The following is a 456400-nucleotide window of genomic DNA, read 5'->3' on the forward strand; positions in this document are numbered from 1 at the left end:
GCGAGCTGACCCCGTCGCTGAAGGTCAAACGGCAGGTCGTGCACAAGACGTACGCCACGGAGATCGCGGAGATCTACCGGCGCTGACTACCATCCGTCAGGTGCCCGCCTCCACATCCGGACAGCCGCAGACGCAACTCCTCGCGGCTGCGGCCCGCGCGGTCCTCCTCGCGCTCGTCGCCGCCCTGACCCTGTTCGCCACCCGCGAACCCGCCCAACTCTGGTGGATCGCCCTGCTCGGCGTCGCCGGGCTGCCCGGCGTACTGGCCCCGCAGCACCGGCTGCTGGCCCCGATCAGCCGCTTCGCCGAGGTGGTGGTGCTCGGGCTGGCCGCCAGCCAGGTCGCCGCCGACACCCAGCTCACCGGCGTGACCGGCGGGCTGGGCGCGTCGGCGGTCCTGCCGTACCTCGCCGTGCCGGTCACCGTCACCGCGCTGCGCCGCCGGTTCCGCGAGGGCGCCGCGCTGCTCGTGGTGGCCGCGGCGACGCTGCTCGCGAGCGCCGCGTTCACCGAGGTCGGCGGCGAGCCGCAGCTCGGCCAGGTCGGCTACCTCGCGGTCTGCGCCCAGTGGCTGATCCTCGCCGCCCTCGGCCTCTACACCGCCGGCACGCTCCAGCGGGTGATGCGGGTCCGCGGCGAGAGCAAACCCCAGCCGTACGCCGAGGCGACCCGCCTGCTGACCCAGCTGCGCACGGTCGCCCGCCAGCTGCCCGGCGCCACGCTCGACCCGGGGGGCATCTCCGAGCACCTGCTGGAGGAGCTGCGGATGGTGGCGAAGACCGACCGCGGCGCGGTGCTGTCCGCCAGCGGCGGCGGCCGGCTGGTGGTGCTCGCGCAGATCGGCGCGGACCGGGTCGACTGGGAGACCACGCTCGACGCCGACTCGGCCATCGCCGACGCCTGGGCCAGCCAGCAACCGACCGTCTCGGCCCGCTCGCAGGCCCGGTCCCGGCGCTCCGGCGAGGTGTCCGCCCTGATCGTGCCGCTCGTCGCCGGCGTGCGCACGGTCGGGCTGGTGGTCATCGAGGCGGACGCCGGCGCCGCGTACCCGCCGCCCGTGGTGTCCCGGGTGACGGCGCTCACCGGCCCGGCCGCGCTGCGGCTGGAGGCCGCCCTGCTCTTCGACGAGGTGCGCTCGCTCGCCACCAACGAGGAGCGGCAGCGGCTGGCCCGGGAGATCCACGACGGGGTCGCCCAGGAGCTGGTCATGGTCGGCTACGGCATCGACAACGCCCTGGCCACCGTGCACGACGACGCCGAGGAGACCGCCGACTCGCTGCGCACGCTGCGCCAGGAGGTCACCCGGGTGATCCAGGAGCTGCGGCTCAGCCTGTTCGAGCTGCGCAGCGAGGTGGACCGGCACGGCGGCCTGGCCGCCGCCATCGCCGAGTACGCCCGCACCGTCGGCGCCTCCGGCGGACTGCGGGTGAACCTCTCCCTGGACGAGTCGACCGCCCGGCTGCCGGCCGCCACCGAGGCCGAGTTGCTGCGCATCGCGCAGGAGGCGGTGACGAACGCGCGAAAGCACGCCGGCGCCTCGAACCTCTGGGTCACGTGTGAGGTTGATCCCCCGTACGCCCGGATCGAAGTGTCGGATGACGGTCACGGCATCGGTGACCAGCGGCCCGAGGGGCACTATGGTCTTGCGATCATGGCGGAGAGGGCGGAACGTATCCGAGGCCGGTTGGAGATCAGGCCGCGGCAACCCAGCGGCACAACCGTGGCGGTGCTACTCGGTTCGTCGCCCCGGCGCGATAAGGTGCGCGGCAGCGCCGCAGCAGCAGAAGGGGAGTAACCCGAGGATGACCACTAGCCCGACACCGGCCACCCGTACCAAGGTCCTCCTTGTCGACGATCACGACCTCATCCGCAAGGGTCTGCGGCACGCCTTCGAGCGGGACCGGCAGTTCGAAGTCGTGGGCGAGGCCGCCACGGCCGCGGAAGGCGTGCGCCAGGCCGGCGCGCTCCAGCCGGACGTGGTGATCATGGACCTGCGCCTGCCCGACGGCAGCGGCCTGGAGGCCACCCGTGCGCTGCGCAAGTCCAGCGCGTCGATGGGCATCGTCGTGCTCACCATGTATGCCGGTGACGACCAGCTCTTCGGCGCCCTGGAGGCGGGCGCGAGCGCGTTCGTGCCGAAGACCGCCCCGGCCGACGAGGTGGTGGCCGCCGCCCGGCACGCCGCCTCCTCCCCCAGCGCGTTCACCGCGGCCGACCTGGCCGAGGCGATGAAGCGCCGGCTGGCGCCGTCCGGCCCGCAGCTCTCCCCCCGGGAGGGCCAGGTGCTGCGGCTGCTCGCCGACGGCATGAGCGTGGCCGGCATCGCCAAGCAGCTCTTCGTCAGCGAGTCGACCGCCAAGACCCACATCTCCAAGCTCTACGAGAAGCTGGGCGCCGCAAACCGGGCCCAGGCGCTGATGACCGCGCTGCGGCTGGGGCTGCTGGAGGCCCCGGACGCGCCGAAGTTCTGACGTCCGTCGCCGCGGGGCCCCGTCCGTACGCCGGACGCGGGCCCCGCCGCACGTCCGGGCGGGGCGACCGCGTACGGTGAGCGGCCGGACGCGGAGCGACTGTGGTCTTTGCACCGCGACGGTGGGCGGGCAGAATACCCGGTGATCCGCGCGGCGGTGACGCCGCGCGTCGCCGACACCCAAGGGGCAGGGACATGCAGCGGCCGGACTGGGCACCGGAGACGATCGACATCGAGCGCCCGAGCGTGGCCCGCATGTACGACTACTACCTGGGCGGCTCGCACAACTTCGCGGCCGACCGGGCCGCCGCCCGGGCGATGGTGGAGGCGGTGCCCGAGGCCCCGCTGATGGCCCAGGCCAACCGCGCCTTCCTGCGCCGTGCCGTGCACCACCTGCTCGACGCCGGGGTGCGCCAGTTCCTGGACATCGGCTCCGGCATCCCGACCGTGGGCAACGTGCACGAGATCGCCCAACGGGTTGATCCGGAGTCCCGGGTGGTCTACGTCGACGTGGACCCGGTCGCGGTGGCGCACAGCCAGGAGATCCTGGCCGGCAACGAGCGGGCCGTCGTGGTGCGGGAGGACCTGCGCCGCCCGGCCGCGATCCTCGACCACCCGGACGTCACCCGGCTGCTCGACCTCTCCCAGCCGGTCGCGGTGCTGATCGTGGCGGTGCTGCACTTCATCCCCGACTCCGACCGCCCGGAGGAGATCCTGCGGACGCTGCGCGCGGCGCTGGCGCCCGGCAGCCACCTGGTGCTCTCCCAGGCCAGCGACGACGGCCGGGCCGGCACCGGCGAGCGGGCCGAGGCGGAGCGGGTCTACCGGCGCACCGACAGCCAACTGTTCATCCGGGGCCGGGCCGAGCTGACCGCGCTCTTCGCCGGCTTCGAGCTGGTCGACCCGGGTGTGGTGTGGGTGCCGCAGTGGCGGCCGGACGCCCCCGACCAGGCGGAGAACGCCGAGCGGGCGGTCTTCATGGGCGGGGTCGGGCGGCTCGGTGGCTGAGGACGTGACAGGGGCCGCCGGGCGCCGCCCCGGCGTGTTCGCCCGGGCCTGGGCCAAAGCGGTCTCCGGGACCAGCTACCTGCCGATGACCCAGGCCCAGCTGGAGGAGGTGCTGCAACGGCTCACCGAGCGGCTGGCGGAGGCGATGCGCGCCGACCCGTTCGACCTGCGGATCGGCCATCAGGTGGGCGCGGAGCTGGTGCAGTCGCACATCACCTCCGCCGAAGGACTCGGCCGCACCGTCGAGGTGATCCAGCTCCGGCTGGTCCGCGACCTCGACCTGGACATCGACGACGCCGAGGACCGGATGGCCCGGTTGCTCGCCACCGTCGCCACCGGGTACGCCCGGGCGCTGCGCGACCGCACGCTCGACGAGCAGGAGTCCATCCGGCGGGCCGCCATGATGGCCCGGGCGCAGGCCGAACGGGCGCTGCGGGACAGCGAGGCCCGGTTCCGGCACCAGGCCACCCACGACCCGCTTACCGACCTGCCGAACCGCACCCTGTTCACCGAGCGGCTGACCGCCGCGATCGCCACGCCCGGCCGGGGCGCCGACCGGGTCGGCGTCTGCTTCCTCGACCTGGACCGGTTCAAAGTGGTGAACGACTCCCTCGGCCATCAGGTCGGCGACTCGCTGCTGGTCACGGTGGCGCACCGGTTACGCGGGGCGCTCGGCGGGCATCTGGTGGCCCGCCTCGGCGGCGACGAGTTCGTGATCCTGGTGGAGCGCACCGCCGGCACCGACGACGCGGTGAAGGTCGCCGAGGCGGCGCTGGACGCGATCCGTGAGCCGGCGCTCGTCGACGGGCACGAGCTGACCGTGTCGGCGAGCGTCGGCATCGTGGAGCGCCCGGTGGCCGGCACCTCGCCGATGGAGCTGATGCGCGCGGCGGACAGCACGCTGCACTGGGCCAAGGCCGCCGGTGGGGCCCGCTGGGCGCTGTTCGACGCCGACCGCAACCGCCGCGAGCTGGCCCGGTACGCGCTGTCCGCGGCGATTCCCGCCGCCCTCGACCGGGGCGAGTTCTACCTGGACTACCAGCCGCTGACCTCGTTGCGTGACGGCCGGGTCCTCGGCATGGAGGCGCTGGTGCGCTGGCGCCACCCGGAGCTGGGGATCCTCCGGCCGGACAGCTTCATCCCGCTGGCCGAGGAGACCGGCCTGATCGTCCGGTTGGGGAGCTGGGTGCTGGCCGAGGCGTGCCGCGAGGCCGGCACCTGGTCGACTGCGGGGGCGGACGCCCCGTTCGTCAGCGTCAACCTGGCCGTGCGTCAGCTCCACCGGCCCGACCTCGTGCCCGAGGTGCAGGGCGTGCTCGGCCGCACCGGCCTGCCCCCGGAACGGCTGCAACTGGAGATCACCGAAAGCACCATGATGAGCACCGTGGTCGAGCCGGTCCGGGCCCTGCGGGTGCTCGGTGACCTCGGCGTCCGGGTGGCCATCGACGACTTCGGCACCGGCTACTGCAACCTCGCCTACCTGCGGGACCTGCCGGTGAACGAGCTCAAGGTGGCCGGCGAGTTCGTGACCGGGCTGCGGGCACCGGCCGGTGACCCGGGCCGGGGCACCGACGAGCGGATCCTCGCTTCGCTGGTCTCGCTGGCGCACGCCCTCGACCTCACCGTCACCGCCGAGGGGGTGGAGACGGCCGACCAGGCGGACCGGTTGCGCGACATCGGCTGCGACGCCGGACAGGGCTGGCACTTCGGCCGCCCCGGCCCCGCCCCCCGGAGGTAAGGAGGGGCCCCCGCTTAACGCCTCCGGTATAGCAGGGTCCCCCGCTTAACACCGCGCACCGCGCCACCGCGCACCGCGCACCGCGCGGTGGGCAGCGCAGCGGGCGGCGGGCAGCGGGCAGCGGGCGGCGGGCAGCGCAGCGGGCGGCGGGCGGTGTGGTCAGCCGGCTGGGCGGCGGGTGTCGGAACCGTCCAGGTAGGCCAGCACGGCCAGCACCCGCCGGTTGTCGTCCCCGGACTGCGGCATCCGCAACTTGCTGAAGATGTTGTTGATGTGCTTGTCGACGGCCTTCGCGGTAACGAAGAGCCGGGCGGCGATGGCCGCGTTCGACCGACCCTCGGCCATCAGCCCGAGCACCTCCCGCTCGCGCGCGGTCAGCTCACCGAGCGGCTCGGCGCCGGCCCGGCGGGCCAGCAGTTGGGCGACCACCTCCGGGTCCATCACGGTGCCGCCGGCCGCGACCCGGCGCACCGCATCGACGAACTGATCCACGTGCGACACCCGGTCCTTGAGCAGGTAGCCCACCCCGCCCCGCCGGTCGGCGAGCAGCTCCCGCGCATAGAGCTGCTCGACGTGCTGGGACAGCACGAGCACCGGCAGCCCGGGCAACTCGGCGCGGGCCCGCACGGCCGCCTGCAACCCCTCGTCGGTGAACGTCGGCGGCAGTCGTACGTCGATCACCGCGACGTCCGGCCGGTGCGTGGTCAACGCGGGCAGCACCGACGGTCCGTTGTCGACGGCCGCCACCACCTGGCAGCCGAACGCCTCCAGGATCCGGGTCAGCCCGTCCCGGAGGAGGGCGAGGTCCTCGGCGATGACAACTCGCACGGCAACTCCATGCTGATGACGGTGGGCCCACCTGCCGGACTGGTCACCGCCATCGTGCCATCGAAGGCGGCCAGCCGTCGGCCCGTACCGGCCAACCCTCCGCCCGCCCCCGACGTCGCCCCGCCGCGGCCGTCGTCACCGACCACCATGGTCAGCCGCCCGGCGGTGTACCGCAGCTCCACCCACGCCCGGGTCGCCCCGCTGTGCTTGCCCACGTTCGCCAGCGCCTCGGCGACCGCGAAGTATGCCGCCGACTCGACCGGGGCCGCCGGCCGGCCCGGCAGGTCGACGGTGACCTCCACCGGCAGCGGCACGGCGAGCGCCAGTGCCCGTACCGCGCCGGGAAGGCCGCGTTCGGCGAGCACCGGCGGGTGGATGCCGCGGACCAGGCCGCGCAGCTCGGCCAGGGCCTGGCCACTTGTCTCCCGGGCCTCGGCGAGCAACCGGCGGACCGCCGCCGGGTCGTCGCCCACCAGCTGCTCGGCCAGGCCGATGCTCATGCTCAACGCGACCAGCCGGGCCTGCGCGCCGTCGTGCAGGTCCCGTTCGATCCGGCGCAGCTCGGCGGCCTGCGCGTCCACCGCCTCGGCCCGGGTGACGGTGAGCTGCCGCACCCGCAGCGCCAACTCGGCGCCGCGGGTCGGCGGCAGGAAGAGGCCCGCGAACCGGACGTGCAACCAGACCAGCCACCGCCCGGCGGCCACGCCGGCGATCAGCAGCAGCGCGCCGGTCGGGAAACAGAGCAGAGCCTGGACGGTGTTGTCGATCGGCCAGAACGGACCGTAGCCGTACCAGAGGCCGGCGGTGTGCAACACCATCGGCAGACCGACCAGCCCTTCCAGGCCGTACGCCGGCAGGGCGAACGCGACCAGGCAGACCGCGCCGGTGATCGCGCCCGGCAGTAGCCAGGCCAGGTCCCGCCAGGTCGCCGGGTCGGACACCACCCAGCGGAACCGCCGCCAGGTGCCGAATCGCGCGCCGTCCGGCGCCGGGAGGTAGGGCGTGGCCAGCTCCATGCCACCCCAGCGGGCCAGCCGGCGGTGCAACCCGGCGCAGAGCCGGACCCCGGCGGTGACCACCGGGAAGAGCGCGAAACCGACGCCGAAGACCGGGATCAGGCCCAGCGCGACCACGGACAGCACGAACAGCGCCACGTGCGTGCCCAACGACAGCAGCGCGATCAGCAGCCCCTGGACGACGGTGATCACGCCGGGCCGCAACCAGACCCGGAGTCGTACGCGTGCCGAAGCGTCCACGAACGTCATTCTCCGGCACGGCCGCCCGGATTCCGGTGGTGCTGGCACCACCCGAGGAGGCGGGTCGGCACCCCTGACCGCGGGCCCGCCGGTTCACAGGATCTAGGGAGCCCGGCGGTACACCCGGGCGACGAACGAGAGGAAACCCGATGTTCCCGCACCGAACGGCCGGCCCACCGGCCGGACGCCGTGGCAAGTATGCCGTCCTCGTCCTCTGGTTGGTGCTGCTCTCGGTCGCCGGCCCACTCGCCGTGAAGCTGGGCGAGGCACAGGACAACTCGACGCTCGGCGCGCTGCCGGCCGGCGTCGAGAGCAGCCGGGCCGCACAGCGGGTCGAGGCCGCGTTCCCCGACTCCCGGCGGCAACTGGCCATCGCCGTGTACGTCCGCGACGGCGGCCTCACCGCCGCCGACCGGGCCCGGGCCGACGCCGACCGGGCCGCCTTCGCCGGGTACGCCGAGGGGGGCGTGGTGTCCCCGCCGGTGCCGAGCGCGGACGGCCGGGCACTGCTGTTCTCGCTCCCGGTGAGCGTCGACGAGGATCGGCGCGCCGAGGTGGTGAGCGCCATGAAGGAGCGACTGGCCGAGGACGTGCCGTCGGGTCTACGGACCGCGCTGACCGGCGACGCCGCCGCCGAGAGCGACGTCTTCGACGCGTTCGGGGGGATGGACGGCGCGCTGTTGCTGGCCACCGCGGTCACCGTCGCCCTCCTCCTGCTGGTCACCTATCGCAGTCCGGTGCTGTGGCTGGTGCCGTTGATCGCGGTGGGGGTCGCCAACCAGCTCGCCGCCGGCACCGTCTACCTGCTGGCGCGGCACGCCGGGCTGGCCGTGGACTTCCAGAGCCAGACCATCCTGACCGTGCTCGTCTTCGGCGTCGGGGTGGACTACGCCCTGCTGCTCATCGCCCGCTACCGGGAGGAGTTGCGCCGGCACGCCGACCGGCACGCCGCGATGGCGACGGCGCTGCGCCGCTCGTACAGCGCGATCTGCGCCTCCGCGGCGACGGTCGCGCTGGGTCTGCTCTGCCTGCTCGCGGCGGACCTGCCGGCGACCCGTGGGCTGGGCCCGGTCGGCGCGGTGGGCATCGTCGCCGCGCTGCTCGCGATGACCACGCTCCTGCCGGCGCTCCTGGTGCTGCTCGGCCGGTGGGTGTTCTGGCCGTTCGTGCCCCGGTACGCCCCCGGCGCGGACGCCGACGACCGCGCCGCCGACCACGGGGTGTGGCGGCGGATCGCCGGTCCGGTCGGCCGCCGGCCACGGCTGGTCTGGGTAGGCACCACCGCCGCCCTGCTCGTGCTGACGCTCGGCATCGGCAACCTCAGCCTCGGCCTGCCCGACGACGAGTCCTTCACCACCGAGGTCGGCTCGGTCACCGGGCAGCGGCTGATCGCCGACCACTATCCGGGCGGGTCGGCCGCGCCGGTCGAGGTGGTGGCCGCCGCCGACGCGGCGGACCGGGTGGTGGCCGCCGTCGGCAGGGTGCCGGGCGTCTCCGACGTCAACGAGCCACAGCGGTCCGCCGACGGGCGCTGGGTCCGGGTCACCACGGTCCTCACCGACGCGCCGGACAGCGCCGCGGCCCGGGACACGGTGACCCGGCTGCGGGACGCCGTGCACGCCGTACCCGGCGCGGAGGCGCTCGTCGGCGGGCGCACCGCAATGCTGATCGACGAGCGACGCACGGTGGACCGGGACAACCGGGTGGTCATCCCGCTGGTGCTCGCCGTGGTCCTGGTGATCCTGGTGCTCCTGCTCCGGGCGCTTGTCGCCCCGCTGCTGCTGATGGCGAGCGTGATCCTGACGTACGCGGCGGCCATGGGCGCGGCCGGGCTGCTGCTCGGGGCACTGGGCCACCCGCACCTGTTCGTCGGGATTCCCCTCCAGGCGTTCCTGTTCCTGGTCGCCCTCGGCGTGGACTACACGATCTTCCTGATGACCCGGGCCCGGGAGGAGACCGCGCTGATCGGGCACCGGGCCGGCGTGCTGCGGGCGCTCACCGTCACCGGCGGTGTGATCACCAGCGCCGGCGTCGTGCTGGCGGCCACCTTCGGCGCACTGCTGGTGCTGCCGCTGGTGCCGTCGGTGCAGACGGGGGTGATCGTGGGGGTCGGCATCCTGCTCGACACGTTCCTGGTGCGCAGCCTGCTGATCCCGGCGCTGACCCTGGACCTGGGCGTCCGCACCTGGTGGCCGGGCCGGCTCGCCCACCGCCCTGCCGGGCGTGAGCAGGGGGCCCCGCTTAACGCCTCCGGTAGAGAAAGGGCCCCCGTTTAACACGTCGCTGTCGGTACACATGCGCCGTCCGCCCGGAGCGCCACGACCTCGTCCTAGGAACGAGGGACGGCGCGCTCGGGGGCGGGCGGACGGCGCGTCCGGGCGTGGGCGGGCGGACGCGCCCGGACGTGAGCAGGCGGACGCGTCCGGACGTGGGCAGGCGGACGCGCCCGGACGTGAGCAGGCGGACGCGGCCCGCCCGGGGGTGGTCCGGACATCAGGCTTGGGCGGGTGGCTCGCTCGGCGTCGTCAGCCGGCGAGCAGGGCGGCCATCCGCTCGGCCTGGGTCTCCCAGCGCCACTCCCGCTCGACCCAGGCGCGGCCGGCCGCGCCGAACTGACGAGCCAGGTCCCGGTCGGCGAGCAGGGTGGCCACCCGGTCGGTGAGCTGGGCGACGTCCCGGCCGGGGACGACGTACCCGGTCTCGCCCTCGCGGACGGCGTCCGGCGCCCCGCCGGAGTCGCCCGCCACCACCGGTAGCCCGGTCGCGCTGGCCTCCAGGTAGACGATGCCGAGGCCCTCCACGTCCAGGCCTCGGTTGCGGGTGCGGCAGGGCATCGCATAGACGTCGCCGGCCGCGTAGTGCGCGGGCAGGTCGGCCGCCGGCACCGAGCCGGTGAACACGACGTCCCGTTCCACCCCGGTCTGCCGGGCCAGCTTCGCGAGCGCCGCCCGGTAGGGTCCGCCGCCGACCACCAGCAGCGCGGCGTCCGGCACCCGGCGGCGGATCTCGGGAAACGCCCGGATCAGCGTGTCCTGACCTTTGCGCGGCACCAGCCGCGACACGCACACCACCACCGGCCGGTCGGCGAGCCCGAGACGCGCCCGGACCGCGCCGCCGTCGACGTCGGGGTGATAGGTCTCCACGTCGACACCGGGCGCGAGCCGACGCAGCTCGGTCAACCCGTCCAGGGCACGGGCCAGCCGGACCCGGGTGTATTCACCGAGGTAGGTGGTGACGTCGACGCCCCGGCCGATCCGGCGCAGCGCCGTCCGCGCCCCGGGCAGCGCGGCCCACCCGACCTCGTGGCCATGGGTGAGGGCCACGGCCCGTCGGATCCCCGCCCGCCGGCGCAGCCCCGGCGCCAGCAACCCCAGCGGGGCCGCCGCGCCGAACCACACCGTGTCGCAGTCGTACGCCCGGGCCAGCCGGGCCGCCCGGTGCGCCACCAACGGCGTGGGCAGCAGCACCCTGGTGCGTTCCCGGACCACCTCGAACGGCTGGTCGGCGTCGAACTTCTCCGCCCCCCGCCAGCTCGACGCGTAGACCACCACCGACCCGGAAGGCTGGCGCACCGCGAGGTTGTGCACGAAGGACTGGATGCCGCCCGGGCGGGGCGGGAAGTCGTTGGTGATCAGCAGGGTGCGGCTCATCGAGCGTGCTCCCGGGCGTACGCGCGGGCGGCGGCCATCCGCTCCACGGTGGACGGGTGGGAGGCCGACCACAGGTGTTCCCAGCGCGGCGGATCGGGGTCGCCCAGGTTGACCCCGGCCAGCCGGCGCTGCATCGCCTCGAAGGTCGCCGGGTCGCCGGTGAGCGCCAGCGCGTGCGCGTCGGCCCGGGCCTCGACCCGGCGGGAGACAAGCGCCTGCACCGGGGTGGCGAGCAGGCCGGCGACCGTGACCAGCGCGATCAGCAGCGGGAACGCCCGCGGTTGGGCGATCGAGTCGACGCCGGCCAGGCGCAGCAGCGGCGTCCAGGAGCCGACCAGGTAGAGCGCCACCACGGCGGCGGCGGCGCCGAGCGCGCCGATCAGGGTGCCGGTCCACACGTCCCGGTCCTTGGCGTGCCCCAGCTCGTGCGCGACCACGCTCGTCACCTCCGCCGGCTCGGCCTCGCGCAGCAGGGTGTCGTAGACCACCACCCGTCGGGTCGGCCCGAGCCCGGAGACGTAGGCGTTCACCGCCCGCGTCCGCCGGGAGGCGTCGGCGACAAGCACGTCGCGGACCGGGACGCCGTCCCGGGCGGCCAGGGCGGTCAGCTCCGTGCGCAGCGGGCCGGGCTCCATCGGGGTGAACTTGTTGAATACCGGCTCGACCAGCACCGGCAGCACGAACGACAGGACCACCACCAGGGCGGCGGCTCCGGCCGCGCCGAACGCCCACCACCAGCGGGGGGCGAGCCGGACCACCGAGTAGAAGCCGAGCAGCACGAGCGCGCCGATGACCGCGCTGACCGCGTACGACTTGAGCAGGTCGACCGTCCAGCCGCCCCAGCCCTGGGTGCTCAGCCCGTAGCGCACCAGCACGGTGTGCCGCCAGGCCGAGAACGGGAGCGTGAGCAGGTCGGCGAGGAACACGACGCCCAGCCCGCCGAGCACCGCCTGGGCGACCCAGTGCCCGCCGAAGGGCCGGCCGGCCAGCTCGACCAGGCGCCCGCCCAGCGGGGTGAGCCCGAGCAGCAGCGCCACTACCAGCCCGAGCGCGAGGGCCGACCAGCCGGCGGGGCGCAGCGCGCCGTGGAACGCCCGGCCGCGGGCCACCTGCTCGACGGGGAGCGCCCGCAACGCGGCGAGCTGGTCGGCGCGGGGTGCCGGCGGGCGGCTCCACGGCACCAGCAGCGCCACGGCCACGACCAGCGCCACCGCCAGGCCGGCCAGGGTCAGCAGCGCCCAGCCGCGCGGGGTCACCACCCCACACCGCCGTCGCGACCCGTCCGCGTCATGCCGCTCCCCTCCCGCTGTGACCGCCCATCCTATTGCCCGCTCCCGGCGGAGGGCCGCGGTGCCCGAGCGGACCCGACAGCGGGCGGGACGACGGGCGCGAGCGGCTCGGACGACCCGGCGGCGGGAGCCCGACACGCCGGGCGAACGCCGCCCCGGGCGAACGCTGCCCCGGGCGACCCGACGGTAGGAGCCCGACACGCCGGGCCAGCGCGGCCCCGGGCGACCCGACGACGACGCGCGCACGAGCCCGGACGACCCGGCGGTGCGCACGTGGGCGGGCCTAGGCCACCCGGCGGCGGGCGGCGCGGCGGGGCGCGGGTGCTGGTGCGGGTGCGGGTGCGGCCGTCAGTGGCAGCACCTCGACGTCGAAGCCGGCACGGGCGAAGACCTCGATCGCGCGGTGCTCGGCCGGACCCAGGTCGGCCGTCGGCGAGTCGGGGTCGAGCAGCGCGGTGACCAGGCAGCCGGAGCAGCCGGCTCCGCGGATGCCGCAGCCGTCGCAGTCGATGAGCATGAACGCCTCCTGACGCGGTCGCCGGTGGCGGTCGGGGAAGAGACCACCACCGTCGGTCACCGAAAGGCTAAGCGGAGGGTACGACAGAACCGGACAACGAGGCAGCAGCCACCAGGAAAACGATCATCCAGTCACCACTGCGCCGAAGTGGCGCGATCAGACCGCCCTCGACCCCGCCACTTCGCCGAGATGGAGTCGATCACGGGCCACGCGACAACCCAGCCACGCGACGCGCACCGACCCGAAGTCGAACACGCGCCACACGTCAACCCAGGGCTCCCCGTTTGCGGCCGGGTCGCCGTCTGAATCTTGGTCGGAGCGGCCCTCAGAGGGGCGATCTCGTACCAAGATCCAAGGCGCGTGAGAACGCGAGCGTGCGACGGCCCGGTGAGGCGACGTGGGTCAGGACCGGGCTAGCCGCCGCACCAGGGAGTCGGCGCCGAGCGGGTACGCGCCGTGCCGGCGTACCCCGTCGGCGACCTCGCGGTCGGACGAGACCACCACCACCGGCCGGCCGGCCGGCTCGGCGCGGACCAGCCGGCGGATCAGCTCGTCGGCGGTCTCGCCCTTGCGGGAGAAGAGCACCCGTACGCCGCGCGGCGCCGGCGGCAGCCCGTGGATCCGCTCGGCGCCGTCGAAGACCACGGTCACCTCGTCCCCGGTCTGCGCGGCGATCCCGCCCAGCCCGGTGATCAACCGCTTGCGCTGCTGTTCCAGCGACATCTCGCCGAAGCCACGTTTGGTGACGTTGTAGCCGTCCACCACCAGGTGCGCCCGGGGCAGGGCGAGGAGCTGGTCCAGCCGGGCCGGGTCGTCGGTGTCGCGGGCCCGCGTCGACGCGCCGGCCGGCGCGACCCCCGGCTGGTCGGCGTAGGCGTCGGCGACGAAGTCCGCCGGGAGCGTGTCCACCGGGTCCAGGGCCAGCTCCCGGCGCAGCCCGACGGCCGCCTGGCCGATCGTCTCCAGCAGCAGCCACAGCCGGGCGTCGTCGACCGAACGGGCCTCCTTGGCGCTGGCCCGGGCCACCCCGGCCGCGGCCTCCGCCTCGGCCAGCCGGGCCCGGGCGCGGCGCAGCTCGGCGTCCGCGTCGGCCGCCGCGCGGGCCGCCCGGCCCCGCTCGGTGGCAAGCATCTCGGTGGCCTTGCGCTCCCGGGCCTGGGTCTCCCGCAGGGTACGGGCCAACTGGCGGGCCTCCTCGCGGAGCTGCCCCAACTCCTCGCGGACCCGGGCCAGCTCGTCGCGGAGTTTCTCGGCCTCGACCCGGGCCACCGCCCGGTCGTGCTCGGCCCGGCCGGCCCGCTGTTCGGCCTCCCGGACCAGCTCGGCCACGACCGCGCTGTCCGCCTCGGCCCGCACCGCCGCGCCGCTGGCCTCGATCAGCTCCCGCCAGCCCCGCGGCCGGGCCAGGTAGGCGAGGGCGGCCACCTCGACCGGGTCGGCGGCGGCCGGCGCGGTGCCCTCCACCACCGCCGCCCCGAGGTCGCCGGCGTCGGCGAGCACCCGGGCGGTGACCCGCTGCCGAAACAGCGGATCGGCGGTGAGCTGGGCGGCGATCACCGGGGCGCCGAGCCGGGCGCGACGGTTCGGCGCGAACTTGGCGATCCGCCGCAGCGGCACCGGCACCTCGTCGGCGGGCAGCCCGGGCAGCACGGCCGCGGTCAGTGCGACGATCCGCTGCCGGACCGGCTCGGGGAGGGTGGGCTCGGGCTCGGGCTCGGGCTCGACCGTCGACGCATCCGCACCGGCCTCGGGCACGCCGGCCACCGGCTCCGCCACGGAGGAGCGGTCGTCGTGCGGCTCGGCGAGGGGCATGTGGCAAGTCTCCCACCCCGAACGGGCCCACCGCCCGGTGAGTGAGCCGATCTCTCATCGTACCCCCGTGGTAACGGTGGGGCGGCAGTGACGGGAGTGTCGGACCGTGCCGTTACCGTCCCGCGGGTGACGGGTGCGGAGTACGTCCAGGAGGCGCTGGCCGGGCTGGACCGGGAGGCGGGCGGCGGGGTCGATCCCGCGCTGCCGCTCTACGCGACCACCTTCGTGGTGGTCGACCTGGAGACCACGGGCGGCGCGCCGGACGGCGGCGGGATCACCGAGATCGGCGCCGTGAAGGTCCGCGGCGGCGAGGAGCTGGGCGTGCTCGCCACGCTCGTCAACCCGGGCGTGCCGATCCCGCCGTTCATCACCGTGCTGACCGGGATCACCCAGGCCATGCTGCTGCCGGCCCCGCCGATCGAGCAGGTGCTGCCGAGCTTCCTGGAGTTCCTCACCGACGCCGTGCTCGTCGCCCACAACGCCCCCTACGACGTGGGTTTCCTCAAGGCCGCCTGCGCCCGGCACGGCTACCGCTGGCCCAGTCCGCGGGTGCTGGACACCGCCGCGCTGGCCCGGCGGGTGCTCACCCGCGACGAGGTGCCCAACCGCAAGCTGGGCACGCTCGCCGCCTACTTCCGCACCGCCGTCCAGCCCACCCACCGGGCGCTCGACGATGCCAAGGCCACCGTCGACGTGCTGCACGGGTTGATCGGCCGGCTGGGCGGGCACCGGGTCGACACCGTCGGCGAGGCGATCGAGTTCGCCCGCGCGGTCACCCCGACCCAGCGCCGCAAGCGGCACCTCGCCGACGGGCTGCCGAAGGTTCCGGGCGTCTACATCTTCCGGGCCGCCGACGACCGTCCGCTCTACGTCGGCACGTCCGTCGACATCGCCACCCGGGTACGCAGCTACTTCACCGCCGCCGAGAAGCGGGCCCGGATCTCCGAGATGCTCGCCGCCGCCGAGCGGGTGGAGGCGGTCGAGTGCGCCCACTCGTTGGAGGCCGAGGTCCGCGAGCTGCGGCTGATCGCCGCGCACGCCCCGCCGTACAATCGCCGGTCGAAATATCCGGAGCGCCAGGTCTGGCTGAAGCTCACCGACGAGGCGTACCCCCGGTTGTCGGTCGTGCGTGACCTCGGGCCCACCGACGCGGCCTACCTCGGCCCGTTCCGCTCGAAGCAGGCCGCCGAGCTGGCCGCCGCCGGCTTCCACGACGCGGTGCCGCTGCGGCAGTGCACCCACCGGCTCTCCCGCCGCACCACCATGCCGGCCTGCGCGCTGGCCGAGCTGGGTCGCTGCCCGGCGCCCTGCGAGCACCGGATCACCCCGGAGGAGTACGACCGCCGGGCCGCCGCCCCGTTCCGCACCGCCACCCGGGACGATCCCGCGGTGGTGGTCGACGCCCTGCTCGCCCGGATCGAGGTGCTCGCCACCGCCCACCGCTACGAGGAGGCGGCGGTGGTCCGCGCCCGGCTGGCCGCGGTGCTGCGGGCGGCGGTCCGCATGCAGCGCCTGGCCGCGCTGACCGGGATCGCCGAGCTGGCCGCCGCCCGGCCGGCTGCCCGGGGCGGCTGGGAGCTGGCCCTGGTCCGGCACGGTCGGCTGGCCGGGGCCGGGGTGTCCCCGCCCGGTGTCCACCCGCGACCGACCATCACGGCGATCCGGGCCACCGCCGAGACCGTGCTGCCCGGGCACGGTCCGGTGCCGGCCGCCACCGCCGAGGAGACCGAACGGATCCTGTCCTGGTTGGAGCGCCCGGAGACCCGGTTGGTCGAGACGACCGCCGGCTGGGCCTCGCCGGTGGCCGGCGCGGGGCGTTTCCGCGACCTGCTGGCCAAGGCCGAGAACGGCGGATCCCACAAACTCTCGACCGAACGCTCATGACCAAGTGACCGATCGGACTACGTCCGCTCCCTTAGTCTGTTAAAGAAGTGCAGACCTGCCCGATTTCGCGGGCCTGCTCCCGGTCGCCGGCCCCGGCGACCGAGGGCCGGGGTGAGGAGGTGTCCCAGGTGGACGTCGACGCCGGACACGGCGCCGCCCTGGGCGGCTCCCTTCCGACCCAGGGAGAGCTGCCGCTCACCCGCCGGTTGCGCTCGCTGCTCACCTGGCCCACCGCCGACGGCGACCCGGTCACCGCCCTGGTCCGCGCGCACCGCGGCATCCACCCCAGCGCCGACGCCTCGGTGCTGCGCCGGGCGTACACGATCGCCGACAACATGCACCGTGGTCAGTTCCGCAAGAGCGGCGAGCCCTACATCACCCACCCGTTCGCGGTGGCACAGATCTGCGCCGACCTCGGCATGGACACCACCACCCTGGTCGCGGCGCTGCTGCACGACACGGTGGAGGACACCCGCTACACCCTCCAGGCGCTCCAGGAGGACTTCGGCCGCGAGGTGGCCCACCTGGTCGACGGGGTGACCAAGTTCGACAAGGCGTTCTACGGCACGGCCGCCGAGGCGGAGACCGTCCGCAAGATGATCGTGGCGGCGGGCAAGGACGTACGGGTGCTCGTCATCAAGCTCGCCGACCGGCTGCACAACATGCGCACGCTCGGGGTTCGCTCCGCCGCCTCCCGCGAGCGGATCGCCCGCAAGACGCTTGAGGTGCTGGTCCCGCTCTGCGACCGGCTGGGCATCCAGACCCTCAAACGCGAGCTGGACGACGTGGTGCTGCTGCACCTGCGGCCCGAGGAGCACGCGCGGATCGCCCGGTTCGTGCACGACCGGCCGGGCTGGGACGCCTACCTGGCCGACGTGGTGGCCCGCACCCGGGTGGCGCTACGCCGCAGCCGGGTGGACGCCGAGGTCTCCCCCCGCCCCCGGCACCTCTACTCGATCTGGAAGGACACCGTCGCCGGCGACCACACCGCCCCCTTCGACCTGCCTCGCATCGCCATCGTGGTGGACGGCCCGCCGACCGACTGCTATGCCGCGCTCGGCGCCGTGCACGGGCTCTGGCGTCCGGTGCCGGGCCGCTTCAAGGACTTCATCGCCTCCCCGAAGAACAACCTCTACCGGTCGTTGCACACGAGCGTCTGCGGCCCGCAGGACCGTACGGTGGAGGTGCTGATCCGCACCACCGAGATGCACCGCTCCGCGGAGTACGGCGTGGCCGCGCACTACCGCTTCCCGGCGGCGGCGGACCGGGCCGCCGCCCGGGCGGACGAGTTGGCCTGGCTGCGCCGGGTGCTCGACTGGGAGCAGGGGACCGTCGACCCGACCCAGTTCATGGCGTCGCTGCGCTGCGACCTGGCCGAGGCGCAGATCCAGGTGGTCGCCGACGGCCGGCAGGTCGTGCTGCCGGCCGGCGCCACCCCGGTCGACCTCGCGTACGAGCTGGGCACCGAACGCGGCGACCATTGCCTCGCCGCCCGGATCAACGGCCGGTTGGCCCCGCTCTCCTCCGAGCTGGAGGAGGGCGACGTGGTGGAGATCTTCACCGAGAGCGACGCCGAGAGCGGCTTCGAGGCCGACGTGGCCCCGCGCGGGCCGCGCCGGGAGTGGCTGGGCTTCGTCAAGTCGCCGCACGCGCAGATGCAGATCAACAGGTGGTTCGCCGAGCACACCGAGCCGGGCATCTCGATCGCCGACAAGGTCCGCCTCGGCCGGGCCTCGATCGGCCTGGCGCTGCGTACGCACAACCGGGGCCTCGCCAGCGACCTGCCGCTGCTGCGGCTCTCCGAGGAGCTGGGTTATCCCGACCTGGAGACGCTGCTGGTGGCCGTCTTCGACCGCTCGGTCGAGCCCGACACGGTGGTCCGACAGTTGATCGACCTGGTCGACCATCGGCAGTGACACGAGGGGCATTCGCCCGCCCCGACCCGCCGGCCACTAGCCTGGACGGCATGATCCCCCGCGCGCGTGCCACCGGACGGGCCCTCGGCTACCGGGTTTTCTACCGGCTCCCGGTCCCGTTGCGGCGGCGGCTGGTCCGGCTGGCCGTCCCGAAGTACATCGTGGGCGCGGTCACGCTGGTCCGGGACACCGAGGCTGACGGCGCGGGTCGGATCCTGCTGCTGCGCCAGCCGCCCGGCTACAGCTGGACCCTGCCGGCCGGCCTGCTGCAACGCGGTGAGGCGCCGGTGGCCGGCGCCGCCCGGGAGTTGCACGAGGAGTCCGGCGTCCGGCTCTCCCCCGACCTGCTCCGGCCGGCCGTGCCGAACGCGGTGGTGCACGCCAAGGGCTGGGTCGACATGGTCTTCGAGGCGGAGGTGCCGGCGTCGCGCACCGAGCTGACGGTGGACGGGGCGGAGGTCCTCGAGGCCGCCTGGCACCCGCTGGACGACCTGCCCCGGCTCAGCCGCGCCACCGCCAACCTGCTCGCCCACTACGGCATCGGCCCGCGCGCCGGCGAGGTCCCGCCGACGCCGCCCGCCTCGTGACCACCCCGGCTGCGGACGACCGCGCGTCGAACGACCGCGCGTCGGACGGCCGGGCCTCGAACGACCGCGCGTCGGACGGCCCGGCGCTGGACAGCCGGACGGCTGGTGGCCCCACAGCGGACGGCGGCGTGACCGAAGGCCCGGTGAGCAGCGGACCGTTGGCGGGCGTCGAGGTGTGCGCGGTGGTGCTGGCGGCCGGCGCGGGCACCCGGCTGCGCCCGCTGACCGAGCGGGTGCCGAAGGCGCTCTGCCCGGTCGCGAACGTGCCGCTGCTCGACCGGGCGCTGGCCCGACTGGCCGGGCTCGGGCTGACCGGCCCGGACCGAGTCGCGGTGAACGCCTGCCACCTGGGCGGTCAGGTGGTCGCCCGGGTCGGCGACCGGGCGCACCTGTCGGTCGAGCCCGGCGATCCGCTGGGCACCGCGGGCGGCGTGGGCCGGTTACGGGACTGGATCGCGGGGCGGGGCGTGCTTGTCGGCAACGCCGACGCGTACCTCGCCGATCCGGCGGCCCCGCCCGGTGCGGACGTGGCCGCGCTGCTCGACGGCTGGGACGGGCGGAGCGTACGCCTGCTCGGTCAGCCGGCGGACGACCCGGACGCCCCCGGCACCTTCGCCGGCCACCGCTTCGTCGGGTTCTCGCTGTTGCCCTGGCGGCTGGTCCGCGACCTGCCGCCGGAGTTCGGTGATCTGGTCCGGGCGGTGTGGCGGCCGGCGGAGGCGGCCGGCGCGCTGACCGTGGTCCCCTACCGGGGGACGTTCTACGACACCGGCACGCCGGCCGACTACCTGGCCGCGAACCTGCATGCCGCCGGGCCGGACGGGCTGGTCGACCCGGCCGCGACGGTGGACGGGCCGGTCACCCGCTCGGTGGTCGGCGCGGGCGCGCGGGTGCACGGCACGGTGGACCGGTCGGTGATCTGGCCGGGTGCGACGGTCGCCGCCGGGGAACGCCTCGACGGCGTGATCCGGGCCGGTGCCGACCTGACCGTCCCGGCCGCGCGGTGACCGCACCGCACTAGCATGGGCCTCGTCGCCGACGAACGGAGAAACGTCCCGTGATCACCGCGATCGTGCTGATCGACTGCGCCACCGACTCCATCCCCGAGGTGGCCGAGAACCTGGCCAACCTGCCCGGCGTCAGCGAGGTCTACTCGGTGGCCGGGCACGTCGACCTGATCGCCATGGTCCGGGTCCGCGAGTTCGAGCAGATCGCCCAGGTCATCGCCGGCAGCATCTCCAAGGTGCCCGGCGTGCTGAACACCGAGTCGCACATCGCGTTCCGCGCCTACTCGCAGCACGACCTGGAGGCGGCGTTCGCGATCGGGCTCGAAAACACCGACTGACGCGCGGGTGGCCGGCCCGCCCGGGTGCGGGCGGACCGGCCACCGTCGGCCGTCGCGGCTGGTCAGCTCTGCGCGGGCGCCGGGGTCTCCGTGGTGCCCGGAGCGGGCTCCTCGGTCCCGGTGCCGCCCGGAGCCGGCGACTCGGTGCCGCCCGTTCCCGGCGACTCGGTGCCGCCCGGGCTGGGCGTGCCGCTGCCGCTGGTCTGCGGCACCGGGACGCCCAGGGTCTGGGCCAGGGCCACCAGCGCGTCGTAGTGCGCCTGGAGGACCGGCAGCGCATCCTGGGCGATCTGCACCACGGACTGCTCGGAGCCCTGTGAGATCTCGGTCTGGGTGGCCTGGATCGCCTGGACGTGGCCGGCGAGCTGGGCGGTCACCCACGCCTTGTCGAACTGGGCCCCGTTGAGGCCGTTCAGCTTGTCGAGGACCTTCTGCTGGTCGGCCGTCGGGTCCGCCGGCAACTGCACGTTGAGCTGCTGGGCGGTCGACTTCACGGTCTGGTCCAGCTGGGTGTGGTCCGTGACGAACATCTTGCCCAGGTCCTTGACCTGCTGGTTGTGGCCCTTCTGCTGGGCCAGGTTACCGGCGGTGATCTCGAACAGGTTGACCTGGTGCAACGCCTGCAGATACTGGGTGTCCTGCGTCGACGGCTGCGCCGCCGCCTGCGTCGCCGCGGCCGGCGCCAGTCCCACCACCACCAGCGCGGCCAGCAGGCCCAGGCGTTTGATTCCCCACATGCGTTCCTCCCCCATGAGACGTCGGACCGCACGGATACCCGGCTGACCGGGGTTATTCCTGCGATTCCACCCGTCTGGGTCGGGGGCGGTGACTGTTAAGCGGGGGCCCCGCCACCTCCGAAAGCGTTAAGCGGGGCCCCCGCCTTAACGGCTGGGCGGAAATGAGCGTGGCGCCCACCGGATCCCCCGGCGGGCGCCACGTCCGTTTCCGCGTGCGTCAGCGACGGCCCTCGCCGCTGCTGATCTGCTCCCGCTCTCCGCGGGGCTCCACCGGGGGGTGACCCGGCGAGACGGGCGCCTCGGCCGGCTTCTCGATCGGGTAGAAGAAGCCCCGGATCGCCGGCCCGAGGGCACCGAGCCGGTTCATCTTCTTCGGCACCACCCAGCCGGCGTAGTCGAGCGCCGGCGCGTGGCCGTCGTGCCCGTCGGCCGACGTGAGCGGCTGGTGGACCTCGACGAACCGGCCGTCGGGCAGCCGCTTGATGATGCCGGTCTCCACGCCGTGGGCCAGCACCTCCCGGTCGTGCTGCTGGAGACCCAGGCAGAGCCGGTAGGTGACGTAGTAGGCAAGCGGCGGGATCACCAGCAGGCCCACCCGCCCGGCCCACGTCATCGCGTTCAAACTGATGTGGAACTTGTCGGCGATCACGTCGTTGGCGCCGGAGAGCGTCAACACCACGTAGAAGGCGACCGCCATGGCGCCGACCGCGGTCCGTGCCGGCACGTCCCGGGGCCGCTGGAGCAGGTTGTGGTGCCGGTAGTCCTTGAGGCGGCGTGCCTCCAGGAACGGGTACATCGTCGACAGGCCCACCAGGATGCCCGGGAGCACGACCGTCGGCCAGAACAACGGCGGGATGACGTACCCGTCGCCGATCGGAATGCTGATCTCCCAACCCGGCATGAGTCGGGTCGAGCCGTCGAGGAACATGACGTACCAGTCGGGCTGGCTGGCCGCCGAGACCACCCACGCCTCGTACGGGCCGAAGTACCAGATCGGGTTGATCTGGAAGAGACCGCCCATCAGCGCGACCACGCCGAAGACGACCATGAAGAAGCCGCCCTGCTTGAGCGCGTAGCGCGGGAACATCCGCTCGCCGACCACGTTGTCGTTGGTCCGGCCGGGGCCGGGCCACTGGGTGTGCTTCTGCTTGAACACCAGGCCCAGGTGCACGCTGATCAGCGCCACCAGCAGACCCGGGATGAGCAGCACGTGGGCGATGAAGAAGCGGCTGATGATGATCGTGCCGGGGAACTCCCCGCCGAAGATCGACGAGCTGACCCAGGAGCCGATCACCGGGATCGACAGGATGATGCCGGAGGCGATCCGCAGACCGGTGCCGGACAGGCCGTCGTCCGGCAGCGAGTAGCCGGTGAAGCCGGCCAGGAAGCCCACCCAGAACAGCAGCGAGCCGATGATCCAGTTGGCCTCACGCGGCTTGCGGAAGGCGCCGGTGAAGAAGATCCGGAGCATGTGCACCACGATCGCGGCCATGAACAGCAGCGCCGACCAGTGGTGCATCTGCCGCATGATCAGGCCACCCCGGACATCGAACGAGATGTCCAGGCTGGAGGCGTACGCGGCGGACATCGGGGTGCCCCGCAACGGCGCGTAGCTGCCGTCGTAGGTCACCTCGGTCATCGCCGGCTCGTAGAAGAAGGTCAGGAACACACCGGTCAGCAGCAGGATCACGAACGAGAAGAGCGCGATCTCGCCGAGCAGGAAGGACCAGTGGTCGGGGAAGACCTTGTTCAGCAGCCGGCGCAGCGGCGTGGCGACCTGGAACCGGTCGTCCACCGCCCCGGCGGTCTTGGCCGGCAGCGCGGCCGCATCGAACTTTCGGCGCTTCATGGCCGCTCCCAGAAGTCGGGACCGATGGTCTCGGTGTAGTCGGACCTCGCCACGAAGAAGCCCTCCTCGTCCACCTCGATCGGCAGCTGCGGCAGCGGCCGGTTCGCCGGGCCGAAGATCGGCTTGGCGTTGTCGGTGATGAGGAACTGGGACTGGTGGCAGGGGCAGAGCAGGCGGTTGGTCTGCTGCTCGTAGAGGCTCGCCGGGCATCCGGCGTGGGTGCAGATCTTGGAGTATGCGACGAAGTTGCCCCACATGAAGTCGCCGCGACCCTTGCGCTCGTTGGCGGCGCGCGACTTCTGCGCGTCGTCCTCGCGCAGGTGGATCAGCAGGGTCGGCGAGTCGGCGTGCTTGTTGCTGACCCCGCCCTCGATGCCCGGGAACACGGTGAGCTGGCCGCCGACGCTGACGTCCGCCGGGCGGATCGGCCGGCCGTCCTCGCGGATCAGCCGGATCTTCTCGCCGCCCTCGGCCGGCGCGAAGCCGGTGGTGAACATCTGGTTGTCCTTGTGCGGCTGCTCGATCAGACCGCCGATGAGCGGCGCCGCGGCGACCGCGCCGACCGGCGCGAGGCCGGCGAGCAGCGAGATGCCGAGCAGCGGACGACGCTTCACGCCGAGCTCGTCGGCCAGGTAGAGCATCGTCTCGCCGGTGATCTTGCGATCCTGCGGGTTGGCGGCCTGGTCGTGCCGGTCCTGGATCGAGACCTCCTTGGGCAGCAGCTTCTTGCCCCAGGTGAGGATGCCGAAGCCGATGCCGAGGAGAGCCAGGCCGAGGGTCAGGCCGAGCAGCGGGGTGTAGAGCTTGTCGCCGCCCCGGCCGGCCTCCCACTGCCACGGCCACCAGATGTAGATCACCAGGAAGGCGGTGGCGGCGACGCCGGTCAGCAGGAACATCAGGGCGACCGTACGGGTCAGCCGGCGCTCCGCCCGGCTGCCCGGGACCACCTGCTCCTCGTAGTGGACGATCTCGATGTCGTCCCGACGGGCGCCCTCCAGGACGACGTCGAACCGGGAGAGCCGGGGGTCGTTCACGTCGACCGGCTCCCGGCCCTGCGGGGCCTGGTGCTCGGTGTGGGTGCTCATGCCGTCACCTCGCTACGCGTGGCGCCGGTGGCCGGCACCAGGGCAATGATACAGATGTTCGGCCGGGTCACGACTTGCCCGCGATCCACAGGCTGGTGAAGACCAGCGCGACGATGCCGACCAGGAAGATCGCCAGGCCCTCGGTCGACGGGCCGTACCGGCCCAGGTTGAACCCGCCCTGGTCCTGGTCGCTCTTCAGCGTCTCCTGGATGTAGGCGATGATGTCCGCCTTCTCCTCCGGCGTGATCTGGTTGTCGCCGAACACCGGCATGTTCTGCGGGCCGCTCAGCATGGCGGCGTAGATCTGCCGGTCGCTGGCCGGCTTCAGGCTCGGCGCGTACTTGCCCGAGGAAAGGGCGCCGCCGCCGCCGCCGAACGCGTGGCACTGCGAGCAGTTGATCCGGAACAGCTCGCCGCCGGTGGACATGTTGGCGCCGTCACGCAGGTTGCCCGACGGCACCTGCGGGCCGCCGCCGAGCTCCTGGATGTACTGGCCGAGCTGGCGCACCTGCTCGTCGGTGAACTGCGGAGGCTTGCGCATGGCCTGGGCCTCCTGCCGGGCCATCGGCATGCGACCGCTGCCGACCTGGAACTCGACCGACGCCGACCCGACGCCGATCAGGCTCGGCCCCCGACCCTCGACGCCCTGGGCGTTGCGACCGTGACAGGTCACACAGCTCACGTCGAACAGCGCCTTGCCCTCGTTGGCGGCGGCGGTCAGGGGCGGGTTGTCCTGCGCCTGCACGCCCGGGGCGAAAACGGTGTAGGCGCCGCCGGCAAGCATCAGCGCGGCGGCCAGCCGGACCGCGGCACCCAGCCGGCGGCGGCCCCTGCTGCGCGCTACGGGCCGCCCGCGCAGTCGCGCGAGCAGACCGCGTCGGCGGTCGTTGTCAGAAGTCATGACCTGTGTCCTTAACCGGTTGGACCTTGTCTCAGGGGACGGAGCAGCGGCGCGGTTCGTGACGCGCCAAGATCACTGAAGCCAGTAGATCATGGCGTACAGCCCGATCCACACGACGTCGACGAAGTGCCAGTAGTAGGACACGACGATCGCCGAGGTGGCCTGGGCCGGGGTGAACCGGCCCATGGTGGTCCGGACCATGAAGATGATGAAGGCGATCAGACCGCCGGTCACGTGCAGACCGTGGAAGCCCGTGGTCAGGTAGAACATCGAGCCGTAACCGTCTTCGTTGATCTTGACGCCCTCGTGCACCAGGGTCCGGTACTCGTTCGCCTGGCCGAGCACGAAGATCAGACCCATCACGAAGGTGATCGTGAACCACCGGCGCAGGGCGTGGACGTCGCCCTTCTCGGCCGCGAAGACACCGAGCTGGCAGGTCACCGAGGAAAGCACGAGGATCACCGTGAAGGTGGTCGCGTACGGGATGTTCAGCACCTCGGTGTGCTTCTCCCACTGCTCCGGCGCCGCCGCGCGGATCGAGAAGTACATCGCGAACAGCGCCGCGAAGAACATGAGTTCGCTGGAGAGCCAGACGATCGTCCCGACGCTGACCATGTTGGGCCGCGTCAGAGAATGGATCCGGCTCTTGTCAATGGCTGGGGCCGCAGTCACGCGGTCATTATTGCCCTTGACCGGGACCGACGATCAGCGGGGTGGCAAACCCGCACCCACGGTGGCCCGATCGTGGTCGTCCGCTTCGCCTGACCTACGCTGAAAAGCGTGCTGCACGTCGATCAGATCCCGGCCGCCACCTCGGCGACCCTGGCCGCCGGAGGCGAGGCCGCCCCGCCGCCGTTCACCGTGGCCCGGGTGCTCACCGAGACGCGGCTGGAGAGCTGGCTCACCCTCGGCCTGGTGCTCGCCGCCGGGCTCTACCTCTACGGGGTGCACCGGCTGCGGCTGCGCGGCGACCGCTGGCCGGTGCTCCGCACGGTGGCGTTCCTCGGCCCTGGGCTGGGCGGCATCGCCCTGGTCACGGTCAGCGGGCTCGGCGCGTACGACACCGCACTGCTCTCCGTGCACATGGTGCAGCACATGGTGCTGGCCATGGTCGCGCCGATCTTCCTGGCCCTCGGCGCCCCGGTGACGCTGGCGCTGCGCACGCTGCCGGTGCGACCCCGCAAGCGGCTGCTCGCGGTCGTGCACAGCCGGGTGGCCCGGATCTACACCTTCCCGCTCGTGGCGTTCGCCATCTTCGTGGCGAACCCGTTCGTGCTCTACTTCACCAACCTCTACGAGTTCACCCTGCGGCACGAGTGGGCGCACGAGCTGGTGCACGCCCACTTCATCCTGACCGGCTGCGTCTTCTTCTGGCCGCTGCTCGGCCTGGACCCGCTACCCGGCCGCTGGCCCTACCCGGCCCGCGCGCTGCTCATGCTGCTGTCCGTGCCGTTCCACACCGTTCTCGGGCTCACCATCATGCAGAGCGCCACGCTGCTCGGCGGCGACTGGTACCCGTCGCTGAACCTGGCCTGGTCCGACCCCCGCAACGACCAGGTGGTCGCCGGTGGCATCCTCTGGGCCGGCGGCGAGTTCGTCAGCGTCACCATGCTCGCCGTGCTGGTGGTGCAGTGGATCAAGCAGTCCGAGCGCGAGGCCCGCCGGCTCGACCGCGAGCTCGACCGCCAGGAGGCCCGCGAACGCGCTGCCGAGGCGAGCGCCGGGGCCGGGCCCACGGGCTGACTGTGACGACCGCTACGATCAGCGGGCAGCTACGAGGTGGGAGCCACGTCACGATGAGCGATCGTCTTTGCACCGTCCTGCTCTACAGCGACGACCCGAAGGTCCGGGACCGGATGCGGCTCGCCGTCGGCACCCGCCCGGCACCCGGCATCGAGATCGAGTTCGTCGAGGCCGCCGACTACGCCGGCTGCGTCCGGCTGGTCGACGACTACGAGATCGACCTGCTCCTGCTCGACGGTGAGGCGAGCCCCGGCGGCGGCATCGGCATCGCCCGGCAGATCAAGGACGACCGGGACGACGCGCCGCCGACCTGCGTCGTGCTGGCCCGCGCCGCCGACCGGTGGCTGGCCGCGTACGCCGAGGTCGACGCCACGCTGACCCACCCGCTGGACCCGGTGACCGCCGGCAGCACCGTGGCCGAGCTGCTGGGCCGCACCCACGCCGCGGCCTGATCCACCCCCGCGGCACCAATCCCCTCGACGCCACGGCGACGCGGCCGTGGCGCGCCCCACTGCTTCACTCACGCCGCTCGGGAGGCCCGCCATGGGCGAACGGACCTGGCCGCTTCTGCTCAACGCGCTGCTGCGCGGCGAGGAGCTCTCCACCGCCGACACCGCCTGGGCGATGGGCGAGATCATGGCCGGCTCGGCCACCCCGGCCCAGATCGCCGGCTTCGTCGTGGCGTTGCGCACCAAGGGCGAGACACCGTCCGAGTTGGGCGGCCTGGTCGAGACGATGCTGACCCGCGCGGTGCCGGTGCGCCTGCCCGAGGACGTCCGCGCCACCGCGCTCGACGTGGTGGGCACCGGCGGGGACCTCGCCCACACGGTCAACATCTCCACCATGGCGGCGCTCGTGGCCGCCGGCGCCGGGGTACGCGTGGTCAAGCACGGCAACCGGGCCGCCTCCTCCTCCTGCGGCACCGCGGACGTGCTGGAGCAGCTCGGGGTGCCCCTCGACCTGACGCCGGAGCAGGTGGCCCGCTGCGTCACCGAGGCCGGCATCGGTTTCTGCTTCGCCGCCCGGTTCCACCCGGGCATGCGGCACACCGGCCCGGTACGGCGGGAGATCGGCATCCCCACGGCGTTCAACTTTCTCGGTCCGCTGACCAACCCGGCACGGCCCCGCGCGGCTGCGGTCGGCTGCTTCGACCGGCGGATGGCACCTGTGATGGCGGCCGTCTTCGCGGCCCGCGGCGACTCGGCGGTCGTGCTGCGCGGCGAGGACGGGCTGGACGAGTTCAGCACCGGCGCCCCGACCCGCGTCTGGGTCGCCCAGCAGGGCGCCGTCCGGGAGGTGCTGCTGGACGCGACGGAGCTCGGGGTGCCCCGGGCGACCCTGGCGGACCTGCGGGGCGGAGACGCGGTCCACAACGCCGACGTGGTCCGGCGGCTGCTGGCCGGCGAGACCGGCCCGGTGCGGGACGCCGTGCTGGTGAACGCCGCGGCGGCACTGGCGACCCAGGGTCCGCTCGACGGTGACCTGCACGAGGCGCTGCGCGCCAACCTCGGCCGGGCCGCCGAGTCGGTCGACTCGGGTGCCGCCGCGGCCGTGCTGGACCGCTGGCTGGACGTCGCGCGCGCCGCCTGAACGGGTCCCTGTCATACCCGCGTGCCAAACTACAGGGGAGTAATTTTCCGCTTTCGGTCGATGGTTCTGTTGGGGCGATGGCTCCCCGCCTCGGCCGGCCGGAGCGAGAGGAGACGCCCGTGTCGGACCGCGAACTCTACTGCGACAGCTGTGAGGGCGTCGTGCTGTTCGAGACGCCGTTCTGCGGCGACGGGCACGGCGCCGACTGCCCCGAGCTGGTGTGCACGGGCTGCGGGGCGGCCATGCTGGTCGCCATGATCGCGTTCCGCCCGACCCGCCGGCGCGCGCCACGCCCCTCTCACCGCCACGCCGCCTGACCCACCCCGCCACCCCGCCCCACCCGCCGGTCGACGCCGCAGCCTGGCCCTCCCCCACCGCCACGCCGCCGGACCGGCGACCGACCGCCGGGCAGGGCGAGCGACCGCAATCCGGGCAGGTCCGTCCGGAGGCGGGCGCTCCCTCTCCCCGAGCGGACGGCCGACAAGCGCAGACAGCGGGCTGACGCCGCCGAGCAGAGCGCGGTCTCCACCGGCGCAGCACAGGCTCCGCCCGCGCTCACTCCCCACCCGGGACCACTCTCCAAGATGCACGTCCCGCCTACCAAGATCTCTGATCGACGCCGACCCCTCGCGTCGAATCCGATCCGTCCACCCGGTGCATCGCCCCACCGTTGTCGACCCCGCGCCACCCCTGGTGGCTCCAGGCCGACGGCCAAGAGGTCGCGCCGCTACCGACGACCGACCTCGCAGTCGGCAACCCATGACCAGGCGACGGGCGCCGAGCAGAGGACGGTAGGCCGCGGATCGATGACCAGGCCCGTTGATCATGAGGTTGGCGGCATCGGTTGTCCGGATTGTCGCCGCCAACCTCATGATCAACGGGGGCAGGCGCGCCCGGGGAAGGACAGGGGCTGGGGAGGCAGCCCCGCGTGGGCGGGGGGGGTGGGGCAAGAGGAGGGAGGGGAAGCGGCAGGCCCGCGGCCCCCGGTGGGGGACGCGGGCCTGCGACGGTCGGAGAGGGGTCAGTGCTCGGCGGTGCGGCGGGTGCCGGAGTAGTACTCGAAGAGGAGCCCGCACGCGGCGAAGACCACCGCCACCAGGCCCAGCCCCAGCAGCCAGAACTGCCAGAACACGAGCCCCAGGCCGGCGATCGCGGCGGCCAGGGCCAGGCCGAACGGCCAGTAGCTGCCCGGGCTGAAGAAGCCGATCTCACCGGCGCCGTCGGCGATCTCGCCGTCCGGCCGGTCTTCCGGACGCAGGTCGATCCGGCGGGAGACGAACCAGAAGAAGCCGCCGCACATCGCGCACAGCAGGAAGGACAGCAGCAGGGCGACGGTGCCGACCCACTCGACGTTGCCGCCCTCGCCGTGCGTCCACGCGCCGTAGAGGATGGTGGCGCCGAGGAGGAACCCGGCGATGGTCAGAAAGATCTTCCACTCGGTCTTCATGCCGGACCCCTCAGCTTCCCGCGCCGGCCGTCGCGTCGGACGGGTTGAAGTTGGCGGTGTTGCGCCGCGTGTCGAAGGGCTTCGTGGTGGTGGCGTACTCGTCCACGCCGATCGCCTTGAGCGCGTCCTGGGTCGAGCTGCCGCCCTTCTTGGCGGCCAGGAACTGCTCGTACTTGTCCGGCGAGACGACCCGCAGCTCGAAGTTCATGAACGCGTGGTAGCTGCCGCACAGCTCGGCGCAGCGGCCGACGAACGCGCCCTCCTGGTCGATGCTGGAGACCTCGAAGGAGTTCCGGATGTTGCCCGGCATCACGTCGCGCTTGAACAGCAGCTCCGGCACCCAGAACGAGTGGATGACGTCGCGGCTCTGCTCCTCGAACCGGATCGACCGGCCGCTCGGCAGCACCAGCACCGGGATGACCTCGCTGGTGCCCAGCACCGAGGCGACGGTGTTGGCGTCGCGGCCCTGTCCGTCGCGGTAGTTGAACTGCCAGTTCCACTTGAAGGCGACGACCTCGACGGTGACGTCGGGGTTCTTCGACTCGTTCACCACATCGGTCTGCACGACCGCCGTGTAGTAGAAGAGCACGGAGACCACGAGGATCGGCGCGATGGTGTAGAGAAACTCCATCGGCAGGTTGTAGCGGGTCTGCACCGGCAGCTCGTTGCCGCGCTTGCGGTAGCGGATCACGCACCAGAAGATCAGGCCCCAGACGAACACGCCGACCGCGAGCGCCGCGATGCAGGAGGCGATCCACAGGTCGTACATCCGGTTCGACTCGGGCGTGATGCCACCCTGCGGCCAGCCGAAGCCGCCGAAGGTCTTGCCGACGTCACAGCCGGTGAGCGCGACAAGCAGCGCCGCTCCGCCGAGACCGAGCCCGGCGATCCGCCCAGCACCACGCCGACGCCCACCGGCCCCCGGGGAAGCGCTGTGCCGTACGGCCGACGGCCGTACCTCCGAACTCCTTGCGACCACCTGGTCCTGCCTCCCTAGCGCGCCGCGGCGGTTGTTTCCCTGACACCGACGGCAAAGGCGTCACCGACGGTCGCAGATTACTCGACCATGACCGGCCTGACCGTGTTGGGGTCACTGTCCGCCCCCATCGGGGGGATCTTGGGCGTACCCGGGCGATAGCGTGGAGCGTCATGAGTGACTCGCCGGTCTACCTGGACGCCGCCACCGCCGCACCGCTCCACCCGGTCGCGCGGCAGGCGATGCTGGCCGCCCTGGACGACGGCTGGGCGGACCCGGCCCGGCTCTACGCGCCGGCCCGCCGGGCCCGCCAGCTCCTCGACGCCGCCCGGGAGGCCGCCGCGCAGACCCTCGGCGTCCGCGCCGACGAGCTGTCCTTCACCCCCAGCGGTACGGCCGCCGCGCACGCCGCCGTGCTGGGTGGCCTGGCCGGGCGACGCCGGGCCGGTACGACGCTCGCGCACTCGGCGATCGAACACTCGGCGGTGTTGCACGCCGCGGCGCGGCACGTCGCCGGCGGCGGCGCGGCGGTCTCCGTACCGGTGGACCGGTCCGGACGGCTGGACCTGGACGCCTGGGCGGCGGCGGTGGCCGCGCCCGGGGTGGCCCTCGCGGCGCTGATCGGGGCCAGCCACGAGGTGGGCACGGTGCAGCCGGTGCCGGCCGCGGCGGAACTCTGCGCCGAGGCGGGGGTGCCGCTGTACGTGGACGCGGCGCAGCTCGTCGGCCGGGCGCCGCTGCCGTCGGGCTGGTCGGTGCTCACCGGCAGCGCGCACAAGTGGGGTGGGCCGCCCGGCGTCGGCCTGCTCGTGGTGCGCAAGGGCACCCGGTGGGAGTCGCCGTACCCGGCCGACGAGCGGGAGTCGGGGCGTACCCCGGGGGTGGTGAACCTGCCGGCGGTGGTGGCCGCGGCGGCGAGCCTGCGCGCGGCGGCGGCCGACGCCGCCACCGAGGCGGCTCGGTTGACGCCGTTGGTGGACCGGATCCGGGCCCGGGTGGCGGCGGAGGTGCCGGACGTGGAGGTGGTCGGCGACCCGGTGGACCGGCTCCCGCACCTGGTGACGTTCTCCTGCCTGTACGTGGACGGTGAGGCGCTGCTGCACGCGCTGGACCGGCGCGGCTTCGCGGTCTCCTCCGGCTCGTCCTGCACCTCGTCGACGCTGCGCCCGTCGCACGTGCTGGAGGCGATGGGGGTGCTGTCACACGGCAACGTGCGGGTGTCGCTGCACCGGGAGACCACCGAGGCGGACGTGGAGCGGTTCCTGGCCGAGCTGCCCGGGATCGTCGCGGACCTGCGGGCCGAGGCGGGGGTGACGAACCTGTGAGCGCGGTGAGCGAGCCGGACGAGGTGCTCGACTGCCGTGGCCAGCGCTGCCCGCTGCCCGTGGTCAACCTCGCCCGGCGGCTGCCCGGCCTGCCAACCGGGTCGGTGGTCCGGGTGCTGGCCGACGACCCGGCCGCGGCGGTGGACATCCCGGCCTTCTGCCGGATGCGCGGCCACGAGTTCCTCGCCGCCCACCCGAACGCCGGCCCCGCCTACGACGTGCGGGTGCAAGGCGGGGCCCCCGCTTAACGCCTGCGGTAGAGGAAGGGGCCCCGGTTAACACGGCGGCGGTCAGGTGAGGTACGCGAGGATGCCGGGGAGGGGGTCGGTCGCCACGGCGGTGTCGACCACCAGACGTGGGCCGATCAGCGGCTCGTATTCGGCCCGGCGCACAAGCGTCTGCTCCCAGGTCACGGTCCCGTGCTCGGCGGGCGGGCGGGCCTCGATCCGGCGCCGGTGCTCCGCCTCGTCCCCGCAGTGCACCTCGATCAACCGCAGCGGCACGCCGGCCCGCTCGGCCAGGTCGTGCCAGAGGCCACGGGCACCGGCCACCGGGTTCACCGCATCGATCACCACACTCAACCCCAGGCCGAGCTGCACCTCGGCGAGCCCGGCGACCGCGTCGTACGCGGCCATCCCGAGCCCGTCACCGACCGGGCCGTGCCGGGCCAGGGCCCGCTCGACCGGGTCGACCGGCAGGACCGGGGCGCGCAGCGCGACGCCGACCTGGGCGGCCAGCGTGCTCTTGCCCACACCGGGCAGCCCGGCGAAGACGACGAGCACCGGCCCGACCGCCTCGCTCACCGCAGGTGCGGCCGGACGTCCTCGGCGGCCGCGTCCCCGTACGACTCGGCGAGCCGCTTCACGAACAGGTCCCGGCGGACCTCGTACTCCTGACCGCCGAAGTTCTCCAGCACCAGGGTGGCGAGCAGGCAACCGACCTGGGCCGCGCGCTCCAGCCCGACCCCCCAGCCGAGCGCGGCGAAGAAACCGGCGCGGAAGCCGTCGCCCACGCCGGTCGGGTCGACCGCCTGGATCTCCCGCGCGATCGGCACCCGGACGACGCCGATCTCCCGGCCGGCGATCTCCACGCCCTGCTTGCCGAGCGTGGTGACCCGCACCTTCACCCGGTCCAGCAGTTGCTCGTCGGTCAGGCCGGCCTTGCTCAGCAGCAGCGACTTCTCGTACTCGTTGGTCATCAGGTATTCCGCGCCGTCGACCAGACCGAGCACGTCCGCGCCGTCCATCCGGGCGAGCTGCTGCGACGGGTCGGCGACGAACGGGTAACCCCGGTCCCGGCACTCGCCGGAGTGCCGGATCATGGCCGCCGGGTCGTTGGCGCTCACCAGCACCAGGTCGAGACCGCCGAGGCGCTGCGCCACCGGGCGCAGCTCGATGTTGCGGGCCTCGCTCATCGCCCCGGCGTAGAAGGAGGCGATCTGGCACATGTCGGTGTCGGTGGTGCAGACGAAGCGGGCCGTGTGCGCCACGTCGCTGACGTGCACCGAGTCGCAGTCGACGCCGTGCCGCTCCAGCCAGGAGCGGTAGTCGGCGAAGTCCGCGCCGACGGCGCCGAGCAGCACCGGCCGCAGCCCGAGCTGGGCCATGCCGAACGCGATGTTGGCGGCCGTGCCACCGCGCCGCAGCACCAACTCGTCGACGAGGAAGGACAGCGAGACCTTGTCGAGCTGGTCGGCGATGAGCTGGTCGGCGAAGCGGCCGGGGAAGCTCATGAGGTGGTCGGTCGCGATCGAGCCGGTTACGGCGATCTTCATGTCAACCCTCGTGGTCGGGAGCACGGCGCGGTCAGCCTACCGGGCGCTCCGAACGTCCGAACGGCGGTCGGTCGCCGGGTGCACAACCGGACGACACCGTCCGGACACCGGCCGGCCATGACAAAACGGCGGGGCCGTCCCCGGGAGGACGGCCCCGCCGTCAGGTCAGGCGTCGGCGGTGTCGACTCAGCTGAACGAGTCGCCGCAGGCGCAGGAGTTGCCGGCGTTCGGGTTGTCGATGGTGAAGCCCTGGGCGTCGATCCGGTCGGCGAAGTCGATGGTGGCGCCGGTCAGGTAGGGGGCGCTCATCCGGTCGACGACGACCTCGACACCGCCGAAGTCGGTGACGACGTCACCGTCGAGCGACCGCTCGTCGAAGAAGAGCTGGTACCGCAGGCCGGAGCAGCCACCCGGCTGCACGGCGACCCGGAGCCGCAGGTCGTCGCGGCCCTCCTGCTCGATCAGGGCCTTGACCTTCTGCGCCGCGACGTCGGTCAGGACGACGGTGCTGGGGGCCGGCGTGGCCTCGGTCGACTCGGTCTGCGCTGGCGTGGTCACGTGGAAGTCTCCCTGCGCGGTATGAGGTCCGGACGTACTGGCCAACGCCGCACGTCCGCCAGTATTCCCGGTGGTCCGTCTCCGATCGTACGCCGCGGCCGGCGCGCCCACCCGGTGGCGTGACCAGCGGAACCGGTCAGCGGCTCCACTGGCCGGCCAGGCGGGCGCCGAGCGCCCGCAGCCCCTCGGCGGGCCGTTCCATCGCCGCCGCCACTCCCCCGCGTTCCTCGCCGCCGAAGTGCTCGACCAGGCTGTACGCCTCGGTGACGCCGGCCGCGGCAGCCTCCCGCCGGCCGGTGCTCACCCGTCCCGCCAGCACCACACAGGGCACGCCGCGGTCGCGGGCGGACCCGGCCACCCCGGCGACCACCTTGCCGCGCAGCGACTGGTGATCGAAGGAACCCTCCCCGGTGACCACCAGGTCGGCGGCGTCAAGCGCGGCGTCCAGGCCGACCGCCCGGGTGACCAGCCCGATGCCCGATTCACACCGGCCGCCGAGCGCCAGCACCGCCGCGCCGAGACCGCCGGCCGCGCCACCGCCGGGCAGCGCGCCGAGCCCCGGCGGGCAGTCGGGCAGCTCGGCGAGAACGTCCGCCCACCGTTCCAGCGCGGCGTCCAGCAGCAGCACGTCCGCCCGGTCGGCGCCCTTCTGCGGCCCGAAGACGTTGCTGGCGCCGTGCAGGCCGAGCAGCGGGTTGTCCACGTCGGTGGCGGCGACGAGCGCCGCGCCACGCAACCGGGGTACGCCGTCGAGCGCGGCCACCCCGGCCAGCGCCGCCCCGCCGTACGGCAGCGCCCGGCCGGCGGCGTCGAGGCCGGTGACGCCGAGCGGGACGAGCATCCCGGCGCCGCCGTCGTTGGTGGCGGAGCCGCCCAGCCCGATCACCACGGTCCGCGCGCCCGCCTCGACCGCGGCGGTGACCAGCAGCCCCAGCCCGTACGAGGTGGTCGCCTTCGGGTCGCGTTCCGTTGCGGACAGCAGGTGCAGGCCGCACGCCTGCGCGCTCTCCACGTACCCCACCCCGTCGTCGGTGAGGAGGATCTCACCGGCGGCGGGCCGGCCGAGCGGGTCGACCGTGGGCACCGGGATCCGCCGCCCGCCGAGCGCCCCGGCGAGCACCGCGACGAAGCCGGGGCCGCCGTCGGCGAGTGGCTTCACCAGCAGTTCGTCACCGGGTGCGACGCTTCGCCAGCCCTCGGCCACCGAGGCGGCCACCTCGGGGGCCGACAGCGTGCCGGCGAACTTGTCCGGGCAGAGCAGCACGCGCATGCCGAGCAGTGTGGCAGGCCACATCGCGGGCGGCTGCGCGGCGGCCGGGCTGTGGGACCATGGGGGCGTGACGTCGACCTGGGTTGAGCCCTCCAACACCGCCACTGCGCTGCTGCTCCTCGGCCGCGGCAGCGACCCCGCCACCGAGCGTGGCGTGGAGTGTCCGGGTGACCTCCCCGCGCCGAGCGACCCCGACCTGGTGGCCCGCGCGGCGGCGGCGAAGGCCGCGCTCGGCACGAAGGTGTTCGTGCTGGGCCACCACTACCAGCGCGACGAGGTGATCCAGTTCGCCGACGTGACGGGCGACTCGTTCAAGCTGGCCCGGGAGGCGGCGGCCCGCCCGGACGCGGAATACATCGTCTTCTGCGGCGTGCACTTCATGGCCGAGAGCGCGGACATCCTCACCTCGGACGCGCAGAAGGTGATCCTGCCCGACCTGGCCGCCGGCTGCTCGATGGCCGACATGGCGGTCCTGTCGCAGGTCGAGACCGCCTGGGACACGTTGACCGACCTAGGCGTCGCGGCGGACACCGTCCCGGTGACGTACATGAACTCCTCCGCCGACATCAAGGGCTTCGTCGGCCGGCACGGCGGGGTGGTCTGCACCTCGTCCAACGCCAAGCGGGCCCTGGACTGGGCGTTCGAGCAGGGCCGCAAGGTGCTGTTCCTGCCCGACCAGCACCTGGGCCGCAACACGGCGGTGCTGGAGATGGGCTTCTCGCTCGACGACTGTGTGCTCTACGACCCGCACAAGCCGGGCGGCGGGCTCACCCCGGAGCAGGTGCGCGACGCGAAGATGATCCTGTGGCGGGGGCACTGCTCGGTGCACGGCCGCTTCACCCTCGACAGCGTGAACGACGTGCGGGCGCGGGTGCCCGGCGTCAACGTCCTGGTGCACCCGGAGTGCCGGCACGAGGTCGTCACCGCCGCCGATCTGGTGGGGTCGACCGAGTTCATCATCAAGACCATCGAGGCGGCCCCGGCCGGCTCGGCGTGGGCCGTGGGCACCGAGCTGAACCTGGTCCGCCGGCTGGCGCTGGCCCACCCGGACAAGCAGGTCATGTTTCTCGACCGGGCGGTCTGCTACTGCTCGACCATGAACCGGATCGACCTGCCGCACCTGGTCTGGGCGCTTGAGGAACTGGTCGCCGGCCGGGTGGCCAACCAGATCACGGTCGATCCCGACACCGCCGGACACGCCCGGGCGGCGCTGGACCAGATGCTCGCCCTGCCGGGCGCTTGATCACCGTCGGTAACCTGACTGGCACGTATGTGCACCGGAAGCCCCGGTTCGTGCCCCCGCTGGTGATGTGACCGATTCCATTTTCGTCACGGAGGGCTATGCTGCCGGGGCGACGACACACGCGGGCCAGTTTTTCGACGGCCGCGATCCGGGTAGCGAGAAACATTGCAGACCCTCACCTACACGGCAGTACCCAACGCGCTGGAGGTTGCGTTGACCGACGACGTCCTGGTCGTACACGGAGGCACTCCGCTCGAAGGGCGGATCCGCGTGCGCGGCGCGAAGAACCTCGTGTCCAAGGCGATGGTCGCCGCCCTGCTCGGCGACACACCCAGCCGGCTGTTCGACGTGCCGCGGATCCGCGACGTCGAGGTGGTCCGCGGGCTGCTCGGCCTGCACGGGGTGAAGGTGACCGACGGCACGGAGGACGGCGAGCTGGTCTTCGACCCGTCGAACGTCGAGAGCGCCAGCACCGATCAGATCAACGTGCACGCCGGGTCCAGCCGGATCCCGATCCTGTTCTGCGGCCCGCTGCTGCACCGCCTCGGCCACGCCTTCATCCCCGACCTGGGCGGCTGCCACATCGGCCCCCGCCCGATCGACTTCCACCTCCAGGCGCTGCGCGAGTTCGGCGCGACTGTCGACAAGACCCCCGAGGGCCTGCACCTGTCCGCGCCGAACGGGCTGCACGGCACCAAGTTCGCGCTGCCGTACCCGAGCGTGGGTGCCACCGAGCAGGTGCTGCTCACCGCCGTGATGGCCGAGGGCGTCACCGAGCTGCGCAACGCGGCCGTCGAGCCGGAGATCATCGACCTGATCTGCATCCTGCAGAAGATGGGCGCGATCATCAAGGTCCACACCGACCGGGTGATCGAGATCCAGGGCGTCAAGCAGTTGCACGGCTACACCCACCGGCCGATCCCGGACCGGATCGAGGCGGCGAGCTGGGCGGCGGCGGCGCTGGCGACCCGCGGCCACGTCGAGGTGCTCGGCGCGCAGCAGGCCGACATGATGACCTTCCTGAACATCTTCCGGTCGGTCGGCGGCGAGTACGAGGTCACCGACGCCCGGCCGCCGAAGCTCGGCGATCCGGGCCAGGAGGGCGGCATCCGGTTCTGGCACCCGGGCGGTGAGCTGAACGCGGTGGCCCTGGAGACCGACGTGCACCCCGGGTTCATGACCGACTGGCAGCAGCCGCTCGTGGTCGCGCTCACCCAGGCCCGGGGCCTGTCGATCGTCCACGAGACGGTCTACGAGCAGCGGCTCGGCTACACCGAGGCGTTGAACACGATGGGCGCCAACATCCAGGTCTACCGGGACTGCCTCGGCGGCACCCCGTGCCGCTTCGGCCGGCGCAACTTCAAGCACTCCGCGGTGATCGCCGGCCCGAGCAAGCTGCACGCCGCCGACCTGATCATCCCGGACCTGCGGGCCGGGTTCAGCCACCTCATCGCGGCCCTGGCCGCCGAGGGCACCTCCCGGGTGTACGGCGTGGACCTGATCAACCGGGGCTACGAGGACTTCGAGGCGAAACTGGCCGACCTCGGCGCGCACGTCGAGCGCCCCTGACCGCGTCTTCCCGGGCCCGGCGCACCGCGATGTGCGCCGGGCCCGACCGTTTGGCTACCCTTGCCGGCGTGCCGTCGCTGTTTCGTCGCAAGCCCGCCGACCTCGTCGAGGAGTCCGTCACCCCGGTGACGACCGACGAGGAGTCCGCCGCCGCCCGTCCTCGGGGCTACACGCCGAGCAAGAAGGAGCTCGGGGTGACCACCCCGAAGCGCCCGGCCGCCGGCCGCCGGCCGACCGCCCCGGCCCGCCCGCTGACCAAGGAGGAGGCCCGGGAGCAGCGCCGCACGGCACGCGCCGAGTCCGCCGCCGAGTTCCGGCGCGAGGGCGGCCCGCGTGACCGGGGCCCGGAGCGCCTGCTGGCCCGCAACGTGGTCGACTCCCGGCGTACGGTCGGCACCTGGTTCTTCGGCGGCGCGCTGATCGTGCTGGTCGGGTCCAACCAGGCCATGCCGCCGATCGTGCGGCTGCTGTCCAACCTGCTGTGGGGCGCGCTGGCCCTCGGCGTGCTGATCGACTCGGTGCTGATCACCCGGAAGATCAAGAAGCTGGTCCGCGAGCGCTTCCCCAGAAGCACCGAGAAGCTGGGCTCGCTCTACTTCTACGCGATCATGCGGTCGATCACGTTCCGCAAGATGCGCGCTCCCGCCCCCCGGGTCGCCATCGGCGACCAGGTCTGAGCGGAGTGTTAAGAAGGGCCCCCTCCTATACGCCAGGCGTTAACAGGGGCCCCCTCCTTTCACTGCGGTAGAGGCGGGCGACGACCTCCTCGATGTCCGGCTCGACGATGGAGATGTCGCGCAACGTGGTCAGGCCGGCGAGCGCCGCCACCACCTCGGCGACGCTCGCCTGTTCCAGCGCGAAGACCAGCCGCCGCCCGTCCGCCTCCGTCCGCAGCAGCGGCGCGCCGGGCAGCACCGGCGGCTCGGGCAACGCGGACTCCAACTCGGCGACGACCATCCGGCGCGAGCCGTGCCGGTGGTGCAGCTCGGCGATCGAGCCGTCGTGCACCACCCGCCCGTGGTCGATGACCACCAGCCGCCGGCAGAGCCGTTCGATGTCGGCCAGGTCGTGCGTGGTGAGCACGAGGGTGGTGTCACCGACCCCGCCCAGGTCGGCCAGGAAACCGCGGACCGCCTGTTTGCTGACCACGTCCAGCCCGATCGTCGGCTCGTCCAGGAAGAGCACCTCCGGGCCGTGCAGCAGCGCGGCGGTCAACTCGCCGCGCATTCGCTGGCCGAGGGAGAGCTGCCGGACCGGGATGTCCAGGAACTCGTCCAGGTCGAGCAGGCTCCGGCAGCGGGTCAGCCGGGCGGCGTGCTCGCCGGCCGGCACCCGGTAGATGTGCCGCAGCAGGTCGAACGAGTCCCGCAGCGGCAGGTCCCACCAGAGCTGGGACCGCTGCCCGAAGACCACCCCGATGCGCAGCGCCAGCCGGGTCCGGTCAGCCACCGGCCGCAGCCCGCAGACCCGCGCCCGCCCGGCCGACGGCGTCAGCACGCCGGTGAGCATCTTCAGCGTGGTCGACTTCCCGGCGCCGTTCGGGCCGATGTAGCCGAGCATCTCGCCGCGCTCCACCCGCAGGTCGACGCCGTCGACGGCGGTCACCGTCCGCTTCTCGCGGCGCAGCCGCCCGGCCCGGACCCGGACCGTGAACTCCTTGCGCAGCCCGTCCATCTCGATGACGCTCATGACCCCGTACTCCGGTAGTGACGGATCCCGACGCGCCAGGCCAGGGCGGCGACCGCCGCCGCGACCACCGCGACGCCCGGCGAGGCCCAGCCCACCCAGGGCGGCAGGCCGAGCGGGTCGGCGCGACCGAGCAGCGCCAGCGCCGGGTGGTAACTGACGAACGCGAACCCCATCCCGTACGCGAACAGCGCGCGGAACCAACCGCCGTAGACGGTGATCGGGTACGAGGTGAAGTCTCGCCCGCCGTAGGTCACCGAGTTGGCCAGCTCGCCGGAGTCGACCCAGTAGAACGACACCGTGGCGGTGGTGACGAAGACCGAGGCGAAGAAGACCACCGCGGCCGGCGGGGCGACCACGGCCAACGCGACCCGACCCGGGGTCCAGTCGATCCCGGCCGAGGCGAGCGCGAACACCAGCACGGCCAGCCCGAACACCGCCCGGGACGCCTTCCGCAGCGGCAGGTCCATCAGCAGCAGTTGGGGCAGCGCGGCGAGCGGGCGGACCAGCACCGCGTCGAAGAGGCCCGTGCGGACGTAGGTGGGTAGCCGCTCGATGTTGCCGACCAGCAGGTCGGCGGCGGCGAACCCGCACGACGAGAGCCCGACCACGACGAGCGTCTCGCGCAGCGTGAAGCCGCCCAGCTCGCGGGTCACCCCGAAGATGACCAGGACGGTGACCACGTCGAACACGGTCGCGCCCACGTTGCCGACCAGGTCGACCACGAACGACGTCCGGTATGCCGCCTGCGAACGCGCCTGCGCGCCGAGCAACACCCGGTACGCCCGCAGCACCCCCCGGCGCCCGGCCACCCTGGACGCACCGGCGTGCTCAGCCACCCTGGACCACCAGGCGGCGCTCGGCGCGCCGCTGGACCAGCCGGCAGAGCGCCAGCAGCAGCACCGCCCAGCCGAGTTGCACCCCGACCAGGCCGAGGCCGGTCGACAGCGGCTCCCGCTCGACGAGCACGTCCAGGGGGACCTGGAGGAGGCTGGGGAACGGGGTGGCGTACCGCAGGGTCGCCTCCAACCCGCCGGGCAGGAAACCGAGCGGGAAGTAGAGGCCGGCGAGCGCGCCCGAACCAAGCGTCCAGAGGATCATCGGGCCCCGCACGTCCTGCAACCAGTAGGCGGTGGCGTTGACCAGGTAGCGGCAGCCGAAGCAGACCACCACCGCGAGCAGGACGGAGACCAGGAACAGCGGCACCGTCGCCAAGTGTCGGGGCACGTGGACCGCGAAGAAGAACGGGCCGATCACCAGCGGGGGCACCAGCCGGGCGAGCGCGGCGAACCCGGCCCGCCCCAGGTCGATGGCGAGGTAGCTGGTGACCGGGTGCACCGGCCGCAACAGGTCGGCGGCCACCTCGCCGGAGCGGATCCGGTCGGCCAGCTCGGTCCAGCCCCAGATGGCGATGACCGCCAGCAGCCCCTGCCCGGCCCAGACGAACGTGCCGAGTTGGGCCCGGTCGTAGCCGGCCACGGTGCCGGTCGCGCCGGCGGCGGCGAGGAAGATGTAGCAGCGCAGGAAGCCGAACACGGTGTTGGTGACGAGGCCGGCCACGGCCACTTGGCGGTAGGTGGCGTGCCGACGGAAACCAGCCGCCACTATCGCGCCGAATGTCCGAAACCATGGGGTAACGTGTGCGGCCGGGGGAGCTGGCACAGTGGCGGTGACCGAGCCCACGCCGTTACCCTCCTTCCGCAGCCAGGACATGCCGGACCGAGCGACTCTACCGGCACGTCCGCCGCCCGAGCGCGACAATTTCCAACGAGGTGACACCGCCGTGAGCGAGCGACGCGAGCCGGTTCCGGGGCCGCGCCGCGCGAGCCGCGGGAGGGGCTGCCGATGAGTGGCTGGGGCAGCTGGCGCGAGCCGGCGGAACCGGCCTGGGCGCTCGAGCCCACCCACGAGTGGGAGCCGCAGTTTCCCGGGCAGCGCTACCCGGGCGACATCGGCCTCGAACACCTGACTCCCCCACCTCGCCGCCAGGCCGTGGTCGGGCGGGCCGAGGTACGCCCGGTCAGCCCTGCTCCCGACGACACCTATCCGGTCAGCCCGGCGAGCCCGCACCCGATCAGCCCGGCGTCGGACGTCGGCACCTATCCGGTCAGCCCGGCCGATTCGCGCGAGACGTACCCGATCAGCCCCGCCGGCCCGGATCGTCGGAGGCCCCGGCCCGACGACCGGCATCCGCACGGCCGGCAGGCCCCGCCCGAGCGTCTCGACCAGCATTGGGCGCGCCCGGCGGCGGCGTCGTACCGGTCCGGTTCGATCGAGCCGGGCTGGGCGCCGGAACCGAACGAGACCTCACGATCCGCCCCGGGCTGGTCCGAGCGCCGCCGGGCGGCGGACGACCGCCACGCCCCGACGAGCGGGCGCGAGTCCGCCTCCCGCGTCCAGTGGAGCCCGTCGCCCGACCCGCGTCGCACCCCCGCCGCCGACTGGCGGCACGAGCGTGGCTCGGACGGGCCGCGCGAACTCACCCCGGACGAGCCGCACGGGCCGTACGTCGACAGCTGGCAGGACCCCGCTCCCGACGACCGCCCGGAGCGGCGGGCCTTCGGTCGGCCGACCGACCGGCTCGATCACGACGGGGCCCCGGCGGAACGCGGCGGGGCCCCCCGCGGCGAGCCCCGCCGGGACGGCTGGCGCGACCCGGGCCCGCGTCCCCACACCGATCGGCGCGAGCCGGCCACCGGCCGCCGGGAGGACGGCCGGCCGGGCCGGGAGCCGGCCGCGCACACCGACACCCCGCGTCCGGCCGCCGGGCACGGCCGTGCCCCGCAACGCGCCGAGAGCGACCGGTACGCCGCACCGCGCCCGGTCGACCAGCGGCGGGACGGCCCGCACGACCGGACCTGGCCGCCGCAGGGCGAGTGGCCGGTGATCGAGCGGCGGCGACCCGCCGAGCCGGCCGCGTACCGGCCCGACGAGCGCCGCCGTCCAATCGAGGACGGCCGCCCGACCCAGCCGGCCGATGTTCCACGCCTCGACGGTCACCGCCCGGACGGTCACCGCGCCGACGGTCACCGCCCCGACCGGGACGGCATCGGCCGAGACGGCGTCGGCCGAGACGGCATCGGCCGAGACGGCATCGGCCGAGACGGCGTCGGCCGGACCCGTCCGGATTCGCGCGACGCCCGGCCAGCCGCCGCCCGCCCCGAACACGCCGGCCCACGCCCCGAACACCTCAGCCCACGCCCCGAACACGCCGGCCCACGCGCCGAGTCGGAAGTCGTTCGGCCGCCCACGACCGACGTACGTCCCGAACCCCGCCGGCGGCAGCCGGAGCCGGACGGGCGACGGTCGGACTCCGCCGCGCCCCCCGCTCACCGGCTCCGCCCGGAGCAGTGGCGGGCCCGACCCGACGAGCCCCAGCGCGCCCGTGGCGGCGACGCGCCTGCCCCTCCCGTACCGCCGGCCCGACCGGACGAGCCGCGACGGCCGGTCCCCCCGGTGCCGGGTCGACACGACGAGGTCCGCCGCCCCGCGCCGCCCGCCTACCCCGGCCTTCCGGCCCGGACACCCGGGACGGACCCGGTCCGGCCCGCCGTTGCGGGCTCCGCGGAGGTCCGGACCCCGCATGTCGCGCCGCCCCCACAGGCCACGTCCGCCGCACCGGTTCGGTCCGCACCGCGGGACACACCGGTCACATCGACACCGCCGGTCGCGTCGACCCCGCCGGTCGCGTCGACCCCGCCGGTCACGCCGACCCCGCCGGTCACGCCGACACCGCCGGTCACACCGGTCGGTACCGGCACCCCGCCGGCCGTGGACGAGTCACGCCGGACATCGCGGGCGGCGGACGGCGGCCTGGAGGCGTGGTTCCGGCCGAGCCAACCGGCGGCGGCCGAGGAAAGGGACACCGCCGCCACGGCTCCGGGCGACGACGCGCCCGCCGTCGTGTCCCCGCCGACCCGATCGGACGACCTGGACCGCCCGCCGACCCGATCGGACGAGCTGGACCGCCTCGACGCCGGCCAGCCGGGCGAGCAGTGGGACGAGACCGGCCAGCCGGGCGACCGGTCCGACCGGGACGACGCCCGGTCGACCGACGTGGTCGAGCCGGCCACGTCGGCCCGTCCGGTCACTTCCGACGACCAACTCGGTCAGACAGCGGCTGAACCGGGCGCAGCCGGCCCGGGCGCAGCCGCCGAGCCGGGACGGTCCGACGACCGTCGCCACGAACTCGGTTACGGGGACGACTCAGCGGACACGACCGGCCGCCACGTCACCGCCACGGATCCCGCCGGCCACCCCGCCACCCCAGAGTTGTCCGGGCCCGCCGCACGCACGGGGGCAACAGGGGTCGTCGTGCCGAGTGCGCGCCAGCCGGCCGAGCCCCGGACGCCCGAACCGTCCGCACCCTCGGACGGGACACCGTCGCCACCACCGCCCGCCACCACGGCATCCCAGCCCTCCGCCGTCGCCATGACGCCTCCGGACGGCTCGGCAGCCCGCGCGGCCCGCACGGTGAGCGACGACGAGCCGTCCGCGGATTCCGCACCGCCGGCCACGGCGGACGCGTCCGTCACGGCGAACACGGCGAACACGACGGCCACGGCGGACGCGACGGACGCGACGGACGCGACGGATGCGACGGATGCGACGGATGCGACACCGTGTCCCACCACGCCCCCGGCAGCACCCTCCGTCCCCCGCCCCGAGTTCGACGGGCCCGTACCAACGCCGGGCGGTGACGTCCGGGCCGCCGCCGCCGCCGCGCCGCCGCCGACGCCTGCCGACGGCGGGCCCGCCGGTTCGGCACCGGCGGCGGGCCACCGCGGTGAGGTCCGGTCCGGGGCGGATCCGGGCGGCCCGATCCCGAGCACGACGGAGTCGACCAGCAGCACAGCCCTCACCGAAAGCGCTCCCGCCGCTCCGAGCGGGACAGATCCCGCTGGTGCGGCACGAACGGAGAACGGCCCGGCCGGCACCTCCCCGCCGAATGGGGGCCCGGGTGGCGTCGATGACGGTGACACGGGCGGGGCCAACGACGCGAGGCCCGAAGCAAGCTCGACCAGCGCCGACGTACCCGAAGATCATTCGGGCGCCAGCGAGCCGGCCGAATCGGATGCGAAGGACGGGCCGCCGCGCCCACGTACCCCGGAATCGGGGCCTCCGGCCGAAGCCCGGACGGACGACGAACCGGCCCCGGCGCCTCCGGTGGATCCGGAGCAGGCCCTGGCCGCCGTCGACTGGCGGCTGCACCCGGAGACGCTGCGCGAGGAGGCGCCCGACCCGGCGGAGCTGAGCCGGATCCGGGACGGCCTCACCGGCAAGCTCGGCACCGCGCTCGACAATCGCAGCCGGGCCCGGCTGCTGGGTCTGCGCTCGGTGGCGTCCCGGATCCTCGGCGACCACGACGACGCGGTCGCCGACGCGCGGCTGGCCCTGACGTACGCGGAGGCCACCGGCGAGTTGCGGCGGACCTCGCTGGCCCGCGCGCGCCTCGCCGAGGTGCTGCGTTGGCGGGGCGAGCACGCGGAGGCCGACCGGCTCTTCGCCGAGGCGAACTCACCGGAACTGCCCGACCGGTTGCGCGCGTTGCTACACGAGCACGCCGCGCGTTCCTGCTATGACCAGGGCCGGCTGACCGAGGCGTGCCTGCACTTCGAGCGGGCGCTGGACCTGCGCCAGGGCGAGGACACGGCGATGAACGCGCGGACCGAGGTGGCGCTGGACGCGGTCGCGGCGCGGGCCGCCGGCGACGGCTTCGGGCCGCCGCCGCGCGGCCGGGCGGAGGTGCTCGGCACCCCGCGGTACCCGGTGGCGACGTTCGACGACTCCGAGCGGCTCTGGGGGTACGCGGACGCCGACGGCGAGATGGTGATCGCGCACCGGTACGCCGAGGTGCAGCCGTTCCAGGAGGGGCTGGCCTGGGTGCGTCGCCCGGAGGCGTCCCGCTGGGCGTTGATCGACACCACCGGGGCAGCGCTGATCGAGGCGAACAACGGCTACCGGGCGGCGGGCGGCTTCGCCGAGGGCCTGTCGTGGGTCTCCATGGACGGCAAGGGTCGGTGGATGGCCGTCGACCGGATGAACATCGTCAAGGTCCCGCCCGGGTACGAGGAGGTCCGGCCATTCCGCAACGGCCTGGCCGCGGTGCGGCGCAACGGCGGATGGGGCGCGGTCAACCGGGACGGCGAGGTCGTGCTGCCGACCCGCTACCACGGCCTCGGCACGCCGCTGGCCGACGGCCGGCTGCTTGACGGTTTCACCGCCGACGGACTGGCCGTGGTCGAGGTGTCCGGCCGCCGGGGTGTGGTGGACCGCGCCGGCCGGATGCTTGTGGCGCCCGCGTATCCGGCGCTCGTGGTGCACCCGGTGGCGTTCCTGGTCACCACCGGCTCGGGCCGCTGGGGCGCGCTGGACCGGCGTGGCGAGCCGCTGATCGACCCGGTGCACCCGGGCCGCGCCGCGGTGGCCGCGGAGATCGACCGGCTGCTCGCCGACACCTCGCCGGTGCTCTGAGCCCGGTTCACGCCGACCGGGCAGGCGCACGTCGTGCGCTGTCGCGGCGGCAGGGCGCTGAGCGCCGCACGGCGCCGGCGTCCGCGCGGGGCTAGGGTCGAGGGATGGAATTCCGACACCTGGGCCGCTCCGGCCTGATGGTCAGCGAGATCTCGTACGGCAACTGGATCACCCACGGCTCACAGGTCGAGGAGGAGGCCGCGGTCGCCTGCGTGCGGGCCGCCCTCGACAGCGGCATCACCACCTTCGACACCGCCGACGTCTACGCCGGCACCCGGGCCGAGTCGGTGCTCGGCCGGGCACTCAAGGGCGAGCGCCGTGACGGGCTGGAGATCTTCACCAAGGTCTACTGGCCGACCGGCCCGGGCCGCAACGACCGCGGCCTGTCCCGCAAGCACATCATGGAGTCGATCGACGGCTCGCTGCGCCGCCTCCAGACCGACCACGTCGACCTCTACCAGGCCCACCGTTACGACGTCAGCACGCCGCTGGAGGAGACGATGGAGGCGTTCGCCGACGTGGTGCGCGCCGGCAAGGCGCACTACATCGGCGTCTCCGAGTGGACCGCGTCGCAGCTGCGCGAGGCGCACGCGCTCGCCCGCGAGCTGCGCATCCCGCTGATCTCCAACCAGCCACAATATTCGATGCTGTGGCGGGTCATCGAGACCGAGGTGATCCCGGCCAGCGAGGAGCTGGGCGTCGGCCAGATCGTCTGGTCGCCGATGGCCCAGGGCGTGCTCTCCGGGAAATACCTGCCCGGCCAGCCGCCGCCGGCCGGCTCCCGGGCCACCGACGAGAAGTCCGGCGCGGACTTCATCGCCAAATGGCTCACCGACGACGTGCTCACCCGGGTGCAGCAGCTCAAGCCGATCGCCGAGCAGGCCGGGCTGACCATGCCGCAGCTCGCCGTCGCCTGGGTGCTCCAGAACCCGAACGTCGCCTCGGCGATCATCGGCGCGTCCCGGCCCGAGCAGGTGCACGACAACGTGAAGGCGGCCGGTGTGAAGCTCGACGCCGGCCTACTCAAGGCGATCGACGAGATCGTCGAGCCGGTCACCGAGCGGGACCCGGCGAAGACCGTGAGCCCGGCGCAGCGTCCCTGACGCCCGGCGTCCCCGGGCCGGCGTGCGCCGGCCCGGGGACGACCACGGTCAGCCCTGCCAGAAGCGGATCAGGTAGAACCCGATCTGATAGAAGTCACGCGGCAGGCCGAGCGCGTCGCCGACCGCGAAGACCCCGGTGAAGAACGCGCCGCCGATCCGCGGGCTCCAGAGCAGCGCGAAGAGCAGGATGAATCCGTACGGGGCGAACAGGTCGTACATCCGCCGGTAGGCGGGACTGAGCCAGGGCTGGATCATGTTGCCGCCGTCCAGGCCCGGCACCGGCAGCAGGTTGAGCACGCTCGCCATGAGCTGGAGGAACGCCAGCAGCCCGACGCCGGCCCAGAACTCCAGCGGCCCGCCCAGCGACGGCCCCCAGTTCACGGCCGCGATCAACAGCAGCGTGAACAGCACGTTCGTGGCCGGCCCGGCCAGGCTGACCAGGGTGTGCCGCAGCCGGCCGGGAATGGCGTGCCGGTCCACCCAGACCGCGCCGCCGGGCAGGCCGATGCCGCCGAGCAGCAGCACCACCACCGGCAACACGATCGACAGCAGTGGGCTGGTGTATTTCAGCGGGTTGAGCGTCAGGTAGCCCCGGTGCGCGATGTCCCGGTCGCCGGACCGGTACGCGATCACGGCGTGCGCGTACTCGTGCAGGCAGAGCGAGACCAGCCAGCCGGCGACCACGAAGAGGAAGACGTCGAACCGGACGTTGCCGTACCCGTTCCAGGTCATCACCCCGCCGGCCACGAAGAGCGCGACCAGGGCCAGGAAGATCGGGCTCGGCCGGAACGCCGCCCGGGGCACGCCGAGGACCAGCGGGTCGCCCGGGCGGTCGTAGCCGGTCATTCGGCCGGGGGCTGCAGGCTCATCCGGTATTCCACCCGGTCGTCCTCGACCAGGGCGACGGAGGTGACGCCGGACGTCGCGAGCTCCCGCCAGGTCTGACCGATCCACGACTCGGCGTCCGCCTGACTCGTGAACGACTCACCCGGCCCGTCGACCGTCTCGCCGTTCGTGCCCTCGTACCGCCAGCTCCACGCCATGCCGCGTCTCCCCTCGCCGCCGTCGTCCCGTGGGACGCCAAACCCCCGCAAGCCTAGTCGGCCGTCCGCGCGACGGCCCGCCGCCATATCGACGGGGCCGGTACGGTGACGCGGTGCTGACTTCAGGAGTGGTGCTCAGCGACCGCTACCGACTGGACGAGCGCATCGCCACCGGCGGCATGGGCACCGTGTGGAAGTGCACGGACACGCTGCTCGGTCGCGTCGTCGCGGTGAAGGTGATGCTGCCCTCGCTGCTCGCCGATCCGGAGTTCACCACCCGCTTCCACGCCGAGGCCCGGATGCTCGCCGCGCTGCGCCACCCCGGCATCGTGCAGGTCCACGACTTCGGCTCCGCCACGCTCGCCGACGACAGCCGGGTCAGCTACCTGGTGATGGAGTACGTGGACGGGCGCCCGCTGACGAGTTGGGTGCGGCAGGCCGGCCGGCTCGACCCGGCGTCCACCATGTCGGTGGTGGCACAGGCCGCGCAGGCGCTGCACGCCGCCCACCTCGCCGGCATCGTGCACCGCGACGTGAAGCCGGGAAACCTGCTGGTCAAGCGGGACGGCACGGTGGTGCTCGTCGACTTCGGCCTGGCCCGGGCCCACACCATGGCCGGCCTCACCGCCGCCCACATGGTGCTCGGCACCGCCTCGTACATGTCCCCGGAGCAGGCGTCCGGCCAGCCCGTCTCGCCCGCCACCGACGTCTACGCGCTCGGCGCGGTCGCGTACTACTGCCTGGCCGGCCGGCCGCCCTTCCACGGTGACCACCCGATCCAGGTGGCGATGCGGCACGTGCAGGACGAGCCGGCGCCGCTGCCGCCGGCCACACCCCCGGCGGTGGTCGAGGTGATCGCGCGGGCGCTGGCGAAGAGCCCGCGCGACCGCTTCCCGACCGCGGTGACCCTGGCCGAGGGCGCGCGGGACGCCCGGGACGCCACCCTCGCGGGCGTACCGGCCCCGCCGCGCCCGCCGTGGGCGGTGAGCGGCCCGGGACCGTCGACGTCCGAGGCGGACGACCGTACGGCGGCCGGGGCCGGCGAAGCGGCGCTCGGCACGAATGTCCCGCCCGGGCCGGACGGCGGACCCGGGACGCGGAGGGAGCCGGCGCGACCCGGGCGGCGGTCGATGGCGCTTGTCGGGGCCGGCGGCCTGGTGGTGGTCGCGGTGCTGACGGCCGTGGTCGTGGCGGCGCTCCGCTCCCCCGACGACCCGTCGCCGGGGGCGGAGCCGACCGTGCTCGCGGGTGAGTCCGCGGTCCCCGGCTCCGTGACGCCGGTGTCCCCGAGCGGCGCCGGACCGGCGACTCCGGGCGCGAGCCGCACCGGGCGGCCCAGCCGGTCGCCGTCGGCCACCCCGGGCCGTTCCGCGCCGCCGGCCGGCGAACCGGCCGGAGGCGAGCCGAGCACCGGTGCGCCCACGCCGACCGGGGACCCGACGGCGGCCCCGCAGCCGAACCCGTACACCGCCGTCCAGGTGTGCGGCGGCGGCTACCGGGTGATCGACTCGGCCACCCTGACCAGGGACGGGGTCCGGCAGGGGCGGGTCTACCTGCTCTACAGCACCGAGGCCGGGGCCAACTGCGTGGTGACGCTCAAGGACGCCGGCGTCGGGCAGGTCACCACCGTCAGCACGTACCTGCAGGTCAAGGGCAAGGGCCGGCAGACCGAGAGCGGCGGGTACAGCTACTACGCCGGCCCGGTGCGCGCCACCGCCGCCGGCGTCTGCGTGAAGTGGGGCGGCTCGACCGGCGGCGCGTCCTACGGCAGCGCCTTCGAGCACTGCGGCTGAGGTTCCGGCCGAACGACCGCGGTCGCACGATGGCCCGCCAATCGCAAGATCCACTCCACTCCGTCGACGTGGCGGGGTCAACGGCACACCGATGCCCCCACCTCGCCGACCTGGAGTGGATCTTGCGGCGTCGCGAGCCCTGGGGCGAGGTGCCCGGACCCGGAGCGGGCGAACTAAGGTACGGGCATGTCCGTTGACGGGTGGCACACCCTCCTGGTGCTCGGCGGTATCCGCTCCGGCAAGTCCGGGTTCGCCGAGTCCCTGGTCGCCGACGCGCCCATGGTCCGCTACGTGGCGACCGCCCCCGCCGGGGAGCCCGACGACACCGAGTGGGCGGCCCGCCTCGCGACGCACCGGGCCCGGCGGCCGGGGAGCTGGACCACCGAGGAGACCGCGGCGGACCCGGGCCGGCTGGTCGAGGTGATCGCCGCCGCCGGCCCGAACGACACGCTGCTCGTGGACGACCTGGGCGGCTGGGTCACCGTGCTGCTCGACCCGGCGCACCAGCCGGCCGACGACACCGCCACCATCGCCGAGCTGGCCGCGGCGGTGCGGGCGAGCGAGGCGCGGCTGGTGCTGGTCAGCCCGGAGGTGGGCCTGTCCCTGGTGCCCACCACCCCGCTGGGCCGGGCATTCACCGACGCGCTGGGCGCGACCAACCGGGCGGTGGCCGACGCCTGCGACGCGGTCGCGCTCGTGGTGGCCGGGCAGACCGCCTGGCTCAAGCCCGCCGCCGCACCGGCACCGCCGGTCCAGGCCAAGCCGACACAGCACGCCCACGCCGCACCGGCACAGCCCGTACCGACCCCGCCGGCACAGCACGCTCCGCCGGACCAGGGCGCACCGGACCAGGGCCAGGGCGCACCGGACCAGGTCGTCCTCGGCGTCCCAGCCGGACCCGCTGGGGCGGACGTCCCGGCGTGGCCCGGGCTTGACCAGCCAACCGCGTCCACCGAGCATCGACCGGAGGGCGACGTAGCGGACGCGCCGCTGCCAGAGGTGCTCACCCCCACCGCGAGCCCGACGCCGGCCCCGGCGCAGGCCGGCACGGCCGACGCCGGCGACTGGGCGGCGCCCACCATGGCGCTGCCGATGATCGCCACCGGCCTGGTCATCCAGCCGGGCATGGAACTGCCGATGCCCGACGACTACACCGGCCCGCAGGCGGTCGACCGGCTGGCCACCCTGGACCTGCCCGGCGCCGGTCTCGGCGTGCTGGAGCAGGTGGTCGGCTTCGCCGCCGCCACCCAGGGCACCTCGACCCCGCGCCCGTGGGACAGCGTGCGGGTGCTGCTGCTGCACGGCGACCACTCCGGTGGGGCGTCGGCCGGCACGGTGGCCGGCGAGTCGGCCCGCCGCGCCCGGCAGGCCCGCGCCGGCCGGGGCGCGCTGGCCCGGCTGGCCGCCGAGAACGGCGCGAGCCTCCAGGTCGTCGAGGCGCCCACGTCGGCGCCGTTCGAGGACGGGCCGGCGCTTCCCGAGGACCAGGTCGAGGCGGCACTGCGCTACGGCTGGCGGCTGGCCGAGCAGGCCGCCGACGCGGGCGTACAACTGCTGGTGCTGGCGGCCTGCGGGGCCGGCGCCGAGGCAGCCGCCGCGGCGGTGCTGGCGGCCACCGCCGGCGCGGAGCCGCCGGCGGTGCTCGGCCGCGTGGTGACCGAGCAGGGCGAGATCGACGACAACGCCTGGATGGTCCGCTGCGCGGCCGTCCGGGACGCGCTGCACCGCACCCGGCGCTCCCCCCGGGAGGCCAAGGACGTCCTGGCCGAGTTGGGCGGCGGCGACATCGCGATGGCCACCGGCGTGCTGCTCGGCGCGACCGCCCGGCGGGTTCCGGTGCTGCTCGACGGTCCGGTCGGCACCGCCGCCGGCATGGTCAGCCGGGACCTCGCCGGGCAGGCGCGGCACTGGTGCCTGCTGCCCGACCACGGCGGCCGTCCCGGCGTGCGGCTCGCCGCCGACGTGCTCGGCCTAACGCCGTTGCTGGATCTGCGCCTCGACCTGGGCGAGGGGGCGGGCGCGCTGGCCGCCCTGCCGCTGCTGCGCGCGGCGCTCACGCTCGCCGCCACCCTGCCGGTGCACCCGTCGCTGGGCGGCGCCGAGGACGAGAGCTACGCCGAGCCCGAGCCGTCCACCCCGGCGTACGCGCCGGAGCCCGCCGAACCGGCGTTCGGCCAGCCCGAGTCCGGCGAACCCGAGTCCGGCGAGCCGGCGTTCGGCGAGCCGGCGCCGGCCGGGCCGGGTCCGACCACGATCGGGTCCGACGAGCCGGTCACGCCCGGCCGACGTGCCGACTGAGCCCCGGCTCGCCGACGGCGTCCGGCTGGCGCTCACCACGTTCACCACCGCGCCGGTCCGCGCCGGCCGGGTCGACCGGGTCACGGCCGGCACCGCGATGGCGCTGGCCCCGGCCGTCGGCGCGCTGCTCGGCGCGGCGCTCGGCGGGGCGCTGCTGCTGGCCGGGGCGCTGGCGCCGCCCCTGGTCGCCGCCGGGGTCACGGTCGGGCTGGGCGCGCTGCTGACCCGCGGCCTGCACCTGGACGGGCTGGCCGACGCCGTGGACGCGCTCGGCTCGTACCGGCGGGGGCCGGCCGCGCTGGCGATCATGAAGCAGCCGGACGTCGGGCCGTTCGGGGTGGTCGCGCTCGTCGTCGTACTCCTGCTCCAGACCGCCGTGCTGGCGGAGTTGGTCGGGCGGGACGCGCCGGCGGCGCTCGCCGGGGTGGTCGCGGCCACCGCGGCCGGGCGGCTCGCCGCCGGCCTGGCGTGCCGCCGCGGGGTGCCGGCGGCCCGGCCGGACGGGCTGGGCGCGCTGGTGGCCGGCACGGTCGGGTGGGGCGCCCTGGCGGTCGGCGCGCTCGCCGTGACGCTGCTTGCCGCGCCCGCGGTGCCGGGCCGCCCGTGGCAGGGGCCGCTCGCCGTGCTCGGCGCGCTCGCCGTCGCGGCCGGGCTCCTGCGGCACCTGGTACGCCGCTTCGGCGGCATCACCGGCGACGTCCTCGGCGCCCTGGTCGAGGTCGTCACCACGCTGTCCTACCTGGGACTGGTGCTGACCGCCTGAACCGTGCCCGGTCGGGCGGGTAGCGTTCGGGTGAGTGCACCGGCGGGTCGAGGGAGACGGCATGCTCATCACGGACGACTTCCTGCCCGTACCGGTGCCGGAGTCGCTCGACGCGACCTACCTGGTGCCGATCGACGGGCTGCCCCGGGTGAGTCCGAAGACGGCGGTGGAGGGGCTGGCCGGCCGGCTCGCCGCCCCGGTGTACGGGCTGGCCCGGCAGATGCTCGACAGCCCCCTGATGAGCGTGGACACGCGCACCGTCGACGAGTTCCCCGAGCTGCCGCCGGACCTGCTCGCCGCGTTCGGCGCCACCGAGGAGCAACTCGCCCGGCTGGCCGCCGCCACCCACCTGGTGGTGGTGCAGGCCGAATACCGGCCGGGCTGGCCGCCGGCGCACGAGTGGGCGGCCCGGGCGGTCGCCGCGGCGGTCGCCGAGACGGTCGGCGGGGACGTGGTGGACGTGTTCGGGCTCCAGTTCCTCGACCCGGCGACCGCGCTGCGCTCCCTCCCGGACGAGCACGGCCGGATCCGGCTCGTCGACTGGGTGCTGGTGCCCTACTCCTCCGACGCCGACGGGCTCTGGTTCACCACCAAGGGGCTGCGCCGCTTCGGGCTGCTGGAGTTGCAGGCCCAGGGCGTGCCGGACCACCTCACCCGGGCCTGGGGCGCGGTGATGACCGGGGCGGCCCGGCGGCTGCTGCGGGACTGGACCGACGGGCTGACCGGCGAGGAGGTGCCGGCGTTCGTGCAGCTCCCGGTGCTGGCCACGGTGACCGGGCACGACATCGCGGTGGCGTACGGCAACCCGGAGCAGCACGGCGCGACGGCGCCGGTGCTGCTGCGCCTGGAGCTGGACCCGGCCACCGACCCGGACGCCGACTCGTTCCTCAGCCTCAACCCGCCGCCCGGGCATCCCGGGCCGCCGGGCCGCTACTTCGCCGCCGCCTGCGCGACGCTGTTCGACGGCATCCAGCCCGACGTCCGGTACGCCCGCACCGGTGACGCGATGAGCCGGGCGGTCGCGACCGCCCGGGCCGCGCTCGGCGACATCCGGGCCCGGTTCCTCGCCGGCGGGCTGCCTTCGGAGAGCCAGCTCGTGGTCAAGTACGGTCTGCCCGGCGACGACGGCCCGGAGTACGTCTGGGCCGGCGTCACCTCGTGGGACGCCCCGGAACGGATCGTCGGCGCGAGCGCCACCGACGCCAACAGCGACCCGAGCGTACGGATCGGCTCGCCGGTCGTGGTCGAGGCGTCCGACGTGGTCGACTGGGCCGTCCTGGACGGCACCGGCGTGCTGGAGGGCGGCTGGACCCAGGCCGTCCTGGACGCCGGCGAACGCCTGCGCGAGGACTGACCCGGGCGTCTCAGCCCGAGCGCCTGCGCGAGGACTGACCCGGGCGTCTCAGCCCGAGCGCCTGCGCGAGGACTGACCCGGGCGTCTCAGCGGACCGAGGGCTTGACGAACGGCGGCCTGGTCAGGCACATCCGGGCGCGGCGACCGCGGATGTCCACCGCCAGTTCCTCGCCGTCGGGCAGCTTCGGGTCGGTGTCGACCAGGGCGAGCGCGATGCCGTGCTTGAGCGTCGGGCTGAACGTGCCGCTGGTGACCACGCCGACCTGCCGGTCACCGGCGTACACGGTCATGCCGGGGCGCGGGATGGCCCGATCCACCGCGGCGAGGCCGCGCAGCGTACGGGCCGGGCCGGCGGCCTTCTCGGCGCGCAGCACGTCCCGGCCCCAGAAGGCCGGCTTGTCCCAGCCCACCGCCCAGCCGGAGCGGCCCTGCACCGGGGTGATCTCCGGGGAGAGATCCTGCCCGTGCAGCGGGTATCCCATCTCGGTGCGCAGCGTGTCCCGCGCGGCCAGGCCGCAGGCGCGCACGTCGGGCCCAGCGGCGAAGAGCGCGTCCCAGACCGCGACCGCGTGTTCGGCGGGTACGACCAGCTCGTAGCCCAGCTCGCCGGTGTAGCCGGTGCGGCAGACGGTCAGCTCGACGCCGGCCAGCGTGGCGGCGGAGAAGCTCATGTAGTCGTGCCCGGTGGGCAGGCCGAGCGCGGTGAGCAGGTCCGCCGAGCCGGGCCCCTGGACGGCGAGCACCGCGTACGCCTCGTGCTCGTCGGTGACGGTCACGCCGGCCGGCGCGGCGGCGCGCAACCGGCGGGCCACCTCGGCGGTGTTCGCCGCGTTCGGCACCAGGAAGACGTCGTCGTCGGCGTGCAGGTAGGCGATGATGTCGTCCACCACGCCGCCGGTGGCGTCGTCGCAGCAGAGCGTGTACTGGGCCTGGCCGGGCGCGATCCGGCCGAGGTCGTTGGTCAGGCAGGCGTTGACGAAGTCCGCCGCGCCGGGCCCGGCGACCCGGATCTTGCCCAGGTGCGAGACGTCGAAGACACCCACCCCGGTACGCACGGCCGTGTGCTCCTTGAGCACGCCGCCACCGGCGTACTCGAGCGGCATCTGCCAGCCGCCGAAGGGGGCGAGTTTCGCGCCGAGCGCGGTGTGTCGCTCGTGCAGCGGGGAACGGCGCAGCCGGGTCTCGGCGGCGGCGGGGGTCACCTCGGTCATGGGTGGCAACTTACCGGCCGGGCCCCTGGTGGTTAGCATCGGCGGGATCCCGTCGGAGCGCATCGGCGGGACAGCCACGCTTCCGGCGGGTAGGTTGCCGCCGGAGAGACCTTCATCGCCGGTACGCGACGACGCGGCCGGCCCGGCCCGCCCGGAGTAGCTTTCGTGACATCGCCCCGTACCACCCTCAGCCTGGTCGACACCGACCCCGCCGAACTCGCCGTCGACGCGATCGTGATCGGCGTGCACAGCCAGACCACCGAACCGGGCGACGGCTCACCCGCCGCCGCCCTGCTGCTGGCCAGCGGCGCGGAGAGCATCGCCGCCGCGTTCGACGGAAAGCTGACCGAGACGCTGGCCCTGCTCGGCGCGACAGGTGGCCCGGGCGAGGTGATCAAGCTGGCCACGCTCGGCACGGTGACCGCCCCGGTGGTCGTCGCCGTCGGGCTCGGCCCGGAGCCCGCCGGCGCCGCGCCCGCCCCCGAGTCCCTGCGCCGGGCCGCCGGCGCGGCGGTGCGGGCGCTGGCCGGCTCGCCGCGGGTCGCCCTCGCCCTGCCGTTGCCCGACGACGCCGACGCCCCGGCCGCGCTGCGCGCGGTCGCCGAGGGCGCGCTGCTCGGCGGTTACCGGTTCGCCGGTTACAAGACCAAGCCGCAGCCGACCCGCCGGGAGCCGGTGGCGGAGGTGCTGGTCGCGGTGCCGGACGCCGCCGACGCGACCGCCCAGGCCGAGGTGGCCCGGGCGCAGGCGGTGGCCGGCGCGGTGCGGACCAGCCGGGACTGGGTCAACACCGCCCCGAACGAGTTGCGCCCGCCGGCGTTCGCCGACGCGGTGGCGACCGCCGCCCGGGAGGCCGGGCTCGACGTCGAGGTGCTGGACGAGGCGGCGCTGGCCGCCGGTGGCTACGGCGGCATCATCGCCGTCGGCCAGGGCTCGGAGGCGCCGCCGCGGCTGGTGAAGCTCACGTACACGCCGGCCGGAGGCGGCAACGGCAAGCGGGTCGCGCTTGTCGGCAAGGGCATCACGTTCGACACCGGCGGCATCTCGATCAAGCCGGCGCAGGGCATGTGGGAGATGAAGTCGGACATGGCCGGCGCGGCGGCGGTCGGCGCGGCCATGCTGGCGGTGGCGGCGCTCAAGCCGTCCGTGACGGTCACCGGCTACCTCCCGATGGCGGAGAACATGCCGTCGGGCACCAGCTACCGGCCGGGCGACGTGATCACCATGTTCAACGGCAAGAAGGTCGAGGTGCTCAACACCGACGCCGAGGGCCGGATGGTCCTGGCCGACGCCATCGCCCGGGCCTGCTCCGACGGCACCGACTACCTGTTCGAGACGTCGACGCTCACCGGCGGCCAGGTGATCTCGCTGGGCAAGCGGATCGCCGGCGTGATGGGCAGCCCGGAGCTGTGCGAGCGGGTGCGGCTGGCCGGCGACGCGACCGGCGAGCCGGCCTGGCCGATGCCGCTGCCGGACGACGTGCGCAAGGGCATGGAGTCCGACGTGGCCGACATCTCCCAGGTCAACGCCGGCATGGACCGGGCCGGGCACATGCTCCAGGGCGGGGTCTTCCTGCGCGAGTTCGTCGCCGACGAGGTGGCCTGGGCGCACATCGACATCGCCGGCCCCGGCTACCACTCGGGCGAGCCCACCGGCTACCTGACGAAGGGCGGCACCGGCGTGCCGGTGCGAACCCTGCTAGCGCTGGTGGACGACGTCGCCGCCAACGGCTGAGGGGTAAGGAGGGGCCCCCGCTTAACGCATTCCGCATAGGCGGGGGCCCCTTTTAACACCTGGCGGCCGGCGGCGCTCAGAAGAGCTCGGGGCGGCGCTTGCGGCGCTCGTTGTAGTCGCGCATCCGCTGGGGGTAGCCCATCAGGCGGACGTCGTAGATCGGGATGGCGGTCTTGTGCGCCCAGCGACGGGCGTCCTCCGGGCTGCCGACCCGCCGCCGCGTCCACTCGCCGTCGTCGGCGATCAGGATGACTGTGGTCTCGGTGACAGTGGTCCGCGGTTCGAGGAATGCCTCGACGCCCCGCCGGGTGCGGACGAAGTTCTCAAGGTGGTCCAGATCGGCGCGTTCGGCAGCGCGGTCGCGGCTCACCGCGGCCACCCGCTTGCGTCGTCGGAACAGCGCCACCGGACTCACTCCTCCCCCGGAACGTCATCGAAGACGGTGCCAAGCGTACGTGTCGCCGACGTGTCGTTGGGCACCTCGGTACGCGCTCGGCCGTCGGTGGTGACAAGATGACCGAGGTGGGGTGTGCCTGTTACCCCGCCGTAACCCCCGATGCAGTGACGCGACCTGGGAGTTGGATGTGAGCGAGCCGAACGACACGACCTTCGACATCGTCATCCTCGGAGGTGGTAGCGGCGGCTACGCGGCGGCGCTGCGTGCCGCCCAGCTGGATCTCTCCGTCGCGCTCATCGAGAAGGGCAAGCTCGGCGGCACCTGCCTGCACAACGGCTGCATCCCCACCAAGGCGCTGCTGCACGCCGCCGAGGTCGCCGACCAGACCCGCGAGTCCGAGCAGTTCGGCGTGAAGGCCGAGCTGGTGGGCATCGACATGGCGGCGGTCAACTCGTACAAGGACGGCGTCGTCGCCCGCCTGTTCAAGGGCCTGCAGGGGATGCTCAAGAGCAACAAGGCGATCACCATCGTCGAGGGCCACGGCAAGCTGGTCGGCAAGAACGTGGTCGAGGTCGACGGCAAGCGTTACACCGGTCGCAACATCGTGCTGGCCTCCGGCTCGTACGCGAAGAGCCTGCCCGGCCTGGAGGTCGACGGCGAGCGGATCATCACCAGCGACCACGCGCTGACCCTGGACCGGGTCCCGTCGTCGGCGATCGTGCTCGGCGGCGGCGTGATCGGCGTCGAGTTCGCGAGCGTCTGGAAGTCCTTCGGGGTCGACGTGACAATCGTCGAGGCGCTGCCCCGGTTGGTCGCGGCCGAGGACGAGGAGTCGTCGAAGGCGCTGGAGCGGGCGTTCCGCAAGCGGAAGATCAACTTCAAGGTCGGCAAGCCGTTCGAGAAGGTCGAGAAGACCGACAAGGGCGTCAAGCTGACCATCCAGGGTGGCGACGCGGTCGAGGCCGAGCTGCTGCTGGTCGCCGTCGGTCGCGGCCCGAACACCGCCGACCTCGGCTACGAGGAGCAGGGCGTCAAGATGGACCGCGGCTACGTGCTGACCGACGAGCGGCTGCGCACAAGTGTGCCGAACGTCTACGCGGTCGGTGACATCGTGCCCGGCCTCCAGCTCGCGCACCGCGGCTTCCAGCAGGGCATCTTCGTCGCCGAGGAGATCGCCGGGAAGACCCCCGCCGTGATCGACGAGGCCGGCATCCCGCGCGTCACCTACTGCGACCCGGAGCTCGCCTCGGTCGGCCTGACCGAGGCGAAGGCCAAGGAGCAGTACGGTGCCGACAAGGTCAAGACCTACAACTACAACCTCGGCGGCAACGGCAAGAGCCAGATCCTCAAGACCGCCGGCCACGTGAAGCTGGTCCGGGTGGACGACGGCCCGGTCGTCGGTGTGCACATGGTCGGCGCCCGGGTCGGTGAGCTGATCGGCGAGGCCCAGCTCATCTACAACTGGGAGGCGTACCCGGCCGAGGTGGCGCAGCTGGTGCACGCCCACCCGACCCAGAACGAGGCCCTGGGCGAGGCGCACCTGGCCCTGGCCGGCAAGCCGCTGCACGCGCACGCCTGACACGACAACCGCGGCGTCCGGCGACGGGCGATGATCCCACCAGGGGAATGAAGGAGTCTGGAGAACATGCCGGTATCGGTCACCATGCCCCGGCTCGGCGAGAGCGTCACCGAGGGCACCGTCACGCGCTGGCTCAAGCAGGAGGGTGACACCGTCGAGGTCGACGAGCCCCTGCTGGAGGTGTCGACCGACAAGGTCGACACCGAGATCCCGTCGCCCGCGGCGGGCGTGCTGAGCCGGATCGTCGTCGGTGAGGACGAGACCGCCGAGGTCGGCAGCGAGCTGGCGGTCATCGCCGGCGAGGGCGAGGACGCGGGCGCCGCCCCGAAGGAGGAGGCCGAGCCGGCCACCGAGCCGACGGCCGCCGCCGAGGGCACCGGCCCGGAGCCGGAGCAGGCCGCGCAGGCCGCGCAGGCCGCCGCGGAGCCCGGGGCCGAGGCGGAGCAGCCGGCCGTCGAGGAGCCGGCCCAGCCCGCCGCGTCGTCCGGCGAGGGTACGCCGGTGACCATGCCGGCGCTCGGCGAGAGCGTCACCGAGGGTACGGTCACCCGCTGGCTCAAGCAGGTCGGCGAGACCGTCGAGGTGGACGAGCCGCTGCTGGAGGTCTCCACCGACAAGGTGGACACCGAGATCCCGTCCCCGGTCGCCGGCACCGTGCTGGAGATCAAGGTCCCCGAGGACGAGACCGCCGAGGTCGGCGGCGTACTGGCGATCGTCGGCGCGGCCGGCGCGGCGCCCGCCGAGGCGAAGCCCGAGCCGAAGCCCGAGCCCAAGGCGGAGGCGAAGCCCAAGGCGGAGCCGAAGCCCGAGCCGAAGGTCCAGGAGCCGACCCCGGGCATGTCCTACAACGAGCCGTCCGCCGAGGCGGAGCAGGCCGCCGAGCCGGCCAAGGCCGAGCAGGCGGCCCAGCCGTCCGCGCCGGCCGCCGCGCCGCAGCGGCCGACCGCCCCGGCTCAGGGTGGCGGCGACGAAGCCGCCGGCTACGTGACGCCGCTGGTCCGCAAGCTCGCCGTCGAGCACGGCGTGAACCTGGGCTCGGTCAACGGCACCGGCGTGGGTGGCCGGATCCGCAAGCAGGACGTGCTGGAGGCGGCCGAGAAGGCGAAGGCCGCCAAGGCCGAGCCGGCGGCGCCCGCCGCCCAGGCGCAGGCACCGGCCCAGCCGGCCGCCAAGCCGCAGCCGAGCAGCAAGCGGGGCACCACGGAGAAGCTGCCGCGGATCCGGGCGACCATCGCCAAGCGGATGCAGCAGTCGCTGCACGAGACGGCGCAGCTGACCACCGTCGTCGAGGTCGACGTCACGAAGGTCGCCAAGCTGCGCACCCGGGCCAAGGACTCGTTCCAGGCCAAGCACGGCGTGAAGCTGTCCTTCCTGCCGTTCTTCGCGCTCGCCGCCGTCGAGGCGCTCCAGACCCACCCGATCATCCAGGCCAGCATGGACCTGGACGGCGGCACGATCACCTACCCGGCGGCCGAGCACCTCGGCATCGCGGTGGACACCGAGCGCGGGCTGCTCGTGCCGGTCATCCACAACGCCGGTGACCTCAACATGGGCGGCATCGCCAAGCGGATCGCCGACCTGGCCGAGCGCACCCGGGCCAACAAGATCACGCCGGACGAGATGGCCGGCGCGACCTTCACGCTCACCAACACCGGCAGCCGGGGCGCGCTCTTCGACACCCCGATCGTGCCGTCGCCGCAGTCGGCGATGCTCGGCACGGGCGCGGTGGTGAAGCGGCCGGTCGTGGTCAACGACCCGGATCTGGGTGAGGTCATCGCGGTCCGGTCGATGGTCTACCTGGCCATGTCGTACGACCACCGGCTGATCGACGGCGCCGACGCCGCCCGCTTCCTGACCGCGGTCAAGGAGCGGCTGGAGGGCGGCACCTTCGAGGCCGAGCTCGGCCTCTGACGCACGACACGCGAAGGGGTACGCGGCGACCGCCGCGTACCCCTTCGTTGTTTCCGGCCCGCCGCCGGCCGCGCGCTGACAGACTCGGCCGGTGGGCGGGTACGGGTGGCGGGGGCGCCTCGGGCCGGCGGTGCCGGTGGCCCCGGGCGCCCGGGTCGACCGGTTCGAGATCTTCTTCGACCTGGTCTTCGTCTTCTCGTTCTTCATCATCACCCGGGCCACCGCGCTCCAGGTGAGCGGCGGCGCCCTGCTGCACGCCCTGCTGGTCCTCGCCGTGCTCTGGTGGTCGTGGGTGGTGCACAGCGTGGTGGCCACCCGGGTCCGGCTCGGCGAGGGTTTCGTCCCGGTGCTCATGACGGTCGGCATGGCCGCGTTGTTCACGTTCGCGCTGTCGCTGCCGAACGCGTTCCGGGACCCGCGCGGCAACGACGCCGGGCCGATCGTCGCCGCGATCAGCTACACCGTGCTGCGGCTGGTGCACCTGCTGCTCTACCGGCACGCCGTGCGGGACAGCCCGGACGAGCACCGGCAACTGATCCGGTTCGGCCCGGAGGTGGTCGGCAGCACCGTACTCCTGCTGGTCGCCGCGCTGGTGCCGCCGAAGATCGACGGTCTCACGTCGGCGGCCGTGGTCCGTGACGGGTTGTGGGCGACCGTCGTCCTGCTCCAGTACGGCACCGGGCTCCTCGCCGGCACCTGGGGCTGGGGCGTCGCCTCCGCCGAACACTGGACGGAGCGGTACGACCTCATCCTGATCATCGCGCTGGGTGAGTCGGTCATCTCGGTCGGCGTCGGCAGCAACCTGCTCGGCCAGCCGCCCACCTGGCCGGCCGTGGTGGCGGCGGTGCTCGGCATCTTCTTCACCGCCGCGCTCTGGTGGGCGCACTACGACATGGTCGGGCCGGCCGCCCGGATCGCGCTGCACGCCGCCCGGGACGGGCCACGGGTGGCGATGGCCCGGGACGCGTACGCGTACCTGTTCCTGCCGATGATCGCGGGCATCATCCTGTTCGCGCTCGGCGCCGAGATGATCGTGCACGACATCGCCAGTCCCGACGTACCCCCGAGCGAGCCCGCGCACGGACCGGCCGTGCCGCTGCTCTTCGGCGGGGTGGCCGGCTACATCTGCGGCAACATGCTGTTCCAGGCGCGGACGCTACGCACGCTGAGCTGGACCCGGGTCGTGACGGTGCTGCTGCTCGGCGCGGCCGTCCCCGTCGCGCAGCGGGTGCCGGGCCTGGTCGCGATGGGGCTGCTGACCGTCATCGCGGTGGGTATGGTGGCGGCCGAGGTGATCGTCTTCGATGAGGGCCGGCGTGCGCTGCGCAAGCTGGTCTTCGAGGAACGGGCCAGCCACGAGGCGCACGAAGCGGCCTGGCGCGCCCGCTGGCACGAGCAGCCCGACGACCGTGATGAAGGCGAGTGACCGCCGCGGCGTTGAACCGGCTGCCCGGGTGCCGCGTGTGACCTCCCGGCCCCACCGTGGGGCTTTCGCGAGGAACGGGGACCCGCATGACCATCGACACCGTTTCCGCCGGCGCGGCCGGCACCTGGCAGCTCGGCGACCGGACCGTCAACCGGATGGGCCTCGGCGCGATGCGACTGACCGCGAACGCCGACGGCGGCCCCAGCGACCGGGACCGGGCCGTCGCCGTGCTGCGCCGCGCGGTCGAGCTGGGCGTCAACCACATCGACACGGCCGCGTTCTACTTCTCGCCGCTGCGCTCGGCCAACGAGTTGGTCAACCGGGCGCTGTCGCCGTACCCGGAGGATCTGGTCATCGTCACCAAGGTCGGGCCGGGCCGGGACCCGTCCGGCGAGTGGCTGCCGATGGCGCGGCCGGAGCAACTGCGCGGCCAGGTCGAGGAGAACCTGCGCCAGCTCGGCCGGGACCATCTCGACGTGGTGAACCTCCGGGTGTACGGGCCGGAGCCGCTGGCCGAGCACTTCGGCGCGCTCGCCGAGCTGGTCGACGCCGGGCTGATCCGGCACCTCGGCGTCTCCGCGGTGCGCGCGCACCAGGTCGCCGAGGCGCGGACCATCGCGCCGGTGGTGTGCGTGCAGAACTCGTACGGTCTCGGCTACCGCCGGAGCCACGACGAGCTGATCCGGGACTGCGCCGCGCACGGCACCGCGTTCGTGCCGTTCTTCTCCATCGTCACCAGCGGGCGGGAGGCCGGGGCGACCGGCGAGGAGCACCCGGAGGTGCTGGCGGTGGCGCGGGAGCACGGCGTCAGCGCGGCCCAGGTCCGGCTGGCCTGGGTGCTGAGCCGCGGCCCGAACGTGCTGGCCATCCCCGGCACCGGCGACCCGGCGCACCTGGAGCAGAACGTCGCCGCCGCCGCGCTCCGCCTCTCCCCCGAGGCCCTGGCGCGCCTCGACGCGGTCTGACGTTGTTAAGCGGGGCCCCCGCCTCTACCACATGCGTTAAGCGGGGGCCCCTCCTTACGTTCGCCGGAAACGACTGGACTTCGAGCGCACTCTAGATAGGACACTGGGATCATGACGACGACACGACGGTTGGGCCGCAGCGGCATCGAGGTCAGCGCCATCGGCATGGGCTGCTGGGCGATCGGCGGCCCGCTCTGGGCCGGTGAGCAGCCGCTCGGCTGGGGCGAGGTGGACGACGACGAGTCGGTCCGCACCGTCCACCGGGCGCTCGACCTGGGCGCGACCCTCTTCGACACCTCCAGCAACTACGGGGCGGGGCACAGCGAGCGGGTGCTCGGCCGCGCGCTCGCCGGTCGCCGGGAGCAGGCGGTGATCGCCACCAAGTTCGGCTACCCCACGGACGAGGAGACCCGGCAGGCCGCCGGTGAGGACGGCACTCCCGACTACGCGCGTCGCAGCGTGGAAGGTTCGCTGCGCCGGCTCGGCACCGACCACGTCGACCTCTACCAGCTGCACCTGGGCGGCCTGCCGGTGCCGCAGGCGTTGGACCTGGTGGAGACGCTTGAGGGCCTGGTCACCGAGGGCAAGATCCGGGCGTACGGCTGGAGCACCGACGACCCGGCGTCGGCGCGGGCGTTCGCGGAGGCGGCTCCGCACTGCACGGCGATCCAGCACGACCAGTCGGTGCTGCGGGACAACGCGGCGATGCTCGCGGTCTGCGAGGAGTTCGACCTGGCCAGCCTCAACCGGGGGCCGCTGGCGATGGGCCTGCTCACCGCCAAGTACCAGGACGCGCCGGCCGCCCGGGGCGGCGACGACGTGCGCGGGGTGGCGCCCGAGTGGCTGACCTGGTTCGCCGGTGGGGTGCCGCGCGCCGAGTGGGCCGACCGGGTGGCCCGGGTCCGCGAGACGCTCACCGCCGACGGCCGCACCCTCGCCCAGGGCGCGCTGGGTTGGCTTCTCGCCCGCAGCCCGCAGACCCTGCCCATCCCCGGCTGCCGCACCGTCGGCCAGGCCGAGGAGAACCTGGGCGCGCTTGCGTACGGGCCTCTGCCGCAGGCGGCGTTCGCCGAGGTGGAGCGCCTCCTCGCGGACCTGCGCACCGCTCCGGCGACCGCGTGAGTGTCGCGCCGGAGACGTCCGACCGGCGCTTCGCCCTGCCGCCGACGGCAGACGAACGGACCCTGCTCGACGCGTTCCTGGACTTCCAGCGGGATGCCCTGGTGCGCAAGTGCGACGGCCTGTCCGACGAGCAGTTGCGGTCGCGGCCGGTGCCGTCGTCCGCGTTGTCGCTGCTCGGCCTGGTCCGGCACCTGGCGACTGTCGAACGCTGGTACTTCCAGGCCGTAATCGCCGGCACCTCCCCCGGTGACCTGTTCGACCTGACCGACGACTTCGACGCGCCGTTCCACGACGTCGCCGACGCCACCGGCCCGGGCACGTTCGCGCTCTGGCGGGAGGAGGTGGCCGCGTCCCGGCGGATCGCGGCCACCCGCTCGCTGGACACGGTCGGCCGTACCCCGGGCACCGGAGCCGAACGATCGCTGCGGTGGGTGCTCACCCACATGATCGACGAGTACGCCCGGCACCTGGGCCAGGCCGACATCATGCGCGAGGCCATCGACGGCCGCACCGGGGAATGAGGACGACCGGCCTCGCGTACGCCTACTGGCCGAAGGTGTAGCGCAGCTCGGCGTTGATCAGCCGGTTGAGCCGCTTGCGCAGGTGGCCGAGGAGCGAGCCGTCGGGCAGCGGTTCGGCCACCAGCAGCCGCCAACGCACGAGGCTGCCGGCCCGGCCGTCGGACGCAAGCTCGAACCGCACCCGGGCGTCCGGCCGGCGGGGCCAGAGCGACGACCAGACGACCAACTCCGGGTACGCGGCCTCCAGCACCCGGGGCCGCTGCTCGTCGTCGAGTAGCACCAGCCAGGGGCGGGCGGGATCCCGGTCGGGGTCGGTGAGCGCGTCGAACACGATCGCGGGCGGCGGCGGTTGTGTGCGTGCGCGGCTGCCGACCTCGTGCAGCGCGGGATCAGATCGGGTGTTCACACGGCGCAGCACGTAGCACACCGTAGCACTTTTCATTACGCTGACGACATGCCTGAGCATGCCCATCGGGAGATCACCCAACGCGAGCTGCGAAACGACTCCGGCGCCATCATGCGCGGAGTTGAGCGCGGCGAGTCCTTCACGATCACCCGCAACGGAACGCCGATCGGGCGGCTGATCCCGATCCGACGGCGCACCTTCGTGCCTCGCGCCGAGGTGCTTGCGGCCTTCGCCAGCGCCCCCCGGCTTGACGAGGCTCGTCTCCGCGCTGACCTCGATGCCACGTTCGACCAGGATCTGTTGAATCGTGACTGGTGACAGTGTCCAGCGCGGCTTGATCGACACGAACATCGTCATCCATCTGAGCAGGTTGGGCGCGGCGGAGCTACCCGACGAAATGGTGATCACGGCAGTCACCTTGGCGGAACTCTCAGCCGGCCCGCATCACACTGACGATCCCCGCGAACGGGCCCGTCGCATGAGCGTGTTGCAGCACGTGGAGTCGACGTTCGAGCCGCTTCCGTTCGACGCGGAGGCGGCACGAGCCTTCGGCCTGGTCTCCGCCGCCGTGCGGGCTGCCGGACGGGGCACCCGACGCCGGGTCGCTGACCTCATGATTGCCTCCGTCGCGCACACCACTGCCCTACCCCTTTACACCACCAACCCGGCCGACTTCGTCGGGCTCGACGACCTGATCACCGTTCGCACGGTCGCCAGACCGATCGACTGACCTCCCGCCGGCGGGAGAGAGCCGTGCGTGCGTGACGAGTGAGTGATTTCGCTCCACGCATCCGGATCGCGCCGCGTACCCGAAGATGTGAGCATGCGGATCCTCATGGCCGGCGCGTCCGGTTTCCTCGGCACCCGACTGGTCGACCGGCTCACCGCGGACGGCCATCAGGTCACCCGTCTGGTCCGCCGCGCGCCGCGCACCCCGGACGAACGGCGGTGGAATCCGTCCGCCGCGCAGCTTGACCCGCAGGTGGTCGCGGACGCGGACGCGGTGGTGAACCTGGCCGGCGCGGGGGTGGGCGACAAGCGTTGGAACGACGACTACCGGAAGCTGATCCGGACCAGCCGGGTGGACAGCACCACCACGCTCGCCATCACGGTCGCCGGCCTGCCGGCCGCGGATCGGCCGGCGGCACTGCTCAACTCGTCCGCGGTCGGCTGGTACGGCAACACCGGTGACCGCGTCGTGGAGGAGGACGCGCCGGCGGGTGAGGGGTTCCTGGCCGACGTCTGCCGGGTCTGGGAGGCCGCGACCCGACCGGCCGAGGACGCCGGGGTACGTGTGGTGCGGCTGCGCACCGGGCTGCCGCTGCACCGCGACGGCGGCCTGCTCAAGCCGCAACTGCTGCCGTTCCGGCTGGGTGTCGGCGGCAAGCTGGGCAACGGCCGGCAGTGGCTGCCGTGGATCTCGATGCCGGACTGGCTGGACGCGGTGGCGTTCCTGCTGGCCCGCGACGACGTGGCCGGTCCGGTCAACGTGGTCGGGCCGGCGCCTGTCACGAACGCCGAGTTCACCCGCGAACTGGCCCGTCTGCTGCACCGGCCGGCGATCATGCCGATTCCGGCGTTGGCGTTGAAGGTGGCGCTCGGCGGGTTCGCGCACGAGGCGCTCACCAGCACCCGGGTGCTGCCCGGGGTGCTCGGCAAGGCCGGTTTCACCTGGACGCACCCGGACCTGCCGGGCGCGCTGCGCGTCGCCCTCGCCGGCTGAGCCGGTGGGCGTTAAGCGGGGGCCCCGCCTATGCAGAATGCGTTAAGCGGGGGCCCCTCCTTGCATCTGTCAGCAGTTGATGACCCAGTAGCTGGGGGCGGTCTGCTTCAGCGTGGTGGTGTAGAAGACGTTGTAGAGGCCCATCCGCTGGCCGCTCCCCAGCGCGTAGGCGTACCCGCCGGACTGGTAGGCCCGACCGGCCGCGACGTGCGCGTAGTTGCTGGCGGTGACGCAGACCGGCGCGGTGGTCGGGGACGTGCTGGGCGACGCGGTCGGGGTGGGTGAGGCGGTCGCGGTCGCCGTCGGGGTCGGGCTCGGCGTGACGCCGCCGCCTCCGAGACCGAAGAAGATCGCGTCCCGGTACGTCGAGCAGATGGTGTCCAGGAAGTACGCCCCGGCGGTGCCGCACTGGTCGGCGGCCGAGCCCGGGTCGACCGGGGTGCCGTGGCCCATGCCGGCGACCCGGTAGAGGCGGACCCGGTCGTTGCCGTAGACCTCCAGGCTGGTGCCGCCCGGCAGCGAGGACGTGCTGGTCGGGGTCGCCGACACGCCTAGCACGTTCGTCCACTGGTCCCGTGACTCGGTCGCGTTCGCCGTCGCCACCGTGTAGTCGCTGGTGCCGTGCCAGATGGCCACCCGGGGGCGCGCTCCGGAATATCCGGCGTACGCACCGCGGACCAGGTCCCCCCACTGGGCGGGGGTCTTGTCCACGCCCGGGTTCATGCAGCTGAACGCGTTGACCATGCTGGTGGCGCAGCGGTACGGGATGCCGGCGATGATCGAGCCGGCGGCGAACACGTCGGGGTAGGTGGCGAGCATGACGGCGCTCATCGCGCCCCCGGCGGAGAGGCCGCTGACGTAGACCCGGCCGGCGTCGGTGCCGTAGTTCGACTTCGCGTAGTCGACCATCTGCTTGATCGACAGCGCCTCGCCCTGGCCGCGGGCGGTGTCCCCGGTCTCGAAGAAGTTGAAGCAGGAGTTGGCGTTGTTGCCTGCTGGTTGCTGCGCCACGATCAGCGCGAACTTCCACTGGTCGGCGTACTTCTGCCAGCCGGAGTTGGCGAAGTAGGTGGCGGCGTTCTGGGTGCAGCCGTGCAGCAGGACCACGGCGGGCGCGTTGCCGGGCAGGCCGTCCGGACGGTAGGCGTACATGGTCAGGTTGCCGGGGTTGGAGCCGAATCCGCCGACCTGGGTCAGCGAGGCGGCCTGCGCGGGCAGCGCGGCGACCAGGACGCCGGCGGCGGCGAGGACGACCCCGGCCGCCGCCCCGGCGAGGCGGGCGATGAGGGATGAGGAGCGGGACACGGGACCTCCCGATCATGGAATGTGAACTGAGTCACTCTCCGAGTTGCCGCGACGTTACGTCCGTGTTTCATCCACCGGAATGGCTGTCGGTCACACATTCACCGTCCGGGCGGTGTGCCCGGGTCCGGTTGGTAACGTCCGCTGCGTGCCGTCCTCCCCGTCCCCGGTCACCGCCCCGCCGCCCGCCCGCACCGCCCGCGACCGGCGCGCCGACCTGCTGGTGACGCTCGCGGCGCTGGCGCTGGCGCTCTGGGTGACGAGCGGGATGTGGCGGGACCCGAACACCCGCACGATCACGGTCAACTCCAGCGACCAGGCGCTGTTCGAGTGGCTGCTCGCGTTCGGCGGGCACGCGCTCACCCACGGCGAGAATCCGTTCTTCACCCACCTGATCAACGTCCCGGACGGGGTGAACCTCGCGGTCAACACCTCGATCACCGTGTACGCGGCGGTCTTCGCGCCGCTGACGTACCTGGTCGGACCGCCCGTGACGTTCCTGGTCATCCTCACGCTCAACCTGGCCGCCACGGCGGTGGCCTGGTACTGGCTGCTCAGCCGGCACCTGGTCGGCAGCCGGCTGGCCGCCGGCGTGGGCGCGTTGTTCATCGGCTACTGCCCGGCCATGGTGTCGCACGCCAACGCGCACCTGAACTGGACCGCCGGCTGGCTGGTGCCGCTGCTCATCTGGGGCGTGTTCCGGCTGCGCCGGCCCGGCCGCGCGGTCACCGGCGGGATCGTGCTCGGCCTCCTGGTGGCGGTCGCCTTCTCGATCGCCGCCGAGGGGCTGTTCTTCACCGCCCTGGCGCTCGCCCTGTTCCTGCTGGTCCGGGCGGCGCACCCGGCCCGGTGGGCGGAGGCGCGGGCCGTGCTGCCCCGGATGCTGGCCGGGCTCGGGGTGACCGCGCTCGTGGCCGGCGTGCTGCTCGCGTACCCCCTCTGGTTGCACTTCGCCGGGCCGCAACGGTTCCACGGCACCGGCTTCGACCCGCTGATCCACTCCGAGGACGTCGCCGCGTACCTGTCGTACCCGCGCCGGTCGCTCGCCGGCTGGGCCGGGTTCGGCACCTCGCTGGCGCCCAACCCGACCGAGGAGAACTCGTTCTTCGGGGTGCCGCTGCTGCTGCTCGCGGTCGCCTGCTTCGTCCTGTTGTGGCGGCGCGCGGACCGGGCGTTCCGGGCCACCCTGCTCGCGCTCGGCGTGACGGCGGTGGTCTTCGCGGTGCTGTCCTGGGGGCCGACGGTCAAGTGGAACGGCCGACGCACCGACCAGTTGCTGCCGTTCGGGGTGCTGGACAACCTGCCGGTGGTCAACGCGGCGTTGCCGTCCCGACTGGCCCTGGTCGTCGCGCCGGTGATCGGCCTGCTGCTGGCGTACGCGATCGACACGCTGCGCGCCCCGACGCCCCGTCCGGACGAGCGTGCCCGGCCGGCCCGGCGGCGGGTGAGCGGCGCGGCCTGGGTGGTCGGCTTCGCCGTCGCGCTGCTGCCGTTGCTGCCCACCCCGCTGCTCACGAGCGTCCGCGAGCCCGTCCCTGAGTTCATCACCGGCGGGGCCTGGAAGCGCTACGTCCCGCCCGACGGGGTCCTCACCCCGCTGCCACTGACCGTCGACGTCTATCCGGACGGGCAGCGCTGGCAGGCGTACGCGCTGGCCCACCGGCAGGGTGAGTTCCGCATCCCGGCCGGCTTCTTCCTCGGCCCGGGCGGGCCGGACGGCCGGGGCCGGATCGGTCCGGTGCCGCGCACCTTCGACAGCCTGATGGACCAGGCCGGAAGCACCGGGCTGGTGCCGATCATCACCGCGGGCAGCATCGCGGAGTCCCGGGCCGACCTGCGCTACTGGGGGGTGCGGGCGGTGGTACTGGCCGACCGGGTGCACGGCGCCAAGTACGACGTCGACGAGGAGGCGTTGCGGCGCACCGCCACCGCCCTGCTCGGCCCGCCCGAACGGGTCGAGGACGTCTGGTTGTGGCGGGTGCCGGCGGCGTGACCGGCGCCGTGGCGGGCGCGACGAGTGTCACGGGTCGGTGGGCCGGGCGGCGGGACTACGCTTGCCGGGTGAGCGTGACGACTTCCGGGTTGACCACCGTCCGTGCCGGCCGGCTCGATTACCAGGCCGCCTGGGACGAGCAACGCCGGCTGCACGAGGCCGTGGTAACCGGCGAGCAGGGCGACACGGTGCTGCTGCTGGAGCACCCGAGCGTCTACACCGCCGGCAAGCGGACCGAGCCGTGGGACCGGCCGGTGGACGGCACCCCGGTGGTGGACGTGGACCGCGGCGGCAAGATCACCTGGCACGGTCCGGGGCAGCTCGTCGGCTACCCGATCGTGCGCCTGCCCGACCCGGTCGACGTGGTGGCGTACGTGCGCCGCACCGAGCAGTTGCTGATCGACGTCTGCGCCGAGTTCGGGCTGGCCGCCGGCCGGGTCGAGGGGCGCAGCGGCGTGTGGGTGCCGGAGGACGACCGGGGGCCGGCGCGCAAGGTGGCCGCCATCGGCATCCGGGTCGCCCGCGGTGTCACGCTGCACGGATTCTCTGTCAACTGCGACTGCGACCTGGGCTTCTTCGACCGGATCGTGCCATGCGGCATCCGCGACGCCGGGGTCACCTCGCTCACCGCCGAGTTGGGCCGGCCGGTCACCGTCGCCGACGTGCTGCCGGTCGTCGAGCGGCACCTGCCGACCCTGACCCGGATCTGACCCGCCTGACCTGCGCGAATCCACCTCAGTTCGGACAAAGACATAGACAATCATTGATATTTGGTGTCGCAAATGCGACGCTGGGTATGGAAGCGCTCCCACTCCCATCCTATGCGCCGAAGGAGGACGTAACCGTGCGTTCCCACCACCAATCCGGACGACCGCGATCAACCGTCCGCGCGCTGATCGTGGCGCTCGCCCTGCTGGCCGGCATCCTCGCCGTGCCCGGCGCGGCCCAGGCCCACGGCACGATCGTCAGCCCGGCCACCCGCGCCTACAAGTGCTGGCAGACCTGGGGCAGTCACCACACCGACCCGGCCATGCAGCAGCAGGACCCGATGTGTTGGCAGGCGTTCCAGGCCAACGCCGACACCATGTGGAACTGGATGAGCGCCCTACGCGACGGCCTCGGCGGGCAGTTCCAGGCCCGCACCCCCGACGGCCAACTGTGCAGCAACGCCCTGTCCCGCAACGACAGCCTGAACCGGCCCGGGGCGTGGAAGACCAGCAACATCGGCCGCAACTTCACCGTGCAGCTGTACGACCAGGCCAGCCACGGCGCCGACTACTTCAAGGTCTACGTGAGCAAGCAGGGGTTCAACCCGACCACCCAGACGCTGGGCTGGGGCAACCTCGACTACATCACGCAGACCGGTCGGTACGCGCCGTCGCAGAACATCAGCTTCAACGTCTCCACCTCCGGCTACACCGGACACCACATCCTCTTCGTCATCTGGCAGGCATCCCACCTCGACCAGGCGTACATGTGGTGCAGTGACGTGAACTTCACCTGATCCGACCGCGCGACTCCGGCCCGGGACACGCGTGTCCCGGGCCGGACCGCTTCAAGGGGTGAGGCGGTGCAGGTCGCGCGGGAACGCGGTCACCTCCCGGACGTTCGCCGCGCCGGTCAACCGGGCCACGAACCGCTCCAGGCCGATCGCGAACCCGCCGTGCGGCGGCATCCCGTGCCGGAACGCATCCACATACCCGGCGTACGGCTCCACCGCCTCACCCCGCGCCGCCAGGGCCGCCAGGTAGTCGGCGTACCGGTGCAGCCGCTGCCCGCCGGTGACCAGCTCCATTCCCCGGAACAGCAGGTCAAAGCCGTTGGAGTACGCCGGGCGAGCCGGGTCCGGGTGGGTGTAGAAGGGCCGTTTCGTCATCGGGTACCCGGTGACGAACAGGAAGTCGCTGCCGTGCTCGGCTCGGGCCCACTCCCCCAGCGCCCGCTCGTGCGCCGGCGCCAGGTCGGGTTCGTCGGCCGGCGCCCCGGCGATCGTCAGCGCGTCGATGAAGTGCACCGCCGGGATCTCGGCCGGCACCTCCGGCACGGTCACGCCGAGCGTGTCGAGCGCGCCGCCGGCCCGGTCCACGACGCTCGCGAGCATCCCGGCGAGGGTGTCCCGCAGCACCGCCATCACCTCCCGGTGGTCGGTCACGAAGCCCAGTTCGACGTCGAGCGAGGTGTACTGGGCCAGGTGCCGGACCGTGTCGTGCGGCTCGGCGCGGAACACCGGCCCCACCTCGTACACCCGCTCGAAGACCCCCACCATGAGCTGCTTGTAGAACTGCGGCGACTGGGCCAGGAAGGCGGGGCGGCCGAACCAGTCCAGCGCGAAGACGTTCGCGCCGCTCTCGGTGGACGAGCCGACCACCTTCGGCGTGTGCACCTCGACGAAACGCTGCCGGTCGAGCGTGGCGCGGAACCCGGCCACGGCCGCCGCCGAGATCCGCAGCGCGGCGGACCGGGTCGGGTGGCGCAACGCGGTCGGCGCGTGGTCGAGCTGGGTGGGCAGGCTCGCGGTGAGCACCGGCCGGTACAGGTCGAACGGCGGCGGTACGGCGGGCGGGCCGAGCGGTCGTACCGTCGGCTCGACGACCTCGACCCCGGCGGGCGCGGTGGGGTTCGCGACCACCGTGCCGACCACCTCGACGACGGTCTCCTCGGTGAGCGCCTCGACCTGCGCGCGCACGTCGGGCGCGGCGACCACCACCTGGGCGAGCCCGGCGGCGTCCCGGACGATCAGGAACGCCACCGCCTTGAGCAGCCGGCGGCGGTGGACCCAGCCGGCGAGTTGGACGGTCGCGCCGACGTGGGCGGGGAGCTGGGAGGACAGGATGCGTTGCATGGTGGTTACCTCCTTGGTCAATCGCAACGCCTTCGCCGCCCTCGGGCGGCGAAGCATCGCCTCAGCCCCGGGAGGTGTGGGCGAGCGGGTCCTCGCGGTGCCACCACACCTTCGCCCCCGCCGGAGCGGGAGCCTCTTTCGTCGCCTTTTCACCGGGGCCAGCCGGGCGGGCTCTACTGGGCGCGGGTGTTAATAGGGGGCCCCGCCTCTACCAAAGGCGTTAAGAAGGGGCCCCGCCTTACCCACACGCGCTGTTCTTCCCGCAGCTCGGGAGGGTCTTCGCGGGCCGGCGCCAGACCGCCTCGCAGCAACCGGCGGCTCTCTGCGCTGGCGGGTCGGTCCGCTACTCGGCTCCGTCGCAGCTCTGCCGGGCACGCTAGCACCGCGACCGCCGCGTGTGACGCCGGTTTTTTGGCTGGTCGTGTCCGGTGTCACAACGTTTCCGGGGTGACGGCGGTCGCCCGACGTTCATCGACCGCCGCCGACCGGCGTAGGCTCGATTTTGTGACGATCGAGCATTCCGCGCCGACGACTCAGCAGCCGGCGCCCACCGCGACAGTCGCTCCGGAGGGGCGGCGCATGCTGCGGATCGAGGCGCGCAACGCCGAGACGCCGATCGAGCGCAAACCGCCGTGGATCAAGGTCAAGGCCAAGATGGGCCCGGAATACACCGAGTTGCGCGGGCTGGTCTCGCGCGAGGGCCTGCACACGGTCTGCCAGGAGGCCGGCTGCCCCAACATCTACGAGTGTTGGGAGGACCGCGAGGCCACCTTCCTCATCGGCGGTGACCAGTGCACCCGGCGTTGTGACTTCTGCCAGATCGACACCGGCAAGCCGGCCGAGTTCGACGCCGACGAGCCGCGCCGGGTCGCCGAGTCGGTGGCCGCGATGGGCCTGCGCTACGCGACCATCACCGGCGTGGCCCGCGACGACCTGCCCGACGGCGGCGCCTGGCTCTACGCCGAGACGGTCCGGCAGATCCACGCCCTGCGCTCCGGTTGCGGCGTCGAGCTGCTGATCCCCGACTTCAACGCGGTGCCCGAGCAGCTCGCCGAGGTCTTCGGCGCGCGACCCGAGGTACTGGCGCACAACGTGGAGACCGTGCCGCGCATCTTCAAGCGGATCCGCCCGGCGTTCCGCTACGAGCGGTCCCTCGACGTGATCCGCCAGGCCCGCGCCGACGGCCTGGTCACCAAGAGCAACCTCATCCTCGGCATGGGCGAGGAGCGCGCCGAGGTTTCCCAGGCGCTGCGCGACCTGCACTCCGCCGGCTGCGAGCTGATCACCATCACGCAGTACCTGCGCCCCTCCCCCCGGCACCACCCGGTCACCCGCTGGGTCAAGCCGGAGGAGTTCGTCGAGCTGCGCGAGGAGGCCGAGGAGATCGGCTTCGCCGGCGTGATGAGCGGCCCGCTGGTCCGCTCGTCCTACCGCGCCGGCCGTCTCTACCAGGCGGCGCTCACCGCCCGCGAGCAGGTCGCCGTCGCCGGCTGAGGCCGGCGTCCGACCGCGTCGCCCGCCGCCGGCCACCCGCCGGATGCCATGATCCCAGGCATGACCGCCGGGGTACGCGAGGAGCCACGCGAGGCCGAGCGCCCGCGTACGCCCCGGCGTCCCCGGCTGCCGACGCTGCTGGCCCTGCTCGTCGGGTCCGCCGGGATCGCCTACCGGCTGGCGCTGCTGCTCGCCGACGCGCCGCCGAGCAACAGCGACGAGGCAACCATGGGGCTGGCCGCCCTGCACATCGCCCGGGGTGTCGACTTCCCGGTCTGGTTCTACGGCCAGGCCTACATGGGCACGCTCGAGGCGTACCTGGCCGCGCCGTTGATCGCGGTCACCGGGCCGTCCGTGCTCGCGCTGCGGCTGCCCACCCTGGCCCTGTACGCGCTCTTCCTGCTGCTGTCCTGGCGGCTCACCCGCCGGCTCGGCGGCGACCGCTGGTACGCCCTGCTCGTCGTCGCCGTGCTCGCGCTGGGCGCGGACCGGGTGGTGAAGAACCAGCTCATCGCCGGCGGCGGCTATCCCGAGCTGAACCCGGCCGGGGCGGCGCTGTCGCTGCTCACGGTCGGGCTGTGCACCGGCGGACCGGGCGCGCGGCTGCCCCGCTGGGCGGCGTGGGGGCTGGTCGCCGGCGTGCTGCTCTGGGTGGACCCGCTGATCCTGCCGTACGTGCTGACGCTCGGCGCGCTGCTGGTGGCGTGGCGGCGGCGGGAGCTGGCCGGGCGGGCCGGGGCGGTGCTGGCCGGCGCGCTGCTGCTGGGCATGGCCCCGATGGTGCTCGACAATCTCCGGCACGGCCGCAACCCGCTCACCGCGGTGCTCGCGGCGAGCGGCTCGGGGGCGGCGGCGGGGTGGGCCGATCGGTTGCACGGCGGTCTGGTCATCGGCCCGCCGCTGGCCATGGGCTTCTGCTCGCCGGGGCACTGCGCCCCGTGGCAACTGTGGTGGGCGCTCGCCTTCCCCGTCCTGCTGCTGCTCGCCGGGCTGGCCGCGTGGCGGGTGCTGCGTCGGGTCGGTCCGCCTGCCTTGCCCGCGAACCGTCGGGCCGGTCCGGCGGCCGACCGGGTGTCGGCGGGGGTGCGGTTGGCGCTGCTCGTCGGCGCGGCGACGGTGCTGGCGGCGTACGCGTCGAGCAACGCGGCCGGGCGCACGCCGGCCGAGAGTGGCCGCTACCTGTCCTGCCTCGCGGTCGCCGTCCCCGCCCTGCTCTGGCCGCTGTGGCAGGCCGCCCGCCCGCTCGCCGCCCGACTCGCCCTCCGGCCCGGCAGGCGACGCCAGCTCGGCGAGGTGGCGGTATCGGACCAGTCGGGACACCGCCACTTCGCCGAACCGGAGTCGATCAAGGCGACGGCAGTCGGGGTGGGGGCGGCCCTGGTGCTGGCGGGGGTGCTCGGGACCGGGACGGCCGCCACGGTGGACGTGATCCGGGCGGCGCCGGCCGTGCACGCCGAGGCCGACCGGCACCGGGCGCTCGTCGACACGCTCGGCGCGCTCGGCGTCCAGCACGTGCGGGGCGGCTACTGGACGTGCAACCGGCTCACGTTCGCCACCGGTGAGGACGTGGTCTGCGCGGTGGTGGACGACCACCTGCGCCCCGGTTTCGACCGGCTGCCGGCGTACCGGCAAGAGGTGGCCGCGGACCCGGACGCGGCCTGGGTGGCCCCGGACGGCTCACCGCTGGCCGCGACGCTGGATCGGCGGCTCGGCCCCGAACCGGGCGCGCTCGACGTGGTCACGGTGGCCGGCTGGCGGATCTACCTGCCCCGCCGCTGAGCGGGCCGGAACGCCGGGCGCGGGTGCGGCGCGGGAGGAGCGGGCCGGGTGCGGCGCGGGAAGAGGCAGCCACGGATCAACGGGTTGAGCGCCGACCACTAGACTCTGCGGCATGGCAAAGCCCCAGGAGAAGGTCTCGTTCGGCCAGCGGCTGAAGCAGATCGGGATGGTGTTCAAGTTCACCGCCAAGCAGGACAAGTGGTTCGCGCCGCTGGCCGCGGCGGCGGTGCTGATCCCGCTCGCGCTCACCGTGGTCGCGGTGATCGCCTGGGGCTGGATCTGGCTGCCGGTCGGCATCCTGCTCGCGCTGCTCGCCCTGCTGGTCGTGCTCAACCTACGGTCCAACAAGGCGATGATGAACGCCGCCGAGGGGCAGCCGGGCGCGGCGGCGCAGATCATGGAGAGCATGCGCGGCGACTGGCGGGTCACCCCGGCGGTCAGCTCCACCACCCAGATGGACATGATCCACCTGGTGCTGGGCCGCGCCGGCGTGATCCTGCTGGCCGAGGGCAACCCGCAGCGGGTGCGGGGCCTGCTCGGGCAGGAGAAGCGCCGGCTGGCCAAGGTGATCGGCTCGGCCCCGCTGCACGACTACGTGATCGGCCAGGGCGAGGGTGAGCTGCCGGTCCGCAAGCTGCGGATGACCGTGATGCGGCTGCCCCGCACGCTCTCCCCGAAGGACGTGAACGCCCTCGACAAGCGGCTCAAGGCGTTGACCGCGCGACCGCAGATGCCCAAGGGCGCGGTGCCGAAGAACATGCGGCCACCGCGCGGCGCGTTCCGGCAGACGCGGGGGCGCTGACTCTCGGCGTACGCGGAAGAAGGAGCCGGTCCCCCGCGGAGCCGGCTCCTTTGCCGTCGGGTGGATCAGCGGCGGGGCGCGTCGGTGACGACCGCGCCGGTGAGCCGGTCGTGCAGGCCGCGCCGGTGCTGGTCCATGATCAGGGCGGGTACGACGAGGGCGAGCAGGAGCCCGCGCAGCAGTGCCCGGGCGAGCCCGATCCGGCCGCCGTCGGCCCAGGCCACGCAGCGCAGCCGGGTCAGGTACATGCCGGGGGTCTGGGCGAAGAGGCCGAGGAAGAAGCCGTACTCCAGGATCAGCACCAGGACCGGCGGCCAGCCGTCGCGGGCCGGGTCGGCGAAGGACCCAGCGACCAGCAGGCAGAGCACCCAGTCGATGACGAGCGCGCCGAAGCGGCGGCCGAGGCCGGGAGGCGTGAAGGCGGGATCGGTGGCGGGCGGCACCGGTGCGGCGGCGGTATCGGTCACAGCGGCCAGGGTAACGCCGCCTCCGCACTCACCGAAAAATCCGACAATACACCCGAATGCCATTAGACGGTACGGGCGCTGACGCTCCGCGAGCGACGTAACACGGCGGAAACAGGGGGGACACCCCCGGGCAACCGGCCGGCCATAGCGTCGCCAAAAGTCAGCCACCGGAGTGGACCTGCCAGGAGGACGTGTGTTCGCCAATCCCGAGGAACTCCTGCGATACCTCAAGAACGAGGACGTGAAGTTCGTCGACGTACGTTTCTGTGACCTGCCCGGCGTGATGCAGCACTTCAACCTGCCGGTCGAGTCCTTCGACGACAGCGTCTTCACCGACGGCCTCGCGTTCGACGGCTCGTCGATCCGCGGCTTCCAGGCCATCCACGAGTCGGACATGCTCCTGCTCCCGGACGTGGCCACCGCCTTCATCGACCCGTTCCGCGCGCAGAAGACCCTCGCGCTGAACTTCTTCATCCACGACCCGTTCACCCGCGAGGCATACTCGCGCGACCCCCGCAACGTGGCGAAGAAGGCCGAGGCGTACCTCGCCGCCAGCGGCATCGCGGACACCGCCTACTTCGGCGCGGAGGCGGAGTTCTACATCTTCGACTCCATCCGCCACGAGACCTCGGCCAACCAGTCGTTCTACTACATCGACTCGATCGAGGGCGCCTGGAACACCGGCCGCGAGGAAGAGGGCGGCAACCGCGGCTACAAGACCGCGTACAAGGGCGGCTACTTCCCGGTCCCGCCGGTCGACCACTACGCCGACCTGCGCGACTCGATCGTGCGCCGGCTCGTCGACTCCGGCTTCACGGTGGAGCGCTCGCACCACGAGGTCGGCACCGCCGGCCAGGCGGAGATCAACTACAAGTTCTCCACCCTGCTGCACGCCGGCGACCAGCTCCAGCTCTTCAAGTACATCGTGAAGAACGAGGCGTGGGCCAACGGCAAGACCGCCACGTTCATGCCCAAGCCGCTCTTCGGTGACAACGGCTCCGGCATGCACACCCACCAGAGCCTCTGGCTGAACGGCGAGCCGCTGTTCTACGACGAGACCGGCTACGCCGGCCTCTCCGACACCGCCCGCTGGTACATCGGCGGCCTCCTGCACCACGCCCCGTCACTGCTCGCCTTCACCAACCCCACGATCAACTCCTACCGGCGACTCGTGCCGGGCTTCGAGGCGCCGGTCAACCTGGTCTACTCCCAGCGCAACCGCTCCGCCTGCACCCGCATCCCGGTCACCGGCAGCAACCCCAAGGCCAAGCGCGTCGAGTTCCGCGTCCCGGACCCGTCGGCCAACGTCTACCTCGCCTTCTCCGCGATGATGATGGCCGGCCTCGACGGCATCAAGAGCAAGATCGAGCCCCCGGCCCCGATCGACAAGGACCTCTACGACCTGCCCCCGGAGGAGTGGGGCGACGTCAAGCAGGTCCCCGGCTCGCTGCCGGCCGTGCTCGACTCGCTCGAGGCCGACCACGACTACCTGCTCGACGGCGGCGTGTTCACGCCGGACCTGATCTCCACCTGGATCGACTGGAAGCGGGCCAACGAGGTCGACCCGGTGCGCCTGCGCCCGACCCCGCACGAGTTCGCCATGTACTACGACTGCTGAGCACGCTCGTCAGCACCGGCCGGGCCGGCTCCGCGATGGCGGGGCCGGCCCGGCCGTTTCCCCGGGCGTTCGTCGCCCGCCGATTCGCCCGCCGGGTCGGGCGGGTCAGCGGGTGGCGGGCCGGCGGCGCAGCCCGGCCCGGACGCCGGCCGCCAGGACGGTCACCACAAGCACGGTCATCAGCACCGCGCCGGGCGCCTTGGTGAACCGGGCCAGGTTGGTGCCGTCCGGCAACGTGAGCCCCGACGCCACCGCGCAGGGCGCCACGAACCAGACCGTCCGGGCCAACGACGCCACCGCCACCGCGAGCAGGGCGAGCGGCCAGATCGCGTACCAGGGATGGAAGACCGGGGCGAGCAGCACGGTGGCGGCGAGCGCCAGGCCGGCGCCGAGCAGCGCCACCCGGGTCCGGGCCGTCTCCTCCAGCCGGGCCGCCTCCAGCCGGGCCGCCTCCGGACCGGGGTCGTCGCGCCGGCGCAGCGCCGTCCACGCCCGCCACCAGAGCACGACGAGCGCCCCCGCCAGCAGCACCAGCCCGACCGCCCGGGTCACCGGCACCGCGTGCGGGTGGCGGCCGGCCAGCCCACCGGCGTAGTCCACCACGAAGCCGACAGCGGTCGGCGGCGACGTCCACTGCTGGGAGTCGGCGCTGTGGCCGAGGCCGCCCACCCAGCCCAACCCGAGACCGGTGGCGAGCGAGACGACGAGCAACGTGCCGAGCACCACCACGGCCAGCCGGCCACCGTCGCGCACCAGGGCCCGCCAGGTGTGGCGGCCGGACACGGCGGCGAGCGCCGCGAACGGGAGCACCACCACGGCGGTCGCCTTCACCGCGACCGCCAGGCCCAGCAGCACCCCGGCCACCAGCAGCGCGCGGAGCCGGCCCGGCCGCCCGCACAGGACCAGCAGCCCGGCCAGGATCAGGCCGAGCGCCAGCGCGTCGTTGTGCGCGCCGGCCACCAGGTGCACGCCGACAAGCGGGCACGCAAGCACCAGCCACACCGCCCGCCGGGCCGGCACCCCGGCGGCCCGGGCCAGGCCGGGCAGGCAGTACGCGACGAGCAGCACCCCGGCCACCGCGACCACCCGGAGCAGCACGATCGCCCCGACCAGGCCACCACCGGCGAGCACCGCCAAGCCGGCCAGCAGGACGAAGAACGGCCCGTACGGCGCCGGGGTGTCCCGCCAGATCGGCGACACCGAGTCGGTCCACGGGCAGCCGGCCGCGGCGACCCCCACCCGGTACGGGCTGGCACCCTCCGTCCAGGTCCAGCCCTGGCAGACGTACGAGTAGACGTCGCGGCTGCCAAGCGGCGGCGCGGCCAGCAGCGGCAGCACCCAGAGCCCGGCGGTCAGGTACGCCCACCGGCTCGACGGGGCGCCCCAGCGCAGCGACCACCAGGCGCCCACCAGCAGCACCGTCCCCACCAGCCAGCAGCCGAACGTCGCCGGCCCGTGCGGGGCCTGCCAGAGACCGGCGAGCGTGGTCCGGGGCGGGGCGCCGGGCCGTGCCCCGCCAAGCCAGCCGGCGGCGGTGAGCAGCGCGGCCCCGGCGAGACCGGCATACCGGGCGAGGTCGGCGGCGACCGGTCGGACCGGTGCGTCGGGCTCGCCCACCGGCACACTCCTCAGTCCGCCCCCACCGGCTCCCGCACCTTGCGAGCCGACCGTACCAACCGGACGACCAGCACGATCACGAACAGCGTCATCAGCGGCGCGCCGGGCATCTTGGTGAAGCGGGGCAGACCGGTCCCGTCGGCGAGCACCAGGAACGCCGACACCAGGGTGACGATCGAGAACCAGCCGGTCCGGCGGGCGGTCGCGGCGAGCACGGCCAGCGGCCAGAGCCAGTACCACGGGTGGAACAGCGGCGCGAGCGCGACCGTGGCGACAAGCGCCAGCGCCGCGTGCCAGAACGGCTCGCCCCGACGCCACGCCCGGAACCAGAGCCAGACCAGCAGCACGACAAGCACCACCATGCCGATCGCCCGGGTCGCCGGCAGCGCGTCGACGTGCACCCCGAACGGCGCCAGCAGATAGCCGACGGTCTGCCCGACCGCGGTCGGCGGCGAGGTCCAGGCCACCACCAGCCCGCCCTGCTCCAGCCCGCTGATGAAGCCGAGGCCCAGACCAGCGGCCAGGGTGACGGCGGCAAGCGCGGCCAACGCGCCGCCGACCACCCACCCGCCGTCGCGGACCAGCGCCCGGATCCGGTACGGCCCGACGACCGCGGCCAGCGCCGCGAACGGCACCACCACAAGCGCGGTGACCTTGATGCCGGCGGCCAGGCCGAGCAGCAGCCCACCGGCGAGCAGCGGACCCGGCCGGCCCGGTCGGGACGCCACCACGGCCAGCCCGGCGACGAGCAGGCCGACCATCATCGCGTCGTTGTGCGCCCCGGAGGCCAGGTGCACCGGCACCAGCGGGCTGGCCAGCGCCAGCCAGAGCGCCCGCTGCGGCGGCACCCCGCAGCGGCGGGCCAGCGCCGGCAGCGCCCAGGCGGTCAGCGCCACCCCGGCCAGGGCGAGCACCCGGAACAGCGCGACAGCGCCCCACAGCGACCCGGTGGCCTTGACCACCGCGCCGGCGAGCAGCACGAACAACGGCCCGTACGGCGCCGGGGTGTCCCGCCAGATGTACGAGATGGTGTCCAGCCACGGGCAGGGCAGCGCGGACACGCCCTGCTCGTACGGGTTGATCCCGCCCGAGAAGCTGGCACCCTGACAGGCGTACGCGTACACGTCCCGGCTACCGAGCGGCGGGGCGACGAGCATCGGCAGCAGCCAGATCGCGACCGTGACGAGCACCCACCGGCTGGACGGGATCCGGTCCCGCAGCGACCACCACGCCCAGGCCAGCAGCGCTGTGCCGACCAGCCACAACGCGATGATCAGCGGCCCGTCCGGGCCCTGCCAGATACTGACCGGGGTGGGGCGCAGCTCGGCGTCGGGCAGGGCGCCGCCGAGGTACGCGGCCACGGCGAGCAGCACCGAGCCCGCCAGGCCGGTCCAGCGCGAGAGGTGGTGAGACACATTCGCCATGCTGCCAGTACGGTGGTCCGCGATCAGGAGGTGGGCATGCGGGGCGGTCGGGTGGTGGCGATCTCCGCCGCGTCGGCGCTCGTCCTCGCCGCGCTGTACCTGATCTTGCCGGCCACCGGCTCGGACCTGTCCGCCCAGGTCGCCCGCGCCGGTTTCTTCGCCGCGCACGGGCCGGCGCTGGTCGACCTGCGCTGGTACGGCGGGGTGCACCCGTGGGGCTACAGCCTCGTCTCCCCGCCGCTGATGGCGCTGCTCGGGGTACGCCCCACCGGCGCGCTCGCGCTGCTCGCCTCGGCCACCGCGTTCGCGGCGCTGCTGGTCCGCGTACGGGTGCCCCGGCCCCTGCTCGGCAGCCTGGTCGGGGCGGTCACGATCGCCGGCAACCTGGTCTCCGGTCGGGTCACCTACGCCCTCGGCGTCGCGTTCGGCCTGGCCGCGCTGCTCGCCCTCACCCTGCGCGCCCGCACGACGCGGGCCGGGGCGGTCGGCGCGACCGATCCACTGTCCGCCGGCGCGACCGATCCACTGTCCGCCGGCCCGACCGGCCCGACCGGCCCGACCGGTCCGAGGGGCCCGCTGTCCGCCGGCCCGACCGGCCCGCTGTCCGCCGGCCCGACCGGCCCGCTGTCCGCCGGCCCGACCGGCCCGCTGTCCGCCGGCCCGACCGGCCCGCTGCGGGCCGGGGCGGTCGGCGTGGCCGCGCTGCTCGCCTCGGCGGCCAGTCCGGTGGCCGGGCTGTTCGTCGGGCTCGTCGGCGTCGCGCTGCTGCTCACCCGCCGATGGGCCGACGGCCTGCTGCTCGCCGTGCCGGCCGCCGCGCCCCTCGCCGTGACCGGACTGCTGTTCGGCGAGGGCGGTTGGATGAACATCAGCCGGGCCGACACGGTCCACGCCGTGGTGACGAGCCTGCTGGTGGCGGCGCTCGTGGCGTACCGGTCGGTGCGGGTGGGCGCGCTGCTCTCGGCGGTCGGCGTGCTGGCGGCGGCGCTGCTGCCCACCCCGGTCGGCTTGAACGCCACCCGCCTGGTGGTGATGTTCGCGCTGCCGGTGCTGGCCGCCGCCGCGACGCCTCCCGCATGGCTGGACGCCGCCCGACTCCGCGCCGCCCGGCTCGCGGGTGCCCGGACCGCGGATGGCCGGACCGGCGCTGACCGGACCGTAGATGGCCGGGCGGATTCCCGGATCGGCGCTGGCCAGACCGCGAATGGCCGGATCGCGGGACGGTTTCCGCGGGGCCTCGGGGTGGTCACGCTGGCCGCGCTGCTGGCGGTGGTGTGCTGGTGGCAGCCGCCGGTGGTCACGGCGGACGTGCGCAGCGCCGGCGATCCGACGGCCGACCCGGCGTACTTCGCGCCGCTGCGCGCGGAGCTGGGCCGGCGCGGGCTCACCGGGCGGGTGGAGGTGCCGCCGACCCGTAACTACTGGGAGGCGGCCCGCCTCGGCGAGGTGCCGCTGGCCCGGGGCTGGCTGCGGCAGGCCGACATCGACCGCAATCCGCTGTTCTTCACCACCGTGCCCGGCGCGCCCGGCACCGGCGTCCCGCTGACGGCCGACAGCTACCGGGCCTGGCTGTCCGACAACGCGGTGCAGTACGTCGCCGTACCCGACGCCGAGCTGTCCTGGGTGGGGCGACCGGAGGCGGAGCTGGTGGCCGCCGGTCAGCCGTACCTGACCGAGGTCTGGTCGGACCGGCACTGGCGGCTGTACGCGGTCGCCGCGCCCACCCCGCTTGTCGGCGCCCCCGGCGAGCTGGTCCGGCAGGACGGCGCCTCGGTGACGTTCCGCGCGTCCGCCCCCGGCCGGGTCCCGATCCGGGTCCGCCACGACCGCTGGCTGACCGTCACCGGCGACGCCACACTCTCCCCCGACGGCGACTGGCTCACCGTCACGGTCCCCCGCCCCGGCACCTACACCCTCTCCAGCTGACCGCCCCGGCGGTGTTAAGCGGGGGCCCCTGCTATACGGCAGGCGTTAAGCGGGGCCCCCGCCTTACAGGGGGGCTTCGAGGATGCGCTGGACGACGGTGCGGGAGTGGCGGGCGGTGCGCAGATAGTCGTCGAGGAACTCGCCCGGGTCCTCGTGGCCGAGCAGGCGCACCACGCCGGCCAGCTCCACCCCGTGCCGGGGCAGTTGGTCACCGGCCCGGCCCCGCACCAGCATCAGCGCGTCGCGGACCTGGGCGGCGAGCGTCCAGCCGGCGGCCAGCTCGGCCGCGTCCTCCGGGTCGAGCAGGCCGGCGGCCCGGGCGGCGGCCAGGACGTCGAGGGTACGGGTGCCGCGCAGCGCGGGCAGCCGGCCGGCGTGCCGGAGCTGGAGGAGCTGCACCGCCCACTCCACGTCGGCGAGCCCGCCCCGGCCCAGCTTGGTGTGGGTGGCCGGGTCGGCGCCCCGGGGCAGCCGCTCGGTCTCCACCCGCGCCTTGATCCGGCGGATCTCCACCACCTGCTCGCGGGTCAGCCCGTCGGCCGGGTAGCGCACCGGGGCGATCATCTCCTCGAACTCGGCGCCCAGCTCGGCGTCGCCGCAGACGAACCGGGCCCGCAGCAGCGCCTGCGCCTCCCACACCCGCGACCAGCGCGCGTAGTACTGGGCGTACGCGGCCAGGCTGCGGACGAGCGGCCCCTGCCGGCCCTCCGGTCGCAGGTCGGCGTCGACGCCGAGCGGCGGGTCGGGGGCGGGCGCGGAGAGCAGCCGGCGCAACTCCTCGGCGATCGCGTGCGCGGCGGCACTCGCCGCGCTCTCCTCCACCCCGGGCGGCGGGTCGTAGACGAAGAGCACGTCGGCGTCGGAGAGGTAGTTCGACTCGTACCCGCCGAGGCGGCCCATGCCGATCACGGCGAAGCGCAGCCCCGGCGGGCCGGGCTGGGCGGCCCGGGCGGCGCGCAGCGCGGCGGTCAGGGTGGCGTCGGTGACGTGGGAGAGGGCGGTGCCGACCGCGCTCACGTCCACCATGGTGGGCCGGCGTTCCCCGCCGCCGGTCGGGCGCGGGGTGAGCGGGGCGAGCGACCCGGCCCGGCTGAGCACGTCGGCGGCGGCGATCCGGACCAGTTCCCGGCGGCGCAGCGCGCGGACCGCGCGGGTGGCCTCGACCGGGTCGTCGTGCCGGGCCGCGGCGGCGACGAACCCCTCGACGAGCGTCTCCCGGGGGCGAGGGGTCAGCTCGCTGTCCTCGGCCAGCAGCCGCAGCGCCTCGGGCTCGCGGGCCAGCAGGTCGGCGGCGTAGCGGGAGGAGGAGAGCACCCGGGCCAACCGGCGGGCCACCGGGCCGGAGTCGCGCAGCAGGCGCAGGTACCACGGGGTGCTGCCGAGCTTGTCGGAGACCTGCCGGTAGTTGAGCAGCCCGCGGTCCGGCTCGGGGGCGTCGGCGAACTCGTCGAGCAGCACCGGCAGCAGCGTGCGCTGGATCGCGGCGGTGCGGCTGACGCCGCCGGTGAGCGCCTGGAGGTGGCGCAGCGCCCCGGCCGGGTCGGCGAAGCCGAGCACCTCCAGGCGGTGCCGGGCGGCCTGCGGGGTGAGCCGCAGCCCTTCGGCCGGCACCCGGGCCACCGATTCCAGCAGCGGCCGGTAGAGCAGTTTGGCGTGCAGCCGGCGTACCTCGGCGGCGTGGGTGACCCACTCGGCGCGGAACTCCTCCACGGCGCTGCGGCCCGGGGTGGCCACGTAGCCGAGCGCGGCGGCGAGCCACCGCAGCGCGGCCGGCTCGGTCGGCACGGTGTGGGTGCGGCGCAGGGCCTGGAGCTGGAGCCGGTGCTCGACGGCGCGCAGGAAGCGGTAGCCGCGCAGGAGCGCCTCGCCGTCGGCCCGGCCGACGTAGCCGCCGGCGACCAGGGCGCGCAGCGCCGGCACGGTGCCCGCTACGCGCAGCGACTCGTCGCCGCGGCCGTGCACGAGCTGGAGCAGTTGGACGGCGAACTCGATGTCGCGCAGCCCGCCCGGCCCGCGTTTGATCTCGCGTTCCAGCTCCTTCGGCGGGACGTTGTCGAGGATCTTGCGGCGCATGGACCGGACGTCCTCGACCGCCTCCGGCCGCTCGGCCGCGGTCCAGACCAGCGGGGCGAGCGCGTCGACCCACTCCCGGGCCACCTCCGGGTCGCCGGCGGCCGGGCGGGCCTTGAGCAGCGCCTGGAACTCCCAGGTGCGGGCCCAGCGTCGGTAGTAGGCGAGGTGGCTGGCGAGCGTCCGGACCAGCGGGCCCCGGTTGCCCTCCGGACGCAGCGCGGCGTCGACCGGCCAGGCGACCAGCCCGCAGACACCGATCAGCCGGGTGGCGACCTGGGTGGCGGCGGTCAGGTCGTCGTCACCGGCGGCGACGAAGATGACGTCCACGTCGGATACGTAGTTGAGTTCGTCGCCACCGCACTTGCCCATCGCCACCACCGCCAGCCGGGGCGGCACCGTCCCCTCGGGCAGTTCGTCGACGGCGATGTCGTAGGCGGTGGCCATGGTGGCGTCGGCGAGCCGGGACAGCGCCGCCATGGTCTGCTCCAGGCCACGCCCGCCGGTCAGGTCGGCCGCCGCGATCCGCAGCAACGCCAAGCGGTACGCGTGTCGCAGCAGCGGGACCGCGCCGGTGAGCGTGGTCAGCTTGGCGGCGGCGGTCAGGTCGAGCCGGCCGTCCGCGGTCGGGGCGAGCCCGTCCGGTTCGGTGGCCAGCACCGCCCACTGCCCGGGGTTCGCCACCAGGTGGTCGCCGAGCGCCGAGGAGGCGCCGAGCACCGCGATCAGGCGGCGGCGCAGGCCGGGGTCGCCGGCCAGGGCGTCGCGGACCGCGGTCTCGTCACCGAACCGCCGCTCGGCCTCGACGAGCCGGTGCAGCTGGCGCAGCGCCAGGTCCGGGTCGGCGGCCCGGGACAGCGCGGTGAGCAGCTCGGCGGCCCGGTCGTCGGCCGGTTCCTGGGTGTCCGGCCGCCACAGGCCGAGCCCGTCCGGGCCGAGCAGGTCGACCGCGCGCGCCCCGCCGGCACCCTCGGCGAAACCGTAGCGGGCCAGGCGCCCGCGGGCCGGCCGGGTCACCTCAGGCCCCGAGCAGCGGCAGGCTGCGGCGCGGGTTGTCGTCGCCGAGTTCGCCGAGCGCGAGCGCGGCGAACCGGATCGCGAACGGTTGCCATGCCTCCTCGACGTCGGCCATCGCCCGGTCGCACGCGGCCACCACCAGCTCCGGGTCGTAGCCCAGCTCGGCCAGCATCGTCGAGTCGCGGGACCAGTCGGCGACCATCGCGGTGTCGCACTCGATGTGGAACTGGAGCCCCCACGCCCGGTCGCCGAGGCGGAACGCCTGGTGCGGGTGGCGGGTGGACGCGGCCAGCAGCGTCGCGCCGTGCGGCAACTCGGTGATCTCGTCGGCGTGCCACTGGAGCACGTCGGGCATCAGCGGCACGTAGCGGAACAGCGGGTCGGTCTCGGCGGCGTCGCGCCGGCCCACCACGGTCGGCCCGACCTCCGGCCCGGACGGGCTGCGTTCGACCTGGCCGGCGTGCGCGGTGGCGAGCAGCTGCGCGCCCAGGCAGATGGCCAGCGTGGGCACCCGCCGGCGGACCGCCTTGCGCAGCAGCCCCTCCACCGCCGGGAACCAGGGCGCGCCGGGGCTGCCGTCGGCCAGCGGGTGGGCCTGCTGTTCGCCGCCGAGCACCACGAGCGCGGCGTACCCCTCCAGGTCGGCAGGGAGCGCGTCACCCGCGTGCGGGCGCAGGACGCGCAGCTCCAGACCCCCCTCGGTGAGCCACTCCCCCAGGCGGCGGAGGTCGTCGGTCGGGTCGTTCTCGATCACCAGCGCGGTCGCCACGACGTCGAGGCTAGCCGGTACGCCCGAACGCGGGCGGCGCGGCTCGACGGCACTAGGCTCGCGGACGTGCCCACCGACGACTGCCTGCGCCCACCGGCCCTGCGTCCCGGGGACGCGGTGATGCTGGTGTCGCCCTCCGGGCCGACCCGTCCCGAGCGGGTGGCCCGCGGCATGGAGCTGCTCACCGGTTGGGGCTTGCGCCCGGTGCCCGCGCCGAACGCGTACGCCCGGCGGGGTTTTCTGGCCGGCGACGACGCGCAGCGGGCCGACGACCTGAACCTCGCGTTCGCCGACCCGGAGATCCGCGGCGTGATCTGCACCCGGGGCGGGTACGGCGCGCAGCGGGTGGTCGACGCGATCGACATGACGGCGGTACGCCGTGACCCGAAGGTGGTGGCCGGCTTCTCCGACATCACCGCGTTGCAGTTCGCGCTCTGGCGGGGCGCACGGCTGGCCGGGGTGCACGGTCCGGGCGCCGCCTGGCGGGACGAGCGCACCCCGCTCCGCTCGGCGGAGTCGCTGCACGCCGCGCTGACGACCACCGCGCCGGTGACGGTGGCGGCGGTCGAGGCGGAGGAGACGTACCCGGTACGGGTGCCCGGCCGGGCCGAGGGCCGGCTGCTCGGCGGCAACCTGTGCCTGATCACCGCGTCGATCGGCACCTCGGACATGCCCGACCTGACCGGGGCGATCCTGCTGGTGGAGGAGGTGCAGGAGCCGCCCTACAAGGTCGACCGGATGCTGACCCACATGCGTCGCTGCGGCGCCCTGGCCGGCGTGGCCGGGGTGGCGGTCGGCCAGTTCACCGAGTGCGCCGACGGCTGGGACACCACGGTGGTCGACGTGCTCACCGACCGCTTGGGCGACCTCGGCGTCCCGGTCCTGGGCGGCCTCCCGATCGGCCACGGCCCATCTCAGCTCACCGTCCCGGTGAACACCCCCGCCGTCCTGGACACCACCGCAGCCACCCTGACGGTAACCCCCGCCGTCCGCTGACACCCCTGCTTCCGCCGGCCGTCGATCATGAAGTTAGCGGCGGTTGTGGATCTCTACGCCGCCGCCAACTTCATGATCACCGAGGTCAGGCGGGTGGGGTGAGGTGGGCTACCGCGCCGGTTTCCAGGGCGGTCCAGATTGCGCCGTCCGGGGTGACCGTGAGGCCGTGGGGTTCGGACGCGGGGGTGGGCAGGGGGTGGTGGGTGAACGTGCCGTCCGGGGTGACGTGGGCGATGCGGTTCGCGGCCCACTCGGTGAACCAGCAGCCGCCGGCCGGGTCGGCGACGATGGCGTGCGGGCGGGCCGTCCGGTCCGGCAGTGGGAACTCGTCGACGCGCCCGTCCGGGGTGATCCGGCCGACCTGTCCGGCGGCGATCTCGACGAACCAGAGCGCCCCGTCGCCGCCGCGCGTGATACCGACCGGCCCGGCGGCCTCGGTCGGCAGCGGATGCAGCGTCACGGAGCCGTCCAGGTCGACCCGGGCGATCGCGTTCGCCTGGTTGAGCGTGAGCCAGAGCGCGTCGTCCGGCCCGGCGGTCAGCATCGACGGGAAGCCCTTGGCGACCGGCAGCGGGAACGTGCGGACCTCCCCGTCCACGGTGACCCGGCCGACCGTGTCGTCGCCCATGCCGGCGTACCAGAGCGCGCCGTCCGGGCCGGCGACCAGGCCGCACGGGGCGCAGCCGGGCAGGAGCGCCACCGAGTCGGCCCGGCCGTCGACGGTGATCCGGCCGAGCCGGTGGTCGCCGGAGCGGGTGTACCAGAGCGCGCCGTCCGGGCCGGTGGTGATGATCAGAGGCCGGCTCTCCGGCGGGTCGGTGCGGTAGGTCCGCACCTCACCGTCGAGCCCCAGTCGGGCGACGCCGCCGGAGCCGGCCAACGTCAGCCAGAGCGCGCCGTCCGGACCGACCGTGATCGAGTACGGGCCGGAGCCCGGCCCGGTGAGCGCGACCTCGCGGATGACGGGCTGTGTCATGGAGTGACCTCTCGTCGGGAATCCGCCCAGCCTTCCCACCGTCGCGGTGAGCGCGCAACCACATTTGTCCCGGTCCCGGGCGCCAACTGCCAGCTCGCTGACAGGTTCACCACGGGTTCCCTCCAGCTCCGGCGGTCACTGTCGGTGACGTCATCGCACCACCACCGCGAAGGAGACCCGCATGATCCGCACGACACGGAAGCGCCTGCTGGTCGGCCTGGCCGCCGCCGGAGTGCTCGGCGTCGGGATCGCCGCCCCGACGGTGGCGCTCGCCGACGACAACAGCCCGAGCCCCGCTCCGAGCGCCAGCACCGACAACCGCGCCGACCACCGCGCCGACCGGCAGTCCGAGTTCGCCGACGCGCTCGCCAAGGAGTTGGGCGTGCCGGCCGACAAGGTCACCGCCGCGCTGGAGAAGCTGCGCGAGCAGCGCCAGGCCGACCGCCCGGAGCGGCAGGCCGACCGTCCGGAGCGGCCGAAGCCGCCGTCGACGGAGGACCGGCAGGCCGCCCTGAAGGAGCGGCTGGACCAGGCCGTCAAGGACGGCAAGCTGACCCAGGAGCAGGCCGACGCCGTGCTGAAGGCCGCCGAGGCCGGCGTGTTCCCCGGCCCGGCCGGGATGCCGGGCGGTCCCGGCGGGAAGCCCGGCGCCGGCCACCGCGGCTGGCACGGTCAGGACGGCGAGACCGGCCAGAACGGCACGAGCGGCTCGGACGGGGAGGCCGGCACGGCCGGCGCGTGACCTGGGTGGCCCCGCCACCCCTCGCCGGCCTCATTCCCTCCTGGCCGGCCCGGCGGGGCCACCCTCGCTGGTAAGGCGGGGCCCCCGCTTAACGCATTCGGTATAGGCGGGGCCCCCGCTTAACAACCCGGCGCGCGACGGATCAGCGGGGCTGGGGTTCGGGTGCGGTTGTTATCGTCTGGGCGACCACAACCGCACCCGAAGCGCGCTCAGCCCCCGGCCGGCGGGGTGAAGACGCCGAGCAGGTTGCCGGACGGGTCACGCAGCCGGGCATGGGTCAGACCGGTCGGGGTGGTCACCGGCGACGCCACCACCGTGCCGCCGGCCTTCTCCGCCTGCCGGCAGCTCTCCGCCACGTCCACCACCTGGGCGTAGAAGATCGCGTAGTTGTCGGCGCCGGAGTCGGTACCCCGGATCGCGCCGCCGATCCCCCGCGCACCGCCGGCGTCGGTCTGCCGGTACGACCCGCCCGGGCCGGCCTGCTCCTCGAAGCTCCAGCCGAACAGCTCGGCGTAGAAGCGCTGCGCCTCGTCCGGCCGGTCGGAGCCGATCTCGAACCAGGTCACGGGGGTGCTGGACATGCTGCCTCCTCGCTGCGCCGGCCGGTCGGCCGACGTCGTCAGGATCCAGCGTCGGGCCGGTCCGCGACAGCGTCCTGTCGGCGTTTCGGCGTCAGATTCCCCGAATCCTCCACTAGCGGAACGAGCCGGCGCACCAGGTCGGGTCGCCTGCCGTGTCGTCCGGCGAAAGCGTCGAAAAACGACGCCCCAATCGGTACCGTCGCCACGCCGGTCTCGTGCAGCCGAACGACCACCTCCATGAGGATGTCCTCCGTCGTGGAGTAACTCGGCGGCGAAAGCGACCCCGCCACCGCCTGGACGACCGCGGCGAGCCGCTTGTCGACCCGCCGATCCGCGCCGAGTCCCCGGTACACACAGCGCACGATCGCCGCCGACATCTCGGGGGTGGCCGGAAGCTCCTGCCGATGGACGGCCTCCACCACCTCGGCCACCACCTCGGCGGACGCACCGTCGTCACAGGCCACCCGGTCGAGCAGTAGGCGCAGGAAGGCGCTGCGGTCCCATTCGGAAAGCACGTTCGCGCCGCGCTCTGCCAGGAGCACACACCGCTGGTACACCCGCCGCCGCTCCTCCCACGTCGCCGCGCGCAACGGCAGCAGCCATGCCTCAAGCAACGCGTGTGCGGCAGACGAGGCACCGTCCGCATCTGGACGGACCACCAGGGCCAGCGCCGTGGCGAGCTTGTCGAACATCGGCTCCAGCGCGCTGACGAGCACCGCCCCGTCGACGTCACAGGCGAGGTGGGCGGCGCGGCGGACCCGGGTCAGCAGGTCGGCCGGCAGGCCGAGTCCACCGCCGTACAGCACGTATGGCACGCCGAGCGCCCAGAGCGGGTCGGCGTTCGGCGGCACCGCGAGCCGGTCCCCCAGTCGCAACCGGACGTCCCGGTCGGGCCACGTTCCGAGCCGGTCCAGTGCCAGCACGTCGCTGAGGCTCTGCCACTCCTCCGGCGCGAGCTGGGAGCGCCACAACCCCACCTGGGCCCCCCACCCGTCCACCGGTTCCTCCGGGAACAGCGTCCGTCCGACGGTCTCCCCCGATGCCACCAGGATCAGCAGCAGCAGGTTGGCGGTGTAGGCGGCGCACCGGGCGGGCTCCCGTAGGCGACGGGGACGGTAGTCGTCGAAGCGACGGCCGCCGGTCGCGTACGGCGCTGCCCGGAACAACCGCACCAGCAGGTCGGCCCACGCGAGACCGTCGCGCAGCCTCTCCCCGATGAAGCCGAGCACGGTGAGCCGGCCGCTGAGCACGGCGTACGAAAGCAGGGCGTGCAGCAGGTCGTCCTCGACCGGTTCGCCGGCCAGCGTGAGGCTGGCCGCCTGCTGCCGGGCGACCAGGTCGTCGACCACCTGCGCGGTGAGCCGGGCCACCAGGTACTCGCCGAACGTGGCGTGCAGGAACTCGTACGTCTCGCGGTGTCGCTCCTCGTCACCGGCGCGGGCGCGGTGGATGAAGAAGAACCGGCCCAGCACCACCTCGGCTGCGGCCAGCGGCGCGCGCAGCCCGTCCGGCCGAGCCGGCGCCGACCCGCCGAACGGCAGCGCGGCCAGGTCGGCGTCCAGTTCGGCGGCGCTCACCCACTGCACGCCCCGGTTGAACATCGCGAAGGCCACCACGGCCAGCCGGCACAGCTCCGCCTCGACCGCCCGGTCCAGGTCCGGCTCGGGCAGGCCGGCGCGCTGCTTGACCACCTCCCGCCGGGCGAAGCGGCGCAGCAGCCGCTCGTACAGCTCGCCGCGGCGCAGCTCGCCGGCCTGGCGCAGGTCGTGACCCTCGGCGTCGTAGAGGGCAAGCATCAACAACAGCAGCGGCTGCCCCGCGAGTTCCCGGTGCGACAGCACCGTGGCCGGGTCGAGCGGCCGGGCTCCCGGCGCCCGGAACGCCACGGCGTTGACCCGGTTCCAGGTGCGCACCCAGGCGTCGACGCGGGCTTCGTCGAACGGTTCGAGCCGCACCGCGACCGTGCCGGATGGCGGCTGGGCGCGGTCGGCCACGGTGGTCCGGCTGGTCACCACCACCGCGACCGGCCGTCCCTGGTCGGTCTCCCGCCGTTGGAAGGCGGCCACCCGCCGCAGGTAGTCGGTCTGGCTGACGCCGGTGGCCTGCAACAGTTCGTCGAAGCCGTCGAGCAGCACCACCGGCAGCGCGTCGCCGGCCGAGCGGGCCAGCGCCGGCCACTCGACGCGTTCGCCGGTGCCCTGCCGCACCGCCTCCTCGATCTGCTCCTGGATGTCGCCGGCCGCGTGCACGTCGCGGAGCACCACCCGGACGACCAGGAAGTCGGCGGCGGGCAGCCGGGCGGCGAGGATCCGGGTGAGCACCGACTTGCCCGAGCCGGGCTGCCCGAGCACCAGCAGCGGGGCCCGGACGGCCCCGGGCGAGGTGAAGTGGACGACGAGCGCCTGCCAGAGGTCGTCGCGCTCCGGCTGGTCGTCCCACCAGCTCTCGTCGCTGGGCTTCGCGGACCCGCCCAGGTCGGCGATCCGGCACAGCGGCGGCACGTACGCCTCGCCGAGCGTCGGCACGGTCAGCCCGGCCGGCACGTCGCCGGAGGCGATGATCGGTCGGTTCAGGTCGGCGGTGTAGGTCGCGGCGAGGCCGGCCCGCCGCCCGTCCGGAGCCGACCCGGTGGACATCTCGGCCAGTGCCCGGTGCAGGTCGGCCAGGCCCAACGACAGCCGGCGCACCTCGACCCGGGTGGCCTCGTGCTCGTGCAGGTCGATCCAGAAGGACACCTCGGGGAACTCCCCGGCGAGCCGGGCGAGCAGCTCACGATGCCGTTCCACCGCGCCGAGGCAGGCATCCGACAGCACCGACGCGGTCGCCTCCCACTGCCATGCGCTGAGCCTGTCCCCGACGGCCAGACCGCGCAGGAAGGCCAGCAGGCGGGCCGCGATCACGCTGTAGTAGCCGGTCAACTTACCGGCGAGAACCGGATAGGGCAGGTGCGGGCCGGGCACCGGCACCGCGGTGGCGAACAACGCGTCGGTGAAGTCGTGGTGGGCGCCCGCGCCGGCCAGGGTGAGCTGCTCAGCTCGGGTGATCTCGAGTTGGCCGATGTCGAACGGTAGATCGACCTCGTTCAACGTCTCGAAGAAGGCGGTCACCGCGATCACCGCGTGGGCCGCCTCCAGTCGCTGCGTCCGCCCGTACCGGGACAGCCCGGAGCGCTTCTCGGATGCGGCACGCATCAACTCGTGGCCGAGCCGGACGAACTGCGCCCTGGCGTCGAGGACGCCGAGCATGGCCGACACCGGCGCCGGCGCGGCCAGCAGCACCCCGCCGGTCAGCTTGTCGAACCAGTCGACGACGCGGCTCCTCTCGCCGCCGAGCAGGCGTACGGCGTCGGCGTAGCTGAGCGTGTCGGGCACCGGCGTTCCTCCCCAGGGACGGCAGACCCACCAGGATCGCCGACGGCGGCAACCCGCGCTGTCGGGTTTCAGACCAGGGTCAGCGGGCGCACCCGGTCGACCGGGATGTCGATGTCGTCGGGACGCAGCTCCCGGGTCACCGGCTCGGCCAGCGGGTGCACCGCGCGGATCCGGTCGGTGCGGAAGCAGCGCACCCCGTCGCGCAGCCGGCACCAGCCGACCAGATACCAGTGCGTCGAGTTGCCCAGGTAGGCCAGCGGCTCCACGTCGCGTAGCGAATCCGTTCCGCCCCGGTCGGCGTACCGCAGGCGCAGCACGCGCCCGGCGGCGACCGCGTCGGCGACGGCGGCCGGGACCGGCGTGCCCGGCCCGTCGCCGACCAGATGCACGCGGCCGGCGAGCCGGTGCGCCTCGGCCACCGCGGCCGGCGGCATCACCGCGACCAGCTTGCGCAGCGCGGCGCCGGCGGCCGGGGCGAACGGGGAGCCGCCCAGCCGGTGCAGCGCCACCGCCATCGCCACCGCCTCGGTCGGGGTCAGGTTGACCGGCGGCAGCGTGCGGGCCCGGTCGACGGCGTAGCCGCCGGTGCGGCCCGGCTCGGCCCAGATCGGCACTCCGGCGCCCTGGAGCGCGGCGATGTCGCGCTCGACGGTGCGGGTGCTGACCTCGAACCGCCGGGCCAGCCAGCGGGCGCTGCGCGGGCGCGGCGACACCGCGCGCAGCTCCTCCACCAAAGCGTAGAGACGGTCGGTGCGGTTCACCCCCGGGACGCTAGCCCGGGGGTACGACACCGTGACCTAGAGCGACAGGTAGCGCTGCCGCTCGTAGGGGGTGACCTCGCGGCGGTACTGCTCCCACTCGGCCCGCTTGTTGCGCAGGAAGAAGTCGAAGACGTGCTCGCCGAGCACCTCGGCGACCAGCTCCGAGCCGGCCATCACGTCGATCGCCTCGGACAGGTTCTCCGGCAGTGCCTCGTAGCCCATGGCACGCCGCTCGGCGCTGCTCAGCGACCAGACGTCGTCCTCGGCGCCCGGGGGCAGCTCGTAGCCCTCCTCGATGCCCTTCAGGCCGGCGCCGAGCAGGACCGCGAACGCCAGGTAGGGGTTGGTCGCCGAGTCCAGCGACCGGACCTCGACCCGGGCCGAGTTCGGCTTGCCGTAGGCGGGGACGCGGACCAGCGCGGACCGGTTGAGGTGACCCCAGCAGACGTACGCCGGGCTTTCGGTGATCCGGTCCGGCAGCGCCTGCGGGAACAGCCGCTTGTACGAGTTGACCCACTGGTTGGTGACCGCGGTGTATTCGCGGGCGTGGGTGAGCAGCCCGGCGATGAACGACTTGGCGACCTTGGACAGCTTCATCGGGTCACCGCCGTCGTGGAAGGCGTTGCGCTCCCCCTCGAACAGCGACAGGTGGGTGTGCATACCGCTGCCCGGCTGGTCGGTGAACGGCTTCGGCATGAAGCTGGCCTGCACGCCGGTGGAGAGCGCGACCTCCTTCACCACGTGCCGGAACGTCATGATGTTGTCGGCGGTGGTGAGGGCGTCGGCGTAGCGCAGGTCGATCTCCTGCTGGCCGGGGGCGACCTCGTGGTGGCTGAACTCCACCGAGATGCCGATCCGTTCCAGCGCCAGCACCCCCTGGCGGCGGAAGTCACGCGCCACCGCGTGGGTGGTGTGCTCGAAGTAGCCGCCGGTGTCGACCGGGGTGGGCACCGAACCGTCCTGCGGGCCGTTCTCCAGCAGGAAGAACTCGATCTCCGGGTGGGTGTAGAAGGTGAAGCCCTTGTCGGCCGCCCGGGAGAGCATCCGGCGCAGCACGTGCCGCGGGTCGGCCCAGGAGGGGCTGCCGTCGGGCAGCAGGATGTCGCAGAACATCCGGGCGCTCTCGCCGCTGACCCCACCCTCGAACGGGAACACCTGGAACGTGGTCGGATCGGGCATGGCCACCATGTCCGACTCGAAGACCCGGGCGAAGCCCTCGATCGCGGAGCCGTCGAAGCCGATGCCCTCTTCGAAGGCTGCCTCCAGCTCCGCCGGGGCCACCGAGACGCTCTTCAGCGTACCGAGCACGTCGGTGAACCACAGCCGGACGAAACGGATGTCCCGCTCCTCCAGCGTACGGAGGACGAACTCCTGCTGACGGTCCACAGCCACCCCTCTGACATGTACGTCTTCCACCGGTCGGGTCGGCCCGGCTGACCGCTCAGTCTTCCCCGGGCTCGTTACGCAGACGTTACGCCCTTCCCCGCCGGGTCGTCCTGCCGTGTCCCGCCCCCAGAGACGCCGGCAGGTCAGCCGGCCGGTCGGCCGACCGTGAGCGGCCGGGGTCTCCCGCGACCGGCCGGATTCGACCGGGACGACTGGGGGAAGATGGGGACATGCCCACCCTGCGTCTCGCTCTGTGCCAGGTCAACCCGACGGTCGGCGACCTCACCGGCAACGCCGACCGGGTCCGCGCGTGGACCCGCAAGGCCGCCGACGCCGGCGCCCAGCTCGTCCTCTTCCCCGAGCTGATGGTGACCGGTTACCCGGTCGAGGACCTGGTCTTCCGCCGGTCCTTCGTCGCCGCGTCCCGGGCGACGCTGCACCGGCTCGCCGCCGACCTGGCCGGCGACGGCCTCGGTGACCTGCCGGTGCTTGTCGGCTACCTGGACGCGGACGGTCCGCCGCAGGTCAGCGCCGACGCCGAGCCGGGCCGGGGGGCCCGCAACGCCGCCGCGCTGCTGCACCGCGGCGAGGTGGTGGCCACCTACTTCAAGCACCACCTGCCCAACTACGGGGTGTTCGACGAGGACCGCTACTTCGTCCCCGGTGACACCCTGACCGTGGTGCGTCTCGGCGGGGTCGACGTGGCGCTGACCATCTGCGAGGACCTGTGGCAGGCCGGTGGCCCGTTCGCGGTGGCCCGGCAGGCCGGCGTCGGGCTGGTGCTCAGCATCAACGGCTCGCCGTACGAGCTGAACAAGGACGACGCCCGGCTGCCGCTGGTGCGCCGGCGCGCCGCCGAGGCGGGCGCCGCCGTCGCGTACGTGAACATGGTCGGCGGCCAGGACGAGCTGGTCTACGACGGCGACTCGCTGATCGTCGAGGCGGACGGCACGCTGCTGGCCCGCGCGCCGCAGTTCGTGGAGCACCTGCTGGTGCACGACGTGACGCTGCCGGCGGCGCCGGAGGCGACCGGCGGCGCGTCCGACCTGGCCGACGGGATGCGGCTGGTCCGCCGCGAGGTGCCGGCGATCCCGCCCGCGCCAGCCGGACCGGCGGCCACCGGCGGGATCATCGAGCCGGTCGCCGACGAGGCCGAGGTGTGGCAGGCGCTGGTGCTGGGCCTGCGCGACTACGTCGACAAGAACCGCTTCCCCTCGGTGGTGCTCGGCCTCTCCGGCGGCATCGACTCGGCGGTGGCGGCGGCCCTCGCGGTGGACGCGCTCGGCCCGCAGCGGGTGGTCGGGGTCTCGATGCCCAGCCAGCACTCCTCCGAGCACTCCCGCACCGACGCCGAGGAGCTGGCCAAGCGCACCGGCCTGGACTACCGGATCGAGCCGATCCAGCCGATGGTCGACACGTTCCTGTCCAACATGTCGCTGTCCGGCGTGGCGGTGGAGAACCTCCAGGCCCGGGTACGCGGCGTGATCCTCATGGCGCTGTCGAACCAGGAGGGCCACCTGGTGCTCACCACCGGCAACAAGAGCGAGCTGGCGGTGGGCTACTCGACGCTCTACGGCGACTCGGTGGGCGGCTACAACCCGGTCAAGGACGTGTGGAAGACGCTCGTCTGGCGGCTGGCGAAGTGGCGCAACGCGGACGCGGCGCGGCGCGGTGAGACGCCGCCGATCCCGGAGAACTCGATCGGCAAGCCGCCGTCGGCCGAGCTGAGCCCCGGCCAGCTCGACAGCGACACGCTGCCCGACTACGACGTGCTCGACCCGATCCTGATCGGCTACGTCGACGGCGACCTGGGCCGCGACGGCCTGATCGAGTCCGGCCACGACCCGGCGGTCGTCGACAAGGTGCTGCGGATGGTGGATACCGCCGAGTACAAGCGGCGGCAGTCCGCGCCCGGCACCAAGATCTCCATGAAGGCGTTCGGGCGGGACCGGCGGCTGCCGATCACCAATCGCTGGCGCGAGGACGGCTGAGCACTCCTCGGCCGGGAGTGAATTCCTCCACTCCGACCTGCCCGCGGCCGGTCGGCCGGTGCGACGATCGCGGGGAACCCGGGGACCGCGTGCGCGGCCTCGAGGAAGGAGATTGTCATGGTGGAGTCCACCCCGACCGAGGTGACCGCCCTCTACGGCGGGCCGGCCACCCGGCGGATCCGCACCCGCGACCTGCTCGCCGCCAAGGAGCGCGGCGAGCGGTGGGCGATGCTCACCTCGTACGACCAGTACACCGCCTCGATCTTCGACCAGGCGGGCATCCCGGTGCTGCTGGTCGGCGACTCGGCGGCGAACAACGTCTTCGGCTACGAGACCACGCTGCCGGTGACCGTCGAGGAGCTGCTGCCGCTGGTCCGCGCCGTGGTACGGGCCACGAAGCACTCGCTGATCGTCGGCGACCTGCCGTTCGGCTCGTACGAGGAGGGGCCGGCGCAGGCGCTGCGTACCGCCGTGCGGTTCATGAAGGACGGCGGCTGCCACGCGGTGAAGCTGGAGGGCGGCCGGCGCTGCGCCGCCCAGATCGAGGCGATCGTCGGCGCCGGCATCCCGGTGATGGCGCACATCGGTTTCACCCCGCAGAGCGAGCACACCCTCGGCGGCTACCGGGTGCAGGGCCGGGGCGACACCGCCGAGGAGGTGCTCGCCGACGCCCGGGCGGTGACCGAGGCGGGCGCGTTCGCGGTGGTGCTGGAGATGGTGCCCGGCGAGGTGGCCAAGCGGGTCACCGGTGAGCTGCCCATCCCCACCGTCGGCATCGGCGCCGGCCCGGACACCGACGGCCAGGTGCTGGTCTGGCAGGACATGGCCGGGTTGCGCGCCGGCCGGGCGCCGCGCTTCGTCAAGCGCTACGCCGACCTGGCCGGCACGCTCACGGACGCCACCCGGCGCTTCGCCGACGAGGTACGCGGCGGCGACTTCCCCGCCCCCGAGCACACCTTCTGAGGTGTAAGGCGGGGGCCCCGCTTAACGCTTTCGGTAGAGGCGGGGCCCCCGCTTAACACCCGACGTTAAGCGGGGCCCCCGCCTAACCGCGGGGCGGGGGCGCTCAGAGATCCGTCACCCGGATGCCGGCGTGCGCCTTGTACCGCTTGTTGATCGCGATCAGGTTCGCGGTGAACGCCTCGATCTGGTGGGCGTTGCGCAGCCGTCCGGCGTAGATGCCCCGCATGCCGGGGATCCGGGCGGCCAGCGCGGCGACCACGCCGACCAGATCCCGGTCCTCGGTGCAGATCAGCACGTCCAGGTCGATCCGGTCGACCTCCGGGTCGGCCAGCAACGGCGCGCTGACGTGGTTGAACGCGGCGCACACCCGGGAGTCGGGCAGCAGCGCGGCGGCCTGCTGCACGGCGCTGCCCTCGGCCACGGCCAGCGCGTACGGGCCCTGCTTGTCGAAGCCGAGCGGGTTGACGCAGTCCACGACGATCTTGCCGGCCAGCGGCCCGGCGAGCGCGGCGACGGTGGCGGCGTGCCCGTCCCACGGCACCGCGACGATCACCACGTCGCTGCGCCGAGCGACCTCGTCGTTGTCGGCGCCGGAGACCGAGGCACCGGAGACCGAGGCACCGGCCGGAACGCCGGGCCACGCGGCGATCTCGGCGGCGGCCTGGGCGGCCCGGTCGGCGGCACGGGAGCCGATCAGGACGGTCTGCCCGGCCCGGGCGAACCGGTAGGCGAGACCCCGCCCCTGGTCGCCGGTGCCACCGATGATGCCGATGGTCAGCCCGGATACGTCGGGCAGCGTGGTCACGTCGTAAGCCATGCGGTCATCCTCGCAAAACGCGGCCGGCGTGGCGCGTCGAGGCGCTGTGAGAATCCCCGCGCCGGGCCACCCGGTCGACGCCCCGGGCCGGGGCGTCCGGACGCCAACGCCCGGCGCAGCCAGGCGCGAGCGCGAGCCAACGCCCGGCGCAGCCAGGCGCGAGCGCGAGCCGATGCCCCGGTCAGGCCAGGCAAGCCCGCTCAGGCCAGGCCCGGTCAGGCCCGCTCGAAGGCGACCCGGCGTTCGGCCGGGTCGGCGACGGTCAGCCGGACCCGCACGCGCTCGCCGAGCGGCAGCTCGCCCGTGCAGCGGGCCCGCACCGGCGGCTCGTCCACCGCGACCGTGCCACCGGGCGGCCGACCGGGGCGGCCGTTGCCCGCCGGGCGCGGCTCGTCCACGTCCAGCACCGCCGCGTCGAACGTCTCCCCCACCCGGTGCGCCAGCAGCACCGCCTCGGCCAGTTCCACCGCGCCCCGGGTGGCCGCGCCGGCCACCCGGTCGGTCGTCGCCATCACCTCCGGCAGCTTCGGCAACGCCTCCCGGAGGTACGCGGGCACCTCGCGGCCGTCGTGCAGGGCCAGGCAGACCTCGGTGGCGTACCTGTCGGCGAGCCGGCGCAGCGGCGCCGTGACGTGCGCGTACGCGGCCGCTACGCCGCCGTGCTCCGGCTGCTCGGGCGCCGCGCCGTCGAAGGCGGTGTACGCGGCGCCGCGCATCAGCTCGGCGGCCTGGTCGATGAAGGCGGCGGCCCGGGGTTGCGACGCGTCCAGCCCGGCGAGCACCCGGCCGACCGGGGTGCCCTCCGGCCAGGGCACGCCGAGCGGGTCGGCGGCCAGGCGCAGCCGCCGCACCGCCTCCGGCTTGGGCCCGGGCATCGTCCGCAGCAGGCCGATCCGGCCGGCGAGCATGATGTCGGCGGCGGCCATGCCGGTCAGCAGCGAGATCTGGGCGTTGTGTTCCTCCATCGCGGCGGGGCCGCGCAGCACCAGCCGCCATCCGTCGCCGTCGGGTTCGACGTCCTGCTCGGGCAGCGGCAGGTTGATCGCGCCCCGGTCCAGCCCGCGGGCGGTGAGCAGCGCGCCGATCTCGGGCAGCAGGGCGATCGGTTCGGTTAGGCGGCCGGCGTCGGCGTCGCGTTGCACGCCGTCGTAGTCGAGCTTGGCGCGGCTGCGTACCCGCGCTCGTTCGAGGCTGACCGCGACGGTGCCGCCGTCGGGGTCCAGGTCGATGGTCCAGAGTACGGCGGCCCGGTCGACGTCGGGCAGCAGGCTGGCCGCGCCCTCGCTGAGCGTGTGCGGGTGCAGCGGCACGTTGCCGTCGGGCAGGTAGACGGTCTGCCCGCGCCGCCAGGTCTCCGCCTCCAGTTCCCCGCCGGGGCGTACGTGGGTGAGCACGTCGGCTATCGCGTACCGCACCCGGTAGCCGCCACCGGGACGGCGGGTGAGGTGCATGGCCTGGTCGAGGTCGCGGGAGGTCGCCGGGTCGACGGTGACGAACGGGATGTCGGTCCGGTCGGCGACGGCCGGCAGCGGCGCGGTGGCCGCCGTGTCGGCCTCGCGCTGCGCCGCGGCCGGGAAGCTCTCGGGCAGTCCCAGCTCGCGGCGCAGCGCGCCGAAGTCGATGCGGGGGGCCAGTACGCGTCGGATCACCACGCGGTCAATCCTGACAGCGCTCGGCACGTTCCGCTCATCGGCACGGCGGCCCCGTGCATGGCGGGTTCCCGACGCCCGCCGGGCGACGCCGCATACGGGGGTCGTCGCCGCGCAGGCGGCGACGGCGGTCGGGCCGGAGGCGACCGTGTTAGGAAGGGGCCCCTCCTCTACCAAATGCGTTAACCGGGGCCCCTTCCTAACGCTCAGGCCCGGCGGGCCGGCGCCTTGCGCGCGGTGGTTTTGCGCGCGGTGGTGGTCTTGCGGGCGGGCGCCTTCTTGGCCGCGGTGGTCTTCTTCGCGGCGCTGGTGGTCTTGCGCGCCGTCGTGGTCTTGCGCGCGGGCGCCTTCTTGGCCGCCGCCTTACGCGCCGTGGGACGCGTCGAGGCCGTGGTCTTCTTCGCCGGTGCCTTCTTCGCCGCGGTGGTCTTCTTGGCGGTCGTCTTCTTCGCCGCCGAGGTGACCTTCCGGGCCCCGGTGGTCTTCTTCGCCGGTGCCTTCTTCGCCGCCGTGGTCCTCTTCGCCGCGGTGCTCTTCCTGGCCGCGGTGGTCTTCTTCGCCGTGGCCTTCTTCGCGGGCGCCTTCTTCGCGGCCGTGGTCTTCTTCGCCGCCGTCTTCTTCGCAGCCGTGGACTTCTTGGCGGGTGCGCTCTTGGCGGTGGTCTTCGACGCCGGCGCCTTGCGCGCCGCCGACACGACCTTCTTGGTGGCCGCCTTCTTCGCGGCCGCCTTTCTGGCCGGCGTCCGTCCGGCGCCGGCGCCCGAGGCGTTCGGCGACGCCTTGGTGACCGTCGTCGTCCTACCCGCGGTGGTCTTCTTCGCGGTCGTCCGTTTCGCGGCCGGGCGGGTGGCCTGCTGTGCTACGGCCATCTCGGTTCCCTTTCCTGGGGACGTGCTCTCGCCCTCGCGGAGCACGGATCACCTCGACGCGGTCCGTCCCGCGCCGTCTATCGGCCCTCCCCGGCCCAACGGGCGTCCTCGGCCTCCCACGCTTCGTTCCGCTCCTGCACCTTCTGCAGGGCGTTCTCCGCGTCGGCGGCTGAGGCGTACGGTCCGAGAACGTGCTTCGCGGGGCACACGTCGGCATCGGTCTCGACCCGGTGGTGTCGTGTGCACCAGTAGTAGTGCCCACCACTTCCGTCGTCGCTCATGCGATCACTGTGCACCGGGAAACGCCCGGCCGCCACCGGAACGCCACAAATAGTCGCCGCGTTCTCCACATTAGACCTGGTCGGGGCCGTTTCACCGGGGAACGGCGGAACGACCCCGCGACGCCGGTCAGGTGGTGACCGGGACGGGCGCCGGACCGGGTACGGCGGCCCGCGCCGGACGCGCCACCGCGACCGCGTAGGCCACCGCGTAGGGCGTGCAGGCCAGGTAGAACATCGGCTCGACGAGCACCCGGTCGGTGATGAGGAACCGTTCCCACTCGGTCGGGCGGGGCAGCCCGAACGACGAGTCGGTCCAGCAGGTGAAGAGCCACAGCGGCGCGGAGATCCGGTCGACGGCGTCCGGCGGCAGGTCGGCGGTGGGCGCGGTCGCCGGGATGGTGGACATCACCGTGAGGACCACCGCCGCGTCGGCCGCGACAAGCGCGCCCAGCAGGCCGACCAGCCAGGCCGACCGCGTCCGCCCGCGGCGGGCCAACGCTCCGGCGGCCCAGAGGGCCGGCACCAGCAGCGCCAGCCAGAGGAGCAGCCCGGGCGCCATCTCCGCCAGGCCGCTCTCGGCCCGGCTGGCGAACCAGCCGAGCACCACGGCAAGCGTCGCGGCGATCGGCACCACCACGCCGAGTGCCGTGGGCAGCGCCCCGACGCGTACGGTCCGGCGTGCGGTCCGGGTGACGACGAGCGCGAGCAGCATCCCGAGCCCGGCCACGACGGCGGACCAGATCGGCATCTGCGCCGCGGTGGGCCACACCGCGGCGAAGGACAACCACCCGTAGGTCGCGTTCATCACCACCGCGGCGAGCACGAGGACCGCGACGCAGGCCGGCGGCGCGAGCAGCAGGACCCCGGCGGTACGCCACAGGCGCGCCGGCACCGCGGTCCGGTCGACGATCGGCGTGGCGGCCCGACTGGTCGCCAGGCTGGCGGCGAAGCGGAGCATCGTCCACCGCCGGCCCGTGCGGGCCAGTTCGTGCAGCTCGGCGGCCCACTCCCGGCCAAGCTCGGCCCGCAGTTCGGCGGGCCAGCGGCGTGCCGCCGCGCGCAGCAGGAGAGCGGCGAGTCGCCCGGTCACCACGCCGGCGCCCCGGCCGGGCCGGCGCCCTCGTGGGGGCGTTCGGCGGGGGCGAGGGCGCGCAGCTCGGCCAGGGCCAGCCGGGCGGATCGGATGCCCTCGCCGGTGAGGCGGTAGTAGCGGCGGGCGGGCCGGCCGGCGGCGATCGGGTCGACGTCCTCCCAGTCGGCGGCGAGCCAGTCGGCCGCCTGGAGGCGGTGCAGCACCGGATAGAGCGTCCCGCTGGGCAGGCCGGTGAGCCGCATCAGGTCGAGGCCGTAGCGGGGCGCGTCGGGCTCGGCGAGCAGCGCCGAGAGCACTTTGATCACGGGTATCGTCAGCCGCATCACCGCACTATATCGTATCTCTACATAGGGTCCCAGGGCGTACCCGTTTAGCAGGAAGCTCCACGATCGACCATCGGCCGGCGAGTCCCACTTATGGGACCGGCGGCCGGTGGGACGGGACCGCACAGGTGGATCACCAGCCGGCCGGATGCGGCCCGGACCTCGGTGTGCAAGCCTCTACGCAGCATATTCACGGGAGGCGCCGGCTGTCAGCCCGCACGACAACCCGCGCGGCGACCGGCCCACCCGGACGACACCTGGGGGAGAAACCGTGGGCAACCTCGACGTCGCGTTGAAGAACGCGATGAGCATCGACGGCGCGATCGGCGTCGCGCTCGTCGACTACACAAGTGGCATGACGCTCGGCGTCGCCGGTGGCAACGGCGAGGTCGACCTGACCGTCGCCGCCGCCGGCAACACCGACGTGGTACGCGCCAAGATGCGCACCATCGAGATGCTGAAGCTCAACGACGAGATCGAGGACATCCTGATCACGCTCGGCAGCCAGTACCACCTGATCCGGCCGCTGAGCGACCGCACCGGCAAGGGGCTGTTCCTCTACCTCATGGTGAGCAAGAGCCGGGCCAACCTGGCGATGGCCCGGCACCAACTGCGCGCGATCGAGGAGAGCCTGGAGCTGTGACCCGGGTGGAAGACCTCCCACGCCGCACCCCGGGCCGCACGGGCACCCTGCCCCCGCCGCGCACCCTGCCACCCTCACTGGCCGGCAACCCGGCGCTGCCGTACCCGGCCATCGGGCAGGAGCTGTCCGCGCTGCGGCTCCAGATCCCCGGTGTGCACGGCTGCGTCCTCGGCGGCGTCGACGGCCTGCTCATCACGCACAACCTCCAGAACGACGCCAGCCCCGACGACCTGGCGGCGCTCGCCGCCACCATGTTCGGGCTGGGCCGCCAGGTCGGGTCCCGGCTGGGCCAGGGCGACTTCCAGCAGTCCACGGTCCGCAACGAGAGCGGCTACCTCAGCGTCTACGCGGTGAGCAAGCAGGCGCTGCTCGCCGTGGTCGGCACGGACAGCATCAACGTGGCCCGCCTGCACCTGCACGCACCGACCACCGCGGCCCGCCTGGCCGAACTCCTCGACGGCGTCACCCCGACCGCGCCCTGACGCGCCGCCGGTCGCGCCGGCCCCCGAGGGGGTACGGCGTGACCGGCGCGTCACCTCGTCCCAGTGCCTTGCGGGAAGCCCCGCGCCACCACGGGGCCGAAGCCGGGCCCGGAATCCCCCACGCCAGGCGCCCGTCGACCCTACGAGATCGTCTCCACGATCCGCTCGATGAGCAGCGCCGCTCCCATCAGGACCATGGCCGCGCCGGCGACGCCGGTCGTGATCCGAGCGATGCGGGGCCGGGCGCCGAGCACCCGATCGGCGGCATGACCGAGAGGAAGATAGAACAGGGCGACGATGAGGACGAAGATGCCGCCCAGGGTCGCGAGCTGCGCCGGCGCCGGCCACCCGCCGGCGGTCCTGGTGAACTGCGGCAGGATCGACAGGAAGATCAGGAGTCCCTTGGGGTTCAAGGCGCTCACGCCGACCCCCCGCACGAAGTGACGGCCGGGGGACGACGCCGCTGCGGCGTACGCGTCGACGGGATCGATGCGCCCGCTTCCCCGCAAGGTGCGGACGCCGAGGTGGACCAGGTAGCCGGCCCCGGCCACGGTGAGCCCGGTCAGGGCGACGGGCAGGGTGGCGACGAGCGGACCGACGCCGACCACGACCAGGATCGTGATGAGCGCGTAGCCGGTCATGAGGCCACCCACGGCAGGCGCGACGACATGGTCGCGTGCTCCGGCGGCGAGCACGAACGCCCAGTCGGGACCCGGGACGACGACGAGCGTGAACGCGATGGCCGAGAAGGCCAGCACGGCGGCGAGTTCCACGATTCCTCCCTTTGACGGGGGAAACCTATCTGCCCGTCGACAGAATGTGTTTCTCTCTTTTGCGGTGCACACCACCGCGCGTGGAAGAATCTCGATCATGGACGCGCTGGATCGGAAGATTATTGCTGAGCTGCAGCGAGATGGGCGGCTGAGCCTGACCGACCTGGCCACCCGAATCGGGTTGACGGTGTCTCCGACCCATCGCCGGGTGCGCGACCTGGAAGCGTCCGGGGCGATCGTGGGCTACCGGGCGATCGTGGACCCGAAGCAGTTGGGGCTGGGCTTCGAGGCCCTGGTGTTCGTCACCATGAGGCAGGAGGACCGCGCCACCCTGCTCGCCTTCGAGGAGGGTGTCGCGGCCGTCCCGAACGTCCTGTTGGCCCAGCGCCTGTTCGGCGACCCGGACTACCTGCTGCGCGTGCGGACAGCCGACCTGGATGCGTACGCGCGGCTCGAAGACGACGTGTTGTCGGCGCTTCCCGGCGTCCAGCGGTTGAACTCCACTCTCGTCATGAAAAGCTTCGTGCTCGACCGGCCCTACCCGACCCATCTCGGCTAGGGCGACGGCGCGCGGCATCCCGATTACCGGACCGGGTCAGGTGGGGCGGCCTGCCTTCAGCGCGGCTGCCGTGTCGACCACGCGCCGAGCCTGGTGGCGGGCCGCCTGGAGGGTGATGTCGCCGGGCGGCCCGTCGCCGGCCACGTGGGACGTGCCGTAGGGATTGCCCGACCGGAACTGGATCGGGTCGGTGTAGCCGGGGGGCACGATGATCCCGCCCCAGTGGTAGAAGACGTTCGACAACGACAGGATGGTCGACTCCTGCCCGCCGTGGAGCGTGTTGGAGGCGGTGAAGGCCGAATAGACCTTGTCGGCGAGCTTGCCGTGGAACCACAGCGGACCGAGCGTGTCGATGAACGCCTTGAGCTGGCTCGACACGTTGCCGAAGCGGGTGGGGGTGCCGAACAGGACCGCGTCGGCCCAGTCCAGGTCGTCGCCTTCGGCCACGTCGACGTCGGCGGTGTCCCGGACGTGCTGCGCCCACTCCGCCCTGGCGTTGATCGCCTCGGCCGGGGCCGTCTCGGCCACCCTGCGCAGGCGTACGTCCGCGCCGGCCCTCTCCGCGCCCTCGACGGCGGCCCTGGCCAGGGTGTGGACGGTGCCGGTGGCGCTGTAGTAGATGATCGCGAGACGCACTGCTTCCATGATCGCTCTCCCCCGTCGGCGTTCTGTCAAGCGATAGTGTTCGGTTCACCGATACGACGGAACAGCCCCGCCGAACGTCAGGCGGCGCGTCGATGTCGCAGCCCGACGCCTCGGTCGGAGCGGCGGGACGAGGGAGCCGGCGGCAGCATGACCAAACCCACCGGGCCAGGGCTCGATCCGGCCCTGAGCGAGCGGCGTCAGCTCATCAATCTCGCGTACCGGATGCTCGGGTCCCTCACCGACGCCGAGGACGTCGTGCAGGAGACGTACGCCCGCTGGTTTGCCCTGACGCCCGGGCGGCGGGAAGCGATCGAGGCGCCCGGCGCCTGGCTGACCACGGTCGCCGGCCGGATCTGCCTCGACCTGCTCCGCTCGGCGCGTGCCCGGCGGGAACGCTACGTGGGGCAATGGATCCCGGAGCCGCTGCCCGACCGCGCGGAGTGGACAAGCGGCCGGGCGGACGGTGACCCGGTCGACCGGGTCACCCTCGACGAGTCGATCGGCATGGCCTTCCTGGTGGTGCTCGAATCGACGACCCCCGCCGAACGCGTCGCGTTCGTCCTGCACGACGTGTTCCGTTACTCCTTCGCCGAGGTGGCCGAGGTCGTCGGCCGTACGCCGGGGGCGTGCCGCCAGTTGGCCTCGTCCGCCCGCCGCCGCGTCCGCGAGGCCCAGACCCCCGGGGTGCCGGACGCCACGCAGGTCGGCATCGTCCGGGCCTTCAAGCAGGCGTGGGAGGCAAGCGACATCGACGCGCTCATCGGCCTGCTGGCGCCCGACGCCACCGCGACCGGCGACGGCGGCGGACGCGTCCGAGCCGAACTCCGCCCGGTCGAGGGGGCCGAGCAGATCGCCCGGTTCTTCGCCGGTCGCGCCCGCACGGCAGCCGGCGTCACGATCCTGGAGCGTACGGTCAACGCCCAGCCCGGCCTGGTGGCGCAGGTGGACGGCGTCGTCGGGGCGGTGCTGGCGTTCGACATCGCGGGTGACCGGATCAGGAGCATCTGGACGATCCTCAACCCCGACAAGCTCCGCGCCTGGACGACCGCCTGACCCTGACGAGCGTCACGAGACGCCGCCGGCCTGGTCCACCCATGTCAGACGCCGAGGCGCCCTGTCCACGCCGCCACGTCGGCGACCGTCGCATTGCCGCCGCAGAGCACCAGGCCCAGCCGGGCGCCGTCACCCACGCGGTCGCGGACAAGGCGTGCCGCCGGCAGCAGGCATCCGGCGGCCGGCTCGGCCCACACCTTCGCGTGCTCGGCCAACTCCACCGTCCCCCGCACCGCCTCCGCGTCGGAGACCACGAGGACGTCACTCACCAGCGCCGTCACATGGTCGTAGGTGAGCTGCGAGACGGTAGGCGCGCTGAGCGTGGTGACGATCGACGACAGCGGCACCTCGACCGGCCCACCCTTGGCCAGGGCCTGCGACATCGCCTGCGCACCCTCGGTCTCCACACCCCAGACCCGTACCCCCGGCCGGCGTGCCCGCAGCGCCGCCGCCACCCCGGAGATCAACGCCCCGCCGCCGATGCTGACCAGCACGTCGGTCAACTCACCGGCGTCGTCGGCGAACTCCAACCCGACCGTGCCCTGCCCGGCGAGCACCACCGGGTCGTCGAACGGGTGCAGCAGGGTCAGGCCGTCCTCCCGCAGCCGGTTCATCAGCGCGAACGCCTCCGACATGCCGTCGGTCAACCGGACATCCGCGCCGGCCGCGCGGGCCACCTCGACGGCACGCGCCGGCGCCGTCGAAGGCATCACCACGGTCGCCGCCACGCCCAGGGCACCGGCCATCACCGCGACCGCGATGCCGTGGTTGCCGCCGCTGACCGCCACCACACCCGCCGCCCGCTCGGCGTCGTCCAGGACGAGCAGCTTCGCCGCCGCGCCCCGAGCTTTGAACGATCCGGTACGTTGCAGCAGCTCCAGCTTGGCGGTGACGGGTACGCCGAGCAGCTCGGACAGGCCGGGGCTGGGCACGGTGGGCGTGTGGACCACATGACCGGCGATCCGGTCGGCTGCCGCCTCGATGTCCGCAAGCTCGATCATCAGCGAAGCGTAGCCACACCGCAGGTCGAGCGACCATCGGCACGCGCCTTGATCACGACGCTGAGCTGGCAGGCTGAGCGGGTGGCGGGGGTGGTGGCCGTGAGCGGCGGCTTTGGGTGCGTTTCTGGTTGCCCTGGCGACAACAAGTGCACCCAAAGCCTCGCGTTCCCGAGGCGCACCCGCCCCGTCGTCCCAGGCCAGCTTCTCCGGAAGTGCGTCTGCGGGCCCTGCCGCGACGGTGGCGGCTGATTTTTGCGGCGGCTCATGCCCAGGTGTTGCACGAGATCGAACAGCTTCCGCCCGGGAGCGCGCGGCTTTCTATCGCCGTGCTCCGACGGCCGGACAGCGAATTTTCGCAGCCGACGCGGGCTGCTGCCTACCACTTGGGCGGCCGTGATCAAAGCGCTGAGCTGGTGGGCGACGGACGAGTCGACCTGTACGCCGGATTGTGAAGGGTACACGCACCCTGAGCAGGCGTTTTGCCTTTCTGACACCTTCGCAGGGCGTCGTCAGGGCGTCTGACTTTCCGACTGGACACTGGCACCCCTCGACGGGAGGGCAGGCCAAGACGGATCGCCAGTCAGGCGCCGCACTCGCGTCGCAGCACTCTCATCGCCGTTGGTGGCAGCCCCGACCAGCCTTTCAAGCTCGACGAACCGAACGTAGGCATCGCGCAACAGCTTCGCCTTGAAGGGTGGGTTGGGAAAGCCAGCGCTTGCTCCGAACGCTCCATCGGTATACATCTGCCACCAGCAGTTCTTACGAACACCCTCGGAGACGTAGGAGATCGCAGCCTGCCTGCAAGAGAATTCGGGCATGATGTCATGGCATTGCCGGCAGAGGGGAACCAGGTTCTCAGGTTCGTTCGAGCCGCCGAGCGCCCAGTCGTGCAGATGCGCTCTCTCCAACCACCCGCTTGCCGACCTCCACACCGCAGCAAGACTTCCGTGTGTGTCGTCAACTGGCGCCAGCCAACTGCACCTGAAGCAGAACGGCTCGCCCCAGCCGATGTAATGAGCATAGAGATTGGGGAAAATCGCCTCATAACGATGCATCCAGTACTCCGCTACCCGGTACAGGCTGGGCATCGCTCCGCGACTTTGAGCCATCCGATCCTCCCGTGCGGATTCGTCACCTTGCGAGACGTTAACGCGGACGTACGACAGAGGTAGGAGCGGAGAAGGCGGATGAGGCCAGGAGAAGGCCACTGCTTACGTCGCTATTCGGTACAGGTTGTCGATGGCCTGCCGGGTGCGTTCCTCGCTGGCCGGCATCAGGTGCGTGTAGACCCGGAGCGTGAAGCCCGGATCGGCGTGGCCGAGGTACGACGCCAGGGCCTTGATGCTCTCCCCCGCGTCGAGCAGCGACGAGGCGTAGAAGTGGCGTAGCGCGTGCATGCCGGTGGCCCGGGTTGGCGTGATGCCGGCCGCCCGTACGGCGGGGCGCCAGCTCTTGTCGTCGAAGGTGTGCCGGTTGATCGCACCGCGCCGGGTGGTGGTGAACAGCAGCGGCACCGTCACCCGCTCGTCGTCGGCCGGGTTCTCCCACGGCAGGGTAAGCGACACCGGCGGGAAGTCGTCGATGTGCTGGCGCAGCACCAGGGCGACGGAGTCGGGTAGCGGTATCCGGCGGTCCCGGTCGTTCTTGGGCAGGCCGAAGACGAGCCGGGAGCGGACGAGCTTGACCTGTCGCGTGATGTGCACCCATCCGGCGTCGAGGTCGATGTCGTCGACGCCGAGCCCGAGGATTTCGCCCTGACGCAGACCGCAGCCGGCGCCCAGGTCGACCATCGCCCGGTACCGCTGGGCGAGGCCACCGCGGATTGCCGAAACCTGGTCGTAGCGCAGCGGAACTATCCGGCGCTGCACCGGTCGCGGCGGGGTGACCGACTTTGCCGAACATGGGTTCTTCGCGATTCGTTCGTCGTCGACGGCCGCGCCGAGGATGGTCCGCAGGTGCGCGAAGATGACGGCCCGGGTCGCCGGGGCCAGCTTGCCGACCAACGCGGCGTCCCACTCCCGGATGTGGCCCGGCTTGATCGCCGCCAGTTGCCGAGAGCCGAAGAACGGCAGCAGGTGCTTGCGTACCCGATGCTCGGTGACCTCCCGCGTCGACTCGTCGAAGGACCGGGTGCGCAGCCAGGTTTCGGCGTACTCGGCGAAGGTCATCCGGCCTGCCAGCGGATCGACGTAGGAGCCACGCAGCTTGTCCGTCTCGGTCGAGACCATGAACGCCTCAGCCTCGCGCTTGGCCCGGTCCGGGAAGGACTTCTTGCATTCCTTGCCGTCCGGGCCGATGTACCGCACCCGGTAGCGCAGCCCCTTGCCGAACAGTTGCGTCTTGACCCGCTCCTTCCGCCCGCCCTCGTGACGCAGCGTCTTGTACCAGCGATCCTCGACGTGTCCCATCAGGCCGCCGCCTGCTCGCGTACCCAGGCCCGGACCGTTTCCGGCTCGTAGCGCAGGTGTCGACCGACCCGGGCCGCCGGCGGACCGTACTTGACCTTGCGCCAGCGGTACAGCGTTTCCTGCGGCACCCGGAGGTACGCCGACACGTCCCGAACCGTCCACAGCTTGTCGTTGGCCGTCATCACAGCCCCTCCCCCGTCTTGTCGTCCGCTTCCGTCGTCGAGGCGTCCTCAGGCAGCTGGGCCGCGCGGTCCCTGGCGGCGAGCAGTTCCGAGCGCCAGCGGGCGCGTTCGCTGATCGACCGCAGCAGCCGGTGCGCCATCGCCGGCACGTCGGGGTCATCGGGCCGGGCAAGTTCCCAGGCGTGCCGGACCGGTTCGACGGCGGCGCCCTGGTCGTCGACGCCATCGAGGCCGACGGTTACGCCGAGCAGCGCCCGCACCCAGGCCCGCACGTCGTGCTTGTGGTCGGAGAGGGTCTTGCCGGACCAGTCGCGGGAGATGAGGATGCGCCGGCCGCCGATGCCGAGGGTGTCGCGCTGGTGGACCTTGCCCTTGCAGCGGCCGGGCTTGAGTTTCGCGTGTGCCTTCTTCGGCTGGACGCCGTAGAGCAGCCAGTTCGCGCACCGGTCGGTGCAGGGGGTCACGCGCAGTTCCCGCCACAGCCGGTCCAGGTGCGCCCGCTGCCGGTCGGTGGTCGCCTTGTGGACGTCGCCGGTGTGCTTGGTGATGTACTTCGTGACGTACCGGATGGTCCGCTCGGCGTCGGCGGTGCCGGGCATGACGCCGCGGGCGTCGACCTGGGAGCCGAAGCGGACCACGTGCACCGGTTCCGCGTCCGGGTCGGCGTCGATGGCGTCGAGCGCTTCCGTCCAGGTGGTCAACGGGCGGCGGGTGTCCGGGTCGACCCACGCCGAGGCGTCCTCGTCCCACACCGGAGGCCGGTCGACCGTGTACCGCTGGACGTCGACCGCCGGCCACCACACCTGGTGATAGGTCGCCGCCGCGACGGTGCGCAGGATGTCCCGGGGAATCGTGCCCCGGATGGCAAAGTGCGCGTGCGGAGCGAGGCGGCGTTGCGGCTCGACGCAGCCGGCGTACTGGACGTTCCAGCCCTCACACCGGCGCAGGTTCTGCCAGAACCGATCCAGCAGCCGAGGGAAGTGCACCGCATCCCACGCGGCCCGGCGGTAGTCGTACCGGTCGGGGTTGAGCGGCGTGCCGTCGGGACGGACCGGGCCGTACGAGTCGAGGGTGAGCGTCAGCCACATCGACGGCCGGTAGGTGGCCCCGTCCGCAGCGGTGTACGTCCTGCCGACCGTGCGCGGCTCGACCTTGCGGCGAGGCAGTTCCGGGGCGTCCTGCCGCCGCCGGGTGGAGCGCTTGCGGCGCGGGCCGGTGTCGTCGTCGCCCTGGTCCTCGTCGCCGGTCGGGTGCGGAGGGGCGACCCGTCCCCGGAGCCCTTCGGCCGCGATCGCCTCTTCTACTTCCCGAATCGCCTCGTCGAGGTCTTCCACCTGGTCCCACTGGCACGCTCGGGACGCCTCGTCGTGGGAGAACTCCAGGTGTGCGCGAAAGAGGATCAGGGACGCCTGTTCCTCGGTCGCCGGCTCCGGAGGCGGTAGCGGCTCGTCGTCGCGATGCCAGCCCTCCCGGATCTGGGCCTGACGCAGCCGGCGGTTCTTCTTCGCGCAGGGCGCGCACTTGTCCTCCCGGGTCGCGCCGCAGGGCAGGTCGATGACCTCGGTCCGGCCGGTGTCGAGATCCGTGCGGCGCATCGCCAGGGGACGCACGCACACGCCGTACTCGGCGGCGATCTCCTTGAGCACGTCGACCGAGCGAGGGAGCGCCATGCGGGCCGCCCGCGACCCCGGCCGGGGAGCAGCAGCCGGGGTCGGGGCGACCGGCGCGAGGCCGGGCAGCGTCGGAGCGGTCATCGGATGATCCCGACGACGTGCGGCCGGTTGGGCTGAACGGCGCGCGGAGGCAGCACCGCCGGAACGACAGCCGGCGCCGGCACGGTCGGGCGGACCGGTTCAACCTCGGTGGCTTCCGCCGGCTCTTCGTACCGGTACGCGTCCGGCTGGTCCGGCTCGACAGCCGGCGGCGTGATCGGGGCGTTGGAGAGGACGACCTTGACCAGGGCGAGGAAGGCAAGCGACGGCACCGCCGCCACGGTCCAGCCCCACACCGACGATTCGGCTTCCGCGACCTGGGCGGCGAGGGACAGCAGCGCGAACGCCACCAACAGCGAGCCGACCAGGCCGACCGGTCGACCGGCGCGACGGCGGGCGCGCAGTTCCAGACCGAGGTAGATCGTCATCAGCTCGACCGCCACCGCGTTGGCCCAGCCGATCCAGTTCGGTTGGCCGTGGGCGACGGACAGGTCATGGACGTGGGTGAAGGCGGCAGCGCCAGCCATCGCGCCGATGGCGAGCAGGATCACCAGACGTACCGCGGATTCGGTGCGCTCGGTCATCGCCACTCCCGCATGGGCTTGTCGCGGATGGTCAGGTCGATGCGGATGCGCCGGTCGGCCATGTCGGGGCGGCGGTTGACCATGTGCGCCAGGCCGTGCAGGGCGGCGGCGGTCTGGTCGGCCGGACCGACCAGGCGGATGCGCAGCGGGCGACGGAGCCGGTTGACGATGCGGGTGAGGGTGGTCATCGCGGTTACCTCCTGGCCGGTCGGATGTCGGTGCGGATGTAGTCGGGCGGGGCGCCGAGGGTGGCGACGGCTTCGGAGAGGCAGCGCCACAGCGCCCACGCCTCGTCGGGGGTCAGGGACATCCGTCGCCGGCCCGCACCGACCGCGAGATACACCGGGTACGGGTCGGGCCGCTCGTCGTCGACGCGGACGGACACGGCGGTGACCGGTTCGGGGGTGCGCAGCCGGTAGAACCGGCGACCGTTCGGGAGGGTAGTCACCGCGGCTCACCCCCGCCGTCGGAGTCGAGCAGGTTGCGCAGCGCGTCGGGCAGCAGCCGCCCGGATGGCTTACGGGGCAACGGAAGGCGTACCGGTTCGGTGGCGGTTTCCCGGCCGACCTGGGCGAGGATGTCCGAGGCGTCAGCCGGCGCCGGGAACCGCTGGGCCATGTCGCGGATGTCGTCGTCGCTGACGTACGAGAACCGGACCCGCATCGGGTCGGGGGTGCCGTCGAGGATCACGTACCCGACGCCCTTGGCCCACCGGGGCATCTGGTCCGCGAGCGCGCCCCGGTTGCGGGCACCGTCGCCGAGGACCATGTCGACCTGTGACGCCTCGGTCAGGCCGAGCGCGATGCGGGTCGGGAACAGATCCCGGAACGGCAGCACCTCCTTACGCGGATCCTGCAACGCCGCCACCACCAGCACACCGACGCCGGCACCCTGCGACAGCAACACCCCCAGCGACGACGCGATGCGCTTACGCAGCTCGACATCCTGCAAATACGCGGTCAGCGCCGCCATCTCGTCGACGACCACCACGACCAGCGGGTCCACCTCGGTCGGCGTGTGCACCCGAACGACTCCGGCCAGGCGGGTCTGACGCTCCCGCAAAACGGTCACGGCCTCGTCGAGCAGGTCCGCCATCGCCTCGAACGACTTGCACGCGAACCGGGCGAACATCGGACGGCCAAGCGCGAACTCCATCCCGCCCTTCGGGTCGACCACCCACAGACGCACCAGCCCGGAGGCGACACCGCCGCCGAGGATCCGGACCAGCGACCACAGCACCGAGCCCTTCCCCGACCGGGTGGCGCCGCCCACCAGGACGTGAGTCGCCAGCAGATGCAGTACCCAGGGCCGCAGATCCTCCCGCCGGGCCAACGGCAGCGCGGTGAAGTCCGGCACCGACGGCACCGGGAACGGCGGCACGACCGTGCGCAGCGCATCGGTACGCACCAACGCCAGATAGACCACCGTCGGCCGGTCCCGATACCGCACCCGATCCACCAGCCGCAGCACCCACGCCCATCGGCCGGCACGGGTCGGCGGGTCGCCGGGGCGTTCCGCGTAGACCCGGGCGTGGCGCCGGCCGAAGGCGTAGGCCAGGTTCGCGCTCATCCGCTGGAACTGCTCCGGCGTCTGACCCCGCACCATCCGCACCGTCAACACGTCCAGCGCCTGATCCGAGCGGACCCGCAGCAGATCAGGGAGGACGTGCCGACGGTCGAACGTCTCCGCGAGCCCGCACAGGGTCATGGCCTCACGCCACACCCGCCGGTAGACGAAGATTCGCCGGAACGCCCCCAGCAGCGGACCCGCCAGCCACGCCCACCACGACGACTCATCCCGCCAGCGCCACAACGCCGACACCATCGATGCCAGCACCAGCGGCACCACCAGGCCCAGCCAGTCGAACTCGACGTAGAGCCACAGTGCGAGGACCACCGAGGCGGTTGCCACTGGGTGTCGCAGGCACCACCACAGGAGGCGCCCGGACCAGCGCAGCACCAGGCCGAGTACCACCGCCCACATCGGCAGCTCGAATCGCTTCGGACGGAACACGATCAGGTCACCGGCCGAGGTCGTCACCACCTCACCGCGAGGCCGCCCGATCACTTGGCACCCCGCAGCGACACGAACCGACCCGACGCATCCCGGACCGGAGGAAACGGAAGCACGAGCTGCCCCACGCAGCCCTCACACCGACCGTCGGCACCGGTGGCCGGATCGAACCGCGACTGACACACGCCACACCGAGGCCAGCCACGGCCAGCCGGACGCATACCCTTGGACACGTCACTACCTCTCTCGACAGAGCAGGGGAAAGAGACACAGGGGCGGGGCTGCCGTCCGCCAAGACCTGACAGCCCCGCCCCCACCAGATGCGGCTACGCCGCCGCCTTCTTGTTGCTGGCCATACCGGCCGGCGCGCGCATCGCAGTAGCCCGCAGCGAGTACGCCATCCGGCCGTTGTTCGCCACGTACGGCGTCACCGTCATGCCCTCGAACTCCACCGCCTCGAACGGCGCACCCGTCGGCGGCACCGGCTGGTAGTCGGCGGAAATCTTCACCGTCGTCTCCCGGGAGCGCTTGCCAAGCTCCGGGTCCAGGTCCATCACCCGCACCTGCCACACCCGCTGGCCGGTCAGCTTGTCCTTGGCCGGGCTACGCCGGCCCGTCTTCTCGTCGTAGTCCTCGACCTCACCCATCGACTCGGGCACCAACGCGCACCCAGCCGGGAACACGTCCTCACAACGCACGGCGAACCTCGTACCGCCACGCAGAGCCATCGCTCAACCTCCTGATCCCACCTGGCCATCCTGACTAGCCAGGCGACGTGGATCAAAGGTAGGCCGGCTTGGCTAGTCATGTCAACGACAGTGTCGGAACTTTCCTAGCCTGGCTAGTCAGCGGTACCGTCCGTCCATGGCTCTTGACCCAGACGACCCGCGCACACCGTCGCAGCAGATTGCGGCCACTCTCCGCGCAGAGATCAAGACCGGGAAGTTCGCGCCCGGTGAGAAGCTGCCGTCGCAACACGACCTCGTCGAACGGTTCAGCGTCGCCCGCGAGACGATCAAGGCCGCCTTGCGGAAGCTGCAAGACGAGCGGCTGATCGTCACCCGTCAGGGCAGCGGCACCTTCGTCCGCGCCAACACCGAACGCCCGGTGGGACTACGGCCCCACATCGAGCGAGCGTTCGAGGCTACGAACGTCACGATCGACTTCGCCGGCTTCTCCGGAGAGACGCTGTACAACGCGATCCAAGAGACCTTGGACAAGGTCCGCATCGGTCGCCTTACGCCGGAGTCCATCCGGGTACGCGTGCTGATCTCCGACATGACCGCCCCGATGGCGATCCCTTGCCGCGCCGAGGACCAGGCCGACGACCCCGGCATCCGCGCCCGAGCCCGCCGGATCACTGACCGGTCCATCCACGCCGTCACTGACGCTGTCCAGGAGCTTGCCGACCTCGGATTGGTCAAGACCGCCACCACTGAGGTACGCGTCCACAACGCGGCGCCCCTGTTCAAGCTGTTCATCATCAACGAGCAGGAAGCCTTCTTCGGCTTCTATCCCGTCGTCGAGCACACCGTCTTCGTGGACGGCAAGCCGATGGCGATCTACGACGCGATGGGCAAGGACGCGATCCTCTTCCCGTTCACGCCCAGCGACGAGGACACCAGCAACGACGCCCTCTACGTCGAGCAGGCCCGCGCCTGGTTTGACAGCCTGTGGGGCACCATCGCCCGTGAGTACGCCTCGTGACCGCCGCCGATCTGGCCAAGGTGATCGACCGCGCCCGAGTGATCCTGCTCGACTTCGACGGCCCCGTGTGCAGCATCTTCGCCCAGCGTCCCGCGCCGACCGTCGCCCACGAGCTGCGCCGGCTGCTCGTCGACCAGGGCGTGACCCTGCCGCCCGAGATCCTGGCCGAACGCGACCCGCTCGTCGTGCTCCGCTTCACCGCAACGCTTGGGCGCCCGGCCGTCGTCCGCCTGATCGACCAGGCCATGACCCGCGAGGAAGTCACCGCGGCCCGCACCGCCACGCCTACGCCGTACGGCCGAGAGGTCATCGTCGCCGCCCAGCAGACCGGCCGTCGGGTCGCCGTCGTCTCGAACAACTCGGCCAAGTCCGTCCACGCCTACCTGAGTGCCCGCCGACTGAGCGGCTACGTACACCCGGTCATCGGACGGCCCGAGGCGGCACCGGAGCGCATGAAGCCGGACCCGTTCCCCGTACTGGAAGCCGTCCGGGAGTTGGGCGCCGAGCCTGCGGAATGCGTCCTCGTCGGCGACTCGGAGACCGACATTGAGGCCGCTCATGCCGCCGGGATCGCCGCCATCGGGTACGCCAACAAGCCCGGCAAGCGCGAGCGGTTCGCCGCCGCCGACGCCGTCATCGACAGCATGGCCGAGCTGGTGTCGGCGTTCGCCGTCGACGAGCTGTAGCACCCACCGCACACGAGCGCCCCGGGGATCATCACCGGGGCGTTTCTCGTTGTCTCGGTTCGAAGCTGGCGCCCTCCGCGAGGGACGACTACGAGCTAGTCCAGATCCCCGCGCCTGGCAGCGATCCACGCCTCAACATCCTCGGCAAGCCAGACGTTGCCCATCTGAAGCGTGGCCACAGGCTCAGGGAAGTCGCGCCGGTTAGTGATCTGATAGACGCGCTGTCGGGAGACGCCACCGAGCATGGTTCGGATCTCGCCCGAACCGACCAGCCGCAGCTTCTTGCCCATGACGCTGACGCTAGGCATCCGTCGACTAGGCATGTATCAACTTGGCGGAGACCTAGTTAATGGCCGCTCTAGTCGTTTACTCTTTACGCATGACTAGGTTCAAGTGGTTCCAGCGCCCTGATCATCCAGTCGACTACGTAGCCGGCGAGCCGGCTTCATCCACAAGCACGAGGCAGGCACACAAGTGGATCGGCCGGGCCGCCGTTCCTGCCCCAGAGAAGCCGTTGATGACCAGAGCCGGCGCTCTGCGTTCGTCAGCCGCCCTCAAACGCCTCAACCAGAGGTGAGCCGTGCTGGTCCCCGAGCAACAGCAAGAACCCCCGTTCCCAGTCCTGATGGCAGGCTACGTCGTCGACTTCCATCACCGGTCGGTCTGCTCGAAGTGCTCCGACGACGGGTGCCCCCGGCTAACTGCGGCTGGCGAGACCATACGTGACTGGAGAAACAGGAAGAGCCGCCGTGAAAGCCGGTGACGTCCTATATCTGACCAGTTCAGCGAGCCCACAATTCACACAGCCGATCCGCTGTCGCCTAATCAAGATTCGCACAGACCTTCAGACATATGATGGATGGACATGGCTTGACGGTTACCAACTCAACGAAAAAGGCGAAGCCATAGCTCGCAGAGAGTTATTCGTCTTTAAAAAAGGAGTACGGGTCGTTTTGATAAACGGGAAACCCTATCCAGGGCAATAGAAGGGTTGCGGAAACAAATTACTTTACGGGGCCTCAAAATAGCCTCATACTTTCGCTGCGATCATCACCATGGCCACGCTTCGCCCCACCCTCACTCTTCCCTCGGCGGGAGGCTGTAACAACCCCAGGCTTAATTAGATTAATTTTCGCAACCGCGATGCCCAATCCAGCGCCACGAATAGCGCGCTCAGCAAGGTCGAGGTTGACTTTGCTGAAAAAGAACAATGAGTCCACGAGCCTTCCAGGCTTGTCGGTCGCTATTGCGAAAACGACCTTCCAGCTTCCCAGGTCTCCCATCCTAGGGGCCGGCACCAACTTGCCGAAGTGCTGCATGACAGCACTCTGGTACTGCCTATTATCCCTAAATAGCCGCGCAGACACCGAGCCTTGCGCAAAAAGGTGAGAAAGGGTAGGCGAAGAACGGGTCATCTTCTTGACGCAAATCAGTTCTTTGCGCCGTGTGAGCAGATCGCAAATTTCTACCTTCAGATTCCTTCCCCCCTTGTTGTAGAAGAGTGACTGATCCAAAACAACATGATCAATGTCGCCTTCCAACGCTTCGAGGTTGTAGTCTTCTTCATCCTCCGCCCCGGCGAACCAAGAGCGCAGCGATAACTCATCCGTCAAGTCAGGAATTCGACGAATCCGTTCCTGCAAATCCACGAGGTGGTCTCTATCAATTCGGTACCATGCACCAGCGCATGGCGCGTACATACCTGCGCCCACTTCAACCTCAGCCACGGCGTACGGCATGAGTGAAGTCTTGATAGGATTCTCGACGCCCTCGTAGTAAGCATAAACTTGAAGTGACGTCATCGGATCAGGAACGTCCCACTGAGAAACGACCTTCAAGACAGCATCCTTGCTTATCTGACCCTGAACTTGATAGGACTTTCGACCCCACTTAAGAAGAACACGATCAGGGCTAGGCATCCGATCCGAATCGGGGTTCATGAACTCTATATCCTCGCCACCCGACAGGATTTTCGCGTCCAGCTTTGCTCTAAGCTTCGAGTGGAGTTCGCCTATCGTGCGGGGGACGCGAGTAAAGTAATCCAAGAACGGAAATTTGTCTTTATACTCTCGCGAATCATACGCCGCGACTACTTCATCAAGCTTTTCCGGCAATGATCTATAACTGAAAGATTTCATCGTAAGCCGCAGGGAATCGCCTCCCGCTATCCCTGTGCCGATTTCTTCCGGCGGCTTTCCTTCCAAATACCGCACGAGATCAGCGGTAGGCTCGATGCCAAGTTTGTGCAGGGAGCCAGCCGACGGCATCGAGATCACTTGACTCCGGCCCGAGCCGACAATCGCTCGCGTATCCACACCTTTCAGCGATTCAGGGTCAATCACATTTGCCGCTACCCTCAGGCCGAATCCAGCCTCAATTGAACTTGAATCAACCGCGTGGCGACCCGTGCCGTAGACGAGCAAGAAGCGGTGACCGCCTCGCTCTATTAGGACTAATGCCCCCGTGCTCTGATTTTTGAGCCCAATGATCTCTTCCGCAGCTTGGTCAAGCGCCAGCAGCATCAAGTCCTTCTGCCACTTTGGAACGTTCACCTTGGCAGTCTTGACATAAAGCCGGATTTCCAGACCGGCTATCTCCTTGACAGGAACCTGCTTATATTCCTCATCGACCACAGCCCTTAGGCCCCAGTCGCCCTCGTCGAGATCATCGCGAAGCTTGAACAGGACTAGATCCACTCTTCCTCCCAACGACAAGGAATAGGTCAGGCTAACGGACCAGCCGCCGTCGGAATTTCCAAGATAGCCGTCTTGAGCCCCCTGTGGGGCATCTTCCAGATTTGATGAAGCACGCAGTCGCCGTTCAGTCGGAATAGTGACGGCACGCTTGACGATCGGCCAGCGCGTCAGGCCCATAACGGCACTGCAACGATGGGACCAACTTAGATAGGTCTGTCGCGCCAATCCGCCCTGATCGACTGCCCGGTCGACAGAGTGCCTGGTCGAGGAATTGCCGAATAGATCTTTTGTAGATCAAGGCACCGCGCTCCGCGCGGTGCGGGCGGCAAGCCCGGCCGGCGGCAATCCGCCCCGGCCGCCTACGGCGCCGGGGCGGTGAGCCGCCGACAGCCGCCGGGACACCGCCCCACGGGAAGAGGAACCAGCCTCAGCGAGGCCGTGACGGAAGCCAGCGGGGCCGCTCTGGTCGGGTGTCGGGGCTTCCGTCTGCCGCGCCAGTCCAACCCCGGGACTGGCTTGCCACCGGATCACCGGGTCGCCGGCACCAGCTCCACCGCCAGGACGTGCCCGACATCCGCGACAGCCGGCGGCAGCGGCAGAGGTCCGGCGCCGGCCGGCAGACGCTCAGGACGAGGCAGGGCGTAGGCCGGATCCGAGGTTGGCTGACCCAGCACTCAGGCCGTCTCCAGGCCGTCTCAGGCCGTGGCCAGGCCGTCAAGCGTCACCCAACGATGACCAAGGTCAACCAACAGCACCGGATAAACGACCAGCTCAGAGCCTTGATCAGGTCTCTGAGCTGGTGGGCGACGGACGAGTCGACCTGTACGCCGGATTTTGTGCCCGGCACGCCCGTAGGCGCGCCGGCGGCGGCCATCCATCTCGGCCTGCCGTTGCCGGCAGGCTCCAGCGGCCTACCCGCAGACATCGGACGGGCAGCCCTCAAGCGTCTGCGCGGGTCGTCATCTTGCGGTGACGGCCCTTTCTTGGCCTTGCTCCGGGTGGGGTTTACCGAGCCACCCCGGTCACCCGGGGTGCTGGTGGGCTCTTACCCCACCGTTTCACCCTTACCGTCCCGTGTATGGGCCGGCGGTTTGTTTTCTGTGGCACTGTCCCGCGGGTCGCCCCGGGTTGCCGTTAGCAACCACCCTGCCCTGTGGAGTCCGGACGTTCCTCGGCGACGGGCCGCAGGGCCCGCCGACGCGACCGCCCGGTCGACTCGTCCGTCGCGCCCTCATCCTAACGACGCGCCCACCGTCCCCATTTCCGCCCCGGCGGGCAGGAACCCAACGCCAGTTCGGCGAGGTGGCGGTATCCGACGGTCGGGGATGCCGCCACCTCGCCGACCTGGCGAAGTAGGCCGCGAGCGAGGGCGGCACCGAGGCCATCGTCGTACTAGCCTCGGGGGATCATGGATCTCTCGGACGTCGCGCTGCTGCTCGTCGCCGGCGTGGCCGCGGGCACGGTGAACGCGGTCGCCGGCGGCGGCTCCCTGATCACGTTCCCGGCGTTGATCGCGACCGGCCTGCCGCCGGTGGCGGCCAACGTCTCGAACTCGGTTGCGGTCTTCCCGGGGTACGCGGCGAGCGTTGCCGGCAGCCGGGCGGATCTGCCGCGCGGGCGGGCGCTGTGGTCGCTGCTGCCGACCGCGGCGGTGGGCACGGTGCTCGGATGCGTGCTGCTGCTGGCCACGCCGGCCCGCGCGTTCGAGCTGGTGGTGCCGTTCCTGGTGCTCGGCGCGACGGCGGTGCTGGCGTTCCAGGATCCACTGCGCCGGCTGGTCGGCCATCCGGCGCGGATGAGCCCGCGCCGCCGTACCGTCACCGTGCAGACCATGGTCCTGGTCGGCACGGTGTACGGCGGCTATTTCGGCGCGGCGCTCGGGGTGATGCTGGTGGCCGGGCTGGCCCTGGTGCTGGATGCCACGCTGGCCCGGGTCACGGCGGTGAAGAACCTGCTCTCGGCCGTGGTGGGGCTGACCACGCTCGTGGTGTTCGCCCTGTTCGGCCCGGTGCAGTGGGTGGCCGTCGCGGTGGTCGCGCCGGCCACCCTGATCGGTGGGTACGCGGGCGCCCGGCTGGCCCGCCGGCTGCCGGCGGTGGTGTTGAAGACGGTCATCGTGGTGTTCGGTACGACGATCGGCCTCTACCTGCTGTGGCGCGCGCTGACCTGAGTCAGTACGCCTCCCCCACCGGCTCCTCCGGGGCGTGTTCGGCGGTGCGGGCGGCCCGGTTCCAGATCAGCCGTTCGCCGTAGCCGGCCGCCATCAGGTGGCCGAAGGCGAGGTAGACGAGCACGCCCACGGCGAGCACTCCGAAGCCGACCCAGAACGGCAGCGCGAGGCCGTGTTCGGCGAGCTTGCCGGAGATGATCGGCGCGGGCGCGGCGGCGCCCCAGCGGACCAGGTTGAACGCGCCGGTGGCGACGCGGCGGTCGGCGGAGCCGAGGCCGAGCGCCAGGTCGGTGAGGTTGGCGTTGGCCAGGCCCATGAACAGGCCGGCGACGACCAGGACGACGAGCGCCATGGCGGTGCCTGTGGAGGTGGCGAACAGGACCATGCAGAGCAGCAGGCCGAGGATGGCCACGCCGACGGTCTGTACGGCGCCGATGCGGTGCGCGAGCCGGTGGCCGATCAGCAGGATGCCGGCGGCCAGGCCGAGGCCCCAGCCGGTGAACGCCAGGCCCAGCGGGATGACGTCGAGGTGCAGGAACAGCGGCGTGTAGCCGAGGACCACGAAGAAGACGAAGTTGTAGGCGGCGGTGACCACGCAGAGCGTGATGAACGCGGGTTTGCGGTAGGTGGCGAAGATCTGGCCGACGCGTACCGGTGCCTGCTTGTTCGTGGGTTCGCGGAGCTTGCGGGAGGCGACGGCGAGCGCGAGCACCATGAACACGCCGCAGACGAAGAACGGCAGCCGCCAGCTCACCTCGCCGAGCAGGCCGCCGATCAGCGGGCCGACGGCGAAGCCGAGGCCGAGCGCGGTCTCGAAGAGGCCGACCACCCATTCCCGGTCGTTGGCGAGGTTGACGAGCACGACCATGGCGGTGGCGAAGAACATCGCGTTGCCGAGTCCCCAGACGCCGCGCAGCACGGAGAGTTGAACGATGTCGTTGCTGAACGAGGCGAGGATGGCGGCGAGGCCGACCACCGAGACGCCGGTGATGAGGACCGGTTTGAAGCCGAACTTCCCGCTGGCCAGGGTGGCCGGGATCATGCCGACGGCCATCACCGCGATGTACGCGGTGAAGAGCAGTTCGACCTGCCAGGCGGTGACGCCGATGGCCTCGCCGATGGCGGGCAGGATGGGGTCCACCACGGCGATGCCGGCGATGGCGAGGAACGCCACGAGCGTGGTGGCGTAGATGGCACTGCGGTTGGGCTCGGATCGCCGATCCACTCCGCAACCTCCCAGATAGCTGTATCGTACAGGTAATTTCCTTGTATCATACAGCTATGAGCGATGACGCCGACGTTGGCGCGAAAGAGATCACACTCGGTCGGATCGAGACCGAGGTGGCGTTGTTGATGCGGCTGGGCGAGGCCACCCGGCGCGGCACCGGCTCCGTCGAGCACCGGCTGCTCGACCGCGCCGCGTACGTGATCCTGCGGCACCTCGACGACGCCGGCCCGCAGAACGTCTCCGCGCTCGCCGCCCGGCTGAACCTGGACGGGTCCACGGTCACCCGGCAGGTCTCCGCGCTTCAGCGGGACGGGCTGATCGCGCGTACCCCCGACCCGGTCGACGGACGCGGCACGGTGATCTCCGCGACGCCGGCCGGGCTCCAGCGGATGGCGGCCGTGCAGGCCGCCCGCACCCGGCTCTACGGCGAGATGCTCGCCGCCTGGTCCGACGCCGACCGCGACACCCTGGCGGAGTTGCTGCACCGCCTGAACGAGGCGCTCGACGCCCGCAACCGCCGCCGCTGAGGCGGTTGTTAAGCGGGGCCCCCGCCTATGCAGAATGCGTTAAGCGGGGGCCCCTCCTTCTACGCCACCGGTTCCGGCGCGGAGTCCGCGCGCTCGGCGGAGGCCCGCGGCGTCCCCTCATCGGCGAAGTAGTCGTCAGGCGTGGTGCCGTCCGGGCCGTCCGCCACCTTCGCCGCCCGCAACGCAAGCGTGCCGAGCGCGGCCACCACCAGGTTCACCAGCACCGCCACGATCCCCACGTAGATCGTCTTCTTGGTGTCGAAGCCGAAGTCGGAGAGCGGGAACGCCGAGCCGGCGAAGTGCTTCTTGCCGGTCGCCGGGTTGCCGACCTGGTAGAGCATCCACATGCCCAGGCCCATGCCGGCCACCCAGCCGGCGATCAGCGCGTCCCGGTGGAACCAGCGGGTGTAGAGACCCAGCGCCACCGCCGGCAGCGTCTGCAGGATGATCACGCCGCCGATGAGCTGGAGGTCGATGGAGAACTGCGGATCGAGGAAGACGATGCACGCCACCGCGCCGACCTTCACCACGAGCGAGGTGATCTTCGAGACGTTCGCCTCCTGCGCCGGGGTGGCGTCCCGCTTCAGGTACTCCTTGTAGATGTTGCGGGTGAACAGGTTCGCCGCCGCGATCGACATGATCGCCGCCGGCACCAGCGCGCCGATGCCGATCGCCGCGTACGCCACGCCCGCGAACCAGTCCGGGAACTGGTTGTCGAACAGCAGCGGCACCACCGTGTTGCCGTCCACGCTGCCGGCCTTCGCGCCGGGCAGCGGCTTCACGTCCGCCGCGATCGCCATGTAGCCGAGCAGCGCGATCAACCCCAACAGCAGGCTGTACGCCGGCAGCGCCGACATGTTCCGCTTGATCACGTCGCGGTTCCGGCTGGCGAGCACGCCGGTGATGCTGTGCGGGTACAGGAACAGCGCCAGCGCCGAGCCGAACGCCAGCGTCACGTACTGGAGCTGGTTGTTGGCGTTGAGCAGGATGCCGTCGCCCGGCGCCGGACTGGCCTGGAACTTCGCGTCGGCGGCGTCGAAGATGCTGCCCCATCCGCCCAGCTTGTAGGGCAGATAGACGACCGCCACCAGGATCACGACGTAGATCAGCGAGTCCTTGACGAACGCGATGAGCGCCGGCGCGCGCAACCCGGACTGGTAGGTGTAGGCCGCCAGGATCGCGAACGCGATGATGATCGGCAGGTGCCGGGCCACCGCGCTGTCGCCGGTGACGCCCATGGTCTTGAGCACCGCCTCGATGCCCACCAGCTGCAACGCGATGTACGGCATGGTCGCGACGATGCCGGTGATCGCGACCAGCAGCGCCAGGACCGGCGAGCCGAACCGGTGGCGGACGAAGTCGGCCGGGGTGACGAAGCCGTGCCGGTGCGACACCGACCAGAGCCGGCACAGCACCAGGAACACCATCGGGTAGATGACGATCGTGTACGGCACGGCGAAGAACCCGGCCGCGCCGGCCCCGAAGATCAACGCCGGCACCGCCACGAACGTGTACGCGGTGTAGAGGTCACCGCCGACCAGGAACCAGGTGATCCAGCCGCCGAAGCTGCGCCCGCCCAACCCCCACTCGTCGAGGTGGCCCATGTCCTGCGGCCGGCGCCACCGGGCCGCCACGAAACCCATGGCGCTCACCAGCAGGAACAGCACGGAGAAGACGATGATCTCGGTGAGGTGGTCACGCCACATCAGTGGTCACCCCGCTTCTTCTTCGTCATCTGGTAGACGAGCGTCGTGGTGCCGACGCCGAGCAGGATCCAGGCCAGTTGCAGCCAGTAGAAGCGCGGGAACCCGAACAGCCGGGGCGAGTCGGCGTTGAAGAGCGCCGGGATGAGCGGCACCACGATCGGGATGAGGAGCAACCAGTTCCAGGGACTCTTGTCCTTCGCCCGGGAACGCGCCGTGTCAAGCGCCTCCGGTTCCGGTGCGGCCATGTGACACCCTCCGGCAAGTCGTAGCCATGTGACGGCCGGAGGCTACGACCCTGTGACCGCGGTCACGTTCAAGACATCGATGTCGATGCGCCGAACGGTGGCCCGGATGCGCCGAACGGCGGCGTACCGTCAGAGATCGCCGAGGTGGGAGGTGTCGTTGACCGAGCGGACCGCGACGCCGCCGTCCGGATACAGGTCGAGCACCGAGACGCCCGCGGTGTCCAGGTAGAGCCGGTGCAGGAACGCGTCGCCGGCGGCGAGCGCGTCGCGCAACACCAGCTTGATCGGCGAGACGTGCGAGACGACCACGACAGTCTCCCCCGGGTACGCCGACCGCAGCCGGTCCACCGCCCGGCCGGTGCGTTCGGCGACCGCCGTGAACGACTCGCCCTCCGGCGGCGAAACCCGGGTGGAGGCGAGCCAGGCGTCCAACTCGCCCGCCCAGCCCTCGCGTACCTCGGCGAAGGTGTGCCCCTCCCAGACGCCGAAGTCACACTCGATCAGGTCGTCGTCGGTGCGTACCGGCGGGTTGCCGACCCGCGCGGCGACGGCTTCCGCGGTCGCCGTACACCGGCACAGCGGCGAGCTGACCACGGCCGCGACGGACGGCGCCAGCTCGGCCACCCGGGCGGCGGTGGCCTCGGCCTGGGCCCGGCCCCGCTCGGTGAGCGGCACGTCGCCCCGGCCGGAGTAGCGCTTCTGCACGGTGCGCTCGGTCTCGCCGTGCCGCACCAGGATCAGCCGGGTGCCCTCCTCGGTCGGGCGCGGCTCCCAGGAGGCGGGGGTGGTGGCCGGGTCGGTGCCGGTGGCCTTCGCGACGGCCGCCTGCTGGCCGCTCGGCGCAGTCCCGACGGTGGCGGTCCCGGTCGGCGCGGTCCCGGCGGTCGGCGCGCCACCGAGAGTCGCGGTCCCGGTCCGCGCGGTTCCGGTCGGCGCGGCGGCGCCGGCCGCGGCGGCGTCCATGGCGGCGTTCGCCAGGGCGTCGGCGTGCCGGTTGCGTTCCCGGGGGATCCAGGTGAAGCGGACCGCGGCGAACCGGCCGACCAGCCCGGCGGCCTGGGCAGCGAGCGGGCGCAGCCCGGGGTGCTTGATCTGCCACCGGCCGCACATCTGCTCGACCACCAGCTTGGAGTCCATCCGCGCCTCGACCTCGGCCGCGCCCAGCTCGGCGGCGGCCTCCAGCCCGGCGATCAGGCCGCGGTACTCCGCCACGTTGTTGGTGGCCGTACCGATCCCCGCCGAGCGTTCGGCGAGCACCTCACCGGTCTCCGGGTCCCGGACCACCGCGCCGTAGCCGGCCGGGCCCGGATTGCCCCGGGAGCCGCCGTCGGCCTCGATCACGACCGCGCGCACCGCCACGACGGCTACAGTCCCGACTCGTTGGTCCGGACCATGATCCGCCGGCATTCCTCGCAGCGGACCACGTCGTCCGGGTCCGCCTTGCGGATCCGGGCCAGGTCGGCGCCGGAGAGCTCCAGCCGGCAGCCGCCGCAGCGACCGGCGGTGAGCAGCGCGGCGCCCAGCCCGGTGTCCTCGCGGATCTTGTCGTAGAGGGTGACCAGGTCCGCCGGCAGGTCACCGGCGAGCGGCTGGCGGGAGGTCCGTTTGAACTCCTCCTCCTTGGCGATCTCGGCGAGCGCGTCGTCGCGGCGCTGCTCGGCCGCCGTCCGGCGCTCCCGGGCCTCGGCGATCCGTCCCTCGATGCCGTCGAGTACGCCCTGCGCGGTCTCCCGCTGCTCCATCAGCTCCAGCTCGGCGTCCTCCAGGTCGCTCTGCCGGCGGTTGAGCGAGACCAGCTCGTGCTGGAGCGCCTCCAGCTCCCGGGCCGGGCCGCTGCCCGAGGCGAGCCGGGCCTCGTCCTTGCTCTTGCGTGCCCGCACCTGGTCGACGTCCTTCTCCAGCCGGGCGATGTCCCGGTCCAGGTCGTCGACGGCCACCTGAGCGCGGACCCGCTCGTCCTCCAGCGCCGACAGCTCGCGCGCGAGCGCCTCCAGCTCGGCCCGTTCCGGCAGGCTCCGGCGGCGGTGCGCGAGCTGGGCCAGCGTGGTGTCGATGGCCTGCAGGTCGAGCAGGCGACGCTGCACCTTCGGGTCAGCCTTCACGGTCGGGGCTCCTTGTCGTCCGGTCGGGGCGCGGCGGCGTGCACGGTCCACGGGTCGGTGTCCAGGTCGGACACCACGGTCTCGACGCCCAGCTCGTCGGCCAGGTGGGCGGCCAGGTCGTCCAGCCACGGCCGTTCGGTCGCCCAGTGGGCGGCGTCCAGCAGGGCCGGGCCGCCGGCGGCGAGGTGTTCGCCGGCCGGGTGGTGGCGCAGGTCCGAGGTGAGGAACGCGTCCACCCCGGCCGCAGCCGCCTCGGCGAGGAAGCCGTCCCCCGAGCCGCCGCTGACGGCGAGGGTACGAACCATACGCCCGGGATCCCCCGCGGCGCGAACACCCCAGGCGGTGACGGGGAGCACGGCGGCGGCCAGCCGGGTCAACTCGGCCAGGGTCATCGGCGTGGGCAGCTCGCCGATCCGGCCGATGCCCCGACCCGACCCGTCGGCGGTGTCCTGGCCCGGCCCGTCGGCGGGTGAGGCGGGGCGGGGTGGGTGCAGTGGGCGCAGCCCGGTCAGCCCGAACCGGGCGGCCAGCGCGTCGGACACGCCTGGGGCGGCCACGTCGGCGTTCGTGTGCGCCACGTACAGCGCGACGTCCGCCTTGATCAGCCGGTGCACGATCCGCCCCTTGTACGTGGTGGCGGCCACCGAGGAGACGCCACGCAGCAGCAGCGGGTGGTGCGCGACGATCAGGTCGGCGCCGGCGGCGAGCGCCTCCTCCACCGTCTCCGGGACCACGTCGATCACGCAGGCGACCCGCCGCACCGGGCGGTCGGGCTCGCCCAGCACCAGACCGACCCGGTCCCATTCCTCGGCCCAGGCGGGCGGATAGCGGCGGTCCAGGGCGGCCACCACGTCGGCGACCGTGGGCGGCGATCCGGTTGTGCTCACGGCCGGCCAGCTTACCGGCGTCCGGCGGTCGGCACGTCCACGGCGGTTAAGCGGGGGCCCCGGCACAACCGAATGCGTTAACAAGGGGCCCCGGCTTACACCTCAGGCGACCGGCGCGACGGGCGCGACCGCTTCGCGCAGGGCGTCCAGGCCGGCCGCCCAGGGGAAGGCGTCCAGGTGCCGCTCGCCGGTCCCGGGCGGATGCAGGCGTACGACGTCGTCGCCGAAGACCACCCGGACGCCCCACTCGGCGAGCCGGGCCAGGCTGGCCCGGAACGCCGGGTGCGCGGCCATCGCCGAGTTCGTGAACGGGACGGCCGCGATCGGCACCCCGAGCCCCTGCGCCTCGACCAGCAATCCGAGCGCGAGGGTGTCGGTGATGCCGGCCGCCCACTTGTTGACCGTGTTGACCGTCGCCGGGCAGACCAGCATGGCGTCCGCCGGGGGCAGCACGTCCAGGTCACCCGGGTTCTTGTAGTGCGTACGGACCGGGTTGCCGGTCTGCCGGGCCAACGCCGTACGGTCGACGAACTTCGCGCCGTCCGGCGTGGTGACCACGCAGACCATCCAGCCGTCCGACTGGGCGAGGTCGACCAGCCGGCCGACGTGACGGGCCAGCGGCGAACCGCAGGCGATGACGTAGAGCACCCCGCGGTGCCCGTTGCTGGTGTACGGACCGCTCATCGGACCCGACCCGCGCTCATACTCCGACTCCCATGTGCTCAGCCAACTCCGCGATCGGCAGAGGGGGCGCACCCCGTGTGCGACGCAGCACGTCCGACATCAACTCGTGGGCGATGGGCCGGCAGCGGATCTCCGAGGGCGCGAGCCGGTCGCCCTGCAACAGCATGTCGCCGGCGCTGGCGACGTCACCGATCTGGGCGTACCCCCGGGCCAGGTCGAGCAGGTGGTGCGCGCGCCGCTCGGGCAGCAGCGCGTTGAACGCGTGCTCGTTGAGCTGCTGGTGCGTCTCCACCGCCCGCCCGCCGTCACCCAGCTCGACCGCCGCGGCGGCCCGGTGCAGCTCCAGGTTGGTCGGGCCGAACGACGTCCAGTAGTGGTTGTGGTCGCCGCCGACCAGGACGGCCGCCTCCGCGGCGCCGCTGAGCAGGTCGTCCACGGTCGCCGAGTCACCGATCCGGGCGGCGGCCATCGCGCCCTGGAGCAGCAGCATGCCGTAGACCGAGAGGCGCTTGGGATCGTCGGCCTGGTCGCCGCCGGACGCGAGCCGGTCGGCGATCCGCACGTTGAGTTCCAGCGCCGGGCGGGGGCGGCCCATCGCGACCAGGGCGTTGCAGACCCGGGTGGTGGCGATGCCGGCGAGCAGGGGGTCGTCGGCCCGCTGGGCCACCGCCATCGAGCGGTCGGCGGCCAGCCAGGCCAGGTTGCACTCGCCCAGCTTGCGCAGCACCGAGGAGGCGATCTGGTAGACCTGCGCGAGCAGGTGCGCGGCCTCGCGGCCCTGGTCGTCACCGCCGTACACGGCGTCGGCGGCCTGCGCGTCACGCAGCAGCTTGGGCAGCGCCCGGGTGAGCATGCCGTAGCGGCCGTACTGGTAGGTGAGCCAGGCGTGGTTGACCGCCTTGCGCATGTCGGCGAGCGGCGGCGGGAAGGGCGCCGCGTCGAAGTAGGCGCTCAACGAGTCGTAGCGCTCCAGGGCGGCGCGGATCTCCTCCACCTCGACCTGGTCGATGCAGTTGAGCGCGTCGGTGCGCCGCTCCGGGTCCTTGCCGTGCAGCAGTTGCACGTCGATCCGGAGGATGTCGGCGATCTCGTAGAGCACGGAGAACTTGTCCAGCCGGCGGACGCCGCGCTCCACCTTGTCCACCCAACTCTTCGACTTGCCGAGCCGGTCCGCGAAGACCTGCTGGGACATCTTGCGGCGGCTCCGCCAGTAGGCCACGCGCCGGCCTATGGGTAGTTCGTCCATCCGTGCTTCCTCCCCCGGTCGGCGCCGGCAGCCAACCCGATGTCCACCAGGTTTTCCCTGGTCGCACAGGTTGTACGTCAGCCGTCCGGCCAGTCCTCATAGTTTTCGTGCAAGTTGCACCAGCCGTTCGCCAACTCAACGACCGTGGGTTACGGCAGTGACGGTTTTCGACGTATTGCGGTTCTCGACGATGTGGCGGTGGACGGTTCGGTGGGACGAGAGGGGATGGCACACATGTGGGGGAACGTCCGACCGCGCGTCGCTCACCTGACACCGCTGGAGCGGGTGCGACTGCGCCGGGTCGCCGTCCGGTACGCGCTGCACGGCTGGCCGGTCACGCCCGGCGCCTGCCTGGCCAACCGCCGCTTCGTCTGCGGCCGGGCCGGCTGTCCCACCGTCGGCTGCCATCCGGCGCTTGAGGACTGGGACCACGGGGCGAGCGCCGACCCGGCCCGGGTGGCCACCTGGTGGCGCAACCGTCCGCACGGGGTGCTGCTGCCCACCGGACGCGCGTTCGACGTGCTGGAGGTCGCCGCCCACCTGGGCCGGCGGGTGCTGGCGACGGTCGCCACCCACCCGGCGGGCTTCGGCGTACGCGGGCCGGTGCTTGTCACCCCGACCGGGAGGTGGATGTTCCTGGTCCGCCCCGGCGACCCGCTGCGGCCGGAGCTGGAGCACTGCTTCCACGTGGTGCGGCACGGCACCGGGTCGTGGATCCCGGCCCCGCCGACCCGGCTGCCGGAGGGGACGGTGCGCTGGGCGGTCGCCCCGGAGCAGGCCCGCTGGCAGCTCCCCGACTCCTACCTGGTGCAGAACGCGCTGATCGAGGCGTTGCGGGCGGCCGGGGTCACGCTCACTCCGGAACTGCTCCCCGGCCACCTGCCACTGCCCCGGCGCGGTCGCTGACCCACGCCGGTCGCCGGCTCGCGGCCGGTCACTGACCCGCAGCCGGTCGCCGGCTCGCGGCCGGTCGCCGGCTCGCGGCCGGTCGCCGGCTCGCGGCCGGTCGCCGCCGGAGACGGTTGCCCGACAGCGACCTCCCCGGCACCGGCCTCGTTGTGTCTGGCGAGGCGCGTACGCGCCAGAGCGGGGGTTTGAGGATGTCCAAGGACGACGCGGCCCGCCACACCGGCGGCACCGAACCACCACGGCACCGCCGCCGCCCGCACCCCTGGGGCTTCACCCGCCCCCGGGGCGCCCGCCCCCCAGGCGGCTCCCGCCCGCCAGGCCCCCGCCCCGCCATCCTCCACCGCCCCCTCCGCTGACTGCACCCCGCTCCCGCCCCGCCCCGCTGATCAAGGAGTTTGCGTCACCCATACCGACCACACCCGACACAAACTCCTTGATCACCGCCGGGAAGGGTGGGGTGGGTGGGTGAGGGGTTACGGGGTTACGGGGAGGGTGCGGGAGTGGTGGAGGCGGGAGTCGTCCGTGATCGCGGCGTGCTGCCACGGGGCGGGCAAGCCGTCCAGGTAGGTGAGGCCGGTGGGGGCGCCCATCGCGACGGCGGCCGTCGCGTACGCGTCCGCCTCGCCCAGGTCGGGACCGACCACGGTGACCGAACGCAGGCCGACCGCGGGCGTACCCCGGCGCGGGTCGAGCACGTGGTGCCCGCGCTCGTACACCCCGGAGGTGGCGACCGCGAGGTCGGTGCCGGTCAGCACCAGGCAGGTGGCCGCCGGCTCCCAGGGATGGCGCACGCCGATCCGCCAGGGCGCACCGGCGGCCGAGTGGCCGCGTACCCGGACGTCGCCGCCGGCGTTCACGCAGTGGTTCGGGGCACCGGCTGCCACCAGCCGGTCCGAGGCGACCTGCGCCGCCCAGCCCTTCACGTAACCGGACGGGTCCAGCCGGCCGGTCGCGTACGCGTCGAAGTAGCCGTCGGTGGCCGTCCACAGGTCGGCGCAGCGTTCCAGCACGGCCCGCAGGTCGGCGGACGCCTCGGCCAGCGGCAGCTCGCCCCGGTCCAGCCGGCACACCTCGCTGTCGTCCCGGTAGGTGCTGAACCGCGCGTCGACCTCGCTCATCCAGTCGAACGTGTGCGCGGCCAGCTCGCGCAGGGTGGCGGCGGGCAGGTCGTCGGCCAGGTCGAGGCTGATCGCCGTACCCATGATGTGCTCGACCCGGCGCAGGCCGGGCCGGGCAGCGGCAGCGCCACCGCCGCCGTCGGCAGCGGCGTCGGCAGCAGCGGCGGCGGCGGCGGCGGTCAAACCGTCACGCCTTGTCGATCGCGGCCTGGAGCGACTGCTTGTAGGCGGTGCTGGTGTAGGTGGCGCCGGAGACGGTGCTCAGGTTGGCGCTCTGCTTGGCCACCACCTCGCCGGAGCTGCCGCTGTAGCGGGCCTGCACGTCGTCGCTGCGCTGACCGGACTGCCCGCCGAGCGGCATGCCCGTCGCGGTGGCGTCGACGATCCGGCTGCCGCTGAGCGTGATCCGGACCTGGAGCGAGCCGTACTCGTAGCTGACCGACGACCCGGTGACCGTGCGCGTGGTGGGCTTCGGGGCCTTGGTGGTGGTTTTCGGCGCGGCCGGCGCGGTGCTGGTCCGGGTGCCGCCTCGGCTGGCCGGCTTCCGTTCGGCCGAGGGGGTGGCGCTCGGCTTCGCGGACGGCTTCGTCGACGAGCCGGGCGACGCGGAGACGCTGGGCACGGCGGTGGCGCCGCCGGGCGCGGGCGTACCGCCCGGGGTGGCCGGGGCAAGCGCGGCCGGCACGTCACCGGCGGTGGCCGGCCCGGCGCCCGGGCCGCCCTTGAGCACCACCAGCGCGGTGGTGCCGGCGGCCAGTCCGGTGATCGCGAGGAGCGCGCGACGCATGGTGGATGCCTTCCTACAGCTCGAACGCGGTGAGGTGGATCTGGCGGCGGGGCACGCCCGCCGCCCGCAACACCCTGACGGACTCGTCGACCAGGCCGCTCGGCCCGCACAGGTAGACGTCGCGGCGGGTCAGGTCCGGGACCAGCCGGCGCAGCCCCTCCGGGTTCATCACCTGGCGCGGCCCTGGGTCGTCGCGGCGGCCGATGACGTACCAGACCGAGGTCTGCCGGGCCTGGGCGAGCCAGTCCAGCTCCCGGTGCAGCAGCACGTCGGCGGGCTGGCGTGCGCGGTAGATGAGCGCCGCGCCCGGCGGCAGTTCCTCAAGCATCGCCCGCAACGGCGCGATGCCGCTGCCACCGGCGATGAGCAGGGCCCGCTCGCGGGTGCGGTGCGCGGCGGTGACCGTGCCGAACGGGCCCTCGGCCCAGGCCCGGGTGCCCGGGGTGAGGTCCCGCAGCTCGGCGGTGTGCTTGCCGACGACCTTCACGGTGAGCCGCAGCCACCGGCCGTTGGCCGCCGCGGAGACCGAGAACGGGTGCGACTCCATCCAGCAGCCGGGGTTGAGGAAACGCCAGCGGAAGTACTGGCCGCCGAGCAGGTCGATCTGGTTGAGCCGGTGCCCGGTCAGGTAGATCGAGATGGTGTCCGGGCTCTCCGCCACCACGTCCGCCACCCGCAGCCGGTGCCGCAGGTTGAACGCAAGCGGCGCGATCACCCGGCCCCACAGCAGCGCGGCCACCACCAGCAGGTACGCGCCGATCCAGCCGAGGCGCACCGGGCCGGGCTCGTAGAGCTGGGCGCCGTTGCTGAACTGGTGCGCGTAGCCGAGCAGCAGCGCGAGATAGCTGGTCAGGTGCAGGACGTACCAGAGTTCGTAGGGCAGCCGGCGGCGCACGCCGCGGACCGCGGTGAACCCGACGAGCACCAGGACGCCTGCTGCCGCGAACGCGGAGAGCATGTCCTCGTAGTCGGTCAGCAGCGCGCCGACCTCGCCGAACACGGAGTTGCGTTCCTGCCGGGCGTAGCCCACCACCAGCAGGGACATGTGGGTGAGCACCGCCACCAGCAGCGTCGCGCCGACGTCCCGGTGCAGTCGGGAGATCCGCTCGCCGCCGAGCGTGCGTTCCAGCACGCCGAGCCGGCTCATCGCCAGCACCTGCACCAGCAGCAGGTAGCCGGCGATCAGGCCGGTGATCCGGCCGCCGGCGGTGAGCAGGTCGGCGGTGTCGGCGAGCGAGCCGGCCGGGGTGTCCAGCCACCACGGCAGCACGGCGGCGACCAGGCCGAGCCAGAAGGCCGCCGTCAGGACCCGCCGGCCGCCGGGTCCGCGGCGCGGCCGGCCCGGTGGTACGGGAGCAGCCGGACGGCCGCCGTACGGGGCGGGATGCCCGGTACGACGGCCGGCGGCGTGGGTGTCCTGGTATGTCACGCGTACATCTTGATCGGGGTGAACTTCTGCCGGGGGAAGACCTTGTCCACCTGGGCGGCGGTGAGGCCGAAGCGGCCCTGGGCCACCGATCCGTAGACGTTGAACATGTTGTTGTACTCCGGCACGTCGCCGCTGTCCAACTTGTCCAACCCGTTCCAGGTGCCGAGCAGCGAGCCGGTGAGCTTGCGCCCGGACAGCACGGTGACCACACCGCCGTGCCCGTGGTCGGTGCCGCCGCTGTTCGAGGCGACCCGCCGGCCGAACTCGCTGGACACCATGATCGTCACGTCGGACGCCTGGTCGCCCAGGTCGGTGAAGAACGCCGCCATGGCGTTGGCCAGCTCGTTGAGCCGCCGCCAGAGCTGGCCGCCCTGGGCGGTGCCCTGGTTTTCGTGGGTGTCGTAGCCGCCCATGCCGACGGTCGCCACCCGCACGTTCGCCCCGCCCTTGATGAGCTGGGCGAGCTGCTTGAACGCGTTGCCGACGCCCTCGTACTTGACGCCGGCCGCGGCGGCGTACGGCTTCGCGGCGAGCTTCTGCGCGGTGGCGAGCGCGCCCATGCCCTCGATGACCGCGTCCTCCACCGGGTGGTTGATCCCGGTGAACAGGCCGCGGATGGCCTTCTCGGTGGCCGCGCGGTACTTGTCGGCGCCGTTGAGCCGCAGCTCGCCGACGCTGTTGAGGGCGAGCGCGCCGTTCACGCCGACGAGCGACCGGGGCAGCGTGCTGCCGATGCCGACGCTGCGGAACGCGGTGCCCTTGCCGAGCGCGTCGACCAGGCTGTCCAGCCAGCCCCGGCCGCCGGTCTCGCCGGGCAGGCCGCCCAGGTTGCAGGCGTCGGCGGCCTGGAAGTGGCTGCGGGACAGCCGCGGGTCGGACACCGCCGGCACGAAGCCGAGCTGCCCGGCCTTGAGCCACTTCTCCAGCGGGGCGAACGCGCTCGTCAGCTTGAACCCACGGTCCAGGGCCAGCGAATCGTTGCCGAGCAGCAGGTCCGGGCGGGCTTTGCCGAGCACCGGGTCGCTGGCCGGCGCGACCAGGCTCAACCCGTCCAGCCCGCCGTAGAGGAAGACGTGGATCAGGGTGCCGGTCTTGGTCGCCGCGAACGACGCCGAGGTGGTGACGAACTGCGCGGTGGCGAGCGCGGTCGCGGTGGCCGCGGCGCCGGCCACGAAGGTACGCCGGGTGACGCCCCGGCCGTCCTGCTGGGCCTCCTCGACCTCCTCCAGCCGGCGGTACCGGTCAGTCTCGGCCGCGCTCTCGGCCGCGACGATGTCCGCCTCCGCGCGCAGCAGCGCTTCGGCCGGGTGGTCGGCCAGCCGCCGCAGGTCGGGGCATTCGGGGTGCAGGGGGTACGGGTTCACGGTCATCTCCATCGAATGCCTCACCGGAGGTGGTGCTGGGGGGACGCGAGGATCGTCCGCGCGACCGCGGCGATGGCCCCGTCGAAGGTGGCGTCGACCTTGGCGCCCTCGGACACCCCGGCCACGGCGAGCACGAGCTTCTTCTCCTTGGCGCTGAGCTTCTGGTGCACGAGCTTCTGGGCCAGCGCGTCCACGTACGCCCCGGCGGTCGTCGGCGGCTTCGCCACCAGCTTCTCCGGCTTGACGTAGGTGAACTGCTTGCGCCAGCCGCCGAGCAGGTCGCCTGCTTCGTTCCAGCCGTCGACCATGGTGCCGGCCGAGGTCCACGCCAGGTAGACGTCGGCGTAGCCGTCCGGGGTGGGCTTGCCCATCGGGTAGTGGCCCAGCTCGCGCAGCTTGTCCTGGATCTGCCGCAGGCCCTGGGCGAACGGCGTGCGCCGCTTGTCGCCCTCGAAGCCGGCGGTCGCGTCCGGCCCGACACCGAGCGACCGGTACGTGGCCACCAGGTACTCCATCGGGCGGCGCACCTTCTGGCCGACCGCGGCCCAGAACTCCGAGGAGCTGAACAGCGTCGCCAGCACCGGCCGGATGTTGCCCTTGTTCGTGGTGTACGCCTTGGCCAGCCGGTCCACGATCGACTTCGGCGGGGTGTCGGAGACGAACCGGGTGGCCAGGTTCTGCGCCACGTACTTCGCGGTGGACGGGTGCAGCGCGATGTACCTGATGTAGGAGTCGATCACCTTGTCGGCGACCTTCGGGTCGTTCGAGTTGTTGGCGTGGGTGAACCCGAGGATCTTCACCTTGCCCACGTAGTGCCGGTCGCCGAAGAACATGTACTTGCCGTCGGCGACGCCGCGCCCGGTCTGGAGCATGGCGGCCTGCCGCACGTCCTTCTCGGTGTAGCCGCCGTCGACGCCGACCGAGTACAGCTCCAGGTTCTCCCGGGCCAGGTTCTCGTTGATCGCGTCCTTGCGCGAGTCGACCTGGTTCAGATAGAGCAGCAGCGCCGGGTGCTTGTTCGCGGCGACCAGCATGTCCGGGTAGCTGCCGAGCGCGTGCTTGCGGATGACGTCCCGGTCGAACGCGTTGCGGTAGACCTCGCCGCCGTCGAAGTCGGCCGCCACGTGCAGGAAGTCGTTCCAGAAGTCGACCATCACCTCGAAGAGCTGGCGGTCGGACCAGATCTGCCGGGCGATGGTGGCGTCCACCGTCTCCCGCGCCGGGTCGACGCCGCGCTCGTTGAGCTGGTCCCGCTGGTCGCGGAGCTGCGTCGGGCTGAGCTTGAGCGAGGGCAGCTCGGACAGCTTCAGCTCGCCCTTCGTCGGGGCGATCTTCTCCGGCTCCAACTGCTGACGCAGCCAGTCGTCGATGCCGAGCTTCTTGATGTCGGCGATCACCTTCGGCGTCGGGCCGAACGTGGCCCGGCTGGCGAGGTGCCGGATCGGGTCCTTCGCGAGCACCGTCTTCACGGTCACCTCGGTCGCCGCGGCGGCTGCCGCCGGGCCGCCGAAGAGCCGGCCGCCGGTCGGGGCGTTGCGCTTGAGCGCCGCGCCCGCCCGGGAGCCCATGTAGCTCTCGTTCTGCTCGGTGTAGGTGCGCACCGTGCTGGGCTGCTGGCCGCTGGGCCGGGCCTGGGTGCCGTCGGTGGTCACCGTGCCGGTGGCGTCACCGGCCGCCGCGCCGTCGGTGAACAGGCCACGAAGCTGCGGGGACAGGGCCAGGGCCGCGCCACCGGCGACCACCGCCGCACCGCCGAGCGTGGCGAGGGCACGACGCCGGCCGCGACGCGGGGCGTCGTCCTCGTCGTCGTCGAAGTGGGGCAGTCCCGGGCCGGCCGGCGGCACGTACCCGCCCGCGGGCTGGGTGTAGCCGGGCCCGCCGGCCGCCGGCACGTACCCGCCGGCGGGCTGGGCGAAGCCGTTCGGTCCGACCCACTGCGGACCCGGGGCGGGCTGCGGCGCGGGGGCGGGGTGACCGCCGGCGTACGGCGCGGCAGGGTGCAGGTCGCGGTACCCGTCCGGGTGGGGGTGCTGGTATCCGTCCCAGCCGCGGTCGTCCCGGGGTCGACGCGGTGGCACGTTCAGGTCGGCCATGTACCTATCCCGTTTTCTTCGAGCGCCGGCACGCCTGCCACCCGGGGGTTGGGTGGGAGGGGCGGCGACGGTTGCCGGAGAGTTGTTACGGGAAAGTAGCCACGCCTCCGCCGCAGCTCAAGGCGACCCCGACCGGCTCGTGGGCGCACTTAAGACGGTGCTCAGGCCCCGGGGCGGCCCATCCCGGGCCCACACTCCGGCCGGCACCCCCCGGAGCAGGGCCAACCTGCCCGCCGACCGCCCGAACGCGCGGTTCAGCCCCGCATCGCCCATCCCACCCACGTTCAAGCCCTCAGGCAAACTTAAGACGCCGCTAAGCCCCTCCTACCCCTCCGCCCCGCACTCCCCCTCCCCGGCCATTCACGGAAAGAGTGCCTGTCCGCGCGCAAATGGCCACTCTTTCCGTGAAAGAGGGCGCATGCCGCGCGGGGCGGGGGGGCGTGAGAGGGCGGGAATTCGGGTATGCCGCCGAACCGCTGAAGCCGTGAGGGGAAGGCATCGCCATGCTCAGCCAAGAGGATCAGCGCAGGTTCGCACAGATCACCCGCCAGCTACGGGAGAGCGATCCGCGGTTCTTCGCCCGGTTGGACAACCGGGTCCGGGGCCGCCGCGGCCGGTACATGATGCTGCTGACAATCGTGCTGTGGGCCTCGCTGCCGGCGATGACCGTGCTTGCCGGGCGGTTGGCCGGGGCGATCTGCGCCATGGTGCTGGTCGCCAACGCCGCCGTGATGTGGCGCTTCCGCCGCCGCCTGATGTGAGCGTAAGGAGGGGCCCCCGCTTAACGCCTCCGGTATAGGAAGGGCCCCCGCTTAACCGTTCGGCAGGCGCCCGAACTCCCGGTACGCCCGGCGCAGCCGCTCGGTCAGGCCCGGACCGCCGATCTCCGGACCGGGCGGGGGCAACTGCCGCAGCAGCAACTCCGAGCCGGTGTCCAGAGTGGGCGGCCGGTCGGGCAGCGGCACCGGGGCGAGCCAGAACCGGTCCACCTCCGCCGCCGGGTCGACCGCCGGCAGCCCGGCCAGCACCCGCCCGGCGCCGGCCACCGGCGACGCCGCGACCGGCGGCCCACCAACCGAAGCCAGCTCCGCCGCGTCGCCGGCCGCCGCCGCAGTCCCGGCCGGCGCGACACCGGCCGCCGCAGTCCCGGCCGCCGCGGTACCGGCCGCCGCGACACCGGCCGGCGCGGCCAGGTCCGCCGAGGTCCCGGGCGGCGCGGCCGGAACCGTGCCGCCGGGGCGGACACCGCGCAGCGTACGCAGCCGGTCGAGCAGGTCGCCGCGGGACCGGCCGCGCCAGTGCAGCAACTGGAACGGGTCGGCGTCGAACGCCTCGGCCAACAGGTAGAAGGTCGCCGCCAGATGCTTGCACGGCACCGCGAAGTCGGGACAACCGCACCGCTGCGCCAGCTCGTCGACGTCGGCCGGGAACAGCGGCGCGCCCGCCTCGTCGAACAGCTCCTCCAACTCCGCCGGCAGGTCACCGGCGAGCAGCCGGGCGCTGAAGAACGCCTGCCCCGCCAGCTCCGCCTCCACCCGCCGCCAGACCTTCTCCGGGTACGCCGGAAGCCCGATCCGCACCGGGTACGGGCGCGGCCGGGACCCCTGCACCTCGGCGGTGACCAGCCCCGGCGAGACGTCCAGCCGGAGCACCTGGCCCCGGCGCGCGTACGCCCGGCCACGGGTCAGCCGGGAGCCGAGCGCGAACGACTCCAGCACCTCCAGGAAACGCCGGGACCACCAGGACTGCCCGATCGCGCCCCGGGTGCTGCGCGCCCGCAGTCCACCTTCGACCCGCCGCGGCGGCCCGAAGTCCTCGAAGCGTCCCGTGGTCACTCGACCACCGCCCCCGACTCCAACGTGAACAGTTCGCGCAGCGTGTCGGTGGACAGCTCGGTCACCCACTGCTCACCGCTGCCCACCACCGACCGGGCCAGGCTCCGCTTCTCGGCGATCATGGCGGCCACCTTCTCCTCCACCGTGCCGGCGCAGACGAACTTGCGTACCTGCACCCGCCGGCGCTGGCCGATGCGGAACGCCCGGTCGGTGGCCTGGTCCTCGACCGCCGGGTTCCACCAGCGGTCCACGTGCACCACGTGGTTGGCCGCGGTCAGGGTGAGCCCGGTGCCGCCGGCCTTCAGCGAGAGCACGAACAGCGGCGGCCCGTCCGGGGACTGGAACCGCGCCACCATGGCGTCCCGCTCGGCCTTGCCGACGCCGCCGTGCAAGAACACCACCTCCCTTCCGGTACGCGCCGAGAGGTGCCCGCGCAGCATCCCGCCGAATTCGGCGTACTGGCTGAACAGCAGCGCCTTCTCGCCCGCCGCGAGCACCTCGTCGACGATCTCGTCGAGGCGTTCCAGCTTGCCCGAGCGCCCGGCCAGGGCGGAGCCGTCGTGCAGCAGTTGGGCCGGGTGGTTGCAGACCTGCTTGAGCCGGGTCATGGTGGCCAGCACCAGCCCCCGGCGCTCGATCCCGTCACTGGACTCGATCTTCGCCATCATGTCGTCGACCACGGCCCGGTAGAGAGCGGCCTGCTCGGCGGTGAGGTTGCAGAGCACCTCCATTTCCAGCTTCTCCGGCAGGTCGGTGATGATCGACGGGTCGGTCTTGAGCCGGCGCAGCACGAACGGGCCGGTGACCCGGCGCAGCCGTTCGGCGACCTCGGCGTCGCCGTGCCGCTCGATCGGTTCGGCGAACCGCTTGCGGAACGTGGCGGCCGGGCCGAGCAGCCCCGGGTTGGCGAACTGCATGATGGACCAGAGGTCGGCGAGGCGGTTCTCCACCGGCGTACCCGTGACTGCGACCCGGTGCCGCGCGGGCAGTGACCGGACCGCCTCGGCCTGGCGGGTCGCGGCGTTCTTGATCGCCTGTGCCTCGTCCACCACCACCCGGTGCCAGTCGACGCCGGCCAGGTCGACGGCGTCCCGGGCGGCCACCGAGTAGGTGGTGAGCACCAGGTTCGCCGCTGCGACGGCGGCGGTGAACTCGTCGCCCCGGGCGCGCTCGGCGCCGTGGTGCACGTGCAGCCGCAGCTCCGGCGCGAACGTCGCGGCCTCCCGCTGCCAGTTGCCGACGAGCGACATCGGGCACACCAGCAGCGTGGGCCCGGCTTCCGGCGGGTCACCGGCGAGCAGCGCGAGCAGCTGCACGGTCTTGCCCAGCCCCATGTCGTCGGCGAGGATCCCGCCCAGGCCGAGCGACTGGAGGAAGGCCAGCCAGGCCAGCCCGCGCCGCTGGTACGGCCGCAGCGTCCCGACGAAGCCCGGCGGCGGGTCGGCCGGGGTGAGCCGCCGCTCCGCCTCCCCGGCGAGCAGCTCACCGAGCGCCCCGTCGGCGACCACGTCGAGCACCGGCAGCTCACCGCCGCGTTCCGCGCCGTCACGCTCCTCGCCGGAGAGTCCCATCCGCAGCAGGTCCGCCACGGTCAGCTCGCCCGACGAGCGGAGCAGCCGCAGCCCGGCCTCCAGCCGCTGCGGATCCAGCTCGACCCACCGGCCGCGCAGCCGCACCAGCGGCGACTTCAGGTCGGCGAGCGAGGCCAGCTCCTCGGCGGTAAGCGGCTGGTCGCCGAGGGCCACCTCCCAGCGGTAGTCGACGAGCGCGTCCAGCCCCAACGTGCCTGCGGTCGCGGCGACCGCGCCCGGGGCGCTGCGGCTGCGCGCCCGCAGCCGCGCGCCCAGGCGCGACGACGAGCGCCGCCACCAGGACGGCAGCAGCACCCCGAAACCGGCCGCGTGCAACACCGGCGCGCCCTCGCGCAGGAACCGGTGCGCGCCGTCGGCGTCCAGCTCCATTCCTTCAGGCGCGGCGGTACGCAGGGCGGCGTCCACCTCCGGCCACAGTCGGCTGGCGCGGCCCAGCTCGGCCAGGAGCGTCTCCTGCGGATCCACCCCGCGGGCGGCGAGCGCCGGTGCGGGCCGCTGCCAGATGTGCCCGGCGTCGACCACGAGCCCCGGCTCGTCGGCCGGGTGCAGGCCGAACTCCACCTGCCAGGCGCCGCCCTCGACCAGTTCGGCGACCGGGTCGGCGGCCGGCTCGACCAGGCGGAACGTGGCCCGTACCGCACCACCTGCGGCATCGCGCTGCCAGGCGTCCAACTCGGCGCCAAGCGTCGCCAGCGCGGCCGGGTCGGCGGTGACGACACGCTGCGGGCCGGTGAGCGCGGCCAACCAGCCCGGCACCGCGCCGACGGGGCGCATCCCCCGGGACAGCCGGGTGTCGGCCAGGGCCACCCGGGCGGCGGCGTCGACAAGCGCGTCGAGCGCCTCCGCCACCAGCTCACCCGCCCCGACGCCGTCCGCCCGCCCGGTCGCCCCTAGCAGATGCGTGGCACCCGCGCTGCCCGGCGGTTTGGGTGCGTCTGTTGTCGCCTGGGCAACAACAGATGCACCCGAAGCCGCCGGCTGCCACTCGCGGGCGGCGCGGGCCGCCGGGGGCAGGGCCAGCGCCAGGTCGCGGGCCCAGGCCGCGTCCGTGCCGGTGAGCAACGGCCGCCAGAGCGCCAGCGCGGTGGCCTCGTCCACCGTCCGCCGCCTCCGCCGGGAGGCAGGCGAGTGAGCGGCCACCGCGCCGGCCTCGCCCGCCGCCCGCCGCCCTCGCCCGTCCGCCGCCGAGTGATAAGCGGGGCCCCCTCCTATACCGGAGGCGTTAAGCGGGGCCCCCGCCTTACCGAGCAGGGTGGGGAGCAGGCGGCCACGGGTCACCAGGTCGGCGGCGAAGTCGGCTAACTCGGCCAGGTGCCGCAGGCTCGCCCCGATCGGGTCCGGGCGGGGCGCGCGCAGCAGCGCGTAGGCGTCGTCCGGGGCGTACGCCAGGGCGGGGACCCGCCAACCGGCGCGGGTGACCGGACCGCGGGCCGGGTCCGCGACGGCGGTCCGGACCAGCTCCGGCGAGTCCACCGGCGAGCCGGCGCGGGTGGGCAGGCCGAGCAGTACGGAGACCGGCTGACCGGACGTCGCGTCGAGCGCGGCGGCCAGCGTGGCGTGGTCGGCGGCGAAGGGGTGCGGCCGTTCGCGCGGGGCGCGGCCGGGCCGGCGGGGCGCCCGGGGCGGCAGCGTGCTGTCCTCGGCCCACAGGGCGAGCCCGGCGCCGGGCAGCCACAGCCCGTGGATGACCAGCACGTGCTCTCCCCCTCGACGACGCCCGGGGCAAGGATAGGCGGCCGGGCGTGGATATCGTCGGCGCCATGGTCGACCTTCTCGTGCTCGGCGGGCTGGGCGTGGACGTCCGCGCCCGGGTGCCCGCGCTGCCGCTGCCCGCCGCCGACTCGCTGACCGTGCCCCCGGTCGAGCTGCGGATCGGCAACACCGGCGCCGGGGTGGCGTTGGCCGCGCACGCGCTCGGCCTGCGGGTGACGCTCGTCGACGTGCTGGGCGCCGACCCGGCCGGCGACGTGGTGCGGGCGGCGCTGGCGCGTACCTCGGTGCGGACCGTGCTCGTGGACGCGCCGGCCGGCACCCGACGGTCGGTGAGCCTGGTCGACCCGGACGGCCGCCGGATGTCGCTCTACGACCCGCGGCCCTGGTCCGGTTCGGCGCCGTTCACCGACCGGGAGTTGGCCGCGCTCGTCGCCGAGGCGGCCCACGTCCACGTATCGATCATGGATTGGGCCCGGGACGCGCTGCCGGTGCTGCGCGGCGGGGCGTCGGTCTCCACCGACCTGCACGACTGGGACGGCGAGAACGACTACCATCGGCCGTTCGCCGAGGCCGCCGACCTGGTCTTCGTCAGCGGCGTCACGCTGGGTGAGCGGGCCGGCGCGGTGGTGGCCGGGCTGGCGCCGCGCACGGTGCTGGTCACCGGCGGGGCTGCCGGCGCCACGCTGTACGCCCCGGACACGCCGCCGGCGCACGTGCCGGCCGCCGCCCCGCCCGCGCCGGTCGTGGACACCAACGGCGCCGGGGACGCCTTCGCCGCCGGGCTGATCGCCGCCCGGCTGCGCGGCGCCGGCACGCGGGACGCGGCCCGGTACGCCGCCCGGGTGGCCGCCGCCGCGTGCGCCCACGACGGGATGGAATATCCGGACGGGCTGCTGCCCCGCGACTGACTCTCAGATCGCGCCGGTCTCGCCGTCGGTCAGCTCGCGCAGGATGTCGGCGTGCCCGGCGTGCCGGGCGGTCTCCTCGATCAGGTGCACGAGCACCCAGCGCAGCGACACCTCGCCGAGCTGCGGGTGCGGCACCACGTGGTCGAGGTCGAAGCGGGCGGCGATGGCCCGGGACCGGGCGCAGGCCGCTTCGTACGCCGCGGCGAGCGCCTCGACGGTGTCGTCGGGACCGAGCGTGTAGCTGGCGTCGGCGTCGGCCTGGGAGGTGAGGTAGACGTCGCCCGGCTCCGGCGCGAACAGCCGGGCGAACCAGTTGCCCTCGACCAGGGCGAGGTGTTTGAGCAGCCCGGCCAGGGTGGTCAGCGAGGGCACCAGCCGCCGGGCGGCGTCGGCGTCGGTGAGACCGCGCGCCTTGCGCAGCACGGTGGCGCGGTGGAAGTCGAGGAACGCGTCGAGGATCGCCCGTTCGTCGCCCGTGCGGGCGAGGACCGGGCCGAGCGTCGGATCGATCGTCGGGGTCGTCATCTCCGGACCCTAGTCGCCGGACCGGGCCGCCCGCTGCCCGCTATCCGCTGCGCGTGCCCTCCGCCCGGGGCAGGATGGTCGTATGGCTTCCTCGGTGCACATCCCACTGGTCGGCGGCGCGGCCGACGGCGAAACCGTCACGGTCGAGCTGGACGCCAACGGCCGCCCGCCGCTGACCCACCACCACCTGGGGCCGGGTGGGCTGGCCGAGGCGCAGATCTACGAGTTGGAGTCCGGGGACCGGCCGGAGCACGAGTGGGTCTACAGCTGGCGCGGCCCGGCGGCCTGACCGCGCCGGGCCACCGAGCCGCCTCGGCCGCTGGGTCGCCCGGGCCGCTGGGCGGTCGGAAGGCTCAGGCGGTTGGGGTCAGCGTGCGGGCCCGGATGCTGTCCAGCACGCTCCGCGTCACCTGCGAGGTGCCGCGCGCCTGGTCGCACACCTCCGCCACCCGGCGGGCGGTCTCGCCGGCCCGGGCCGCCCGCTCGTCCCAGAGCCGGTCCACCTCGGCCAGCAGCGGGCCCTCCACCTCCCGCTCCATGCCGCGCAGCGCCGGCACGCCGAGCCGCTGGGCCAGGTCGAAGACCTTTCCGGCGTACGGCAGCGGCAGGAACGGCGTGTTCATCATCGCCGCGAAGATCAGGAAGTGCAGCCGCATACCGACCGCGAGGTCGAAGTGGCGCATCAGGCCGAGGATCTGCGCCGGACGGTAGTCGCCGTGCAGGATCCGCCCCCGGTCCGCGGCGATCATGTGGGACAACACCCCGTGCGAGTGTCGGATGTCGTCGCGTTCCATCGGGACGAACAGCACATGCGCGTCGATGCGGTGCACCAGGAAGTCGCCGATCTGGGCGAGCAGCCGGTGGTAGCCGTCGACGTCGAGGCGTTCCGCGGCCCGCCCCGGCTCCCGCACGCTCAACCCGACCAGCCGGGAGCCCGCCGGCACGCCCTCCTCGCGCAGCCACTGCGCGGGGAACTCCTCCGGCGTGAGCAGGAACGCCGGGTCACCGGTGACGGTGATCGGGTTGACCAGACCGGCCTCCTCCAGCACCATCCGCGACTCCTGGTCGCGGACGGTCACCTCGACCGCCTGCGCCAGGGTCTCGCGCACCATGCCGGTGTCCACCCCGTCGGTGAGCGGGCCGACCCCGACCGCGTACGTGAGCAGCGGCAGACCCCGCTCCTGGGCGACCCGGACCACCCGCAGGTAGCGCCGGGCCTCCTTGTCGTAGAGGATCCCGCCACCGCCGAGGATGAGCAGGTCGAGCTGGTGGAGCACCTGCGAGGAGTCGACCCGGCTGACGCCCTCCCACGGCACCGCCTCGACGTCGGGGTGCGCCAGCGCGGTGTGCGCCGGGTTGCGGGAGAACACGATGATCCGCGCGTTCGGCTCGTGTTGGCGCAGATCGGCCAGGAGACCCGTGAGGATCGCCTCGTCGCCGAGGTTGCGTCCGCCGTACGAGCCGAGCACGCCGATGGTCAGTCCGGTGCGTTCCCGCATCCGTGGCTCCTTCCCCGGGGCGTCGCGGTGGCGTTCCCGCGTTCCCGGTCAGGTAACCCCGCCAAAGCACCCTTCAACCCCCAAAGTGCGCGGGTTAGGCGGGGGCCCTTGTTAACGCCTCCGGTAGAGAAGGGGCCCCCTCTCACCGCGAGGCGTTAATAGGGGCCCCCGCCTAACCCGGTTGCCCGGTGGGCGCGCGACACGCACGGTGGGACGGTGAGCAGTCAGTCGAAGATCCGCGTCCGCTGGCACGAGTTGCCGGCACACGTCCGTACCGCGGTCGAGGCCATCCTCGACGACCGGGTGGTGGCGGCGGAGTCGCAGCCGGGCGGCTTCTCCCCCGGCACCGCCGACCGGGTCCGCACCGCGCGCGGCGGGCGGGCCTTCGTGAAGGCGGTCAGCCCGGCGCAGAACGACCGCAGCCCGACCATGCACCGGGCCGAGGCCCGGATCGCCGCCGCGCTGCCCGCGCACGCGCCGACGCCCCGGCTGCTCGGCAGCCACGACGACGGCGACTGGATCGCGCTCGTCTACGCCGACGTCGAGGGCCGGCACCCGGTCACCCCGTGGGACGCCGGCGAGCTGGCCGCCGTACTGTCCACCCTGGAGTCGATGGCCGCGACGCTCACCCCGGCCCCCGCCGTCGCCACCGCCACCGCGACCGAGTCGCTCGCCCACGACTTCGCCGGCTGGCGCCGGATCGCCGCCGACCCGCCGGCCGACCTCGACCCGTGGGCCCGGGCGCACCTGCCCGAGCTGTGCGCCGCCGCCGACCGGGGCCTGGCCGCCCTGGCCGGCGACACCCTCTGCCACCTCGACGTCCGCGCGGACAACCTGCTGCTCGGCCCGGACGGCCGGGTCACCGTGGTCGACTGGCCCTGGGCCTGCCGCGGGCCGGCCTGGTTGGACACCCTGCTCGCCGTCGTCAACGTCCAGGTGCACGGCGGCCACGACCCGGACGCCCTACTGGCCACCCGGCCACTCACCGCGCGCGTCGACCCGGCCGACCTGACCGGGGCGCTGGCCGGCTTCACCGGCTTCTTCCTCGACGGCGCCCGGCAGCCGCCGCCGCCGGGCATCCCGACCGTCCGGGCGTTCCAGCGCCTACAGGCCGACGCGCTGCTGCCGTGGCTCGCCCGCCGACTGGGTCGATGAGGTCAAACCCGCTTCGGGTACGCGACGAAAGCGCGCCAGGACGCGAAGGTGAGCGTCGCGCCGCTTCGGGTGCGCGACGCGTCAGGACGCCGGCCCGAAGCTCAGCGCCGGGCGCTTTCGTATACGCGACGTCAGGACACCGGGCCGAAGGTCAGCGCCGGGCGCTTTCGTATACGCGACGTCAGGACACCGGGCCGAAGCTCAGCGTCCGGCCGCTTTCGTATACGCGACGAAGACGCGCCAGGACGCCGGAGCGAAGGTGAGCGCCGGGCCGGACGGGTCCTTGCTGTCCCGCACGCCGACGACCCCGGGCAGGTTGTCGGCCACCTCGACGCAGGCACCGCCGTTGGACCCCGAGCGGGTCGACGTGCGCCAGCGCGCACCGATCAGATCCATGAGCTTGCCGCCTCCTTGATCAGGTCGAGGGACCGCCTTCGGGACAGCGCTTCCCCTCGCACCGCCTCCCAGTGCGCTTCCAACGTGCCGATGTCCTCGCTCTGGTGCATCATCTGCGCCCGGATCTGATGATCCAGGTATGCGGCCACCGAACCGTCGGTCAGGCTGGCCATGATGAAGCCGCCCTGAAGCGCAGGATAGAGCCCTGCTTCCTCCGGGATCACCAGGATCTGCACGTCCGGCAGCACGGCCATCTTCACCATGTGCGCCAACTGTTGGCCCATCAGTCCCGCGTGTGCGGCGAGAGGCCGACGAAGCACCATCACGTCGATGACGGCCACGAGACGACAGGGATGCTCCCGGGTGATGATCGCCTGTCGTCCCAGCCGGGAGGTGACGCACTGGTCGATCTCCTCCGCGCTCATCAGGCTGTCCGCAAGCGTCATCCGCGCGTACGCCTCGGTCTGGAGGATGCCCGGCACGTAGGCCGGCTCATACCAGCGAAGCATGTTGGCCGCCCGCTCGTCGTCCACCCAGGCACGCATCCACGGCGGAGCCCCGTCGGTCAGCGCGGCGTGGCGGAGCATGCGGAGGAACAGGCCGCCCGTCTCCAGCGCCTGATCCATCGCGGTCAGGTAATCGATCTTCGGCGGGCGCTGACCGGTCTCCACTCCCGACACGTGCGACGGGGAGTAGTTGATCCGCCGGGCCAGTTCCTCCTGGCTGAGCCCGGCCCGCACGCGCGCCTGGCGCAGCTCGCCGGCGATGAAGTCCCACCACGACCCACCCACGCTTTCCCCTTTCGCGTCGAAAACTCCCACGCCCGCCCGGGCCCAGCCCCGAGCCCACCCAGCCGCTACCAGGAACGACGTGGCGGCTTCCCACCGTAGTGCCGTCCTCTACAGACTGTCATCCGGTGGTCCGATTCCCGCTCGGCCGCCACCGGGCCGCCCCGATGTCCCCCCGATGCCGGGGCGGCCCACCCTCCGCCTCGAAGGAAGGTCGTGATGAACGTGGCCGCGTTTCCCGTACCCCGGCTCGGGCCGCACCCGGACCGGCCTCGCGCCTGCCCGCCGGGCCAACCGGCGCACCTGCCGATCCGACCGCTCTGGCTCTGCCGCGCCTGCGGCTCGCCGTGGCCCTGCGCTCAGGCGCGGCTGCTGCTCGCGGCCGAGTACGCCGACCGCCCCGTCGACCTGGCCGTCTATCTGTCCGGGCTCTATCACGAGGCCACCCACGACCTGTTCCGGCTCGACCCGCACGAGGGGCCCACGCCCCGCGAGCTGTTCGACAGGTTCGTCGGTTGGGGCCCGTACCGCCGGGGTGTGGTCGGACCGGCCTAGGCTCGACCACCGTGCCCGCCGAGCTGACGGTGCGTCCGGCGACGCCGGACGACGACCCCGACCGGATCTTCGACCTGCTGTGGCAGTTGGCCCCTTCGGACGACCGCCCCGACCCGGACGCCCTGGCCGGCGCGTGGCGGGATCTGCACGCCCAACCGGGCCGGACGCTGCTGCTGGCCTTCCTCGGTCCGCGACTGGTCGGCACGGTGGACACCCTGGTCGTGCCGAACCTGACCCACGGGGCGCGGCCGTTCATGCTGGTGGAGAACGTGGTCGTCGACGAGGCGGCCCGGCGTCGGGGGTGGCCGGCGCGCTGATGCGGTCCGCCGTCGACAGTGCCCGGTCCGCCAACTGTTACAAGGTCCAACTGGTCTCGAACCGACGCCGCGTCGAGGCGCACCGCTTCTACGAGAGCGCCGGCTTCACGCCGTCCGCCACCGGCTACCGCCGCTACCTCTGAACTCCCCCCGCCCCGCCCGCCCCTCCTCGGCGATCACGTCGATCTCGCCGATCATGGAGTTGTGGTGCCAGGGGATGCCACCTTCGACCGTTTCGTCCACGATCACACCTCCATGATCGACGCAGCTCGCGGATGCAGGTCGGAGATCTTGGTACGGAACGGCCCCCATAGGGGCACTTTGCTACCAAGATCTATACGCTCTCACCTATCGAGAGATCTATCCCGACAGGCGAGAGGGAAGCGGGCGGAGGGGCACGGAGCACGAGCGGGTGGGGGACGCGAGCGGGTGTGGGCTACCGGCGGGGCGGTGCCAGGGCCGGGATGCCGAGCGGGTCGGTCAGCAGCGGGGAGAAGCCCAGTTCGGCCGCCCCGATCAGGGTGGCGTCGTAGCCGAGTGCCGAGACGGCAAGCCGGGCCTTGTCCCGCGAGACAGGCAGCACGTTCGCCGCGATCCGGCTGCGCACCTGGGTGGCCGCGCCGGGGAACACCTCGCACAGCGTGCCCCCGAAGATCACCACGCCGGGGTTGAACAGGTTGATCAGGTTGGCCACCCCGATGCCCAGCCAGTCACCGATGTGCCGCAGGGCAGCCTGGGCGGCGGCGTCGCCCTGCTCGGCGGCGGCGACCACGGCCCGGACCGCGTCGCGTCCCCGGTGGTCGGCCGGGCGGCCGGCTTCGTCGAGCAGCGCCCGCTCGCCGACCTCAGCCTCCAGGCAGCCCCGGGAGCCGCAGCCGCAGGGCCGACCCTGGTACGGGTTGACGAGCATGTGCCCCACCTCGGAGCCGTACCCGCCGTCGCCGTCGAGCAGGTCCCCGCCGACGATGATCCCGCCGCCGACGCCGACGTCGCCGTGCAGGTAGATCAGGTTCTGCGCACCGACGCCGGCGCCGCGCTGGTGTTCCGCCATCGCGCCGAGGTGGGCCTCGTTGCCGACCAGCACCGGCAGGCCCAGGTCGAGCCGCCGGGCCAGCTCGGCGCCGAACGCCTGATCCACCCAGCCCAGGTCCGGCCCGAACCGGACCATCCCGTCGCCCGGCCGGATCATCCCGCAGTAGGACGCCCCGATGCCCACGCACACCGCCCCCGGCGGCGCGTCCCGGTGCAGCTCCCGCCCGAAGCCGGCGAGCACGGAAACCACCGAGTCGAGGTCGACGCCCGCCCGCGGCCGGGTCGCCTCCAGCCGGGCCGACACCGTCCCGCCGAGGGCGACGCGGGCGGCCACGAGCCGGTCGACCGCGATGTCGAAGGCCAGGACGTAGACGGTGTCCGACTCCGGCCGGACCACGAAGGACGGACGCCCCGCCCGGCCGCTCGCCGTGGCGGGCACCTCCCGGACCAGGCCGGCCGCCGCGAGTTCGGAGGTGAGGGCCAGGACCGTGCTGCGGTTGACGCCCATCCGGTCGGCCAGCTCGACGCGGGAGGCCGGGCCGCCGAGGTGGACCCGGCGGAGCAGCGCGCCGAGGTTGCGGCGACGGGTGTCCCCCTGCGCCTGCCGGTCCGCGGCCAGATCCTTCAGCATCGACCACCTCGTCAGCGGACACGTCTCGTGTCATCCGAGGATAGACCGCACCGTTCCGACGGCACGCACGGTCGATCCGGCGCGGGTGGCGGCTCAGCCGGGGGCGCGTGCGGTGTGGGTGAGGAAGGGCAGGACCGCCGCCGGCAGGGCGGGTGACGTGATCACGTCGGCGTGGGTCAGACCGGGCAGTACGGCCAGCCGGGACGCTGGGCGGTCGTCCGTGTCCCGCCGGCCGCCGCCGAGCAGGGCGAAGAAGTCGGCCATGTGGCGCACCGGGATCGCGTCGGCGTCGGCGAAGACCAGCAGCACCGGCATCGGCAGCGCCGCCACCTCGGCCGACCAGTCGTAGTCGCGGCGCAGCAGCTCACCGCTGCGCGCCCAGAGCGTGGGCCAGTCCTGCGGCCGGGGCGCGGCCCGCGCGTACCGCTCGTGGGCCGGGGTGCCGCGCATCCGTTCGGCGGCGCGCTCGTCGTGGGCGGACATCGCGGTCAGCGGCTCCGGGTGCCAGCCCCGCCGCCGGAACGGCGTGGAGACCAGGACCAGGCGGCGGACAAGCGTGGGGTGCTGGATGGCGGTACGCAGGGCCACCCCGCCGCCGAGCGAGTAGCCGAGCAGGTCGACCTCGGGCAGGTCGAGGTGGTCCAGCAGCGCGGCCAGGTCGTCGGCCATCGACTCGTGGCGCAGCGGCCGGGCCACGTCGGCGGTGCGGCCGTGGCCCTCGAGGTCGACCGCGATCAGCCGGCGGCGGGTGGCGAGCGCGGGCCGGACCGCCGCGAACGTCTCCGTCGAGCCGTAGGAGCCGTGCAGCAGCACCAGCGGCTTGCCGGCGCCGTGCTCCTCGTACCAGATCCGCAGCCCGCGTACGTCCGCATAGCTCACCGCCTGATCGTGCCGCCGCGGGCCGCGTCGGCGGGTGCGTTCGCTCAGCCGCGGGGGCGGGCGCGCAGGTGGGCGCGCTCGCCCTGGCTGCCGAAGAGGCTGAGGAACTCCACCCCCTGGTCGTCGGCGCGGCCGAACCAGTGCGGCACCCGGGTGTCGAACTCGGCCGCCTCGCCGGGGGCGAGCACCAGGTCGTGTTCGCCGAGCACCAGGCGCAGCCGTCCGTTGAGCACGTAGACCCACTCGTACCCCTCGTGGGTCTTCGGCTCGGGTTCGGCCCGGCCGCCGGCCGGGATGATCAGCTTGTACGCCTGGATGCCGCCGGGCCGTCGGGTGAGCGGCAGCATGGTCATCCCGAACGCGGCGACCGGCCGCAGGTGGATGCGCGGATCGCCGGTGGGTGGCGCGCCGACCAGCTCGTCGAGGGTGACGCCGTGCGCCTTGGCCAGCGGGAGGAGCAGCTCGAGCGTGGGCCGGCGGCCACCGGACTCCAGCCGGGACAGCGTGCTGACCGAGATGCCGGTGGCGGCGGAGAGGTCGGCGAGCGTGGTTTCCCGCTCGTGGCGCAGGGCACGCAGCCGGGGGCCGACCGCGTCGAGGGCCTGGTCGAGGTCGTCATCCATGCCCCCAGTTTGCCACAACGGCAACAAGGCTTGCGGTTTTGCCAGGGGCCGTCGCACGCTTGGCGCGGAGGTGGTCACGATGACCGAACTGAGGGAAGACGGCTACGAGGTGTTGGTGATCGGCGGCGGCGCGGCCGGACTGAGCGGCGCGCTGATGCTGGCCCGGGCCCGCCGGTCAGTGCTTGTGGTCGACGGGGGCAACCCGCGCAACGCGCCGGCCGACGGGGTGCACGCGCTGCTGGCCCTCGACGGCGTGCCGCCGGCCGAGCTGCTGGCGCGCGGGCGGGACGAGGTCCGCCGCTACGGCGGGCACCTGCTCACCGGCGAGGTCGAGGCGGTACGCCGCGACGGCGATGGGTTCGACGTGACGCTCGCCGACGGCCGCCGGGTGCGCGCCGGCCAGGTGTTGGTGGCCACCGGTCTGGTGGACGAGCTGCCGGAGGTGCCCGGCCTGCGCGAGCGCTGGGGCCGGGACCTGGTGCACTGCCCGTACTGCCACGGGTGGGAGGTGCGCGACCGGCCGATCGGGGTGATCGGCAGCGGCCCGATGTCGGTGCACCAGACGCTGCTGTTCCGGCAGTGGAGCGACGACGTGGTCCTCTTCCGCCACGCCGCGCCGCCGCTCACCGACGAGCAGGCCGAGCAGCTCGCCGCGCGCGGCGTGCCGGTGGTCGAGGGCGAGGTCGCGGCCGTCGAGGTGGTCGGGGACCGGGTGACCGGGGTACGCCTGCGCGACGGTCGCACGGTCGCCCGCGAGGTGCTGACCGTCGCGCCCCGGATGGTGGCGCGGGCCGGGTTCCTGGCGGCGCTGGGGCTGCGCGCGGTGCCGCACGAGAGCGGATCGGGCGAGTACGTGCCGGCCGACCCGGCGGGGCGTACCGAGGTTCCCGGGGTGTGGGCGGCGGGGAACGTGACCGACCTGTCCGCGCAGGTCGGAGCCGCGGCTGCGGCCGGCGCCCGGACGGCCGCGATGATCAACGCGGACCTGGTGGCCGCGGAGACGCGCGCGGCGGTCGAGGCACGTCGCCGGGGTGACCAACCGCGCGAAACGGCCCTAACCTGACAATTATTCCCCTAGGTTGGAGTGCGCAGGAGGCAGTCGAGCGCGGGGGGCGACGTGGAGAGCTATCCGGCGATCGAGGACCACGGGCTCATCGGCGACCTGCAGACCGCCGCGCTTGTGACCTGCGACGGCACGATCGACTGGTTCTGTGCGCCGCGCTTCGACTCGCCGAGCATCTTCGCCGCGCTGCTGGACAAGGAGAAGGGCGGCTTTTTCCGGATCGCCCCGCACGACGTCAGGTACGTCACCAAGCAGCTCTACCTGCCCGGCACCCCGATCCTGATCACGCGCTTCATCAGCGCGGACGGCGTCGCCGAGGTGATGGACTTCATGCCGGTCACCGGCGAGCGGATCACCGACGCGCACCGCCTGGTCCGCATGGTCAACATGGTCCGGGGCAGCATGCGCTTCAAAGTCGAGTGCCGGCCCCGGTTCGACTACGCCCGACAGAAGCACCAGCTCGAACGCCACCGCAACGGGTACGTCTTCCGCAGCCCGTCGGCGACGCTCACGTTCAACCCGGTCGACCCGGTACGGCAGCTCATCGCCCAGGGCGGCGACATCCGCCTGGACGACGACGACCTGGTCGCGTACGGCACGCTCAACGAGGGCGACACCGGCGGGGTGGTCCTGGAGACGGCCGGCACGGAACCCCGGATCATCTCCCCGGGAGAGGTCCAGGGGATGTTCGAGTGGACCCGGGACTACTGGCGGCGCTGGGTCGAACGCTCCCGCTACACCGGCCGGTGGCGGGAGATGGTCGAACGCTCCGCCATCACGCTGAAGCTCATGACGTACGCGCCGACCGGCGCGATGATCGCCGCGCCCACCGCCGCGCTGCCCGAGCTGGTCGGCGGCACGCGCAACTGGGACTACCGCTACACCTGGGTACGCGACACCTCGTTCTCCGTGCACGCGCTGCTCGGCCTCGGCTTCACCGACGAGGTCAGCAGCTACATGAACTGGCTCGACGAGCGGATCCGCGAGGCCGGCGACCACCAGGACCCGTTGAAGATCATGTATCGGGTGGACGGCTCCTCCGACCTGCACGAGGAGGTGCTCGACCACCTGGAGGGCTACCGCGGCTCCCGCCCGGTGCGGATCGGCAACGGCGCGGCCGACCAACTCCAGCTCGACATCCACGGCGAGGCGCTCTACGCCATGCACCTCGCCGACGAGCAGGGCATCCGGGTGTCCCACCAGGTGTGGAAGAGCACCGTCCGGATGGTCGACTGGCTCTGCCACAACTGGGACCAGCGCGACGCCGGCATCTGGGAGAGCCGGCACCACCCCCGCAACTACACCTTCGGCCGGGTGATGTCCTGGGTGGCGCTGGACCGGGCCATCCGGCTGGCCACCCGCACCGGCCGCCCCGGAGACATGAGCTGCTGGATCGAGCAGCGGAACCGGATCTACAACCAGGTCATGGCCCGCGGCTACCACCGGGAACGCGAAAGCTTCGTGCAGGCGTACGACGAGAACGTGCTCGACGCCGCGCTGCTGGCCATGCCGTCGGTCGGCTTCGTCACGCCGAGCGACCCGCTGTGGCGCTCCACCCTGGCGTCGATCGAACGGGACCTGGTCTCGGACAGCCTGGTCCACCGCTACGACCCGGTGCACTCCCCCGACGGCCTCCCCGGCCACGAGGGCACCTTCAACATGTGCACCTTCTGGTACGTCGAGGCGCTGGCCCGCACCGGACGCCTCGACGACGCGCGCCTCACCTTCGAGAAGATGATCACGTTCAGCAACCACCTCGGTCTGTACGCCGAGGAGATCGCCGCGACGGGTGAGCAGATCGGCAACTACCCGCAGGCGTTCAGCCACCTCTCCCTGATCAACTCGGCGCTGGCGCTGAACGACCTGATCGACGCCGAGGCCGACGCCCGCCGCCGCCAGTAGCCCGGCTCGCCTCGGGCTCGGGCTCCGGCTCGGGCTCGGGCGCTTGATCGACTCCATTCCGGTGAGGTGGCGGGGTCCCGGTCGGTCCGATGCCGCCATGTCGGCGTAGTGGTGTCGATCACCGCCGATGTGGGCACCAGAGCGTTGTGGCGGAGGAACGGGGGGCCGGCGCGGAGCCGGTGGTGTTGTTCGCGTCCCGGTGGTGGCCGGCGGTGCTCGTACCGCTCGGCCTGCTCGCCGTGGCGGTCGCGATCGGCTTCCGGCTGCACGCCGCTTCCCTCATCGTCTTCATCGGGACGACCGCCGCCACCGTCGTCTCGGCCTGGCTGCACCGGGACGGCGCGCTGCTCGCCGACGCCACCGGGCTGCTGGTCCGACATCGGGGCACGGTCACCCGGAGCTACCGGTGGTCCGAGATCCACCAGGCCGGGCTCGCCCGTCCCGGCTTCGGCCGGCTCGCGCTCGCCGTGTACCCGGACGGCGGCCGGTGGGACGTACCCGGCCCGAACAGCGCGGTCATGGTCGGGCAGGTGTGGCTGTGGCGGCAGCCCGACCCGGAGAGCCGCGAACGGATCGAGGCAGCGCTGCGCGACCACGGCGTCCGCGTCGTCGACCCGCTCGCCTGATGCCTTGCCGAAGAAGCCATGACCTGGGACGCTCCGGCAATGATCGACAAGCCGGGCGTGGACGAGCGGCTCCTCGCGGCCGAGGTGGCCGACGCCTGGGCCGTGAACGTCGCCGACCTCGTGTTCCTCCCGGTCGGGCTGGACGGGCAGGCATGGGCCTACCGGGTGGACACGTCCGACGGCGGGCGCTGGTTCCTGAAACTGCGCCGCGGCGAGTTCACCTCCGCCGCCGTCCGGCTGCCCGGCTTCCTCCGCGCCCGCGGCGTCCGGCAGGTCGTGGCGCCGGTGGACCTGGCCGGCGGCGGAACCGCCCACCGGTTCGGCGACTACCAGCTCCTGCTCTACCCGTACCGCGACGGCGGCAGCCTCTGGGGTCGCGGTCTCACCGACCGCCAGTGGATCGAGTACGGCGAGTTCCTCGCCCACCTGCACGCGGTCCCGCCCAGCCCCGAGATCGCCGCCATCCTGCCGGTCGAGACCTACCGGTCGCGGGCCGGGCAGCGGCTGCGGACACTGAGCGGGCAGGCCGCGACGAGCGCGACCCTCGGCGCGTTCTGGCACCGGTACGGCGATCCGCTGCACCGGCTGGCGGAGACGGTCGACGAGCTGGCCGCGAGCGTGCCGCCGGCCCCGCACGTCATCTGCCACGCCGACATCCACCCCGGCAACCTGATCGCCGACGGCGACGGCCCGCTGCACGTGGTGGACTGGGACGCGCCGATCCGCGCGCCGCGCGAGCGGGACCTGATGTTCGTGCACAGCCGGGATTTCGGCGACCACCCGATCGACGCGCGCCGCGCGGCGCTCTTCCGCCAGGGGTACGGGCCGGTGGAGTCGGAGCCGACGTTGCTGAGCTACTACCGCGCCGAGCGGCACCTCGACGACGTCGCCGCGTTCCTCGCCGGCATCCTCGACCCCGGTGCCAGTGCGGAGTCCCGATCGAACGACATGCACTGGCTCACCCGCATCGCCGAGACCGTCGCCGATCCGGGCTACACGCCCTGAACTGTGCTGGTGGGTGGTGGGCGCGGCAGGTTTCGAACCTGCGACCCCTCGCTTGTAAGGCGAGTGCTCTCCCGCTGAGCTACGCGCCCGGTACGCCCGTACGGCGGGCCGGAGCGGCAAGCTTACCTGCCGGCCTCCGGCCCGGTCGAACGTGTCTGGGGGTGGGATCAGGCGGCGACGGCCTCCGCCAGCGCCTTGCGCCAGCCCTGCTGGTCGCGCGCCTCGCCGGGCATGTTCATCTCGGCGAAGCGGACCACGCCGGCCTTGTCGATGACGAAGGTGCCCCGGTTGGCGATGCCGGCGACGTCGTTGAAGACGCCGTACGCCTGGGCCACCGCGCCGTGCGGCCAGAAGTCGGCGAGCATCGGGAACTGGTAGCCCTCCCGGTCGGCCCAGATCTTGTGGGCGTAGACCGAGTCGACGCTGACGGTCAGCACCTGGACGTCGTCGTTGGCGTAGTCGTCGAGGTTGTCCCGCACCTCGCACAGCTCGCCCTGGCAGATGCCGGTGAAGGCCAGCGGGTAGAAGACCAGCAGCACGGTCTTGCGCCCCCGGAGGTCCGAGAGCCGGACCTCCTGGTTGTTCTGGTCCTTGAGCAGGAAGTCGGGTGCCTCGGCGCCAACCTCGATGGGCATGCGTGCTCCTACTTCTTGCTCTTGGAGCCGCGCCGCAGCACCAGGCGGGCGCCGTTCCAGTCGCGGCCGGCGTTGATGGTGGAGGTCTGCTGGAGGCCGGCGCTCTGCGCGCTCTCGGCGACCTCACTCGGCTCGACGTGGCCGTCCCGGCCGGCCTTGGGCGTCAGGAGCCAGACCACGCCGTTGTCCGCCAGCGGCCCCAGGGCGTCGACGAGGAGCTCGAAGAGGTCACCGTCGCCGTCCCGGTGCCAGACCAGTACCGCGTCGACCACCTCGTCGGTGTCCTCGTCGACAAGTTCTCCACAGCGGTCGGTCAGGGCGTCCCGGAGATCGGAATCGACGTCGTCGTCGTAGCCCATCTCCATGACGACCATGCCCGGTTCGATGCCGAACCGGTCCGCCAGGCTGCGTACCCCGTCGGCGGCCTGACCAGCGGTCGCGCTCACTGTCGCGTGCCTCCTCATCTCGTCCCTGCTCGTGGTGCCCCGTGACACCGTCCGGCCCAGTCCACACAGTTGCGGCTCGCTGCGCAAGTGGCGCACCGGTTGGAAGGGAATTTACCGTGCCAGCAGCGTACGGGCACCCTGGGTGATGGCTTCCTCGGAGACGAGCACCTGGTGAGCAGCCGGACCTAATGGTACAAACGAGTCAAGTGCGGCCACTCGTCGCGCCGCGCCCACGTAGCCGGTGTCGACGAGCGCGGCCAGCACCCCCTCGCCCACCCCGCCGGAGCGCCGCGTCTCGTCCACCACCAGCACCCGGCCGGTCGCCGACGCCTCCCGGATGATGTCCGCCACCGGCAGCGGGGCGAGCCAGCGCAGGTCCACCACCCGACTGCCGACGCCCTCGTCGGCGAGCGTCGCCGCCGCCCGCAACGACATCCGCACCCCGTTACCGAAGGTGATGATGGTGAGGTCCTCGGCCGAGCCGATCCCGTACACCCGGGCCCGGCCGACCGGCACGTGCCGGTCCGCCCAGGCGCCCGGCTCGGCATATTCGGCCAGCCACTCGCCGTCACCGTCGGCGTAGAGGTCGCGGGCGTGGTAGAGCGCGATCGGCTCCAGGAACACACAGACGGCGCCGTCCACCCGGGCCGAGGCCAGGCAGGTACGCAGCATCGACGCGGCGTCGTCGGGCCGGGCCGGCACCGCGATCACCAGCCCCGGCACGTCACGCAGCACCGCCACCGAGTTGTCGTTGTGGAAGTGCCCGCCGAAGCCCTCCTGGTACGCCAGCCCGGCCACCCGCACCACCATCGGGTTGCGGAACGCGCCCCGGGAGAAGAAGCGCATGGTGGCCGCCTCGCCCCGCAACTGGTCCTCGGCGTTGTGCAGGTACGCCAGATACTGGATCTCCGGCACCGGCAGCATGCCGGCCAGCCCGGCGCCGAGCCCGAGCCCGAGGATCGACGTCTCGTCCAGCAGCGTGTCGAACACCCGCGCCGCCCCGAACCGGTCCCGCAGCCCCTTCGTCACCCCGTACACCCCGCCCTTGGCAGCCACGTCCTCACCGAACACGGCCATCCGGGGATGGTCGAGCATGCCGTCGGCGAGCGCCGCGTTGATGCTCTGCGCCAGCGTCAGCGGCCCGGTCAACTCCGGCGGCTTGCCGCCGAACGCCTCCGCCCGCGCGCCCGCGCCCGGCCCCGCCGCGTACGCCGCCGACCCGGCGATCGCCCGGGACACCCGCGCCGGGCGGCGCGGCGCCAGCTCCGCCACCACCTCGACCGGGGACGTCAGCTTCGGCTCGTCCAGCACCTCCTCGGCGATCCGGCGTAGCTGCCAGCCCCGCTCGTCGTACCGGGCCAGCAGTTCCTCGCCGCTCGCGAAGCCGGCCGCGACCAGCCGGCGGGCGGTGACCAGCAGCGGATCCCGCGCCACGTCCGCGGCGATCTCCGCCGGACTCCGGTACGCCGACTCCGCGTCCGCGCCGGCGTGCCCCATCAGCCGTACCGTGCTCAGGTGCAGCACGGCGGGCCGGCGGTGCCGGCGTACCCAGGCCGCCGCCTCCGCCGCCACCCGGTGGGTCTCCACCACGTCCGTGCCGTCGGCGGCAAAATAGCGGAGGCCGGGCCGCGACCGCAGCGTGGCGGCCACCCACCCCTGCGGTGAGCGCACACTGATCCCGAACCCGTTGTCCTCGCAGACGAACAGGACCGGGATGCGCAGGCCGGTGTGGTCGTACCACCCGGCGGTGTTGAGCGCGGCGGTGGCCGTGGCATGGTTGACCGAGGCGTCGCCGAACGAGCAGACCACCACCGCGTCCGGCGGCCAGGACACGACCTCCGGTTCGCCGTCGACGCGCCGCCCGTCCCGGCGCAGCCGCTCCAGGGCCAGGCCCAGGCCGACGGCCCGGGGCAGGTGCGAGCCGATGGTCGAGGTGGTCGGCACGACCGCGAGGTCCGCCCGGCCGAAGACCTTGTGCCGGCCGCCGGCGAGCGGCTCCGCCGCCGAGGCGACCATGCCCCGCAGCACGTCACGCGCCGCCGACGCGTAGGCGTCGTCGAGGGCCGGCGGCGGCAATCCGGGTACGCCGACAGTGGCGTCGCCGTCCGCGTCCACGGCGACGCCCGCTCCCGCCGGCAGGCTGGCCGCCTCCACCTCCGCCCCCGCCGCAGGGCGACCCGCTTCCGCACCCGTACCGGCAGCCGTCCCGCCCGCGCCGGCAACCGCCGCGAGGCGGCCCGCACCGGCGTCCGTTCCCGCCGCGAGGTCGCCCGCACCGGTGTCCGTTCCCGCCGCGAGGTCGCCCGCACCGGTGTCCGTTCCCGCCGCGAGGCCGCCCGCCTCGGCGTCCGTTCCCGCCGCGAGGCCGCCCGCCTCGGCGTCCGCTCCCGCCGCGAGGCGACCCGCCTCGGCACTGTCCTCGCCCGAAGCGGCGACCTCACCCGAATCGGCCCCACCGGAGGCGGCATCTCCACCCGAGCCGGTAACCCCGCCCGAGATGGCGGCTTCATCCGTTTCCAGCCGCCCAACCCGAGCGCTAACCGCCGCAGAACCAGGCACAGGTTCGAGATCTTGGTACGAAATGGCCCCCATAGGGGCACTTTCCTTCCAAGATCTACTCGCATCCCGCACTTCAGAAGATCCATCTCGGAAAGCGGGATCGGTGCGGGCGCCCGGGCCGGGCGTCGGCGAGTCGGGCGAAGCGGGCACCGGCGAGTCGGGCGAAGCGGGCGCGGGTGGAGCGGGCGCCGGCGAGTCGAGTGGGGCGGGCGCCGGTGGCGCGCTGGCTGGGAAGGCACCGGCGGCCTGGGCGGCGCGGAGGCAGTAGAAGGCGCCGGAGCGGTAGTGCAACAACGCCGGATCGGTGGGACGGAGCGCGGCAGCCACCCCGGCGTTGCCCTCGTGGCCGGCCGACCCGATCGTGTAGTAGCCCTCACCAAAGCCGCGCAGCCAGCGCCCGGCCAGGTCGAGCAGCCGGCTGGTGACCTGCGCGTCGAACAGCGCCAGTGCCTGCGCCCCGGTCAGCCCCCGACCATCGGGCCGCGCCGCACCGTCCCGCGCCAGCCCGCCATCACTCGGCAGTCCACCAGAACGCGGCGGCTCACCGTCACGGGACGGATTACGGTCGCGCGGCAGCGACTCACCGTCGCGCGGCAGCGGCTCGTCGAGGTCGCGCCGCTGGTCCGGCGCGCCGAGCGCGGCCAGGTCGGCGCGGAGCTGGTCGTCGAGATCGTGCGGGGTGGTCACGTCGGACAGCATTACCGACTGATGCCCACCTCGCCCAGTCGGACACGTTCCACGCGGCGTGGCTCAGTTCTCGCCGCACTCCGCCGGGCACCCACCGTCGGACACCTTCCAGACCAGCTCGCGCAGCGTGGTCAGCTCGGTGACGCTCAAGCCGTCGAGCAGTCGGGAGTCCGACATCACCCGCCCGACCTGCTCGCGCACCTGCCGGCCCCGGGCGGTGACCACGAGCGCCTTCTGCCGCCGGTCGGTCGGGTCGGTACGCCGCTGCACCAGACCGGCCTGCTCCAGCTTGTCGGCCAGGCCGGTGACGTTGGACCGGTCACAGCCCAGTTGCTCGGCGAGTTCACGGGCCGGCAGCGGATGATCCGGGTCCAGCGCGTACAGCGCCCGGGCGGCGGCCGGGGTGAGTCCCAGCGCGGCGATCCCCTCGTCCTGGTGGTGCCGCATGGCGGCGGCGACGTGCACGAGCCGACGCACGGTGTCTCCGGCCAGGCCGGCCCGTTCGCCGTCGGTGGGCACGGTGGGTGGCGCCATCAGGCCAGCATACGTGATTCATCAACAATTGAGCTGATCTACTATGCGGTCCGGGCACCGACGTCCGCGCCGACCACTGCCGGCCGGACCGCCCGGCGGGCGGCGAACGCGCCGGCCAGCAGCAGCGCGGCGGTGGCGAGCGCCGGTGGCAGCGCGAGCGCGCTCCCGTCCGCCCCGGCGGCCGTCAGGCCCAGGTGCAGGCCGCCCACCACGGTCACGCCGAGCACGGCGGCGAGCAGCGTGCCGGTGGAGACGAACGCGGAGAGAGCAGCCGCCGCGCTCGCCGGGACGACGTCGGCGAGCCGGGTGACGAGCGGGCTGAACGCCGCCGCGTGCGCCGCCCCACCGAGCAGCAGCAACGCGCTGCCGGCCGCCCACGGCCAGCCCCGCGCCGACAGCCCGGCGACGGCCACCGTCGCCGCGGCCAGCACCAACGGCCCGGCCACCGGCAGGATCACCCGGACCGGTCCGGGAAGTCGGGCCACCGCCAGGCCGCACAGGGCGAAACCTGTGGCGTACGGGAGGAAGGCCAGCCCGGCGGCGAGCGCGCTGAGTCCCAGCACGTCCTGCGCCCGCAGGGTGAACACGAACAGGAAGCCGGCGTAACAGCCCATCACCACGCAGCAGGCGAACAGTCCGGCCGGCACGACAGGGTGGCGCAGCACCGTCACGTCCAGCAGGGGCGCCTGGTCCCGCCGGGCCCGCCGCTGCTCGTACCGGAGGAACAGCCGTAGCCCGACGGCGCCGGTGGCGACCGCGACCACGCGGATCCACGTGGCGGCGTCGAGGACCAGCGGCAGCACGAGCGTGAGCATCGCCGCTGCCAGCAGCGCGGCGCCGGGCAGGTCGAGTGGCTCCCGCCGGAGCGGTACGGCCGGCGGGTCGGCCAGGACCCGCCGGCCGACGAGGTGCAGGACCACCCCGACCGGCACATTGACCAGGAACGCCAACCGCCAGGTGAGCCCGCCGAGGTCGAGCGTCACCAACAGCCCGCCGAGGATCTGGCCGGCGGCCACGCCGAGGGCGAGAACCATCGAGTACGCCCCGATCGCCCGCGCGCGGGTCGCGTCCGGCAGCGCGCTGCGGATCAGCGCCAGCACCTGCGGCACCATGAGCGCGCCGGCCGCGCCCTGGGCCACCCGGGCGAACACCAGCGCGACAGGTGTCGGAGCGAGTCCGCAGGCGGCCGAGGCGAGTGTGAAGCCGGCCAGGCCGAGCAGGAAGACCCGGGGGCCGCCGTGTCGGGCGCCGAGCCGCGCACCGACCACCACGAGCACGGCGAAGGTGAGCGTGTAGCCGGCGAGCACGAGTTGCTGGACGGCGGCCGGGCCGCCCAGGTCGGCGCGGATCGCGGGGGCGGCGACGGCCGCGATCGAGGTGTCCATCGAGGCCATCGCCTGGCCGGTGAGCAGGACGACGAGCAGTGCGGCGGGACGTGGGGGCGATGCGGTCACGCCGGCCACCCTGCCGGCCGCGCGCCGCCCGGGTCTTGTCAATCCTTGCGGGCCGCCGCGGGTCGGCCGGGCCGCCTACGCTGATCCGCGTGCGCACCGCGAGTCGACTGCTGGCCCACCCGGACTTCCGGGTCAGCGTGGTGCGCTGCCGCGACGACCACACCGGCTGGTCCGCGCCGGAGCCGGCCGGCGCGTACGGTCTGGTGCTCACCCGGCGCGGCGCGTTCCGGCGGGCCGGGCGCGGCGGCGAGACGTGGGTCGGGCCGACGGTCGCCTACCTCAGTGTGCCGGGCGAGGAGGAGCGGTTCGCCCATCCGGCGGGCGGCGACGAGTGCACCTCCGTGCACCTGTCGCAGCGGCTGTGGCGGGAGCTGTTCGACGACCGGCCGGTGCCGGGCACGGTGCACGTGGACGGCCACGTGGATCTCGCCCACCGGCTGCTGCTGCGCGACGTCGCCGACCCCGACCACGCGGCGGCCGAGCGGTTGGTCCGTCTGGTCGGCCACGCCGCCGCACCGGTGACGAGCGGCGGCGGGCCGGGTCGCCGGCTGGTGGAACGGGCCCGGGCCGCGCTGCACGACGACGCCCCGGAGGCCGCCGGGCTGCTGCCGCTGGCCCGGGCGCTCGGCGTCTCGCCCTACCGGCTCAGCCGCGAGTTCCAGGCCCGGGTGGGGGTGCCGCTGACCCGATACCGCAACGGCCTGCGCGTGGCGCGGCTGCTGGACCGGATCGAGCAGGGTCAGGTGCGCCTGGCCGAGCTGGCCGGTGAGCTGGGCTTCGCCGACCAGGCGCACCTGACCCGCACGGTCCGCGCCCACCTCGGCCACACCCCGGGTGAGCTTCGCCGGCTGCTCGGCTGACGTCGCCCGCACTCCTCCGCAGGCCACGTGTTCGGCGAGGGGCACCGCCCCCGGGGGATCAGGCGGGGAGGAAGGAGAGGCGGACCTGGCGGTCGGGGTTGTCGCCGTTCGGGTCGACCAGGCAGATCGACTGCCAGGTGCCGAGCTGGATCCGGCCGCCGAGCACCGGAAGCGTCGCGTACGGCGGCACGAACGCCGGCAGCACGTGGTCCCGGCCGTGCCCGGGTGAGCCGTGCCGGTGCCGCCACCTGTCGTCGGTGGGAAGCAGGTCGTCGAGCGCGCGGAGCAGGTCGTCGTCCGACCCGGCGCCGGTCTCGATGATCGCCAGCCCGGCCGTGGCGTGCGGGACGAAGACGTGCAGCAGCCCGTCGCCGGCCCCGGCGACGAAGCGTTCCGCCTCGGCCGTGATGTCCCGGACCGTGGGCCGGGAACCGGTCCGGACGTTGATCACCTCACTGCGCATAGGGCGCATTCTGCCGCAGCGGCCCGGTCCCCCGCCGGTGCGGTCGGCGTACCCGCCGGTCGCACAAAGTTACCGGCGGGTATCTGTGTTCAGCGTCGCGTCTGGGGGAGCCAGACGTGACGACGAGCGCCACGAGGGGGCAGGATGGCGCTAGAGACCTATCCCACTCAGAACCGAGGGAACGCCTGTGGCTACGGAACGCAAGCGCCCGGTGATCACCGCTGGTCTGCCGAGCCAGCTTCCGGACATCGACCCTGAAGAGACAAGCGAATGGGTCGAGTCGCTCGACGGTGTCATCGACGAGCGCGGAACCAAACGCGCCCGGTACGTCATGTTGAGCCTGCTGGAGCGGGCCCGCGAGCGCCAGGTCGGGGTGCCCTCCCTGACCACCACCGACTACATCAACACCATCCCGCCGGAGAGCGAGCCGTGGTTCCCCGGTGACGAGCACATCGAGCGGCGGCTGCGGGCCTACATCAGGTGGAACGCCGCCATGCTCGTGCACCGGGCGCAGCGCCCGGAGATCGGCGTGGGCGGCCACATCTCCACGTACGCCAGCTCCGCGTCCCTCTACGAGGTGGGCTTCAACCATTTCTTCCGGGGCAAGGACCACCCCGGCGGCGGCGACCACATCTACTACCAGGGTCACGCCTCCCCCGGCATGTACGCGCGGGCGTTCCTGGAGGGCCGGCTCAGCTCCGAGCAGCTCGACGGCTTCCGGCAGGAGCTGTCGCACCCCGGGGGCGCGCTGCCGTCGTATCCGCACCCGCGGCTGATGCCGGACTTCTGGGAGTTCCCCACCGTTTCCATGGGCCTCGGCCCGTTGAACGCGATCTACCAGGCCCGGTTCAACCGCTACCTGCACCACCGCGGCATCAAGGACACCTCCCAGCAGCACGTCTGGGCGTTCCTCGGCGACGGCGAGATGGACGAGGTCGAGTCGCTCGGCGCGATCGGCGTGGCCGCGCGCGAGGAGCTGGACAACCTCACCTTCGTGATCAACTGCAACCTCCAGCGGCTGGACGGCCCGGTCCGCGGCAACGGCAAGGTCATGCAGGAGCTGGAGGCGTTCTTCCGGGGCGCCGGCTGGAACGTCATCAAGGTGGTCTGGGGCCGGGAGTGGGACCCGCTGCTCGCGGCGGACACCGACGGCGCGCTGGTCAACCTGATGAACACCACGCCCGACGGTGACTACCAGACCTACAAGGCGGAGTCCGGGGCGTACGTCCGGGAGCATTTCTTCGGTCGGGACGCGCGGACCCGCAAGATGGTCGAGCACCTCTCCGACGACGAGATCTGGAACCTCAAGCGGGGTGGCCACGACTACCGCAAGCTCTACGCGGCCTACAAGGCGGCGACGGAGCACACCGGCCAGCCGACGGTGATCCTCGCCAAGACCATCAAGGGCTGGACGCTCGGCTCGCACTTCGAGGGCCGCAACGCCACGCACCAGATGAAGAAGCTGACGCTGGACGACTTGAAGCTGTTCCGCGACCGGCTCTACCTCGACATCCCGGACAAGCAGTTGGAGGAGAACCCCTACCTCCCGCCGTACTTCACGCCGGACGAGAAGTCGGACGAGATGGAATACCTGCGGGAGCGACGTCGCCAGCTCGGCGGCTACCTCCCGTCGCGCACCACCGCGCCCAAGACGCTCGCCATCCCGGGCAGCGAGCGGTTCGCCGACGTCAAGCGCGGGTCGGGCAAGCAGAAGGTGGCCACCACGATGGCCTTCGTCCGCCTGCTCAAGGACGTGATGAAGGACAAGGAGTTCGGCAAGCGCTGGGTGCCGATCATCCCGGACGAGGCCCGCACCTTCGGCATGGACTCGCTCTTCCCGACCCAGAAGATCTACTCGCCGCACGGCCAGCGCTACACCTCGGTCGACCGGGAGCTGTTCCTGTCGTACAAGGAGTCGACGACCGGGCAGATCCTGCACGAGGGGATCAACGAGGCCGGTTCGGTCGCCTCGTTCACCGCCGCCGGCACGTCGTACGCCACGCACGGCGAGCCGATGATCCCGATGTACATCTTCTACTCGATGTTCGGGTTCCAGCGCACCGGCGACGGGTTCTGGGCGGCGGCCGACCAGATGGCGCGGGGCTTCGTGCTCGGCGCCACCGCCGGCCGGACCACGCTCAACGGCGAGGGGCTCCAGCACGAGGACGGCCACTCGCTGCTGCTCGCCGCCACCAACCCGGCGGTGGTCGCGTACGACGCGGCGTTCGCCTTCGAGCTGGCGCACATCCTGGAGAACGGCCTGCACCGGATGTACGGCGAGGCGCAGGAGAACGTCTTCTACTACCTCACCGTCTACAACGAGCCGATCTTCCAGCCGGCCGAGCCGGAGGGTGTGGACGCCGAGGGCATCGTCAAGGGCATCTACCGCTACTCGCCGGCGCCGCAGGTCGGCGACGACGCGCCGAAGGCGAACATCCTCGCCTCCGGCACCGGCATGCAGTGGGCGCTCAAGGCGCAGCAGCTCCTCGCCGAGGACTGGGGCGTGGCCGCCGACGTGTGGTCGGTGACGTCCTGGACCGAGTTGCGCCGCGACGCGGTGGAGTGCGAGGAGCACAACCTGCTCAACCTCGGCGAGGAGCAGCGGGTGCCGTACATCCAGCGGAAGCTGGCCGACGCCGACGGGCCGAAGATCGCGGTGAGCGACTGGATGCGCGCGGTGCCGGACCTGATCGCACGCTGGGTACCGGGCGACTACACCTCGCTCGGCACCGACGGCTTCGGCATGTCGGACACCCGGCACGCGCTGCGTCGCCACTTCCACGTCGACGCCGAGTCGATCGCGGTCGCCACGCTGCGGCAGCTCGCGCTGCGCGGCGCCGTCCCGGCCCACGTGCCGGCCGACGCCGCCCGCAAGTACGCGCTCGACGACGTGACGGCCGCCCCGGTGGGCGAGACCGGCGGCGACAGCTAGATGTAAGGAGGGGCCCCTTCTTAACGCCTCCGGTAGAGAAGGGGCCCCTTCTCACAGGCGACGACGATGGTCCGGCGATCCCTGGTGGGGATGCCGGACCATCGTCGTTGCGGGCGACGCCGGGACTGCGACCCGATCAGCCGACGGCGGCCAGGTCGGTCAGCCGGGCCAGCGAGTCCTCCAGGTCGGCGCCGACCCGGCGCAGGCCGAGCCGCAGCATGGCGGCCTTGACCGGCCCCGCGGGCCACCGCACGACGATCAACCGGACCACGGTGCCGCCGACCTCCTCGTCCGAGGTCAGCTGGACGTAGATCTCGGTACGCGCCTCGGCCCGGGCACCGGCGCCCTTGGCCCGCTCGCGCCAGCCGATCAGGGTCGGCTCCTGATAGGCGATCACCTCGGCCTCGTGGGCGGCACCGCGTCCGGCCTGGACCAACTGCCGTCGGCCGAACCCCTCCCCGGACAGAACCTCGGCCGCGCGGACCCCCGCCAGCCAGGCCGGCAGCTGCTCGGCCCGCTGCACGACGTCCCAGACCTCTTCCACAGGCGCCACCACGTGTGCGCTACGTTCCACGAGGATCATTAGTGTCTTTCCCCCACTTAAATCACATCCGCGATATTTGGCACTCTATGTGTAAATCGGACTTAAGCGGACGGGATTGGAGAAGACACGCCGAACCCCCTTGCGTCGGGCCGCCTTCCCGGCCTATAGCGCGTCGCTCACCGGAGCCCTAGAGTCGCGAATACACTTCACGTCTCGGGAGGGCGAATTGACGACCGTGCCGATGCCCGACTTCCCCGCCGGCTTCCGCTGGGGGGTGTCCACCTCCGCGTACCAGATCGAGGGGGCGACCACAGTCGACGGCCGCGGGCCCTCCATCTGGGACACGTTCGCCCACGAGGCCGGCCGGATCGTCGACGGCAGCACCGGTGACCAGGCGTGCGACCACTACCACCGGCACGCCGAGGACACCGCGCTGCTGGCCGGGCTGGGCGTGTCCGCGTACCGGTTCTCGATCGCCTGGCCGCGCGTGCAGCCGACCGGCACCGGCCCGGCGAACGCGGCCGGGCTGGACTTCTACGACCGGTTGGTGGACGGCCTGCTCGCCGCCGGCATCGACCCGGTCGCCACGCTCTTCCACTGGGACCTGCCGCAACCCCTTGAGGACGCCGGCGGCTGGCTCCAGCGGGACACCGCCGCCCGCTTCGCCGAGTACGCCGACCTGACCGCAACCCGCCTCGGCGACCGGGTCAAGCTCTGGATCACGCTCAACGAGCCGTTCATCCACATGACCCTCGGCTACGGCATCGGCACCCACGCGCCCGGCCGGATGCTGCTCTTCGACGCCTTCCCGGCCGCACACCACCAACTCCTCGGGCACGGTCTCGCGGTCGCCGCGCTGCGCGCCCGCACCGCGAGCCCGGTCGCGATCGCCAACAACTACTCGCCGGTGCGGCAGGTCGGGGACACCGACGCGGACCGGGCCGCCGCGCAGGCGTACGACGCGCTGCACAATCGGCTCTTCACCGATCCGCTGCTCGGCCGCGGCTACCCCGACGCGCCGGGCCTCGACCCGGCCGTGATCCGCGACGGCGACCTGGACGTGCTGGCCGCGCCGATCGACGTGCTCGGGGTGAACTACTACAACCCGACCGGCGTCCGGGCGCCCGAGGAGGGTTCGCCACTACCGTTCGAGATGGTGCCGCTCGACGGTTACCCGCGTACCGCCTTCGACTGGCCGGTCGCCCCGGACGGGCTGCGCGAGCTGCTGCGCCAACTCCACCACCGGTACGGCGACGCGCTGCCGCCCGTCCAGGTCACCGAGAGCGGCTGCGCGTACGACGACGCGCCGGACGCGCAGGGCCGGGTGGACGACCCGGAGCGGATCGCCTACCTGGACGGGCACGTGCGCGCGATGCGCGAGGCGATGGCCGAGGGCGTGCCGGTGACCGGGTACTTCGTCTGGTCCCTGCTGGACAACTGGGAGTGGGCGGAGGGGTTCACCAAGCGGTTCGGCCTGGTGCACGTCGACTACCCGACGCAGCGGCGTACCCCCAAGTCGTCGTACGCCTGGTTCCGGGACCTGGTCCGGCGATGACCACGGTCAGCCCGACGCCGGCCTCGCTGCCGGCGGCGCTCGCCGAACCGACCGTGCCGGTGCGGCGGAGCTGGATCGCGCTGATCTTCGCGGCGAACCTGGGCGTCTGGATGGCGTTCTTCACCCCGATCCAGGTGCTGCTGCCGCAGCAGGTGGAACGCATCGCACCGGCCGACAAGGAGGCCATGCTGGCGGTGGTGACCGGCCTCGGCGCGCTCGCCGCGGTGCTGGCCAACCCGCTCGCCGGCGCGCTGTCGGACCGTACCTCCCTGCGGTTGGCCAACCGGCACTTCGGCCGCCGGCACGTCTGGACCGCGACCGGCGCGGTGGTCGGCGCGCTCGCTTTGGTGCTGCTGGCCCGGCAGGACAGCATCGCCGGGGTGGCGGTCGCCTGGGTGGCCGCGCAGGTCTGCTTCAACGCCATGCTGGCCAGCCTCACCGCCGCGATCCCGGACCGGGTCCCGGTGGCCCAGCGCGGCGGCGTCTCCGGCTGGGTGGGCATCCCGCAGGCGCTCGGCCTGGTCGTCGGCGCGGTGCTGGTCACCGCCGTGGTCACCGGCAACGCCGCCGGGTACGCGGCGATCGCACTCGCCGTGCTGCTGCTGTCGCTGCCGTTCGCGCTGCTCACCCAGGACGACCCGCTGCCCCGGGAGCACCGGTCGCCGCTGCGGGGGCGCGCCCTGCTCGCCTCGATGTGGATCAGCCCGCGTCGCCACCCCGACTTCGCCTGGGCCTGGTTCACCCGGTTCCTGGTGCAGACCGGCAACGCGCTCGGCACGCTCTACCTGCTCTATTTCCTCACCGACGGGGTGCGGGTGGCCGATCCCGAGGGATCGTTGCTGGTGCTGATCCTGCTCTACACGCTCGGCATGATGCTCACCGCCGTGGTCGCCGGACGGATCTCCGACCGGTCCGGACGACGCAAGGTCTTCGTGATCGTCTCCGGGCTGATCATGGCGGTGGCGGCGACGCTGCTCGCGGTGGCGCCGGTCTGGTCGATGGCGATCGTCGCCGCGCTGCTGCTCGGCGCCGGCTACGGGGTCTACCTGGCGGTGGACGCCGCGTTGATCACGCAGGTGCTGCCCGCCGCCACCGACCGGGCCAAGGACCTCGGGGTGATCAACATCGCGAACTCCGCGCCGCAGGTGCTGGGGCCGGCGCTCTCCGCCCCGATCGTGGTCCACCTGGGCGGATACCCGACCCTGTACGCGGTCACCGCGGCCGTCACGCTGCTCGGCAGCGCGCTGGTCGTGAAGATCCGCTCCGTACCGTGAGCGCCGCGTCCTTCGCCGCGTGTTAGGCGGGGGCCCCGCCACATCCGAATGCGTTAAGAAGGGCCCCCTCCTTAACCGCTGGCCGGCGGACGTAGGCTGGGGAACGTGACGGTACGTGTACGCTTCGCCCCCTCCCCGACCGGAATGTTCCACGTCGGCGGCGCCCGCTCGGCCCTGCAGAACTGGATCTTCGCCAAGCAGCAGGGCGGGGTGTTCGTGCTGCGCGTCGAGGACACCGACGCGGCCCGCAACCGGCCCGAGTGGACCGAGGGCATCCTCTCCGCGCTCGACTGGATCGGCATCGCGCGCGGCAGCTACGAGGGCCCCTACTTCCAGTCCGCGTACGCGGGCGAGCACCGCGCCGCCGCGCAGCGGCTGTACGAGGGCGGCCGGGCGTACTACTGCGACTGCACCCGAGAGGCCGTGCAGGCGCGTACCGGCTCTCAGCACCGCGGCTACGACGGCTTCTGCCGCGACCGGGGCCTGTCGGCCGGCGAGGGCCGGGCGCTGCGCTTCCGCACCCCGGACGAGGGCGAGACCGTGGTGGTCGACCTGATCCGCGGCGAGCCGACGTTCGAGAACAAGCTGATCGAGGACTTCGTCATCGCCCGCGGCGACGGCTCCCCGGTGTTCCTGCTGGCGAACGTGGTCGACGACATGACCATGGGGATCACCCACGTGATCCGGGCCGAGGAGCACCTGCCCAACACCCCGAAGCAGCAGCTGCTGTGGGACGCGCTCGGGGTCAAACCGCCGATCTGGGCGCACGTGCCGGTGGTGGTCAACGAGAAGCGGCAGAAGCTGTCCAAGCGGCGGGACAAGGTCGCCCTGGAGGCGTACCGGGACGAGGGCTACCTCGCCAACGCGATGCGCAACTATCTGATGCTGCTCGGCTGGGCGCCGTCGGGCGACCGGGAGATCGTGCCCTGGTCGGTGATCGAGGACGAGTTCCGGCTCGACGAGGTCAACCCGTCCCCGGCCTTCTTCGACGAGAAGAAGCTGCGCGCCTTCAACGGGGAGTACATCCGGGCGCTGCCGGTCGACGAGTTCGTCGCCGCCTGCCAGCCGTGGCTCACCGGCACCGACACCATCGTCCCGCCGCCGTGGCAGCCGGACGAATTCGACCCGGCCGCGTTCGCGGCGGTGGCCCCGCTGGCGCAGACCCGGATCGCGGTGCTCAGCGAGATCGTGCCGAACGTCGACTTCCTCTTCCTGGCCGACCCGCTGATCGACGAGGCGGCCTGGGCGAAGGCGATGAAGGAGGGCGCGGCAGAGCTGCTGGACGCGGCGATCACCGCGTTCGAGGCGTTGGAGCGCTGGGACGCCGAGTCGTTGAAGGCGACGCTGGAGGCGGTCGGCGCGGAGCGCGGGCTGAAGCTCGGCAAGGCGCAGGCGCCGGTGCGGGTCGCGGTCACCGGGCGCACCGTCGGGTTGCCGCTGTTCGAGTCGCTCGAGGTGCTCGGCCGCGACCGCACGCTCACCCGCCTACGCGCCGCCCGGATCCGCCTGGTCTGACCCGTCCGTCGACCGCGGTCGCGCCGCCGCACGGGGGCACGCCGGGGATCTTGGTACGGGTTCGCCCTCGGGAGGGCGGCTGCGTACCAAGATCCGGGTACGGGTCCCCGCGCGGCGGGCGGGCGGTCAGCCGCGGGCGGCGTGGCGGGCGGGCGGTCAGCGGCGGGCGGCGCGGCGGCGCAGCAGCAGCGCTCCAGCGGCAAGCGCGGCGAGCACCACCACCGGGGCGGCCACCCACAGCCAGCCCGTACCCCCGTCTTCGTCCGCCGCCGCGGCGGGCGTCGGGCTCACCGGCGACGGCGACGCGGCGGTGCTGGTGGGAGGGGCGCTGGTGGGCGCGGCGCTGGTGGACGCCGTGCTCGGCGACGACGCCTCCGCCGGGGTGGTCAGGGTGAACCGGATCTCCCCCTTGATCGGGTGTCCGTCGTCGGAGCCGAGCTGGTAGGCCACGGTGTAGAGCCCGGCCGCACCCGGGGTGAACGGCACGCTCACCCGCTTGCCGGAGAACGTCGGCGCGCCACCCGCGGCGGACACGTCGTCCGGCCCGGTAACGGTGACCTTCGTCGTGGCCTCCTTCGGCGTGGCGAGGAACCGCAGCTCGATCCGCTTCGGCGCGGTGGCCACCCGGGCCCCGTTCCGCGGATCGCTGCCGGTCAGCGAGTTGTGCGCGGCGGCCGGCGCAGCCGGCAGCAACAGCGGCACCACCGCCGCCACCCCGAGCACCGCAAGCCAGGTACGTGCCCTACGGGCGACCCTGCCCCCCATGAACTCCTCCGTCCGGGTAAGATCCGGCCACTGATCATCGGCCACTCGTTTGTCGGTCTCAGCTCGCAGATAGTTCCAAATACTCTTCCACCAGCTGCAACCACGCGACGTTCTGCGGAGTCTTTGAGGTGGAGCAGGTCCAGTGTGACCGGCAGCGGAAGCCAGCCATCGAACGGGGCGAGGAGGCGGCGATGGTCCGTAAGGTGAGACGGCTGACGGCGGTCGTGGCCGGAGCGGCGTTGGCACTCACGTGCTCGCTGGCCCTCACCGGCGCCACGGCGGCACAGGCCGCGCCGAAGCCCAAGCTCGCCCCGACCGGGGTGGACATCACCGGCGACCAGCTCGACCAGCCGCTGCAGCTCCGGGCCGACACCCGCCCGGCCGACGTCAGCCTGGTCATCGACCAGGTCAAGTGGCTGGGTACGACCGGGCAGCTGCGCGGCCCCGCAGCCAAGGACCTCGGTCCGAAGTACACGGTGGTGGTGCTCAGCGCCGGCAGCCCGCAGCACACCTACGACTTGTTCCCGCTGGCCAAGGGCGGCCCCCGGGTCTACCGGCCGGCGAAGCAGCCCGACCTGAGCCACCCCCGGGCGGGTTGGTTCTTCGGGCGTCTCAACATGTCCGAGACGCTGCGCTCCGTCGGGGTGCCGCTGGCGCCCCGGTTCGACACCATCTCCGGCGGCATCGGCGGCGGCGAGCGCGTGCTGCCGGAGGACGCGCTCGATCCGGTGGGCAACCTGGACACCGCGCTCGGCGACCTGCAGCGGCTGCTGCTGCTCAACGTCGGGGTGGTGCTTGTCATCACCGTCGGGCTGGCCGGAATCGCGCTCCTGGTGCGCCGCCGCACCCGCTGAGCCTCGGCTCAGGGCCGGCCGTCAACGCCGCCCGCACCCGCCAGGCGCGTGGTCAGCACCAGCGGCGCGGCGGACGCTCCCGGCGGACGGTGCGGTTCCGCGGGCGCACCGCGCCGTGCTGGTGACCGCCCGCCCAGCCGCCCTGGTCGCTCAGGCAGCTCCGGTCCGACGCCGGCTCGACGGCCGGGTGCGCCGGCTCGCCGGACCGCTGGCGCGGCACTGCCGCGTCCTCGTCGGCACGCTCGGGCGTCCACCCGGCGGCCGGCTCGCCCGGGTGGGTCAGGCCCACCCGGCGCGGCTGGTCGTGGCCCATCCGGCACGGCTCGTCCTGGGCGCAGCCGTGCTCGGCCTCCCCGTGCGCCATCCCGGTCTCCTCACCTTCGCCTTCGCCCGTCGGGCGGAACTCCCCGACGCGCCCTGACACCGTACTGGCCCGACCCGACGAGATCGTCAGCGCGTACCGGTGGAGATCGTCCGTCCGCGGCGACGCCGTGGGATCGGAGTGGATCCGCTGGTCAGGGCGTGCCAGGCTGATGCGGTGAGCGAACCGGGCGGAACGGAGACGTCGGCGACGCTGCGCCGGATCGAGCGGGCCGCGGGCACCCTGGCCACCGCAAGCGTGGCCCGGATGGACGAGAGCCTGCCGTGGTTCCGGGAGCTGCCGGCCGACCAGCGTTCCTGGGTGATGCTCGTCGCACAGGCCGGCGTGCGGTCGCTCGTGCAGTGGCTGCGTCAGGGCGGCGGCGCGACCGACCGCACCCAGGAGGTGTCGGACGAGGTTTTCGACGCCGCGCCGCAGGCGCTCGCCCGCTCGATCAGCCTCCAACAGACCGTGGCGCTGATCAAGGTGACCATCGAGGTGGTCGAGGAGCAGGTGTCGGAGCTGGCCGTGCCGGGCGAGGAGCAGTCGCTGCGGGAGGCGGTGCTGCGCTTCTCCCGGGAGATCGCGTTCGCCGCCGCCCGGGTCTACGCCCGGGCCGCCGAGACCCGCGGCTCCTGGGACGCCCGGTTGCAGGCGTTGCTCGTCGACGCGCTGCTGCGCGGCGACTCGCCGGACGTGCTCGCCAGCCGGGCCGCGGCGCTTGGTTGGTCGGACGCGCCGCCGGTGGCGGTGGCGGTGGGCCGCTCGCCCGGCGGCGAGGTGGCGGCCGTGCTGCACACCGTCTACCGGCAGGCCCGGCGGATCGGCGTCGAGGTGATCGGCGGGGTGCACGGCGACCGCCTGGTGATAGTGCTCGGTGGGGCGGCCGATCCGCTGGCCGCCGCCGACAAGCTGCGACCGGCGTTCGGCGACGGGCCGGTGGTGGTCGGTCCCGCCGTGCCCAGCCTGGACGAGGCGACCGAGTCCGCGCGGGCCGCGCTCGCCGGCTTCCGGGCCGCGCCGGCCTGGCCGACCGCGCCGTGCCCGGTCGCCGCCGCCGAGCTGCTGCCCGAACGGGCGCTCGCCGGCGACGCCGAGGCCCGTCGCCGGCTGCGCCACGACGTGTACGCGGCGCTGGCCCGCGCCGGCGGCGAACTGCTGGAGACGCTCGACGCGTTCTTCGCCGCCGGCGGCACGCTGGAGAGCGCCGCGCGGGCGCTGTTCGTGCACCCGAACACGGTGCGCTACCGGCTGAAGCGGATCGCCGAGGTGACCGGCTTCTCGCCGCTCGCCCCGCGGGACGCCTTCGCGCTCCAGCTCGCGCTGACGGTCGGCCGGCTGGACCCGGTGTCACCCGTGGTCACGCCCGTCCCGAACCAGACAGCGAGCGCGTCGGGGCGCAAAGCCACCCGAAGCGGCGATGATCGCCGCCGATCTTTGTAGGATTCCTCTAAAGCTTCTAGTGCGGTTTCGTGCCGTGCGTTACAGCGCGACCCGCGAATATCCGTCAGAGTCGTACACGTGCTCGCCGTACTCTCCCCCGGACAGGGTTCACAGAAGCCCGGTTTCCTGAACCCCTGGCTCGACCTCGCCGGCGTCGAGGCGCGCCTGCGCTGGTGGTCGGCGCTGGCCGGGGCCGACCTGGTCCACCTCGGCACCCGGGCGGACGCGGACGAGATCAAGGACACCGCCCGCACCCAGCCGCTGCTGGTCGCCGCCGCGCTGCTCGCCGCCGAGCACCTGCCGATGCACGACGTCGCGCTGGTCGCCGGGCACAGCGTGGGTGAGCTGGCCGCCGCCGCGCTGGCCGGAGTGCTGCCCGCCGAAGCGGCCGTGACGCTCGCCGGGGTACGCGGCCGGGAGATGGCCGCCGCCTGCGCGCTGGAGCCGACCGGGATGGCCGCCGTGCTCGGCGGCGACCCGGACGAGGTGCTCGCCGCGCTCGACACGTACGGGCTGCACCCGGCCAACCGCAACGGCGCCGGCCAGATCGTCGCCGCCGGAGCGGTCGCCGGGCTGGAAAAGCTCGCCGCCGAGCCGCCGGGCCGGGTCCGGATCATCCGGCTCCAGGTGGCCGGCGCGTTCCACACCCCCTACATGGCGCCGGCCGAGGCCGCGCTGGCCGGCGTGGCCGCCGGGGTCACCGTGGCCGACCCGACCCGCATCCTCCTGTCCAACCTCGACGGCACCCCGGTCGGGCACGGCCGGGAGACGGTCCAGCGGCTGGTCCGCCAGGTCACCGCCCCGGTCCGCTGGGACCTGTGCATGCGCGCCCTGGCCGACCTGGGCGTCACCGGCGTGATCGAGCTGCCGCCGGCCGGCACCCTGGCCGGCCTGGTCAAGCGGGAGCTCAAGGGCGAGGGCGCGCCGGAGATCGTCACCCTGAACACCCCCGACGACCTGCCCGCCGCACGGAACCTCATCGCCCGGCACGGCGGTCCCGCCGTCCGCCCGCCGGCGTCCCGCTTCCGGGTGGTGGTCTCCCCCGCCGCCGGCGTCTTCACGCCGGCGGCCGACCTGGCCGAGGGCGCCGAGTTGGGCGCCGGCCAGGTCGTCGGCCACGTCACCGGCCGGCAGGGGCCGGTCGAGGTGACCGCCCATCACACCGGGCCGCTCACCGCATGGCTCGCGCACCACGACGACCCGGTCGCACCGGGCCAGCCCCTCGTCCGCATCGGAGGATCGCACTAAATGGCCGGCAGCCGGATCGCCGCGATGGGGCACTACCAGCCCTCCCGCGTAGTCACCAACGACGAACTCGCGCAGATGGTCGACACCAACGACGAGTGGATCCGGGACCGGGTCGGCATCGTCTCCCGCCGGATCGCCGGTGACGAGACGGTGGCCGACATGGCCACCGCCGCGGCCGGCAAGGCGCTCGCCAACTCGGGCCTCACCGCCGCCGACATCGACCTCGTCGTGGTGGCGACCTGCACGTCCGTGGACCGCAGCCCGAACGTGGCCTGCCGGGTCGCGGCCAAGCTCGGCATCAACGCCCCCGCGGCGTACGACATCAACACCGCCTGCTCCGGTTTCGCGTACGCGTTGGGCACGGCGGACCACGCGGTCCGGGCCGGCGCGGCGCGCAACGCGATCGTCGTCGGCGCGGAGAAGCTCTCCGACTTCACCGACTGGACCGACCGGTCGACGTGCATCATCTTCGGCGACGGCGCCGGTGCGGCCGTGGTCACCGCGACCGCCGACGACGAGCCGGCCGGCATCGGCCCGGTGGTGTGGGGTTCGGCGCCGGAGAAGAGCGACGCGGTCCGGATCGAGGGCTGGCAGCCGTACGTCGCGCAGGAGGGCCAGTCGGTCTTCCGCTGGGCCACCACCGCGCTGGCCCCGCTCGCGCTCCAGGCCTGCGAGCGGGCCGGAGTGGACCCGTCGGAGCTGGCCGCGTTCGTGCCGCACCAGGCGAACGGCCGGATCATCGACGGCATCGCCAAGCGGCTGAACATCCCGGACGCGATCATCGCCAAGGACATCGTCGAGTCCGGCAACACGTCGGCGGCGAGCATCCCGCTGGCCCTGTCGAAGCTGGTCGAGCGGCGTGAGGTGCCCTCGGGCGCCCCGGTGCTGCTGTTCGGTTTCGGTGGCGGCCTGACCTACGCCGGTCAGGTCGTCCGCTGCCCCTGAAGACCCCCTCGGGCGCGAACGCGCTCCAGGCGCGGTGGTCGGCGTCGCCGGCCACCGGAAAACCCGATGAGAGGAACCAACCGCAATGACCCGTGACGAGATCACCGCCGGCCTCGCCGAGATCCTCGAAGAGGTTGCCGGCGTGAACCCGGACGACGTGGCCGAGGGGAAGTCCTTCACCGACGACCTCGACGTCGACTCGCTCTCGATGGTGGAGGTCGTGGTGGCGGCCGAGGAGAAGTTCGGCGTCAAGATCCCGGACAACGAGGTGCAGAACCTCAAGACCGTCGGGGACGCGGTCAGCTACATCGAGGCGCAGTCCTGATCATGAGTCGCCCCGACGTCGTCGTCACCGGGCTCGGCGCGACGACCCCGCTCGGCGGGGACGTCGCGTCGACCTGGGACGCCATGCTCGCCGGCCGCTCCGGGGTGGGTCCGCTCACCCAGGAGTGGGCCGGGCAACTGCCCGTCCGGATCGCCGCCCAACTGGCGGTGGATCCGTCCGAGGTGCTCGACCGGGTGAAGCTGCGCCGGCTGGACCGGTCCGAGGCGATCGCCCTCATCGCCGCACGGCAGGCGTGGGCGGACGCCGGGCTGGCCGACGCCGGGCCGGACCCGGAACGGCTCGCGGTCAGCGTCGGCTCGGGCATCGGCGGCGCCACCACCCTGCTCGCCCAGGACGACATCCTGGAGGCGTCCGGCCCGCGGCGTGTCTCACCGCACACGGTGCCGATGCTGATGCCGAACGGTCCGGCCGCCTGGGTCGGGCTGGAGCTCGGCGCCAAGGCCGGGGTGCACGCGGTCGCCAGCGCCTGCGCGACCGGCGCGGAGGCGATCTCGCTGGGGCTGGACCTCATCCGCGCCGGCCGGGCCGACGTGGTGGTGGCCGGCGGCACCGAGGCGGTCATCCACCCGCTGCCGATCGCCGGCTTCGCCTCGATGCGGGCCATGTCGACCCGCAACGACGACCCGGAGCGGGCCTCCCGGCCGTGGGACAAGGGTCGGGACGGATTCGTGCTCGGTGAGGGCGCGGGCGTGGTGGTCCTGGAGCGGGCCGACCACGCCGCCGCCCGCGGCGCCCGGATCTACGCGCGCCTGGCCGGCGCCGGGATCACCTCGGACGCGTACGACATCGTGCAGCCGCACGCCGAGGGTGAGGGCGCGGTGCGGGCCATCGCCCGGGCGCTCGCCGACGCCGACCTGCCCGGCCGGGACATCGTGCACGTCAACGCGCACGCCACCTCCACCCCGGTCGGCGACATGCTGGAGATCGGCGCGCTGCGCCAGGCGGTCGGCGACCACGTGCTGCTCACCGCCACCAAGTCGATGACCGGACACCTGCTCGGCGCGGCCGGCGCGCTGGAGTCGATCGCCACCATCCTGTCCATCCGGGACGGCGTGGTGCCGCCCACGATCAACCTGGACGACCCGGACGACGGGTTGAACCTGGACGTGGCCGCGCACAAGGCCCGGCACCTGGAGATCCCCGCCGCGCTGAACAACGCGTTCGGTTTCGGCGGCCACAACGTGGCGCTGGTCTTCACCCGCCCCTGAGCCGCTGCCGCGGCGTTAGGCGGGGCCCCTTCTTAACACACGTGTGTTAAGAAGGGGCCCCGCCTCACATCCGGTTGCGGGGATGCTGGCGGGCGGTCCGCTCGTTGCCGCGCCGGTAGTTGCCGGTCCACCGCGCCATCACCAGTTGCGGGTCGTCCTCAACCTCGGCCAGGAACTGCGCGGCCCGACCGCCACGTAGCGTGCCGGCGACCCGCCCGTGATGCGTGATCACCACGGTGCCGTCGGCGCGTTCGACGTAGCGGAAACCGTGCGCTGCCTCTCCCATGGGCGCACCCTGCCACCCGGACGCCCCGTGCCGCATCCGGTTTCGTCGCGCCGGGGGTGTTAAGCGGGGCCCCCGCCTATACCGCAGGCGTTAAGCGGGGCCCCCTCCTTAACCCCCGCAGGTGGTGGCGGGGAGGCCTGGGACCGGCACCGGGGAGCGGCCCGTCGGGCGGGCCTTGCCGGCGAGCACCGCGGCCAGCGCGTCCATCGACGCCCGGGTGGACGAGTAGGTGGCCAGCACCGTCGGCGACTTCGCCCCGGACAGCACGTACGGGGTGTCCATCGCCACCGTCACGGCCGCGTCGGCGCGCAGGTCCTTCGCGCCGTCGCCGTACCCGACCAGGTGCACCACGGTCCCGCCGGAAGACACCACCTTCACCCCGGCGGCGGTGAGCGCCTCGGTCAGCGCGGCCCGGGTGCGGTCCCGGCCACCGGAGGAGGTGACCCGGATCGGGCCCTTCACCGCGCCCCCGCACTTGCCGCGCAGCACGGTCACCGCGGCGGCGGCCAGGTCGGTGGCGGCCTTGCGGTGGTCGGCGCCGGCAAGCGTGGACAGGGCCGGCTGCGGGCGCCCGGCCAGCTTGAACTTCATGGTCAGCACCCGGGTGACCGCCTCGACCAGGCGGGCGCGCGGCAGCGAGCCGTCCGTCAGCGCGGCGCGCAGCCCGTCGTACGCCTGGCTCACGTTCGGGGTCATCAGGATGAGGTCGTTGCCGGCCTTGAGCGCGCGGACCGCCGCCTCGCCCGGTGACCACTTCTTCGCCGGCGCCATGTTCATCCCGTCGGTGATCACCACGCCCTGGAAGCCGAGCTGGCCGCGGAGCACGTCGGTGAGCACCTTGTGGGAGAACGTGGCCGGGGTGCCCGGGTCGATCGCCTTGACGTCCAGGTGGGCCGACATCACCGCCATGGCGCCGGCGTCGATCCCGGCGCGGAAGGGCGGGAACGCGGTGCGGTCCAGCACGGCCCGGGACTGCCCGACCACCGGCAGCTCGGAGTGCGAGTCGGCGGCGGTGAGGCCGTGGCCGGGGAAGTGTTTGACCGCGGCGCCGACGCCCTCGGCCTGGAGCCCGCGGACCGCGCCGGCCACCTGGGGGGAGGCGGTCGCCGGGGTGGCGCCGAAGGAGCGGGAGCCGATCACCGTGCTGCGGGTGACAAGCACGTCGGCGACCGGGGCGAAGTCCAGGTTGATCCCCATCGCCGCCAGTTCGGATCCGGCGGCCCGCCAGGCGGCCTCGGTCAGCGCCGGGTCGCCGGCCGCGCCGGCGGCGAGCGGGCTGGGCAGTTGGGTCACCCCGTCGGTGATCCGGGTGACCACGCCGTACTCCTGGTCGGTGCCGATCAGGAACGGCGCGGCGCCGGCGGGCAGCTTGCCGGCGGCGGCGCGCAGCCCGTCGGTGAGCCCGCGGACCTGCTTCGGGTTGTCGACGTTCGTGGTCTCCTGGTTGCCCGAGGTGGGGTCGTCGGCGCTGAAGCCGACCAGGATCACCCCGCCGAGGCGATATTTCGCCACCATCTCGGCGGGTGTGTCGACGCCGGCCAAGGCGCGGTTCCCGGCGGCCGAGCCGGCCGAGACCTCGGTGGCCGAGCTGCCGTAGGCGTACGGCATCAGCACCTGCCCGACCAGGTCCTCGTCGGCGAGCGTGGCGACCAGGGCGGCGGCCCGGGCGGCCGGGTCGGCGGGGGCCGGATCGGTCGGAGCCGGTGTGCTCGACGACGACGCCGGGGTCGACGGGGCCGGTCGGGGCCGGTCCGGCCCGTCCGAGCACCCGGAGGCGAGCAGCGCGGTCAGTGCGGCGAGCGCGACGGCGGAGCGACGCGGGGATATCGACACGGGCCCCACCGTATCGGGGCAACTCGCTCCACCGTCATCCCACCCGCGTGAGCAGCGTCACCGGCGCGCCGTCGCCGGCGTACCGGTAGGGCTCCAACTCGGCGTCCCAGGCGGTGCCGAGCGCCTTGTCCAGGGCGTGCGCGAGCGCCTCCGGGGCCCGGGCGGCGGCCATCAGGCTGCGCAGCCGGTCCTCGCCGAGCTGGATGTCGCCGGCCGCGCCGACGGTGGCCCGGAACAGGCCCCGGCCCGGGACGTACATGAAGCGTTCGCCGTCGACGCCGGGACTGGGCTCCTCGGTCACCTCGAAACGGATCATGGGCCACTGCCGGAGGGCAGCAGCCAGCTCGGCGCCCGTCCCCGGGCTGCCGGTCCAGCCGCACTCGGCGCGGCGGGCGCCGGGGTCGACGGGTTGACCCGTCCAGTGCAGGTTGACCGGCGCGGCAAGGACGCGCGCGATCGCCCACTCGACGTGCGAGCACACGGCGAGCGGGGTCGAGTGGACGTATACGACGCCACGCGTTGGCACGGTGACCTCCCGGTGAGCCGAGGTGCGTCTTCCCCTACGACCTCGTCACCCGAGTGGTCTCTGGCACACATGATGACCGCTGTGGCAGGTGGTGCGCCAGCGAATCGGAAAATTCGCCGGGGTCGGGCGGCGGGAAATAGCCGGGCGGCCGACCCGGTTGTGTCCGGTGAACGGCGCGACCACCAGCCGGGTGTCGCGTTCGTGTACAGTTCTCTGGGCGGTTCTGTGCCGCCGCACGTCTTCGCGGGCCGGCGCTCACCCCGGGCGTCACTCGCACAGCCCCCGGACGGCCTTGCCGTCCCCACCGTACGTCTGCAAGGAGTACCTCCGTGGCGAGCAACACCTCTAAGACCGCGCGCGCGTCAGTCCGGGCCGGCCAGGCTGGCCAGGGTGGCGCCCTCAGCGTGCTGGGCGAGTTCAAGTACCTGATCCCGCTCAACGGCGGCAAGCACGCCTACGTGCGCAACCTGACCAACGGCAAGACCGCGCACCTGCGCACCGACTCCGACGCCTTCGTCGAGGAGATCCGGGTGCTGGCCGCCGCCGGCCACGCCGCCAAGATCCGTGCCGAGCTGAACGGCCTGGCCGCGGCCCACCCGGACCACGGCTGGGACGCCACCGAGAAGCGTCTCGTCGAGGCCGGCGTCTTCGAGGGCTGAGCCCCCTCACCCGCACCATCACGACCGCCCGTCGGGGATCACCCCGGCGGGCGGTCGCGCGTCTCCTCCTCCGGCAGCACCGTGACCGCACCGGTGGCCAGGTCGTAGAGCGCGCCCACCACGGCCACGTCCCCGGCCGCCACCGGGCCGGCGAGCCGGTCGTCGGCGCGCAGCGCGGCCACCGTCCGCCGCACGTGCCGGCGGATCGCCAGCGGGTGGACGGCCGGGTCGTCGACGCCGACCTCGACCACCGCCGGAGCGATCCGGTCCACCACGTAGGCCAGCGCGCCACCGGGGCGCCGCCCGGTGCGCACCGCGTCGACCGCCGAACCGACCGCGCCGCAGCGCTCGTGGCCGAGCACCATCACCAGCCGTACGCCGAGCTGCCCCACCACGTACTCGATCGAGCCGCACACCGCCCGGTCCAGCACGTGCGCGCCGGTGCGGATCACGCAGATCGAGCCGAACGTCTGGTCGAAGATCGCCTCCAGCGGCACCCGGGAGTCGATACAGCCCAGCACCACCGCGTACGGCTGCTGGTCGCCGGAGGCCACCGCGGCGGCGGCGCTGACGTCGTGCCCGTGCAGGGGCTGGCCGCTGACGAAGCGGCGGTTGCCGGTGAGCAGCTCGGCCAGGGCGGCGCGGGGGCTGCGGGCGGCGGGGGTGGACGGCATGCCCCCAGCCTGGTCACCGGTCCGACCCGGCGCGGGCGGACGGTGAATCTTCTCCCGCCCCGATTGCCGTGGTGTGATGGCGGGTAACGCCGATGTTACCGCCGGGTCGCCCCGGTGACGCACCCGACGGCCCGGGAGGTGGACCATGGAACTGCGACTTCCCGACGACGTACGCCTGCACGTCACGGCGACCGGGCCGGTCGACGCCGAGGTCACCGTGGTCCTGCTGCACGGCTGGACGCTCGACGGGCGGAGCTGGCACCGCCAGGTCGCCGACCTGCGGGAACGCTTCGGTGACCGGGTGCGGGTGATCGCCTACGACGCGCGCGGGCACGGCCGGTCGAGCTGCCTGACGCTGCGCGACGCCACCCTGGCCCAGCTCGGCGACGACCTGGCCGCGGTGGTCGACGAGTTCGCCCCGTCCGGCCCGGTGGTGCTGGTGGGGCACTCGATGGGCGGGATGACCGTGATGGAATACGCGCACCGCCACCCCGACCGGTTCGCCGCCCGCACCGCCGGCCTGGTCTTCGTCGCGACCACCGCCGAGGGGCACACGCACACCGTCTACGGGCTCTCGCCCCGGATCGCGCGGCTGATCCGGCTCGCCGAGACCACCGGCGCCGGCGTGCTGGCCCGCTGCGGCGGCTGGCGACCGCCGCACGCGTTGCTGCGCGCGTTGCGCCCCAGCATCCGCTGGATGCTCTTCGGCGACCGCTGCGACCCGGCGGACATCCGGCTGGTCACCTCCGCGGTGGCGCGCGCCACGCTGCGCTCGATCGGCGGGTTCCGCGCCTCGATCGGCGCCCAGCACCGGCTGGACACGCTCGCCGCGCTCGGCGGACTGCCGGCCGCCGCGCTGGTCGGTGACCGGGACCGGCTCACCCCGCCGCCCTGCGCCGAGTCCATCGCGGCGGCGCTGCCCACCGCGGAGTTGACCGTCTGCCCCGGCGCCGGCCACATGCTGATGATGGAGCGCCCGGACGAGGTGAACGCCGCCGTCGCTAGCGTGCTGCGCCGGGTGCTCGCCGGCCCGGCCGCGTCGGGCGCCCGGTCGGCCGCGCCGGCCGTCGCCCGTCGGCGACGCCGGGCGGCCGGTCGCCGGGTGGCGGCCTGACCCGCGGCCGGGAACAGGTAACCGCCTGACCGGCGTACGGGCGGCCGGGAAACGGGTGGGAACGGCCGGATAACGGGCAACCTGCGCCGGTCGAGCGGCATGGCCCTGACATCGGGGTTGCCGGCGGCCCGTACCCTCATTCAGCCCGTTGCGCCGTCCGACCACAGGAGCACCGCGTTGACCGACCAGACCACGCTGGACCGGGAGATCGCCGCCGAACAGCGGCACCTCGACCGGGTGTACGCCCGGCTGGCCGAACTGCGCCGGTCCGCGGCCGACGCCGAGCGGGAGGGCTACCGGATGGCGCGGGTCGGCACCTTCGGCGCGCTTGTCGAGCGGGACGCGATGGTCTTCCACGCCGCGCAGCGCCGGCACGTGCTCGACGCCGAGCACGAGGGGCTGGTCTTCGGCCGGCTGGACCTGCGCACCGGGCAGGTGCTGCACGTGGGGCGGCTCGGCGTACGCGCCGACGACGCCGAGACGCTCGTGGTGGACTGGCGGGCCCCCGCCGCCGCCGCGTTCTACCAGGCCACCCCGGCCGAGCCGCGTGGTGTGGTGCGCCGGCGCACGATCCAGTCGGCGGCCGAGAAGGTGACCCGGATCGAGGACGACCTGCTGGATCCGGAGGCCGCCCCGGCGGACATGGCGGTGGTCGGGGACGGCGCGCTGCTGGCCACGCTGTCCCGGGCCACCGGCCGGGGCATGCGGGACATCGTCGCCACCATCCAGCGGGAGCAGGACGAGGCGATCCGCTCCCCCGGCAACGGTGTCACGATCGTCTCCGGCGGCCCGGGGACCGGCAAGACGGCGGTGGCGCTGCACCGGGCCGCGTACCTGCTCTATTCCGACCGGGCCCGCTATGCCGGCGGCGGCATCCTGGTGGTCGGCCCGTCGGGTGTGTTCGTCGAGTACATCGCCTCGGTGCTGCCCTCGCTCGGCGAGGAGACCGCCACCCTGCACTCGCTCGGTTCGCTGTTCCCGGGGCTGTCGGCGACACGGACCGACCCGCCGGAGGTGGCGGCCGTGAAGGGGTCGCTGCGGATGCGCCGGGTGCTGGAACGGGCGGCCCGGGACGCGGTGCCGGACTCCCCGGCCGAGCTGCGCCTGCTCTACCGCGGTGAGTTGCTGCGGTTGGAGCGGCAGGCGTTGGATGCGGTGCGGGACCGGACGCTGACCCGGGGCGCGCGCCGCAACGAGGTGCGCCGGGCGGCGTTCGACGCGGTGCTCGCCGCGCTCTACGCGCAGGCCCGCACGCTGCGGGTGGGCCGGCTGCCGGAGCAGCCCGCGTTCGAGGACGAGATCATCGAACGGCCGGAGTTCCGCGACTTCCTGCGGGCCTGGTGGCCCCGGCTGCACCCGCGCCACGTGCTGGGTTGGCTGGCCCGGCCCGAGCGGCTGCGCCGGTACGCCGGCGGGATCCTCTCCTCGGCCGAGATCCGGCTGCTCACCGACGCCTACCTGACGCTCGCCGACGAGGGCCCGACGGTCGCCGACGTCGCCCTGCTCGACGAGTTGGACGCGCTGCTGGGCAAGCCGGTGCAGCGGGCCCGGCCGAAGCGCGACCCGTACCAGCTCGCCGGCGGCGTGCGCGAGCTGAGCACGTACGCCGATCGGCAGCGCGCCGCCCGCGCGGCGGCCCGGGAGCGCCCGGCGGACTACCGCGAGTACGCCCACGTGGTGGTGGACGAGTCGCAGGACGTCTCACCGATGCAGTGGCGGATGGTGGGGCGGCGCGGCCGGCTGGCGTCCTGGACGGTGGTCGGCGACCCGGCGCAGACCGCCTGGACGGGTGACCCGCAGGAGCTGGACCGGGCCCGGGACCAGGCGTTGGGGCGGCGGCGCCGGCACCGCTACGAGCTGACCACCAACTACCGCAACTCGGCGGAGATCTTCGCGGTGGCGGCGGCGGAGATCCGCCGGCTGTACCCGGACCTGACGCTTCCCGACGCGGTGCGCTCGACGGGTGTGCCGCCGGTCCAGCGCGCCGTGGCCGCGGCCGAGCTGCCCGCGGCCACGGTCGAGGCGGCCGGGGCGCTGCTGGCCGAGGTCGAGGGCACGGTCGGCGTGATCACGCCGGTGCCGCGCCGGGACGAGGTGGCCGGCTGGCTGGGCCAGCTCGGCGCCGGCCGGCTCCAGGTGGTGACCAGCCTCCAGGCCAAGGGCATGGAGTACGACGGGGTGGTGCTCGTCGCGCCGGGCGAGATCCGGGCCGACCCCGGTTCGGGGGTACGCACGCTCTACGTCGCGCTCTCCCGGGCCACCCAGCGGCTGACCACGCTCGACCCGGTGGGCTGACCCACCTCACTTGCACACATAGCGATGTGAGCATAGATTTGTTCCGGCCGAGCTATGGGGCGGAGGGTGTGCGCGTGGGTGCAGGTCATGACCACAGCGGCGCGGTGACCAACGCGGCGCAGCGCCACGCCGGCCGGCTCTGGGCGGCGTTCGCGCTGCTCACCGTGCTGATGCTGGTCGAGGCGGTGGCCGCCTTCACGACCGGCTCGCTCGCGCTGCTCTCCGACGCCGGGCACATGTTCACCGACGTGCTCGGCATCGGCATGGCGCTCGCCGCGATCACCGCCACCCGGCGTGCCCGGACCGACCCGCAGCGCACATTCGGGCTCTACCGGCTCGAGGTGCTCGCCGCGCTCGCGAACGCGGTGCTGCTCGGCGCCGTCGCGGTCTACGTCCTGGTCGAGGCGGTACGCCGGTTCGGCGAGCCGCCCGAGGTGCTCGCCGGGCCGATGCTCGTGGTGGCCGTGCTCGGGCTGCTGGCCAACATCGCCGCCTTCGCGCTGCTGCGAGTCGGCGCACAGGAGAGCATCAACCTGCGCGGGGCATACCTGGAGGTGCTGGGCGACCTGCTGGGCTCGCTCGGGGTGATCGGCGCGGCGATCGTCATCGCGTTCACCGACTGGTGGTGGGCCGACCCGGTGGTCGCGGTGGCGATCGGCCTGTTCATCCTGCCGCGCACCTGGCGGCTCGGCCGGGCCGCGGTACGCATCCTGGTGCAGGCCGCGCCGGAGCACCTCCAGGTGACCGCGGTGCACGACCGGCTGGCCGCCGTGCCCGGCGTGGCGGAGGTGCACGACCTGCACGTGTGGACACTCACCTCGGGGATGGACGTCGCCTCGGCGCACCTGACCACCGACCCGCGCGCCGAGGTCGCCACCGTGCTCGCCGCCGCCCGGGCCGCGCTGCACGAGGACTTCTCGATCGATCACGCCACGTTGCAGATCGAACCCGGAGCGTCCGCCGGCGGCTGCGGCCCGACCGAGTGGTAATTAGGACAAACTTAAATCTGGGTGGCTATTGTTGGCAATTGCCGGTTTTGCCCGGTATTCGGCTCCGGCTGGTGGAGCCGGGTCCGGGCCGCGCCGGTAGGCTCGATCGCGGCCAACCCACGGGCGTCACTCCGGCGCCGGTGGAGCGGCCATCGCCTAATCGCCCGTGGGGCGAGCCGGGGAACCACGTACGTGGGGTGCATCCGCGTCAGCGGTAGGGATCTTCCGTCCCGAACCCGTCAGCTAACCCGGTCGGCGGTTGACGGAAGGACACGTGAATGCCCACAGTGGCACCTGTACGACGGACGGCCGCCCGGTTGGCGGCCCTGCTCGTCGCGACGCTGGCCCTCGGCGTCGCGACCGTGCCGGTCTCCCCCGCCACGGCGGCGCCGACCGGCCGGCTCGCCGCCGCACCCGGCGACGACGACGAGGGCGGCACACCGACCCTGCGCGCCCAGCTCGACGCCGCCAGCAAGGGCTGGCTGGAGGCCAAGGCCGCGCTGAACAACTCGGTCAACCGGCAGAAGCAGCTCAACGACCGGCTCACCACGATCGGCGCGGAACTGACCGAACGCGACGCCAAGGTCGGCGAGATCGCCGGGGTGGCGTACCGCACCGGCCGGATGGGCACCGCCGCGGCGCTGCTCGCCAGCAACAGCCCGGAAGGTTTCATGGACCGGGCCGCGGCCCTGGAGACCGTCGCCGCGCACGAGGACCGGACCCTGCGCGAGCTGATCGCCACCCGGGACGAGGCGGTCCGCACCCGCGCCGCGCTCACCGTCGAGATCAGCGAGCAGCGCAAGCAGGTCGCGGTGATGGCCAAGCGCAAGGAGCAGGCCGAACGGGCGTTGGAGGTGGCCAACCGCAAGCCGCCGGCGAGCGCCGGCAGCAGTGGCGGCGGCAGCAGCGCCCGAGGCTCGTCCTCGGCCAACGCGAAGCCGGCCAAGCGCAACTCCGACGGCTCGTGGCCGGCGGAGTCGTGCAGCGTCAACGACCCGACGCCGGCCAGCGGCTGCATCACCCCGCGCACGCTGCACGCGCTGCAACAGGCCAAGGCGGCCGGCTTCACCAGGTACGTCTCCTGCCACCGACCCAGCGGCTCGGGTGAACACCCGAAGGGGCGGGCCTGCGACTTCGCGGCCCAGAAGAACGGCTTCGGCGGCGTCGCCAGCGGCGGCGACAAGACGTACGGCAACAACCTGTCCGCGTACTTCATCCGCAATGCCGACCGGCTCGCCGTGCTCTACGTGATCTGGTTCAAGGAGATCTGGCTGCCCAGCAGCGGCTGGAAGTCCTACAGCGGGGGCAACGGCGACCCGTCCAGCGACCACACCAACCACGTGCACCTGTCGGTCTACTGAGCACTACGCTCCCCGACGTACGCCGGATGTCGTCGCGCGGCCCACGACGTGGGCCGCGCGACGGCCGACGATCGGCGCATGGGACGACTCTCGCCGACCGGCCGCAAGGCGCTGCTCACCGCGCACCTGGTCACCTCGCTGGGCTGGCTCGGCACCGACCTGGGGCTGCTCGCGCTCGGCGTGGCCGGGCTGCGCGGCGCCGACGCGGAGGTGGTGTACCCGGCGGCGGCGCTGCTCGCCACCTGGTTGTTCGCGCCGCTGAGCGTGGCGGTCTGGTTGGTCGGCACCGCCAGCGCGCTGCTCACCCCGTGGGGTCTGCTGCGCTGGCGCTGGGTGCTGGTGAAGTTCGCGCTCACCACCGTGATGCTCGGCCTGGTGCTGCTCCTGCTCACCCCCCGGATCCGGCACCTCGGCGCGCTCGCCGGGGCCGCCGACACCCACCTGCGGGTGGATCTGGTGGTGCCGCCGGCCGTCTCGACCGCGCTGCTCCTGGTCGCCACCGTGCTGTCCACGTACAAGCCGTGGGGTCGGCTGCGCCGCAGCGGCTGAGTCGTCACGTCAGGCCGACCGGCCCTCCAGGGTGGCGCCGAGACGGGCGGCGAGCCCCAGGTGGGCGGCCCGGGCCTGCCGGAACGCGTAGCCGAACAGCGGCGCTGGTGCGGTGAGGGTGATCTCCACGTCGATCCGCACCACGCCGTCGGGCTCGTCGCGCATCCGGGTGTGGTTGCGCACCGTCGTCGCCGGCTGCTGCCGGGCCACGGTGACCACCTCGTCCTCGTTGGCGATCAACACGTCCGCCTGGTAGGTCACCGGGAAGTGCAGCGGGCCGAGCTCCAACCGGTCGGTGATCGCGTAGCTCGCCAGCGCGCCCGGCCGGGGCGGCAACTGCCGGACCCGGACGATCAACGGATGCAGCTCGCCCTGCCGGCTCAGGTCGCCGAGCAGGGCCACCGCGTCCGCCCGGCTGCACCGGGCCTGCACGGTGTAGCTGAAGCTGTCGCTGCTCTGCAACCCGCCCCCCTCGCCGTCATGGGTCCGGACGATCGTCCCGTACCGGGGCCGGGCTGGCAACGGGTCGAAGGTCCCCGACCGGCGAGGGCCGAGTGGAGTCAACGCGACGCGCCGACGTGGGGTGGGCCGGTGACGGTCAGGCGCCGGGGAGCACCTCGGGCGCCTCGTCGGCGAACCACGGCTCGGGCGCGCCGAAGAGGCCCAGCAGGCCGGTCACCCAGAGCTGCCGGTGCACGAACCGGCTCGGCTCGGTGACCACGAGCTTGACGCCGCTGACCTCACACGTCTGGAAGCCGGCGACCATGGCGCTGATGCCGACGGAGTCGATGAACGTGACGAGCCGCATGTTGAGCTCGATCCGTGCGGGGCGCCCCTTGGCCAGCACCTCGGCGATCGACTCCCGCACCTCGTATGCGGTGTCGACATCGATCTCCCCACGGGGCGCGATCTGGACAACACCACCCGGACGCATCGACTTCACGATCGACAGGCTCACGCGAGCACCTCCACTCGCCCCTTCGGGCGCCTCATCAGTACGCGGGCCGCGACCGAGAGTATTCCTCCAACGGCCCCGGTCGCCACCCCCGGGGATGAGCAATTTGCGGACTGGGCACACCTGGGCGAACCCAATCCGGACTTACGGGTTCCGATTTCCCCTTCGACGCGGACCGCGATCGGCCGAACGACAGGTCCGAGTCGGCCGATCCGCTGACCCAGGGTAGCGGGCGCAGGCACGTCGCGACCAACACCCGCCCGCTCGGCGCGTTCACCCGCTTCGTCCCGTTCCGCCCCCGCTTCCCACCTCCCGGTACCCGCCGTCCGCATCTCGGGAGCCCGGAGATCTTGGTACGGAATCGCCCCTCCGGGGCGGCTTAATACCAAGATCCAGCCGCGTGGGGTTTGGCGGAGGGCTTCCCGGGGCACTGCGCGTGGGAGTGAACCGTGACGCGCCGGATGAACGCCGGAGTCCGAAGTGGCCGTCGGGCTTCGGCACCCGAGGAGGTAGAACCATGTTCGGATCCAGCCTGATGGACCGCCGCAGCAAGCCCGAGCGGGTCGCCGACCAGGCGTGGCAGCACCTGCTCACCGCCGTCGGCGCCGCCGGTGACAGCGTGCGGGACGCCGCCCTCTCCGCCCGCCGCAACTCCTCCGGCCTGGCCGACGACGCCACCGACCTGGTCGGCTCCGCCGCCGACGAGGCACGCCGCCGGGCCGGCCTCGCCTTCGACGCGCTCGCCGGACGCCGGCCCGCGCTGCCGTGGACGTTGCTGATCGCGGCGGCCCTGACCGGCGCCGCCATCGGCTGGGCCGCCGGCACGGCCGCCCGGGCGGCCGGCAGCCGGGGACGCGACGCCGACGAGATCGAGTTCGTGGACGTCGACCGGCCGAACTCCCCGGCCGGCCTGGACGGCTGACCGCACCTCGTCCCGCACGCGGCAGCCGTCCTCGGTCACGGCTCCGGTCACGAAAGCGATGGCCGCCCCCGGTACTCCGGGGGCGGCCACCTTTGTGATCGGCAGTCGCGGTCAGCGGGCCGCGCAGGACACCGTCGGCGCCCGGTTGCCGCCGGTGACGGTGCCGGTGAAGCCGACCGTGGTCGATCCGCCGACGGCGAGGTTGCCGTTCCAGCCGGCGTCGGTCACCGTCACCGCCGAGCCGGTCTGGGTGTGCGACCCGCCCCAGAGCTGGCTGATCCGCTGGCCGTCCGGGAAGGTCCAGGTGAGCGTCCACCCGGCGATCGGCGTGGTGCCGGAGTTGCGCACCGCCACCTCCCCCTGGAAACCACCCGGCCAGGTGTTCGTCATCGTGTAGGTGGCCGCGCAGCCGCGCCCGGTCGACGTGGGGGTCGGCGTCGGGCTGGCCGAGGTCGGCGTGGGCGTGGGACTCGGCGACGTGGGCGTCGGGGTCGGACTCGGCGACGTCGGGGTCGGCGTCGGGCTGGCCGAGGTCGGCGTCGGCGAGGGCGTGCCGCCGAGCCGGTCCGCCACCAGCACGCCCCGGCCGTTGGTGCCCAGGTAGACCCGGCCGTAGACGCGCGGGTCGCCGGTGAGCGCCTCGCCCGCGTTGCCGTACTGGTGCTGGTCGTCGTTGATCCGCACCCAGGTCGCGCCCGCGTCGTCGGAGCGGTACACGCCGTGCGTGCCGTCGACCGTGCCGATGGTGAACAACGCCGGGTACGTCTTCCCCGGGGCCGCCTTCCCGAAGCCGACGTTCACCGCCGTGGACACGGCTGACGCCTTCGTGAAGCTCGCGCCGGAGTTGGTGGAGTGCCAGAGGCCACCCTCGCCGGCCAGCCAGATGTCGCCCTCGACCCCGGGCAGCGCCTTGAACTTGACCCCGGTGGTGGGCAGGCCGGTCGCCGCGGTGGCGGTGAAGGCCGCCCCGCCGTTGGTGCTGACGTAGAACTTCCCGCCGCTGAACCCGTAGAACTTGTTCGGGTTGACCCGGTCCGACTCGACCGTGGCGTTGGCCGGGATGCCGGTGGCGGCGGTCCACGAGTTGCCGAAGCCGACCGAGCGGACGACCTGCTGGCCGGCGTCACCCGGCGACCAGACGAACTGACCGCCGTCGGCGGACGCGGCCACCGTGCCGCCGTTGTTGATCCCACCCGGCTCGGTGCCCTGGAACCAGTTCGCGCCACCGTCGGTGGAGAACGCCACGTGGCTGTCGTTGGGTCGGTCGGAGTCGGTGAAGTTGCCGGCCCGGACCATGATCGCCGGCTTGGTCTCGGCGTAGTCGAGGCTCGTGGTGCTGGTGAAGACCGGCTGGGTGAACATCATCGACGGCACCGCGCCCAGGTCGGTGTGGCGGAAGCCGCCGATGTCGCCGAGCCCGCTGATCAGGGGCGCCCCGGTGGGCGGGCTGATCAGGTCGAGCGCGGCGGTCTCCTCCAGCCCCTTGACCATCGGCGTGATGGTGAAGGTGCCGCCGGTGTCCCACTTGGTCAGGCCGGTGGTGCCGTAGATCGTCGCGCCGGTGCCGTACATCATCCGGTCGCTGTCGAACGGGTCGATCTCCAGCGACTCGTTCATCCAACCCAGTTTCGGGGTCTCCTCCGGCGGCGCCGGGTTGGCGCCGAACGTCAGCCACGGCACCGAGCTGACGTCCATGGCGTACTTCTTGCTGCGGTTCGGATAGCTGGTGAAGTCCCAGATCCGGGTCCAGGTCGCGCCGCCGTCGGTGCTGCGCCAGAAGATCGCGTCCGGCCACCAGGAGATCTGGGTGGCGACCATCAGCGTGTTCGGGTGCTGGCGGTCGATGGTCAGCCCGGAGTAGCCGAAGTAGGCGTCACCGCTCGACGACGGGACCGGGCTGATCTGCGTCCAGGCGCCGGTGGCCCGGTTGAACTTCCACACGTCGCCCTTGCCGCCGTCGTACGGGCCGCCGGTGTCGCTGGTGGCGATGTAGAGGTAGCCGCCGACCGGGTCCACCACGCCCTTGTGCGCCAGGTAGCCGGTGGGCTGACCGGGGATCCGCTCCCAGGTCACGCCGGCGTCGGTGCTGCGGTAGACCGGGTTCTGCTTGTCCGCCACCCCGACGTAGATGGTCTTCGTGGCGGTGCCGGCCGTACCCGTGCTCTTGTCGAAGCTGACCCAGGTCAGGCCCTGGTTCTGGCTCTGGTAGCCGGTGCTGTCGTTCGGGTCGGCCCGGTAGTTGCCCACGTTCGGGAACGCGGTGACCTTGGCCCAGGTCGCCCCGTAGTCGGTGCTGCGCCACAGGCCGTTGCCGCCCTCGGCGCCGTAGTAGAGGACGCTGTTGCGGTTCGGGTCGACCGCCAGCCGCTCCCCCATGCCCCGGCCGGGCATGTTGCCGCCGTTCTTGAACGGCAGCTCGGTGGCCTGCCAGGTGGCGCCCTTGTCGGTCGAGCGCAGGATCGCCCCGTGGTTCGGGTCCCAGTCGTTGGTGTACATGCCGACCGCCGCGTACACCCGGTTGGTCTGCACCGGGTCGGTGGCGAGGCTGACCACGCCGTTCCAGCCCCACCGGTCCGCGCCGACCCAGTCCAGCAGCGGCGTCCACGACTTGGTGGTCTGCTCCCAGCGGTACGCCCCGCCGATGTCGGTCCGGGCGTAGATCAGGTTCTTCTCGGTGGGGTTGAAGACGATGCCGGGGACGAAGCCGCCGCCGTCGATCCGGACGTTCTTCCAGGTGTACGGCTCGGCCGCGGCGGCGGCGGCCGGGGAGATGCCGGTGCTGGCGAGCGGCACGACGACGGCTGCGACCGTGGCGGCGAGCGCGACGGCGGCCAGGCCGGCGAGACGTGTGCGCATGGGGGGCGGTCCTCTCGGTTGCCCTGATGGGGGGACGGGAGCAGGGGGTGACGCCTCGTCGGGGAGCTGCCCGGGCTCCCCGTCGGCTTGCTGGCTCCCGCAGCCGAGGGACCCTCAGCGTACGCCGTCCGATCGATCTTTGGAAGCGCTCCCACGGTCATCCTTTCCGGGTGAGGACGGATCACCCGGGCGCGGACCAGGATGGGAGCCATGAGTGATCCGAACGGGCTGATCGCACCCGGGCGGCAGGTGAGCGCCCGATGAGCACACCGTTGCAGGTCACCACCGCGCGGCTGCGCGTCCCGGTCACCGAACGGGACCACGTCCGCGGGCCGGCCGACGCCCCGGTGACGATCGTCGAGTACGGCGACTTCCAGTGCCGGTACTGCGGCGCCGCCTACCCGAACCTGGCCGAGGTGCTGCGCCAACGGGCCGACACGGTGCGGCTGGCGTACCGCCACTTCCCGATCACGAACGTCCACCCGCACGCGGAGAACGCGGCCGAGACCGCCGAGGCCGCCGGCGCCCGGGGCCGGTTCTGGGAGATGCACGACTGGCTCTACGAGCACCAGGACCAGCTCGACCCGGTGCACCTGTCGCTCGGCGTCGAGCAGGTCGGCCTGCCGCTCGACGAGGTCAACGCGGAGGTGGCCCGGCAGGCCCACGCCGACCGGGTCCGGCAGGACTTCGTGGGCGGAATTCGCAGCGGCGTCACCGGCACCCCGTCGCTGTTCGTCAACGACGTCCGCCACGACGGCGGCTACGAACTGGCCGAACTCCTGGCCGTGGTGGACGCCGCCGCCGGCGCCTGAGCGGCTCGGGTCAGATCAACCGCAGCTCGCGGGCCCGCCGGACCGCCTCCCGGCGGCGGGTCGCGTCGAGCTTGCGGTAGATGTTGCGCACGTGGGTCTTCACCGTGTTGACCGACAACGACAGCTCGGCGGCGATCTCCACGTTGGTCAGGATGCTCTGCAGGTAGCGCAGGACGGTCACCTCCCGCTCGGTGAGCGGCTCGTCCAACCCCCGCGCCGGCACCTCCGGCGTCCCGTCCGCGCGTCGCGCGTCCACGTCGCGTACCAGGTCGTCCACGGTCGCCCAGTACGCCGTGCCGGTGTCCCGGTGGGTGGCCAGCAGGTCGCGTACCCCCGGCTCGGCCCGGGTGAAGACGCGCCGGCATCCCTCCGGCTCGGCCAGTGCCAGCACCTCCTCCAGCAGCCGCCCGGCCCGCCGCCCGTCCCCCGCCGCCCCGGCCAGCGCCGCGTCGAGCAGTCCGGCCCCCAGCCGGACCGGCAACGGCCAGCCGGTCGCGGCCGGATCGGTCCAGTCAGGCAGCGCCCGCTCGGCCGCGCGGGAGTCACCGGACCGCAACCACAGCCGGGCGGACGCCAGCGCCAGCGCCGGATCGGTCGGCTCGCCGCCGCTCGCGTCCAGCAACGCGCGGGCCCCGCCCAGGTCACCGGCCGCGGCGCGGAGCTGGGCCTCACCGGCGGTGAGCCAGGCCGCCAGCTCGCCGCCGGGCGCCACCGTCCGGGCCGCGGTGAGCGTGCGCGACGCCGCCGCCGGTTCGCCGCCGTCAGCGAGCAGCCCGGCCCGGCAGAGCGCCGCCAACGCCGCCCCGCCCGGCTCCGCGCCGGCCGGCCCGGCGAGCGCCAGGTGGGCCGTGGCCTCCGCCGGCCGGTCCCGGTGCCAGGCCGCGAACGCCAGCGCCAGGTACGCGTAGCCGCAGTCCGCCCGCGACGACCAGCCCTGGCAGGGCGGCATCGACAGGGCCGCCCGGGCGTGTTCCTCGGCGGCACGCAGCGCGCCCCGGGCCGCTTCCAGCACCGCCGACCGGCTGGCGCAGAGCAGCTCGGTACGCGGCCGTCCGGCCCGCCGCGCCGCCGCGAGCGCCGTGCCGAACCATCCGCCCGCCGCCGACAGGTCCCCCTCGGCCAACGCCACCAGCCCCAGCGCGGCGCCCGCGACCGCCCGTACATCGTCCGCATCGACGCTCCCGGCCCGCGGGTCGACGCCGGGACCGCCAGGCCCGCCAGGCGCGGTGGGCGCGGTGGGCGCAGTGGGCGCGCCGGGCGCGGTGGGCGTGGCGGGCGCGGTGGGCGTGGCGGGCGCGGTGGGCGTGGCGGGTCCGCCGGAGACGGTGGGCGCGGTGGCGAGCAGGCGGTCGGCGGCCCGGCGTACCCCCTGGTGGTCGCCGGCCAGCCGGGCCAGGCTCACCTCGACCGCGGTGGCCAGCCGGCGGAACCGGTCGCGGCGCGGCGCCGGGAGGCCGGCGGCGTGGACGACCGCCCGGCGCAACTGCCCGTCGGCGGCGGCCGGGTCCCCGGCGTACGCCCGCTCGGCGGCTGCCGCCAGCGCCAGCTCGGGATCCCGGCGGACCGCCTCGGCCGGCGGCTCCGGCGGGGCCGGCGCGGCAGCCCGGTCCGGCTCACCCGGCGCCAGCTCCGGCCAACGGGTGATCAGCAGGTCGGTGGCGTCGGCCCACTCGCCGGCGGCGAGCGCGTGCCGCAGCGCCTCGGCCGGCCGGTCGTGCGCGGCGAACCAGCCGGCCGCCCGCCGGTGCAGCTCGCGCAGCTCGTCGGCGGGCAGCCGGCCCAACTCGTCGCGGAGGAGGTCGGCCAGGAGCGGGTGCGGCCGGTACCAGGGCGGGCTGCCACCGTCGGACTGCACGAAGCCACCCTCCCGGGCCGCCTCGGCCAGCAGACGCCCGGCGTCGGCCCGCCCGGTCACCGCGACCGCCAAATCGGCGTGGAGCGCGACCGCCACCGCGCCGAGGCGCAGCACGTCGCGGGCCGCCGGCTCCAGCGGCGCGAGCACCTCGCCACGCAGGTACGCGGCCACGTCCGGCTGGTCGCCGGTGAAGTGGTCCACCGCGCGCGCCGGGTCGACGCCGGCGCCGAGCGTCAGCGCGGCGAACCGCAGCCCGGCCGGCCACCCCGCGGTCCGCGAGGTGAGCCGGGCCACCGCCTCGGCCGGCACCGGTACGCCGTGCGCGACCAGCAGGTCGGCCGCCTCGTCGGCGGTGAACGACAGCTCGTCCGGACCGAGCACGGTCAGCTCACCGGCCAACCGCCACCGGTGCAGCGACAACTGCGGTTCCCGCCGCGCGGCGGCCACCAGCCGCAGCCGCCCGTCGCCGTGGCGGAGCAGGAACTCCAGCCCGGCCAGCGCCGCCGGGTCGGTCACCCGGTGCAGGTCGTCCAGGACCAGCAGCACCTGGTGCTCCCGCTCGGCGAGCGCGGCGGCGAGCGCCTCCAGCTGCTCCGGCCGGGGCGGACCGTCCGGCACCGGCGGGGGCGGTCCGTCGTCCGGGTTCCCGGCGACGGCGGTGCGCAGCGCCGCGGCCAGGTACGCCCAGAGCCGCCCGGCGGTGTCGCCGTCGGCCACGCTCACCCAGACCGGCGCCGGACCGGACCGCGCCCGCGCCCAACCGGACAGCAGGGTCGTCTTGCCCCAGCCGGCCGGCGCGCGGAGCAGGGTGACCGGTCCCGCCACGCCCCGCTCCAGCCGGTCCACGAGCCGGGGGCGCAGCAGCGCCGGTTCCGGCGGCGGTGGCGGCGCCAACCGGGAGGCCAACAGCGGCGGCCCGGCGGCCCCGCTTGGCACGGCGGCCCTACTTGGCGCGGCGGTCCCGGTTGGCGCGGCGGTCCCGATGGACGCGGCGGCCCCAGGCGGCACGGCGGCGAACCGGGCCCGGTCTGCCTCCTGCGGCATGCGTCCCTCCCCCCGTCGGTGCGCGGGGCGGTTACCCGGCCCGCGCCGGTTCACCCCTTCGGGGCGAACCCGGGTCACCCGGGCCGCCGCGACCGTGGAGAAACACGGGTGGCCGGCCGCGCACCGCCGGCCGCCGCAGTGACCGCGACCTCGGGAGGGCCCGTGGCTCGGACCGGACGACTCGCCGTCGGCGTACTCGCCGTGGTGGCCGGCGGCGCGCGTGCCCTCGTACGCCGGCGGGCCGCCACCGATCCGCGGCCGGCGCGCTGGCAGGTGGTGACCGTGACCGGGCGGCCCGAGGAGGTGCTCCCGGCCGGCCGGTGGCCCGAGCCGCTGCGCCGGCTCGACGGCGCGGTCGAGGTGTGGGCCCGCCCGGCCCCCGGCGGACGCGGCACCGAGCTTGCGGTACGCCCGCTGGGCGGGACACCGGCGCTGCCCGGGCTCGCCGCGCACCTGGTCGGCGACGACCCGGGCCGGTTCCTGCGGCAGGTGCTCCGCGAGACCCGGCAGCTCCTGGAGACCGGCGAGGTGCTGCGGGCCGACCGCTCGCCGCTCGACCGCCCAGGGGCGACGGGGTGAGGGCGCTGTGCTGGGAGGGCGCCGGCGCGCTCGCCGTACGCGAGGTCCCCGACCCGGAGCTGCGCAACGCCCACGACATGATCGTCCGGGTGCGCCGCAGCATGACCTGCGGCGGCGACCTGCCGTTGCTGGCCGGGCGGGTGCCCGAGGCGGCGGCCGGTGAGGTGCTCGGGCACGAGTTCCTCGGCGAGGTGGTCGAGGTCGGGCCCGGCGTACGCCGGCACCGGCTCGCCGACCGGGTGGTGGTCGGCGCGGCGGTCGCCTGCGGAGCGTGCTGGTTCTGCCGGCAGGGGCTGCTGGCCTGCTGCGACAACGGAACCGGCGGCGCGGCGGCCGAGCCGGAGTGGGGACCGCCCGCCGCCGGGTGCTACGGCCGGCCGACCCGCCTCGGCGGCTTCGCCGGTGGCCACGCCGAGTACGTCCGGGTGCCCTACGCCGACGTCGGCGCGTACCCCGTCCCGGAGGAGGTCGACGACGACCGGGCGGTCTTCGCCGCGGACGCCGCGCCGGCCGGCTGGCACGGGGTGGAGCTGGGCGGCGTCGCGCCGGGCGACGTGGTGGCGGTCTGGGGCGCGGGCGCGGTCGGCCAGCTCACCGCCGGGGCGGCCGTGGCCCGCGGCGCGGCCCGGGTGATCGTGGTCGACGAACACGACGACCGGCTGGACATGGTCGCCCGGCACACCGGCGCCGAGCCGCTCCACCACCGGTCCGTGGACGTCCTCGCCGAGCTGCGGGAACGCAGCGGCGGCCGGGGGCCGGACGTGTGCGTGGACGCGGCCGGCCCACCGTCGGCCCCGGCGCGGTGGCCGACGGCCGGGCCGGACGGCGGGGTGGCGCTCCGCGAGGCGGTGCACGCCTGCCGCAAGGGCGGCACGGTGGTGGTGCTCGGCGGCGGGACGCCGTTCGTGGACCGGTTCCCGCTCGGCGCGGTGACGGACAAGGGCCTGACCGTACGCGGCGGCAGCCGGGCCGGGCCGGACGCCATCCCCGCGCTGCTGGACCGGATGGCCCGGGGCGAGCTGGTCACCGAGCACCTCGCCACCCACCGGCTGCCGCTGGACCGGGGCGCACTCGGGTACGCGCTGTTCCGCGACCGGGCCGACGGATGCGTCCGGACGGTGTTCACCCCGTGATCCCGGCCGGTTCGGATGGCACACTCGGCGGATGCCCACCGACCGCCCGTACGACCTGGTCCTGTTCGGCGCCACCGGCTTCACCGGCGGGCTCACCGCCGAGTACCTGGCCCGGCACGCGCCGGACCGGCTGCGCTGGGCGCTCGCCGGGCGCAACCCGGCCAGGCTGGCCGCCGTACGGGACCGGCTGGCCGCGATCGACCCTGGGCTGGGCGAGCTGCCGCTGTGCACCGCGGACGTGACCGACCCGGCGTCGCTGCGGGCGGTCGCGGAGAGCGCCCGGGTGGTCGCCACCACGGTCGGCCCGTTCGTGCACCACGGCGAGCCGCTGGTCGCCGCCTGCGCCGCCGCCGGCACCGACTACCTCGACATCACCGGCGAGCCGGAGTTCGTCGACCTGATGTACGTGCGGCACCACGCCGAGGCGGCGCGCACCGGGGCCCGCCTGGTGCACGCCTGCGGCTTCGACTCGATCCCGCACGACCTGGGCGTCTGGTACACGGTCAAGCAGCTCCCCACGGACGGCCCGGTCGCCGTGGACGGCTACGTCCGGGCCGGCGGCCGGTTCTCCGCCGGGACCTACCACTCGGCGCTCACCGCGTTCTCCCGGACCGGCGAGGCGAGCCGGGCGGCGAAGGCCCGCCGGGCGGTCGAGCCGCGACCGGACGGGCGGCGGGTGCGCGCGGTGCCGGGCAAGGTCGGGCGGGTACGCGAGTTCGGCCAGTGGGCGGTGCCGCTGCCCACCATCGACCCGCAGGTCGTCCGCCGATCGGCGGCAGCCCGCCCGGAGTACGGCCCGGACTTCCGGTACCGGCACTTCGCGGCGCTGAAGCGACTGCCCACGGTGCTCGTCGCCGGGGCCGGGCTGGCCGGGGTGATGGGGCTGGTGAAGCTGCCGCCGACCCGGCGTTGGCTGCTCGGCCGGCTCGCCTCCGGGCAGGGGCCGAGCGCCGAGCAGCGGGCGAAGTCCTGGTTCCGGGTGCGGTTCGTGGGCACCGGCGGTGGTCGGCGGGTGGTGACCGAGGTGGCCGGCGGCGACCCCGGCTACGACGAGACCGCCAAGATGCTCGCCGAGTCGGCGCTCTGCCTGGCCTTCGACGACCTGCCGGAGACCGCCGGCCAGCTCACCCCGGTGGCCGCGATGGGCGACGCGCTGCTGGACCGCCTGGTGCGCGCCGGCATCACCTTCCGCACCCTGGAGGGGTAAGGCGGGGCCCCCGCTTAACGCATTTGGTAGAGGCGGGGCCCCCGCTTAACACCTCGGGACGTTGACCCTCGACCTGGTGGAGGGCACAGGATGACCGCCGTGGAGAGCGAGCTTCGCAGCATCGGTGAGCTGGCCCGGGCCAGCGGGTTGACGGTGAGCGCGCTGCGGTTCTACGACCGCTGCGGCGTGCTGCCGCCGGCCCGGGTGGACCCGGTGACCGGCTACCGCTGGTACACCGGGGACCAGGTGGCTCCGGCCCGCCTGGTGGCCGGGCTGCGCCGCGTCGGCATGCCGCTGGCCGGCATCGCGGAGGCGCTGCGGCACCGGCACCGTCCGGCCGAGGTGCACCGCCTGCTGGACGCGCACCTGCGCCGGCTGGAGGACGGCCTCACCGACGCGCGCCGCGAACTCTCCCGGATCCGTAGCCTGATCGACCCGGAGGAGACCGTCGTGACCACCCGCCTCGTGCTGTCCCGCACCGACCTGACCGCCGCCGTCGCCGCGGTACGCTTCGCCGTCGGCGCCGACCCGGAGCTGCCGGCCCTGAGCGGCGTGCTGCTGACGGTCGAGCCGGACGGCGTACACCTGATCGCCACCGACCGGCACCGGCTGGCGGTGGCCCGGGTCGACGCCACGGTCGACGGCCCGCCGGTGGGCGCGTTGCTGCCGGTGGCCGCCGTGGACGAGCTGCGCGCGTTGCTGGACACCGACGCGGCCACCGTGGAAGCCGTCGTCGCGGACCGGGTGACGTTCTCCGTCGCCGACCGTACGCTGACCGCCGCCCCGCTGCCGTACGACTTCCCGGACTACCGCCGGCTGCTGCGCGCACAGCTCGTCGACGCCCCCGCGTACCGCATCCCGGTGGACGGCGCGGCGTTGCGTACGGCGCTCCTCGCCGACGGCGTTCGGGTGTGTCACCGCACGCACGACGGCGTCGCGCACGAGGTGGTCGCGCTCGGCCTGGACGGCCGGGGTGAGCTGCGGCTGGTCGACCCCGCCGCCCCCGACGGTGGCGCGGGCGGCGCGGGCGGCGCGGGCGGTGGCGCGGGCGGCGCGGGCGGCGCGGGCGGTGGCGCGGGCGGCGCGGGCGGTGGCGCGGGCGGTGGCGCGGGCGGCGCGGGCGGTGGGCTGCGGGTCGGGCTGAACCGGGAGTACCTGCTCGACGCGCTCGACGCCGGTGGCAGCCAGCTCGTGCTGGAGCTGGACGGGCCGATCACGCCGCTGGCGGTGCGCCGGGCCGACGACGCGCGCGCGTTCTCCGTCCTCATGCCGGTGCGCCTCTGAACGCCGCGGGCACCAGGGCCGACGGTCGATCACCGTCCGTTACGTCGGCTCGTCGCCCACCGACCACCCGCGGTTCCCTTTGCTCTGCAGCCACCCGCGCACCAGGCGACGGATAGTTTACCGCTGCCTGGATGGCTGCAGAGCAAAGGCAGAACGGGGGCATGCCGGACGGATGGCGGATCCTTGAGGTTGACCAGTTCAAGGGGCACGCGTCAACTTGCACAAACGAGAACGCAGACGAACGTCCATCACACAGAGCAACATCGGGCCGTCATCGGCGCCCCATGACGCGCAGTGACCGGAAGGCGACCAACCAGGCGAGCGGTGGAGAGCCCGGCCCGGGTCGGCGGGGCGGCGACGGTAGCATCTTGGGGTCCCACCTGACTGCCTGGACGGAGGCGTACGAGCAGCATGCTCGACATGGAGTTGATCCGGAAGGATCGCGAGGCGGTGGCGACCGCGCTGGCGAAGCGTCTGGATCCCGCCGAGGTCACCCGGGCGCTTGACGACGTCCAGCGGCTCGACCAGGAGCGACGCGCCCTGATCACGGAGATCGACGCCGAGCGGCAGCGCCGCAAGGCCGAGGCGCGCGCGTACGCGGAGGCGAAACGGTCCGGCGCCACGCCACAGCCGGTCGCCCCGGAGGCCGAGCGCAAGCAGCTCGCGGAGCTGGAGTCCCAGCTCGACGAGGTGCAGTCCCGGCTGCGCTCGGCGATGAGCGAGCTGCCCAACCTGCCCGCCGACGACGTCGTCGCCGGCGGCAAGGAGGCCAACCGGGTGGTACGGACGTTCGGCGCGGCGCCGGCCATCGAGAAGGTCCGCGACCACGTGGAGTTGAGCCGCGCGCTCGGCCTGGTCGACCACGAGCGGGGCGTGAAGCTCGGCGGCTCCGGCTTCTGGATGTACACCGGCCTGGGCGCCCGCCTGGAGTGGGCGCTCGTCAACTGGCTGATCGAGCGGAACGTCCACGCCGGATACGAATTCCTGCTCCCGCCGCACCTGCTGCTGGACACCGCCGGTTTCGCCGCCGGGCAGTTCCCGAAGTTCTACGACGACGTCTACCACCTGGACCGGCAGTCCGCCCCGCGCGGCCAGTTCCTGCTGCCCACGGCGGAGACGGCGATCCTCGGCGCCTACCAGGACGAGATCCTGGAGACGTCGAAGCTGCCGTTGAAGGCGTTCGCCTACACGCCCTGCTACCGGCGTGAGGCGGCCGGCTCGCACTCCGACGAGCGGGGCACGGTGCGCGGCCACCAGTTCAACAAGGTGGAGATCTTCCAGTTCACGCTGCCGGAGCAGGCGGACGCCGCGCTGGAGGCGATGGTGGGCCACGTCGAGGGCCTGGTCGACGCGCTCGGCCTGCACTTCCAGACCAGCCTGCTGGCGGCCGACGACGCCAGCGCCTCGATGAAGAAGACGCTCGACGTCGAGGTCTGGATGCCGAGCACCGGGAAATACAAGGAGGTGTCGTCGGTCTCCTGGGCCGGCGACTACCAGGCCCGCCGGGCGGCCATCCGCTACCGGGAGCCGGGCGGCAAGCAGACGCGGTTCGTGCACACCCTCAACGGGTCGGCGCTGGCCACCAGTCGCCTGTTCCCGGCGATTCTGGAGCAGTGCCAGCAGCCTGACGGCTCGGTGGTGGTGCCGGAGGTGCTGCGCGACAAGCTCGGCACCGACCGCCTCACTCCGACCCGCTGATCACCGCACGCGCCGGAGCCGCGCCGCTCGCGGAAGCCGCGCTACTCGCGGGGGCCTCGCTGTTAAGCGGGGCCCCCGCCTCTACCGAATGCGTTAAGCGGGGGCCCCTCCTTACCACCACGCCCAGCGCGAGCAGCGCGAGCGCGAGCGCGGCCAGCAGGGCGGGGCCGGCGGAGTCGAGCGTGCGTACCAGCGTCTGCTGGACGGCGGCGGCGGCCACCACCACCGGGTCGCCGAAGGCGTCGTGCCGGCCCAGGGCCAGCCGCACCTCGTACCAGCCGTACCAGGCGACGTAGCCGCCGGCGACCAGCAGCACCAGCCCGCTCAGGCGCGGCACCCACGCGCCGGCGCCGCGCAGCCGGGCCACCACCCGGCCGCGCAGCAACGCCACCGCGAGCGCGGCCACGCCGACCACCAGGGCCATCCCGAGGGCGTACGCGCCGAACAGCGCCAGCCCGCGCAGCGGTGAACCGGCCCGCAGGCTTGTCACCACGATCGCCAGGAACGGCGCGATCGCGCAGGTGAGCGACGTGAGCGCGTACGCGGCGCCGAACAGCGTCATGGACGGCCAGGTGCGGGTGAGCCGGGGCGCGGTGGTGAACGGTCGCGGCGCGGGCAGCCGCCGGCCGGCGAGCAGCCAGACGCCGGCCAGCGCCAGCAGCACGCCGAGGGTGACGGTCAGCCAGGGCAGCCGGGGGCGCAGCCAGTCGGCGGCCGGCGCCACGGCCAGCCCGAACGCGCCGAAGACGAGCGCGTACCCGAGGGTCAGGCCGGCCGTCGCGGTGAGCGCCCGGCCGACCGCGCCGCGTCCGTCGCCGGGGCCGGCGACAAGCAGCGACAGGTACGCGGGCAGCATCGCGAAGCCGCACGGGTTGACCGCGCCGAGCATGCCGGCGGTCAGCGCGAGCAGCAGCGCGCCGGTCATCCCCGGGCCAGCGTCTCGACCTGCCGGGTCAGCGCGTCGCCGTCCAGGAAGCCCTGGTGGACCACTTTGCCGTCCCGGTCGAGGACCACGAACGTGCTCTGCTCGACCACCTTGAACCGGCGCCACACCGCGCCGGCCCGGTCGTCGAGTTGCGGGGTTCCGGCCAGGTCGAACTCGGTGACGAACTCCTTCATCGCCTTCTGCTCGCCCAACCCGGCGACGCCGACGATCGGCACGGTGTCCCGGTACTTCGGGGCGATCTCGGCGACGGTCCACGCCTGGCTGGCGCAGGTGGCGCACCAGGGCGCCCAGAACCAGAGCACGACCGGCCGTCCGGCGAGGGCGGCGGCGGAGAACGCCGTACCGTCGAGGGTCTTTCCGCCGAACGACAACGTCTTCGGCACCGCGGCCGGCACCACCGGCGTGGTCGGCGACGCGGTGGTGGTCGGGGCGGCGGAGGGCGCGGCGGCCACCGCGTCCACCGGCGCGGCGGTCCGGGCCGGGCCGACCGCGCAGGCCGCCGTGCCGGCGAGCGTGGCGGCCAGCACGGTGGCGGCGCCGAGGTGTCGGACGGTACGGGGTGGCATCGGCGGCTCCTGGAGTGGCCGGCTAGTCGGACTTGACCAGCCGGAGCGCGAGTTCGGGACAGACCTTGACCGCCTTGAGCGCGCCCTCGCGCAGCCACGTCGGCACCGGGGTGGGTGGGAAGGCCGGGTAGCCGTTGCCGTCGAGCCGGATGAAGTCCGGCACCACGTGCGCGCAGAGCCCGTGGCCGTCGCAGCGGGACCAGTCCAGGGTGAGTTTCTGCGGGTTGCCGTCGGGCGAGCCGGGCAGACCCATCACGCCCTTGACCCGCTTGCCGCAGCCCTCGCCGGTGGCGTGCAGCCGCAGGTCGTCGGCGAACACCTCCATGGCGGACAACGCGAACCGGGCCGTGCCGTCCGGGTGGCTGCACGCGCCGCGGCCCTTGACGTCGCCGGCCGCGGCCCGGACCAGCTCGATCGGCGCGCTGCCGGAGACCGCGAGGTCGACGGAGCGGGCCAGGTCGGGCAGGCCCATCTTGCACGGGCCGCACTGCCCGGCGGACTCGCCGGCCAGGTAGCGGACCACCTGGGCGGCCTCGCCGAGCGGGCAGGTGTCGGCGCCGAGCGGCACGATGATGCCGGCGCCGAGCGTGCCGCCGACCGCGGTGAGGCCCTTGCGGGAGACCTCGGCCCGGTCGGCCGCCTCGGCGGTGATCCACTTGCCGTGGTAGCCGCCCATCAGGATGCCCGGCCCGGGCGGCACCTCGCACAGGTCGAGGATCTCGCGCAGTGGGGTGCCGGCGGCGCACTCCACCACGGCCGGCCGTTTCGCCGATCCGGTGACGGTGAGCAGCACGGTGCCCGGCTCGTCGTCGGTGCCGAGCGCCGCGTACTCGTACGGGCCGATCCGGGCGGCGATGGCGAGCTGGGAGTACGTCTCGGCGTTGGAGAGCAGGGTGGGCAGCCCGTTGACGCCGGAGTCGCTTGACCGCTTCTTGGTGCCGGGCGGGATGTGCGGCAACCCGTTGATGCCGTTGACGAGCGCGCCGCCCTCGCCGGAGATGAACCGGTGCGGCACGGTGACGATGGTGGTCGGCACCGGCATCCGCCGTTCCTGCAACGCCTCGGTCAGCGAGGGCCGGCCCACGTCGTCGTCGGCCACCCCGATCACGATCTCCTCGGCGTCGAGCGCGAACGCGGCGAGCGCGGCGCCGTCCAGGATGAGGTGCGGGGCCCGGGTGAGCAGCACCTTGTCCTTCCAGCTGGCCGGCTCGCCCTCGGTGGCGTTGACCACCACCACGGCGGCGAGATCCTGCCGCTCGCAGGACTCGAGCACCGCGCGCAGCTTGCGGGCGAACGGGAAGCCCGCCCCGCCCTTGCCCTTGAGGTCGATGGCCTCGGCGAGCCGGAGCAACGCGGCCGGCTCCATCGGGCCGATCGGGCCGTGCACCTCCTCGTGCGCGAGCAGGTCGAGCCGGCCGAACTCGGAGAACCCGGCGGTGAGCCGGGGCTCCCCGACGCAGGCGACCGGCGGGACGGTCGTCCGCATCACCGGGCCTCACCCCGCAGCCCGGCCCAGTACGCACCGTCGACGGCGTCCGCGTCGGCCTTCTTGCGGCGGCCGGAGCGGGTCTCCTTGGTGGCGCGCATGGCCCGGCGGGAGGCGAGGTCGACGAGCGTGGGAGTGTCGTCGACGAACGCGTCGTCGTCGGCGGCGTAGCGGGCCGGCGGACGCCAGTAGTCCGGCTCCTCCGGCACGTCCTCCTCGTCCCGGTAGCGCCGGCCGGTGCCGCTGCGAGGCTCGGCCGAGATCGGGGTGCCGGAGATCGGACCGGCCGAGACGGGACCGGCCGAGATCGGCTCGCTCGCCCAGCGGCGCGGGCTGTCCCACGGCTCCTCCGCCTCTCCGCTCGGGCGCGGCGGCGCGGAGTAGCGGGCCACCTCGGCCGCGGTGGCGTACCGGCTGCTGTCCGGCGGCGCGGAGTGGCGGCCACCGGTGTCCGGCGGGGCGGAGTGCCGGCCACCACTCTCCGGCGGCGCGGAGTACTGCGCGGCCATGTCCTCGTCGGCCCGGGACCGGCGGCTGACCCGCTCCTCGGTGTCGCGGCGGCGACGGCGGGACCGTTCCTCGTCCCGCCGGCCGACCGGTTCCAGCTCCTCGGTGTTCCGCCGGACGGCGGACACCCGCTCGGAGTCCCGGCTCCGGCGCGCCGGCTCGCGCTCGTCGTCGCGTACCCGGGTGGTGGGCACTCGTTCGTCGTCGCGGCGGCGGGAGGTGCGCCGCGCGGCCGGGGCCTCCTGGGTCCGGGCGCGGCGGGCCGGCTCGGCCGGCTCCTCGCTGCGTCGCCGGGCGGCGGCGGCGCGGACCGGCTCGCGCAGCGACCCGGGCTCCGGCACCACGGGCACGGCGAAGCGCTCGGGGTCGCGCTGCCGGGCGGTGCCGGCCGGCGCGGTCCAGGTGGCGGTGGCCTCGGCCCAGCGGCCCTTGTTCGCGCCGCTCTCCTCCTTGCCGGCGGCCTTCTTGCGGGTCAGCGCCGCGAACACGCCGGTACGCTCCTCGCCCTTGCCGGCCATCGCCTTGTTCAGCGCGGCGGCCTGGTGCTGTTCGCGGCTGCGCTTGCCGAGGTGGACGGAGAGGCGCACCAGCAGCGCCACCAGCACGAGCAGCACGCACACGAGGTAGCTGAGCACCACCCAGCTCTTCGCGGCCCGGCCGGCGTTGAGCCCGTGGAAGAGCGCGAACGGCCAGGACACGTACGCCATCGAGTGCAGTGAGCGCCAGAACCACTTCGGACCGACGCCGGCGAACCGGACCCGGATCAGGCCGGTCCAGAGCACGCCGACCATCAGCAGCGCGGCGACGGTGCCCAGCCCGACGTAGAGGCCGTTGCCGCCGACGAACGGCACCACGGCGTCGGTCGGACCAGCCCGGCCGATCGCGATCTTGGTGATGACGTGGAACACCAGCCCCGCCACGCCGAGCACGCCGGTGGCGCGGTGCGCCGACTGGAGCAGCACCCGGTGCCGGATGAGCAGCACCAGCCGGTCCGTGGCGAGCAGCCCCAGCATCACGGTGAGGCTGAGCGAGACCAGGGCGACCACCCCGGCGAAGAACTCGGTGAAGAAGAATCCGTACGAGTACATGACGCCGCCGGCGCCGGCCAGCTCCACACCCGCCCACAGGAGGCCGAATGCGGAGGCGCCGAGTGCCACCATCGCGGACTTCGACATGGTCCGGACACCACGGCTGCTGGTGGTGGTCCGGACGGTCGTCGACTTCTCGTTCTGCTGTGCCCGGCCCATCTGCTCCTCGATCGTCTCGCGGCGGCGCCCCCACCGGCCGACCCTGCTCCCCACTCAGGTACGGAGCGACGGCCCGGACGGATCACCTCCGGTGGCGAATTTCTCGACCTCTTCCTCGAACCGTCCCGACCGGACGCGCGTGTAGCGCCGAACGCAACGACGGATGCCCATGCATTGACATTTCTTGCAACACGCTTGTAACCTTGCGGAAAATTTCAGCGCCGGCTGCAAGAAGTCGGCACCGACGCCCTCCCCGGGCTCCACTCCCACTCCCCCGTACCCCCGTAGGAGTCCTGATGCATCGACGCCGATGCCGCGCCACGGCGCTCGCCCTGGGCGTGGCCGCGAGCCTGCTCGTCCCGATCACCGTGGCGGCACCCCCGGCCGCCGCCGCCCCCGCCGGTAGCAAGAAGGTCATCGTCCAGCTCTTCGAGTGGAACTGGACCTCGGTGGCCAGCGAGTGCACGAGCACGCTCGGCCCCGCCGGCTACGGCTACGTCCAGGTGTCCCCACCGCAGGAGCACGTCAACGGCAGCCCGTGGTGGGTGTCCTACCAGCCGGTCAGCTACCGGATCGAATCCCGCAAGGGCACCCGCGCCCAGTTCCAGTCGATGGTGAACACCTGCCACAACGCCGGCGTCAAGGTGATCGTCGACGCGGTGGTCAACCACATGTCCGGCCAGGACAACGGCGGGACCGGGTGGGCCGGCACGTCGTACGGGCACTACAACTACCCGGGCACCTACTCCTCGGCCGACTTCCACTACTGCGGGCGCAACGGCACCAACGACATCGCCAACTACAACGACCGGTACGAGGTGCAGAACTGCGAGTTGGTGAACCTCGCCGACCTGAAGACCGAGTCGGACTACGTCCGTGGCCGACTCGCCGCGTACCTCAACGACCTGCTCTCGCTCGGCGTGGACGGCTTCCGGCTGGACGGCAGCAAGCACATGCCGGCCGCCGACATCGCGGCGGTCAAGGCCAAGCTGTCCCGCTCGGCCTACCTGGTGCAGGAGGTCATCTACGGCGCGGGTGAGCCGGTGCAGCCGACCGAGTACACCGGCAACGGCGACGTGCACGAGTTCCGCTACGGCAAGGACCTGGCCCGGATGTTCCACAGCGAACGCCTGGCGTACCTGAAGAACTTCGGCCAGTCCTGGGGCTACCTGCCGAGCGGATCCGCGGTGGTCTTCACCGACAACCACGACACCCAGCGCGACGGCGGCGTGCTCACCTACCGCGACCGCGGCGAGTACGCCCTGGCCAACGCGTTCATGCTGGCCTGGCCGTACGGCACCCCGGCGGTGATGTCGAGCTTCACGTTCGGGAGCAAGGACCAGGGCCCGCCCTCGGACGGCAGCAACCGGATCACCAACACCACCTGCTACTCCGGCTGGGAGTGCGAGCACCGCTGGCCGGTGATCGCCAACATGGTCGGCTTCCGCAACGCCACCGAGGGCGCCGCGGTCGCCAACTGGTACGACAACGGCTACCAGCACATCGCGTTCAGCCGGGCCGGCAAGGGCTACCTGACGCTCAACGACGAGGACTCGGCGGTGACCGGCCGGTCGTACTACACCGGGCTGCCGGCCGGCCGCTACTGCGACGTCGTCCACGGCACGTTCCGCAACGGATCGTGCAGCGGGCCGGTGGTCACCGTGGACTCCGCCGGCTGGTTCGCCGCGACCGTGAACGCGCACGACGCGATCGCCATCCACGTCGGGGCGAAGCTGAGCTGACCCGGCTCGGAGGCCCCCGTACCGCGGTTCGCGGCGCGGGGGCCTCAGGTCGGTTACAGTCGTTTTCGTGCATTATGACCGGATAACCGGGCGGCGGCTGCCCGGCTGGCTGTTCGCCGCGCTCGGCGTACCGCTGCTGCTGGCCACCGCACTGCTGGTCGACCACGCGCTGACCGGCGCCCCGCCGCCCGCACCCGTCGTCGCCGGCCCGACCACCCCGGCGCCCGCCAGCCCGACACCCGCGGAGTCCGTGCCGCCCGCCGCGCCCGCGCCGGCCGACCTGCCGGTGGTCACCTACGATCCGGCGCCCCGCGGCTTCCCCGCCGACCCGGCCACCGCCGACACCGGGCCGCTGCCCGAGGGAGCGCGCCCGAACCGGAAGATCGCCGCGTACGACGCGCCGGGCGGCCGGCCGCTGGCATTCCTCGCGCCGACCATCAGCGACGTCCGGCTGACCATGCCGATCGTCGAGCGCCGGGCCGGCTGGACCGCTGTTCTGCTCCCCTCGGCCAACCGCACCATCGCCTGGCTGCCCGCCGGCGGCTGGACCACAGTGGTGCTGCGCGACCAGATCGTGGTGGAACGCCGCACCCACCGGCTCACCTGGCGCCGGGACGGTCGGGCGGTACACACCTGGCCGGTGAGCCTCGGCATGTCCGGCCAGCTCACCCCGCTCGGCCGCACCTTCGTGCTGGGCCGCACGCCACCTCCGGAGGACGTCTACGGCGGGGTCGACATCTTCGCGCTCGGCGCGATCCCCGACGACCCGGACGCGGTGCCCTCCGGGCTGCGCGGCGCCCACATCGGACTGCACACCTGGTACAACGACGACACGCTCGGCGAGAACGTCACGAACGGCTGCATCCGGCTGACCCGCAGCGCCCAGCGCCAACTCCTCGCCGAACTGGCCCCCGGCACCAGCTTCGTCGTCGTCGACCGCCTCCCCTGACCACCCCGCCCCGGTTAGGCGGGGGCCCCGCTTAACCGACGCCGGTTAAGCGGGGCCCCCGCCTCTACCGAATGCGTTAAGCGGGGCCCCCGCCTTTCACCCCAGCAACCAACCGTTGGCCTCCGCCAACCGGACCGCGTCGGCGCGGTTGCGGGCGCCGGTCTTGCCGATGGCCGCCGACAGATGGTTACGGACCGTGCCCTCGGACAGGTGCAGCGTCGCCGCCAACTCGGCCACCGTGCCGCCGCCCCGGGCCGTCCGCAGCACCTCCGTCTCCCGCTCGGTGAGCGGGCTCGCCCCGGTCGCCAGCGTCTCGGCGGCGAGCGTCGGGTCGACCACCCGCAGGCCGGCGTGCACCCGGCGGACCGCGTCGGCGAGCTGCCGGGCCGGGGTGTCCTTGACCACGAACCCGTTCGCGCCCGCCTCCATCGCCCGGCGCAGGTAGCCGGGCCGGCCGAAGGTGGTCACCACGAGCACCCGGCAGCCGGGCAGCGCGGCCCGGAGCGCGGCCGTCGCCGCCACCCCGTCCAGCCCGGGCATCTCCACGTCGAGCAGCGCCACGTCGGGCGAGGTACGCAGCGCCTCCGGCACCACCTCGTCGCCGCGGCTCACCTCGGCCACCACGGTGAGGTCCGGCTCCAACGACAGCAGCGCGGCCAGCGCGCCCCGGACCAGCGCCTGGTCGTCGGCGAGCAGCAGCCGGATCGGCTCGGTCACCCGCGTACCCTCCCGGTCGTCTCCGGTGCCGTGACCCGGAGCAGGAATCCGGCCCCACCGGACGGCCGGGCGACGGTCACCGTGGCGTCGAGGCGGTCCGCCCGCTCGCGCAGCCCGACCAGTCCGTGCCCGGTCGTCGGTGCCGCACCGGCGGGCCCCCGGCCGTCGTCGCGTACCTCCACCGCCGCCGGCTCCACCCGGATGACGCACCGCCGCGCGCCGCTGTGCCGCACCACGTTCGTCACCCCTTCGCGGACCGCCCAGCCGAACAGTTCGTCCAGGTCCGCCGGCAGCGCCGGCACCGTCTCCGGCAGCTCCGCGGCGACGCCGGCGGCGGCCAGCGCCGACCGGGCGCCGGCCAACTCGGACGCCAGATCCACCCCGCGGTACGCCCCGACGGTGCCCCGCACGTCGGCGAGCGCCTCCCGGGCGAGCCGCTCCACGTCGGCGATCTCGGTGGCCGCCCGCGCCGGGTCCAACTCCAGCAACCGGCCCGCCAACTCGGCCTTCACCGCCACCACGGTCAGCGAGTGACCGAGGATGTCGTGCAGGTCCCGGGCGGTACGGGCGCGTTCCTCGGCCACCGCGAGCCGGTGGATCTCCTGCTGCGCGGCCTGGAGTTCGCCGTTGCGTTGGGCCAGCCGACTCACCCCGAACATGGCGAACGAGGCGAGCAGCACCGCGAAGACGACAGTGCTCTCCGACTCCCAGCCGGGCACCAGGTGTGAGGTGACGGGCGGGGTCGCCGCGGCCAGCACCACCACGACCAGGGACTCCACCGGCGGCAGCAGGAACACCGCGGCGGCGGCCACGAACACGAGCGTGGTCAGCCAGTCCCCGCCGGTGCCGGGGATGCCCACCAGGCCGAGGGCGAGCAGCAGCGCGATCAGCGACCGGGCCCGGCCGACCGGGGTCGGGAGGTGCCGCTGCCGGCGGGCCCTCGACCATTCGAAGACCAGCACGTACGCCACGCCGAAGGCGATCACGGAGCCGAGCCCGAGCAGCCGCCGCCACAGCTCCGGTTGGTGCAGCGCGGTGAGGAACGGGACGTTGAGGAAGAAGAGCCAGACCGCCGCCAGCAGCCAGCCGGTGAACCGCCAGTGGCGGCGGTTCACCGGCCGGGCCGGGGCGTTCGGCGACGTCACGCCCACCACGCTAGTGCCCGCCGCGTCCGGTCAGACCCGGGTGGTGTCGCGGCGGAACAGGCGGGCCGCGCCCAGACCGAAGAAGGCGGTCCACGCGGCGACGTTGCCGACCGCCGCCCAGTCCACCCCGGTGCCGGTCAGCGGCGCGCGGGCGAGCTGACCGACCCCGTACACCGGGGTGAACTTGGCGATCTGCCGCATCACGTCGGGCAGCAGATCGAGCGGGACGAACAGGCCGCCGAGCATGGCCAGGATGGCCAGCGCCGGGCCCATGAACTGCATGACGTTCTCGGCCGGGGCGAGGTAGCCGACGAACAGGCCGAACGCGGCGAAGACGAGCGAGCCGATCCAGGCGGTCAGGCCGGACTCCACCCAGACGTGCGCCGGCAGCCGGACGCCGGAGGCGGCGCCGACCACGAACTCCACGAGTACGCCGGCCAGGCCGAGCACCATCGCGGTGGCCACCTTCGTCGCCACGTAAGCGGCGGGGCGCAGCGGGGTCAACCGCAACTGCCGGCTCCACCCCAACGCCCGCTCGGTGGCCACGGCGGCGCCGGCGCTGGTGGTGGCCACCATGGCCGCGTACACGGCGAGACTGATCATGATCCAGCCGGTGACCGGCAGGCCGTTGTCGAGCTTCTCGCCGCGCGAGGGCAGGCCGAACAGGAGGAAGAAGACCGCGGGCATGACCAGGATGAACATCAGCGTGCGGCGGTTGCGCAGGACCCGGCGGATCTCGATGCCGAGTACGGCGGCGGAGAAGCCGCCCAGGGCGGGGGGTCGGCGGTCGGCCCGGACGGCCGTGGGCGAGGTGGACGTGGTGGACGTGGTGGTCATGGCGAGGGCTCCCGGTCAGGCGGCGGCGGTCAGGGCGAGGAACGCGTCCTCGAGGTTGCGTGAGGTGATCTCCAGGTCCCGGGCGTCGGTCCGGGTCAGCAGGTGCCGGGCGACGACGTCGGAGTCCTCGCTGTGCACGAGGATCGCGTCTCCTCGTACCTCGACCGACCGGACGCCCGGCAGCGCGGCGAGCGCGGCCTGGTCGGCGCCGGGCAGGGTGGCCCGCACGATCCGGCCGGCGGCCAGGTTCTTGATCTCGGCGGTGGTGCCGTCGGCGACCACCCGGCCGGCCCGCACCAGCACGATCCGGTCCGCGTACGCGTCGGCCTCGTCCAGGTAGTGGGTGGCGAACAGCACGGTCCGGCCGGAACGGGCGTCGGCCCGGATCGCCTGCCAGAAGTCGCGGCGGCCCTCGACGTCCATCCCTGTGGTCGGCTCGTCCAGCACCATCAGGTCCGGGTCGGGCAGCAGCGCCAGCGCGAACCGCAGCCGCTGCTGCTGGCCGCCGGAGCACTTGCCCACCGCCCGGTCGGCGATGCCGGCGATGCCGGCGCGTTCCAGCACCTCGGTCACCGGGCGGGTGTGGCCGTAGAAGTGCGCGGTCATCCGTACCGTCTCGGCGACGGTGAGGTCCTTGAGCAGGCCGCCGGTCTGCATCACGGCGGCGACCCGGCCGAGCCGGACGGCGTCGGTCGGGCTGCCGCCGAAGACCCGGACCGTGCCAGCGTCCGGGCGGGCCAGCCCGAGCAGCATGTCGACCGTGGTGGTCTTGCCGGCGCCGTTGGGGCCGAGGAAGGCGACCACCTCACCGGGGGTGATCCGCAGGCTGAGCCCGTCGACGGCGGTCACCGGGCCGAAGGTCTTGGTGAGTCCGGCCAGTTCGACGGCCGGTGCGGTGTCGGTCATGCCAACGATGCTCCGGCCTGGGGCACCCTGGACCCTGGCGCGGCCGTCACCTTCCGCCCGTGACATTTGTCAGGTGTCCCGGCGTGGCGCACCGACGGCGGTCAGCGCACCCGGAACCGCCGTACGCACGCACCGTCGTGGTCGGGCCGGAGTCGGCAGCGCTGCCCGTCCCCCACCCGCCGGTCGCAGAAGACCCAGTGACGTACGTTCTGGTCGTCCTCCGGGGACACCGTGGTTCCGCCGGGCTCGGTCTGCGGCAGCACGTGCGTCCAGTGTGCGATCACCCGGGCCAGCCGCTGGGCGGTCAGCAGGTCGTTCACGACGACCGGCAGGTGGATCACCCATCGTTCAGTCATGACCTGAGTCCGCCCTGAGCCGCATCGAGAACGCCCAGGTCTCCGTGATGCCGCCCGTCGCGCGGGGCCTTCTCGACCTCTACGGCGTGGAGGGCGACGAGATCGATGCGCTCGTGCAGGTGGCGCGGGACGCCCGCAAGCGCGGCTGGTGGCAGGCATACGACGACGTCCTGCCGGACTGGTTCGAGGTCTACGTCGGACTGGAGGCCGAGGCGTCAGAGATCCGGGCATTCCAGCCTCAGCTCATCCCGGGCCTGCTCCAGACCGCCGACTACGCCCGCGCGGTCGTCCGGGCCGAGCATCCGGACGCGCCCGACAACGAGATTGAGCGTCGCGTCGAGCTGCGGATGCGCCGCCAGTCCAACGAGTCGCCGCCGAACCTGTGGGTGGTGCTGGACGAAGCCGTCCTGCGACGGCCGGTCGGCGGCGCGGCAACGTTCAAGGCGCAGTTGGAACGGCTGGCCGAGGAAGCCGATCGCCCCGGCAACACCGTACAGATCCTGACGTTCACGGCCGGTGAGTACGGCTCGATGGGTAGCGCCTTCAGCCTGCTCGCCTTCCCGGAGCCGGCCGATCCGGGCGTCGTCTACGTCGAGACCCGCGCGGGTAGCCTCTACCTGGAGGGCCAACAGGTCAGGGAATACACGCGAGTCTTCGAGCATCTGGTCGCCACAGCGGCCGGCGCCCGCGAGTCACGCGACCTGATCCGGGAGGCGATCAACCAGCTCTGAGGAGACGACCGGGGTGGACGAGACCAACCAGGCCGCAGTGACCTGGCGGAAGAGCACCCGCAGCAACGGCTCCGGCGACTGTGTCGAGGTCGCAGACAACCTCTCCGGCCGGGTCGGCGTGCGGGACAGCAAGGACGCGAGCGGCCCAGTCCTCCTCTTCGACGGGCAGGCGTGGCAGAGCTTCCTTCGCGGTTTCCGGCAGGAACACGCTGTCGACTGACACGCGCCGGCGCGGCGTGGTGAGAGAGGGTCAGCGCATGACTTCCACCGATTTCGACTCGAACGGCGAGCCACACACCCGGCCAACTCAGGCAGCCGGGCATGACGCCTCCGCCAGCGCGGTCCGGGCCGCGAGCGCCTTGGAGATGCGCCGCGAGTTCGCCGCATGGCTCAAGAGCGGCGGCCTCCCGGACCTCACTGATGTCTCCCCCACCGCGTCAGAACGGCCACCCGGCACAACCCTTGGTTAGTTCTCGCTCGGTGCGCACCGGGCCAGTTAAGCGGGGGCCCTTCCTCTACCGGATCCGTTAACAAGGGCCCCTTCCTTACACGTCCTCGCGGGCGTTGCGGGGCAGGAGGAACGCGCCGGCGACGGTGATCAGCACCAGGCCCAGCTCCGCGACGAGGGTGACCCGCACCGCGTGGCCGACACCGCCCGACGCGGCGTCGAAGAAGACGGTGCCCAGCAGCGCCACCCCGAGCGCGCCGCCGAGCTGCTGGACGGCGGTGAGCGTGCCGGAGGCCGAGCCGGTCTCCTCCTCGTCCACGCCGGAGAGCACGATGTCGAAGAAGGGCGCCATCACCAGTCCCATCCCGAGGCCGACCGCCAGCAGCGCGGGCACCAGCCGCCACGGGGTGACGTCGTCGCCGATCAGGCGCAGGGTGAGCAGCATCCCGGCGACGCCGGCCAGCACCACCACGAGGCCGAGGTGGATCAGTCGCCGGCCGAGACGCCGGGCGAGGCCCATGCCGGCCAGCGCGAACGCGAGCACCATGCCGAGCGCCTGCGGCACCGAGGCCAGGCCGGTGCGCAGCGGTGACCAGCCCAGGCCGAGCTGGAGATAGAGGCTGAAGACAAGCGAGAAGCCGGTGAGCGCGGTGAAGAACGCCAGGCCGGCGACCAGGCCGCCGGTGAAGGCACGACGGCGGAACAGCGTCGGCACGACCAACGGGTCCCGGCCCGCGCGCTGCCAGGCCCTCTCGTAGCGGACGAAGACCGCGAAGACCAGCGCCGCGCCGACCGGCATGGCGAGCGTCCAGCCGGGCCAGCCCAGTTCGCGGCCCTGGACCAGCGGGTAGAGAAGCAGCACCGCGCCGAGCGAGACGAGCAGGACGCCGGGCAGGTCGAGCCGGGTGGCCCGGGACGCCCGGGACTCGGGCAGGAGGCAGAGCGCGCCGAGCGCGGCGAGCAGGCCGAGCGGCACGTTGATCAGGAAGATGGCCCGCCAGCCGGTGCCGGCCAGGTCGGCGTCGACGAGCCAGCCGGCGAGGATCGGGCCACCGACGGCGGAGAGGCCCATCACCGGGCCGAACGCGCCGAACGCGGCGGCCAGTTCGTCGCCCGAGAACATTTCCTTGATCAGGCCGAGCCCCTGCGGGAGGAGCAGGGCGCCGAAGAGGCCCTGCACGACGCGGGCGGTGATCAGCGTGCCCGGGCCGGCGGCGAGCGCGCACAGGGCCGAGGCGGCGGTGAAGCCGATCACCCCCACCAGGAACATGCGGCGGCGGCCGTACAGGTCGCCGAGTCGGCCGCCGGTGACCAGGCCGACGGCCATGGCCAGCGTGTAGCCGGCGCCGAGCCACTGGATGAGGGCGGGCGACCCGCCGAGGTCGGCCCGGATGGCCGGGCCGGCGAGGTTGGTGACGAGCACGTCCAGCAGGTCCATCACCTCGGCGCTGAGGATCACCGCGAGCGCGATCCAGCGCCAGCGGTGACCGGTGCCAGGTGTTCCCGCCCGCTCCGGCGTCACGGTTTCGATGGTCATGGGCTCCCCCGATCGGTCGAACGGCGTTCGTTGTCGAACACTGTTCTAGCAACGAACAGCGTTCGCGGCAAGTACGATGTTCGAGTCCCGACCACCGGAGGTGTCCGTGAGCGACCAACCCGCCCCGCCCTGGCGCACCCGCGCCCGCAGCCGGCCGGCCCCCCGCCAGCCGCTCAGCCAGCAGGCCGTGGTGGACGCCGCGCTCGCCCTGATCAGCCGGGAGGGTCTGGGGGCGCTGAGCATGCGGCGGGTGGCCCAGGAGCTGGGCACCGGGCCGGCGTCGCTCTACGCACACGTCTCCGGCAAGGAGGAGTTGCTCGAACTGCTCGTCGACCGGGCCAGCGCCGACATCGTGGTCCCGGCGCCGGACCCGACCCGGTGGGCCGCGCAGATCCGCGAGGTGGCCTGGGCGGCATACCGCGTCTACGCCACCCACACCAACCTGGCGCTCGCCTCGCTCGCCACCATCCCCACCGGCCCGAACGCGCTGCGCGTCACCGAGGGAATGCTGGAGATCCTGCTCGCCGGCGGCGTGCCGCCCCAGCGGGCGGCCTGGTTCCTCGACCGGCTCTTCCTCTACATCGCCGGCGACGCCTACGAGGGCGCGCTGTACGCGGAGAAGGCCCGCGCCGCCGGGCAGGAACCGGCGACCTGGTGGGCCAACCTGCACCGACAGCTCCGGGCCTACTACGAGGGCCTACCGGCGTCGACCTACCCGCAGGTCCTGGGCCACCTGGACGAGCTGATGGCCGGCGCTGGCGACGAGCGCTTCGGCTTCGGCCTGGACCTGCTGATCGACGGGCTGGCCGCGAACGCGCCGGTCGGGAGTGAGGGCCGCCGGGCCGGGTAACCCGCGCCATGGGCGTACCGACCGGACGTGTCGACACGATCGTGCTCATCCACGGTCTCTGGATGACCTCGCGGAGCTGGGAGCACTGGGCCGACCGCTACGCGGCCCGGGGCTTCCGGGTGCTCACCCCGGCCTGGCCGGGCATGGACCGCGAGCCGGCGGAGCTGCGGGCCGACCCGACGCCGATCGCCGGCCAGCGGATCCCCACGATCGTCGACCACTATGCGGCGATCATCCGGGAGCTGCCCCGCCCGCCGATCGTCATGGGCCACTCGTTCGGCGGCCTGATCGCCCAGTTGCTGCTCGACCGCAGGCTCGGCGCGGCAGTCGTCGGCGTGCACCCCGCGCCGGTCAAGGGCGTGCGCAAGCTGCCGCTCAGCACGCTGCGCTCCGGGTTCTCCATCCTGCACAACCCGGCCAACCGCCACCGCGCGGTGCCGTTCACCGCCGAGGACTTCCGGTACGCCTTCGGCAACACGCTCACCCAGGCGGAGTCGGACGCCGCCTGGGAGCGGTACGCCGTCCCCGGCGCCGGCCACGTGCTCTTCGAGGGCTCGTTCGCCAACCTGGACCCGGACTCGGCCACCGAGATCGACCGCAGGCGCGACGACCGCGCCCCGCTGCTGATCACCGCCGGCGGCGAGGACCACGTGATCCCGCCGTCGCTCGCCACCAGCCTGGCCAACCTCTACCACGGCTCGACCGCGATCACCAGCTACCGGGAGTTCCCCGGCCGGTCGCACTTCGTCGGCGGCGAGCCGGGCTGGGAGGAGGAAGCCGACTTCGCGCTGGAGTGGGCGGTCGAGGCCGCCAACGAGTTCTCCCCCACGGTGGTCAGCGAATCGCCCCGGCCTGCCGCCGGATGAACAACGTCGCCGCCCCGACCCAACATCTGGCCGATATCACGATCAGAGCGTGTCGTAGACGTCGCCACGGTGGCCCAAGTGGATCACGAGGACAACCAGCTCACCGTCGCGAACGGTGTAGATGATGCGGTATTCACCGACCCGGATCCGTAGCAGGCCGGGGTGACCGGTGAGCGCCTTGACACCAGCCGGGCGAGGCTCGGTAGCCAGCCCGGCGAGAGCGGCGACGAGGCGGGCCTGTACGGGCTTGTCGAGCTTGCGCAGCAGCTTGGCCGCGGCTCGATCGATCTGCACGGTAAAGACCTGCTCGGACGGCACGCTCACAGGCCCAGCTCGTCACGCAATTCACTGAGTGGGACAGGGGTATCGCCGGCATCGATCCGAGCGAGGGCGTCGCGGGCCGCCGAGACGTCGGCAGCGTCCTCTGCTCGTTCGATCGCTTCGGCCAAATCGGCGGGGACGATGGCGGCCAAGCGCTGCCCACGGCGGGTGACGTAGGTGATCCGGCCGGCGTAGTGAGCACGGGACACCACATCCGCGAGGCTGTCGCGGGCATCGGAGATCGGAAGTTCGGCAGCGGGCTCACTCATGCTCTGATTGTACAGGCCGTACGAAACGTACGAGTGCACGCAGATCTCACGCCATTCACACGGCTGCCGGGGCTGGTGTGTTGGTGGGTGGGGCGGGTATCACGGAGCGATGAGGGCGAGTTTCCGGCTCGGGAAGGTCGCGGGCGTACCCGTCGGCGTCAACTGGAGTGTCCTGGTCATCTTCGTGCTGATCGCCTGGACGCTGTCGGCAAGCCTGTTCCCGCGCTCGTACCCCGGCCACTCCGCGGTCGCCTACGTCGCCGCCGGCCTGGCCGCCGCGGTGGTCTTCTTCCTCGGCCTGCTCGCCCACGAGGTGTCGCACGCGGTGGTGGCCAAGCGCAACGGCATCGAGGTCGAGGGGATCACGCTCTGGCTCTTCGGCGGCGTCGCCGAGTTGAAGGGTGAGGCGAAGGACCCGGGTGCGGAGCTGCGGATCGCCGGCGTCGGGCCGCTCGTCAGCCTGGTCATCGGCGTGGTGTTCGGCGCGATCGCGGTGGCGGTCGCGGTGGCCGGCGGGCACGGGCTGCTGCTCGGCGCGCTGTCCTGGCTGGCCGGCATCAACGTGCTGCTGGCGCTCTTCAACGTGCTGCCGGCCGCGCCGCTCGACGGCGGGCGGCTGTTGCGCGCGGCGGTGTGGAAGGCCACCGGCGACCGGACCCGGGCGTCGGTGGTGGCCGCCGGCGCCGGTCGGGTGCTGGGCATCGTGCTGATCGGCCTCGGGTTGTGGCGGTTCCTGTCCGGCGCCGGCTTCGGCGGACTCTGGCTGGCGCTGATCGGCTGGTTCCTGATCGGCGCGGCCGGCATGGAGGAGCGGCAGGCGCGGATGGGTGACGCGCTGCGCGGCATCCGCGTCGGGGACGTGATGACGCCGCAGCCGCAGACCGCGTCCGGCGACCTGACCGTGGCCGACTTCGTCGACCACTACCTCTTCGCGTACCGGCACTCGGCGTTGCCGCTGACCGAGAACGACCGGCCGGTCGGCCTGGTTACGCTGGACCGGGTACGCGGCGTCGCGGCGGACCGCCGAGCGTCTACCACGCTGGCCGAGGTGTCCTGCCGGGCCGACGAGCTGGTGCTGGCCCGGCCGGACGAGCAGCTCACCGACCTGCTCCCCCGGCTCAACGAGTGCACCGACGGCCGGGCGCTCGTGGTGGTGGATGACCGGCTGGTCGGGATCGTCTCACCGAGCGACATCAGCCGCGCGGTGCAGCGCGGCAGCATGCGCGCGCCGACGCCCGCCGGCCGCTGACCCCGGCCGCGCCGCACCGCGACGGGCCGGACGTCAGTCTCGGGGGAAGTAGCGGTCCATCTCGTCGGTACGGAACTTCCCGGTCGGATCGTAGGAGAGCAGCAGCGCGGCGAAGTCGGCGTGCCGGGGGTACGCGGCGGCCGGGTCGCGGTCGAACAGCTTGCCCCAGTGCGGGCGCGGCGCGAACGGGGCGAGCCGCTGCTCCACCTCGGCCAGCACCGGGGCCACCGCCACCGGGTCGCCGACCCAGGTGAAGTGCAGCGCCAGCGTGTCTCGGCGGAAGTTCGGGCTCAGCCACAGCTCGTCGGCGGCCACCGTCCGCAGCTCGCAGATCTGGAGCACGGCGGCGATCCGTTCGGCGACCGGGTCGAGCGCGGCGAGCGCCGCCGCCGCGTCGGCGCGGGCCACGTGCCACTCGGACTGCAACTCGTCGCCGCTGCTCGGGGTGAAGCCGAGCCGGAAGTGCGGCAGCCGCTCGTGCCAGGGACCGGGCTCGCCGAACTGGGCGGTGCAGTGCTCCGGCGACATGCCGGGCACCGGGTGCTGCGGCGTCTCGGCGGCGACGGTGTCCAGCCAGTCGGCGGGGGGCGGCGCCTGGTCGGCGTACTGCTTGATCCACACCTGGTCGAAGCGCTCGGACCGCCAGTCGGTGAAGACGCTGACGCTGTACGCGGCGCCGAGCGCCTCGTCCAGCGCCGCCCGGGGCAGGCCGAGCCGGACGTACTGGCGCACCGCGTAGGTGGGGACCACGTCGAGCGTGACCCGGGTGACCACGCCGAGCGCGCCGAGGTTGACCACCAGCCCGGCGAAGGTCGGGTCGGTCCGGTCGACGGTGCGCAGGTCACCGTCGGCGGTGACCAGTTCCAGGGCGGCCACGGCGGCGGCCAGGTTGCGGTTGGCGACGCCGGAGCCGTGGGTGGCGGTGGCGACCGAGCCGGCCACCGAGATGTGCGGCAGCGAGGCGAGGTTCGCCAGCGCGTACCCCTTTGCCTGGAGCGCGGTGGCCAGGTCGCCGTAGCGGAGTCCGGCGGCGACGGTGACGGTGCCGCGGTCCGGGTCGAGCGCGACGGTGGGCGGCAGCCCGTCGAGCGCGATCTGCGCGCCCGTGGTGTCGCCGAGCCGGTTGAACGAGTGGCCGGTGCCGACGGCCCGGACCCGGTCCGCGTCGGCGACCAGCCGGCGCAGCTCGTCCAGGGTGGTGGGCCGGTGCCGGGTCCGGGCCGACCAGCGGACGTTGCCGGCCCAGTTGGTGTCGGTCATGCGCTGCATCATCCGCCATCGCGGGCGGGCAGGGTTGCTCCGGGGTCGAAGCGGGAATCCTGGGCGGATGAGCAGCTACCGCGACCCGAGCCTCCACGGTGACGTGTACCCGTCGGAGGAGGAGATCGACCCGACCGGCGTCGACCCGGACGAGACGGAGGCCGGACCGGACCGGCCCGGGGCCAGGACCGGGAACAGTGCCGGGACCAGGACCAGCGCCGAGGCCGGACCGGAGCGGACCGCGCCGGTGCCGACGCCGGAGCCCGAGCCGGCCCCGACGCCGCACCCGGGGCCGCCGCCGCGCGACGGGCGGAGCCGGTCGATCGTGACCCGGCACCTGGACGGCTCCGTCGAGGTGGTGACCGACCTGGACGGCGACGGGGTGGCCGACGTGGTGCAGGTCGACATCGACGGCGACGGCGTCCCGGACGTGATGTACCTGGACAGCGACCGGGACGGCCGGCTCGACACCGTCCGGCGGGCGTAGGCCCGCTCAGAGCTGCGGCATCACCTCAGCGGCGACCAGCTCCAGGTGGTCCAGGTCGGCCAGGTCGAGCACCTGGAGGTAGGCCCGGGCGCTGCCCGCCTCGGCGTACCGGCCGAGCGTGTCCACCACTTCGGCGGGCGTGCCGGCGGCGCCGTGGGCGCGCAGCTCGGCGGCGTCCCGGCCGATGGCCTCGGCGCGGCGGGCCACCTCGGCGTCGTTCCGGCCGCAGCAGAGCACCAGCGCGTTGGACCAGACCATCGTGGACGGGTCCCGGTCGATCTCGGCACAGGCGTCCCGCACCCGCTGGAACTGCGCCGTGGTGTCCTCGACGGAGACGAACGGCAGGTTGAACTCGTCGGCGTAGCGGGCGGCCAGGCGGGGGGTGCGCTTCGGACCCATGCCGCCGAGCAGGATCGGCGGGCGGGGCCGCTGCACCGGCTTGGGCAGCGCCGGTGAGTCGCTGACCGGGTAGTGCTTGCCGGGGAAGTCGAACGTGGATCCGGCTGGCGTGGACCAGAGCCCGGTGATGACCGCGAGCTGCTCCTCCAGCCGGTCGAACCGCTCGCCCACGGACGGGAACGGGATGCCGTACGCGGTGTGCTCCTCGGCGTACCAGCCGGCGCCGATGCCCAGCTCGACCCGGCCGCCGCTCATCTGGTCGACCTGCGCCACGGTGATGGCCAGCGGGCCGGGCAGCCGGAACGTGGCGGCGCTCATCAGCGTGCCGAGCCGGATCCGGGTGGTGTCGCGGGCCAGGCCGGCGAGCGTGGTCCAGGCGTCGGTGGGGCCGGGGTCACCGCTCACCGAGCCCATCTTCAGGTAGTGGTCGGAGCGGAAGAACGCGGCGAAGCCCGTCTCCTCCGCCCGGCGCGCCACGGCGAGCAGCTCGTCGTAGCTGGCCCCCTGCTGAGGCTCGGTGAAGATCCGAAGTTCCATCCCCCGAGCATAGGGCCGCCTGGTCCCTGATCTCAGGTCGCGCGGGTCGGCAGGTCCGGCAGCGTGATCGCGGTGGCCGCCCGGCGGATCGGCTCGGCCACCCGGCTGATCATCCGCTCCCGGCCGGGCAGGCGCGGCAGGAGGCGCAGCATCAGCGTCTGGAACCGGATCTGCCCGGCCGAGCCGAGCACCATGCCCTTCAAGTTGCGCTCGGCAAGCGCCTGGTTCGCCGCGACGAACGGCCGCATCCGACGCTCGTACGCGGCGAATCCGGCCGCCGGGTTCCCGCCCGCCTCGGCCAGCGCGGCGGCCAGCACGTACGCCCCGACCAGCCCGAGGCTGGTGCCCTGGCCGGACGCCGGTGAGGCGGCGTAGGCGGCGTCGCCGACCAGCCCGACCCGGCCGGCCGACCAGCTCGCCATCCGCACCTGGCTCATCTCGTCGAGGTAGAGGTCGGGCGCGTCCGGCAGCGCGGCGAGCAGCTCGGGCACCCGCCAGCCGGCCCCGGCGAAGGCCCGGCCCAGCAGCGCCCGCTGGGCGGCCACGTCACCGCGGTCCCCGGGGTCGCCGTGGTCTCCCGCGTCGCCGGGCGAGTGGAAGAGGAACAGCGCCCGGGCGTCGGGCGCGCCCGCGGTCCGGTAGACGCCCACGCTCCGCCCGGGTGCCGGGTGCAGCAGCTCGACCCGCTCCTCGCCGAATCCGGCCGGCACGGTGCAGATGGCGATGTGGTGCCCGAGCGGGCGCAGGTGGCGCGACGCCGGGCCGAACGCGAGCCGCCGTACCGTCGAGTGCAGCCCGTCGGCGCCGATGACCAGGTCGAAGCGACGGCGCGGGCCCCGCGCGAAGGTCACGTCGACCCCGTCGGCGTCGGCGCGCAGCGCGGTGACCGAGTCGTCGAAGCGGTGTTCCACGTCGCCGGCGGCGGCCCGCAGGATCCGGGTCAGGTCGCCGCGCATGATCTCGACGTCGTCGTCCGATCGGCCGCCGAACAGGGCGGCGTCCATGGTGGCGAGCTGCCGGCCGCGCCCGTCGAGGAAGCGGGCCAGCCGCATCCCGGTGTCGTGGGCGCGCACCTGCCCGGTCAGGCCCATCCGGTCCAGCACGGTCAGGGCCGCGCCCCGGACGTCGACCTTGTAGCCGCCGTCGCGGGGCGCGGGGGCCCGTTCCACGACTGTCGGCCGGAGGCCGTGGCGCCGCAGCCACCAGGCGAGCGCGGAGCCGGCGACACCGCCGCCGGAAATCAGGACATCGGTCATGACAGCGACGGTACGGGTGTGTCAGACGTTTGTGCAAGACAGATGTTCAAGATTCTCGGTACGCTGCTCTCCATGGGAAATCGGGAAGATCTCCTCGCCGGCGCGAAGCGCTGCCTGATGGCGAAGGGCTACGCCGCCACCACCGCCCGCGACGTCGCCGCCGCGGCCGGCACCAGCCTCGCCGCCATCGGCTACCACTTCCGCACCACCCGGGCGCTGCTCGACGAGGCGCTGTTCGAGGCGATGGCGGAGTGGGGCGAGGAGCTGGACCGCGCACTGGCCCACGACGCCGACCCGGACGCCGACCCGGAGCAGCGGTTCGAGCTGGCCTGGGAGCGCATCATCGAGTCGATCGTCCGGCTGCGCCCGCTCTGGGCGGTCCAGTTCGAGCTGATCGCCCGGATGGACCGCGCCCCCGAGCTACGCGAGGCGTTCGCCGCCGCCAACCGCCGGGCCCGCCTCGGCCTGGCCGAGGTGTTCCACCGGTTCGGCCCGGGCACGGACGAGGGCACCGCGCTCACCCTCGGCGCGTTCCACCAGGCGCTGCTCGGCGGCGTGGCCGCCCAGTGCCTGGTGGACCCGGACGCCGCGCCCTCGGCGCAGGAGCTGACCCGTGCGCTGCGGATCGTCGCCCGGCAACTGGGCCCCGACGAGGCACCCGGCCGCACCGGCTGACCCGCCGGCCGGCGGGGGCCGCACTCGACGGGAATCGTCGCCACCCCATTACGGAATGGAACGGCGGAGCCGACCGTAATCCGCGACACGGTCGGTCGGATATGACAATCGCGTGACGATTGGTTATCAGTTTCTTCATATGCAACAGTCTGCGTGGATAACCGGAAACAACGCTCCTACCAGCGGAAACGTCGTCCGGAGAAGCGTGGCGCGCGCATACCGGATGCCCTCGACGACCGAATTCGACCGCCGGTTTTTGTGTGGTGGTCCACATTCCCCGCAGTGCCGGTTGGATTAATCGCGATGACGTCGGTAGGTTTCCTTGCCGGCCCTCATGGCCCGCACGTGACCGAAGTTGATATCACGGACGAGACCGAAGACCGCCCCGCCGGCGGCCGGCGTCGGAGAGGGGATCGTGTCCGCGCTCGCAGTGCAGTCGCTCTACAAAATATTCGGGAACCGAGCTGACGAAGCGGTAAGACGCCTGGCGGACGGCGCGCCACGCGCCGAGGCCCTGGCCGGCCTGTCGGCCACGGCCGCCGTCATCGACGCGACCTTCGACGTACGCCCCGGCGAGATCTTCGTCGTGATGGGCCTGTCCGGCTCCGGGAAGTCGACCCTCATCCGGATGCTGAACGGCCTCCTCCGGCCCACCGCGGGCACCGTGCGGGTGGACGACGTCGACCTGACCTCGCTCAAGCCCGCCGCCCTGCGCAAGCTGCGCCGAGACAAGATCAGCATGGTCTTCCAGCACTTCGCGCTCATGCCGCACCGCACGGTGGCGGAGAACGCCGGGTACGCGCTCGAGGTCGCCGGCCGACCCAAGGCCGAACGGCGCGAGCGCGCGATGGACGCGCTGCGCATGGTGGGCCTGACCGAGTGGGCGGACCACCTCCCGCACGACCTCTCCGGCGGCATGCGGCAGCGGGTCGGCCTGGCCCGCGCGCTCGCGGCCGGCACCGACATCCTGCTCATGGACGAGGCGTTCTCGGCGCTCGACCCGCTCATCCGGCGGGAGATCCAGGACCAGCTCCTGGAGCTGCAGGCCGAGCTGGGCAAGACGATCATCTTCATCACCCACGACCTGAACGAGGCGATGCGCCTCGGCGACCGGATCGCGGTCATGCGGGACGGCCGGATCGTCCAGATCGGCACGGCGGAGGAGATCCTCACCGACCCGGCCAACGGGTACGTGGCGCAGTTCGTGGCCGACGTGGACCGCACCCGCATCCTCACCGCCGCCTCGGTGATGGAGAAGCCGCACCACGTTCTCGACGTCAGCGCCGGCCCGCGAGTCGCCGCCAAGGCGCTGCGGGAGACCCAGACCTCGGTGGTCTACGTGACCGGCCCGGGCAAGCGGTTCCTCGGCACGGTGACCGAGGACGAGGTGCTGCGCGCGCTGCGCGAGAACCGGACCACCCTCGACGGGTACGTCTCGACCGAGCGGGTCCGCACCGTCGCCGAGGACACCTCGGTCGCCGACCTCTTCGCCGACTGCGCGGAGAGCCAGCACCCGGTGGCCGTCCTCGACGAACGGGGCCGGCTGGCCGGGGTGATCCCCCGGATCACGCTGCTCAGCGCCCTGGCCAGCACGACACCGGACGAGCCGACGGTCGAAGAGGAGATCCCGGCATGAGCCTGCGCGAATTCCCGCTCGACGCCGCGCTGCCCCGGGTGCCGCTCGGCGAGTGGATCGAGGCGGGCGTGGACTGGGCCACCCGTACCCTGGGCCCGCTCTTCGACGCCGTCACGGCCGTGGTCGAGGGACTTGTGGGCCCGCTCGAACAGCTGCTCAACGGCGTGCCCGCGGTGGCGGTCGTGGCGGTGCTGGCCGGGCTCGGCTGGTGGCTGCGCGGTTGGAAGTTCGCCCTCGGCGCGGCCGTCGGCCTCCTGTTGGTGGCCGGCATGCCGTACTGGGAGGAGACCATGAGCACGCTCGCGCAGGTGCTCGTGGCCAGCCTGCTCGCCCTGCTGCTGGCGATCCCGTTGGGCATCTTCGTGGCCGAGAACAAGCGGGCGTCCGCGGTGGCCCGGCCGGTGCTGGACTTCATGCAGACCATGCCCGCGTTCGTCTACCTGCTCCCGGCGCTGTTCTTCTTCGGCATCGGCACCGTGCCGGGCGTGCTGGCCACGGTGGTGTTCAGCATGCCGCCCGGCGTCCGCCTGACCGAGCTGGGCCTGCGCCAGGTCGACAAGGAGATCGTGCAGGCCGCCGAGTCCTTCGGCGCCCCGCCGTGGATGGTGCTGCTGCGCACGAAGGTGCCGCTGGCGCTGCCGACCATTATGACCGGCGTCAACCAGGTGATCATGCTGTCCCTGTCCATGGTGGTCATCGCCGGCATGGTCGGCGCCGGCGGCCTCGGCGACGTGATCATTTTCGCGTTGTCCCAGGTCGAGGTGGGTGCCGGGTTCGAAGGCGGAATCGCCGTCGTGGTCCTCGCCGTCGTGCTCGACCGGCTCACCGACTCCGCGGGCGACCGGTTCCCCTCCGCCCGGGCCCAGCGCCTGGCGCGCGAGGCGGCCTGACCGGTAGCCCTCCCCGCCGGCACCCCCGGTTCCGCCCACGCGGAACCACCGGCAACCCCGCAAGGAAAGGAAGTTCTGTGTTTACGACGATGAAGCGCGTTCTCGCGCTGGCGGTGACCGCCGCCCTGGCCCTCGGTGGCGCGACCGCCTGCGGCGACGAGTCCGACGGCGCGTCCGGGTCCGGCGGCGACAAGAAGATCACCATCGGTTACATGGCCTGGGACGAGGCGATCGCCGCCTCCCACCTGTGGGAGAACATCCTCAAGGAGAAGGGCTACGAGGTCCAGCTCAAGAACCTGGAGGCCGGTCTGGTCTACGGCGGTCTCGCCAACGGCGACATCGACCTGTTCCTGGACGGCTGGCTCCCGCTGACCCACGCCTCCTACATGGAGAAGTACGGCGACAAGCTGGAGAAGCTGGGCGTCTGGCACGACGACGCCAGCCTCAGCATCGCGGTGCCCACGTACGTCGAGGGCGTCGACTCGCTTGCGGACCTGGCCGGCAAGGCCGGCACGTTCGGCGGCGAGATGATCGGTATCGAGCCGGGCGCCGGCCTCACCAAGGCCACCCAGGAGCAGGCGATCCCGCAGTACGGCCTGGACGGCGCGATGAAGCTGAAGACGTCGTCCACCCCGGCCATGCTGGCCGCGCTCGACGGCGCCATCAAGGACAAGAAGCCGATCGTGGTCACGCTCTGGCACCCGCACTGGGCCTACGCCAAGTACGAGCTGAAGGACCTGGCCGACCCGAAGGGCACCCTCGGCCAGGCCGAGCAGATCAACACGTTCGCCCGGCTGGGCTTCGGCGAGGACTTCCCCGAGGTCACCGACATGCTGAAGAAGTTCAAGATGGACGGTGACCAGCTCGCCTCGCTGGAGGACCTGATGTTCAACGTGCACAAGGGCGACGAGGAGAAGGCGGTCGAGGAGTGGCTGAAGGCCAACCCCGACTACCTGAAGACGCTCGCCTGAGCGATCCCGCGCACGACCGGGGCCCCGCCGATTTCGGCGGGGCCCCTCGGCGTTCACCCGTCGAGGTGGTCGGCCGGCGCGGTCTGCAAGAGCCAGGCCAGCGGCATCCGAGCGTGTTCGGCGTACCGGCCGTCGCCGGTGAGCTCGTGCAGCGTCACGGTCTGCGGACCGTCGCGATCCACCACCCAGTAACGCGGAATGCCGGCCGAGGCGTACTCCCGGACCTTGGTCACCGAGTCCATCGCCTCCGAAACCGGATGAGACGATCTCGACAGCCAGCACCAGATCGGTCACGGTGGACCAGACTCCGCGCCCGGGCGACTCGCGATGATCGCGTGCTCGGAGTCGGGCGGCGGCATGACCGACAGGACCCCGTCGGGGCTGGTCTCGTAGCGGTGACCGTTCGGGTCGGCGGCGTTCATCGTCGCCACGTCGTCGAGCGTCACGACGGCGGGCATGTGCATGCCGACGGCCTCAGCGCTCATGCCGCCATCCTAGGTGAGAGACCGGCTCGGACACGCCCACCGGCGCTGCGGAGGTGGCAAGATCGCGTGCGTGACGAGTGTGTCCCCCAGGTACGGCGCGCTGCCCCGGATCGTGCGGCCGGAGGCGTTCGCGGACGTCCCGCCGGACCGGCTCCTGGCGCTGCTGGAGGCGGTCACCATGATCCTCACCATCCCCGGTCGGGCCGCCGAGCGGGTCGACGCGCTTGTCGTGCCCACCGGGCAGGGCGAGGACTGGCGGCTCACCGACGCGATCCGCGCCTGGGAGGCCGGCCCGGCGCTGCGTCACCTGCTGGTGGCCGGCACCAACCCGGCCGAGCGGACCCACCGGCCGCTGACACTCGACCGCCTGCGCGATCTCGGCCTGCGCCGGGTCGACGGCGTCGTGCTCCAGGCCGAGCCGGCCACCGACACCGGCCGGCAGGCCGCCTGGATCGTCGACCGGGTCCGGGCCCTGGGCATCGGCAGCGTGGCGCTCGTCGTCTCCCCGTACCACCTGGTCCGGGTCTATCTGACGGTGCTGCGGGCCGCGGACGCCGCCGGGCTGCGGCTTCCGATGGTCCCACTGCCGGTCGCGGTCGCTCCGCACGAGCCGGTCCCGGAGACCGGCGCGGCCGGCTACGACCTGGTGGCCGGCGAGGTCGGGCGGCTGCTGCGCTACGCCGACGAGGGCTGGGTCGCGAGCCCGCAGCGGCTGCGCGACCACCTGCGCTGGCTCTGGACCGCGCACCGCCCCCTGCTCGTCGGCGAATAGGAACAGCGCCGCTGCCAGCGGCGTGTGCGTGCGCTGCCAGCGGCGCCGGCCATGGTCGGTGCCATGACATACGCATTCGAGGCGGAGGGCCTGGTCAAGCGGTTCGGTACGACGACCGCGCTGGCCGGGATCGACCTCGCCGCACGACGGGGGACCGTGCTGGGGGTGCTGGGGCCGAACGGCGCCGGCAAGACCACTGCGGTGCGGATCCTCGCCACCCTGCTGCGCCCGGACGGGGGCCGGGCCACGGTCGGTGGCCACGACGTGGTCGCCGACGCCGGGAAGGTACGCCGGATGATCGGGCTGACCGGGCAGTACGCCTCGGTCGACGAGGATCTGACCGGCACCCAGAACCTGGTGCTGATCGGCCGGCTGCTCGACCTGAGCGGACGCGACGCCCGGGCCCGGGCGGCCGAGTTGCTCGCCTGGTTCGACCTGACCGAGGCGGCCGGACGCCCGGCCAAGACGTACTCCGGTGGCATGCGCCGCCGGCTGGACCTGGCCGCGAGCCTGGTCGGCCGACCGGACGTGATCTATCTGGACGAGCCGACGACCGGCCTGGACCCGGCCAAGCGCGAGGAGATGTGGGGCGTGGTCCGCTCGCTCGTCGACGACGGCTCCACGGTGCTGCTGACCACGCAGTACCTGGACGAGGCCGACGCGCTCGCCGACGAGATCTCGGTGATCGACCACGGCCGGGTGATCGCGCACGGCACCCCGGGCGAGTTGAAGCGGATCGCCGGCACCCAGACCATCGTGGTCCGGCCGACCGAGCCGGACCGGATCGGCGACGTCGCCGACATCCTGCGGGCCAGCACCGGGACCGATCCGGAGCTGCCGCGGCCCGGCCTGCTCACCGTGCCGGTGGACGACGACGCCACGTTCACCGCGGTGGTCCGCCGGCTCGACGACGCCGGCATCGGCGTGGTGGAGCTGGCGTTGCGCCTCCCCAGTCTCGACGAGGTGTTCTTCACGTTGACCGGCCACGGCGCCGGGGAACCCATGGAGGTGGCCGCATGACCACGATCACCCGCACGGCGGCCACGCCGCCCCGCACCAGCGCGCCCCGGGCCGGCTCCCGCCCGTTCGGGCTGGCCCGGCACAGCCTCGCGCTCGCCAGACGCAGTCTGATCAAGACGCTGCGCACGCCCGAGCAACTGCTCGACGTGACGCTCCAGCCGATCGTCTTCGTGCTGATCTTCGTCTACCTGCTGGGCGGCGCGATCTCCGGCTCGCAGCACGCCTACCTCCAGTTCCTCCTGCCGGCGATCATGGTGCAGACCGTGCTGTTCGCGTCCATCGCGACAGGCGTCAGCCTCAACACCGACATCGAGAAGGGCGTCTTCGACAGGTTCCGCAGCCTGCCGATCGCCAGGTCCGCGCCGCTCGTCGGCTCCGTGGTCGGCGACCTGGTCCGGTTCGTGGTCTCGATCTCCGTGCTGCTCGCGTTCGGCTACGCGATCGGCTTCCGGATCGGCACCGATCCGCTGTCCACGCTTGCGGCCTGCCTGCTGACCATCGCGTTCGCGTTCGCGGTCACCTGGATCGGCGTGCTGCTCGGCATGGTGATGCGCAGCCCCGGCGCCGTGCAGGGCACCGCGTTCCTGGTGTTGTTCCCGCTGACCTTCGGCACCAACATGATGGTGCCGACCGACACGCTGCCCGGCTGGTTGCAGTGGTGGGTCGGGGTGAACCCGGTGGCCGACGTGATGGAGGCGGCCCGGGGCCTGATGATCGGCGGTCCGGTCGCCGGGCCGGTGACCCGGTCGCTGCTCTGGACCGTGGCGATCATCGCGGTCTGCGCGCCGCTCGCCGTCCGCGCGTACCGGCGCCGCGCCTGACCTGTCTCACCGAGCCGGGTCGCCGCCCACGAACGCGAGGGCGTCGGCCCGGCTCAGGCCGTGCCCCCGGGCGTACGCGGCGGCGTAGCGGTCGTCGCCCAGCTCGGCCCGCAGCCGCTCGGCGAGCCGCTGCGCGTCCGGGTTGGACCGGTCCGGCCAGCCGCGCAGCGAGTCGGACGTGCCGAGCATCTCGGCGGCCCGCTCGTACCGGCCCTCCGCCTCGGCGATCGCCACCCAGCCGACCGCCATGACCGCGATCACCGGCATGTCCCGGGCGGCGAGGCCACGGACGGTGGCCTCGGCCAGGCACCGGCGTGCGCCCGGCACGTCGCCGCGGGCGAGCGCGAGGTGACTCATCGCGGCCAGCAGCAGCCCGCGGAACTGCGGCGCGACCAACGGCGCGGCCTCCTGGCGGCGCATCGCGTCGGCGAAGCACTCCTGCGCCTCGTCGAGCGAGCCCTCCAGCCGGGCGATGTCGCCGAGCGTCATCAGCCCGAACGCGGCGTCCCGGCCGTCCCGGTCGGCCACCCGGTCGGCGACGAACCGGCGCAGCTCGGCCTTGGCCCCGGCCATGTCTCCGGAGCGGGCGCGGATGGCCGCCAGCCAGATCAACTGGAAGCCCGGCTCGGCGCCCGGGGTGAGTTCGCGGACCAGCCGGGCCGACTCCTCCAGCGCGGCGGTGGCCGCCGCGAAGTCTCCGCGCTTGGTCAGCGCGTCGGCGTAGTTGCTCAGCACCATCGACAGGCTCCACCGCTCGCCGACCGCGCGCAGTTCGTCGACGGCGCGGATCGAGTCGCGCAGCATGCCCTCGCCGTCGCCGTCGTTCTCCCGGATCTGGCTGCGCATCGCCAGCAGCGTCCCGTCGGTCCACGGGTCGGGGTGCCCGCGCGCCCGGTCCACCGCGGCGATCCCGGCGGCCGTGTCATCCGTGAAGATCGACAGCGCCGGTTCGAGCAGCGCCACGATCGGATGGTCCGTGCCCTCCGCCGCCCGCACGGCTGCGGTCAGTTCCGCGACCTGCTCGTCGGTCGGCTCGGCGGCGTTGTGGAACATCTCCGTGATCACCCGGATGGCGAGCACCACGGCCCGCTCCGCCGCCGGCGCCGGCCCGGACAGCGCGAGCGCCCGGGCCAGCACGTCACCGCCGATGCCGCCGTCGTCGCCCCAGATGATCAGCGGCAGCGCCAGCGCCGCGCCGATCCGCAGCGCGGTGTCGGCGTCACCGGCGTCGCAGGCGAAGTGCAGCGCGCCGACGATGTTCTCCCGCTCCACCGTCAGCAGCCGCAGCCAGGGCAACTGCCCGGCGGTACGCAGGTGCGGCTCGGCGGTCCGGACCAGGTCCCGGAAGTACGCCGCGTGCGCGGCGCGCGCCTCGACGGCCGCCCCGGCGGCGGCGAGCCGCTCCAGCCCGTACTCCCGGATGGTCTCCAGCATCCGGAACCGCCCGTCGCCGACCACCTGGAGCAGCGACTTGTCGACGAGCGCGTCCAGCAGCGCGGCGGCGGCCGGGCCGGCGACGCCGGCCGCCGAGTCGGCGGTGACCGAGGCGGGAAACACGGCGAGCCGCTCGGCCAGCCGGCGCTCGTCGTCGGTGAGCAGCCCCCAACTCCAGTCCACCACCGCCCGCAGCGTCCGGTGCCGGGGCAGCGCGGTCCGGCTGCCGCCGGTCAGCAGCCGGAACCGGTCGTCCAGACCGGCCGCGACCTGCCGCGGCGAGAGCGTCCGCAGCCGCGCCGCGGCCAGCTCGATGGCGAGCGGCAGGCCGTCCAGGCGGCGGCAGATCTCCACCACGTCCGCGACGTTGTCGCCGGTCACCGCGAAGCCGGCGCGCACGGCCACGGCCCGGTCGCGCAGCAACTGCACCGAGGGGTACGCGACCGCGTCGGCCGCGGTGACGTCGGCCGGCGGCAGGCGCAACGGCGGTACGGGCTCCAGCGCCTCACCGACGATGCCCAGCGGCTCTCGGGACGTGGCCAGTATCCGCAGCCCCGGGCAGCGGCCGAGCAGCTCCTCGGCGAGCCGGGCGGCGGCCTCGACGACATGCTCGCAGTTGTCCAACACGATCAGCGTCTCCGCGCCGGCGATGGCGTCGACAAGCCGCCCGAGCGTGTCGCGGAACGTGGGTCGGGCGGGTTCCCGCGGCAGGTCGCGCCGGCCGAGCGTGTCGAGCACCGCCCGCGGCACGTCGGCCGGGTCGGTGATCGGGGCCAGCTCGACCAGCCAGGCGCCACCCGGCACACCACCGGCCAGCCGGGCCGCCGCGACCCCGGCCAGCCGGGTCTTGCCGGCCCCGCCCGGCCCGATCAGCGTGACCAGCCGGTTGCCGGCGAGCAGCCCGGTGAGCCGGCGCAGGTCCTCGTCCCGCCCGACGAACGTGGTGAGCGCGGTGCGCAGGTTCCCCCGCGGCGCGACGGGCGCCGGCGACGGGCCCGCCTCGCCCCGCAGCACCGCCAGGTGCGCGGCCCGCAACTCCGGCGAGGGGTCCACCCCCAGCTCGTCGGCGAGCCGCTCGCGGATCCGCTCGTACGCGCCGAGCGCCTCGGCGGGTCGCCCGGCGGCGGCGAGCGTCCGCAGGTGCAGCGCGGCCAGCCGCTCCCGCAGTGGATGCGCGGCGGTCAGCTCGTCCAGCTCGGCGACGAGCAGCTCCGGTCGGCCGGTGGCCAGCTCCGCCTCGATCCGGTCCTCCTGCGCGGTGAGCCGCACCTCGGCCAGCCGCGCCCCGGCGGCGGTCGCGTAGGGCGCGTCGGCCACCTCGGCCAGCGCCGGACCCCGCCACAGCGCCAGCGCGTCCCGCAACATGGCGAGGGCGGTGTCCGCGTCGCCGGCGCGCAACGCCTCCCGGCCCGCGCGGGCCAGCCGCGCGAACCGCTCGGCGTCCACGTCGTCGGGGTCCAGGTCGAGCCGGTAGCCGGCCGGACCGCTGCGTACCCCCAGGCCGGGCACGGCCCGACGCAACCGGGACACGAGCGTCTGCACCGCGTTCGCGGTGTCGGCGGGCGGCGCGTCCGCCCAGAGCGCCTCGGCCAGCGCCGGCACGCTCACCGGGCGGCCCGGGTCCAGGGCGAGACGGATCAGCAGCGCCCGCAGCCGCGCCCCGGCGACGTCGACCGCCTGCCCGCCGTCGCGGACCTCCAACGGCCCGAGTATCCCCACCCGCACGCTGTCACTCTCTCACCCGCGTGCTTTCTCCAGCCGTCGGGCATGACGGGCCAGGTCGAAGGCGACGAGGCAGCCCGCGCGGTCGGGACCAACCGCACCGGGATCGGTTCCCTCTCCGGGCAGGCCGATCTGTCCGGTGACGGGGACGCCGCCGGAATCGCCGCGGACTTCGTTCCACATCCACACGGGTGAGCGCCTCTGACATCAGCGGCGCCCCCGGCCACCCGAGGCGACCACAGCTCGCCTTCACATCCGCCCGTCCGGTCCTCCCCCGCCACCTGACCGCACCTCGCCACACCCCCCTCCACGACGGGAAGGGTCCGCAACCCCTCGCCTCCGACGCCGCGATCATGAGGTTGACGGCGGTGTTGATCTCCGTTGATGCCGCCAACCTCATGATCACCCTCTCCTTGTCCGCTCAGCTGGGCCCTTCGGGGGCATGATCAAGGGGTTGCGTCAGAGTCGATCTCCGCGGCGACGCGAACCCCTTGATCAGCCGCCGACTTCCACCCGGCTGGACCGTTGTGGGTGGGTGGGGGCGGTTGTCGCCGCCCATGCGGGCCGGCGGTGGAATTGGGGTTCAGTCCGGTGGGGCGAAGATCTGCGTGAAGATGATGACCAGCGCGGCCACCGCGATGACCATGGCTCCGAGGGCCGGGTTGACCGTCAGCGCCAGCACCAGCCCGACGAGGGCCAGCCCCATGGCCGCGACCACCACGCCGCGCTGCTTCCTGGTGAGGCGAAACCACTTCCTGGTGAGGCGATACCACGCCGCACGCTGCCCGCCCATGACGCGAGGGTGCCACAGGTGGACACGGTCAGCATCTGTGATCGGCGTCGGGCGGTCGAGCGGAGGGCCAGGAACCGCTAGCGTACGGGCATGGCAGCGGTGGCGGCGGGACGCTTTCGCCGGACGCCGCTCGAACGGTCGGACCAGCGCGTCTCCTGGCGACGGACGGACCAGGCGTTCTTCGCCGCCGGGGCGTGCCACATCCTGGCCTGGGTGTGCCGGGACACCTACCCGGACCGGGCGATCGAGATGGCCGGGGTACGTTACTCCGACGATCCGCAGGTCTTCCACGTGTACGCGTTCTGGGCGGGGTGGGCGTTCGACCACTCCGGTTGGAACCCTGAGCCGGATTTGCTCGCGTCCAACCAGGACTTCGAACGCCGCCCATTGGACCGGGTGGCGATCGGTGACGACCTGGCTGCGTTCTGCCGGGCGCACCTCTCACGCATGCCGCACCAATACTGGCAGGACCCCCTCCCCCGGGCGCGCGACTACGTCCGCCGCTACCCGCCGCCGTGGGCGTAGGCGGTCACTCGTCCCCGTGGACGCGGGCGCTGGAACACGGCGTCGATGTCTCGTGTCGCTCGTCGTGCGTCGTAGGCCAAGGCCATCGCCGCCCCGCCGAAAACGTAGAGGTCCGCGACCACGCCGCGCTTCGCCAGACGGTCACCGAGCCGGCGGAAGGCATCCTCGATCGCGGCACGGTCCAGGAGCGGATCATCAGAGTTCATGCCACATCCAACTCGTGCGCCGACACGTAGACACCACGGCGGCGGAAGGCGGCCGGCGCGTGGACGACCGCATCCACCCGGGCGGCGCTCGTGTTGAACGGGAACCAGAACCTGCGCAACGACCGCGTCTCGACCCACGGCGGCGCACCGCGCCCATCCTTCGCGCTCAGATGCTCGGCCAGGGCAGCGAGGAACACGTCCCAGTGCTCGTCTCCCGTGTATGCGGGTTCCCCTTCCAACAGCGTCCCGCGGTCTTCACGGGGTTCCCAGCGGTATTCCTCCAGGAACTCCGCCACCAACCGCCACCGCCGGCTGTCGTCCGCCCGGTGAGCAGAGCCCCAGGCGCGCCACGGTCAGCGGCTCGTAGCTCGCAGCATGCTTTCCCACCGTTCCCACGCTAGTGCAAGGGAGGGCACCGACAGGGCGCCGCCGCAGCTCGCCGCGGTCAATCGTCGCCTCGGACGCGGGCGTGCAGATGCATGTCGTGCCGGCCGTCGGCGTGGACGGCGTCGCTGCGCTTGGTGCCCTCCAGGCGGAACCCGGCCTTTACCGCGACCCGGCAGGAGGCGTGGTTGCGGGTCGAGTGGTCCAGGTACAGACGGTGGAAGCGACCCTCGGCGAGGGCCCAGGCGCTGACCGCCCGCAACGCCCGCGGGGCCACGCCCGCTCCCCGGGCGGCCGGGACCACCCAGTACGCGCAGCCGGCCACCCCGTCGGCGAGGTCCCAGCCGCCCACGGCCATCCGTCCCAGCACCTCGCCGCCGCCCCGGGTCACCGCCCAACTCGCCCCCGTCTCCCGCGCCCAGGCCCGGCGGTAGTGCGCGAACCATTCCCGGACCTGCTCCTCGGAGACGGGCCGACGGGTGTGCCAGCGCTGGATCTCCGGATCCTGGTAGGCGGCGAAGACCGTCGGCGCGTCGGCGGCCTCCCAGGGCCGCAGGACGACGCCGGCCCCGGCGGGGATCGTCGGCTGAGGCCCGGCGGCGATGGTGCCGGCGGTGATCGTCGGTGGTGTCGACAGTGGAAACCTCATCCGCTGATCCTTCACCACGCCGGGGAAATGTGGTGACACCGATGGGTGGGTCAGCGATGCTGCGGACCATGACCATCGTTCGCGCCAACCCGGAGGGCGTGCACTCCACCCCGGGATACCACCACGTCACCGTCGTTCCCGCCGGGCGTACCGCCCATCTCGCCGGCCAGTGCCCGCTGGACGCGGCCGGCGTCCTGGTCGGGACGGACGACGTCGACGCCCAGGTCGACCAGATCGCCGCCAACGTGCTCGCCGCGCTCCGGTCGGTCGGCGCGGGCCCGGAGCACGTCGTGCGTACCGTGATCTATGTGGTGAGCGCCGACCGGGCCGTGCTCGCCCAGGTGTGGCAGTGTTTCCTGGCCTCGCCGTTGGCACCCGCGTTCACCACCGCCAGCACCCTGCTCGGCGTCGCCCAGTTGGGCTTTCCCGGGCAACTGGTCGAGCTGGACGTGACCGCGGCCCTTCCCGAAACGCCGTAGGGCGGCTCGGGACGTCACCGGTCCCGGTTGGCTGCGTCGTACGACTCCCGGGCGTCGAGCAGTTCGTCCCAGTGCCTCGCGGTCCAGGTGCACGCCGCCTCGATCGGTCCGAGCATGCTGCGACCGAGCGGCGTCAACTCGTACTCGACGTGCGCAGCACGCCCGGCGCGGACCGTGCGCGTGACCAGACCGTCGCGTTCGAGGGCGCGCAGCGACCGGGTGAGCACTTTCGGGGTGACCCGGCGCAGCGGCACGCGAAGCTCGGAGAACCGGCGCGGCCCACCCTCCAGGCACCGGATGATGAGCGCCGCCCACTTGTCGCCGAACCGGATCGGGTTGAGCGAGGACGGGCACAGCTCGTCGAACATGTCGGCGGGCAGCGGTTGCCTCATGGCGCCGACGATAGCCGGTATCCCCGAGGTAACCGCGACGCTCGATAGCGTCGGCGGCACCGGCCGGGCGTAGGGGTTCCGGCGATGGCGAGAGGCGTATCCACATGGACATCGTGGTCTTCGGGGCCGGCGGTCGCGCCGGGCGGCAGGCCGTCGCCGAGGCGCGGCGACGTGGCCACCAGGTCACCGCCGTGGTACGCGACCCGGCGCGCCACCGCGACATGGCCGACGCCCGGGTGGTGGCAGGCGACGTCACCGACGCGGCCGACGTCGCACGGGTGGCCACCGGACACGACGCGGCGATCAGCGCGGCGGTGGACCTGACCGTGCCGCCGCTCGACTTCTTCACCGCGTCCTCCCGCGCCCTGGCCGCCGGGCTGGCGAAGGCGGACGTACGCCGTCTGGTGGTCGTCGGCCTCGCACCGGTGCTTCCCGGCGCGTCGGGCGGCGCCCTGATGGACGAACCCGGCTTCCCGGAGGAATACCGCCCCTTCTACCTGGGTCACGCGGCGGGCCTGGCGGAGCTGCGGACGTGCGACCTCGACTGGGCGTACGTGGCGCCGGCCGGCGACTTCGACCGCGACGGCACCCGCACCGGGCGTTACCGGCTGGCCGAGCACGGCGATCCGGCCAGCAGGATCAGCTACGCGGACTTCGCGATCGCGTTGCTCGACGAGATCGACGCGCCGCGCCACCGTCGCGACACCGCCAGCATCGCGCACGCGTGACCCGGGTCGCGCCGCTCAGCGGAGGTGCCGCGCTCCGGCTGCCACGCCTGCGGCTCAGGCGTCGCGCCGGAGCGCGGACACAACTACAGGTACGGGCGGGTGATCAGCTCGATGGCATGGCCGGCAGGGTCCTTGAAGTAGACACCCCGGCCGCCGTGCTCGTTGTTGATCTCGCCGGGGCGTCGCATCTGCGGGTCGGCCCAGTGCTCGACGCCCTGGTCGCACAGCCGCCGATACGCGCGGTCGAAGAGGTCGTCGTCGACCAGGAACGCATAGTGCTGCATCTGGATCTCCACCGGCGGCTCGGCGAACTGGAGCAGCACGCCGTCGGTGAGCTGGACGTTTGTGAACGGGCCCCAGGACGGGGCCGCCGGCAGTTCCAGCAGTTCCCGGAAGAACCGGGCCGAGGCGTCGCGGTCCCGGGTGGCGATGATCGTGTGGTTGAACGTGACTGGCATGTGGTTGACCTCGCGGTGCTCGACACGAATGGAAACCTTCGCTGCGCAGGCCGCGCGGAGGTCCACGTGCCGAGCCGGAAAGGTGCTGATCGCGCACCCGCCGTGCGGTCAGCCCTCCACCGGATCGCCAATCCGTGCATGGCGTCGAGCCGGTCCGGTGTTCACGAGCGCTGACGCTACGTGACCGGACCGGCTGTGGCAATGACGGGCAACCGCCGGACCCGGCGGTTCATCGGCCCAGCCGAAACCGGGCGGCGAGGTCGTCGGCCAGGTCGAGCACGTCCCGCGAGCCGTCGACGGTGACCACCGGCAGCCCTGACCGCGCGGCCTGGCGGCGGACTTCGGCGTCCCACAGTTCGTCGCGAGCCAGCCGCAGGGCGAGCGCCTCACCGTGGTCGCTCTCGCCCCAGTTCGCCCGGGCCCGGACCGGGTCGGCGAACCGCGCGCGTAGCGCCCCGTGCCGGAACGTCGGCGTGGGCAGCAGGAACGCCGCCTGCTCCGGCCATGTCAGCAGCGGAGCGACGTCGCGGGGCAGCGTGCGGAAGTCGTCGACCAGGACGGGCCGGTCCGCGGGCAGCGCCAGCAGGTCGTCCACCACGAAGCCGAACGTCTCCCCGTGCAGGCTCGGCATCGACGCGAAGACCTCCTGCGCGCTGCGGCCGTTCCACCGCTGCGCGTCCGAGGCGTGCAGTAACGCCCATAGGTAGGGCTGCTCCGCGGCGGTGCACCGACTGACGTAGCCGCGCTCCGCGTGGTCACCGTCGTAGATCAGCACGTCGTGGCGCTCGGCCAGGGCGCGGGCGAGGGTGCTCTTGCCCGTTCCGGTGCCACCCGCGAGCCAGCGCACATGCGACAGCCGGCGGCCGAGGTCCACGTCGCGATTCTCGGTGGCCATGCCGACGACAATGCCAGAGCTTGACGAAGCCCGTGGTAAGTCGTAGCTTACCGTTCGTGGCCACTTACCGAATCGAGGATGGGTGGGACGCCCTGGGCGACCCGACGCGACGGGCGATCATCGCGTGTCTCGCGGAGCGGCCGAGGGCCGTCGGCGAGTTGGCCGGGATGCTGCCGGTCAGCCGGCCGGCCGTATCGCAGCATCTGCGCGTGCTGAAGGACGCCGGCCTGGTGACGGACCGCACCGCGGGTACGCGGCGTGTCTACCGGCTCAATCCCGCCGGCGTGGCCGCGTTGAGAGATCAACTCGACACCTACTGGAGTCGGGCCCTGGACGGCTTCAAGGACGCCACCGAGCGTCCCGACGAGGAGGAATCATGAGTGGCACGAACACGGTGGTACGGCGGCAGATCGTGGTCGACGCGCCCGTCGAACGGGCGTTCGCGGTGTTCACGGCCCGGTTCGGCGACTTCAAGCCGAAGGAGCACAACCTGCTGGAGTCACCGATCGTGGAGACGGTGTTCGAGCCGAAAGTCGGTGGACACATCTACGACCGCGCCGAGGACGGCAGCGAGTGCGCCTGGGCCCGGATCCTCGCCTTCGAGCCGCCGGACCGCGTCCTGTTCAGCTGGGACATCAGCCCGACGTGGCAGGTCGAACAGGACCCGGAAAACGCCAGCGAGGTCGAGGTCCGGTTCGTCGCCGAGACACCGCAGCGGACCCGGATCGAGTTGGAGCACCGCAACCTGGACCGGCACGGTCCGGGTTGGGAGTCGGTTCGTGACGGCGTCGCTGACGACCAGGGCTGGCCGCTGTACCTGCACCGTTACGCCGACCTGTTCATCGATGCCAGCTAGCGCGACGGCGGAGCCATCTTGATCCTGGGTGGCGGTTCGTCGCGACGTGCGCCAGGGTGAGCAACGCCGACCGGCCGGTGGTGACTTTCCTGAGCCGACGCGAGTGCCCCGCCCATCTAGACTGAGCGGCATGCGCAGGCCGATGAACCTCGTGTATCTGTCGACCATCGCCGTCCTGGCAGCATCCGGGTTCTTCCTCCGCGACTGGCCCTGGTGGACGCTCGCCGTGGTAGGTGCGATCGCCATGCTTCTTGTGTCGGTGGCTGAACGGGTTGTCTCCGCCCGCCGGACGAGGGACGTCCCCAGCCGATGACGCAGCCGGGGAGCCTCATCGGCTGGCGGCCTCCCGCGCGTACCGCTCCACCATGTCCCGATGCGCGGTCCAGGTCGCGGCGTCGGACGCCGGGACGTTGGTGGTCGTGGGAAGAAGACCGACCGTGCCGTCGATCAACTCCCGGAGGATGTCGGCATGCCCGGCGTGGCGTTGGGTCTCGGCGGTCATATGGACCAGGATCTGATGCAGCGTCACGTCGCCGCCGTCGCCCCACCACGGCACCCGTCCGACCGCGTCCAGGGGCAACGCCTCGATCGTCGCGTCCGCGTGTGCCCAGGCCCGTCGGTAGAGATCGACGATGGATTCGCGCGACTCCGTCGGCAGTGCCCACGCCTCCCACGACTCTTCCCCCTCGGGCCATCGCGGTACGGCGTCACTCGGGCGTCCGAAGGTCTCACCGAAGTATCCGAACTCGCCGCGGGCCAGGTGCTTGACCAGGCCCAGCAGGTTCGTCCCGGTGGGCGTCAGCGGACGGCGGGCGTCGTATTCGCTCAGCCCGTCGAGCTTCCACACCACCGCTTCACGTGCCCCGCGCAGATAGTCGAGCAGGTCCGCCTTCGGGTCGAGGATCGCCATGGCGAACAGCATGCCGTACGCGCGCCCGGTTGCGCGGCCCCGTCACGCGTGAGGCCGCGAGGCCTAGGCTGGAACGGTGGATGAGCTTCTGGCGATCGCGCTGGTCGCCGGCTGCCTGACGACCGTCTTGGTTTTCCTCGCGTGGCTGGCGGCCCGGGTCCGTCGCCGCGGCATCGGCGACAACGTCATGGGGCCGTTCGAGGAGATCTGGCATCCGGCCGCCCACCGCTTCCGCGCAGAGATCAGGGTGCACGACGAGCGCGTGGTGCCGCTGCCGTCCGCCGGAGATCCGAAGCAGCGGGGCGACCGAGCAAGAGGCCCGAGGTAGGCCGCCATCGCATGGGCAACCTCGCATCGAATTTTGACGATGGGAATGTGCTCGCCGGCCGCTGTCGGTAGCATCTCCGTGTTTGTCCAACGGGGAGGAAGATTCACATGCGATGGAAGATTCCGGCCGGCGTCCTCATGGCGCTGGCCTTGCTGATTCCGGCGGCACCGGCTTTGGCGCAGACCGGCCATCCCGGGCTCGACGCGGCCTGCCAGACGGTCGAGCGCAAGGTCTACAAGGACATCCGGGACCTCATCACCATCGACCTGGACACCGCCAGCAACACCGAGTTGCGTGTGTTGACCGCCCAGATCCTGACCGAGGCGAACGCCGAGTCGTTGCCGGTTCTGCCGGACGCCATCCAGAAGGCGCTGAAGGGCTCCGAGGACGAGCTGCGCACGTTCCTCAAGACGGGCGTGCACAGCGCCTGGTCGGTGGCGCTGCGCGTCACGGTGGTGCGGACGCTGACGGACGCTGGCCCCAACGTTCAGGCGGCCACGCAGAAGGTGCTCGACGCCCCGAGCATCGATGCCTACCTGGTGTACCTGAACTACGGCCTGTACATCGCACGGGAGCTTGACTGCGCGTCCACGCCCACGCCGACGCCGACGCCGTCTCAGCCCACTCCCACGCCGAGCGCCACGACGACAGTCGTGCCGACCGCCGCCCCCTCCGTGACCCCGGGCGCTCCCGGCGGCGGCGAGGGCGGCGGGCTGCCCGTGACCGGCACCGACACCGCGACCGTGGCCGGCATCGGCGGGGTGCTCCTGCTCCTCGGCGGCGCGGGCTTCGTGATCGGACGCCGGCGCCGGTCCCGCTTCGTGGCCTAGCTCGATCGACGCGCCCGGCTCGACGCTTCGTCGGGCCGGGCGCGTCGGCACCGTGCTTCACCCGGTTCACCCTTGCACGCTGCCGGACCACGGCGCCTGCGGGCAATCCCGCGATCGAGGTAACCGGGGCGTGGGGCACGGCAACGGTGGGACGCCGTCCGGAGGCGACGCACTCCGAGCCGCTGCGGCGAACCTGCGCGCTCCGGCGGTGGCCAGGTAGTCGAGGATCTGGTGGACGTTCAGCCGCGTACCGTGACGGCCGGTACTGGCCGCCTGCTCGCCAAGGACCCGCAGCAAGATGCGCGGCTCGCGGGCCCACATGTCCAGCAGTACGACGTCGGGATGTTCGGCGACCACCCCGTGCGGTTCGCAGGCGGCAAGCGGGAAGTCTCGGAGGTTGCAGGTGATGATCGAGTCTGCTCCGGCGGCTACCGCCGCGGCCAGCACATGTCGGTCCTTCGGATCGTTGTCCATCTGGTCGATCAGCGCCTCATACCCGGTAACCATCGCGTCCTCGAACGCGGCGTTCATGAACGCGAACCGTCGTTCGATCGCCGCCGGTGACACCGGCACGTGCCGTCGAACCTCTTCAAGAATGGCCGGTGACCAGCGCGGCTGGTACAACTCCTCCTCGGCCAGCCGCAGCCGGAGGTCGCACAGTGCGTTGGGGATCAGAACGTTGGCGTCCAAGACCGCGATCGTCGTCACGCCTCAGGCCGCGTCATCCGTCTCGACCGGTGCGGGCTGCCCGTACATGCCCATCTCGACTGCGTCGGCGGTCAACTCGTCGAGGATCGCTCGCCGAGCTTGACCACGCCGGTCCCGGTAGGCCAGCACCTGCTCCAGCGGGATCCGGCGCGAGGAGTTCGGCCGCGAGTAACCGATCTCACCAGCCTCCAGCAACTTGATCAACGTCGGTCGGGACACCCCGAGCAACCCGGCCGCCTCGGTCGTCGTCAACTCCCGGTCGACCGGCACGACCGCCACGCCACGGCCAGAGGCAAGCACATCGGCGATCCTGGTCAACACATCCCGCATCGACACAGGAACCGCCACCTGCTCCCCGCCGCGGCGCACTGCCAACTCCCCCGCACCGTCATGCAGCAAGTTGGCCAGCTCGGTCAACGAGGGATGTTCCCCATCAGCCGGCATGATCGCTTCCGTGGACATGACCCCTCCCGTCCGTCAGCACCGACCACCATCATCCCGCGAAGTGAAAAAAGTGCAAGCGCCTTCGCCGACTTGGGCCAAGCCCTCGCAACGGCACGGCATGACCGCGGAACTGACCGAACGCTGCCTGGCCAGGCCCGCTTGGGTGCGCGTTTCGGGTGGGGCGGGCGGGGTTCGAACCCGCGACCGAGGGATTATGAGTCCCCTGCTCTAACCCGCTGAGCTACCGCCCCGTTACCGCGCCGGATCGTAACCTGCCGATCGATCACCGGCCACCACCGACCCGGCGACGTACGCCGCCACGACAGCACGATGGGCAACGCGAGAATAACAGCGCACAGTGACGCGCCGGTTCAGCCCCGCAGTTCGTCGAGCACCGCGCCGGCGGTACGCCAGCCGCTCGCCAACGCGCCCTGGATGGACGGGCTGTCCCGGTGGTCGCCGGCCACGAACAGGCCGTCGCCGAGCGCGACCGGCTTGCGCAGCCGGCCCTGCGGCGGCGGGGCGGCCGGCAGCGCGTCCGGCACCGTGACGGTGGTGAGGTGGGTCCAGTCGGCGGTGGGGCGGCCGTAGAGGCGGTCCAGCTCGCGTCGGATCACCGGTTCGGGCGGTGCCTGCGGGCCGACCACGGAGGTGGCCACCAGGTGTTGGCCGCCCGGCGCGTACGTGGGCGCGGCTTGGCTGAGCACCACCGTGTTGGTGACCAGTTCCCGCCGGTCGCCGTCGAGCAGCAGGATCGGCTCGTCGAGGGGCGCGGACTCGGTGCGGTGGTAGTAGGTGGTGTACGCGTGCATGCGTACCCGCTCGATCGTGGGCAGCAGCGTGGCCGCCGCGGGCGGGTCCGCGGCGACCACGACGGCGCGGCAGGTGATCTCGCCGGTCGCGGTGCGGACCCGGCCGGGGGCGACCTGGGTGACCGGCGTGTGCAGGGCGATCAGTTCGGTGGGCAGCGGCGCGGCGACGGCCCGGGGCAGCGCGCCCATGCCCTGTGCGGGCAGGCCGATCCGGCCCCGGGCGAAGGAGCGCAGGATCATCGCGAACACGTGGCTGGAGGTGGCCAGCTCGCGGTCGAGCAACACACCGGCCAGGAACGGCCGGAGCAGTTCCTCGATGATCGCGTCGGAGAGCCCGGCCCGGCGTAGCGCCGTCTCGGTGCTGGTCTCGGGCGCGGTGAGCAGCCGACCGGCGGGCAGGGTGGCGCAGCCGCCGGCGAGCGCGGCCAGGCGCAGCCGGTCGCGCAGCGAGCCGACGCCCGCGGTGAGCGTGCCGGGCGCGCCGGTGGGTTCGCGCAGCGGGTTGACCAGGCGTGCCAGCCGGTCGCCGCGGCGCACCAGTACGCCGGAGGTGAACCAGCCGAGGCCGAGGGTGTCGAGGTCGAGCAGCCCGCCGAGTCGGGGGTAGGCGGTGTTGAGGACCTGGAAGCCGCGGTCCAGCAGGAAGCCGTCGACCTCGTCGGTGGCGACCCGGCCACCGAGCCGGTCGCCGGCTTCCAGCAGCCGCCACGGCACGCCGGCGCGGTGCAGCCGCCGCGCGGCGGCGAGGCCGGCCAGGCCGCCGCCGACGATGACCACGTCGCTGTCAGGCACGGTCCACCCCCGCCCCGGCGCGGTCGCCCTCGCGGTGGGACCGCGACAACCGGCCCGGCCACCAGACCTTCGGCCCGATGTCGTACGCGAGCGCGGGCACCAGCAGCGAGCGGACCACGATGGTGTCGAGCAGCACCCCGGCGGCGACCGCCACGCCCAACTCGACGAGCACCACGAGCGGCAGTACGGCGAGCGCGGAGAACGTGGCGGCGAGCACGATGCCGGCGGAGGTGATGACGCCACCGGTGACGGCCAGGCCGGCGAGCACCCCGGCCCGGGTGCCGCGTCGCACCGATTCCTCGCGGACCCGGCTCATCAGGAAGATGTTGTAGTCGATGCCGAGCGCGACCAGGAACACGAACGCGAACAGCGGGAAGGACTGGTCGACGCCGGGGAAGTCGAAGACGTACTTGAACAGCAGCGCGCAGAGGCCGAGCGTGGCCAGGAACGACAGCACCACGGTGGCGATCAGCAGCACCGGGGCCACCAGGGCGCGCAGCAGCAGCGCCAGGATGACCGCGATGACAAGCAGCACCACCGGGATGATGACGTTGCGGTCGCGGACGGACGCGTCGGCGGTGTCCACGTTGATGGCGGTGAAGCCGCCGACCACGGCGTTCGCGCCGGGCACCGCGTGCACCGCCTCGCGCAGGTCGCGGATGGCCTGTTCGGCGCCGTTGCTGTCGGGTGGGTCGGCGAGTGTGACGTTGAGTTGCACCCGGCCGTCGACGACCTTCGGCGGCGCGTTCGGGTCGGGTGGCGCCAGTTCGCCCCGCTGGCCGAGCGGCGCCACCGAGTCGACGCCCTTGACGCCCTGCGCCACCTGGGCGACGCGCTGCGCGGTGGCCTGCGCGGTGAAGATGGTGGCCGGGCTGCCGGTGCCGGCCGGGAAGTGCCTGTCGATGACCTCCTGGCCGGCCACCGAGTCGGTGCGCTGGGTGAACAGTTGGGACTGGCCGAGGGTGGTGGCGCCGAGTTGGGTCACCCCGATCGCGAGCGCGGCCAGGACCACCGCGGTGACGATCCAGACGGTACGCGCGCGGCGCGCCACGAAGCCGGCGATGCGCCCCCAGATGCCGTGCTCGGTGCGCGGGTCGGCGTCGTCGTGCCGGGGTCGCCGGGGCCAGAACGCCCACCGGCCGCCGAGCACCAGCAGGGCGGGCAGGAAGGTCAGCATCACCAGCAGCGTGGCGGCGATGCCGACAGCGCTGATCGGGCCGAGCGCCCGGTTGGAGTTGAGGCTGGACAGCAGCAGGCAGAGCAGGCTGACGATGACCGTGGCGCCGGACGCGAAGATCGCCGGGGCGGCGCCCTTCCAGGCGGCCTTCATCGCGTCCCAGGGGCGTTCGTGTCGGTGCAGTTCCTCCCGGTAGCGGGCGATGAGCAGCAGCGCGTAGTCGGTGCCGGCGCCGAACACGAGCACGGTGAGGATGCCCTGCGCCTGCCCGTTGAGCTTGACCACGTCGTGCTTCGCGAGTTGGTAGACGAAGACGGCGGCAAGCGAGTAGGACATCCCGGCGGCCAGCAGCGGGAAGACCCAGAGCACCGGGCTGCGGTAGACGATCAGCAGGATGATCAGCACCACGACCAGGGTGACCAGCAGCAGCGGTCCGTCGATCGCGGAGAACACCTCGATCAGGTCGCCGAGCAGTCCGGCCGGGCCGGCCACGTCGACGGTGAGCCCGTCGCGGTCGGGGCCGGCGATGGTCCGCAGTTCGTCGACGACGGCGCGGATCTGTTCGCCCTCGGCGCTGTCGATCGGCACGATCACCTGGGCGGCCTGTTTGTCCTGGCTGACCACGGGTGGCGGCAGTGGGGCGACCACGCCGGGCACCTGGGCGAAGCGGGCGGCGTCGCCCTGGATGCGCTGCTGGTCGGCCGGGGTGATGCCGCCGGCGCGTTCGTAGACCACGAGGGCCGGGGTGGTCTCCCGGTCGACGAAGCCGGCGGAGAGGTCCTGGGCGCGGGTGGCCTCGGCGTCGGCCGGGAGGAAGGAGGCGTTGTCGTTGGTGGCGACATCACCGAGTTTGCCGGCGTAGGGACCGGCGATCCCGCCGACGACAAGCCAGCCGAGCACCACTGCCACCGCGATCAGTGTCGCGGTCGAACGGGTGCGTCCTGCGGCCATCCTCACCACCCTCGAATCGACGCGTGGATCGACGCAGCGGGAGTCTAAGTCGACGTGGACCATCCTGCCGGTCGAAGCGGCGTTCGCGGGCGGAAACCGGGCGGCCGTACGCGTACCGGCAACGAGAAACGCCCGTCGGCGTGGCCGACGGGCGTGGTGTGGAGCGAAGCTCCCCCGATTGGACTCGAACCAATAACCTGCCGGTTAACAGCCGGCTGCTCTGCCAATTGAGCTACAGGGGACCGTGCACCGCCCGGGCGACGATCTCTCCGCGCCGTGCGACGGAGAAAAGAATACAGGACATCGGGGGGTGGCGCGCCAGTGGGTTGTCGGGCCCTCAGAATCGGGACAAATCGTCATCTGGGCGCAGGCAGGTATGAGCGGAGAGCAGGATGGGTAGTTAGCGGTCAACAGAGTCAGGTACGGAAGGAGCCGCCATGCGCGGAAAGATCATGTTTCTTGGCGGGCTGGCTGCGGGATTCGTCCTGGGCGCCCGTGCCGGCCGAGAGAAGTACGAAGAGCTGGTGGTGCGCGGGCGCAAGGTGCTCGACCACCCGACCGTCCAGGAGGCGGCCGGCGTCGCGCAGGCACAGGCGACCCGGCTCTACTCCGAGGGCAAGGACAAGCTCGGGCAGAGCAAGATCGGCGAGAAGATCTCCACCGGCAACGGCAGCAAGTCGGGGCTGACCGAGGCCGACAAGCCGTTCGCCGGCACGCCGGCCGCCGTCGGCAGCAAGGCCGGCACCAGCGGTACGGGGTCGACCGGCTCGACCACGACCGGCACGAGCACCAAGCCCAACGGCACGAGCAGCACCCTCTGACATCAGCGGACAGCGGGCCGATCACCTTCGGGTGACCGGCCCGCTTCCGTACGCAGGTGCGGCCCGTTCTCCGGCGCGACGGTCTCCGCAGCGCAGTGCGGCACCGGGCATAGTTCGGTCCGGGGTTCCTACAAACTTGATGACGCGAATGGATCGGGCAGGTCTCCGGCCGGCTGTGCCGCAGCGGCCAGGCCGCCGGTGCAAGGCCACGGGTCACACGGCTCGTTCGACACCCATGGCGGTGCAGGCGTGGCTCGCCGGCCTCGACATTCCACCCCGCCTCGCGGACGGCAAACCGAGCCACCGCGATCTCCCAGGCCGGGCCCGCCCCCCTCACGCTCGTCGGGGAAAGCATCGGACATACGTCGGTGGCGGGGCCGACGGAAAGGCCCGGGGTCGGCCGGTTACGTGATGCCCAACCGCTCCGGGTGGCGACTCGTTCACGTCATCAAGTTTGTAGGCGCGGAGAAGTGATTCCCCGGCCGAGGCTGGTGGTCGGGTCGGTTCCTGACCACGACCGACCGGCCTGCGGCGGACCGACCAACGACCAACCAACCAACCGGCCGACCAACCAACCGGCCGACGACAGCGGACCTACCGACGACAGCGGCAGACCTGCGACATGCCAGCGGGACGACGACGGGGACGGCCCGTCACCGCGGTCGAGCCCGACCCGGCGATGCTGGCCGAGCAGCACAGCGCCGAGCTGCGGCCCGGCCCGTACGCCGGCACCGGGGACGACGGCGACGGGCCGGGAGACTGTCTACGTCAGTCGCGGGTGGTGCTGAAGGCGGCGTCGAACGCGGCGGTCGGGGCGTCGAAGGCCAGGCGGCGGACGAACTGGAGCGCCTCCGGCGCGCCGACCAGGCGGTCCATGCCGGCGTCCTCCCACTCGATCGAGATCGGGCCGTCGTAGCCGATCGCGTTCAACGCCCGGAAGCAGTCCTCCCACGGCACGTCGCCGTGGCCGGTGGAGACGAAGTCCCAACCACGTCGCAGGTCGGCCCAGGGCAGGTGGGAGGAGAGCCGGCCACGCCGACCGTCGCCGGTGCGGACCTTCGCGTCCTTGCAGTCCACGTGGTAGATCCGGTCGGCGAAGTCGAGGATGAAGTTGACCGGGTCCAGTTCCTGCCAGACGAAGTGCGACGGATCCCAGTTCAGCCCGAACGCCGGCCGGTGTCCGATCGCCTCCAGGGTCCGCTTGGTGGTCCAGTAGTCGTACGCGATCTCGCTGGGGTGCACCTCGTGCGCGAAGCGCACGCCCTCGGCGTCGAAGACGTCCAGGATCGGGTTCCACCTGTCGGCGAAGTCCTGGTAACCGCGTTCGATCATCGCCGGCGGCACCGGCGGGAACATCGCCAGCGTGTGCCAGATGGACGAGCCGGTGAAGCCGACCACGGTCCGTACGCCGAGCTTCGCGGCGGCCCGCGCGGTGTCCTTCATCTCCTCGGCGGCGCGGCGGCGTACCCCCTCCGGCTCGCCGTCGCCCCAGATCCGCGCCGGCAGGATGTCCTGGTGCCGCTCGTCGATCGGGTGGTCGCAGACCGCCTGCCCGACCAGGTGGTTGGAGATGGTGAAGACCTGGAGGTTGTGCTTGGCGAGCGTCTCCCGCCTGCGTTCGACGTACGAGTCGTCGGCGAGCGCCCGGTCGACCTCGAAGTGGTCACCCCAGCAGGCGATCTCCAGGCCGTCGTACCCCCACTCGGCGGCGAGCCGGCAGACCTCGTCGAACGGAAGATCGGCCCACTGGCCGGTGAAGAGCGTGATGGGTCGCGCCATTGTCCTTCTCCCAAGTCGTGTGATGGGGGTTCCGTTTTGCGGGTGAGCGCCGGCGCCCGACGTTAAGCGGGGCCCCTTCCTATACCGGAGGCGTTAAGCGGGGCCCCCTCCTTCTCGACCTCGGCCCAGGCGGAGGCGGCGGCGGACCGCGAAACCGCGTCCAGCACCTGCTGCACCTGCAACGCGTCGGCGAAGGACGGCGTCGGGTCGACGCCGGTGGCGACCGCCTCGACGAAGTCGCGCATCTGGTGGGTGAAGGAGTGCTCGTAGCCGATGATGTGGCCGGGCGGCCACCACGCCGCCAGGTACGGGTGCTCCGGCTCGGTCACCAGGATGCGGCTGAAGCCCTGCTCGGCGGCGGGCCGGGTGGCGTCCAGGAACTCCAGTTCGTTGAGGCGTTCCAGGTCGAACGCGACGCTGCCGCGGGAGCCGTTGATCTCGACCCGCAGGGCGTTCTTGCGGCCGGTGGCGAACCGGGTCGCCTCGTACGTGGCGAGTCCACCGCCGTCGAGCCGGGCCACGAAGACCGCGGCGTCGTCCACGGTGACCGGTCCCGTGCCCTGCCCGTTGCCGCCGGACTGCGCGGCCAGACCGCTCGACTCCGACGGCAACGGCCGCTGCTTGACGAACGTCTCGGTGAGCGCGCTGACCCCGGTGATCTGCTGCCCGGTGACGTACTGGGTCAGGTCGATGATGTGCGCGCCGATGTCACCGAGCGCGCCGGAGCCGGCCCGCTCCTGCTGGAGCCGCCACACCAGCGGGAACTGCGGGTCGACGATCCAGTCCTGGAGGTAGGTCGCCCGGACGTGCCGGATCTCGCCGAGCCGCCCGTCGGCGACGAACTGCCGCATCAGGGCGACCGCGGGCACCCGCCGGTAGTTGAAGCCGCACATCGCGCGTACCCCGGACTCGCGGGCCCGCGCGGCGGCGGCGGTCATCTCCCGCGCCTCCGCGACGGTGTTCGCCAGCGGCTTCTCGCACAGCACGTGCTTGCCCGCGGCCAACGCGGCGAGGGCGATCTCACCGTGACTGTCCCCCGGCGTGCAGATGTCGACCACGTCGATCTCGTCGGACTCGACGAGCCGCCGCCAGTCCGTGGTGTACCCGTCCCAGCCGAGCCGGTCGGCGGCGTCGGCCACCTTCGGCTCGTCCCGGCCGCAGACGAGCGACATCCGCACCCGCGCCGGCAGGTCGAACACCCGGTTCACGGTGCGCCACGCCTGCGAGTGCGCGGCGCCCATGAACGCGTAGCCGACCATGCCGACCCGCAGGATCCTGTCATGACTGGACAACCCGGTCTCCCCCCTTGTGTTAGAACCCGAGCTTGAGGTAGTCGCCCGAGTTCTGCTTGGTGATCGTCTCGGAGGCGAGCACGATTTCCTTCGGTACCTGGAGTTCCACCAGGTCGGACATGCCCTTTCCCTGCCCGATCAGGCGGGCCAGGGTGATGGCCGAGGAGGCCATCGACGGGCTGTAGGTGACTGTCGCCTTGAGCACCGTGTTGTCGGCCGCGATGTCCTCCATGGCCTTCTTCGAGCCGGCGCCGCCGACCATGAAGAACTCCTTGCGGTTGGCCTGGTTGACCGCGGCCAGTACGCCGATGCCCTGGTCGTCGTCGTGGTTCCAGACCGCGTCGATCTTCGGCAGGGCCTGGAACAGCCCGGTCGCGGCCTGCTGACCGGAGTCCACGGTGAACTCGGCCGGACGCCGGTTGGCCACCTTCAGCCCGTACGACGCGAGCGTGTCGGAGAAGCCCTTGGACCGTTCCTGGGTCAGCTCCAGCGACTCGATGCCGGGGATCTCGCCGATCACCGGGTTGCTCACGCCCTTGGCCTTGAGCTGCTCGGCGATGTACGTGGCGGCGGCCACCCCCATGCCGTAGTTGTCGCCCTTGATCTGCAACCGGTAGGCCCGCGCGTCCGGGAACGCCCGGTCCAGGTTGACCACCGGGATGCCGGCCTTCATCGCCTCCAGGCCGAACGCGTTGAGTTCCTTGCCGTCGTGCGGTAGCAGCACGATCACGTCCGGCTTCTGGGAGATCAGCGTGGACAGCGCCGCCCGCTGGGCCGCCGCGTCCGCGCCGGCCTCCACCGACTTCAACTCCACGTCGTCGTACGCCCCGGCCTGCGCCTTGGCGTTGTTGGTGATGGCGGCGATCCAGCCGTGGTCGGCGGCCGGGGCGGAGAAGCCGATCGTCACCTTCTTGCCGGGCTCGGCGTTGCCGTCGTTCGCGGCGGCCTTGGTCTGCGCCTCGGTCGGGGACTGCTCGTTGCTCGTACAGCCGGCGAGCAGCACCCCGGCGGAGACTGCGGCCCCGCCGAAGAGCAGCCGGCGGCGTGACAGGTCACTAGTCATGACGACCTCCTGGATGAAGGTGGTGGGGGTGGTTTTCGGGTGTGGCGGGCCGGGCCACCGTCGGGGGACGGCGGCCTGGCGGCGCGGTGGGGTCAGGTGGTGGTGGCCCGGTTGCGGGCGAGGAACTGGGTCAGGCTGCGGAACTGCACCTGCTGGACCAGGACGGCGGCGACGATGATGCCGCCCTTGACCATGTTCTGGGCCTCGGCGGAGAGGTTGTTGATGGCGAAGAGATTGGTGATCGTGGAGAAGATGATCACCCCGAGCAGGGAGCCGATGATGGTGCCCCGCCCGCCGCTGAGCAGCGTGCCGCCGATGATCGCGGCGGCGATCGCGTCCAGCTCGTAGAGGTTGGCCATCGCCGCCTGGGCGGAGGTGGCCTGCGCGGTCAGCATGACCGCGGCGATGCCGCAGCACAGGCCGGAGAGCGCGTAGAGCAGCACGGTGTGCCGGCGGACGTCGATGCCGGCGAGCCGGGCCGCCTCCGGGTTGCCGCCGACCGCCACCGTGCGGCGGCCGAACGTGGTCCGGTTGAGCAGCACCCACCCGGCCGCCACCACGGCGACCAGGATGTAGACGAGCAGCGGGATGCCGAGCACCTTCGCGGTGGCGATGCCGTTGATGAACGAGCTGGTGGAGACCTGGGTCTGCTTGTCGGAGATCTCCGCGGCCAGGCCCCGGGCGGCCACCAGCATGGCGAGCGTGGCGATGAACGGCACCAGCCGCCCGTACGAGATGAGCAGCCCGTTGACCACGCCGACGGCCAGCCCGACGGTGAGCGCGGTGAAGATCATGCCGCCGGCGCCGTAGCTCTGGGTGGCGACAGTGGTGCACCAGACCCCGGCCAGCGCCACGATCGCGCCGACCGACAGGTCGATGCCACCGCCGATGATCACGAAGGTCATGCCGACGGTGACCACGCCGACCACCGAGGCGAGCTTGAGGATGGTGAGCGTGTTGCCCCACACCCAGGTCGGGTCGCCGTAGAGGTCGGGGCGGGTCAGGATGCCGATGACCACGAGCACCACGAGCGTGGCCAGCAGCCCGAGGTTGCGCTTGACGCCCTCCCCGCCGTCGCCGCGCCACCAGGAGAGCCGGGCCGCCGCGTCGGCCTTCGCGGTCTCCGCCCGGTCCACAGGTGGCGACTGCGCGGGGAGCGTGGTGTCGGTATCGCTCATGCCGGTGCGCCTTCCATGAGGGACCCCGCCATGACGAGGTCGAGCACGGTGTTCTCGTCGAGTTCGCCGGCCGGGGCCACCCGGACCACCCGGCCCTCCCGCATCACCAGCACCCGGTCGGCCAGGCCGAGCACCTCGGGCACCTCGCTGGAGACCAGCAGCACCCCGACGCCCCGGGCGGCCAGGTCGCGGATGACCTGGTACAGCTCGGCCCGCGCGCCCACGTCCACGCCCCGGGTCGGCTCGTCGAGCAGCAGCAGCCGGGTGTCCCCGAGCAGCCACCGCCCGACCACCACCTTCTGCTGGTTGCCGCCGGACAGCGTGCGCACCGGCCGGCGTACGTCCGCCGGCCGCAACTCCAGCGAGGCGGCGATCCGGTCCGCCTCGGCCCGTTCCCGCCCGGCGTCGGTTAAGCCGAGACGGGCGTACCGGCCGAAGGTGGCGAGCGTGACATTGCGGTAGATCGGCTCGCCGAGCAGCAACGCCTGGCTCTTTCGCTCCTCCGGCGCCATGCCCATGCCGGCCCGCACCGCCGCGCCCACGCTGCCGGGGCGCAGCGCCTTCCCGGCCAGCCGGACCGTCCCGGCGTGCGCCCGGCGGGCCCCGAAGATCGTCTCCAGCAGCTCCGAGCGGCCGGACCCGACCAGCCCGGCGATGCCGACGATCTCCCCGGCCCGGACGCCGAGCGACACGTCGGCGAACTCGCCGTGCCGGGTCAGCCCGTCCACCCGCAGCAGTTCCGCGCCGCCCCCGTCGTCGGGCGGGCGCCGCGGGAAGACGTACTCGATGGTCCGCCCGGTCATCCGGGCGACCAGGTCGCGGGTCGGGGTGTCGCGCGCCGGCAGGCTCGCCACCGTGGTCCGGCCGTCCTTGAGTACGGTGACCCGGTCGCCGATCTCGCGGATCTCCTCCAGCCGGTGCGAGATGTAGATGACCGCGATGCCCTGCGCGGTGAGTTCCCGGATGATCCGGAACAGGTTGCCCACCTCGTCGTGGGCCAGCACCGCGCTCGGCTCGTCCATGATGATCAGGCGGGCCTCGTGCGACAGCGCCCGGGCCATGCTGACGATCTGCTTCCCGGCCGCCGGCAGGTGCCGGACCAACCGACCGGGCGGGATCTCCGGGTGACCGAGCCGGGCCAGGATCTGCCGGGTACGCCGGGCCATCTGCCCGCGCCGGACGAAACCGAGTCGGCGCGGCTCGTGACCGAGGAACGCGTTCTCCGCCACCGACAGGTCGTCGACCAGGTCGAGTTCCTGGTAGATGGTGGCGATGCCGGCGCGCATGGCGGCCTGCGGGTTGGCGAACGCGGCCGGCCCGCCCCGCCACACCACCTCGCCGGAGTCCGGCCGGTGCACCCCGGCGAGCACCTTGATCAGGGTGGACTTGCCGGCGCCGTTCTGCCCCAGCAGGCAGTGCACCTCGCCGGCCCGCACCTCAAGCTGCACGCCGTCGAGCGCGCGTACGCCGGGGAACGTCTTGACCACGTCGGTGAGGCGCAGCACCACCTCGCCCGAGCCGGCGTCGTCCTTCGCGCTCACCTGGACCTCCTCGGACGGGCTCATGTGGGACTGGCCGGGCATGCCCTCACGGCCCTCGCTCCGCTCGGTGCGTTCGCTCATGCCGGTTCGCCGAACGCGACGTCGCTGGCGAGCACGGCCGCGCCGGCGACGCCGGCGCGTGGGCCCAGCTCGGAGAGGACGACCGGCAGGTTGCCGGTGGCCAGCGGCAGCGAGCGGCGGTAGACCACGCTGCGGATCTCGGCGAGCAGGATGTGGCCGAGCTGGGCGAGCCCGCCGCCGATCACGATCATCGACGGGTTGGTGAAGCTGACCAGCCCGGCCAGCACGCTGCCGACCCGCCGGCCACCGTCGCGGATGAGCTGGATGCAGGCGACGTCCCCCTCGGTCGCCCCCTGTGCCACGTCGAGCGCGGTCACCGAGCCCCGGGCGGCGAGGCGCTCGACCAGGGCCGGCGACGCCTCGGCGCGGGCCGCGGCGGTCGCCTCCCGGGCCAGTGCCGCGCCGCTGAACACCGCCTCCAGGCAGCCGACGTTTCCGCAGGAGCACATCGGCCCGTTCGGGTCGACCTGGATGTGGCCGATGTCGCCGGCACAGCCGTCGGTGCCCCGGTAGACCTCGCCGTGCAGGTAGATGCCGCAGCCGATGCCCGTGCCGATCTTGATGAAGAGGAAGTCGTCGATCGGGTGTGCGACACCGCCGTGCCGCTCGCCGATGGCCATGATGTTGACGTCGTTGTCCACCACGGCCGGGCAGCCGTGCTCGCGGGTGAGCAGCTCGCGGACCGGGAAGCGGTCCCAGCCCGGCATGATCGGCGGGGAGACCGGCACGCCGTCACGGAAGCTCACCGGCCCCGGCACGCCGATGCCGATCGCGTCGAGCCGCTCGTACGCGCCGTCCGCCCTGGCCTTGTGCAGCAGGTCGTTGACCCGGTGCAGGGTCACCTTGGGGCCGGAGCGGATGTCGGCCGGTTCGGCGTACGCGGTGACCGGCTCCAGCCGACCGTTGACCACCTCGACGTCGATCGAGCTGGCGCCGAGGTCGACGGCGGCGAACCGGAGGCGCGGGCTCAGCTCGACCAGGGTGGAGCGGCGACCGCCCCGGGAGGCGGCCAGCCCGGCCTCGGCCACGTAGCCGAGGGCGACCAGCCGTTGCAGCTCGGCGAGCAGCCGTGGGCGGGGCATCTGGAGCCGGTCGCCCAGCTCGGCGCGGGAGACCGGGCCCTCGTCCCGGAGCACCCGCAGGAGCCGCACGTGCAGGGGGTCGACCGTCCGCACCGGCAGTCACCTCCGCATCGGATTCGGTCACATCGACGCAGCGGCGATGTGTTGTGTCCGACACAGTAGGAGCGTTCCGGGTCAGGTGTCCATAGCTTCGGCTCATCTGACGGAAACTTTTGTCCATCCGAACAAAAGAGCGTCGCGGATCATGAAAACCCCCGTCGCGCCCCACCCCGCACCCCGCGCCCTGTTTCACGGAAAGAGTGGCCATCCGGGCGCGGACAGCCACTCTTTCCGTGAATCTGCGGGCGTGTGGGGGGTGGGGGGTCAGTCAGCGCGCGGTGGGGGTGTTGCGCTTTTTGCGCAGCTTGCGGTCGTCGCGCAGCTCGACGTAGGGCTCCTTGTCCTCGGGGAGCCCGGCGGCGATGGCGCGGCTGCGCTCCAACTCGGCGTCGAACTCCGCGCCGAGCAGAATCGCGACGTTGCTCAGCCAGAGCCACACCAGGAAGATGATCACGCCGGCGACCGCGCCGTACGTCTTGTTGTAGGAGCCGAAGTTGCTGACGTAGAACGCGAACAGACCGGACACCAGCAGCCAGAGCACCACGGCGAGCACGCCGCCGGGGCTGACCCAGCGGAAACCGCCGTGCTTGGCGTTCGGCGAGGCCCAGTAGAGGATCGCGAACATCAGGCTGACCAGGAGCAGCAGCACCGGCCACTTGGCGATGTTCCACACCGTGACCGCGGTCGAGCCGAGCCCGATCGCGCTGCCCGCCTGCTCGGCCAGCCCACCGGTGAACACCACGATCACGGCGCTGATCAGCAACATCACGCCGATCACCGCGGTCACGCCGAGCCGGATCGGCAGCGTCTTCCAGATCGGCCGGCCCTCCGGCACGTCGTAGATTCTGTTCGAGGCGCGCATGAAGGCGGCGACGTAGCCGGACGCCGACCAGAACGCGCCGACCAGACCGATCACCGCCGCGACGCTCGCCAGCCCGCCGGACTGCCCGGCCTGGTCGATCGCGCTCTCGATGATCTTCCGGATGTTCTCCTCCGGCACCGCCTGGCCGACCGTGTCCCGCACCCCGTTCGTGGCCCGGTCACCGAGCAGGCCGAGCAGGGAGATCAACACCAGCAGGCCCGGGAAGATGGAGAGCACGCCGTAGTAGGTGAGCGCGGCGGCCCAGTCGGTCAGGCTGTCGTCCTGGAACTCCCGGGCGGTCCGCTTGAGCGTCGCCACCCAACCCGTGCCCGACAGGTCGGTCGGGCTGTCCGGCCCGTCGTCCGGCCCCACCGGCCGGGTGCGGTCGTCCGGTCCCACCCTCCCGGTGCGGTCGTCCGGCCCCGCCGGCCCGGTGCGGTCGCGCCCGTCGCGGGCGGGAGACTCGTCGCCTGCCATCGCACCTCCCTCGTCGTCGTGTCGTCACCCACGACTTGCCCCGAGGTGGGGACGGATAACCAGGCGTTTCTCAGGAGGGCCACGCCACCTTTGTCGCCCCTTGGCTGTCTCCGACCCCCTGATACCCCTCAGGCGGAGCGCGGGTGGAACGCTATGGCCGTCTCGGGCGCGCTGAGGCGTCCATAGCGTTCCAGTCGTCGCCTCAACGGAGCGCGGGTGGAACGCTGTGGCCGTCTCGGGCGCGCTGAGGCGTCCATGGCGTTCCAGGCGTGGGCCTGGGTGTGTTGACGGCGTGCGGAATCCGGTCGCCATGTGCCGGGGTGGGTGGCACTCTGACGGCGGAATGGTCGCGGGGGTGGGGCGTGGTAACCGGGTGAACGACCGAGGAAGGCCAGCGCACCCGTTCACCGCCACCCGGGGCGGGCCCGGGCTCGCACGACCCGATCCGGACGCCGGGGGAGGTGTCGGGACCACCGCCGCCCCGCCGAGCCGGAGCCGGTCAGCGGGAGACGAGCCGGTCAGCGGGAGACGGGCCGGCGTCGGTCAGCGGGCGGGGATCCGGTCGACGAACGCGCGCCAGGCGTCGGGGCCGAAGGCCAGGATCGGACCGGCCGGGTCCTTCGAGTCGCGCACCGCGACCACGCCCGGCAGTCCGTCCGCCACCTCCACGCAGGCTCCGCCCTGGCCGTTGCTGCGGCTGCTCGTGCGCCACCGGGCGTTGCTCAGGTCCATGTCTCCGCCACCTCCGTCAGGAATTCGAGGGACTGCTGGTGCGATAGTGCCTCACCGCGGACCGACTCCCACACCTCGACCATCCGCCGCACGTGGTCGGCGCGGTCGATCACCTGGGCGTGGAGCTGGCCCTCCTGGTAGACGACGTCCTCGCCGTGCGGTGGGGTGGCGATCACGAACGGGCCGTTGACGCCAGGGTAGCCCCCGGCCGTGAGCGGCACGACGTGGATGCGCACCCGGGGCAGCGTCGTGCCGACCTTCACCAGGTGGCGCACCTGCTCGCGCATCACCTCCGGCCCGCCGACGCTCCGGCGCAGCACGTGCTCGTCGACGACGAAGGTGAGCAGCGGTGGCCGCTCCCGGGTCAGCAACGCCTGACGATCCAGCCGCGTCGTCACCTGCTGCTCCACTTCCTCCGGCGCGAACAGGCCGCTGCCGGAGAGCAACGCGCGGGCGTAGCCCTCGGTCTGGAGCAGGCCCGGCACGCAGAGCGGCTCGAACCAGCGCAGCGCGCTCGCCTCCGCCTCGATGCCGGGCCAGTCGCGGAACCACGGCACCACGCTCTCCCGGCCGATCCGCCGCTGGATCCGCTCGAAGCGCCCATCCGTGCCGAGCACCGTGTCGCAGCGGCGCGCGAAATCCAGGCTCGGGCGGCGCTCGCAGGTCTCCACCTTGGCCACCAGCGCGCCGGAGTAGGTCAACGCCTCGGCCAACGACGTCTGGGACATGCCGTTGGCTGCGCGGGCGAGCCGCAGCTCCTCGGCGAAGTGCTCCAGCATGGACGACAGTTCCACGGACCGCCTCCGTACATCCTCGACACACCCGGGAGCCGGCCGCCGGACGCGCTTGTCGTCACCGTGCCGGATCCCCCACCGTAGTCGCACCGTCACCAGACTGTCACGCAGCGGAACCGCTCACGGGATCGGACGGCGGGCGGAACCAGGCCGGGGGCGTCGGCGCACGACGAGGTCCGCCGACGCCCCCATTCCAGTCACGACGGGAGGCTCACCATGCGCATCAGGTTCTGGCGCCGCCGGCGCGCGGCACCGCACGCCCCGCAGGCCCCGCACGCGCCGAGCGCACCCGACGGGGAGGGGACACGCTGATGCCGCGTCACCGCCCACACGTCGCGGCGCGCCCGTCCTGGCGCTGCCGGATCTGCGGTGCGGCGTGGCCGTGCTCGCCCGCCCGGCTCGCCCTGCTCGGTGAGTACCGCGAGGATCGGATCGCGCTACTGGTGTACCTCGGCACGCTCCTGTGCGAGGCGACGACCGACCTCGCCACCGTGCGTGACGGCACCGCGCCCCAGGACCTGGCACAGCGCTTCGTCGCATGGGCCCGCACACCCCGCCCGACCGAGATCTGACCAGAACCCGCCGCCCGCCCCGCCCTGTCCGAAATCCGACCGGAAACAGGTCCGTCTTGCACCGCGGAAGCAGACACGCTCGGTCATCACGCCTACGGTGAGTGACCAGTTCATTTCATCGTTAGAAGCGGGCCTGACTCACCATAGCGACGCGACTGCCGAACAGCGCTCCCACCTGGCGCCAGACAATTGCGAAAGGGATTCAGAATGAATGTGCGGTGAGTGATCGGAGCCGCGATCCGTCACTCAATGCAATCACGATCGGCAATGTTCCCAACGTGTCCGCCATTCGCGTATCGTCCCCCCTCGTGCCACCCGTTCGCCCCTCCGACGCCACTCCCCCGCCACCCCGGCCGTCCGCCGGCGAGTCGGGTGGGTCCGAAGTGGACGCCGCCGAGGTGCCGCTCCCGCCGGACGAGGGGGACGTCACCGACCCCGCGTGGGCGGACGACGGACCGGGCGCGAGCCACCACCACACGCGGGACCCGGCGCACCCCGACACCCGCGAACTGGCCGCGCGTTTCGAGGAGGAGAAACCGGGCCGGGTGCTCTCCGGACCGGTCGGGATGCTCTTCACCGGCGTCACCGTCGCGGTCGCGCTGCTGACCCTCCGGCAGGTGTTCTTTCCGCTGGCGCAGGGCAGCAAGTACTACCTCATCATCTTTCTCGCCGGCGTACTGCCGATGGTTTTCCTCGCGTACCCCGCCCGGGCCCGGCACACGACGCGGCCGACGGCTGTCGACTGGCTGCTGGCCGCCGCCGCGTTCGGGGTCTGCCTCTACCCGGTGCTGCCGGTCGCGCTCGGCGCGGCCGGCGGCGGCTACGACGCCTTCCTCGACCGGCAGGGCCTGCTGAACCCGCTGGACGTGGCGTTCGGCACCGGCCTGCTGCTCCTGCTGCTGGAGGCGTGCCGCCGCACCACCGGATGGATCCTCCCCGCCGTGTGCGTGCTGTTCCTCGGCTACGGCTACTACGGCGGGCTGCTCCCGCAGTCGTGGCCGGTGGCGCACGCCGGCCTGGACTTCGGGCAGCTCGTCGACGCGTTCTACAACTCCGACACCGGCTTCTACGGCACCCCGCTCGACGTGGCCGCCTCCTACATCGTGCTGTTCACCATCTACGGCGCGGTGCTCGACCTCTCCGGCGCCGGCCGGTTCTTCGTGGAACTCTCCGCCGCCGCGTTCCGCCGCTCCCGCACCGCCGCCGGTCGGACCGCGGTCGCCTCCGGCTTCCTGCTCGGCACCGTCTCCGGTTCCGGCGCCGCCACCACGGTCAGCATCGGGGCGGTCACCTGGCCGATCCTGCGCCGCGCCGGCTACCCGCCCGAACGGGCCGGCGGCATGCTCGCCGCCGCCGGGGTCGGCGCGATCCTCTCCCCGCCCACGCTCGGCGCGGCGGCCTTCATCATCGCCGAGTACCTGGGCGTGTCCTACCTCCAGGTGCTCGGCTGGGCCACCGTGCCGACCGTCCTCTACTACCTGGGCATCCTGCTCTCCGTGGAGATCGACGCCCGGCGCTCGGACGTACGCCCGGTGGTCCTCGACACCGGCTCGGCGTGGCGGCTGCTGGCCCGCTTCGGCTACCACTTCCTCTCGCTCCTCGTGATCATCGTGGTGCTGGCGCTCGGCGCCTCCGCGATGCGGGCGGTGGTGATCGCCACCGGGCTGGCCGCCGCGCTGTCCTTCCTGGACCGGCGGCACCGGCTCACCCCGGCCCGGCTGGTGGCGGCGCTGCGCGACGGCGTACGCGGGGTGCTCGCGGTGAGCGCGGTCTGCGCGGCGGCCGGCATCATCACCGCCACCACCACCAAGACCGGCCTCGGCCCGCAGGCGGCGGCGCTGCTGATCGGCGGCGCGCAGGCGATCAGCTCCGAACCGGCGGTGGTGCTGGCGCTGACCGCCGTGCTCGCCGCAGTCGCGCTCAGCCTGCTCGGCCTCGCCGTGCCGGTCACCGCGTCCTTCGTGATCGGCTGGGTCATCATCGGCCCGGCGCTGCTGCACCTGGGCGTCGCCGCCCCCGCCGCGGCCATGTTCGTCTTCTACTTCGCGGTGCTGTCCGAGGTCTCGCCGCCGACCGCGCTGGCCGCGGTCGCCGCCGCCGCGATCACCGGCGGCCGGCTGGTGCCGACCATGTGGCAGACCCTGCGGTACGCGCTGCCGGCGTACCTCATCCCGCTCGCCTTCGTGATCACGCCGACCGGCCTCGGGCTGCTCGGCATCGGCGGGGCCGGACGGATCGCGCTGGCCGGCCTGGTCTCCGCGCTCGGTGTCGCCGTGCTGGCCGTGGCGGCCGGCGGGTGGCTACCCGGCGTCGGCCCGGCCGGCCCGCCGGAGCGGCTCCTCGGCGCGGTCGCCGGGCTGGTGCTGCTCTGGCTGGAACCGCTGCCCATGGCGATCGGCGCGGTGCTCGCCGCGTCGGCCGTCGCGGGCGTGTACGCCCGACGTGGCGCCGCCCGCCCGTCGACAGAGGAATCCCCTGGGGAGGAGAGCACGTGAAACGGATCGACAGGCGAATAGCCGCGGGCGTCGGGGCGCTGGCCCTGGTCGCCGCCGGCGGGTGCGGAGGCCGGCAGGACAACGCGGCGACCGACGACGCCGCCCGCGACGTCACCTGCAAGGTCACCAAGGACACCCGGGTCGGCATCGCCACCGGCAACGCCACCGGTGTCTACTACGTGGTCGGCAACGCGCTCGCCGGTGAACTCACCAAGACGACCGACGGCAAGCTCACCGGGACGGCCGCCGAGACCGGCGCCTCGGTGCAGAACGTCGAGCAACTCGTCGCCGGCCAGTACGACGTGGCGTTCTCGCTGTTCGACACCGCGGTCAACGCGGTGCAGGGCAAGGAGAGCTTCGACGCGCCGCAGCCGGTCAGGGCGCTGGCCCGGATCTACGACAACTACACGCAGGTGGTCGTGCGGGCCGACTCGGGGATCACCTCGGTCGCCGGCATGAAGGGCCGGAAGATCTCCACCGGCTCGCCCAAGTCCGGCACCGAGGTCATCGCCAACCGGCTGCTCACCGCCGCCGGGTTGGACCCGGCCAAGGACGTCCAGGCGCAGCGGCTCGACCTCACCAAGACCGTCGACGGCATGAAGGACGGCAGCATCGACGGGTTCTTCTGGTCCGGCGGCGTGCCGACCGGCGGGGTCACCGACCTGTTCACCACCGCCGGCGACAAGATGACGTTCCTCGACCTCAGCCCGCTGCTGCCGAAGATGGCCGAGCTGAACCCGGCGTACCAGGCCGGCACCATCGGCAAGGACATCTACCGGACGCCGGCCGACGTGCCCACCATCGTGGTGCCGAACGTGCTGCTGGTGCGGGACAACCTCGACGCGGACGTCGCCTGCGCGATCACCCGGACGGTCTTCGACCGCAGGGACGCGCTGGCCCAGGCGAACCCGGCCGCCAAGGGCATCGAGCTGGGCAACGCCCGCAAGACGGACCCGGTGCCGCTGCACCGGGGCGCGGAGCGGGCGCTCACCGACCTCGGCGCGAGCTGACCCGACCGGCCGGGCCCGGACCTCCCCGTCCGGGCCCGGCCGACCCACACCCGACCGGAGACCCCCGTGCCGCAGCCCCACCCCACCCGCGTACGCCGGCACCACCGTTCCGCGGACCGTGCCGGGCGTTTCCGGTCGGTGCGCGTCCAACTGCTCGCGCCGATCCTGGTGGCCACGGCCGGTCTGGTGGTGCTCGGCGCGGCGCAGGCCGGCGCCGCGCTTGACGCCTCCGCGGATGCCGACCGGGCGCGCGTGCTGGCCGGCACCGCGACCGCGACCGTCCGGCTGGTGCACGAGCTGGAACGCGAGCTGGCCGAGACGGCCGCGCTGCGCCAGCGCGGCGGCAACGCCGGGCGGCCCCTCGTCGAAGCCCAGCGACGCCGGGTGGACGCCGCGGTCGACAGGTACCGCTCGGCCGGCGGCGACGCCCGGCGGGCCGCCCCGGACCTGGCCCGGGTGCTCGACAACGCCGACGGCCACCTCGACCAGCTCGACCCGGCCCGCGCGCTGGCGGTGACCGGGGAACGCGGCGACCCGGCGTACGGGTCCCTGGTGGAGTCGCTGCTCGCGGTCGCGGACGCGCTGCCCAGCCAGCTCCGCGACGCCGGCCTGGCCAACGAGGCACGCGAGGTCGCCTCGGTGGCCGCCCAGGAGCACCTCGCCGCGCTGGAACGCGACCTGCTGCGCACGGTGTTCGTCCGCGGCGCGTTGGAGCGGGGCGAGCTGGCCCGGCTGGGCCGGCTGCGGGGCGCCCGGGAGCAGCGGCAGGCCGAATTCCTCCGGATCGCCTCCAGACCGTCGAACGCCGCCTGGTACCGGGTGGTCGACGGCACGGACGTGACGGCGGCCCGACGGATGCGCGACGCGGTGCTGGACACCGACGGTACGCCGGAGACGCTGCGGACCGACGGCGACGCCTGGTACGTGGCGCAGAGCGGCGCCATCCGCCGGTACAACCTGCTCGGCCGGGAACTCTCCGACGACCTGGACCGGGACGCCGCCGAGCTGGCCGGCGACGCCCGGCTGCGCGCGCTGCTGACCGCCGCCGCGACGAGCGCCGTCGCGCTCGGCTCGCTCGTCACCGCCGTGCTGCTGGCGGTACGCACCAGCCGCCGGCTGCGCCGGCTGCGGGTCGCGGCGCTCACCATGGCGAACCGGGAGCTGCCGGAACGGATCACCTCGATCGCGGCGGGCGAGGGCGCGCCCGAGGACGGTCCGGCCACCCGGATGACCGACGGGATCCGCCGCGGGCGGGACGAGGTGGCGCAGGTCGCCGAGGCGTTCGACACCGTCAACCGGGCCGCGCTGCGGCTCGCCGGTCAGCAGGCCGAGCTGCGGCTGGACGTCACCCGGATGGCCGAGGCGCTGGCCCGCCGGATCCGTACGCTGATCACCCGGCAGCTCCGGCTGCTCGACGACTTCGAACGCGAGGAGACCGACCCGGACGCGCTGGCCCGGCTCTTCGCGCTCGACCACCTGGCCGCCCGGTTGCGCCGCAACGGCGAGAACCTGCTGGTCCTCGCCGGCGGCGAGCCCGGCCGGGGGCACGAGGGCGCGTTGCTCCTGGACGACGTGGTGCGGGCGGCGGCGTCCGAGATCGAGGACTACCCGCGGGTGGAGATCGACGTGCCGGCCGCCGCGGTGCACGGCGCGGCGGCCGGCAACCTGGTGCACCTGCTGGCCGAGCTGCTGGAGAACGCCACGGTCTACTCGCCGCCGGCGTCCCGGGTGCTCGTCGACGGGCGGCGGACCGTGGACGGGCTGGTGCTGCGCGTCCACGACCAGGGCATCGGCATCAGCGACAGCCGGTTGGCCGAGATCAACGAACGGCTCGCCGCGCCGGCCACGCTGTCCAGCGCCGCCGCCGGGAGCATGGGCCTGCACGTGGTGGCCCACCTGGCCGCCCGGCACGGCATCCGGGTGCAGTTGCACCACGTCGACAGCGGAACGGTGGCGCAGGTGGAGGTGCCCGAGTCGGCGCTGACCCGGGTCGAGGCGGTGACCCGACGGCCGGCCGCCGACCGCCGGGCCCCGCACGGGCCCACCGCGCCCTGGTTCAAGCCGGGGAGCACGGCGGTGCCGGCCGCCGCAGTCGGCGACCTGGTCACCGCCGCGCCGCCGGCCGCCCGATCGCCCGGCGCGCGCGGCGTCGCCGCGGTACGCCCACCGGGCGCCGCCCTGCCGGTGCCGGTCGAGGCGCGGCTCCGGCCGGTGAGCGCCCCGCCCGCGCCGGTGCCGACCACCGGCGCGGGCCTGCCCCGCCGGACCCGGGGCGGGAGCCTGCCCGCGCCGATGCCCAGCGCCACCACGCCGCCGCCGGCGGCGGACCTGCTCGACCCCGAGGTCGTACGCGCCCGGCTGTCCGCGCTCGCCGCGGGGGTGGCCAGCGCGACCCGCCGTACCTCGAACACCACCACCACACCCACCGGGAGAACGCCATGACCACACCCGTTACCGCCGGACTCGACTGGCTGCTGGCGAACTTCGCCGAGCAGGTGCCGGACGTCTCGCACGCGCTCGCGGTCTCCGAGGACGGGCTGCGCCTGGCCTCCTCCCCGGACCTCTCCGCCGACCAGGTCGACCAGCTCGCCGCCGTGATCAGCGGCCTGGCCAGCCTGACCGTGGGCGCGGCCCGGCTGATGTCGGCCGGGCGGGTACGCCAGCAGATCGTGGACATGGACGGCGGGGTGATGCTGGTGATGGCGGTCGGCGAGCGGGCGTTGCTCGGCGTGCTCGCCGCGCCCGGGTGCGACCTGGGCCAGATCGGCTACGAGACGGCGACGCTCGTGCAGCGGGTGGCGGAGGCGTTGGAACCGGCGGTCCGGCAGTGACCCGCCGCCCGCTGGGATTGGTGGCCGCGCTGCTGGCGGCCGTGCTGGTGGCCGGCTGCGGCGGCGGGGACACCGCCGCTCCGGCGTGGCACGGCGGGCGGATCTTCCTGGCCACCGGCAACACCACAGGCGTCTACTACCAGCTCGGCGGCGGGTACGCCGACCTGATCAGCCGGCACCTGCCGGGCTACGAGGCGCGGGCGGAGCCGACCGGCGCGTCGGTGGAGAACATCACCCGGCTGGCGAGCGGCGACATGGAGATCGCGTTCAGCCTGGCCGACACCGCCGCCGACGCGGTCAGCGGGCGGGGCGTCTTCGACAAGCAGCCGCAGCCGGTGCGGGCGCTGGCCCGGGTCTACAGCAACTACACCCACGTGATCGTCCGCGCCGACGGCAAGATCGGCAGCTTCGCCGACCTGCGCGGCAAGCGGATCTCCACCGGCTCGCCGAAGTCCGGCACCGACATCGTCGCCGGGCGCCTGCTCACCGCCGCCGGCATCGACCCCGACCGGGACATCCAGCGGGTCAACCTGTCGCTGCCGGAGACCGTCAAGCGGATGCGGGCCAACGCTCTGGACGCCATGTTCTTCTCCGGCGGGCTACCCACCCCGGGCGTCAAGGACCTGCTCTCCGCCACGCCCGGGAGGTTCCGGCTGCTGCCGCTGAGCGACCTGATCGAGCCGCTGGGCGCCCGCTTCGGCCCGGTCTACACCACCGCGATCCTGCCCAAGGAGGTCTACGGCACGCCGGAGCCGACACCGACCATCACGGTGGCGAACGTGATCCTGGTGGCCGCGGACATGCCGGACCAGCTCGCGTACGACCTGACCCGGGTGCTCTTCACCTGGCAGAGCGAGCTGGCCCAGGTGCACCCGGAGGCGGCGAACTTCACCCGGTCGAGCGCGGCGCTGACCGATCCGATCCCGCTGCACCCGGGCGCGCGGCGGTTCTACCGCAGCGGCGGCAACCGCTGACGCGCTTGACCCTCACACGATGTCAGGGCCGATGCTGAGCGGACCATGTTCAGTATCGGAGAGTTCGCCGGCCTGGGCCGGGTGTCGGTGCGCATGCTGCGCCACTACGACGCCATCGGCCTGTTGCGTCCCGCCCACGTCGACCCGCACAGCGGCTACCGCTTCTACACCGCCGTGCAACTGCGCCTGCTCAACCGGGTGACCGCCCTGAAGGATCTGGGCTTCAGCCTCCAGCAGGTGCAGACGCTCATCGACGAGGAGGTGGATCCCGCCGAGCTGCGCGGCATGCTGCGCCTGCGCCGGGCCGAACTGGCCGCGCGGATGCGGCAGGACACCGCCCGCCTGGCCCAGGTCGACGCGCGACTCCGCATGATCGAGAGCGAGGGGCACATGGACACCGGAGACGTCGTCCTGAAGAACATCCCGGCGATCCGGGTGGCGCAACTGTCCGGCACCGCCGCCGGCTACGACCACCCGACGTCGATCACCGAGAACCTCACGCCGCTCTATCCCCGGCTGATGGAGTCGCTGGAGCGGCACGGGATCGCCATCACCGGCGCGCCGATCGCCTGGTACGAGCCGGCGCCGTCCGAGCCCGGCGACGAGACGATCCGGGTGCACGCGGCGTTCCCGATCGGCACGGCCGACGAGCCTCCGGCCGCCGGCTTCGAGGTGGTCACGCTTCCCCCCATCGGGTACGCGGCGACAGCGCTGCACCACGGCCCGATGTCGGAGGCGTTCCGGACCGGGCAGAAGATCGCCAACTGGATCGACGACCACGGTCACCGGGCGGTCGAACCGGGTTTCGCCCGCGAGGTCTACCTGGACTGCCCGCCGGACGAGTTCGACAGGTGGGTGACCGAGATGCAGGTGCCGGTGCGCGTCGCGACGGCGTCGTGAGCCGCGGCGGCGGTCGAGTGGTCTGATTATCAGATATACTCCGGTCATGCGTACCATCTCGGCCACCGAAGCCTCGCGGAGATTCTCCGATCTCCTCGACGCGATCGAGCGCGGCGAGAGCGTCGTCGTCACGCGCGGGAACCGCCCGATCGCGGAGATCCATCCAGCGCATCGTCGCACCGGTCGCGACCTTCGAGCCGCACTGACCGACGTCCCGTCACCCGATGATCACTTCGAACGGGATATCGCCGACGCCCTCGGCTACGTCACGAGCGAACGGACGGATCCGTGGGCCGACGCCTGATCCTCGACACAAACGTCCTCATCGCCTACGAACGCGGCACACTCGACCGCGCCTCGCTCGACGAGGACGAGCTGGCGATCGCCGCCGTCACCGTCGCCGAATACCGGGTCGGCATCGAACTGGCCGACACCGTCGCTCGCGCGGCCGACCGGGCGCGAGCCCTGGCGGCGATCGTCAGCGCGGTCGACGTCCTCGACTACACCGAGGCGACCGCCGCCCACCACGCCCGACTCATCGCGCACGTACGCCGCGCCGGGGCACCACGCGGCGCCCACGACCTGATCATCGCCGCCCACGCGGCCGAGACCGGACGAGTCATCCTGAGCCGAGACGCGAAGGCCCGCTTCGGAGACCTGCCCAACGTGCTGGCGGCGGAGGTCTGAGCGGCGGATCAGCCGTCCGCGGCCCCGAACCACTGCGGCAGCCGGTCGAGCAGCTCCCGCTGGTCGTCACCGACCCAGGCCACGTGCCCGTCCGGCCGTAGCAGCACGGCGGGCACGTCCAGCTCCTCGCTGACGTCGACGACGTGGTCGACCCGATCCGCCCAGTCGGCCACCGAGAGCCGGCCCGTCTGGTCCAGCAGCAGTCCACGGCCGGCGTGCATCAGCTCGTACAGGCTGCCCCGCTTCAGTCGCACGTCGCGCAGCCGGCGGCCGAGCAGTTCGTGGCCCTCGCCGAGGTCGTACCGGACCGAGATCGCGGTGATCTTCTCGATCAGGTGGCGGTTGACCTCCTCGACGTCCATCAGCTCCGTCAGCAGCCGCCGCACCGCTTGCGGGCCCGGGTCCAGGGACATCAGCTCCGTCTGCGCCCGGGTGTTGTCGAGCACGTCCGCGGCCACCGGCCGCCGCTCGGACTCGTACGTGTCCAGCAGTCCCGCCGGCGCCCACCCGCCGACCTCCGCGGCCAGCTTCCAGCCCAGGTTGAACGCATCCTGGAGACCGAGGTTGAGCCCCTGTCCGCCAAGTGGCGGGTGGACGTGCGCCGCGTCGCCGGCCAACAGCACCCGGCCGACCCGGTAGCGGTCGGCGAGGCGGGTGGCGTCACCGAAGCGGGACAGCCAGCGTGGCGAGTGCACCCCGAAGTCGGTGCCGGCGGTCGCCCGCAACTGCTGCCGGAACTCCTCGAAGCTCGGCGGAGCGGTGCGGTCCTCCGCCACGCCGGCGGCGGGCACGACCACGCGGTACAGCCCCTCCCCGTCCCCGACCGGCCCGGCGCCGAACCGCAACTGCGTCCTGCGTACCTCCGTCATCACGGCGACCACCTCGTCCCGCGGCGCGGTCAGCTCCATCACGCCCAGCAGCGTCTCGTGTCGGGTGGGCTCACCCGGAAAGCCGACGCCCAGCAGCTTGCGCACCGTGCTGCGACCGCCGTCGCAGCCGACGAGATAGCGGGAACGCAACCGGGTGCCGTCGGCCAGCTCGGCGGTCACCCCGCCCTCGTCCTGGCTCAGCCCGACGAGGTCGCTCCCCCGCCGGATCTCGGCGCCGGCCTCGGTGGCGTGCGCGGCCAGCAGCCGCTCGGTGACGGGCTGCGGGATGCCGAGGATGTAGCTGTGCGCGGTGTCCATCCGTGTCGGCCACGCCTTGGCGATGCCGGCGAAGTAGCCGCCGAGTTGGAACGTCTTCCCGGCCGCGAGGAACCGCTCCAGCAGGCCACGCTGTGCCAGCACTTCGATGCTGCGCACGTGCATGCCCAGCGAGCGGACCACGACGTTCGGCTCCGGCTCCCGCTCCAGCACGACCACGCCCACGTCGTGCAGCCGCAGCTCGGCGGCCAGCATCAGGCCGGTCGGCCCGCCACCCACGATGATCACGTCGATCATGGACTCCCCCGTTCGGTTTCGCCAGGTCACGGCGTCGAACGGAGAGTCTGCGACACCACCCGGGTCTTGCCGCAAGACCCGGGGTGCGATATACGTTGAGACTGGCAGGGACCGATCGTCTCCTTACCGCTGGCCCAGCCGGAGCTACGCCGGGTGTTCGCGAAATGTAACCCGTAAGCTTGAAATGTAACTCGCCGCCGGTTACGTTTGACGTCATGGTCGACGGCTTGGACGAGCTGATACGGACACTCCGCGCGTCCGGCGGAGACACGACCGACGTCGAGGTCAAGGCCGCCGCAGGGGGACTTCCCACCTCGCTCACCGCCTCGTTGAGCGCCCTGGCAAATCTCCCTGGCGGGGGAACGATCATCCTTGGCCTGGATGAACGCACCGGCTTCCGCCCGGTCACGCTGGCCGATCCGCAAGTCCTCAAGCAGGGGCTCGCCACGAAAGCCCGGGCGTACACCCCACCCGTGCGCCTCTCCATCGATGACGGCATCGTCGACGGGCAACCGGTGGTCGTGGCTCGGGTTCACGAATGCGACCCATCAACAAAGCCATGCCGGGTCACTGCCACCGGCACCGCCTACCTTCGCAGCTATGACGGCGATTTTCCGCTGTCCGACCTGGAGACGCAGGGATTCCTTGCGGCGCGGCGGCCACCGCTGTTCGACCGCCGCCCCGTCGACGGTGCCACCTTCGACGATCTCGATCCGGACCTGGTCGCCTCGTACCTGTCGACGGTACGCGAGCGGGATGCCACAGGGCTGGGCCGTTTCACCGACGATGCCGAGTTGCTCCGCCGGGCCGGTGTCATCGTGAGTGGAGGACAGCCCACTACGGCCGGCGTGCTGGCCCTCGGCGTCCATCCACAGCAGTTCTTTCCCCGTTACGTCATTCAGGCAGCCGCCGAGGCTCTACCTCACGATCCGCCCACGGCGCGAGCGCGTAACCAGATCACTATCACGGGGCCCATTCCCCGCATGCTTGATTCCGCGTTGGACTGGGCCCGCCGCACATTCGACACGGTCATCGTCGCCAACCCCGATGGTCGCGTCGCCGACCGCCCCACGTACCCCTTGGTCGCGTTTCGCGAAATCATCGCCAACGCCCTTATCCACCGCGATCTCGACCACTGGTCGCAAGCCTTCGCCATCGAGGTGCGGCTGCGCCGCGACCGTCTGGTCATCACCAATCCTGGTGGTCTGTACGGCATCACCGTCGACCGCCTCGGCCATGACGCCGTCACCTCTGCTCGTAACGGGCTCCTCGTGGCCATCTGTCAACACGTCCGTTCAGCCGCCACCGGTGGCCGAGTCATCGAGGCCCTCGCCAGCGGCATCCCCACCATCGCGCACGAACTGTCGGACCATGGCCTGCCACCGGCGCAGTACATCGACACCAACATCAGGTTCACCGTGCTGCTCCGCAGCCCCGCAGGCACGCCAACAAGCCCGTCTCTCAACGCCACCGAGCTGCGAATCTACGACGCGCTCGCACCCGGACCGAAGACTGTCGCTGAGCTCGAAGCCACGCTCAACCTGACCGGCCCCAACATCCGTAAGGCGCTCCGGGGCCTGCGCAGTCATGGCCTCGTACACCAGGACGGCGGCAAGGGCCGCCCCACCACCTATCGGCAGAATGCCAGCCAACGGCGCTGACACTCCGCGGTCGCGCTCAGACGTCGGCCGGCGTGGTGGCGGCGCGGGCCTCGGCGACCAGGCGGCCCGTCTCGGCGGCCACCACCTCGTCGTCGGCCGGCGTGCCCGGGTCGTAGCGGACCGTCCAGGTCAGACCGTCGACCCCGGACACCCGCCGGGCGGCGATCCGGCCGGCGCCGCCGGGCACCGGGTGGTGCGCGGTGTACGCCACCGAGCCGGTCACCCGGGCCCGCACCTGGTGCGGCAGGTCGCCCGGGTCGAGCAGCAGGTATGACTCGGCCGGGGCGTCGGCGACCACGAGGTAGCCGTCCCGCTCGCCGGCCGGCTCGGCCGGGGTGACGGTCAGCTCGCGGCCGGACCAGATCGCCTTGAGGATGTCGTGCCATCCGAGGCGCTCACCGCGACCGGGCAGCCACAGCCCGCGGTTGGTGGCGACCAGCACGCCGTCGCCCTCGCCGTTGCCGGCGGCGGCCCAGGCGAGCACCCGTTCGTCGGCGGCGAGCGGCGGCCGGTCGGCTGGCGGCAGTTTCGGGCGGCGGCGGAAGAGGCCCATCACAGTCCTCCCGCGGCCTGCTCGCGTAGCGCCCGCGCGTGCTGCTCCAGCGAGAGCAGCTCGCCGAAGAGGGCGAAGTATTCGTCCTTGTTGCTCACCGGGTTGATCCGCTGGATCTTCGACTTGAGGTCCCGGATCCGGCCGGTGACCGAACTCCACTGGAGCCGGGCCATGGTGACCGAGACGTACCTCGGGTCGACCTCGCCGTCGATGCGCAGCGGCTCCACCGCCAGCTCGCCCACCAGGGCCTGCGCGGCCAGGTCGGCGCAGGCGTCGCGGACCCGCTCGATCCAGACCGCGCCGCCGGTGGCGCCGGCCGCCCCGCCGGCCTCGGCGACGGCGGCGCGAACCGCGGCGTGCACCGGGTGCTGGTAGTCGGTGACCTCGACGGCGTCGAACATCGGGCCGGCCAGCACCGGCTCCTGGAGCGCCAGCTTCAGCGCCTCCCGCTCCACCATCGACCGCGGGCTGTCCACGGCCGGTGTGGCGGGCCCCGGGCGGGACGGCGCGGGACGGCCACCGGCCGGCTCACCGTGCGCGGCGGTGAGCACGGCGCGCTGCACCGGCTCGATCTCCATGCCGAGGTCGCCGGCGAGCTTGCGGACGTACTCCGGGCGTTTCTCCAGGTCCTTGATCTTCGCGACCAGCGGCGCGGCCCGGCGCATCGCCTCGACCCGGCCGTCGACGGTGTCGAGGTCGAACCGGGTGATCACGTGCCGGAGGGCGAAGTCCACGAGCGGCTCGCGGCGGGCCACCAGGTCGCGGACGGCCAGGTCGCCCTTTGCCAGCCGCAGGTCGCACGGGTCCATGTTGTCCGGGCTGACCGCGATGAAGGTGCGCCCGACGAAGCGCTGGTCGTCCTCGAAGGCGCGCAGCGCGGCCTTCTGGCCGGCGGCGTCCCCGTCGAACGTGAAGATGATCTCGCCGGCCCGTTCGTCGCTGTCGAAGAGCACCCGGCGCAGCACCGAGATGTGGTCCGAGCCGAACGCGGTGCCGCAGGTCGCCACCGCGGTCGGGACGTCGGCGAGGTGGCAGGCCATCACGTCGGTGTAGCCCTCCACCACCACCACCTTGCCCTGCTTGGCGATCTCCCGCTTGGCCTGGTCGATGCCGTAGAGGACGTGGGACTTCTTGTAGATCGGCGTCTCGGGGGTGTTGAGGTATTTCGGGCCGTCGTCGTCGTCGAACAGCTTGCGAGCGCCGAAGCCGATCACGTCGCCGGTGATGTCCCGGATCGGCCACATCAGGCGGCGCCGGAACCGGTCGATCAGTGAGCCCGACCGGGCCGGACGGGACAGGCCGGCGGTGACCAGCTCGTCGTGGGTGAAGCCCCGCTGGCGCAGGTGCTTGGTGAGCAGGTCCCACCCGTCGGGGGCGAACCCGCAGCCGTAGCGCTCGGCGGCGGCCCGGTCGAAGCCGCGGTTGGCGAGGAACTCCCGGGCCGGCCGGGCGCCGGCGGCGCCGAGCTGGGCAGCGTAGAACTCGACGGCGGCGGCGTGCGCGGCCACCAGGCGCTGCCGCTGCCCCTGCTGCGGGCGGGCACGCGGCGTGGACCTGTCGTCCTCGACGTAGCGCAGTTGGATGCCGGCCCGGGCGGCGAGGCTCTCGACCGACTCGACGAACCCGAGGTGCTCGGCGTCCATCAGGAACTTGATCGCGTCGCCGCCGACCCCGCAGCCGAAGCAGTAGAACACGTTGCGGGCGGGCGAGACGTTGAACGACGGGCTCTTCTCGTCGTGGAACGGGCAGAGCCCCTTGAGGTTGCCGCCACCGGCCGACCTGAGCGTCACCACCTCGGAGATGACGTCCGCGATGGCGGTGCGCTCGCGGACCAGCGCGATGTCCTCGTCCCGGATCCGCCCCGCCATGACCGCCACCCCCTCGGCGTACATCCTGCCCTGCCGGACCGACGATCCGGCGGCCGGGGGGACGAGCGTGTGGCCCACGACGCCCACCCCCGCCGGCTCAGGCCGAGCGGACGGCCGGGGCGTCGCCGATCCGTGGGAACGGCTCGATCGAGCTCAGCGCCGGGGGTGATGCAGCCAGCGGGTGACCGGCGGTGGTTCCTCCTCCTCGTACGACCGGGCCGCACGCACCGCGGCGGCCAGGCCCGACCGGCGCGGCCGGGCCCCGGCACGCAGGCTCGGGTCGGCGGCCATCTCCCGGACCAGGGACACGGCAGGCCCAGCATCACCACCACGAACGGCAACGCGACGATGATGGTGGCCTGCTGCAACGCGTCCAGGCCGCCGACCAGCAGCAGCGCCGCCGCGACCGCGCCGATGAGTACGCCCCAGAGCACCACCACCGCGCGGTGCGGCCGCAACGCCCCACGCGAACTCAGCGAGCCGAGCACCAGGGACGCCGAGTCGGCGCTGGTGACGAAGTAGAGCGCGATCAGCACCATGGCGAGCACGCTCGTCACCGTGCCCAGCGGCAGCGCGTCCAGCAGGCCGAACAGCGCCTGCTCCGAACCGGCGCCCACGTCGGCCACCAGATCCCGGGTGCCGGTGGCCTGGGTGCGCAGCGCGGTGCCGCCCATCACCGCGAACCAGACCGCGCTGGCGCCGCTGGGCACCAGCAGCACCCCGACGAGGAACTCCCGCACCGTACGCCCCCGGGAGATGCGGGCGATGAACGTGCCGACGAACGGCGCCCAGGAGATCCACCACGCCCAGTAGAAGATCGTCCAGGAGCCCAGCCAGGCCGGGTCGGAGAACGCCCCGGTCCGGGTCGACATCCGTACCAGCCCGCTCAGGTAGTCGCCGACGGCCGCCGGCAGCACCTCCAGCGTGTAGACGGTGGGACCGACCACGAACACGAACAGCATCAGCACGACGGCGATCAGCACGTTGGTGGTGGACAGCCACTTGACCCCGCGGTGCAGGCCGGAGAAGGCCGAGAACACGAAGGCCAGGGTGAGCGCTCCGATGATCACCAGCTCGACGGTCCGGCTGTCCGGCACGCCGGCTACCAGGTCCAGACCCGCCGCCACCTGGAGCGCGCCGAGCCCGAGGCTGGTCGCCGAGCCGAACACGGTGGCGAAGACGGCCAACAGGTCGATCGCGCGGCCGATCGGACCGTCCGTGCGCGTGCCGAGCAGCGGCGCGAACGCGGACGAGATCCGATTGCCCCGCCCCTTGCGGAACGTCGAGTAGGCGAGCGCCAACGCCGCGATCGCGTAGATGCCCCACGGGTGCAGCGTCCAGTGGAAGAGGGTGTACTGCATGGCCGCCGCGGCGGCGCCGCCGGTCTGCGGCTGGACGCCGGAGGCGGGCGGGGGCGCGGCGTAGTGCTCGATCGGCTCGGCGACGGCGAAGAAGACCAGGCCGATGCCCATGCCGGCGCTGAACATCATGGCGATCCAGGCCAGCCCGTTGAACTCCGGCTCGTCGTCGTCGGCGCCCAGCCGGATCCGACCGAACCGGGACGCGGCGAGCACCACCGCCAGCACCAGGAAGGCGTCGGCGGCGACCACGAAGAACCAGCCGAACGTGGTGATCGTCCAGTCCAGCCCGGCCGTGCCGAACGACGCCAGGGAACCGCGCGCGAACACCCCCCAGGCCACCACGGCCAGCACCCCGGCCACACCGAGCCCGAGCACCACCCGGTCGGCCGGCTGCGTCGCGGGCCGGTCCCGTACCTGTTCCGCCATGGCCCCATCCTCGGCGGACCGGGGGCCACGGCGGGGCGGAACGGATCAGGAAGCCCGGCTCAGGCCGCGACGGCGGCGGACTCCTCGGCCTCCACCTCGGCGTTCCACGTTTGCTTCGTGGAGCGCCAGCCCTCGTCGTCCAGGCCGCGCCGCCAGTAGCCGGAGATGGACAGGTCGGCCCGGGGCACGCCGCGCTCCACCCGCAGCAGGCGGCGCAGCTCCTTGACCGCGCCGGCCTCGCCGTGCACGAACGCGTGCACCCGACCGGGCGGGAACTCCAGCGCCCGGACCGCCTCGACCAGCGCCGCGCCGGCCGGACGCCCGGCCCGGTGCAGCCAGCGCAGCTCGACCGCGCCGGCGCCGGCCAGCGGCAGCTCGTCGGCGGGACCCGCCACCTCGACGAAGACCCGGGCCGGCGCGCCGGCCGGCAGCCGTTCCAGGGCGGCGGCGATCGCCGGCAGCGCGCTCTCGTCGCCGGCCAGCAGGTGCCAGTCGGCCGTCGGGTCCGGCGCGTACGCGCCGCCGGGCCCGGTGAACAACACCCGGTCGCCGGGACGCAACGCCGCCGCCCACGGGCCGGCCAGCCCCTCGTCGCCGTGGTGGACCACCTCCACGGTCAGCTCACCGGCCGTCGCGTCCCAGGCCCGCACCGTGTACGCGCGCAGCCGCGGCCACTGCTGCGCCGGGAACTCCCGCTTGATGGTCGCGAGGTCGGTCGGGTGCGGATAGGTGACGCCGTCCGGCGGGAAGACGAACTTCACGTAGTGGTCGGTGTACGCGCCCACCGGCAGGCCGGTCAGCTCGGTGCCGCCCAGCACGAGGCGGATCAGGTGCGGGGTGGGCCGAGCGGTCCGGACGACCGTGGCGGCGGTGAGCGACTTCGGGCGTTCCGTCATGCGGCTTAGGCTACCCTAACCTGCCGGTCGGGCGGACAGGTGGCGCGGGTCAGCTCGGCGACACCAGCCGGGCGTGCCAGGCCAGCGCCGCCGGGTCGGTGAGCGAGGCCACCTGGTCGATCACCACGCGCAGCCGCGCGGCGTCGTCCGCGGCGTCGCGCCAGAGCGGGGCGAAGACCGGGTCGAGCGCGTCCGGGGCCCGGTCGAGCAGCGCGGCGACCAACTCGGCCAGGATCGCCCGCTGCCTGTCGTAGCGGCCCCGGGAGCCCGGGCGGCGCATCACGTAGCGCAGGGCGATGCCCTTGAGCAGCGCGCACTGCGCCCGGATCCGGCGCGGCACCACCAGGTCGGCGGCGTAGCGGCGGTGCGGCCCGGCGCCGTGGCGGGTCTCGGTGGCGGCCACCACGGTCGAGACGAACCGGCCGGTGAGCACGCTCGTGGTGGCCTTCAGCGCGGCCATCGCCCGATGGCTGCCGTCGTACGCGGCGAGCGGGGCGAGCGCCGGGTCGGCGAGCAGCTCGGCCAGCACCTCGCCGAGGTCCTCCGGCGCCTCCCCGGAGTAGGCGGACGCCACGTCGGCGCAGAGCGCCCGCCGCTCGTCCTCCTCGGCCAGCAGCGGGCGCAGGTCGACGTACCCGCCGTGGATGCCGTCCTCGACGTCGTGCACCGAGTACGCCACGTCGTCGGCCCAGTCCATCACCTGGGCCTCCAGGCAGCGCCGGCCACCGGGCGGGGCCCCGGCGCGCAGCCAGTCGAAGACCGGACGGTCGTCGGCGTACACGCCGAACTTACGTTCTCCCGGCCGGCGCGGCCACGGGTATTTGCCGACCGCGTCGAGCGTCGCCCGGGTGAGGTTGAGCCCGGCGGACCGCCCGTCCGGGGTGAGCACCTTGGCCTCCAACCGGGTGAGCACCCGCAGCGTCTGCGCGTTGCCCTCGAAGCCGCCGCACGCGGCGGCCAGCTCGTCCAGGGCGTACTCGCCGTTGTGGCCGAACGGCGGGTGACCCAGGTCGTGCGCCAGCCCGGCGGTGTCCACCACGTCGGGGTCGCAGCCGAGGCGCGCGCCCATCTCGCGGGCGACCTGCGCCACCTCCAGCGAGTGGGTCAGCCGGGTACGCAGGAAGTCGTCGGTGCCGGCGGCGTGCACCTGGGTCTTCGCGGCGAGCCGGCGGAACGCCGCCGAGTGCAGCACCCGGGCCCGGTCCCGCTCGAACGGCGACCGACCGTACCCGGTGTCCTTGGGCGTCTCGGCGACCAGCCGGGCCGCGTCGTCGGCGTGCACCTCAGACGGGACGGTCGCGACTGCGCTCGCGCAGGACGCAGAACTCGTTGCCCTCCGGGTCGGACAGCACGGTCCACTCCACGTCGCCCTGCCCGAGGTCGACGTGCCGCGCGCCCATGTCGACGAGCCGTTCCACCTCGGCCTCCAGGTCGGTCGGGCGCAGGTCGATGTGCAGCCGGTTCTTTCCCTGCTTCGTCCCGGACACCGGGACGAAGACGAGGCCGGGGAGCGTGTCCGGAGTCCGGCGGATCTCCACCTCGTCCGGCTTGTCGGTGACCACCTGGTAGCCGAGCGCCTCCGCCCACCAGCGGGCGAGCCGGGACGGGTCCTGGGCATCGACGGTCAGGTTCTCCCAGACGGCGGTCATGCGGCCACCCCTCCTGATCGACACGTGGCGGAAGCTCAGGTTACGCCGGAGTGCCCGGATCGGCGCGCCAGCGGGCCGCCGGTGGTCACCGACGGCCCGCGCGGGCGTGCTCAGCGTGAGTCGGAACCGGTCGTGCTGACGGCCGCCCGCCCGGCCTCCAACCGGGCGACCGGCACCCGGAACGGCGAGCAGGAGACGTAGTCCAGCCCGACCGAGTGGAAGAAGTGCACCGAGTCCGGGTCGCCGCCGTGCTCGCCGCAGACGCCGAGCTTCAGCCCGGGCCGGGCCGCCCGGCCCTCCTCGGCGGCGATCCGGACCAGCCGGCCGACCCCGTCCGCGTCGATCGACTCGAACGGCGAGATGCCGAAGATGCCCAGCTCCAGGTAGCGCCAGAAGAACGCGCCCTCCACGTCGTCGCGGGAGAAGCCCCAGCCCATCTGGGTCAGGTCGTTGGTGCCGAAGGAGAAGAACTCGGCCGCCTCGGCGATCTGCCCGGCGGTGAGCGCCGCCCGGGGCACCTCGATCATTGTGCCGATCAGCACCTCGACGCCGCTGTCCCCGACCACCTCGGCGATGATCCGCTCGGCCTCGGCGCGTACCGTCTCCAGCTCCTGCACGGCCCCGACCAGCGGCACCATGATCTCCGGACGGGCCGACCCGCCGTCGCGGGCCACCGCGACGGCAGCCTCGGCGATGGCGCGGACCTGCATCGCGAACAGGCCCGGGATGACCAGGCCGAGCCGGACCCCGCGCAGGCCCAGCATCGGGTTCTCCTCGTGCATCCGCCGGACGGCGGACAGCAGCGCCTCCTCCTTCGCCACGTCCTCGCCGCGCTCCTGTGCGACCGCGACGTTCACCGCGAGCTGCTCCAGCGGCGGCAGGAACTCGTGCAGCGGCGGGTCGATCAGCCGCACCGTGACCGGCAGGCCGTCCATCTCCCGGAAGATCTCCACGAAGTCGTCGCGCTGCAACGGCAGCAGCGCGGCCAGCGCGTCCTCCCGTTCCCGGCCACCGCCGGCGAGGATGAGCCGCTCGACCAGCTCCCGGCGGTCACCGAGGAACATGTGCTCGGTGCGGCACAGGCCGATGCCCTCGGCGCCGAAGCGCCGGGCCCGCGCCGCGTCCGCGCCGGTGTCGGCGTTCGTCCGGACCCGCAGCCGCCGCGCCGAGTCGGCGTGCGTCATGATCCGGTGTACGGCGCGGACCAGCGGATCGGCGGTGGTCTCCGGGTCGAGTTCGCCCTCGAAGTACTGCACCACCTCGGACGGCGTGACCGGCACCTCACCCAGGTAGACCTTGCCGGTGGTGCCGTCGATCGAGACGACGTCCCCCTCGACGACGGTGTGCCCGCCGACGGTGAACTTCTTCGCCGGGACGTTCACCTCCAGCGCGTCGGCCCCGGAGACGCAGGTCTTGCCCATGCCCCGGGCCACCACGGCGGCGTGGCTGGTCTTGCCGCCGCGCGAGGTGAGGATGCCCTGCGCGGCGATCATGCCGGTGAGGTCGTCCGGGTTGGTCTCCCGGCGGACCAGGATCACCGACTCGCCCTCGGCGGCCACCTCGACGGCGCGGGCCGAGGTGAAGACCACCCTGCCGGACGCGGCGCCCGGCGACGCGCCGATGCCCGTGGCCACCGGCTCGAAGTCGTGGTCGAGCTGGAAGCGCGGGAACATGAGCTGGGCGAGCTGCGCGCCGTTGACCCGGTGCAGCGCCTCGTCCAGGTCGATCAGGCCCTCGTCGACGAGCTGCCCGGCGATGACGAACGCGGCGGCGGCGGTGCGCTTGCCGACCCGGGTCTGGAGCATCCAGAGCTTGCCGCGCTCGATGGTGAACTCGATGTCGCAGAGATCCTTGTAGTGCTCCTCCAGCCGGGCCATGATGCCGAGCAGCTCGTCGTAGGAGGTCTTGTCGAGCTGCTCCAACTCCTGCAACGGCACGGTGTTGCGGATGCCGGCGACCACGTCCTCGCCCTGCGCGTTGGCCAGGTAGTCGCCGTAGATGCCCTGCGCGCCGCTGCCCGGGTCGCGGGTGAACGCGACGCCGGTGCCGGAGTCCGGCCCGAGGTTGCCGAAGACCATGGTCACCACGTTCACCGCCGTGCCGAGGTCGGCCGGGATGCGCTCCTGCCGGCGGTAGAGGACGGCCCGCTCCGCGTTCCACGAGTCGAAGACCGCGCGGATGGCCAGGTCGAGCTGCTCCCGGGGCTCCTGCGGGAACTCCCGCCCGGTGTGCTTGGCGAAGATCTTCTTGTATCGGTCCACGAGCCCGCGCAGGTCGTCGGCGTCCAGGTCGAGGTCGTCGTGCGTACCCTTGGCGCGTTTGGCCTCGTCGAGCGCGTGCTCGAACTCCTCGCCGGGCACCTCGCAGACGGTCTTGCCGAACATCTGGATCAACCGCCGGTAGGAGTCCCAGGCGAACCTGTCGTTCTGCCCGGCCTGCTTGCTCAGGCCGATGACGCTGCGGTCGTTGAGGCCGACGTTGAGGACGGTCTCCATCATGCCGGGCATGGAGAACTTGGCGCCCGATCGTACGGAGACCAGCAGCGGGTCGTCCGGGTCACCGAGGCGGCGGCCCATCTCGCGTTCCAGCACCTCCAGGTGCGCCTCGATCTGCCCGGCCAGCCCGTCCGGTTCGCGCCCGGTCGTCAGGTACGCCTGGCACGCCTCGGTGGTGATGGTGAAGCCGGGCGGGACGGGCAGCCCGAGGTTGGTCATTTCGGCCAGGTTGGCCCCCTTGCCACCGAGCAGGTCCTTGAGGTCCTTGTTGCCCTCGGCGAAGTCGTAGACGTACTTGTGCTCGACCGTTCCTTGCGATGCCACCAGAGCCTCCCACGCGCGCCATTGACACTTAACGAAGGTTCAGTTCGGACCTACCCCGGGAGCTACCACCGGTAATCCCGGCTCGTCAGCGATCGGTGGGCGAAGGTTAAGCGACCTTCGCGGGACCTGGGACCGTTCGGTGACTATTGGCACAACAGTCACCCCTGCCCGCGTCCGTACCGGTTTTTGGGAACGCTTCCACGAGCAGGAACACGCAATTCCGATTCACCTCGTACCCTTGACGGCACTGGATATCGCCGAACCTCACCTTTGCCATATCCCGCACGAATACCCCCTCGGAGCGTTGCCGTGCCGACCAGCCCCACCAGCCCCGAGACCGGCCCGACGTCGGCTGGTCCGACCCCTGTCCACCGCCTGCCCGGTGTGCCCACGGACGCCGCCGGGCTGGCCGGCGTCGCCAGTGACCGGGCCGCCGACCTGCTCGCCCCGCCCGCGCCGGTCCGCCTCCACGACGTCGTGCCCGCCCCCGAGCACGTCCGGCCCGACCCGGCCGGCGACTTCACCCTGCGCGCCGGCGCGGTGCTGCGGGTGGGCCCCGCCGGCCGCGACGTGGCCGAGCAGCTCGCCGGCTGGCTGCGCCCGGCCACCGGCTACCCGCTCCCGGTGACCGACACCACGGATCCCGACGCGGACGGCCCGCTGACGCTCACCCTCGCGTCGAACGCCGGCGGGCCGGGTGAAGGGCTAGGCGCATGGCCGGACGGCGGCGGGTCGGCGGACGGTGGCGGGCCCGGCGCAGGGCTCGGCGCAGGGGCGGACGGCGAGGCGGGCCAAGGGCTCGGCGCAGGGTCGGCCGACGGTGCTGGGCTCGGTGCCGAGGGCTACCGCCTCGACGTCACGGCCGGCGGCGTCCGGATCACGGCCGACACGGCGGCCGGCCTGCTCCACGGCGCGCAGACGCTGCGGCAGCTCCTGCCCGCGGCGATCGAGAGCGCCACCCCGACCGGAGAGCGCTGGACGGTCCCCGGCGGCACGATCGTCGACCGGCCGCGCTTCGCCTACCGGGGCGTCATGCTCGACGTCGCCCGGCACTTCTTCGAGGTGGCGGACGTGCTGCGGGTGATCGACCACCTGTCCCGGTACAAGCTCAACCACCTGCACCTGCACCTCACCGACGACCAGGGCTGGCGGATCGCCGTCGACTCGAGGCCCCGGCTCGCCGAGGTCGGTGGCGCCACCGCGGTCGGCGGCGGCCCTGGAGGCTGGTACAACCGGGACGACTACCGGCGCATCGTCGCGTACGCCGCCCGCCACCACGTGACCGTGGTACCCGAGATCGACCTGCCGGGGCACACCAACGCGGCGCTCGTCGCCTACCCCGAGCTGGCCCCCAGCAAGATCGCGCCGCCGCCGTACACGGACACCGAGGTCGGCTTCAGCTACGTCGACCCAGCCGACGAGCGGACGTACGCCTTCGTCGCCGACGTGTTCGGGGAGGTGGCCGCGCTGACCCCCGGTCCGTGGCTGCACCTCGGCGGCGACGAGGCGTTCAAGGTGCCGGCGGAGAGCTACCGGGCCTTCGTCGAGCGGGCCCAGTCCCTGGTCGCGGCCACCGGCAAGACCGTCGTCGGCTGGCACCAGCTCGCCCCGGCCGGGCACACCGACGGGCGCGTCCTCCAGTGGTGGGGCACGAACGGCGACGACCCGGAAACGGCCGACGCGGTACGCCGGGGCGCTCGACTGATCCTCTCCCCGGCCAACCACGCATATCTGGACATGAAGTACGCCCCGGACACACCGATCGGACACGACTGGGCCGGCCTCATCGACGTGCGCCGGGCGTACGACTGGGATCCCGGCAGTCACGTCCACGGCGTACCGGCCGAGGCCGTGCTGGGTGTGGAGGCGCCGCTGTGGACCGAGTCGGTCACCAACCGCGCCGAGGTCGAGTTCATGCTCTTCCCGCGCCTGCCCGCCATCGCCGAGCTGGGCTGGTCAGCCCGCTCGACACACGACTGGGCCGGCTTCCGGGAACGGCTCGCCGGCCAGGGCCCGCGCTGGGCCACGGCCGGGATCACCTTCCACCCCGCCCCGGAGATCCCCTGGCCGCACGCCGCCGTCCCCACCCAGCCCACCCGCGACAGCGCGTCCACCACCCGCTGACCGCCCCCACCCCACCACCCGCCCCGACGGCCTGTTTCACGGAAAGAGGGGCTAAACGAGCTCGGACAGCCCCTCTTTCCGTGAATCCGCGTTGGGTGGGGCTGAGGCGGGGCGGGCTTGAAACGGACGCTGGGGACATTCGTCGCAGCGTGGGCGGGTGGGCGGGTGGTGGGCGTCACCGTGGCGGCGGAATCGCTGTCGGGGTCGGCGTGTTGTACATGGCTGACCGCGCCGCACCCGCTCGCCAGCCACCCCGTGCCCGGCCGGAGCCGGCGGGGAATGACCCCGGGCCGCCGGTCGTTACACCCCCGAGCCGATGCCCCACCGCACTCTTTCTCCCCATGCGGCGCACCCTGCCGCGTACCCCCGACCAGGGAGGCAACCGATCATGGCTACCACTCTGCTGCGCAAGACCGTTCTGACCGCTGCCGGTATCGCCGCCACCGCCGGAGGCATCGCCGGCCCCGCCATCGCCGCCCACGCCGCTCCGGCCGAGAAGGCCGCCGTCGTCGTCGCCGACCGCAAGGGCGGCCACGGCGAGCGGGAGCTGGACGTGCGCTACGAGGCGCAGCCCAACTTCTACTTCTGCGGCCCCGCCGCCGCCCGCAACGCCCTGTCCGTGCAGGGCAAGAACATCGACGTCGACGCCATGGCCCGCGAGATGGGCACCACCGAGAGCGGCACCAACAGCATCAACGACATCACCCCGGTGCTGAACAAGGAGACCGGCGCCAAGAACGCCTACCGCTCGGTGGAGATCCGCAGCTCGAAGGCGGACGAGAAGCAGACCGAGACGCTGCGCGCCGACATCGTCAAGACCGTGGACAACGGTCGGGCGGTCGTGGCCAACATCGTCGGCACCGCCACCGACACCGACGGCAACACCCACTCCTTCGAGGGCGGCCACTACATCAGCGTCATCGGCTACCGCGACGACGGCAAGGTCGTGACCATCGCCGACAGTGCCAACCCGAACATGGCCTCCTACCGGATGAGCGTGGACAACCTGGCCGACTGGATCGCCACCCGCGGCTACTCGACCTCCTGACCGACTGACCGACCGACAGCGGAGGGCCCGACCCCGAACGGGGGTCGGGCCCTTCGGCGTCAGCCGCCGGAGTCGTCCAGCTCGGCGCCCTCCGGCGGGGTGTCGTCGTCGCGGCTGGCCAGCCAGCCGTCGGGCAGGAAGACCTTCCCCGGGGAGTTGGTGCGGCCTCGTGGCTGGCCGAGCGTCTCGACCGGGAAGGGTACGGCCGGGTCGAGCTTGCCGAGCAGGTCGTCGAGCTGCGCCAGGCTTTCGATCATGGCGAGTGAGCGACGCAGTTCGCCGCCGATCGGGAAGCCCTTCAGATACCAGGCCACGTGCTTGCGGAAGTCGGTGCAGCCGTCCCGCTCACCCCGGGCCGGGTTGCGCGCCCCGGCCACGAACTGCTCCACCAGCAGCTCGGCGTGCCTGCGCATGGTCACCGCCACCTCGCCGAGGGTGGGCAACCGCCGGTCGACCCGGCCGTCGAACGCGGCCTCCAGGTCGGCGAAGAGCCACGGCCGGCCCAGGCAGCCACGCCCCACCACCACGCCGTCGACCCCGGTGTGGGCGACCATCCGGAGCGCGTCCTCGCCCTCCCAGATGTCGCCGTTGCCGAGCACCGGCACGTCGAGCGCCGCCTTGAGCGTGGCGATGGCGTCCCAGTCGGCGGTCCCCGAGTAGCGCTGCGCGGCCGTACGCCCGTGCAGGGCCACCGCGGCGACGCCCGCGTCCTGTGCGGCCAGCCCGGCCTCGACGTACGTCAGGTGGTCGTCGTCGATGCCCTTGCGCATCTTGACCGTGACCGGCACCCCGGCGGGTGACGCGGCGTCCACCGCGGCCCGGACCAGCCGGGCGAACAGCCGGCGTCGCCACGGCAGGGCCGAGCCGCCGCCCCGCCGGGTCACCTTCGGGACCGGGCAGCCGAAGTTCAGGTCGATGTGGTCGGCGAGGTCCCGCTCGACCACGATCCGCACGGCGGCGGCGGTGATCTCCGGGTCGGTGCCGTAGAGCTGGAGGCTGCGGGGCTTCTCCTCGGCGCCGAAGGCGATCATGCGCAGCGTCTTCGGGTTCCGCTCGACGAGCGCCCGCGTCGTGATCATCTCGCAGACGTAGATGCCGCCGCCCTGCTCCCGGCAGAGCCGCCGGAAGCCGACGTTGGTGATCCCGGCCATCGGCGCGAGCACCACCGGCGGCCACACCGCATACGGCCCGATCTTCAGCTCATCCACCGCCCAAGTGTAAGGAGGGGCCCCCGCTTAACGCTTTCTGCATAGGCGGGGGCCCCGCTTAACACCGGCGCATATCACAGCGCCGGTGGGAGGTGCGGGGTTTCCACAAGCGGGCCGGTATCCACAGGACGTGGGCGACGGGCAGCACGAACACCCGCCCGTCGCCCACGCTTGCCGCATGGTCGATCACCCGCCCCGGCTGGCGGACATCGCGCACCGCCAGCAGGACCTGGTCACGCGCGTCCAACTGCTGCAAGCCGGCTACGACGACATGTTCATCTACCGACAAACCCGCCGGGGCCGCTGGCAGCGCGTGCTGCCGGCGACCTATGCCCTGGTCACCGGCGTGCTCACCGACGAGCAGCGGCGGATCTCCGCCGCCCTGTACGCCGGCCGGGGCGCCCAACTGACCGGGCTGTCCGCGCTCTCCTGGTACGGCTTCCGATACAGCCCGCGGACCACCGACGTACACCTGCTCGTTCCGCATTCGACGAGCCGCAAGTCGACAGGTCACGTGCTGGTGTCCCGGGCCCTGTCGCTCGATCCGAACGCGCGGGCGACCGCCCACTACCCGGTCTGCTCGCCCGCGCGGTCCGTCGTCGACGCCGCCCGTGACCTGCGCGACCTGCGGACGGTACGGGCGATCGTGGCCGAGGCCGTCCAACGGAGCTTCACCGACCTGGCCGCCCTGGACGAGGAGATCATCCGGGCCCGGCGCAGCCGTACGGCGCTGATCCGGAAGGCGTTCCACGAGGTGACCGCCGGCGCCCGCTCCGCTCCGGAGGCCGAGTTGCGGGACTGTCTCGCCGGGAGCCGGCTGCTCCCGGAGATCCTGTGGAACCCACGACTGACGACAGGTGACGGGTGCACCCTCCCGACACCCGACGGCTATCTTGCCGAGTCGGCGCTGGCGCTGGAGGTCGACTCGCGGGAATACCACCTGAGCCCGGACGGTTGGGCGCGCACGCTCGACCGCCACAACGAGCTGAGCCGGCTCGGGGTGATGACCCTGCACTTCACCCCGGCGCAGATCCGCCGCGAGCCCCGGCGGGTACGCCGGACGGTGGAGCAGGCGCACGCTTCCCGCCCCGGTCTCGCCGCCGCCGTCGCGGTCCAGGCCGCCCCGGCGGCGGGGTGTTAAGCGGGGGCCCTTCCTCTACCAAATGCGTTAAGAGGGGCCCCCGCCTTACACACGTCAGCAGCCGGGGAGGCGCTCGATCAGGTAGCGCTCGACCTGGGTGAGCGCCACGCGCTCCTGGGCCATGGTGTCCCGGTTGCGGACGGTCACCGCGTCGTCGTCGAGCGTGTCGAAGTCGACCGTGACGCAGAACGGGGTGCCGATCTCGTCCTGCCGGCGGTAGCGGCGACCGATCGCCTGCGAGTCGTCGAACTCGACCACCCACCGCTTGCGCAGGTCGGCGGCGAGCTGCTTGGCCTTCGGCGAGAGCGCCTCGTTGCGGGACAGCGGCAGCACCGCCACCTTGACCGGGGCCAGCCGCGGGTCGAACCGCATGACGGTGCGCTTGTCCACGCCGCCCTTGGTGTTCGGCGCCTCGTCCTCGTCGTACGCCTCCAGCAGGAACGCCAGCACCGCGCGGGTCAGGCCGGCGGCCGGCTCGATCACGTACGGCATCCAGCGCTCGCCCTTGCCCTGGTCGAAGTACGACAGGTCGACGCCGGAGTGCTTGCTGTGCGTGGACAGGTCGAAGTCGGTGCGGTTGGCGATGCCCTCCAGCTCGGCGAACTCGCTGCCGCCGAACCGGAACTTGTACTCGATGTCGACGGTGCGCTTCGAGTAGTGGGAGAGCTTCTCCTTCGGGTGCTCGTAGAAGCGCAGGTTCTCCTCGGACAGGCCCAGGTCGAGATACCAGTTCCAGCGCTCCTGAAGCCAGTATTCGTGCCACTGCTCGTCGGTGCCCGGCTCGACGAAGAACTCCATCTCCATCTGCTCGAACTCGCGGGTCCGGAAGATGAAGTTGCCCGGGGTGATCTCATTGCGGAACGACTTGCCGGTCTGCGCGATGCCGAACGGCGGCTTCTTGCGGGCGACCGTCTCCACGTTCTTGTAGTTGACGAAGATGCCCTGGGCGGTCTCCGGGCGCAGGTAGTGCAGGCCCTCGTCGCTCTCCACCGGGCCCAGGTAGGTCTTCATCAGGCCGTTGAACATCTTCGGCTCGGTGAAGGTGCCCTTGTTGCCGCAGTTGGGGCAGTTCAGCTCGGTGAGCGAGGTCAGCGGCTTGCCGTGCTTGGCCTCGTACGCCTCTTCCAGGTGGTCGGCGCGGAACCGCCGATGGCAGGACTGGCACTCGGTGAGCGGGTCGACGAACTCGGCGATGTGGCCGCTCGCCTCCCAGACCTTGCGGGCCAGGATGACCGCGGAGTCGAGGCCGACGACGTCGTCGCGCTGCTGGACCATGGTCTTCCACCACTGGCGGCGGACGTTCTCCTTCAGCTCGACGCCGAGCGGGCCGTAGTCCCACGCCGACCGGGTGCCCCCGTAGATCTCGCTGGAGGGGAAGACGAAGCCTCGGCGCTTGGCGAGGCTGACGACGGCGTCAATTCGGTCGGCTGGCATGTTTCCTCCTACGCCGGCTGGCGGTCGGCGCGGTCGAGTCGGATGGAATGGGACCACGGTACGACCGCCTCGGTCCCGAGCCCAGCAGAATACCGGGGCCCGGTCAGCTCACCCCGCAGACCTCCATGCCGCCGGTCTGCCGGTCGGGGGCCAGCGTCACGGTCTGCGCCTCCCGGCGGCCACCGGCGAGCGTGACGTCCACCGGCACGGTGAGCGTGGTGGTGTCGACCTTGCCCACCCGGTAGCCGGAGATCTGCGGCTCGGTGGCGACCCGCTGCACAAACTCGGGCCGGGACTCGCGCCGCCGGGCGTCGTCGCAGAGCTGGGCGTACGCCTTGGTCCACTCCCGGGCGACGAGCGCCTGGTAGTAGTCGTCGGTGACGGCCCGGCCCTGTTCCCCGACGGCCTGCACGTTGCTCACGCCCAGGCCGATCACCGCGGCGCCGCCCCCGCCGCAGCAGAGCAGCACGGCCAGTGCGCCGACGCCGAGGGCGAGCCAGAGCCGGGCTCGCCGCCCCTCGGTCGGCGGGGCGGCGAACGGCGGGGCGACGCCGGGACCGGGCGGCGGCGCGGGCACGCCCGGGTCCGCCGGCGGTGCGCCGGGCGGCACGGGTGGCGGGGGCGGCGCGGCCGGTCCGGGAGCGGTCATACGCGCCAGGGTAGTGCCCCGGGAGTCAGCGGTAAGGACCTGCGGCACGATCGCTTGCGGCGACGACGATCTCGCCCTGCGGGGCGGCGCTGGCGAGCGTCTCGTACGCCGACGGCTCGTCCACCGATCGGGCGAGCAGCGGCACGGCGGTGATCTTGACGTCGAACCCGCCGAGCCCACGCCGGTACGCCCCGACGGACTCCCACTCGGTGATGAGACACCAGTGGGCCGGGTCGTCGAGCGCCCGCAGCAGTTCGCCGCGCAGGTAGCCGGGTCGGGCGGCGAGCGCGGCCAGCGCCGCGTGCGCCTCCCGGGTGAACTCGTCCACCGTTTCGGCTTCCACCACGAACCGGTTGGTGACCAGCACGGCGTTCCTCCTCGTAGAGTCTGTGGCATGCAGCGTACGCAGAGTCCCGTGCTGTCCCGCCTGGCCCGGCTCAACCCGACGGCGGTGTTCCTCGCCGCGCTGGTGCTGGTGCTTGTGGGCCTCTTCGCGCCCGGCCCGGCCGGCGGCGTCCTGCTGTTGGCGTTGGCCGCCGGGTTGGTCTGGTTGATGTCGGTCACCTGGCCGGTCCAGGCGCCGGCGACGCGGATGCTCCGGCTGCTGATGCTCACCCTGTTGATCGCGGTGGCGCTGGCCAAGCTGCTGGTCGGCTGAGTAGCGCCGGTTGACCTGCGCAGACATGCAATCATGCGTTTTTGACAATAATTTTCGTTATCGCGGACAGTTGGTCCCATGACCGCTCGTGCCACGCCCCGCGTCCTCGCCGCCGCCACCGCCGCCCTGCTCACGCTCGGTGGTCTGGCCGCCTGCTCGGACGGCGGGGGCGGGGGAAGCGACCCGGACCGGGTCGACGTGGTGGCCGCGTTCTACCCGCTCCAGTTCCTCGCGGAGCGGATCGGCGGCGACCGGGTGGTGGTCGGCAACCTGACCAAGCCCGGCGCGGAGCCGCACGACCTGGAGTTGAACCCCCGCCAGGTCGGCCAGGTGGTCGACGCCGAGCTGATCGTCTACCTGACCGGTTTCCAGCCGGCCGTGGACGAGGCGGTCGAGCAGAACGGCGGCGACCGCGCCTTCGACGTGGCGGGCGTGGCGCCGCTGCGCGACGCCGCCGCCGGCGGCCACGAGCACGAGGGCGAGGACGGGCACCAGGAGGAGGCCGGGCACGAGGAGGGCGGCGGCAAGGACCCGCACCTCTGGCTCGACCCGACCCGGCTGGCCACCGTCGGCGACCGGCTCGCCGAGCGCCTCGGCGCGGTCGACCCGGACCACGCCGCCGACTACACCGCCCGCGCCGGCGCGCTGCGGGACGAGCTGACGACACTCGACACCGAGTACGCCGAGGGCCTGCGCACCTGCCAGCGCCGGGAGATCGTGACCAGTCACACCGCCTTCGGCTACCTGGCCGAGCGCTACCGGCTGGAGCAGATCGGTCTCACCGGCCTCACCCCCGAGTCCGAGCCGTCCCCGCAGCGGCTCGCCGAGGTGGCGGAGGAGGCCCGGGAGCACCGGGCCGGCACGATCTTCTTCGAGACGCTCGTCAGCCCGAAGGTCGCCGAGACGATCGCCCGCGAGGTCGGTGCGCGCACCGCGGTCCTGGACCCGATCGAGGGCCCGCCGGCCGAGGGCGACTACCTCTCCGCGATGCGCGCCAACCTCCAGACCCTGCGAACCGCCCTGGACTGCTCATGACCGCACCCGTACTCGAGATCACCCACGCCACCGTCGGCTACGACGGCCGGCCGGTGCTGCGCGACGTCTCGCTGGCGCTGGCCGCCGGCGAGGTGGTCGCCGTGCTCGGCGCCAACGGCTCCGGCAAGTCGACGCTCGTCCGCGCCGCGCTCGGCCTGGTGCCGCTGGGCGCCGGGTCGGTCACCCTGTTCGGCACCCCCCAGCGCCGTTTCCGGCAGTGGCACCGCGTGGGGTACGTCCCGCAGCGGCTGGGCGCGGGCGGCGGCGTACCCGCCACGGTGGCCGAGGTGGTGGCGTCCGGGCGGCTGGCCCGCCGGGGGGTGCTCCGGCCGGCTCGGCGGGCCGACCGGGAGGCGGTGGCGGAGGCACTGCGCGCGGTCGGGCTCGCCGACCGGGCCGGTGATCCGGTGGCCACCCTCTCCGGCGGTCAGCAGCAGCGCGTCCTGATCGCCCGGGCGCTGGCCGGCGGGCCGGAGCTGCTGGTGCTCGACGAGCCGACCGCCGGGGTGGACGCGGCCAGTCAGGAGGCGTTCGCCGGTGCCCTGCGGATGTTCCGCGACGGTGGCGGCACGGTGCTGCTCGTCGCCCACGAGTTGGGGCCGCTGCGCCCGCTGATCAGCCGGGCGGTGGTGGTGCACCGGGGCGGGATCGCCCATGACGGCGCGGTGCCCGAGCCGGCCGGTCACCACGCCGACCCGGACCACGAGCACGTGCACCCGCACTGCGACGAGGAGCCCGCCGGGCTCTGGACAGGCATCTGAGATGGACCTCTTCCAGTACGACTTCATGCTCCGCGCGCTCGTCGGCGCGCTCGTCATCGGGCTGGCCGCCCCGGCGCTCGGCATCTATCTGGTGCAGCGCCGGCTGGCGTTGATCGGTGACGGCATCGGTCACGTGGCGCTCACCGGCGTCGGCGCCGGGCTGCTGCTCAACCGCTCCCCCGTGCTGGTGGCGGTGCTCGCCGCCACGCTCGGCGCGGTCGTCATCGAGCTGGTCCGCGCGTACGGGCGCACCTCCGGCGACCTCGCGCTGGCGCTGCTGTTCTACGGCGGCATCGCCGGCGGCGTGATGCTCGTCGGGCTCTCCGACGCCAGCAGCGGGTCGCTCAACGCGTACCTCTTCGGGTCGCTGACCACGACGTCGCCGGCCGACCTGGTCACCATCGGCGTGCTCGGCGCGGTGCTGCTGGTGACCATGCTGGTGCTGCGTCCGGCGCTGTTCGCGGTCTGTCACGACGAGGAGTACGCGCGGGTCTCCGGCCTGCCGGTGCGGGCGCTGAACCTGCTGATCGCGGTGGGTACCGCGATCACGGTGACCATCGCCATGCGGGCGGTCGGGGTGCTGCTGATCAGCGCGCTGATGGTGGTGCCGGTGGCCACCGCCCAGCAGGTGACGCGCGGTTTCCGGTCGACCATGACGGCGGCCATGGCGCTGGGCCTGTTCGCCGCCGGGGCCGGGATCTGGGTGGCCGCCACCGCGGACACCGCGCCGGGCGCCTCGGTGGTGCTGGTGGCGATCGGCTCGTTCCTGGTGGTGGCGCTGCTGGCGGCCGGCGGGCGGGCAGTGCGGCGGCGCGTCCGGCCGACGGCGACGCAGGCGGCGGTCGAGCCGGCCGAGCACGAGGTGGTGCTCGGATGAGGCCGGCACAGCCGACACTGGTTATCGTTACGGGGTGACCGGCTCCAACGGGTACGACGTCTTCGAGGGCGCGGGGGATCTGCTGCGCGCCCTCTCCGCCCCGATCCGGCTCGCCATCGTGAGCGAGCTGGCCGAGGGCGAGCGCTGCGTGCACGAGCTGGTCGAGAAGCTCGGCGCGCCCCAGCCACTCGTCTCCCAGCACCTGCGGGTGCTGCGCGGGGCCGGCGTGGTGCGCGGCTCGCGGCGCGGTCGGGAGATCGCGTACGCCCTGGTCGACGAGCACGTCGCGCACATCGTGGCGGACGCGGTCAGCCACGCCGGGGAGGGACCGGCATGACCACCGGCACCCCACGCACCACCCGGCAGCGCAGCGCGGTGAGCGCCCTGCTGGACGAGGTCGAGGGCTTCCACAGCGCCCAGGACCTGCACGCCATGCTGCGCCGGCGCGGCGACCGGATCGGGTTGACCACGGTCTACCGGACGTTGCAGGCGCTCGCCGACGCCGACGAGATCGACGTGATGCGCCCGCCGGGCGGCGAGCACCTCTACCGGCGGTGCAGCGGCGGCCACCACCACCATCTGGTGTGCCGGGGCTGTGGTCGTACCGTCGAGGTGGCCGGCCCGGCGGTGGAGAAGTGGGCGGACCGGATCTCCGCCGAGCACGGCTTCACCGAGGTCAGCCACACCCTGGAGATCTTCGGCACCTGTCCGGCCTGCGCCGGCCGGTAAAACCGACCGGTGCCGCCGCGGCCACGCCGTGGCAGGCTGTGCGGCGTGAAGATCTACGCCGACCGCTTTCCGACCGCCCTCCGCCAGCTCCTCACCGATCTGCTCGTGGTCGTCTGGGTGTACGCGGCGATCCGCTTCGCGTTCTGGGTGCACGACCTGGTGGAGAAGCTCGCCGTACCCGGGCAGAAGCTGGAGGGGGCCGGCGGCGGACTCGCCGACAACCTGGCCGAGGCCGGCGGCAAGGTGGGCCGGGTGCCGCTTGTCGGCGACGAGCTGACCGCGCCCTTCACCCGGGCCGCCGACGCCGCCCGCGCGATGGCCGACGCCGGCCGCGACCAGCAGGAGCTGGTCGGCCAGCTCGCGGTGGCGCTGACCGTGGCGGTGCTGGTGTTCCCCCTCGGGCTGGTGCTCGTCGGTTGGCTGCCGCTGCGGGTGCGGTGGATGCGCCGGGCCGGCGCGGCGAAGGCCATGTCCGCCGCGCCGGGCGGCCGGGACCTGCTGGCGTTGCGCGCGCTCGCCGGCCAGCCGCTGTCGAAGCTCAACCGGATCGCGCCGGACGTGGCCGAGGCGTGGCGGCGCGGCGACGACGCGACCGTGGACGCGCTCGCCGCGCTGGAGCTGCGCGGGCTGGGGCTGCGCACCGGCCGGTAGGGTGTGCCGGTGCTGTACTTCCTGATCGTCGTCGCCGTGCTGCTGCTCGTCTACGCGGGCGTGCTGGTGAGCTTCGTCCGCAAGGGCCGCAGGATCCCGCCGGCGGCGTACCTCGTGCTGGCCGCCCTCAACGGTCTGATCCTCGCCGCGGTGATCGCCTGGGCGGTCGCCCGCCGCTGAGCGGTGTTAAAAGGGGCCCCCGCCTATACCGAAAGCGTTAAGCGGGGGCCCCTCCTTTCACAGCCGGCGGCGGACGTCGTCGGCGGTGGAGGGGCCCGGCTGCCAGCGGGCCACCCAGGGCAGGTCGGTGGGGGGCGTGAGCACGCCGGCCTCCACCGAGGCGTAACGGCCGGCGACGATCCGCTTCGCGGCGGCCACGTCCACCGAGTCGGTGTTCGACCACAGGCCGGTGAACAACTCGTCGACGCGCAGTCGCGCCTGCCGGCAGAACAGGTCGGCCAGCTCGACGTTCTCCGGGTGCTCGGACCGCTCGGCGTAGGCCCGGACGCAGACCGCGGACATCGCGAACAGCTCCGCGCCGATGTCCACCACCCGGCCGAGGAACGCCTGCTTGCGCTCCATCTTTCCCTGCCAGCGGGACATCGCGTAGAACGTCGAGCGGGCCAGCTTGCGCGAGGTCCGCTCGACGTGCCGCAGGTGCCCGGCCAGCGGCCCGAACTCCTGGTAGGCACCCGGCGCCTGCCCCTTGCCGACGGCGAGCGTGGGCAGCCACTTGGCGTAGAACGCGCCGGCCCGCGCGCCGGCTGCCGCCTTGCGGCCCAGCCCGGCGTCCGGGTCGATGATGTCGCCGGCCACCGACAGGTGCGCGTCGACCGCCTCGCGGGCGATCAGCAGGTGCATGATCTCGGTGGAGCCCTCGAAGATCCGGTTGATCCGCAGGTCGCGCAGGAGTTGCTCGACGGCGGCCGGGCGTTCGCCCCGGGCTTCGAGCGACTCGGCCGTCTCGTAGCCGCGCCCGCCCCGGATCTGGATCAGCTCGTCGGCGATCCGCCAGGCCATCTCGCTGGCGTAGAGCTTGACGAGCGCCGCCTCGATCCGGATGTCGTTGCGGTCGTCGTCGGCGAGCAGGCAGGACAGGTCCAGCATGGACTCCATGGCGTAGGTGGTGGCGGCGATGAACGCCAGCTTCTTCGCCACCGCCTCGTGCTCGCCGACCGGCCGGCCCCACTGGACCCGGTCGGCGGCCCACTCCCGGGCCACGTTGAGCGCCCACTTGCCGGCGCCCACGCACATCGCCGGCAGCGACAGCCGGCCGGTGTTGAGCGTGGTCAACGCGATCTTCAGGCCCTTGCCCTCCCCACCGATCACGTTCTCGGCCGGCACGAACACGTCGTGGAACCGGGTGAGGCTGTTCTCCAGGCCGCGCAGCCCGACGAAGGAGTTGCGCCGCTCCACCGTGATGCCGTCGCTGTCGCCCTCCACCACGAAGGCGGTGATCCCGCCGCGACGGCCCTCCGCGGCCGGCACCCGGGCCATCACCACGAGCAGCGTGGCCACGGTGCCGTTGGTGGCCCAGAGCTTCACCCCGTTGAGGCGGTAGCCGGCGCCGTCGGCGGTCGGCTCGGCGGTGGTGGCGAGCCGGGCCGGGTCGGAGCCGACGTCCGGCTCGGTGAGCAGGAACGCGGACACCTCGCCGGCGGCCAGCCGGGGCAGGAACCGCTGCTTCTGCTCGGCCGTGCCGAACATCTTCAGCGGCTGCGGCACGCCGATCGACTGGTGCGCGGAGAGCAGCGCGCCGATCGCCGGGTTCACCGAGCCGGCGAGCATCAGCGCCCGGCAGTAGTGCAGGTTGCTCAGCCCGAGGCCGCCGTACCTGCGGTCGATCTTCATGCCGAAGGCGCCGAGCCGGGCCATCCCGTGGAACACCTCGTCCGGGATGTGCGCGTCACGCTCGATCGCCGCGCCGTCCACCTTGCTGCCCAGGTAGGCCCCGAACGCGCCGAGGAACTCGTCGGCGCGGGCCACGTCGTCCGGGTCGGACCGGGGCCACGGGTCGATCAGGTCGAGCCGGAACCGGCCGAGGAAGAGTTCCTTGCCGAAGCTGGGGCGGTCCCAGGCCGACTCGCGAGCCGCCTCGGCGACCTGACGGGCCTCCTTCTCGGAGACCTGGCCGGCCTCGGTGGGCAGCGGCCCCACCCCGTCGGCGTTGTTCTGTGTCGTGGTCACGGCTGCCTCCTGGATGGTCGGTCCGGATGCGACGAAATCGACGCTACCCCCGGGTGTTACCCAGGGGTAGCCTCGCGTGCACGCCCGATTTGGCGGACCGTCAGCCGGCGGTCAGCGTCGCCGGGTCGTCGTCGTCATCGTCGATGTCGTCGTCGCCCCAGCTGCGGCGGCTGAACGGCAGGATCGCCCAGAAGAGCAGGAACCAGATCCCGGTGAGCGCGCTGAGCAGGAACGCGATCGGCCGGTCCAGCACGAAGTCGGTGACCAGCAGGACCGCGCTGACCATCGCGATCAGCATGAAGAACAGGCCGCCGGACGCCATCCGGTGGGCGAAGCGGACCAGTTCCGGCTTGCGCCCCTGCCGGAACAGCGCCCGGTGGAACGCGACCGGCGAGATGATCATCGCGGCGGCCGCGGCGGCGGCCAGCAGCGCCACGACGTAGACGTCGCGCTGGAAGTCGGTGGTCCGGTTGAACGCGTTGCTGAACGGCATGGTCAGCAGGAAGGCGAAGAGGATCTGCACACCGGTCTGCGCCACGCGCAGCTCCTGGAGCAGGTCGGCGAAGTTGCGCTGCCAACGCTGCTTCTCGGATTCCTTGGACACTCGTGAACCTCCGGTGAAGACGGCACGGCCGGCGGGTGAACGCCCGCCGGCAGCAGCGCCTGTGCCCGGTTCAGATGATCACGAAACCGACTCAGGAACCCCGGCGGATCCGGCCCGCGTACCGGGCCTCCCACTCGGCGTTGTGCTCGTCCCCGCCGGCGATGTTCGCCGACAGGTAGACCGGCGGACGCTCCCCCGCCGCCACCAGCCGGGCCACCACCTCGACGGTGATCTGCTGGGCCAGCAGCGCGGCGGTGATCGAGGAGACCGCGCCGACCGCGCCACCGTCGGGCAGCGGCAGCGTGGCGTCGCCGTACGGGGCGCCGTTGTCCAGCACCACGTCGGCGAAGTCGGCGAGCTTGCGGCCGGACGGATGCCGCGAGGTCATCCGGGCCGAGTGCCGGGCCGAGGTGACCGCCACCAGACCGTGCCCGTGTTCCTTCACCACGGACGCGAACTCCACCATCGCCCCGTTCACGCCCGAGTTGGAGGCCAGCACGAACACGTCCGGCGGCCGGACCGGGGCCAGCTCGTAGAGGCGGTGCGCCACAGCCGGCTCGCGTTCCAGCTTCGGGCCGAGCACGTCGGCCGGCTCACCCCCGACGAGCACCAGGTCACGCAGCGCGATCCGGTTGGTGGGCACCAGTCCGCCGGCGCGGCCGGCGATCTCCATGGCGAGCGCCTCCGAGTGCCCGGTGCCGAAGGCGTGCACCACCCCGTCGGCGCGTACCGCCGCGGCGATCAGGTCGGCCGCCGCGGCCACGTTCTCCCGCTGCTCGGCGGCCACCCGGCCCATCATCTCGGTCACCGTGGCCAGGTACGCCTGGGCGCTCACCGTCATGTCTGCTCCGTTCCTCGCACCCGGGCCAGGATCGCCTCGGCCAGCGGGCCGGGGGCCTCGTCGGGGATCCAGTGGCTGACGCCGGGAAGCGTCACGAAGCGGTAGTCGCCGGTGACGTGCGCCGCGCACGCCTCGGCGGCGGTCCGGCCGATCGCCACGTCCTTCTCGCTCCACACGTACGTGGTCGGCGCCGCCACCGGGCCGACCGCCTTCATGTCCGACCCGTTCATCGCCCGGTACCAGTTCAGCGCGACGGTGAGCGCGCCCGGCTCGCGCATCGGCTCGGCGTAGCGGGCCACCGCGTCCGCGTCGCCGACCCCGCGCAGCAGCCGGCGCAGCGCGGCCCCGCGCAACGCCAGCAGCACCGTCTCGGCCTTGCCAGGCATCCGGAACAACGCCATGTAGGCGGACTTCGCCTTCTGCCGCGGATCGGTGGCGAGCGCATGCCCCATCGCGGCCGGGTGCGGCACCGACACCGCGGTAAGCGTCCGCACCCGCTCCGGGTGCGCCGCGGCCAGGCCCCAGGCCACGATCGCGCCCCAGTCGTGGCCGACCAGGTGCGCGGTGGTCACCCCGAGCGCGTCCAGCACGGCCGCCGCGTCGGCCACCAGCTCCGGGATGCGGTACGCCTCGACGGCGTCCGGCCGTGCGCCGGGCGAGTATCCGCGCTGGTCGAGGGCGTACGTGCGCAGCCCGGCGGCGTGCAGCGCGGGCGTCACCGCATCCCACTCGCCGGCGTGCTGCGGGAAGCCGTGCAGCAGCAGGACCGGATCGCCGCCCTCGGGGCCGCCGGTGCGTACCTCGAATGTCAGATCCCGCGCCTCGACCCGCATGATCGCCACCATACCGACCCGCGCCCTGCTGGGCCTGGCCCCGACATCGGTGCTAGCGTCTGCCGTTGAGACAACTTCACATCCGACAGGGGAGCGCACAGCGCTGAGAGTGCGGGCCGGTGCCCGCAGACCCTCGAACCTGATCTGGGTAATGCCAGCGCAGGGAGTTCGGTCGACCTCCAGCCGCGTCGACGTCCGGGCACATTCCGGGCGCGGCGTGCGTCTTCTCCTGGTTCCGCACCACGAACTGGGAGTCCGCATGAACCACACCGACAGCAACCGCTGGCGTACCGTCGACATCGTCGTCGCCTCGGTGATCGCCGTCGCCTTCGGCGTCGTCTTCTGGGCCTGGGGCCTGCTCTGGAGCGCCACCGACGCGGCGTTCGCGTTCTTCCCGCCGGCGCAGGCGGTGCTCTACGGCGTGTGGCTGATCCCGGCGGTGCTCGCCGGCCTGATCATCCGCAAGCCGGGCGCGGCGCTCTACTGCGAGACGGTGGCCGCGATCGTCTACGCGCTGCTGGGCAGCCAGTGGGCCGGCATCGTGATCCTCCAGGGCCTGATGCAGGGCATCGGCGCCGAGCTGGCGTTCGCCGCGTTCCGCTACCGCTCGTTCAAGCTGCCGGTGGCGACGCTTGCCGGCGCGCTCACCGGTCTCGGCGCGGCCATCTTCGACTTCGTCTACTGGAACAAGGCATACGACCTGACCAACTACCGCATCCCCTACGCCCTGATCACCATCGCCAGCGCCACGATCATCGCGGGCGTCGGCGCCCACGTCCTAACCCGCGCCCTGGCCAACACCGGCGTCCTGGACCGCTTCCCCGCCGGTCGCGACCGAGCCCTGGTCTGACGGGTATCCCGCTGTCGATCATGAAGTTGACGGTGATTTCTGCGCGTGTGGTGCCGTCAACTTCATGATCGACGAGGCAGAGGGGGTGGAACGGTGAGTGGGGTGGTGCTGCGGGGGTTCGGGTGGCGGCACGGGGGGCGCAGACGCTGGGCTCTGCGCGGGGTGGACCTGCGCGTCGAGAGCGGGGAGCGGGTGCTGCTGCTCGGTGCCTCCGGGGCCGGCAAGAGCACGCTGCTGGCGGCGCTGGCCGGGCTGCTGCCCGAGGACTCCGGCGAGCAGGAGGGCACCGTCGAGATCGACGGGCTGGACCCGCGCAAGGCCCGCGAGCGCGTCGGCGTGCTCTTCCAGGACCCGGAGACCCAGCTCGTGATGGCCCGCTCCGGCGACGACGTCGCGTTCGGGCTGGAGAACCGGGGCGTGCCCGCCGAGGAGATCTGGCCCCGGGTCGACGAGGCGCTGCGCCGGGTCGGCTTCCCCTACCACCGGGACCGCCCCACCGCCGCGCTCAGCGGCGGCGAACAGCAACGGCTCGCCCTCGCCGGGGCGCTCGCGCTGCGGCCCGGGCTGCTGCTGCTCGACGAACCCACCGCCAACCTCGACCCGGCCGGCGCCGCGCTGATCCGCCGCGCCGTCGCCGACGCCGTCGACCCGGACACCACACTGATCCTGGTCGAGCACCGGGTCACCGAGGCGCTGCCGCTGATCGACCGGGTGGTGGTGCTGGAACCCGGTGGCGGGGTGCGGGCCGACGGCCCACCCGAGGCGGTGTTCGCCGCGCACGGCGAGGCGCTGGCCGCCGCCGGGGTCTGGGTCCCCGGGCACACCACGCCGCCCCGACACGCCACCACACCACCCGGGGACGTGCTGCTCACCGCCGACCGGCTCGGCCTGCCGCCCCGGCTGGCCCCCACCGACCTTCGGGTACGCGCCGGCGAGGCGCTCGCCGTGCTCGGCCCCAACGGCGTCGGCAAGTCCACGCTGGCGCTGCTCCTCGGCGGCCTGACCCGCCCCGGCACCGGCACGGTCACCGCCTCCACCGCACTTGCCGGCCGGGACGCGCGTACTTCCCCGCACCGGTGGCGGGCACCCGCGCTGGCCGGGCGGATCGGCTCGGTCTTCCAGGACCCCGAGCACCAGTTCGTCACCGCCACCGTCCGCGACGAACTGGCCCTCGGCCCGCGCCGGACCGGCCGGACCGAGGCGGAGGTCACCGCCACCGTGGACGCGCTGCTGCACCGGCTGCGGCTGGACCGGCTCGCCGGCGCCAACCCGTACACCCTCTCCGGCGGCGAGGCGCGGCGGCTGAGCGTGGCGACCGCCCTGGCCACCGCGCCCCGCCTGCTGATCTGCGACGAGCCCACGTTCGGCCAGGACCGGCGGACGTGGCTGGAGCTGGTCGACCTGCTGGCCGAGCTGCGCGACGCCGGCCACGGCATCGTCACGGTGACCCACGACGCGGACTTCGTGGCCGCGCTGGCCGACCGGACGCTCACCCTGGACCACCCGACCGTGTCCCCCGCGCCGAGCCACCCTTCCGGGGCCACCCAGCCGATTCATCCTTCCAGGACCGCCCAGCCGGGACACCCTCCCGGATCCGCCCAGCCGAGCCACCCGGCCGGATCCGCCCAGCCGGGCCACCCTTCCGGGTCCGTCCAACCGGGCCACCCGGCCGGATCCGCCCAGCCGAGCCACCCGGCCGGATCCGCCCAGCCGGGCAGTCCCGGGCCGGGGCAGCCGGCGTCACCGCCGAACCGAGGGGCGGATGCGCCGTGATCAGCCTGGAACCGGTGGCGACGCCGGGCGCCCCGCTGGCCCGGCGCAACCCGGTGGCGAAGCTGGCCGCCGCGATGGTGTTCACCATCGTGCTGGTGGCGACCCTGGACCCGGTCGCGCCGGCCATCGCCATCGCCGTCGAGCTGGCCGTGCTGCCGCTGTTCGGCGTCCGCTACCGGGTGCTGGCCCGGCGGGCGTGGCCGCTGCTGGCCGCCGCCGCCGGCATCCTGGTGACGCTTGTGCTCTTCGCCGCCGACCGGTCCGGTCGGGTCCTCGTCGAGGCCGGACCGGTGCTGGTCACCGAGGGCGTGCTGGTCACCGCGCTCGGGCTGGTGCTGCGGATGCTCGCGGTGGCGCTGCCCGGGATCATCGTGTTCGCCACCACCGACCCGACGGACCTGGCCGACGCGCTGATCCAGAACGCCAAGGCCCCGGCCCGGTTCGCCATCGGCGCGCTTGCCGCGTTCCGGCTGGTGCCGCTGCTCGAACAGGAGTGGCGGATGATCAGCATGGCCCGCCGGGCCCGGGGCGTGGACGCCGGCCGCAACCCGGTGGCCAAGCTGCGGCTCTTCGCGTCCACCGCGTTCACGCTGTTGGTCGGCGCGATCCGGCGGGGCACCCGGCTGGCGGTGGCGATGGACGCGCGGGGCTTCGACGCCGGCACCCCGCGTACGGTCGCCCGCCGACAGCTCTTCACCCGGGCCGACGGGCTGTTGATCGCCGGGGCGGCGCTGCTGGCCGGCGCGGCCCTGACGGTCAGCGTGCTGCTCGGCACCTTCCGCCCCCTGATCGGCTGACCCGACCACCCCCTCAACCCGGCTTGGTCCAGCCCAGCCCGGTCCGGCTCGTGATCGCCGAGTGGAGCCACCCGCCGCGCTCCCGCAGGGCGAACAAGCCCTCCGACACACACCGAAAGCCGCAACACCTCCATATGCCCCTCCAGGTCCCCTCTCCCCCGCCGAGGTCCCGCGTGCTGGCGTCGATCTTCGACTTGTGGCACCTCCAATATCAGAACAAAACCGACACTTATTGGCACCCCAAGTCCAAGATCGAGAGACAGCCACAGAAGGGCGAGAGCCATCTATAGATGGCGCGTCGGGGTCCACGGTGCTGGCCGGGGCGGGTGATTGATCAAGGAGTTCGCGTGGTCGTGAAGGCGGAAATCCGACGCAAAATCCTTGATCACGGCCGGGAGAAGCCCCGGCGACCGCCCCAGCGCCGGTTCGGCGGTGATCATGAAGTTGGCGGCCCCTCTCCGTCCCTTTTGTCGCCGCCAACTTCATGATCAACGGGTTGGATTGAAGATCTTGGAAGGGGAGGGCCCCTGGAGGGGCCGGGAGCTTCCAAGATCTGTGGCGCATACGGGACGCACGGGAGCCGGGGACGGTCGGCGGTCAGCTACGCCGGAAGGCGTAGAAACGGTTTTGGCCTGACCGCTGGCTGTGGCCGGACAGCCGAGCATCGCGGCCGGCGGGCGGGCCGGCCTTCGGCGGCGCTGGGCGAGCCGACCCCGAACCAGCCAACCCCGAACCAGCCAACCCCGAACCAGCCAACCCCGAACCAGCCGATACCGAACCGGCCGATACCGAACCGGCCAACCCCAAACCGGCCAACCCCGGACCAGCCGACGCCGACACAACCGGACCGACTGAACCGGGCAACGCCGGCACAGCCGGACCGGGTGAACCGGGCAACGCCGGCACAGCCGGACCGGGTGAACCGGGTAACGCCGGCACAGCCGGACCGATGGAACCAGCCGAGGGCAGGGTCTTCGGTGTCGATGGGGGCACGGCGAGCGCGTCGGCATCGGTCGGGGGCAACCCCAGCGGGGACGGCTTACGGGACTTCTTCGGGGTGCGCTTCGCGGGCATCCGCGGGCCTCCTGTCTGTCGGGCGCGCCGACCTGGACGCGCCGGGGCGCGCCGACCAGGGACGCGCCGAGCGGGTGCCCCGGATCCGACCACGACAGTCACCGCGAACAACGGCGGCGGGAACGAGGATGCGGACGCCCGGAGCGGGACGGGTCCACGGCACGTGTGGCGGCGGACCGGTGCTCGGAGGAAGGGCGTCACTTACGCATACCGACACGCTAGCCCGCGCCCGCCCCACCCGCACCCGAATTACTGGCACCATCGGCGACATGCTGATCGCGTTCTCGATCACCCCGCTCGGCGTGGGTGAGTCCGTGGGCGACCTGGTCGCCGACGCCGTCCGGGTGGTACGTGAGTCCGGCCTGCCGAACCGGACCGACGCCATGTTCACCACGGTGGAGGGTGAGTGGGACGAGGTGATGGCGGTGGTGAAGCGGGCCGTCGACACCGTCGCGGCCCAGGCGCCCCGGGTCAGCCTGGTGCTCAAGGCCGACCTACGCCCCGGCGTGACCGAGGCGTTGACCGCGAAGGTGGCACACGTGGAGGCGCGGCTCGCCGAGGGGTGAGACGAGCCGCCACCGGCTCCTCACCCACCGTCGAGGTGTGATCCGCTCACCCGGTGACCGCGATACGGTCGCATGACGGCAGCGAGGACGGTCGCGGTACGCGGCGCGGACGAGAGGGGCGGTACGCATGGCAGAACAGGCGACGGCGCAGATCGGGGTCACCGGTCTGGCGGTGATGGGTCGCAACCTGGCCCGGAACCTGGCCCGCAACGGCTTCTCCGTGGCGGTGCACAACCGGTCGCCGGAACGCACCCGCAGCCTGGTCGCCGAGCACGGCGACGAGGGCACCTTCGTGCCGTCCGAGTCGCTTGCCGACTTCGTCGGCTCGCTGGAGCGGCCGCGTGCGGTGATCGTGATGGTGAAGGCCGGCGCGCCGACCGACGCCGTGATCGACGAGCTGATCCCGCTGCTGGAGGAGGGGGACATCGTCGTCGACTGCGGCAACGCGCACTTCGCCGACACCCGCCGCCGGGAGGAGGCGCTGCGCGAGCACGGGCTGCACTTCGTCGGCACCGGCGTCTCCGGTGGCGAGGAGGGCGCGCTGCTCGGCCCGAGCATCATGCCGGGCGGCTCGGCGGAGTCCTACCAGAAGCTCGGGCCGATCTTCGAGAAGATCGCCGCGCAGGTCGAGGGCGAGTCGTGCTGCCGGCACGTCGGGCCGGACGGCGCGGGCCACTTCGTGAAGATGGTGCACAACGGCATCGAGTACGCCGACATGCAGCTCATCGCCGAGGCGTACGACCTGTTGCGGGCCGGTCTGTCGGCGAGCCCGGCGGAGATCGCGGAGATCTTCCGGGAGTGGAACGGCGGCGAGTTGGAGTCGTTCCTCATCGAGATCACCGCCGACGTGCTCGGCCACACCGACCCGGCGACCGGCAAGGCGTTCGTGGACGTGGTGCTCGACCAGGCCGAGCAGAAGGGCACCGGCCGCTGGACCGTGCAGAGCGCGCTGGACCTGGGCATCCCGATCACCGGCATCGCCGAGGCCACGTTCGCCAGGTCGCTGTCCGGCCACGCCGACCAGCGCGAGGCGGCCCGCCGGGTGTTCCCCGACGCCGGCGAGAAGTGGCAGGTGGAGGACCGGGACACGTTCGTCGAGGACGTGCGCCGCGCGCTGCTGGCCAGCAAGATCGTCGCGTACGCGCAGGGCTTCGATCACATCCGCGCCGGCAGCCGGGAGTACGACTGGGACATCGACCTGGGCGGCACGGCCACCATCTGGCGGGGCGGCTGCATCATCCGGGCCCGCTTCCTGGACCGGATCAAGGAGGCGTACGACGGCGAGCCGGACCTGGCGACGCTGCTCGTCGCGCCCTGGTTCGCCGACCGGGTCAGCGCCGGCGTCCCGGGCTGGCGGCGGGTGGTGGCCGACGCGGCCCGGGCGGGTGTGCCGACACCGGCCTTCTCGTCGTCGCTCGCCTACTTCGACGCGCTGCGCGCCGAGCGGCTGCCGGCCGCGTTGATCCAGGGTCTGCGGGACAACTTCGGCGCGCACACCTACCGTCGGGTGGACCGGGACGGCTCGTTCCACACCCTGTGGGCGGGCGACCGCTCCGAGGTGGAGGGCTGACGCCCGGGAGCGCTGACAGTGGAACGCCCCGCGGTCCGGCCGGAGAGGCCGGGGCGCGGGGCGTTCGGCTCGACGGCCGGAGTTGCCCGGCCGTCGAGGGGGTCAGAAGAACCGACGTCGCTTGGCCTTCTGCGGCCGGATCAGGTCGGCGCCCTTGGTCAGCAGGCGGCTCACTCCGGTCGGGCCACGGCGGGCCTCAAGCGTGTGACTGAGCCGGCGGGCACCGGCCGCCGCCAGCGGCACGGCGACCGCCATGATCGCCCACTGCCCGATCCGCTTCTGAATCATGTGGTTCACCTCCGCGTTTGCTGGTATCCCTGTTCGATACCCAGCGTGTCGCGTCGGTAAGCGTGAGCTCAGCCTCCCGGGGCCACCGGGTTGGGCAGCGCCCCGCCGAAGCGGCGGTCCCGCTGCGCGTACAGCTCGCAGGCGTACCAGAGGTGACGGCGGTCGAAGTCGGGCCAGAGCGTGTCCAGGTAGACCAGTTCCGCGTACGCGGTCTGCCACAGCATGAAGTTGGAGATGCGCTGCTCGCCGGAGGGGCGCAGGAACAGGTCGACCTCGGGCACCTCGGGGTGGTAGAGGTAACGCGCCACCGTCTTCTCGGTGACCTTGCCCGGGTCGAGCTTGCCGGCGGCGACGTCCCGGGCGATCGCGGCGGCGGCGTCGGCGATCTCGGCCTGACCGCCGTAGTTGACGCAGAACTGGAGCGTCAGCGTCGAGTTGCCGCGGGACATCTCCTCGGCGGTCTGCAACTCGGAGATCACGCTCTTCCAGAGCCGCCCGGCCCGGCCCGACCAGACCACCCGTACGCCCAGGTCGACGAGCTGGTCACGGCGGCGGCGGATGACGTCGCGGTTGAAGCCCATCAGGAAGCGGACCTCGTCCGGCGAGCGACGCCAGTTCTCGGTGGAGAACGCGTACGCCGACAGGTAGGGCACGCCCAGCTCGATCGCGCCCTCGATGGTGTCGAAGAGGCTGTGCTCACCCTGCTCGTGCCCCTTGGTGCGGGGCAGGCCGCGTTCCTTGGCCCAGCGGCCGTTGCCGTCCATCACGATGGCGATGTGCCGGGGCAGCGCGGCGGCCGGCAGCGCCGGCGGCCGGGCGCCGGACGGGTGCGGGGTCGGCGGGGTCGGCTCGCGGCGGGTCGCCCTCGTCGAACGGATCACTCGGTCATCTCCCTGTTCACACCAGCGGCGGCGGGTCCGGCGCCGGTGCGCGGCGGGACCACACCCGGCCTCGCGCCGCCGGGCGGCGGGACCGTGCCGGCCGCCGGGGCACCCCGGTCGACCAGCGGCAGCGAGCGTAGCGCGCGCTCCAGATGCCACTGGAGGTGCGCCGCGACCAGACCGCTGCACTCCCGGCGTACGCCGGTGTCGGTGGCGTCGGCGTGCGCCCAGTCGCCGCTGGTCAGCGCGGACATCAGCAGGAGCGTGGCCGGCGCGGGGTGGGCGGCGCCCGGGGGGCGGCAGTCCGGGCAGACGGCGCCGCCGGCCGGCACCGAGAACGCGCGGTGCCGGCCCGGCTCGCCGCAGACCGCGCAGGCGGACAGCGCCGGCGCCCAGCCGGCGAACGACATGCCGCGCAGCAGGTAGGCGTCGAGCACGAGGGTGGTGGCGTGGTCGCCGCGGGCCAGGGACTTCATCGCGCCGAGGGTGAGCTGGAACAGCCGCAGCGACGGCTCCCGCTCGACCGGGGTCAGCCGCTCGGCGGTCTCGGCGATCGCGCTGGCCGCCGTGTAGCGGGGGTAGTCGCCGAGGAACCGCTTGCCGTACAGCTCGATCGCCTCGACCTGGCTGACGGTGTGCAGCGAGCTGCCCTGGTTGCCCTTGGGGTCACCGGCGAGCTGGAGGTCGACGTGCCCGAACGGCTCCAGCCGGGCGCCGAACCTGCTGGTGGTGCGCCGGACGCCCCGGGCCACCGCGCGCAGCCGGCCGTGCCGGCGGGTGAACAGGGTGATGATCCGGTCGGACTCGCCCAGCTTCTGCACACGCAGCACCACCGCGTCGTCGCGGTAGAGCTGTCGACGGTAGCCGGCCACCGGCCCATTCTCCTCGGGGTGCGATCTCAGGGTTGGTTCGGGGTGGACCGGCGGACCATCCCCGATGTGCCGGCCGTCCGGCCGGCCCTAGGGTTCTGGCCATGGCTTCGCTCCGAACGGCCGTCCGGCCCCGCGTGGTGGTGGCCGCGACCGCGACCGCCACGCTCATCGTCCTCGCCGGGTGTGACACCCTCTCGTTCCGTCGCCTCGACTACGACCAGACCGAGCGCACCAGGATCACCCGGATCAACGTGGACGGCGACGGCTCGGGCGACGTCGTGGTCCGGGCCAACGGTCCGGCCGACCAGGTACGCATCAAACGGGTGGTCCGCTACGAAGGCGGCGAGCCGGACAGCCGGTACGAGATCAAGGGCGACGAGCTGGTGCTGCCCACCGACTGCGGCAACCGGTGCAGCATCTCCTGGGAGGTGACCGCGCCACCGGGCGTGGCGGTTCGCGGCGGCACCGGGTCGGGCAACGTCGACCTCAGCGAGGTCGGCGCGGTGGACTTCACGCTCAGCTCGGGCGACTTCACGGTCAGCGGGGCGAGCGGTGAGGTCCGCGCGTCGACCACCTCGGGCAACATCCACCTGAGCGAGGCCGCCGGCCCGGTCCGGCTGCGGGCCCGCTCCGGTGACATCGAGGCGCGGCGGCTCACCTCCGCGGTGGACGCGGAGGCCACCTCCGGCAACCTCACCATCGAGCTGGACCAGCCGGCCCCGGCCCGGTTGCATGCCACGAGCGGCGACGTCGACCTGGCCGTGCCGGAGGGCCGTTACCGGGTACGGGCCGACGCGAAGTCCGGCGACGTCTCCCTGCAGGTGACGAACGACCCGGCCGCGTCCCTGCTGCTCGACGTCTCGGCGACCAGCGGCAACGTCAGCGTGTCCAGCCGCTGAGCGACCACCGCCCACCCGGCCCGACCGGCACCCAGCCCAGCCCGACCGGCACCCACCCAGCCCGGCCGTCGCCCCGGCTGATCCGGCTCGCGCTCAGTCGGCGGCGCGGTCCGGCTGGACGGTGTGGTCGGCGGACCGCTCGGCGCTACGGCGCGGCGCCGGCACCCGCGTCGCGGCGCCGACAAGCGCGCCCGCCGCGCCGGCCGAGGCCGGGCTCACCGGGCCAGCCGCCGCCCGTTCGGACGCGGTGCGCCGTTTGCCGGGCACCAGTTCGGGGGTACGCCGGGCGGCCACGTCCTCGACCCAGCCGACAAGCAACGTCACCACCCCGACGAGCACGAAGACCAGCCCCACGCGCAGCCACAGTCCGACCGGGTCGCGCGGCGACCAGCCCACCAGGCTCACGAGCGGGGTGAGCGCCACCACGAACGGCATGTGCCAGAGATAGATGGTCAGCGCACGCCGGTTGACCACGGTCACCGCGCGACCCAGCACCGGAACGCGGTCGACCCAGGCCACGCCGGTCGGCGCCCGCCCGATCGCCACCAGGATGAACGCCGTCGCCCAGAGCGCGTTGCCGAGCGGGATGTCGTTGATGTCGTAACCACGCGCGCCGGGATGGGTGAAGATCCAGGCCAGCCCGGCCGCGCCGACGACCGCGGCGATCGGCAGCAGCACCCGGTTGCGCATCCGTCGCAGCAGGCCGTCGTGGTGGGCGAAACCGAGCAGCCAGGCGCCGAAGTAGAGACCGAACTCGCGCAGCACGGCCGGTGGGTTCAGCAGGATGCCGAACTCGATCGCGGCGAGCAGGGCGTACGGGACGGCAAGCGTGGGCAGGGGCGCCCGGCGGAACAGCCAGAGCGCCAGCGGTGAGGCGAGCACGAACCACAGGTAGTCCCGCAGGTACCAGATCGGGCTGAGGGCCAGCCCGCCCCAGTAGTTGGCCGGCGGATCGGCGATCGGGAACAGCCAGAGCAGCACCCGCGGGCTGAACGGCAGCCCGGTGAGCAGCATCGCCGGCACGAAGACCGCGGCGAGCACCCAGAGCGAGGGCAGCAGCCGCCGCAGCCGGCGCGCCACGGCGGGGACGCCGCTACGGCCCAGCGACGCAGCCATCAGCGACCCGGCGAGCGCGAACATCACCGCCATCGCGGGGAACACCAGCGTGAGCGTGGCGTAGCCGGTGACGTGATAGGTGACGACGCGCAGGATGGCCAGGAAGCGAAGCAGGTCGAGGTAGCGGTTTCGCATCAGCTCGCGGCAGGGTCCGGGGATAGTGACGACGGTCCCTACCCTGCTCGGGCAACCTGTGAAACGGGTAAAGACAGCCACTGAACGTGAGATGTCCCATAGGTCTGACTGATCCTGCCCAGCGGATGCCGGCCGCGTAGCGGCGCGACGCCTCAGAAGCCGAGCTTGCGCAGCTGCTTCGGATCCCGCTGCCAGTCCTTCGCCACCCGCACGTGCAGATCGAGATAGACCCGGGTGCCCAGCAGCTCCTCGATCTGCCGGCGCGCGGTGGTCCCCACATGCTTGAGCCGGCTGCCCCGGTGACCGATCACGATCGCCTTCTGGCTCGACCGTTCCACGTAGAGATCGGCGTAGATCTTCGTGAGGTTGCCCTCCGGAATCATTTCCTCGACCACCACGGCGATGGAGTGCGGCAGCTCGTCCCGCACCCCCTCCAGCGCGGCCTCCCGGACCAGCTCGGCGACGAGCACCTGCTCCGGGTCGTCGGTGAGCATGTCGTCCGGGTAGAGCTGCGGCGACTCCGGCAGGTAGCCGGTCATCACGTCGACGAGCGTGTCCACCTGATGACCGGAGACCGCGCTCACCGGCACCACGGCCGCGAACTCGGCCAGCTCGCTCACCGCGACCAACTGCTCGGCCAGCCGCTTCTTGTCGACCAGGTCGGTCTTGGTGACCACGGCCAGCACGGTGGCCTTCAGGCTGGACAGCTCGCCGGTGATGAACCGGTCGCCCCGCCCGACCGGCTCGTTCGCCGGGACGCAGAGCCCGATCACGTCGACCTCGCTCCAGGTCTCCCGCACCAGGTCGTTGAGGCGTTCGCCGAGCAGCGTACGCGGACGGTGCAGGCCGGGCGTGTCCACGAGCACGAGCTGCGACTCCGGCCGGTGCAGCACCGCTCGGATGATGTGCCGGGTGGTCTGCGGCTTGCTCGACGTAATCGCGATCTTGGTGCCGACGATCGCGTTGGTGAGCGTCGACTTGCCGGCGTTGGGCCGGCCGACGAAACAGGCGAAACCGGCCCGGTAGGGACGCTCCTCGGGCGTGGTCACTCGACCACCGTGCCGAGGACGGCGCCGTCCGGCGCGGCCACGTGGATCGGCGCGTCGGCGGAGAGATCCCGGACCGCGGCGTGCCCGGCGCCGTCAAGCGTCGACGCCTCGGTCACCACCGCCGCCGCCTCCAGCCGGCTCGCCCCCGCCGCCACCGCCGAGGCGACCGCCAACTGGAGCGCGGTCAACGTCAGCGACGGCAGCGCCACGCTTGCCGCCGCGTACGTCCGGCCGTCCTGGTCGCGGACGGCCGCGCCCTCCACGGCGGCCACCCGGCCCCGCGCGCCCCGGGCCAGCACGACGAGCTTGCCGTCCTCGGCGCTCAGCTCGGCCGGATCGGCGGGGGTGGGCAGTGCGGCCGGCACGGCGGGTGACTCAGGCATCGGCGGGTTGCCTCTCCTCGGAACGGTTGTGGTTGCCACGGGATTCGACCGGCTCGCCCCGGCCCGTGCCCTCCGGAGCGGACCCCGGATCGACCCGGCTCACCAGGACGGTGTCGATCCGGTTGCGCCGGCCGGTGGTGCCCTCGGCGATCAGCCGCAGGCCGGCCACCTCGGCCTCCGCGCCCGGGATGGGCACCCGGCCGAGGGCCTGCGCCAGCAGCCCGCCGACCGTCTCCACCTCGTCGGTGGGCAACTCGGTGTCGAACAGCTCGCCCAGATTCTCCACCGGCAGCCGGGCGGTCACCCGCACGGCCCCGTCCGGCAGGTGCTCCACCGGCGGGCGCTCGACATCGTACTCGTCGGTGATCTCACCGACGATCTCCTCCAGGATGTCCTCGATGGTGACCAACCCGCCGGTGCCGCCGTACTCGTCGACCACGATGACCAGGTGGTTGCGGGCCGCCTGCATCTCGGAGAGCAGATCGTCCACCGGCTTGGACTCCGGCACGAACGTCGCCTGACGCATCAGCTCCGCCACCGGCATCTCCCGTGCCTCCCGGTCGCCCTGGGTACGCCGGATCAGGTCCTTGAGGTAGAGCACGCCGAGCACGTCGTCGACGTTCTCACCGATCACCGGGATGCGGGAGAACCCGGACCGCAGGAACAGCGCCAGCGCCTGCGCCAGCGTCTTGCGTTCCTCTATCCACACCATCTCGGTGCGCGGCACCATCACCTCGCGGGCGATGGTGTCACCGAGCGCGAACACCGAGTGGATCATCTGGCGCTCGCCGTGCTCCACCACCCCGCGTTGCTCGGCCAGGTCGACCAGCTCGCGCAGCTCCACCTGGGTGGCGAACGGCCCCTCCCGGAACCCCTTGCCCGGGGTGACCGCGTTGCCGATCAGGATCAGCAGCGACGCCAGCGGGTTGAGCGCCCGGCCCAGCCACCGCACCAGCGGCGCGACCGCCCGGCCGACCGCGTAGGCGTGCTGCCGACCCAGCGTGCGCGGGGCGACCCCGACCACCACGAAACTCACCACGGTCATCGCCCCGGCGGTGACCAGGGCCGCCCGCCAGCCGGCGCCGAACGTGTCGACCGCCACCAGCGCGACGAGCGTGGTCGCGGTCAGTTCGGCAAGCAGGCGGAGCAGGAGCAGCAGGTTGAGGTGACGGACCACGTCACCGGCGACCGCCTGGAGGGCGCGTGCGCCGCGCGCGCCCTCACGGGCCAGCTCGGCGGCGCGCGCCGGGGAGACCGCGGCCAGCGCCGCCTCGGTCATCGCGATCAGGCCGGCGAGCACCACCAGCCCGGCCCCGAAGAACAGGAGCTGGAAATCGGGCAGGCCGGCCGGAGCGCCCGCCGCCGCGAGGGACGTCATCACCGCGACCGGGTCGACCGCCAGCTGGCCAGCAGCCGGGCCTGGAGACCGAACATCTCCCGCTCCTCCTCGGGCTCCGCGTGGTCGTAGCCGAGCAGGTGCAGCACGCCGTGCACGGTGAGCAGGTGCAACTCGTCGCCGGACGAGTGCCCGGCGGTGGCCGCCTGCTTGGCCGCCACCTCCGGGCAGAGCACGATGTCGCCGAGCAGGGCCGGCTCGCCGCCGGCCGGGGCGCTCTCCCCCGGCCCGTGGTCGACGCTGCCCTCGTCCATGGGGAAGGCGAGCACGTCGGTCGGGCCGTCACCGCCCATCCAGCGGTGGTTCAGCTCCGACATGTATTCGATGTCGACGAGCAGCACGGACAACTCGGCGAGGGGGTTGACCCCCATCTCGTCGAGGGCGTGCCGGGCGACGGCGAGCACGGCGTCGGTGTCGACCTCGACACCGGACTCGTTGGCGATCTCGATGGACAACTGTCTTCCTCTGGTGGGTTAGCGGCGCCGGCCGGCCCGGCCGCCCTGGGCGGTGCGCCCCGGCACGGCGTGCACGCTCTGCGCCTGCTGGTTCTCCCGCTCGGCGTCCCAGCGGGCGTACGCGTCGACGATCTCGCCCACCAGCTTGTGGCGAACCACGTCCGAGCTGGAGAGCTGGGCGAAGTGCACATCCTCGACGTTGCCCAGGATCTCCCGGACCAGCCGCAGGCCGCTTGTCGTCCCGCCGGGAAGGTCCACCTGGGTGACGTCGCCGGTGACCACGATCTTGGAGTTGAAGCCGAGCCGGGTCAGGAACATCTTCATCTGCTCGGGCGTGGTGTTCTGCGCCTCGTCCAGGATGATGAAAGCGTCATTCAACGTGCGGCCCCGCATATATGCCAGGGGCGCGACCTCGATCGTGCCGGCGGCCATCAGCTTGGGGATGGACTCCGGGTCGAGCATGTCGTGCAGCGCGTCGTAGAGCGGGCGCAGGTAGGGGTCGATCTTCTCGTTCAGGGTGCCGGGCAAGAAGCCCAGCCGCTCGCCCGCCTCGACCGCCGGCCGGGTCAGGATGATCCGGTTGACCTGCTTGGCCTGGAGCGCCTGGACGGCCTTCGCCATGGCCAGGTAGGTCTTGCCGGTGCCGGCCGGGCCGATCCCGAAGACGATGGTGTGCGAGTCGATCGCGTCGACGTACCGCTTCTGCCCGAGCGTCTTGGGGCGGATGGTGCGCCCGCGCCGGGAGAGGATGTTGAGCGTCAGGACCTCGGCGGGCCGCTCGGCGCCGCCCTGCTCGAGCATGCCGACGGTACGCCGGACGGCGTCTGTGGTCAGGGTCTCGCCTTTCTCGATCAGTTCGAGGAGCTCACTGAAGAGACGCTCGGCGAGGGCGTTGTCGGCGGGCGCACCGGTGATGGTGATCTCGTTGCCGCGCACGTGGACGTCGCTGCTGACCGAGCGTTCGACGAGACGCAGGATCTCGTCGCCCGCGCCGAGCAGGTTCACCATGATCTTCTGGTCGGGGACCGTGATCCTGGTCTGCACCCGGGGCGGGCCGGGAGGTGGGGTGCCGGTCATAGGTCGGGCCGTCGGGCCCTGCGCCACCTGCTCTCCGATCTCGGCGCCGGGCCCTGCTGGCGCGGCGTACGGTTGCCCTCCATCGTATCGGGTCGGCACCGCACGCACCGTGCCCATTTCCGGTGCTCGACGGTCAGCCGCCGGCCCGGAAGTCGTACCCGTCGAAGGTCTCCTGCCGGCGGGTGAACCGGTAGGTCGCCCAGTGCATCCGGACCACCACGCCCCGCTCGTCGCGGGTGAGCCGGAGCAGCTCGCCGGCCTCCCGGCCGGACACCGTGCGGAACATGTCCGGCCGGTCCGGCAGCGGCGCGAACACCGACGGCGGCTTCCCGGCCGGGTCGTCCGCGCCCCGGGCCCGCAGCGCCCCGTCGTGCCAGGAGAAGACCGACTCGAACCCCTCGCCCCACCAGCGGCCCAGCATCCCGCGCAGGTGCGCGGGGGCGGGCGGGCCGGGACGCCACGGCTCGACCTCCGCCGGGTCGTGCTCGGCGGCGGCGGCGAGCAGCGCGTGGGGCAGGTCGAGCACCGCCACGCCGGTGCCGGACGAGCCGAGCACCGCGCAGCCCATGGCGCCGGCGGTGCCGTCACCGCCGCGCCGGCCGTAGACGGCGGCCAGGAAGCCGGGCATCGCGCCGTCGTGCCCGACGTGGGTCACCCGGTCCGGGCGCGGCACCAGGATCAGCCCGAGGCCGAAGCCGGCCGCCCAGAGCGACTCGTCGGTGGTGGTGTGCGGCCAGCGCATCTCCTCGACGGTGGCCGCGGCGAGCACCGCGCCGTCCGGGTCGAGCGCGGCCGGGTCGGCCAGGAACGCCGCCCAGCGGGCCATGTCCGGCGCGGTGCTCCAGAGCTGGGCGGCCGGCGCCACCGCGCCGAAGTCGGTGGGCGGCTCCGGGTGCGCCTCGTCGGAGTACGCGTCGACCAGGTGGCCGGTGGCCGCCCGCTCCCCCGGCTCGGGCCCGGTGGCGTTCAGTCCGAGCGGGCCGAGCACCCGGTCGGCGAGCACCTCGGCCCAGGTGCCGCCGCGCCGCCGGGCGACCACCTCGCCGAGCAGCGACAGGCCGAGGTTGGAGTAGTGGAAGCGGCGGCCGGTGGGCAGCACCCGCTCCGCCCGGGCCAGGTCGGCGAGCAGCTCGTCCACGCCCGGGACGCGGAGGGTGTCCCACACGTCGCCGTGCGGCTCGCGTTGCAGGCCGGCGGTGTGCGACAGCAGCCGGCGCACGGTCAGCTCGCCGTGCGCGGGCAGGTCGAGGTGCCGCCCGACCGGGTCGTCCAGGTCGAGCAGCCCGTCGTCGCGGCACTGCATGACGAGCACCGCGGTGAAGGTCTTGGTGACCGAGCCGATCCGCAGGACCGTGTCCGGGTCGAGCGGGGTGTCGTTGCCGGTCCCGCCCACCGTGCACGTCCAGAGCGGCCGGTCGGCCCGGTGCAGGGCCGCCGACACCGCCGGGATCCGCCCGGTCGCCTGGGCCTGCCGCACCATCCGGTCGAGCCGGTCGGAGATCGCGGTCACCGGCAGAGCATCGGGCCGAGCGGCGCGCCACCGAGCAGGTGGGCGTGCACGTGGAAGACCTCCTGGCCGCCGTACGGGCCGGTGTTGAACATGAGTCGGAACCCGTCCACCGTCAGGCCCTCCTCCTCGGCCACCACGGCGGCGGTGTTGAGCAGCTCACCGGCGAGCGCGGAATCGCCCTGCGCCAGCGTGACCACGTCCGCGTAGTGCTCCTTCGGGATCACCAGGACGTGGGTGGGCGCCTTCGGGTCGATGTCGCGGAAGGCGAGGGTGGTGGCGGTCTCGCGGACGATGGTGGCCGGGATCTCCCCGGCGACGATCCGGCAGAACAGGCAGTCCATCGCAGCAGTGTAAGGAAGGGGCCCCGGTTAACGCCTCCGGTAGAGGAAGGGGCCCCGCTTAACATCCGGCGTCGGTGCGGCAGGATGGCCGGCATGGCGGGACGGGCGGTGCTGGTGACGGGTGCCTCGCGGGGCATCGGACGGGCGGTGGCCCGCGCGTTCGCGGCCGGCGGGGACCGGGTGGCGGTGCACCACCGGGACTCGGCCGAGCTGGCCGAGGCGCTGCGCGCCGAACTGCCGGGCGACGGGCACGTGGTGGTCCGCGCCGACCTGGCCGACCCGGACGCCGTGCGCGCGGTGGTGGACGAGGCGGCCCGGCTGCTCGGCGGCCTGGACGTGCTCGTCAACAACGCCGGCGTGTTCGGGCCGGCCGACCCGCCGCACCCGGTCTTCGACAGCAGCTACGAGCAGTGGCGGTCACGCTGGCGCGAGGTGCTGGACACCAACCTGGTGGGCGCCGCGAACGCCGCCTGGTGCGCCGCCCAGCACATGCGGGAGCGGGGTGGGCGCATCGTCAACGTCTCCTCCCGGGGCGCGTTCCGGGGCGAGCCGGCCAATCCCGCGTACGGGGCCAGCAAGGCGGGGATGAACGCGATGGCCCAGTCGCTGGCGGTGGCCCTGGCCCCGTACCGCATCGGGGTGGCCTGTGTGGCGCCCGGCTTCGTCGAGACCGACATGACGAACGAACACCTCAAGAACGAGCGGGGCGAGGCGGTGCGGGCGCAGTCGCCGTTCCACCGGGTGGCCCGTCCGGAGGAGATCGCCGCGGCGGTGCACTGGTTGGCCAGTCCCGAGGCGGAGTGGGCGTCCGGCACGATCGTCGACCTGAACGGCGCCTCCTACCTGCGGAGCTGACCTGCCCGTCCGGCGCGTCGAACCCCACGTGACGGGGTAGGTACGTGCGGTATGGCCGACACCGAGTTGCTTGACCTCACCGCCGACTATCGGGTGGTAGACGGGCACGACGACGATCCCGTGCTGCTGCGGCCCGACGGCAGCCCGGTCGAGACCTGGCGTGACGACTACCCCTACGAGCAGCGCCTCGACCGGGAGGAGTACGACCACCAGAAGCGTCTGCTCCAGATCGAGTTGCTCAAGCTCCAGGACTGGGTGAAGGAGAGCGGCGAGCGCCTGGTGATCCTCTTCGAGGGGCGGGACGCCGCCGGCAAGGGCGGCACCATCAAGCGTTTCATGGAGCACCTCAACCCGCGGGGCGCGAGCGTGGTCGCGCTGGTCAAGCCGGACGAGCGGGAGGCTGGGCAGTGGTACTTCCAGCGGTGGCTGGCGCACCTGCCGACCGCCGGCGAGATCGTGCTCTTCGACCGGTCCTGGTACAACCGGGCCGGCGTGGAGCGGGTGATGGGCTTCTGTTCCCGCACCGAATACCTGGAGTTCCTGCGGCAGGCCCCGGACCTGGAACGGATGCTGGTCCGGTCCGGCATCCGGCTGGTGAAGTTCTGGTTCTCGGTGTCCCGCAACGAGCAGCGGACCCGGTTCGTGGTCCGCAAGGTCGACCCGGTCCGGCAGTGGAAGCTCTCCCCGATGGACCTGGCGTCGCTCGACCGCTGGGACGAGTACACCGAGGCCAAGGAGGCGATGTTCTTCTGGACCGACACCGCGGACGCGCCGTGGACGGTGGTGAAGAGCAACGACAAGAAGCGGGCCCGGCTGGAGGCGATGCGCCACGTGCTGCACCGGTTCGACTACGACGGCAAGGACGTCGATGTGGTCGGCACGCCCGACCCGCTGATCATCGGCCCGGCGGGGCTGGACCTGGGCCCCGAGGAGCAGCCGGTGCCGATCTTCCCGCGCCCCTGACCTACCAGCGGCCCAGGCGGGCGGCGAGCACGCTGAGCGCGGCCACCCCGGCGGTGGAGGTGCGCAGCACCGACGGGCCGAGGCGGACGGTACGCGCGCCGGCCTCGGCGAACGCGGTCAGCTCGGCCGGGGCGATGCCGCCCTCGGGGCCGACCACGAGCACGATCTCACCCGTCGCCGGCAGCTCGACCGTGCTCAGCCGCTCGTCGGCCTCCTCGTGCAGCACGAAGGCGGCACCGGCGCCGGCGATGCGCCGGGCCACCGTGGCGGTGGACTCGTCCGGGGCGCCGGCCACCACCGGCAGCCACGGGCGGCGGGCCTGCTTGGCGGCCTCCCGGGCGGTGGCCGCCCACTTCTCCCGGGCCCGTACGCCCCGGTCACCGCGCCACTGGACCACCGAACGGGACGCCGCCCAGGGCACGATCTCGTCCACCCCGACCTCGGTCATCGCCTGCACGGCCAGCTCACCCCGGTCGCCCTTGGCGATCCCTTGCGCCACGACCACCCGGGGGACGCTCGCGTCGGCGTACCCCCGGGAGGTGATCCGCGCGTCGAGCGTGCCGCGGCCGACGGCGGTGACGAGCGCGGCGGCGGTGCCGCCCCGGCCGTCGGCGAGCAGCAGCTCCTCGCCGACGCGCAGCCGCTGCACGGTGGCCGCGTGGTGGCCCTCCGGGCCGTCGAGCGTCACCGTGTCGCCGGTGGGCAGCGCCTCGACCAGGAACAGCGGCGCCGACACCTCAGGCGTGCCCGTTGAAGGCGTCGCGCATCCGGGAGAAGAAGCCGCCCTGCTTGGTCAGCTCGGCGACCTCCTCGCCGCGGGTCTTGGCGAAGTCGCGCAGCATCCGCTCCTGGTCGGCGTCGAGCTTGGTCGGGGTGCGCACGTCCAGGTGGACGTAGAGGTCACCCCGGCCGGTGCCGCGCAGGTGCGGCACGCCGCGGGCGCGCAGCCGCAGCGTGCTGCCGGGCTGGGTGCCCGGCTTGACGTCGACGACCTCCTCGCTGTCGAGCGTCTTGATGGTCAGCCGGGTGCCGAGCGCGGCGGCCGTCATCGGCACGGTCACCCGGCAGTGCAGGTCGTCGCCCTTGCGGGAGTAGACGTCGTGGGTCCGCTCGTGGATCTCGACGTAGAGGTCGCCGGCGGTGCCGCCGCCCGGGCCGACCTCGCCCTGCTGGGCCAGCCGGATCCGCATGCCGTCCTCGACCCCGGCGGGGATCTTGACGGTCAGCGAGCGACGGGTCCGCACCCGGCCGTCACCGGCGCAGGTCGGGCAGGGGTGCGGGATCGTGGTGCCGTAGCCCTGGCAGACGGTGCACGGCCGGGCGGAGACCACCTGACCGAGGAACGTCCGCTGCACGGACTGCACCTCGCCGCGACCGCCGCACGCCTCGCAGGTGGCCAGGTGGGTGCCGGCGGCGGTGCCGGCGCCGGAGCAGGTGGTGCAGAGGACCGCGGTGTCGACGGTGATCGGTGCCTCGACGCCGAACGCGGTCTCGTTGAGGTCGAGTTCCAGCCGCAGGATCGCGTCGGCGCCGGGCCGGGTGCGCGGCCGGGGACCCCGGCTGCCGCCCGCCGCGCCGCCGAAGAACGCGTCCATGATGTCCTGGAAGCCGACGAACGGGCCGGCGCCGCCCGGACCGCCCGGACCGCCGGCGCCACCGCCGCCCGGGGCGAGCGGGTCGCCGCCCAGGTCGACGATCTGCCGCTTCCGGTCGTCCGAGAGGACCTCGTACGCGGCGTTGATGTCCTTGAACTTCTCCTGTGCCTCCGGGTCCGGATTGACGTCCGGGTGGTACTGCCGCGCCAGCTTGCGGTAGGCACGCTTGATGTCGTCGTCGGAGGCGTCCCGGCTCACGCCGAGAATGCCGTAGTAGTCCCTGGCCACTGCGTTCGGTGTCCTCATGTTCGTCTCGCGTTCGCCGGTCGTCGGCCGCAGCCGGCCGTCGGCCCTGACTGGTCAGTTCTGGGCCAGCAGTTCGCCCACGTAGCGTGCCACGGCCCTCACCATGGCGATATTGCCGGGGTAGTCCATCCGGGTCGGCCCGAGCACGCCGAGCCCACCGACGATCGTCGCACCCGGGCCGTAGCCGGTGCTGACCACGGAGGCGGCCCGCAGGTTGTCGACCTCGTTCTCGTCGCCGATGAGCACCCGGGTGGTGCTCGGTTCGGTCTCGCCGATCAGCTTGAGCAGCACGACCTCCTCCTCGAGCGCCTCCAGAATGGGGCGCAGCGAGCCCTGGAAGTCGAGCAGGCCACCCCGGGTGAGGTTGGCGGTGCCGGCAAGCGCGATCCGCTCCTCGTGCCGTTCGACGAGCGTCTCCAGCAGCACGGTGGAGAGTGTGGTCATGGCCGGGCGGAGCTGCGGCGGGGACTCCTCGACGAGCGCCTGCACCAGCGGCGGCGTCTCGGCCAGTTGGCTGCCGACGAGCTTCTCGTTGACCAGCCGGCGCAGGTCGGTGACGTCCTCGGCGGGGATCGGGGCGGGCAGCTCGACCAGCCGCTGCTCGACCCGCCCGGTGTCGGCGATCATGACGACCATCAGCCGGGTGGTGGAGATCGGCACCAGCTCCAGGTGGCGCACCTTGGACCGGGCCAGGCTGGGATATTGCACCACGGCGACCTGCCGGGTGAGCTGGGCCAGCAGCCGGACCGTGCGGTGCACGACGTCGTCGAGGTCGACCGCGCCGACCAGGAAGCGCTCGATCGCCCGGCGCTCGGCCGGGCTGAGCGGCTTGACCCGGGAGAGCCGGTCGACGAAGAGGCGGTAGCCGCGGTCGGTGGGCACCCGGCCGGCGCTCGTGTGCGGCTGCCGGATGTAGCCCTCCTCCTCGAGCACCGCCATGTCGTTGCGCACGGTCGCCGGCGAGACGCCGAGCTGGTGCCGTTCGACCAGGGCCTTGCTGCCCACCGGCTCCTGCGTGTGGACGTAGTCCTCGACGATGGCGCGCAGCACGGCGAGCTTGCGGTCGTCGAGACCCATCTCCCCACCTCCTGACGCACCTCGGCCGGACCACGCGCGGCATCCGCCGGGCGGCTGGCACTCGACTGTAGCGAGTGCCAGTCTACGTCGGCAGTCCCACCGACGCGATGATCGCCCGACGGACCTCGGGTGCGGCCTGCCGCACATTCCGCCGCCACGGGCCCGGGCAGCACTGGTGTCGCTTGCCCGTGGGACCTACCGTGACGTGCATGACTGAACCTCCTCGCCCGCCCGGAGCGGGGGACCCCGGCCCCCAGCCCGACCCGACCCCGCCGTCGGCGCCCTACGGCTCGTCGCCGGCCGACGATCCCCCCACCGCACCACTGTCCGGGGCACCGGGCGGGGGCGGCTATCCCCCGCCCGGTGACTATCCGCCCCCGGGCGGCCAACCTCCGGCCGGCGGCTATCCCCCGCCGGGTGGCTATCCGCCGCCCGGGGGTTACCCGCCGCCGGGTGGCTATCCCCCGCCGGGTGGCGGCGCGCCCGGTTACGGCCCGCCCGGCGCCGGTTACCCCGGCGGCGGCGCGTACGGGCCGCCGGCCGGCTACGCCAACAACGACGACAAGACCTGGGCCCTGGTGGCGCACTTCGGTGGCGCGGCCGGGATGCTGATCGGCGGCGGCGTACTGGGCTGGGTCGCGCCGCTGGTGGCCCTGCTGGCACGGGGCAACCAGTCCCCGACCGTCCGGGCGCACGCGGTCGCCGCGCTCAACTTCCAGCTCATCTGGTCGGTCATCGCGCTCGTCGGCTGGATCCTCACCTGCATCCTGATCGGCCTGGTGATCGGCTTCGGCGCCATGATCGTCGGCATCATCTTCGGCATCCTGGCCGGGGTGAAGGCCAACGAGGGCCAGCTCTACCGCTATCCGATGTCGGCCAGCCTGATCAAGTGACCCGCTCCGGCCGGTCCCGCGCGGCGGGACCGGCCGGCTCCGGTCAGGGCAGCAGGTCGCGGACGACCGCGTCGGCGAGCAGCCGGCCCCGCAGGGTGAGCACGGCCCGGCCCTCGGCGTACGCCCCGGCGTCGAGCAACCCGCCGGCCCGGGCCCGCTCCGCGCCCGCCCGACCGGTCTCGTCCAGCACGTCGAGCGGCAGCCCCGAGGCGAGCCGCAGCCGCAGCATCACGTCCTCCATGTGCTGCTCCTCGGCGGTGAGCCGCTCCCGGGCCAGCGCCGGCGACACGCCGTCGGCAAGCCGCGCCGCGTACGCGCTCGGGTGCTTGACGTTCCACCAGCGCACCCCGCCGACGTGGCTGTGCGCCCCCGGGCCCAGGCCCCACCAGTCGGCGCCGGTCCAGTAGAGCAGGTTGTGCCGGCACGCCCCGGCCGCCGAGCGGGCCCAGTTGGACACCTCGTACCAGGAGAAGCCGGCCGCACGCAGCGCCGTCTCCGCCGCCAGGTAACGGTCCGCCGCCACGTCGTCGGAGGGGTACGGCAGCTCGCCGCGACGCATCCGCGCGGCCAGCCGGGTGCCGTCCTCCACGATCAGGGCGTACGCGCTGACGTGGTCCACCCCCGCCTCCACCACCCGGGCCAGCGAGGCGGCGAAGTCGTCCGCCGTCTCCCCCGGCGTGCCGTAGATCAGGTCCAGGTTCACGTGGTCGAACCCGGCGTCGCGCGCCTCCGCCGCGGCGGCGGTGGCCCGGCCCGCGCTGTGCCGCCGGTCGAGCACCGCCAGCACGCCCGGCGCGGCGGACTGCATGCCGAGCGAGATCCGGGTGTAGCCGGCCGCCCGCAGCGTCTTCAGCGACTCCGGGGTGACCGACTCGGGGTTGGCCTCGGTGGTCACCTCGGCGTCGGCGGCCAGCCCCCAGGTGCGGTCGATGCCGTCGAGGATCCGGGCCAGGTCGTCGGCGGGCAGCAGGGTGGGGGTGCCGCCGCCGACGAAGACGGTGTCCACCCGCGGCGGCGGGGCGTCACCAAGCACCCGGCCGGCGAGCGCCAGCTCGGCCAGCACGCTGTCGGCGTACGTCTCCCGGCTCGCCCCGCCGCCCAGCTCGGCGGCGGTGTACGTGTTGAAGTCGCAGTAACCGCACCGGCTGGCGCAGAACGGGACGTGCACGTACACGCCGAAACCGCGGGCGCCGACGGCGCGGCGGGCGGCGGCGGGCAGCGACCCGTCGCGCGGGACGGGTTCGCCTTCTGGAAGGACGCCGGGCATGGCCACTAGTGTGCCCGGCATGACCTCTCCGGACGCTCTCGTGCGGGTCGCCACGGCCCGTGGCGTGACCACGCTCACCCTGGACAGCCCGCACAACCGCAACGCGCTCTCCACCCCGCTGATGACCGAGCTGCTGGCCGGGCTGGCCGCGGCGGTCGCCGACGACGCGGTCCGGGCGGTCGTGCTCGACCACACCGGTCCGGTCTTCTGCTCCGGCGCCGACCTGAAGGAGACCGCCGCGGCGTACGCCAGCGGGACCGTGCCGGCCGGGATGCTCGGCGACGTGCTGGTCGCCGTGCGGGAGTGCCCGAAGCCGGTGCTGGCGAAGGTGGCCGGGGCGGCGCGGGCCGGTGGGCTGGGCCTGATCGCCGCCGCCGACCTGGCGGTCTGCGCCGAGGAGGCCACGTTCGCGTTCACCGAGGTGCGGATCGGGGTGATCCCGGCGGTCATCTCGGCGACCGTGCTGCCCCGGCTGAGCCCCCGGGCCGCCGCCGAGCTCTACCTGACCGGCGACACGTTCGACGGCCGGCGGGCCGCCGAGATCGGCCTGGTCACCGCCGCGGTGCCGGCGGACGGGCTGGACGCCGCCGTCGAGCGCTACCGCGCGTCGCTGGTGCGGGGCGCGCCGGGGGCGCTGGCCGGCGCGAAGGAGCTGCTGCGCCGCCCTTCCGCCACCGACCTGCGGGTGGAGATCGCCGAGTTGTCGGCGCTCTCCACCGGCTATTTCCTCTCCCGCGAGGGCCGCGAGGGCGTGCAGGCACTCCGCGAGAAGCGCCCCGCCGCCTGGGTGGTGTAAGGAGGGGCCCCCGCTTAACGTCTCCGGTATAGGCGGGGCCCCCGCTTAACAGCCACGCCGGGCCGGCGGCGATCTCGACGTACGCTGGGCGGGGCCGGAAGGGCAGGGGGTGCGGGTGCGGACGCGAGTGCCGATCATGGCAGCCGGGGTGGCCGTGTGCGTGCTGGCCCTGCTCGCGGTCTGGTTCGTGACCAAGCAGTTCGGTCATCACCTGCGACTGCCGACGGCCAGCCGGACCTGCACCGTGCAGGCCGACGGCGAGGTGGTGCTCGGCGCGGACCAGATGGCCAACGCGGCCACCATCGCCGCCATCGGCGTGCAGCGTCGGATGCCCGAGCGGGCGGTCGTGGTGGCGCTCGCCACCGCCTACCAGGAGTCACACCTGCGCAACATCGCGCACGGCGACCGGGACTCGCTCGGCCTGTTCCAGCAGCGCCCGAGCCAGGGCTGGGGCACGCCGGAGGAGATCCAGGACCCGCGCTACGCGGCGAAGAAGTTCTATGCCGCGCTGAAGAAGATCAAGGGCTGGGAACGGATGCGGATCACCGAGGCCGCCCAGCGGGTGCAGCGGTCGGCCTACCCCGAGGCGTACCAGAAGTGGGCGGACGAGTCTGAGGTCCTCACCCGCGCGTTGCTCGGCCCGGCGACCGGCGCGGTGGCCTGCACGGTCGGGCCGACGCCGACGATGCGCGGACCGGCCGCGGCCAGCGCGGTGCTGGAGGGCCTGGCCCTCGACTGGGGGCTGCCCGGGTTGACCGCCGGGTCCGACCTGACCGGGCTCACGGTGCCGGCCAGCGACAATCGCAACGGCTGGCGGTACGCGCACTGGCTGGTCTCGCACGCCGACGACCGGGGCGTGAAACGGGTCCGCTTCGCCAACCTGGAGTGGACGGCCGAGCAGGGCACCTGGACCCGGGTGAAGGGCGACCCGGCGACGCAGGTGTTGGCCGAGGTCTTCGCCGCGCCCTGACCGGGCCGCCAGCCGAGACCGCAACCCGTCAGCCGAGGCGGCGGCGGGCCTTCTCCCGCAGCGACCCGGGCAGCTCCGGCACGTCGAGCAGCCGGGGCAGCAGCGCCGGCTCCAGCGTGACGGCCCGGAACACCTCGCCGACGGTCACCCCGTGGGCCGGCCGGTCGACCACCTCGACCGGGTCGCCGGTGCCGACGTCGCCGGGACGCAGCACCCGCAGGTAGGCCCCCGGCGCGCCGCGCGCGGTGAAGCGCTTGATCAGATCGGGTACGCCCCAGAAGCCGGCGAAGGTGCGGCACGGGGTGCGCGGCTTGGTCACCTGGAGCAGCGCGGAGCCGACTGCCCAGCGCTCGCCGACCACCGCGCCGGTCACGTCGACCGCCGAGGTGGTGAGGTTCTCGCCGAAGACGCCGGGCCGCAGCTGCCGACCGAGCTCGCCGGCCCACCAGTCGGCGTCCTCCTCGGCGTACGCGTAGACCGCCTGGTCGGGGCCGCCGTGGTGGGCCCGCTCGCCGATGAAGTCGCCTGTCACCCCGCCGGGCCGGATCTCCACCCGGCCACCGGCAGGCCGCTTGTCGATGCCGCTGCGACCGCTCGCGTCGCCGGCCCACGCCGCCTCGGTGATCTCGCCGAGGTTCACCGCCACCACCCTGCCCGTCATGGCGACCACCCTAGGTGCACTCAGCCCTTCACCGCGCCGGCGACCAGCCCGGAGACCATCCGGCGCTGGACCAGCAGGAAGAAGACGATGACCGGCAGGGTGAACAGGGTGGACGCGGCCATCACCGAGCCCCAGGCGGTGTCGTCCCGGCCGAAGAAGAACGTCATCGCCACCGGCAGCGTGTACTTCTGCTGGTCGTTGATGAAGGTCAACGCGAAGATCAACTCGTTCCAGGCGGTGATGAAGGAGAAGATGCTGGTGGCCACCAGACCGGGCGCGACGAGCGGGAAGAGCACCTTGCGGAAGGTCTGCGCCCGGCTGGCGCCGTCGATCGCCGCCGCTTCCTCCAGTTCCTTCGGCACCGCCGCGACGAAGCCGCGCAGCATCCAGACCGCGAACGGCAGCGAGAAGCCGAGGTACGTGAGGATGAGGCTGGGCAGCGTGTTGTAGAGGCCGAGCCGCTGGATCATCAGGAACAGCGGGATGACCAGCGCCTCCAGCGGGATCATCTGCACCACCAGCAGCAGGATCAGGAAGCTGGTGCGCAGTGTGAACCGGAACCGGGCGACCGCGGTGGCGGCGAGCAGCGCGACCAGCCCGCTCAGCAGCACGGTGGCCACCGCGACGAGGACGCTGTTGAGGAAGAAGTCGAGGAACGTCACGCCGGGGATCAGGTTGCCGCCGAGGATCTCCCGGTAGTGCTCCAGGGTGGGCTTCGCCGGCACCGGGCGGGGCGTGGCGGAGAAGATCTCCCGGTTGGGCTTGAGCGAGGTCGCGATCATCCAGTAGACGGGGAACGCGGCGAACAGGGCGACCAGCAGGCCGGCCCCGTTGAGCGCGAGCTTCTTCACGACTCGTCCTCCTGCCGGAGCACCATGCGGACGTACAGGGAGGTCACCACGAGCAGGATGACGGTGAGGATGACGGCGATCGCGGAGCCGAGGCCGTACTTGGGCGGCGGCGAGAACGCTTCCGCGTACGAGTAGATCGACAGCATGAACGTCGACCGGTCCTGGGTGCCGCCGGACAGCACGAACTGCTGGGTGAAGACCTTGAAGTCCCAGATCGTGGAGAGCACCACGAGGATGCCGAAGACGGGCCGCAGGATCGGGAAGGTGACGGACCAGAAGACCCGCCACGGCCCGGCGCCGTCGACGCGGGCCGCCTCCTGCAACTCGCTCGGCACGCTCTTGAGCCCGGCCAGCACGCTCACCGCGATGAACGGGAACGAGTGCCAGACCACCACGAGCGTCAGGATGCCGAAGAAGAGCAGCGGGTCGTTGAACCAGCCGTACCCGGTCCAGTCGCTGCGCCCGAACACCGTCGTGGAGAGCCCGTCCGGGAGCTTGTTGAACAGCCAGGTGACCAGGCCGCTCGTATCGTCGAAGATCCACTTCCAGACGATGGTGCCGGTGAGCGCCGGGGTGGCCCAGGCGAGCATCACGCAGCTCGCCACGAACGTGGCCATCTTCCGGCCCAGCCGGTTGAGCAGCAGACCGACGAGCGTGCCGAGGACCATGGTGAGCGCCACGTTGGCGACCGCGAAGAGCACGGTGTTGCGCAGCACCGTACGGAAGAACGGGTCGCCGAGGATCTGCGCGTAGTTGGCCAGGCCGACCCACGGCCACTCGCGGTCCCCGCGGAGCTGGCGGACGTTGTCCAGTTTGAAGAAGGACATCGCCACGACCTGGCCGAGCGGCCAGAGCAGGAGCACGGCGATGATCGCCAGGCAGGGCAGGAGCAGCAGGTACGGGAGTTTGTCCGGCCGGCGGCGCCGCCGCGCGGGGGTGTCCCGCGCGGCGGCCTCGTCGGTGCTCTTCGTCAGTAAGCTCACTTGCTGTTCAAGATGCTTTCCATCTCGGTGGCCGCGTCGGCGGTTGCCTTCTCGACCGTCTTCTGGCCCTTCATGACCGAGCTGTTCATCGCCTGGGTCACCGTCTTGGTCCGGCTGACCTCGACCCACTTCGGGGTGAGCGGGGTCAGCTTGGTGTTCTGCATGGCGGTGGCGAACGCGGCCATGACCTTGTCGTCGGCGTAGCTGCCGCCGTTGAGCAGGTCCTGGTAGACCGGGAAGAAGCCCAGGCTGTCGGCGAACTCCTTGTCCTTCTGCTTGGCCAGCAGCACGGTCATGTAGTCCCACGCCAGGGACTGCCGCTCGCTGTCCTTCCAGATGGCGATGTCGGAGCCGCCGGCGAACGCCGGGGCGGCCCGGCCGTCCGGCCCGGGGATCGGGAAGGTGCCCCAGACCTTCTCGATGTCCGGGTTGGCCTCCTTCATCGCGCCACCCTGCCAGCTACCCGCGAAGGCCATGGCGGCCTTGCCGGTGGCGAACTGGGTACGCGCGTCGACCTCGTTCCAGCCGGCGGCGGCCGGCGGGGCGACCTTGTGCACGGTCACCAGGTCGGTCCAGAACTTGACCGCCCGCTGCGCCTCGGTCGTGGTGTAGCCGGACTTCCAGGTGTCGCCCTCCTTGGTGGCGATCTCACCGCCGGCGCCCCAGAGGAAGGAGTAGAACGGCAGCTCGGAGTTGCCGGGCAGGGCGATGCCGTAGGTGCCGGGCTTCTTGGCCTGGACGGCCTTCGCGGCGGCGACCATCTCGTCCCAGTTCGTCGGCGGCTTCACGCCGGCCTCGGCGAACCAGTCGGTGCGGTAGTAGACGGCGCGCACGCCGGCGTACCACGGCACCCCGTACTGCTTGCCGTCGAGCTGGGCGTTCTTGACCAGGTCGGGCAGGATGTCCTTGCCCTCGGACCAGCCGTCGAGCTTGTCGGTGACGTCGGCGAGGGCTTCCTGTGCCGCCCAGCCCTGGGTCTCGGTGTTGCCCAGTTCGGTGACGTCGGGGCCTTCTCCGCCGGCGAGCGCGGCCTGGAACTTCTTCGGCGCCTCGAGCCAGGGAATGTACTGCACCACGATGTCGGTCTCGGGATGCTTCTTCTTGAACTCCGTCTCGACCGTGTCGAGGAACGCGGTCTGGGCGTCGCCGCCCTCGCCCATCATCCAGACCGTCAGCTTGCTGGTGTCGCCGGCCTCGTCGTCGTCGCCGGAGCCACCGCATCCGGTCAGCGCCAGCGCGGCCGACGCCACGATGGCGGTGACCGGGGCCAGCCGCTTCCACCTGTTCACGCCATATCTCCCTCAGGGCCGTTTGGCACTAACCTTCTGCGCCGCACCTTAGTAGGAAAATTTCCTTTACAACAGGGGGCGGTCGCGGCGGCCGGCCGAGGCGACGGTATCGCAGCCGGAAGCCCGGCCGGCAGAGGCACCGTCCGGGCAGGTCAAAGCGGGGGTACGCGGACGGGCGCCCGGCCATTGGCCGGGCGCCCGTCGAGGCTGTGGTGCGGGGGTCAGTAGCGCGAGACGCCGCGGCGACCGCCGACGCCGGCCACCAGGGCCACACCGATGGCGGCGAACAGCACCTGCAGCATCAGCTCACGCCAGTCGATGCCGGCCGTCTCGGCGAAGCCGGAGGCCCGAGCGACGATCGTGCCCAGCAGCGCGGCGCCGACACCGATCAGCATGTGCAGCCACATCGGCATGTTCTGCCGGCCCGGCACGACCAGACGGCCCAGCGCGCCGACGATCAGACCAACGACCAGCGCGGTGATGATTCCCCAGACGGTGAACTCCATGGTCGCCCTCCTCCTTCGGATCGGGTCACACGATTTCGTGTGCAAACTGTCGTGACAGCTGAATTCCCGACCGGCCAAAAATCCAAACCGACTTCGGTGACGATTTGTTCAGACCGGTGGTGAGCTGGGGTTTATCGTCAAAACTTCCGTGCGGGATGCCGATGCCCGGCCCGGCAGCGGACCGACCGGCTTCAATGCGGAAACGCCGACGGGCGCCCGGCCGAGTGGCCGGGCGCCCGTCGAGGCGCGTGTGGTGCGCGGTCAGTGGTGGGTGACGCCGCGGCGACGGCCCACACCGGCCACCAGGGCCACCCCGATGGCGGCGAACAGCACCTGCAGCATCAGCTCACGCCAGTCGATGCCGGCGGTCTCGGCGAAGCCGGAGGCCCGAGCGACGATCGTGCCCAGCAGCGCGGCGCCGACACCGATCAGCATGTGCAGCCAGATCGGCATGTTCTGCCGGCCCGGCACGACCAGACGGCCCAGCGCGCCGACGATCAGACCGACGATCAGGGCGGTGATGATGCCCCAGACGGTGAACTCCACGGTCGTCCTCCTATGAGCGGTTTCGCACGTTCTGTGCGGTTGCTGTCGTGACCGGTAAGTTCCCGACTCGCCAAAAATCGAAACCGGCCAGATCCGCCGCGGACCGGCCCCGACCGCCTCGACCGCCCGAATCCGCAGGTGAGGGCGCTGCGGGAAGCTGAAAAATTCCTGGGTACGCGAACCGGCCGGCCCCTCCGCCGAGGAGGGACCGGCCGGCCGGAAGGGCCTGCGGCTACTTCTTGCCCGTGGACTTGCCGTCGGAGTCGGAGGAGAGCGCGGCGATGAACGCCTCCTGGGGGACCTCCACCCGGCCCACCATCTTCATCCGCTTCTTGCCCTCCTTCTGCTTCTCCAGCAGCTTGCGCTTACGGCTGATGTCACCGCCGTAGCACTTGGCGAGCACGTCCTTACGGATCGCGCGGATCGTCTCCCGGGCGATCACCCGGGAGCCGATGGCCGCCTGGATCGGCACCTCGAACTGCTGGCGCGGGATCAGCGAGCGCAGCTTCGCCGCGATCGTCGTGCCGTACGTGTAGGCCTTGTCCTTGTGCACGATGGCGCTGAACGCGTCCACCGGCTCGCCGTGCAGCAGGATGTCGACCTTCACCAGGTCGGACGCCTGCTCGCCGGAGGGCTCGTAGTCAAGCGAGGCGTAACCCTTGGTGCGGCTCTTGAGCTGGTCGAAGAAGTCGAAGATGATCTCGGCCAGCGGCAGTGTGTAGCGCAACTCCACCCGGTCGGCGGAGAGGTAGTCCATGCCCAGCAGGCTGCCCCGGCGGCCCTGGCACAGCTCCATCACCGCGCCGACGTAGTCGTTCGGGGTGAGCACCGTGGCCCGCACCGTCGGCTCGTACACCTCGGCGATCTTGCCGGACGGGTACTCGCTCGGGTTGGTCACCACGATCTCCTCGCCGTCCTCCGTGATCGCGCGGTAGACCACGTTCGGCGCGGTCGAGATCAGGTCGAGGTTGAACTCCCGCTCCAGCCGCTCCCGGATGATCTCCAGGTGCAGCAGGCCGAGGAACCCGCAGCGGAAGCCGAAGCCCAGCGCGCCGGAGGTCTCCGGCTCGTAGGTGAGCGCCGCGTCGTTGAGCTTGAGCTTGTCGAGCGCCTCGCGCAGGTTCGGGTAGTCCGAGCCGTCGATCGGATAGAGGCCCGAGTAGACCATCGGCTTCGGGTCCTTGTAGCCGCCGAGCGCCTCCTTGGCCTGGTTGCCGTTGATGGTGACGGTGTCGCCGACCCGGGACTGACGCACGTCCTTCACACCGGTGATCAGGTAGCCCACCTCACCGACGCCGAGCGCGTCGGCCTTCACCATCTCGGGCGAGATGACGCCGATCTCCAGCAGCTCGTGGACCGCGCCGGTGGACATCATCTTGATCCGGTCCCGGGCCGAGATCCGGCCGTCGATCACCCGCACGTACGTGACCACGCCCCGGTAGACGTCGTACACCGAGTCGAAGATCATCGCGCGGGCCGGGTCGTCGGCCGCGCCCACCGGCGGCACGAACTGCCGGACGATCTCGTCGAGCAGGTAGGGCACGCCCTCGCCGGTCTTGCCCGAGACCCGGATGCAGTCCGCCGGGTCGCCGCCGATCAGGTGCGCCAACTCCTCGGCGTACTTCTCCGGCTGGGCGGCCGGCAGGTCGATCTTGTTGAGCACCGGGATGATGTGCAGGTCGTTCTCGAGCGCCAGGTAAAGGTTCGCAAGCGTCTGCGCCTCGATGCCCTGCGCGGCGTCCACAAGCAGGATCGCACCCTCGCAGGCCGCCAGCGAGCGGGACACCTCGTAGGTGAAGTCGACGTGGCCCGGGGTGTCGATCATGTTCAGCACGGCGGTCTCGCCGGACCGGTCACCCTCCCGGATCGTCCACGGCATCCGGACGGCCTGGCTCTTGATGGTGATGCCGCGCTCGCGCTCGATGTCCATCCGGTCCAGATACTGCGCGCGCATCTGCCGGGGGTCGACCACGCCGGTGAGCTGCAACATCCGGTCGGCCAGGGTCGACTTCCCGTGGTCGATGTGGGCGATGATGCAGAAGTTCCGGATGCGCGCCGGGTCGGTGACACCAGGAGCGTTCGCGCCGGGATCGAGCGTCGGTGGCACAGCGGTCCGTTCTGGTCGGCTGACGTGAGCGGGCCGGCGCGGCGCCGGCCCCCTCTATGCTCCCACGCCGGCCGGGGCGCGCCCGGGCTCCCCCGTCACTCCTCTGGCGGCTCGACGAAGAGCGCGGCCAGCTTCGGCAGGCGCCGCCGCGCCTCGTCCTCGTCGTCGAAGTCCCAGAAGTCGTTCAGGTCCGGCTCGGGTGCCCGCTCACGGCCCGCCGGCAGCTCGGCCGCGGTCGCCTTCCGGTACGCGTCCCACGGCGCCGCCAGCATGTCCTCGCACTCGAACTCCTCGCCGCTGAGCGCGGCGGCCCGGACCCGGGGCAGCTCGGCGAGGGAGTCGGGATCAGCCACCGCCCGGGCGAACACCGCCCGCCCCTGCGTCATCAGCCAACCCCGGAAATACTCGAAACCGTCATCCGAGGCACCCCCGTTGATCAGGTACGCCGCACCCCACAGGTCCACCCGGTAGGAGGCGGCGATCACCCGCCGCTGGTGCTCGGCGTACCCGACGATCTCCTCGGGGTCGCGCTCGGCCAACAGCGCGACCGCCCGGGCGGCGACCGCGTCGGCCTCTTCCCCGGCCCCGGCCCGGGCCTGGTCGATCAATTGCCAGAAGTCCTCGGTCCTCATGGCCGGCAGTCTCGCAGAGCACACCGACGCCCGCCGGCACCCACCGACGCCCGCCGACGCAGCGGCACGCCGACGCACGGGCAGTGCGGCCATGACGGCGGTGCGGCAGCATGGTGTCGTGCGTCAGGTCTCGCTACCGCCTGTGCCGTACGGGTCGACGGCCGTGCGGCCCGGCTGGGGCGACCTGCCGGACGGGCTGCGCGCGGCGGTGGCGGCCCGGCTCGGCGGCCCACCAGCGGCGGTCGAGGTGGCCGGCGGCGGCTTCACCCGCGGCTTCACCGCCGTGCTGACCGGCCCGACCGGCGCGCGGGTGTTCGTCAAGGCGGCCCCGCTGGACGGGCAGCGGCACCTGGTCGACTGGTACGCCCACGAGGCCGCGATCCTGGCCCGGCTCCCCGCCGGCCTGCCGGTGCCCCGGCCGCGCTGGTCGCTCACCGAAGCCGGCTGGTACGCGCTCGCCCTCGACGCGATCGACGGGCGCATCCCCCGGCTGCCCTGGGACCCCGCCGAGCTGGAGGCGTCCCTCACCACGTACGCCGAGGTGGCCGCCGCGCTCGCCGAGCCGCCCGCGCAGCTCGTCGCGCTCGGCCTCCCCCGCCTCGCCGACCTGGCCCGAGACGACATCCTGTGGTGGGGCGAGGTGGCCGCCGGCCGCGAGCCGCTGCCCGAGCCGGCGGCCGGCGCCCCGCTGGCGGACCTGGTCGCGTTGGAGTCCCGCCTCCCCGGGTATGCCGAGGCCGCCCCTGGGCTGGCCCACGGCGACCTGCGGGTGGACAACCTCCTGCTCGACGCCGGAGGCCGCGCCTGGCTCTGCGACTGGACCTGGCTCTGCCACGGGCCGGCCTGGTTCGACCTGGCCGGCCTGCTGCTCACCGGGTACGCGAGCGGCCTCGACGCGGACACCGCCTTCGCCCGCCACCCGGCGACCACCACGGCGCCCGCCGACGCGCTCGACGTGAGCCTCGCCGCACTCGCCGGCTACTTCCTCACCGCTGCCGCCGCCGGACCGTCCAACTCCTCCCCGCACCTGCGGTCCCACCAGCGATGGAGCGGCGAGCAGGCGCTGGCCTGGCTGACCACCCGACAGAACTGGACCTGACCCGCTGCTCCTCCCGCTGTTGCTTGTTAGGAGGGGGCCCCGCTTAACGCCTCCGGTAGAGGCGGGCCCCCCGCTTGACTCGGAGCTGTTAAGCGGGGGCCCCGCCTAACAAGCAGGCGGGGGTTCGGGAGGCGTTTTGGCTCGGTCGGGGGCAACCTGGTAGCCTGGCCATTCGCGCGGCGATGACGCATGCTCGTCGCGCGCGGAAGCTGACCAACCCGAGCTATCAAGACGAGGCTGTCGCGTGGCGAACATCAAGTCCCAGATCAAGCGCAACCGGCAGAACGAGAAGCGCCGGCTGCGCAACAAGTCGGTCAAGTCGTCGCTGAAGACCGCCATCCGCAAGTTCCACGAGGCTGCCGAGGCTGGCGACACCGAGAAGGCCGCCGTCCTCATGCAGGAGGCCACCCGGAAGCTCGACAAGGCTGCCAGCAAGGGTGTCATCCACGCCAACCAGGCGGCCAACCGGAAGTCGGCGATCGCCAAGCGCGTCGCCTCGTTCTCGGCCTGACGAGACCGCAGACCCGACCGGAAGCCCCGGGGCACCACCCCGGGGCTTCCGGCTGTCCGCGTTTCCTGCTCTGAAGTGCTGGCGGGCTGAGTGCCGGCAGGCTGACGTACCGGCGGACTGAGTGCCGAGCGGCGGGTTGAGCGGTTGATCAAAGGGGTTCACGTAGTCGCACCCCCCACCCCCCCCACCGCCGACGCAAACCTCCCTTATCAGCCTAGGAGGGCACCCCTGCGACCGCCCGAGCGCCGGACAACAGGGTGATCATGAGGTTGACGGGAACGAAAAGGGCGAATCGAACCGCCAACCTCATGATCACAGGCTCGCCTTTCGGCAGGCGGTCGCCCGTCCGAGATCTTGGAGGGCAGTGGCCCTCGGGGCACCCTATTCCGAATTACCCGGTCTCGTCGGGGGGCGCGCAGGGGCGCGAACCGGGCGGATCGGAGTCTAGCGGGCGGCGGTCAGCGGATGGAATCGGGCCAGGTGATGCCCGGATCGGTTCGGCGGCCACCCTCGTCGGGCCGGTCGAAGGGCAGCACGGCACGCCCCGGCTGGTGGTAGGAGACGGCCGCACGCCGTGGCTCACCGGCCAGGGTCAGACCGCCGGGCAGCGCCCGGGCCGTGGTCGGCACCCGCGCCCGGCCGACGACCGGCTCCATCTTCCGGCGAAAGCGATCCCGCTCCTGCTCGGGCACCTGCGCCGCGGTGCGGATCACCACCTCGGCCACGACGTCGTTGAGTTTGACCATCGCCGCCACCGCGGTGGGCAGCACGAGCACCGCCCACCAGCTCACCAGCTCGGCGAGCGCGAGCAGCACGGCCAGCGCCACCGCGCCCTCGAAGAAAACGAAGCAGAGCACCCCGCCCGGGTTGACGAAGCGCAGGCCGAGCACCCGGGCGTAGAGGGGCCGGTATCGCTCCTCGTCCGTCGGCACGGTCGACCATGCTCGGGTCACCGGGCGCCCCCCTGACGGGCCGCGGCCACCGAGAAGACGGCCCGCTCCAGCGCGTACGCGCGGTCGTCGGCGCCTCCCTTGACCGCCGCGTTGCACTCGGCGGCTGCCCGCATCGCCTCGACCAGGCCCTCCGGCGTCCAGCCCCGACCCTGGCGTTGGGCGCGCTCGATCTTCCACGACGGCATGCCCAGGCTGCTGGCGAGCTGGTAGGCGCTGCCCCGTCCGGCCGAGGCCACCCGCGCCACGGTCCGTACGCCGTCGGCGAGCGCGTCGGCGATGGGCACCGGGTCCACCCCGACGTGCAGCGCCCACCGCAGCGCCTCCAGCGCGCCGGGGACGTCGCCGACCATCGTCGCGTCGGCCACGGTGAAGCCGGTCACCTCGACCCGACCCCGGTAGTAGCGGGAGACAGTGTCGGCGTCGATCCGCCCGTCGGTGTCGGCGACGAGCTGCGAACAGGCGGCGGCCAGCTCACGCAGGTCGTTGCCGACCGCCGCGATGAGCGCCTCGGCCGCGTCGTCGGCGCATCTGCCGCCGCTGCGGCGGATCTCGTCCCGCACGAACGCGACCCGGTCGCGGTGCCCCTTGAGCTTGCCCGCCGGCACCACTGTGGCGCCCGCCGCCCGCAACCCGTCGGCGAACGCCTTGCCCTTGGCGCCGCCCAGGTGCAGCACCACGAGTTGCACGTCCGGGTCGGGATTCTTCGCGTATGCCAGCAGCGCGGCGGACAGGTCCTTGCGGGCGTCCTGACCGGAGCGGAGCACCAGCACTCGACGGCCGCCGAACAGCGACGGGCTCAGCATCTCGTCGATCTCGCCGACCGCCAGCGAACCGGCTTGGTATTCCCGCACGTCCACGTCGGGATCCACCGCGCGGGCCCGGGCCACGGTTTCGGAGACCGCGCGCGTGGCGAGCAGTTCCTCGTCGCCGAGGACGAGCAGAATAGGAGGCAGGCTGGCGGGGCTCACGTCGCACATACTCGCACGCCCCACGACCGGATCGTGCCTGCTCATCGGGGACTGTGACGGCGCAGCCCGCACTCAACGCAAATCCAGACATTTGCCTCGATCCGCAATCTTTGCCATCAAGATCCGCGCTCCCACCGGCACGTTCACCGTGACCGCCCCCGATCTGCGCCACGCGCCACCACCGCCAGGCCGGCACCGGTCCGGACGGCGGCCACGTCGCCGTCGGTGTCGGTACGCATCACCCGCGCCCCTCCCCTGGTCAACCGGCCCAGCAAGCCCGCATTGGGGTGCCCGTAGTCGTTGTCGACGCCGACGCACACGAGCGCGACCGCCGGACGGACCGCGGCGAGGAACTCCGGATCCTGGTACGCGGACCCGTGGTGCGCCACCTTCAACACGTCCGCCCGGAACGCGCCGGCCGGCATCGTCTCCCGTAACGCCCGCTGCTCCTCGGTCTCGGCGTCCCCGGCCAGCAGGATCCGTACCCCGGCCACGGTGGCGGTCAGCACCAACGAGTTGTTGTTCGGGTCGGAGCGGCTGCCGCGCAGCGGGTACGGCGGCCCGATCGCGGCCAGCTCCACCGCTCCGGCCCGCCACCGCCAACCCGCCGGCGTCGGCGTCAACGTGGCGCCGCCCCGGTGGGCCGCCTCGCGTACCTGGGTGACCCCGAAGGGCGGCTCGGGCCAGGGCGGGCTCACCACCGCGCCGACCCGCCGGCCCCGGAACACCCCGGCCACCCCACCCACGTGGTCCGCGTGGAAGTGGCTGACCACCAGCAACGACACCTCGCGTACGCGAAGGCGGCGCAGGCAGCCGTCCACGCCGGACGGGTCCGGGCCGGCGTCGACCACCACGGCCCGGCCGGCGGCGACCGGCAGCACCACCGCGTCTCCCTGCCCCACCGCGCACGCCACCACCACCCAGTCGCGCGGCGGCCACCCGGAGGCGAGCAGGCGGATCGGCAGCGCGCCCAGCACCACGGCGACCACGACCACCGCGACCAGCCGCCGGGCCCGCCGCCGCCGGGCGGCGAGCAGCAGGGCGACGCTCACGGCGGCCAGCAGCAGCGCGCCGGCCACCCCGCCCAGCCACGGCAGATTGCCGGCCGGTAATCCCGCACCGTGGGCCGCCACCGCCACCAACCAGCGCGCCGGCCAACTCGCCAGCCAGGCGAGGAACTCCGCCCCGGCCGGCCACACCGGCGACAGCACCGCGGCGAGCACGCCCAGCACGGTGGCCGGCGCGACGGCGGGCACGACCAACAGATTCGCCGGGACCGCCACCAGACTGACGGTCGCGGACAGCCCGGCGATCACCGGACCGCAGGCGAGCTGCGCGGCGGCCGGCACCGCAAGCGCCTCCGCCAACCCCGGCGGTACGCCCCGTCGACGCAACGCGTCTCGCCACCCCGGCGCGAGCAACAGCAACCCGCCGGTGGCGCAGACCGACAACGCGAAACCCGGGTCACCTGCGAGGTCCGGGTCCAGCAGCACCAGCCCGGCGACCGCGGCGGCCAACGCGGGCAGCGCGGCCCGGGACCGCCCGGCGGCAAGCGCGGCGAGCCCGATCGCGCCCATCGCCGCGGCCCGCACCACGCTGGGCGAGGGTCGCACCAGGATGACGAAGCCGACCAGGGCGAGACCGCAGAGCGCCACGGCGGTACGCGGGCCGGCGCGCGCCCAGCGGGCCAGCAGCAGCACCGCCCCCACGATGATCGCCACGTTGGAACCGGACACCGCGTTGAGATGGGTCATTCCGGTGGCCCGGAAGTCCTCCTCCACCTCGGGCAGCAGCCGGCTGGTGTCTCCCACCACGAGGCCGGGCAGCAGCCCGCCCGGCGCGTCCGGCAGCGGTTCGCACGCCCGTTGCAGGCCGGACCGCAGCGCGCCGGCCGCCCGCTGTGGCCACGACGCCGCTCCGTGCCGGGTGGGCGGGCCGGTGGTCGAGAGCACCGCTGCGGTCAGGTCGCCACCCCGTGGCGGGGAGAGCCGCCCTCGGGTGGTGACCCGCTGCCCCGGCAGCAGCCCCTGCCAGCCGGGATCGGTGGCGAGCACCAGCCCGCGTACCGGACCGCTGACCTGACCTCCGTCGGGGTCGGTGAGGCGTACCAGGTCGGCCCGCACCAGCAGCGTGGCCTGGCGGCCGGGCGCGCCGCGTACCCGGTGGGGGTCGTCCCGGATCACGAGGTCGGCGGTGACCAGCGCGCGCTCGGCGGTGAGCGCGCGGATCGGGGCGGCGTCGCGGACCGCGAGCCGGGCCCCGGTGGTCGCCGCTCCGCAGAGCACGCCGAGGAGGATGGCGACGGCGACCCAGCCGTATCGGCGGACCCACCCGGCGGGACGCTCGCGACGCAGGCGCAGGCCGGCGACCAGCGCGAGCGCGGCGGCGACGGCGGCCAGCCAGACGGTCGCGCGGACCGAGGAATGCAGCCCGGCGAGCGCGGCGAGCCAGGCCGCCACCGCGAACCCGGCCAGCCGCAGGTCCGGCCCGGCGGCGTCCCCACCGTCGGCGCTCACACCGTCACCAGTTCCTTGAGCTGCTCGTACCGGGCGTCGCCGATGCCGTCGACCTGCCGCAGGTCGGAGACGGACCGGAACGGGCCGTGTTGTTCCCGGTGGTCGAGGATCCGCTGGGCGAGCACCGGACCGACGCCGGGCAACGTGTCGAGCTGGGCGAGCGTCGCGGTGTTCAGGTTGACCGGCCCGGCGGCTGGACCACCTGGCGCGCCGCCGCCGGCCGCCGGACCGGGTGCGGCCTGCCCCGGTGGGGCGGTGACGCCGACCAGGATCAGCTCGCCGTCGGTGACCTTGCGGGCGGGGTTGAGCAGCGCCACGTCGACGCCGGGCAGCGCGCCGCCGGCCGCCTCCACGGCGTCGGCCAGCCGGGCGCCGGCCGGCAGCCGCACCAGCCCGGGGCGACGGACCTTGCCGGCCACCGCAACGACCACCTGGGCGGACGACCCGGCGGGCGCGGCCACATCGGTCGCGGCGTCGGCCGACACCTCCCCGGTCGACGGCGCGCCGGTCGGCGCGGCCGGGCGGACGGGTTCCGGGCTCGGCCGGGACCGCCACGCCCACCCGGCGGCCACCAGGACGACGATCGCGGCCACGGCGGCGAGGGCGCGGACGCCGCGCCGACCCGGGTCGAACGCGCCGGGGCCGGGCAGTCGGGACGCCAGCCCCCGCGCGGGCTCCGGGGACGCCTCCGGCGAATCGTCCGCAGGTCCATCGGCATCGCCCACGATGGACGCCGGGTGCGCCCCGAACGGATGATCCGACCCGCTGTCGCGCTCCGGGTGGCCGCGTAGCGGCCCGAAGCGGTCCAGCTCGCCGAGCCGAGGAACTCCGCCCAGGTGATCGGTTCCATCTCCGAGGTGGCGTTCGGAATCCGGGAGACCCCACGGCTCGATGCGAGGGTTCGTGGGTGACGGCTCGGCCCGGACGGGACCCCGCGCACTGCCAGCCGGAGCCACCGCGACGGCAGTCGTCTGACCGACCGGCGTGAACAGCCGGGCGAGCCGCCGCCGTACCGTCGCTTCCTCGTCGTCTGGCACGGCTCCGGACGCTACGACGACAGCAGGGCCCAGCGCCGGTCCGCGACTCCTCGCCTGTGGACAGGCTGCGGTTGTGGACAACGCCCTGATCATGCCGACGATGTGCTATCGATGCGCTCCGCGCCGGCTCAGGCGAGATGCCCGCGCGGTTACGAAAAATTCAGGTCGCGACTCGTCTACGCCATCAAGTTCGTAGGCAGTGCCGCGCCATGCCCGCTTATGCAGCAAAGCGAGATCTTGGTACGAAATGGCCCCTCCAGGGGCACTTTCGTACCAAGATCTCCGGCGGGTCACGGAATGCAGATGACCGATCTCGGAAACTCCCTGCCGCTACGCCTCTTCGTCCGCATCACCGAGATGTGGGCGGTGCGCCGGCGATGGCGAGACGGGAACTGTTCGTGATGTCGGCGAACGTGCGCCGGTCAGCGTGCCTCCGGGTCCAGCCCGAGCGCGGCCCGACCTCCGTCGACCGGCAGCGTCACCCCGGTGACGAACGAGCCGCCGCCGACAGCAGGAACGCGACCACGTCGGCCACTTCTCCGGTACGCCCGATCCGACCCACCGGATGCAGCCGGGCCAGCTCCGACTCGACGTGCTCCACCCCGGCCGGATCGAGTCCGGCGAGGTGGGTGGCGTACCGCTCGGTGTGGATCGAGCCGAGCGCGACCGCGTTGGCGCGTTACTCATGGGCGGCGGTGGACGACCACGCTTGCCAGTCCGGGGCCGGCGTGCGCGGCGACCACCGCGCCGGCTTCGCTGACGTACGTGTCGTGCAGCCGGTCACCCAGCCGCTCGGTCAGCGCCGTCAACAGTTCGTCAGCGCGTTGCGGGACGGCGAGGTGGTGCACCGCGAGGTCGACGTCGGCGTCACCGGCCGTCTCGACGGCCAGGTCGACCAGGCGTGCCACGCCCCGGCCGGCGGTGCGGACCTTGTCCCGCACCACGATCGCGCCGTCCGGCATGTGCATGATCGGCTTGACCGAGAGGGCGGTGCCGAGCAGCGCCTCGGCCGCGTTGATCCGGCCGCCCCGACGCAGGAACTCAAGCGTGTCGACGTAGAAGAAGATGGTGGTCCGCCCGATCGCGTCCAGCGCCGCCGCGCGTACCCCGGTCAGGTCCGCGCCCTCGGCGGCGGCCGAGGCGGCGGCGAGCGCCGGGAACCCCAGGCCCATGCCTGTGGACCGGCTGTCGACCACCGTGACCCGGTCGTCGCCGACCTCGGCGGCGGCCAGCCGGGCCGCCTCGACGGTGCCGGAGAGTTCGGCGGACAGGTGCACCGAGACCACCCCGTCGGCGCCGTCGGCGAGCAGCGCGCGGTAGACCCGCGCGAACTGCTCCGGGGCGGGCCGGGAGGTGCTCACCGAGACGCGCCTGGCGCTCAACGCGCGGGTGGCGTCGGCCGGGAACGTTTCGATGCCCTCCAGCCCTTCGGCGCCGTTGAGCACGACGGTGAGCGGGACGACGGTGAGCCGGTGCGCGCGGACCAGTTCGGGGGGCAGGTAGGCGGTGGAGTCGGTGACGACCGCTACGGGCATGACGGGCACGCTAGCCGATGTCGCGGCGGCGTGCCGGGGCCGGTGGGCTCAGACCGCGTCGGTGAGCGCCGGCTGAGTGATCAGCCCGACATTGTGTGCCCGCAGGTGCCAGCCGCGGACGTCGTCCTCGCGCAGCTCGGTCCAGTGGCAGTTGGCGAGCGCGCCGACGCTGCGCAGCACGGTGTGATCCCAGCCGAGGATCTGACCGATGCCCTGCCGGGCGCCGCCGCCGTGGGTGGTCACCACCACGGTGCCGCCGGCGGCCAGGTCGGCCGCGTCGTGGAACGCGGCACCGAGCCGTGTGCCGAGGTCGTCGAGGCTCTCGATGCCGGCGCCGGGGTCGGGGGCGCCGGCCCGCCAGCGGGCGTACTCGTCGGGGAACCGCTCGGCGGCCTCGGTGAGGGTCAGGCCCTGCCACTGGCCGAAGTGCCGCTCGCGCAGCCGGGGGTCGGAGCGGACCGGCAGTCCGGTCAGCGCCGCGAGCGCGGCGGCCGTGTCGGCGGCCCGCCGCAGGTCGCTGGCGACGATGGCGTCGGGGCGCAGCGCGGCCAGCACCGGCGCGGCGGCGCGGGCCTGCTCGCGGCCGAGATCGTTGAGCGGCACGTCGGTCTGGCCCTGGACCCGGCTCTGCGCGTTCCAGTCGGTGTTGCCGTGCCGCCAGATGATCAGGCGGGTCATTCGGCGGTGGCGGTGCCGGCGGCCGAGTCGGCCAGGTCGCGGTCCACGAACGGGATCTGCGGGCAGTCCTTCCAGAGCCGGTCGAGCGCGTAGAACTCGCGCTCCTCGGTGTGCTGCACGTGCACCACGATGTCGACGTAGTCGAGCAGCACCCAACGGCCGCCCCGCTCGCCCTCGCGGCGGACCGGCTTGGCCTTCTCCGGCAGCTCCAGCAGGCGCTCCTCGATGGCGTCGACGATGGCGAGGACCTGCCGCTCGTTCGGAGCGGAGGCCACCAGGAACGCGTCGGTGATCGCGAGCTGGTCGCCCACGTCGATGATGACGATGTCCTGTGCCTTCTTGTCGGCCGCGGCCTGGGCAGCGGCCGTCGCCAGCTCGTGGGCGCGTTCCGGAATGGTGGTCACCGTTCTCCTTCGATCAACCGTGCGACCCACCAAGCCTCTCACACCATCCGATGCGGCGACTTGCCAGTTCTGGTCGGTTTCAGGCATGAACGGGGACGTAACGGACGAGATCAGCGCTGGTAGAGCCGCCGTTTGGCGATGTACTGCACCACACCGTCGGGCACCAGGTACCACACCGGCTCGCCCCGACCGACGCGGGCGCGGCAGTCGGTGGAGGAGATGGCCATCGCGGGCACCTGCACCAGGCTGACCGAGTCCGCCGGGAGGTGCTTGTCGGACAACTCGAACCCGGGCCGGGTCACCCCGATGAAGTGGGCCAACTCGAGCGCCTCGCCCAGATCCTTCCAGGAGAGGATCCGCTCCAGCGCGTCCGCGCCGGTGATGAAGAAGAGCTGCGCCTTCGCGCCGAATTCCGCGTGCAGATCGCGCAGCGTGTCGACGGTGTAGGTGGGACCGCCGCGGTCGATGTCGACGCGGCTCACCTGGAAGCGGGGGTTGGAGGCGGTGGCGATCACGGTCATCAGGTAGCGGTCCTCGGGCGGACTGACCGGTTCGTCCGCCTTCTGCCACGGCTGCCCGGTCGGCACGAAGACCACCTCGTCCAAGCCGAACCGGTCGGCCACCTCGCTCGCCGCCACCAGGTGGCCGTGGTGGATCGGGTCGAACGTGCCGCCCATGATGCCGATCCGCCGAATGTCGTCCTCCACTCCGTAGATCCTAGGCCGCGCCCACGCCGGCCGGAGGCACCGGGGAGTCTGCCGGGCGGACGCCTGACCCGCCCGGCAGACTCCCGATCAGGCCGCCGCGGCGGCCACCGCCGTCCGGGCCACGAGCGCCCGACGCATGTCGTCGTCCAGGTCGGTGACCCAGCGGCGCAGGCCGGGCGTGAGGTCGTCGCGGGCCAGCAGCGCCGCGGCCAACTCCCGGGTGGGTTGTGCCACGGCGAACCGCGGGTATGCCCCGACCGTGACCGAGTCGGCCACCCAGGCGGTACGCAGCCGCGCCGCCTCCGGCATGTCAGTGAAGTAACGCGCGACGTAACCGGCGGTCAGCTCCGCCTGCTCGGGCTGCCAGAAGCCCTCGGCGGTCGCCTCGACCAGCCGGTTCGACAGCTCGGTGTTGCGGGTGATGATCTCCCAGGCGGCCCGTTTCGCGTCCGGGTCGGGCAGCGCGGCCCGGCAGGCGGCGGCCCGCTCGGCGCCGGTGGCGCTGCGGTCGGCGGCGGCCTCGGCGTCGATCTCCGCCGTGCCGGCCGCGCCGAGCACCACGAGCCGGCGGAGCACCGCCCAGCGCAGGTCGGTGTCGACGGCGAGCCCCGGCGGCACGTCCTTGCCGGCCAGCCAACCGGCCAGCAGCCCGGTGTCGGTGGAGGCGGCGATCAGCCCCCGCGCGGCAGCGAGCTGCAACGACCCACCGGCGGCCCGGTCGGCGAGCAACGCCTCGCAGGCGCCCGCCACCCGCAGCAGCGCGGCGTCGCGGGCGAGCGGGTCGAGGTAGCGGTCGATGAGACGCCGACTGAGCAGCAGCACGTCCTCGACGATCGTCACCTCGGTCTCGGCCGGTAGCGCCGCGGCGATCAGCCCGGCCAGCGCGGCGGCGGGCCGTTCCCCGTCGGTGACCGCGTCCAGCGCCTCGCCCCAGAGCAGCGCCCGGGCCAGCGGGTCGTCGAGCCCGGGGAGCAGCGTCGGCACCGCGTCGGCGGAGCGCGGATCGAGCCGGATCTTGGCGAACGTGAGGTCGCCGGCGTTCGGCAGCAGCAGGCCGGTGGCGGGCTGACCGACCAACTCGGGCACCTGCGTACGGCCGCCGTCGGCGTCCGGGTCGAGGGCGACCTCGAACCGACGCGCCAGCCCATCGGGGGTGTGGTGGGCCACGCCGATGCGGTGCGGCCGGAGCACCGGGTGACTCGCCGGCGCGGTCTGCACCACGGCGACGTCGGTCCACCGGCCGTCGGCGCCCACCGCGGTCTCCATCCGCAACGTGTTCACCTGCGCGCGGCGCAACCAGCGCTCGGCCCAGTCGGCGAGGTCACGACCGCTGGCCGCGCCGAGGCTCGCCAGCAGGTCGGCGAGCGTGGCGTTGCCGAACCGGTGCGCGGCGAAGTGGGCGTTCAGCCCGGCGAGGAAGGCGTCGTCGCCGAGCCACGCGACGAGCTGGCGGAGCACGCTGGCGCCCTTGGCGTACGAGATGCCGTCGAAGTTGAGCAGGGCCTGCGCGGCGTCGGCGACCTCGTCGGGCGCCACCGGGTGGGTGGACGGGCGCTGGTCGGCGGTGTAGCCCCAGCCCTTGCGACGGCTGGCGAACGTCGTCCACGCGCGGTCGAAGCGGGTCGCCTCGGCGGTGACCCGGGTGCCCAGGTATTCCGCGAACGACTCGTTCAACCACAGGTCGTCCCACCAGCGCATGGTGACCAGGTCACCGAACCACATGTGCGCCATCTCGTGCGCGATGGTGGTGGCGCGCTGCTCGCGCTGGGTGTCGGTGACCGCGGAGCGGAAGACGAAGTCGTCGCGCAACGTCACCAGGCCGGGGTTCTCCATCGCGCCGGCGTTGAACTCGGGCACGAACGCCTGGTCGTACTTGCCGAACGGGTAGCGCTCGGCGAAGAGCTCGTGGAAACGGTCGAGGCACTGCCCGGTGATCGTGAAGATCTCGTCGGCGTCGGCGTCGAGGTGCGCGGCGAGCGAACGCCGGCAGTAGAGGCCGAGCGGGATGCCGTCGTGCTCGGCGCGCCGCACGTGCCAGGGCCCGGCGACGAGCGAGACGAAGTAGGTCGCGAGCGGCGCGGTGGCGGCGAACTCCCAGCGCCCCGGCGCCGGCCGGTCGGTGAGCGGGCCGTTGGCCGCCACCGTCCACTGCGGCGGGGCGGTGACCGCAAGCATCACCGGGGCCTTCAGATCGGGCTGGTCGAACGCGGCGAAGATGCGCGGACCGTCGTCCAGGAAGGACATCGCGTAGAGGTAGGTCTCGCCGTCGGCCGGGTCGACGAAGCGGTGCAGCCCCTCGCCGGTGTTGGAGTAGGCCATCTCGGCCTCGACGGTGAGCGTGTTCGTCGCGGCCAGCCCGGTGACCGGCAACCGACCGCCCGCCAGCAGGGCCGGGTCGAGGTCACGGTCGTTGAGGCGGGCCCGCAGGAGTCGGACGGGCTTGACGTCGACGAAGGTCTCGGCGCCGGGGGTGGCCCGGAACCGGATGGTGGTGGTGGAGCGGAACCGCTCGGCGTCGCCGGTCAGGTCGAGGTCCACGTGGTAGGACTCGACCGTGACCGACGCGCCACGCGCGGTCGCCTCTGCACGGGTCAGGCTCGGCATCCGCTTATCCTGCCCGATGAGGTCCGCTCGGACCTTCCCGTGACGCGTGGCGATGGAGGAACAACGATGGGTCAGCACCCCAAGGGCGATTTCGACCTTTCTCGGGCGGTCTGGCAGCGGGCGGAGGGCGACACGTCCGAGGGCGCGGTCGAGGTGGCCTTCGTCGACGACCTGATCGGCATGCGCAACTCGGCCGAGCCGGACGGACCCGTCCTGGTCTTCACCCAGGCCGAGTGGGACGCGTTCGTGGCGGGCGCCCAGGACGGCGAGTTCGACCTGGACTGAGCGCCGGAGGTCAGTCACCGTCGCCCCAGCCGAGCCCGCCCGGCCCGGGCGCGTGGTGGAAACCGGGATGGTCGGCCACGTCGGCGCACCGCTCGCCGTCGGGGCCGACCGCGCCGCAGAACAGCCGCTCGGCGCGGTGCCAGGCGTCGGCCGGGGACAACGCCGCCGCGCCGAGTGCCAGCTCCGGACGGAGCAGGCCGAGCGCTTCCGCGTACGACACCGCCAGCTCCCGCGCGACGGTGGCGTCGGTAGCCGCGAAGCCGAGGTGCACGGTGAAGAACCGCGGTGGCCGGACCGCGGCCCGGCGGGGCGCGGCGATCAGCGGCTCCCCGCGACCGCCGCCGCGCAGCCCGGCCACCGCGTCGCGGTGCCGCCGTCGTGTCGCCCGATCGTCACGCATCCGTGCCCTCCCCGTCGTCGGTGGCCCTCGCCGGAGTCGCGCCGGCGGAGCGCCGGACCGGTCACCGCCGATCCGCACACCGAGGAAACCAGCTTTTCCGCGCCCGGGGAGGGGCCAGCGCCCGTCCCGGCTGGCCCCTCCCCCGGCCGGGTGGAGCTGGTGAAATGGAGGATTCGGCCGCGTCGCCCCGGGTAGGCAGCGCACACGTCGCACCGCGCGTCGACCCGGGTCAGGAGCAGCCGAGATGAGCACCATGCCGAGCGACCGGAGCCCGGACAGCACGCTGGCGTTCCGCCGGGAGGGCTACCGCTTCGTCGGCACCCGCTGCGACCGGTTCGGCACCGACATCGTGCAGGCCCGGCTGCTGCTGGAGCCGACGATCTGCCTACGCGGCCGGGAGGCCGCCGAGCTGTTCTACGACGAGGAACGGTTCGTCCGGCGTGGCGCCATGCCGAAGCGCGGGCAGCGCACGCTGACCGGGGTCGGCGGCGTGCAGGGCCTCGACGGGCCGGCGCACCGCGTCCGCAAGGCGATGTTCACGTCGATCATGACACCGGCCGCCGTCCGACGGCTCGGGGACCTCTTCGACGACGAGTGGCAGGCGCGGATATCGGCCTGGGCGGAGCACGGCCCGGTCGTGCTCTACGACGAGGTGGGCCGGATGCTGACCCGGGCGGTCTGGGCCTGGGCCGGCGTGCCGTTGGCCGGGACCGACGTGCGCCGCCGGACCGCCGAGATGCACGCCATGATCGAGGGACCGGCCGCGCTGGGCCCGACGCACTGGCGCGGCCTGGTCGCCCGCCGCCGGGCCGAACGGTGGGCCGGCGAGCTGATCGAGGAGGTACGCGCCGGCGCGGTGCCCGCGCCCGAGGGCAGCGCGCTGCGGGTCGTCGCCGGGCACCGGGACGAGTGGGGCCGGCCGCTGCCCCGCCGGATCGCCGCGGTGGAGCTGCTCAACGTGCTCCGCCCCACGGTCGCGGTGGACCGTTACGTGGTCTTCGCCGCGCTGGCGCTGCACGACCACCCGCACTGGCACGACCGGGTACGCGGCGACGACGCCGCGACCGAACAGTTCGTGCAGGAGGTACGCCGCCACTACCCGTTCTTCGCCGTCACCGCGGCCCGGGTGCGCCGCTCGTTCGAGTGGCAGGGGTACGCGTTCCCGCAGGGCCGCCGGGTGCTGCTCGACCTGTACGGCACGAACCACCACCCGCGGCTCTGGCCGGAGCCGGAGCGGTTCCGCCCGGAACGCTTCGCCGGCTGGCGGGACGACCCGTTCGGCTTCGTCCCGCAGGGCGGCGGCGACCACCAGGCGGGCCACCGGTGCGCCGGCGAGTGGATCACGATCGAGTTGATGAAGCGGGCGGTGGCCAACCTGACCGGCGCGATGAGCTACCGGGTGCCGCCGCAGGACCTCGCGCTCGACCTCGGCATGATGCCGACGTTGCCGCCCAGTGGCCTGGTCGTCGACGGGGTGCGGCGGACCGCCTGAGCCGACCGGCCGCGCGCGAGTAGCGGCGCCGGACCGCCGAAACGGTTTCAGCTACCGCATTCCGGGCAAGTCGCGTGACCCGAGCCGACCGGAGGCGACGTGACCCGAGCGACAGTCCCCCAGCTAAGGAACCCCGGCCGGACCGCCGCGGCGTCCGCGCCGGTCCGGCTCCCGATGGCGTACGTCCTGCCGCTGCGCGCCGCCGACGACCGTGACCTCGACGAGCTGACCGGCTACCTGCGCGACCTGCGCCGGTGGGTCGACGTGGTGGTGGTCGACAGCTCGCCGCCGGACCCGTTCGCCAGGCACGCGACCGCCTGGCGGGACCTGGTCCGGCACGTGCCGCCGGACCCGGCGCTGCGGGGACGCAACGGCAAGGTGCTCGGGGTGCTCACCGGCGTCGCGCTGGCCCGCCACGAGCACGTGGTGATCGCCGACGACGACGTCCGGTACGACCTGCCGGCGCTGCGCGCCGTGCACGAGCTGCTCGACCGGGTGGACCTGGTCCGGCCGCAGAACCACTTCGACCCGCTGCCCTGGCACACCTGGTGGGACACCGGCCGGACGCTGCTGAACCGGGCGCTCGGCGGAGACTGGCCGGGCACGCTCGCGGTGCGCCGGAGCACCTTCCTGGCCATGGGCGGCTACGACCCGGACGTGCTCTTCGAGAACCTGGAGCTGCACCGGACCGTCCGCGCGTACGGCGGCAGCACGGCCGCCCCGGCGTGGCTGTACGTGCGGCGGCTCCCGCCCACCACCGCGCACTTCCTCGGGCAGCGGGTCCGCCAGGCGTACGACGAGACGGCCCGGCCCGGGTGGCTGCTGGCCGCGCTGGCGGTGCTGCCGGCTGCGGCGGTCGCGCTCGCCGCCCGCCGCCCGGGGCTGCTGCTGCGGGCCGGGCTGGTCACGGTCGCGGTGGCGGAGCTGGGCCGGCGGCGGGCCGGCGGGGCCCGGGTCTTCCCCGCGCACACCACGCTCGCCGCCCCGGTGTGGCTGCTGGAGCGCGGGGTGTGCGCGTGGCTGGCGGTGGGCCGGCGGCTGCGCGGCGGGGTGCCCTACGCGGGCCACCGGCTGCGGGTGGCCGCGCACCCCACCCGGACGCTGCGGCGGCGGATGCCCCGACGCCGCCCCGACGAGTTGACCCTCTGGGTGCACGCCGAGAGGTGAGGAGGGGCCCCTTTTTATCGCCCTGGGCGATAAAAAGGGGCCCCTCCTCACGCGCGAGCGCAACGGTCAGGAACGCGCCTGCTCGGCGCTGTGCCGGACGTCGTGCGCGGCGCTGCGGCCGTCGTCCCGTACGGCGTGCGCGGCGTCCTGCGCGGTGGACCGCACCGACTCGGCGGCCTGCTGGGCCGGCTCGCGCAGCTCGTCCCGGAGCTCCCCGGCGACCTCGCCGAGCTTCTCCTTCACCACGCCGCCGTGCTCGGTCGCCTTCTCCTTGACCTGCGCGGCGAGTTCCTGCTCGCGACGGGTGGCCGGGATCAGCGAGGAGACCAGCATGCCGACGCCGAAGGCGATCACGCCGGCGGCGATCGGGTTGCCCTCGGACTTCTGCCGCACCACCCGCGGCGCCCGGTGCGCGGCGTCGCTGACCGTGGATGCGGCGGAGTGTGTCCGGTCGCCCACGGTGGAGGCCGCCGAGGAGGCGTGGTCACCCACCGAGTGGGCCGCGTGGCCGGTGCTGTGGCCGAGATCGGAAGCGCTTCCCATCACCTTGTCCTTCACGTTCGTCAGCGCGCTGCGGACGCGCTGCTTGCGGTCGTCGACGATGCGGCCCGGGCTCACCTTGTACGCCAGGGCGTCCACGTCCGAGCTGAGGTTGTTGCGGGTGGCTTCGATCTCCCGGCGGATCTGGTCGGGATCGGTGCTCATCGGGTGACTCCCTCCGGGTGCGGCTTGAGCGCGTCGGGGATGCGCTGCACGCTGTCGTTGGTCTGCTTCAGGCCACGGACCCGCTCGGCGTTCTTCTTCCCCATCGAGTAGAGGACGGCGGCGACCGCGGCCCAGATCACGGCCACGATCAGCGCGGCCAGCCCGGAGTCCATGACGTTGTCGAGGAACTGCCACACCGCGATGGAGACGAAGAGCGCCACCATGTAGCCGCCGAAGCCGGCGCCGCCGAAGAGACCGGCGGCCTTGCCCGCCTTCTTGCCCTCCTGGCGGATCTCGGCCTTGGCCAGCTCCACCTCCTGCCGCATCAGCGTGGAGAGGTCACCGGTGACCTGGCGCATCAGCTCGCCGAGCGAGTTGCCGCGCACCTCGTCGGCCTGATGCTGCGGCGCGCCCGCCGCCTGGTAGCCCGGGTCCTGCGTCGGCACGGTCATGCCGCCGCCTCCCTTCTGCCGGTCCGGCGGTTCACGGGCGGGGAGCGCCGGTCGACGGGACACCCGGCAACGGGTCGGTCCGCTCCGGCGGCGGCAGCGGCTGGCCGGTGCCACCGGCCGGGTCGGCCCAGGTGTTCGGGGCGCCGCCGCCGGGGTAGGTCACGCCCGGCGCCGAGTAGCCCGGGTCCGGCTCGGCGTAGGTGCCCGGGGTCGGGTCGAGGTAGCCGCCCGACGGCACCTGGTCCGGCACCGCACGCGCGGTCGGGATGGGAGCGGTCCGGTCCGGGTCGTAGGCCGGCCGGGTCGCGCCGCTGTCGTTGCCCACGGCGGCGATGTTCCGGGTGAGTCGACCGGCGACCACGCCCAGCAGGGCGGCGCCGACCAGGAACGTGCCGGGGTTGCGACGGGCGTAACCCTTCACCTCGTTGAGCAGGTCGCCCGGCTCACGCTGCTCCAGCCAGCCGGCCACGCCGTGCACCCGCTCGGCCGCCTGGTGGGCCAGCTCGGTGACCGGGCCGGAGCCGCCACCCTGCTGCGCCATGGACCGCATCTCGTCGGCCAGCGAGCGCAGGCCGCTGGCGGCACGCTGCTGCTGCTGACCGGCCTGGGAGGTGACCTGGGTACGGGCCTCGCCGTACAGGTCGCGGGCCTGCCGCTTGGCCTCGCCCACCACCTCGTGGCCCTGCTCCTTGGCGGTCTGGGCGACCGCTCCGCCGGCGCTTGCGGCGTCCGAGCCGACCTGGCGGGCCTGATCGCGCACGCCGCCGCCGTTCGTCGACTCGTACGTGGTGGACTCGTACGTGGCGGACGTGGGTGAAAGATCCTGAGTCATGGTTTCCCTTCCGCTCAAGTGGTGCAGCGGTATGTGTTCGGGGGGCACGCGTATTGCTTTCCGCGTGACAAGTGCCCTACCCCTGGTCTCCGGGTCCATGCCTGATTCGTGATTTCTCTGCGGAAGCGACAGGCGTCGGTCACACAATGGAATGCCGGCCGCACGGACGGCGAGACGCTCCACGGGAGGTGACCGCGATGGCACGCCACGTACGCGGTCGCACGTCGGCCCGACCGGCCGTGCAGAAGGTCGCCCTGGCGGTGGCCGTCGTGTTCGTGCTGATCGGCGTGCTCGGCTTCGTCCCCGGCATCACCGCGCACTACGGCCGGATGGCGTTCGCCGGGCACCACTCCGGGGCGAAACTGTTCGGGCTGTTCCAGGTGTCGGTGCTGCACAACCTGGTGCACCTGCTCTTCGGGCTGGTCGGCCTGGTGGCGGCCCGACGGCTGGCCGGCGCGCGGGTGTTCCTGGCCGGCGGCGGCGCGCTCTACCTGGTGCTGTGGCTGTACGGCTTCGCCGTCGACCGGGAGAGCGCGGCGAACTTCGTGCCGCTCAACGACGCCGACAACTGGCTGCACCTGTTCCTCGGCTTCGGCATGCTGGCCACGGGTCTGCTGCTGAACAACGAGGTGGGCACCGGAAGTCGGCCGGACACCCCGATCGACCGGCCCTGAGCGCGGACGAGCGCCCGACGCGAACCCTCAGGCCGCCACCGGCAGCCGCTTGGCGAAGCAGACGCTGTGCGGGTTGTCGACGTACTCGCCGTACACCGGGACGGGTTGGTAGCCGGCGGAGCGGTAGAGCGCGATCGCGGCCGGGAGGTACACGCCGGTCTCCAGGCACACCGTCCGGTGCCCCTGCCGGAAGGCCAACTCCTCCAGCGCGAGCAGCAACTGCCGGGCGATGCCCCGACCCCGGTACGCCGGCCGGACGTACATCCGCTTCAGCTCGCCGGTGTCGGGGTCGAGCGTCTGGAGCCCACCGCAGCCGACCGCCCGGCCGCCGACCACGGCCGCCAGATAGTGGATGTCGGCGTGCGTGACGGTGACCTGACCGTCCAGACCGCCGTCGGCCTCCCGCAGCTCACGTTGCTGGGCGACGACGAGCGTGGCGATCTCCGGATCGGTGCCGGGCCGGGATTCGATCAGCATCCGGTCACGGTAGGTCGACCGGATTTCGCGGAGGTTTCCGGCCAACGTCCCGAACACGGACGGAGCCGAACTATTCGTCGTCCAGGTCGTCCGGGTCGTCCGCCGCGGTCTCCGGGGTTCCCTCGATCTCGTCCTCCGGGCGCCGCCGGCGGGCCTTGCGGGCCTCCAGCCGGTCGGCGGCCGAGGGACGCGTCGACTTGTCCTCCAGCCGCACGTCGGTGCCCCGGTTGCCGGGGACGAAGTCGACGCCGGCGTAGAGCGTCGGCTGCCAGTCGAACTCCCGCTCGCCGATCCGCACCAGGTCGCCGGCCTGCGCGCCGGCCTTCGCCAGCTTCTCCTCGACGCCGAGGCGGGCCAGCCGGTCGGCCAGGAAGCCGACGGCCTCGTCGTTGTCGAAGTTGGTCTGCTTCACCCAGCGCTCCGGTCGGCCGCCGCGCACCGTGTAGGAGCCGTCCGGCTCGGCCTCGACGGTGAAGCCGGCGTCGTCGACCGCCTTCGGGCGGATCACGACCCGGGTCGGCTCGGCCGGCGGGGCGGCGCGGCGGCCCTCGTCGACCAGCTGGGCCATCGCGTACGTCAGCTCGCGCAGGCCCTCCCGGGTGGCGCTGGAGACGTCGAAGACGCGGAAGCCACGGGCCTCCAGGTCGGGGCGGACGATGTCGGCGAGGTCCTTCCCGTCCGGCACGTCGATCTTGTTGAGCGCGACCAGCCGGGGCCGGTCGGCGAGCCCGCCGTACTGGGTCAGCTCCGACTCGATGGCGTCGATGTCGGCGAGCGGGTCCCGGCCGGGCTCCAGCGTCGCGGTGTCGACCACGTGCACCAGCACGGCGCACCGCTCGACGTGGCGGAGGAACTCCAGGCCCAGGCCCTTGCCGGTGGCCGCGCCCGGGATCAGGCCGGGCACGTCGGCGACGGTGAAGGTGTGGTTGTCCACCCGGACCACGCCCAGGTTGGGCACCAACGTGGTGAACGGGTAGTCGGCGATCTTCGGCTTGGCCGCGGAGATCACCGAGATCAGCGAGGACTTCCCGGCGGACGGGAAGCCGACCAGGCCGACGTCGGCGACGCTCTTGAGCTCCAGCACCACGTCGAGCTTGTCGCCGGGCTCACCCAGCTCCGCGAAGCCCGGGGCCTTGCGGCGGGCGTTCGCCAGCGAGGCGTTGCCCCGCCCGCCCCGACCGCCGCGGGCCGCCTCGAAGGTGGTGCCGACGCCCACCAGGTCGGCCAGCACCTCGCCGTCGAGGCTCTGCACCACGGTGCCGTTCGGCACCTTGATCACCAGGTCGCGGCCGTTGGCGCCGTCCCGGTTCGAGCCGGCGCCGCCCTTGCCGTTGTCGGCCTTCAGGTGCGGCCGGAAGTGGAAGTCGAGCAGCGTGGTGACCTGCGGGTCGACCACCAGCGACACGCTGCCGCCGTGGCCCCCGTTGCCACCGTCCGGGCCACCGAAGGGCTTGAACTTCTCCCGGTGGATCGAGACACAGCCGTGCCCGCCGTCGCCGGCCTGCATGTGCAGGACGACCCGGTCAACGAACGTCGTCACGACGCCAATCCTTCCAGCGGGGTTCCGCCCCGCGCGGGGAAAGGCGAAGCGGGCCGGGACCCGAGGTCCGCGGCCCGCTTCGCCTTCGAACTACTGCTGCGGAACGATGCTGACGGTCTTGCGACCGCGCTTGGTGCCGAACTGGACCGAGCCGGCGGACAGCGCGAACAGCGTGTCGTCGCCGCCACGGCCGACCAGGTCACCGGGGTGGAACTTGGTGCCACGCTGACGGATGAGGATCTCACCCGCGCTGACGACCTGACCACCGAAGCGCTTCACGCCGAGCCGCTGGGCCGCGGAGTCGCGACCGTTACGCGAGCTGGACGCACCCTTTTTGTGAGCCATTGTCCGACGACCTACTTCCCGCTGTTGGAGATGCCGGTCACCTTGATCTGGGTCAGCGGCTGCCGGTGACCCAGACGCTTGTGGTAGCCGGTCTTGTTCTTGAACTTGTGGATCCGGATCTTCGGGCCCTTGGTGTGCGCGGCGATCTCGCCGGACACCGCGACCTCGGCGAGCTTCGCCGCGTCGGTCACCAGGTCGTCACCGTCGACGAGGAGCACCGCGGTGAGCTTCACCGCGTCGCCGGGAGCACCGGCGAGCTTCTCGACCTCGATCACGTCGCCCTCGGCGACCTTGTACTGCTTGCCGCCGGTCTTGACGATCGCGTACATCGGAGGCGCACTCCCTGTCGTTGAGGCTGCTGGCGTCTTTCCGACCGTCACCGGCCGGTCGTTCCCACGGCGTCTCGCCGGGAGCCGTGACACCGGCGGCGCGGGCGCGCGGGAACTAGGCACACCAAAGTGCGCCGCAGGCAAGAGTACGCCATACCCGGCCCGCCCCCCAAACCGGGCCGCCGGTCAGGCCGGGCAGAGCTCGTCAAGTCGTTGCTGGAGCCGATCGAACTCCGTCTCGTCGATCGACCGCACGTCGGTGCCGAGCCCGCCCACCTCGGTGGCCAGGTCCGCCAGGAGCGTCCGCAGCGGCGGGTCGCTGGCCTTCCCGGCCTGCTCCCGCAGCACGTCCCGCCAGCCCGCCAGCGCGGCCTCCGCGTCCCGTTCGGCGGCCTTCGCGGTGCTCGTGTCCCCGGTGCCGCCGGCCCGCACCATCTCCGCCAGCTTGAACACGTACGTCTGCACGGCGGCGGAGCCGGCCTGCTTCGCCCGGGCGCAGACGCCCGCGTCCCCGGTGGCGGTCGGAGCCGGCGCGGGCGACGTGGCGGCCGGGGCCGGCGAGGCGAAGCCCACCGCGAACGGGTCGTCGTTCCGGTCGGCGCAGCCCGCACCGGCCAGCAGCAGTCCGGTCAGCACGCTGACCGCGAGCACCCGACGCATGTCTCCTCCCTCCGGGGCGCGCCGACCCGACCGGGGGTCGACGGGAACGGCAGGGCCCCTGCCCGGCACTCTGTTGCCGGAGCCGGGGCCCTGTCAAACGCCACGCAGGTCAGCGGCTCACGGCCGGGTACGCCGCCGGGCGCCGCCACGCCGGGACCGCCGCCGCGGGGTGCCCTCGTCGTCGCTCTCGCCGTCGATCGCGTCCGGGTCGTCGGCGGCGGCCAGCCGGGCCGAGTCGCCCTCCTGGCTGTCCGCCACCGCCGGCGCGGCCGGTGTGTCGGTCTCGAACCGGGACAGGTCGTAGCCCTGGGTGTCGTAGTAGTCGTCCGGGGACTCGACCACCTCGGCGACGGTCCGCTCCGGCTCGGCGACGGCCGGTGGCTCCGGCGCGGCCTCCACGGCGGGCTTCTCCGCGGCGGCCTTGCGGCCCCGGCGTCGGCCCTTCTCCTCGACCGGCGCGACCGCCGAGGCGACCGCCTTGACCTTCTCCCCCGCGCCGCCGGCACGCGGCTTCTCCGGCACCGGCTCCGGGTGGATGATCACACCCCGGCCCTTGCAGCACTCGCAGGTCTCGCTGAACGCCTCCAGCAGGCCCGCGCCGATCCGCTTGCGGGTCATCTGCACCAGGCCGAGCGAGGTGATCTCGGTGACCTGGTGCTTGGTGCGGTCCCGGCCGAGGCACTCGGTGAGCCGGCGCAGCACCAGCTCCCGGTTCGACTCCAGCACCATGTCGATGAAGTCGATCACCACGATGCCGCCGAGGTCGCGCAGCCGGAGCTGACGGACGATCTCCTCGGCCGCCTCCAGGTTGTTGCGGGTGACCGTCTCCTCCAGGTTGCCGCCGGAGCCGGTGTACTTGCCGGTGTTCACGTCGACGACTGTCATCGCCTCGGTCCGGTCGATCACCAGCGAGCCGCCGGAGGGGAGGAAGACCTTGCGGTCCAGCCCCTTGAGGATCTGCTCGTCGATCCGGTACTCGGCGAACACGTCGGCGACGCCGGCGTGCCGGCGCAGCCGCGCCACCAGGTCCGGCGAGACGTGCGACAGGTACGACTCGACCACGTCGTACGCCGACTCGCCCTCGATGACCAGCTCGCGGAAGTCCTCGTTGAAGAGGTCCCGGACCACCCGGATGACCAGGTCCGGCTCCTCGTAGAGCAGCACCGGCGCGCCACCTGAGGCCGCCTTGGCCTGGATCTCCTCCCACTGCGCCTGGAGCCGCTTGACGTCCCGGGCCAGCTCGTCCTCGCTGGCGCCCTCGGCCGCGGTCCGGACGATCACGCCCGCGCCGTCCGGCACCAGCTTCTTGAGGATGTCCCGCAGCCGTTTGCGCTCGGTGTCGGGCAGCTTGCGGCTGATCCCGGAGGCGTTGCCGTTGGGCACGTAGACCAGGTGCCGGCCGGAGAGCGCGACGTGGCTGGTCAGCCGCGCGCCCTTGTGCCCGATCGGGTCCTTGGTGACCTGCACCAGCACCGGGTCGCCGGACCGCAGCGCCTGCTCGATCGAACGGGCCCGGCCCTCCAGCCCGGTGGAGTCCCAGTTGACCTCGCCGGCGTAGAGCACGGCGTTGCGCCCGCGCCCGATGTCGACGAAGGCCGCCTCCATGCTGGGCAGGACGTTCTGCACCTTGCCCAGGTAGACGTTGCCGGCCATGGTGCCGGAGGAGTTGCGGGTCACGTAGTGCTCGACGAGCACGCCGTCCTCGAGCACCGCGATCTGGGTGCGGTCGCCACGCTGGCGGACCACCATCGTCCGGTCGACCGCCTCGCGGCGGGCCAGGAACTCCGACTCGCTCAGGATCGGCGGCCGGGTCCGCCGCTGCTCGCGACCGTCCCGGCGGCGCTGCCGCTTGGCCTCCAGCCGGGTCGACCCGGAGACGCCCTGCACCTCGTCGACCGCCTTGCGCGGCTCCCGGATCTTGACGACGGTGGGCACACCGTCCTCGGTGGCGCTGTCCGCCTCCCCCGCGCCCCGGCGGCGACGACGGCGACGACGACGGGTCATCCCCTCGCCCTCGGCGTCCTCGTCGGTCTCCTCGGCCCCGGCTTCGGCGGTCTCCGCCGTGCCGGACTCCTCATCCTCGGCCTCGTCGGCGCCGCCCTTGCCGCGCCCACGGCCGCGACGGCCGCGACGACGCCGGCGCCGGCCCTCGGCCGTGTCGTCGTCGTCCTCGGCCTCGACGGCCTCCTCGGCCTCGGCGGCGGCCGGCTCCTCCGCGGCGGGCTCGGCCTCGACCTCGGCCTCCACCGGCTCGGCCTCCCGCCGGCCACGGCGTCGACGCCGGCCGGTCTCGACCGGCTCCGCCACGGGCTCCTCGGCGGCCGGGTAGCTGACCTGGACGGCGGGGGCCTCCTCGGGCTGCGGAGGCATGAACAGGACGGTCGGCGCGGAGAGCGCGGCCCGCCGCCGGCGGCCGGTGGTCGGGCGTTCCTCGGCCGGCTCCTCCGCGGCGCCCGGCACCGCGGCGCCCGTCGACACCGCGCCGGTGTCGTCGGCCGGCCCGCCGGCCCGCGCCAGCTCGGTCTCGTCGGTGCGGCGCGGCGTGGTCCCGGCCGCGCCACGCCCCCGGCGGGTACGCCGCACGGCGCCCTCGGCCGGGGTGGGCTCGGCCGGAGCGGGCTGCTCGGCGACGGCGCTCTCGGCCGGGGTCGGCTCGGCCACGGCGCCCGCGCCGTCCGCGTCCTCGTCGGCGTCGAGCGGCGCACGGCCCTCGGCGATCTCGCCCGCCCCACCGGGGACCGAGACCGGCCCGTCGATCACGGCATCGACCTGCGGTTCGGCCGCTGCGGGCGGCGCCACCGCCGGCTCGGCGGCCTCGGCGGGGGCCTCGGTCGGCGACTCGGCGACCAAGGCCGGCTCAGCGGCGGGCGGGGTGGCCTTGCGGCGGCGCGTCCGGGTCACCTTGACCGGCGGCACCACCTCGTCCGAGGTGGCCTCCACCCCGGCGGCGGCCACCGGCTCCTCGACCGCCTTCGCCGGGGTCGCCTTGCGGCGCCGTCGGGTGGTCTTCGGGGCGGCCTCCAACTCACCGGCCACCGGCGCGAACACCTCGGCCTGCGGTGACTCGCCGCTGCCGCTGGCCGCGGCGGACGCCTCGACCGGCGCGTCGGTCTGCTCCGGCTGGTTGAGCGGCGCCGCCTTACGGCGACTGGCCCGCTTGCGGGCCGGTGGCTTCGCCTCGGCGGCGGCGCTGTCGGCAGCGCCACCGGCGCCGCTGGTGTTGTCGGTGACGGCCGGCTCCGCGCCGGTCCGCTCGCCGCCCTCGGGCTCGTTCTCGAGCATGGACGTTCTCCAGTTCTGGCTGCCCCGGGCGCGGGTGAGCGCTGCCACGCAGGGTCGCCGCAAAGGTGTTTCCGCCGGGCGCGCGGAAGCGCGACCGCCGAAGTCTGCCTGCCAGAGCGCTGACCGACGGTCAGTGCTCTCCGATGGCTGCCCCGTCGCGATCCGCGTCCAACGGATCGACGATCTCGCCCTGCGCGGTCAGCGTGCCCTGCGCCAGCCGGATCACCTTCGGAGTGACCGGCGGCTCCAGGTCGGCCACCACGCGGAGGCCGGAAAGGACGTCATCGGGTCGTACGGACGGGGTGACCTGCCGCACGACCAGTTCGAGTATCGCACACGGTACGGCCGGCGCTCCGGAAGGCGTCTCACCCGAGGGCAGCGCATCGATGGCTATCACCGCGCTGCGGGCGTCGAAGACGCGCCGGCCCTGCTTGGTCATCCGCTCGACCTGGATCTCCTCGGCGGCGGTGAAGGCGGCCACCGCCGCACGGAGCACGTCCGGGTCGATCTCGGGCAGCTCGATGCGCCAGCGGGACGCCTCGATCCGGTCGGCCAGACTGCCGCCGGTGGCCTGGACCGCGTCGAGCACGTCCAGCCCGGGCGAGAGCGCGGCGTCCAGCGCGGCGCGGAGACGCTCCGGGTCGACCGGCTCACGCAGGCCGATCTCCAGGTACTCGGCCTCGCTCGCGACACCGGTCGGCGCCGCCGAGGCGTACGAGATCTTGGGGTGCGGGGTGAAGCCCTGGGAGAAGGCGATCGGCACGCCGGCCCGGCGCAGCGCGCGCTCGAAGGCCCGGGCGAAGTCCCGGTGCGAGGTGAAGCGCAGCGGTCCACGCTTGGCGTACCGGATGCGGACCCGCTGGACGACGGGCGCCTGCCCGCCCTCGGGTTGAGGCTTTCTGGCGATCGTGAACTCCTCGGCTGTGCCTGCGTGTCCGCCCCATCCTGGCGCAGCCGCCGCCGCACCCCGCGACCGGGGCCGCGGGCACGCCGGCGGCCCGGCACCGGCCCGCACCGCGGGCCGTCAGGGGGCGTTCATCCGGTCGAGCACGTCGTCCGGGATCTGCCCGGCCCGGGCCACCTCACGCCGGTGCCGACGGCGGTTCCAGATCAGGAACACCACGAGCGCCACCAGCACCACGAGCGCCACGGCGATCCCGATGCCGACCACCATGACCTGCTGGTCGGTCGGGCCGCCCCGGTCGCCGTACCTGGTCACGTCGAAGTCGTCGTCCTCGGCGGCGGCGGCCGGCGGCGGGCTCGCGGCGGGCGAGGTCGGGCCGAGCAGCGGGTTCGCCGAGACCGACGGCACGTCGGCGGTGAGCGCCGCCACCGGGTCGATCCGGCCGAACCCGAACCGCGGGTCGCGGCCGGGCGGGCCGGCCTCCCGGGCGGTACGGATGATCCGGTTGATCACGTCGGGCGCGGAGAGCTTCGGGTACTTCGACCGGATCAGCGCCGCGACGCCGGCCACGATGGCGCTGGAGTCGGAGGTGCCGTCACCCCAGCCGTAACCCTGCTCCGGGCCGATGTTGTAGACCTCGTCTCCCGGCGCGGCGATCACCGCCTCCGGACCGTGGGCCGAGCCGGACCAGAAGCCACCACCCCGGACCGTGCCGGTCACCGCGATCACCCCGGGGTACCGGGCCGGCGCGCTGACGTCCGGGCCGGACTGCCGGGCGTTGCCCACCGCGGAGACGACGACCACGTCGTGCTCCAGCGCGTACCGGACCGCGGCCTGCTCCTCGTCGTCGGAGAGCCCGGCGTGACCGTAGGACAGGTTGAGCACCGTGGCGCCACCGTCGACCGCCATCCGGATCCCGGTCGCGGACGGCCCGGGGGCGCCCACCTCGGCCGGCGGCACGCGGATGGGCAGGATGCGGGCGTCCGGGGCGACGCCCACCACCCCGGTGCCGTTGGCCGCGATGATCCCGGCCATGTGGGTGCCGTGACCCTTCGGGTCGCGCCGGCCGTCGCCGTCGCCGGAGGTGCTGCCACCGGCGAGAAGCCGGCCTCGCAGGTCCGGGTGACCGGCGTCGACGCCGGTGTCCACCACGCCGACCACGACACCCCGACCGGTGGAGATCTGGTGCGCCCGGTCGATCCGCAACTCGTCCAGGTACCACTGCTCGGACCGGCGCGGCGCGGCGATCGCCGGTTGGGCGGCCCCCAGCAGCATCAGACCGGCCAGCAAGCCGGCCCCCACCGGCCGGAGCGCGCCGATGTCAACCCTCATCGGTCCGCCCTCATCGCAGGATGCCCGGGGACCCACCGCCACCGGCACCCCACGGATCGTCATCCTCAGTCAACCACGACGAGTGCTCGCCCCCGCCGCCGCCGTGCCCGGCGCCACCGTGGCCGCCCATCATCCCGCCGCCCACCATCCCGGCGCCGGCCGGGCCGCCACGCGGGCCGCCCGCGCCCGCGCCGGTGGCACCGCGCAACGCGTTGGCCGCGCTGGTCAGCGGCGGGACCTTGCCGTTACCGCCGCCCACCATGCCGGGCAGCGCGCCCACGCCCATCCCGCCGGCCGCGCCGAGGCCGCCGCCACCGATGCCACCGGCGGAGCCGAGACCGGCGCCGGCGCCACCGAAGCCGCCACCGCCACCGCCGACCGTGCTCAACCCGCCACCGCCACCGAAGCCGCTGCCCGGACCGCCGGCCGTGATCGAGCCCGGGCCGCCCGCGCCGGCCAGGCCGGTGCCGTAGTCGTGGTCACCGGCGCCCGGGTAGCCGCCGGAGCCGGGCAGGCCGCCGGTGACCGGCGGGACGTACGAGCTGGTGCCGCCGGAGCCGCCGCCGACGTCGGCGCCACCGATGGTCGGCGGGGGCGTGAACGAGCCGCCGCCACCACCGCCGCCACCGCCGATCCCGGTGCTGCCGAGCGAGGGCATCTTGCCACCGCCACCGCCACCACCACCGCCACCGGGCAGACCGGTGTCGGGTACGCCGGACGGCGGAACCCGGGTGTCCGGGCGGTAGCCGTCGTCGTACGCGCCCTGGGGCTCGGGAACGGTCAGCTTGGGGCGCTCGGTCTGCACCGCGGTGGGCAACGGCGACATCGCCCTGTTGGCCGCCTCCTGGTTGTCCCGGTACCAGTTGTCCAGATGCGACTTGGTGTCCCACCAGCCGCCGCGCTTGTGGTCCTCGGCGTTGCCGTCGACCTTCATGGTGGCTTCCAGGTCGTCGGCCTTGTCGCGGAACGCCCCGTCGGCGTAGAGCGCCGGATTGCCCCCGTAGTCCTGGCGCAGGGAGGCGAGGAAGCCGGACTGGCTCTCGCCGTCGCGGGCGTCGTCCAGCTCGGTGCCGCCGGGCAGGCTCCACTCGTTCCACCCGAAGTCGTCCATCAGCGGGATCGGGATGCTCGCGACCGCCGTGCGGATGTCGCCCTCGATCCGCGTCAACGCGCCACTGACCCCGCTGGCGTGCGTGATCAGCTCCTCGATGTCCTTGCCGATGCCGCTCAGGTGCTCGCGGTAGGCGTCACCGCCGCTGCCCTTCCACCCGGCCAGCAGCCCGGGCAGGCCGCCGCTGTGCGGACGTTCCTGGCCGGGCGCGATCGGGCCGACGAACGAACGCCCGACAAGCGAGTCCCGCAGGTAGCCGAGCGCCGTGGACAGGTTGCTCCAACCCGCTCCCACCGACCCGACGGTCTCCGGGTCCGCCGACAGCGTCACCTCGCGCACGGCGCGCTCCCAGGTGCCTCCAGCCATGACCGTCTCCCCCTCAGGCCGTGTACGGGTACGTGGGCTGCTGCCCGGCCTCCGGCGGCGGCGCCGCGGACTCCAGCAGGCGCTCGATCTGCTTGCCGTTGGCGGCGTTGCGGGCCTCCGCGTCGCGGAACGCCTTCGCGATGTCCTCGGTGCCCTTCTTCAGACCGGCCAGCTTGGTGGAGATGGCCTTGAGGTGGGCCTCCATGTTGGCCGTGGACCTGGTCAACGCCGCCCACTGCATCCGGGCGTCCTCGTACCCGCCGAACGGGGTGCCGTTCGGCACCGTCTGCGCGCTGCCGTCGCCCTTCATCCGCTCCTTGATGCGTTCCATCTCGTAACCGATGGTGTCGTCGACGTACTGCTTGAGGCGCTCGACGTAGTCGGCCGCGGCGTCCAGGTCCTCGACGCTGACATGCAGGTCGCCGGTGTCCGGTGGCGTGATGCCCATGCTGCTGTCCTCCCCGCTACCGGCCCGGGGCCGGTCCAATACGGACGCAGCGTATCGAGGAACCACCACTGCGGGCAGCCCCGCCCCGGCGGGCGGGCGACCCGCCCGAAACGCGACGGAGCGCGGACGCCCCGAGGGGCGCCCGCGCTCCGGCAGACGTGGCGCGCTCAGCCCGCGGCGGCGGGCTGCCGCAGACCACCGACCGGCGTCAGCGGCAGCAGCTTCCGGCCGGTCGGGCCGATCTGGATCTCGGTGTCCATGGACGGGCAGACGCCGCAGTCGAAGCAGGGCGTCCAGCGGCAGTCGTCCTGCTCGTACTCCGACAGCGAGTCCTGCCAGTCCTGCCAGAGCCAGTCCTTGTCCAGGCCGGAGTCGAGGTGGTCCCAGGGCAGGACCTCCAGCTCCGTACGCTCGCGGGTGGTGTACCAGTCGAGGTCGACGCCGAACGCCGGCAGCACCTCGGCCGCGGCGTCCACCCAGCGCCGGTAGGAGAAGTGCTCGCTCCAGCCGTCGAACCGGCCGCCGTTCTCCCAGACCCGGCGGATCACCGCACCGACCCGGCGGTCGCCCCGGGACAGCAGGCCCTCGATCAGCGACGGCTCGCCGTCGTGGTAGCGGAAACCGATCGCCCGACCCAGCGAACGGTCGCTGTTGATCGCCTGCTTGAGCAGCTTGAGCCGACCGTCGATGACCTCCGGCGTCGACATCGACGCCCACTGGAACGGGGTGTGCGGCTTCGGCACGAAGCCACCGATGGAGACCGTGCAGCGGATGTCCTTCGAGCCGGTCGCCGCGCGCCCGGCCCGGATCACCTCGTGCGCCATGTCGGCGATCTCGAGCACGTCCTCGTCGGTCTCCGTCGGCAGGCCGCACATGAAGTAGAGCTTCACCTGCCGCCAGCCGTTGGTGTACGCGGTGACCACGGTGCGGATCAGGTCGTCCTTCGACACCATCTTGTTGATGACCTTGCGGATCCGCTCCGACCCGCCCTCCGGGGCGAAGGTCAGGCCGGTCCGCCGCCCGTTGCGGGACAACTCCTGCGCGAGGTCGATGTTGAACGCGTCCACCCGGGTCGACGGCAGCGAGAGCGAGACGTTCGTGCCCTCGTACTGCTCGGCCAGGCCGGAGCACATGTCGCCGATCTCGGAGTGGTCCGCCGACGACAGCGACAGCAGGCCCACCTCGTGGAAACCGGAGAACTCCAGCCCCTGCTGCACCATCTGGCCGACCGTGGTGATCGAACGCTCGCGCACCGGGCGGGTGATCATGCCGGCCTGGCAGAACCGGCAACCCCGGGTGCAGCCCCGGAAGATCTCCACCGCGTACCGCTCGTGGACCGTCTCGGCGAGCGGGACCAGGGGCTTCTTCGGGTACGGCCAGGCGTCCAGGTCCATCGTCGTGCGCTTGTGCACCCGGAACGGCACGTCCGGGCGGTTCGGCACGACCCGCTGGATCCGCCCGTCGGGCAGGTAGTCGACGTCGTAGAAACGCGGCACGTAGACGCTCTCGGTGCGGGCCAGCCGCAGCAGCAGCTCGTCCCGGCCGCCGGGCGCGCCCTCGGCCTTCCACTCCCGGACGATCGCGGTGATCTCCAGCACCGCCTCCTCGCCGTCGCCGAGCACCGCGGCGTCGATGAAGTCGGCGATCGGCTCCGGGTTGAACGCGGCGTGCCCGCCGGCCACGATCACCGGGTCGGCGTCGGTGCGGTCGGCGGCGAGCAGCGGGATGCCGGCCAGGTCGATCGCGGCGAGCAGGTTGGTGTAGCCCAGCTCGGTGGAGAACGAGACACCGAACACGTCGAAGTCACGCACCGGGCGGTGCGCGTCGACGGTGAACTGCGGCACGCCGTGGGCGCGCATCAGCCCCTCCAGGTCCGGCCAGACCGCGTAGGTGCGCTCGGCGAGCACGTCGGGCAGCTCGTTGAGCACCTCGTAGAGGATCTGCACACCCTGGTTGGGCAGGCCCACCTCGTACGCGTCCGGATACATCAGCGCCCAGCGGACGGTCGCCGCGTCCCAGTCCTTGACCACCGCGCCCAGCTCGCCACCCACGTACTGGATGGGTTTGGTCACCTGCGGCAGCAACGGCTCCAGGCGGGGCCACACCGAGTTGGCGGCCGGCGGACGTGGGGTCGTGGACAGGGCACTCATGATGCCCAAGCGTACGCGGTGCCCCCGCCCTCCACCCCGCCCACGCCCACGGCCGCGACCGCGTCCGCCGCGTTGATCACGGAGTTGCGCGCTGTCCGACGCTCCGAACTCCTGATCGCCCGAGCAGGAGGCCGGGGCGGGGCGGAATTCGTGCTGGGTGGCGGGGCGGTACTAACCTCGCAACGGGCGCGAGAGGAGATTGCCGCGATGCCGCAGCCGCAGCCGGGGGCGGGCCGGCCGGCCGACGGGGCTGAGGAGCCGACCGTCACCGAGCCGCCGACCGCCGTACCGACACCGGCCGACGCCGAGGACGCCACCGCGCCGTCGGCACCCGACGCGCTGCCAGCGACCGACGCGCCGCCGGCAGCCGACGGGCCGTCGACGACGGACGCGCCGCCAGCGACCGCCGCGCCGTCGGCACCCGACGCGCCGCCGACGACGGAGGGCGCGCCGACCGCGACGAAGGACGCCGACGAGCCCGGGCAGCCAGCGACGGCGGAGACGGCTGCGGCGACGACCGGCGCTGCGACGACCGACGGCCCCGGAACCGAGCCGGCCGGCCGGGCGGGTCGTGCCCGTGGCTCCGCGAGCGTGCCCGCCCCCGTCGCACCGGCTCCGCCCGTCGTCGACCCCACCCGCGTCGAGGACGCGCCACCGCCCACCCGGGTCGAGGACGGCCCATCGCCCACCCGCGTGGAACCGCAGGTACCCAGGTGGAGCGGCTCCGCCCCGGTCCCGCCCCCGCCGGCACGCCGCCGCGGCTGGGGCGAGTCCGCCGAGCCCACGCCGGTGCCGCCGATCGACTCGCCCGAGCACGCCACCCCGGTCGACCCGTGGGCCGGGGTGGACACCACCGGGTGGAACCTTCCCTCCGCCGAGCTGCCGGAGCTGCCGGCGACGACGCCGTACACCATGCCCTGGCCGGTGCCGGCCCCACCGGCGCCGCATCCGGCCCACCCGGTGTCGCCGCCCGCGCACACCCCGCCGTACCCGGGTCCGCCGGCAGCACCGCCCGCGCGCCACCCGCCGTACCCGGGTCTGCCGGCCGCCCGGCCGGTGTCACCGCCGGCGCACACCCCGCCGCCGGGCCCGGTCGTCCCGTCCCGGCCGCCCCAGCCGGCCCGGCCGCCGAAGCAGCGCCGGGGGAAGACCGCGCCGCCGGCCGCGCCGCCGCCCGGGTGGCAGGCCCCCAAGGGGTACGTGCCGGTGCCGGTACGCCGACGACGCCGCTGGCCCTGGGTGCTGCTGCTCACCGTGGCGTGCTGCTGCGGCGTCCCGCTCTGGTGGGTCCAGCCGCTGTCCAGCCAGTATCCGGCCAGCGCCAGCCTCCCCGACCAGCTCGACTCGATGCGGCTGCGTCAGGACGAACGCAGCCAGGCCGACGCCGAGAAGCTGAAGGGCCAGGTACGCCAGGCGCACCTGCTCGCCGAGGACACGTTCGCCGGCATCTACGCCACGAACGACGGCAAGCGGGTGACCCTCTTCGGCAGCACCGGCCTGCGGTTCAGCCCGGAGTCCGACGCCGAGGCCGAGCTGAAGCGCCTGGCCGGCGACTACGAGCTGCAACCCTCGGTGACCGTGGACACCGGTGTCCGGGGCCGTTACGAGCGCTGCGCGGTCGGCCGGGCGGACGGGGACACGGTGGTGGTGTGCACCTCGGTGGACCACGGCAGCCTGACCACAGGTGTGTTCACCCGGCTGTCCGTGGATGACAGCGGCCGGCTGCTGAACGACCTGCGCCAGCAGGTGGTGGTCCCGAAGCAGTCCTGACCGGGCGGGTCAGGCCGGCGGCTGCTCGCTGCGCTTCGGTGCGTAGCGCGGCACGTACTCCTGGCCGGTGAGCTTCTGGATCTCGGCCATCAGCTCGTCGGTCATGGTCCGCAGCGACGCGCGGTCGTCGGGTCGGCCGGTGAAGTCGATCGGCTTGCCGAACTTGATGGTGATCTTGGCGCGGCCGGGGCGGGGCACCCGGGTCCCGATCGGCTGGGCCTTGTCGGTGCCGGTCACGCCGACCGGGATGATCGGCACCCCGGCGGCCACCGCCAGCCGGGTCGCGCCGGTGCGACCGCGGTAGAGCCGGCCGTCCGGGGAGCGGGTGCCCTCCGGGTAGACGGCGACCAGGTCACCGGCCTGGAGCACCGGGATCGCGGCGTCGAACGCGGAGAGCGCCGCCCGCCCGCCGCCCCGCTCGACCGGGATCGCGCCCAGCCCGGTGAGGACGAACTTGGAGAAGCCGCCCTTGAGCCCGGTGCCGCTGAAGTATTCCGACTTGGCCCAGAACGCCAGGTGCCGGGGCACCACGGTGCCGAGCAGCAGTTCGTCGGCGACGGAGAGGTGGTTGCCCGCGAAGATCGCGCCGCCGGTCGCCGGGATGTGCTCCAACCCCTCCGCGTGCGGCCGGAAGGCCAACCGGAGCGCGGGCGCCACGGTGAGCTTGCCGATGGTGTAGAGCAGGGGCACGGGTCCTCCGGCGGTCGTACGCGAAACAGGCGCTGTCACGGTAGCCGACGCCGTCACCCTCGGCCGAGCGGGTGGCCCGCAGTCCACCCGCTCGGTGCGCCCGGTTAAGCGGGGGCCCCTCCTATACCGAAAGCGTTAAGCAGGGGCCCCTCCTTACACCCGGCGGACGGTGACCACCACCCGCTCGCCGTCGCCGACCTCGCCAGCGAAGCCGTCGAGGTCGGCGGAGCCGGAAGCGACGTCGACGCTCTCGGCCAGCACCTCCCGCGCCACGAAGTCGCGGAACGCGGCCACCGCCGCGCGCACCTCCTCGGACGCGGAGACCGTCGCCGTGATCCGGTCGGAGATGTCCAGGTCGGCGTCGCGGCGGGCCTGCTGGACCACCCGGACCACGTCCCGGGCCAGCCCCTCGGCGGCCAGTTCCGGCGTGACCTCGGTGTCCAGCACCACCACGCCCTCACCACCGGGCAGCGGCGCGGAGTGCTCCGCGTCGGCGGCGACCAGGCGCAGCTCGTACTCGCCCTCGGCCAGGGTGACCCCGGCGGCGACCGGGGCGCCGTCGCGCAGCTCCCACTCCCCCGCCTTGACCGCCTTGATCACCTGCTGGACCTTCTTGCCGACGCGCGGGCCGAGCGCCCGCGGCACCACGGTCAGCACCTGCTGGCAGTACGCCGCCACCTCGCCGGTGAGCACGACCTCCTTCACGTTGACCTCGTCGGCGACCAGGTCGGCGAAGGGCCGGAGCTGGTCGGCGACCGGCGACGCCACGGTCAGCGTCGCCAGCGGCAGCCGGACCCGCAGGCCCTTCGCCTTGCGCAGCGACAGCGCGGCCGAGGCGACCGCCCGGACGTTGTCCATCGCGGAGACCAGCTCGTGGTCGGCCGGGAACTCGTCGGCCGACGGCCAGTCGGTCAGGTGCACCGACCGCTCGCCGGTCAGGCCGCGCCAGATCTCCTCGACGGTCAGCGGCGCCAGCGGCGCCACCACCCGGCAGAGCGTCTCCAGCACGGTCCAGAGCGTGTCGAACGCGTCCGCGTCGCCGGCCCAGAACCGGTCCCGCGAGCGACGCACGTACCAGTTGGTCAGCGCGTCCAGGTAGGACCGGACGGTCGCGCACGCGCCGGAGATGTCGTAGGCGTCCATCTGCGCGCCGACGGTCGCCACCAGCTCGTTCGTCTTGGCCAGCACGTACCGGTCGAGCACGTTCGTCGAGTCGGTGCGCCGACGCGCGGTGTGGTCGTCCGCGTTGGCGTAGAGCGTGAAGAAGTACCACACGTTCCACAGCGGCAGCAGCACCTGGCGCACCGCGTCCCGGATCAGCGTCTCGGTGACCGCCATGTCCCCGCCGCGCAGCACCGGCGACGACATCAGCATCCACCGCATCGCGTCCGACCCGTAGGAGTCGAACACGTGGTAGACGTCCGGATAGTTCTTCAGGCTCTTGGACATCTTGCGCCCGTCCGAGCCGAGCAGGATGCCGTGGCTGAGGCAGTTGCGGAACGCCGGCCGGTCGAACAGCGCGGTGGCCAGCACGTGCATGGTGTAGAACCAGCCGCGGGTCTGCCCGATGTACTCGACGATGAAGTCACCCGGGTAGTGGTGCTCGAACCAGTCGCGGTTCTCGAACGGGTAGTGCACCTGGGCGAACGGCATCGAGCCGGACTCGAACCAGCAGTCCAGCACCTCCGGCACCCGGCGCATCATCGCCTGGCCCGTCGGGTCGTCCGGGTTGGGGCGGACCAGGTCGTCCACCGCCGGCCGGTGCAGGTCGGTCAGGCGTACGCCGAAGTCGCGCTCGATCTCGTCGAGCGATCCGTACACGTCGACGCGCGGATAGGTCGGATCGTCCGAGCGCCACACCGGGATCGGCGAGCCCCAGAACCGGTTCCGGCTGATCGACCAGTCCCGGGCGTTGGCGAGCCACTTGCCGAACGAGCCGTCCTTGATGTGCCCCGGCGTCCAGTTGATCTGCTGGTTCAGCTCGACCATCCGGTCCCGGAACCGCGTCACCGCGACGAACCACGACGACACCGCCTTGTAGACCAGCGGGGTGTCGCAGCGCCAGCAGTGCGGGTACGAGTGGGTGTAGACGTCCTGCCGCAGCACCACCCCCCGCTCCTTCAGCTCCCGGATCACCGGCTTGTTCACGTCGAAGACCTGCTCGCCCTGGTACGGCGGGACGAGCGCGGTGAACCGGGTGTGGTCGTCCACCGTGACCACGGTCGGGATGCCGGCCGCGTTGCAGGTGTTCTGGTCGTCCTCGCCGAACGCGGGCGCCAGGTGCACGATCCCGGTGCCGTCCTCGGTGGTGACGAACTCCGCGCCGAGCACCTGGTAGGCGTTCGGCCCGGCCGGTTCGACCAGGAAGTCGTAGAGCGGGGTGTAGCGACGCCCGACGAGGGCCTTGCCGGTCACCCAGCCGACCTGCTCGTACCCCTCCAGCTCCTTGGCGTACGCGCCGAGGCGGGACTCCCCGACCACGAACCGCTGCCCGTCGCGCTCCAGCACCGCGTACCGGATGTCCGGGCCGACAGCGAGTGCCAGGTTCGACGGCAGCGTCCACGGGGTGGTGGTCCAGACGCCCAGCTTCACCGGGCCCCGGACGAGTTCCGGGGCGGTCTCGTCGGCGGTCAGCTCGAACCACACCGTGAGCGTCGGGTCGTGCCGGTCCCGGTAGACGTCGTCCATCCGGGTCTCGGTGTTCGACAGTGGGGTCTCGCACCGCCAGCAGTACGCCAGCACCCGGAAGCCCTCGTAGACCAGACCCTTGTCGTGCAGGGTCTTGAAGGCCCACATGACGCTTTCCATGTAGTCCAGGTCGAGCGTCTTGTAGTCGTTGTCGAAGTCGACCCAGCGGGCCTGCCGGGTGACGTACCGCTCCCAGTCCTGGGTGAACTCCAGCACGCTGGCCCGGCAGGCGTCGTTGAACCGGGCCACGCCGAGGTCGAGGATCTCCGCCTTGGTGGTGATGCCGAGCTGCTTCTCGGCCACCACCTCCGCCGGCAGGCCGTGACAGTCCCAGCCGAACCGGCGCTCCACGTGCCGCCCGCGCATGGTCTGGTAGCGCGGCACCACGTCCTTCACGTACCCGGTGAAGAGGTGGCCGTAGTGCGGCAGGCCGTTGGCGAACGGCGGGCCGTCGTAGAAGACGTACTCGTTCTTGCCGTCGTCGCCGGCCGGACGGGCCTCGACGCTGGCCTCGAAGGTCTTGTCGGCGGTCCAGTGCTCCAGCACCCGGCGCTCGACCGCGGGGAGGTCCGGGCTCGCCGGGACGCCGGCGCCGCTCGGGTCGTGCAACGGATAGGCCATCGGGGGTCGCTCTCCTCGCGCAGCTCACTCGTCGGTGGGTCTGCGAGGACGAACCTCTCCGGGTACGCCGTGCGACGCCCCCGGGCTGGCCCGCGGTACCACCCCGCTTGGCGGTCAAGGTGCGGCCGCCCGCTCATTGGTCGGCTGTGACGGGCCGTCCCGTCCGGTTCTACTGGGCCGGTTGCCCGGCTGTTCTTCCGGAGGCTCGCCGGTGATGGCCGGGTCGTCGCCTGTGCGCCCAAGCCTACCCGCTCCCTCACCCGCTCCGCCTCCGAGTAAGGAGGGGCCCCTTCTTAACGCATTCGGTAGAGGAAGGGGCCCCGCTTAACACCTCAGCGGCGGGTGGGCGCCGGGAGCGTGGTGGTCCAGAGGGACGCGCCGGTGCGGTCGCGGAGGTGCACCGTGAGAGCCGCCGTCTCGGCGTCGATCTCCACCTCGCCGAAGTGCTGGAAGCCCTCGGCCGGGGAGGTGTTCGCGACCGGCGGCGCGTGCACGAAGACGGCCCGCGGGCCGAACGTGCCGTCGAGCGCGTTCGGCCCGAACGCGCCGGCGTGCGCCGGGCCGGAGACGAACTCCCAGAACGGGCTGAAGTCCCCCACCGCGGCGCGCGCCGGGTCGTAGTGGTGGGCGGCCGTGTAGTGCACGTCGGCGGTGAGGAAGACCAGGCCTGTCACGCCGGCCCGGTGCGCCGAGCGCAGCACCTCGGCGAACTCCAGCTCGCGGCCGGCCGGCACGCCCGAGTCGCCCTGCGCCACGCCCTCCTGGGCGCCCGGACCGTCCGGCACCACCACGCCGATCGGCAGGTCGTTGGCGATCACCTTCCAGGTGGCCCGGGACGCCTTCAGCTCCCGGACCAGCCAATCCCGCTGCGCCCGGCCGAGCAGGCCGCGCGCCGGGTCGGCGTACGTGTTGCCGTCGTTCGGGTCCTTGTAGGTCCGCATGTCGAGCACGAAGACGTCGAGCAGCGGCCCGTACGACAGCCGGCGGTACAGCGGTCCGCCGTCCGGCACCGGCAGCCACTCGTGGAACGCCTGCCGGGCCCGGGCCGCCAGCACGTCCACCCGCTTCTCGGTGTAGCGGTCGTCGACCAGGATCTCCCCCGGGTACCAGTTGTTCAGCACCTCGTGGTCGTCCCACTGGTTGATCTGCGGCACCCGCGCGGCGAAGGCCCGCAGGTGCTCGTCGAGCAGGTTGTACGCGAACTGCCCCCGATACTCGGCAAGCGTCTCGGCGACCTTGCTCTTTTCCGCGGTCACCAGGTTGCGCCAGGCCCGGCCGTCGGGCAGCGTGACCCGCTCGGTCAGCGGGCCGTCCGCGTACACGGTGTCGCCACTGCACAGGAAGAAGTCCGGGCGGCGCTCGCGCATGGCCCGGAAGATGGCCAGGCCGTCGAAGTCCGGGCTGATCCCCCAGCCCTGCCCGACGATGTCGCCGGTCCAGACGAACCGCACGTCCCGCCGCTGGTGCCGAACCGGCGCGGTGGTGAACGAACCGGTCAGCGGCGCGCTGTCCACCCCGTGCCGGTCGAGGCTCTCCACCCGTACCCGGTAGTGCAGCCGCTCGCCGGACGGCAGGCCGCGCAGCCGGACCCTGCCGGTGAAGTCGCCGGTCGGGTCGACCACCGGGCCGCGCACCAGCCGCGCGCCGCGCAGGTCGGGCCGGCGACCCACCTCGACCAGCATCCGGCCGGGCCGGTCCGCCCGGGTCCAGACCAGCGCCGAGTCGGCTGTCACGTCGCCGCTCTGCACGCCGTGGGTGAGCAGCGGCCGGCCGCTGCGCCGCCATCCGGGGGCGGCGAACGCGCCGGGCGCGCCGAGAAGCGCGCCGCCGGCGGCTCCCGCGCCGGCGACCAGGCCGGCGCCGAGCAGCGTACGTCGGTCGATGTGCGTCATGGGTCCTCCCCGGTTCGACGATCTCGCCAGCCCGATCTACCGGCCGGACATGACCGGAGACGCCGACCGAGGTGGCCGGCGCCTCAACGACGGCTGTCCAGACCTCGCCATGACGACCGTCACACCGCCGGGTCGTCACGCCGGCCGGGCCGGAGTCCGTCGTGCCCACGTACGGACGACACGAGGGAGGCAACAGTGAGCCGGATCAACGTGGCGGCGGTGGCGCCGGAGGCGTACGCGGCGGTGCGCGGGCTGGAGACGTACATCCGGGGCAACCTGGACCACACCGTGCTGGAGCTGGTGAAGGTGCGGGCGTCGATGCTCAACGGCTGCGCGTTCTGCGTGGACATGCACACCCGGGCGGCGCTCGCCAACGGGGAGGACGACCGGCGGCTGTTCGTCCTGTCCGCCTGGCGGGAGGCCCCGTCGTTCTTCGACGAGCGGGAGCGGACCGCGCTGGCCCTGACCGACGCGGTCACCCGGCTCGGTGAGCACGGCGTGCCGGACGAGGTGTGGGACGCCGCCGCGAAGGTCTGGTCGGAGCGGGAGCTGGCCGACCTGGTCATCGCGATCGCCACAATCAACGTGTGGAACCGGATCGTGATCAGCAGCCGGACCGAGCCGCCGCGCGAGGTGTGACCGCGATCGGCGCGGCGGAGGCGGCCGGTGCGCTCACCGCGCACCGGCCGATGCTGCTCGGGCTGGCGTACCGGCTGCTGGGCAGCCTGCACGACGCCGAGGACGTGCTCCAGGAGGCGTACCTGCGCTGGCTCGACGTCGACCGGGAGACGGTCGCCGAGCCACGCCGGTACCTGTCCCGGGTGGTGACCCGGCTGGCGCTGGACCGGCTCCGCGCCCGCCAGGCCACCCGGGAGACGTACGTCGGCCCGTGGCTGCCCGAACCGGTCCGCACCGACCCGTCGCCGTTCGGGCCGCTGGAGACCGTCGAGCTGCGGGAGTCGGTCTCCACCGCCCTGCTGCACCTGCTGGAGCGACTCACCCCGCCGGAACGGGCGGTGTACGTGCTGCACACCGCGTTCGCCCTGCCGTACGCGGAGATCGGCGACATCCTGGACCGGTCGGCGGCGGACTGCCGCCAGCTGCACCACCGCGCGGCGTCCCGGCTCGCCGGGGAACGGCGGCGCTTCACCGCGGGCCCGGCCGAGCAGCGGCGGCTGCTCGACGCGTTCCTCGCCGCCGCCCGCGACGGCGACCTGGCCCGGCTGACCGGCCTGGTCGCGGCCGACGCCACCGCCTGGTCCGACGGCGGCGGACGGATCCGCGCGGCCCGCAACCCGGTGTACGGCGCGGACCGGATCGCCCGTTTCTTCGCCGGCGTGTACGGGCGCCGCCGCCCCGGGGTGCGGGCCACGCCGGTGGAGCTCAACGGTGCGCCCGCGCTGGTGCTGAGCTGGCCGGGCGGCCTCCGGTACACCCTCGGCGTCGCCGCCGCCGACGGCCGGATCACCGACCTCTACCTGGTCGGCAACCCCGACAAACTGACCCGGATCGGCGGCTGAGCGCACGCGGCGGCCCCGGTCCCGTGCGGGGACCGGAGCCGTCGGAAGGACGTCAGTCCAGCTCGGGGAACCAGAGGGCGATCTCGCGCTTGGCGCTGTCCACCGAGTCGGAGGCGTGCACCAGGTTCTCCCGGTTCGACAGGGACAGGTCGCCGCGGATGGTGCCGGCGGCGGCCTTACGGCCGTCGGTGCTGCCGATCATCCCGCGGACCACGTCGATCACCTGGTCGCCGGAGAGCACCAGCGCCACCAGCGGGCCGCCGGTCATGAACGTCTTCAGCGGCGGGTAGAACGGTTTGTCGACGTGCTCGGCGTAGTGCTGGTCGGCGAAGTCGCCGTCCATGGTCCGGTTCACCAGCGCGTCGATCCGCAGGCCCTTGCGCTCGAACCGGGACAGGATCTCGCCCACCAGACCACGGCGCACCGCGTCGGGCTTGATCAGTACGAGCGTCCGCTCGTCCGGGCTGCTGCTGGACACGCTGTTGCCTCCTGTGCGCTCAAACCGGCTGGGCTGGGTACGGTCAGCGTAGCGACCCGGTCCCGGCTCCGGCGCGGCGGCTGCATCTTCCCTGGCCCGCCGCGGCGGCCTAGCCTGGCCCTGGAACCCCTGGGAGGTCCACTGTGGCGAATGGCGGGAACCGCACCATCGCGCCGGTACGCAAACTGATCGGCGCGGTGCTGGGCACCGTGGCCACCTTCGTGACCCTGTTCGGGCTCGGCATGACCAGTTGGGCGATCGTGGCGCTCGGCGTCGCGTTGCTGGTGCTGGCGGTCGCCCTGGCCATGGTGCGCGGCGGCGGGCGCACCTGGGTGGTCGGCCTGGGGCACGTGCACAGCGCCTCCGAACCACCGAGCCAGTACGCGTTCGGCCGCTGCGAGCTGCAACTGGTGATCGACGCCCCGGGGCTGCCGCCCCGATCCAAGAAGATCATCGAGCCTCGGGTGCCGGTCGCCAAGTGGCCCTCGCTCGGCCAGGCGCTGCCCGTGCGGGTGGCCCTCGACGACCAGCGCCACGTCCGGGTGCTCTGGGACGAGGTGCCCACCCACGCCGAGAGCGTCGGCACGCCCGCCGACCTGCCCCCCGAGTACGCCGAGGCGGACCCGCCCGACGAGACGCTCATCGGGCAGGAGGCCCCGCCGTGGGCCGGACGTGCCCCGGAGGACGACTTCCGCGACGACTACCCGCCCGCGCCGGACCCGCTGCCGGCCGACGTCCCGGCCCGGCCCGAGGAACGTGAGCCGGTGGTGATGCGCCCGCAGCGCCCCGGCGGCCCGGTCGTGCTGGAGGGGCAACTGGTCGAGCCGCTCCCGCTCGGCCGGCTCCCCCGACGCGCGCCGTCGCCCCGTCCGCCGGCCGAGGAGCAGGCCCCGGACACCGTGCCGGTGGAGTCGATCGACGTGCCGCTCGACACCCCGGAGCCGGACGCGCCGCCCACCCCGCGGGAGCTGGACGAGGCGATCTTCGGCCCGACCGGCGCCGCCGAGCCGGACGAGCTGGCCAGCCCGATCAGCGGCGTCGGCATCACCCTGCTCGTCACCGACCTGGACCGGTCCCTCGACTTCTACCGGGAGCTGGGCTTCGACGAGCTGGACCGGGGCGAGGGCAACGCCGTGCTCGGTTCCGGGCCGACCCGGCTGGTGCTGCGCCGGGTCACCGGGGCCGCCCCGATCAGCCGCCGGCTGGTGCACGTCAACCTGGAGGTCGACGACATCCAGGCGGCGTACGAGCGGCTGCGCGAGGTCGGCGTGCGTTTCACGTACGCCCCGCGCGTGGTCAACCGGGGCACCAAGCTGGAGGTGTGGGCCGCTGCCTTCCGCGACCCCGACGGTCACGGCGTCGCGCTCACCCAGTGGCGGTCCCTCGCCGACGCCTGAGATGCAAGGCGGGGCCCCTTCTTAACGCCTGCGGTATAGGAAGGGGCCCCGCTTAACCGAGAAACAGCGCTCAGCCGAGGATGACCCGCCGCACGTGCCACGCGTACGCCCACACCAGCGCGAAGATCACCCCGAGCACGAGCAGCGACCAGTGCAGCAGCCCGGAAAGCAGCAGCAGGCCCTGCACCACGGTCCCGGCGTGCCAGGCCCAGCCGCGGCGCATCATCCCGGCCAACACCACGCAGGCCACCGCCAGCGCGACGATCGCGCCGACCGCGGCGCCGCCCAGGTCACCGCCGACCACCCGGATCGGCTGGATGGCCAGCAGCAGCACCAGCGCCTCCAGCGAGAGCGTGCCGGCGCCCAGGCCGCGTACCGCCTTGTCGGGGTTGCGCAGCCCGGACCGGCGGACGCCGCCCGGACCCGCGCCACCCGGCCGCTCCGGGCGCTGCTCCGCGCCCGGACCCGCCTCGCCGCCTGGACCCGGCTCGCCGCCCGGGCCCGCCTCGCCGCCCGGACCCGGCTGCGTGTCCGGGCGCGGCTCCGGGCCGGTCATCGCTTGAACAGCCGGCGGGCGTCGGCCACGGTCACCACCGAACCGGTGATCAGGACGCCCACGCCGGCCAGCTCACCCGGCACGTCGGACTCGGCCTCGGCCACGGCCGCCTCGATGGCGTCCGGCATGTCCCGGGCCACCTGCACCCGGTCCGGGCCGAAGACCTCCCGGGCCAGCTCGGCCAGCTCGTCGACGGGCATGGCCCGGGGAGAGCTGTTCGCCGCGACCACGACCGTGTCGAGCACCGGTTCGAGCAGTTCGAGCAGGCTTGCGGCGTCCTTGTCGCCGAGCACGGCCAGCACGCCGACGAGCTTGCTGAACGCGAACTCCTCCTGCAACGCGGTGACCGTGGCGGCCATCCCGTGCGGGTTGTGCGCGCCGTCGAGCAGCACCGTGGGGGCGTTGCGTACCCGCTCCAGCCGGCCCGGGGAGCTGGTCGCGGCGAAGCCCTCCCGGACCGCCTCGATGTCGAGCTGCCGCCGCGCGCCGGCGCCCAGGAACGCCTCCACCGCGGCCAGCGCCACGGCCGCGTTCTGCGCCTGGTGCGCGCCGTGCAACGGGAGGAAGACCTCCTCGTACACCCCGCCCAGGCCCTGGATGTTCAACACCTGGCCGCCGACGGCGACCGCCCGGCGCAGCACCCCGAACTCGGCGCCCTCCCGGGCGACGGTGGCGTTGACCTCGGCGCAGCGTTCCAGGATCGGCCGGGCCGCCTCGTCCTCCTGCGCCGCCGCGATCACGGTGGCGCCGGGGTGGATGATGCCCGCCTTGTGCAGCGCGATGTCCTCGATCGTGTCGCCCAGCCACTCGGTGTGGTCCAGGCCGATCGGGGTGATCACGGCGACGCCGGCCTGGATCACGTTCGTCGCGTCCTCCGCACCGCCCAGCCCCACCTCCACCACCGCGACGTCGACCGGGGCGTCGGCGAAGGTGGCGAACGCCAGCGCCGTGGTCAGGTCGAAGTACGTCAGCGGTTCGGCCACCCGCTGGTCGACCAGCTCGGCCAAGGGCGCGATCTCGCGGTACGTCGCCACGAACCGTTCCTCGCTCACCGGCTCGCCGTCCAGGCTGATCCGCTCCCGCACGGTCTCCAGGTGCGGGCTGGTGTAACGCCCGGTGTGCAGCCCGAACGCCCGCAACAGCGAGTCGATCATCCGGGCCGTCGAGGTCTTGCCGTTGGTGCCGGTCAGGTGGATCGACGGGTACGCCCGCTGCGGGCTGCCCAGCAGGTCCAGCAGACTCTCGATCTTCTCCAGCTCGAACCGCATCCGGGTGAAGCCGCGCGCATTGAGCGCGGCCTCCACCTCGGCGAACGCGGCGTGATCGCTACGGTCACTCACGCGGAGCCATCCTTTGTTCGCGACTGCGGGGCTCGCAACCCCGGCTCACTCCTCGCGCTCATGAGGGCAACGCCTGCAACGCGGCGTCGATCCGGACCAGGTCCGTCTCGGCCACCGCCAGCCGCTCACGGATCTTCGCGACCACAGGCTCCGGCGCCTTGCCGACGAACGCCGGATTGTCCAGCTTCGCCCGCGCCTGGGTGGCCTCCTTCTCCGCCGCCGCCCGGTCCTTGGTGAGACGGGCCCGCTCGGCGGCCACGTCGATCGCGCCGCGGGTGTCCAGCGCGACACTGACCTCGCCGGGCATGGCGAGCGTGGCGGCGGCCTGGAAGTCGTCGCCGGGCGCGTCGAGCCGGGCCAGCGACCGGACCAGCGGCTCGTGCGCCGCGATGCCCGCGCCGGCCAGGCCGTCGAGCCGGGCGGCGACCCGCTGCGTCGGCCGTAGCCCCTGGTCCGAACGGAACCGCCGGACCTCGGTCACCACCCGCTGCAACGTGGCGACCTCCGCCTCCGCGGCGTCGTCGATTCCGGTACGGTCGGCCACCGGCCAGTCCGCCCGCAGCAGCGTCTCCGCGCCGGTCAGCGCGGTCCACAGCTCGTCGGTGACGAACGGGATCACCGGATGCAGCAGCCGCAGAAGCTGGTCCAGCACGTGGCCCAGCACCCGCCGGGTGGCGTCCGCCGCCGGCCCGCCCTCGGCGAGCACCGGCTTGCTCAACTCCACGTACCAGTCGCAGACGTCGTCCCAGGCGAAGTGGTAGAGCAGATCACAGACCTTCGCGAACTCGTACGCCTCGAACTGCTCGTCCACCTCCGCGGTGACGTGCGCCAGCCGGGACAGGATCCACCTGTCGACCGTCGACAGGTCACCGGCCACGGGCAGCGGGCCCTCGGTGTGCGCGCCGTTGAGCAGCGCGAACCGGGTGGCGTTCCAGAGCTTGTTGCAGAAGTTGCGGGAGCCCTGGCACCACTCCTCGCTGACCGGCACGTCCTGGCCGGGGTTGGCGCCCCGGGCCAGCGTGAACCGGGTGGCGTCGGCGCCGAACCGGTCGATCCAGTCGAGCGGGTCGACCACGTTGCCGAACGACTTCGACATCTTCTTGCCGTGCTCGTCGCGCACCATGCCGTGCAGCGCCACCACGTCGAACGGCTGGACGCCGTCCATCGCGTACAGGCCGAACATCATCATCCGGGCGACCCAGAAGAACAGGATGTCGTAGCCGGTGACCAGCACGCTCGTCGGATAGAACTTCGCCAGGTCGGGGGTCTGCTCCGGCCAACCGAGGGTGGAGAACGGCCACAGGCCGCTGGAGAACCAGGTGTCGAGCACGTCCTCGTCCTGCCGCCAGCCGTCGCCGGTCGGCGGCGCCTCGTCCGGGCCGACGCAGACGATCTCGCCGGCCGGGCCGTACCAGACCGGGATGCGGTGGCCCCACCACAACTGGCGGGAGATGCACCAGTCGTGCATGTTGTCGACCCAGGCGAAGTAGCGCTTGGCCAGCTCCGCCGGCTCGATCTTCACCCGGCCGTCGCGCACCGCGTCGCCGGCCGCCTTCGCCAGCGGCGCGGTGTTGACGAACCACTGGAGCGACAGCCGCGGCTCGACAGTCGTCTTGCACCGCGAGCAGTGCCCCACCGCGTGCAGGTACGGCCGTTTCTCGGCCACGATCCGGCCCTGCTCGCGCAGCGCCGCCACGATTGCCGGGCGGGCCTCGTACCGGTCCAGGCCCTGGAACGGACCGGGCGCGGTGATGACGCCGCGCTCGTCCATGATCGTCAGCGCGGGCAGGTCGTGCCGCTGGCCGATCTCAAAGTCGTTCGGATCGTGCGCCGGCGTCACCTTGACCATGCCGGTGCCGAAGGCCGGGTCGACGTGCTCGTCCGCGACGATCGGGATCCGCCGGTCGGTGAGCGGAAGCGCCACCTCGGTGCCGATCAGGTGCCGGTAGCGCTCGTCGTCCGGGTGCACCGCGACCGCGGTGTCACCGAGCATGGTCTCGGCCCGCGTGGTGGCCACGACGACCTCGTCGCCGTAGCGGATCGAGACCAGCTCGCCCTCGTCGTCGGTGTGCTCCACCTCAATGTCGGACAGCGCGGTGAGGCAGCGCGGACACCAGTTGATGATCCGGTTGGCGCGGTAGATCAAGCCGTCGTCGAAGAGCTTCTTGAACATGGTCTGCACGGCCCGGGAGAGGCCCTCGTCCATGGTGAAGCGTTCGCGGTCCCAGTCGACCGCGTCGCCGAGCCGGCGCATCTGGCCGAGGATCGCGCCGCCGGACTCGGCCTTCCACTGCCACACCCGCTCGACGAACTTCTCCCGGCCGAGGTCGTGCCGGGACAACCCCTCGCCGGCGAGCTGCCGCTCGACCAGGTTCTGGGTGGCGATGCCGGCGTGGTCCATGCCGGGCAGCCAGAGGGCCTCGTAGCCCTGCATCCGCTTGCGCCTGGTGAGCGCGTCCATCAGCGTGTGCTCGAACGCGTGGCCCATGTGCAGCGAGCCGGTGACGTTGGGCGGCGGGATGACGATGGTGAACGGCGGCTTGTCACTGTCCGCCGACGCCCGGAAGTGCCCGCCGGCTACCCACTGCTCGTACCGTCGCTGCTCTACCTCGCCGGGCTGGTACTGGCCGGCAAGGGTCGGGGCGTCGGGGCGTCGGGCGTCCAGTCTCTCGGTCACCCTGAAAGTCTACGGAGGGCTTTCCGGGACCCGACGTGCGCCACCTGTGATTCGCGTACGGTGGCGGACATGTCCGACGCGCATCTCACCGAGCGGCCGGTCGACGGGGGAAACGGTCCGGTCGAGCTGACCGACGAGCCGATCCGGCTGAGCCGCCGCGACCCCGCGCTGGAGCCCGAACGCAAACCCACCTCCCGGCGCCGGAAGATCGTGCTGGCCGCCGCGCTGGCGGTCGGCGTCGCCGGCGCCGGCGCACTGGGCCTGGCCGGCTGGGGGGTTCTGAAGGAGAAGGACGCCCAGCTCACCCAACCGGACGCCGTGGCCGGACTCACCCGTGACGACAGCGAACGGGCCCGCAGCACCGCCGAATACCTGCGCGACGGCTTCGCCGCCGACATCGAGCTGGACCACAGCATCGGTACGGTCTACGCGGACCCGGCGGACGCGAAACGGTCGGTGCTGCTGTTCGGCGGGACCACCCTGCTCTGGCAGCCGGAACGGGACCTGGACACGCTCTTCGACCTGATGGCCGACGAGACCGGCAAGGTGGCCGGCGTGCGCGAGGTCGACGCCGGCCGGCTCGGTGGCGTGATGAAGTGCGGCACGACGACCGGCGACGGCGGCGACTTCGCGGTGTGCGGCTGGGCGGATCACGGCAGTGTGGCGATGGGCATGCTCCCGGGACGCCCGCTCACCGAGGCGGCGACACTGTTCCGCGAGATCCGCGAGGGCGTCCAGCGCCGTTCGTGAGCGGCCGGAAACGCAGTTCAGGGCCACCCCGTGGGGGTGGCCCTGAACTGAAGGTTTGTCCGGCGGTGTCCTACTCTCCCACACCCTCCCGAGTGCAGTACCATCGGCGCTGGAGGGCTTAGCTTCCGGGTTCGGAATGTTACCGGGCGTTTCCCCTCCGCCATGACCGCCGTAACTCTATGAACATGTCAACCAACCCCTGGCGGGTGGTGTTTGTTCAGAGTTGCACAGTGGACGCGTAGCAGCTTGGTAGTCAAGTCCTCGGCCTATTAGTACCGGTCAACTGAACCCGTTACCGGGCTTACATTTCCGGCCTATCAACCCAGTCGTCTAGCTGGGGGCCTTACCCCACAAAGTGGGTGGGATACCTCATCTTGAAGCGAGCTTCCCGCTTAGATGCTTTCAGCGGTTATCCCTTCCGAACGTAGCTAACCAGCCGTGCCCCTGGCGGGACAACTGGCACACCAGAGGTTCGTCCGTCCCGGTCCTCTCGTACTAGGGACAGCCCTTCTCAAGTATCCTACGCGCACGGCGGATAGGGACCGAACTGTCTCACGACGTTCTAAACCCAGCTCGCGTACCGCTTTAATGGGCGAACAGCCCAACCCTTGGGACCTGCTACAGCCCCAGGATGCGACGAGCCGACATCGAGGTGCCAAACCATCCCGTCGATATGGACTCTTGGGGAAGATCAGCCTGTTATCCCCGGGGTACCTTTTATCCGTTGAGCGACACCGCTTCCACATGCCAGTGCCGGATCACTAGTCCCGACTTTCGTCCCTGCTCGACCTGTCAGTCTCACAGTCAAGCTCCCTTGTGCACTTGCACTCAACACCTGATTGCCAACCAGGCTGAGGGAACCTTTGGGCGCCTCCGTTACCCTTTAGGAGGCAACCGCCCCAGTTAAACTACCCACCAGACACTGTCCCTGAACCGGATAACGGTCCGAAGTTAGATACCCAAATCAACCAGAGTGGTATTTCAAGATTGCCTCCACCTATACTGGCGTATAGACTTCACCGGCTCCCACCTATCCTACACAAGCTAATTCAGATACCAATGTCAAGCTATAGTAAAGGTCCCGGGGTCTTTCCGTCCTGCCGCGCGTAACGAGCATCTTTACTCGTAATGCAATTTCGCCGGGCCTGTGGTTGAGACAGTGGGGAAGTCGTTACGCCATTCGTGCAGGTCGGAACTTACCCGACAAGGAATTTCGCTACCTTAGGATGGTTATAGTTACCACCGCCGTTTACTGGCGCTTAAGTTCTCCGCTTCGCCCCGAAGAGCTAACAGGTCCCCTTAACGTTCCAGCACCGGGCAGGCGTCAGTCCATATACATCGAATTACTTCTTCGCATGGACCTGTGTTTTTAGTAAACAGTCGCTTCCCCCTGCTCTCTGCGGCCATACAACGCTCCACCCGCGCGGGGCTTCACGTCTCCGGCCCCCCTTCTCCCTAAGTTACGGGGGCAATTTGCCGAGTTCCTTAACCACAGTTCGCCCGATCGCCTCGGTATTCTCTACCTGACCACCTGTGTCGGTTTGGGGTACGGGCCGCTCAGAACTCGCTAGAGGCTTTTCTCGGCAGCATAGGATCACTGACTTCACCTGAATCGGCTCGGCATCACGTCTCAGCCTACATGCGCCGCGGATTTACCTACGACACGGCCTACACGCTTACCCCGGCACAACCACCGGCCGGGATCAGCTACCTTCCTGCGTCACCCCATCGCTTGACTACTACCCGCCAGGTTCCCACGCTCCCCACAATCCGTCCGAAGACATCACGCAGTTCGGGTGGTTAGCACAACGAGGTTCATCAGGGACGCTCTTTCGCGGGTACGGGAATATCAACCCGTTGTCCATCGACTACGCCTCTCGGCCTCGCCTTAGGTCCCGACTCACCCAGGGCGGATTAGCCTGGCCCTGGAACCCTTGGTCATCCGGCGGAAGGGTTTCTCACCCTTCTTTCGCTACTCATGCCTGCATTCTCACTCGTGCCGTGTCCACAACTAGGTCACCCCGTCGCTTCACCCCCGGCACGACGCTCCCCTACCCATCCACACACCTGCACCTGATATCAAGACCAGACGAGGTTGAAATGTGAATGCCACAGCTTCGGCGGTGTGCTTGAGCCCCGCTACATTGTCGGCGCGGAACCACTTGACCAGTGAGCTATTACGCACTCTTTAAAGGGTGGCTGCTTCTAAGCCAACCTCCTGGTTGTCTATGCGACCCCACATCCTTTTCCACTTAGCACACGCTTAGGGGCCTTAGCTGGTGATCTGGGCTGTTTCCCTCTCGACTACGAAGCTTATCCCCCGCAGTCTCACTGCCGCGCTCTCACTTACCGGCATTCGGAGTTTGGCTGATTTCGGTAAGCTTGTGGGCCCCCTAGACCATCCAGTGCTCTACCTCCGGCAAGAAACACGCGACGCTGCACCTAAATGCATTTCGGGGAGAACCAGCTATCACGGAGTTTGATTGGCCTTTCACCCCTAACCACAGGTCATCCCCCAACTTTTCAACGTTGGTGGGTTCGGCCCTCCACGCGGTCTTACCCGCGCTTCAGCCTGCCCATGGCTAGATCACTCCGCTTCGGGTCTAGAGCATGCGACTAAAAAACGCCCTATTCAGACTCGCTTTCGCTACGGCTCCCCCACACGGGTTAACCTCGCCACATGCCACTAACTCGCAGGCTCATTCTTCAAAAGGCACGCCGTCACCCCGTAAGGCTCCGACGGATTGTAGGCGAACGGTTTCAGGTACTATTTCACTCCCCTCCCGGGGTACTTTTCACCATTCCCTCACGGTACTCGTCCGCTATCGGTCACCAGGAAGTATTTAGGCTTACCAGGTGGTCCTGGCAGATTCACGGCAGATTTCAGGAGTCCGCCGCTACTCGGGAACACCCACAGAAGACCAGCAGCTTTCACCTACCGGACTATCACCGTCTACGGTCAGCCATTCCAGACTGTTCGACTAACCACTGGCTTTGTAACTCCTCCAACAGATGTCAGTCTGTTGAGCAGGGTCCCACAACCCCGACCACGCAACCCCTGACAGGTATCACACGCAGCCGGTTTAGCCTCAATCCGCTTTCGCTCGCCACTACTCACGGAATCACTATTTGTTTTCTCTTCCTACGGGTACTGAGATGTTTCACTTCCCCGCGTTCCCCCCACACACCCTATGTGTTCAGGTGCGGGTGACATCACATGACTGATGCCGGGTTCCCCCATTCGGACACCCTGGGATCACAGCTTGGTTGACAGCTCCCCCAGGCCTATCGCGGCCTCCCACGTCCTTCATCGGCTCCTGGTGCCAAGGCATCCACCGTTCGCCCTTGACAACTTGACCACAAAGATGCTCGCGTCCACTGTGCAATTCTCAACAAACAACCAACCCACAACCCGACACGTCCCACACCAACAACCCGGCAACCGCCGGCGGTATGCGAGACCAGGCCATGCCTGGCGCCAACCCGAGACAACGCCTCGGACTTCGGCTCCGAAAAAACAACCACTGCGGATTGTTCCTTCAGGACCCAACAGGGTGCTTTGCGCTACTCCTCAGCCGCACCAGAATCTTCGCTCCCACCAACCCGAAAGCCGGCTGTACGAGAAGAATCGGCCGTTGCCGAGGAAAAACTGGCCAGTGTCTCCGCCATCCGAGCACCCCGCCACCACATTCGGGCAGCGCGGGCTCCATACCAGCCTTCGCTGGATGGTGCTCCTTAGAAAGGAGGTGATCCAGCCGCACCTTCCGGTACGGCTACCTTGTTACGACTTCGTCCCAATCGCCAGCCCCACCTTCGACGGCTCCCTCCACAAGGGTTGGGCCACCGGCTTCGGGTGTTGCCGACTTTCGTGACGTGACGGGCGGTGTGTACAAGGCCCGGGAACGTATTCACCGCAGCGTTGCTGATCTGCGATTACTAGCGACTCCGACTTCACGGGGTCGAGTTGCAGACCCCGATCCGAACTGAGACCGGCTTTTTGGGATTCGCTCCACCTCACGGTATCGCAGCCCATTGTACCGGCCATTGTAGCATGCGTGAAGCCCTGGACATAAGGGGCATGATGACTTGACGTCATCCCCACCTTCCTCCGAGTTGACCCCGGCAGTCTTCGATGAGTCCCCGCCATAACGCGCTGGCAACATCGAACGAGGGTTGCGCTCGTTGCGGGACTTAACCCAACATCTCACGACACGAGCTGACGACAGCCATGCACCACCTGTGACCGCCCCCGAAGGACCTTACATCTCTGCAAGTTTTGCGGCCATGTCAAACCCAGGTAAGGTTCTTCGCGTTGCATCGAATTAATCCGCATGCTCCGCCGCTTGTGCGGGCCCCCGTCAATTCCTTTGAGTTTTAGCCTTGCGGCCGTACTCCCCAGGCGGGGCGCTTAATGCGTTAGCTGCGGCACAGGGAACCGGAGAGGCCCCCCACACCTAGCGCCCAACGTTTACAGCGTGGACTACCAGGGTATCTAATCCTGTTCGCTCCCCACGCTTTCGCTCCTCAGCGTCAGTATCGGCCCAGAGACCCGCCTTCGCCACCGGTGTTCCTCCTGATATCTGCGCATTTCACCGCTACACCAGGAATTCCAGTCTCCCCTACCGAACTCTAGCCTGCCCGTATCGACCGCAGGCCTGGGGTTGAGCCCCAGGTTTTCACGGTCGACGCGACAAGCCGCCTACGAGCTCTTTACGCCCAATAAATCCGGACAACGCTCGCGCCCTACGTCTTACCGCGGCTGCTGGCACGTAGTTGGCCGGCGCTTCTTCTGCAGGTACCGTCACTTCCGCTTCGTCCCTGCTGAAAGAGGTTTACAACCCGAAGGCCGTCATCCCTCACGCGGCGTCGCTGCATCAGGCTTCCGCCCATTGTGCAATATTCCCCACTGCTGCCTCCCGTAGGAGTCTGGGCCGTGTCTCAGTCCCAGTGTGGCCGGTCGCCCTCTCAGGCCGGCTACCCGTCGTCGCCTTGGTAGGCCATCACCCCACCAACAAGCTGATAGGCCGCGAGCCCATCCCAGGCCGAAAAACTTTCCACCCAACCTCATGCGAGGCCAAGTCATATCCGGTATTAGCCCCGGTTTCCCGGGGTTATCCCAAAGCCTAGGGCAGGTTGCTCACGTGTTACTCACCCGTTCGCCGCTCGAGTACCCCGAAGGGCCTTTCCGCTCGACTTGCATGTGTTAAGCACGCCGCCAGCGTTCGTCCTGAGCCAGGATCAAACTCTCCAACAAAAACCTTCGTTGGACACAATGTCCTGACAACAAAATGTTGCCAAAGGAATCCCAACCAGACAGACCACAAAGGCCCGACCAGTCCGGGGTATAAAACAATTGGCACTGGCTTATCAAGCACCCTGTTGAGTTCTCAAAGAACAACCACACACCAACCAGAAGTCCTACACCGTAGGACCCCCGTTTGGGGCAACCTCTCGAACTTACCCGACTCGAATTTTGGTGTCAACCTCGCGTTTGAGGCGATCACTTTGGTTCGAGTCGACCCACGCTGACGCTCACCGTTTCCGGTGGTCGTGGCTGTCGTGGTTTGCGCCGGACCGGCCGGCGCCGCTTTCGCAGCAACCCGCCCGGCTCCCTGCCGGCTTATGCACTCTACCCGGTCGGCTTCGCATTCGCAACTCCGTGTCTCCGGAGTCTTCCTGCACCGCCCGAATCCTCAGTCTGGCTCGGCGTGACCGCCACCAACCTGGTGCCCGTTCTCAGCCGGTTTGACCCGGCGTCCCGCGTGCAGAGAGAAAGTTACGCGGACCGGCCCGGGAAGGCAAATCAATGATCGTCATTTGAATGACGCGTTGTCGTCCACGCAAAGGAACCCGTCGGGAGAGTCCGCGCCGGGTGTCGCCGTGCCAGAGTGGTCGGCATGGCTGACGTGTCCCAGCTCCCGGCGCTCGCCGAGGAGACTCTGCTCGGTCTCCTGCTGCCGTTCTGGCAGTTGGTCATCGGTGCCTTCGTGCTCGCCGTGCTGGTGCTGTCGGTGGGCCGCCTCGTCCGGCGCGGCCCCTCCCGCATGACCACCGCGCTGCTGATCACCGCGGCGGCGATCACCGGCCTCACCGTGGTGGGTGTCCTGCTGGGGACCTGACCCGCTCAGAGCCGGCGGTTGGCAAGGCTGGGTAGCTCCGCGCGGATGGTCCGGAGCCGATCGAGGTCAACCTCGGCCACGGCCAGCCCCGGGCCGTCGGCGACCTGGCTCACCACCGTCCCCCACGGGTCCACCACCATGCTCCGCCCGAAGCATGTCCGCCCCGGATCATGGTCGCCGGTCTGACCGGCCGCTGCTACGAAACACTGGTTCTCGATCGCCCGGGCCCGGAGCAGCACCTCCCAGTGGTCCCGCCCGGTGTGCATCATGAACGCGGCCGGCACGACCAGGAGCTCGGCGCCGCCGTCGACGGCGAGCTGCCGGTAGAGCTCGGGGAACCGCAGGTCGTAACAGATCGACAGACCGACCCGGAGACCCTCCACATCGACCACCACCGGCTTCTCCCCCGGCGCGACCGTGGCTGACTCCTGGTAGGAGACCCGGCCGGGGATCTCCACGTCGTACAGATGGATCTTCCGGTACGCGGCGGCGAGCGCGCCCTCACGGTCGAAGACCAGCGAGGTGTTCCAGGTGTGGGCCCGGTCCGGGCCGGCCTCGTGGAACGAGCCCGCGATCACCCAGAGGCCGAGCCGGCGGGCGGTCTCGGCGAAGAACCGCCCCACCTCGCCGTCGACCGGTTCGGCCGGTGGCATCCGGTCGGCACGGCCGAGGTAGTCGACGTACTCGGGCAGGAGGGCGAGGTCGGCGCCGGCCGCCGCGGCCCGGATCAGCAGGGCCTCGGCGGCGGCGAGGTTCGCCGCCCGGTCGTCACGGGTGTTGAGCTGGCAGACGGCGACGCGCATGAGATCGAGGGTACGGGCGCGGGCGGCCGGAGGACAGGTTCAGACGCTGGCCAGGACGAGCGCGGCGGCGGCGAAGCCGAGCCCGGCCAGCTGGACCGGCCGCAGCCGCTCCCGGTCGACGGCGAGCGCGAGCAGGACGGTGCTCGCCGGGTAGAGGGAGGCGATGGCCGCCACCACGCTGAGGTGGCCACGTCCGGCGGCGGCCAGGAAGAGCGCGTTCGCCGCGGAGTCGAGCAGTCCGGCGGCGGCGGCCCAGCCGAGCACCCGGCGGCCGAGGCGCAGGCGGGCGCCGGTGCGGGCGGCGAGCGCGAGGCCGAACGCGATGGAGCTGACACGCACCGCGAGCACCGGCCACATGCCGGCGCGCTCGTCGGCCTGGCCGAGCAGGGCGAAGAAGACGCCGAAGAGCAGACCCGCGGCGAGGGCGATGCCGACCACCCGGCCGGAGACGCGGCCGGCGCCGCCGCGCTCGCCCAGGCTGACGAGCGCGATCGCCACCACCGCGAGCCCGGCGCCACCGAGCGCGACCGCGCCCGGGGAAGCGGCGAAGACCAGCCCGGCGACGATCGGCACCACCGCGGCGGTGATCGCGGTGACCGGGGCCACGACCGACATGACGCCGGTGGCCAGCGCGCGGTAGAGCAGCATGACGCCGGCCGCGCCGGCCACCCCGGCGAGCAGGCCCCACGCCAGGTCGGCCTTGCCCGGGGAGCCGGGTACGACGAGCACCAGGACGATCAGCAGCGGCAGGCTGAGCAACTGGGACACCACGGTCACGGCGATCGGGTCGGCGTGCCGGGACGCCTTGCCGCCGGAGAAGTCGGCCGTGCCGAACGCGATCGCGGAGACCGCGGCGAGCACAATGGGAAGCATACCGCAGTCGTACCATAATAGTGACCGTGAAGGACAGTATGATGACCGACACCGGCGGGCGGGTGGGCGCGGTGACCGCTGCGGTCGCCCAACAGGTACGCGAGTTGCGGGCCACCCGCGGCTGGTCCTTCGAGGAACTGGCCGGCCGCTCCGGAGTGAGCAAGGGCATGCTGGTGCAGATCGAGGGCGGACGGACCAATCCGAGCATCGGCACCCTCTGCCGCGTCGCCGACGCGTTCGGCGTCAGCATCGCCCGGCTGCTGGAACCGGCCGAGGAAGCCCCGGTGCGGATCACCCCGGCGGACGAGGCGCCGGTGCTGTGGCGCGGCGAGCACGGCGGCGCGGCGCGTCTGCTCAGCGGTCTCGGCGAACCCGACCTGGTCGAGCTCTGGGACTGGCGGATGCGCCCCGGGGAGGCGCTGCGCTCCGCCGACCACGCACACGGCACCCGGGAGGTCCTGCACGTGCTGAACGGCGCCGTCACGGTCACCGTCGACGGCGTCGACCATCAGGTCGGCGCCGGCGAGACGGTCGGGTTCCACGCCGACCGGGAACACGGTTACCGCACGGCCGGCGACGAGCCGGTGCGCCTGATGATGGTGGTGGTCACCCCGTCGGGCGAGTGGGACCGCCGAACCCGGTCACGCGGACCGCGCCCGAGCTGACCCGGGCGCGGTCGCGACGACGATCAGGCCGACTTCTCCTCGCGGTCCCGGCGGCGCCGGCCGGTGAACTCGCGCGGCACGATCGTCGGGTTGACGTTCTCCAGGACGGCCTCGCGGGTGATCAGCACCCGGGCGGCGTCGGGGTTGCTCGGCACCTCGTACATCACGGAGAGGAGCACCTCTTCCATGATGGCCCGCAGGCCGCGGGCGCCGGTGCCGCGGAGCATGGCCTGGTCGGCGATGGCTTCCAACGCCGGCTGCTCGAACTCCAGCTCGACGCCGTCGAGCTCGAACAGGCGCTGGTATTGCCGGACCAACGCGTTGCGCGGCTCGGTGAGGATCTGGACCAGGGCACCGCGGTCGAGGCTGCGCACGTTGGTGATCACCGGGAGTCGGCCGATGAACTCGGGGATCAACCCGAACTTCAACATGTCTTCCGGCATGACCTGGCTGAAGATGTCGTCGGTGGACCGCTCCGACACCGACCGGAGCCGGGCGCCGAAGCCGGTGCCGCCGGAGCCGGTGCGGGCCTCGATGATCTGGTCGAGGCCGGCGAACGCGCCACCGCAGATGAACAGCACGTTCGTGGTGTCGATCTGGATGAACTCCTGGTGCGGGTGCTTCCGGCCGCCCTGCGGCGGCACATTGGCGACCGTGCCCTCAAGCATCTTGAGCAGCGCCTGCTGCACACCCTCGCCGGAGACGTCCCGGGTGATCGACGGGTTCTCCGACTTGCGGGCGATCTTGTCGACCTCGTCGATGTAGATGATGCCGGTCTCGGCGCGCTTGATGTCGTAGTCCGCGGCCTGGATGAGCTTGAGGAGGATGTTCTCCACGTCCTCGCCGACGTAGCCCGCCTCGGTGAGCGCGGTGGCGTCGGCGATCGCGAACGGGACGTTGAGCATCCGGGCCAGGGTCTGCGCCAGGTGGGTCTTGCCGCAGCCGGTGGGGCCGAGCAGCAGGATGTTGGACTTGGCCAGCTCCACGCCGTCGCTGCCGGAGCCGGGGGCGCCGGCCGCCTCGGCCTGGATCCGCTTGTAGTGGTTGTAGACCGCGACGGCGAGCGCCTTCTTGGCCTGCTCCTGACCGACGACGTAGTTGTCGAGGAACTGGCAGATCTCCATCGGCTTGGGAAGCTCTTCCCACTTCACCTCGCCGGACTCGGCCAGCTCCTCCTCGATGATCTCGTTGCAGAGATCGATGCACTCGTCGCAGATGTAGACCCCGGGGCCCGCGATGAGCTTCTTGACCTGCTTCTGTGACTTGCCACAGAAGGAGCACTTCAGTAGGTCGCCGCCGTCACCGATCCGTGCCACCTACGTTCTCCCTGCACTCATCGGCCGAAGCGCCGGCCCTGACCTGCGAGCGCCTCGGCGCTCGTCCGTCCTGTCGTGTCACCATGCTGCCGGATCCACCGATCCGACCCCGGAGCGGTACAGACCCGACGTTACCCGGTGGCCGGGTTTTCTCCGACCCCCAAAACGGGTGTGTCAGAGGCCGGCCGGGATCGATGCCCCGGCCGACCTCCGAACCACAAGTGCTCAGCCCGCGGCGTGAGTCGCCAGCAGGCCCTTCTTACGGCTGGTCAGGATGGTGTCGACCAGCCCGTAGTCCTTCGACTCCTCGGCCGTCATGATCTTGTCACGGTCGATGTCCTTACGGACCTGCTCGATCGGCCGGTTGCAGTGTCGGGACAGCATGTCCTCCAACTGCGTCCGCATCCGCAGGATCTCCCGGGCCTGGATCTCGATGTCCGAGCCCTGGCCGTAGCCGCCCTCGGTGGCCGGCTGGTGGATGATGATCCGGGAGTTGGGCAGCGCCATCCGCTTGCCCGGGGTGCCGGCGGCGAGGAGCACCGCCGCCGCGCTGGCCGCCTGCCCGAGGCAGACGGTCTGGATGTCCGGCCGGACGTACTGCATCGTGTCGTAGATCGCCGTCATGGCGGTGAAGGAGCCGCCCGGCGAGTTGATGTACATGATGATGTCGCGGTCCGGGTCGGTGCCCTCAAGCGTCAGCAGCTGGGCCATCACGTCGTTCGCCGACGCGTCGTCCACCTGGACCCCGAGGAAGATGATCCGGTCCTCGAAGAGCTTGTTGTAGGGATTCGACTCCTTCATCCCGTACGACGTGCGCTCGACGAACGACGGCAGGACGTAACGGTTGTGCACGGCCGCGAACTGGGGCGGCAGGCTCAGGTCGGTCATCGTCAGCTCCTCGATCAGCTCAGGGTCCCGGCGCCATCCGGAACCTGCGCGGCCCCGATGATCACCTTGTCGATGAAGCCGTAGTCCATGGCCTCCTGGGCGGTGAACCAGCGGTCACGGTCCGAGTCCGCCTCGATCTGGGCCTGGCTCTGGCCGGTGTGGTGCGCGACCCGCTCCTGGAACATCCGCTTGGTGTAGAGCATCTGCTCGGCCTGGATCGCGATGTCCGACGCGGTGCCGCCGAGCCCACCCGAGGGCTGGTGCATCATGATCCGCGCGTGCGGCAGGGCGTAACGCTTGCCCTTGGTGCCCGCGCACAGCAGCAGCTGGCCCATGGAGGCGGCCATGCCCATCGCCACGGTGGACACGTCGTTGTCGATGTATTGCATGGTGTCGTAGATCGCCATGCCGGAGTAGACCGAGCCGCCCGGCGAGTTGATCCAGAGGAAGATGTCGCGGTCCGGGTCCTCCGCGGCGAGCAGCAGGAGCTGCGCGCAGATGCGGTTGGCCACCTGGTCGTTCACCTCGCTGCCGAGGAAGATGATCCGTTCCTTGAGCAACCGGTTGTAGACCGAGTCGTCGAGGTTGCCAATGGAGTCGCCACCGCGGGCCTCGATCGCCCGGAGCGACTTCTTGGGGATGTGCATGTCGGTCATGGCAGCCCTTCGCTCTCCGTACCGTCCTGTCCGACACTAACCGCTCGGCCTCCGGGCGCACTCCCGGTCGGGGCACTGTTCGCTCTCAGCGCAGTCACCCGTTCGGCGTACCCCGGAAAGGGTTTCGGCCGCCGCCCGGCGCGCAGCGCGGGACGGCGGCCGTCACCGGAACGATCAGTGCTGGTGGTCGTGCTCGGCCTCGTTCTGGGCCCGCAGGGCGTCGAGGGAGACCTCGTTGCCCGCGGAGTCCTTGATCTTGATCTTCTCCATCACCGCGGCCAGCGCCTTGCCCCGGCGGACGTCACCGAAGACGGCCGCCGCGGCGCCGGAGCGGGCGAGCTGGTCGTAGTACTGCTGCGGGGCCATCCCGGCGCGCTGCGCCCGGTGCACGATCTCGTGCCCGAACTCGTCGTCGGAGACCTGCACGTCCTCCGCGTCGGCAAGCGTGTCCAGCAGGAGCTGGATCTTGACGCCGTCGGTCGCGGCCTCGGTCAGCTCGGTGTCGATCTGCTCCTCGGTCTTCTCCTCCGCGGCGAGGTATTCCTCCAGCGAGGCGCCGATGCGCTCGAGCTGGTCGACCATCGCGGCCTTGCGGCTCTCGACCTCGTCCTTGACGACGCCCTCCGGCGCCGGCACGTCGGCGGCGGCCACCAGCTGCTCCAGGGCCTTGTCGCGGGCGGCGTAGATCTGCTCGACCTGCTTGCCCCGGGTGACCCGCTCCCGCAGGTCGGCGCGGAGCTCCTCGATCGTGTCGAACTCGCTCGCCATCTGCGCGAAGTCGTCGTCCAGCTCGGGCAGCTCCTTCTCCTTGACCGTGCGGACGGTCACCGCCACCTCGGCGTCCCGGCCGGCGTAGTCGCCGCCCACGAGCTGCGTGGTGAAGGTGGTGCTGTCGCCGGCGGCCAGGCCGACGAGCGCCTCGTCCAGGCCCGGCAGGAGCTGCTTGCTGCCCACCTCGTGGGAGATGTTGCTCGCCGAACCGCCGGGCACGTCCTCCCCGTCGACCGTGGCGTTCAGGTCGATCTGGACGAAGTCACCCTCCTGGGCGGCCCGCTCGACGGTCTTCAGCGTGGCGAACCGCTCACGCAGGCTGCTGACCTGCTCGTCGATCTCGCTGTCGGCGATCTCAAGCTCGTCGACGGTCACCTCGATGGTGGCCGGGTCCGGCAGGGTGATCTCCGGGCGGACGTCGACCTCGGCGGTGAAGTTGAGCGAGTCGCCGTCGTTGAACTCGGTGATGTCGACCTCGGGACGGCCGAGCGTCTTGAGGTCGTGCTCCCGGACCGCGGCGAGGATGTTCTGCGGAATGGCCTCCTGGATCGCCTCGTTGAGGACGGTCCCCCGGCCCACCCGCTGGTCGATCACCGCGCTGGGAACCTTGCCCCGGCGGAAGCCGGGAACCTGGACCTGCTGGCCGATCTCCCGGTACGCCTTCTTGAGGCTCGGCTCGAGCTCGACGAACGGCACCTCGATGGCGAGCCGCACGCGCGTCGGGCTCAGAGTCTCGACGGTGCTCTTCACAGGCGTACTCCTTGACGGATCTGGGTGTTGAAGTCTGGGGCGGGATTGCGCGCATCGAGTGTAGGCGAGTCGGGCTGCGGCGTCGGCAGCGCCCGGGCACCACACGGAGAAACCGGTGGTTCCCGGGACGATCCGGTCGCGAACGACAGTCGGGGTGGCGGGATTTGAACCCACGGCCCCTCGCTCCCAAAGCGAGTGCGCTACCAAGCTGCGCCACACCCCGTGGCGACGAAGAGTGTATGCCGTCCGGGCCCCCGCGTGGGTGACCGGGGCGCACCGTGGGATCCGCGCCGTGGGCGGCGGCGCCGGCCGGGTGGGCGCTGCGCGCCGGGGCCGGAGATTGGGTACGCTGTCGCATGCGCCCCGCCGCGGTGGGGGGCTCGCGGGCGTAGCTCAATGGTAGAGCTTCAGTCTTCCAAACTGACTACGCGGGTTCGATTCCCGTCGCCCGCTCCGCGATCTCGCGTGCCGATGGCCGCCCGCTCAGGTGGTCATCCGATCCAGCTGGGCGCGCAGCGTGCCGGCGGCCGGGGCGGCGGCGTGGTCGGCGAGCCACGCCCGGGCATGTCCGACGGCCGAGGCGGCCTGATCATCCGACAGCTCTCGCTGCAGCAACGCCTGCAACACGAAGCGCGCCCCGGACGTGCCGGCATGCGCGGCCAGCCACGCCAACGCGTAGCGGACTACCGAAGCCGCCTGCTCGTCCGACAGCTCACGCCGCAGCAGCGGCTGCAAGACAAAACCGGCACCGGACGTGGTGGCGTGAACGGCGAGCCACGCCGACGCGTGCCGAACGACCGAAGCCGCCTGCTCGTCCGGCGACTCCCGTTGCAGCAACGGCTGCAACACGAACCGCGCCCCGGGCGTGACCGCGTGCACGGCCAGCCACGCCGACGCGTACCGGACCACCGAAGCCGCCTGCTCGTCCGACAGCTCCCGTTGCAGCAACGGCTGCAACACGAACCGCGCCCCGGGCGTGACCGCGTGCACGGCCAGCCACGCCGACGCGTACCGGACCACCGAGGCGGCCTGCTCGCCGCGGGACGGTCGTTGCAGCAGGGGGCGCAGCACGAACCGCGCGCCGATATCGGTGGCGTGCCCCGCGAGCCACGCCAGGGCGTGCCGGACGACCGTGCCGGCCTGCTCACCGGGCAGCCGGTGTCGTAGCAGCGGTTGCAACACGAAGCTGGCGTTGAACGTGGCGGCGTGCGCGGTGAGCCACACCAGGGCGTGCCGGACCACGGTGGCGGCCTGCTCACCGGGCAACTCACGTTGCAGCAACGGTCGCAGGACGAAGCCGGCGTTGAGAATGCCGGCGTGCGCGGTGAGCCACGCCAACGCGTACCCGACGACCGTGGTGACCTGATCGTCGGACAGCTCACGTTGCAACAACGGTTGCAGCACGTAGCCGGCGTCGACGGTGTCGGCGTACCCGGTGAGCCAGGCCAGGGCGTGCCGGACCACGGTGGCGGCCTGCTCTGCGGGCAGTTCGCGATCCAGCAACGGGCGCAGGACGAACTGCGCGTCAAGGGTGGCCGCGTACTCGGTGAGCCACGCCAGGGCGTGCCGGACGACGGCGCTGACCTGCCCGTCGGACAGGGGACAGTGCAGCAGCGGTTGCAACACGAAGCCGGCGTTGCGGGTGGCGGCATGCTCGGCGAGCCACGCCAGGGCATGCCGGACGACCGTGGCGGCCGGCCCGTCCGGCAGCTCATGTTGCAGCAACGGACGCAACACGAAACCGGCGTCGAGAACGACCGAGTGATCATCGAGCCACGCCAGGGCATGCCGGACGACCGTGGCGGCCTGCCCGTCCGGCAGCTCACGTTGCAGCAACGGACGCAACACGAAACCGGCGTCGACGATGTCCGCGTAGTCGGTGAGCCACGCCAGGCCGTGCCGGACGATGCTGGTGGCCTGCCCGTCTGGCAACTCGCGTTGGAGCAGGGGCCGCAACACGAACTGCCCGTCGAGGGTGGCGGCGTGGACGTCGAGCCACACCAGGGCGTGCCGGACGGCTGGTCCGGCCTGCTCGTCGGGAAGCTCGCGTTGGAGCAGGGGCCGCAACACGAACTGCCCCTCAAGGGTGGCGGCGTGGACGTCGAGCCACACCAACGCCTGCCGGACCACGCTGGTGGCCGGCCCGCCGGACAGCTCACGTTGCAGCAACGGACGCAACACGAAACCGGCGTCGGCGATGTCGGCGTAGTCGGTGAGCCACGCCAGAGCATGCCGGACGACCTTGGTGGCCTGCTCGTCGGACAACTCGCGCTCCAGCAGCGAACGCAGCACGTACTGCGCGTCGAGAGTCATCGCGTGGTCATCGAGCCAGGCCACGGCGTTCCGGACGACGCCGCTGGTCTGCTCGCCGGACAAGTCACGATCCAGCAGCGAGCGCAGCACGAACCGCGCGCTGAAGGTGGCCGCGTGATCATCGAGCCACGCCAGGGCGTGCCGGACGGCGACGCTCGCCTGCCCGCCGGACAACTCACGACCCAGCAGCGGGCACAGCACGAAGCCGGCGTCGAGAGCGGCCAGGTGATCATCGAGCCACGCCAGGGCGTGCCGGACGGCGACGTCCGCCTGCCCGCCGGACAACTCACGGCTCAGCAGCGACTGGAGCACGAACCGCGCGTTGAAGGTGGCGGCGTGGTCGTCGAGCCACGCCAGGGCGTGCCGGACGACTTTGGCGGCCTGCTCGTCGGACAACTCGCGGTCCAGCAGCGGCTGGAGCACGAACTGCGCGTTGAGCGTGGTGGCGTGGTCGTCGAGCCACGCCAGGGCCCGCCGTACGACCACTGCGGCCTGCTCGTCGGAGAGCTCCCGCTGCAACAGGGGACGCAGGACGAAGGTGGCTTCCGCCCGATGGTGGACCGCGAGCCACTCGATCGACTCGCGCACCAACCGATCGTCGGAGACCGAGGCCCGCAGGCCCTTGTAGAGCAGGTGGCGGGCGGAGAACGTGCGGGCGTGTACCGCCAGCCACGGCGCTACGACGGTGTCCCACCTGCCGAACGCGACGGGCGACCACGAGGGGTTGTCCATCACCGCGCCGAGCGCGTACGCCCCCTCGTCCTGCTGCTCGGCGAGCAGACCACCCACCTCCCGCTCGTGACCCTCCAGCCAGTGTCGGCAGTGTTCCTGCAACGGGCCGGACCGCTGCTCCAGGGTGAGGTCGCGCATCAGGCGGCCCAGGTTCGTGGCGTACCTCCCGATCGTCCGACCTCGGGTCAGCGAGGCGGCCAGGATCCGGTCGGCGACCGCGGAGCGCACCGTCCCGCTGCCGGGCCGATGGAAGGTGCTCTCCGTCAGCTGGTCCGTGACGATGTCGTGCACGGTCGTGTACTCGCCGAAGCTGGGCACCAGCCAGCCCATCGTGAGCAGGATCCCGAGCAGGTGTTCCGCCCGCTCGGTGTCGCCGCCCGCGACGCGGCCCCCGCAGGCGATCAGGCTCGTCCGCTCCTGCGGGGCGGCGACCGCCATGGCGACACACGTCTGGAGTTCCACGCTCGGCTCGGGGTCGCTGATCAGGCTCACCGCCTGCGGGAGCAGGCCGTCCTCGCGCAGGCGCCGGTTCAGCCAGTCGACGAGTTCCCCGGGACGGACGCTCGGGAGCGCGCGGTTGAGCGTCCCCGCCTTCGCGCGCGTCTCCGCCTCAAGGGCGACGAGCATGGCGATGATCGGCCGGCTGCCGCAGAGCTCCAGCAGGCGTTCCTCGCCCAGCATGGCCAGCGCGGTCGGGGACAGCGAGGTCACCACCTGCTGGCGGATCCTGGCCGCCTGCTGGTCGTCCGGAGCCAGGCGGACGAGGTCGAACAGCGGAGTGAGCTCGGCTGCCGTCTGAAGTTGCCAACCGGGCCGCGCGGACGCCAGCAACGCCGCGCGGGTGCCGTGGCGCCTGGCCTCCGGCAGCACCTGCTGACGGAGGCCGGGCAGGTCGAGGCCCCGGCACTCGTTGAGGTAGTCGAGGATCACCAGAGTCCGTTCGCTGCCCACGGACTGCAGCGCTTCCGCCACATCCGCGTTGGTGACCAGCGGCTCACCGGACTTCACGTGCAGGACGGTCCACCCGTCCTTCTCCGCCCGCATGCCGACCTCGAAGCAGGTGCGCGTCTTCCCGGCCCCGGCGGCGCCGACCAGGAGCACGCCCGACCGTCCGGCCGACTCGTTCAGCCGCTCGAGCAGGCGGTCGGGATGCGTGGGCGCCGTGGCGTCCATCGGCGGCACGAAGGGCAGACACTCCTCCTGCAGGTTGCGCAACAGCCCGTCCAGGCCGGCCACCTCGTCCGCGTGCGGAACGATGCCCGGCGGTAGTTGCGGCTCGTCGGCCTGGCCCTTCGCGGTGAGGCGGACGACGTCGTCCGGGGCGACCCCGACCCAGTTGCCGAACACCCCGTCCCTCATCAGCGAGCTGACCCGCACCGCCTCCAGGCGTCCCGGCCCGAAGCTGTTCGGGTCGGCGACCACCACCCCGAGCACGACGCGGCCGTCGCCGCTGAGCAGGGCGGCACCGGACTGGCCCGCCCAGCCCGAGCGCGGTCCACCTGACGTGGCCACCCGCTCGTGCGGCGGAGTGAGAACGCTGTTGAGCGCATAGCGGTCCCGCTCGACGCCGGTCCCGGGCGCCACCAGCCACGCGTGTTCCTCGACCCCGCTCCGTCCGTCGGCGTCCACGCTCGCCAACGGGTAGCCGACCGTGAGGCATTCGACGGGCTGCGGGCCGGCGAGTTCGCCGTACCGGATGTCGGGGGTGGACTCGGGCCAGCCGGCCTGCGGCACCTGGACCAGCGCGGCGTCCAGGTGCAGGTGGTCCGCCCGCCACACCACGGCGCCGTCGCGTTCGGCGTCCCCGTGCACGCGGACGCGGCAGGTCGCGCCCAGCGGGCCGACCACGTGGCCGGCGGTGAGGATCAGGTTGCGGCCGACCACATGTCCGGAGCCACGCCGCGCCCCTTGCACCAGGGCCAGGCGAGCGATGTGCGAGGCGACCGACTGCATCCCCGATGTCCCCCCGGTCGGCTCAGCTGTCGTCGCCGATGAGGGTCTCCCCCGATGCCGGTAGCAGGGTGTCCCTCGGCTTGAGGGTGAGGGTCATCCGATGGGTGGCCGTGTTCGTGTGCTTGCGCCCACCGCCGGCCGACAGCACACGCCACAGCGTCAGCTTGCCGGAAGCGTCGCGGGCGGCGTCGACCACCAACTCCAGCTCAAGCTCGATCGAGTCGACAGCGAACCGGATCTGGGAGTCGGCGCCGTCGGCCAGGGCCTCCGTGAGCTCGGCGCGGAGCAGCCCGATCGCGGTCGACAGGGAAACGCCGTACTCATCCATCAGGACGGTGCCGTCGTCCACGAACTACCTCCGTGTCTGGGTGGCCCACGTATAGACGGAAAGGGTATCGGCCCGGCCCAGTCCCGGAACGCCGCCGAGGACGCGCATAACGGCGCAAACAGCCACAGCTGGGTCGGTCGGTGCGGTGCCCGGGTCGGCAACACGACAGCCGTGACCACCGGCTTCGACTCCGACGACCCGACCGCTGATTTCCGCCCGGGACGCGGGCCGGGGAGCGCGGCGGCGCGGGCTGCGTACGATGCGGGACCGGACAAGCCCCCGTCGGGTGGAGGTAGCAAGGATGTCAGGCCAGCGGGACGGTTTCGCCCTGGGCGTGGACCTCGGCACCTCGAACACGGTGGCGGTGCTACGCCGACCGGACGGGACCACCCGCCCGGTGCTCGTGGACGGGCAGCCGATCCTGCCGTCCGGGGTGTACGCCGACGCCGACGGCCACCTGCACGTCGGGCGGGACGCCCAACGGCTGGCCCAGGCCGACCCGGTCGGTTACGAGCCGAACCCGAAGCGCCGGATCGACGAGCCGACGGTCGAGCTGGCCGGGCGGGCGTACCGACCGGCGGAGCTGCTGGCCGCGGCGCTGCGGGCGGTCGCGGACGCGGCGGTGGCGTCGGTCGGCCTGCTGCCCCCGGCGGTGGTGACCCACCCGGCGGCCTGGGACCCGCCCCGGCGCCAGGTCCTGCACGACGCGCTGGAACTCGCCGGCTGGCCGGCGGCGGCCGAGCACACGCTCGCCGGTCCGATCACGCCCGGCACCCGCCTGCTGCGCGAGCCGGTGGCGGCGGCCCGCTACTACACCCAGGTGCTGCGCCGGCCGGTGCCGGTGGGCGGCGCGGTGGCGGTGTTCGACTTCGGCGGCGGCACGCTCGACGTCGCGGTGCTCCGCAACGAGGGCGCCGACCCGTGGGGCGACTCCGGCTTCCACCTCGTCGCCACCGGCGGGCTCGCCGACCTCGGCGGGCTCGACCTGGACGCGGCCCTGCTCGGGCGGCTCGGCGAGCTGGTGCGGCCGGCCCATCCCCGCCAGTGGGCCCGGTTGGCCGAGCCGGCGGCCACCGCCGACCGGCGGGACCGGCAGCAGCTCTGGGACAACGTGCGCGGCGCGAAGGAGATGCTCTCCCGGGCCACGGTCGCGCCGGTGGCCGTACCGGGGGTCGAGGCGGCGTTCCCGCTGACCCGGGCGGACTTCGAGCGCCTCGCCGCGCCGCTGCTCGCACGCGCCGTCGCCGAGACCCGGAACGTGACCGCCGCCGCCGGTCTGCGCCCGGAACAGCTCTCCGGCCTCTTCCTGGTCGGCGGGTCGACCCGGGTGCCGCTCGTGGCCCGGCTGCTCCACGCCGAGCTGGGCATCGCGCCGACCGTGCTGGAACAGCCGGAACTGCCGGTCGCCGAGGGGGCGCTCACCGACCTGCCGCTGCCCCGCCGGGCCGGTCGGCCCGCCGCGCCGGCGCAACCCGTGCGCCCGCCGGCGGAACCCGAGGGGCCGCCGGCGCACGCCGACCCGGCCGACCCGGCCGGCACGCGGGGACCGGAGACGACAGTGGCCCACGCGACGCCCGGCCCGACCCGGGAGGACCGGGCCGCGGCGTTCGGCCCGCACGGCGCGGCCGCCGACGCGGCGACCACCGCGCCCGGCGGCCCGCACGGCACGCTCGTCGCCGACCCGGCCCGTCCCACCCCGCCCGGGTACGCCCCGACCTCCGCACCACCCGGCCCCACCCCGCCCGGGTACGCCCCGACCTCCGCACCACCCGCACCCATCCCAGCCGCATACGCGCGAGGGCACGCGTACCCTGCTCCCCCGCCGCCCGGTTCCGACGCGTCGGCGTACGCCGCGCCCGGCGTACCCCCTTGGCCCTCCTCGCCGGCCGGTCCCGGCGGGCCCGGATCGCCGGCTGGCGCGCCGCCGGCCGGCGGTGGCCGACCGGGACGCAGCCGGCGCGGTCGCTGGATCGCGCTGGGCGCCGGCCTGACCGTGGTCGGCCTGGTCGCCGCGACGCTGCTCTGGGTGTTCCGGGACCGGCACCCGGCGCTCGACTTCCACTCGCCGGAGCTGGTCGGGAGCATCGCCGCGGGTGACGAGCGGCCGGACGGGATGTTCACCGCGATGCTTGCCGACCGCGCCTACCTGGCCTGGTCGCTGCCGGACGACCGGCTGAACGTGGTCGCCGTGGACCCGGCCACCGGTCGGAAGATCTGGGAGAAGCCGACCCCGGCGAGCGCCGACCGGTGGGCCGGGATCCGGGCGCTGCCCGACGGGGTCGCCGTCGTCGCCGACGCCTCCGGTTCCAGCACGCCCCGGCCCCTGCTGGTGCTCGACGGCGGCAGCGGTGCGCAGCGGTGGGCCGTCGACATCCACGGCGACGACGAAATCCTGCCCGGGGCCGACACGCTGGTCTGGGTGGACCGCGCCGGCAACCGGCTGGTCGGGCTGCGGCTGGACGACGGCCGGCCGCGGTGGACGCGGGACAACCCACGCAGCGAGTACGGCGACACGCGCACCGTGGTGGTGCCGGTCGGCACCGGCGCGGCGCTCGACGGCGCGGCATACGCGGACGGCTCGCCGCGCGCGCCCTGGTCCGGCAGCGCGGACCGGCTGGTGCAGGTCGGCGCGGACCGCTCGGTGCGGGTGCTCGCCATGACGGACGGGAAGATCCTGCGCAGCCGGGGCAACGTGGCCGACCTCGACGACCCGGTGGCCGCCCGCGACGACCGGTTGTACGTGGCGGAGAGCGGCCGGAGCCTGCGGCTCGTGTCCTACGATCTCGGCGCGCTCGGCGTGCCCGACGTGCTGTACGAGGCGACCGAGGCCGGCAGCCGGGCGCAGGCGCTTGTCAGCTGCGGCGAGCACCGTGCCTGCCTGCTGGAGGTGCCGAGCGCCGGCGCGGACGACGCCCGGGTGGTGGTGGCCACCGAGGGCGAGGACAGTCGGCACTGGCCGGCGCCACGGACGCGGCGGCTGGTCCCGCTCGGCGACCACCTGCTCGCCGAACGGGACACCCCACGGGACGCGGTGACGCTGTTCACGCCGGACGGCACGGTCAGGTTGAGCGACCGCGACGGCGTGGCGGTCCGGCTGGACGCCGGCAACCTGCTGCTGTTCGACAAGGAACCGAGCGGCTACGAGGACGACCGCGTCCTGGCCGGGCTCGCGGTGGACGGCAAGCCGTACGAGATGGGGAAGGTGACGCAGATCCGCAGCGAGTCCTGCTCGTGGAACACCGAGATGCTGGTGTGCGGCGCGGAGAAGGAGTTCCGGCTGTACCGGTTCGCCGGGTGACCGACCCGGCGGTGACCGAATGTGAGCTTGAGCGGGAGTGGGCGACGCCGCCCGTGAGTTCGCGGAGCGCCGCTCACCCCGACGGGCGACGGATGAACCGGGCCGGGCCGGGTAATGCCAGCGCCGTCCTGGTGGAGTGACGGCCGGCGTCGCGGCGTACCGCGACCGGGCGCGCGGGCGGGCGGCACCACGCCGACCCGCCCGCCGCCACGCGGCTCAGTTGCCGGTGACCCAGTTCCAGGCCGAGACCACCCACTCGGTCTGCTGAAGATAGGCCACGCCGACGCCGGCCAGGAACAACGCGGTGATCATGTGCGCGCCGCGGGCGCTGCGGCGCACCCGGCCGAGTTGCCGTTCCAGGATCAGCCGGCCGAGCAGCCGCACCAGCGCGAACACCCCGACCGCGGTGAGCAGGCTCAGCACGAACGTGAGCAGCGGCGCGATCAGATTCCCCCGGCCGGAGATCGCCCAGATGCCCCAGCAGACGAACGCGAACAAAGCGCCGGCGGCACTCCACTCCCCGCCCCGACGGGCCTGCGCGAGGTGCCAGCTCATCGACCGGCGCGGCGCCGACTCACCGGCCCAGTCGCCGTGCTCCACCGTGGGGAAGGGCTCGGTTCGGGGCGTACGCGGCTGACCGACCGCCGCCACCCCGCGCTGGAACGCGTCCCGCTGCCCGGGTGCCACGTCCGGCTGGGGCGGCACCTCCACGGTGCGTTCCGCCCACGGTTGTGTCTGGTCCGCCATCTTCCGTCCTCCCCCTCGACCGACGTCGGCCTCGGTTCCGAGGGTAGCCACCCCGCAAATAGGGTGCCGACCCCCACGGTGGTGGGGTAGACACGTGCGATGACCGACGCGGTGGTGCCCCGGGCCGAGGACTTCGACGAGATCGCCGCGCTGCTGGCCCTGGCCTTCCACGGCGAGATCGACCCGGAGGTGCAGGAGGTCGAACGCCCGATCTTCGAGCCGGAACGCTCGCTGCTGGTCCGCGACGGCGGGGCCCCGGTCGCGCACGCCGCCGCGTTCGGCCGCGACCTGACCGTGCCCGGGTCGACCGCGCCGGCCGCGCACGTCTCAATGGTCGCGGTCGCGCCCACGCACCGCCGGCGCGGCCTGCTCACCGGGCTGATGCGGCGGCAGCTACGCGACATCCGCGACGCCGGCCGCGAGCCGCTCGCGGTGCTCTGGGCCAGCGAGGGCCGCATCTACCCCCGCTTCGGCTACGGCTCGGCGGCGCAGCGACTGATGCTGACCGCCGACACCACCGGGCTGCGGCTGCCCGCCCCGACGCCCGCCGAGGGCACGCTTCGCCTGGACCGACCGGCCACGCACCGGCACGAGCTGGCCCGGCTGTACGAGCGGGCACGCGCCGACCGCCCCGGCTGGTCCCGCCGGGACGAACGCTGGTGGGCGTACGTCCTGGCGGACGTGAAGAGCCGGCGGGACGGTGCCACCGAGCGCCGGGTGCTGTTGCACGACGGCCCGGACGGGCTCGACGGGTACGCGCTCTACCGGACGAAGGAAGGGTGGAGCGGCGACGTCCCCCGGGGCGAGGTGCGGGTCGACGAGGTGGTGGCGGTCACCCCGGAGGCGTCCCTGGCGCTGTGGCGGCTGCTGCTCTCGGTCGACCTGACCCGGCGGTTGTCCTTCCCGACCGCCGCCGTGGACGAGCCGCTGCTGCGCCTGGTGGACGAGCCCCGGCAGCTCGCCCCGCAACTCGCCGACGCGCTCTGGGTGCGGGTGGTGGACGTGCCGGCCGCGCTCGCCGCCCGCCGCTACGCCGCCGACGTCGACGTGGTGATCGAGGTCACCGACGAACTGCTGCCGGAGAACAGCGGGCGGTGGCGGCTGGTCGGCGGGCCGGCCGGCGCGGAATGCACGGCCACCACCGCGCCGGCCGGGCTGGCCTGCGACGTCCGTGCGCTCGGTGAGCTATATCTGGGCGGCGTCACCCCGGCCGCGCTGGCCGCCGCCGGCCGGGTCCGCGAGCTGCACCCGGACACGCTCACCGCCCTGACCGCGGCCTTCCCCTGGCACCGCGCCCCCGCCCCCATGGAGGTCTTCTGAGTGGCTGCGGGCCTGCTCGTCGGGCTTATACGTGGGCGCGGCCGGCACGTCATGGGTGTCTGAACGGCCTGGGGCCACCCATGGCGTTCCACCCACTGCGCCCGTCCCATATGGTGGACAATCCATCTCCCATATCAGGAGCCGGAGAGATCTTGGAAGCTAAGCGCCCCTCCAGGGGCCGTTTCCCTCCAAGATCTCGGCCTGCACGCGGCGATCTAGGAGTTGTGGCACCTCGTCTGGATTATCCCAACCCACCTCATGATCGACCGGCGAGAACCGGCGCGGGATGGACGGGCGGGGGCGGGAAAGTGGACGGTGGGGGCGGTACGGTCGGGGGGTGGGTGAGGCAGAGCGACGGCGACGGCGGCTGCGGCATCACGGCGAGGCGAGCGGTCCCGCCGACGCCAGCGTCAGCGCCGGGGAGATGAGCGGTCCCCCCGACACCAGCGCCAGCGCCCGGACGAGCGGCCCCCCCGACACCAGCGCCCGGAACATGAGCGGTCCCCCCGACGCCGGCGTGAACGCCGGGGAGATGAGCGCGAGCACGGCCGCGGTGCACGACGACGTCGCGCCCCGCCCCGGGCGCGGCGTCCGACGCGGCGAGCCCGAGCCATCGGATGACGGCGTCAGGGCACCACGCTTCGCTCGACGCGCCGAGTCGGAGCCGGAGCACCGGGGCCGACGTGGCGCACCGTCCGCCGACGAGGGCGAACGCGGACTGCGTGGCCTCGTCGGCTCGGGATCGTCGCAGGTGAGCGTGACCGCCGCGATGCGGGCCCGGGACGCCGCCCGCCCCAGCGAGGACGACCTCGCCGAGGCGGAACAGCGAGTGGTGCTGGTCCGCCGCAACTGGGTGCCCCGCGAAGAACTCCCACGCGGCGGACGCTGACCGACGCGCCGCCCCGGACGCGACCCGTCAGGCGGGCAACTCGGGCAGCCGGCGGCTCTTCTCGTAGTCGGCCACCTGGGCGATCCGCCGACTGTGCCGGGGGTTGCCGGAGAACGCGGTGGTCAGGAACGCCTCGACCAGGGCGGTGGCCTCGTCGAGCGTGTGCTGCCGCGCCCCGATCGCGATGACGTTGGCGTCGTTGTGCTCCCGGGAGAGCTGCGCGGTGTCGACGTTCCAGGCGAGCGCCGCACGCACCCCCGCCACCTTGTTCGCGGCGATCTGCTCGCCGTTGCCGGAACCGCCGATCACCACGCCGAGGCTGCCCGGATCGCCGACCACCCGATCGCCGGTGTGCAGGCAGAACGCCGGGTAGTCGTCGTCCGGGTCGAAGGTGCGCGGACCCACGTCCACCACCTCGTAGCCCTGTTTGGCCAGGTGATTGGCCAGGTGCACCTTCAGCTCGAAACCGGCGTGGTCGGATCCCAGGTAGACGCGCATACCGCGCAGTCTGACAGGCCCGCCTCCGAGCCGGTGCCCGGGCAGCGGCCCGGAGGCGGATTCGTCACACGCCGATCAACGGGGGATCTCGGCCACCACCAGGCCGGCCCGTGCCTTCGGGGTGAACCAGGTGCTCTTACGCGGCATCTTCTCCCGGGCCAGGTTGACCGCGACGAAGTCGTCCACGGTCACGGGCGCCACCAGCACGGCCAGCTCGGCCCGGCCGGCGTCGACCTCGCCGGTGAGCCAGCTCGCCGGGTAGTCGCCGCCCACGTACGTGATCCGCTTGTCGCCCGGGTCGAGGCCCAACGCCTCACGCAGCAGCAACCGCTCGACGAGCGCGTGGTCGAGGTTCTCCAACCGGTCGTCGCCGGTGTGCGGCAGCGTCACCGCGTACCCACCGCTGGCGAGGTGGAGGTGCACGGTGCCGCCGGTGGCCGGGACCTCGACCGGGCCGGCGGCCGGGGTGACCTCGGCGCCCGCGGCGCGGAGCCGGTCGAGCAGCTCGTCCGGGGTGGTGGTCAGCTCGCTGACCAGCCGGTTGTAGGGCTGGATGGCGACCGACGCAGGCGTGGTGATCACCGAGAGGAAGCGCGGGAAACCGCCGGTCTGCGCGGCCAGGCTGCGGTGGTTGCCGTCCGCGACCACCAGCTCGCCGCCGCCGGCCAACGCGGTCAGCTCGTCCTGCGCCGGGCCCGGGCCGACCAGCCAGATCGCGTGGGTACGGCCGGACTGGTCCAGGTCGGTCGCGGCGGGAGCGCCGGCCGCCTCGGTGGCCGCCGCGAGCGCCGCGTGCAGCTCGTCGCCGCGCCCGGTCTGGAGCAGGAGTACGGGCGAGAGCAGGTGACCGAGCGCCTCGGCCAACGCGACGCGCTCCCGCACCTTGGCGATGAACACGTCCTCGTTGCGGATCACCAGGCCGGGCTCGTCGGCGCGGGTGGAGATCTGGTCGGTGTCGACCATCGCCCACAGCCCGTACGCGCTCTCCTCGCCCGGCGCGCTGATCCGGTAGAGCACCACGACCTGCTCGGCCGGGGTGTAGCTGCCGTCCGCCTTCGCCTCGGTGAGGCGGTCCACCGCGTCCGGGAGCGCCTCGAGGAACGAACTGCCGAGGCTGCCCGGCGCCCGGTGGGGCATCTCGATGCCGAGGGCACTGTGCGGGTTCGCCTCGACGATGGCGGTGATCTCCGCGTCGTCGGCGAACTCGTCGTAGTTCTGCGCGCCGGTGCCGCCAGTGGTGATCCAGGCCCGGGCGATCGGATGCACGACCGTCATGCCCGCTGACGCTACCCGCGCCCGCCCCGCCCTCGCCGCCGGACTCACCTCCTCTCACTGAGTGAAAGGCGGGGGCCCCGCTTAACGCCTCCGGTAGAGGAGGGGGCCCCGCTTAACAATCGGGCGACTCATGCGGTGACGTTGCGGTGCCGGCCGACGGCGGGCGAGCGGCGGGCCGGCACGGTCGCGCGGGAGCCGGCGTGGAGGCGTACCGTCGTCGCCCCGACGGCGGCCGGGTGCACCCGGGAGGTGGCCGCCACCCGGGCCACGCCGACCACGATCGGCGGGGCCAGCAGGTCGGCCAGCTCGGGCGCGCCGGAGGGCCAGCCACCCTCGGCCACCGACCAGTACGTCGCACCGGAGTCCTCGGCCGCCGACGGCGGCGCGTCGTCGGACAGACGGCGGTGCTTACCCATGAGTACGCCTCCCGGAGCTGCCGTGGCGCGGCCACGGTCGGGCCGCCGGCTGGAACACCCGGTGAAACGAGCCCCGCACCGGCCCGGTGACGGGCGGCACGGGGCTCGGCGCGCGGCGCGGCGCCTTGAGCGGGGGTGTGGTGTTAAGCGGGGCCCCCTCCTATACCGGAGGCGTTAAGCGGGGGCCCCTCCTTACACCTCAGTCGAAGATGGGGGGCTGGGTGCGGGTGCGCTTGAGCTCGTAGAAGCCGGGCGTGGCGGAGACCAGGAGGACGCCGTCCCACAGGCGGCCGGCCGCCTCGCCCTTCGGCGCCGGGGTGATCACCGGGCCGAAGAAGGCGACGGTCCCGCTGCCGTCCGGACCTGGAGCGTGGACCACGGGGGTGCCCACCTCGGTGCCGACCGGGCGCATGCCGGCCTCGTGGCTGGCCCGCAGCGCGTCGTCGTACTCCGTCGACTCGGCGGCGTCGGCGAGCGCCGGGTCGAGCCCGACGTCGGTGAGCGCGCCCACCAGCATGTCCCGGCCCAACTCCTCCTTGCCGAGGTGGATCCGGGTGCCCATCGCGGTGTAGAGCTTCGCCAGCGTCTCGGCGCCGTGCGCCTGCTCGACGGCGACGCACACCCGCACCGGGCCCCAGCCCTTGCGCATCAGTTCCTGGTATTCCTCCGGCAGGTCCCGGCCCTCGTTGAGCACGGCCAGGCTCATCACGTGGTAGCGGATGTCCACGTCCCGGACCTGCTCGACCTCGAGCAGCCAGCGGGAGGTGATCCACGCCCACGGACACAGCGGGTCGAACCACATGTCCGCGGTGACACGTTCGGTCACGGTGTCGTCCCTTCACGTCTTTTCCGCGCCGGAACCCCGACGCCTGCACGGCGCCGGAACTCCGACGCCTTCACCTTCCGATCCTCACCCCGCGCCGCATCGACCGGTAGCGGAATGAGAGCGTGACCTCGACCACCGAATGCGGTGCGTGCATGGAAGACTCGGTTCTCGGCGGGCCGTCACGAGCGGACCCGGCAGAGACCGGTGCCGCGGGGCGCGGCGAGACGAGTGGGATGGAGACGAACAGTGCCGGGAGTGCGCAACCTGACCCAGGTCGAGGCGACCGAGCGGGCCCGCCTGCTCGAGGTGACCGGGTACGACATCAGCCTTGACCTGTCGACCGCGGTGCAGCCCACCGGTCGCACGTTCCGTTCGGTGACCGAGGTCCGGTTCCGCTGCGCCGAGCCGGGAGCGACCACCTTCATCGAGGCGGCGGCCGACTCGGTGCGTGCGGCCACGCTCAACGGCGAGGCGGTCGACCTGTCCGGCTGGTCCGCCGAGAAGGGCCTCACGCTTACCGGTCTCGCGGCCGAGAACGTCCTCGTGGTCGACGCCGACTTCGGCTACTCGAACAGCGGGCAGGGCCTGCATCGCACTGTCGACCCGGTGGACGGCGAGACCTACCTCTACAGCCAGTTCGAGACCGCCGACGCGCAGCGGGTCTTCGCCTGCTTCGACCAGCCGGACCTGAAGAGCGTCTACACCTGGCACGCCACCGTCGCCGACCACTGGAAGGTCGTGTCGAACATGCCGGTGGCCCGTGAGGAGGCCGCCGGTGAGGGCCTGAAGACGCTGCACTTCGCCGTGTCGGAGCGGATGAGCACCTACATCACCGCGCTCTGCGCTGGGCCGTACCACGAGGTGCGGCACACCCACGACGGCATCGACATGGGCTACTTCTGCCGGGCCAGCATGGCGCCCCACATGGACGCGGACGAGCTGCACCTGATCACCACGCAGGGCTTCGACTTCTTCCAGGAGAAGTTCGGCGTGCGCTACCCGCTGCCCAAGTACGACCAGCTCTGGGTGCCGGACTTCAACGCCGGCGCGATGGAGAACTTCGGCTGCGTCACGCACGCCGAGTCGCACTACATCTTCCGTTCGCAGGTCACCGACTTCGAGTACGAGCAGCGCGCCAACACGATCCTGCACGAGCTGGCGCACATGTGGTTCGGTGACCTGGTCACCATGCGTTGGTGGAACGACCTGTGGTTGAACGAGTCGTTCGCCGAGTGGGCCAGCCACTGGTGCAACACGCACGCCACCCGCTTCACCGACGCCTGGACGACGTTCCTGTCCATCCGGAAGAACTGGGGTTACCGGCAGGACCAGCTCTCCTCCACGCACCCGGTCTACTGTGAGATGCCGGACCTGGAGGCCGTCGAGGTCAACTTCGACGGCATCACGTACGCCAAGGGCGCCAGCGTGCTCAAGCAGCTCGTCGCGTACGTGGGCGAGGAGCCGTTCGTGGCCGGTCTGCGGGCCTACTTCGGCAAGCACGCCTGGGGCAACGCCACCTTCGACGACCTGCTCTCCGAGCTGGAGGCGGCCTCCGGCCGGGAGCTGCGCAAGTTCGCCGCCCAGTGGTTGGAGACCGCGCAGGTCAACACGCTGCGCCCGGAGGTGACCGTCGACGCGGACGGCGCGTACGAGCGGGTGGTGGTCCGGCAGGAGGCGCCGGCCGGGCACCCGACGCTGCGCACCCACCGGATCGGCGTGGGCCTCTACGACCTGACCGACGGCCGGCTGGTCCGCCGGGAACTGGTCGAGGTGGACGTGACCGGCGAGCTGACCGAGTTGTCCGCGCTGCACGGCAAGCCCGCCGCGGACGTGCTGCTGCTCAACGACGAGGATCTCACCTACACCAAGCTGCGGCTGGACGAGCGGTCCATGTCGACGGTGGTGCAGCACATCGCCGGCTTCGACTCGTCGCTGGCCCGGGCGTTGTGCTGGACGGCCGCCTGGGACATGACCCGCGACGCCGAGCTGTCGGCGCGCGACTACGTGGCGCTGGTGTTGGCCGGACTGACCGCCGAGACCGACATCAACCTGGTGACCGCCACGTTGCGGCAGGCGACCACCGCGCTCACCTTCTACGCCGACCCGGCGTGGGCGCCGACCGGCTGGGCCGACGTGGCCCGTACCGCGCGGACGGCGCTCGCCGCGGCCGAGCCGGGCAGCGGGTTCCAGCTCGCCTGGGCCCGGGCGTACGCCTCGTCGGCCCGTTCCAGCGAGGACCTGGCGACGTTGCGCGGCTGGCTGGACGGCAGCGGGGTGCCGGGCGGGTTGACCGTCGACACCGAGCTGCGCTGGACCGTGTTGCAGTCGCTCGTCGCCAACGGCGCGGCCGGGGCCGCCGAGGTGGACGCCGAGCTGGCCAACGACCGCACCGCGAGCGGCGAGCGGGAGGCCGCGTACGCGTACGCGCTGGTGCCGACCGAGGCGAACAAGGCGGCGGTGTGGGCACAGCTCACCGGCCCGGAGGCGCTGCCCAACTGGCGCAACCGGGCGCTGTTGCAGGGCTTGACCCACCCGGCGCAGGTGGAGCTGACCGCGCCCTACCGGGAGCGTTACTTCGACGCGGTGGATCAGGTCTGGGCGCAGCGGGACAGCGAGCCGGCGCAGGAGTTCGTGCAGCTCGCCTACCCGTCGTACCTGGTCGACGAGGACACGGTCGCGGCCACTGACGGGTGGCTGGCCCGGGACGGCCGGCCGGCGTCGCTGCGCCGTCTGGTGGCCGAGGGCCGCGACGGCGTGGTCCGCGCGCTGAAGGCCCGCGAGCGGGACGCCCGCAGCGCCTGATCGGGGGTACGCCGGCCGGGGCCGGCGTGGGCGCAGGCCCGCGCCGGCCCCGGCCGCTTATCGTGTACGGAGGAGGTGGACGTGATGGCACAACCGACCCACGAGTGGCGCCCACCGGAGCGGCCGTGGCAGGAAGACGATCTGTCCGACCTTCCGGAGGACGGAAACCACTACGAGATCATCGACGGGAGCCTGCACGTGACCCCACCGGCCCTGCCGGAGCACCACGAGATCGCGGACGATATCCGGATGGCCTTGCGACAGGTTGCCCCGGAGGGTTGGCGGGTGATTCGCGAGATCGGAGTACGAGTGCCGGAGGGCAACTTGATTCCGGACATCACCGTACTCAAGCCGGATGCACCTCGGAAACAGATGTGGGCAGAACCGACGAACGTTGCGCTGGTTGTCGAGGTGGAGTCGCCCAACAGCCGGCGGCATGATCGTTTTACCAAACCCGCGCTCTACGCCGAGGCTGGCATCTCGCACTACTGGCGGGTCGAGCAGGGGGACTTCGGCCCGGTCGTTTACCGCTACCACTTGGTGAAGGGCGTGCACTACGACCTGGTCGGGACTCTCGGGCCGGACGATCCGGTGCAGCTCGACGAGCCATGGCCGATGCGGCTCGATCCGTCCGCCTGGCCCCGCTGAGCGCGCGAGAAAGCCCGGCCCGCACGTACGCGGGCCGGGCTTCGTCGGTGTGCGGCCCGGTGATCAGCCCTTGCCGGCGTGGCTGGCGAGCTGGTCGAGGCCCTGGATGACGCCGCCGGCCAGGTCGCCGCCGCCGAAGGCGGCCACCATGGAGAGCGCGGCCAGTTTGGCGTACGTGTCGGGGATGCGCTTGCGCGCGTACTTGCCGGTGACGATCTCCAACTGCCGCTGGTTGGGTGAGATCGCGATCAGCACCGACTTGTCCGGCTCGGCGAGCTGCCGGTGCAGCCGCTCGGCGTGCTCCCGGACCGGCTCGTCGAGGCCGCCCACGTAGATCGAGAAGATCAGGCCGGTGCCCTGGTCGGCCAGGCGGAGCGCCTCGTCGATGCGGAGCAGTTGCCGGGTCGAGAACGGCCCGTCCAGCACGTCGGGCGGAGTGTCCGCCCCCGTCGTGGGCCGCGCTTCACCAACGGTCACTTGCGCCTCCGGTTCCACCGGCCGGCGCCTCCCGGCCGGCCTGCTCCTGCTTGCGGCTCGTCAGCGCCGGCGCCTGGGCGCCGGCGGTCAGCGCGGCGCCGGCCGAGTCGGCCAACTGCTCCGGGCGGCCCAGGAACCACACCGGAGTGAAGTCGAAGGGCCGGCCCGGCCGGTAGCGCTTGGCGCCGCCACCGTGGCCACGGCTGCCGGCCGCCGCCAGGCCGGCGATCAGCAGCACCGCGGCGAGCGGGATGCCGGCGAAGAACACCAACGTCTCGGTAACAGACAATCCCAACGCCCCCAGGCGGAAAGAGACCAGGAATGTTCCGGGTCGGATGGACGGTCACGACGGGCCGTGCCCGACCTCGCTTGTGCTGTTCACGTTAGCGGAGTCGACGGCCCGCCAGATTGCGGGGTGCTGATCCCATCCGCCACAGCGGTGCTCCAGTTGCGCGGCTGTGGCGATCAATGTGGCGTCGTCGCCGTACCGGCCGGTGAGCAGCACCCCGACCGGCAGGCCCTCGGCGGTCCGGCCGACCGGCAGCGAAACGGACGGATCGCCGGTGACGTTGAAGACGGCGCAGTACGGCGAGAAGCGCCGCTGCCTGTCGAAATCCTCCGCCGGGTCGAGCGCGGCGAACGCGCCGACCCGCGCCTGCGGCGCCGCGAGCGTGGGGCAGAGCAGCAGGTCACAGCCGGCGGTACGGCGTACGCCGCGGCGTACCTGGGCCTGTAGCTCGCCGAGCGCGGCCATCAGCCGGCCGGCGCCGATCGCCGCTCCGCGCTCGCGCAGGAGGCGGGTCAGTGGCAGCAGTTCGCCCTCCCGGCCGGCGGGCACCGGGGCGAGCGCCAGCGCGTACCAGACGGTTTCGAACATCGGCCACACCTCGGGGCCGAGCGGTGCGGGGACGTCGACCACCTCGTGGCCGGCGTCGGCGAGCAGCGCGGCGGCCCGGTCGACGGCGGCGACGCAGTCGGGGTGGACCGGCTCGTCGGCGAGCATCGGGGTGGTGAAGCGGCCGATCCGCAGCCGGCCGGGGTCGGCGCGGCGGGCGGCGCCGAGGTGGCCGCCGGCGGGTGTGGCGGGCGGCAGGTACGGCTCGCCGGGCACCGGCTGCGCCAGCACGTCGAGCAGCGCCGCCACGTCGGCGACGGTGCGGCCGAGCGGCCCGTTGGTGGGCAGCCCGAACGCGCCGAAGCCGAGCGGGCCGCCGGAGACCAGCCCCCGGCTGGGTTTGTGGCCGACCAGGCCGCAGAGCGCGGCCGGGATGCGCAGCGAACCGCCGCCGTCGGAGCCCTGCGCCACCGGGGCCAGGCCGGCGGCCACCGTGGCCGCCGCGCCGCCGCTGGACCCGCCGGCGGTGTACGCCGGGTCCCACGGGTTGCGGGCCGGCGGCGCGACCCGCCCTTCGGAGTAGAGCGAGCAGCCCAGCTCGGAGGTGGTGGTCTTGCCGAGGCTGACCAGCCCGGCGTCGGCCAGGAAGCGCACCACGTCGGCGTCGACGGGCGGGACGAAGTCGGCGAAGGCGGCCGAGCCGAACGTGGTCCGCACCCCGGCGGTGAGCGTCAGGTCCTTGATCGCGGTCGGCACCCCGTGCAGCGGCCCGCGCTCCGGGGCGGGGACGGCGTCGGCGGCCCGCGCGGCGGCCCGGGCCCGGTCGGCGGTGACGGTGACGAACGCGCCGACGGTGTCGCCGAGCGCGTCGACCCGGCGCAGGTGGTGCTCGACGAGTTCCAGGCTGGACAGTTCGCCTCGACGGATGGCGGCGGCCTGTTCCAGCGCGGTCAGGTCGTGCGGCTCGGCCATGGCCACCATCCTGCCCGTTCGGCGGTCGGTCGGCCGGACGACACGTCCGGCCGGCGGCGGCCCGGCCATACCCGGCTGGCATGACCGGATCGGGATTGCCCGGCCGGCGCGGGGGCACGGACGATTGACAAATCGATCGACCCCGATTGATGTCGCCGCAACCACCACCCCAGGGAGCGTGCCGTGCAACCCGTACCCGACCCGCAGAGCACCCCACCCCCGACCCGGCCGACGCGCCGCCGCCTACCGCACGCCCTGCGCCCGCTGCTCGCGCTGGCGCTGACCGCCGCCGGGCTCGCCGCGCTGCCCGTGGCGCCGGCCGGCGCCCGCGACGGCGCGCCCGCCACGGCACTTGCCGCGAACCCCTACCAGCGGGGCCCCGCGCCGACGGTGGCGAGCATCGAGGCCACCCGCGGCCCGTTCGCCATCGCCCAGACCACTGTCGCCGCGTCGAGCGTGAGCGGCTTCCGGGGCGGGACGATCTACTACCCGACCAGCACCGCCGAGGGGACCTTCGGCGCGGTGGCCGTCTCCCCCGGCTTCACCTCCAGCCAGTCCGCGGTCGCCTGGCTCGGACCGCGCCTGGCCTCCCAGGGCTTCGTGGTCATCACCATCGACACGCTCTCCGTCTACGACCAGCCGGCCAGCCGGGGCACCCAACTCCTGGCCGCCGTGGACTACCTGGCCAACAGCAGCTCGGTGCGTACCCGGGTGGACCGGAACCGGCTCGCCGTGATGGGACACTCGATGGGCGGCGGCGGCAGCCTCTCGGCGGCAGCCGCCCGGCCGAGCCTCCAGGCGGCGATCCCGCTGACCGGCTGGCACACCGTGAAGAACTGGTCGTCGGTGCGCGTGCCGACGCTTGTCATCGGTGCCGAGAACGACACCACGGCCCCGGTCTCGTCGCACTCGGAGCCGTTCTACACCAGCCTGCCGGCCAGCCTCGACAAGGCGTACCTGGAGTTGAACGCCGCCGGCCACTCGGCGCCGACCTCGCCGAACGTGACCATCGCGAAGTACAGCATCTCCTGGCTCAAGCGGTTCGTCGACGACGACACCCGCTACGAGCAGTTCCTCTGCCCGGCACCCCGGGGCAGCGCCATCCAGGAGTACCGGGACACCTGCCCGCACTCCTGACCCGCCCACGCGGAAGTTTCGGGTTCGTCCGTCGCCGGATCGGCGACGGACGCGCCCGTCGCGTCAGGCCGGCGCCACCTTGTCGTCGTCGACGATGCCGGTCCAGTCCCGATCGATCGACAGCAGCTCCCGGATCGCCTCGCTCCGCTCGGCGAGCACGCCCGAGCCGAGGAAGCGCAGGGCGTTGCCGCCGAGCAGCGCGGTCCGCTGGGCGTCGGTGAGGAAGTCCGAACGGTGCACCACCTGCCCGACCGGCCGCTCCCCCAGCGGGTACGGGTAGTCGCTGCCGAGCAGCACCCGCTCGGCGCCCATGGTGTCCACCAGCAGCCGCAGCGCGGCCGGCTCGAACACCACCGAGTCGACGCTGAACCGGTCGACGTAGGAGCTGGGTGGCGCGGCCGACGCGCCGCGTACCAGGTCGCCCCGGCGGTGCCAGGCGTTGTCGGCGCGGCCCAGCCAGAACGGGAAGCTACCGCCGCCGTGGGCGAAGCAGATCCGCAGCGTCTCCGGCACCCGGTCGAACACCCCGCCGAGGATCAGCGCCAGCACCGACAGGTGCGTCTCGGCCGGCATCCCGGCCAGCCAGCGGGCCATCCACCGGTTCAGCCGGGGGCCGCCGGGCATGTCCCACGGGTGCACGAAGACCGGCGCGCCGACCTCGGCGCAGTGGGTCAGGAACTGCACGACGCCGGCGTCGTCGAGGTCCCGGTCGCCGACGTGGTTGCCGATCTCCACGCCGGCGTGCCCGGCGGCGAGGCAGCGGTCCAGCTCGGCGCAGGCGGCGTCCGGATCCTGGAGCGGCACCTGGCAGAACGGCACCAGCCGGCCGTCGCCGGCCACGGTGACCTCAAGGGTGAGGTCGTTGAAGATCCGGGACACCTTGGCCGCCTGGTCGGCCGGGCGGTCGTAGCCGAAGAAGACCGGGGTGGGCGAGACCACCTGCACGTCGACGCCGTCGGCGGCCATGTCGGCGAGCCGGGTGGGCGCGTCCCAGCAGGACGCGCCGACCGGCCGGAACTCGGTCTCCCCCACCATGATCATGGCGGCGCGCTCGGAGTCCACCCGCAGCCACGGCCAGCCGGACCCGCCGCAGGCCGCGGCGAGATCCGGCCACCCCTTCGGTACGACGTGGGTGTGCACGTCCACCACCGGCACCGGCATCAGCCCTTGCCCGGGTGCAGCGCGCCGCAGTTGTCGCAGGTGCGGGCGGTCTCGTCGCCGTAGAACGCGGCGAAGACCGGGGGCAGGTCGGCGGCGATGTCGCGCACCTGCAACTCCACCTCGTACACCTGGTGGCTGCACTCGGCGCAGTACCACTGGAACTTCTCCAGCGTGCCCTCCTCGCGGACCCGCTCGATCACCATGCCGATCGAGCCGGCCTCCGGGCGCTGCGGCGAGTGCGGGGTGTTGCGCGGCAGCATCCACATCTGCCCCTCGCGCACGTGCACCGTACGCGGGCCCTCGGGCGTCATCAGGTTGATGTGCATGTTGCCCTTGACCTGGAAGAAGAACTCCTCGTACGGGTCGACGTGGAAGTCGGTGCGCTGGTTCGGCCCGCCCACCACCATGACGATGAAGTCGTCGCTGCCGGGCAGCATCTCCTTGTTGCCCACCGGTGGCTTGAGCAGGTGCTGGTTGTCCCCGATCCAGCCGGCGAAGCTGAACGGCTCGGCGATCTCACTCATGACGGACCTCCCGACGGAAGTAGGGCCACGGCCTGCATCTCGATCAGCAGGTGCGGATGCGGAAGCTGGTGCACGGCCACCGTGGTCCGGGTCGGACCGGTGGCGTCGAAGAACTCCGCCCAGACCTCGTTGTAGCCACCGAAGTCGTTCATGCTGACCAGGTAGCTGGTCACCTGCACCAGGTCGGTCAGCTCGGCGCCGACCGAGCGGAGCAGGTCGCGGAGATTGTCGATCACGGCCCGGGTCTGCGCCCGGATGTCGAGGTCGGTGGTGCCGAACTCGTCCACCGACACGCCGGCGAACGTGTTGTCCGGCCGGCGCGACGACGTACCGGAGACGAAGACGAACCCGCCCGCGACCTTGACGTGCGGGAACGCCCCGCGCGGCACGGCCTTGCCCGCCACCACCCAGCTGGTCATGGGCGGGCCCTCAGGGACGCCGTGCCGAGCTTCTCCACGACCGCGCGGACGTGCGCGCCGGGGCGCAGCGGCACCGCGGCGGTGGCCGCGCCGGCCAGGAACACCCAGCCCTTGCGCAGCCGGACGCCGTGCCGGCCGGCCAGCCGCAGGCCCTCGTCGAGCGCGCGGCGCGGGTCGCCGAGGATGGCGGCGGTCGAGCCGACCTGCGCCACCCGCCCGTCGACCTCCAGCAGCACCCCCAGATTGTCCAACCCGTCCGGCACCGGCGACCAGGGGCCGACCACGAACGCGGCGGCCGAGGTGTTGTCGGCGACCACGTCCGGCAGCGAGAAGGTGAAGTTGGCGTACCGGGAGTCGATCAACTCGATCGCCGGGGCGACCGCGCGCACGGCCCGGGTGAACGAGCCGACCGGCTCACCGGGTTCGGGCAGCCGGTCCAGCAGGAACGCCACCTCCGGCTCGACCCGGGGGTGGATGAAGTCACCCACGTCGACCGTGCCGCCGTCGGGCACCCGCATCCGGTCGGTCAGCCGACCCCAGATCACCTCGTCCACGCCGACCTGAGCCATCTTGGCCTTGCTGGTCAGCCCCATCTTCAGCCCGACCAGCCGCTCACCCCGGTCGAGGCGGCGCCGCACAAGCGCCTCCTGCACCGCGTACGCGGCGTCCACGTCGAGGCCGGTCTCGGCGGCGAGCTGCGGGATCGCGGTGGCGGTGTCGGCCGCCGCGCCCAGCTTCTCCGCGATCCCCGCGACGTCCGGCCCGCTCATGAGGTGCTCTCCTTGCTCGCCAGGTCCAGTGCCACGTCCACGATCATGTCCTCCTGGCCGCCGACCATCCGGCGGCGACCCAACTCGACCAGGATCGAGCGGACGTCCACCCCGTACTTCGCCGACGCCCGCTCGGCGTGGCGCAGGAAGCTGGAGTAGACGCCCGCGTACCCCAGGGAGAGCGTCTCCCGGTCGACCTGCACCGGCCGGTCCTGCACCGGGCGGACCAGGTCGTCGGCGGCGTCCATCAGCGCGAACACGTCGCAGCCGTGCTTCCAGCCGTGCAGCTCGGCGACCGCGACGAAGACCTCCAGCGGCGCGTTGCCCGCGCCGGCGCCCATGCCGGCCAGCGACGCATCCACCCGGACGGTCCGTCCGGACGGAGAACCGAGCGGGCCGGCGCCGAGGATCCGGCCGTGCTCGACCGCCAGCACGCTGTTCGCCACGCCCAGGGACAGGTTGTGGTGCGCGTGGATGCCGATCTGCGTCTCCGGCGCCAACACCTGCCGGTACGCGTCGACCCGCTGCGCCACGTCGGACATCAGCAGCCGGCCGCCGGAGTCGGTGACGTAGACGCAGTGCGCGCCGTACGACTCCATCAGCCTGGCCTGGGCGGCCAGCCCGGCCGGATCGTTCAGGTGGGACATCATCAGGAACCCGGAGACGTCCATGTCGTTCTCCCGGGCCCAGGCGATGTGCTGGGCGGAGATGTCCGCCTCGGTGCAGTGGGTGGCGATCCGCACGCTCGTCACCCCGAGCGCCTTCGCCGCCTTCAGGTCGGCGATGGTGCCGATGCCGGGTAGCAACAGCGTGGTCAGCCGCGCGTTCGTCAGCACCTCGGCGGCGGCGGAGATCCAGTCCGCGTCGGCGGCGGCCCCGTGGCCGTAGTTGACGCTGGAGCCGGCCAGCCCGTCGCCGTGCGCCACCTCGATCGCGGCCACCCCGGCCGCGTCCAGCGCGGCGGCGATGGTACGCACCTGGTCGGTGGTGTAGCGGTGGGCGATGGCGTGCATGCCGTCGCGCAGCGTCACGTCCTGGATGTAGAGGTCGGTCATGCCGGCACCCCCTTGGCGCGCAGGGCCACCAGCCGCTCGGCGGTGCGCAGGGCGGCCGACGTCATGATGTCCAGGTTCCCGGCGTACGCGGGCAGGTAGTGCCCGGCGCCGGAGACCTCCAGGAACACCGACACCTGAAGGCCGCGGAAGTGCCGGCCGAGCACCGGCGCGTACGTGTCCACCGGGTCGAACTGCACGTCCTGCTTGAGCCGGTAGCCGGGGACGTACTCCTGCACGGTCTTCACCATGTCGGCCACCGACGCGGCGATCGCCGCCCGGTCGGCGTCGGCGTCCGGGCAGAGGCAGTAGACGGTGTCGCGCATCAGCAGCGGCGGGTCGGCCGGGTTCAGCACGATGATGGCCTTGCCGCGCCCGGCGCCGCCGACCACCTCGATGGCCCGCGCGGTGGTCTCGGTGAACTCGTCGATGTTGGCCCGGGTGCCCGGACCGGCCGACTTCGAGGCGATCGAGGCGACGATCTCCCCGTACGCGACCGGGGTGACCCGGCCGACCGCGTGCACGATCGGCACGGTGGCCTGCCCACCGCAGGTGACCATGTTGACGTTCGGCTCGGCCAGGTGCTCGTCGAGGTTGACCGGCGGCACCACGTACGGGCCGAGCGCGGCCGGCGTCAGGTCGACCACGGTGCGGCCGTGCGCGCGCAGCACCTCGTCGTGACGCCTGTGCGCGCCGGCCGAGGTGGCGTCGAAGACGAGCTGGACGTGGGCGAACTCGGGCAGCGCCACGAGGCCGTCGACGCCCTCGGCGGTGGTGGTCACGCCGAGCCGGCGGGCCCGGGCCAGGCCGTCGGAGGCCGGGTCGATGCCGGCCATCGCCACCATCTTCAGGGTGTCGCTGAGCCGCAACACCTTGATCATCAGGTCGGTGCCGATGTTGCCCGACCCGAGCACCGCCACGCCGACAGTCATGAGGTCTCCTTCGAGAAGCAGGTACGCACCGAGCCGAGCCCGGAGATCCGCGCCTCGTACCCGGCGCCCGGGGTGACCGGCACCATCGGGCCGAGCGCGCCGGAGAGCACCACGTCCCCGGTCCGCAGCGGGTCGCCGGCGCGGGCCATGGTCTCGGCCAGCCACCGCAGCGCGTGCAGCGGGTTGCCGAGGCAGGCCGCGCCCGCGCCGACCGAGACCGGCTCCCCGGCGTGCTCCAGCACCATCCCGCACAGCCGCAGGTCCACGTCGGCGAGCCGGCGGGGCGCGGTGCCGAGCACGAACAACCCGCTCGAGGCGTTGTCCGCCACGGTGTCCACGATGGAGATGTCCCAGTCGGCGACCCGCGAGTCGACGATCTCGATGGCCGGCAGCACGTGGTCCACGGCGCGGATCAGGTCCACCGTGGTGACCCGCTCGTCCGGCAGGTCGGCCCCGAGCACGAAGGCGATCTCCGCCTCCACCCGGGGCTGGAGCAGCCGACCGATCGGCACCTCCTCGCCGTCGCCGACGGCCATGTCGTCGAAGAGCACCCCGAAGTCGGGCTGGAAGACCCCGAAGCTCTCCTGCACCGCCCGGGACGTCAGGCCGATCTTCGCGCCGACCCGGCGGTGCCCCTTGCCCAGGCGCTGCCGGGTGTAGACCTGCTGCGCCTGGTACGCGGCCTCGACGTCGCCCTCCGGCAGCAGCCGGCCGCGCAACGGCGGGCAGGGTTTCCCCTCCTGCCGGGCCACGGCCAGTTCCCGGTTGGCGGCCTCGATGTCCACGGTCATGCCGGCTCCTCTCATGCCAGGTCAACGCAGACGTTCGTCAGCTCCGAGTAGAAGTCGAGCGAGTGCACGCCGCCCTCGCGTCCGACGCCCGACGCCTTCACCCCGCCGAACGGGGTGCGCAGGTCACGCAGGAACCAGGTGTTGACCCAGACGATGCCGGCGTCCAGCCGCATCCCGGCCCGGTGCGCCCGGCCCACGTCCCGGGTCCACACGGTCGCGGCCAGCCCGTAGTCGGTGCCGTTGGCGAGCGCGTACGCCTCGTCCTCGCTGTCGAACGGCGCGACGTGCACCACCGGGCCGAAGATCTCCTCGCGGTTGGTCCGGGCGTCCGGCCCCAGCCCGGTGAGCACGGTCGGCTGCACGTACGCGCCGCCGTCGCGGCCGTCGCCGAAGCGCGGCGTGCCGCCCCCGGCGCGGACCTCGGCGCCCTCGATGTGGGCCAGCGCGTAGTGGCCGAGCACCTTGTCCCGGTGCCCGTGCGAGATCAGCGGCATGTTCACCGTCGCCTCGTCGGACGGCCAGCCGTACGCCAGTTCGTCCGCGCGCTTGGCCAGCCGGGCGGTGAACTCCTCGAAGACCGGCCGCTGCACGTAGATCCGCTCGGTGCAGAGGCAGACCTGGCCGCCGTTGGTGAAGCTGGAGCGGACCGAGCCGGCGACCGCCGCGTCCAGGTCGGCGTCGGCGAAGACCAGGCCGGCGTTCTTGCCGCCCAGCTCGAAGCTGACCGCCTTCACCCCGTCGGCGGCGGCCCGCATGATCGCGCTGCCGGTGGTGGACTCGCCGGTGAACGTGATCGCGTCCACCCCCGGGTGCCGGGTCAGGTGCTCGCCGGCCGAGTCGGGGCCGAAGCCGTGCACCAGGTTGAACACGCCGTCCGGCACGCCGGCGGCGGCCATCACCTCGGCCAGCAGCGTGGCCGACGCCGGGGTTTCCTCGCTGGGCTTGACCACCACCGCGTTGCCGCAGGCCAGGGCCGGGGCGACCTTCCAGGTGAGCAGCAGCAGCGGCAGGTTCCACGGCACGATCACCGCGACCACGCCGACCGGCTTGCGGACCGCGTAGTTGAGCGCCCGGCCGCCGGTCGGGGTGACCGTGGTGAACGACTCGGTCGGCGCGGTCGCCACGATCTCGGCGAACGCCCGGAAGTTGGCCGCGCCGCGCGGGATGTCGAGCGTGCGGGCCTGCGAGATGGCCTTGCCGGTGTCCGCCACCTCGGCGGCGACCAGGTCGTCGAAGCGCCGTTCCAACTCGTCGGCGACCCGGCGCAGCACCTCGGCGCGGTCCCGCTCCCCCATCCGGCCCCACGGGCCGCGCAGCGCCGCCCGGCCGGCGGCGACGGCGTCGTCGACCACCGCGGACGACGCCTCGACCACCTCGAAGACCGGTTCGCCGGTGACCGGGCTGCGCTTGGTGAACCGGGTGCCGGTGTCGACGAACGCGCCGTCGACGAAGTTGCGCAGCAGGCCGGGGCCGTCCGGCGCGTGCCCGGTCATCAGCCGGGGGTCCCAGAGCGTCACCGCCGCCGCCCCAGGGCCGCGCCCACGCCGGCGGCCAGCAGCGCCGCCGCGCCGGCCGCGACCGCGCCGACCGCCGCGTACTGCCGGCGGACCCGGCGACGGACCTGCGCGTACGGGGTGGTGGAGAACGAGACCAGCTCGTACTGGGAGACGTAGCGGCCGGGCAACGCGCGTTCCAGCGCGTGCTCGACGGTCTTGCGGGCCCGGAACACCGGGGAGGCGACCTTGTCCCGCATCTCCACGAAGTTGGCGAGCGCCATCCGGGCGATCGCCTCGGCGTCGTCCTGGCGGCGGCGCTCGAACAGCGGCAACGCGGCGGCCCACTCGTCGTCGCACTCGTCGAGGCAGCGGTCCAGTTCGACCACGTCCTCGAAGGCGCAGTTCGCGCCCTGGCCGTAGAACGGCACGATGGCGTGCGCGGCGTCGCCGATCAGTCCGACCGTGCCGGCCACCTGCCACGGCGTGCAGCGCACCGTGCCGAGCACGCCGACCGGGTTGTGCCGGTAGTCGTCGACCAGGTTCGGGGCGAGCGGCACCAGGTCCGGGTAGTGGGCGGCGAAGAACCGCTCGATCGCGGCCGGGCTGCTCAGTGACGCGAAGCTGCGGGTGCCGTGGGTGGGCCAGAAGAGCGTGCAGGTGAAGGAGCGGTCCGGGTTCGGCAGCGCGATCATCATGGAGGTGCCGCGCGGCCAGATGTGCAGCGCGCCCGGGTCGAGGGCGAACTCCCCACCGATCGGCGGGATGGTCAGCTCCTTGTAGCCGTAGTCGAGGAAGTCCAGGCTCTCGCTCAACCCCCCGTACGCCAGCAGTTGCCCGCGCACCGCGGAGCCGGCGCCGTCGGCGCCCAGGACGACCGACGCGGTGGCGCTGGTCTTGCCCTGCGGGGTCTCGAACGTCATCTCGCCGCCGACCGGGTCGAGGCCGACGAGCCGGTGGTCGAACGCGATCCGCACGCCCGGCAGCGCGGCGGCGGCGTCGAGCAGCGCGTTGTTGAGCGCGCCCCGGCTGATCGAGTTGATCGCCCGGTCGCCGGAGACGCTGTACGACTGGAACTGCGGCTCACCGGCCACCGGGTGGATCATCCGGCCGCGCATCGGCAGCGCGTCCGTCATCACCTGCTCGTCCAGGCCGATCCGGCGCAGCGCGTCCAGGCCGCGCTCGGAGAGGGCCAGGTTGATCGAGCGGCCCCGTTCGGCGGCGCCGCCGCGCGGGTCGGGACGCCGCTCGTAGAGGGCGACCGGGTAGCCCCGCCGGGCCAGGAAGCAGGCCAACAGGCAGCCGGCCAGTCCGGCGCCGACCACCGCGATCTCGTCGCGTTCCGTCACGACTCCTCCTTCGCAACCGTCGCGGCCAGTGCCTCGGCCACCCGCCAGCAGTCGTGGTACGTCGAGTAGAGCGGCACCGGGGCGAACCGGACCACGTCCGGCTCCCGGGCGTCCGCGATGACGCCGTGCTCGTGCCGCAGCCGTTTGGTCAGCTCGTTCGCGCTGCCCGCGCCGATCCGGACGGAGAGCTGGCAGCCGCGGCGGGCCGGGTCGCGGGGCGTCACCACGGTCAGCGGCCGACCCGGGGTCACGTCGTCGAGCAGCCGTTCCAGCCAGCCGGTGAGTCGCAGGCTGCGTTCCCGCAGCGCCGGCATGCCGACGGAGTCGAACAGCTCCAGCGAGGTGCGCACCGGCCCCATCGCGAAGATCGGCGGGTTGGAGATCTGCCACGCCTCCACGGTGGCCGGCGGGCGGGACACCGGCGTCATCTCGAACCGGGTGGCCGCCTCGGTGCTCCACCAGCCCTCGAAGCGGGGCAGCGACGGATCGCCGAGGTGGCGCTCGTGGACGAAGACGCCGCCGAGCGCGCCCGGGCCGGAGTTCAGGTACTTGTAGGAGCACCAGGCGGCGAAGTCGACGTCCCAGTCGTGCAGCGCCAGCGGCACGTTGCCGGCCGCGTGCGCCAGGTCCCATCCGACGACCGCGCCGGCGGCCCGCCCGGCGGCGGTGATCGCCGGGATGTCCATCAGCTCGCCGGTCAGGTAGTTGACGCCGCCCAGCAGCAGCAGCGCGACCGTGTGCCCCTCGGCCGCCAGGAAGGCGGTGACGTCGGACGTGCGCAGGGTGTCCTCGCCCGGGCGGGGCTTCAGCCGCACCACCGTGACGTCCGGGTCCAGGCCGTGGAAGCGGGCCTGGCTGCGCACCGCGTAGCTGTCCGAGGGAAACGCGCTGTCCTCGATGACGATCCGGGTGCGGTCCCCGGCCGGGCGGTAGAAGCTGACCATCAGCAGGTGCAGGTTGACCGTGAGGGAGTTCATCACCACGGTCTCCGCGGGTGACGCGCCGACGAGTCGCGCGGCCGGGGCCGACAACAGCTCGTGGTACGGCAGCCAGGGCCGGTCCGCCTCCAGGTGCCCCTCGACGCCCAGCCGGCGCCAGGCGTCCAGGTCGGCGACGAGTTCGTCCCGGGTGGCCCGGGGTTGCAGGCCCAGCGAGTTGCCGGCCAGATAGGCCGCCTCGGGGTAACGCCCGCCGTCGGCGGCCGGCACGTGGAACAGGTGCCGGTGGCCGGGGTCGGCGGCGTCGAGCCGGTGGGCTTCGTTCTCGGGGATCCTCATCGCCTGCTCTTTCGCCTCACATCGCGGTACGGGCGGACCACAGCTCCGGGAAGACCACCCGGGCCATGCTGCGCTGCAACCATGCCAGCCCGGCCGACCCGCCGCTGCCGACCTTCGCGCCCATGGCGCGCTGCACCGCCTTGACGTGGTTCCACCGCCAGTCGCCGAACTGCTCGGCCACCTCGGTCAGCGCGTCGCCGAGCATCCGCAGGTGGTTGTCCGGCCCGCTGTCGCCGTAGACGCGCACCCAGGCCGCCTCCACGCCCGGATGGGACTCGTGCTCGGCCGTCACGTCCCGCTCCAGCAGTTCGGCCGGCACGTCGAAGCCGCGCCGGGCGAGCAGCGCGACCACGTCGTCCCAGAGGCTCGGCGTGGCCATCGCGGCGGTCAGCTCCGCGTACACGTCGGTCTGCCGGCGGAACGGGCGGATCAGCGCCGGGTCGCGCAGGCCGAGCAGGAACTCCAGGTGCCGGTACATCGCGGACTGGAAGCCGGACCCCTCGCCGAGGCGGTCGCGGAACCGGTTGAAGTCGGCCGGGGTCATCCACCGCAGCCCCTGCCAGGCGGCGTTGAGCCCCTCCAGGTGCAGCGCGGCCCGGCGCAGCGGCGGCAGCGCCTCCCAGACCCGGTCGGCCCGCAGCTCACGCTGGGCGTGCCGCAGCTCGTGGCAGGTCAGCTTGAAGTACAGCTCCATGATCTGGCTGACCATCAGGAAGGACATCTCGCCCGGGTCGTCGCTGAGCGGCTGCTGGAGCCGGTGCAGCGTGCTGGCGTGCACGTACGCGTCGTAGGGCACGCGCTCGGCGAACTCAAGCGTCGGCTCGCCTCCGTTGCGCTCCGCCCGGGCCGCCCGCTGCTCCGGGGTGGCCGGGCGGACCGCCGTCGTGTGTTCCACCGTCTTCTCCGTCCTGCGGGGTAGATGCCATGATCTCGCTGGTGGACGGCCGGATGGAATGCCTGTTCAACGGGGGTAGGGTGGTCTGACTTCATGAGCTGAAAGCATCTCAGGAGACTGACTTCACGGAAGAAAGGTCGCCGCGTGGACGACATGGACTGGGCGTTGCTGCGCGAACTCCAGGCCGACGCCCGGCTCTCCTACAGCGAGCTGTCCCGCCGGGTGCACCTGTCCCCGCCGGCGGTCGCGGAACGGGTCCGGCGGCTGGAGGAGTCCGGGGTGATCACCGGCTACCACGCGCACGTGGACCTGGCCCGGGCCGGGCGGACCGTGCTCGCGTTGATCCGGATGTCCTGCTACGGCTCCCGCTGCATCCTCAACGACCCGCGGGTGGCGCAGTGGCCGGAGATCATGGAGATCAACCGGATCACCGGCGACGCGTGCAGCATGCTCAAGGTCGCGGCCACCTCGATGGGCGAGTTCGAGGCGGTGATCGACCGTCTGGCCCCCTACGGCCAGCCGTCAAGCACCATGGTCCTCTCGACGCCGCTCACCTGGCACCCCGTGGTGAAAGGCGGGGCCCCCGCTTAACGCCTCCGGTAGCGGAGGGGGCCCCTGTTAACAGCCCCGCTGACCGGGAAGGCAGCCCTCGCTGCCCGTCAGTGGGTCCGGTGCGCCGTCGCACCGGGAGGGGGGAACCATGCGAGGGCTCCTGTCACATCGCGCGCTGTCGTCCGTACTCGGCCTGTTCGGCCTGATCGCGGCGTTCGTCCTGACCACGGCCGCGCCGGCCCGGGCCGGGGAGAACGTGTTCATCGAGGTGACGCCGAACAGCGTCCAGGCCGGTTCCCGGGTGAGCCTCCGGGCCGGCTGCGACAACAACAACGACCGTCAGGCGCAGGTCACCTCGGACGCGTTCGGCCGGGTGACGCTGCGCTCGAACAACGGCTTCCTCACCGGCTCGGTTACCGTGCCCGGCAACAAGGCGCCCGGCGACTACCCGGTGAACCTGGACTGCGCCAACGGCGCCACCGCCTCGACCATGCTCACCGTGCTGAACATGTCGCAGCCGAGCAAGGGGCCGGCGACCGGCGGCGGAGGCACTGCGGGAGGTGGCCGGGGCGCCGGCTCGCTGCTGCTGGTCGGCGGCCTGGTGGCCGTGGCGGTGGTGGCCGGGGTCAGCGCCCGCCGCAAGACCGGTAGCCGCGTCTGACGGGGTGCGGCCATGGCCCGCTCACCGCGCCACGGCGGGGCCGGCGGTCGCGGCCGGAAGCACCCCGGCCGACCGCCGCCGGACCGGAGCCGGCTCCGGACCGCGCTGCGGCTGGCCTCGGCCGCCGCGCGCCGGTTCGGCCACACCGCCGGGCACGCCTTCTCGGCAAGCGTCACCACCGCCGACCCGACGGCCCGCCCGGTCACGGCCCGCGCCACCACGACCACCACCCGCCGGTACGCCCGGGGGCGCGGCCCCGGCGTCCCGGTGCTCGTGGTGGCCGGGTTGATGGCGCTGATCATGGCCATGCTGGGGGTGGAACGGGTGACCGGCGTCAGCATGCTGCCCGACCGGATCGTCGCCGGCCTGCGCCCGCCGCCGAAGAAGTTCCCGGTGCTGCCCGCCAGCCCGCCGACCGACCTGACCATCGGCAAGCTCGACCTGAAGGCGCCGGTGCACCGGGTCGGCATCGCGCCCGACGGGAGCATCGCGGTGCCGGACGTGGACCGTGCCGGCGAGGTCGGCTGGTACGACCAGGGGCCCACCCCCGGCCAGTACGGCCCGGCGGTGCTCGTCGGGCACGTCGACACCACCACCGGCCCGGCCGTCTTCCACGGGCTGCGGAAACTCGACGACGGCGACCGGATCGAGGTGACCCGCCAGGACCGTTCGGTGGCGGTGTTCGAGGTGACCTCGATCGAGCGGTACGGCAAGGAGAAGCTGCCGGTGCGGGAGGTCTACGGGGACTTCAGCCGCCCCAACCTGCGGCTGATCACCTGCGGTGGACGCTGGGTGGGCGGCGAGACCGGGTACGCCGACAACCTGGTCGTCTACGCCGCGCTGGTCCAGGCCCGCTGAGCCGGGGTTCAGGCCGCTTCGTGTTCGGGCTCGCGCAGGTCTAGCCAGTCCGCCCAGCGCGGGTCGGGGGCGCGGTGGCCGAGCACCCGCCAGGCGTTGCCCTTCGGCGCGGCCGGCAGGTGGTGCAGCCGCCAGCCCAGCTCGGCCGGGGTCCGGTCGCCCTTGGTGTGGTTGCAGCGGGCGCAGGCGGCGACGACGTTCTCCCAGGCGTGCCGGCCACCGCGGCTGCGCGGGAAGACGTGGTCGATCGTCTCCGCCGGCCCCCGGCAGTAGGCGCACCGCCAACCGTCCCGGGCGAAGATCGCTCGGCGGGAGAGCCCCACGTGGGTGCGGTAGGGCACCCGGACGTAGCGGGTCAGGCGCACCACGGAGGGGATGGGGAGCGTGTTGCGCGCGCTGTGCAGGATGCCCTCGCCGTCGGCCACGCAGACCGCCTTGGCGGAGAGGACGAGGATCGCGGCACGACGCACCGACACGACGCACAGGGGCTCGTAGGTGGCGTTCAGAACGAGTGCACCGGAGCCCGCCGTGGGTCGTATGTCAGGCATCGCGCTCACCCTCCCGGTCCAGCCGCTCCCGCCACCACCACGGGCGGGACCGCCCCGCACACCGCGCGGAACGGCCCCGACGCCGGCGGGACCACCGACGTCCGTTGGGCCAATAGTCCCTGATCGCGCCCCGGATTGCACGTACTAATCCGGGGTACCCACTTCGGGGCTGACCCGGGCGTGCCAAGATGACCGGTTAGCTCCGCCCGGGCGGCGGACCGGACCGGCGGGTCCGCGGTGGACGCCCACCGCCGATGCGGTACGAAAGCACGGTGAACGTCTCCGACCTGATCGCCGCCGTGCTCTCCGCGATCTCCGACCGGCGCCCCGACTGCCAGGGCAGCAGCTCCTGCGAGTTCCTGTACCGACTCACCGGCTCCGCCTGGTTCGCCGAGAGCAGCTACTGGGTCCTGCTGAAGCCGCTGCGGGTGGCGCTGATCCTGCTGCTCGCCGTGGCCGCCCGCTGGGCGCTGCACCGGACCATCAACCGGCTGGTGCGCACCACCACCCAGGGCGCGGTGCCGACGATGCTCCGCCCGCTGCGGGAGCGGATCCCCAGCGCCACGCTCGCGCCGGAGCAGTTCGTGCCGGAGCGGCGGCGGCAGCGCGCGGAGGCGATCGGGTCGGTGCTGCGCAGCATGGTCACCGCGTTCGTCTTCGGCATCGCGTTGCTGATGGTGCTCAAGGAGTTCAGCTTCGACCTGGCCCCGCTGCTGGCCAGCGCCGGCATCGCCGGGGTGGCGCTCGGCTTCGGCGCGCAGAGCCTGGTCAAGGATCTGATCGCCGGCCTGTTCATGCTGATCGAGGACCAGTACGGCGTGGGCGACACCGTCGACCTCGGCGAGGCGACAGGCGTGGTGGAGGGCGTGGGCCTGCGGGTGACCACGGTGCGCGACGCTCGGGGGGTGCTCTGGTACATCCGCAACGGCGAGATCGTCCGGGTCGGCAACAAGAGCCAGGGCTGGGCGCTTGTCGTGGTGGACCTGCCGATCGGCTTCGCCGGCACCGAGCAGGCGACCGCGGTGATGCGGACCGCGGCGGCGTCGGTGGCGCTGGACCCGGAGCTGTCGCCGAAGATCGTGGAACAGCCGGAGGTGCTCGGCATCGAGCAGGTGACGGTCGACGGGTCGGTGATCCGTACCGTGGTCAAGACCACCGCGGACGGGCAGTTCACGGTCGCTCGCGAGCTGCGCCGCCGGCTGGCGGAGGCGTTGGAGAACTCGGGGATCACCGCCCAGATCGCGGCGACCCGGCTCTATCCCGGGCTGCCGCCGCAGCCCAAAGCGGGGGGAACGGGCACCGACGCGGCCACCTGACGTCGGGATTGGTACGGACGTTCGCCGGGGGTCGCGTGCCGCACGGCCCCTCGGGTATCGTCCGTTCGGTTCAGTCGGAGATGCGACGATCGATCCGTTCGCCCTAGGCACCCGTCAGACGATCGGGCAGAATCCGATGCACGCGCTCCACCGGGGAGTGCGCTTCGTGTCCTCGCTGATCGACCGATCCGACGACGGTTCCCGGTCGGGCCATCACAAGTGGTCGACCCGGAACGATGGAGGCGACGGTGTCCGACGAGCGGCCCGCTCAGGAGAGCCCGGCCACCTTCCGCGACGTGTTCGGCCAGTCGGAGTTCCGCGCGCTCTTCGCCGCCAACGTCCTGTCCTGGGTCGGCGACTATCTCGCCAAGGCCGCGGTCACCGTGCTCGTGCTGCACGAGACGCGGTCGGTCGCGCTCTCCGCCGCCGCGTTCGCGGCCAGTTACCTGCCCTGGTTGATCGGCGGCCCACTGCTGTCGGCGCTCGCCGGGCGGCACCGCTACCGCCGGGTGATGGTGCTCTGTGACCTGATCCGGATGGCGCTGATGGTGCTCGTCGCCATGCCCTTCATGCCGGCCTGGGCGATCATCGGCCTGATCTTCGTGGCGACGCTGGCCAACCCGCCGAGCCAGGCGGCACGCTCGGCGCTGCTGCCACACATCCTCACCGGCGACCGGCTGGTGGTGGGCCTCACCGCCTCCACAAGCGCGGTGCAGGCCGCCCAGGTCGTCGGCTACCTGGCCGGCGCGACCATCGCGGTGCTGAACCCGAGCACCGCCCTGCTGATCAACGCCGGCACGTTCGCGTTGTCGGCCGCGCTGGTCCGGTTCGGCCTGCGGGACCGCGCTCCGGCGACCGCCGGGGCGCACCGCGGCCACCTCCTGCGGGAGACCGCCGAGGGTTTCCGGATCGTCTTCGCGCGGCCGGTGCTGCGCGCGATCGCGGTGCTGGTGTTCAGCGCCATGGTCTTCTCGATCGTCCCCGAGGGGCTCGCCGCCGGCTGGGCCGCCGAGCGGACCGGCGGCGGCATGAACGCCGGCACCGCACAGGCGGTCATCATGGCCGCGAACCCGGTGGGATACGTCCTCGGCGGGCTGGTGATCGGGCGGCTGGTCGGCCCGGCCCGCCGGCTGGCCCTGATGCCGGCGCTGGCGGTCGCCGCGCCCGCGGTGCTCGTGCCCGCGCTCCTCGATCCACCGCCGGCCGTGGTGGCCCTGTTGGCCGGCGCGTGCGGCTTCGCGGTCGGCGGGATCCTCCCGTTGTCGAACGGCCTGTTCATGCAGGCGCTGCCGGACGGCTACCGGGCCCGGGCGTTCGGGGTGATGGCCAGCGGCACCCAGATCATCCAGGGCGCTTCGGTGCTGGCCACCGGCGCGCTGGCCGAGCGGTTCCCCATCCCGACGGTGGTCGGGTTCTGGAGCGCGGCAGGCGTTCTCCTCATGCTCGTCGCGGCGGTCACCTGGCCCCGTCCGGCGGCGATCGAGGCGGCCGTCCAGAGCGCGCGGGCGGAGTCGGTCGTCGGGAGCCAGCACCCACCGCACCGGGGGCCGGGCGCGGACGACCGGGGGCGGGAGCCCGCCCGACGCCGGCACGCGGTGACGTGACCGCCACCGCCCGGCGGGCGGGCGCGGGTGGCGGGTCGCACCTGGCAGGATGGACGTGTGACTTCCCCAGGCGAGTCGATGACGCTCTTCGAGGCGATCGGCGGTGAGCCCGCCTTCCGCAAGCTGGTCGACGAGTTCTACGCCGGCGTCGCCGACGACCCGCTGCTGCGGCCGATGTATCCGGAGGAGGATCTGGGCCCGGCGGCGGACCGGCTGACCCTCTTCCTCATCCAATACTGGGGCGGCCCGCGGGACTACTCGGATCAGCGCGGGCACCCGCGGCTGCGGATGCGGCACGCCCCGTTCCGGATCGGCGCCGCCGAGCGGGACGCCTGGCTGCGCCACATGCGGCACGCGGTGGCCACGTTGGACCTGCCGCCACAGCTCGCCGCCACGCTCTGGGACTACCTGGAGCGGTCCGCCTACTTCATGGTGAACGCGGAGGACGACCCGGCCGCCGGCTGACCGGCGGCCGGCGCGGGCTCAGAGCAGGGCGCCCTCGTCGTGCAGCCAGTCGACGAACGTGGTGGCCACCGCGGCGCCGCAGTCGAGCATCTCGACCAGCAGCGCGTCGTGGGTGCCCGCGCCGAGCGGCACCTGGAGCTCGGCGTAGATGGGCAGTTGGCCACGCTCGGTCGGGTCGCCGATGTACGCCTTGCAGAACCGTCGGGTGTGGTTCCACTCGTTGACCACCCGGTAGGCCCGGTCGGCCCAGTCCGGCGGCACGGTCGCGTGCGGACGGGCCCGCATCACCAGGATCTCGTCCTCCGGACCCTCGAGCGCGACGAGCACGGCGTGCCGCTCCCACATGGCCAGCAGGTTGCCGTCGCCGTCGGCCAGGTAGCGCACGTCGAGCAGGTCGAGCGCGTCGCGGACCCGGCACAGGGTGACCGGAGCGACGGTGGCCGGCATGTCGGTGATGACCTGCCGCTCGGGCGCCGCCGCGTCGTCACCCGGCTGGCGTGGGGTCGGTGGCCCGACCCGGACGGGTTCGTCCACTGTGGTCCCGCTTCGAGTATCCGGATCGCCGCCACCGGCGGGACCGGGGCGCCATGACCACCACGGCATCGCTCGCGCACCTCACTCCCCAGCGGATCCAGTCGCCTACGGTGCGTTGGATCCGAGGATGGACGGTACCCGGACAGCCGGCAGGAGGCACCCCCCCAACGACCGCCCCAGCCCGGAAGAACGATGTCGGGTCATCCGTTCGGATGAATTCGGGTAGGCGTGAGTGCAAGATCCGCGACGGTACGCGACCACGCTGCCCCGTACGGCCCGACCAGCCCGACCCAACGGCCGACCGCCCGCACCTGAACGTCACCGGTCCCGACGAAGCCCATCCGCACCACGCCCTGCACCAACCGCTGCGACACCTCCACCGGCGTACCCGGTTCCTCGTCCGGGGTCACCACCACCGCGACGTGGTCCAGCAGCGCGTCCCGCAGCGCCCGCTGGCCGACCGCCCGGCCGGCCACCCCGTGCGTGGCCGCCTCGCGCAGCGTCCCGGCCGCCGCGTCCGAGATCCGGCGCAGCTCCGCGCCGGGAAGCACCTCCACGGGTCGGCTGGCCGGCGGCGGCAGCGGCCAGCGCCAGCCGTCGTCGCGCCGTCGCGGCAGCGTCGCGCCGCCGGCGGAAAGTTCGGCGAGCAACTCCCCCGCGGCGACCGTGGCGTCGCCCGGCGCGCCGCCGGGCACGGTGCGCACCACGAGCACCCCCCAGGGCAGGCGCGCCCAGAGGGCGGTGCGGCCGGTGCCGGGCACCGGCCGCAGCCGGACCAGGGCGGCCGGGTCGAACCGGACCAGCCGGGCGAGGAAGGCGCCCGCGTCGGCCACCCCGGTCAACCCGTGCCCGGCCCCCGGCCCGGTCATCCGGCCAGCCCGGGGGCGTAGCGGAGCAGGAAGGCCCGCTCCTCCGGGGAGATCCGGCGCAGCCGTTGCGCGGACAGGTCGAACGGCACGAGCACCGACCGGGCGGTGCCGGCCAGCGTGTCCCCGTCGTACATCTCGTAGGCGACCGCGAAGGACCCGGCCCTGATCTCGTCGACCCAGAGCTCGATCCGCACGGTCGGCGCCGCGTCCGCACTGGCCCGGCCCAGCGCGTAGTCGACCGGGCGCAGGTAGTCGACCTCGTGCCGGCGGATGACCACCCCGTCGGCGAACGAACCCACCCCCCACGCCCGGCCGCCGGCGAACATCATCGCCACCCGGGCCTCCTCGTAGAGCGTGAGGATGCGGGCGTTGTTGACGTGGCCGTACGCGTCCAGGTCGGACCAGCGCAGCGCGCAGTGGTAGACAAACCGGTCAGACAAGGGTCAGCACCGGTCAGTCACGGGTGAGCTTGCGGTAGGTCACCCGGTGCGGACGCGCCGCCTCGGCGCCGAGCCGGTCGATCTTGTTCTTCTCGTACGCCTCGAAGTTGCCCTCGAACCAGAACCACCGCGACGGGTCCTCGTCGGTGCCCTCCCAGGCCAGGATGTGGGTGGCGACCCGGTCCAGGAACATCCGGTCGTGGGAGATGACCACGGCGCAGCCGGGGAACTCCAGCAGCGCGTTCTCCAGGCTGGAGAGCGTCTCCACGTCCAGGTCGTTCGTCGGCTCGTCGAGCAGGATGACGTTGCCGCCGATCTTGAGCGTCAGCGCCAGGTTGAGCCGGTTCCGCTCGCCGCCGGAGAGCACCTTGGTCGGCTTCTGCTGGTCCGGCCCCTTGAAGCCGAACGCGGCGATGTACGCCCGGGACGGCATCTCGACCTTGCCCACCATGAGGTGGTCCAGCCCGTCGGAGACGACCTCCCAGACGCTCTTGTCGCCGGCCAGGCCCGCCCGGTTCTGGTCGACGTAGGACAGCGACACGGTGGGGCCGACCTTGACCTCGCCGCCGGTCGCCTGCTCCAGCCCGACGATGGTCTTGAACAGCGTGGTCTTGCCGACGCCGTTGGGGCCGATGATGCCGACGATGCCGTTGCGCGGCAGCGAGAACGACAGGTCGTTGATCAACACCCGGTCGCCGAACGCCTTGGTCAGGCCGTGCGCCTCGATGACGGTGCTGCCCAGACGCGGGCCCGGCGGGATCTGGATCTCCTCGAAGTCGAGCTTGCGGGTCTTCTCCGCCTCGGCGGCCATCTCGTCGTAGCGGTCCAGGCGGGCCTTGGACTTGGTCTGCCGCGCCTTGGCGTTCGACCGGACCCACTCCAGCTCCTCGGAGAGGCGCTTCTTCATCTTGGCGTCGCGGCGTCCCTCGACGGAGAGCCGGGCGGCCTTCTTCTCCAGGTAGGTGGAGTAGTTGCCCTCGTACCCGATGGCCCGGCCGCGGTCCAGCTCCAGGATCCAGCCGGCCACGTTGTCGAGGAAGTACCGGTCGTGGGTGATGGCCAGGACGGTGCCGGCGTACTTGGCCAGGTGCTGCTCCAGCCACTGCACGCTCTCCGCGTCCAGGTGGTTGGTGGGCTCGTCGAGCAGCAGCAGGTCGGGCGCCTCCAGCAGCAGCTTGCACAGCGCCACCCGGCGGCGCTCGCCGCCGGAGAGCTGGGTCACGTCGGCGTCCGGCGGCGGGCAGCGCAGCGCGTCCATGGCCAGTTCGAGCTTGGAGTCGATGTCCCAGGCGTCGGCGTTGTCCAACTCCTCCTGGAGCCGGCCCATCTCCTCCATCAGCTCGTCGGAGTAGTCGGTCGCCATCTGCTCGGCGATCTTGTTGAACCGCTCCAGCTTCGCCTTGGTCTCGGCGACCGCCTCCTCGACGTTGCCGAGGACGGTCTTGGCGTCGTTCAGCGGCGGTTCCTGCGCCAGCATGCCGACGGAGTAGCCGGGCATCAGCCGGGCCTCGCCGTTGCTCGGCCGGTCCAGCCCTGCCATGATCTTGAGGAGGCTGGACTTGCCGGCGCCGTTCGGACCGACCACACCGATCTTGGCGCCCGGCAGGAAGTTGAGCGTCACGTTGTCGAGCACGACCTTGTCGCCGTGCGCCTTGCGCGCCTTGTCCAGGACGTAGATGAACTGGGCCACGGTGCGGGCTACCTCCGTCGGTTGCGATCGTGGGCTGGCGGGCTGCGGGCGCGGGCTTCGACCTCCACCCGCCGCCGCCGGCCGGGAGCCGGCCGCACGCACGCCGTCGTCAATCCTGACAGGTACGGCCCGCCACGCCCACATCACCCCACCCCAGCAGAGGTACGGCGTGGCGCATTGCGCCCCTCGATACTACTCACTAACCTCTTCGGTATGACCAAAAAGATCGCGATCAGCGTCCCGGACGACGTGGCCGCGCGGTTGGCCGACGAGCCCAACGTGTCCGCGTTCGTCACCGAGAGCGTGCGACAGCGGATGGCGGGTGAGCGCACCCGGCGAGTGCTGCGAGAGGTCGGCTTCCGGCTCACCGAGGACGGGCTCGCCGAGGCGGGTCGCGCACTCGACGAGGCGCAGGCGAAGATCACGCCGGAGCTACGCGCCCGGGCGGCAACCCTGCTGAGCGAGTCGTCCCGCGGACGGCTGGCCATCCGTGACTAAAGCCGGTCTGGTGCTCGACACCGCGTGCCTCCTGGCCTACTCCGAAGGCGCCGAGGCGGTCGGTGGGCAGCTCGCCAAGGTGGCGGACCGGGGGCAGTCGGTGATCGTTCCCGCACTCTGTCTGGCCGAGGCGTACCGCCGGGTGAGCACCGACGGCTGGCGCCTCCTGGACATCCTCGGTGACCTCGGCCAAGTGGTCGTCGCGCCCGTCGCGCACGACATGTGCATGTTCCTGGGCGGCTGGTCGCGCACCCTGGACAGCATGGACCTCGCCCAGACTGCCCTGGAGGCCGCTCGGGCGACCACGCCGATCATGACGGATCGGCGGGAGCTGATCGGTGAGGTGCTGCCGAAGGAGTGGCCGATCATCGACCTGTGAGAACCACCGGTGTCGACAAGATCACCATCAGGATTCGGCGGGCTCGGGACGGGTAGTGGAGTCCGGCACGGGGGATCAGACGCCGCAGCTACGCTCAGTACGCTCATCGCGGTGGACCCGTCAGCACCCGGAGGTGGCCGATCGTGACCGTCCGTAGCTCCTTTGTCGTAGTGGCCAACCGCTTGCCGGTCGACGAGGTGAGCACCCCCGAGGGTCGGCAGTGGCGGCGCAGCCCGGGCGGCCTGGTGACCGCGCTGCACCCGGTGCTCGCCGAACACAAGGGCACCTGGGTCGGCTGGGCCGGTGGCACCGGCGCCGCACCCGAGCCGTTCGACCTGGAGGGCATCCGGCTGCACCCGGTGCCGTTGAGCGCCGAGGAGTTGGAGCGCTACTACGAAGGCCAGTCGAACGCGACGATCTGGCCGCTCTACCACGACGCGGTCGAGACACCCGCCTACAAGCGGCGCTGGCGCGAGGCGTACCGGCTGGTCAACGCCCGGTTCGCGGAGGCCGCGGCGGACGTGGCGGCCGAGGGCGCCACGGTCTGGGTGCAGGATTACCAGCTCCAGCTCGTCCCGTCGATGCTGCGCGAGCTCCGGCCCGACCTGAGGATCGGCTTCTTCCTGCACATCCCGTTCCCGCCGATCGAGCTGTTCATGCAGATGCCGTTCCGGGCCGAGATCCTGCGCGGCCTGCTCGGCGCGGACCTCGTCGGTTTCCAGCAGCGGCTGGCCGCGCAGAACTTCGTCCGGCTGGCCCGGCACCTGCTCGGCCTGCGCTACGAGGGGCAGATGATCCAGGTCGACGGTCGGCAGGTGAAGGCCGGCGCGTTCCCCATCTCGATCGAGACCCGGGAGATGGAGCGGCTGGCCGAGGATCCGGCGATCCAGGCCCGGGCCAAGCAGATCCGCGAGGAGCTGGGCAACCCGAAGACGATCATCCTGGGCGTCGACCGGCTCGACTACACCAAGGGCATCGAGCTACGACTCAAGGCCTTCCGCGAACTTCTTGCTGACGGAAAGTTGACAGTTCCGGACGCGGTTATGGTGCAGGTCGCCACGCCCAGCCGTGAGCGCGTGGAGCACTACCAGGCACTTCGGGTGAAGGTGGAACGCGAGGTTGGCCGGATCAATGGCGAATTCGGCCGGGTCGGCGTGCCGGCGGTGCATTACCTCCATCAGTCGTACAGTCGCTCCGAACTGGCCGCGATGTACGTCGCGGCCGACGTGATGATGGTGACCCCGCTGCGAGACGGAATGAATCTGGTGGCCAAGGAGTACGTCGCATCGCGCGCCGACCAGGGCGGCGCGCTCGTGCTCAGTGAGTTCGCCGGCGCCGCCACCGAGCTGCGCCAGGCGTTCCTGTGTAATCCGCACGACCCGGACGCGGTGAAGGACGCGTTGCTCCGGGCCGTGCACATCGAGAAGCCCGAAGCCCGTCGTCGGATGCGCGTCATGCAGCGCCATCTGCGCAGCCACGACGTGGGCCACTGGGCCAAGTCCTTCCTCAGCGAGCTCGGTGTCCCCGATACGGAGGCTGCGTGACCCCGCCCGCCGCCGCCACCGCACCCGGTGGCGTGCTCGACCCGGAACTGCGCGCCGCCATCGGCCGCATCGCCCGGATCCCCCAACTCCTCGTCGCCTGTGACTACGACGGCACGCTGGCGCCGATCGTCGAGGACCCGACCAAGGCCGTGCCGCTGCCCGAGTCGGTGGCCGCCGTACGCGCCCTGGCCTCGCTGCCGCAGACAAGCGTGGCGGTGGTCTCCGGACGCGCGCTGCGCGACCTGGCCACACTCTCCCGGCTGCCGAGCGAGGTGCACCTCGTCGGCAGCCACGGCTCGGAGTTCGACATCGGTTTCGTCGAGCGCCTCACCCCCGAGCTGATCGCGGTCCGGCACCGGCTCCGCCAGGAACTGCGGGACATCGCCGCCGCGCACCCCGGGGTCCGCCTGGAACGCAAGCCGGCGAGCGTGGCCGTACACACCCGGGGGGTTGACCCGCAGATCGCCGCCGCGGCCGTGGAAGCGGTCCGCAACGGCCCCGCCACCTGGGACGACGTCACCGTCACCCAGGGCAAGGAGGTGATCGAGCTGTCGGTGGTGGCGACCCACAAGGGCACCGCGGTCGACCAGCTCCGCACCCAGCTCGCGGCCGGCGCGGTGCTGTTCATCGGCGACGACGTCACCGACGAGAACGCGTTCGGCAACCTCCAGGGGCCGGACGTCGGCATCAAGATCGGCCCCGGGGACACCCAGGCCGACTACCGGGTGGCCGAGCCGATCGAGGCGGCCCGCGCGCTGGGGCTGCTGCTGGAGACCCGGCGGCACTGGCTCTTCGGCGAGCGGGCAGTGCCGATCGAACGGCACTCGATGCTCGCCAACGGGCGCACGGTCGCGCTCGTCACCCCGGAAGCCAAGATCACCTGGCTGTGTCACCCGAAACCGGACTCGGCGGCCATCTTCGCCGACCTGGTCGGCGGCAGCCCGGCCGGGCACTTCACGGTCGGCCCGGAGCGCGGCGGCATCCCGCTGGGCCAGCGCTACCGCAGCAACACGATGACCGTGGAGACGCGCTGGTCCGGCCTGACCGTCACGGACTGGCTGGACCTGCCCGTCCGCCAGACCACGCCGGACGACCCCGCCGTGGTCAGCGGCGACTCGACCCTGGTCCGGGTGCTCAGCGGCACCGGTCGGGCCCGCGTCGAGTTCGCGCCGCGCCCCGAGTTCGGCCAGGTCGCGGTGCAGCTCCAGCCGCTCGACGACGGGCTGCTGGTGCTCGGCTCCAACGAGCCGGTCGCGCTGCACTCCCCCGGCCTGGAGTGGGAGGTCACCAACGACGCCGGGTACGAGACCGCGAAGGCGGTGGTGGATCTCTCCGCCGTCGGCGGGCAGGTGGTGCTGGAGCTGCGCTTCGGCACGCAGAGCCTGGAACCGCACCGGGTGCCGATCCACGAACGGCAGGCCGCCGCCGAGCAGCCCTGGAAGGACTGGGTGGCCTCGCTGCGGCTGCCCGCCACCGCCCGGGACCTGGTCGCCCGCAGCGCGCTGACCCTGCGCGGGCTCTGCCACGAGCCGACCGGCTCGATCCTCGCCGCGGCGACCACGTCGCTCCCCGAGGAGCTGGGCGGGGTCCGCAACTGGGACTACCGCTACTGCTGGCTGCGGGACGCGGCGATGACCGCCCGGTCGCTCGTCGACCTCGGCTCCACCGAGGAGGCCGAAGGGCTGCTGCGCTGGATCGACGGCGTGGTGGAGCGCACCGGCGGGCACCCGGAGCGGCTGCACCCGCTCTACACCGTCGACGGTTTCGAGCTGGGCGCCGAGGCGGTCATCGACACGCTGCCCGGCTACGCCGGCTCCCGGCCGGTCCGGGTCGGCAACCTCGCCAACCACCAGCTCCAGCTCGACGTCTTCGGCCCGGTGGCCGACCTGATCGCCGCCGTGGCCGACGCCCGCGGCTCGGTCCGGGACGACGAGTGGCGGGTGCTGGAGAACATGGTCGAGGCGGTACGCCGCCGCTGGCACGAGCCCGACCACGGCATCTGGGAGGCCCGCCTCCCACCCCGGCACCACGTGTTCTCCAAGGTCATGCTCTGGATGACGGTCGACCGGGCGCTGCAAGTGGTGCGCCAGCACGGCGGCGAGGACCGGCCGGAGTGGGTCGAGCTGCGCGACCGGATCGGGGCCAACGTGCTGGAGCACGGCTGGCACCAGGACGTGGAGGCGTACAGCGTCGCGTACGGGCACGACGAGATGGACGCCTCGTCGCTCTGGATCGGCCTGTCCGGCCTGCTCCCCGGCGACGACCCGCGCTTCCTCTCCACCGTGCTCAGGATCGAGGCGGACCTGCGCAGCGGCCCGGTGGTCTACCGCTACCACTGGGACGACGGCCTGCCCGGCCGGGAGGGCGGCTTCCACATCTGCACGGCGTGGCTGATCGAGGCGTACCTGCGCACCGGCCGCCGCACCGACGCCGAGGAGCTGTTCGCCCAGATGGTCGACACGGCCGGGCCGACCGGCCTGCTACCGGAGCAGTACGACCCGCTGGCCGAGCGCGGGCTGGGCAACCACCCGCAGGCCTACAGCCACCTCGGGCTGGTTCGCTGCGCGCTGCTGTTGGACAACATGCTCAAGCAGTAGCCGAGAACGTGACGCGGCCCGGGACCACCACGGTTCCGGGCCGCGCCGCGTTTCACCGGGTCAGCGCGTCCACCACGTCGCCGACGACCACGATCGCCGGTGGGCGGAACGCGGCGGCCTCGACGTCGGCGGCGACCGAGGCGAGCGTGGAGCGGAGCGTGCGCTGCGCCGCCGTGGTGCCCTCCTGGATCACCGCGACCGGGGTGTGCGGCGGCTTGCCGTGCGCGATGAGCGTGGCGGCGATCGCGGCCAGGTTCTTCAGGCCCATCAGGATCACCAGGGTGCCGCGCAGCCCGGCCAGCGACTCCCAGTGGACCAGCGAGGCCGGCGCGTCCGGCGCGACGTGGCCGGAGACCACGGTGAACTCGTGCGCCACCGCCCGGTGGGTCACCGGCACCCCGGCCACCCCGGGCACCGCGATCGCGCTCGTCACCCCGGGCACCACGGTCACCGGCACGCCCGCCTCGGCGCAGGCGAGCAGTTCCTCGCCGCCCCGGCCGAAGACGTACGGGTCGCCGCCCTTGAGCCGGACCACGACCCGGCCGGCCCGGGCGCGGTCCACCAGGATGCGGTTGATCTCCTCCTGGGCGCGCGACGGCCCGTACGGGATCTTCGAGGCGTCGACCAGCTCGACGTCCGGCCGCAACTCGTCCAGGAGCAGCCCGGGGACGAGGCGGTCGGCGACCACCACGTCGGCCTCGGTGAGCAGCCGCCAGCCCTTCACGGTGATCAGCTCCGGGTCACCCGGCCCCGAACCCACGAGCGCCACCCGCCCGCCGGAGGTGTTAAGCGGGGCCCCCTCCTCTACCGAATCCGTTAACCGGGGCCCCTTCCTTGCGCTGAGGAGGGTGCGGATGGCGTCGCGGACGCGCGTCGCGCGGCGGGGGTCGCCGCCGCCCAGGACGGCCACCGTGACCGGGCCGTGCCGGGTCACCGCGGGCGTCCACGCGCTGGCCGCCACCCGGTCGTCGGCCCGGACGCAGAAGATCCGGCGCTCGGCGGCGGCGGCACTTACCGCCGCCGCGGCGGCCCGGTCGTCCACCGCCACCTGCACCAGCCAGGCGCCGTCCAGATCAGCGGCGGCGAACCGGCGCGGCTCCCAGCGCAGCCGCCCGGCGTCGGCGTGCGCGCGCAGCGCCGGGGTCAGCTCGGGCGACACCAGCAGCACGTCCGCGCCGGCGTCCAGCAGCGCGGGCACCCGCCGGGTGGCCACCGCTCCCCCGCCCACCACGACCACCCGCCGGCCGGCCAGCCGCAACCCCAGGGGGTACGGGCTCGGCCCGCTCACTTCTCGGCCACCCCGGCCGCGTCGAACGTGGCCACCTCGTGCAGCACCCGGACCGCGCCGGTGACCACCGGCAGGGCGAGCAGCGCCCCGGTCCCCTCGCCGAGCCGCAGCCCCAGGTCGATCAGCGGGTCGAGCCCGAGGTGCCGCAGCGCCACCGTGGCGCCCGGCTCGGCGCTGCGGTGCCCGGCCACCATGGCGCCCACGGCGTCCGGCGCGAACGCGGCGGCGGCGAGCGCGGCGCTCACCGCGATCACGCCGTCGAGCAGCACCGGCACCCGGCGCGCGGCAGCGCCGAGGATCAGCCCGGCCAGCGCGGCGTGCTCCAGCCCGCCGACCGCCGCGAGGACACCGAGCGGGTCGGCCGGGTCGGGCGCGTGCCGCTCCAGCGCGGCCCGCACCACGTCGACCTTGCGGGCGTACGTCCCGTCGTCCACTCCGGTGCCCCGGCCGGTCGCCGCCGCCGCGTCCACGCCGGTGAACGCGGCGACGAGCGCGGCGGCCGGGGTGGTGTTGCCGATGCCCATGTCGCCGGTGAGCAGGATGCCCGCGCCGGCGTCGACAAGTTCGCCGGCGATCCGGATGCCGGTCTCCACCGCCGCCCGGGTCTCGTCCCGGGTGAGCGCGGCGGTGACCGTCAGGTCCCGGGTGCCGGCGCGCACGTTCGCCGCCACCAGGCGCGGCCCGACCGGATCGGCGGGCGTCGCCACGAGATCGGCGGGCGCGAGCGGGGTGGCCACGCCGACGTCCACCACGGTGACCGAGGCGCCGGCCTGCCGGGCGAACGCGTTGACCACCGCGCCGCCGGCCAGGAAGTTGCCGATCATCTGGGCGGTGACCTCCTGCGGCCACGGGCTGACGCCCTGGGCGTGCACCCCGTGGTCGCCCGCGAAGATCGCCACCGCAGCCGGCCCGGGCAGCGGCGGCGGGCAGGCCCCGGCCAGCCCGGCCAGGCGCTCCGAGAGCGGTTCCAGGGCGCCGAGCGAGCCGGGGGGCTTGGTCAGCCGGCCCTGGAGCTCGCGGGCCGCCGCCATGGCGGTCTCGTCCAGCGGCCGGATCGCCGCGACGGTGGACTCCAGCATCATGCCTCCAGGATCCGTGCCAGCGTGTCGATGAACGCGTCGGTGGTGGCCGGGTCGCGCACCGCGATCCGGAGCCAGTCCGGCCCGAGGCCGGGGAACGTGTCGCCCCGGCGTACCGCCCAGCCCTGCTCGCGCAGGCGGTCCCGCACCGCCGCGGCGCCGGGGGTGTGGATCAGGACGAAGGCGCTTGCCGGCTGCCCCGCCACGCGTACCCCGGGCAGGCCGGACACGCCGGTGACCAGGTGGTCGCGGTCGGCGGCGAGTGCGGCGGCGATCGCGCGTTCGGCCGCGACGGCGACCGGCGCGGCGCATGCGGTGGCGGCGGCGAGCGCCGGGGTGGAGACGGCCCAGAGCGGCTGGGCGGCGGCGAACCGGGCCAGCAGCCCGGCGTCGCCGAGCAGGTAGCCGATCCGCAGCCCGGCCAGCCCCCAGGTCTTGGTGAGGCTGCGGACCACCACGAGGCCGGGCAGGTCGCGGCGGGCGGCGAGCGACTCGGGCTCGCCGTCGACGCCGGGAGCGATCGTGGTGTCGGCGAACGCCTCGTCCACCACGAGCACCCGGCCGGGGCGGGCCAGCGCGGCGATCGTGTCCGCCGGATGCAGCACCGACGTCGGGTTGGTGGGGTTGCCGATCATCACCAGGTCGACGTCGGCGGGGATCCGGGCCGGGTCGAGGCGGAACCCGTCGGCCGGGTCGAGCAGCACCCGGTCCACCCGGTGGCCGGCGGCGCGCAGGGCGGCCTCCGGCTCGGTGAACTGCGGGTGCACCACGACCGGGTGGCGGGCGTCGCGCAGCGCGCGGGCGATCAGCACGAAACCCTCGGCCGCGCCGGCGGTGAGGAGTACCTCCTCCGGGGGTCGCCCGTGTCGATGACCGACGGCGGCGCGGGCGGGCGCCGGGTCCGGGTACGCGGCCAGTTCGCCGAGCGCGGCGGTGAGCGGGTCGGCCAGCCAGTCGGGCATCGGCGCGCGGCGCACGTTGACGGCCAGGTCCACCAGGCCGGGCGTGGCCTCGGCGTCCCCGTGGTGGCCCAGATCCGGCTCGGCGGGCGCGTTGGGCGCAGCGGGCCCGCCGGGCTCGGCAAGCTCGGCGGGCTCGGCCGGGTCGGTGGGTGTCGCGGGCGCGGCGACGGTCCCGGTCGGAGTTGCGGGCATGACCGCGATCCTGCCGGGAAGCCGCCGCCCGGGACAGCGCATCCGGGCGTGCGTCGCGTCACGGCCCACCCGTTTATGAATTCTTCTCATTTCCGAATCGGAAATGTCATAGCTTGACCCAGTGAGCAACCGACCCCTTGCCTCTGCTGGTCGTGCCGTGCCCCTCCTACGCGCCGGGCTGATCGCCGGCATCGTCGTCGCCGCCGCGATGTACCCGCTGGCCGCCGCTACCGGCATCGGCGCGAAGGCCACCGCGCACGCCGTGCAGCAGAAGACGAGCATCCTCAAGACCGCCCTGCCGGCCGAGACCTCGTACGTCTACGCGCCCGACGGCCGGACCGTGCTGACCATGTTCTACGAGGAGTACCGGCAGTACACCAAGATCGAGAACATGTCGCCGAACATCCAGCAGGCGATCGTCGCCGCCGAGGACAACCGCTTCTACCAGCACCACGGCGTCGACCCGAAGGGCGTGGCGCGCGCCTTCGTCTCCAACGCCCGCTCCGGCGGCGTCTCCCAGGGCGCCTCCACGCTCACCATGCAGTACGTCCGGATGGCCCTGCGGGACAGCGCCAGCACCCCGAAGGAGGTCCAGGAGGCCACCCAGCAGACCAGCCTGCGCAAGGTCAAGGAGATGCGCATGGCGCTCGACATCGAGAAGCACCTGACCAAGGACCAGATCCTGGAGCGCTACCTCAACTCGGCCTACTTCGGCCACCGCGCGTACGGGATCTACGCCGCCTCGCAGATCTTCTTCTCGAAGACACCCGCCACGCTCAGCCCGGTCGAGGCCGCCACGCTGGCCGGGCTGGTCAAGTCCCCGTCGGAGTACGACCCGATCACCTCCGACCAGAAGGACGCCACCGGCCGGCGCAACTACGTGCTGGACAACATGACCCGCCTCGGATACCTGTCGCCGGACGCCGCCGCGTCGGCCAAGGCCCAGCCGATCACGCTGAAGCTGACCGACCCGCCGAACGACTGCGCCGCGATCGACGGCGCGCACCGGAGTTGGGGCTTCTACTGCGACTACCTGAAGAACTGGTGGAGCGCGCAGCCCGCGTTCGGCGAGAACCGCCTGGAACGGATGGACAAGCTGCGTCGCGGCGGCTACCGGATCGTGCTCGCGATCGACCCGAAGACCCAGGCGGCGGCCGAGAAGAACGTGGGCGCCAAGGACAACACCGGCAGCCCGTTCGCCAACGGGATCGTGGTCGCCGAACCCGGCACCGGGCGGATCAAGGCGATGGCGGTGAACCGGAACTACTCGCTGGACCTGGCCGAGAACCCGAACAGCTCGAACCCGGAGGCCGGCCCGAAGGTCAAGGCGAACTATCCGAACACGGTGGCGCCGCTGCTCGGCGGCGGGACGCTCCCCGGCTACCAGGCCGGCTCGACGTTCAAGATGTTCCCGATGCTCGCCGCGCTCAACGCCGGGATGCCGCTGTCCACCGCGTACGACTCGCCGTACAAGTACCAGTCCGCGGTCTACGACGGGTGGGCGCCGTCGAACGCCAGCGCCGCGATGACCGGCCGGCAGACCATGTGGTCCGGGTTCGGCAAGTCGGTGAACACCTACTTCGTCCAACTGGAGGAGAAGGTGGGCGCGGACGCCGGGGTGCGCCTGGCCGAGCAGTTGGGGCTGCGCTGGCGCACCGACGTGGACAAGGAGCAGGCGTCACCGGGCAAGGCGAAGAAGTGGGGCGCGTTCACGCTCGGCGTCTCCGACGCCACCCCGCTGGAGATGGCGAACGCGTACGCGGCCGTGGCGGCCGACGGGCGCTACTGCGAGGCGATCCCGGTCAACGCGATCATGAACCGGGACGGCACGCCGGCCACCTGGTCCACCCCGGGTGGGGTGCAGCGGGAGGTGGCCAAGCCCCGGTGCCGTCAGGTCGTGAGCGCCGACGCCGCCCGGGCGGCCACCGACGCGGCGCGCTGCCCGACCGGCGACACCCCGGCCAAGGGGAGCTGCGGCGGCTGGTCGACGGCGGACAGCGTCCGGAAGACGGTCGGCCGGCCGGTCGCCGGCAAGACCGGCACCACGGACAGCACCCGGTCGGCGTGGTTCGTCGGCTACACGCCGGAGCTGGCGGCGGCGAGCTTCATCGCCGATCCGGACAATCCGTTCAACGCGGTGGGCGACGGCCAGTCCCAGGTCCCGGTGAACGCGGTGGCGCAGACGCTGCGCGACGCCCTGAAGGGCCAGCCCACCCGCCAGTTCACCCCGCCCTCCGACCAGATCGTCGGCTGACCTCTCGGTCTGCCCGGGGGTGCGCCCGGGTCAGTTGATCAAGGAGTTTGCGTCCGGGACCACCTGATCCCCGACGCGAACTCCTTGATCGACGTCGCCGCCCCGGGCGGGCGGCCGGGCGGGGTCAGGCTGGGGTGGGGGTGGGGGCTGCGGCGGCGGTTGCCAGGCGGTGGGCGATGCCGGGGAGCGCGGCCCAGTGCGGCACGAGCTGGGAAGCGTGCACGGCCTGGCGCACGAAGCCCTCCGGGGTGCCGCCGCCCCACTGCCACGCCGGCCGGTCACCGGCCCGCGGGGTGAGCACGGCCGCGTGCTGCTTGTGCCCGGTCACCGTGACGCCCGCCGGCGCCACCACGCTGCCGGTGACCGCGGTCGCCTCCCGGTAGCCGACCACCAGGCCGTCCCGGACCGTGCCGACCGCGTCGAGCACCCCGCACATCGGCTGGCCGTCCAACTCCCGGGCCAACCAGAGCAGGCCCGCGCCCTCGGCGACCACCGGGCGGCCCGAGCGGGCCAGCTCGGCCACCGCGATGCAGAGCCGGCGGTTGGTGGAGAGCTGCTCCGCGTACGCCTCCGGAAGCCCGCCACCGACGACGAGCGCGCGGGTCCCAGCGGGCAGCGCCTCGTCGCGCAGCGGGTCGAGCGTGACCACCTCGACCCCGGCGGCGCGCAGCAGCTCGGCGGTCTCCGGATGGCTGTAGCTGCCGGCCGGGCCGCCGGCGAGCGCGACCACCGGCCGCTCGGCGGACGTGGCCGGCCCCTCCGCCGGCTCCGGCGACCAGGGCTCGACGGTCAACGCGGGCGCCGAGCGGGCAAGCGTCAGCAGCCGGTCCAGGTCGACCGTGGCGGCCACCGCCTCACCGAGGCGGCGCACCCCGCGCTCGGCCTCGGCGTCACCGCGCACCACAGGCGCCGTGCCGTGCCGGCGGGCCGGCAGCACCGGGGGCAGCTCGTGCCGGCGCAGCGCGCCGTAGACCGGCACCCCGACGTCGTCGAGCGCCTCGCGCAGCAACGTCTCGTGTCGCGGCGAAGCCACCCGGTTGAGGATCACCCCGCCCAGCCAGAGCTGCTCGTCGTACGCCCGGAAGCCGTGCACGAGCGCGGCCACCGACTGGCCCATCGCGGCCACGTCCACCACAAGCACCACCGGGCTGCGCAGCGCGGTGGCGACGGCGGCGGTGGACTCGCTCTCCGGCCGACCGGCGACCGAGTCGTAGAGCCCCATGGTGCCCTGGACCAGCGCGAACCCGGCCCCGGCCGCGCCGTGCGCGAAGAGCGGGGCGATCCGCTCCGGGCCGACCAGCCGGGGGTCGAGCGTGCGGCCGGGACGGCCGGCGGCCAGCCCGAGGTACGCCGCGTCCACCTGGTCCGGCCCGACCTTGAACCCGGCCACCGCCAGCCCTCGGTCACCGAGGGCCGCGAGCAGGCCGAGGGAGAGTGCGCCGGTGCCGTGCCCCGAGGAGGGCGCGCTCAGCACGACGCGCGGCACGTCGGTCATCATCGACTCCTGGGTCCCGGGGATTTCCGCCCGCGTGACCCTACCCGCCCGGTGCGGTCTACGCGGTCCGCCCGCCGTCGCTTTCCCGCCCGGCCGCGGAAGTGTGCCCGCTCATACGGGTAGCCTTGGCAACCGTGTACCGGTTCCTGCTGACCCCGCGCTGGCTCGGCTACCTGGCGCTGACGCTGGTGGCCGCCGCGGTGATGGTGTTCCTCGGCAACTGGCAACTGGACCGCTACCACGGCCGGACGGCGATCAACGACCGGATCGACGCCGGCGCCACCATGACCCCCGCGCCGCTGCGTGACGCCCTGCCCGCGCCGGCCGGCGGCCCGGGCAGCGTGGGCCCCGCCCCGGCCGAGCGGCTCACCTGGAGCCGGGTCACCGCCACCGGCCGCTACGACAGCGCCAACGTCGTCCTGGTCCGCGGCCGGACCGTCGACAGTACGGTCGGCTTCGAGGTGCTGACCCCGCTGGTCCTGGCCGACGGCAGCGCGGTGCTCGTGGACCGCGGGTGGATCCCACCGGTCCCGGGCGGCGCCGCGACCGTCCAGCCCGCGGTGCCGGCGGCGCCCACCGGCGAGGTGACCGTCACCGGCCGGGTGGTGGGCAGCGAGAGCGGCGGCGGTGGCGTCGCCCGGCGGGACGGCAAGCTGGAGGCCCGGCGGATCGACATCGCCCGCCTGGCGAAGCAGTTGCCCTACCCGGTGACCGGCGGATACGTGCTGCTGGACGGGCAGACCCCGGCCGCCGACCCGGCCTTCCAGGCGGTGCCGATCGGGCACACCAACAACTGGCAGAACTTCGGCTACGTGTGGCAGTGGTGGATCTTCGCGGTGATGAGCCTGGTCGGCTACGGCTGGGTGGCGCGCCGGGAGGCCCGCCGCCGCGCCGGCCTGGACGGCCCGCGCGTGCCCGTGGACCGCGCCGCCGATCCGGTGGACCGGGCCGCTTCGCCGGCAGACCGGGCCGCTTCGCCGGCGGAGCGGACGGCTTCGCCGGTGGGCAGTGCCGCAGAGCCGGCGGACCAGGCCGCCGAGCCGGCGGAGCGGCTCAGCCGGTGACCCGGCCGGCGTGGATCGCCCGGACCGCGTCGATGGTGTCCGCCTCGGCGGCGGTCTTGTCGTCCCGATAGCGCACCACCCGGGCGAAGCGCAACGCCATCCCGCCCGGGTAGCGGCTGCTCGTCTGCACCCCGTCGAAGGCGATCTCGACCACCTGCTCCGGCCGCACCCGCACCACCCAGTCGCCCTTCTCCACGGCCAGCGACAGGAACCGCTCGGTCTGCCAGCGCAACAGCTCGTCGGTCAGCCCCTTGAACGTCTTGCCGAGCATGACGAACTCGCCGGTGCCCGGATCGCGGGCGCCGAGGTGCAGGTTGGACAGCCAACCCTGACGCCGGCCGCTGCCCCACTCGACGGCGAGCACCACCAGGTCGAGCGTGTGCCGGGGCTTCACCTTGACCCAGGCCGCGCCGCGCCGCCCCGCGTCGTAGGGCGCGGCCGGGTCCTTCACCACGACGCCCTCCTGGCCGGCGTCGACCGCGGCGGCGAACGCCGCGCCGGCCTGCGCCGCGTCGGCCACCTCCACCCGGCCGACGAGCAGCGCCGGGTCGACCGCGCGGGCAAGCGTCGCCCACCGCTCCCGCCCGGGCAGGTCGATCAGGTCGGCGCCGTCGAGGTGCAGCAGGTCGAAGAAGTACGGCGTGAGCACCGGCTCGCCGGCCCGCTCGGCGGCGGCGAGCACGGCGGGCGCGACCGGGCTGCCGCCGGTGGTGCTGGGCGTGGTGCGCCGCGCCGCGTGGCTCGACGTCTGCTGGAACGGCAGCGGCCGGCCGGCGGCGTCCAGCCCGATCGCCTCGCCGTCGAGCACCAGCTCGCGGGCGGGCAGCGCGCGGACGGCGGCCACCACCTCGGGCAGCCGGCCGGTGATCTCGTCGAGGCTGCGGGTGAAGACCGCGATGTCCGCCCCGGAGCGGTGCACCTGGATGCGGATGCCGTCGAGCTTGACGTCGACCACGGCCGGCGCGCCGGTGGCGGTGAGCGCCTCGTCGACCGTGGGCGCGCTCTGCGCCAGCATCGGCGCGAGCGGACGGCCCACCTGGAGCCCGAACCCGGCCAGCGCGGCAGCGCCGCCGGTGAGCGCCGCGCCCGCCACCGCCCGCAGGTCACCGGCGAGCAGCAGAGCCCGCCGGACCGCCGTGACCGGCACGTCGGCGGCCCGGGCCACCGCTTCGGCGAGCAGGCCGGCCTGGGCGCCCTGGCGCAGCTCGCCGCGGAACAGGCCGGCCAGCAGGCGCTGCTCGTCGGCGGTCGCCGCGGCGAAGAGCCGGCCGACCAGCTCCCGCCGCCGGGCCTGCGAGCCGGCACCGGCGACCCGGGAGATCTCGTCGACCGCCGCGTCGACCGCGCCCACGGTCAGGGTCGGCACGGCCGCCGGTGGGGGCAGGTCACGCAGCCCCGCCCAGCCCACACCGGTCTGCCGCTGCCGCAGCTCACCGGCGAGGTAGCCGGCGCCGGCCGGGATCTCGGTCGGGTCGAGCCCGCGCAGCGCGGCGGCCAGCAGCTCCACCTTGGCCCGCCGGCCGCCGGTGGCGCCGACCGCGGCCGAGGTGGCCGCCAACTCCGCGAAACGCACGCCCACATCCTGCCAGTCACCTGCGACAACCCGGGCGCTTCCGGCAACCCGCGCGGGTGCGGGTCCGTGGAGTCGGGCCGAGATCTTGGTACGAAACGGCCCCTCCTGGGGCACTTTCGTACCAAGATCTCTGGCGGTCCCGGCCGGTCAGGCCGAGACCGGCTCCTCGACCCGCAGGCCGCGCCCGCGCACCCCCTCGGCGACCCGGGTGAGCAGCGCGTCGAGCGTGACCAGCGTGGCCGAGAGCTCACCGAGCTGTTCCTTGAGCGTGGCCTCGGGCCACGCGGAGACGTCGACGTCCCCCAGAGCACGGACGGCGGCCTGGAGCCGCGCCATCTCGTCGTTCGTACGCATGTTCGAAAGGCTATAACACCCGGCCGGTCGACACGCCGCAAACTCCGACATCCGTCCCGAAGTTACGGTTCTGACACCTCACGTGTCGGTGTCGGACGTTAAGCGGGGCCCCCGCCTATGCAGAATGCGTTAAGCGGGGCCCCCGCCTTACACCTCCGCCACCTTGGCCAGCAGCAACGCCTCGGCCAGGCAGACCCGGGCGAACTCGCCCAGGTGCAGGCTCTCGTTCGGCCCGTGCGCCCGGGCGTGCGGGTCCTCCACGCCGGTCACCAGGATCGCCGCCTGCGGGAACATCTCCTGGAACGTGGCGATGAACGGGATCGAGCCGCCCACCCCGATGTCGACCGGGTCGGTGCCGTCCCACGCGGCCCGGAACGCCGCCCGCGCCGCGTCGAACATCGGCCCGCCGGCGTCGATCACGCAGGGCGCGCCGTCGTGCTCGAACGTCACCGTCACCTGCGCGCCCCACGGCGCGTTCCGCTCCAGGTGGGCGGTGAGCGCGGCGTACGCCTTCTTCGGGTCGTCGCCCGGCGCCAGCCGTACGCTCAGCTTCGCCTTCGCGGCCGGGACCAGCGCGTTCGGCGCCTCCCCGGTGGCCGGCGCGTCGATGCCGAGGATCGCCAGCGCCGGCTTGGTCCAGAGCCGGTCGGTGATCCGGCCGGTGCCGAACAGCCGCGCGCCGTCGACCAGGCCGGCCTCCGCGCGGAACCGGTCCTCCGGGTAGTCGACGCTCGCACCCGCGCGCCCGGCCAGCCCGTCCACCGCCACGTCACCGGCGTCGTCGTGCAGCGTGCCGAGCAGCCGCACCAGCGCGGTGAGCGCGTCCGGCACTGCGCCGCCGAACATGCCGCTGTGCACCGCGTGGTCGAGCGTGCGCACCTCCACGAAGCAGTTCACGATGCCGCGCAGCGAGGTGGTCAGCGCCGGGACCCCGACGTCCCAGTTGGTGGAGTCGGCGATCACGATGACGTCCGAGGCCAGGTCGTCACGGTGCTCGGCGAGCAGCCGCTCCAGCGAGTCCGAGCCGTACTCCTCCTCGCCCTCGACGAACAGCACCACGCCGACCGGCAGCCGGTCGCCGTACGCCCGCAACGCGGCCACGTGCGCCATGATGCCGGCCTTGT

General features: G+C 72.9%; 421 protein-coding genes, 5 tRNA genes, 3 rRNA genes, 1 other RNA gene, 2 pseudogenes and 2 riboswitches (2 of these 434 cut by a window edge). Of the genes and pseudogenes, 180 read left to right on the forward strand and 252 right to left on the reverse strand.

The window, feature by feature from the left end; translation table 11 throughout:
• From O7613_RS17150 to O7613_RS17170, 5 genes are all read left to right on the forward strand, one after another.
• Positions 1-86, forward strand: the final stretch of a protein-coding gene (locus tag O7613_RS17150) for a long-chain fatty acid--CoA ligase (RefSeq protein WP_282289286.1). The gene continues 1723 nt to the left of window position 1, outside the view; only the last 86 of its 1809 coding nucleotides appear in the window; its start codon lies off the left edge, out of view; its stop codon occupies positions 84-86.
• Positions 87-100: 14 nt separating this feature from the next.
• Positions 101-1795 carry a GAF domain-containing sensor histidine kinase gene (locus tag O7613_RS17155; RefSeq protein WP_282289287.1) on the forward strand — a complete coding sequence of 565 codons (1695 nt, stop codon included), beginning with the start codon at positions 101-103 and terminating at the stop codon, positions 1793-1795.
• Positions 1796-1802: 7 nt separating this feature from the next.
• A complete protein-coding gene (locus O7613_RS17160) occupies positions 1803-2471 on the forward strand; it encodes a response regulator transcription factor (protein ID WP_007072219.1) in 669 nt (222 codons plus the stop codon).
• 194 nt (positions 2472-2665) lie between these two features.
• Entirely contained in the window at positions 2666-3478 is an 813-nt protein-coding gene (locus O7613_RS17165; protein ID WP_281587391.1) for an SAM-dependent methyltransferase, read from the forward strand.
• A gap of 85 nt (positions 3479-3563) precedes the next feature.
• Positions 3564-5216, forward strand: a complete 1653-nt coding sequence (locus tag O7613_RS17170) for a bifunctional diguanylate cyclase/phosphodiesterase (protein WP_282294557.1) — start codon at positions 3564-3566, stop codon at positions 5214-5216.
• A gap of 159 nt (positions 5217-5375) precedes the next feature.
• On the opposite strand, the gene O7613_RS17175 is transcribed toward O7613_RS17170, so the two are convergent.
• Both O7613_RS17175 and O7613_RS17180 read right to left on the reverse strand, forming a co-directional pair.
• Positions 5376-6044, reverse strand: a complete 669-nt coding sequence (locus O7613_RS17175) for a response regulator transcription factor (RefSeq protein ID WP_281587390.1) — start codon at positions 6042-6044, stop codon at positions 5376-5378.
• Positions 5996-7300: a sensor histidine kinase gene (locus tag O7613_RS17180; protein ID WP_282289288.1), complete on the reverse strand. Its 1305-nt coding sequence runs from the start codon at positions 7298-7300 to the stop codon at positions 5996-5998. The genes O7613_RS17175 and O7613_RS17180 overlap by 49 nt, the downstream gene beginning before the upstream one ends.
• A 149-nt stretch (positions 7301-7449) precedes the next feature.
• Here O7613_RS17180 and O7613_RS17185 point away from each other — a divergent pair, with 149 nt between their 5' ends.
• Entirely contained in the window at positions 7450-9576 is a 2127-nt protein-coding gene (locus O7613_RS17185; RefSeq protein WP_282289289.1) for an MMPL family transporter, read from the forward strand.
• A 249-nt stretch (positions 9577-9825) separates the two neighbouring features.
• Here the strand turns inward: O7613_RS17185 and O7613_RS17190 are convergent, their stop codons facing one another.
• The 4 genes from O7613_RS17190 to O7613_RS17205 all read right to left on the reverse strand — a co-directional run bounded on the left by O7613_RS17190 (position 9826) and on the right by O7613_RS17205 (position 14568).
• Positions 9826-10950 (reverse strand): glycosyltransferase family 4 protein, encoded by a 1125-nt coding sequence (locus O7613_RS17190; RefSeq protein WP_282289290.1) that lies wholly within the window; start codon positions 10948-10950, stop codon positions 9826-9828.
• Positions 10947-12206: a M48 family metallopeptidase gene (locus O7613_RS17195; RefSeq protein WP_282289291.1), complete on the reverse strand. Its 1260-nt coding sequence runs from the start codon at positions 12204-12206 to the stop codon at positions 10947-10949. Before O7613_RS17195 ends, O7613_RS17190 begins: the two co-directional genes overlap by 4 nt.
• 316 nt (positions 12207-12522) lie before the next feature.
• The gene (locus O7613_RS17200; protein ID WP_281590173.1) at positions 12523-12756 is read right to left on the reverse strand and encodes a hypothetical protein; all 234 of its coding nucleotides are present in this window, start codon (positions 12754-12756) and stop codon (positions 12523-12525) included.
• Between the two features lie 402 nt (positions 12757-13158).
• Positions 13159-14568, reverse strand: coding sequence for an NYN domain-containing protein (locus tag O7613_RS17205; protein WP_282289292.1), 1410 nt, complete (start codon positions 14566-14568; stop codon positions 13159-13161).
• A gap of 126 nt (positions 14569-14694) precedes the next feature.
• Here O7613_RS17205 and O7613_RS17210 point away from each other — a divergent pair, with 126 nt between their 5' ends.
• The 5 genes from O7613_RS17210 to O7613_RS17230 all read left to right on the forward strand — a co-directional run bounded on the left by O7613_RS17210 (position 14695) and on the right by O7613_RS17230 (position 20300).
• Positions 14695-16452 carry a DEDD exonuclease domain-containing protein gene (locus O7613_RS17210; RefSeq protein ID WP_281587384.1) on the forward strand — a complete coding sequence of 586 codons (1758 nt, stop codon included), beginning with the start codon at positions 14695-14697 and terminating at the stop codon, positions 16450-16452.
• A gap of 128 nt (positions 16453-16580) precedes the next feature.
• Complete coding sequence (locus O7613_RS17215; RefSeq protein WP_281590171.1) at positions 16581-18368, forward strand: RelA/SpoT family protein; 1788 nt, start codon at positions 16581-16583, stop codon at positions 18366-18368.
• Positions 18369-18418: 50 nt separating this feature from the next.
• Complete coding sequence (locus tag O7613_RS17220; protein ID WP_281587383.1) at positions 18419-18955, forward strand: NUDIX domain-containing protein; 537 nt, start codon at positions 18419-18421, stop codon at positions 18953-18955.
• Between the two features lie 158 nt (positions 18956-19113).
• A complete protein-coding gene (locus O7613_RS17225) occupies positions 19114-19962 on the forward strand; it encodes a sugar phosphate nucleotidyltransferase (RefSeq protein WP_282294558.1) in 849 nt (282 codons plus the stop codon).
• A 50-nt stretch (positions 19963-20012) separates the two neighbouring features.
• On the forward strand, positions 20013-20300 hold the full coding sequence (locus O7613_RS17230) for an Lrp/AsnC ligand binding domain-containing protein (protein WP_281587382.1): 288 nt from the start codon (positions 20013-20015) through the stop codon (positions 20298-20300).
• A 62-nt stretch (positions 20301-20362) separates the two neighbouring features.
• Here O7613_RS17230 and O7613_RS17235 read toward each other — a convergent pair whose 3' ends face one another.
• From O7613_RS17235 to O7613_RS17255, 5 genes are all read right to left on the reverse strand, one after another.
• A complete protein-coding gene (locus O7613_RS17235) occupies positions 20363-21037 on the reverse strand; it encodes a DUF4142 domain-containing protein (protein ID WP_281587381.1) in 675 nt (224 codons plus the stop codon).
• Between the two features lie 217 nt (positions 21038-21254).
• Entirely contained in the window at positions 21255-22886 is a 1632-nt protein-coding gene (locus tag O7613_RS17240) for a cytochrome b N-terminal domain-containing protein (protein WP_281587380.1), read from the reverse strand.
• Entirely contained in the window at positions 22883-23971 is a 1089-nt protein-coding gene (locus tag O7613_RS17245) for a Rieske 2Fe-2S domain-containing protein (RefSeq protein ID WP_281587379.1), read from the reverse strand. Before O7613_RS17245 ends, O7613_RS17240 begins: the two co-directional genes overlap by 4 nt.
• A gap of 67 nt (positions 23972-24038) precedes the next feature.
• Entirely contained in the window at positions 24039-24872 is an 834-nt protein-coding gene (locus O7613_RS17250; RefSeq protein ID WP_281587378.1) for a c-type cytochrome, read from the reverse strand.
• 72 nt (positions 24873-24944) lie between these two features.
• Entirely contained in the window at positions 24945-25544 is a 600-nt protein-coding gene (locus tag O7613_RS17255; protein WP_091059316.1) for a heme-copper oxidase subunit III, read from the reverse strand.
• Positions 25545-25670: 126 nt separating this feature from the next.
• Between O7613_RS17255 and O7613_RS17260 the strand changes: the two genes are divergently transcribed.
• From O7613_RS17260 to O7613_RS17275, 4 genes are all read left to right on the forward strand, one after another.
• Positions 25671-26615 (forward strand): cytochrome c oxidase assembly protein, encoded by a 945-nt coding sequence (locus O7613_RS17260; RefSeq protein ID WP_282294559.1) that lies wholly within the window; start codon positions 25671-25673, stop codon positions 26613-26615.
• A 53-nt stretch (positions 26616-26668) separates the two neighbouring features.
• A complete protein-coding gene (locus O7613_RS17265; RefSeq protein ID WP_281587377.1) occupies positions 26669-27067 on the forward strand; it encodes a hypothetical protein in 399 nt (132 codons plus the stop codon).
• A gap of 91 nt (positions 27068-27158) precedes the next feature.
• Positions 27159-28205 carry an anthranilate phosphoribosyltransferase gene (trpD, locus tag O7613_RS17270; RefSeq protein ID WP_281587376.1) on the forward strand — a complete coding sequence of 349 codons (1047 nt, stop codon included), beginning with the start codon at positions 27159-27161 and terminating at the stop codon, positions 28203-28205.
• A gap of 119 nt (positions 28206-28324) precedes the next feature.
• Entirely contained in the window at positions 28325-28522 is a 198-nt protein-coding gene (locus tag O7613_RS17275) for a hypothetical protein (RefSeq protein WP_282289293.1), read from the forward strand.
• A 704-nt stretch (positions 28523-29226) separates the two neighbouring features.
• Here the strand turns inward: O7613_RS17275 and O7613_RS17280 are convergent.
• Both O7613_RS17280 and coxB read right to left on the reverse strand, forming a co-directional pair.
• Positions 29227-29652 carry a cytochrome c oxidase subunit 4 gene (locus tag O7613_RS17280; protein ID WP_281587374.1) on the reverse strand — a complete coding sequence of 142 codons (426 nt, stop codon included), beginning with the start codon at positions 29650-29652 and terminating at the stop codon, positions 29227-29229.
• A 10-nt stretch (positions 29653-29662) separates the two neighbouring features.
• On the reverse strand, positions 29663-30631 hold the full coding sequence (gene coxB / locus O7613_RS17285) for a cytochrome c oxidase subunit II (RefSeq protein ID WP_281587373.1): 969 nt from the start codon (positions 30629-30631) through the stop codon (positions 29663-29665).
• Between the two features lie 170 nt (positions 30632-30801).
• Here coxB and O7613_RS17290 point away from each other — a divergent pair, with 170 nt between their 5' ends.
• Both O7613_RS17290 and O7613_RS17295 read left to right on the forward strand, forming a co-directional pair.
• Positions 30802-31953: an aminotransferase class V-fold PLP-dependent enzyme gene (locus O7613_RS17290; RefSeq protein WP_281587372.1), complete on the forward strand. Its 1152-nt coding sequence runs from the start codon at positions 30802-30804 to the stop codon at positions 31951-31953.
• Between the two features lie 5 nt (positions 31954-31958).
• Complete coding sequence (locus O7613_RS17295) at positions 31959-32201, forward strand: sulfurtransferase TusA family protein (RefSeq protein WP_282294560.1); 243 nt, start codon at positions 31959-31961, stop codon at positions 32199-32201.
• A 42-nt stretch (positions 32202-32243) separates the two neighbouring features.
• Here O7613_RS17295 and O7613_RS17300 read toward each other — a convergent pair whose 3' ends face one another.
• The 4 genes from O7613_RS17300 to O7613_RS17315 all read right to left on the reverse strand — a co-directional run bounded on the left by O7613_RS17300 (position 32244) and on the right by O7613_RS17315 (position 35579).
• Positions 32244-32756, reverse strand: a complete 513-nt coding sequence (locus O7613_RS17300) for an ATP-binding protein (RefSeq protein WP_281587371.1) — start codon at positions 32754-32756, stop codon at positions 32244-32246.
• Positions 32753-33727: a carbohydrate kinase family protein gene (locus tag O7613_RS17305; protein WP_281587370.1), complete on the reverse strand. Its 975-nt coding sequence runs from the start codon at positions 33725-33727 to the stop codon at positions 32753-32755. Before O7613_RS17305 ends, O7613_RS17300 begins: the two co-directional genes overlap by 4 nt.
• 186 nt (positions 33728-33913) lie before the next feature.
• Complete coding sequence (gene erpA / locus O7613_RS17310) at positions 33914-34285, reverse strand: iron-sulfur cluster insertion protein ErpA (RefSeq protein WP_281587369.1); 372 nt, start codon at positions 34283-34285, stop codon at positions 33914-33916.
• Between the two features lie 136 nt (positions 34286-34421).
• The gene (locus O7613_RS17315) at positions 34422-35579 is read right to left on the reverse strand and encodes a glycerate kinase (protein ID WP_282289294.1); all 1158 of its coding nucleotides are present in this window, start codon (positions 35577-35579) and stop codon (positions 34422-34424) included.
• Positions 35580-35622: 43 nt separating this feature from the next.
• On the opposite strand from O7613_RS17315, the gene nadA reads away from it, so the two are divergent.
• From nadA to O7613_RS17330, 3 genes are all read left to right on the forward strand, one after another.
• Positions 35623-36798, forward strand: coding sequence for a quinolinate synthase NadA (nadA, locus tag O7613_RS17320; RefSeq protein WP_281587367.1), 1176 nt, complete (start codon positions 35623-35625; stop codon positions 36796-36798).
• A gap of 165 nt (positions 36799-36963) precedes the next feature.
• Positions 36964-38367 carry a UDP-N-acetylglucosamine 1-carboxyvinyltransferase gene (murA, locus tag O7613_RS17325; RefSeq protein ID WP_281587366.1) on the forward strand — a complete coding sequence of 468 codons (1404 nt, stop codon included), beginning with the start codon at positions 36964-36966 and terminating at the stop codon, positions 38365-38367.
• 29 nt (positions 38368-38396) lie between these two features.
• Positions 38397-39044: a DUF3043 domain-containing protein gene (locus O7613_RS17330; protein WP_282289295.1), complete on the forward strand. Its 648-nt coding sequence runs from the start codon at positions 38397-38399 to the stop codon at positions 39042-39044.
• 25 nt (positions 39045-39069) lie between these two features.
• Here O7613_RS17330 and O7613_RS17335 read toward each other — a convergent pair whose 3' ends face one another.
• From O7613_RS17335 to O7613_RS17345, 3 genes are read right to left on the reverse strand one after another with little or no spacing between them, the layout of a single operon-like run.
• Complete coding sequence (locus tag O7613_RS17335) at positions 39070-40056, reverse strand: ATP-binding cassette domain-containing protein (protein WP_282289296.1); 987 nt, start codon at positions 40054-40056, stop codon at positions 39070-39072.
• Entirely contained in the window at positions 40053-40892 is an 840-nt protein-coding gene (locus O7613_RS17340) for an ABC-2 family transporter protein (RefSeq protein WP_282289297.1), read from the reverse strand. Before O7613_RS17340 ends, O7613_RS17335 begins: the two co-directional genes overlap by 4 nt.
• Positions 40885-41736 carry an ABC-2 family transporter protein gene (locus O7613_RS17345; RefSeq protein ID WP_348775418.1) on the reverse strand — a complete coding sequence of 284 codons (852 nt, stop codon included), beginning with the start codon at positions 41734-41736 and terminating at the stop codon, positions 40885-40887. The genes O7613_RS17340 and O7613_RS17345 overlap by 8 nt, the downstream gene beginning before the upstream one ends.
• Positions 41737-45219: 3483 nt before the next feature.
• Here O7613_RS17345 and O7613_RS17350 point away from each other — a divergent pair.
• A complete protein-coding gene (locus tag O7613_RS17350; RefSeq protein ID WP_282289299.1) occupies positions 45220-46527 on the forward strand; it encodes a WG repeat-containing protein in 1308 nt (435 codons plus the stop codon).
• Between the two features lie 104 nt (positions 46528-46631).
• Positions 46632-47630 (forward strand): aldo/keto reductase family protein, encoded by a 999-nt coding sequence (locus tag O7613_RS17355; RefSeq protein WP_281587360.1) that lies wholly within the window; start codon positions 46632-46634, stop codon positions 47628-47630.
• A 48-nt stretch (positions 47631-47678) separates the two neighbouring features.
• Here O7613_RS17355 and O7613_RS17360 read toward each other — a convergent pair whose 3' ends face one another.
• A complete protein-coding gene (locus O7613_RS17360) occupies positions 47679-48476 on the reverse strand; it encodes a site-2 protease family protein (protein WP_281587359.1) in 798 nt (265 codons plus the stop codon).
• Positions 48473-48673: a hypothetical protein gene (locus tag O7613_RS17365; protein ID WP_281587358.1), complete on the reverse strand. Its 201-nt coding sequence runs from the start codon at positions 48671-48673 to the stop codon at positions 48473-48475. The genes O7613_RS17360 and O7613_RS17365 overlap by 4 nt, the downstream gene beginning before the upstream one ends.
• A 113-nt stretch (positions 48674-48786) precedes the next feature.
• Between O7613_RS17365 and O7613_RS17370 the strand changes: the two genes are divergently transcribed.
• From O7613_RS17370 to O7613_RS17385, 4 genes are all read left to right on the forward strand, one after another.
• Positions 48787-50466 (forward strand): serine/threonine protein kinase, encoded by a 1680-nt coding sequence (locus tag O7613_RS17370; RefSeq protein ID WP_282289300.1) that lies wholly within the window; start codon positions 48787-48789, stop codon positions 50464-50466.
• Between the two features lie 186 nt (positions 50467-50652).
• Positions 50653-52764, forward strand: coding sequence for a bifunctional adenosylcobinamide kinase/adenosylcobinamide-phosphate guanylyltransferase (locus O7613_RS17375; RefSeq protein WP_282289301.1), 2112 nt, complete (start codon positions 50653-50655; stop codon positions 52762-52764).
• Complete coding sequence (locus O7613_RS17380; RefSeq protein WP_282289302.1) at positions 52754-53527, forward strand: adenosylcobinamide-GDP ribazoletransferase; 774 nt, start codon at positions 52754-52756, stop codon at positions 53525-53527. Before O7613_RS17375 ends, O7613_RS17380 begins: the two co-directional genes overlap by 11 nt.
• A 61-nt stretch (positions 53528-53588) precedes the next feature.
• Positions 53589-54881: a DUF2314 domain-containing protein gene (locus tag O7613_RS17385; RefSeq protein WP_281587354.1), complete on the forward strand. Its 1293-nt coding sequence runs from the start codon at positions 53589-53591 to the stop codon at positions 54879-54881.
• Between the two features lie 86 nt (positions 54882-54967).
• Here O7613_RS17385 and gcvT read toward each other — a convergent pair whose 3' ends face one another.
• Entirely contained in the window at positions 54968-56092 is a 1125-nt protein-coding gene (gcvT, locus tag O7613_RS17390; RefSeq protein ID WP_282289303.1) for a glycine cleavage system aminomethyltransferase GcvT, read from the reverse strand.
• 165 nt (positions 56093-56257) lie between these two features.
• Between gcvT and O7613_RS17395 the strand changes: the two genes are divergently transcribed.
• Positions 56258-57826 carry a leucyl aminopeptidase gene (locus O7613_RS17395; protein WP_282289304.1) on the forward strand — a complete coding sequence of 523 codons (1569 nt, stop codon included), beginning with the start codon at positions 56258-56260 and terminating at the stop codon, positions 57824-57826.
• A 76-nt stretch (positions 57827-57902) separates the two neighbouring features.
• Here O7613_RS17395 and O7613_RS17400 read toward each other — a convergent pair whose 3' ends face one another.
• A complete protein-coding gene (locus O7613_RS17400) occupies positions 57903-58232 on the reverse strand; it encodes a hypothetical protein (RefSeq protein ID WP_281587351.1) in 330 nt (109 codons plus the stop codon).
• Between the two features lie 178 nt (positions 58233-58410).
• On the opposite strand from O7613_RS17400, the gene lpdA reads away from it, so the two are divergent.
• The 6 genes from lpdA (at position 58411) to O7613_RS17430 (ending at position 65747) form a co-directional block, all read left to right on the forward strand.
• On the forward strand, positions 58411-59802 hold the full coding sequence (gene lpdA / locus O7613_RS17405) for a dihydrolipoyl dehydrogenase (RefSeq protein WP_281587350.1): 1392 nt from the start codon (positions 58411-58413) through the stop codon (positions 59800-59802).
• A gap of 66 nt (positions 59803-59868) precedes the next feature.
• A complete protein-coding gene (gene sucB, locus O7613_RS17410; protein WP_282289305.1) occupies positions 59869-61713 on the forward strand; it encodes a 2-oxoglutarate dehydrogenase, E2 component, dihydrolipoamide succinyltransferase in 1845 nt (614 codons plus the stop codon).
• Positions 61714-61804: 91 nt separating this feature from the next.
• Positions 61805-63139 carry a low temperature requirement protein A gene (locus tag O7613_RS17415; RefSeq protein WP_282289306.1) on the forward strand — a complete coding sequence of 445 codons (1335 nt, stop codon included), beginning with the start codon at positions 61805-61807 and terminating at the stop codon, positions 63137-63139.
• A gap of 86 nt (positions 63140-63225) precedes the next feature.
• Entirely contained in the window at positions 63226-64104 is an 879-nt protein-coding gene (locus tag O7613_RS17420) for an oxidoreductase (protein WP_282289307.1), read from the forward strand.
• Between the two features lie 111 nt (positions 64105-64215).
• Positions 64216-65226 (forward strand): aldo/keto reductase, encoded by a 1011-nt coding sequence (locus O7613_RS17425; RefSeq protein WP_282289308.1) that lies wholly within the window; start codon positions 64216-64218, stop codon positions 65224-65226.
• Positions 65223-65747, forward strand: coding sequence for a DinB family protein (locus O7613_RS17430; RefSeq protein WP_282289309.1), 525 nt, complete (start codon positions 65223-65225; stop codon positions 65745-65747). The genes O7613_RS17425 and O7613_RS17430 overlap by 4 nt, the downstream gene beginning before the upstream one ends.
• A 22-nt stretch (positions 65748-65769) precedes the next feature.
• On the opposite strand, the gene O7613_RS17435 is transcribed toward O7613_RS17430, so the two are convergent.
• Positions 65770-66165, reverse strand: a complete 396-nt coding sequence (locus O7613_RS17435; protein WP_282289310.1) for a hypothetical protein — start codon at positions 66163-66165, stop codon at positions 65770-65772.
• Between the two features lie 36 nt (positions 66166-66201).
• On the opposite strand from O7613_RS17435, the gene O7613_RS17440 reads away from it, so the two are divergent.
• The 3 genes from O7613_RS17440 to O7613_RS17450 all read left to right on the forward strand — a co-directional run bounded on the left by O7613_RS17440 (position 66202) and on the right by O7613_RS17450 (position 67876).
• On the forward strand, positions 66202-66471 hold the full coding sequence (locus tag O7613_RS17440) for a type II toxin-antitoxin system prevent-host-death family antitoxin (protein WP_281587343.1): 270 nt from the start codon (positions 66202-66204) through the stop codon (positions 66469-66471).
• Entirely contained in the window at positions 66461-66883 is a 423-nt protein-coding gene (locus O7613_RS17445; protein WP_281587342.1) for a type II toxin-antitoxin system VapC family toxin, read from the forward strand. The genes O7613_RS17440 and O7613_RS17445 overlap by 11 nt, the downstream gene beginning before the upstream one ends.
• Positions 66884-66976: 93 nt before the next feature.
• Entirely contained in the window at positions 66977-67876 is a 900-nt protein-coding gene (locus tag O7613_RS17450; RefSeq protein WP_282289311.1) for a TIGR01777 family oxidoreductase, read from the forward strand.
• Positions 67877-67945: 69 nt separating this feature from the next.
• Here O7613_RS17450 and O7613_RS17455 read toward each other — a convergent pair whose 3' ends face one another.
• The gene (locus tag O7613_RS17455) at positions 67946-69181 is read right to left on the reverse strand and encodes a PHB depolymerase family esterase (protein WP_282289312.1); all 1236 of its coding nucleotides are present in this window, start codon (positions 69179-69181) and stop codon (positions 67946-67948) included.
• Positions 69182-69326: 145 nt separating this feature from the next.
• Here O7613_RS17455 and O7613_RS17460 point away from each other — a divergent pair, with 145 nt between their 5' ends.
• The 3 genes from O7613_RS17460 to O7613_RS17470 all read left to right on the forward strand — a co-directional run bounded on the left by O7613_RS17460 (position 69327) and on the right by O7613_RS17470 (position 72675).
• On the forward strand, positions 69327-71171 hold the full coding sequence (locus O7613_RS17460) for a DUF2079 domain-containing protein (RefSeq protein ID WP_282289313.1): 1845 nt from the start codon (positions 69327-69329) through the stop codon (positions 71169-71171).
• Positions 71172-71239: 68 nt separating this feature from the next.
• Positions 71240-71881 (forward strand): lipoyl(octanoyl) transferase LipB, encoded by a 642-nt coding sequence (lipB, locus tag O7613_RS17465; protein ID WP_282289314.1) that lies wholly within the window; start codon positions 71240-71242, stop codon positions 71879-71881.
• A gap of 134 nt (positions 71882-72015) precedes the next feature.
• The gene (locus O7613_RS17470) at positions 72016-72675 is read left to right on the forward strand and encodes a lytic polysaccharide monooxygenase (RefSeq protein WP_282289315.1); all 660 of its coding nucleotides are present in this window, start codon (positions 72016-72018) and stop codon (positions 72673-72675) included.
• A 51-nt stretch (positions 72676-72726) separates the two neighbouring features.
• Here the strand turns inward: O7613_RS17470 and aspS are convergent, their stop codons facing one another.
• Positions 72727-74013, reverse strand: coding sequence for an aspartate--tRNA(Asn) ligase (gene aspS, locus O7613_RS17475; protein WP_282289316.1), 1287 nt, complete (start codon positions 74011-74013; stop codon positions 72727-72729).
• Between the two features lie 447 nt (positions 74014-74460).
• Here aspS and lipA point away from each other — a divergent pair, with 447 nt between their 5' ends.
• The 3 genes from lipA to O7613_RS17490 all read left to right on the forward strand — a co-directional run bounded on the left by lipA (position 74461) and on the right by O7613_RS17490 (position 78088).
• Positions 74461-75507: a lipoyl synthase gene (lipA, locus tag O7613_RS17480; RefSeq protein WP_282289317.1), complete on the forward strand. Its 1047-nt coding sequence runs from the start codon at positions 74461-74463 to the stop codon at positions 75505-75507.
• 60 nt (positions 75508-75567) lie between these two features.
• Entirely contained in the window at positions 75568-77286 is a 1719-nt protein-coding gene (locus O7613_RS17485) for a DUF423 domain-containing protein (protein WP_282289318.1), read from the forward strand.
• 112 nt (positions 77287-77398) lie between these two features.
• Positions 77399-78088: a DUF4191 domain-containing protein gene (locus O7613_RS17490; protein ID WP_281587333.1), complete on the forward strand. Its 690-nt coding sequence runs from the start codon at positions 77399-77401 to the stop codon at positions 78086-78088.
• A gap of 65 nt (positions 78089-78153) precedes the next feature.
• On the opposite strand, the gene O7613_RS17495 is transcribed toward O7613_RS17490, so the two are convergent.
• Complete coding sequence (locus O7613_RS17495; RefSeq protein WP_348775379.1) at positions 78154-78555, reverse strand: RDD family protein; 402 nt, start codon at positions 78553-78555, stop codon at positions 78154-78156.
• Positions 78556-78748: 193 nt separating this feature from the next.
• Here O7613_RS17495 and glnA (O7613_RS17500) point away from each other — a divergent pair, with 193 nt between their 5' ends.
• Positions 78749-80173, forward strand: a complete 1425-nt coding sequence (glnA, locus tag O7613_RS17500; protein WP_281587332.1) for a type I glutamate--ammonia ligase — start codon at positions 78749-78751, stop codon at positions 80171-80173.
• Between the two features lie 105 nt (positions 80174-80278).
• Here glnA (O7613_RS17500) and mptB (O7613_RS17505) read toward each other — a convergent pair whose 3' ends face one another.
• Both mptB (O7613_RS17505) and mptB (O7613_RS17510) read right to left on the reverse strand, forming a co-directional pair.
• On the reverse strand, positions 80279-81790 hold the full coding sequence (gene mptB / locus O7613_RS17505) for a polyprenol phosphomannose-dependent alpha 1,6 mannosyltransferase MptB (RefSeq protein ID WP_282289319.1): 1512 nt from the start codon (positions 81788-81790) through the stop codon (positions 80279-80281).
• An 11-nt stretch (positions 81791-81801) separates the two neighbouring features.
• A complete protein-coding gene (mptB, locus tag O7613_RS17510; protein ID WP_282289320.1) occupies positions 81802-83214 on the reverse strand; it encodes a polyprenol phosphomannose-dependent alpha 1,6 mannosyltransferase MptB in 1413 nt (470 codons plus the stop codon).
• A 36-nt stretch (positions 83215-83250) separates the two neighbouring features.
• On the opposite strand from mptB (O7613_RS17510), the gene O7613_RS17515 reads away from it, so the two are divergent.
• Positions 83251-85140: a hypothetical protein gene (locus O7613_RS17515; RefSeq protein ID WP_282289321.1), complete on the forward strand. Its 1890-nt coding sequence runs from the start codon at positions 83251-83253 to the stop codon at positions 85138-85140.
• Positions 85141-85203: 63 nt separating this feature from the next.
• Here O7613_RS17515 and O7613_RS17520 read toward each other — a convergent pair whose 3' ends face one another.
• Entirely contained in the window at positions 85204-88227 is a 3024-nt protein-coding gene (locus O7613_RS17520; protein ID WP_281587330.1) for a bifunctional [glutamine synthetase] adenylyltransferase/[glutamine synthetase]-adenylyl-L-tyrosine phosphorylase, read from the reverse strand.
• 1 nt (position 88228) lies between these two features.
• Complete coding sequence (locus tag O7613_RS17525) at positions 88229-88996, reverse strand: type 1 glutamine amidotransferase (protein WP_282289322.1); 768 nt, start codon at positions 88994-88996, stop codon at positions 88229-88231.
• Between the two features lie 66 nt (positions 88997-89062).
• Here O7613_RS17525 and O7613_RS17530 point away from each other — a divergent pair, with 66 nt between their 5' ends.
• Positions 89063-89992 carry an LD-carboxypeptidase gene (locus O7613_RS17530; protein WP_282289323.1) on the forward strand — a complete coding sequence of 310 codons (930 nt, stop codon included), beginning with the start codon at positions 89063-89065 and terminating at the stop codon, positions 89990-89992.
• A gap of 85 nt (positions 89993-90077) precedes the next feature.
• On the opposite strand, the gene O7613_RS17535 is transcribed toward O7613_RS17530, so the two are convergent.
• Complete coding sequence (locus O7613_RS17535) at positions 90078-90968, reverse strand: virginiamycin B lyase (RefSeq protein ID WP_282289324.1); 891 nt, start codon at positions 90966-90968, stop codon at positions 90078-90080.
• Between the two features lie 181 nt (positions 90969-91149).
• On the opposite strand from O7613_RS17535, the gene O7613_RS17540 reads away from it, so the two are divergent.
• A complete protein-coding gene (locus O7613_RS17540) occupies positions 91150-91710 on the forward strand; it encodes a hypothetical protein (RefSeq protein WP_281587326.1) in 561 nt (186 codons plus the stop codon).
• 209 nt (positions 91711-91919) lie between these two features.
• Here the strand turns inward: O7613_RS17540 and O7613_RS17545 are convergent, their stop codons facing one another.
• The 4 genes from O7613_RS17545 to glnA (O7613_RS17560) all read right to left on the reverse strand — a co-directional run bounded on the left by O7613_RS17545 (position 91920) and on the right by glnA (O7613_RS17560) (position 97809).
• Positions 91920-92291, reverse strand: a complete 372-nt coding sequence (locus O7613_RS17545) for a VOC family protein (protein ID WP_282289325.1) — start codon at positions 92289-92291, stop codon at positions 91920-91922.
• Between the two features lie 38 nt (positions 92292-92329).
• Positions 92330-95662 (reverse strand): hypothetical protein, encoded by a 3333-nt coding sequence (locus O7613_RS17550; RefSeq protein WP_282289326.1) that lies wholly within the window; start codon positions 95660-95662, stop codon positions 92330-92332.
• 68 nt (positions 95663-95730) lie between these two features.
• Entirely contained in the window at positions 95731-96423 is a 693-nt protein-coding gene (locus O7613_RS17555) for a YafY family protein (protein WP_281587323.1), read from the reverse strand.
• Positions 96424-96459: 36 nt separating this feature from the next.
• A complete protein-coding gene (gene glnA / locus O7613_RS17560; RefSeq protein WP_281587322.1) occupies positions 96460-97809 on the reverse strand; it encodes a type I glutamate--ammonia ligase in 1350 nt (449 codons plus the stop codon).
• 230 nt (positions 97810-98039) lie between these two features.
• On the opposite strand from glnA (O7613_RS17560), the gene O7613_RS17565 reads away from it, so the two are divergent.
• Positions 98040-99800 carry an NAD+ synthase gene (locus O7613_RS17565; protein WP_281587321.1) on the forward strand — a complete coding sequence of 587 codons (1761 nt, stop codon included), beginning with the start codon at positions 98040-98042 and terminating at the stop codon, positions 99798-99800.
• A 117-nt stretch (positions 99801-99917) separates the two neighbouring features.
• Complete coding sequence (panB, locus tag O7613_RS17570) at positions 99918-100763, forward strand: 3-methyl-2-oxobutanoate hydroxymethyltransferase (protein ID WP_282289327.1); 846 nt, start codon at positions 99918-99920, stop codon at positions 100761-100763.
• Between the two features lie 103 nt (positions 100764-100866).
• Here the strand turns inward: panB and npdG are convergent, their stop codons facing one another.
• The 5 genes from npdG to O7613_RS17595 form a co-directional block, all read right to left on the reverse strand.
• Positions 100867-101580 carry an NADPH-dependent F420 reductase gene (npdG, locus tag O7613_RS17575; RefSeq protein ID WP_281587319.1) on the reverse strand — a complete coding sequence of 238 codons (714 nt, stop codon included), beginning with the start codon at positions 101578-101580 and terminating at the stop codon, positions 100867-100869.
• A 215-nt stretch (positions 101581-101795) separates the two neighbouring features.
• The gene (locus tag O7613_RS17580; RefSeq protein WP_282289328.1) at positions 101796-103232 is read right to left on the reverse strand and encodes an RNB domain-containing ribonuclease; all 1437 of its coding nucleotides are present in this window, start codon (positions 103230-103232) and stop codon (positions 101796-101798) included.
• A 203-nt stretch (positions 103233-103435) separates the two neighbouring features.
• Positions 103436-104098 (reverse strand): histone, encoded by a 663-nt coding sequence (locus O7613_RS17585; RefSeq protein ID WP_282289329.1) that lies wholly within the window; start codon positions 104096-104098, stop codon positions 103436-103438.
• A gap of 408 nt (positions 104099-104506) precedes the next feature.
• Entirely contained in the window at positions 104507-105472 is a 966-nt protein-coding gene (locus O7613_RS17590; protein ID WP_282289330.1) for a hypothetical protein, read from the reverse strand.
• Positions 105466-105795: a helix-turn-helix transcriptional regulator gene (locus O7613_RS17595; protein WP_281587313.1), complete on the reverse strand. Its 330-nt coding sequence runs from the start codon at positions 105793-105795 to the stop codon at positions 105466-105468. The genes O7613_RS17590 and O7613_RS17595 overlap by 7 nt, the downstream gene beginning before the upstream one ends.
• A gap of 271 nt (positions 105796-106066) precedes the next feature.
• Here O7613_RS17595 and O7613_RS17600 point away from each other — a divergent pair, with 271 nt between their 5' ends.
• On the forward strand, positions 106067-106438 hold the full coding sequence (locus O7613_RS17600) for a hypothetical protein (protein ID WP_281587312.1): 372 nt from the start codon (positions 106067-106069) through the stop codon (positions 106436-106438).
• Complete coding sequence (locus O7613_RS17605; RefSeq protein WP_281587311.1) at positions 106435-106920, forward strand: roadblock/LC7 domain-containing protein; 486 nt, start codon at positions 106435-106437, stop codon at positions 106918-106920. Before O7613_RS17600 ends, O7613_RS17605 begins: the two co-directional genes overlap by 4 nt.
• A 140-nt stretch (positions 106921-107060) precedes the next feature.
• Here O7613_RS17605 and O7613_RS17610 read toward each other — a convergent pair whose 3' ends face one another.
• Positions 107061-107693 carry a LysE family translocator gene (locus O7613_RS17610; RefSeq protein ID WP_281587310.1) on the reverse strand — a complete coding sequence of 211 codons (633 nt, stop codon included), beginning with the start codon at positions 107691-107693 and terminating at the stop codon, positions 107061-107063.
• Positions 107694-107790: 97 nt separating this feature from the next.
• On the opposite strand from O7613_RS17610, the gene O7613_RS17615 reads away from it, so the two are divergent.
• On the forward strand, positions 107791-108252 hold the full coding sequence (locus O7613_RS17615; RefSeq protein ID WP_281587309.1) for an Lrp/AsnC family transcriptional regulator: 462 nt from the start codon (positions 107791-107793) through the stop codon (positions 108250-108252).
• 36 nt (positions 108253-108288) lie between these two features.
• On the opposite strand, the gene wrbA is transcribed toward O7613_RS17615, so the two are convergent.
• On the reverse strand, positions 108289-108897 hold the full coding sequence (gene wrbA / locus O7613_RS17620; RefSeq protein WP_281587308.1) for an NAD(P)H:quinone oxidoreductase: 609 nt from the start codon (positions 108895-108897) through the stop codon (positions 108289-108291).
• A 147-nt stretch (positions 108898-109044) separates the two neighbouring features.
• Between wrbA and sigJ (O7613_RS17625) the strand changes: the two genes are divergently transcribed.
• Positions 109045-109950: an RNA polymerase sigma factor SigJ gene (sigJ, locus tag O7613_RS17625; protein WP_282289331.1), complete on the forward strand. Its 906-nt coding sequence runs from the start codon at positions 109045-109047 to the stop codon at positions 109948-109950.
• Positions 109951-109994: 44 nt separating this feature from the next.
• On the opposite strand, the gene O7613_RS17630 is transcribed toward sigJ (O7613_RS17625), so the two are convergent.
• From O7613_RS17630 to O7613_RS17675, 10 genes are all read right to left on the reverse strand, one after another.
• A complete protein-coding gene (locus tag O7613_RS17630; RefSeq protein WP_282289332.1) occupies positions 109995-110951 on the reverse strand; it encodes a threonine/serine dehydratase in 957 nt (318 codons plus the stop codon).
• A 509-nt stretch (positions 110952-111460) separates the two neighbouring features.
• Positions 111461-112039, reverse strand: coding sequence for an HNH endonuclease (locus tag O7613_RS17635; protein WP_282289333.1), 579 nt, complete (start codon positions 112037-112039; stop codon positions 111461-111463).
• A gap of 123 nt (positions 112040-112162) precedes the next feature.
• Positions 112163-113359, reverse strand: a complete 1197-nt coding sequence (locus tag O7613_RS17640) for a tyrosine-type recombinase/integrase (protein WP_282289334.1) — start codon at positions 113357-113359, stop codon at positions 112163-112165.
• Positions 113359-113541: a helix-turn-helix domain-containing protein gene (locus O7613_RS17645; protein WP_282289335.1), complete on the reverse strand. Its 183-nt coding sequence runs from the start codon at positions 113539-113541 to the stop codon at positions 113359-113361. Before O7613_RS17645 ends, O7613_RS17640 begins: the two co-directional genes overlap by 1 nt.
• Entirely contained in the window at positions 113541-115295 is a 1755-nt protein-coding gene (locus tag O7613_RS17650) for a replication initiator (RefSeq protein ID WP_282289336.1), read from the reverse strand. Before O7613_RS17650 ends, O7613_RS17645 begins: the two co-directional genes overlap by 1 nt.
• Positions 115292-115837 (reverse strand): DUF2637 domain-containing protein, encoded by a 546-nt coding sequence (locus O7613_RS17655; protein ID WP_282289337.1) that lies wholly within the window; start codon positions 115835-115837, stop codon positions 115292-115294. Before O7613_RS17655 ends, O7613_RS17650 begins: the two co-directional genes overlap by 4 nt.
• Positions 115834-116025, reverse strand: coding sequence for a hypothetical protein (locus O7613_RS17660; protein WP_089154624.1), 192 nt, complete (start codon positions 116023-116025; stop codon positions 115834-115836). Before O7613_RS17660 ends, O7613_RS17655 begins: the two co-directional genes overlap by 4 nt.
• 5 nt (positions 116026-116030) lie before the next feature.
• Positions 116031-116285 carry a hypothetical protein gene (locus O7613_RS17665; protein ID WP_282289338.1) on the reverse strand — a complete coding sequence of 85 codons (255 nt, stop codon included), beginning with the start codon at positions 116283-116285 and terminating at the stop codon, positions 116031-116033.
• A complete protein-coding gene (locus O7613_RS17670; RefSeq protein WP_282294562.1) occupies positions 116282-117820 on the reverse strand; it encodes an FtsK/SpoIIIE domain-containing protein in 1539 nt (512 codons plus the stop codon). The genes O7613_RS17665 and O7613_RS17670 overlap by 4 nt, the downstream gene beginning before the upstream one ends.
• Positions 117821-118176: 356 nt before the next feature.
• Complete coding sequence (locus tag O7613_RS17675; RefSeq protein ID WP_282289339.1) at positions 118177-118578, reverse strand: transcriptional regulator; 402 nt, start codon at positions 118576-118578, stop codon at positions 118177-118179.
• Between the two features lie 136 nt (positions 118579-118714).
• Here O7613_RS17675 and O7613_RS17680 point away from each other — a divergent pair, with 136 nt between their 5' ends.
• Both O7613_RS17680 and O7613_RS17685 read left to right on the forward strand, forming a co-directional pair.
• The gene (locus tag O7613_RS17680; protein WP_282289340.1) at positions 118715-119557 is read left to right on the forward strand and encodes a GntR family transcriptional regulator; all 843 of its coding nucleotides are present in this window, start codon (positions 118715-118717) and stop codon (positions 119555-119557) included.
• A complete protein-coding gene (locus O7613_RS17685; RefSeq protein ID WP_282289341.1) occupies positions 119554-120243 on the forward strand; it encodes an HAD-IA family hydrolase in 690 nt (229 codons plus the stop codon). The genes O7613_RS17680 and O7613_RS17685 overlap by 4 nt, the downstream gene beginning before the upstream one ends.
• Before the next feature lie 95 nt (positions 120244-120338).
• Here the strand turns inward: O7613_RS17685 and O7613_RS17690 are convergent, their stop codons facing one another.
• From O7613_RS17690 to rnpB, 3 genes are all read right to left on the reverse strand, one after another.
• Positions 120339-120551 (reverse strand): AlpA family phage regulatory protein, encoded by a 213-nt coding sequence (locus tag O7613_RS17690; RefSeq protein ID WP_069088952.1) that lies wholly within the window; start codon positions 120549-120551, stop codon positions 120339-120341.
• A 711-nt stretch (positions 120552-121262) separates the two neighbouring features.
• The gene (locus tag O7613_RS17695; RefSeq protein WP_282289342.1) at positions 121263-123116 is read right to left on the reverse strand and encodes a DUF6119 family protein; all 1854 of its coding nucleotides are present in this window, start codon (positions 123114-123116) and stop codon (positions 121263-121265) included.
• 630 nt (positions 123117-123746) lie between these two features.
• Positions 123747-124158: RNase P RNA component class A (rnpB, locus tag O7613_RS17700), an RNA gene on the reverse strand.
• 189 nt (positions 124159-124347) lie between these two features.
• On the opposite strand from rnpB, the gene O7613_RS17705 reads away from it, so the two are divergent.
• Positions 124348-125109, forward strand: coding sequence for a sulfite exporter TauE/SafE family protein (locus tag O7613_RS17705; protein ID WP_281587305.1), 762 nt, complete (start codon positions 124348-124350; stop codon positions 125107-125109).
• A 1-nt stretch (position 125110) separates the two neighbouring features.
• Here O7613_RS17705 and O7613_RS17710 read toward each other — a convergent pair whose 3' ends face one another.
• Positions 125111-126334: an MFS transporter gene (locus O7613_RS17710; protein WP_282289343.1), complete on the reverse strand. Its 1224-nt coding sequence runs from the start codon at positions 126332-126334 to the stop codon at positions 125111-125113.
• A gap of 56 nt (positions 126335-126390) precedes the next feature.
• Between O7613_RS17710 and O7613_RS17715 the strand changes: the two genes are divergently transcribed.
• Positions 126391-126864, forward strand: a complete 474-nt coding sequence (locus tag O7613_RS17715; RefSeq protein WP_281587303.1) for a MarR family transcriptional regulator — start codon at positions 126391-126393, stop codon at positions 126862-126864.
• A 59-nt stretch (positions 126865-126923) separates the two neighbouring features.
• Here the strand turns inward: O7613_RS17715 and O7613_RS17720 are convergent, their stop codons facing one another.
• The 7 genes from O7613_RS17720 to O7613_RS17750 all read right to left on the reverse strand — a co-directional run bounded on the left by O7613_RS17720 (position 126924) and on the right by O7613_RS17750 (position 133734).
• Entirely contained in the window at positions 126924-128570 is a 1647-nt protein-coding gene (locus O7613_RS17720) for a sodium:solute symporter (RefSeq protein ID WP_282289344.1), read from the reverse strand.
• Entirely contained in the window at positions 128570-128815 is a 246-nt protein-coding gene (locus tag O7613_RS17725) for a DUF3311 domain-containing protein (RefSeq protein ID WP_281587301.1), read from the reverse strand. Before O7613_RS17725 ends, O7613_RS17720 begins: the two co-directional genes overlap by 1 nt.
• Positions 128816-128944: 129 nt before the next feature.
• The gene (locus O7613_RS17730) at positions 128945-130174 is read right to left on the reverse strand and encodes a bifunctional RNase H/acid phosphatase (RefSeq protein WP_282289345.1); all 1230 of its coding nucleotides are present in this window, start codon (positions 130172-130174) and stop codon (positions 128945-128947) included.
• Positions 130175-130179: 5 nt separating this feature from the next.
• Positions 130180-130917, reverse strand: coding sequence for a C4-type zinc ribbon domain-containing protein (locus tag O7613_RS17735; RefSeq protein WP_281587299.1), 738 nt, complete (start codon positions 130915-130917; stop codon positions 130180-130182).
• Complete coding sequence (locus O7613_RS17740) at positions 130914-131804, reverse strand: Nif3-like dinuclear metal center hexameric protein (protein ID WP_282289346.1); 891 nt, start codon at positions 131802-131804, stop codon at positions 130914-130916. The genes O7613_RS17735 and O7613_RS17740 overlap by 4 nt, the downstream gene beginning before the upstream one ends.
• A gap of 102 nt (positions 131805-131906) precedes the next feature.
• Positions 131907-132488 (reverse strand): flavoprotein, encoded by a 582-nt coding sequence (locus O7613_RS17745; protein WP_282289347.1) that lies wholly within the window; start codon positions 132486-132488, stop codon positions 131907-131909.
• A gap of 16 nt (positions 132489-132504) precedes the next feature.
• Positions 132505-133734, reverse strand: coding sequence for a helix-turn-helix domain-containing protein (locus O7613_RS17750; protein ID WP_281587296.1), 1230 nt, complete (start codon positions 133732-133734; stop codon positions 132505-132507).
• A gap of 225 nt (positions 133735-133959) precedes the next feature.
• Between O7613_RS17750 and O7613_RS17755 the strand changes: the two genes are divergently transcribed.
• The gene (locus tag O7613_RS17755) at positions 133960-134640 is read left to right on the forward strand and encodes a bifunctional DNA primase/polymerase (RefSeq protein WP_281587295.1); all 681 of its coding nucleotides are present in this window, start codon (positions 133960-133962) and stop codon (positions 134638-134640) included.
• A 476-nt stretch (positions 134641-135116) separates the two neighbouring features.
• On the opposite strand, the gene O7613_RS17760 is transcribed toward O7613_RS17755, so the two are convergent.
• From O7613_RS17760 to O7613_RS17780, 5 genes are all read right to left on the reverse strand, one after another.
• A complete protein-coding gene (locus tag O7613_RS17760) occupies positions 135117-135845 on the reverse strand; it encodes an FAD:protein FMN transferase (protein ID WP_282294563.1) in 729 nt (242 codons plus the stop codon).
• A gap of 103 nt (positions 135846-135948) precedes the next feature.
• Positions 135949-136548: an FMN-binding protein gene (locus O7613_RS17765; protein WP_282289348.1), complete on the reverse strand. Its 600-nt coding sequence runs from the start codon at positions 136546-136548 to the stop codon at positions 135949-135951.
• Positions 136549-136561: 13 nt separating this feature from the next.
• On the reverse strand, positions 136562-137977 hold the full coding sequence (locus O7613_RS17770) for a ferredoxin reductase family protein (RefSeq protein WP_282289349.1): 1416 nt from the start codon (positions 137975-137977) through the stop codon (positions 136562-136564).
• Positions 137974-139347 (reverse strand): DUF1501 domain-containing protein, encoded by a 1374-nt coding sequence (locus O7613_RS17775; RefSeq protein WP_281590154.1) that lies wholly within the window; start codon positions 139345-139347, stop codon positions 137974-137976. The genes O7613_RS17770 and O7613_RS17775 overlap by 4 nt, the downstream gene beginning before the upstream one ends.
• 14 nt (positions 139348-139361) lie before the next feature.
• The gene (locus O7613_RS17780; RefSeq protein WP_281587292.1) at positions 139362-141434 is read right to left on the reverse strand and encodes a DUF1800 domain-containing protein; all 2073 of its coding nucleotides are present in this window, start codon (positions 141432-141434) and stop codon (positions 139362-139364) included.
• A 503-nt stretch (positions 141435-141937) separates the two neighbouring features.
• On the opposite strand from O7613_RS17780, the gene O7613_RS17785 reads away from it, so the two are divergent.
• Entirely contained in the window at positions 141938-142195 is a 258-nt protein-coding gene (locus O7613_RS17785; protein ID WP_281587291.1) for a DUF3040 domain-containing protein, read from the forward strand.
• A 51-nt stretch (positions 142196-142246) separates the two neighbouring features.
• On the opposite strand, the gene O7613_RS17790 is transcribed toward O7613_RS17785, so the two are convergent.
• Together O7613_RS17790 and O7613_RS17795 are read right to left on the reverse strand one after the other, a co-directional pair.
• Positions 142247-143269 (reverse strand): SWIM zinc finger family protein, encoded by a 1023-nt coding sequence (locus tag O7613_RS17790; RefSeq protein ID WP_282289350.1) that lies wholly within the window; start codon positions 143267-143269, stop codon positions 142247-142249.
• On the reverse strand, positions 143266-146556 hold the full coding sequence (locus O7613_RS17795) for a DEAD/DEAH box helicase (RefSeq protein WP_282289351.1): 3291 nt from the start codon (positions 146554-146556) through the stop codon (positions 143266-143268). Before O7613_RS17795 ends, O7613_RS17790 begins: the two co-directional genes overlap by 4 nt.
• A 65-nt stretch (positions 146557-146621) precedes the next feature.
• Here O7613_RS17795 and O7613_RS17800 point away from each other — a divergent pair, with 65 nt between their 5' ends.
• Positions 146622-147482 (forward strand): carbohydrate kinase family protein, encoded by an 861-nt coding sequence (locus O7613_RS17800; RefSeq protein ID WP_282289352.1) that lies wholly within the window; start codon positions 146622-146624, stop codon positions 147480-147482.
• 3 nt (positions 147483-147485) lie between these two features.
• Here the strand turns inward: O7613_RS17800 and O7613_RS17805 are convergent, their stop codons facing one another.
• On the reverse strand, positions 147486-148007 hold the full coding sequence (locus O7613_RS17805; protein WP_282289353.1) for a DinB family protein: 522 nt from the start codon (positions 148005-148007) through the stop codon (positions 147486-147488).
• An 82-nt stretch (positions 148008-148089) separates the two neighbouring features.
• Between O7613_RS17805 and O7613_RS17810 the strand changes: the two genes are divergently transcribed.
• The gene (locus O7613_RS17810) at positions 148090-148296 is read left to right on the forward strand and encodes a hypothetical protein (protein WP_281587286.1); all 207 of its coding nucleotides are present in this window, start codon (positions 148090-148092) and stop codon (positions 148294-148296) included.
• A gap of 64 nt (positions 148297-148360) precedes the next feature.
• Here the strand turns inward: O7613_RS17810 and O7613_RS17815 are convergent, their stop codons facing one another.
• A complete protein-coding gene (locus tag O7613_RS17815) occupies positions 148361-149506 on the reverse strand; it encodes a polysaccharide pyruvyl transferase family protein (protein ID WP_281587285.1) in 1146 nt (381 codons plus the stop codon).
• A 216-nt stretch (positions 149507-149722) separates the two neighbouring features.
• Here O7613_RS17815 and O7613_RS17820 point away from each other — a divergent pair, with 216 nt between their 5' ends.
• The gene (locus O7613_RS17820; protein WP_282289354.1) at positions 149723-150661 is read left to right on the forward strand and encodes a phosphotransferase; all 939 of its coding nucleotides are present in this window, start codon (positions 149723-149725) and stop codon (positions 150659-150661) included.
• A gap of 201 nt (positions 150662-150862) precedes the next feature.
• Here O7613_RS17820 and O7613_RS17825 read toward each other — a convergent pair whose 3' ends face one another.
• Positions 150863-151057, reverse strand: a complete 195-nt coding sequence (locus O7613_RS17825) for a DUF397 domain-containing protein (protein ID WP_282289355.1) — start codon at positions 151055-151057, stop codon at positions 150863-150865.
• Positions 151048-151848: a helix-turn-helix transcriptional regulator gene (locus tag O7613_RS17830; RefSeq protein WP_282289356.1), complete on the reverse strand. Its 801-nt coding sequence runs from the start codon at positions 151846-151848 to the stop codon at positions 151048-151050. Before O7613_RS17830 ends, O7613_RS17825 begins: the two co-directional genes overlap by 10 nt.
• A 216-nt stretch (positions 151849-152064) precedes the next feature.
• On the opposite strand from O7613_RS17830, the gene O7613_RS17835 reads away from it, so the two are divergent.
• Genes O7613_RS17835 through O7613_RS17845 form a run of 3 tightly spaced genes read left to right on the forward strand, consistent with a single transcriptional unit; the run spans position 152065 to position 152860 of the window.
• Complete coding sequence (locus O7613_RS17835; RefSeq protein ID WP_282289357.1) at positions 152065-152400, forward strand: hypothetical protein; 336 nt, start codon at positions 152065-152067, stop codon at positions 152398-152400.
• Between the two features lie 11 nt (positions 152401-152411).
• Positions 152412-152717, forward strand: coding sequence for a GNAT family N-acetyltransferase (locus O7613_RS17840; RefSeq protein ID WP_282289358.1), 306 nt, complete (start codon positions 152412-152414; stop codon positions 152715-152717).
• Complete coding sequence (locus O7613_RS17845; protein WP_282289359.1) at positions 152717-152860, forward strand: hypothetical protein; 144 nt, start codon at positions 152717-152719, stop codon at positions 152858-152860. The genes O7613_RS17840 and O7613_RS17845 overlap by 1 nt, the downstream gene beginning before the upstream one ends.
• Before the next feature lie 293 nt (positions 152861-153153).
• Here O7613_RS17845 and O7613_RS17850 read toward each other — a convergent pair whose 3' ends face one another.
• The 3 genes from O7613_RS17850 to O7613_RS17860 all read right to left on the reverse strand — a co-directional run bounded on the left by O7613_RS17850 (position 153154) and on the right by O7613_RS17860 (position 155882).
• Positions 153154-154380: an ROK family transcriptional regulator gene (locus O7613_RS17850; RefSeq protein ID WP_282289360.1), complete on the reverse strand. Its 1227-nt coding sequence runs from the start codon at positions 154378-154380 to the stop codon at positions 153154-153156.
• Between the two features lie 93 nt (positions 154381-154473).
• Positions 154474-155259 (reverse strand): alpha/beta hydrolase, encoded by a 786-nt coding sequence (locus O7613_RS17855; RefSeq protein WP_282289361.1) that lies wholly within the window; start codon positions 155257-155259, stop codon positions 154474-154476.
• A 44-nt stretch (positions 155260-155303) separates the two neighbouring features.
• Complete coding sequence (locus tag O7613_RS17860; protein WP_282289362.1) at positions 155304-155882, reverse strand: XRE family transcriptional regulator; 579 nt, start codon at positions 155880-155882, stop codon at positions 155304-155306.
• 79 nt (positions 155883-155961) lie between these two features.
• Here O7613_RS17860 and O7613_RS17865 point away from each other — a divergent pair, with 79 nt between their 5' ends.
• From O7613_RS17865 to O7613_RS17880, 4 genes are all read left to right on the forward strand, one after another.
• A complete protein-coding gene (locus O7613_RS17865) occupies positions 155962-156945 on the forward strand; it encodes an NAD(P)/FAD-dependent oxidoreductase (protein ID WP_282289363.1) in 984 nt (327 codons plus the stop codon).
• Between the two features lie 54 nt (positions 156946-156999).
• On the forward strand, positions 157000-158847 hold the full coding sequence (locus O7613_RS17870) for a glycoside hydrolase family 15 protein (protein WP_282289364.1): 1848 nt from the start codon (positions 157000-157002) through the stop codon (positions 158845-158847).
• 146 nt (positions 158848-158993) lie between these two features.
• A complete protein-coding gene (locus tag O7613_RS17875) occupies positions 158994-159473 on the forward strand; it encodes a hypothetical protein (RefSeq protein ID WP_282289365.1) in 480 nt (159 codons plus the stop codon).
• Between the two features lie 39 nt (positions 159474-159512).
• Complete coding sequence (locus tag O7613_RS17880; RefSeq protein ID WP_282289366.1) at positions 159513-160478, forward strand: aminoglycoside phosphotransferase family protein; 966 nt, start codon at positions 159513-159515, stop codon at positions 160476-160478.
• Between the two features lie 14 nt (positions 160479-160492).
• On the opposite strand, the gene O7613_RS17885 is transcribed toward O7613_RS17880, so the two are convergent.
• The 6 genes from O7613_RS17885 to O7613_RS17910 form a co-directional block, all read right to left on the reverse strand.
• Positions 160493-160567, reverse strand: a tRNA-Val gene (locus O7613_RS17885).
• A gap of 78 nt (positions 160568-160645) precedes the next feature.
• Complete coding sequence (locus tag O7613_RS17890) at positions 160646-161113, reverse strand: peroxiredoxin (RefSeq protein WP_281587273.1); 468 nt, start codon at positions 161111-161113, stop codon at positions 160646-160648.
• Positions 161114-161121: 8 nt separating this feature from the next.
• Positions 161122-161559 (reverse strand): DUF3052 domain-containing protein, encoded by a 438-nt coding sequence (locus O7613_RS17895; protein WP_281587272.1) that lies wholly within the window; start codon positions 161557-161559, stop codon positions 161122-161124.
• Between the two features lie 111 nt (positions 161560-161670).
• Positions 161671-164079: a thiamine pyrophosphate-dependent enzyme gene (locus O7613_RS17900; protein ID WP_348775419.1), complete on the reverse strand. Its 2409-nt coding sequence runs from the start codon at positions 164077-164079 to the stop codon at positions 161671-161673.
• A 789-nt stretch (positions 164080-164868) separates the two neighbouring features.
• A complete protein-coding gene (locus O7613_RS17905) occupies positions 164869-165339 on the reverse strand; it encodes a MarR family transcriptional regulator (RefSeq protein WP_282289367.1) in 471 nt (156 codons plus the stop codon).
• 41 nt (positions 165340-165380) lie between these two features.
• Positions 165381-166793, reverse strand: coding sequence for an MFS transporter (locus O7613_RS17910; RefSeq protein ID WP_281587270.1), 1413 nt, complete (start codon positions 166791-166793; stop codon positions 165381-165383).
• Positions 166794-166882: 89 nt separating this feature from the next.
• On the opposite strand from O7613_RS17910, the gene O7613_RS17915 reads away from it, so the two are divergent.
• Complete coding sequence (locus O7613_RS17915) at positions 166883-167653, forward strand: AraC family transcriptional regulator (RefSeq protein WP_282289368.1); 771 nt, start codon at positions 166883-166885, stop codon at positions 167651-167653.
• A gap of 58 nt (positions 167654-167711) precedes the next feature.
• On the opposite strand, the gene O7613_RS17920 is transcribed toward O7613_RS17915, so the two are convergent.
• Complete coding sequence (locus O7613_RS17920; RefSeq protein ID WP_281587268.1) at positions 167712-168116, reverse strand: YjbQ family protein; 405 nt, start codon at positions 168114-168116, stop codon at positions 167712-167714.
• A 187-nt stretch (positions 168117-168303) separates the two neighbouring features.
• Between O7613_RS17920 and aceE the strand changes: the two genes are divergently transcribed.
• Positions 168304-171048 (forward strand): pyruvate dehydrogenase (acetyl-transferring), homodimeric type, encoded by a 2745-nt coding sequence (gene aceE, locus O7613_RS17925; RefSeq protein ID WP_348775380.1) that lies wholly within the window; start codon positions 168304-168306, stop codon positions 171046-171048.
• A gap of 136 nt (positions 171049-171184) precedes the next feature.
• Here aceE and O7613_RS17930 read toward each other — a convergent pair whose 3' ends face one another.
• On the reverse strand, positions 171185-171631 hold the full coding sequence (locus O7613_RS17930) for an SRPBCC family protein (RefSeq protein WP_281587267.1): 447 nt from the start codon (positions 171629-171631) through the stop codon (positions 171185-171187).
• 202 nt (positions 171632-171833) lie between these two features.
• Between O7613_RS17930 and O7613_RS17935 the strand changes: the two genes are divergently transcribed.
• The 3 genes from O7613_RS17935 (at position 171834) to gltX (ending at position 175936) form a co-directional block, all read left to right on the forward strand.
• Positions 171834-173147, forward strand: coding sequence for a GH1 family beta-glucosidase (locus tag O7613_RS17935; protein ID WP_282294566.1), 1314 nt, complete (start codon positions 171834-171836; stop codon positions 173145-173147).
• Positions 173144-174421, forward strand: a complete 1278-nt coding sequence (locus O7613_RS17940) for an MFS transporter (protein WP_281587266.1) — start codon at positions 173144-173146, stop codon at positions 174419-174421. The genes O7613_RS17935 and O7613_RS17940 overlap by 4 nt, the downstream gene beginning before the upstream one ends.
• 105 nt (positions 174422-174526) lie before the next feature.
• A complete protein-coding gene (gene gltX / locus O7613_RS17945) occupies positions 174527-175936 on the forward strand; it encodes a glutamate--tRNA ligase (protein WP_282289369.1) in 1410 nt (469 codons plus the stop codon).
• 156 nt (positions 175937-176092) lie between these two features.
• Here gltX and O7613_RS17950 read toward each other — a convergent pair whose 3' ends face one another.
• On the reverse strand, positions 176093-176701 hold the full coding sequence (locus O7613_RS17950; protein ID WP_282289370.1) for a copper resistance CopC family protein: 609 nt from the start codon (positions 176699-176701) through the stop codon (positions 176093-176095).
• A 191-nt stretch (positions 176702-176892) separates the two neighbouring features.
• Between O7613_RS17950 and O7613_RS17955 the strand changes: the two genes are divergently transcribed.
• Entirely contained in the window at positions 176893-177555 is a 663-nt protein-coding gene (locus O7613_RS17955) for a hypothetical protein (protein ID WP_281587264.1), read from the forward strand.
• 52 nt (positions 177556-177607) lie between these two features.
• Here the strand turns inward: O7613_RS17955 and O7613_RS17960 are convergent, their stop codons facing one another.
• The gene (locus O7613_RS17960; RefSeq protein WP_281587263.1) at positions 177608-177919 is read right to left on the reverse strand and encodes a hypothetical protein; all 312 of its coding nucleotides are present in this window, start codon (positions 177917-177919) and stop codon (positions 177608-177610) included.
• Between the two features lie 138 nt (positions 177920-178057).
• On the opposite strand from O7613_RS17960, the gene O7613_RS17965 reads away from it, so the two are divergent.
• From O7613_RS17965 to fabF, 5 genes are all read left to right on the forward strand, one after another.
• The gene (locus O7613_RS17965) at positions 178058-179359 is read left to right on the forward strand and encodes a helix-turn-helix domain-containing protein (protein ID WP_281587262.1); all 1302 of its coding nucleotides are present in this window, start codon (positions 178058-178060) and stop codon (positions 179357-179359) included.
• Between the two features lie 78 nt (positions 179360-179437).
• Positions 179438-180607, forward strand: a complete 1170-nt coding sequence (locus tag O7613_RS17970; RefSeq protein ID WP_281587261.1) for an acyltransferase domain-containing protein — start codon at positions 179438-179440, stop codon at positions 180605-180607.
• Positions 180608-181552 (forward strand): beta-ketoacyl-ACP synthase III, encoded by a 945-nt coding sequence (locus O7613_RS17975; RefSeq protein WP_282289371.1) that lies wholly within the window; start codon positions 180608-180610, stop codon positions 181550-181552.
• A gap of 85 nt (positions 181553-181637) precedes the next feature.
• A complete protein-coding gene (locus O7613_RS17980; protein WP_007072348.1) occupies positions 181638-181877 on the forward strand; it encodes an acyl carrier protein in 240 nt (79 codons plus the stop codon).
• A 2-nt stretch (positions 181878-181879) separates the two neighbouring features.
• Complete coding sequence (gene fabF / locus O7613_RS17985; protein WP_281587259.1) at positions 181880-183106, forward strand: beta-ketoacyl-ACP synthase II; 1227 nt, start codon at positions 181880-181882, stop codon at positions 183104-183106.
• Positions 183107-183170: 64 nt separating this feature from the next.
• Here fabF and O7613_RS17990 read toward each other — a convergent pair whose 3' ends face one another.
• The 3 genes from O7613_RS17990 to O7613_RS18000 all read right to left on the reverse strand — a co-directional run bounded on the left by O7613_RS17990 (position 183171) and on the right by O7613_RS18000 (position 185751).
• Positions 183171-183392, reverse strand: a complete 222-nt coding sequence (locus O7613_RS17990; protein ID WP_282289372.1) for a hypothetical protein — start codon at positions 183390-183392, stop codon at positions 183171-183173.
• Between the two features lie 108 nt (positions 183393-183500).
• A complete protein-coding gene (locus O7613_RS17995; protein ID WP_282289373.1) occupies positions 183501-185234 on the reverse strand; it encodes a glycoside hydrolase family 3 protein in 1734 nt (577 codons plus the stop codon).
• A 25-nt stretch (positions 185235-185259) separates the two neighbouring features.
• Positions 185260-185751 carry a DUF3145 domain-containing protein gene (locus O7613_RS18000; RefSeq protein ID WP_281587256.1) on the reverse strand — a complete coding sequence of 164 codons (492 nt, stop codon included), beginning with the start codon at positions 185749-185751 and terminating at the stop codon, positions 185260-185262.
• Positions 185752-186080: 329 nt separating this feature from the next.
• Between O7613_RS18000 and O7613_RS18005 the strand changes: the two genes are divergently transcribed.
• Positions 186081-186410, forward strand: coding sequence for a hypothetical protein (locus O7613_RS18005; protein ID WP_281587255.1), 330 nt, complete (start codon positions 186081-186083; stop codon positions 186408-186410).
• Between the two features lie 38 nt (positions 186411-186448).
• Here O7613_RS18005 and O7613_RS18010 read toward each other — a convergent pair whose 3' ends face one another.
• Positions 186449-187084 (reverse strand): carbonic anhydrase, encoded by a 636-nt coding sequence (locus O7613_RS18010; protein WP_281587254.1) that lies wholly within the window; start codon positions 187082-187084, stop codon positions 186449-186451.
• Positions 187085-187229: 145 nt separating this feature from the next.
• Here O7613_RS18010 and O7613_RS18015 point away from each other — a divergent pair, with 145 nt between their 5' ends.
• From O7613_RS18015 to O7613_RS18035, 5 genes are all read left to right on the forward strand, one after another.
• The gene (locus O7613_RS18015) at positions 187230-188198 is read left to right on the forward strand and encodes an alpha/beta hydrolase (RefSeq protein WP_282289374.1); all 969 of its coding nucleotides are present in this window, start codon (positions 187230-187232) and stop codon (positions 188196-188198) included.
• Between the two features lie 177 nt (positions 188199-188375).
• Positions 188376-190493: an AAA family ATPase gene (locus O7613_RS18020; protein WP_282289375.1), complete on the forward strand. Its 2118-nt coding sequence runs from the start codon at positions 188376-188378 to the stop codon at positions 190491-190493.
• A 74-nt stretch (positions 190494-190567) separates the two neighbouring features.
• Positions 190568-191482: a cation diffusion facilitator family transporter gene (locus O7613_RS18025; protein WP_282289376.1), complete on the forward strand. Its 915-nt coding sequence runs from the start codon at positions 190568-190570 to the stop codon at positions 191480-191482.
• Positions 191483-191625: 143 nt separating this feature from the next.
• Positions 191626-191756: riboswitch (cyclic di-AMP (ydaO/yuaA leader) on the forward strand.
• 4 nt (positions 191757-191760) lie between these two features.
• Positions 191761-192843 (forward strand): hypothetical protein, encoded by a 1083-nt coding sequence (locus tag O7613_RS18030; RefSeq protein WP_281587250.1) that lies wholly within the window; start codon positions 191761-191763, stop codon positions 192841-192843.
• A gap of 78 nt (positions 192844-192921) precedes the next feature.
• Positions 192922-193392: a hypothetical protein gene (locus tag O7613_RS18035; RefSeq protein ID WP_282289377.1), complete on the forward strand. Its 471-nt coding sequence runs from the start codon at positions 192922-192924 to the stop codon at positions 193390-193392.
• A 9-nt stretch (positions 193393-193401) separates the two neighbouring features.
• Here the strand turns inward: O7613_RS18035 and O7613_RS18040 are convergent, their stop codons facing one another.
• Positions 193402-193854: an SRPBCC family protein gene (locus tag O7613_RS18040; protein ID WP_282289378.1), complete on the reverse strand. Its 453-nt coding sequence runs from the start codon at positions 193852-193854 to the stop codon at positions 193402-193404.
• Positions 193855-193990: 136 nt separating this feature from the next.
• Positions 193991-194350 carry an STAS domain-containing protein gene (locus O7613_RS18045; RefSeq protein ID WP_281587247.1) on the reverse strand — a complete coding sequence of 120 codons (360 nt, stop codon included), beginning with the start codon at positions 194348-194350 and terminating at the stop codon, positions 193991-193993.
• A gap of 514 nt (positions 194351-194864) precedes the next feature.
• On the opposite strand from O7613_RS18045, the gene O7613_RS18050 reads away from it, so the two are divergent.
• Positions 194865-195269, forward strand: a complete 405-nt coding sequence (locus O7613_RS18050; RefSeq protein WP_281587246.1) for a hypothetical protein — start codon at positions 194865-194867, stop codon at positions 195267-195269.
• A gap of 111 nt (positions 195270-195380) precedes the next feature.
• Here O7613_RS18050 and O7613_RS18055 read toward each other — a convergent pair whose 3' ends face one another.
• Complete coding sequence (locus tag O7613_RS18055; protein ID WP_282289379.1) at positions 195381-198125, reverse strand: cellulose binding domain-containing protein; 2745 nt, start codon at positions 198123-198125, stop codon at positions 195381-195383.
• 260 nt (positions 198126-198385) lie between these two features.
• On the opposite strand from O7613_RS18055, the gene O7613_RS18060 reads away from it, so the two are divergent.
• The gene (locus O7613_RS18060; protein WP_281587244.1) at positions 198386-198937 is read left to right on the forward strand and encodes a DsbA family protein; all 552 of its coding nucleotides are present in this window, start codon (positions 198386-198388) and stop codon (positions 198935-198937) included.
• Positions 198938-198947: 10 nt separating this feature from the next.
• Here O7613_RS18060 and O7613_RS18065 read toward each other — a convergent pair whose 3' ends face one another.
• Positions 198948-201914: a LuxR C-terminal-related transcriptional regulator gene (locus O7613_RS18065; protein WP_282289380.1), complete on the reverse strand. Its 2967-nt coding sequence runs from the start codon at positions 201912-201914 to the stop codon at positions 198948-198950.
• Between the two features lie 84 nt (positions 201915-201998).
• Here O7613_RS18065 and O7613_RS18070 point away from each other — a divergent pair, with 84 nt between their 5' ends.
• The 5 genes from O7613_RS18070 to serS all read left to right on the forward strand — a co-directional run bounded on the left by O7613_RS18070 (position 201999) and on the right by serS (position 207737).
• On the forward strand, positions 201999-202415 hold the full coding sequence (locus O7613_RS18070; protein ID WP_282289381.1) for a hypothetical protein: 417 nt from the start codon (positions 201999-202001) through the stop codon (positions 202413-202415).
• A complete protein-coding gene (locus tag O7613_RS18075) occupies positions 202412-203548 on the forward strand; it encodes an alcohol dehydrogenase catalytic domain-containing protein (RefSeq protein ID WP_282289382.1) in 1137 nt (378 codons plus the stop codon). Before O7613_RS18070 ends, O7613_RS18075 begins: the two co-directional genes overlap by 4 nt.
• Before the next feature lie 31 nt (positions 203549-203579).
• A complete protein-coding gene (locus tag O7613_RS18080) occupies positions 203580-204755 on the forward strand; it encodes a saccharopine dehydrogenase NADP-binding domain-containing protein (RefSeq protein WP_282289383.1) in 1176 nt (391 codons plus the stop codon).
• Positions 204756-204845: 90 nt separating this feature from the next.
• Entirely contained in the window at positions 204846-206039 is a 1194-nt protein-coding gene (locus tag O7613_RS18085; protein ID WP_282289384.1) for a MerR family transcriptional regulator, read from the forward strand.
• Between the two features lie 411 nt (positions 206040-206450).
• Positions 206451-207737 (forward strand): serine--tRNA ligase, encoded by a 1287-nt coding sequence (gene serS / locus O7613_RS18090; RefSeq protein WP_281587238.1) that lies wholly within the window; start codon positions 206451-206453, stop codon positions 207735-207737.
• On the opposite strand, the gene O7613_RS18095 is transcribed toward serS, so the two are convergent.
• From O7613_RS18095 to O7613_RS18110, 4 genes are read right to left on the reverse strand one after another with little or no spacing between them, the layout of a single operon-like run.
• Complete coding sequence (locus tag O7613_RS18095; protein ID WP_281587237.1) at positions 207721-208662, reverse strand: cytochrome c biogenesis CcdA family protein; 942 nt, start codon at positions 208660-208662, stop codon at positions 207721-207723. The genes serS and O7613_RS18095 overlap by 17 nt on opposite strands.
• A complete protein-coding gene (locus O7613_RS18100) occupies positions 208659-209249 on the reverse strand; it encodes a redoxin domain-containing protein (RefSeq protein WP_282289385.1) in 591 nt (196 codons plus the stop codon). Before O7613_RS18100 ends, O7613_RS18095 begins: the two co-directional genes overlap by 4 nt.
• Positions 209250-209271: 22 nt before the next feature.
• Positions 209272-210738 (reverse strand): NADH-quinone oxidoreductase subunit NuoF family protein, encoded by a 1467-nt coding sequence (locus O7613_RS18105; protein WP_281587235.1) that lies wholly within the window; start codon positions 210736-210738, stop codon positions 209272-209274.
• Entirely contained in the window at positions 210735-212543 is a 1809-nt protein-coding gene (locus tag O7613_RS18110; RefSeq protein ID WP_281587234.1) for a hypothetical protein, read from the reverse strand. Before O7613_RS18110 ends, O7613_RS18105 begins: the two co-directional genes overlap by 4 nt.
• A gap of 242 nt (positions 212544-212785) precedes the next feature.
• Here O7613_RS18110 and O7613_RS18115 point away from each other — a divergent pair, with 242 nt between their 5' ends.
• Together O7613_RS18115 and O7613_RS18120 are read left to right on the forward strand one after the other, a co-directional pair.
• A complete protein-coding gene (locus O7613_RS18115; RefSeq protein ID WP_282289386.1) occupies positions 212786-214231 on the forward strand; it encodes an alpha-amylase family glycosyl hydrolase in 1446 nt (481 codons plus the stop codon).
• Between the two features lie 67 nt (positions 214232-214298).
• Entirely contained in the window at positions 214299-215180 is an 882-nt protein-coding gene (locus tag O7613_RS18120) for a L,D-transpeptidase (RefSeq protein ID WP_282289387.1), read from the forward strand.
• Between the two features lie 96 nt (positions 215181-215276).
• Here O7613_RS18120 and O7613_RS18125 read toward each other — a convergent pair whose 3' ends face one another.
• The 5 genes from O7613_RS18125 to O7613_RS18145 form a co-directional block, all read right to left on the reverse strand.
• A complete protein-coding gene (locus O7613_RS18125) occupies positions 215277-215897 on the reverse strand; it encodes a response regulator transcription factor (protein ID WP_281587231.1) in 621 nt (206 codons plus the stop codon).
• On the reverse strand, positions 215894-217042 hold the full coding sequence (locus O7613_RS18130; RefSeq protein ID WP_282289388.1) for a sensor histidine kinase: 1149 nt from the start codon (positions 217040-217042) through the stop codon (positions 215894-215896). Before O7613_RS18130 ends, O7613_RS18125 begins: the two co-directional genes overlap by 4 nt.
• Positions 217043-217072: 30 nt before the next feature.
• Positions 217073-217879, reverse strand: coding sequence for an ABC transporter permease (locus tag O7613_RS18135; RefSeq protein WP_282289389.1), 807 nt, complete (start codon positions 217877-217879; stop codon positions 217073-217075).
• Positions 217880-217894: 15 nt separating this feature from the next.
• Positions 217895-218785 (reverse strand): ABC transporter ATP-binding protein, encoded by an 891-nt coding sequence (locus O7613_RS18140; protein WP_281587228.1) that lies wholly within the window; start codon positions 218783-218785, stop codon positions 217895-217897.
• A 101-nt stretch (positions 218786-218886) separates the two neighbouring features.
• Positions 218887-219141: a hypothetical protein gene (locus tag O7613_RS18145; RefSeq protein WP_282289390.1), complete on the reverse strand. Its 255-nt coding sequence runs from the start codon at positions 219139-219141 to the stop codon at positions 218887-218889.
• Between the two features lie 14 nt (positions 219142-219155).
• Between O7613_RS18145 and O7613_RS18150 the strand changes: the two genes are divergently transcribed.
• Together O7613_RS18150 and O7613_RS18155 are read left to right on the forward strand one after the other, a co-directional pair.
• Positions 219156-219872: a DUF5753 domain-containing protein gene (locus tag O7613_RS18150; RefSeq protein ID WP_282294567.1), complete on the forward strand. Its 717-nt coding sequence runs from the start codon at positions 219156-219158 to the stop codon at positions 219870-219872.
• A gap of 13 nt (positions 219873-219885) precedes the next feature.
• The gene (locus tag O7613_RS18155; RefSeq protein WP_282289391.1) at positions 219886-220092 is read left to right on the forward strand and encodes a DUF397 domain-containing protein; all 207 of its coding nucleotides are present in this window, start codon (positions 219886-219888) and stop codon (positions 220090-220092) included.
• A 325-nt stretch (positions 220093-220417) separates the two neighbouring features.
• On the opposite strand, the gene O7613_RS18160 is transcribed toward O7613_RS18155, so the two are convergent.
• Positions 220418-221857 (reverse strand): MFS transporter, encoded by a 1440-nt coding sequence (locus O7613_RS18160; RefSeq protein ID WP_282289392.1) that lies wholly within the window; start codon positions 221855-221857, stop codon positions 220418-220420.
• 106 nt (positions 221858-221963) lie between these two features.
• Here O7613_RS18160 and O7613_RS18165 point away from each other — a divergent pair, with 106 nt between their 5' ends.
• Positions 221964-222707 (forward strand): TetR/AcrR family transcriptional regulator C-terminal domain-containing protein, encoded by a 744-nt coding sequence (locus tag O7613_RS18165; RefSeq protein WP_282289393.1) that lies wholly within the window; start codon positions 221964-221966, stop codon positions 222705-222707.
• 8 nt (positions 222708-222715) lie between these two features.
• On the forward strand, positions 222716-223573 hold the full coding sequence (locus O7613_RS18170) for an alpha/beta fold hydrolase (RefSeq protein ID WP_282289394.1): 858 nt from the start codon (positions 222716-222718) through the stop codon (positions 223571-223573).
• 42 nt (positions 223574-223615) lie between these two features.
• On the opposite strand, the gene O7613_RS18175 is transcribed toward O7613_RS18170, so the two are convergent.
• Together O7613_RS18175 and O7613_RS18180 are read right to left on the reverse strand one after the other, a co-directional pair.
• The gene (locus O7613_RS18175) at positions 223616-223897 is read right to left on the reverse strand and encodes a type II toxin-antitoxin system RelE/ParE family toxin (protein ID WP_282289395.1); all 282 of its coding nucleotides are present in this window, start codon (positions 223895-223897) and stop codon (positions 223616-223618) included.
• Complete coding sequence (locus O7613_RS18180; protein WP_281587221.1) at positions 223894-224163, reverse strand: type II toxin-antitoxin system prevent-host-death family antitoxin; 270 nt, start codon at positions 224161-224163, stop codon at positions 223894-223896. The genes O7613_RS18175 and O7613_RS18180 overlap by 4 nt, the downstream gene beginning before the upstream one ends.
• A 109-nt stretch (positions 224164-224272) precedes the next feature.
• Here O7613_RS18180 and O7613_RS18185 point away from each other — a divergent pair, with 109 nt between their 5' ends.
• Positions 224273-225412 (forward strand): site-2 protease family protein, encoded by a 1140-nt coding sequence (locus O7613_RS18185; protein ID WP_282289396.1) that lies wholly within the window; start codon positions 224273-224275, stop codon positions 225410-225412.
• A gap of 33 nt (positions 225413-225445) precedes the next feature.
• On the opposite strand, the gene O7613_RS18190 is transcribed toward O7613_RS18185, so the two are convergent.
• Positions 225446-226672, reverse strand: a complete 1227-nt coding sequence (locus O7613_RS18190; protein ID WP_282289397.1) for an FAD-binding protein — start codon at positions 226670-226672, stop codon at positions 225446-225448.
• Positions 226673-226739: 67 nt separating this feature from the next.
• Between O7613_RS18190 and O7613_RS18195 the strand changes: the two genes are divergently transcribed.
• On the forward strand, positions 226740-227159 hold the full coding sequence (locus O7613_RS18195; RefSeq protein ID WP_281587218.1) for a hypothetical protein: 420 nt from the start codon (positions 226740-226742) through the stop codon (positions 227157-227159).
• Between the two features lie 6 nt (positions 227160-227165).
• Here the strand turns inward: O7613_RS18195 and O7613_RS18200 are convergent, their stop codons facing one another.
• Both O7613_RS18200 and O7613_RS18205 read right to left on the reverse strand, forming a co-directional pair.
• Complete coding sequence (locus O7613_RS18200) at positions 227166-228095, reverse strand: LLM class F420-dependent oxidoreductase (RefSeq protein WP_282289398.1); 930 nt, start codon at positions 228093-228095, stop codon at positions 227166-227168.
• A 32-nt stretch (positions 228096-228127) separates the two neighbouring features.
• On the reverse strand, positions 228128-229351 hold the full coding sequence (locus O7613_RS18205) for an FAD-dependent monooxygenase (RefSeq protein ID WP_282289399.1): 1224 nt from the start codon (positions 229349-229351) through the stop codon (positions 228128-228130).
• Between the two features lie 72 nt (positions 229352-229423).
• Between O7613_RS18205 and O7613_RS18210 the strand changes: the two genes are divergently transcribed.
• The 4 genes from O7613_RS18210 (at position 229424) to O7613_RS18225 (ending at position 233523) form a co-directional block, all read left to right on the forward strand.
• The gene (locus tag O7613_RS18210; protein ID WP_281587215.1) at positions 229424-230026 is read left to right on the forward strand and encodes a TetR family transcriptional regulator; all 603 of its coding nucleotides are present in this window, start codon (positions 229424-229426) and stop codon (positions 230024-230026) included.
• Positions 230027-230441: 415 nt separating this feature from the next.
• Positions 230442-231662, forward strand: a complete 1221-nt coding sequence (locus O7613_RS18215; protein WP_282289400.1) for a glycine betaine/L-proline ABC transporter ATP-binding protein — start codon at positions 230442-230444, stop codon at positions 231660-231662.
• Entirely contained in the window at positions 231659-232552 is an 894-nt protein-coding gene (locus tag O7613_RS18220; RefSeq protein WP_282289401.1) for an ABC transporter permease subunit, read from the forward strand. Before O7613_RS18215 ends, O7613_RS18220 begins: the two co-directional genes overlap by 4 nt.
• Positions 232553-232641: 89 nt before the next feature.
• Positions 232642-233523: a glycine betaine ABC transporter substrate-binding protein gene (locus O7613_RS18225; RefSeq protein ID WP_282289402.1), complete on the forward strand. Its 882-nt coding sequence runs from the start codon at positions 232642-232644 to the stop codon at positions 233521-233523.
• 53 nt (positions 233524-233576) lie between these two features.
• On the opposite strand, the gene O7613_RS18230 is transcribed toward O7613_RS18225, so the two are convergent.
• Positions 233577-233765 carry a Uma2 family endonuclease gene (locus O7613_RS18230; RefSeq protein WP_282289403.1) on the reverse strand — a complete coding sequence of 63 codons (189 nt, stop codon included), beginning with the start codon at positions 233763-233765 and terminating at the stop codon, positions 233577-233579.
• A gap of 48 nt (positions 233766-233813) precedes the next feature.
• On the reverse strand, positions 233814-234008 hold the full coding sequence (locus O7613_RS18235) for a hypothetical protein (RefSeq protein ID WP_282289404.1): 195 nt from the start codon (positions 234006-234008) through the stop codon (positions 233814-233816).
• 70 nt (positions 234009-234078) lie between these two features.
• Here O7613_RS18235 and O7613_RS18240 point away from each other — a divergent pair, with 70 nt between their 5' ends.
• From O7613_RS18240 to O7613_RS18250, 3 genes are all read left to right on the forward strand, one after another.
• The gene (locus O7613_RS18240) at positions 234079-234780 is read left to right on the forward strand and encodes an ElyC/SanA/YdcF family protein (protein WP_282289405.1); all 702 of its coding nucleotides are present in this window, start codon (positions 234079-234081) and stop codon (positions 234778-234780) included.
• Between the two features lie 63 nt (positions 234781-234843).
• Positions 234844-235800 (forward strand): ATP-binding cassette domain-containing protein, encoded by a 957-nt coding sequence (locus O7613_RS18245; RefSeq protein WP_281587209.1) that lies wholly within the window; start codon positions 234844-234846, stop codon positions 235798-235800.
• Positions 235797-236621, forward strand: a complete 825-nt coding sequence (locus O7613_RS18250) for an ABC transporter permease (RefSeq protein ID WP_281587208.1) — start codon at positions 235797-235799, stop codon at positions 236619-236621. Before O7613_RS18245 ends, O7613_RS18250 begins: the two co-directional genes overlap by 4 nt.
• A gap of 6 nt (positions 236622-236627) precedes the next feature.
• Here O7613_RS18250 and O7613_RS18255 read toward each other — a convergent pair whose 3' ends face one another.
• Positions 236628-239780, reverse strand: coding sequence for a BTAD domain-containing putative transcriptional regulator (locus O7613_RS18255; RefSeq protein WP_282289406.1), 3153 nt, complete (start codon positions 239778-239780; stop codon positions 236628-236630).
• A 580-nt stretch (positions 239781-240360) separates the two neighbouring features.
• Complete coding sequence (locus O7613_RS18260; RefSeq protein ID WP_282289407.1) at positions 240361-240570, reverse strand: hypothetical protein; 210 nt, start codon at positions 240568-240570, stop codon at positions 240361-240363.
• Positions 240571-240660: 90 nt separating this feature from the next.
• Here O7613_RS18260 and O7613_RS18265 point away from each other — a divergent pair, with 90 nt between their 5' ends.
• Complete coding sequence (locus O7613_RS18265; RefSeq protein ID WP_281587205.1) at positions 240661-241095, forward strand: hypothetical protein; 435 nt, start codon at positions 240661-240663, stop codon at positions 241093-241095.
• On the opposite strand, the gene O7613_RS18270 is transcribed toward O7613_RS18265, so the two are convergent.
• The 3 genes from O7613_RS18270 to O7613_RS18280 all read right to left on the reverse strand — a co-directional run bounded on the left by O7613_RS18270 (position 241074) and on the right by O7613_RS18280 (position 242334).
• Positions 241074-241301 (reverse strand): DUF6036 family nucleotidyltransferase, encoded by a 228-nt coding sequence (locus O7613_RS18270; protein WP_282289408.1) that lies wholly within the window; start codon positions 241299-241301, stop codon positions 241074-241076. The two genes, O7613_RS18265 and O7613_RS18270, sit on opposite strands and share 22 nt — an antisense overlap.
• On the reverse strand, positions 241298-241597 hold the full coding sequence (locus tag O7613_RS18275; protein ID WP_282289409.1) for a hypothetical protein: 300 nt from the start codon (positions 241595-241597) through the stop codon (positions 241298-241300). Before O7613_RS18275 ends, O7613_RS18270 begins: the two co-directional genes overlap by 4 nt.
• A 149-nt stretch (positions 241598-241746) precedes the next feature.
• The gene (locus O7613_RS18280; RefSeq protein ID WP_282289410.1) at positions 241747-242334 is read right to left on the reverse strand and encodes a GNAT family N-acetyltransferase; all 588 of its coding nucleotides are present in this window, start codon (positions 242332-242334) and stop codon (positions 241747-241749) included.
• Between the two features lie 68 nt (positions 242335-242402).
• On the opposite strand from O7613_RS18280, the gene O7613_RS18285 reads away from it, so the two are divergent.
• Positions 242403-242813, forward strand: a complete 411-nt coding sequence (locus tag O7613_RS18285) for a RidA family protein (RefSeq protein ID WP_282289411.1) — start codon at positions 242403-242405, stop codon at positions 242811-242813.
• A 14-nt stretch (positions 242814-242827) separates the two neighbouring features.
• Here the strand turns inward: O7613_RS18285 and O7613_RS18290 are convergent, their stop codons facing one another.
• Positions 242828-243205: a helix-turn-helix domain-containing protein gene (locus tag O7613_RS18290; RefSeq protein ID WP_282289412.1), complete on the reverse strand. Its 378-nt coding sequence runs from the start codon at positions 243203-243205 to the stop codon at positions 242828-242830.
• Positions 243206-243309: 104 nt separating this feature from the next.
• On the opposite strand from O7613_RS18290, the gene O7613_RS18295 reads away from it, so the two are divergent.
• Positions 243310-243933 (forward strand): NAD(P)H-binding protein, encoded by a 624-nt coding sequence (locus O7613_RS18295; RefSeq protein ID WP_282289413.1) that lies wholly within the window; start codon positions 243310-243312, stop codon positions 243931-243933.
• Between the two features lie 83 nt (positions 243934-244016).
• Here the strand turns inward: O7613_RS18295 and O7613_RS18300 are convergent, their stop codons facing one another.
• A complete protein-coding gene (locus O7613_RS18300) occupies positions 244017-244391 on the reverse strand; it encodes a VOC family protein (RefSeq protein WP_281587199.1) in 375 nt (124 codons plus the stop codon).
• Between the two features lie 229 nt (positions 244392-244620).
• Positions 244621-245286: a hypothetical protein gene (locus O7613_RS18305; protein WP_282289414.1), complete on the reverse strand. Its 666-nt coding sequence runs from the start codon at positions 245284-245286 to the stop codon at positions 244621-244623.
• 32 nt (positions 245287-245318) lie between these two features.
• Here O7613_RS18305 and O7613_RS18310 point away from each other — a divergent pair, with 32 nt between their 5' ends.
• The 3 genes from O7613_RS18310 (at position 245319) to O7613_RS18320 (ending at position 246455) form a co-directional block, all read left to right on the forward strand.
• A complete protein-coding gene (locus tag O7613_RS18310; RefSeq protein ID WP_348651326.1) occupies positions 245319-245666 on the forward strand; it encodes a metalloregulator ArsR/SmtB family transcription factor in 348 nt (115 codons plus the stop codon).
• The gene (locus O7613_RS18315; RefSeq protein ID WP_282289415.1) at positions 245663-246142 is read left to right on the forward strand and encodes an SRPBCC family protein; all 480 of its coding nucleotides are present in this window, start codon (positions 245663-245665) and stop codon (positions 246140-246142) included. The genes O7613_RS18310 and O7613_RS18315 overlap by 4 nt, the downstream gene beginning before the upstream one ends.
• A 130-nt stretch (positions 246143-246272) precedes the next feature.
• A complete protein-coding gene (locus O7613_RS18320) occupies positions 246273-246455 on the forward strand; it encodes a hypothetical protein (RefSeq protein WP_282289416.1) in 183 nt (60 codons plus the stop codon).
• Between the two features lie 15 nt (positions 246456-246470).
• On the opposite strand, the gene O7613_RS18325 is transcribed toward O7613_RS18320, so the two are convergent.
• Entirely contained in the window at positions 246471-247052 is a 582-nt protein-coding gene (locus O7613_RS18325; RefSeq protein ID WP_282289417.1) for a DinB family protein, read from the reverse strand.
• Positions 247053-247128: 76 nt separating this feature from the next.
• Here O7613_RS18325 and O7613_RS18330 point away from each other — a divergent pair, with 76 nt between their 5' ends.
• Both O7613_RS18330 and O7613_RS18335 read left to right on the forward strand, forming a co-directional pair.
• Positions 247129-247380: a hypothetical protein gene (locus O7613_RS18330; protein ID WP_281587193.1), complete on the forward strand. Its 252-nt coding sequence runs from the start codon at positions 247129-247131 to the stop codon at positions 247378-247380.
• A gap of 107 nt (positions 247381-247487) precedes the next feature.
• Entirely contained in the window at positions 247488-248210 is a 723-nt protein-coding gene (locus tag O7613_RS18335; protein WP_282289418.1) for an LPXTG cell wall anchor domain-containing protein, read from the forward strand.
• Between the two features lie 66 nt (positions 248211-248276).
• Here O7613_RS18335 and O7613_RS18340 read toward each other — a convergent pair whose 3' ends face one another.
• From O7613_RS18340 to O7613_RS18365, 6 genes are all read right to left on the reverse strand, one after another.
• Complete coding sequence (locus tag O7613_RS18340) at positions 248277-248918, reverse strand: PIN domain-containing protein (RefSeq protein ID WP_282289419.1); 642 nt, start codon at positions 248916-248918, stop codon at positions 248277-248279.
• Positions 248919-248921: 3 nt separating this feature from the next.
• Positions 248922-249380 carry a helix-turn-helix domain-containing protein gene (locus O7613_RS18345; RefSeq protein ID WP_282289420.1) on the reverse strand — a complete coding sequence of 153 codons (459 nt, stop codon included), beginning with the start codon at positions 249378-249380 and terminating at the stop codon, positions 248922-248924.
• A gap of 159 nt (positions 249381-249539) precedes the next feature.
• A tRNA-Ile gene (locus O7613_RS18350) sits at positions 249540-249613 on the reverse strand.
• A 120-nt stretch (positions 249614-249733) separates the two neighbouring features.
• Positions 249734-250966 (reverse strand): FAD-dependent oxidoreductase, encoded by a 1233-nt coding sequence (locus O7613_RS18355; protein WP_282289421.1) that lies wholly within the window; start codon positions 250964-250966, stop codon positions 249734-249736.
• Positions 250959-253094 (reverse strand): MMPL family transporter, encoded by a 2136-nt coding sequence (locus tag O7613_RS18360; protein ID WP_281587188.1) that lies wholly within the window; start codon positions 253092-253094, stop codon positions 250959-250961. Before O7613_RS18360 ends, O7613_RS18355 begins: the two co-directional genes overlap by 8 nt.
• Positions 253095-253263: 169 nt before the next feature.
• Positions 253264-253336 (reverse strand) — tRNA-Asn (locus O7613_RS18365).
• Between the two features lie 195 nt (positions 253337-253531).
• Between O7613_RS18365 and O7613_RS18370 the strand changes: the two genes are divergently transcribed.
• Complete coding sequence (locus O7613_RS18370; protein ID WP_282289422.1) at positions 253532-253915, forward strand: hypothetical protein; 384 nt, start codon at positions 253532-253534, stop codon at positions 253913-253915.
• A gap of 768 nt (positions 253916-254683) precedes the next feature.
• Here O7613_RS18370 and O7613_RS18375 read toward each other — a convergent pair.
• The 9 genes from O7613_RS18375 to O7613_RS18415 all read right to left on the reverse strand — a co-directional run bounded on the left by O7613_RS18375 (position 254684) and on the right by O7613_RS18415 (position 264895).
• Positions 254684-255694 carry a sugar phosphate isomerase/epimerase family protein gene (locus O7613_RS18375; RefSeq protein ID WP_281587186.1) on the reverse strand — a complete coding sequence of 337 codons (1011 nt, stop codon included), beginning with the start codon at positions 255692-255694 and terminating at the stop codon, positions 254684-254686.
• A 62-nt stretch (positions 255695-255756) separates the two neighbouring features.
• The gene (locus O7613_RS18380; protein WP_282289423.1) at positions 255757-256986 is read right to left on the reverse strand and encodes a Gfo/Idh/MocA family oxidoreductase; all 1230 of its coding nucleotides are present in this window, start codon (positions 256984-256986) and stop codon (positions 255757-255759) included.
• Positions 256987-257005: 19 nt separating this feature from the next.
• Positions 257006-258049: a substrate-binding domain-containing protein gene (locus O7613_RS18385; protein ID WP_281587184.1), complete on the reverse strand. Its 1044-nt coding sequence runs from the start codon at positions 258047-258049 to the stop codon at positions 257006-257008.
• A gap of 92 nt (positions 258050-258141) precedes the next feature.
• Positions 258142-259227, reverse strand: coding sequence for an ABC transporter permease (locus tag O7613_RS18390; RefSeq protein WP_281587183.1), 1086 nt, complete (start codon positions 259225-259227; stop codon positions 258142-258144).
• Positions 259224-260792 (reverse strand): sugar ABC transporter ATP-binding protein, encoded by a 1569-nt coding sequence (locus O7613_RS18395; protein WP_282294569.1) that lies wholly within the window; start codon positions 260790-260792, stop codon positions 259224-259226. The genes O7613_RS18390 and O7613_RS18395 overlap by 4 nt, the downstream gene beginning before the upstream one ends.
• 53 nt (positions 260793-260845) lie before the next feature.
• Positions 260846-262024, reverse strand: a complete 1179-nt coding sequence (locus O7613_RS18400; RefSeq protein ID WP_282289424.1) for an ROK family transcriptional regulator — start codon at positions 262022-262024, stop codon at positions 260846-260848.
• A 274-nt stretch (positions 262025-262298) separates the two neighbouring features.
• Positions 262299-263369, reverse strand: coding sequence for a YihY/virulence factor BrkB family protein (locus O7613_RS18405; protein WP_282289425.1), 1071 nt, complete (start codon positions 263367-263369; stop codon positions 262299-262301).
• 543 nt (positions 263370-263912) lie between these two features.
• Positions 263913-264101, reverse strand: a complete 189-nt coding sequence (locus O7613_RS18410; RefSeq protein ID WP_282289426.1) for a DUF397 domain-containing protein — start codon at positions 264099-264101, stop codon at positions 263913-263915.
• Positions 264092-264895, reverse strand: coding sequence for a helix-turn-helix transcriptional regulator (locus O7613_RS18415; RefSeq protein ID WP_282289427.1), 804 nt, complete (start codon positions 264893-264895; stop codon positions 264092-264094). The genes O7613_RS18410 and O7613_RS18415 overlap by 10 nt, the downstream gene beginning before the upstream one ends.
• 311 nt (positions 264896-265206) lie before the next feature.
• On the opposite strand from O7613_RS18415, the gene O7613_RS18420 reads away from it, so the two are divergent.
• The 9 genes from O7613_RS18420 (at position 265207) to O7613_RS18460 (ending at position 274364) form a co-directional block, all read left to right on the forward strand.
• A complete protein-coding gene (locus O7613_RS18420; RefSeq protein WP_281587178.1) occupies positions 265207-265467 on the forward strand; it encodes a flavin reductase in 261 nt (86 codons plus the stop codon).
• A 383-nt stretch (positions 265468-265850) separates the two neighbouring features.
• The gene (locus O7613_RS18425; protein ID WP_282289428.1) at positions 265851-267962 is read left to right on the forward strand and encodes a TRAP transporter fused permease subunit; all 2112 of its coding nucleotides are present in this window, start codon (positions 265851-265853) and stop codon (positions 267960-267962) included.
• On the forward strand, positions 267959-268972 hold the full coding sequence (locus O7613_RS18430) for a TAXI family TRAP transporter solute-binding subunit (RefSeq protein WP_281587176.1): 1014 nt from the start codon (positions 267959-267961) through the stop codon (positions 268970-268972). Before O7613_RS18425 ends, O7613_RS18430 begins: the two co-directional genes overlap by 4 nt.
• Before the next feature lie 66 nt (positions 268973-269038).
• Complete coding sequence (locus O7613_RS18435) at positions 269039-271414, forward strand: nitrate- and nitrite sensing domain-containing protein (protein ID WP_282289429.1); 2376 nt, start codon at positions 269039-269041, stop codon at positions 271412-271414.
• Complete coding sequence (locus tag O7613_RS18440; RefSeq protein WP_091071202.1) at positions 271411-271803, forward strand: roadblock/LC7 domain-containing protein; 393 nt, start codon at positions 271411-271413, stop codon at positions 271801-271803. Before O7613_RS18435 ends, O7613_RS18440 begins: the two co-directional genes overlap by 4 nt.
• A complete protein-coding gene (locus O7613_RS18445) occupies positions 271800-272777 on the forward strand; it encodes a TAXI family TRAP transporter solute-binding subunit (protein ID WP_282289430.1) in 978 nt (325 codons plus the stop codon). Before O7613_RS18440 ends, O7613_RS18445 begins: the two co-directional genes overlap by 4 nt.
• A 45-nt stretch (positions 272778-272822) precedes the next feature.
• Complete coding sequence (locus O7613_RS18450; protein WP_281587173.1) at positions 272823-273677, forward strand: MerR family transcriptional regulator; 855 nt, start codon at positions 272823-272825, stop codon at positions 273675-273677.
• A gap of 46 nt (positions 273678-273723) precedes the next feature.
• A complete protein-coding gene (locus O7613_RS18455) occupies positions 273724-273981 on the forward strand; it encodes a type II toxin-antitoxin system prevent-host-death family antitoxin (protein WP_281587172.1) in 258 nt (85 codons plus the stop codon).
• Positions 273966-274364, forward strand: a complete 399-nt coding sequence (locus O7613_RS18460; protein ID WP_281587171.1) for a PIN domain-containing protein — start codon at positions 273966-273968, stop codon at positions 274362-274364. The genes O7613_RS18455 and O7613_RS18460 overlap by 16 nt, the downstream gene beginning before the upstream one ends.
• Positions 274365-274372: 8 nt before the next feature.
• Here O7613_RS18460 and rox read toward each other — a convergent pair whose 3' ends face one another.
• Positions 274373-275806: a rifampin monooxygenase gene (gene rox / locus O7613_RS18465; RefSeq protein ID WP_282289431.1), complete on the reverse strand. Its 1434-nt coding sequence runs from the start codon at positions 275804-275806 to the stop codon at positions 274373-274375.
• A gap of 215 nt (positions 275807-276021) precedes the next feature.
• On the opposite strand from rox, the gene O7613_RS18470 reads away from it, so the two are divergent.
• Positions 276022-277467 carry an ATP-binding protein gene (locus O7613_RS18470; protein WP_282289432.1) on the forward strand — a complete coding sequence of 482 codons (1446 nt, stop codon included), beginning with the start codon at positions 276022-276024 and terminating at the stop codon, positions 277465-277467.
• Positions 277468-277483: 16 nt separating this feature from the next.
• Here O7613_RS18470 and O7613_RS18475 read toward each other — a convergent pair whose 3' ends face one another.
• The 7 genes and pseudogenes from O7613_RS18475 to ppdK all read right to left on the reverse strand — a co-directional run bounded on the left by O7613_RS18475 (position 277484) and on the right by ppdK (position 287039).
• Complete coding sequence (locus O7613_RS18475) at positions 277484-278020, reverse strand: hypothetical protein (RefSeq protein ID WP_282289433.1); 537 nt, start codon at positions 278018-278020, stop codon at positions 277484-277486.
• Entirely contained in the window at positions 278020-279912 is a 1893-nt protein-coding gene (gene dnaG, locus O7613_RS18480) for a DNA primase (protein WP_281590140.1), read from the reverse strand. Before dnaG ends, O7613_RS18475 begins: the two co-directional genes overlap by 1 nt.
• A 129-nt stretch (positions 279913-280041) precedes the next feature.
• Positions 280042-281675, reverse strand: a pseudogene (locus O7613_RS18485) (BCCT family transporter).
• 59 nt (positions 281676-281734) lie between these two features.
• Positions 281735-282571, reverse strand: coding sequence for a siderophore-interacting protein (locus O7613_RS18490; RefSeq protein ID WP_281587165.1), 837 nt, complete (start codon positions 282569-282571; stop codon positions 281735-281737).
• Positions 282572-282620: 49 nt separating this feature from the next.
• Entirely contained in the window at positions 282621-283853 is a 1233-nt protein-coding gene (locus O7613_RS18495; RefSeq protein ID WP_282289434.1) for a deoxyguanosinetriphosphate triphosphohydrolase, read from the reverse strand.
• A gap of 1 nt (position 283854) precedes the next feature.
• Complete coding sequence (locus tag O7613_RS18500) at positions 283855-284220, reverse strand: VOC family protein (RefSeq protein WP_282289435.1); 366 nt, start codon at positions 284218-284220, stop codon at positions 283855-283857.
• Between the two features lie 110 nt (positions 284221-284330).
• The gene (gene ppdK / locus O7613_RS18505) at positions 284331-287039 is read right to left on the reverse strand and encodes a pyruvate, phosphate dikinase (RefSeq protein WP_282289436.1); all 2709 of its coding nucleotides are present in this window, start codon (positions 287037-287039) and stop codon (positions 284331-284333) included.
• Between the two features lie 384 nt (positions 287040-287423).
• On the opposite strand from ppdK, the gene O7613_RS18510 reads away from it, so the two are divergent.
• Both O7613_RS18510 and O7613_RS18515 read left to right on the forward strand, forming a co-directional pair.
• Positions 287424-289163 carry a family 20 glycosylhydrolase gene (locus O7613_RS18510; RefSeq protein WP_282289437.1) on the forward strand — a complete coding sequence of 580 codons (1740 nt, stop codon included), beginning with the start codon at positions 287424-287426 and terminating at the stop codon, positions 289161-289163.
• A 388-nt stretch (positions 289164-289551) separates the two neighbouring features.
• Positions 289552-290211 (forward strand): C39 family peptidase, encoded by a 660-nt coding sequence (locus O7613_RS18515; protein WP_282289438.1) that lies wholly within the window; start codon positions 289552-289554, stop codon positions 290209-290211.
• 59 nt (positions 290212-290270) lie between these two features.
• On the opposite strand, the gene dusB is transcribed toward O7613_RS18515, so the two are convergent.
• A complete protein-coding gene (gene dusB / locus O7613_RS18520; RefSeq protein WP_282289439.1) occupies positions 290271-291419 on the reverse strand; it encodes a tRNA dihydrouridine synthase DusB in 1149 nt (382 codons plus the stop codon).
• A 178-nt stretch (positions 291420-291597) separates the two neighbouring features.
• Between dusB and O7613_RS18525 the strand changes: the two genes are divergently transcribed.
• Positions 291598-292560: a type IV toxin-antitoxin system AbiEi family antitoxin domain-containing protein gene (locus tag O7613_RS18525; protein ID WP_281587159.1), complete on the forward strand. Its 963-nt coding sequence runs from the start codon at positions 291598-291600 to the stop codon at positions 292558-292560.
• Positions 292561-292614: 54 nt separating this feature from the next.
• Here the strand turns inward: O7613_RS18525 and O7613_RS18530 are convergent, their stop codons facing one another.
• The 3 genes from O7613_RS18530 to O7613_RS18540 all read right to left on the reverse strand — a co-directional run bounded on the left by O7613_RS18530 (position 292615) and on the right by O7613_RS18540 (position 295010).
• Positions 292615-293994: a glycine--tRNA ligase gene (locus tag O7613_RS18530; protein WP_281587158.1), complete on the reverse strand. Its 1380-nt coding sequence runs from the start codon at positions 293992-293994 to the stop codon at positions 292615-292617.
• 103 nt (positions 293995-294097) lie between these two features.
• A complete protein-coding gene (locus O7613_RS18535; protein ID WP_281590136.1) occupies positions 294098-294571 on the reverse strand; it encodes a hypothetical protein in 474 nt (157 codons plus the stop codon).
• A 97-nt stretch (positions 294572-294668) separates the two neighbouring features.
• Positions 294669-295010 (reverse strand): antibiotic biosynthesis monooxygenase family protein, encoded by a 342-nt coding sequence (locus O7613_RS18540; RefSeq protein ID WP_281587157.1) that lies wholly within the window; start codon positions 295008-295010, stop codon positions 294669-294671.
• 27 nt (positions 295011-295037) lie between these two features.
• Between O7613_RS18540 and O7613_RS18545 the strand changes: the two genes are divergently transcribed.
• From O7613_RS18545 to O7613_RS18580, 8 genes are all read left to right on the forward strand, one after another.
• Entirely contained in the window at positions 295038-295301 is a 264-nt protein-coding gene (locus O7613_RS18545) for a DUF6703 family protein (protein ID WP_282289440.1), read from the forward strand.
• Positions 295302-295379: 78 nt separating this feature from the next.
• Complete coding sequence (locus O7613_RS18550) at positions 295380-296336, forward strand: metal ABC transporter substrate-binding protein (protein ID WP_282289441.1); 957 nt, start codon at positions 295380-295382, stop codon at positions 296334-296336.
• Positions 296333-297097, forward strand: a complete 765-nt coding sequence (locus O7613_RS18555; RefSeq protein ID WP_281587154.1) for an ABC transporter ATP-binding protein — start codon at positions 296333-296335, stop codon at positions 297095-297097. The genes O7613_RS18550 and O7613_RS18555 overlap by 4 nt, the downstream gene beginning before the upstream one ends.
• Position 297098: 1 nt before the next feature.
• A complete protein-coding gene (locus O7613_RS18560; RefSeq protein WP_281587153.1) occupies positions 297099-297974 on the forward strand; it encodes a metal ABC transporter permease in 876 nt (291 codons plus the stop codon).
• Between the two features lie 34 nt (positions 297975-298008).
• Entirely contained in the window at positions 298009-298311 is a 303-nt protein-coding gene (locus O7613_RS18565) for a metalloregulator ArsR/SmtB family transcription factor (protein WP_281587152.1), read from the forward strand.
• Positions 298308-298703, forward strand: coding sequence for a transcriptional repressor (locus O7613_RS18570; protein ID WP_281587151.1), 396 nt, complete (start codon positions 298308-298310; stop codon positions 298701-298703). Before O7613_RS18565 ends, O7613_RS18570 begins: the two co-directional genes overlap by 4 nt.
• Before the next feature lie 45 nt (positions 298704-298748).
• The gene (locus O7613_RS18575; RefSeq protein ID WP_282289442.1) at positions 298749-299354 is read left to right on the forward strand and encodes a hypothetical protein; all 606 of its coding nucleotides are present in this window, start codon (positions 298749-298751) and stop codon (positions 299352-299354) included.
• 9 nt (positions 299355-299363) lie between these two features.
• On the forward strand, positions 299364-299534 hold the full coding sequence (locus O7613_RS18580) for a hypothetical protein (protein ID WP_282284039.1): 171 nt from the start codon (positions 299364-299366) through the stop codon (positions 299532-299534).
• Positions 299535-299591: 57 nt separating this feature from the next.
• Here the strand turns inward: O7613_RS18580 and O7613_RS18585 are convergent, their stop codons facing one another.
• The 4 genes from O7613_RS18585 to O7613_RS18600 all read right to left on the reverse strand — a co-directional run bounded on the left by O7613_RS18585 (position 299592) and on the right by O7613_RS18600 (position 303819).
• Complete coding sequence (locus O7613_RS18585) at positions 299592-301541, reverse strand: acyl-CoA dehydrogenase family protein (RefSeq protein ID WP_282289443.1); 1950 nt, start codon at positions 301539-301541, stop codon at positions 299592-299594.
• A 100-nt stretch (positions 301542-301641) separates the two neighbouring features.
• On the reverse strand, positions 301642-302145 hold the full coding sequence (locus O7613_RS18590) for a DUF6328 family protein (RefSeq protein ID WP_282289444.1): 504 nt from the start codon (positions 302143-302145) through the stop codon (positions 301642-301644).
• Positions 302146-302236: 91 nt separating this feature from the next.
• Positions 302237-302986 carry an SIS domain-containing protein gene (locus tag O7613_RS18595; RefSeq protein WP_281587146.1) on the reverse strand — a complete coding sequence of 250 codons (750 nt, stop codon included), beginning with the start codon at positions 302984-302986 and terminating at the stop codon, positions 302237-302239.
• Positions 302983-303819 carry an alpha/beta hydrolase gene (locus O7613_RS18600; RefSeq protein ID WP_282289445.1) on the reverse strand — a complete coding sequence of 279 codons (837 nt, stop codon included), beginning with the start codon at positions 303817-303819 and terminating at the stop codon, positions 302983-302985. Before O7613_RS18600 ends, O7613_RS18595 begins: the two co-directional genes overlap by 4 nt.
• A 77-nt stretch (positions 303820-303896) precedes the next feature.
• Positions 303897-304003, forward strand: a riboswitch (TPP riboswitch).
• Positions 304004-304078: 75 nt separating this feature from the next.
• Here O7613_RS18600 and O7613_RS18605 point away from each other — a divergent pair.
• From O7613_RS18605 to gndA, 5 genes and pseudogenes are all read left to right on the forward strand, one after another.
• On the forward strand, positions 304079-304669 hold the full coding sequence (locus O7613_RS18605) for an ECF transporter S component (RefSeq protein ID WP_282289446.1): 591 nt from the start codon (positions 304079-304081) through the stop codon (positions 304667-304669).
• A gap of 93 nt (positions 304670-304762) precedes the next feature.
• Positions 304763-306187: pseudogene (locus tag O7613_RS18610) on the forward strand (ABC transporter ATP-binding protein); the annotation flags it as partial.
• A gap of 251 nt (positions 306188-306438) precedes the next feature.
• On the forward strand, positions 306439-307239 hold the full coding sequence (locus O7613_RS18615; protein ID WP_282289447.1) for an energy-coupling factor transporter transmembrane component T: 801 nt from the start codon (positions 306439-306441) through the stop codon (positions 307237-307239).
• A gap of 1343 nt (positions 307240-308582) precedes the next feature.
• A complete protein-coding gene (locus O7613_RS18620) occupies positions 308583-308879 on the forward strand; it encodes an MTH1187 family thiamine-binding protein (RefSeq protein ID WP_281587142.1) in 297 nt (98 codons plus the stop codon).
• Positions 308880-309006: 127 nt separating this feature from the next.
• The gene (gndA, locus tag O7613_RS18625) at positions 309007-310449 is read left to right on the forward strand and encodes an NADP-dependent phosphogluconate dehydrogenase (RefSeq protein ID WP_281587141.1); all 1443 of its coding nucleotides are present in this window, start codon (positions 309007-309009) and stop codon (positions 310447-310449) included.
• 102 nt (positions 310450-310551) lie between these two features.
• Here the strand turns inward: gndA and O7613_RS18630 are convergent, their stop codons facing one another.
• From O7613_RS18630 to recO, 3 genes are all read right to left on the reverse strand, one after another.
• The gene (locus O7613_RS18630; RefSeq protein WP_281587140.1) at positions 310552-310737 is read right to left on the reverse strand and encodes a hypothetical protein; all 186 of its coding nucleotides are present in this window, start codon (positions 310735-310737) and stop codon (positions 310552-310554) included.
• Positions 310738-310805: 68 nt separating this feature from the next.
• Positions 310806-311618: an isoprenyl transferase gene (locus O7613_RS18635; protein WP_281587139.1), complete on the reverse strand. Its 813-nt coding sequence runs from the start codon at positions 311616-311618 to the stop codon at positions 310806-310808.
• The gene (gene recO, locus O7613_RS18640) at positions 311615-312490 is read right to left on the reverse strand and encodes a DNA repair protein RecO (RefSeq protein WP_281587138.1); all 876 of its coding nucleotides are present in this window, start codon (positions 312488-312490) and stop codon (positions 311615-311617) included. The genes O7613_RS18635 and recO overlap by 4 nt, the downstream gene beginning before the upstream one ends.
• Positions 312491-312591: 101 nt before the next feature.
• On the opposite strand from recO, the gene O7613_RS18645 reads away from it, so the two are divergent.
• On the forward strand, positions 312592-313389 hold the full coding sequence (locus O7613_RS18645) for a DUF4097 family beta strand repeat-containing protein (RefSeq protein WP_281587137.1): 798 nt from the start codon (positions 312592-312594) through the stop codon (positions 313387-313389).
• Positions 313390-313482: 93 nt separating this feature from the next.
• Here O7613_RS18645 and O7613_RS18650 read toward each other — a convergent pair whose 3' ends face one another.
• From O7613_RS18650 to O7613_RS18685, 8 genes are all read right to left on the reverse strand, one after another.
• Complete coding sequence (locus O7613_RS18650) at positions 313483-314640, reverse strand: acyltransferase (RefSeq protein ID WP_282289448.1); 1158 nt, start codon at positions 314638-314640, stop codon at positions 313483-313485.
• A 152-nt stretch (positions 314641-314792) separates the two neighbouring features.
• Positions 314793-315689: a GTPase Era gene (era, locus tag O7613_RS18655; RefSeq protein ID WP_281587135.1), complete on the reverse strand. Its 897-nt coding sequence runs from the start codon at positions 315687-315689 to the stop codon at positions 314793-314795.
• Positions 315686-316072: a cytidine deaminase gene (locus O7613_RS18660; RefSeq protein WP_281587134.1), complete on the reverse strand. Its 387-nt coding sequence runs from the start codon at positions 316070-316072 to the stop codon at positions 315686-315688. The genes era and O7613_RS18660 overlap by 4 nt, the downstream gene beginning before the upstream one ends.
• Positions 316065-317474 carry a hemolysin family protein gene (locus O7613_RS18665; protein WP_282294570.1) on the reverse strand — a complete coding sequence of 470 codons (1410 nt, stop codon included), beginning with the start codon at positions 317472-317474 and terminating at the stop codon, positions 316065-316067. The genes O7613_RS18660 and O7613_RS18665 overlap by 8 nt, the downstream gene beginning before the upstream one ends.
• Positions 317450-317923 (reverse strand): rRNA maturation RNase YbeY, encoded by a 474-nt coding sequence (ybeY, locus tag O7613_RS18670; protein ID WP_281587133.1) that lies wholly within the window; start codon positions 317921-317923, stop codon positions 317450-317452. Before ybeY ends, O7613_RS18665 begins: the two co-directional genes overlap by 25 nt.
• Before the next feature lie 18 nt (positions 317924-317941).
• Positions 317942-319000 carry a PhoH family protein gene (locus O7613_RS18675; RefSeq protein WP_281587132.1) on the reverse strand — a complete coding sequence of 353 codons (1059 nt, stop codon included), beginning with the start codon at positions 318998-319000 and terminating at the stop codon, positions 317942-317944.
• Between the two features lie 133 nt (positions 319001-319133).
• The gene (locus tag O7613_RS18680; protein WP_282289449.1) at positions 319134-320510 is read right to left on the reverse strand and encodes a serine hydrolase domain-containing protein; all 1377 of its coding nucleotides are present in this window, start codon (positions 320508-320510) and stop codon (positions 319134-319136) included.
• Entirely contained in the window at positions 320507-320851 is a 345-nt protein-coding gene (locus O7613_RS18685) for a histidine triad nucleotide-binding protein (protein ID WP_281587130.1), read from the reverse strand. Before O7613_RS18685 ends, O7613_RS18680 begins: the two co-directional genes overlap by 4 nt.
• A 93-nt stretch (positions 320852-320944) precedes the next feature.
• On the opposite strand from O7613_RS18685, the gene O7613_RS18690 reads away from it, so the two are divergent.
• Both O7613_RS18690 and ppk2 read left to right on the forward strand, forming a co-directional pair.
• Positions 320945-321706 (forward strand): SDR family oxidoreductase, encoded by a 762-nt coding sequence (locus O7613_RS18690; protein ID WP_282289450.1) that lies wholly within the window; start codon positions 320945-320947, stop codon positions 321704-321706.
• 51 nt (positions 321707-321757) lie between these two features.
• Positions 321758-322669: a polyphosphate kinase 2 gene (gene ppk2 / locus O7613_RS18695; RefSeq protein WP_282289451.1), complete on the forward strand. Its 912-nt coding sequence runs from the start codon at positions 321758-321760 to the stop codon at positions 322667-322669.
• 1 nt (position 322670) lies between these two features.
• Here ppk2 and O7613_RS18700 read toward each other — a convergent pair whose 3' ends face one another.
• From O7613_RS18700 to hrcA, 3 genes are all read right to left on the reverse strand, one after another.
• Positions 322671-323405 (reverse strand): 16S rRNA (uracil(1498)-N(3))-methyltransferase, encoded by a 735-nt coding sequence (locus O7613_RS18700; protein WP_282289452.1) that lies wholly within the window; start codon positions 323403-323405, stop codon positions 322671-322673.
• A gap of 1 nt (position 323406) precedes the next feature.
• Positions 323407-324552, reverse strand: coding sequence for a molecular chaperone DnaJ (gene dnaJ, locus O7613_RS18705; protein ID WP_281590132.1), 1146 nt, complete (start codon positions 324550-324552; stop codon positions 323407-323409).
• Positions 324553-324624: 72 nt separating this feature from the next.
• Positions 324625-325647, reverse strand: coding sequence for a heat-inducible transcriptional repressor HrcA (hrcA, locus tag O7613_RS18710; protein ID WP_282284063.1), 1023 nt, complete (start codon positions 325645-325647; stop codon positions 324625-324627).
• 209 nt (positions 325648-325856) lie between these two features.
• Between hrcA and O7613_RS18715 the strand changes: the two genes are divergently transcribed.
• The gene (locus tag O7613_RS18715; protein ID WP_282289453.1) at positions 325857-326540 is read left to right on the forward strand and encodes a DUF4870 domain-containing protein; all 684 of its coding nucleotides are present in this window, start codon (positions 325857-325859) and stop codon (positions 326538-326540) included.
• Between the two features lie 43 nt (positions 326541-326583).
• Here O7613_RS18715 and hemW read toward each other — a convergent pair whose 3' ends face one another.
• Complete coding sequence (gene hemW, locus O7613_RS18720) at positions 326584-327807, reverse strand: radical SAM family heme chaperone HemW (RefSeq protein ID WP_282289454.1); 1224 nt, start codon at positions 327805-327807, stop codon at positions 326584-326586.
• Positions 327808-327826: 19 nt separating this feature from the next.
• On the opposite strand from hemW, the gene O7613_RS18725 reads away from it, so the two are divergent.
• Together O7613_RS18725 and O7613_RS18730 are read left to right on the forward strand one after the other, a co-directional pair.
• Positions 327827-328603, forward strand: coding sequence for an enoyl-CoA hydratase-related protein (locus O7613_RS18725; protein WP_282289455.1), 777 nt, complete (start codon positions 327827-327829; stop codon positions 328601-328603).
• A 109-nt stretch (positions 328604-328712) separates the two neighbouring features.
• Entirely contained in the window at positions 328713-329573 is an 861-nt protein-coding gene (locus O7613_RS18730) for a hypothetical protein (protein ID WP_281587122.1), read from the forward strand.
• A gap of 28 nt (positions 329574-329601) precedes the next feature.
• Here O7613_RS18730 and O7613_RS18735 read toward each other — a convergent pair whose 3' ends face one another.
• From O7613_RS18735 to O7613_RS18770, 8 genes are all read right to left on the reverse strand, one after another.
• Positions 329602-330234, reverse strand: a complete 633-nt coding sequence (locus tag O7613_RS18735) for an MOSC domain-containing protein (RefSeq protein WP_281587121.1) — start codon at positions 330232-330234, stop codon at positions 329602-329604.
• A gap of 20 nt (positions 330235-330254) precedes the next feature.
• A complete protein-coding gene (locus O7613_RS18740; RefSeq protein WP_281587120.1) occupies positions 330255-331085 on the reverse strand; it encodes a carbohydrate ABC transporter permease in 831 nt (276 codons plus the stop codon).
• A complete protein-coding gene (locus O7613_RS18745) occupies positions 331082-332068 on the reverse strand; it encodes a sugar ABC transporter permease (protein WP_282289456.1) in 987 nt (328 codons plus the stop codon). The genes O7613_RS18740 and O7613_RS18745 overlap by 4 nt, the downstream gene beginning before the upstream one ends.
• Complete coding sequence (locus O7613_RS18750) at positions 332065-333357, reverse strand: sugar ABC transporter substrate-binding protein (protein WP_282289457.1); 1293 nt, start codon at positions 333355-333357, stop codon at positions 332065-332067. The genes O7613_RS18745 and O7613_RS18750 overlap by 4 nt, the downstream gene beginning before the upstream one ends.
• A 221-nt stretch (positions 333358-333578) precedes the next feature.
• Positions 333579-333863, reverse strand: coding sequence for a GlsB/YeaQ/YmgE family stress response membrane protein (locus tag O7613_RS18755; protein ID WP_281587117.1), 285 nt, complete (start codon positions 333861-333863; stop codon positions 333579-333581).
• Between the two features lie 261 nt (positions 333864-334124).
• Positions 334125-334409 carry a GlsB/YeaQ/YmgE family stress response membrane protein gene (locus tag O7613_RS18760; RefSeq protein WP_281587116.1) on the reverse strand — a complete coding sequence of 95 codons (285 nt, stop codon included), beginning with the start codon at positions 334407-334409 and terminating at the stop codon, positions 334125-334127.
• A gap of 232 nt (positions 334410-334641) precedes the next feature.
• The gene (gene lepA / locus O7613_RS18765; RefSeq protein WP_282289458.1) at positions 334642-336516 is read right to left on the reverse strand and encodes a translation elongation factor 4; all 1875 of its coding nucleotides are present in this window, start codon (positions 336514-336516) and stop codon (positions 334642-334644) included.
• A 95-nt stretch (positions 336517-336611) separates the two neighbouring features.
• Entirely contained in the window at positions 336612-337148 is a 537-nt protein-coding gene (locus O7613_RS18770) for a DUF4240 domain-containing protein (protein ID WP_282289459.1), read from the reverse strand.
• Between the two features lie 91 nt (positions 337149-337239).
• On the opposite strand from O7613_RS18770, the gene O7613_RS18775 reads away from it, so the two are divergent.
• Together O7613_RS18775 and rpsT are read left to right on the forward strand one after the other, a co-directional pair.
• Positions 337240-338247 carry a phosphotransferase gene (locus O7613_RS18775; RefSeq protein ID WP_282289460.1) on the forward strand — a complete coding sequence of 336 codons (1008 nt, stop codon included), beginning with the start codon at positions 337240-337242 and terminating at the stop codon, positions 338245-338247.
• A gap of 244 nt (positions 338248-338491) precedes the next feature.
• Positions 338492-338758, forward strand: a complete 267-nt coding sequence (rpsT, locus tag O7613_RS18780; protein ID WP_089158054.1) for a 30S ribosomal protein S20 — start codon at positions 338492-338494, stop codon at positions 338756-338758.
• Between the two features lie 458 nt (positions 338759-339216).
• Here rpsT and O7613_RS18785 read toward each other — a convergent pair whose 3' ends face one another.
• The 10 genes from O7613_RS18785 to pepN (O7613_RS18830) all read right to left on the reverse strand — a co-directional run bounded on the left by O7613_RS18785 (position 339217) and on the right by pepN (O7613_RS18830) (position 350160).
• Complete coding sequence (locus O7613_RS18785) at positions 339217-339711, reverse strand: hypothetical protein (RefSeq protein WP_282289461.1); 495 nt, start codon at positions 339709-339711, stop codon at positions 339217-339219.
• Entirely contained in the window at positions 339708-340688 is a 981-nt protein-coding gene (gene holA, locus O7613_RS18790; RefSeq protein ID WP_282294571.1) for a DNA polymerase III subunit delta, read from the reverse strand. Before holA ends, O7613_RS18785 begins: the two co-directional genes overlap by 4 nt.
• 134 nt (positions 340689-340822) lie before the next feature.
• The gene (locus O7613_RS18795) at positions 340823-343195 is read right to left on the reverse strand and encodes a ComEC/Rec2 family competence protein (RefSeq protein WP_282289462.1); all 2373 of its coding nucleotides are present in this window, start codon (positions 343193-343195) and stop codon (positions 340823-340825) included.
• Entirely contained in the window at positions 343192-343920 is a 729-nt protein-coding gene (locus O7613_RS18800; RefSeq protein WP_348775381.1) for a ComEA family DNA-binding protein, read from the reverse strand. Before O7613_RS18800 ends, O7613_RS18795 begins: the two co-directional genes overlap by 4 nt.
• A gap of 790 nt (positions 343921-344710) precedes the next feature.
• Complete coding sequence (locus tag O7613_RS18805; RefSeq protein ID WP_282294573.1) at positions 344711-344884, reverse strand: hypothetical protein; 174 nt, start codon at positions 344882-344884, stop codon at positions 344711-344713.
• A 31-nt stretch (positions 344885-344915) separates the two neighbouring features.
• Positions 344916-345767, reverse strand: coding sequence for a DegV family protein (locus O7613_RS18810; RefSeq protein WP_281587109.1), 852 nt, complete (start codon positions 345765-345767; stop codon positions 344916-344918).
• A 48-nt stretch (positions 345768-345815) separates the two neighbouring features.
• Positions 345816-346445: a histidine phosphatase family protein gene (locus O7613_RS18815; protein ID WP_282289463.1), complete on the reverse strand. Its 630-nt coding sequence runs from the start codon at positions 346443-346445 to the stop codon at positions 345816-345818.
• Entirely contained in the window at positions 346442-346849 is a 408-nt protein-coding gene (gene rsfS, locus O7613_RS18820) for a ribosome silencing factor (RefSeq protein ID WP_281587107.1), read from the reverse strand. Before rsfS ends, O7613_RS18815 begins: the two co-directional genes overlap by 4 nt.
• Positions 346850-346959: 110 nt before the next feature.
• Complete coding sequence (gene nadD, locus O7613_RS18825) at positions 346960-347556, reverse strand: nicotinate-nucleotide adenylyltransferase (RefSeq protein ID WP_281587106.1); 597 nt, start codon at positions 347554-347556, stop codon at positions 346960-346962.
• 87 nt (positions 347557-347643) lie between these two features.
• Positions 347644-350160, reverse strand: a complete 2517-nt coding sequence (pepN, locus tag O7613_RS18830; protein ID WP_282289464.1) for an aminopeptidase N — start codon at positions 350158-350160, stop codon at positions 347644-347646.
• 66 nt (positions 350161-350226) lie between these two features.
• Here pepN (O7613_RS18830) and O7613_RS18835 point away from each other — a divergent pair, with 66 nt between their 5' ends.
• Complete coding sequence (locus O7613_RS18835; protein WP_013287999.1) at positions 350227-350445, forward strand: DUF397 domain-containing protein; 219 nt, start codon at positions 350227-350229, stop codon at positions 350443-350445.
• Between the two features lie 10 nt (positions 350446-350455).
• On the opposite strand, the gene O7613_RS18840 is transcribed toward O7613_RS18835, so the two are convergent.
• A complete protein-coding gene (locus tag O7613_RS18840; protein WP_282289465.1) occupies positions 350456-350845 on the reverse strand; it encodes a hypothetical protein in 390 nt (129 codons plus the stop codon).
• A 244-nt stretch (positions 350846-351089) separates the two neighbouring features.
• Between O7613_RS18840 and O7613_RS18845 the strand changes: the two genes are divergently transcribed.
• Together O7613_RS18845 and O7613_RS18850 are read left to right on the forward strand one after the other, a co-directional pair.
• Positions 351090-352337, forward strand: a complete 1248-nt coding sequence (locus O7613_RS18845) for a cytochrome P450 (protein ID WP_282289466.1) — start codon at positions 351090-351092, stop codon at positions 352335-352337.
• Between the two features lie 99 nt (positions 352338-352436).
• Positions 352437-353504, forward strand: a complete 1068-nt coding sequence (locus tag O7613_RS18850) for a glycosyltransferase family 2 protein (protein WP_282289467.1) — start codon at positions 352437-352439, stop codon at positions 353502-353504.
• Between the two features lie 66 nt (positions 353505-353570).
• On the opposite strand, the gene O7613_RS18855 is transcribed toward O7613_RS18850, so the two are convergent.
• The 3 genes from O7613_RS18855 to O7613_RS18865 are packed head-to-tail and all read right to left on the reverse strand — an operon-like array spanning position 353571 to position 355493.
• Positions 353571-354209: a DUF3618 domain-containing protein gene (locus tag O7613_RS18855; protein WP_282289468.1), complete on the reverse strand. Its 639-nt coding sequence runs from the start codon at positions 354207-354209 to the stop codon at positions 353571-353573.
• Positions 354206-354661, reverse strand: a complete 456-nt coding sequence (locus tag O7613_RS18860) for a phage holin family protein (protein WP_281587100.1) — start codon at positions 354659-354661, stop codon at positions 354206-354208. The genes O7613_RS18855 and O7613_RS18860 overlap by 4 nt, the downstream gene beginning before the upstream one ends.
• Positions 354662-354692: 31 nt before the next feature.
• The gene (locus O7613_RS18865) at positions 354693-355493 is read right to left on the reverse strand and encodes a hypothetical protein (protein ID WP_281587099.1); all 801 of its coding nucleotides are present in this window, start codon (positions 355491-355493) and stop codon (positions 354693-354695) included.
• A gap of 197 nt (positions 355494-355690) precedes the next feature.
• Between O7613_RS18865 and O7613_RS18870 the strand changes: the two genes are divergently transcribed.
• On the forward strand, positions 355691-356167 hold the full coding sequence (locus O7613_RS18870) for a DUF4383 domain-containing protein (RefSeq protein ID WP_281587098.1): 477 nt from the start codon (positions 355691-355693) through the stop codon (positions 356165-356167).
• 27 nt (positions 356168-356194) lie between these two features.
• Here the strand turns inward: O7613_RS18870 and O7613_RS18875 are convergent, their stop codons facing one another.
• The 11 genes from O7613_RS18875 to O7613_RS18925 all read right to left on the reverse strand — a co-directional run bounded on the left by O7613_RS18875 (position 356195) and on the right by O7613_RS18925 (position 369111).
• Positions 356195-356644, reverse strand: a complete 450-nt coding sequence (locus O7613_RS18875; RefSeq protein WP_282289469.1) for a GNAT family N-acetyltransferase — start codon at positions 356642-356644, stop codon at positions 356195-356197.
• A gap of 70 nt (positions 356645-356714) precedes the next feature.
• The gene (gene obgE, locus O7613_RS18880) at positions 356715-358184 is read right to left on the reverse strand and encodes a GTPase ObgE (protein WP_282289470.1); all 1470 of its coding nucleotides are present in this window, start codon (positions 358182-358184) and stop codon (positions 356715-356717) included.
• Between the two features lie 90 nt (positions 358185-358274).
• Positions 358275-358529 carry a 50S ribosomal protein L27 gene (gene rpmA, locus O7613_RS18885; RefSeq protein ID WP_091072397.1) on the reverse strand — a complete coding sequence of 85 codons (255 nt, stop codon included), beginning with the start codon at positions 358527-358529 and terminating at the stop codon, positions 358275-358277.
• 11 nt (positions 358530-358540) lie between these two features.
• On the reverse strand, positions 358541-358858 hold the full coding sequence (gene rplU, locus O7613_RS18890; RefSeq protein WP_282289471.1) for a 50S ribosomal protein L21: 318 nt from the start codon (positions 358856-358858) through the stop codon (positions 358541-358543).
• Positions 358859-359044: 186 nt separating this feature from the next.
• Complete coding sequence (locus O7613_RS18895) at positions 359045-359518, reverse strand: hypothetical protein (RefSeq protein WP_282289472.1); 474 nt, start codon at positions 359516-359518, stop codon at positions 359045-359047.
• A gap of 117 nt (positions 359519-359635) precedes the next feature.
• Positions 359636-362800 carry an Rne/Rng family ribonuclease gene (locus O7613_RS18900; protein ID WP_282289473.1) on the reverse strand — a complete coding sequence of 1055 codons (3165 nt, stop codon included), beginning with the start codon at positions 362798-362800 and terminating at the stop codon, positions 359636-359638.
• A 130-nt stretch (positions 362801-362930) separates the two neighbouring features.
• Positions 362931-363650: a TIGR03936 family radical SAM-associated protein gene (locus tag O7613_RS18905; protein WP_282294574.1), complete on the reverse strand. Its 720-nt coding sequence runs from the start codon at positions 363648-363650 to the stop codon at positions 362931-362933.
• Positions 363651-363824: 174 nt separating this feature from the next.
• Complete coding sequence (mycP, locus tag O7613_RS18910; RefSeq protein WP_281587092.1) at positions 363825-365036, reverse strand: type VII secretion-associated serine protease mycosin; 1212 nt, start codon at positions 365034-365036, stop codon at positions 363825-363827.
• Positions 365037-365046: 10 nt separating this feature from the next.
• Positions 365047-366513, reverse strand: coding sequence for a hypothetical protein (locus O7613_RS18915; RefSeq protein WP_282289474.1), 1467 nt, complete (start codon positions 366511-366513; stop codon positions 365047-365049).
• Between the two features lie 13 nt (positions 366514-366526).
• The gene (locus O7613_RS18920; protein ID WP_281587090.1) at positions 366527-366961 is read right to left on the reverse strand and encodes a hypothetical protein; all 435 of its coding nucleotides are present in this window, start codon (positions 366959-366961) and stop codon (positions 366527-366529) included.
• A gap of 167 nt (positions 366962-367128) precedes the next feature.
• Positions 367129-369111, reverse strand: a complete 1983-nt coding sequence (locus O7613_RS18925) for a TIGR03960 family B12-binding radical SAM protein (RefSeq protein WP_281587089.1) — start codon at positions 369109-369111, stop codon at positions 367129-367131.
• A 207-nt stretch (positions 369112-369318) separates the two neighbouring features.
• Between O7613_RS18925 and O7613_RS18930 the strand changes: the two genes are divergently transcribed.
• The gene (locus O7613_RS18930; protein WP_281587088.1) at positions 369319-370881 is read left to right on the forward strand and encodes a hypothetical protein; all 1563 of its coding nucleotides are present in this window, start codon (positions 369319-369321) and stop codon (positions 370879-370881) included.
• A gap of 9 nt (positions 370882-370890) precedes the next feature.
• Here the strand turns inward: O7613_RS18930 and O7613_RS18935 are convergent, their stop codons facing one another.
• The 3 genes from O7613_RS18935 to O7613_RS18945 all read right to left on the reverse strand — a co-directional run bounded on the left by O7613_RS18935 (position 370891) and on the right by O7613_RS18945 (position 376772).
• Positions 370891-371571 carry a lysophospholipid acyltransferase family protein gene (locus O7613_RS18935; RefSeq protein WP_281587087.1) on the reverse strand — a complete coding sequence of 227 codons (681 nt, stop codon included), beginning with the start codon at positions 371569-371571 and terminating at the stop codon, positions 370891-370893.
• 153 nt (positions 371572-371724) lie between these two features.
• Complete coding sequence (ileS, locus tag O7613_RS18940) at positions 371725-374880, reverse strand: isoleucine--tRNA ligase (RefSeq protein ID WP_282289475.1); 3156 nt, start codon at positions 374878-374880, stop codon at positions 371725-371727.
• Between the two features lie 332 nt (positions 374881-375212).
• Positions 375213-376772 (reverse strand): alkaline phosphatase D family protein, encoded by a 1560-nt coding sequence (locus O7613_RS18945; RefSeq protein WP_282289476.1) that lies wholly within the window; start codon positions 376770-376772, stop codon positions 375213-375215.
• A gap of 195 nt (positions 376773-376967) precedes the next feature.
• Between O7613_RS18945 and O7613_RS18950 the strand changes: the two genes are divergently transcribed.
• On the forward strand, positions 376968-377411 hold the full coding sequence (locus O7613_RS18950) for a carboxymuconolactone decarboxylase family protein (protein WP_282289477.1): 444 nt from the start codon (positions 376968-376970) through the stop codon (positions 377409-377411).
• Positions 377360-378292 carry an RNA polymerase sigma factor SigJ gene (gene sigJ / locus O7613_RS18955; RefSeq protein WP_282289478.1) on the forward strand — a complete coding sequence of 311 codons (933 nt, stop codon included), beginning with the start codon at positions 377360-377362 and terminating at the stop codon, positions 378290-378292. The genes O7613_RS18950 and sigJ (O7613_RS18955) overlap by 52 nt, the downstream gene beginning before the upstream one ends.
• Before the next feature lie 52 nt (positions 378293-378344).
• Here the strand turns inward: sigJ (O7613_RS18955) and ndk are convergent, their stop codons facing one another.
• Positions 378345-378770, reverse strand: coding sequence for a nucleoside-diphosphate kinase (ndk, locus tag O7613_RS18960; RefSeq protein ID WP_281587082.1), 426 nt, complete (start codon positions 378768-378770; stop codon positions 378345-378347).
• A gap of 143 nt (positions 378771-378913) precedes the next feature.
• On the opposite strand from ndk, the gene O7613_RS18965 reads away from it, so the two are divergent.
• Positions 378914-380167 (forward strand): VOC family protein, encoded by a 1254-nt coding sequence (locus O7613_RS18965; RefSeq protein WP_282289479.1) that lies wholly within the window; start codon positions 378914-378916, stop codon positions 380165-380167.
• A 70-nt stretch (positions 380168-380237) separates the two neighbouring features.
• Here O7613_RS18965 and O7613_RS18970 read toward each other — a convergent pair whose 3' ends face one another.
• The 3 genes from O7613_RS18970 to O7613_RS18980 form a co-directional block, all read right to left on the reverse strand.
• A complete protein-coding gene (locus O7613_RS18970; RefSeq protein WP_282289480.1) occupies positions 380238-380723 on the reverse strand; it encodes a DUF4233 domain-containing protein in 486 nt (161 codons plus the stop codon).
• Positions 380720-381991: a folylpolyglutamate synthase/dihydrofolate synthase family protein gene (locus O7613_RS18975; protein WP_282294575.1), complete on the reverse strand. Its 1272-nt coding sequence runs from the start codon at positions 381989-381991 to the stop codon at positions 380720-380722. The genes O7613_RS18970 and O7613_RS18975 overlap by 4 nt, the downstream gene beginning before the upstream one ends.
• A 130-nt stretch (positions 381992-382121) precedes the next feature.
• Positions 382122-384740 carry a valine--tRNA ligase gene (locus tag O7613_RS18980; protein WP_282289481.1) on the reverse strand — a complete coding sequence of 873 codons (2619 nt, stop codon included), beginning with the start codon at positions 384738-384740 and terminating at the stop codon, positions 382122-382124.
• Between the two features lie 69 nt (positions 384741-384809).
• On the opposite strand from O7613_RS18980, the gene O7613_RS18985 reads away from it, so the two are divergent.
• Complete coding sequence (locus O7613_RS18985) at positions 384810-385490, forward strand: hypothetical protein (RefSeq protein WP_281587078.1); 681 nt, start codon at positions 384810-384812, stop codon at positions 385488-385490.
• Between the two features lie 57 nt (positions 385491-385547).
• On the opposite strand, the gene rrf is transcribed toward O7613_RS18985, so the two are convergent.
• From rrf to O7613_RS19000, 3 genes are all read right to left on the reverse strand, one after another.
• A 5S ribosomal RNA gene (gene rrf / locus O7613_RS18990) occupies positions 385548-385664 on the reverse strand.
• 75 nt (positions 385665-385739) lie between these two features.
• Positions 385740-388849: ribosomal RNA gene (locus O7613_RS18995) — 23S ribosomal RNA — on the reverse strand.
• Between the two features lie 380 nt (positions 388850-389229).
• Positions 389230-390744, reverse strand: a 16S ribosomal RNA gene (locus O7613_RS19000).
• Together the 16S, 23S and 5S rRNA genes form the textbook arrangement of a ribosomal RNA operon.
• Positions 390745-391387: 643 nt before the next feature.
• Between O7613_RS19000 and O7613_RS19005 the strand changes: the two genes are divergently transcribed.
• Complete coding sequence (locus O7613_RS19005; protein WP_281587077.1) at positions 391388-391609, forward strand: hypothetical protein; 222 nt, start codon at positions 391388-391390, stop codon at positions 391607-391609.
• 5 nt (positions 391610-391614) lie between these two features.
• Here O7613_RS19005 and O7613_RS19010 read toward each other — a convergent pair whose 3' ends face one another.
• Both O7613_RS19010 and O7613_RS19015 read right to left on the reverse strand, forming a co-directional pair.
• Positions 391615-392412: a carbon-nitrogen hydrolase family protein gene (locus O7613_RS19010; RefSeq protein ID WP_281587076.1), complete on the reverse strand. Its 798-nt coding sequence runs from the start codon at positions 392410-392412 to the stop codon at positions 391615-391617.
• Positions 392413-392451: 39 nt separating this feature from the next.
• Positions 392452-393285, reverse strand: a complete 834-nt coding sequence (locus tag O7613_RS19015; protein WP_282289482.1) for an EamA family transporter — start codon at positions 393283-393285, stop codon at positions 392452-392454.
• Positions 393286-393311: 26 nt separating this feature from the next.
• Here O7613_RS19015 and O7613_RS19020 point away from each other — a divergent pair, with 26 nt between their 5' ends.
• Entirely contained in the window at positions 393312-393950 is a 639-nt protein-coding gene (locus O7613_RS19020) for an XRE family transcriptional regulator (RefSeq protein ID WP_282289483.1), read from the forward strand.
• Between the two features lie 23 nt (positions 393951-393973).
• Here the strand turns inward: O7613_RS19020 and clpX are convergent, their stop codons facing one another.
• The 5 genes from clpX to O7613_RS19045 all read right to left on the reverse strand — a co-directional run bounded on the left by clpX (position 393974) and on the right by O7613_RS19045 (position 398554).
• On the reverse strand, positions 393974-395266 hold the full coding sequence (clpX, locus tag O7613_RS19025) for an ATP-dependent Clp protease ATP-binding subunit ClpX (protein WP_281587073.1): 1293 nt from the start codon (positions 395264-395266) through the stop codon (positions 393974-393976).
• A gap of 225 nt (positions 395267-395491) precedes the next feature.
• Positions 395492-396154 (reverse strand): ATP-dependent Clp protease proteolytic subunit, encoded by a 663-nt coding sequence (locus O7613_RS19030; protein ID WP_281587072.1) that lies wholly within the window; start codon positions 396152-396154, stop codon positions 395492-395494.
• 14 nt (positions 396155-396168) lie between these two features.
• A complete protein-coding gene (locus tag O7613_RS19035; protein WP_089158260.1) occupies positions 396169-396810 on the reverse strand; it encodes an ATP-dependent Clp protease proteolytic subunit in 642 nt (213 codons plus the stop codon).
• Between the two features lie 174 nt (positions 396811-396984).
• Positions 396985-398331, reverse strand: coding sequence for a trigger factor (gene tig / locus O7613_RS19040; RefSeq protein WP_281587071.1), 1347 nt, complete (start codon positions 398329-398331; stop codon positions 396985-396987).
• A gap of 149 nt (positions 398332-398480) precedes the next feature.
• A tRNA-Pro gene (locus O7613_RS19045) sits at positions 398481-398554 on the reverse strand.
• A 159-nt stretch (positions 398555-398713) separates the two neighbouring features.
• On the opposite strand from O7613_RS19045, the gene O7613_RS19050 reads away from it, so the two are divergent.
• Positions 398714-398784: transfer RNA gene (locus tag O7613_RS19050), tRNA-Gly, on the forward strand.
• 30 nt (positions 398785-398814) lie between these two features.
• On the opposite strand, the gene O7613_RS19055 is transcribed toward O7613_RS19050, so the two are convergent.
• Together O7613_RS19055 and O7613_RS19060 are read right to left on the reverse strand one after the other, a co-directional pair.
• The gene (locus O7613_RS19055) at positions 398815-403329 is read right to left on the reverse strand and encodes a serine protease (RefSeq protein WP_282289484.1); all 4515 of its coding nucleotides are present in this window, start codon (positions 403327-403329) and stop codon (positions 398815-398817) included.
• Positions 403330-403351: 22 nt separating this feature from the next.
• Complete coding sequence (locus O7613_RS19060; RefSeq protein WP_281587069.1) at positions 403352-403678, reverse strand: trypco2 family protein; 327 nt, start codon at positions 403676-403678, stop codon at positions 403352-403354.
• A gap of 280 nt (positions 403679-403958) precedes the next feature.
• On the opposite strand from O7613_RS19060, the gene O7613_RS19065 reads away from it, so the two are divergent.
• Positions 403959-406955 (forward strand): Hsp70 family protein, encoded by a 2997-nt coding sequence (locus O7613_RS19065; RefSeq protein WP_282289485.1) that lies wholly within the window; start codon positions 403959-403961, stop codon positions 406953-406955.
• Positions 406956-407171: 216 nt separating this feature from the next.
• On the opposite strand, the gene O7613_RS19070 is transcribed toward O7613_RS19065, so the two are convergent.
• Positions 407172-407702, reverse strand: coding sequence for a hypothetical protein (locus tag O7613_RS19070; protein ID WP_281587067.1), 531 nt, complete (start codon positions 407700-407702; stop codon positions 407172-407174).
• A gap of 99 nt (positions 407703-407801) precedes the next feature.
• Between O7613_RS19070 and O7613_RS19075 the strand changes: the two genes are divergently transcribed.
• Both O7613_RS19075 and O7613_RS30810 read left to right on the forward strand, forming a co-directional pair.
• Positions 407802-409022, forward strand: coding sequence for a GNAT family N-acetyltransferase (locus O7613_RS19075; RefSeq protein WP_282289486.1), 1221 nt, complete (start codon positions 407802-407804; stop codon positions 409020-409022).
• A gap of 553 nt (positions 409023-409575) precedes the next feature.
• Positions 409576-409911 (forward strand): hypothetical protein, encoded by a 336-nt coding sequence (locus tag O7613_RS30810; protein WP_348775420.1) that lies wholly within the window; start codon positions 409576-409578, stop codon positions 409909-409911.
• Positions 409912-409938: 27 nt separating this feature from the next.
• Here the strand turns inward: O7613_RS30810 and O7613_RS19085 are convergent, their stop codons facing one another.
• The 4 genes from O7613_RS19085 to O7613_RS19100 form a co-directional block, all read right to left on the reverse strand.
• Positions 409939-410409: a ribose-5-phosphate isomerase gene (locus O7613_RS19085; protein ID WP_281587065.1), complete on the reverse strand. Its 471-nt coding sequence runs from the start codon at positions 410407-410409 to the stop codon at positions 409939-409941.
• 75 nt (positions 410410-410484) lie between these two features.
• Positions 410485-411684 carry a DUF1015 family protein gene (locus tag O7613_RS19090; RefSeq protein ID WP_281587064.1) on the reverse strand — a complete coding sequence of 400 codons (1200 nt, stop codon included), beginning with the start codon at positions 411682-411684 and terminating at the stop codon, positions 410485-410487.
• 128 nt (positions 411685-411812) lie between these two features.
• The gene (locus O7613_RS19095; protein WP_282289487.1) at positions 411813-412100 is read right to left on the reverse strand and encodes a hypothetical protein; all 288 of its coding nucleotides are present in this window, start codon (positions 412098-412100) and stop codon (positions 411813-411815) included.
• A 199-nt stretch (positions 412101-412299) separates the two neighbouring features.
• Positions 412300-412926, reverse strand: a complete 627-nt coding sequence (locus O7613_RS19100) for a DsbA family protein (RefSeq protein WP_281587062.1) — start codon at positions 412924-412926, stop codon at positions 412300-412302.
• Between the two features lie 255 nt (positions 412927-413181).
• Here O7613_RS19100 and pepN (O7613_RS19105) point away from each other — a divergent pair, with 255 nt between their 5' ends.
• Both pepN (O7613_RS19105) and O7613_RS19110 read left to right on the forward strand, forming a co-directional pair.
• Entirely contained in the window at positions 413182-415728 is a 2547-nt protein-coding gene (gene pepN / locus O7613_RS19105) for an aminopeptidase N (RefSeq protein ID WP_281587061.1), read from the forward strand.
• A gap of 84 nt (positions 415729-415812) precedes the next feature.
• A complete protein-coding gene (locus O7613_RS19110; RefSeq protein ID WP_281587060.1) occupies positions 415813-416376 on the forward strand; it encodes a Uma2 family endonuclease in 564 nt (187 codons plus the stop codon).
• Positions 416377-416439: 63 nt separating this feature from the next.
• Here the strand turns inward: O7613_RS19110 and O7613_RS19115 are convergent, their stop codons facing one another.
• The 3 genes from O7613_RS19115 to O7613_RS19125 all read right to left on the reverse strand — a co-directional run bounded on the left by O7613_RS19115 (position 416440) and on the right by O7613_RS19125 (position 418660).
• The gene (locus tag O7613_RS19115) at positions 416440-416853 is read right to left on the reverse strand and encodes a DUF5130 family protein (protein ID WP_281587059.1); all 414 of its coding nucleotides are present in this window, start codon (positions 416851-416853) and stop codon (positions 416440-416442) included.
• The gene (locus O7613_RS19120; RefSeq protein WP_281590124.1) at positions 416840-417124 is read right to left on the reverse strand and encodes a hypothetical protein; all 285 of its coding nucleotides are present in this window, start codon (positions 417122-417124) and stop codon (positions 416840-416842) included. The genes O7613_RS19115 and O7613_RS19120 overlap by 14 nt, the downstream gene beginning before the upstream one ends.
• A 72-nt stretch (positions 417125-417196) precedes the next feature.
• Positions 417197-418660, reverse strand: coding sequence for an amidase (locus O7613_RS19125; protein WP_281587058.1), 1464 nt, complete (start codon positions 418658-418660; stop codon positions 417197-417199).
• Between the two features lie 183 nt (positions 418661-418843).
• Between O7613_RS19125 and O7613_RS19130 the strand changes: the two genes are divergently transcribed.
• The gene (locus tag O7613_RS19130; RefSeq protein WP_282289488.1) at positions 418844-419797 is read left to right on the forward strand and encodes a dienelactone hydrolase family protein; all 954 of its coding nucleotides are present in this window, start codon (positions 418844-418846) and stop codon (positions 419795-419797) included.
• Positions 419798-419860: 63 nt separating this feature from the next.
• Here the strand turns inward: O7613_RS19130 and O7613_RS19135 are convergent, their stop codons facing one another.
• From O7613_RS19135 to O7613_RS19185, 11 genes are read right to left on the reverse strand one after another with little or no spacing between them, the layout of a single operon-like run.
• Complete coding sequence (locus O7613_RS19135) at positions 419861-420958, reverse strand: amidohydrolase family protein (protein WP_282289489.1); 1098 nt, start codon at positions 420956-420958, stop codon at positions 419861-419863.
• Entirely contained in the window at positions 420958-421482 is a 525-nt protein-coding gene (locus tag O7613_RS19140; protein WP_282289490.1) for a 3-hydroxyanthranilate 3,4-dioxygenase, read from the reverse strand. Before O7613_RS19140 ends, O7613_RS19135 begins: the two co-directional genes overlap by 1 nt.
• Positions 421479-421901 (reverse strand): RidA family protein, encoded by a 423-nt coding sequence (locus O7613_RS19145; protein ID WP_282289491.1) that lies wholly within the window; start codon positions 421899-421901, stop codon positions 421479-421481. Before O7613_RS19145 ends, O7613_RS19140 begins: the two co-directional genes overlap by 4 nt.
• Positions 421898-422671 (reverse strand): fumarylacetoacetate hydrolase family protein, encoded by a 774-nt coding sequence (locus O7613_RS19150; RefSeq protein ID WP_282289492.1) that lies wholly within the window; start codon positions 422669-422671, stop codon positions 421898-421900. The genes O7613_RS19145 and O7613_RS19150 overlap by 4 nt, the downstream gene beginning before the upstream one ends.
• Positions 422668-423726: a 4-hydroxy-2-oxovalerate aldolase gene (gene dmpG / locus O7613_RS19155; RefSeq protein WP_281587052.1), complete on the reverse strand. Its 1059-nt coding sequence runs from the start codon at positions 423724-423726 to the stop codon at positions 422668-422670. The genes O7613_RS19150 and dmpG overlap by 4 nt, the downstream gene beginning before the upstream one ends.
• Positions 423723-424655: an acetaldehyde dehydrogenase (acetylating) gene (locus O7613_RS19160; protein ID WP_282289493.1), complete on the reverse strand. Its 933-nt coding sequence runs from the start codon at positions 424653-424655 to the stop codon at positions 423723-423725. Before O7613_RS19160 ends, dmpG begins: the two co-directional genes overlap by 4 nt.
• Positions 424652-425446 (reverse strand): fumarylacetoacetate hydrolase family protein, encoded by a 795-nt coding sequence (locus tag O7613_RS19165; protein ID WP_281587050.1) that lies wholly within the window; start codon positions 425444-425446, stop codon positions 424652-424654. Before O7613_RS19165 ends, O7613_RS19160 begins: the two co-directional genes overlap by 4 nt.
• An 11-nt stretch (positions 425447-425457) precedes the next feature.
• The gene (locus O7613_RS19170) at positions 425458-426939 is read right to left on the reverse strand and encodes a 2-hydroxymuconic semialdehyde dehydrogenase (RefSeq protein WP_281590123.1); all 1482 of its coding nucleotides are present in this window, start codon (positions 426937-426939) and stop codon (positions 425458-425460) included.
• Between the two features lie 20 nt (positions 426940-426959).
• Positions 426960-428288 carry an NAD(P)/FAD-dependent oxidoreductase gene (locus O7613_RS19175; protein ID WP_281587049.1) on the reverse strand — a complete coding sequence of 443 codons (1329 nt, stop codon included), beginning with the start codon at positions 428286-428288 and terminating at the stop codon, positions 426960-426962.
• Complete coding sequence (gene kynU / locus O7613_RS19180; RefSeq protein WP_281587048.1) at positions 428285-429565, reverse strand: kynureninase; 1281 nt, start codon at positions 429563-429565, stop codon at positions 428285-428287. The genes O7613_RS19175 and kynU overlap by 4 nt, the downstream gene beginning before the upstream one ends.
• A gap of 16 nt (positions 429566-429581) precedes the next feature.
• Complete coding sequence (locus O7613_RS19185) at positions 429582-430460, reverse strand: tryptophan 2,3-dioxygenase family protein (protein WP_281587047.1); 879 nt, start codon at positions 430458-430460, stop codon at positions 429582-429584.
• Between the two features lie 144 nt (positions 430461-430604).
• Between O7613_RS19185 and O7613_RS19190 the strand changes: the two genes are divergently transcribed.
• The 3 genes from O7613_RS19190 to O7613_RS19200 all read left to right on the forward strand — a co-directional run bounded on the left by O7613_RS19190 (position 430605) and on the right by O7613_RS19200 (position 432531).
• Positions 430605-431051, forward strand: coding sequence for an Lrp/AsnC family transcriptional regulator (locus O7613_RS19190; RefSeq protein ID WP_281587046.1), 447 nt, complete (start codon positions 430605-430607; stop codon positions 431049-431051).
• A gap of 109 nt (positions 431052-431160) precedes the next feature.
• The gene (locus O7613_RS19195) at positions 431161-431673 is read left to right on the forward strand and encodes a hypothetical protein (protein WP_281587045.1); all 513 of its coding nucleotides are present in this window, start codon (positions 431161-431163) and stop codon (positions 431671-431673) included.
• 12 nt (positions 431674-431685) lie between these two features.
• The gene (locus O7613_RS19200; RefSeq protein ID WP_282289494.1) at positions 431686-432531 is read left to right on the forward strand and encodes a class F sortase; all 846 of its coding nucleotides are present in this window, start codon (positions 431686-431688) and stop codon (positions 432529-432531) included.
• 8 nt (positions 432532-432539) lie between these two features.
• Here the strand turns inward: O7613_RS19200 and O7613_RS19205 are convergent, their stop codons facing one another.
• Positions 432540-433079, reverse strand: coding sequence for an HNH endonuclease (locus O7613_RS19205; RefSeq protein WP_281587043.1), 540 nt, complete (start codon positions 433077-433079; stop codon positions 432540-432542).
• A 254-nt stretch (positions 433080-433333) separates the two neighbouring features.
• Here O7613_RS19205 and O7613_RS19210 point away from each other — a divergent pair, with 254 nt between their 5' ends.
• From O7613_RS19210 to O7613_RS19220, 3 genes are all read left to right on the forward strand, one after another.
• Positions 433334-434395 (forward strand): mechanosensitive ion channel family protein, encoded by a 1062-nt coding sequence (locus O7613_RS19210; protein WP_281590122.1) that lies wholly within the window; start codon positions 433334-433336, stop codon positions 434393-434395.
• Positions 434396-434631: 236 nt separating this feature from the next.
• On the forward strand, positions 434632-435999 hold the full coding sequence (locus O7613_RS19215; RefSeq protein ID WP_282289495.1) for an MFS transporter: 1368 nt from the start codon (positions 434632-434634) through the stop codon (positions 435997-435999).
• A gap of 78 nt (positions 436000-436077) precedes the next feature.
• Positions 436078-436464 (forward strand): globin, encoded by a 387-nt coding sequence (locus O7613_RS19220; RefSeq protein ID WP_281590121.1) that lies wholly within the window; start codon positions 436078-436080, stop codon positions 436462-436464.
• Between the two features lie 18 nt (positions 436465-436482).
• Here the strand turns inward: O7613_RS19220 and O7613_RS19225 are convergent, their stop codons facing one another.
• The 4 genes from O7613_RS19225 to ettA form a co-directional block, all read right to left on the reverse strand.
• On the reverse strand, positions 436483-437067 hold the full coding sequence (locus O7613_RS19225; RefSeq protein ID WP_281587041.1) for a YbjN domain-containing protein: 585 nt from the start codon (positions 437065-437067) through the stop codon (positions 436483-436485).
• 131 nt (positions 437068-437198) lie between these two features.
• Positions 437199-437867, reverse strand: a complete 669-nt coding sequence (locus O7613_RS19230; protein WP_282289496.1) for a hypothetical protein — start codon at positions 437865-437867, stop codon at positions 437199-437201.
• Entirely contained in the window at positions 437864-438307 is a 444-nt protein-coding gene (locus O7613_RS19235; RefSeq protein WP_281587039.1) for a thioesterase family protein, read from the reverse strand. The genes O7613_RS19230 and O7613_RS19235 overlap by 4 nt, the downstream gene beginning before the upstream one ends.
• Before the next feature lie 13 nt (positions 438308-438320).
• The gene (gene ettA / locus O7613_RS19240; RefSeq protein ID WP_281587038.1) at positions 438321-439997 is read right to left on the reverse strand and encodes an energy-dependent translational throttle protein EttA; all 1677 of its coding nucleotides are present in this window, start codon (positions 439995-439997) and stop codon (positions 438321-438323) included.
• A 213-nt stretch (positions 439998-440210) separates the two neighbouring features.
• Between ettA and O7613_RS19245 the strand changes: the two genes are divergently transcribed.
• From O7613_RS19245 to otsB, 4 genes are all read left to right on the forward strand, one after another.
• A complete protein-coding gene (locus O7613_RS19245; RefSeq protein ID WP_281587037.1) occupies positions 440211-440495 on the forward strand; it encodes a hypothetical protein in 285 nt (94 codons plus the stop codon).
• Positions 440488-440874, forward strand: a complete 387-nt coding sequence (locus tag O7613_RS19250; RefSeq protein WP_282289497.1) for a hypothetical protein — start codon at positions 440488-440490, stop codon at positions 440872-440874. The genes O7613_RS19245 and O7613_RS19250 overlap by 8 nt, the downstream gene beginning before the upstream one ends.
• 143 nt (positions 440875-441017) lie before the next feature.
• Positions 441018-442418: a trehalose-6-phosphate synthase gene (locus tag O7613_RS19255; protein WP_281587035.1), complete on the forward strand. Its 1401-nt coding sequence runs from the start codon at positions 441018-441020 to the stop codon at positions 442416-442418.
• Positions 442415-445015 carry a trehalose-phosphatase gene (otsB, locus tag O7613_RS19260; RefSeq protein WP_281587034.1) on the forward strand — a complete coding sequence of 867 codons (2601 nt, stop codon included), beginning with the start codon at positions 442415-442417 and terminating at the stop codon, positions 445013-445015. The genes O7613_RS19255 and otsB overlap by 4 nt, the downstream gene beginning before the upstream one ends.
• Positions 445016-445067: 52 nt before the next feature.
• Here the strand turns inward: otsB and cobA are convergent, their stop codons facing one another.
• From cobA to cobC, 3 genes are read right to left on the reverse strand one after another with little or no spacing between them, the layout of a single operon-like run.
• Positions 445068-446303 (reverse strand): uroporphyrinogen-III C-methyltransferase, encoded by a 1236-nt coding sequence (gene cobA / locus O7613_RS19265; protein WP_282289498.1) that lies wholly within the window; start codon positions 446301-446303, stop codon positions 445068-445070.
• Positions 446300-447382, reverse strand: coding sequence for a nicotinate-nucleotide--dimethylbenzimidazole phosphoribosyltransferase (gene cobT, locus O7613_RS19270; protein WP_281590120.1), 1083 nt, complete (start codon positions 447380-447382; stop codon positions 446300-446302). The genes cobA and cobT overlap by 4 nt, the downstream gene beginning before the upstream one ends.
• A complete protein-coding gene (gene cobC, locus O7613_RS19275) occupies positions 447382-448536 on the reverse strand; it encodes an Rv2231c family pyridoxal phosphate-dependent protein CobC (RefSeq protein WP_282289499.1) in 1155 nt (384 codons plus the stop codon). The genes cobT and cobC overlap by 1 nt, the downstream gene beginning before the upstream one ends.
• 121 nt (positions 448537-448657) lie before the next feature.
• On the opposite strand from cobC, the gene O7613_RS19280 reads away from it, so the two are divergent.
• Complete coding sequence (locus tag O7613_RS19280) at positions 448658-450790, forward strand: transglycosylase domain-containing protein (RefSeq protein ID WP_282289500.1); 2133 nt, start codon at positions 448658-448660, stop codon at positions 450788-450790.
• 124 nt (positions 450791-450914) lie between these two features.
• On the opposite strand, the gene O7613_RS19285 is transcribed toward O7613_RS19280, so the two are convergent.
• Complete coding sequence (locus tag O7613_RS19285) at positions 450915-452285, reverse strand: cobyrinate a,c-diamide synthase (protein ID WP_281587030.1); 1371 nt, start codon at positions 452283-452285, stop codon at positions 450915-450917.
• 134 nt (positions 452286-452419) lie between these two features.
• Between O7613_RS19285 and O7613_RS19290 the strand changes: the two genes are divergently transcribed.
• Positions 452420-453349 carry an SURF1 family cytochrome oxidase biogenesis protein gene (locus O7613_RS19290; protein ID WP_282289501.1) on the forward strand — a complete coding sequence of 310 codons (930 nt, stop codon included), beginning with the start codon at positions 452420-452422 and terminating at the stop codon, positions 453347-453349.
• Here O7613_RS19290 and O7613_RS19295 read toward each other — a convergent pair.
• From O7613_RS19295 to O7613_RS19305, 3 genes are all read right to left on the reverse strand, one after another.
• Positions 453339-454922: an ATP-dependent DNA ligase gene (locus O7613_RS19295; protein WP_282289502.1), complete on the reverse strand. Its 1584-nt coding sequence runs from the start codon at positions 454920-454922 to the stop codon at positions 453339-453341. The genes O7613_RS19290 and O7613_RS19295 overlap by 11 nt on opposite strands.
• Positions 454923-455069: 147 nt before the next feature.
• Positions 455070-455276, reverse strand: a complete 207-nt coding sequence (locus O7613_RS19300; RefSeq protein WP_091069481.1) for a hypothetical protein — start codon at positions 455274-455276, stop codon at positions 455070-455072.
• Positions 455277-455423: 147 nt separating this feature from the next.
• Positions 455424-456400, reverse strand: partial view of a dipeptidase gene (locus tag O7613_RS19305; protein WP_281587028.1) — the 3' portion only. 376 nt of this gene lie beyond the right edge of the window; 977 of the gene's 1353 nt are visible here — the last part of the coding sequence; its start codon lies off the right edge, out of view — the gene reads right to left on this strand; its stop codon occupies positions 455424-455426.

Origin of the sequence: Micromonospora sp. WMMD975 (assembly GCF_029581215.1) — a bacterium.
Taxonomy (GTDB): Bacteria; Actinomycetota; Actinomycetes; order Mycobacteriales; family Micromonosporaceae; genus Micromonospora.

Bases quoted from the DNA above. Each gene is read 5' to 3' on its own strand.
- O7613_RS17160 (WP_007072219.1), top strand. From the start codon at position 1,803: ATGACCACTAGCCCGACACCGGCCACCCGTACCAAGGTCCTCCTTGTC.
- O7613_RS17165 (WP_281587391.1), top strand. From the start codon at position 2,666: ATGCAGCGGCCGGACTGGGCACCGGAGACGATCGACATCGAGCGCCCG.
- O7613_RS17170 (WP_282294557.1), top strand. From the start codon at position 3,564: ATGACCCAGGCCCAGCTGGAGGAGGTGCTGCAACGGCTCACCGAGCGG.
- O7613_RS17185 (WP_282289289.1), top strand. From the start codon at position 7,450: ATGTTCCCGCACCGAACGGCCGGCCCACCGGCCGGACGCCGTGGCAAG.
- O7613_RS17190 (WP_282289290.1), bottom strand. From the start codon at position 10,950: ATGAGCCGCACCCTGCTGATCACCAACGACTTCCCGCCCCGCCCGGGC.
- O7613_RS17200 (WP_281590173.1), bottom strand. From the start codon at position 12,756: ATGCTCATCGACTGCGACGGCTGCGGCATCCGCGGAGCCGGCTGCTCC.
- O7613_RS17205 (WP_282289292.1), bottom strand. From the start codon at position 14,568: ATGCCCCTCGCCGAGCCGCACGACGACCGCTCCTCCGTGGCGGAGCCG.
- O7613_RS17220 (WP_281587383.1), top strand. From the start codon at position 18,419: ATGATCCCCCGCGCGCGTGCCACCGGACGGGCCCTCGGCTACCGGGTT.
- O7613_RS17235 (WP_281587381.1), bottom strand. From the start codon at position 21,037: ATGTGGGGAATCAAACGCCTGGGCCTGCTGGCCGCGCTGGTGGTGGTG.
- O7613_RS17240 (WP_281587380.1), bottom strand. From the start codon at position 22,886: ATGAAGCGCCGAAAGTTCGATGCGGCCGCGCTGCCGGCCAAGACCGCC.
- O7613_RS17245 (WP_281587379.1), bottom strand. From the start codon at position 23,971: ATGAGCACCCACACCGAGCACCAGGCCCCGCAGGGCCGGGAGCCGGTC.
- O7613_RS17250 (WP_281587378.1), bottom strand. From the start codon at position 24,872: ATGACTTCTGACAACGACCGCCGACGCGGTCTGCTCGCGCGACTGCGC.
- O7613_RS17265 (WP_281587377.1), top strand. From the start codon at position 26,669: ATGAGCGATCGTCTTTGCACCGTCCTGCTCTACAGCGACGACCCGAAG.
- trpD (WP_281587376.1), top strand. From the start codon at position 27,159: ATGGGCGAACGGACCTGGCCGCTTCTGCTCAACGCGCTGCTGCGCGGC.
- O7613_RS17280 (WP_281587374.1), bottom strand. From the start codon at position 29,652: ATGAAGACCGAGTGGAAGATCTTTCTGACCATCGCCGGGTTCCTCCTC.
- O7613_RS17290 (WP_281587372.1), top strand. From the start codon at position 30,802: ATGAGTGACTCGCCGGTCTACCTGGACGCCGCCACCGCCGCACCGCTC.
- O7613_RS17305 (WP_281587370.1), bottom strand. From the start codon at position 33,727: ATGAAGATCGCCGTAACCGGCTCGATCGCGACCGACCACCTCATGAGC.
- O7613_RS17315 (WP_282289294.1), bottom strand. From the start codon at position 35,579: ATGTGGCCTGCCACACTGCTCGGCATGCGCGTGCTGCTCTGCCCGGAC.
- O7613_RS17330 (WP_282289295.1), top strand. From the start codon at position 38,397: ATGTGCGCCGGGCCCGACCGTTTGGCTACCCTTGCCGGCGTGCCGTCG.
- O7613_RS17335 (WP_282289296.1), bottom strand. From the start codon at position 40,056: ATGAGCGTCATCGAGATGGACGGGCTGCGCAAGGAGTTCACGGTCCGG.
- O7613_RS17355 (WP_281587360.1), top strand. From the start codon at position 46,632: ATGGAATTCCGACACCTGGGCCGCTCCGGCCTGATGGTCAGCGAGATC.
- O7613_RS17360 (WP_281587359.1), bottom strand. From the start codon at position 48,476: ATGACCGGCTACGACCGCCCGGGCGACCCGCTGGTCCTCGGCGTGCCC.
- O7613_RS17365 (WP_281587358.1), bottom strand. From the start codon at position 48,673: ATGGCGTGGAGCTGGCGGTACGAGGGCACGAACGGCGAGACGGTCGAC.
- O7613_RS17375 (WP_282289301.1), top strand. From the start codon at position 50,653: ATGTCCGTTGACGGGTGGCACACCCTCCTGGTGCTCGGCGGTATCCGC.
- O7613_RS17385 (WP_281587354.1), top strand. From the start codon at position 53,589: ATGCTCATCACGGACGACTTCCTGCCCGTACCGGTGCCGGAGTCGCTC.
- gcvT (WP_282289303.1), bottom strand. From the start codon at position 56,092: ATGACCGAGGTGACCCCCGCCGCCGCCGAGACCCGGCTGCGCCGTTCC.
- sucB (WP_282289305.1), top strand. From the start codon at position 59,869: ATGCCGGTATCGGTCACCATGCCCCGGCTCGGCGAGAGCGTCACCGAG.
- O7613_RS17420 (WP_282289307.1), top strand. From the start codon at position 63,226: ATGACCATCGACACCGTTTCCGCCGGCGCGGCCGGCACCTGGCAGCTC.
- O7613_RS17425 (WP_282289308.1), top strand. From the start codon at position 64,216: ATGACGACGACACGACGGTTGGGCCGCAGCGGCATCGAGGTCAGCGCC.
- O7613_RS17440 (WP_281587343.1), top strand. From the start codon at position 66,202: ATGCCTGAGCATGCCCATCGGGAGATCACCCAACGCGAGCTGCGAAAC.
- O7613_RS17450 (WP_282289311.1), top strand. From the start codon at position 66,977: ATGCGGATCCTCATGGCCGGCGCGTCCGGTTTCCTCGGCACCCGACTG.
- aspS (WP_282289316.1), bottom strand. From the start codon at position 74,013: ATGCAACGCATCCTGTCCTCCCAGCTCCCCGCCCACGTCGGCGCGACC.
- O7613_RS17485 (WP_282289318.1), top strand. From the start codon at position 75,568: ATGACCGCCGGGGTACGCGAGGAGCCACGCGAGGCCGAGCGCCCGCGT.
- O7613_RS17490 (WP_281587333.1), top strand. From the start codon at position 77,399: ATGGCAAAGCCCCAGGAGAAGGTCTCGTTCGGCCAGCGGCTGAAGCAG.
- mptB (WP_282289320.1), bottom strand. From the start codon at position 83,214: ATGGCGAATGTGTCTCACCACCTCTCGCGCTGGACCGGCCTGGCGGGC.
- O7613_RS17515 (WP_282289321.1), top strand. From the start codon at position 83,251: ATGCGGGGCGGTCGGGTGGTGGCGATCTCCGCCGCGTCGGCGCTCGTC.
- O7613_RS17535 (WP_282289324.1), bottom strand. From the start codon at position 90,968: ATGACACAGCCCGTCATCCGCGAGGTCGCGCTCACCGGGCCGGGCTCC.
- O7613_RS17540 (WP_281587326.1), top strand. From the start codon at position 91,150: ATGATCCGCACGACACGGAAGCGCCTGCTGGTCGGCCTGGCCGCCGCC.
- O7613_RS17545 (WP_282289325.1), bottom strand. From the start codon at position 92,291: ATGTCCAGCACCCCCGTGACCTGGTTCGAGATCGGCTCCGACCGGCCG.
- O7613_RS17565 (WP_281587321.1), top strand. From the start codon at position 98,040: ATGCCCACCCTGCGTCTCGCTCTGTGCCAGGTCAACCCGACGGTCGGC.
- panB (WP_282289327.1), top strand. From the start codon at position 99,918: ATGGTGGAGTCCACCCCGACCGAGGTGACCGCCCTCTACGGCGGGCCG.
- npdG (WP_281587319.1), bottom strand. From the start codon at position 101,580: ATGGCTTACGACGTGACCACGCTGCCCGACGTATCCGGGCTGACCATC.
- O7613_RS17585 (WP_282289329.1), bottom strand. From the start codon at position 104,098: ATGGCCGTAGCACAGCAGGCCACCCGCCCGGCCGCGAAACGGACGACC.
- O7613_RS17595 (WP_281587313.1), bottom strand. From the start codon at position 105,795: ATGCGGCTGACGATACCCGTGATCAAAGTGCTCTCGGCGCTGCTCGCC.
- O7613_RS17615 (WP_281587309.1), top strand. From the start codon at position 107,791: ATGGACGCGCTGGATCGGAAGATTATTGCTGAGCTGCAGCGAGATGGG.
- wrbA (WP_281587308.1), bottom strand. From the start codon at position 108,897: ATGGAAGCAGTGCGTCTCGCGATCATCTACTACAGCGCCACCGGCACC.
- sigJ (WP_282289331.1), top strand. From the start codon at position 109,045: ATGACCAAACCCACCGGGCCAGGGCTCGATCCGGCCCTGAGCGAGCGG.
- O7613_RS17630 (WP_282289332.1), bottom strand. From the start codon at position 110,951: ATGATCGAGCTTGCGGACATCGAGGCGGCAGCCGACCGGATCGCCGGT.
- O7613_RS17635 (WP_282289333.1), bottom strand. From the start codon at position 112,039: ATGCCCAGCCTGTACCGGGTAGCGGAGTACTGGATGCATCGTTATGAG.
- O7613_RS17640 (WP_282289334.1), bottom strand. From the start codon at position 113,359: ATGGGACACGTCGAGGATCGCTGGTACAAGACGCTGCGTCACGAGGGC.
- O7613_RS17645 (WP_282289335.1), bottom strand. From the start codon at position 113,541: ATGACGGCCAACGACAAGCTGTGGACGGTTCGGGACGTGTCGGCGTAC.
- O7613_RS17650 (WP_282289336.1), bottom strand. From the start codon at position 115,295: ATGACCGCTCCGACGCTGCCCGGCCTCGCGCCGGTCGCCCCGACCCCG.
- O7613_RS17655 (WP_282289337.1), bottom strand. From the start codon at position 115,837: ATGACCGAGCGCACCGAATCCGCGGTACGTCTGGTGATCCTGCTCGCC.
- O7613_RS17660 (WP_089154624.1), bottom strand. From the start codon at position 116,025: ATGACCACCCTCACCCGCATCGTCAACCGGCTCCGTCGCCCGCTGCGC.
- O7613_RS17670 (WP_282294562.1), bottom strand. From the start codon at position 117,820: ATGTGGGCGGTGGTACTCGGCCTGGTGCTGCGCTGGTCCGGGCGCCTC.
- O7613_RS17675 (WP_282289339.1), bottom strand. From the start codon at position 118,578: ATGGCTCTGCGTGGCGGTACGAGGTTCGCCGTGCGTTGTGAGGACGTG.
- O7613_RS17680 (WP_282289340.1), top strand. From the start codon at position 118,715: ATGGCTCTTGACCCAGACGACCCGCGCACACCGTCGCAGCAGATTGCG.
- O7613_RS17690 (WP_069088952.1), bottom strand. From the start codon at position 120,551: ATGCCTAGCGTCAGCGTCATGGGCAAGAAGCTGCGGCTGGTCGGTTCG.
- O7613_RS17695 (WP_282289342.1), bottom strand. From the start codon at position 123,116: ATGGGCCTGACGCGCTGGCCGATCGTCAAGCGTGCCGTCACTATTCCG.
- O7613_RS17705 (WP_281587305.1), top strand. From the start codon at position 124,348: ATGGATCTCTCGGACGTCGCGCTGCTGCTCGTCGCCGGCGTGGCCGCG.
- O7613_RS17715 (WP_281587303.1), top strand. From the start codon at position 126,391: ATGAGCGATGACGCCGACGTTGGCGCGAAAGAGATCACACTCGGTCGG.
- O7613_RS17720 (WP_282289344.1), bottom strand. From the start codon at position 128,570: ATGTGGCGTGACCACCTCACCGAGATCATCGTCTTCTCCGTGCTGTTC.
- O7613_RS17725 (WP_281587301.1), bottom strand. From the start codon at position 128,815: ATGGCCGCACCGGAACCGGAGGCGCTTGACACGGCGCGTTCCCGGGCG.
- O7613_RS17745 (WP_282289347.1), bottom strand. From the start codon at position 132,488: ATGAGCGGTCCGTACACCAGCAACGGGCACCGCGGGGTGCTCTACGTC.
- O7613_RS17750 (WP_281587296.1), bottom strand. From the start codon at position 133,734: ATGGACGAACTACCCATAGGCCGGCGCGTGGCCTACTGGCGGAGCCGC.
- O7613_RS17755 (WP_281587295.1), top strand. From the start codon at position 133,960: ATGGCACACATGTGGGGGAACGTCCGACCGCGCGTCGCTCACCTGACA.
- O7613_RS17760 (WP_282294563.1), bottom strand. From the start codon at position 135,845: ATGGGTACGGCGATCAGCCTCGACCTGGCCGACGACCTGCCCGCCGCC.
- O7613_RS17765 (WP_282289348.1), bottom strand. From the start codon at position 136,548: ATGCGTCGCGCGCTCCTCGCGATCACCGGACTGGCCGCCGGCACCACC.
- O7613_RS17775 (WP_281590154.1), bottom strand. From the start codon at position 139,347: ATGACCGTGAACCCGTACCCCCTGCACCCCGAATGCCCCGACCTGCGG.
- O7613_RS17780 (WP_281587292.1), bottom strand. From the start codon at position 141,434: ATGGCCGACCTGAACGTGCCACCGCGTCGACCCCGGGACGACCGCGGC.
- O7613_RS17785 (WP_281587291.1), top strand. From the start codon at position 141,938: ATGCTCAGCCAAGAGGATCAGCGCAGGTTCGCACAGATCACCCGCCAG.
- O7613_RS17800 (WP_282289352.1), top strand. From the start codon at position 146,622: ATGGTCGACCTTCTCGTGCTCGGCGGGCTGGGCGTGGACGTCCGCGCC.
- O7613_RS17805 (WP_282289353.1), bottom strand. From the start codon at position 148,007: ATGACGACCCCGACGATCGATCCGACGCTCGGCCCGGTCCTCGCCCGC.
- O7613_RS17810 (WP_281587286.1), top strand. From the start codon at position 148,090: ATGGCTTCCTCGGTGCACATCCCACTGGTCGGCGGCGCGGCCGACGGC.
- O7613_RS17815 (WP_281587285.1), bottom strand. From the start codon at position 149,506: ATGCGGGAACGCACCGGACTGACCATCGGCGTGCTCGGCTCGTACGGC.
- O7613_RS17825 (WP_282289355.1), bottom strand. From the start codon at position 151,057: ATGGATCTGATCGGTGCGCGCTGGCGCACGTCGACCCGCTCGGGGTCC.
- O7613_RS17835 (WP_282289357.1), top strand. From the start codon at position 152,065: ATGAACGTGGCCGCGTTTCCCGTACCCCGGCTCGGGCCGCACCCGGAC.
- O7613_RS17845 (WP_282289359.1), top strand. From the start codon at position 152,717: ATGCGGTCCGCCGTCGACAGTGCCCGGTCCGCCAACTGTTACAAGGTC.
- O7613_RS17850 (WP_282289360.1), bottom strand. From the start codon at position 154,380: ATGCTGAAGGATCTGGCCGCGGACCGGCAGGCGCAGGGGGACACCCGT.
- O7613_RS17860 (WP_282289362.1), bottom strand. From the start codon at position 155,882: ATGGATGACGACCTCGACCAGGCCCTCGACGCGGTCGGCCCCCGGCTG.
- O7613_RS17865 (WP_282289363.1), top strand. From the start codon at position 155,962: ATGACCGAACTGAGGGAAGACGGCTACGAGGTGTTGGTGATCGGCGGC.
- O7613_RS17880 (WP_282289366.1), top strand. From the start codon at position 159,513: ATGATCGACAAGCCGGGCGTGGACGAGCGGCTCCTCGCGGCCGAGGTG.
- O7613_RS17890 (WP_281587273.1), bottom strand. From the start codon at position 161,113: ATGCCCATCGAGGTTGGCGCCGAGGCACCCGACTTCCTGCTCAAGGAC.
- O7613_RS17905 (WP_282289367.1), bottom strand. From the start codon at position 165,339: ATGGCGCCACCCACCGTGCCCACCGACGGCGAACGGGCCGGCCTGGCC.
- O7613_RS17920 (WP_281587268.1), bottom strand. From the start codon at position 168,116: ATGCGCAGTGAGGTGATCAACGTCCGGACCGGTTCCCGGCCCACGGTC.
- O7613_RS17930 (WP_281587267.1), bottom strand. From the start codon at position 171,631: ATGATCCTCGTGGAACGTAGCGCACACGTGGTGGCGCCTGTGGAAGAG.
- O7613_RS17935 (WP_282294566.1), top strand. From the start codon at position 171,834: ATGCCCGACTTCCCCGCCGGCTTCCGCTGGGGGGTGTCCACCTCCGCG.
- O7613_RS17940 (WP_281587266.1), top strand. From the start codon at position 173,144: ATGACCACGGTCAGCCCGACGCCGGCCTCGCTGCCGGCGGCGCTCGCC.
- O7613_RS17950 (WP_282289370.1), bottom strand. From the start codon at position 176,701: ATGGGGGGCAGGGTCGCCCGTAGGGCACGTACCTGGCTTGCGGTGCTC.
- O7613_RS17955 (WP_281587264.1), top strand. From the start codon at position 176,893: ATGGTCCGTAAGGTGAGACGGCTGACGGCGGTCGTGGCCGGAGCGGCG.
- O7613_RS17960 (WP_281587263.1), bottom strand. From the start codon at position 177,919: ATGGCGCACGGGGAGGCCGAGCACGGCTGCGCCCAGGACGAGCCGTGC.
- O7613_RS17975 (WP_282289371.1), top strand. From the start codon at position 180,608: ATGGCCGGCAGCCGGATCGCCGCGATGGGGCACTACCAGCCCTCCCGC.
- O7613_RS17980 (WP_007072348.1), top strand. From the start codon at position 181,638: ATGACCCGTGACGAGATCACCGCCGGCCTCGCCGAGATCCTCGAAGAG.
- fabF (WP_281587259.1), top strand. From the start codon at position 181,880: ATGAGTCGCCCCGACGTCGTCGTCACCGGGCTCGGCGCGACGACCCCG.
- O7613_RS17990 (WP_282289372.1), bottom strand. From the start codon at position 183,392: ATGGGAGAGGCAGCGCACGGTTTCCGCTACGTCGAACGCGCCGACGGC.
- O7613_RS18010 (WP_281587254.1), bottom strand. From the start codon at position 187,084: ATGCCGTCCACCCCCGCCGCCCGCAGCCCCCGCGCCGCCCTGGCCGAG.
- O7613_RS18015 (WP_282289374.1), top strand. From the start codon at position 187,230: ATGGAACTGCGACTTCCCGACGACGTACGCCTGCACGTCACGGCGACC.
- O7613_RS18030 (WP_281587250.1), top strand. From the start codon at position 191,761: ATGCCCACAGTGGCACCTGTACGACGGACGGCCGCCCGGTTGGCGGCC.
- O7613_RS18035 (WP_282289377.1), top strand. From the start codon at position 192,922: ATGGGACGACTCTCGCCGACCGGCCGCAAGGCGCTGCTCACCGCGCAC.
- O7613_RS18050 (WP_281587246.1), top strand. From the start codon at position 194,865: ATGTTCGGATCCAGCCTGATGGACCGCCGCAGCAAGCCCGAGCGGGTC.
- O7613_RS18055 (WP_282289379.1), bottom strand. From the start codon at position 198,125: ATGCGCACACGTCTCGCCGGCCTGGCCGCCGTCGCGCTCGCCGCCACG.
- O7613_RS18060 (WP_281587244.1), top strand. From the start codon at position 198,386: ATGAGCACACCGTTGCAGGTCACCACCGCGCGGCTGCGCGTCCCGGTC.
- O7613_RS18080 (WP_282289383.1), top strand. From the start codon at position 203,580: ATGCCCACCGACCGCCCGTACGACCTGGTCCTGTTCGGCGCCACCGGC.
- O7613_RS18085 (WP_282289384.1), top strand. From the start codon at position 204,846: ATGACCGCCGTGGAGAGCGAGCTTCGCAGCATCGGTGAGCTGGCCCGG.
- serS (WP_281587238.1), top strand. From the start codon at position 206,451: ATGCTCGACATGGAGTTGATCCGGAAGGATCGCGAGGCGGTGGCGACC.
- O7613_RS18095 (WP_281587237.1), bottom strand. From the start codon at position 208,662: ATGACCGGCGCGCTGCTGCTCGCGCTGACCGCCGGCATGCTCGGCGCG.
- O7613_RS18100 (WP_282289385.1), bottom strand. From the start codon at position 209,249: ATGCCACCCCGTACCGTCCGACACCTCGGCGCCGCCACCGTGCTGGCC.
- O7613_RS18115 (WP_282289386.1), top strand. From the start codon at position 212,786: ATGCATCGACGCCGATGCCGCGCCACGGCGCTCGCCCTGGGCGTGGCC.
- O7613_RS18135 (WP_282289389.1), bottom strand. From the start codon at position 217,879: ATGACCACCACGTCCACCACGTCCACCTCGCCCACGGCCGTCCGGGCC.
- O7613_RS18140 (WP_281587228.1), bottom strand. From the start codon at position 218,785: ATGACCGACACCGCACCGGCCGTCGAACTGGCCGGACTCACCAAGACC.
- O7613_RS18145 (WP_282289390.1), bottom strand. From the start codon at position 219,141: ATGACTGAACGATGGGTGATCCACCTGCCGGTCGTCGTGAACGACCTG.
- O7613_RS18160 (WP_282289392.1), bottom strand. From the start codon at position 221,857: ATGACCATCGAAACCGTGACGCCGGAGCGGGCGGGAACACCTGGCACC.
- O7613_RS18170 (WP_282289394.1), top strand. From the start codon at position 222,716: ATGGGCGTACCGACCGGACGTGTCGACACGATCGTGCTCATCCACGGT.
- O7613_RS18180 (WP_281587221.1), bottom strand. From the start codon at position 224,163: ATGAGTGAGCCCGCTGCCGAACTTCCGATCTCCGATGCCCGCGACAGC.
- O7613_RS18185 (WP_282289396.1), top strand. From the start codon at position 224,273: ATGAGGGCGAGTTTCCGGCTCGGGAAGGTCGCGGGCGTACCCGTCGGC.
- O7613_RS18190 (WP_282289397.1), bottom strand. From the start codon at position 226,672: ATGACCGACACCAACTGGGCCGGCAACGTCCGCTGGTCGGCCCGGACC.
- O7613_RS18195 (WP_281587218.1), top strand. From the start codon at position 226,740: ATGAGCAGCTACCGCGACCCGAGCCTCCACGGTGACGTGTACCCGTCG.
- O7613_RS18200 (WP_282289398.1), bottom strand. From the start codon at position 228,095: ATGGAACTTCGGATCTTCACCGAGCCTCAGCAGGGGGCCAGCTACGAC.
- O7613_RS18205 (WP_282289399.1), bottom strand. From the start codon at position 229,351: ATGACCGATGTCCTGATTTCCGGCGGCGGTGTCGCCGGCTCCGCGCTC.
- O7613_RS18210 (WP_281587215.1), top strand. From the start codon at position 229,424: ATGGGAAATCGGGAAGATCTCCTCGCCGGCGCGAAGCGCTGCCTGATG.
- O7613_RS18220 (WP_282289401.1), top strand. From the start codon at position 231,659: ATGAGCCTGCGCGAATTCCCGCTCGACGCCGCGCTGCCCCGGGTGCCG.
- O7613_RS18225 (WP_282289402.1), top strand. From the start codon at position 232,642: ATGAAGCGCGTTCTCGCGCTGGCGGTGACCGCCGCCCTGGCCCTCGGT.
- O7613_RS18230 (WP_282289403.1), bottom strand. From the start codon at position 233,765: ATGGACTCGGTGACCAAGGTCCGGGAGTACGCCTCGGCCGGCATTCCG.
- O7613_RS18235 (WP_282289404.1), bottom strand. From the start codon at position 234,008: ATGAGCGCTGAGGCCGTCGGCATGCACATGCCCGCCGTCGTGACGCTC.
- O7613_RS18245 (WP_281587209.1), top strand. From the start codon at position 234,844: ATGACATACGCATTCGAGGCGGAGGGCCTGGTCAAGCGGTTCGGTACG.
- O7613_RS18250 (WP_281587208.1), top strand. From the start codon at position 235,797: ATGACCACGATCACCCGCACGGCGGCCACGCCGCCCCGCACCAGCGCG.
- O7613_RS18260 (WP_282289407.1), bottom strand. From the start codon at position 240,570: ATGGGCGGGCAGCGTGCGGCGTGGTATCGCCTCACCAGGAAGTGGTTT.
- O7613_RS18265 (WP_281587205.1), top strand. From the start codon at position 240,661: ATGGCAGCGGTGGCGGCGGGACGCTTTCGCCGGACGCCGCTCGAACGG.
- O7613_RS18270 (WP_282289408.1), bottom strand. From the start codon at position 241,301: ATGAACTCTGATGATCCGCTCCTGGACCGTGCCGCGATCGAGGATGCC.
- O7613_RS18280 (WP_282289410.1), bottom strand. From the start codon at position 242,334: ATGAGGTTTCCACTGTCGACACCACCGACGATCACCGCCGGCACCATC.
- O7613_RS18285 (WP_282289411.1), top strand. From the start codon at position 242,403: ATGACCATCGTTCGCGCCAACCCGGAGGGCGTGCACTCCACCCCGGGA.
- O7613_RS18290 (WP_282289412.1), bottom strand. From the start codon at position 243,205: ATGAGGCAACCGCTGCCCGCCGACATGTTCGACGAGCTGTGCCCGTCC.
- O7613_RS18295 (WP_282289413.1), top strand. From the start codon at position 243,310: ATGGACATCGTGGTCTTCGGGGCCGGCGGTCGCGCCGGGCGGCAGGCC.
- O7613_RS18300 (WP_281587199.1), bottom strand. From the start codon at position 244,391: ATGCCAGTCACGTTCAACCACACGATCATCGCCACCCGGGACCGCGAC.
- O7613_RS18305 (WP_282289414.1), bottom strand. From the start codon at position 245,286: ATGGCCACCGAGAATCGCGACGTGGACCTCGGCCGCCGGCTGTCGCAT.
- O7613_RS18315 (WP_282289415.1), top strand. From the start codon at position 245,663: ATGAGTGGCACGAACACGGTGGTACGGCGGCAGATCGTGGTCGACGCG.
- O7613_RS18320 (WP_282289416.1), top strand. From the start codon at position 246,273: ATGCGCAGGCCGATGAACCTCGTGTATCTGTCGACCATCGCCGTCCTG.
- O7613_RS18325 (WP_282289417.1), bottom strand. From the start codon at position 247,052: ATGGCGATCCTCGACCCGAAGGCGGACCTGCTCGACTATCTGCGCGGG.
- O7613_RS18335 (WP_282289418.1), top strand. From the start codon at position 247,488: ATGCGATGGAAGATTCCGGCCGGCGTCCTCATGGCGCTGGCCTTGCTG.
- O7613_RS18345 (WP_282289420.1), bottom strand. From the start codon at position 249,380: ATGTCCACGGAAGCGATCATGCCGGCTGATGGGGAACATCCCTCGTTG.
- O7613_RS18360 (WP_281587188.1), bottom strand. From the start codon at position 253,094: ATGGCCGCAGGACGCACCCGTTCGACCGCGACACTGATCGCGGTGGCA.
- O7613_RS18370 (WP_282289422.1), top strand. From the start codon at position 253,532: ATGCGCGGAAAGATCATGTTTCTTGGCGGGCTGGCTGCGGGATTCGTC.
- O7613_RS18375 (WP_281587186.1), bottom strand. From the start codon at position 255,694: ATGGCGCGACCCATCACGCTCTTCACCGGCCAGTGGGCCGATCTTCCG.
- O7613_RS18385 (WP_281587184.1), bottom strand. From the start codon at position 258,049: ATGACTAGTGACCTGTCACGCCGCCGGCTGCTCTTCGGCGGGGCCGCA.
- O7613_RS18390 (WP_281587183.1), bottom strand. From the start codon at position 259,227: ATGAGCGATACCGACACCACGCTCCCCGCGCAGTCGCCACCTGTGGAC.
- O7613_RS18395 (WP_282294569.1), bottom strand. From the start codon at position 260,792: ATGAGCCCGTCCGAGGAGGTCCAGGTGAGCGCGAAGGACGACGCCGGC.
- O7613_RS18405 (WP_282289425.1), bottom strand. From the start codon at position 263,369: ATGGCAGGCGACGAGTCTCCCGCCCGCGACGGGCGCGACCGCACCGGG.
- O7613_RS18410 (WP_282289426.1), bottom strand. From the start codon at position 264,101: ATGGACCTGAGCAACGCCCGGTGGCGCACGAGCAGCCGCAGCAACGGC.
- O7613_RS18420 (WP_281587178.1), top strand. From the start codon at position 265,207: ATGCCGCGTCACCGCCCACACGTCGCGGCGCGCCCGTCCTGGCGCTGC.
- O7613_RS18440 (WP_091071202.1), top strand. From the start codon at position 271,411: ATGACCACACCCGTTACCGCCGGACTCGACTGGCTGCTGGCGAACTTC.
- O7613_RS18450 (WP_281587173.1), top strand. From the start codon at position 272,823: ATGTTCAGTATCGGAGAGTTCGCCGGCCTGGGCCGGGTGTCGGTGCGC.
- O7613_RS18455 (WP_281587172.1), top strand. From the start codon at position 273,724: ATGCGTACCATCTCGGCCACCGAAGCCTCGCGGAGATTCTCCGATCTC.
- rox (WP_282289431.1), bottom strand. From the start codon at position 275,806: ATGATCGACGTGATCATCGTGGGTGGCGGGCCGACCGGCCTGATGCTG.
- O7613_RS18470 (WP_282289432.1), top strand. From the start codon at position 276,022: ATGGTCGACGGCTTGGACGAGCTGATACGGACACTCCGCGCGTCCGGC.
- O7613_RS18475 (WP_282289433.1), bottom strand. From the start codon at position 278,020: ATGGGCCTCTTCCGCCGCCGCCCGAAACTGCCGCCAGCCGACCGGCCG.
- dnaG (WP_281590140.1), bottom strand. From the start codon at position 279,912: ATGTACGCCGAGGGGGTGGCGGTCATGGCGGGGCGGATCCGGGACGAG.
- O7613_RS18490 (WP_281587165.1), bottom strand. From the start codon at position 282,571: ATGACGGAACGCCCGAAGTCGCTCACCGCCGCCACGGTCGTCCGGACC.
- O7613_RS18500 (WP_282289435.1), bottom strand. From the start codon at position 284,220: ATGACCGCCGTCTGGGAGAACCTGACCGTCGATGCCCAGGACCCGTCC.
- O7613_RS18515 (WP_282289438.1), top strand. From the start codon at position 289,552: ATGGCTACCACTCTGCTGCGCAAGACCGTTCTGACCGCTGCCGGTATC.
- O7613_RS18525 (WP_281587159.1), top strand. From the start codon at position 291,598: ATGGTCGATCACCCGCCCCGGCTGGCGGACATCGCGCACCGCCAGCAG.
- O7613_RS18530 (WP_281587158.1), bottom strand. From the start codon at position 293,994: ATGCCAGCCGACCGAATTGACGCCGTCGTCAGCCTCGCCAAGCGCCGA.
- O7613_RS18545 (WP_282289440.1), top strand. From the start codon at position 295,038: ATGCAGCGTACGCAGAGTCCCGTGCTGTCCCGCCTGGCCCGGCTCAAC.
- O7613_RS18550 (WP_282289441.1), top strand. From the start codon at position 295,380: ATGACCGCTCGTGCCACGCCCCGCGTCCTCGCCGCCGCCACCGCCGCC.
- O7613_RS18555 (WP_281587154.1), top strand. From the start codon at position 296,333: ATGACCGCACCCGTACTCGAGATCACCCACGCCACCGTCGGCTACGAC.
- O7613_RS18560 (WP_281587153.1), top strand. From the start codon at position 297,099: ATGGACCTCTTCCAGTACGACTTCATGCTCCGCGCGCTCGTCGGCGCG.
- O7613_RS18570 (WP_281587151.1), top strand. From the start codon at position 298,308: ATGACCACCGGCACCCCACGCACCACCCGGCAGCGCAGCGCGGTGAGC.
- O7613_RS18595 (WP_281587146.1), bottom strand. From the start codon at position 302,986: ATGACGGTGAGCGCCCAGGCGTACCTGGCCACGGTGACCGAGATGATG.
- O7613_RS18600 (WP_282289445.1), bottom strand. From the start codon at position 303,819: ATGCGGGTCGAGGCGCGGGATCTGACATTCGAGGTACGCACCGGCGGC.
- O7613_RS18605 (WP_282289446.1), top strand. From the start codon at position 304,079: ATGAACCACACCGACAGCAACCGCTGGCGTACCGTCGACATCGTCGTC.
- O7613_RS18620 (WP_281587142.1), top strand. From the start codon at position 308,583: ATGCTGATCGCGTTCTCGATCACCCCGCTCGGCGTGGGTGAGTCCGTG.
- gndA (WP_281587141.1), top strand. From the start codon at position 309,007: ATGGCAGAACAGGCGACGGCGCAGATCGGGGTCACCGGTCTGGCGGTG.
- O7613_RS18630 (WP_281587140.1), bottom strand. From the start codon at position 310,737: ATGATTCAGAAGCGGATCGGGCAGTGGGCGATCATGGCGGTCGCCGTG.
- O7613_RS18645 (WP_281587137.1), top strand. From the start codon at position 312,592: ATGGCTTCGCTCCGAACGGCCGTCCGGCCCCGCGTGGTGGTGGCCGCG.
- O7613_RS18650 (WP_282289448.1), bottom strand. From the start codon at position 314,640: ATGCGAAACCGCTACCTCGACCTGCTTCGCTTCCTGGCCATCCTGCGC.
- O7613_RS18660 (WP_281587134.1), bottom strand. From the start codon at position 316,072: ATGCCTGAGTCACCCGCCGTGCCGGCCGCACTGCCCACCCCCGCCGAT.
- O7613_RS18675 (WP_281587132.1), bottom strand. From the start codon at position 319,000: ATGACCGGCACCCCACCTCCCGGCCCGCCCCGGGTGCAGACCAGGATC.
- O7613_RS18685 (WP_281587130.1), bottom strand. From the start codon at position 320,851: ATGGACTGCCTGTTCTGCCGGATCGTCGCCGGGGAGATCCCGGCCACC.
- O7613_RS18690 (WP_282289450.1), top strand. From the start codon at position 320,945: ATGGCGGGACGGGCGGTGCTGGTGACGGGTGCCTCGCGGGGCATCGGA.
- ppk2 (WP_282289451.1), top strand. From the start codon at position 321,758: ATGGCCGACACCGAGTTGCTTGACCTCACCGCCGACTATCGGGTGGTA.
- hrcA (WP_282284063.1), bottom strand. From the start codon at position 325,647: ATGGGTCTCGACGACCGCAAGCTCGCCGTGCTGCGCGCCATCGTCGAG.
- O7613_RS18715 (WP_282289453.1), top strand. From the start codon at position 325,857: ATGACTGAACCTCCTCGCCCGCCCGGAGCGGGGGACCCCGGCCCCCAG.
- hemW (WP_282289454.1), bottom strand. From the start codon at position 327,807: ATGCCCGGCGTCCTTCCAGAAGGCGAACCCGTCCCGCGCGACGGGTCG.
- O7613_RS18725 (WP_282289455.1), top strand. From the start codon at position 327,827: ATGACCTCTCCGGACGCTCTCGTGCGGGTCGCCACGGCCCGTGGCGTG.
- O7613_RS18735 (WP_281587121.1), bottom strand. From the start codon at position 330,234: ATGACGGGCAGGGTGGTGGCGGTGAACCTCGGCGAGATCACCGAGGCG.
- O7613_RS18755 (WP_281587117.1), bottom strand. From the start codon at position 333,863: ATGGAGTTCACCGTCTGGGGAATCATCACCGCGCTGGTCGTTGGTCTG.
- O7613_RS18770 (WP_282289459.1), bottom strand. From the start codon at position 337,148: ATGAGGACCGAGGACTTCTGGCAATTGATCGACCAGGCCCGGGCCGGG.
- O7613_RS18775 (WP_282289460.1), top strand. From the start codon at position 337,240: ATGACGGCGGTGCGGCAGCATGGTGTCGTGCGTCAGGTCTCGCTACCG.
- holA (WP_282294571.1), bottom strand. From the start codon at position 340,688: ATGTGCGACGTGAGCCCCGCCAGCCTGCCTCCTATTCTGCTCGTCCTC.
- O7613_RS18810 (WP_281587109.1), bottom strand. From the start codon at position 345,767: ATGCCCGTAGCGGTCGTCACCGACTCCACCGCCTACCTGCCCCCCGAA.
- O7613_RS18815 (WP_282289463.1), bottom strand. From the start codon at position 346,445: ATGACCCGCCTGATCATCTGGCGGCACGGCAACACCGACTGGAACGCG.
- pepN (WP_282289464.1), bottom strand. From the start codon at position 350,160: ATGCCGAGCCTGACCCGTGCAGAGGCGACCGCGCGTGGCGCGTCGGTC.
- O7613_RS18835 (WP_013287999.1), top strand. From the start codon at position 350,227: ATGGGTCAGCACCCCAAGGGCGATTTCGACCTTTCTCGGGCGGTCTGG.
- O7613_RS18840 (WP_282289465.1), bottom strand. From the start codon at position 350,845: ATGCGTGACGATCGGGCGACACGACGGCGGCACCGCGACGCGGTGGCC.
- O7613_RS18845 (WP_282289466.1), top strand. From the start codon at position 351,090: ATGAGCACCATGCCGAGCGACCGGAGCCCGGACAGCACGCTGGCGTTC.
- O7613_RS18855 (WP_282289468.1), bottom strand. From the start codon at position 354,209: ATGAGCACCGATCCCGACCAGATCCGCCGGGAGATCGAAGCCACCCGC.
- O7613_RS18860 (WP_281587100.1), bottom strand. From the start codon at position 354,661: ATGACCGTGCCGACGCAGGACCCGGGCTACCAGGCGGCGGGCGCGCCG.
- O7613_RS18865 (WP_281587099.1), bottom strand. From the start codon at position 355,493: ATGACTCAGGATCTTTCACCCACGTCCGCCACGTACGAGTCCACCACG.
- O7613_RS18870 (WP_281587098.1), top strand. From the start codon at position 355,691: ATGGCACGCCACGTACGCGGTCGCACGTCGGCCCGACCGGCCGTGCAG.
- O7613_RS18875 (WP_282289469.1), bottom strand. From the start codon at position 356,644: ATGCTGATCGAATCCCGGCCCGGCACCGATCCGGAGATCGCCACGCTC.
- rpmA (WP_091072397.1), bottom strand. From the start codon at position 358,529: ATGGCTCACAAAAAGGGTGCGTCCAGCTCGCGTAACGGTCGCGACTCC.
- rplU (WP_282289471.1), bottom strand. From the start codon at position 358,858: ATGTACGCGATCGTCAAGACCGGCGGCAAGCAGTACAAGGTCGCCGAG.
- O7613_RS18895 (WP_282289472.1), bottom strand. From the start codon at position 359,518: ATGCGTCGGGTGCTCGCGGTCAGCGTGCTGACCGGACTGCTGCTGGCC.
- O7613_RS18900 (WP_282289473.1), bottom strand. From the start codon at position 362,800: ATGCTCGAGAACGAGCCCGAGGGCGGCGAGCGGACCGGCGCGGAGCCG.
- mycP (WP_281587092.1), bottom strand. From the start codon at position 365,036: ATGAGGGTTGACATCGGCGCGCTCCGGCCGGTGGGGGCCGGCTTGCTG.
- O7613_RS18915 (WP_282289474.1), bottom strand. From the start codon at position 366,513: ATGGCTGGAGGCACCTGGGAGCGCGCCGTGCGCGAGGTGACGCTGTCG.
- O7613_RS18920 (WP_281587090.1), bottom strand. From the start codon at position 366,961: ATGGGCATCACGCCACCGGACACCGGCGACCTGCATGTCAGCGTCGAG.
- O7613_RS18925 (WP_281587089.1), bottom strand. From the start codon at position 369,111: ATGAGTGCCCTGTCCACGACCCCACGTCCGCCGGCCGCCAACTCGGTG.
- O7613_RS18930 (WP_281587088.1), top strand. From the start codon at position 369,319: ATGCCGCAGCCGCAGCCGGGGGCGGGCCGGCCGGCCGACGGGGCTGAG.
- ileS (WP_282289475.1), bottom strand. From the start codon at position 374,880: ATGGCCTATCCGTTGCACGACCCGAGCGGCGCCGGCGTCCCGGCGAGC.
- O7613_RS18945 (WP_282289476.1), bottom strand. From the start codon at position 376,772: ATGACGCACATCGACCGACGTACGCTGCTCGGCGCCGGCCTGGTCGCC.
- O7613_RS18970 (WP_282289480.1), bottom strand. From the start codon at position 380,723: ATGACCGGCCCGGAGCCGCGCCCGGACACGCAGCCGGGTCCGGGCGGC.
- O7613_RS18975 (WP_282294575.1), bottom strand. From the start codon at position 381,991: ATGCGGTTCGAGCTGGAGAAGATCGAGAGTCTGCTGGACCTGCTGGGC.
- O7613_RS18985 (WP_281587078.1), top strand. From the start codon at position 384,810: ATGTCCGACGCGCATCTCACCGAGCGGCCGGTCGACGGGGGAAACGGT.
- O7613_RS19005 (WP_281587077.1), top strand. From the start codon at position 391,388: ATGGCTGACGTGTCCCAGCTCCCGGCGCTCGCCGAGGAGACTCTGCTC.
- O7613_RS19010 (WP_281587076.1), bottom strand. From the start codon at position 392,412: ATGCGCGTCGCCGTCTGCCAGCTCAACACCCGTGACGACCGGGCGGCG.
- O7613_RS19015 (WP_282289482.1), bottom strand. From the start codon at position 393,285: ATGCTTCCCATTGTGCTCGCCGCGGTCTCCGCGATCGCGTTCGGCACG.
- O7613_RS19030 (WP_281587072.1), bottom strand. From the start codon at position 396,154: ATGACCGACCTGAGCCTGCCGCCCCAGTTCGCGGCCGTGCACAACCGT.
- O7613_RS19035 (WP_089158260.1), bottom strand. From the start codon at position 396,810: ATGACCGACATGCACATCCCCAAGAAGTCGCTCCGGGCGATCGAGGCC.
- O7613_RS19055 (WP_282289484.1), bottom strand. From the start codon at position 403,329: ATGCAGTCGGTCGCCTCGCACATCGCTCGCCTGGCCCTGGTGCAAGGG.
- O7613_RS19065 (WP_282289485.1), top strand. From the start codon at position 403,959: ATGTCAGGCCAGCGGGACGGTTTCGCCCTGGGCGTGGACCTCGGCACC.
- O7613_RS19070 (WP_281587067.1), bottom strand. From the start codon at position 407,702: ATGGCGGACCAGACACAACCGTGGGCGGAACGCACCGTGGAGGTGCCG.
- O7613_RS19075 (WP_282289486.1), top strand. From the start codon at position 407,802: ATGACCGACGCGGTGGTGCCCCGGGCCGAGGACTTCGACGAGATCGCC.
- O7613_RS19085 (WP_281587065.1), bottom strand. From the start codon at position 410,409: ATGCGCGTCTACCTGGGATCCGACCACGCCGGTTTCGAGCTGAAGGTG.
- O7613_RS19090 (WP_281587064.1), bottom strand. From the start codon at position 411,684: ATGACGGTCGTGCATCCGATCGCCCGGGCCTGGATCACCACTGGCGGC.
- O7613_RS19095 (WP_282289487.1), bottom strand. From the start codon at position 412,100: ATGGGTAAGCACCGCCGTCTGTCCGACGACGCGCCGCCGTCGGCGGCC.
- O7613_RS19110 (WP_281587060.1), top strand. From the start codon at position 415,813: ATGGCACAACCGACCCACGAGTGGCGCCCACCGGAGCGGCCGTGGCAG.
- O7613_RS19125 (WP_281587058.1), bottom strand. From the start codon at position 418,660: ATGGCCGAGCCGCACGACCTGACCGCGCTGGAACAGGCCGCCGCCATC.
- O7613_RS19135 (WP_282289489.1), bottom strand. From the start codon at position 420,958: ATGCCGGTGCCGGTGGTGGACGTGCACACCCACGTCGTACCGAAGGGG.
- O7613_RS19140 (WP_282289490.1), bottom strand. From the start codon at position 421,482: ATGAGTGAGATCGCCGAGCCGTTCAGCTTCGCCGGCTGGATCGGGGAC.
- O7613_RS19145 (WP_282289491.1), bottom strand. From the start codon at position 421,901: ATGACCAGCTGGGTGGTGGCGGGCAAGGCCGTGCCGCGCGGGGCGTTC.
- O7613_RS19150 (WP_282289492.1), bottom strand. From the start codon at position 422,671: ATGAGCGGGCCGGACGTCGCGGGGATCGCGGAGAAGCTGGGCGCGGCG.
- dmpG (WP_281587052.1), bottom strand. From the start codon at position 423,726: ATGACCGACCTCTACATCCAGGACGTGACGCTGCGCGACGGCATGCAC.
- O7613_RS19160 (WP_282289493.1), bottom strand. From the start codon at position 424,655: ATGACTGTCGGCGTGGCGGTGCTCGGGTCGGGCAACATCGGCACCGAC.
- O7613_RS19165 (WP_281587050.1), bottom strand. From the start codon at position 425,446: ATGACCGTGGACATCGAGGCCGCCAACCGGGAACTGGCCGTGGCCCGG.
- O7613_RS19170 (WP_281590123.1), bottom strand. From the start codon at position 426,939: ATGACCGGGCACGCGCCGGACGGCCCCGGCCTGCTGCGCAACTTCGTC.
- kynU (WP_281587048.1), bottom strand. From the start codon at position 429,565: ATGAGGATCCCCGAGAACGAAGCCCACCGGCTCGACGCCGCCGACCCC.
- O7613_RS19195 (WP_281587045.1), top strand. From the start codon at position 431,161: ATGCGAGGGCTCCTGTCACATCGCGCGCTGTCGTCCGTACTCGGCCTG.
- O7613_RS19200 (WP_282289494.1), top strand. From the start codon at position 431,686: ATGGCCCGCTCACCGCGCCACGGCGGGGCCGGCGGTCGCGGCCGGAAG.
- O7613_RS19205 (WP_281587043.1), bottom strand. From the start codon at position 433,079: ATGCCTGACATACGACCCACGGCGGGCTCCGGTGCACTCGTTCTGAAC.
- O7613_RS19210 (WP_281590122.1), top strand. From the start codon at position 433,334: ATGCGGTACGAAAGCACGGTGAACGTCTCCGACCTGATCGCCGCCGTG.
- O7613_RS19215 (WP_282289495.1), top strand. From the start codon at position 434,632: ATGGAGGCGACGGTGTCCGACGAGCGGCCCGCTCAGGAGAGCCCGGCC.
- O7613_RS19220 (WP_281590121.1), top strand. From the start codon at position 436,078: ATGACGCTCTTCGAGGCGATCGGCGGTGAGCCCGCCTTCCGCAAGCTG.
- O7613_RS19225 (WP_281587041.1), bottom strand. From the start codon at position 437,067: ATGCCGTGGTGGTCATGGCGCCCCGGTCCCGCCGGTGGCGGCGATCCG.
- O7613_RS19230 (WP_282289496.1), bottom strand. From the start codon at position 437,867: ATGACCGGGCCGGGGGCCGGGCACGGGTTGACCGGGGTGGCCGACGCG.
- O7613_RS19245 (WP_281587037.1), top strand. From the start codon at position 440,211: ATGACCAAAAAGATCGCGATCAGCGTCCCGGACGACGTGGCCGCGCGG.
- cobT (WP_281590120.1), bottom strand. From the start codon at position 447,382: ATGCTGGAGTCCACCGTCGCGGCGATCCGGCCGCTGGACGAGACCGCC.
- cobC (WP_282289499.1), bottom strand. From the start codon at position 448,536: ATGCCCGCAACTCCGACCGGGACCGTCGCCGCGCCCGCGACACCCACC.
- O7613_RS19285 (WP_281587030.1), bottom strand. From the start codon at position 452,285: ATGACCGACGTGCCGCGCGTCGTGCTGAGCGCGCCCTCCTCGGGGCAC.
- O7613_RS19300 (WP_091069481.1), bottom strand. From the start codon at position 455,276: ATGCGTACGAACGACGAGATGGCGCGGCTCCAGGCCGCCGTCCGTGCT.